This window comes from Cupriavidus basilensis, assembly GCF_000832305.1.
In the GTDB taxonomy this organism is placed as follows: Bacteria; Pseudomonadota; Gammaproteobacteria; order Burkholderiales; family Burkholderiaceae; genus Cupriavidus; species Cupriavidus basilensis_F.
The window spans coordinates 172,244-628,331 of record NZ_CP010536.1 but is presented as its reverse complement, the minus strand read 5'-3'; the positions used below and the strand labels follow the sequence as shown (position 1 = coordinate 628,331).

Sequence of the window (456,088 nt, the reverse complement as noted above, 5' to 3'; positions counted from 1 at the left end):
GGCGCCGACCAGGTCGTGATGCCCGATGCGCTGCTCGACGAAGTCAACTCACTGGTGGAATGGCCGGTGGTCTATCCTTGCCACTTCGAGGAGGTCTTCCTCGAGGTGCCGCAGGAATGCCTGATCCTGACCATGCAGACCAACCAGAAGTACTTTGCGCTGACCGATGCCGCGGGCCACCTGCGCAACCGTTTCCTGGTGGTTTCCAACCTGGCCACCGATACGCCGGAGTCCATCATCAGCGGCAACGAGCGCGTCGTGCGCCCGCGCCTGGCGGACGCCAAGTTCTTCTTCGACCAGGACCGCAAGAAGACCCTTGCCTCGCGCGTGCCGCAACTGGCCAACGTGGTCTATCACAACAAGATCGGCACGCAGCTTGACCGCGTGCAGCGCCTGCAGCAGATCGCCGGACACATCGCCGACGCGCTGGGCGCAGCCGGCATTGCCGTGGAAAAGGCTGCCGCCATGCGTGGGGCCGAACTCGCCAAGGCCGACCTGCTGACCGACATGGTGGGCGAATTCCCGGAACTGCAAGGCACCATGGGCACGTACTACGCGCGCCACGACGACGAAGCGCAGAGCGTGGCGCTGGCCTGCTCGGAGCACTACCGCCCGCGCTTTGCCGGCGACGCCCTGCCGGGCAGCCCGGTGAGCCTGGCCGTGGCGCTGGCCGACAAGCTGGAAACGCTGGTCGGCATCTGGGGCATCGGCCTGTCGCCCACCGGCGAGAAGGACCCGTTCGCGCTGCGCCGCCACGCGCTGGGCATCCTGCGCATGCTGGTCGAAACCCCGCTGCCGCTGTCGATCGACGCGCTGCTGGAACTCACCCAGCAAGCCTTCGCCGGCATTGCCGCGGTCAAGCCGGCGCAAGCCGCGATTGCCGATTTCCTGTACGACCGCCTGCGCGGCTACCTGAAGGACAAGGGCTACACCACCCATGAGGTCGAAGCCGTGGTGAGCCTGCGCCCGCAGCGCCTGGACGATATCCTGGCCCGCCTGGAAGCGGTGCGTACCTTTGCCGCCCTGCCCCAGGCCGAGGCGCTGGCCGCAGCCAACAAGCGCATCACCAACATCCTGCGCAAGAACACCGAGCCCGTGGGTACGGTGCAGCCGGCCCTGCTCCAGGAAGCCGCCGAAAGCGCGCTGCACAAGGCGGTGGAAAGCGTGCGTCCGCAAGTGGATGCCGCCTTCGCCAATGGCGACTTCGCCACCGCGCTGCGCGACCTGGCGCAGCTGCGCGAAGCGGTCGACCAGTTCTTCAACGATGTCATGGTGATGGCCGAAGACCCGCAACTGCGCGCCAACCGGCTCGCGCTGCTGGCCTCGCTGCATGTGCTGGCCAATCGCGTGGCCGACATCTCCAAGCTGGCCGCGTAAGCGGCCCGGCACCACAACCGGAAGCCATCATGCCGCAGACACCGCCCAAGCTTGTCGTGCTCGATCGCGACGGGGTCGTCAACCTCGACAGCGACCAGTTCATCAAGACGCCGGACGAATGGATCCCCATCGATGGAAGCCTGGAAGCAATCGCGGCGCTCAACCAGGCCGGCTATCGCGTGGTGATCGTCAGCAACCAGTCCGGCATCGGCCGCGGCCTGTTCGAGATGAGCGCGCTCAACGCCATGCACGAGAAGATGCACAAGGCGCTGGCCAACCTGGGCGGGCGCGTCGACGCGGTCTTCTTCTGCCCGCATACGGCGGCGGATGGCTGCGATTGCCGCAAACCCAAGCCCGGCATGCTTGAGCAGCTGGCTGAGCGCTTCGGCGTCGAGCTCAAGGGCGTGCCGCTGGTGGGCGACTCCCTGCGCGACCTCGAAGCCGGGCTGGCGGTAGGCTGCGCCCCGCACCTGGTGCTGACCGGCAAAGGCCCCAAGACCGAGAAAAAGGGCGGCCTGCCGCCCGGCACGCTGATCCACGACGACCTGCGCGCCTTTGCGCGCTGGCTGCTCACCGGCGATGGCGCTCCGCGCCAGGCCGGTTCCTGAACCCAACTCCCGCACCGATGATTTTTCTCCGCTCCTTGCTGTTCGCGTTGTTCCTCCTGGTACTGACGCCGCCCTATGCCTGCGCGTGCTTCATCGTCTTTCCGTTCATGAACGCCGACCGCCGCTACCGCTTCGTGCGCGGCTGGCCGCGGCTGGTGACCGGTGCGGCCGCGCTGATCTGCGGCATCCGCTACCGCTATGAAGGCCGCGAGCATTTCGATGCCATGCTCGACAAGCCGGTGGTGGTGCTGTCCAAGCACCAGTCGGCGTGGGAAACCGTGGCCTACCTGGCCACCATGCCCAAGCCGATGTGCTTCGTGTTCAAGCGCGAACTGCTGATGGTGCCCTTTTTCGGCTGGGCGCTGGGCATGCTCAAGATGGTGCACATCAACCGCAAGGAAGGCACCCGTGCCTTCGCCTCAGCGGTGCGCCAGGGCCGCGAGCGGCTGGCCGAAGGCGCCTGGATCATCATGTTCCCGGAAGGCACGCGCACCCCGTCGGGCCTGGAGAAAACACGCTACAAGAGTGGCGGCGCACGCCTTGCGGTGGAGACCGGCGCATGGGTAATCCCGATGGCGGTCAACTCCGGCCGCCTGTGGCCACGCAACTCGTTCCTCAAGTACCCGGGCCTGATCACGGTCTCCGTCGGCGCGCCGATTTCTTCGGCCAACAAGACGGCCGACCAGGTCAATCAAGAGGTTGAGGCGTGGATCGAACAAGATATGCGTAGAATCGACGCCGAGAGCTACCGGAGCAGAACGCCCGCATGAAATTGCTGCGCCCGACCCCCGACTCCCCCGGTTCCCAGATGGAGCTGCCGCTGTCCGACGCCCTCGCAGGCGAGGACAGGGGGCCAGGCATGGTGCCAGGCGGGTTGGCGCCGGCGCAGCCCAACTCCCCGGCGGCGCAGCCCTGGCCCCAGCCGCAGCCCAATGCACGACGGCTGCTGGTGGGCGAGCGCGCCGTGCACTACACGCTCAAGCGCTCGTCGCGCCGTACCATCGGCTTCACCGTGGACGACCGCGGCCTGTCCATCACGGCACCGCGCTGGGTCACGCTGACCGACATCGAGTCGGCCATTCTGGAAAAACAGCGCTGGATCTTCAACAAGCTGGGCGAATGGCAGCACCGCGAAGCCCGCCGCGTGCTGCCCACCGTGCAATGGCGCGACGGCGCCAGCCTGCCCTTCCTGGGCAAGCCAATCACGCTGCAGCTGGAGTCTCCCGCCGGCGTGCTGCTGTTCGATGCCCAGGCCTGCATCCTGCATCTCGCGCTGCCCGTGCATGCCGACGAGCAGCAGATCAAGGATCGCGTGCAAGGCTGGCTGCAACACCAGGCACGACGCCTGCTGGCACAGCGGCTCGATATCTACGCGGAAAAGCTCGGCGTGCGGCATAGCGCGTTTGCGCTGACCTCCGCCGCCACGCGCTGGGGCAGTTGCACCGCCGACGGCAAGATCCGCCTGAACTGGCGTTTGATGCATTTTCCGCTGTCGATGATCGACTACGTGGCCGCCCACGAGCTGGCGCATCTCAAGGAGATGAACCACAGCCCGAGGTTCTGGGATACGGTGGCATCGATCTTTCCGGAGTTCCGTGATGCCCGCGCGCAATTGCGGGCCCACCCACCCGAGTTGCTGCCCACGTTCTAGGCTGGGCCCTTGATTTAAAACGGGAAAATGGCACACCTGTGCCAAGGCAAACCTATTGCTTCCATCCCGTTTAGAATAATCGACCTATCCCAAGACAATATCAGGCCTGTCCCAAAATGCGACTCCTCCACACCATGCTCCGCGTCGGCGACCTGCAACGCTCGATCGACTTCTACACCCGCATCCTCGGCATGCAGCTGCTGCGCGAGAGCGACAACACCGAATACAAATATCGCCTCGCCTTCGTCGGCTACGGCCCGGAATCCGAAACCGCCGTGCTCGAGCTGACCTATAACTACGGCGTGGAAAAGTACGAGATGGGCACCGCCTACGGCCATATCGCGCTGGAAACCGATAACGCGGCAGCCACGTGCGAGCGCATCCGCGCCGCCGGCGGCAATGTCGTGCGCGAGGCCGGCCCGGTCAAGGGCGGCACCACGGTGATCGCTTTCGTCGAAGACCCGGACGGCTACAAGATCGAGCTGATCGAGCGCAATTCCACGCGCGACGCCAGCCGTCCTTGAGGTGAGCGCGTCGCTGCCAAGCCGGCGCCCGCTCGACGGCACAGCCGTCACGCTGATGGTCATCCTGTGCGTGGCCTGGGGACTGCAGCAAGTGGTCATCAAGGCGACGGCGCCACTGATGGGCGCCGTGCTCCAGGCCGGCGTGCGCTCGGCGGTGGCAGCCGTGCTGGTGTTCGGCTTTGCCGCCTGGCGCCGCACGCCGCTGTGGCAACACGACGGCACGCTGGGCGCCGGGCTGCTGGCTGGCCTGCTGTTCGGCGCCGAGTTCTTCTGCATCTTCGTCGGGCTCGGCCACACCACGGCTTCGCGCATGGCGGTGTTCCTCTACACCGCGCCCATCTTTACCGCACTCGGCCTGCATCTGAGCGTCGCCGGCGAACGCCTGCGGCGCGGGCAATGGTTGGGCGTCGGGCTGGCCTTCTGCGGCATGGCGCTGGCCTTTGCCGATGGCATCGCCACGCCGGCCGCGCATGGCGGCAGCACGTTGCCGGGCGATGCGCTGGGGATCCTGGCCGGCTTGCTCTGGGCCGCTACCACGGTGGTGGTGCGCGCCAGCCGGCTGGCTTCGGCAGCGCCCAGCAAGACGCTGCTCTATCAACTTGCAGTGTCTGCGGTGATGCTGCTGTCCATGGCGCTTGCAGCCGGGCAGCATCTGCATGCGCGCGTCGACGGCTTGGTGGTGGCCAGCCTGTTCTACCAGTCGGTGCTGATTGCGTTCGCCAGCTACCTGACGTGGTTCTGGCTACTGCGGCAGTACCTGGCTTCGCGCTTGTCGGTGTTTTCGTTTTTGACGCCGCTGTTCGGGGTGGCGTTTGGCGTGGTGCTGATGCATGACGCCGTGGGCATGCGGTTTGCGATTGCCGCGGTGCTGGTGTTGGGGGGGATTGTTTTGGTGAATCGGCGGGAGTAAAGGGGCTGGGTGGGGAGGTGGCTGCAACTGCAACTGCAAAATCAACTTCAGATTCAAGGGCTTAACTGCAAAATCAACTGCAGTTTCACCACCCCTGCGGGGCGGCGACCTACTTTTTTGTCTTGCCAAAAAAGTAGGCAAAAAAGGCGTGCCGGATGGGGCGACACCCCCTCGGGATTTCACGAAAAGAGCGGCCGGGACCCAAACTCGCATCGCCTTAAGGCGATACTCAGACATGGGTCCCTCTTTTCCGCTCTTTTCGTGAAATCCCGAGGCGCCCCATACGGCCTGGGTGAACCTACACGGCTCGCTGCGCATCGCGCAGGGGTGTTTCCCGCCCCCAGGCGGGAAACACGGCCGATCCAGTGGGAGAGCGATGTCATCAAATCACCATGCGGTGTAGCCGTGATTGCCGCCCCCAGGCGGCAATCACCCGAGCGCGATGCGCAGCGAGCCGTCGGGGTTTTCATCTCCCGTTATGGGGCGCCTCGGCGGAAGGCAAAAGGAGCGGAAACGAGGGGGCCATGTCTGAGCATCGCCTTAAGGCGATGTGAGTTTGGCCCCCGGCCGCTCTTTTTGTCTTCCGACGAGGAGTCTTTCGCCCCATCCGGGTCGCTTCTTTGCCTACTTTCTTGGCGAGACAAGAAAGTAGGTCGCCTCCCCGCAGGGGAGGTGAAACTGCCTTTGACTTTCAGCCTTTGACCTTGACGTTAAGCCGCTAAAGTTGAAGTTGAAGTTGAAGCTGCAGCCCCCACCAAACCCAACCTCAAAACCTAAACATCCCCAACGCCTCCCGCACTTCATCCAACGTAGCCTGCGTCACCAACCGTGCCTGCTCCGTCCCCTGCTTCAAAATGTCAAACACAGAGGCGGGATCCTTGGCCAGCTCCTCGCGCCGCTCGCGAATCGGCGCCAGCAGCCCTTGCAGCACGCCATCGAGCCTGCGCTTGAGCACCATGTCACCCAAGCCGCCGCGCCGATAGTGCTCCTTCAACTCGGCCACTTCCTCGACCGCTTCGTCGAACGCGTCGAGGTAGGTAAACACCACATTGCCCTCCACCTGGCCCGGATCGGACACCTTGAGGTGGTTGGCGTCGGTGTACATGCGCATGACCGCTTCCTTGACCTGCTCGGGCGAGGCTGCCAGCGAAATCGCGTTGCCTTGCGACTTGCTCATCTTGGCCTTGCCGTCGACGCCGGGCAGCCGGCCAAAGCGCGGGATCAGCGCGGCGGCTTCCGGCAGCACTTCGCGGCCAACCTGATGGTTGATGCGGCGCGCGATCTCGTTGGTCTGCTCGATCAGGGGAGCCTGGTCCTCGCCGACCGGCACCACGGTGGCCTTGAAGCCGGTGATGTCGGCAGCTTGCGAAGCCGGGTAGCACAGGAATCCCGCCGGGATATCGCGGCCGAAGCCGCGCGCCTGGATCTCTTCCTTGATGGTCGGGTTGCGCTCGAGCCGGGCGACCGTGACGAAGTTCAGGTACATCAGGGTCAGCTCGGCCAGCGCGGGCAGGTGCGACTGCACCGTGATGGTGGTCTTGGCCGGGTCGATGCCGACCGCGAGGTAGTCGAGCGCCACTTCCAGCACGTTGCGCCGCACCTTGTCCGGATCGTGCGCGTTGTCGGTCATGGCCTGGGTGTCGGCCAGCAGCAGATATTGCTTGTGGGTATCCTGCAGCGCCACGCGGCTCTTGAGCGAGCCAACGTAGTGGCCCAGGTGAAGCTGGCCGGTGGGACGGTCGCCGGTGAGGATGACCTTGCGCTGGGGCGCCTGCGTTTCGCTAGTCATGGCATTTCCTTGGGTAAGAGAAGCGCCTCGGGGCCGGTCAGCGCAGACAGATCGCTGCCAACCGGGCTGCGGCGGCTGGAGTCGGAATCAGGGGATGACGACGTGCCGCTGCGCTCAGCAGCGCCACCAATGGGAACGAGAGCCGGTCGTGCGCATCATCATGTAGCCGGGGTTTCAAGCTGGCGCGCCAGGCCGACGTACTCGGCCACGGGGACTTCCTCGGCGCGCCGCGCCAGGTCGAAGCCAAGCGCTTCAAAATCGACCTGGTCGCGCAGCATCGACAGTGTATTGCGCAGGACCTTGCGCCGCTGCGAGAACGCCGCGGCCACCACGTCGCCAAGCACCGTCAGGTTGCACGCGGGATACGGAGAGCGCAACTGGCCATCGGGCTGGCGTGGCCAGGGGATCATGCGCACCACGGCGGAGTCGACCTTGGGCGGAGGGTTGAACGAGGCCGGCGGCACATCGAGCACATGCTCCATGTGATAGCGCACCTGCAGCATGATCGACAGCCGCCCGAAGGCCTTGCTGCCCGGCTCAGCCACCATGCGCTCGACCACTTCCTTTTGCAGCATGAAGTGCTGGTCGCGCACCTGGTCGGCAAACTCGGCCAGGTGGAACAGCAGCGGGCTGGAGATGTTGTAGGGCAGGTTGCCGACGATGCGCAGCGGCTTGCCGGCTTCGCACAGCTTGCCGAAATCGAAGGCCAGCGCGTCGCCGGCGTGGATCAGCAGCCGTTCGCCGTAGCGGCGGCGCAGGCGCTCTACCAGGTCGCGATCAAGCTCGACCACCTGCATCTGCGGCAAGCGCTCCAGCAGCGGCTGGGTCAGCGCGCCGAGACCGGGGCCGATTTCGACCAGGGTGTCGCCGTGCTGCGGGTCGATGGCACTGACGATGCCGTGGATGATGCCGTCATCGACCAGGAAGTTCTGTCCGAATCGTTTGCGGGCCACATGGCCCTGGTGTACGTTGGAACGCATAGTTAGGTCTCGCTCGGGCGTCAGCGTGTTGCTACCAGCGGCGCGGCGCGCGGCCGACCGTTGGCGTGGCCGGCCATGGCGATGGCGTTGCGGATCGCCTCGATCATGCTGCCGTGCTCGGCCTGGCCACTTGCGGCCAGGTCGAGCGCAGTGCCATGGTCAACCGAGGTGCGGATAAAAGGCAGCCCCAGCGTGATGTTCACGCCGTGGCCAAATGTGCCGTACTTGAGCGGGGCCAGGCCCTGGTCGTGGTACATCGCCAGCACGCAGTCAGCCCCATCGAGATGGCGGGGCTGGAACAGCGTGTCGGCCGGGTACGGGCCGCGGGCATCGATGCCCGCGTCCACGGCATGGGCCAGCGCGGGAATGATCACATCGATCTCCTCACGGCCCATATGGCCGCTTTCGCCGGCATGCGGGTTCAGGCCGGTCACCAGGATACGCGGCCGGGCGATACCGAAATGCCGGCGCAGGTCGTGGTCGACAATGGCCAGCGTTTCTTCCAGCATCGACACGGTCAGCGCATCGGGCACCGCACGCAATGGCAGGTGGGTGGTGGCCAGCGCCACGCGCAGCATGGCGTTGCCATGCGCGGGCTGCGGGCCAGCCAGCATCATCACTACGCGCGGCACGCCGGCGCGCTCGGCCAGGTATTCGGTGTGCCCGGTAAAGGACACGCCGGCATCGTTGATGGTGCTCTTCTGCACGGGCGCGGTCACCATGCCGGCAAAACGCCGCGTGCCGCTGGTCCCGCCCATGCAGCCATCGATGGCGGCATCGAGCAAGGCAAGCACATAGCCGCCATTGCGCGCGTCCAGCCGGCCAGCATCGCAAGGCACGGCCAGAGGGATGTCGTCGCACACCACGCTGCCATCCGCAAGCCGGTGCGCCCAGGCTTGCGCGACACCCAGCGCGGCGGCGCGCGCCGCTAGCAGGCCCGCGTCGCCAAGTACGTGAAAACGCACCTGCGGATGCTCGCCGGCAAGTTGCAGCAAGGCGCCGACAGTGATGTCGGGGCCAATGCCGGCGGGTTCCCCGGTGGTGATGGCTAGCGCGAGCGGCTCGGACATGGTGGCGATGCGTTCCGGTTAGCGCTGGCGGTTGACGCGGTATTCCACGTAGGCGGCCTGGCGCAACTGGCGCTGCCAGTCTTCATACGCCGCGCGCGCCTTCTGCTCGCGAATCTCCGCGCGGGCAAAGTCGCGCTGCTTCTCCGGCGTGATCTCGGTCTCGCGGCGATTGAGCACCTGGATCAGATGCACGCCGAACTGCGTGACGATGGGCTCGGACACCTCGCCCGGGCGCAGGCGGCTCATGGCCTGCTCGAACTCCGGCACCAGCTCGCCCGGCGATACCCAGCCGAGATCGCCGCCGTTCTGCGCCGACCCATCCTGGGAGAAGCGCTTGGCCGCGTCGGCAAAGTCGCCGCCGTGGGTGATCCGGTCGCGCAGCGTGGCCAACTGGCGGCGTGCCTCGGCCTCCGGCATGTTGGGGCCGGTGCGGATCAGGATATGGCGCACCTGGGTCTGCGTGATGCGATCGCTGGCCGCCGGGTTCGACGCTGCCGGCGGCGCGGTGCGCTTGGCCACCAGCTTGAGCACATGGAAACCGTTGGCGCTCTCGATGACCTGGGGCGCCACGCCACCAGGCTGCAGGTCAAGCACGGCATTGGCAAACAGCGCCGGCAGCCGACCGATTTCACGGAAGCCGAGCGCGCCTCCCTGAGCGGCCTCGGGGCCGTCGGAGCCCAGCGCCAGCTGGGCGAAATCCGCGCCGCCCTGGGCTTGCTTGAGCAGGCCTTCGGCCTTGGCGCGCAAGGTGGCCTTCTGCGCTTCGGAGGCATCCTCAGGCACGCGCACCAGTATCTGGGCGACGTTGAATTCGGTGGGGCCGCTGTCGGCGGCACCCTGCCCGCCATGGGCGGCGAGATAGTTGTCGATCTCGCCGTCATGGACCTGGATCTTGGAATCGACTTCGCGCTCGCGCAGGCGGATCACCTGGACCTGCTTGCGCAGCTCGTCACGGTACTTGGTCCAGGTCATGCCGCTGCGCTCGACCTGGCTGCGCAAGTCGGTCGCATTGATGTGGTTTTGCTGCGCGACCGACTCGATGGCGCGATCGACTTCCTGGTCGGTCACCTTGATGCCCGCATCTTGCGCCGCCTGCGTCTGCACCCGCTCCATCACCAGCCGCTCGAGCACTTCGCCCAGCAGGTCGGCGCGCGCCGGCACCGGCCGGTTGGCCTGGCGCAGCTGCGATTCGATCTCGTCGGCGCGGTCCAGCAACTCGCGCCGCGTGATCACGCTGTTGTTGACGATCGCCACCACCTCGTCCACCAGTTGCGAGCGCTGGGCGCTCGTGCCCGGCTGCGTCACGCCCAGGCGCGGCTGGCTGGGCGAGGCGGCAGCGCTGTCGCCGGCCTGGGGCAGGAAGATGCCGGTAGCCTTCTGCCCGGGCGCCTTCAGCTGCGCCGAAGCCGGCAGCGCGAAGGCGGCCAGCAGCGCGGTCAACAGCAGGCTTTGCCAGCCGGTCAGGCGGGAAGACATCGAGGGGCGCGCGTTGAATTCTTGACGTTTCATCATGGTCCGTCATTCATAGTGGTCGAGCTGGGATGGGATAACAGGCTTGGCGAGGACGGGCTCATAACCCGGCACGTTCAGCCGCAGCACATCCAGCGGATTGGAACCGATCTTGGACAACCCGCGGAACTCCACCTGGAAGAAGATGCGCCCGGTGTAGCCCTGCGTGGTATTGCGAAAACGCTGGTAGACCACACGGCCAACCCAGCAATCCGCTGCGTATTCGAAGCCGGCCAGCGCGTCCACCAACTGGCTTGCGCTCAGGTCGAACGCGACCCGGCCGATGCCGTAGGTGCGCTGTGTCAGCGGCCACTGGCTCGAAACCTCGAACTGGTCGATGGCGGAATTGTCCGTCACCGAGGTCGGGCGCCGGTACCGATAGCCGATATTCAGCGTCTTGCGCTGCTCCGGCCGCCACGAGAAGGCGATGTTCGAGTAGATCACCCGATCGCTGTCCGGGTTGTACTGCATGCCGGCGTCGAGGTAGTAGCCCTTGAACAGCTGGATGGTCGTCGCTGCCAGCAGGTCGGAATAGCCTGACTTGCCGACCGGGTCTGTACCGCCGATCTGCACGCGCTGGCCAGTCAGGTCGAAACGCTGGGCAATCGTGCCACGGAAGCGCTCAATCCCGCTGCTTGCCTCGATCAGGCGCGTGGTCACGCCCGCTGTCACCTTATTGTTGTCAGCGATACGGTCATAGCCGGTGAACGGGTTCTCGCTGAAGATCTGGCCGTAGCCAAAGTCGGACTGTACGGTGTCGAACAGCGGAAACTGGCTCTGGTCGCGGAATGGCGTGTAGACGTAGAACAGGCGTGGCTCAAGCGTCTGCACGTAGCTGACGCCAAACAGCCGGCTCACGGTCGGCGCATCGCGCTCGAAGGTCATGCCCGAGTCCAGGCTGAGCGTCGGCAGCGTGCGGTTCAGTGTGGTCGGTGTGCCGGTGGCGACCGAGCCGGGTTCCATCTGGTACTGGGTGGCGTTGAACGACACCTTGGGCGTGATGAACCAGCCTGGGCGCACAATCGGATAGCTGACCGAAGACTGGACGAAGAGCCGGTCACCTTCCGGTTGCTGCGTGCCGTCCGTGGTCAGCGGGATACGGAAGCGCGTGAAATCGGTCTCGACTTGCACGTCGAAACCGCCCAGGTCGTACCGCGTATACTTGCCATTAATCTGCGGCACGCGCTCGTAAGAGGGCTGGCTTGGCGTCAGAGTCTGGAACTTCTGCACGCGTGCGAGAAGGGAGAAATCCTGCCAGGCATAGGAAACGCCTGCCTCCTGCGTGTACTGCCTCTGGGTCGCCTGCGTCACCGATCGCGTGAGGTCGTCCGGGTACTGGTTGTCCGAGACCTTATTTACATTAACGTAAGCGGTAAGGCCACGGGCGAGCAACTGGGTATGCTGGACCGAATAAGCCCAGCGATTGGTCTTGGTCTTTTGATCGTCCGGAAGGAACTCGCCGCGCAGGCGGCCGCTATAGCCATCGCCGACGTAGCGAAAGTCGCTGCCTAGTTGCGGCCCGCGCGAACTCAGATAGCGCGGGAAGATCGTTAGATCCCGGTTCGGCGCGATATTGAAGTAATACGGGACCGTGAGGTCCATGCCCGAGCGCGAACTGTAGCCGAACAGCGGCGGTAGCACCCCACTGCGGCGCTCGCTGTTCAAGGGAAAGCTGAACACCGGCGCGGCCATGATCGGCACGTCGAAAAAGCGCAGCACGCCGCCATAGGCGGTGCCCACCTGGCGGTCGCTGTCGATATCGAGCTCACGCGCGCTGAAATACCAGTCCGCGTTGTCCGGCGAACAGGTCGTGTAGGTGGCGCGCTTGATCGTGCTGAGGTTCTTGTCGATGAAATCGATGCGCTCGGCCTTGCCGGAGCCGCCAGTCTGCTGGAAATAGTAGTCCGGCGACAGCATGTAGCCTTCGTTGGCCTCGACCCGCAGCCGGGCTTCCGGCCCGACGGAGAGCGAGCCGTCGCGGGCGACGCGGGCATTGCCATGGACGAAAGCCTCGTCGCTGTCCTGGTCGTAGGTGAGCTTGTCGCCCTTGACCACGCCGCCATTGCGGCGCAGCTCGGCGTTGCCCTCGAGCTCCACGCCACGCTGGTTATAGCCGGTCATGCGATCGCCCGAGACAAAGGTGGGCGGGTTGTCGTCCGGCTCGGCCGTCTTGGTCTTGGCCGTGCCCGGTTCGGCCAGGCGCGGCACCAGCTTGCCGGCTACCGGCGCAGCCTCGGGCACCGCCTCGACGGCCGGCTCGGCCACCGGCAGGTCGGGAATGGCGGAGCTCACGGCCTGCGCGTGCGCGCCCACCGACCAGCCGGCCATCGCCAACACGAGCGGGCGCAACGCGCTGCCGGGGAGTCGTGTCGGTGTCTTGCTAGCCTTCTGGTTCGGTGATCGTCGTTGTTCGGTCATGCGAGCGGGTCATGAGTCAGAGCGGCGGCGGCGGCCCAGCAACCGCCAGCCACCGCCGAAGCAGGCTGTCGGGCTGTGGGAGGCCCGCCTGGGAGCCGCCCCGGGGCCCGGGTCTGGTCGGGTATTATACGGGGCATCCTATTCTCCCTTTCCGGCATGGCAGCACATCCTCTCGACCCGCGTCTCGACCAGCTCAAAGTCTGGGTGTCCGGACTCGGTCCGGCCTGGTCCGTTAACCCCGACTCCTGTACCCCCGCATCGGCTGACGCCAGCTTCCGGCGGTACTTCCGGGCCAGCACCTGCCACCCCGACCATCCGAGCGTGATCGTGATGGATGCGCCTCCCGCGCAGGAGGACTGCCGCCCCTTCATCCATGTCGCGGAACTGTTCGGCGCCGCCGGCGTGACCGTGCCCAAGGTACTGGCGCAGGACCTCGAGCAAGGCTTCCTGCTGCTCAGCGACCTGGGCAACACCACGTATCTGTCCCGGCTGGACGCGGCCAGCGCGCGCGGCCTCTATGGCGATGCCGCCGCCGCGCTCGTGAAGATCCAGCTCGCGACCCGTCCCGGCACCCTGCCCGCCTACGACCGGGCGCTGCTGCAGCGCGAAGTCGACTTGTTCCCGCAGTGGTACGTGGCTCGGCACCTGGGCGTGACACTGACGCCCGACCAGGAATCCGGGCTGGCCGAAGTGATGCAGACGTTGCTGGCCAACAACCTGGCCCAGCCACAGGTGTATGTGCATCGCGACTATCACTCGCGCAACCTGATGGTGCTTGAGGGCGAGGCCAATCCCGGCATCCTGGATTTCCAGGACGCGGTGATCGGTCCCATTACCTATGATGCGGTGTCGCTGTGGCGCGATGCCTATATTGAATGGGACGAGCAGGAGCAGCTCGACTGGCTGATCCGCTACTGGGAGCGCGCGCGCAAGGCCGGGCTGCCGGTGGCGCCCGACTTTGGCGACTTTTACCGGGATTTCGAGTGGATGGGCCTGCAGCGCCACCTCAAGGTGCTCGGCATCTTTGCCCGCCTGTACCATCGCGACGGCAAGGATGGCTACCTGGCCAACCTGCCGCTGGTGCTCAAGTACGCGCGCCAGGTGGCGGGCCGCTACATCGAGCTGCGCAGGCTGGTACGCCTGTTCGACGCCCTCGACGGCGTCGAGCGCCCGGTCGGCTACACGTTCTGATGCCGGCGCAAGCCATGCCGGACGCGCAGCCATGACATCCGGCGCAGACCCCACGGCCACGCTCACCCGCGGCGGCGAGTGGTGGGCAGGCGTGCGGGCGCTGGCGCCGATGCTGCTCGGCGTGGCGCCGTTCGGCCTGATCTATGGCGTGCTGGCGGTCAACGCCGGCATGCCCGCATGGCTGGCCTGCGCCATGAGCGCAATCGTGTTCGGCGGCGCCTCGCAGATGATCCTGACGCAACTGTGGGCGGCGGGCACGCCGGCGGTGCTGATCGCCGTGACGGTCGCCATGGTCAACCTGCGCCATGCGCTGTACTCGGCCACCATGGCCCCGGCTCTGGCGCACCTGCCGGGCCGCTGGAAGGCACTCATCTCCTACCTGCTGACCGACGAGGCCTTCGCCGCCATGACGCGGCGCCTCAGCGACGACGACGAACACAAGCGCTACCGCCACTGGTTCTTCTTTGGCGCCGGCTTCGCGCTGTGGGCCAGCTGGCAGGTCTCGACGCTGGCGGGTGTGCTGGTGGGCGCCCAGATCCCGCGCGACTGGCCGCTCGATTTCTTCCTGCCGCTCACCTTCATCGCCATCATCGTGCCCGGCATCAAGCGCCGCTCGCACGCCGCGGCGGCGCTGGCGGCCACGGCGCTAGCAGTGGCCTGCTACGGCATGCCGCACAAGCTTGGCCTGATGGTCGCGGCGCTGGGCGGAATCGCCGCGGGCATGCTGCTGCTTGGCAAGGACCGCAGGCAGCGCAAGCCGGCCGCGACGGAGCCCGCCGCATGAGCCAGCTGACCCTGCTGCTGGTCTTTATCGGCGCCGGCCTCGCCACCTTCCTGATCCGCCTGTCCTTCATTGCCGTGGAAGGCCGGGTGCGGCTGCCGTCGTGGTTTCGCACCGCGCTGCAGTTCGTGCCGGCGGCCATGCTGTCGGCGTTGATCGCGCCCGACCTGCTGATGCGCGATGGCCACGTCGACATCGGTCCCGGCAATGCGCGCCTGGTAGCCGGGCTTGTGGCCATTGTCATCGCCGCCAGGACGCGCAGCATTGGCTGGACCATCGCTGGCGGCATGGGCACCCTGATCGCGCTGACATACCTGCTGAACCACGCGCTGAAATAAGCGCCGGAGACCCTGCATTGAAAGCCATGATTTTTGCAGCCGGGCGCGGCGAGCGCATGCGCCCGCTGACCGATGCCCACCCCAAGCCGCTGCTGCCGGTGGGCGGCAAGCCGCTGATCGTCTGGAAGATCGAGGCGCTGGCGCGCGCCGGCTTCAAGGACATCGTGATCAACCACGCCTGGCTCGGCGAGCAGATCGAGCAGGCGCTCGGTGATGGCAACCGCTTCGGCGTGCGCCTGGCGTACTCGGCCGAGCCCAGCGCGCTGGAAACCGCCGGCGGCATCGCCCAGGCGTTGCCGCTGCTGTCAGCCGCACCCGAGCGCGGCGAGATCTTCCTGGCGGTGTCCGGCGACATCTTCACCGACTACGACTTCCGCGCCCTGCTGCCTCGCGCGCGCGCCATGGCCGGTGCGCCCGAGCCGCGCATGCACCTGGTCATGGTGCCCAATCCGCCGTTCCATCCGGACGGCGATTTTGCGCTCGGTGCCGACGGCCTGTTGTTGCCCACGCCAACGGCTACGGCGCCGAGCCTGACCTTCGGCAATATCGGCCTGTACGACACCCGGTTGTTCACCGCCATCGAGCCTGGCCAGAAAGTTGCCATGACGCCCTACTACCGCGCCGCCGTGGCAGCCGGGCTGGCCAGCGGCGAGCGCTTCGACGGCGCCTGGGAGAACGTCGGCACGCCGGCCCAGCTGGCGGCCCTCGATGCCACGGTGCTGGCGCGGGCCGGCACCGCTTGCGCACCCCTGCCCTGAGCGGGTCTGGCCAGTCCAGCCCCGCGCCGGCAATCAGGCGGCGTTAGAATCGCCCTATTCCCCATCCACGTGGCCCAACACATGTCCGCACCCGACTCCGCCCTCCTTCTCGCCTGTCGCGACCGGCGCGCCCGCGTGCTGCAGCAATTGCGCGCCGCCGGCGGCGGCGTGGCGATCCTGCCCACCGCGCCGGAAGCCATGCGCAACCGCGATAGCGACTATCCCTATCGCCACGACAGCTATTTCTATTACCTGACTGGCTTCACCGAGCCGGAGGCCGTGCTGGTCCTGGTGGCGCTGGCGGGTGGCGCCGAGCGCAGCATCCTGTTCTGCCGCCCCAAGCACGAAGAGCGCGAGATCTGGGATGGCTTTCGCTATGGCCCGGAAGGCGCGCAGGCGGCCTTCGGCTTCGACGAGGCACATTCGATCGAGGAAATCGACGCCGTGCTGCCCTCGCTGCTGGCCAACCACGCTGTGGTGGCCTACCCGCTGGCCGCCAACACCCGCACCGACATGCAGGTGCGGCGCTGGCTCGAAACGGTGCGCATGCAAGGCCGTGCCGGCGTAACCGCGCCATCGACGGCGATCGATATCCGCACCATCCTCGACGAGATGCGCTTGTTCAAGGATGCCGGCGAGATCGCCACCATGCGCCGCGCCGCCGAGATCTCGGCCCAGGCCCATGTGCGCGCCATGCGCGCTTCGCGCGAAGGCCTGCGCGAATACCACCTGGAAGCCGAGCTGCTCTACGAATTCCGCCGCCACGGTGCGCAGAGCGTCGCCTACAACTCGATCGTCGCCACCGGCCCCAATGCCTGCGTGCTGCACTACCGCGCCGGCCCCGCCGAGCTGCGCGACGGCGACCTGTGCCTGATCGACGCCGGCTGCGAGCTCGATGGCTACGCGTCCGACATCACCCGCACCTTCCCTGTCTCCGGCCGCTTCTCGCCAGCCCAGCGCGAGCTGTACGACCTGGTGGTGGCCGCGCAGGAAGCCGCCATCGCCGAGACCCGCCCCGGCGTGCCCTACAACGTGCCGCACGACGCCGCCACGCGGGTGCTGGCGCAGGGCATGCTTGATACCGGCCTGCTCGACGCGAACCGTTGCGGTAGCCTGGACGAAGTGCTCGCCAGCGGCAGCTACCGCCAGTTCTACATGCACCGTACCGGCCACTGGCTGGGCATGGACGTGCATGACGTGGGCGAGTACCGCGTGCCCGGCGCCGCGCCGGCCGAGGGCGAGCGCGCCTGGCGTCCGCTCGCGCCCGGCATGGTGCTGACGGTGGAGCCCGGCATCTACGTGCGCCCGGCACCGGAAGTGCCGGAGCGCTTCTGGCATATCGGCATCCGCATCGAAGACGATGCGGTTGTCACCGGGGGCGGCTGCGAACTGATGACGCGCGGCGTTCCGGTCAAGGCGGACGACATCGAGGCGCTGATGCGCGACGCGGGAGGTGCGCGATGATCGGTTGGCTACGCAAGATACTTCCGAGCGGCGAGCGCACGCAGACCAGCCGCGCGCGCGCGGTTGATCCCGCGCAACCGTTCGTGATCAACCTCTATGACGACCGCCTGGTCGTGCATCGCCCCGATGGCCAGCGTGAAGAGCTCGAATGGGACGTGATCGAACGCGTGGTGGTGCGGGTCTCGAACCGCGAGCCATGGGCCGGGAAGGCCTGGCTGATCCTGGTGGGAGACGCCAAGGCCGATGGCACGCCCCGGGGCTGCGTGGTACCGCTCGACGCGGCCAATCACGCGGCGCTGGTGGAACGCCTGCAGGCGTTTCCCGGCTTCAACCAGCAGAAGCTGGACAACGCCCTGAGCGACGCGGCGGCGGGCAAGCACCGCACTGACGCCAATTGCTGGAAACGCGGCGCACAGCCGGCGCAGTCCAGCGCCATGAGCAGTGCGGGCAACGACAGCAACCCCGTCGCCCAGCCAGGCAGCGCGCATGAGCCCGGCAAGCACTGACGCCTCTGCGGACATGGATATCGCCATTGTCGGCGCAGGGCCGGTAGGCCTCGCGCTGGCCTGCCTGTTGCTGCGCAAGAGCCCATGGCGCCTGACCTTGATCGACGCCGCCACGCCGGCGCGCGCATCCCGCGATCCGCGCGCCATCGCGCTGTCGTACGGCAGCCGCCAGCTGCTCGAGCAGATCGGCGCGTGGCCTCGCTCTGTCACCCCGATCGAGCATATCCATGTGTCGCAACGCGGGCGGTTCGGCCACGTCAAGCTGCACAGCCACGACTACGACGTACCCGCGCTGGGCTATGTGGTGCGCTACGGCGAGCTGTGCGAGGCGCTCGAGCGCGCGCTGGCCCAGGCCGTCCGGGCCAGCCCCGCCCCAGTTGGCGAACGCCTGGAACGGGTCTACGAGACGCGCATCGATCATCTGGAGCAGTCGGGTCCCGATACGGCCGCAGCCAGCCTGGTGCGCCTCTGCGGCCATGGGCATGACCAGCAGCCCGCCGCCTTCGGCGCGCGCCTGGTGGTGCAGGCCGAAGGCGGCCTGTTCCACCAGCAATCCACCCGCGCGGAGCGTGGCGTGCAGGGGCAAAAATACCGGCGCGACTATGGGCAGACCGCCATCGTGGCCCACGTGGGCTGCTCGCGTCCGCAGCCCGGCTGGGCCTGGGAGCGCTTTACCGAGGAAGGGCCGCTGGCGCTGCTGCCGCATGAAGAACACGGCACGCCCGGCTACGCCCTGGTCTGGTGCTGCCCGCCGGAACAAGCGGCGCGCCGGCTCGCGCTGCCCGACGGGGAGTTCCTTGCTGAACTGGAGCAAGCCTTCGGCCCGCGCATGGGCCGCTTCACCGGCATTGGCAAGCGCCATGCCTTCCCGCTTGGGCTGAACGCGGCGCCCGTCACCGTGGAGGGCCGCGTGGTGGCGGTCGGCAATGCGGCGCAGACGCTACATCCGGTAGCAGGCCAAGGACTCAACCTCGGCCTGCGCGACGCCTTTGCCCTGGCGCTCGCGCTGCGCGCCGACTGCAGCCCACAGGCCTTGCAGGCGTTTGCGGCGCAGCAAAAGCTGGATCGGGCCGTCACCATTGGCGTGACTGACCTGCTGCCGCGGGTGTTTGGCGTTTCCTACCCGCTCGCTGCCCACGCGCGTGGGGCGTCCCTGGCGGCGCTCGCTTGCCTGGGACCGCTCAAGGACACGCTGGCGCGCCAGATGATGTACGGCATGCGCCGCTAAAGGCTGCCAAGGGCCGGCGGCGGCCCAGTTGTCAACATGGTTTGCAATCCGGCCCGGTGCAATATTTGCTCAAATCTTGAGCAACCCGGGTCGTTTGGCGGTAAAATCCTGCCCTCGCACATGTCCACTGAATGACGCCGAGCACTGTTTCGGCAGGGCATGCCATTTTCATTTTTGCCTAGTTGCGGGGCCGCCTTGCGGCCCCTCGTCAGTCGCTACAGTCGCTACACAGTCGCTATCGTGCAAATCGGACCGCACCAACTCCGCAACAACCTGTTCGTCGCGCCCATGGCCGGTGTGACGGACCGGCCATTCCGCCAGCTGTGCAAACGGCTGGGGGCGGGCTATGCGGTGTCCGAAATGGTCGCCTCCAACGCACAGCTGTGGAAGAGCGAAAAGACCATGCGGCGCGCCAACCACACGGGCGAAGTCGAGCCCATCGCGGTGCAGATCGCCGGCGCCGAGCCGGCCATGATGGCGCAGGCCGCGCGCCACAACGTGGAGCGCGGCGCGCAGATCATCGACATCAACATGGGCTGCCCGGCCAAGAAGGTGTGCAATGTGGCCGCCGGCTCGGCGCTGCTGCAAAACGAGCCGCTGGTGCTGCGCATCGTCCAGGCGGTGGTCGCCGCCGTGGCCGAGGTCGATCCGCGCGTGCCTGTCACGCTCAAGATCCGTACCGGCTGGGACCGCCAGAACCGCAATGCGCTTCGCATCGCGCGCATGGTGGAAGACGCCGGCATCAGCATGCTCACCGTGCACGGGCGCACGCGCGCCGACCTGTACAAGGGCGAAGCCGAGTACGAGACCATTGCGGCGGTCAAGGCGGCGCTCTCCATCCCCGTGGTCGCCAATGGCGACGTCACCACGCCGCAAAAAGCCAAGCATGTGCTGGCCGTGACCGGCGCCGACGCCATCATGATCGGCCGCGCGGCGCAGGGCCGGCCCTGGCTGTTCCGCGAGATCGAGCACTACCTGGCCACCGGCGAGCTGCTGCCGTCGCCGGAAGTGGCCGAGATCCGCGCCATCATGAACGCGCACCTGGAAGACCACTACGACTTCTACGGCGAGTTTACCGGCGTGCGCACCGCGCGCAAGCACATTGCCTGGTACACGCGCGGCCTGGCCGGCGCCAACCTGTTCCGCCACCGCATGAACACGCTGGACAGCACCACGGCCCAGCTTGCCGCGGTCAACGAGTTCTTCGATGAGCAGGCGCTGCTGTCCGAGCGCCTGGTCTACGTGGAAGACGGCGCGCACGGCACGGATGACGCCGACGACGAGAAACGCAACAAGTCGAACAACAACAATAACGGGGAGTTGCTTGCCGCATGAGCCGCAACGCTATCGACCAGTGCATCCGGGACAGCCTGGGTGCCTACTTTCGCGACCTGGACGGTGAAGAGCCGTCGAATATGTACAACATGGTGCTCGAAGCCGTGGAACGGCCGCTGCTGGAAGCAGTGATGGCGCGCGCCGAGCGCAACCAGTCGCTCGCGGCCGCCTACCTGGGCATCAATCGCAATACGCTGCGCAAGAAGTTGCAGCAGCACGGTTTACTTTGAAGCGTCTCCCCATAGCCATGATCAAGCAAGCCCTCCTCTCCGTATCCGACAAGACCGGCATCGTCGAATTTGCCCGCGAGCTCAACTCGCTCGGCGTCGCGCTGCTCTCCACCGGCGGCACCGCCAAGCTGCTGGCCGATGCCGGCCTGCCCGTCACGGAGGTGGCCGACTACACCGGTTTCCCCGAAATGCTCGATGGCCGCGTCAAGACCCTGCACCCGAAGGTGCACGGCGGCATCCTGGCCCGCCGCGACCTGCCCGAGCACATGGCAGCGCTCGCCGAGCACAACATCCCCACCATCGACCTGCTGGTCGTGAACCTGTACCCGTTCCAGCAAACCGTGGCCAAGGATGACTGCTCCCTGCCGGACGCCATCGAGAACATCGACATCGGCGGCCCCACCATGCTGCGCTCGGCCGCCAAGAACCACCGCGACGTCACCGTCATCGTGGACCCGGCCGACTACGCGCCGGTGCTGGAAGAAATGCGCGCCAACGCCAACAGCGTCGGCTACGACACCAACTTCCGCCTGGCCACCAAGGTGTTCGCCCACACCGCGCAGTACGACGGCGCCATCACCAACTACCTGACCAGCCTCGGCGCGGACAAGGCGCACCAGACCCGCAGCGCCTACCCGCAGACGCTGAACCTGGCCTTCGAGAAGGTGCAGGAAATGCGCTATGGCGAGAATCCGCACCAGTCGGCCGCCTTCTACCGCGACCTGAAAGCCTCCGACGGCGCGCTGGCCAACTACACACAGTTGCAAGGCAAGGAACTGTCGTACAACAACATCGCCGACGCCGATGCGGCATGGGAATGCGTCAAGACCTTCGGCGCTGCCACCGGCGCGGCCTGCGTGATCATCAAGCACGCCAACCCGTGCGGCGTGGCAGTCGGCGCCAACGCGCTGGAAGCCTACGAAAAAGCCCTCAAGACCGACTCGACCTCGGCCTTCGGCGGCATCATCGCCTTCAACGTCGAGCTGGACGAAGCCGCCGCCCAAGCCGTGGCCAAGCAGTTCGTCGAGGTGCTGATCGCCCCGTCGTTCAGCGCCGGCGCGCGCGCCGTGTTTGCTGCCAAGCAAAACGTGCGCCTGCTGGAAATTCCGCTGGGCAACGGCCTCAACCCGTATGACTTCAAGCGCGTCGGCGGCGGCCTGCTGGTGCAAGGCCCCGACGCCAGGAACGTCCAGCGGGACGAACTGCGCGTTGTGACCAAGCGCCAGCCCACGCCCAAGGAAATGGACGACCTGATGTTCGCCTGGCGCGTGGCCAAGTTCGTCAAGTCGAACGCCATCGTGTTCTGTGGCGGCGGCATGACGCTAGGTGTCGGCGCCGGCCAGATGAGCCGCGTTGACTCGGCCCGCATCGCCAGCATCAAGGCGCAGAACGCCGGCCTCACGCTGGCGGGCTCGGCCGTGGCATCGGACGCCTTCTTCCCGTTCCGCGACGGCCTGGACGTCGTGGTGGACGCAGGCGCCACCTGCGTCATCCAGCCGGGTGGCTCGATGCGCGACGACGAAGTGATCGCCGCCGCCGACGAGCGCAATATCGCAATGGTGTTGACGGGCGTCCGTCACTTCCGCCATTGAGGTCCGGGCTGGGCACTTGAACGCATCGCGGCATCGCAAGCGCCCGCCCTCTCCCCCGGCCCCTCTCCCGCAAGCGGGAGAGGGGAGCCAACCAGCGGCAAGATCAACCGATTGATGTAGCCGTGTGAAGCGCCCGAAGGGCGGGCCACACCCCAACGCGATGCGAAGCGAGCCGTGGAGGTGTGCCAAGGCCGTATGGGGCGCCTCGGGATTCGGCGAAAAGAGCGGAAAAGAGGGACCCATGTCTGAGTATCGCCTCAAGGCGATGCGAGTTTGGGTCCCGGCCGCTCTTTTCGCCGAATCCCGAGGGGGTGTCGCCCCATCCGGCGCGCCTTTTTTGCCTACTTTTTTGGCAAGACAAAAAAGTAGGTCGCCGCCCCGCAGGGGTGGTGAAACTGCAGTTGCAGTTGCAGTTGCAGTTGCAGTTGCTTTTGACTTCAGGCCGTTACAGTCAAAGTAGCAGTAGCCCCTACCCTCCCAACGTTACAATCCCCCCATCACCCATTAAAAGCCGAGCCCAACCCCCATGCGTATCCTCGGCATCGACCCCGGCCTGCGTACCACCGGCTTCGGCGTGCTGGAAAAGCACGGCAACAAGCTAACCTACATCGCCTCCGGCACCATCAAGAGCGACGGCGACAGCGGCCTGCCGGCAAGGCTGAAAACCCTCTTCGACGGCATCAGCGAAGTCACCCGCACCTACGCGCCCGATTGCGCCGCAATCGAGAAGGTGTTCGTCAACGTCAACCCACAATCCACGCTACTGCTGGGCCAGGCCCGCGGCGCGGCGATCTGCGGGCTGGTCACGCATGGCCTGCCGGTGTTCGAGTACACGGCACTTCAGCTGAAGGTGGCGGTGGTCGGCTACGGCCGCGCCAACAAGGAGCAGGTGCAGGAAATGGTGATGCGCCTGTTGAGCCTGACGGGACGCCCCAGTTCCGACGCGGCGGATGCCCTGGGCATGGCAATCTGCCATGCCAATGGCAGCAACACGCTCACCGCCCTGACCGGCCTGGCCCCGGACCTGGCGCGCAAGGGCATGCGGGTGCGGCGTGGGCGCCTGATCGGCTGAGCGAGCCCAGGCGGCCAAGCAGCCGCTTGCACCTTCAGGTCTCTTACAATCGAGCAATCGCTCGTCAAAGGATGCCGCATGCTCCGCTCGCCTCGCACGTTCCGCGCCTTGAATCCGCCCCGCCCCGCTCACCTGCCGGCGCTGTTGTCCGCGCTGGCCGCCGCGGTTCTCGCCGGCTGCGCGGCGCCGCCGCCCGTGGCCACAGGCCCGGCAGCCCCGGCCCCTGGCCCGGCTCCGGCCGTGCCCAAGGCGCTGGTGATCGGGCATCGCGGCGCTAGCGCGCTGCGCCCTGAGCACACGCTGGCGTCCTACCAACGCGCCATCGACGACGGTGCCGACGTGGTGGAGCCCGACCTGGTGATGACGCGCGACGGCGTACTGGTGGCCCGGCACGAGAACGAAATCGGCACCACGACCAACGTGGCTGAGCTGCCCCAGTTCGCCAGCCGCAAGCGCGTCAAGGTGATCGACGGCGAACGCCTGGATGGCTGGTTCACCGAAGACTTCACGCTGGCCGAGCTCAAGACGCTGCGCGCGCGCGAGCGTATCGCGCAGGTGCGCAAGGCCAATACCCAGTACAACGACAAGTTCGAGATTCCCACCTTCGACGAAATCATCGACCTGGTGGCCAAGGCATCGCAACACAGCGGGCGCGTGATCGGCCTGTACCCGGAAACCAAGCATCCGAGCTATTTCCGCGGCATCGGCCTGCCGCTGGAGGAGAAGCTGGTGGCCACGCTGCAAGCCCATGCGTACACGCGCAGCGCGCCGGTGTTCGTGCAGTCCTTCGAGACCGGCAACTTGCGCGAGATGCACCAGCGCCTGGCCCAGGGCATGCCCAATGTGAAGCTGATCCAATTGATGGGCGGCGCGAAGAACCGGCCTGCCGACTGGCGCCTGGCCGGCGACACCCGCACCTACGCCGACATGATGACGCCGATCGGCTTGCGCGAAGTAGCCAGCTACGCCAACGGCATCGGCCCGGAGAAGTCCAGCGTGGTGCCCCGCGACGCCAACGGCAACCTCGGCACGCCGACCGCGCTGGTGCGCAACGCGCATGCGGCAGGCTTGCTGGTCCATCCCTATACCTTCCGTCCTGAGAACACCTTCCTGCCGCGCAACCTGCGCACCGGCGGCGGCGATGCCACGCGCAGCCCCAGCGGCATGGTGCGCGAGGTGCAAGCCTTCCTCGCCGCCGGCATCGATGGCTTTTTCACCGACGATCCCGCGCTGGGACGCCAGGCGGTGGATACGCCGGGCCGATAGTCGATAGTCGATGGCCAATGTGGCACCGCCGCGCCGGTACGCCGTACGCTGGGCTACACTGGCGGCCTTCGCGATGGCGGGCCTTCCCCCGCGCTGGCCGCCGCCGCACTCCCTTCCCATCCCGGCGCGCGCGCCGTAATTCGCTGCAGACACTACACCATGATCGGACGCATCGCCGGCACCCTCATCGAGAAAAATCCCCCGCACCTGCTGGTCGATTGCCACGGCGTCGGCTACGAGATCGACGTGCCGATGAGCACCTTCTACAACCTGCCCGCCGTTGGCCATCCCGTCACCCTGCTGACCCAGCAGATCGTGCGCGAGGACGCGCACCTGCTGTACGGCTTTGGCAGCGCCACCGAGCGCAACACCTTCCGCGAGCTGATCAAGATCACCGGCATCGGCGCGCGCATGGCGCTGGCGGTGCTCTCCGGCATGTCAGTCAGCGAGCTGGCGCAGGCCATCACGCTGCAGGAAGCCGGACGGCTGACGCGCGTGCCGGGCATCGGCAAGAAGACCGCCGAGCGCCTGCTGCTCGAACTCAAGGGCAAGCTGGGCGCCGAGCTTGGGGCAGCGCCCGGCAGCACGCCGGTGCACGACAACGCCGTCGACATCCTCAACGCGCTGCTTGCGCTCGGCTACTCGGAGAAAGAGGCGGCGTTGGCGATCAAGCCGGTGCCCGCAGGCACCGGCGTGTCCGACGGCATCAAGATGGCGCTGAAATCGCTATCCAAAGGTTGACCCGGCCGGATCACGGGCAGGCCAAGGACGCTCCCGGCGCTGAGCCTGCGCGGCGTGCGCAGGACTCGCGCGGCCGGCGCCACGCCCGGAAGGGCTACAATCCAACCACTTTGCCCGCATCCGTAACATGATCGAAACCGACAAGCTAGCCACCGAGCGGGGCGCCGATCGCGTGATCGCCCCCACCGCAGTCTCCCCCAACGAGGAGGCCTTCGAGCGGGCGCTGCGACCCAAGCTGCTCGACGAATACGTCGGCCAGGAAAAAGTGCGCGGCCAGCTAGACATCTTCATGCACGCCGCGCGCAACCGGCGCGAAGCGCTCGATCACGTACTGCTGTTCGGGCCGCCGGGGCTGGGCAAGACCACGCTGGCGCACATCATCGCCCGCGAGATGGGCGTCAACCTGCGCCAGACCTCCGGCCCGGTGCTGGAGCGCCCGGGCGACCTGGCGGCGCTTCTGACCAACCTGGAAGCCAACGACGTCCTGTTCATCGACGAAATCCACCGACTATCTCCGGTCGTCGAGGAAATCCTGTACCCGGCACTCGAGGACTACCAGATCGATATCATGATCGGCGAAGGCCCGGCCGCACGCTCGGTCAAACTGGACCTGCAACCCTTCACGCTGGTCGGCGCCACCACCCGCGCGGGCATGCTGACCAACCCGCTGCGCGACCGCTTCGGCATCGTGGCGCGGCTGGAGTTCTACACCGCCGAGGAACTCTCGCGCATCGTCACGCGCTCCGCCCAGTTGCTGGGTGCCCGCATCGACCCGCTGGGCGCGCTGGAAATCGCCCGCCGCGCGCGCGGCACGCCACGGATCGCCAACCGGCTGCTGCGCCGCGTGCGCGACTTTGCGGAGGTCAAGGGGGACGGAAACATCACTCGCACCATCGCGGACGCCGCGCTCGCCATGCTCGACGTGGACGCGGTCGGCTTCGACCTGATGGACCGCAAACTGCTGGAAGCGATCCTGCTCAAGTTCAGCGGCGGCCCGGTGGGCGTGGATAACCTGGCTGCCGCCATCGGCGAAGAGCGCGACACCATCGAGGACGTGCTCGAGCCCTTCCTGATCCAGCAGGGCTACCTGCAGCGCACGCCGCGGGGCCGCATGGCCACGGCCGCCGCCTACCGGCACTTCGGGCTGGCTGCGCCCGGCGAGAGCGATTCGGCCCCGGCCTGAGCGGCATCGAAACGCGCATTAAGTAGTTTCGAGGCCCGCAGACAATTCTTTTGTCGTGCATTGCTGGCTGCTCCCTCCTTGTCCACAATGACTTTGCCCCGACCGCCAAGGCAAGGCGACAACTGACGGCAAATGCCCGACGGCCGGCTAACGGATCCCAGACAGGAGAGAGCACATGAATCGACGCCACTTTGTCACCCGGCTGGCGGGCTCAGGCCTGGTCGTGTCCACCGCGTTCGCGGCTGGCTGCACCACCACCGGCGCCTATGTGCCAACCGACGCGGCGGCCAAGAGGAAGGAGATCGACGCGGGTGCCGACGGCGCGCTCAACCGGCTGTTCACCACGGTCGACAGCTCGCGCGAGCTGGCCTCACGCGCCCAGGGCATCCTCGTGTTCCCGCGAGTGCTGTCGGCGGGGCTGGTGGTCGGCGGCGAGTACGGCGAGGGCGTGTTGCGCTCCAAGGGCGCCGCGGTGAGCTATTACCGCACCACCTCGGCCTCGGTCGGCGCAACCGCGGGCGGCCAGTCCAAGTCGGTGGTGCTGATGTTCATGACCCCCGGTGCCTACGATAAATTCGTCAACAGCAGCGGCTGGACGGTCGGTGCGGATGCCGGCGTGGCGCTCGCCAAGATCGGTGCCAACGGCAAACTCGATACGATCACCGGCCAGCAGCCGGTGATCGGCTTTGTGCAGACCAATGCCGGGCTGATGTTCGATGTGTCGCTCGACGGTTCAAAGATCAGCAAGCTGAACATGTAGCCGCAACCCGCGCGGGCAGCCCTGGCCCGGGGCGACCCGGCCAGGCGCGCGCTCGTCTACAGTGTGGCGGGGCAAGGTGGCGGCGCGGCTGGCATAATCGCCAAAAAATCGCCCCTGGAACACCCCGATGACCATGTCAAGCGCCACGTCCGCCCACAGCGGGCGCGTCTATCGTTACTACGATCTCGTGATGGTGGCTTTCGTCACGGTCCTGCTGTGCTCCAACCTGATCGGCGCGGCCAAGGCGGCCCAGGTCACGCTGCCGGTGATCGGCCCGGTGACCTTCGGCGCGGGCGTGCTGTTCTTCCCGATTTCGTACATTTTTGGGGACGTGCTGACCGAGGTCTACGGCTACGGGCGCGATCGCCGCGTGGTCTGGGCCGGATTCGCGGCGCTGGCGTTCGCCACCTTCATGAGCCTGGTGGTGCTGAAGATGCCGGTGGCGCCCTTCATGAGCGATTACCAAAAGAGCCTGGAAGACGTCTTCGGCAATACCTGGCGCATCGCGCTGGGCTCGCTGATCGCGTTCTGCTGCGGCAGCTTCACCAACAGCTATGTGCTGGCCAAGATGAAGCTGTGGACCAACGGCCGCTGGCTATGGTCCCGCACCATTGGCTCCACGCTGGCCGGCGAGTTGGTTGATTCCTCGCTGTTCTACGTGATCGCCTTCCACGGCATCTGGCCGCTGGAGAAAGTGATCCAGGTCGCCATTGCCCAGTACATCCTCAAGACCACATGGGAAGTGGTGATGACGCCGGTCACCTACAAGGTGGTGAACTTCCTCAAGCGTGCCGAGCGCGAAGACTACTACGACCGCAATACCGATTTCACGCCCTTCCGCCTGCGGGTGTAAGACGCGCCCGGCGCGCCCAGCGCGGCTCAGGGCACCCTGCGGTCGACTTCGTCGAGGGTAAGCGCTTCCAGGTGGCCCACGTCCGCCCACTGCATGACCGTGAGCCGCACGCTGTCACAGCGCAGCCGGTTGATGCTGGCATTGAGCAGCTCGTGCCGGCGCGGCGCCTCCAGCGTCATGTCGTTGGCTTCGCGGTACAGGCAGTCCAGCACGCCGCCGTGCGCCACCAGGGCGATGCGCTCGCCGGGATGGCGGCGCCCGAGCGCCAGCGCGGCTTGCACCGCGCGCTCATGAAACGCCAGCAAGGACTCGCCGCCATCGGGCGCGTAGTCGGGAACGCGCGCTTGCCACCTGGCGAAATCCTCGGGCAGCTGCTCGGCCACTTCCGCGTACGTCATGCCTTCGAGCGAGCCGTAGCAGCGCTCGCGCAAGCGGGGATCGGGCCGCACCGCCAGGCCGAGCGCCTCGGCCAGCGGCGCCGCCGTCCGCATCGCGCGCGACAGGTCGCTGGCGTAGACCGCATCGATCGGCTCGACCGCCAGCGCCTGGGCCAGGGCATCCGCCTGCGCCACGCCGGTGGCGTTGAGCGGGATGTCGAGCTGGCCTTGCAGGCGCCGCTCGCGGTTCCATGCGGTCTCGCCGTGGCGGATCAGGATCAGGTGAGTGAAGGCCAGCGAATGCGGCCCGGGCAATTGCGACATGCCGTTTCCTTGAGGCGATTTAGGCGGCGCTACGCTGTGCTGTCGCGGCGCCCCTGGCGCGCAGCGCTTGCGCGCCGCGCGGCCCGTGCTTACTTCGCCGGCTGGCCGGCAAGTTTCGGATTGAGGGTATAGGTACCGGTGCAGGCCGCCTGCGCCAGCACGTGGCCCTGGATGGCCTCGCGCACCATGGCGCCGGTGAAGGTGCCCTCTAGCGGCAAGCGGTCCAGGTCGAGCGCGTAGACGGTGAACACGTAGTGGTGCACCAGGCTGTCGTTCCAAGGCGGGCAAGGGCCGTCGTAACCGTAGTAATCGCCCTTCATGTCCGGGTCGCCGGCGAACCAGCCGGTGTAGTCGTTCAGGCCGTGGCGCAGCCCGCCTGCCGCGGCCGTGCCGCCGGTGGCCTCGGGGCCCGGCTTGCCGCGCGCGATCACGCCATCGCTGTGGGTGCCCGCGGAGATGGTGCGCAACCCCATCGGAATATCCACCAGCACCCAGTGAAAGAAGTCCACGCGCGGCAGCGATGCAGGCACTTCGCGGCCTTCCTGGTTGACGTCGTCGCCACGGCTGGGCACGTCCGGATCGTGGCAGATCAGCACGAAGGAACGCGTTTCGGCCGGGGCCTCGTCCCAGTGCAGGTCGGGATTGCGGTTGCTCGACAGCGTCACGTGGGTGGCTGGGTCGATCGCACCGAAAGCGAACTCGATGGGAATCGGCCCGTTGTCGCTGAATGCCTTGCTCCAGAGCTTCATGTTTCTCTCCTTGCTGGGTTGCGCCGCGCACTGCGCGGCATGCGGGATCAAGCCAGGGCCGGTCCCGGCGGTGACGAGCGGCGTCGGTAGCTGAACTGCGGCAGGCCGTTGTCGCATCAACGGCCTGCCTGGGCTAGCTGGGAGTGGGTGGACGGCGCGGCCGGCGGCACGCGCAGCCAGAAGGTGACCGGACCGTCGTTGACCAGGCTGACCTGCATCATGGCGCCGAACTCGCCGGTCTGCACCTCGCCGTGCGCGGCGCGCGCACGCGCCACGAAATGGTTGTACAGGCGTTCGCCATCGGCGGGCGCCGCGGCCGGAGTGAAACTGGGCCGCGTGCCACTGTTGGTATCGGCGGCCAGCGTGAACTGCGACACCACCAGCAGGCCACCGCGCGTGCCGCGGCCATCGATGTCCTGCACGGGCAGGTTCATCTTGCCGGCCTCATCGGAGAACACACGGTAGGCCAGCAGCTTGGCGAGCAGGCGTTCGGCCTGCGCTTCGGTGTCGCCGCGCTCGGCGCAGACCAGCGCCAGCAGCCCGGCGCCGATCTCGCCGGTGGTGCGGCCATCGACAGTGACGCGGGCCTGGGCGACCCGCTGGATCAACGCGATCATGAGCCGTTCCTGCCCGGCCTCAAGCCAGCGTCACGCGTGCGAAGCGGCGCTTGCCCACCTGCACGACGTAGCTGCCGGCCTCGATCTTCAGTCCTTTGTCGCTGACGACGGTGCCGTCGATCTTGACGCCACCCTGCTCGATATTGCGGTTGGCTTCCGACGTGGACGGCACCAGGTTGGCCTGCTTGAGCAACTGGCCGATGCCCAGCGGTGCGCCGGAAAGGCTGACCTCGGGGATCTCGTCGGGCACGCCGCCACGCGCGCGGTGGTTGAAATCCTCAAGCGCGCGGTCGGCGTCGGCTGCGCTGTGGAAGCGCGTGACGATCTCCTGGCCGAGCATCACCTTGCAGTCGCGCGGATTACGGCCCAGCGAGATCTCCTGCTTCATCAGGTCGATCTCGCTCATGGGGCGGAACGACAGCAGCTCGTAGTACTTCCACATCAAGTCATCCGAGATGCTCATCAGCTTGCCGAACATCTCGCTCGGGGCTTCGGTCACGCCAATGTAGTTGCCCTTGGACTTGGACATCTTCTCCACGCCATCCAGGCCCACCAGCAGCGGCATGGTCAGGATGCACTGCTGCTCCTGGCCGTATTCCTTCTGCAGCTCCCGGCCCACCAGCAGGTTGAACTTCTGGTCGGTGCCGCCCAGTTCCAGGTCGGCCTTGAGCGCGACGGAGTCGTAGCCCTGCATGAGCGGGTAAAGGAACTCATGCACCGAAATCGGAATCCCAGTGCGGTAGCGTTTGGTGAAGTCGTCGCGCTCCATCATCCGCGCCACGGTGTACTTGGCCGCCAGCTGGATCATGCCGCGCGCGCCCAGCGGATCGCACCACTCGCTGTTGTAGCGGATCTCGGTCTTGGCCGGATCGAGCACGAGGCTGGCCTGGCTGTAGTAGGTCTGGGCGTTGGCCTCGATCTGCTCGCGCGTGAGCGGAGGACGGGTGGCGTTGCGCCCGGACGGATCGCCGATGGTGGAGGTGAAATCGCCGATCAGGAAGATGACCTGGTGGCCCAGGTCTTGCAACTGACGCATCTTGTTGAGCACCACCGTGTGGCCGATATGGATATCGGGCGCGGTCGGGTCCAGCCCCAGCTTGATGCGCAGCGGCACGCCGGTGGCCTCGCTGCGCGCGAGCTTGGCCAGCCATTCGGATTCGACCAGCAGTTCGTCGCAACCGCGCTTGGACACCTCCAGGGCGTGCATCACGGTGGGCGTGAGGGGGTAGGTAGTGGCAGCGCCGGAGGAAACTTCAGTCATGACGTAAGTCTTTGAAAAACATGAGAATTCAGATGGCGGCACAAAACGGCTTGCGGCCGGCTTTGGTATAATCCGCGCTTCTTGTGCAAACGGGAATGTTCCCGTGGGCCAACCGCCATTCTAGGCGGCAAACCAATATGGCAGGCGCCGCACCTCCGGGGAGGAAGGCAGACGAAGCAAAAAAATCGTCGCGGCAACGCAGCCCGAAACAAAGAGTGAATTTTACGTGATGTGGTCCAGACTCCGCGAAGTTTTCGCGCGGGAGCTGGTGGTTCTGGTCGATCCTACCAATGCCCTGCACGCCCGTCGGCGCAAGCAGTTGACAGCGGCGGTGGGTACGGTGTTCACGCTGGGCATGGCAGCTGCCATGGGCGTGGCCCCCCGTAGTGCCTTCGACGACCCCCAGGCTCCGCGTGTCCGGGAGGCGATACGCCTGCCCGATCTACGCACGCAACTCGAACAGCTTACCGAAACCGACGCTACCTTTGTGCGCGAAGAGCGCATGCAGCGCGGCGACACCATTGCCAGCCTGCTCAAGCGGCTGGGCGTGGACGACCCCGATGCGCAGGCCTTTATCCGGCGCAACACCACCGCGCGCGGCCTGTTCGACCTCAATCCCGGCCAGACGGTGCAGGCCGAGGTCGACGAGAACAACCTGCTGGTGTCGCTGCAAGCCAACCTCGGCGGTGACGCAAACGCCTCCCGCGAACTGGTGATCGAACGCGCGGGCGACCCTGCCGATCCGGTCTACAAGGCCCGCGTGCAGTCGGTGAAGAACGAACTGCACTACGAGATGCTGTCCGGCGCCATTGCCTCGGGTGGCTTCTTCAAGGCCATGGACGCGGCCAATGTGCCCGACGAGATCGTCCAGCAAATGCTCTCGATCTTCTCCGGCGTGATCGATTTCCACCATGACATCACCAGTGGAGACCGCTTCCGCATCGTCTACGAAGCGGGCTTTCGCGACGGTGCGTTCGTGCGCAACGGGCGCGTAATGGCGGTCGAGCTGATCAACCACAACCAGTTGCACCAGGCGCTCTGGTACGCACCGGAAGGCAGCAAGCAGGGCGCGTACTACACCTTTGACGGGCGCAGCATGAAGCGGCCGTTCCTGCGCTCGCCGGTGGAGTTCTCGCGCGTTTCGTCGGGCTTCGGCGGACGCGACCATCCGCTGCACCACCACTGGGCACAGCACAAGGGCGTGGACTTTGCCGCACCTACGGGCACCAAGGTGATGGCCACCGGCGACGGCGAAGTCGAGTTTGTCGGCCAGCAGAACGGCTACGGTAACATCGTCATCCTCAAGCACCATAGCGGCTACTCCACCTACTACGCGCACCTGTCCGGCTTTGCCACGATGAAGCGCGGGCAGCATGTGTCGCAAGGCGAGGTCATTGGCTACGTTGGCCAGACCGGCTGGGCCACTGGGCCGCACCTGCACTACGAGTTCCGCGTCAACGATGTGCCGCTGAACCCGCTGGCCATCGCCGCGCTCGACACGCCCGCGCTGTCCGGCCCGGCGCGCCAGCAGTTCCTGAGCTATACCAGCGAGATGCTTAGCCGCATCAACGCGCTGCGTACCTACAACGTGGCTTCGGCCAGCAATTGATCCATCGAGCCCGCGCGCCCAGCATGCCAATTTCGCCCCCAGATTGCTTTATCGGCATCATGTCCGGCACCAGCATGGACGGCGCGGACGGCGTGCTGGTCGATTTCTCGGGGCCACGGCCCACGGTGCTGGCTGCAGCCTTCCAGCCCTTCCCGGCCGAGCTGCGCGACGCGTTCAGCGCGCTGCAGCAGCCCGGCGACGATGAAATCCACCGCGAGGCGCTGGCCGCCAATGGGCTGGCGCGCGTCTATGCGGCTTGCGTGGCGGCCCTGCTGCGCGATGCCGGGCTGGCGCCGGACGCCATCGCGGCAATCGGCGCGCACGGCCAGACCGTTCGCCATCGGCCCGGCTTGTACGACGGCATCGGCTATACCCGCCAGAGCCAGCAACCCGCGCTGCTGGCCGAGTTGACGGGCATTGACGTGGTGGCGGATTTCCGCAGCCGCGACGTGGCGGCCGGCGGCCAGGGAGCGCCCTTGGTGCCGGCGGTGCACCAGGCGCTGTTCGGCGACGCCGCCCAGACACGGGTGGCCTGCAATATCGGCGGGATCTCCAATATCAGCGTGCTGCCCGCCGCCAGCGAAGGCAGCGCGGCGCGGCCGGTCACCGGCTTCGACTGCGGCCCGGGCAACGTGCTGCTCGACTACTGGATCGACCGGCATCACGGCCTGGCCTACGATGCCGACGGCGCCTGGGGCGCCAGCGGCAAGGTCGACCAGGCGCTGCTGGCGCGCCTGCTGGCCGAGCCTTATTTCAGCGTGGCCCCGCCCAAGAGCACGGGCCGCGACCTGTTCCATCCCGCCTGGCTGGAAAATCATCTTTCCCAGCATGGCACGGCACTCGACCCCGCCGACGTGCAGGCCACGCTGGCCGCGCTGACCGCCGGGGCCATCGCCCGCGATGTCAGCCAGCACGCGCCCGACGCGGCGCGGCTGATCGTGTGCGGCGGCGGCGCCCGCAACCACCTGGTGATGGCGTTGCTGGTGCAGGCGCTGCCCGCCGTGGCGGTGCAAAGCTCGGACGAACTGGGCGTTCCCGTATCGCAGGTGGAGGGCATCGCTTTTGCCTGGCTGGCGCGGCAGATGCTGCGCGGAGCACCGGGCAATGTGCCCACCGTCACCGGCGCGGCCGGCCCGCGTGTCCTGGGCGCGCTCTACCCTCGATAGCGACACCTCGCCACCCTCACGCCGGCTCGGCGTGGCCTGCCTCGCAAACCCACTGGATAAATGCTTGCGCGACGGGCGACGGCCGCATGGCCGGCGAACGCGCCAGCACCACGCGCTGCGGCGTCACGGCCTCGCTCAGCGGCAAGCAAACGATGGGCTGCCCGTCATAACTGTGGTCGCCTGCCGGACGCGTGCACGAGAGCGCCACGCCATAGCCGTGCGCCACCAGGCCGCGCTGCATCTCGAAGGTCTGGGTGTACTGGTGCAGCTGCGGGCGCAAGCCGTGCGCCCAGAACAGCGAGAGGAAGTACTCACGTGTTTGCGCAATATCCTCCAGGATCAACCGTTCGCCGGCCAGGTCTTGCAGGCTCACGCTTGGCTGGACGGCCAGCGCATGGCCGGCGTGCAGCAGCGCGTAGGGGGCAAGCCGGGCAAGTACCCAGCGTGCAATGCGCTGGTCGAAGCCGAGATCGTAGGTCAACGCCAGCTCCGCCTTGCCGGCAGCGAGCGTGCGATGCACCGTGGCCAGGTCGGCCTCGAACAGCGTCACGGCAACATGCGGATGCAGCCGCCGGAAGCCGGCCAGCAGCCGCGGTACGTAATAGGCGCCAAGATCCTGGAAGCACGTCAGCGACAGCTGCCCGCTAAGGCCGCGTGCCTGTGCCTGGTCCACGCCATCGGTTGCAAGGCCTGCGGCCAGCGCCAGGATGTCGCGGGCGCGGCCCAGCAAGCGCTGGCCAGCCGGCGTCAGCTCCAGCCCGCGGCTGACCTGGCGGCGAAACAGGATCTCGCCCAGCGTTTGCTCGAGCTGCGCCACGGCCTGCGACACGGAAGGCTGCGATACGTGGCGCGCACGGGCAGCCGCGCTGATGCTGCCGTGCTCGGCGGCCGCGACAAAGTACTCGAGCTGGCGGAAGGAGAATCCAATCATGATTTCCTATACTACAGCATAGGAAATATATTCTTTTCCTATTGGCGCCCTGCCCCGATACTCGTCCCAAGCCAGCCATCCACGGGACCCTCATGCACATCACCGCAGCCGAAATCGACACCTACCAGCGCGACGGCGCCCTGGTATTGCGCGGCGCCTTCACCGATTGGGTGACGCCGCTGCGCGAAGGATTCGAGCAGAATCTCGCGAAGCCGGGCCCTTTTGCCATCGAGAACGTCGGCAGCGGCGAGCGTGGCCGCTTTTTCGAGGATTACTGCAACTGGGAGCGCATCCAGCCGTTCGCCGACTTCATCCGGCGCTCACCGGCCGCAGCCATCGCCGGCCACATCATGCAGGCCGAGGCCGTCCAGGTGTTCCATGAGCACATCCTGGTCAAGGAACCAGGCACGGCAAAGCCCACACCGTGGCACCAGGACCTGCCCTACTACTGCGTGGATGGCCTGCAGACCGCGAGCTACTGGATCCCGCTGGACCCGGTCACCACCGCCAATACCTTGCGCGTGGTGCTGGGCTCGCACCGCTGGCCCAAACTGGTCAGGCCCAAGCGCTGGGCCAGCAATGAGAATTTCTATGCGGGCAGCGACCAGTTCATGGAGATGCCGGACGTGGACGACGGCAGCCACGCAATCCTGATACCGGAGCTGGAGCCCGGCGATGCCGTGGTGTTCGACTTCCGCACGGTACATGGTGCCGCGGGCAATACCGGGACGGGGCGCCGCCGCGCCTTCTCGGCACGCTTCCTGGGCGACGATGTGCGCTATCTGGAGCGGCCTGGCCGCACCTCGCCGCCCTTCCCCGGAATCGGCCTGGCCAACGGCGAGCGGATGCGCGAGGACTGGTTCCCGGTGGTCTGGCGCCGGGACGCATAAAAAAAAGCGCACCTAAGTGCGCTTTTTTTATGCCGCGAGAACCTGTCGGAAGCCGCGGCGCCCCTGCGAGCCTTATACCGAGAACGAAGAGCCGCAACCGCAGGTGGTGCTTGCGTTGGGGTTCTTGATCACGAATTGCGCGCCGTTGATGTCTTCCTTGTAATCGATCTCGGCGCCCACCAGATACTGGTAGCTCATCGAATCGATCAACAGCGTGACGCCATTCTTGTCCAGCGTGGTGTCGTCCTCGTTCACCTCTTCGTCGAAGGTGAAGCCATACTGGAAGCCGGAACAGCCGCCGCCCTGCACGAACACGCGCAGTTTCAGATCGGCATTGCCCTCTTCCTCGATCAACTGCTTGACCTTGTCGGCAGCGCTGTCGGTAAAGACGAACGGGGCCGGCATGTCCTCGGTAACGGGTGCCTCTGCGACTGCGTTCATGGGGTTCTCCTATGTAGATACGCCTGTATTTTAAGCGCTCCGGGAAGATCGTGCCGAAACCCCGTGAATTCAAGGGGTTCTGTTGGCGCAACCTGGCCACGGGTGCCGTATCAGGCGGATTCCTGCGCGCCGGATGCCAGAACCAGGTTGGGCAGCGCCTTGGGCTGCGCATTGCCGAGCGGCACGAGGCGGCCCTCCACCAATGCACCCTGGTGCATTTCCAGCGCGGCGTAGTGCACCTCGCCCTGCACGCGGGCGTGCGGTTGCAACTCCAGCAGCTCCGTCGCGTGCACTGGCCCGGTGACCGTGCCGTTGAGAATCAGGTGCCCGACCCGGACTTCGCCCTCGACCACGCCTTTTTCGCTGATGACCAGCATGCTCGCCTGGTCAGCGGCCGCCGTCACGTTGCCGCGTACCCGGCCATCCAGGCGCAGGCCGCCCGAAAACGTCAGGTCGCCCTGGATCACGCTGTGCTGGCCGATCAGGGTATCGATCGACAGGCCTTTCTTCTTGGAAAACAACATAGGTCCCTTTTTTCGTTGCTGGCCCAGCGCACCCTCACGGCATGGCCGTCTGGGTCGCGCGCAACTGACCGTTTTGCAAAATTCGTACCGTGACCGCCCGTACCGTGGCGCCGGCAGGCAGCGCGAAGGCGCTTTCGATCCGCTGGTAGTGCGTGACCCGCAGGCCGGGCAGCGAGCCGGTGCCATTTTCCGGCAGGCTCAATGTGACCGGCTTGCCATCCCGCATCAGCGAAACGACCAACTGTAACTCACCGCGGAACTCCGGCAAGGATGAAAAAGCCTTGGATCCACCCTGCATTATCAGCAATCGATAGTGCATCTTCAGCGGGTCGGCTTCATCAAGACCCACGCGAAAACTCCGCACATGGATCCCGGACGTATTGCCGCTGGCCGGGAGCAGGCCCTCAAAAAATGCCAGGTCTTCCTTGAGTTGAGCGACCTCGCCTTCCGCCGTCTTCAGTTGCCCGGCCAGCGCCTCCTGGGCGCTGCGTGCCATCTGCAACTGCGCCTCGGCGGTGTTTGCCACCGCCTGCAAGCGCTCGTGCTGAGCCGTCATCACCGCCGCCTGCTCGCGCAGCGCCTTGTTCTCCGCCGTCATATCCGGCGCACCAGCCAGCCGCCGGCCAGCGTCGTATGCCCAACGCGCGGCGACCACCACCACCACAAGCACGACGACGAGCACCGCGGCGGCGCCCAGCACGCGCAGCGGCCACGGCAAATGTGAACGCACCGCCAGGCTCCCGGATAGCGAGCCCCGGCGCGGGCGCAGCACGCGATACTTCATGCGCCGCGGATGCGCGGCACCGGCAGGCGGGCGCGGAGCGGGTCGGCAGGCCATCGCATCCAATGCATCATGGTCGGGTTCTCCGGGCGGCAAGAGCAGGGATTGTATCCGGGGAGATGCAAAGTATTTGTAAAACGTGGTGATAGCCTGCCGTTGCACCCCATTGCACGCAGCTTCACGTGCGCCAACGGCGAAAAAAAACCGCACGGCAAGCCGTGCGGTTTTTTCTGAACGGCCAGATCCGGTTGAACCGGACCCGCCGAACACACATTAACGCTTCGAGAATTGCTTCCGACGACGCGCCTTGTGGAAACCGACCTTCTTACGTTCCACTTCACGCGCATCGCGCGTGACGAAACCGGCCTTGGACAGCGACGGCTTCAGGGTGGCATCGTAGTCGATCAGTGCACGGGTGATGCCGTGGCGCACTGCGCCGGCTTGACCCGTTTCACCGCCGCCAGTGACGTTGACCTTGATGTCGAAGGTCTGTGCGTTGGCAGTCAGTTCGAGCGGCTGGCGCACGATCATCAGCGAGGTTTCGCGAGCGAAATACTCATTGATGGGCTTGCCGTTGACGATGATATCGCCCTTGCCCGACTTGATGAAGACCCGAGCCACTGCGCTCTTGCGGCGGCCAGTACCGTAATTCCAATTTCCGATCATGGATGGCCCCCTTAGATTTCCAGCGCTTTAGGCTGCTGCGCTTCATGCGGATGCTCGGCTTCGGCGTAAACCTTCAGCTTCTTGATCATCGCATAGCCCAGCGGGCCCTTCGGCAACATGCCCTTCACAGCTTTTTCCAGGGCGCGGCCCGGGAAACGTTGCTGCATCTTACCGAACGTCGTTTCGTAAATGCCGCCCGGGTAACCCGAGTGACGATAGTACTTCTTGTCGGTTTCTTTGGTACCCGTGACACGCAGCTTGCCTGCGTTGACGATGATGATGTAATCACCCGTGTCGACGTGCGGAGTAAATTCCGGCTTGTGCTTGCCGCGCAGTCGGCGTGCCACTTCGCTGGCAACACGGCCGAGGACTTTGTCCGTCGCGTCAATCACGTACCAGTCGCGCTTAACCTCTGCAGGCTTTGCGGAAAAGGTCTTCATGATTTTTCCTGAGACTTGTAGAACCTGCCCGAAACATTGACTTTACGTCGTCGGCCGACCCTTAGGATCTGACCTTCCTGCTTGTATGTGCAGGCTCTCCCTGAATTCCTTCCCGCGGGCATGACGGAAAAGCCTACGAGTATACTGCGGACTGAGGCCTGAGCACAAGGAAAGTTGGGGGAGAACGCCAAGATGGTGCCGCACCGTATGCTGCTCGCCATCCAGAATGGCAGTAAGCAGCACAAAAGAAACCCATGAAGCACTTTTCAGCAGGATGCGCATCGGGTCTGGCAGGCGCAGAATAAAAAAAACCCAAGCTATTGAGCTTGGGTTTGAATCCACCAAAGGAGGAGGGTGGAGGAGACACCGGGAGATCGACGGGGCTGGATCGCGGTGCGGGCCGGCGAATGTGGCTGAAACCATCCGATTCGCTTTCGCACTCTGCGCCGTGTTGTGCGCCGTCGTTCAATGATGGAAATTATACATGAGCGCTCTCCCAGCGCAAGGAAATTTGCAGTGCGAAATGCCATTTCGTATTATGAAAACATACGACGAAGCACAAGAATGATTTTTATACAATAAAATCAATAACTTAAGAATGCACCGCGCTGTCACGGCACTGCCATCTTAGAAGAAAGCTTCAGTTTTCGGGAAAAATGCCGAGTTACGGCGCTTCTAGCCAGGTGGCCTATACTCAAAAAGCAAGCTTTGAAATCGCGTGTTCATGATCGAATACGCACTCACTAGAACGCAGGATCGAACAAAATGGAATGCAAAGTAACTTGGATGGGCACCGACGGCATGAGCTTCGTGGCCGAGACGGGCAGTGGCCATATCGTGGCGATGGACGGTGCGCCCGAGGGCGGCGGCCACAACCTGGCCCCGCGTCCGATGGAAATGGTCCTGCTGGGCACCGGCGGCTGCACCGCCTATGACGTGGTGCTGATCCTGAAGAAGAGCCGGCAGGATGTGCGCGGCTGCAGCGTGAAGCTGCAAGCGGAGCGCGCCAGCGAAGATCCGAAGGTTTTCACCAAGATCAACTTCCATTTCAAGGTGAGCGGGCGCAACCTGAACCCCGGCGCGGTCGAGCGCGCCATCCACCTGTCGCACGACAAGTATTGCTCGGCCTCGATCATGCTGGCCAAGACGGCGGAAATCACGCACACGATGGAAATTGTAGAGGTGTAGGCGCCTGGCGCCTGACCAGCCCCGGGGGGAGCCGGCGGTGGCGCCCCCAGTTGGGATGGGTGCGCGCCACGCTAAAGAATCAGAAGCAAAGCAGGCCGATAAGCCGGATTCTGTGCGCGCCGGCTTCCTTGCGGTTACCGGCACGTGACAATCATTCCTCTAGGCCGATCGTTACCGACCGGCTCAAGCTCCCTACCCGCAGGCTCAGCGGGCCGCCTCAATGCCTGCCTATTTGGGATTGCTCCAGGTGGAGGTTACCGCGTTTCACCCTTCCCATCGGGCGAACCCGATGGCAAGACTCGTCTCTGTGGCCCTATTCCGCACGTTGCCGTGGATGGCTATTAGCCAACACCCTGCCCTATGGAGTCCGGACTTTCCTCCCCTTGCACCACGAGGGTGCAAGCAGCGATTGTCTGGCCTGCTTTGCGGCCCGCAGTCTAACACCGTTTGGCCACGAACCGGCCACCCTCATGCGGCCTGCGCGCGGCGTCCGCGACGAAACACCTTGGTATCCGCGTAGTAGGCCGGATCGCGATTGGCTTCGCACCAGCCGGGAATGCCCAGCACCGGTAACGGCGCAAAGCGGCCGCTGTGCAGCTCGGCCGCTTCGAGCGAGGCGCACACGGAATCGTCGAGCGAGCCGGGGAGCGCGGCGCCTGCAGCCGGCGGGACGGCCAGCGGCCATGCATGCGCGGTCAGGGCCTTATAGGGCCGCACCAGCTTCTCCAGCAAGGCATGGCCGAAGGGCACCACGCCGCAGCGGGCGGTGCTGTCACGGCTGCCGGCATGCTCGCTACCGTCCCAGACACCCCGCCGCGCAACGAACAGCTGCTCCCAGCCAAAACCGCGCAAAACGGACTCCAGGCCACTGTCGGCACTCAGGAACAGGATGGCGTTCTCGTCGAACAAGGTCGCGGCATCGCGCAGGCTGCCACGGCTGCCCTGCACGCCCGCCACCGCGATGGCGCGGGCCTGCAGCCGGTTCAGCACGCGTTTGGAACGGGGAAAATGCAGCCAGATGAGCGCATTGAAGAAATCGTGCAGGTTGTCGCGCGTCGGCACGGCGCCGGTGGCGTAAATATGTGCCTCGTAGGCCGTGCCGGCCGGCAGTTCGGCTTGCGCAACGAAACGCAGCGGCGCGCCGCGGGCATTGCGCAGCGCGCGCTGCGCAGCCACTTCGCTGAGCACGGCGCGCAGGTCGGCGCCGCCTCGCAGCGCGCTGTCCAGCGCCGAGCCGATGGTGGCGAACGGCCGGAACCATGGCTGCGCCCAGTCGATCTGCGCCACCGCCGCAGCCAGCGCCAGCCGGACCTGGCTCTGTGCTTGCACTTCCGCTTCGCCAGCGCGGCTTAGCGGGCCTTCCAATGCAGCGTCTCGCCGCCGCGCAGCGGCACCAGCGTGGTGTCGCCATATGGCAGTTCGGCCGGCAGCTCCCACGCCTCACGGACCAGGGTGAGCGTGCCGCTATTGCGCGGCAGGCTGTAGAACGCCGGGCCGTTGAAGCTGGCGAAGGCTTCCAGTTTGTCCAGCGCACCGGCGGCTTCGAAGGCCTCGGCGTAGAGCTCCATGGCGTGCAGCCCGGTATAGCAGCCGGCGCAGCCGCAGGCATGTTCCTTCAGCCCGCGCGCGTGCGGCGCGCTGTCTGTGCCGAGGAAGAAGCGCTCGCTGCCGGACACGGCCGCGGCCACCAGGGCTTCGCGGTGGGTCTCGCGTTTGAGCACCGGCAGGCAGTAATAGTGCGGGCGGATGCCGCCGGTGAAGATGGCGTTGCGGTTGTACAGCAGGTGATGCGCAGTGATGGTGGCGGCGACTGGGCCTTGCGCGTCGCGCACGTACTCGGCCGCATCCTTGGTGGTGATGTGCTCGAACACCACCTTGAGCGCCGGGAAGTCGCGGCGCAGCGGCGTCATGACCTTGTCGATGAAGACGGCTTCGCGGTCGAAGATGTCGATCGCCGGATCGGTCACTTCGCCGTGCACCAGCAACGGCAGGCCCACGCGCTGCATGGCTTCCAGCGCTGCCGCGCAGTGACGCAGGTCGGTCACGCCGGCATCGCTGTTGGTGGTGGCGCCGGCCGGATACAGCTTGACCCCGTGCACGAAGCCGCTGGCCTTGGCAGCGACGATTTCCTCGACGGTGGTCTTGTCGGTCAGGTACAGCGTCATCAGCGGCTCGAACGCCATGCCCGCCGGCAGCGCGGCCAGGATGCGGCCGCGGTAGGCCGCGGCCTGCGCCACCGTGGTCACGGGCGGCTTCAGGTTGGGCATGATGATGGCGCGGGCGAACTGGCGGGCGGTATCCGGCAGGACGGCGGCCAGGGCCGTGCCGTCACGCAGGTGCAGGTGCCAGTCGTCCGGGCGGGTAATGGTGAGAGTCTGGGTCATGGCTTTCGGGGGCCGGCCGGCAGTCGCGGCTGGCGCTTGTCAGGGATTACAGGATCAGGATGGCGCGGTAGTCATTCACATTGGTCCGCGTGGGGCCCGTCACCACGAGGTCGCCGGCGGCATCGAACAAGCCCCAGGCATCATGCGCGTCAAGCCGCGCGCGCGCCGATGCGCCGGCAGCCTGCGCACGCGCGAGCGTGGACGGGTCCAGCAACGCGCCGGCATTATCCTCGGAGCCGTCGATGCCGTCGGTGTCCGCCGCGATGGCGTACACATTATCAACGCCATCCAGCTCCAGGGCGAGCGACAGCAGGAACTCCGAGCAACGCCCGCCACGGGGCTTCCCAGCCGCCGCGCCATTGCCCTGCGGCAACGTGACGGTGCATTCGCCACCGGAAATCAGCACCACGGGCACCGCGAATGGCGCATTGTACGCGCGTATCTCACGCACCAGCGCTGCGTAGACCCGGGCAACTTCCTGCGCCTCGCCGGTCACCGTGTCGCCCAGCACCACCGGCTGGATGCCGCGCGCGCGAAAGTGATCCGCTGCCGCCATCAGGCTGCCGTGGGCGGTAGCGATCACACGATTCTCAACCCGCGCGAACAGCGGATCGCCAGGCTTGGGCGTTTCCGCCACTTCGCCGCGCGCACCGCGCTCCAGGTACGCCTGCACCACCGGCGGGACCACCGCACCGTAGCGGCGCAGGACTGCCAGGGCATCAGCGTAGGTACTGGCGTCTGGCACGGTGGGACCGGAAGCGATGGCGCTGGGGTCGTCCCCGGCCACGTCAGACACGATCAGCGTGGTCACCGGCGCGCGGCAGGCCCGGGCGAGGTGCCCGCCCTGGATGCGCGACAGGTGCTTGCGCACGATATTCATATCCGTGATGGGAGCGCCGCAGCGCAGCAGCTCCTGCGTGGTGGCCTTGAGGTCCGCCATGCCGATGCCCTCGGCCGGCAGCGACAGCAGGCTGGAGCCGCCGCCGGACACCAGCACGATCAGCCTGTCGTCCGGCCCCAGCTCGCCAGCCCGCGCCAGGATCTCGGCGGCGGCGCGCTCGCCGGCCTCGTCCGGCACCGGGTGGCCGGCCTCTATCACGCGCACGTGTTCGGTCGGCAGGCCGTGGGCGTAGCGCGTCACCACCAGGCCGTCGAGCTGCACCGCGCTGTTCTGGCTGGCATACGCGCGCTCCACGGCCAGCGCCATCGATGCCGCGGCCTTGCCGGCGCCTACCACCAGGGTACGCCCGCCAGCCTGGGGCGACGGCAGGTGGTCCGCCACGATGCGCAGCGGATCCGCTGCCGCCACCGCGGCATGGAAGCTATCGAGCAGCAGGGCGCGCGCGTCGGCCGCGGTGGCCGGCAAAGGTTGGGCAGCCGTACTCACAGCGCTTGCGCGATGGCCTGGCCCAGGTCCGCCGTGCCGGCCTTGCCTCCAATGTCGCGGGTCAGCGGGGCATGCTCCGGCCCGGCCGACAGCACCTTCTCGATGGCACCCAGCACGGCCGCGCCGGCTTCCGGCTGACCCAGATGCTCCAGCATCATGGCGCCGCACCAGATCTGGCCGATCGGGTTGGCCACGCCGCGCCCGGCGATGTCCGGCGCGGAGCCATGCACGGGCTCGAACAAGCTGGGGAAGGTGCGGTCCGGGTTGATATTGCCCGAGGGCGCGATGCCGATGGTGCCGGTGCAGGCCGGCCCCAGGTCGGACAGGATGTCGCCAAACAGGTTGCTGGCGACCACCACGTCGAACCAGTCCGGATGCTGGACGAAGTGCGCGGTGAGGATGTCGATGTGGTACTTGTCGACCTTCACGCCGGGGTAGTGGGTAGCCATGGCCTCCACCCGCTCGTCCCAGTACGGCATGGTGATGGAGATGCCGTTGGACTTGGTGGCCGAGGTCAGATGCCTGGCCGGACGCTTTTGCGCCAGCTCGAAGGCGAACTTGAGGATGCGGTCCACGCCCGTGCGCGTCATCACCGTTTCCTGGATCACAACCTCCCGGTCGGTGCCGGGGAACATGCGCCCGCCGATGCTCGAGTACTCGCCCTCGGTGTTCTCGCGCACTACGTAGAAATCGATGTCACCCGGTTTGCGCGCATGGCCGTCGCGGTCCACCAGCGGGCTGCGGATACCGGGCATCAGCCGCACCGGGCGCAGGTTGACGTATTGGTCGAAGGAGCGCCGGAACTGCAGCAGCGAGCCCCACAGCGAGATATGGTCGGGCACGGCGTCCGGCCAGCCCACCGCGCCGAAGTAGATGGCGTCGTACTTGACCAGGGTGTCGAACCAGTCGTCCGGCAGCATCTTGCCGTGGCGGGCGTAGTAGTCGCAGCTGGAGAAGTCGAAGTGATCGAACTGCATGTCGATGCCGAACCGGCGCGCGGCGGCGTCCATCACGCGCAGGCCCTCGGGCATCACTTCGGTGCCGATGCCATCGCCGGGGATGACTGCGATCTTGTATTTGCTCATGTCTCGAGGGCCCGCTGAACGGTATTGAAATCGGGGAAAAACGCGCTGCGCTTGGCAGATAACCCGGGCAGGCCGGATAATGGAACATTCTATTGCAATCCGGCAGCCTGCTGCCGGTCCGGTGCCCGCCATGTGCCAGCTGCTCGGCATGAACTGCGCCACGCCGACCGACGTGACGTTCTCCTTTACCGGCTTCGCCGCCCGCGGCGGCGTCACGGATCACCATGCCGATGGCTTTGGCGTGGCGTTCTTCGAGGACAAGGCCTGCCGCCTGTTCATCGACAACCAGTCCGCCGGCACCTCGCCCGTGGCTGAGCTGGTCAAGCGCTACCCGATCAAGTCCAAGAACGTCATCTCCCATATCCGCAAGGCGACCCAGGGCACGGTGCGGCTGGAAAACTGCCATCCCTTCATGCGCGAGCTGTGGGGGCGGCACTGGATCTTCGCCCACAACGGCGACCTGAAGGACTTCTCGCCTTTCCTGTCGGGGGTCTACCAGCCGGTCGGCGACACCGATAGTGAACTCGCCTTCTGCACGCTGATGCAGGGGCTGCGCAAGCGCTTCCCAGGCTCGCAGCCGCCGCTCAACGAGCTGTGCCACGCGCTGGCGGACATCACGCGCGAGATCACGCAGCACGGCGTGTTCAACTACCTGCTGTCCAATGGACAGGCGTTGTTCTCCCACTGCTCCACGCGCCTGTACTACATCGTGCGCCAGTGGCCCTTCTCCACCGCCCACCTGATCGATGCCGACCTGTCGATCGACTTCGCCCAGGTCACCACGCCCGACGACCGCGTGGCGGTGATCGCCACGGCGCCACTGACCGACAACGAAACCTGGACCGCCTTCGCGCCCGGCGAGCTGATGATGTTCGAGGAAGGCCGCTCGGTGATGACGCTGACGGTGCCGATCCCGCCGGAAGTCCAGGCCAAGAACGCGGCCAACAGCGCCTGCACCTGAGAGGCCATTTCAAAGAGATTCTGGCATCGTTGCGCGGCCTTGCCATACCCCTTGTACTGTCTGCGGCAGCGCCACGCGCCAAACAAAAAGGGACGCCGAGGCGTCCCTTTTTGCATCCTGCCGCCCATCGGGGCGGCGGCCCGCATCAGTGATGCAGGATCTTCGACAGGAACTGCTTGGCCCGCTCGGAGCGCGCGTCGATATTGCCGAAGAACTCTTCCTTGGCGCAGTCCTCGACGATCTTGCCCTGGTCCATGAAGATCACGCGGTTGGCGACCTTGCGCGCGAAACCCATTTCGTGGGTCACGCACATCATGGTCATGCCTTCCTGCGCCAGCTGCACCATCACGTCCAGCACTTCGTTGACCATCTCCGGGTCCAGCGCGGAGGTCGGCTCGTCGAACAGCATGCAGATCGGATCCATCGACAGCGCGCGGGCAATTGCCACGCGCTGCTGCTGGCCGCCCGACAGCTGGCCCGGGAACTTGGCCGCCTGGGCTTTGAGGCCCACGCGGTCCAGGTACTTCAGGCCCTTCGCCATGGCTTCTTCCTTCGAGCGGCCGAGCACCTTCGTCTGGGCGATGGTCAGGTTCTCGGTGATCGACAGGTGGGGGAACAGTTCGAAGTTCTGGAACACCATGCCCACGCGCGAACGCAGCTTGGGCAGGTTGGTCTTGGGCGAGCCCACCGAGGTGCCGTCCACCGTGATGTCGCCCTTCTGGAAGGGCTCCAGCGCGTTGACGGTCTTGATCAGCGTCGACTTGCCCGAACCCGAGGGGCCGCACACCACCACGACTTCGCCCTTGGCGACCTTGGTGGTGCAATCGGTCAGCACCTGGAAGGCGCCGTACCACTTGGAGACGTTATTGATTTCAATCATACGGCCACCTTTTTCTGGTAACGCTTGACCAGCAGCGATGCGGAGAAACAGATAATGAAATACACCAGCCCGGCGAACAGCAGCATCTCCACGATGCGGCCATCACGCTCGCCGATACCGTAGGCCTGGCCAAAGAAGTCCGCCAGCGCGCTCACGTAGACCAGCGACGTATCCTGGAACAGGATGATGCCTTGCGTGAGCAGCAGCGGCACCATGTTGCGGAAGGCCTGCGGCAGGATCACCAGCCGCATCGACTGCCCGTAGGTCATGCCCATGGCCTGCGCGGCGAACATCTGCCCGCGCGACACGCTCTGGATACCCGCGCGGATGATCTCGGAATAGTACGCCGCCTCGAACAAGGCAAAGGCAATCAGCGCCGAGGTCATGCGCAGGTCGGATGCCTGCGACAGGTTGAAGGCCTTTTGCAGCAGCTGCGGGATGATCAGGAAGAACCACAACAACACCATCACCAGCGGAATCGACCGGAAGATGGTGACGTAGCCCTGCGCGAACCAGTTCAGCAGCTTGACGGAGGACAGCCGCATCATCGCCAGGATGGTGCCCCAGACGATGCCGACCACCACCGCGGTAACGGTGATCTTGAGCGAGACCAGCATCCCCTCGCCCAGCACGTCCAGCGTGGTCGCGTTGATCGAGCTGAAATCGAATGTATATGCCATGACGTGTCCTCTTACTTGCCGCCGATGAAGCCGGGCACGCGGGTGCGGCCTTCGACCCAGCGCATGAGCAGCATGACCACGATATTGATCAGCGCGTACATGATGGTCACCGCGATGAAGGACTCATACGGGCGCGCCGTGTAGTCCACCAGTTGGCGCCCCTGCGCCGCCAGCTCCAGCAGCCCGATGGTCGACGCCACAGCGGAGTTCTTGAAGATGTTCAGGAACTCCGAGGTCAGCGGCGGCACGATGACGCGGAACGACATCGGCAATAGCACATAACGGTAAGTCTGGGCCAGCGTGAAACCCATCGCCAGGCCGGCGTTGCGCTGGCCGGGCGGCAGCGAGTTGATCCCTGAGCGCACCTGCTCGCAGACCCGGGCCGCCGTAAAGGTGCCCAGGCACAGCATGGCCGCCAGGAACTGCTGGGCAAACGGGTTCATCTGCTTGAACGACTCGCCGCCGGGCAACAGCTCGGGCATGACGAAATACCAGATGAACAACTGCACCAGCAGCGGAATATTACGGAAGATCTCGACGTAGGTCGCGGCCAGGCCGGACAGCCACTTGTTGGGCACCGTGCGCAGCACGCCGAGCACGGAGCCGATGACGAGGGCGATGATCCACGACGAGAGCCCGAGTGCAATGGTGACCTTCAGGCCGGAAATCATCCAGTCCAGGTAGGTCTCGTTCTGGGCCGCTTGTTCGAGGAATACACCCCAATGCCAGCTGTAGTTCATGATGTGTCCTCAAAAAGAAACGGAAGGACATGCCTTCCGTTTCACACAACCGGAATCCCAGTATCAGTCGAGTGCCTTGTCGTTCGGCGTCTTGAACAGTGCCTTCATGTCTTCCGACAGCGGGAAGTCCAGGTTCAGGCCCTTGGGCGGGACCGGCTGCTGGAACCACTTGGTGTACAGCGTGTTGATCGAGCCATCCTTCATCATGCCCGTGATCACGGTGTCCGACAGCTTCTTGAACTGTGCATCGTCCTTGCGGATCATGCAGCCATAGGACTCGCGCGATTGCGGCTTGCCCACCACGATCCAGTCGGCCGGGTTCTTGGCCTTGGCGCGTTCGCCGAACAGCAATGCGTCGTCCATCATGAAGGCGACGGCGCGGCCCGATTCCAGCGTCAGGAACGACTGGCCATGGTCCTTGGTGCTGATGATGTTCATGCCCAGCTTCTGGTCATCGTTCATCTTGCGCAGCAGGCGTTCCGAGGTGGTGCCGGCGGTCGTCACCACGTTCTTGCCCTTGAGGTCGGCCCAGTCCTTGATGCCGCCATCCTTCTTCACCATGATGCGGGTGCCGATGATGAAGATGCTGGTGGTAAACGATGCTTGTTTCTGGCGCTCGAGGTTGTTGGTGGTCGAGCCGCACTCGATGTCGATGGTGCCGTTCTGCAGCAGGGTGATGCGGTTCTGCGAGGTGATCGGGATTTCCTTGACCTGCAGGTTCGGCAGCTTCAACTGGTCCTTGATCGCTTCCACGATCTTGACATTGATATCGTAGGAATAACCGACCTGGCGCACGCCGCCGAGGTTGTAGTTGAACGGAATCGACGACTCACGAACGCCAAGCGTAATCACACCGGTGTCTTTGATCTTCTGCAGCGTGCCCGTCAGTTGCTCGGCAGCTTGCGCGGTACCGCACAGCACGCCAGCAGCAATCATCAGGGAAGCCAACTTGGCAACATTCATAACATCTCCTTGACCATGAAGAGAAAGGCGGGACTCTAACAAAAAACCACCCGCCGACGAAATAGTATTGCGCAGGCAAGCACTCAAGACAACGGGTTTTTCCCCTAACAGCGCCATCCAAGGCATGGTTTGCAAGGCAAGCGAGACATGTCGCCATTGCCGTAAAGCCGTTGCGCCAGCGCATCGGGCCGGCCTTGAGGCAAGGCCTCGCCAGCACGGGAGCCCCCTGGCGCGTGGGGGCAGCGAGCGCATACGACAACGCGGCTGCCGGGAAGCCCGGCAGCCGCGTTACCAATCCTGGATAGACCTGTTGCGCCGCAGCATCGCCAGATGGCGACGCTGCGGCGCCAAGCCGCGTCAGGCATCAGGGATAGAGACCGCGCATTTCGCGCGCCTGCAGAATCCGCGTGCACGCCACGATGAAGGCGGCCGTGCGCAAGGTAACCTTGTTGTCCTGAGCGACCTGCCAGATCGCCCGGAATGCCTCTTGCATGATTCGTACCAGGCGCTGGTTGATTTCCTCTTCGGTCCAGAAGAAGCTGGAAAAGTCCTGTACCCATTCGAAATAGGAGACCGTAACGCCGCCAGCATTGGCGATGACGTCGGGCGCCACCAGGATATTGCGCTCGCGCAGGATGTCGTCGGCCTCGGGCGTGGTCGGGCCATTCGCACCTTCGATGACCATGCGTGCCTTGATGTGGGGCGCGTTCTGGGCTGTGATCTGGCCTTCCAGCGCGGCCGGGATCAGGATTTCGCAGTCCACCTGCCAGAATTGCTCGGCGGAGATGGTCTCGCCCTGGAAGCCCTCGATGGTGCCGCTGTGCGAGGCATATTCCATCATGGCGGGCACATCCAGGCCGGCCGGGTTGTACAGCGCGGTGCGGTGGTCCTGCACCGCCACCACCTTGGCGCCAGCCTCATGGAACAGCTTGGCGGCCACGGCGCCGACATTGCCGAAGCCCTGCACGGCAATGCGTGCGCCCTTGATCTCAAGGCCGAGGTTGCGCGCCGCCTCGGAACCCACCACGAACACGCCGCGGCCGGTTGCCTCGCGGCGACCCAGCGAGCCGCCCAGCGAGATCGGCTTGCCGGTCACCACACCGGTGGCGGTGCTGCCGGAGTTCATCGAGTAGGTGTCCATCATCCATGCCATCACCTGTTCATTGGTGTTGACGTCGGGCGCCGGGATGTCCTTGTTGGGCCCGATGATGAAGTTGATTTCGCTGGTATAGCGGCGCGTGACGCGCTCCAGCTCCGAGCGCGAGAGCGTGCGCGGATCGACGCGGATACCGCCCTTGGCGCCGCCGTACGGCACGTTGACCGCGGCGTTCTTGACCGACATCCAGGCCGACAGGGCCATCACTTCCGACAAGGTCACGTCCTGGTGGAAGCGCACGCCGCCCTTGCCCGGGCCGCGCGACATGTTGTGCTGCACGCGATAGCCTTCGAAGTGGGCAATGGTGCCGTTGTCCATCTCGATCGGCACGTCCACCACCAGCGCGCGCTTGGGACGCTTCAGGGTCTCGACCCAGCGGGCCAGCGAGCCCAGGTAAGGCGTGACACGATCGACCTGCTGCAGGTAGATGCCCCAGGGCCCGAGCGCATCGGCGTTCAGGTAGGAAGGCAAGGTGTGGTTCTTGACGGCAGGATTGGACGGCGCTGCGGAAGACATCGTTTGGTTCCGGTGTGAAGGTGCCGCCAGCTTAGGGGAGGCGCCCCCGCCGAAGCCAATGCCGTTTGATTATCCCGTTATGCATGCTTTGCATAACCTTTGACCAAGGCCCCGCGCCACCCCATGCCGACCTTCCCGGCTATGTGGCGGTGTGCCCGGCGCACCAGCTGCGCGCCTTCAGGATTTCGGCAGTGCGGGCAAGGCCTGCGCTGCCAGCGAAGACCACACGCGTTCCACCAGCTGGCGCTTGTTGCGAACCTGCGCGCTGCGCCGCTCGTTGACGTGTTCGCCCGGCTTCTCCCGGTAAAGCCGGATTTCCATGTCGATCGACAACGCCGCGCCACGCGCGGCCTCCGCGCGCACCAGCCGGTGCTGGAGCAGTTCCTCGCGCACCGCGCTCTCCGGCAGGAAGGCCATGCCATGCCCGGACAGCGCCATCACCTTGAGCGCCTCGGCCATATCGGTCTCGTAGCATTTGTCGAGCTTGAGCGCGTCGGTGGTCTCCGACAGCAGCATGTCGACCATGCGGCCAAGGAAGGCATTGGGCGTATAGCTGAGGAAAGGCACCGGCTTCTTGTCCGTGCCCGGCAGCCGGTACAGAGGCTTGCCGGTGGCGTCCGGCACGCTGTATGGCGACAGCCGTTCGGTGCCCAGCACCATCATGTCGTAGTGCGCGGGATCAAGCTGGATAGCCTGGCGCGCATGGTGGTAGACCATCACCAGGTCGCAGCCGCCATCGACCAGCGCCAGCACGGCGTCATGCACGTTGAGCGCACGCAGCCGGCACGGCAGCGTGCCGATCTCGCGCTCCACTGCCTTGAGCCATTCGGGGAAGAACGTCAGCGACAGCGTGTGCGGCACCGCGAACTCCAGCACCTGGGCATTGGCCGAACGCTGCCCCCGCATCAGCGCGCGGGTCTCGCTGACCTGCGCCAGCATGGCCAGGGCCTGCTCGTAGAACACCTTGCCCGCTGGTGTCAGGCTGGTGGGATAGCTGGAGCGGTCGATCAGCTCCGTGCCCACCCAGGACTCCAGCGACTGGATCCGGCGCGAGAACGCGGGCTGCGTTACATGACGCTGCTCGGCCGAGCGCGAGAAGCTGTGCGTCTCGGCCAGGCTGACGAAGTCTTCAAGCCACTTGATTTCCATGAGGCGGCATTATCCACCGGCTTCCCGCGGTTTCGCCACCGCCAGGAATAATATTCTATATTTCCAATTTTTATTGGAATACGATTACACTCATATCCGGATTTGCACGACAAGACGCACGTGCTTGCTCCGGGACGGACGCTATGATGGTCGCAAACCAACAAGGAGCCCGTCATGGCCACCCAGCAAGCCGCCGTTACCGATGTTGCCAGCCACGCACGCAGCACCGGCGTCCTTGGCACCCTCGACACGGCCGACGGCCAGCCGGATCTCTTTGCCCCGCTGTCCGACGGCATGTCGTGCGCCTTTGCCGCCAGCGCGCGCATGGTGGCGCAAGGCATCGAAGCCAGCCTGCCGGACGCCGCCACGCTGCTGGCGCTGCTGCCGGAATCGCTGCGCGAAGGCTCGGCTGAGGGCTATGTGCGCCACCTGGTACATGCCGATCCGCTGGCGCGCTTCTCCGCCATGCTGATCGTCTGGCGGCCGGGGCAGCACAGCCCGGTGCACGGACACCAGACCTGGTGCGCCTACCGGGTGCTGCGCGGCACGCTGCATGAGCGCCACTACCGCTGGGACGCGCAAGCGCGCCAGGCGCATCCGTGCGGCGAGATCACGCGCACGGTGGGCGATACCTTCAGCGTGCCGGCCGGGCTGCGCCATATCCATGCGCTTGGCAACGACAGCGACGCGGTGGCCGTGTCGCTGCATATTTATGGGGTGGACCAGGAACACATCTGCAGCGGTGTGAACCTGCTGGTGGACGCGGCCTGAGTCTTGCGGGCGGCGCTCGGCCAGGCACCCGGACGACGCTGCGCGCCAACAGGATTTGCCATGGACCGATACGACCGCCAGATACTTGCCGCTCTCCAGGAAGACGCCACCGTGCCGGTGGCCGAGCTGGGCGAGCGGGTGGGCCTCACCTCCACGCCGTGCTGGCGGCGCGTGCAGAAGCTTGAGGAAAGCGGCGTGATACGCAAGCGGGTGGCGCTGCTGGACCCCGCGCTGCTGAATGTGGGCGTGACGGTATTCGTCTCGGTCCGCACCAGCCAGCACAGCGTCAAATGGCTCAAGACCTTTCATGACCTGGTCGCCTCGATCCCCGAGGTGACTGAGTTCTACCGCATGGCCGGGGACACCGATTACCTGCTGCGCGTAGTGGTGCCGGATATTGCCGCGTATGACCGCGTGTACAAGAAGCTGATCCAGGGCGCTGAGCTGGCTGATGTCAGTTCCAGTTTCGCCATGGAGCAGATCAAGTACACGACTGCTTTGCCTCTGGATTATGCGTGATTGGGGTTGGTCGCTGTTTCCTTGAGCGGCGATGGCATCTTGCACTCAAGAGCCATCGCCGCCAAAACGATCTCCACCAGCCCTCAATTCACCCCCGATGCGCCCACCCCGTCATCCGCCTCTCCACCACCGCGAAAAACTCATACATCACCATCGCCATCACCGCGATCACCACCAGCCCGGCAAACGCCAGCGGCATCTTCATCGCCGAACCGGCGGACACCAGCAGATAGCCGATGCCTTCATTGGCAGCACTCATCTCGGACACGGTGGTGCCGACGAAAGCCAGGGTGATCGCCACCTTGAGCGAAGCAAAGAAGTAAGGCATCGACCGCGGCAGCCCGACCTTGAGCAGCACATCGGTGCGCTTTGCACCAAGTACGCGCAGTACATCCTCCAGTTCCGGCTCCAGCGTAGCCAGCCCCGTAGCGATATTGACCATGATCGGGAAGAACGAGATCAGGAAGGCGGTCAGGATCGCCGGGCCGGCGCCCAGGCCGAACCACACCACCAGGATCGGCACGAAGGCTGCCTTTGGCAACGCATTGAACGCCGTCATCAGCGGATACCCGGCGGCGTACGCCAGCTTGGACGAGCCCATCAGCAAACCCAGCACCACGCCCACGATGATGGCAAGGCCAAAGCCGACCATGGTGGTCCAGAAGGTACGCCAGGCGTGGCCGGCAATCACATCCCAGTATTCGAACAGCGACGTGACGATCGCGCCGGGGCTGGGAAGGATGAAGTCCGACACATTGAACACAAGGCACGCACCCTGCCACAGCAGCAGGAACGTGCCCAGCAACAGCCATGGCGCCACGCGCTGCACGCGGCGTTGCTGAGCCGCGCTCATCGAGGAAGAAAAAGTGCTCATGGTCAGTGCTGCCGTACGTGGCCGATCTTCTCGCGCAGCGAATGCACGAGGTCGGCAAAGGGTTCGGTATAGGTCAGGTCGAGGTCGCGCGGACGCGGCAGGTCGATCTCCTTGCGCGTGAGGATGCGCCCCGGGCGCTGGCTCATCACGTAGACGGTGTCGGCCAGGAACACGGCCTCGCGCAAGTCGTGGGTGACCAGGATCACGTTGAAGCGCTGGGCCTGCCACAGGTCGCGCAGCACGCACCACAGCTCCTCGCGGGTAAAGGCGTCGAGCGCGCCGAAGGGCTCGTCGAGCAGCAGCATGCGCGGCTCGTGGATCAGCGCGCGGCAGATCGAGGCACGCTGCTGCATGCCGCCGGAGAGCTGCCACGGGTACTTGTCCTCGTAGCCGGCCAGGCCCACGGTGCGCAGCAGCTCGCGTGCGCGCGCCGTGTACTCCTCCCGCTTCTGGCGCAGCGTGGAGCGGTAGGGCTCGACGATCTCCAGCGGCAGCATGACGTTCTGCAACGTGGTGCGCCAGGGCAACAGCGTCGGCGCCTGGAAGGCCATGCCAACCATCTTGAGCGGGCCGGCGACCTTCTCGCCGGCGATCTTGACCACGCCGCGCGTGGCCGGCTTGAGCCCGGTCGCCAGCTTCATGAAGGTGGACTTGCCGCAGCCGGAAGGCCCGACGATGGCGATGAACTCACCCGGCTCGACCTGCAGCGAGATGTCCTCGATGGCGAACTCGCCCTGGCGGGCAAGCTCGTCGTTATAGGCGAGCCAGACCCGGTTGAACTCGACGAAGGGTTGCGCCGCCGGCTCGCGCGGCAGCTCAGGAGCGAGCGCGGCCCCTGTGCGCAGGGAGGTGGTGCCCACCGTCATCGCAGCACATCCAGTTCGGCGGCGGACGGCAGGTAGGCATCGGTCCACAGGTTGTCGGGGTTGATGCGGCCCTTGGTGCCGAAGGCGTCAGCCACTTGCGAAGCCATCAGCGACAGGCGCGGCTTGTTGATGCGGCCAAAGCCCTCGGCGCGCGCGTCGGGCGACTTGACCACGCTGTCCAGCGCCATCTTCAGGCGCTTGGTCTCGAGCTTCTCATCGATGATGCCGTCGCGCGCCTTGACCGCCTTGATGCCCTCTTCCGGCTTGGCGATCACGTCCTTGGCCGATTTGGCGAAAGCGCGCAGGAAGGCCTTGACCGCCTCCGGGTTCTTCTTGAGGAAATCTTCCGAGGCGATCACGGCGTTGCCGTACAGCTTCACGCCGTATTGCGGGTAAGGCAGCACCACGATGTCCTCGTCCTTCACCCCCCGCGCATTCAGGTTGAGGATGGAGGTGAACGAGAAGCCCGTGATGGCGTCGAGGTCGCCGCGCATGAGCATGGTCTCGCGCAGGGTCGGGTCCATCGCCTGCCAGTTGAAGCTCGATGCCTGCAGGCCGTTGGCCTTGGCGAAGATCGGGAAGGCGCGGCGGCCGGCGTCGAATACCGGTGCGCCGAGCTTCTTGCCGGCCAGGTCGTGCGGGGTCTTGATGCCGGACTTCTTCAGCGCGAGCACGGCGGCCGGGGTGTTGTTGTAGACCATCATCACGGCCACCGGCTTGTTCTTGGCATCCGGGTTGTTGCCGTAGAACTCCATCACCGAAGCCAGGTCGGCAAAGCCCATGTCGTAGGTGCCGGAAGCCACGCGGTTGACCACGTTGCCCGATCCATTGCCGGCGTCGATCGACACGTCAAGCTTCTCGGCCTTGTAGTAGCCCTTCTGCTCGCCCAGCAGGAACAGCGCCGACGGGCCTTCGAAGCGCCAGTCGAGCTGGAAGCGGACCTTGGTCTGGGCGTGCGCCTCGCCGGCAAATTGTGTCGACAGCACCAGGGCGGTGCCCAGCGCCATGCCAAGCTGCAGCCAGCGGCGGCGCGCGGTGGATGCCGCAGCGCCGGACGCGGCATGGGCGGGCTCGGTGCCGGCGTGAGCGGCAGTGGCCTCGAACGGGGTGGCGGCACGGAATAGCGGCATTGAACTCTCTCCAGTTAGTCGTCTTCCTGGAGAGTTCGTCCGCAAGGCGCGTGCCATGCAAACACGCACCACGATGGGGCTGATACGCCACCTATTGTCGAACCAAATTCGTGCAACCGGATGTTTCGGGACGATTTGCCGCACTGGATTGTTGACAATCCAGTGCGGCCCCGGCGATTGCCGTGTCAGGCGTCCTGGGTTGCGTCGCCAGCTTCGATGGCCAGCGCGGCATCCTCCACGGGCGCCTCGCTCTGTGCCGCGCTGCGCGCCTGGATGCGCCACATCTCGGCGTAGCGGCCATCGAGCCGCATCAGCTCGGCATGGGTGCCGCGCTCGATGATGCGTCCGTGGTCCATCACCAGGATCTGGTCAGCATGCACCACGGTAGAAAGCCGGTGCGCGATCAGCAGCGTGGTGCGGTTCTGCGCCAGCCGCATCAGTTCGGCCTGAATGGCCTGCTCGGTGCGCGAGTCGAGCGCCGAAGTGGCTTCGTCGAAGACCAGGATGGGCGGGTTCTTGAGCAGCGTGCGGGCGATGGCCACACGCTGCTTCTCCCCGCCCGACAGCTTGAGGCCGCGCTCGCCCACCGGCGTGTCGTAACCCTGCGGCAGATCGCGGATAAAGCCGTCGATCTGGGCCGCGCGCGCGGCCTCGATGACTTCGTCGCGGCTGGCGTCAGGGCGGCCGTAGGCGATGTTGTAGTAGATGCTGTCGTTGAACAGCACGGTGTCCTGCGGCACGATGCCGATGGCGCGGCGCAGGCTGTCCTGGGTGATCGAGCGGATATCCTGGCCGTCGATCTCGATGCCGCCGCTGCTCACGTCATAGAAGCGGAACAGCAGCCGCGCCAGCGTGGACTTGCCCGAGCCGCTGTGGCCCACCACCGCGGTAGTGGTACCGGCGGCGATGGCGAAGTCCACCTCGTCCAGGATCACGCGGTTGCTCTCGTAGCCAAAGCCGACATGATTGAAACGCACCGCCGCGCCCTGCACGCGCAAGGCCGCGGCGTCCGGCGCGTCAGCGACTTCGCGGTTGGTGCCCAGCAGCACGAACATGCGGTCCATGTCGGTGGTGGCCTGCTTGATCTCGCGGTAGATCACGCCGAGGAAGTTCAGCGGAATGTACAGCTGGATCATCAGCGTGTTGACCAGCACCAGGTCGCCCAGCGTGAGCTTGCCCGCGGCCACACCCACGGTGGCGCGCCACAAGATCAGGATCAGGCCGGTGGCGATGATGGCCTGCTGGCCGAAGTTGAGGAACGACAGCGAATTTTGCGAGCGGATCGCCGCAGTGCGGTACTTGCGCAGGTTCTCGTCATAGCGGCCGGCCTCGTACTCCTCGTTGCCGAAGTACTTGACGGTCTCGAAGTTGAGCAGGGAATCGATCGCCTTCTGGTTGGCGCGCGAATCCAGCTCGTTCATCCTGCGCCGGAAGTGCGTGCGCCACTCGGTCACCACGATGGTGAACACGATATAGCTCACCAGCGCGCAGCCCGTGATGGCAGCGAACCAGATATCGTAGTGCAGGATGAAGAAGCCCATCACCAGCCCCATCTCGACCAGGGTCGGCAGGATGCTGTAGAGCGAGTAGGAGATCAGCGACTGGATGCCGCGCGTGCCGCGCTCGATGTCGCGGCTCATGCCGCCGGTCTGGCGGTCCAGGTGAAAGCGCAGAGACAGCGCGTGCAGGTGGCGGAACACCTGCAGCGCGATCTCGCGCACCGCGCTCTGCGTGACCTTGGAGAACAGGATCTCGCGCAACTCGGTAAACAGCGTGCCAGACAAGCGCAGTATCCCGTAGGCGACGATCAGCCCCACCGGCACCACCAGCAGCGCGCTCGCGCTGCCGGCGGGAACATTCATGTTGTCCACCAGCTTCTTCATCAGGACCGGCACGCCCAGATTGGCCACCTTGGCCGCCACCAGGCACACCAGCGCCAGGATCACTCGCCACTTGTAGTGCCAGACATAGGGCAACAGGTTGCGCACGGTCTGCCAATCGCTGCGGGGAACGTTGGATTTGCCGAAGAGGGAAGAAGGCTGGGCGGGGGACGGCTCGGCCGACGTAGAGTAGCGTCGCATACGTTAGAATTCGGGCGAATATGCGATTGTGGCAGAGATCGACATAATTAGCCGGCGCCACACCGCAAGCGCGCGTCACGGCAGCGCCGCGACGCCCGGGCCGCGCGGCGGCAAGATCACTCCGCCGCAGCCCGCCCTACCCCGCCCCAACCCATCCAGCCTCATCAAGCAGCCATCATGAATCAAGCCAACGTCCTCCCCTGCCTGCCCCCTGGCAAGAATCCCGCACTGCGCGTGGTCCCCATGCCCGCGGATGCCAATGTGCATGGCGACGTCTTCGGAGGCTGGATCATGGCCCAGGTGGACATCGCCGGCTCGATCCCGGCGGTGGAACGCGCCCAGGGCCGCGTGGCCACCGTGGCGGTGAATTCCTTCCTGTTCAAGCATCCGGTCTTTGTCGGCGACCTGGTGAGCTTCTACGCCGATATCGAGAAGACGGGCCGCACCTCGATCACCGTATCGGTCGAGGTCTATGCGCAACGCATGCGCCACAGCAACGAGATCGTCAAGGTGACCGAAGCCACCCTGACCTACGTTGCCACCGACGATACACGCCAGCCGCGCGTGCTGCCGAAGGGAAAGGACACGCCGCTGGCCTGAGTGCGCGGCGGCGGTTTCCATGAGCCTTAGCTGAACTGCGAGAAGTCCGGGCGGCGCTTCTCGAAGAACGCCTTGAACGCCTCCTTGGCTTCCGGCGCCTGCAGCATGCGCCGGAACACTTCGCCCTCCTCCGCCATCTTGGCCTGCACGGCCGCCTTTTCGCCGCCCTTCATCAGGCGCTTGGTTTCCCTGAGCGACGAAGCCGGCAACGCAGCTAGCTTGCGCGCCTGCTGGTGCACGAACTCGTTGAGCTCCGCCACCGGCAGCACGCGCGTGGCCAGGCCGATCTGCAGCGCTTCCTGCGCGCTGAAGGCCTCACCCAGCATCAGTTTCTCGGCCGCGCGCTGGTGGCCCAGCAGGCGCGGCAACAGCAAGCTCGATGCCGCCTCCGGGCACAGGCCCAGTTGCACGAACGGCAACGACAGCTTGGCCGTCTCGGAGACATAGACCAGGTCGCAATGCAGCAGCATGGTGGTGCCCACGCCTACCGCCGGGCCGCTCACCGCCGCCACCAGCGGCTTGCTGGCCTGGCTGATCTGCTGCAGGAACTGGAATACAGGCGCCGGCTGGTCACCCTCGCCCGCGGTCGGCGGACGCTGCATGAAGTCTTCCAGGTCATTGCCCGCGGTGAACACTTCCGGCTTGCCGCGGATCACGATGACGCGCACGGCGGGGTCGGCATCGGCCGCGCGCAGCGCATCGGCCATGGCCTGGTACATCGCCGCCGTGATGGCGTTCTTCTTGTCGAGGCGATCGAATTCAAGGGTCAGGATGCCTTGCTCGATGGTGGTCAGGATGCTCATGAAATCGTCTTCTCCTTACTGCTTGGTTGACTTGTCCGCCGTGCCGGAACCCGGTCATTCGAACGCCGGCGGATTCTCGCAAAGATAGCTCATCCCGAACGCCTTTGCGCCGACGTTGAGCGCCACCGTCAGGCTCATCGGCGCCAGCATCAGCTCCACGTCATGCTGCTGCGCGGTGCGCGCGAGCGACTGATAGGCAGGCAACGCTTGAATCGCCCCGGGCGGCCCGGCATAGCTCAGCGCTACCGCCGGACTCAGCAGGCGGCCGCTGCGAATGCACTGCTGCGCATGCGCCATCACGCGGCGCATGCCTTCGTCCGCGCCGCGCGCCTTGGCCACCGGCTCGGTCTGGCCACGATGCATATGCACGACGGGGCGGATATTGAACGCGCTGCCGAGCATGTAGCGGCCCCAGGTGATGCTGTTCTCGCCCTTGTGCCTGGCCCGCGTGTACATGTAGAGCAACTCGTCGGGCACCAGGAACATATGCGCGGCGTCGCGCAGGCGTGTCTCCACGGCCTGCACCACCGTTTGCGCGCTGGCGCCGCCGCCCAGCATGCGTGCCGCCTCGCGCACGATCAGCGCCTGGCCCGGGCCGATCGCGCCGGTGTCGATCACGGTGAGCTCGAACAACCCCGTGCGCCCCGCATCCTTGCGTGCCTTGAAGCTCTTGGCCACGGTGCCAACCACGGCGCCCGAGGCATGCGCATACAGCTTGCTGCGGCTGCTGGCGATGGTGAGCAGCAGCGCGCGGTCGCATGAGGTCACCACATGCTTGAGCAGGTGGTCTTCGATCTCGCGTTCGAGCAAGGGAATGGATTCGGCGTAGTGGTCCTGCTTGCCGACCAGGTATTGCGCGTAGAGCGACGGCAAGGCCGGCTCGTCGCGCACATCGGCCACGAAGCGGTCGCCCGCGCGAATGCGGAACGGCACCGTGCGCACGCCGAGCTCGGCCATCAGTGCGCGCGGCATGTCGCACGCGGCGTCGGCCAGAATGAGTGTCTCCTGCATCTTGTTGCTTCCTCCCTGTCAGGTGAGCCGCATCGGGGCGGCAGCTGTCTCCTTGTTATGGCACCGCTTTCTTCACCTGATAGAGAGTTGGGGGCAGGCAGTACGAACGCGCCTGGCGCCCAGGCTGCCTGCCCCACGGCGCGTTCAGACGCGCTCGAAGATACCCGCGGCGCCCATGCCGGTGCCGACGCACATGGTGACCATGCCGTACTTCAGGTTGTTACGGCGCAAGGCGTGCACCACGGTGGCCGAACGGATCGCGCCGGTGGCGCCCAGCGGGTGGCCCAGCGCAATCGCGCCGCCCATCTGGTTGACCTTGGCCGGGTCCAGCTGCAGGTCGCGCATCACCGCCAGCGACTGCGCGGCAAAGGCTTCGTTCAACTCGATCCAGTCCATCTGGTCCTGCGTGAGGCCGGCTGCCTTGAGCGCCGCGGGAATCGCTTCCTTGGGGCCGATGCCCATGATCTCGGGCGGCACGCCGCGCACCGCGAACGACACGAAGCGCGCCAGCGGTACCAGGTTGAACTGCTTGAGGATCTTTTCCGAAACCAGGATCAGCGCGCCGGCGCCATCCGAAGTCTGCGAGCTGTTGCCGGCGGTGACGCTGCCTTTGTTGGCAAACACCGGGCGCAGCTTGCCCAGGCCTTCGATCGAGGTCTGCGAACGCGGGCCTTCGTCCAGCGAGATGATGCGTGTCTTCACGTCGACCTGGCCGCTGGCCAGGTTGGGGAACTTCTCGACAATCTCGATCGGGGTGATTTCGTCCTTGAAGTCGCCAGCCTGCTGCGCGCGGATTGCCTTCTGGTGCGAAGCGAGCGAGAAAGCATCCTGGTCTTCGCGGCTGACCTGCCACTTCTGCGCGACCTTCTCGGCGGTCAGGCCCATGCCGTAGGCGATGCCGATGTTCTCGTCGCGCTCGAAGATCTCCGGCGACATCGACGGCGAATTGCCCATCATCGGCACCATGCTCATCGATTCCACGCCAGCGGCGATCATCACGTCGGACTCGCCCACGCGGATGCGGTCGGCGGCCATGGCCACGGCCGACAGGCCGGAAGCGCAGAAGCGGTTGACGGTGATGCCGCCCACGGTGTTCGGCAGGCCCGACAGCAGCGCGCCGATGCGCGCGACGTTCAGGCCCTGCTGCGCCTCGGGGATGGCGCAGCCAACGATGGCGTCTTCGATCAGCCTGGGATCGAGGTTAGGCACCTGCGCCACGGCCGCGCGCAGGATGGTGGCCAGCAGGTCGTCCGGGCGGGTGTTCTTGAACGCGCCCTTGGGAGCCTTGCCGATGGGCGTGCGGGTCGCGGCAACGATGTATGCGTCTTGCAGTTGTTTCATGATGTCGGTTCCTCGCTTGCCTTAGTTGCGCACCGGCTTGCCGGTCTGCAGCATGCCCATGATGCGTTCCTGGGTCTTGCCCGTGCCGAGCAGGTCGACAAAGGCCTTGCGTTCCAGCGCCAGCAACCATTCCTCGCTGACCAGCGAGCCGGCTTCCACGTCGCCGCCGCACACTGCCTCGGCAATGCGACTGGCAATCAGGAAGTCGTGCGCGGAGATGAAGCCGCCGTCGCGCATATTGGCCAGCGACGCCTTGATGGTGGCAATGCCGCTGCGGCCCGCCACCGGCACCAGCGTGCCCGGTACCGGGGCGCGGTAGCCCGCGTTGGACAGCGCGCGCACTTCGTTCTGCGCCACGTGGAGCAGCTCATGCACGTTGAACACGATGGTGTCCGACGGCTGCAGGTAGCCCATCTTCTGCGCGTCCAGCGCCGAAGCCGAAACCTTCGCCATGGCGGCCGCCTGGAAACGGTTGGTGAGGAACTGCAGGTAGTTGGTGCTGCCAGCGGCTTGTGCCGCGCGTGCAGCCGCCAAGGCCGCTTCCTTCAGTCCGCCGCCCGCCGGCACCAGGCCCACACCCACTTCCACCAGGCCGATATAGGTTTCCAGCGCGGCCACGCGCTTGGCCGAATGCAGCATCAGCTCGCAGCCGCCGCCCAGCGCGATGCCGGACGCCGCCGACACCACCGGCACGGCGGAATACTTCACCCGCATCATGCCGTCCTGGAATTTCTTGACGAAGGGCTCGATGCCCTTGGCGCCGCCCATCATGAAGGCCGGCATCGCGGCTTCCAGGTTGGCGCCCGCGGAGAACGGGCCACCCGGCGCGCCCAGTTGCAGCGACGTCGGCTGCCACACGACCAGGCCCTTGTACTCGGCTTGCGCCAGGTCGATGGCGCGCGTCAGGCCATCGGTCACGTCCGGGCCGATGGTGTTCATCTTGCTCTTGAACGAAACCACCAGCACATCGTCCTGGCCCTCGCTCACCCAGATGCGTACCGCATCGTTTTCTTCCACGGTGCGGCCAGCCTTGCGCGGGTCGGCTGCGGCGGTGCCCTTGAGCGCGGCGCGGAACACCTGGCGCGCGTACACCGGCAACGCATTGCGCTGCACGAAGGCTTGCGCGGCGGGCGACCACGAACCCTGCGCGCCATGCACGCCCTGGTTCTCGGCCACCGGGCCTGCGAAGACCCACGCGGGCAGCGCCACGTTGGCCAGGCCCTTGCCGGCTTCGATGTCTTCCTTCACCCACTCGGCCACCTGCTTCCAGCCGGCCGATTGCCAGTCCTCGAAGGGGCCGGAGTTCCAGCCGAAGCCCCAGCGGATCGCCAGGTCGATATCGGCGGCGGAGCCGGCAATCTGCTCCAGGTAGACGCCGATGTAGTGGAACACGTCGCGGAACACCGCCCACAGGAATTGCGCCTGCGGGTTGGTGGATTCGCGCAGCAGCTTGATGCGCTCGGCCGGCTCCTTCTTCAGCATGCGCACCACGATCTCGTCGGCCTTCTTGCCCGAGTCGACGTATTGGCCCGTCTTGGGGTCCAGCACCTTGATGGCCTTGCCTTCCTTCTTGTAGAAGCCGGCGCCGGTCTTCTGGCCCAATGCGCCCGCATCCACCAGCCCCTTGAGCACGGCGGGCGTCTTGTACACCGGCGCAAACGGATCGTCCATCAGGGTGTCCTGCATGGTCTTGATCACGTGGGCCATGGTGTCCAGGCCCACCACGTCGGCGGTGCGGAAGGTGGCGGACTTGGCGCGGCCCAGCTTGGAGCCGGTCAGGTCGTCGACTACGTCGAAGGGGATGCCGTACTTCTCAGCCTCGGCGAACACCGCCAGGATCGAGAAGATGCCGACGCGGTTGGCGATGAAGTTCGGCGTGTCCTTGGCCCGCACCACGCCCTTGCCAAGCGTGGAGGTCAGGAAGGTTTCCAGGCGGTCCAGGATCGCGGGCTGCGTGGTCGCGGTCGGGATCAGCTCCACCAGGTGCATGTAGCGCGGCGGGTTGAAGAAGTGCACGCCGCAGAAGCGCGACTTCAGATCCGCGTCGAAACCATCGGACAGCGCAGTGATCGACAGGCCCGAGGTATTGGTGGCGAAGATCGTGTGCGATGCCAGGTGTGGTGCGACCTTCTTGTACAGGTCATGCTTCCAGTCCATGCGCTCGGCGATGGCTTCGATCACCACGTCGCATTCCTTGAGCAGCGCGAGATCGTCTTCGTAGTTGGCGGCCTGGATCAGGCCGGCCTCGTCATTGATGCCCAGCGGTGCCGGCGAGAGCTTCTTCAGGTTCTCGATGGCGCGCAGCGAGATGCCGTTCTTGGGGCCTTCCTTGGCCGGCAGGTCGAACAGCACCACGGGCACGCGGGCGTTGACGAGATGGGCGGCGATCTGCGCCCCCATGACGCCGGCACCCAGCACGGCGACCTTCTTGACGATGAAATTGGACATGCGCGCTCCTAGGAAAGTGAGCGTTGAGATGAGGTGGGCTGGCTGCGCGTGGCGCTGGCGCTGGCGTTGGTGTTGCCGCGGGTGTACTCCCCTCTCCCGCTTGCGGGAGAGGGGAGTACACCATTGGCATCGACACCATCAGAGCCAGTAGCCTGCCCCTGCGCTAAGTCAACCGTATTAATTCAAGACGGCTGATCAGAACAGATCCGCGTCCAGCGCCATCAGCGTGGCCGAACCAGCGCGTGCCATGCGGATCTGCGATGCCGTCTCCGGCAGCAGCCTGGCAAAGTAGAAGCGTGCGGTCGCCAGCTTGGTGGTGTAGAACTTGTCGCCACTGGCTTCCTTCTCCAGCGCGATCTTAGCCATGCGGGCCCAGAAGTACGAGAACACCAGGTGGCCCACCACGCGCAGGTAAGGCACGGCGGCAGCGCCGACTTCGTCGGGGTTGCCCATGGCCTTCATGCCGATTTCCATGGTGAGCTTCTGCACCTTGTCGCCCAGGTCTGCCAGCGGGTTGACGAACTCCTGCATGGCTTCGTTGGTGCCTTCTTCCTCGACGAACGCCTGCACGATCTTGCCGAAGGCCTTCATCTTGGCGCCCATGTCGCCCAGGATCTTGCGGCCCAGCAGGTCCAGCGCCTGGATGGTGTTGGTGCCTTCGTAGATCATGTTGATGCGCGCGTCACGCACATACTGCTCCATGCCCCACTCGGCGATGTAGCCGTGGCCGCCGAACACCTGCATGCCTTCGTTGGTGGCGGTGAACGCGTTGTCGGTCAGGAAGGCCTTGATCACGGGCGTGAGCAACGCAACCAGGTCGCCCGCTTCCTTGCGCACGGACTCGTCCGGGTGCGACAGTTCGCGGTCGATCTGCAGCGCGGTCCAGTAGCTGAACGCGCGGCCGCCTTCGGCAAAAGCCTTCTGCGTCAGCAGCATGCGGCGCACGTCCGGGTGCACGATGATCGGGTCGGCCGGCTTGTCCGGTGCCTTGGGACCGGTCAGCGCGCGCATCTGCAGGCGGTCCTTGGCATAGGCCAGCGAGTTCTGGTAAGCCACTTCAGTCAGCCCGAGGCCCTGCATGCCCACGCCCAGGCGGGCAGCGTTCATCATCACGAACATGGCGTTCAGGCCCTTGTTGGGCTCACCCACCAGCCAGCCGCGCGCGCCGTCCAGGTTCATCACGCAGGTGGCGTTGCCGTGGATGCCCATCTTGTGCTCGATCGAGCCGCACTTGATGCCGTTGCGCTCGCCCGGATTGCCGCTCGCATCGGGGACGAACTTGGGCACGACGAACAGCGAGATGCCTTTGGTGCCTTGCGGCGCATCCGGCAGCCGCGCCAGCACCAGGTGGATGATGTTGGCGGAAAGATCGTGCTCGCCGGCCGAGATGAAGATCTTGGTGCCGGTAATGGTGTAGGAGCCATCGGCCTGCGGCTCGGCCTTGCTGCGCAGGATGCCCAGGTCGGTGCCGCAGTGCGGCTCGGTCAGGCACATGGTGCCGGTCCATTCGCCGCTGACCAGCTTGGGCAGGTAGACCTTCTGCAGCTCGGGCGTGCCGTGCGCGTGCAGCGCTTCGTACGCGCCGTGCGACAGGCCGGGGTACATGGTCCACGCCTGGTTGGCCGAGTTCAGCATCTCGTACAAGGCATTGTTGACCAGGATAGGCAGGCCCTGGCCACCGTATTCGGGGTCGCAGCCCAGTGCCGGCCAGCCGGCTTCCACGTACTGCTTGTACGCTTCCTTGAAGCCCTTGGGCGCCGTCACCACGCCGTCGCCGACGTAGGTACAGCCTTCGCGGTCGCCGCTCTGGTTGAGCGGGAACACGACCTCGGAGCAGAACTTGCCGGCTTGCTCAAGCACCTGGTTGATGGTGTCCGCGTCAACGTCGGCGTGCTTCGGCAGCGCCTTGAGTTCGGCTTCCACGCCGAGCAATTCATGGAGCACGAACTGCATGTCGCGCAACGGTGCGGTGTACTGGCCCATCAAAGACTCCTTGGAGGTTTGCAAAGCCGCTACGCCGCCCGTGCACGATCCGGCACGGGACGCCGCGGCGGCGTCAGGTACGGTAGGACTGAATCAGTTTATTGAGCGCGACCATGGCAAGCTCGGCACTCGCGGGCAAGCGCAGGAAGCGGGCGTCATGATGCAAGCCTAGTTCAAGGCTGTACATTTCGAACAGCATCAGGCGCGGATCGCAATCCGCACGCAGGTGCCCCTCTTCCCGTGCCTGGTCGATGGCGCGCGTCAGCGCGGCGCGCCAGATGGTGACGCTCTTGACGAGTTCGTCACGCACCGGGCTTTCCGCGCGGTCGTCGTACTCCACCGCCCCGCTGATGTAGATGCATCCCGTGGTCACTTCCTGGATGCGCTTTTCCATCCAGCGGCGCACCATGGACTGCAGGCGCGGCAGCCCGCGCGGCTCGTGCAGCGAGGGATAGAAAACCTCCTGCTCGAACCGGCGGTGATACTCGCGCACCACTTCCACCTGCAAGTCCTCGCGCGAACCGAAGTGCGCGAACACGCCGCTTTTGCTCATCTGCATGCGTTCCGCGAGCAGCCCGATGGTCAAGCCTTCGAGCCCGTCGCGGGACGACAATTCCAGCGCGGCATCCAGAATGGCCACGCGCGTCATTTCCCCCTTGCGCATGGGCGCGGGGGACGCGGAAGTAGCAGATTCGAGACGAGCTGACTGGTGTCGCATGATTTTTTCTCCGTTCTTCGCGGCGCGATACGGATCGCGCCGCGTATGACCCTGACGTAATGCATTTTTTTCGCTGCCCGGCTGGCTGCTTCACCGCTTGGCAGACCCGAATGCACGCAGTCTAAGGCAAAAAAGAACGACCGTTCAGATTATTGTGATCGCGCCCGCTGGCAGCAAGCTTTTAATTAGATCGGGGTTTCTAAACGCAGCGGCCGCGCTCCCGCGCCGCAACATGCCGCGACGCAGCGGGATAACGATCATTGCCGCCGCGAGTGATGCATAGCAGCATCACCCCACCCCGGCATTGTCCCGCGATCAGTAGCGCCCTGTCACGCCGGCGATGATCACGCCGACACGCAGCACCATATAGGCGGCCCAGTTCGCCATCCGGCGCACCGCCGAACGGCGCGCATGCGTGGCGGCCTTGACCTCGATGCTGCGCGAGGCAATGGCGTGCTCCAGCTCCTGGCGCAGCTCGGCGCAAAACGCACCGTCATAGACCGCGACGTTGGCCTCGCGGGCCAGCAGCAGGCTGAACGGGTCCATGTTGCTGGAGCCCACCGTGGCCCAGGCATCGTCGACCACGGCCACCTTGGCGTGCAGGAAACTATCGGCGTATTCGTAGATTTCCACGCCGGCGCCGAGCAAGGTCGCATAAAGCGAATGGGTTGCATAGTGCTGCAAACGGTACTCGACCCTACCCTGGAGCAACAGCCGCACGCGCACGCCGCGCTTGCGGCACGCCAGCAGCGCACGGCGCATCTTGTGCCCAGGCAGGAAGTAGGCGTTGGCAATGATCACTTCCCGGCGCGCGCCGCCCAACGCCTGCAGGTACTCGCGTTCGATGGCGCGCCGGTTGCGCAGGTTGTCACGCAGCAGCAGCACCGCGCGCATGCCGCCGGCCTGGTCCTGGCGCGGCAGCGGCAGGTCGGTGATCAGCGGAAACTCCGCCGCCACCCCCGCCAGGCCCACGCTGCGCATTTCGCCGCGCAGCGATAGCTGCCACCACAGGCGCTCGGCGGTCAGCGCGATCTGGTTGACCAGCGGCCCCCGCACCTCCACCGCAAAGTCGTAGCGGGGGCCGAGCCCGGTGCTCTCGAAGGGCCCATGGTTGTTGTCGTCAATGATGTTGATGCCGCCAACAAAGCCGATCTGCTGGTCGATCACGGCCAGCTTGCGGTGCAGCCGGCGCAGGTTGCGCCGCGCCAGGCTGAAGCGGCGCAGCGGGCGGAATATCTTGAGGCACACACCGCCCTCGCGCAGGTGCTCGGCAAGCCCGGCCGGCATGTCGCCGGCGCCGAAACCGTCCACCACCAGGTGCACGGCCACGCCCCGCCCGGCGGCACGGATCAGCGCATCGCTTACCGCCGCGCCGACCGCATCATCGGCGTAAATGTAGGTCTCGAGCGACACCGAGAATGCAGCCTGGTCGATCGCGGCAACCAAGGCCGGGAAGAACGCATTGCCGCCGCGCAGCAAACGGACCGCGTTGCCGCCCAGAGGCCTGCCGCGGCGCCATTCGGAGCGCAGTGGGCCGGCATGCCGTGGCGCGCTTGCGCGGGCATCGTCGCGGCTCGCGGTGAGCCCGGGAGGCGGCGCGCGGGGCGGGCGTGGGGGGGGCGGAATCGATGACATGAGGCACATTATCAGGCACGCCGATGTCCTGTGCGTGCGCCAGGCGACGCGCGCGGCGCACACAGCGTGTGGGGCCATGCGCGCCGCGGCGGCCTTTCTCTGCTATCGTCGCCGCTTCATCCCCTCGCAAGCCCCGACATCGTGAAGGTTTTCGGCATCTCCGGTGCGTCCGGCAGCGGCAAGACCACGTTGCTGGATCAAGTGATCCCACGCTTCGCCGCCGCCGGCCTGCGCGTGGCCGGCGTCAAGCACACCCACCATGGCTTTGACCCGGACACCCCGGGCAAGGACTCTTGGCGCATGCGCCAGGCCGGCTGCGCCAATGTCGTGCTGGTGGGCGCGCGGCACCTCACGCTGATGCGCCACTATCCCGAAGCCGAGGCCTCGCCTGAGCTGGCCGATGCGCTGGCCGTGCTGCCCGCCGACACGGACCTGGTGCTGGTGGAGGGTTACAAGCGCAGCGATTTCCCCAAGCTGGAAGTGTTCCGCCCAGACCTGGGCAGGCCGCCGCTATGGCCGGAAGTGCCGAGCATCATGGCCGTCGCCAGCGACCAGCCGCAGGCGGTGGCCGCGCTTACCGCCTTGCCCGTGCTGGACCTGGCGGACCTTGACGCGATCTGCCAGGTCATCCGCGACAGCGCGCTCGAACTCACGCCCGCGCTGGCCGCCGCCCTGGCGCAGCCTCACCAGACCCGATAGACATGCCCGCTGCGCGGCCCTTCCACGCTGCGCTGGAAGGCCAGCGCGACGCGCGCCGCCGGCACCGGCTCAAAGCCGGGGAAGAAATCGCCATACGCGGGCCATGACTCCTGCACTACTGTGGGGCTGACCACATTGATGCGCAGGCCGCGCTCCAGTTCGGGCGCCGCGCTACGCACGAACCCCTCCAGCGCCGCATTGACGCTGCCGGCATTGGCGCCCATGCGGATCGGCTCGCTGCCGACAATGCCGCTGGTGAGCGTGATCGAGCCGCCATCGTTCAGGAAATGCTGGCCAACCAGCGCCAGCCGCACCTGCCCGAGTAACTTGTCCTGCAGCCCGATTTCGAAGTCCTCGGCCCGCATCTGCGCGAGCGGCCCGAAAAACAGGCTTCCGGTCGTGGCGACGATCGCGTCCACCCGGCCGGTCGCGTCAAACAAGGCCTGCACGGATTCCGGCCGGGTCAGGTCGACCCGATGATCGCCGCGCGACTTGCCGACCCGCACCACGTCGTGGCGAGCCGACAGGTTCTCTGCTACCGCCTGGCCGAGCGTTCCGCTGGCTCCGATCACAATAATCTTCATCGCATTCCCCATGGTTCTGGTTGTTTAGGAAGACGGCATTCCTTCTACCGCCATCAGGAATGCATTGTGAAAGTGGATCAAGGAGGGATAAATGGGCTAGGATTTTGCATATCCCTAATTTTTAATTAGCAATCCATGGACAAGCTGCGCAGCATGGAAGTGTTTGCCGCCGCTGCCGAAGCCGGCAGCTTCAGCGCCTGCGCCGATGCGCTTGGCCTGTCGGCGGTGATGGTAGGCAAGCATGTCGGCCAACTGGAGCGGCATCTGGGCGTGCGCCTGCTGCAACGCAGCACGCGCCGCCAGAGCCTGACCGAAGCCGGCCACCTGTTCCTGGAGGAATGCCGGCAGATCCTGGAGCGCGTGCGCAAAGCGGAAACCGTGGCCGAGCGTCTGCACAGCCAGCCGCGCGGCCGCCTGCGCGTGAGCGCACCAGTGACGTTGGGGGAGACGGCGGTAGCCGAAGCGGTATCGGCCTACCTGCTGCGCTACCCGGAAGTCACGGTGGAACTGGTGCTCGACGACGCGTTCACCGACCTGATTGCCGATGGTTTCGACGCTGCCGTGCGCATCGGCGCGCTGGCCAGCTCCGACCATCTGGTGGCGCGGCCGTTGCGGCCGTATCGCATGGCGATCTGCGCGGCGCCGGCCTACCTCGCGCAAGCGGGCCATCCGCGCACGCTGGCAGAGCTGGCCGGGCACCGCTGCTTGAATCATCTGTTGTGGCCGCAAGGCATGGGGTGGCCGGCCCCCGAGGATGGTGCTGCGGTGCCCAAGTCATCGGCGCCGCTCGCGGCCAACAACGGCCAGGCGCTGCGGCGCGCGGCACTGGCTGGCTGTGGGGTAGTGATGCAGCCGGAAGTGCTGCTGGCGGCAGACATAGCCGCCGGGCTGCTGGTCCCGCTGCTGGAAGACGCCATGCCCGTACCAAGGCCGGTCCACCTGCTTTATCCGCGCGACCCGCGGCCACTGCCCAAGCAGGCCTGCTTTGTTGATGTCATGCTGGAAAAAATGGGGGCCTGAGGACAGCCCTGAGGATAGCCCTCAGGGAGTCGTGCCCGCCTTGGCCTTGTGGACAACCGGCCGCTCCGGCACGGCAATGCGTGCAAGCTCCGCCATCAATGGCACGTGGTCCGAGCGCTGGGCCCAGTCGCGGCCGGTCAGCGCGCTGGCGTGCTCGATCTCGAAGCCGCGCACATAGATGCGGTCGAGTTGCCACCAGGGCATGTGGCTGGGAAAGGTGTGCAGCCGCGCGCCACCCGCGGAGGACACTTCCATCGCCCCGAGGGTGTTGCAGATCAGGTTGTCGAGCCGGTGGTTCCAGTCATTGAAATCCCCGGCGATCACCAGCGGCGCCTCGGCAGGCACCACATCCTGCACCCGCTTGACGAGCGCCTCCGCCTGGCGCGCGCGGCTGCGCGCGAACAAGCCGAAATGCACGCAGATCAGATGGGCCTCGACCCCGTTCATATCCGCCACCGCGTGCAGCAGGCCGCGCTGCTCGAAGCGATGGTCGGAGATGTCGAGGTTTTCCGACATCAGGATTGGATGGCGCGACAGGATGGCGTTGCCGTGGTGCCCGTGGTCATACACCGCATTGCGGCCGTAGGCCGAATGCGGATACGCGTCGGTCGCCAGATAGTTGAGCTGGGTGTAATCCGGGTCGAACAAGGCCGCCGCCACCAGGCGGTCATTGCGATCCTGCACTTCCTGCAGGAAGACGATGTCGGCATTCACCACGTGCAGGCCATCACGCACGTTATGGATACGCGACTTGCCCTTGATGCCGGTCACGCCCTTGTGAATGTTGTAGGTGACGACGCGCAGCCTCATAGGTCCGCTCCGCAGGCCGCACGCTGCCCCCGCACCCGCCAGCCCAACTGCAGCACGGCCTCGGCATTGCTGCTCGAGAAGCACAGCGCTGCGGCCTCCCGCCACGGTAGCCACTGATACTGCAAGTGCTCGCGCGGCGCCAGCGTCACCGGCAGCGGCTGCGCGACACGCAGGCCAAACCAGTGCTCGGTGTTGCGCGTCACGCCCGGTGCGTAGCGGTGGCGCCACTGCGGGTAGATTTCGTACTCGATGGTGTGGTTCCAGTCGTCCAGCTGGTGCTCGGCGGCGATCAGGCCGGTTTCCTCGGCCACCTCGCGCGCGGCCGTCAGCGCCAGCGGCTCGTCGGGCGTGTCCAGGCTGCCGGTAACCGACTGCCAGTAGCCCGGCCGGTCGGCGCGCTCGATCAACAGCACTTGCAAGTCTGGCGTGTGGATCACAACCAGGACGGATTCAGGGATTTTGTAGGACATGGGGATAGGACAAACGGCGTCCCCAAGCTTACCGCAGATGCGCCCGGGCACCATGGGAAACATGACGGACATGGCGGAGATGGCGGACTCGCTGCCCAAGCCCATTCATGCGGCATGGACGCTGGACTGCGCCGGCGTCTCGCGCAACCAGGTCTCGAATACGCCAGGCGAGTCGCCGTGGCCCCACGCGGCGCGCAGTTGCTGCATCAACGGGGTCAGCGCGCGCGTGTACTCGCGCGACGCCACCTGCGCATGCACGGCCAGGCGGTCCGCGCATTGCTGCACCTGCGCCTGCAACTGCGCGCGCTCGTGCGTGATCTCCTTCTCTCGCACGCCCAGCGTGTTGTACTTCTGGATCAGGAAGCGCTGGTAGTCTCCGGCCTCGACACCTTGGGCGGCCTGCGCATTGACCTGCTCGAAGCGCATCACGATGCTGCCGGTCTCCTGCTCGATATGCGTGGCCTCCGCGGCCAGCGCCTGCAAGCCATCCTGCAGCCGCAGCGCTTCGCGACGCTCGTCGCGCAGTTGCGCGACGTACGCATCGAAGCTGCGCTGGGCCGTCAGGTAAGCCTGCACCACCGGCTGCGGCGCCACCACCAGCAACGGATCCGCGCCGCCCGTGCGGCTGCCCTGCAACAAGGCGTCGTCGGCCAGCCTCAGGTTACCGAGGTCCTCCAGCCAGCGCCCACGCGCCATGACCGTGCCCACCGTATCCAGCGCCACCCGGCGCAGGGCTTCAGCGCGCTGCATCTCCACCGGTTCCGGCATGGGCACGCCCCCGCCGCCGGATATCGCAGCATGCGCGATATCCGGCACACAAGCGGCCACCGTGGTCGCCACGGACTCCGACATGGCCACCGCCGAGCGGCGCACCGCGCGCCGCAGCTCGAAGCGCGCCAGCAGCATCATCACCAGCCCGGCCGCCAGCCAGGTGAGGATGGTCTCGGCATGGGCCAGTAAAAACTGGCGAATCAGTTCTACATCCAGGTGCACGGCAAATTCCTCCCGCGCGGCCGTCATGCCTTCGAATTGGGCTTGCGGCTCAGCGCTATAAAGGGAGAAGACTGGACGGAAAAGGCTTCGTTCCGCGATGTAACAATTGGAAACCAGGGATTGGTGCCGGCTGTGGGTGCCGGCTGTGGCCCGTGGCGCATCAGAGACCGCGCCGCCGGACTTGAGCGGATCTCCCGCGCTTCACGCATGCGCCGCCTTCATGTCGGCAATGAAGGCGTCCAGAAGATCGTTACGGTGCGGCTTGCGGCGCACCGCCATGTCGAACGGTACGTCATAGCGCATCGCGTCCGGCGCGAGCGGGGCCAGCTGTCCCTGCTGCACGTACGGCGCCGCGAAATGCGCGGGCAAGTACCCAAGGTGGCGGCCGGACAGCACCAGCATCGCCACCGCTTCCATATTGTCCGCCACTGCCGTCACCAGCCGGTCTGTCGGCGAACCCGCCGCCTCCGGCAGCGGATAGCTGCGCCAGGCCCACGCATGGCCAAGCGCGACCGTCGGGTCGACACGCGCGGCCGTCTCGAAGAGCGGATGGCTGCGTCCGGCATAGGCGAGCTGCGTCTCGTGAAAGATGGTCGTGTAGTCCAGCGCCGGCACACGGTGCCAGAAGTAGCCGATGCCCATGTGGATCTTGCCGTCCAGCAGCATCCCTTCCAGCTCTCCCGGCGAACGCACCAACACGGAGAAATGCACGGATTCGTCCCGTTGGCGGAAGCGCTCGATGGCCTGGCTGATTCGTGCATTGGCGCTCACCGGTGTATGCCCGATCAAGCCCAGGCTGAGCGTGCCCACCAACGTGCGGCCCACCTTGCGCGCTTCCGCGCCAAAGACATCCAGCGCCGTCAGCAGCTTGCGCCCGGACTCGACAAATTGCCGGCCCCGCGGGGTCAGCCGGAAACCGCTGCGCCCCCGCTCGCACAGCCGGTAGCCCAAGCGCGTTTCCAGCGTCGAAAGCTGCGTGCTGATGGTGGACTGGCTGACGTTGAGCGTCGCCTGCGCAGGCGTGATGCCATTGGCATCCACCACCGCCAGGAAAACGCGAATCAGGCGCAGGTCAAGATCGGAAGGTTGTCCCAGCATGGTCGATACATCGAGCCGAATCAATGTTTGGTTCAGAGATTTCGCATTCTACGCGTCGGAGCAATCGGAAAGAATGCAGCTTTCCCCACCAGATTGTGTCGCTGAGCGCGGCACGATGAATCGATCACCATGCATGTAAATACGCCACGCCACCCGGCCGATGAGGCCGGACTCTTCCAGCCGATGTCCGGCAACGCCATGCCGCGCTTCGGCGGCATCGCCACCATGATGCGGCTGCCCGCCGCCGCGAGCACCGCCGGGCTGGATGCCTGCTTCGTCGGCGTGCCATTTGACCTGGGCACCTCCAACCGTAACGGCGCGCGCCTGGGACCCCGCCAGATCCGGGCCGAATCCGTGCTGCTGCGCCCCTACAACATGGCCACGCGCGCCGCCCCCTTCGATTCGCTGCGCGTGGCCGACATCGGCGACGTGGCGACCAATCCGTACAACCTGCATGACGCCATCGCGCGCATCGAGGCGGCTTACCGCGACATCATCGCCACGGGTTGCCGCCCGATCGGGCTGGGCGGCGACCACACGGTCACGCTGCCGATCCTGCGCGCCATGCACGCCAGGCATGGCCGCCTCGGACTGATCCATGTCGACGCGCATGCCGACGTGAACGACACCATGTTCGGCGAGAAGATCGCGCACGGCACGCCGTTCCGTCGCGCCGTGGAGGAGGGGCTGCTCGATTGCGGCCGTGTGGTGCAGATCGGCCTGCGCGGCACCGGCTATGCCGCCGAGGATTTCGACTGGTGCCGCCAGCAGGGCTTTCGCGTGATCACGGCCGAAGCATGCTGGTACCGGTCGCTGGCACCGCTGATGGAGGAAATCGGCATGCGCCTGCAGGGTGGCCCGGTCTACATCAGTTTCGACATCGATGGCATCGACCCGGCCTACGCGCCTGGCACCGGCACGCCGGAGATCGGCGGGCTGACGGTGCCACAGGCGCTGGAGATCATACGTGGCGCGCGGGGGCTGGATATCGTCGGCGCTGACCTCGTCGAGGTATCGCCGCCGTACGACCCGTTCGGCACCACGGCGCTGCTCGGGGCCAATCTGGCGTTCGAACTACTGTGCGTGCTGCCCGGCGTCGTGTACCGCGGCGCCTGAATCCCTCCCCGGACAATCATCAGGAGACCCACCATGCAGACTACCCAGCCTGCTCCCCAGCCACGCCGCGCGGCCCTGGCATCCTTTGTCGGCACCACCATCGAGTGGTATGACTTCTACAGCTACGCCACCGCCGCGGCGCTAGTGTTCGGGCCGCTGTTCTTCCCCGGGGAGAGTCGCCTGCTGAGCCTGCTGGCCTCGTTCGGCTCGTTCGCCATCGGCTTTCTGGCGCGGCCCATTGGCGGCGTGCTGTTCGGCCGCATCGGCGATCGCCTTGGGCGCAAGCGCGCGCTCATGGGCACGCTGTCCTTGATGGCCATCGCCACGGTGCTGATCGGCTGCCTGCCTACGTATGCGCAGGCCGGATGGATCGCGCCCGTGGCGCTGGTGGCGCTGCGCGTGCTGCAGGGCATCGCGGTCGGCGGCGAATGGGGCGGTGCGGTGTTGCTGGCAGGCGAGCACGCGCCAGCCAGCCGGCGTACCTTCTTCGCCTCGTTCGCGCAGCTGGGCAGCGCAGGCGGGCTGATCCTGTCGATGCTGGCCTTCAGCGCCGTGGGCCGGCTCGATCACGACGCCCTCATGCAATGGGGCTGGCGCCTGCCCTTCCTGGCCAGCGCGGTGCTGCTGGCGGTCGGCTTCGTGGTCCGGCGGTCGGTCAATGAATCACCCGAATTCGAGGCCATGCGGGCCGCCGGCGACGTGGCCGGCCGGCCACTGGCCGAAGCACTACGCGCGTGGCCGCTGATCGTGCTGGCGATCGGCGCCAACGTGTACGGCATCGCCGGCGTGTACTTCAGCAACATCTTCATGATCTCGTATGCGACGCAGTACCTGGCGCTGGACCGGGCAATGATCCTCGACTGCATGTTCTGGGTGGCGGTACTGCAGTTCTTCGTGCAACTGGGCGCGGCGCATCTGGCGGACCGCTTCGGCACCTGGCGCGTGCTCGCCATCGTCGCCGCTTGCGCCATCGTGGTGCCGTTCGCCATGCTGCCCCTGGTGCGCATGGGGCAGCCGCACACGGTATTCCTGGGCATCGCCATCGCCACGCTATGCGAATCGGGCTACTACGCCGTCATTGCCGGCTTTGTCACCGGCATGTTCGCCGCGCGCATCCGCTACACCGCCATCTCGCTGTCGTACCAGGTGTGCGGCGCCTTCGCCGGCGGCCTGACACCGCTGCTGGCAACGCTGCTGGCGGACAGGTTCTTCCCGCAGTGGTGGCCGATGGCGGTGTTCTATGCGGGATCTGCGATGCTATCGCTGGTGTGCGTGGTGTGGGTGGGGCGGGTGGGCAGGGGGCGAGAGGCAGGCCTGCCCGCAACCGCGGCGAGCGTTTAGGGCGAAGGAATAAAACAAAAAGGCCGCGCTGTCGCGCGGCCTTTTCAAGCAGTCCGAATCCCGGCTCAGGCCGTCTTCGGCTCCGCGGCGCGCAGGCGGATATGCAGTTCGCGCAGTTGCTTCTCGTCGACCGAGCTCGGGGCTTGCGTGAGCAGGTCTTGCGCGCGCTGGGTCTTGGGGAAGGCGATCACGTCGCGGATCGAATCGGCGCCGGCCATCATGGTGACGATGCGATCCAGGCCGAAGGCCAGGCCGCCGTGCGGGGGCGCGCCGTATTGCAGCGCGTCCAGCAGGTAGCCGAACTTGGCACGGGCTTCTTCCTCGCCGATCTTCAGGGCGCGGAACACCTTGCTTTGCACGTCCTCACGGAAGATCCGCACCGAGCCACCGCCCATTTCCCAGCCGTTCAGGACCATGTCGTAGGCCTTGGCGATGCACTTGCCCGGATCGGTTTCCAGGTATTGCAGGTGCTCGTCCTTGGGGCTGGTGAACGGGTGGTGCATGGCGACCCAGCGGGCATCTTCTTCGTCGTACTCGAACATCGGGAAGTCGATCACCCACAGCGGCTTCCACACGTCCTCGAACAGGCCATGGGTCTTGCCGAACTCGGAGTGGCCGATCTTCAGGCGCAGGCCGCCGATGGCGTCGTTGACGACCTTGGCCTTGTCCGCGCCGAAGAAGATGATGTCGCCGTCCTTGGCGCCGGTGCGCTTCAGGATCTCGGCGATGGCCGCGTCGTGCAGGTTCTTGACGATCGGCGATTGCAGGCCGTCGCGGCCCTTGGCCACTTCGTTGACCTTGATCCAGGCCAGGCCCTTGGCGCCATAGATGGCGACGAACTGGGTGTAGGCATCGATCTCGCTGCGCGAGATGGCGGCGCCGCCCGGCACGCACAGGCCGACCACGCGGCCGTTCTCGCTGTTGGCGGGGCCGGAGAACACCTTGAAGTCGACGTCCTTCATGGCGTCGGTCAGTTCGGTGAACTCGAGCTTGACGCGCAGGTCAGGCTTGTCCGAACCGAAGCGGGCCATGGCCTCGCGGAATTCCATCACGGGGAAGCTGGCGTCCAGGTCGACATCGATGGCGTTCTTGAACACCGTGCGCATCATGTCCTCGAACAGGTCGCGGATCTCCTGCTCGTTCAGGAACGAGGTTTCGCAGTCGATCTGCGTGAACTCGGGCTGGCGGTCGGCGCGCAGGTCCTCGTCGCGGAAGCACTTGGTGATCTGGTAGTAGCGGTCGAAGCCCGACACCATCAGCATCTGCTTGAAGATCTGCGGCGATTGCGGCAGCGCGAAGAAGTGGCCCGGGTTGGTCCGCGACGGCACCAGGTAATCCCGCGCGCCTTCGGGCGTGCTCTTGCCCAGCATCGGGGTCTCGATGTCGATGAAGCCTTGCGCGTCCAGGTACTTGCGCACTTCCATGGCCACCTTGTAGCGCAGGCGCAGGTTGTACTGCATCTGCGGGCGGCGCAGGTCCAGCACGCGGTGCGTCAGGCGGGTGGTCTCGGACAGGTTGTCGTCATCGAGCTGGAACGGGGGCGTGACCGACGGGTTGAGCACGGTCAGCTCATGGCACAGCACCTCGATCTTGCCCGAGGTCAGGTTGGCGTTCTCGGTGCCGGCCGGACGGGGACGCACCTTGCCGGTGATGCGCACGCAGAACTCGTTGCGGATCTCTTCAGCGGCCTTGAACATCTCGGGACGATCGGGATCGCACACCACCTGCACCAGGCCTTCGCGGTCGCGCAGGTCGATGAAGATCACGCCACCGTGATCGCGGCGACGCTGCACCCAGCCGGTGAGAGCCACTTCTTGGCCCGACAGTTGTTCGGTCACGAGACCGCAATAGTGAGTACGCATGGAGGACATAAGAGAATTCCCGGAATAACGCGGCCGCCGATGCGGCCGGCGATCAATTTGAATGCGATGAGCCGGCGGACTCGGCGAGGGCTTCCGCCTCCTCCTCGCCGGCGCGCACCGAGCCGCTCTTGCGCGGCAGCTCGGTCGGCGCCACCACGCCCATCGAGACGATGTACTTCAGCGCGGCGTCGACGGTCATGTCGAGTTCGATGGTATCGGCCTTGGGCATCATCAGGAAGAAGCCCGAGGTCGGATTAGGCGTGGTCGGCACGTAGACGCTGACATACTCGCCCTGCAGATGATTCTGCACATCGCCGCCGGGACGGCCGGTGAGGAATGCGATGGTCCACGAACCCTCACGCGGGTACTGCACCAGCAGCGCCTTGCGAAAGGCATTACCGGACGAGGAGAGCAGCGTATCCGAGACCTGCTTGACGCTGGTGTAGATCGGCCCGACCACCGGGATATGGCGCAGCAGCGCTTCCCACCAGCGCACCAGGCGCTGGCCGATGAAGTTGTGGGCCAGCAGGCCGACCAGCAGGATGAACACCACCGTCAGGATGGCGCCCAGGCCCGGGATGCGCACCTTGAACAGCTGGACCGGCTGCCAGGCTTCAGGCAGCAGCGCCAGGCTCTGGTCCATGGTGCTGATGACCAGGTTCAACACCCACAGCGTGATGCCCAGCGGCACCAGCACCAATAGCCCGGTGAGGAACCAGGTCTTGAGGGCGGAAGTCTTCTTCGCCGGCACGATGCGTTCTGCCTTCAATGGCTGGCGACGGCACTGCCGGAACCGCCGGCAGTGCTGGTCGGCGCCGTGCTGACGGTGCTGGAGGAATCCGTGGCTGCGCCGGACGAGGCCGGTGCCGCTGCTTCGCTCTTGCCCTCGGTGGCGCTGCCCGCGGCCGCGGTGGCGGGCGCAGCGGACGTGCCACTGTTGCCACCGCGGAAATCGGTGACGTACCAGCCCGACCCCTTGAGCTGGAAGCCCGCGGCGGTCAGTTGTTTCTTGAACGTGCCCTTCGCGCCGCAGGATGTGCAGTCGGTGAGCGGGGCATCGCTCATTTTCTGCAGCACATCGCGCCCGTGGCCGCAGGCGTCGCAACGATAGGCATAGATCGGCATAGTGGCTCTCCGCAAGGAGTCTGGAACGGAAATTGGATGGAATCGCGAGGCCGCGCCGAGCGGGAAGTTGCCACTCCCGCGCGCGCACCTTGCGGTGCAAAGCCTTGAATTATAAACCGTTCTGAGAACGCCGGGCCGGCGGAAAAAGAGCAGGAAATGCCTTCGAAGCCACGCGCGACCCGCCGGATGCCCGCAACGCTCAGGCCAGATGAACTTCCTTGACGCGCGGATGGTCGTTGATCCACTGCGGCAGCAGCGAGCCGAACACCATGCCGCCAATGGAGACCAGCAGGCCGACCATCTGCGGCGGCACCGCCGCGTCGGCGAAGGCGACTTCGCAGCACAGCCAGGAAACCAACCCGAGGATGATCGCGGCAAGGCCGCCCTGGCGCGTGGCCGGCTTCCAGAACATGCCAAAGGCCAGCGGGACGAACGACGACACCAAGGTGACCTTATATGCATTTTCCACCATATGGAAAATGGACAGATGCGAGTTCAGCGCGAACAGCGTCACCAGCACGGCGAACACCAGCACCACGGCCTGCATCACGCGCAGGAAGCGGCGGTCGTCGAGATGGCGGAAATAGGGCCGCAGGATATTCTCGGCAAAGGTGACCGACGGTGCCAGCAGCGTCGCCGAGGCACAGCTCTTGATGGCGGACAGCAGCGCGCCGAAGAACATCACCTGGGCGAACATGGGCGCGTGCGTCAGGATCAGCTTGGGCAGGATCAGCTGCGAATCGGTGTTGATGTACTTCTGCACCATCTCCGGGTCGATCATGGTGGCCGAATAGGCCAGGAACATCGGGATGAAGGCAAAGCAGAAGTAAAGCACGCCGCCCAGCACCGAAGCGCGCCCGGCAATCTTCTCGGTGCGCGACGAGGTCACGCGCTGGAACACATCCTGCTGCGGGATCGATCCCAGCATCATGGTGAACAGCGCGGCCGCGAAGCCGATGATCTGGATCAGGTCCAGCGAGGGCAGGAATTCAAACTTGCCGGCCGCCGCCGCATGCGACACCACCGCGGCCACGCCGCCGGCCTGGCCGCTGACTTCATAGCCGATATACAGCATCCCGATCACGATGATGATCATCTGGATGAAGTCGGTCACCGCCACGGCCCACATGCCGCCGAACAGGGTGTACACCAGCACGCTGGCGGCCCCGATCATCATGCCGGTTTCCTGCGACAGCGCACCGTCCGAGACGGTGAAGAACACCAGCCCGAGCGCCTTGATCTGCGCGGCAACCCAGCCCAGGTAGGACATCACGATGCACAGCGTGGTCAGCACCTCGGCCAGCCGCCCGTAGCGATTGTGATAGTAATCGCCGATGGTGAGCAGGTTCATCCGGTACAGCGGGCGCGCGAAGAACAGGCCGACCAGGATCAGGCAGAGCGAGGAACCAAAAGGATCGGACACCACGCCGGACAAGCCTTCCTTGAGGAAAACCGCGGGGATGCCCAGCACCGTCTCCGAGCCGAACCATGTCGCGAACACGGTGGCGGTGACGATATAGAACGGCAGGCTGCGGCCGGCGACCGCGAAGTCGGTGGCGTTGCGCACGCGCAGCGCGGCCCACAGGCCAATGCCGACGGAGATTACCCAATAGATGATGACGAACCAGATCAGCATGCTGCTGCCCTATCCCAAAGTGCCCTTGCGGCGAGAAACCGGTTGCCGGTGAGGCGGGATTTGCGGCCAGCCTTGCCCGGAGTCCAATTCATCGGTCGGGGCCGCATGGGTGGCTGAGCTAGCCTGCGGTCGTAGCCGAATCAAAACGCGGATTATAGCGACGCCTGCGGCGCGGCGAGAAAAAAACCCGTTGCCACGCGGAAATTGCCCGGCACGGTGCAGCCCCGGCGCCACAGGTGACGTGGACTGCGCTGCGGATGCCCGCCACGGCCTCGGCGCCCCGCCATGGTGCGCAAGGCTTGCGGCTTACGCGCGGTTACACAGCTTACAAACCCTGCGTCAGCGCGCCGTGCCCGGCGCGCATTAAGGAAGCCAAGGCAGCAACATCGGGCGCCGCGCCCACGAGCCACGCTGCCGCACACGACCCAATGAGGAAAAGGAGAACACCATGTCGAACCGCCAAACCAAGATGCTCAAGACCCTGATGATTGCCGCAGGCCTGCTCGGCGCCGGCCTGGCCAGCGCCCAGACCGCGGCGGTCTCGCAGGATGTGCAGCGCAACGTCAACCAGGAACAGCGCATCGAGAACGGCCTGAAATCCGGCAGCCTGAGCACGCGCGAAGCGGCCAGCCTGGAAAAGCAGACCGCACGCGTGGACCACATGGAAGCGCACGCCCTGGCCAACGGCTCGGTCTCGCCGCGCGAGCAGGCGTCGATCCAGCGTGCCGAGAACAACGTGAGCCGCGACATCGCGCACGATACGCATAACGGCATCACCGGCAACCCCGCCAGCGCGTCGTCGCAGCGCATGCAGGCCGACGTGCAGCGCAATATCAACCAAGAGCAGCGCATCAAGAAAGGCGTGGCCAACGGCTCGCTCACCAACCGCGAGGCCGGCAGCCTCGAACGCGGCCAGGCCCACGTGGATCGGCGCGAAGCGCGTGCCGGCGCCAACGGCCATGTCGGCGCGGGCGAGCAGCGCGGCATCCAGCGCGTCGAAAACCGCGACAGCCGCGCGATCTACCACGACAAGCACAACGCCCGCGTGCGCGGCTGAAGCAAAGGCTGGCGCCTGCGGCTGAACCCTGAAACCTAAGCCCTGCGGCGCCAGACCTGCCACTGCTCGCGACCGGCAAATACCGGCAGCGAGCCCGTGGCGGCCCGCGCCTGCACCAGTTCGAAGGCCGGCTCAAGCAGCGCGCGCAGTTCTGCCTCGGGGATGGCGAAAGGCGGCCCGCCGCGCGTCTCGTCCAGGAAGAAGTAGCCGGCCAGCAGCCCGCCCGGCGGCAGCAGTTGCGCCACGCGAGCGGCGTAGCCGGCCCGCATGGCTGGTGGCAAGGCGCACAGGAAGGCCCGCTCGTAAATCCACTGACAGGCAGGCTCGGGCGCGAAGGCAAAGAAATCCGCCTCGTGCACGACGGCCCCGGCCGGCCCCAGCGAGCGGCGCGCGCTGGCCACGGCCTCCGGTGAGAAATCAATGGCGGTCACCGGCCAGCCGCGCGCATGGAGCCACCCCGCTTCCCAGCCGTTGCCACAGCCCGGGATTAGCGTTGGGCACGGCGCCATCGCGCTGGCGAAGGCCTCGAAATCGGCCGGCACGCCGCCCAGGTCCCAGGGCATGAAGCCCTTCTCGAAGCGCTCATCCCAGAAAGCCGGATCCCCCGCGTTGCGCGTGGCAAAGGCTGGCGGGGCCGCAGCCTGGTTCGGCGCGTTATCGGATTTGGTCAAGCTAGCCTCCACTGCATTGCATTTCATCAACCTTGCACTCGCCACCCGGGCGATTCGGGGCACGATTCGGGGCGCATTTCGGGGCACTATCCCGTGCGTTACCAGTAGCCAACCCAGGCCAGCAGCTCGGTCAGCACCACCCCGGCGATGAATCCGCCAACCAGCAACAAGGCCGTGCCGACCAGGCGGTTGGTGCGGCGCTGCTCGGCGACCAGGGCGGCCAGCAGCTTCTCCTGCTGGCCATTGTCGACCAGGGCGCGGCGCTCGAGGAACTGGTGCGCCAGGCGCGGGAAGTCAGGCAGCATCTTGGCCCATTGCGGGGCCTCCACCTGGATGCGCTCCCAGGCGCCCTTCCAGCCGACCTGCTCGTGCATCCATTTCTCGAGGAAGGGCTTGGCGGTCTTCCACAGGTCCAGGTCCGGATCGAGCTGGCGCCCCAGCCCTTCGATATTGAGCAAGGTCTTCTGCAACAGGACCAGTTGCGGCTGGATCTCGACATTGAAGCGGCGCGAGGTCTGGAACAGGCGCATCAGCACCATGCCCAGCGAGATCTCCTTGAGCGGCTTGTCGAAATAGGGCTCGCAGCACGCCCGTACCGCGCTCTCCAGTTCCTCCACCCGCGTATGGGCCGGCACCCAGCCCGACTCCACGTGCAGCAACGCCACGCGATGGTAGTCGCGGCGGAAGAAGGCGATGAAGTTCTGCGCCAGGTAGTTCTTGTCGAACTCGGACAGCGCGCCGACGATGCCGAAGTCCAGCGCGATGTAGCGCCCAAAACTCTGCGGCGCCACCGACACCAGGATGTTGCCCGGGTGCATGTCGGCATGGAAGAACCCGTCGCGGAACACCTGCGTGAAGAAGATCTCCACGCCCTCCTCCGCCAGCAGGTGCATGTCGACGCCTGCCGCCCTGAGCGACTCGGTGCGCGAGATGGGGATCCCATGCATGCGCTCCATCACGAAGACCTCGCTGCTGCACCAGTCCCAGAACACCTCGGGCACCAGGAGCAGCTTGGTATCGGCAAAGTTGCGGCGCAGCTGGCTGGCGTTGGCGGCCTCGATCATCAGGTCGAGCTCGTCGTGCAGGTATTTGTCGAACTCGGCGACGACCTCGCGCGGCTTCAGGCGCTTGCCGTCAGCCCAGAAACGCTCAAGCCAGGCAGCCAGGTCCCGCATCAGCGCCAGGTCGCTGTCGATGACCGGCAGCATGCCCGGGCGCAGGACCTTCACCGCGACTTCGCGGCCATGGTTGGGGCCGCCCTTCAGGGTGGCAAAGTGAACCTGGGCAATGGACGCGCTGGCCACCGGCTTGTGGTCGAAGCTCTCGAACAGCGTCGCCAGTTTCCGGCCCAGCGAGCGCTCGATGATCTTGACCGCCACGACCGAATCGAACGGCGGCACCTGGTCCTGCAGCTTGGCGAGCTCGTCGGCAATGTCCTCGGGCATCAGGTCGCGCCGGGTGGAAAGCACCTGGCCGAACTTGACGAAGATCGGGCCCAGCCGGGTCAGGGCCAGGCGCAGGCGCTCGCCGCGGGGCATGTCGAGCTTGCGGCCAATGGTAATGACACGCACCAGGAAACGGATGCGGCGGCTCTTGAAGCCAGACAGCACGAGCTCGTCGAGGCCGTAGTAGAGGATGACGAAAACGATCTTGCAAAGGCGCAGGAAGCGGGTCATGCAGGTTCTTCAGTGTTGGGGCCGTGCTGCTTGGCCGGTCTGGCAATGGCTAAAGCCGTGGATGCGCAATGGAGCGGGGTCTGACGGCGGCGGGCCGCGGGCAATTCAGCGATGGGCGGACGGCAGCGTGCCGGCGCCACGCTCGGAGCGGGTGCGCTGCTCCAGCTTTTCCAGCCGCTTTTCCAGCCGGGCGAGGTCGTCGCGCAGCGCGCTCACGCCCGCGCCGAACTCGTCGAGCGCCGCGTGGCGCACCAAGGTCGGCTGCTCGTCGAGCAGGTATTCGGTCACGTTATCGACCAGCGCGCGGCCGACCCGCGTGGCCTGGGCATGCACCTGCTGCACGCCGTCCACCACCCGTTGCGCCACGCTGTCGCTCACTGGGCCGCCCAGGATGCCGCGCAATGCGCGCGACAGGTCCTCGGCCGCATCCCAGCGCAGGTTGCGGGCCAGCGTGGAGACCGTATTGGCCAGCTCGGCATCGCCCTCGATGCGCACATGCTTCATCGCCGCCGCCTGGCCGCCGCCCGCCACGTCCGAGGCCACCAGCGGCCACTGCTGCAGCGGCACGGTCAGCGTGACCGCCGGGGTTTCATCCACCGGGGCCAGCTCCGTCAGGCCCTGCCCCGTCACCTTCAATGCGAGCGTGAACGCGGCCGCGTCAAAGCGGATGATGCGGCCGGCGAAGGGCTGGAGCATGGTGGTTGCCCAGGGCTCCTGTTCCAGCAGGTGGTTCAGGGCAGTGATCGGGGGGGTGGCCAAGGGGGTGGGGAGGGTGGTCATGATTGGGTGGGGCTGGGGGCGGGCCTTTCAGTAGGTGTTAGGGGTTGATCGGTTCTAAAGTCACAGTCACAGGCAAAAGCAACTGCTTAACTACAAAGTCAAGCAACGGAATCCCCCCACCCCACAAACAAAAAAGCCCACGTTTTCACGTGGGCCTCCATTCTATGTCACCTGCCGGCCTTAAACCTGCCGGCGAGGCACTCCCTGCACTCAGGAAGTTTGCTGGATCCCCGCCAGCAGCCAGCCGCCAGGGCCGCTTACCGGCTTTGCCAGGTTCCAGACTTCGGCGAAGGGCTGGGCGGGCTCGCCGGCCTTTTCGCGGATCATGCCGGAGAAGCGCACGCTGGCCAGATGCTGGGCCGGGCTGTCTTCGATGCCGAGCAGTTCGCCTTCCAGCGTGACCACGTCGGTCTTGTTGACCTCGGTGCCGCGTTCGGACAGGTCCATCTTGATCTCGGCGAACATTTCCGGCGTGGTGAACTCGCGGATGTCCTCGAGATTGCCGGCATCCCAGGCCGCCTGCAGGCGTACGTAGTACACCTTGGCGTTGCGCAGGAAGGCTTGGGTGTCGAAGTCGGCCGGCACACCCCAGGGCTGGGCCGCGCCCGCAGCAGCACCAACGGCCGCGCCAGCCATCACCGGTGCGGCGGATTGCATCGAGGCGACGGAACCGGGCGCGGGCATCACCGGGTTGGGTGAACCAACCGGCACCTGTTGGCGCAGGACCGGTTCGTTGCTGCCACCAAATCCGTTACCCGAGCCACCGCCGGCACCGGCTGCCGCACCGGCATAGGCCGGTTGCTGCGGTGCCTTGGCGCCGCCGCGGAACTTGCGGATCAGCCAGATTGCGGCGAACGCCACCAGGGCGATCAGGATCAGGTTGGACAGGAAGCCCATGGCGGCGCCGCCCAGGCCGAAGTGCGACAGCAGCCAGCCGATGCCCAGGCCGGCGGCGATGCCGCCGAGCATGCCGCCCCAGTTACGCTTGGGCGCGGCAGCAGCGGCTGCGCCGGCGCCTGCTGCAGCGGGCGCGGCTTGCTGGGCCGGGGCCTGCTGCGCGGGCGTCTGGTTCGGCGATTGCTGCGCCGGTGCCTGCTGGCGTTGCGTCACGCCGGACGATTGCTTGCCGATGCTGCGCGACCCGCCGAGGCGTTTGGCATTGGCGTCGAGCGCCATGCCGAGGGCAAGCGTGCCAATCAGCACACCCGCCATGAATTTTGCGCGAAATAGCGACATATCAGTGCTTCCCCTGTTAAGTTCGCTCATCTTTCTTTGAGCCTATATCAGTCTAGTACTTTCGCCCGACGTGAAGCGCCACCACTCCCGCCGTCAGGTTGAAGTATTCGACATTCTCCAGGCCCGCATGTTCCATAAGACGTACAAGTGAAGCCTGGTCTGGATGCATTCTGATCGATTCGGCCAGATAGCGATAGCTATCGGAATCCTGTACCACGCGCTGCCCCAGCCACGGCAGGAACTTCAGCGAATACATGTCGTAGGCCTTTTCCAGCGGCTTCCACACCTTGGAGAACTCCAGCACCATGACTTTGCCACCCGGCTTGATCACCCGGCGCATCTCTGACAATGCGACCTCCTTGTGCGTCATGTTGCGCAGCCCGAAGGACACCGTGACCAGGTCGAAATAATTGTCCGGGAACGGAATCCGCTCGGCGTCACAGAGACAGGTGGGGATGACGATGCCTTTATTCAACAAGCGGTCGCGCCCAACCCGGAGCATCGACTCATTGATGTCGGTCAGCCAGACCTCGCCGGTGGGCCCGGCCTGGCGTGCGAAGGCCTTGGCCAGGTCGCCGGTGCCGCCGGCGATGTCGAGCACCTTGAAGCCAGGCCGCACGCCAGCCTGGGCGATGGTGAACATCTTCCACAGCCGGTGCATGCCGCCGGACATCAGGTCGTTCATGACGTCGTACTTGTTGGCCACCGAATGGAAGACTTCGGCTACCTTGCCAGCCTTCTCTTCTTCCTTGACCTTCTCGAACCCGAAGTGGGTCTCGCTCATAACTCGCTCCAGAACTCAGTAATGGCCCGCGGGGGCGCAATCTCAATGGCTGCCGCAGGCATGGCCGCCGGGGGCCGCCATGGGGGTGTCGCGATCGACGCCGGCAGCTTCCAGCCGCTCAAGGTAGGACTGCCAGATGGTGTCCTGCTGGGCGCCCAGGCGGTAAAGCAGTTCCCAGGAATAGATGCCGGTATCGTGGCCGTCGGAAAAACGGATCAGGATGGCGTAGTTGCCGACCGGCTCCACCGCGGCGATGGTGACGTCGCGCTTGCCGGTCTGCAGCACTTCCTGGCCCGGGCCGTGGCCCTGCACTTCGGCCGAGGGTGAGTTCACCCTCAGGTATTCGAACGGCAGCCGGAAGCTGGAACCGTTGTCAAAACCCACCTCCAGCACGCGCGACTGCGTGTGCACGGTAAGTGCGGTGGGATGGGGAGTATCTTTTTCAAGGCCTGCCATGATGGGTGGCGTGCGGCTGTGGGCGAGCCGCAGGTTGCGGCCACACCGGCCTTTACGCTTCGTGTACGACCCGATAGCTTACCGCAGCCGCCTCACCTTGCCCATCGTGCTCCGCCTCCCAGTGCGCTCCGTCGGCCGCGACATAGCGCAGGCGCTTGCCATGGAAGGCGGCAACCGTGCTGCGGTGTGCGATGCTGATGATCGCCGCGCCGGGCAGGGAGTCCACCATCAGGCGGTACATCTCGCTTTCGGTTTCCTCGTCGAGCGCGCTGGTGGCCTCGTCCAGGAACAGGTAATCGGGCTTTTGCAGCAGCGCGCGCGCAAAGGCCAGGCGTTGCTGCTCGCCCGGCGACAGCCGCAGCGACCAGTTGTCGAACACGTCGAGCTGCTCGGCCAGGGCGCCGAGCCAGGCTTCGCGCAGCACCTTCTGCAAGGCTTCGCGGCTATGCACGGTGCCGGCGTCGGGATAAGCCAGCGCATCGGCCAGCGTGCCGATCGGCAGGTAGCTGCGCTGCGGCAGGAACAGCATGCGAGCCGCGCCGGGCATGGCTACCTTGCCGCTGCCGTAGGGCCAGATCCCGGCCAGCGCGCGGAACAGCACGCTTTTGCCGCAGCCCGAGGGGCCGCTGACCAGCCAGCGTTCGCCGGGCGCGATCTGCAGCGAGAACGCCGCCACCAGCAGCCGCTGCTGGATCTCGCCGCCGTTGCCGTTGCCGGTGCGCACCGGCAGCGCCAGCGCGAGGGTGTCGATGCGGATGCCGCCGGAATCGGTACCGGTGCCAGCCTGGACCACCTCGATGTCGCGCACGCCGGTGTGCTCCTGGTCCTGGCGCTCCGCCACGCGGATAGCATCGCGGAAGTCGATCAGCCGGTTGGCTGCGGCCTTCCAGCCGACCAGCGTGGAGTAATTGTCAACGAACCACGACAGCGCCCCTTGCACCTGGCCGAAGGCCTGGCTCACCTGCATCAGCCCACCCAGCGTCATCTTGCCGGCGAAGTAGCGCGGCGCGGCCACGAGCAGCGGAAAGATGATGGCGAACTGGCCGTAGCCGGAACTGACAAAGGTCAGGCGACGCGTATAGCGCATCAACTGTTTCCAGTTGGCGCGAATGCGGTCAAAGCGTGAGCGCAGGCCCGCCTGCTCGGTAGGCTCGCCCCGGTAAAGTGCCACCGGCTCGCTGTTCTCGCGCAAGCGCACCAGCATGAAACGGAAATCCGCCTCGTACTGCTCTTGCTGGAAACTCAAGCCGATCAACGGCCGGCCCACCACGTGGGCAATCAGCGAACCGATCACGGCATAGCCCACCGCGAACCACACCATATAGCCCGGAATCGTGATCTCGGTGCCGCCCAGCATGAAGCTGATCGGCCCGGAAACAGCCCACAGGATGCCGACGAAAGACACCAGCGTCACCACCGAATTGAGCAGCCCGAGCGAAAGAGACAGCGCGCCATCGGTAAACGAGCGCAGGTCGTCCGCAAGCCGCTGGTCGGGGTTGTCCGTGGCGTGCGTCTGTTCTATGCGGTAGTAAGCCTGGTGGCTGAGCCAGTGGTCCATGAAGCGGTCGGTCATCCAGGTACGCCAGCGCATCTGCAGCATCATGGTGTAGTACTGCCGTGATATGGCCGCCACGATAAAGAAGCCGGCGATCCAGGAGAAACGGATCAGCAGCGCCTTGAAGGAGGTGTAGTCATGCTGCTCCAGCGCGTTGTAGAACACGCGGTTCCATTCGTTGAGCAGCACGTTGATATAAACGATGCCGAGATTGAGCGCGACCACGAAGGCCAGCAGCCCGAGGCCGGCCTTGCGGTCCTCGGATATCCAGTAAGGCTTGATCAGGTCCCATGTCTCGGCCACCCGCAGGCGGCTCTGGATCCTGAGGGCACGGGCCGGCACGGCCGGGCCTGGAACGGTAACGGAAGACGGTGTGGACATGGCACCTTTCGCGCAAGCGGGCCATGGCAGATCCACCGGCCCCGCTCTTGTGGGAATGAAGACAACGGGTGTTAGAAGACGGCGCCGCCCGGCTGGTTCCGGAAATTCAAAAAAACCGATAGCAATGCCGGCACGGCACGGGCACGGCACGGGCACGGCTACGCCAGGCGTCAGCCTGCTTCGGCCAGTTTCGCCAGGGCCGCGCGCAATGCCGGCAGGCGCTGCGCAAGGCCCGCCAGGCGCACGGCATCCGGCTCGCGCTGCGCAGCCGCCCAGACGGCTTCGGGAAAATGGGTATCCCAGCGGTAGCGTGGAATGATATGCCAGTGCAGGTGCGGCACCATATTGCCGAAGGCGGCCAGGTTGACCTTGTCGGGCACCATGGTCTCGCGCACCACGCGCTCCACCCGCGCCACCAGCCGCATCAGCCAGGCCTGGTCGTCCTCAGGCAGATCGGTCTGCTCGGCAACGTGGCCATTCCACACCACCCGGCAGAAGCCGGGAAAGCGCTCATGCTCGACCAGGATGACCCGGGCGCGCTCGCCACGCCAGACCAGTTCGCCGCCGTCCGTCTCGCACAGCGGGCAGTTGGGGATGAGATTCATGCGGGCGCTCCCGATGTGTCAACCGATCGTGCGAGATCGGCGCATCGAGCCCACCACCCTCGCACCTCCATCACACCAGCACCCGCTCGATGCCGCCCGAGTTGGCCTTGGCCACATAGTCCGGCATCCAGTTCTCGCCCAGCAGGTGCTTGGCCATCTCCACCACGATGTAGTCCGCCGTGACCGTGGCGTCTTCCTTGTAGCGCGACAAACCCTGCAGGCAGGACGGGCAGCTGGTCAGGATCTTGACGTCGCCCACGAAGCCGTCGGTGCGCAGCTTGTCCGCGCCCTTGGTCATTTCCTCTTCCTTGCGAAAGCGGATCTGGGTGGAAACGTCGGGGCGCGACACCGCCAGCGTGCCGGACTCGCCGCAGCAACGCTCGTTCTTCTCGATCTTGCTGCCGCCCTCGTTGCCGCCCATCAGCTCGTTGACGAGCTTGGTCGGGTCCATGGTCTTGATCGGGGTGTGGCAGGGGTCGTGGTACATGTAGCGCGTACCGGTCACGCCTTCCAGCTTGACGCCCTTCTCCAGCAGGTATTCGTGGATGTCGATGATGCGGCAGCCCGGGAAGATCTTGTCGAATTCATACCCGGCCAGCTGGTCGTAGCAGGTCCCGCAGCTCACCACCACGGTCTTGATATCGAGGTAGTTGAGCGTGTTGGCGACCCGGTGGAACAACACCCGGTTGTCGGTGACCATCTTCTCGGCCTTGTCGAACTGGCCGTTGCCGCGTTGCGGATAGCCGCAGCACAGGTAGCCCGGCGGCAGCACGGTCTGCACGCCTACATGCCACAGCATGGCTTGCGTGGCGAGGCCCACCTGGGAGAACAGCCGCTCCGAGCCGCAGCCCGGGAAGTAGAACACCGCCTCGGTCTCGGGCGAAGTCCGCTTCGGGTCGCGGATGATCGGCACGATCTCGTTGTCTTCGATGTCCAGCAGCGCGCGCGCGGTCTTCTTGGGCAGGTTGCCCGGCATCTTCTTGTTGATGAAGTGGATCACCTGCTCTTGCACCGGCGCGCGGCCCACCGTGGCGGGCGGGTGCGCGGTCTGCTTCCTGGCGAACTTCTTGAGTACGTCGTTGCCCAGGCGCTGCGCCTTGTAGCCCCAGTCGATCATGACCTTGCGGGTCATGTTGATGGTCTGCGGATTGGTGGCGTTGAGGAAGAACATCGACGCGGCGGTGCCGGGGTTGAACTTCTTCTGCCCCATCTTGCGCAGCAGGTTGCGCATGTTCATCGACACGTCGCCGAAGTCGATCTTGACCGGGCACGGCGTCACGCACTTGTGGCAGACCGTGCAGTGGTCGGCCACGTCCGAGAACTCGTCCCAGTGCTTGATCGAGATGCCGCGGCGGGTCTGCTCCTCGTACAGGAAGGCCTCCACCAGCAGCGAAGTCGCCAGGATCTTGTTGCGCGGGCTGTACAGCAGGTTGGCGCGCGGCACGTGGGTGGCGCACACCGGCTTGCACTTGCCGCAGCGCAGGCAGTCCTTGACGCTGTCGGCAATGGCGCCGATATCGCTTTGCTGCATGATGATGGACTCATGTCCCATCAGCCCGAACGACGGCGTATAGGCATTGCGCAGGTCAGCGCCGGGCAGCAGCTTGCCCTTGTTGAAGCGGCCCTGCGGATCCACGCGCTGCTTGTACTCGCGGAACTCGCCGATCTCGTCCTCGGTCAGGAACTCCAGCTTGGTGATACCGATGCCGTGCTCGCCGGAAATCACGCCGTCCAGCGAGCGTGCCAGCGCCATGATGCGGGCCACCGCGCGGTGGGCGTCCTGCAGCATGTCGTAGTCGTCCGAGTTGACCGGGATATTGGTGTGCACGTTGCCGTCGCCGGCGTGCATGTGCAGCGCCACGAAGACGCGGCCGCGCAGCACCTGCTTGTGGATCTTCTGCGCTTCGTCGAGGATGGGCTTGAACTCGCCGCCGTTGAAGATATTGCGCAGCTCGGCGCGCACTTCGCTCTTCCAGGACACGCGGATGGTGCGGTCCTGCAGCAGGTGGAACACGGTGGCGTCCGGCTGCTGCTCGAGGCGCGCCTCGAAAGCCTGGCCGAGCAGGCCCAGGCCATGGCCGATCAGCGACGCGCGCGCGGTGGCCAGCGGCGTATCCAGGTGGTCCTGCAGGTAGGTCCAGCGCGAGCGGATCTCGCGCAGCAGCTGCAGCGCGTGCTGCACGCGGTCTTCCAGCAGCTCGGCGCTGGGGATCTCGTTAGCATCGTCGCTGCGGCCCAGCGGCAGGTTGCCGCGCGCGAAGAAGGCTTCCAGCGCGTCGGTCAGCTGGAGCTTGTTCTTGATCGACAGCTCGATATTGATGCGCTCGATGCCGTCGGTGTACTCGCCCATGCGCGGCAGCGGGATCACCACGTCTTCATTGATCTTGAAGGCGTTGGTGTGCCTGGCGATGGCGGCGGTGCGCGAGCGGTCCAGCCAGAACTTCTTGCGGGCTTCCGGGCTGACCGCGACAAAGCCTTCGCCGCTCTTGCCGTTGGCCATGCGGATGACTTCCGAGGTGGCGCGGGCAACCGCGTCCTGGTCGTCGCCGACGATGTCGCCGATCAGCACCATCTTGGGGAAGGCATTGCGCTTGCTCTTGGTGGCGTATCCCACCGCGCGCAGGTAGCGCTCGTCCAGGTGCTCCAGGCCGGCCAGGATGGCGCCGCCGGGGGTGCGCGATTCGGCGTCGAGGTAATCCTTGATTTCCACGATGCTCGGAATGGCGTCGCGCGCCTGGCCGAAAAACTCCAGGCAGACGGTGCGCACATGCGCCGGCATGCGGTGCAGGATCCAGCGCGCGCTGGTGATGATGCCGTCGCAGCCCTCCTTCTGGATGCCTGGCAGGCCCGCCAGGAACTTGTCGGTGACGTCCTTGCCCAGGCCTTCCTTGCGGAACTTGCGCCCTTCGATGGCCAGGGTTTCCGTGCGCAGCGGCTTTTCGCCGGGCGCGCGGTTGCCGTCCGACCACTTGAGCTCGAAGGTGGCGACCGCCACGTCATGGATCTTGCCCAGGTTGTGGTCCAGGCGCGTGACTTCCAGCCAGTTGCCTTCCGGATCCACCATGCGCCACCAGGCCAGGTTGTCCAGCGCGGTGCCCCACAGCACGGCCTTCTTGCCGCCGGCGTTCATGGCCACGTTGCCACCGATGCAGGAAGCATCGATCGAGGTCGGGTCGACCGCGAACACCAGCCCGGCCTTGTCCGCCGCATCCGCCACGCGGCGCGTCACCACGCCGGCGCCGGAGAAGATGGTGCCGACCTTGTGCGACACGCCCGGCAGGTCGGTCTGCTCGACCGGCCCGAGTTGTTCCAGCTTCTCGGTGTTGATGACCGCGCTCATCGGCGTCAGCGGCACGGCGCCGCCGGTATAGCCGGTGCCGCCTCCGCGCGGGATGATGGTCAGGCCCAGCTCGAAGCAGCCCTTGACCATGCCCGCGATCTCTTCCTCGGTGTCCGGGGTGAGGACCACGAAGGGATATTCCACGCGCCAGTCGGTCGCGTCGGTCACATGCGAGACGCGCGACAGGCCGTCGAACTTGATGTTGTCCTTCTGCGTGATGCGGCCCAGCACGCGCTGGGTGCGCTTGCGCAGGTCATAGGCGTGCGCGAACTCCTGCTTGAAGTCCTCGATGGCCTGCTTGGCAAAGCTGACCAGCTGCTCGACCCGGTGGGAGCGGTCCTCGGCGGCCGGCTCGGCGTGCTCGGCACGGTCGGCGGCACGGCGCTTTTCCACCTCGGAGAGCCGGTGGTGGAGTGCCGTAACCAGCATCTGGCGGCGCTTGGGGTTCTCCAGCAGGTCGTCCTGCAGGTAGGGATTGCGGCGCACCACCCAGATATCGCCCAGCACTTCGTACAGCATGCGGGCGGAGCGGCCGGTGCGGCGTTCGCCGCGCAGCTCGGCCAGGATACGCCAGGCTTCTTCGCCTAGCAGCCTGATGACAATCTCGCGATCCGAGAATGACGTGTAGTTATAAGGGATCTCTCGCAGGCGCGCAGGCGCATCCTGCGCGGCGAGTTTGGCATCGAGCACGAGTGGGGCGTTCATGGGGAGGGGACCGCTTCCTGTAGCGCACGGAGACGGTGCGCCGGATCGTCTTTAAAGGGCAATTGTACTTCAAGGCCTGCTTTCGCCGCGCCGCAACATGGCAGAGCCCTGCTTGGGCAAGGGTGGCATCACCCTCGCCGTGGCGCGAGAGGCGCTAGCTAGAACAGGCTTTTGAGGCTGGCTGCGATGCCGTGCCAGAAACTATCCGGAATCCAGAGCAGGGCAATCGTCATGGCAAGGTAGCGCAGAAACTTGCCAATCGCCATGTAAACCAGGCTCGGCCAGAACGAGAGCCGGAGCCAGCCGGCCAAAGTGCACAAAGGATCACCAACTCCGGGCAACCACGATACCAGCAGGGTCGGCGGTCCCAGCCGGCGCATCCACCGGAAGTAGCGCGCATCCAGCGACGGCTTGCGCGGCTGGCGGGGATGGCGGCGGTGTTCGGCGTGCTCCTCCTCGTGCGCGCGCTGCTGGCGCCGCTGGCGCAAGCGCACCACGGCCAGCTTGGCCGCGTAGCCAAGCCACCAGTCGATGGCGCCGCCCGCGGTATTGCCGAGCGTGGCGACGACGATGGCCGGCCAGAACAGGTGCGGATTGAGCTTGATATACGCGAAGACCGCCGGCTCCGAGCCCAGGGGCAGCAAGGTGGCGGACACCAGGCTGACCACGAAGATAGCCGGCAAGCCCACCTTGGGCAGGGCAACGGTTTCGAACAGCCAGTCGATGAAGCCTTCCATATAGAGAGATCTGGTGCCGGAGCGAGGTGGATGCGGTGTGAATGCGGCGTGGATACGGTGTGGCGGCCGGACGGCGGGCCATTCTAGCAGCGCCATCCTGCACCCCCGCGGCCGACGCCGTCCACGCGCTCTTGCGGCGTCAGGTGGCGAAGGGGCAACCCGCATGGCATGCGCCGGCGATTTGTGATTAACTGTTAGAGCATGTCGCAGCCAAACGTTCGCGGCGCGGCATTGCCAGGCATTGACCGGCGGCAACGGCAGTACCGCAATACCGCAGTACCAACATCACGAAATAGCCGTACCCAACAAACGGCAGTAACGCGTCGTGGCCAGTCCCGCGCAGTTTTTTCGGGATTCAGGGATTGGTCGTGCACGTGTCCACCCACATGGAGACAAGCATGGCGATTCCTATCCGCCTGACCGTCAACGGCCGCGCCGTCGACGCGCAGGTAGAACCCCACACCCTTCTCGTCCAGTTCCTGCGCGAACAACTCCGCCTGACCGGCACCCATGTCGGTTGCGACACCGCCCAGTGCGGCGCCTGCACCGTGCACATGGACGGCCGCGCGGTCAAGTCGTGCAACATGCTGGCGCTGCAGGCGGATGGCGCCAGCATCACCACCATCGAAGGACTCGCCCCGGAGGGCCAGCTCCACCCCATGCAGGAAGCCTTCCGCAATTGCCACGGCCTGCAGTGCGGCTTCTGCACGCCCGGCATGGTCATGAGCGCCATCGCGCTGGTCAAGCAGCAGCCCAATGCCGACGCCGCCGCCATCCGCGAGCAGCTCGACGGCAACCTGTGCCGCTGTACCGGTTATCACAACATCGTGCGCGCGGTGCAGGAAGGCCAGTCCGCGATGCATGGCGTCAGCGCTGAATAAGGGGACCGCCATGAACGCACCCGACAACCAGCACCTGATCGGCGCCTCGGTCAAGCGCAAGGAAGACTACCGCTTTCTCACCGGCAACGGCCAGTACACGGACGACATCGTGCTGCCGCAGCAAAGCTACGGCTACTTCCTGCGCTCGCCGCACGCGCACGCCCGCATCGTCTCCATCGACAAGACCGAAGCACTCGCTTCGCCGGGCGTGGTCGCCATCTTCACCGGCGACGACGTGGCGGCCGACAAGGTCGGCGGCCTGCCCTGCGGCTGGCTGATCCACAGCATCGACGGCAGCCCGATGAAGGAACCTGCGCACCCCGTGCTGGCGCAGGGCAAGGCCCGCCACGTGGGTGACCAGGTCGCGCTGGTGATAGCCGAAACGCTGCAGCAAGCCAAGGACGCCGCCGAGAAGATCGACGTGCAATACGATGAACTGCCCGCCGTGGTGAACACCGCCCACGCTGCCTCGGCCACCTCGCTGGTGCATGACGACGTGCCCGAGAACACCAGCTATGTCTGGGGCCACGGCGACCGCGCCGCCACCGACGCCGCCTTTGCCAAGGCCGCCCACGTGACCACGCTGGAGATCATCAACAACCGGCTGATCCCCAACGCCATCGAGCCGCGCGCCGTCAATGCCAGCTACACCCGTCAGGACGACAGCTACACGGTCTATGTATCGAACCAGAACCCCCACGTGGAGCGCCTGCTGATGGGCGCCTTCGTGCTTGGCCTGCCGGAGTCGCGCCTGCGCATCATCGCGCCGGATGTGGGCGGCGGCTTCGGTTCCAAGATCTTCCTGTACGCGGAAGACGTGGCGCTGACCTGGGCCTCGAAGAAGATCAAGCGCCCGATCAAGTGGACCGCCGAACGCTCGGAGTCCTTCCTGACCGATGCGCACGGCCGCGACCACGTCACCAAGGCCGAGCTGGCGATGGACGCCGACGGCAAGTTCCTGGCCATGCGGGTGCACACCACCGCCAATATGGGCGCCTACCTGTCGACCTTCGCGTCCAGCGTGCCGACCATCCTGTACGCCACGCTGCTGGCCGGGCAGTACGCCACGCCGGCGATCTATGCCGAGGTGCGCGCCGTGTTCACCAACACCGCGCCGGTGGACGCTTACCGCGGCGCGGGCCGCCCGGAAGCCACCTATGTGGTGGAGCGGCTGGTGGAAGCCGCGGCGCGCGAGATGAAGATGGACCCGGCGCAAATCCGCCGCAAGAACTTCATCCACGACTTCCCCTACGCCACCCCGGTCGGCCTGACCTACGACACCGGCGACTACGAGCCGTGCCTGGCACGCGCGCAGGAACTCGCCGACGTCAAAGGCTTTCCCGCGCGTCGTGAAGAAGCGAAGCAGCGCGGCAAGCTGCGCGGCCTGGGCTACTCCTGCTACATCGAGGCATGCGGGCTGGCGCCGTCGAATATCGCCGGCGCGCTGGGCGCGCGCGCGGGACTGTTCGAAGTCGGCGAGATCCGTGTCCACCCGACCGGCACCGTGACCGTCTTCACCGGCTCGCACAGCCACGGCCAGGGGCATGAAACCACCTTCGCGCAGATTGTGGCGGACCGGCTCGGCATTGCACTGGATGCCGTGGAAGTGGTGCACGGCGACACCGGCCGCGTGCCGTTCGGCATGGGCACCTATGGCTCGCGCTCGCTGTCGGTGGGCGGCTCGGCCATCATGAAGGCGCTCGACAAGATCGAAGCCAAGGCCAAGAAGATTGCTGCCCACTTGCTGGAGGCCTCGGACGCCGACATCGAGTTCAAGAACGGCACGTTCAGCGTGGCCGGCACCGACCGCAGCAAGACCTTCGGCGAGGTTGCGCTCACCGCCTACGTGCCGCACAACTACCCGCTCGACAAGCTGGAGCCAGGCCTGAACGAAAACGCATTCTACGACCCGACCAACTTCACCTATCCATCGGGCGCCTACATCTGCGAGGTGGAAGTCGATCCGGACACCGGCGAGAGCAAGGTGATCAAGTTCACCGCGGTGGACGATTTCGGCAACATCATCAACCCGATGATCGTCGAAGGCCAGGTACACGGCGGCATCGGCCAGGGCCTCGGGCAGGCCATGCTGGAGCAGTGCGTGTACGACGACGACAGCGGCCAGTTGCTGACCGGCTCCTACATGGACTACGCCATGCCGCGCGCCGGCGACCTGCCGGATTTCACAGTGGAAACCGCCAAGGGCACGCCCTGCACGCATAACCCGTTGGGCGTAAAAGGCTGCGGCGAGGCCGGCGCGATCGGCTCGCCGCCGGCCTTCATCAACGCGCTGGTGGATGCGCTCTCGCCGCTTGGCGTGCACGACATCCAGATGCCCGCCACGCCACACCGCGTGTGGCAGGACATCCGCCTGGCGCAGGCCCCTAACTGAGATCGGAGGCACACCATGTACGCATTCAATTTCGAACGCGCCGCCGATACCAAGGCGGCCGTGGACAAACTCAAAGCGGACCCCGACGCCAAGTACCTGGGCGGCGGCCAGAGCCTGCTGGCCGCGATGAAACTACGCCTGGCCGCGCCATCCGCGCTGATCGACGTAGCCCGCATTCCCGGCATGGCGGATATCCGTGTCGAAAACGATGAGCTGGTGATCGGCGCGGCGGCACGCCATGCCGACGTCGCGGCCAACGCCGACGTGCGCAAGCGCATTCCCGCGCTGGCCGCGCTGGCCGACGGCATCGGCGACCGCCAGGTGCGCGCGATGGGCACGCTGGGCGGCTCGCTCGCCAACGACGATCCGGCCGCCTGCTACCCGGCGGCCGTGCTCGCGCTCAACGCCACGGTGGTCACCGACCGCCGCAACATCGCCGCCGATAGCTTCTTCAGGAGCCTCTACGAAACCGCGCTGGAACCCGATGAGCTGATCACCGCCGTGCGCTTTCCCACGCCGGACAAGGCCGCCTACATCAAGTTTCGCAACCCGGCATCGCGCTTTGCGCTGGTGGGCGTGATGGTGGCGCAGTTCGGCAAGGTCGTGCGGGTCGCGGTCACCGGCGCGGCCGACTGCGTGTTCCGCAGCGCACCGCTGGAGCAGGCGCTGGCAGCCAGCTTCACGCCGGCGGCAGCGCGCGCGGTGGTGGTGGATGCAAGCAAGCTGAACACCGACCTGCATGCCAGCGCAGAGTACCGCGCGCACCTGATCCCGGTGCTGGCGGCGCGCGCGGTGGAGCAGGCGTTGAAGGGCTAAGGGAGCAAGCCGGAGCGAAAGCGCCGGCACTCGCCAATCCGGGCGTGTTCACTTCGAGCTCACGCCCGCCCTCTCCCCCAGCCCCTCTCCCACGTGGTGGGAGAGGGGAGTCAACCGGCCAGCACCCATGCTTCCCCAGTCCATCGACCAGACCGCTGCCCTGCTGGAGGCACAGCAGTATTTCGCCGATCGCGAAACCGCCACCGTGCTGTACCTGGCACTGCGCATGCAGCGCCCTCTCTTCCTCGAAGGCGAGCCTGGCGTGGGCAAGACCGCGCTGGCGCGGGCCATGGCCGACGCACTCGGCACGCGCTTGCTGCGCCTGCAATGCTACGAGGGGCTCGATGCCTCCAGCGCGCTGTACGAATGGGATTACCCGCGCCAGATCATGGCGCTGCGCCTGGCGGAAGCGCGCGGCGAGCGGCCCGACACGCAATCGCTGTATCACGACGATTTCCTGCTCAAGCGCCCCCTGCTGGAATCCCTGCTGCCTGACCCGGCCGCGCCCGGCATCCCGCGCGTGCTGCTGATCGACGAGATCGACCGTGCCGACGAACCCTTCGAAGCCTTCCTGCTGGAGGTGCTGTCCGAGTTCCAGGTGTCGATCCCCGAGATCGGCGTGATCCGGGCCGAGCAGCCGCCGCTCATCATCGTCACCTCCAACCGGACCCGCGAGGTGCATGACGCGCTCAAGCGCCGCTGCCTGTACCAATGGATGGGCTATCCCCAGCGCGAGCGCGAACTGCAGATCGTGGCCGCGCGCGCGCCCGAGGCCGCCTCCGCGCTGCAGCACCAGGCCATCGACTTCATCCACCGGCTGCGCGGCATCGACCTGTTCAAGTCGCCCGGCATCGCCGAGGCCATCGACTGGTGCCGCGCGCTGGCCGCGCTGGGCGTCAGCGAGCTCGATCCGCAATCGGTGCGCGACACGCTGGGCGTGCTGCTCAAGTACCAGGACGACCTGGCCCGGGTCGATGGCCCCACCGTGGCCGAACTGCTCGCCAGCCGGGCGCCGGGAGCCTGAGCCATGCCCCGGCTCCATCCGGACGCTCCGCTGGCCGCCGTGCCACCCGCCGGCACGCTGCCCATGCTGGCGCGCAACGTCACGCATTTCGTGCGGCTGCTGCGCGATGCCGGCTTTGCGCTGTCGCCCGCACAAGCTGTGGATACGCTGCTGGCGCTGCAGTACGTGGACATCGGCAGGCGCGACGAAGTGCGCGCAGCCATGGCAGCCCTGATGGTGAGCGGGCCCGATCAGCGCCTGTTGTTCGACGCCGCCTTCGACCTGTTCTGGCGCGACCCGGACTGGGAGGGCAAGCTGCGCGCCCTGCTGCTGCCGCGCGTGGATGCCGGCGCGCCGCCGCCGCCGCGCAACAACCGGCTGGCCGACGCGCTCGCCGCCCAGCGCCCTCCCGAGTCCGGCCGCCGCGGCGAGGACCATGTCGAGCGCTTTACCGCGCCGCTCACCTTCAGCGCGCAGGAGCGCCTGGCGCAGCGCGACTTTGAAACCCTCGGCGCGGAAGAATGGCGCGCGCTGCAGCACATGATCCGCGCCCGCCACGCGCGCCTGGCCACCGAGCGCACGCGCCGCCTGCGCGCCGCCGCCAGCGGACCGCACGCCGACCTGCGCGCCAGCGCCCGGCTGGCGGTGCGCCAGCAAGGCGAATGGCTGCGCTGGAAATACCGCCGCCGCGCCGAGCGCCGCCCACCGCTGGTGCTGCTGCTCGACATTTCCGGCTCGATGAGCCAGTACTCGCGCGCGGTGCTGTACTTCTGCCATGCGCTGATGCAATCGCGCGAGCGGCTGCATGTGTTCCTGTTCGGCACCCGGCTGACCAACATCACCCGCTGGCTGCGCGAGCGCGACCCGGACGAAGCGGTTGGCGCCATCACGGGCCAGGTGCGCGACTGGGCCGGCGGCACCCGCATCGGCGCCGCGCTGGCCACCTTCAACCGCCAGTGGGCGCGCCGCACGCTGTCCGGACGCGCCACGGTGCTGCTGGTCACCGACGGGCTCGACCATGAAGACATCGACCTGCTAGACGCCGAAATGGCGCGCTTGCGCCGCTTCGCCCATCGCATCGTCTGGCTCAACCCGCTGCTGCGCTATGCCGGCTTCATGCCGCAGGCACGTGGCGTGCAAGCCATCCTGCCGCATGTGGACGCCCTGCGCTCGGCGCACAACCTGGACAGCCTGTTCGCGCTCGAATCCCTGCTGGCCGCGCGCGAGACCCTGGCCATGCCCGTGTTCACTGCGGTGCCGGGGCCCGGAGACATTAAAAACATGAAGGACACCAAGGAGACGCCCCGACCATGGAAATGACACAGACGCGGCAACTGCCGGTAGCACAGCAAACCGCCTGGGAAGCCCTGAACGACACGGCGCTGCTCAAGCAATGCATCCCAGGATGTGAGAGCATCGAGCCTGACGGCGACAACGCCTACCTGGTGGCGCTGACCGCCGCGGTGGGCCCGGTCAAGGCGCGCTTCAAGGGGCGCATGGCCCTGCAGGACATCCAGGCGCCCGACAGCTACACCATCCAGTTCGACGGACAAGGCGGGGTCGCCGGTTTCGGCAAAGGCACCGCGGCCGTCACGCTGGCCCCCGAAGGCGACGCGACGGTGCTGACCTACACGGTCAACGCCCAGGTTGGCGGCAAGATCGCGCAGATCGGCTCGCGCCTGGTCGACGCCGCCGCGCGCAAGATGGCCGATACCTTCTTCGACCGCTTTACGGCGGCGGTGAGCGGGTCCGGCGAGCAGGGTGACGAGCCAGGCACGGATGACAATGTCGCCAAGGACGGAGCGGCGGCCGGCGAAGGCAGCGCGCCCGATGAACAAAACGGTGAAACGAAGCGGAAACGATCATGGACAGCGTGGATCTCGAAGTCCTGAAAAGCAGTGTGAAGTGGCAGGCCGAAGGCCATCGCACGCTATTGGTGACGGTAGTCAGAACCTGGGGCTCGTCGCCCCGGCCGGAAGGCGCCATGCTGGCGGTGCGCGACGACGGCCTGGTGGTCGGCTCGGTCTCGGGCGGCTGCATCGAAGACGACATCATCGACCGGGTACGGCGCGAAGGCATTGCCGGCGCGCACCCCGAAGCCGTCAAGTACGGCATCAGCGCCGAGGAAGCGCACCGCTTCGGCCTGCCCTGCGGCGGCACCATCGAACTGGTGACCGAGCCGCTCGGCGCCGACAGCCACCTGGACGAACTGCTGGCCGCCGTGGAGGGCGGCAAGCTGGTCGCCCGCACGCTCGACATGGCTAGCGGCCGCGCCACCCTGGGCCCGGCCGAGGCCACCGACGGCCTTGCCTTCGACGGCGCCACCCTGCTCACCATTCACGGGCCGCGCTACCGCATGCTGGTGATTGGCGCGGGACAGCTGTCGAAATACCTGAGCCAGATCGCGGTTGGCCTGGGTTTCCAGGTCACCGTGTGCGACCCGCGCGAGGAATACACCGAGACGTGGGACATCCCCGGCGTCACCATGGTGCGCACCATGCCGGACGACACCGTGACCGACATGAAGCTCGACGAGCGCTGCGCGGTGATCGCCGTCACGCACGACCCCAAGCTCGACGACCTGGCCCTGATGGAAGCCCTGCGCACGCGCGCCTTCTACGTCGGCGCCCTCGGCTCGCGCCGCAACAACCAGGCGCGCCGCGAGCGGCTCAAGGAGTTCGACCTCAACGAGCTGCAGCTCGCGCGGCTGCACGGCCCGGTCGGCATCTACATCGGCAGCCGCACGCCCCCCGAGATCGCCATCTCGATCCTGGCCGAAGTCGTCGCCGCCAAGAACCACGTCTCGCTGCCCGACATCCTCCAGGTGGAAGGCGCCAAGGCCGCGCGCGAACTGGCCGCCAACGAAGGCAGCACCTGCAGCCCCGCCCCGTGACCAGCCCGCTGACGGGCCCCATCAACGGTGCCATCCACACTGCCGAGCCCCCCACCGGCATCCTGCTGGCAGCCGGCTACGGCCGCCGCTTCGACCCCGCCGGCCAGCGCAACAAACTCCTGGCCATGCTGCCCGACGGCCACACCGTAGCCGCCCGCAGCGCCCGCACGCTAGTCTGCGTGCTGCCCGGCACGCTAGCCGTGATCCGCCCGGGCAATGCCGCGCTAGCGGCAGAATTGCAAGCTGCCGGCTGCCGGGTACTGGAGACTGCGGCAGCCGAGGCCGGCATGGGCGCCGCGCTGGCTGCGGCGGTAGCCGCCACGCCCGACGCCAGCGGCTGGGTAGTGGCGCTGGCCGACATGCCGTGGCTGCCGGCCGAGCTGGTGCGCGCGGTGGCGTTGACAATCACCACGCGTGACGCGATTGCCGCACCGTGGCGCGACGGACGGCGTGGGCATCCGGTCGGATTCGGGTCTGCGTGGCGAGATGCCCTGCTCAAGCTTGATGGGGATGAAGGCGCGCGGACGTTATTGAAGACACAGCCGGTGATGAGGATTCTTACTGAGGATGAGGGGGCGTTTCGGGATGTGGATGTTGAGGGGGATTTAGGGGGGACGGGGGTGTAGGGGGGCGCTGCGCCCTACCCCCCTACACCCCCGTCCGTCTCACCCAAAATCCTCAAATACTCCCTCCTCCACCAATGCACATCCTGCGCCCGAATCCGCTCCAGCAGCTTCTGATGCCGGGACTGCCGCTCCGCCAGCGGCATATGCAAGGCCTGCTGAATCGCCTGCGCGGTAGCATTGATATCGTAAGGATTCACCAGCAACGCCTCGCGCAATTGCTCGGCAGCGCCAGCAAACCGCGATAGCACCAAGACCCCGGGATCGTCCGGATCCTGCGCGGCAACAAACTCCTTCGCAACCAGGTTCATCCCATCGCGCAACGGCGTCACCAGCGCCACGCGGCAAGCGCGGCAAAGGCCCGGCAGACGGCGCCGTGCCGTGGTGCGATGGATGTAGCGCACCGGCATCCAGTCCAGCTCGCCATACTCGCCATTGATCGCCCCGGACAGCCCTTCGAGCTCGCGCCGCAGATCCGCATAGGCGTCCACCGTTTCGCGCGATGGCGCGGCAATCTGGATCAGCGTCGCGCTGCGGCGGTTCTCCGGATACTGCGCCATCAGCGTCCTGACTGCCTTGAGCCGCTGCGGCAGCCCCTTGGAGTAATCGAGCCGGTCGATGCCAAGCAGAAGACGGCGGCTCGAATACTGGCCGCGCATCATCTCGTACGTCTCGCGCGATTCCTCGCACTGGCCCAGCGCGGCGAATTCATCAACATCGATGCCGATCGGGAACGCTTGCGCGCGCACGGTGCGGTGGAAAGCCCGGAAGCGATACTCGCCCATGGGCTCGGCCTGCGCTTCGCTTTGCACGTAGCGCGAGAAATGCTCGAGATCGAGCTGGCTCTGGAAGCCAACCAGGTCATAGGCGAACAGGGCCCGCATCAGCCATTCGTGCTGCGGGATGGCGGCAAGGATCAGCGGCGGGGGCAGCGGGATATGCAGGAAAAAACCCATGCGCTGGCCGCACCCCATGGCACGCAGCTCCGACGCAAGCGGAATCAGGTGATAGTCGTGGATCCAGATCACATCGTCCGGGCGCAGCAACGGGGCAAGCTTGCGTGCAAAGAGCTGGTTGACGCGGCGATAGATGTTGAGATAACCGGAGTCGAAATCCGCCAGGTCGATGCGATAGTGGAACACCGGCCACAGCACGCCATTGCTGTAGCCCTGGTAGTACGCGTCGTGGTCCTCGCGGCACAGGTCGACCGTGGCCAGCGTGACATTGCCGGCTTGCTGGATATGCAGCTCTCCCTCGCCCGGCGTGCCGCCCTGCGCGGCTTCCACGATCTTGCCGCTCCAGCCGAACCACATGCCGCCGGTCGCCTTGAGTGCTTCGCCCAGTGCCACGGCGAGGCCGCCCGCGGCAAGGTTGCGCGGATCGGCCACGCGGTTGGATACCGCTACTAGTCTGCCCATACATTCCTTTGTGCTGGCCTCACCGCGCGCGCCTTCAGATCACGGAATCCCATGGCGCGGACAGGCGCATGGCGCCGTTGATCAGGCCTACCATCGAGTAGGTCTGCGGAAAATTGCCCCACATCTCGCCGGTCACGGGGTGCGTATCCTCGGACAGCAGGCCAAGCGGATTGCGCGCCGCCAGCATGGCCTCGAAGATCTCACGCGCTTCCTCCCGGCGCCCCACGCGCGCGAGCGCATCGATACGCCAGAAGGTGCAGATGTTGAAGGCGGTCTCGGGCTTGCCGAAGTCGTCCGGCGCCTCATAGCGGCGCATATAAGGCCCGTCGCACAGCGACGCTTCCATGGCCTTGAGCGTGGACATGAAACGTTCATCCCTGGGCTCGATAAAACCGACCTCGGCCATCAGCAACACGCTGGCATCGAGCTCGCGCCCGCCGAAGCTCTCGGCGAACGCCTGGCGTTCCTCGCTCCAGGACTCGCGCACGATGCGCACCTTCATGCCTTCGGCATGCTGGCGCCAGTAAGCCGCGCGATCGGGCAATTGCAGCGCATCGCCGATCTTGGCGAGGCGGTCGCAGGCGGCCCAGCTCATCAGGGCGGACGAGGTATGCACCCGCGCGCGCGTGCGCAGCTCCCACATGCCCGCATCGGGCGTGCCGAACACGCGTACCGCCTGCTCGCCCACGGTTTCCAGCACGTGGTACTCGGCCGCCCCGCCGCGGTGCAGCAGGCGATGGTCGTGGAAAGCCTGGGCCGCGCCCAGCACTACGTTGCCGTAGACATCATGCTGGAAGTGCTCCTGCGCCTGGTTGCCCACGCGCACCGGGCCCATGCCACGGTAGCCGGACAAATGATCGAGCATGCTCTCCGGCAATTCGAGCTCCAGCCCGATGCCGTACAGCGGCTGGATATGGCCATTCCTGGATTGCATCACCACGTTGGACAACCAGCGCAGGTAGTCCTCCATGGTGCCGACCTCGGACAAGCTGTTGAGCGCGCGGATCACGAAGAACGCATCGCGCAGCCAGCAGAAGCGGTAATCCCAGTTGCGCCCGCTGCCGGGCGCCTCGGGAATGCTGGTGGTCATGGCCGCGACGATGGCACCCGTCTCCTCGTACAGCGACAGCTTGAGCGTAATGGCGGCGCGGATCACCGCCTCCTGCCACTCGCGCGGCACCGCGAGGCGGCGGCTCCACATCTTCCAGTAAGCCGTGGTTTCCTGCTCGAAGTCGCGGGCGATTTCCTCCACGCCGCCTTGCAGGGTTTCGTCCGGCCCGAGGATGAAGTTGAGGTCGCGCGTGAGCAGGAAAGGCGTCTGCGACAGCACATAGGTCAGCGGCGCGTCGGTGGTCATGCGCAGCGTGCTGCCGTCGCCGATATAGCGCACGTGGCTGCTGCCGCGCGTGATCTCGGGCTTGACGCGCCCCCAGTCGAAACGCGGCGCCAACGTCACGCGCACACGCGGCGCGCCCTGAACCGGCCGGATGCGGCGGATCAGCGAGGTGGGGCGGAAGTAACGTCCGATGCGGAAGAAACGCGGCGCGAAATCGGTAATCTCAAGGCTGTTGCCATGCTGGTCAGTCAGCCGGGTCCGCAGCACGGCCGTATTGGGCTCATACCACTGGTGCGCTTCGTGGAAGTCCTCGATTTCGATGGCAAAGTGGCCAGCGTTCTCGCCCGGATCGAGCAAAGCATTGAAGACCGGATCGCCGTCAAAGCGCGGCAGGCAGCACCACACAATGCGCCCGCGCCCGTCGACCAGCGCGGAGATCGCACAGTTGCCGATCATGCCCAGCGATAGCGAAGGCGCGGCGTAGCGCCCGTCATCTCCGGCGCGCGCCGGAAACTCCTCGGTGGATGGGTTGCTCACAGCGAATCCCCCTCAAGACGTCGTTGTGGATGTGGCTCCGGAAACCTGCGTGCCCTGCGCGGCGGCCATGACTTCGAGCGCCTTGGCGGAGCGATGCAGCCAGCAGCGCAGCGCGGCCGGGCCGGTCACGCTGGCGGTGGCGGCGCTGGGCCGCGCGCCAACCAGCAGGCCGACGCCGCCAAGGCGGCGCACCACGGCAAAGCCAGCCTCGTCGGTAATATCGTCGCCCGCAAACAGCGGTGTGCGCCGCGCAAATGGCGGGCTGCGCATAAAGGCATTGATGGCGCCGCCCTTGTCGATGCCTGCTGGCTTGAGTTCCACCACCATCTTGCCGTGCAGGACTTCGATGCCGGGCACGCCACCGGCGAGTTCGGCGGCGAAGTTGCGCACCATGCCTTCGAGGTGGGGAACGGCGCGGTAGTGCACCGCAACCGCGACCGACTTGCGCTCAAGCTGCAAACCGGGATGCGCGCCGACCAGCGCTTCGAGCGGCGGGAGCAGCAGCGGCACGCCAGGGTCAGGCTGGCGCAGGCGTTGGCCGCCCGCGTCGCGCAGTTCCGCGCCATGCACGCCGGCACACGGCAGTTGCAGCGGCTGCAGGAAATGATCCAGCTCCGCGATCGGCCGGCCGGAAACCAGGGCCACCGCACCGCCCAGATGCAGATGCAGGGCGCGCAGCGTCCCCACCAGTTCCGGTTCGACCTGCACGAGGTCAGGACGCGGCGCAAGGTCGGCCAGCGTACCGTCGAAATCCAGGAACAGCGCGGTGTTCGGTTCGATCAGAGGTAGGGAAGGCATTGCGTTACACCGTATCACGAGTGTTCCGGCAGCGTCCACCGGGCTTCGTCCTACAAGGTGCGCAAGCGCCCCTTCGGCGCGCCACGGCGGTGCCTGCACCTCTGCAGTGCGCAAGGCACCCCGGCGCGCGAAGGTGAGCTTGCCTGCCCTTCGCGGTCGCTTGCACAGGGGTGCAGCCATCGCCGCCCCCCGCCATCCATTATCATTACCGGTTTCCGCCAATCCCCGCCCCGGCTGTCCACGATGACCCGCAAACCCGATTACCTGAGAAAGATCCTGACCGCCAAGGTGTACGACGTGGCCCAAGAGACCGATCTCACCTATGCAAACCTGCTCTCCGCGCGCACCGGCAACAAGGTGTGGTTCAAGCGCGAGGACACCCAGCCGGTGTTCTCGTTCAAGCTGCGCGGCGCGTACAACAAGATGGCCTCGCTGTCGCCGGAAGAGCTCAAGCGCGGCGTGATCGCCGCCTCGGCCGGCAATCACGCGCAGGGCGTGGCGCTGTCAGCCGCGCGCCTGAAGTGCAAGGCGCTGATCGCGATGCCGGTCACCACCCCGCAGGTGAAGATCGACGCGGTGCGTGAGCGTGGTGGCGAGTGGGTGGAAATCGTGTTGCACGGCGACTCGTACAGCGACGCCTACAACCACGCCGCGGTGCTGGAGAAAAAGCACAAGCTGACCTTCATCCACCCCTTCGACGATCCCGAAGTCATCGCCGGCCAAGGCACCATCGCCATGGAAATCCTGCGCCAGCACCCGGGCCCGCTGCATGCGGTGTTCGTGGCGATCGGCGGCGGCGGCCTGATCTCCGGCATTGCGTCCTACATCAAGGCGGTGCGCCCCGAGATCAAGGTAATCGGCGTGCAGACCGTGGACTCCGACGCGATGAAGCGCTCGGTGGACGCGGGCAAGCGCGTGGAGCTCAAGGAAGTGGGCCTGTTCTCGGACGGCACCGCCGTGAAGCTGGTCGGCAAGGAAACCTTCCGCATCACGCGCGAGCTGGTCGACGAGATCATCCTGGTGGACACCGACGCCATCTGCGCCGGGCTCAAGGACGTGTTCCAGGATACCCGCAGCATCCTGGAGCCGGCCGGCGCCATGGCCGTGGCCGGTCTGAAGCTCTACGCCGAGCGCGAGAAGCTCAAGGGCCAGCACCTGGTAGCCATCGCCTGCGGCGCGAACATGAACTTCGACCGCCTGCGCTTCGTGGCGGAGCGCGCCGAGGTGGGCGAAGCACGCGAGGCGGTCTTCGCGGTCAGCATCCCCGAGGAACGCGGCAGCTTCAAGCGCTTCTGCGAGCAGCTCGGCACGCGCAATGTGACCGAGTTCAACTACCGCATCGCCGACAAGAGCATGGCGCATATCTTCGTCGGCGTGCAGATTGCGAGCCGCGCGGAAAACGAGAAGATCGCCGCCGGATTCCGCCGCCACGGCTTCGACACGCTGGACCTGTCCAACGATGAGCTGGCCAAGCAGCACATCCGCTACATGGTGGGCGGGCACTCCCCGCTGGCGCATGACGAACTGCTGTACCGGTTCGAGTTTCCCGAGCGGCCGGGCGCGCTGATGCGCTTCCTGTCGAGCATGAGCCCGAACTGGAATATCAGCCTGTTCCACTACCGCAACCAGGGCGGCGACACCTCCAACATCCTGGTTGGCATCCAGGTGCCCAAGAACGAGAAGCGCGCCTTCCGCGACTTCCTCGCCACGCTGGGCTATGTACACTGGGAAGAGACCGAAAATCCCGTGTACAAGCTGTTCCTGTCCTGATCATCCGAGGCAACCATGAGCCTTCCCGAACAATCGCCGCTAGGCAAACCCTCGGCCTACAAGACCGAGTACGACCCGACGTTGCTGTTCCCGATCCCGCGCCAGCCCAAGCGCACGGAGATCGGCCTGGCGCAAGGCCGCGCGCTGCCGTTCTTCGGCGTGGACATCTGGAACGCGTACGAGCTGTCGTGGCTGAACATGAAGGGCAAGCCCCAGGTGGCGCTGGCCAGCTTCATCATTCCGGCCGACACGCCCAACATCGTCGAGTCCAAGTCGTTCAAGCTCTACCTGAATTCGTTCAACCAGAGCAAGATCGCCTCGCCCGAAGCGTTGCAGCAGCTGCTGCATCACGACCTGTCCGAGGCCACGGGCGGCACGGTGCAGGTGCGCCTGGTGACCGAGGCCGATCTCGGCACGCAGAAGATGGCCGAGCTGGACGGCGTGCAGCTGGACCGGCTCGACATCGAAACCGACATCTACGAGCCGGCGCCGCACTTGCTGCATGCCGCCCAGGACGAATCGCCGGTGGAAGAAACGCTGGTCTCGCACCTGCTCAAGTCCAACTGCCTGGTAACCGGCCAGCCGGACTGGGGCAGCGTGCAGATCCGCTACGTGGGCGCGCCGATCAACCAGGAAGGGCTGCTAAAGTACCTGATCTCGTTTCGCAACCACAACGAGTTCCATGAGCAATGCGTGGAGCGGATCTTCACCGACGTGATGCGGCAGTGCAAGCCGGTGAAGCTGGCGGTTTATGCACGCTATACGCGGCGCGGCGGGCTGGATATCAATCCGTTCCGCACCAACTTCAACACGCCGTGGCCGGACAACCGGCGCAACGCACGGCAGTGAGCCTCGCGAACGCATGAAGCCAATAAAAACCCCGGTGTGCACGCCGGGGTTTTTACTTGCGCCGTGATCCTGGCCGGCTCAAAACTCCGCATGAAAGCGCACGCCGTAGAACTTTGCCGGGCCGCGGTCGCGGTTGTAGCCAGGATTGCGGATGTACTGGAAGTCCGGGCTGATGCTCAGGTACTTGACCGGCTGGAAGCTATAGAACACTTCCACGATCTGCTCGGGACCATACCTGAGCGCGCCGTCGCCGAGGAAGGCGCCCTGCCCGCCTGCGGCCAGGTAAGCCTGGTGCCTCGACCCCAGCATATTCACCGACATCGCCAAGCCAACCACATCGCGCGGCCGGCCCCACGCATTGCCGTTGAGCACGCCGCCGGCGGCGACCTGCCGGCCGATTTCCGTAAAGGCATAGGTTTCGGTCTTGTCGTCCGACATATTGGCGCGCGCGAATACGCCGAGCGATTCGTTGACCCGCTGCATCAGCGACAATCCCGCGCCGATCTTGGCGTGCTCCTCGCGCACATTGGCCACGTCCGGCGTGGCGCCGGTGTTGGCGCCGAGCTGCAGCGCATCGCTGAACGCGCCCATGCGCGCCTTGTTGCGCCAGAGCAGCAGGCGCGCCACGCCGGGCTGGCCGGCCAGGTTGTAGCGCTTCTCGAACTCGAGGATGTCGCCATAGTGCTGGAACATCCGCGTATCGAGCTCCAGCCCGTTGGACTCCAGCGGTTGCAGGAAGTGGCCAAGCCGCACCGACCACATGTCGCCAATGTACTCGAGCGCCACGCCCCAGTTGTAGCCGCGCGCATCGGCCGGGTAGTCGAAGGAGCCGTGCGCCATGAACGACCAGTTCATGAACTGGGTGCGCGGGTCGGAGCCGTACTCGTTCTGGTCGAACACATCGAGCACGCCGAAGTTGCCGGCGGTCAGCACCACGCGGCGCTTGTCGACGCTGCCGGCCAGCTGGTTGAAATCGGCTTCCAGCTGGTCGCTGCCGCCGCCCAGCCCCCAGGTCTGGCGGACAAACGCGCGCGCCCGGTAGAACACCGGATTGGTGCTCGATACCTTGGCCAGCTCACCGTTGGGCAGCCCGCCCAGGCCGTGCAGCCCGGAGAACGGCACGCCCTGGGTCACCTCCGGGTTGAAGTGGAACTCCGCGCCGCGCCACAGGCGCAGGCCGAGATCGAGCGTGGTGCTGAACGAGTAGCTCTTGGCGCGGTCCGCCGTCAGGCTGTTGGCGCCGGAATAGGCCGCGCCGAAGGACGGCTTGCGCTGCCAGATATAGGTGGTCTGGCCGTGGAAGGCGTAGTCCTCGGGGGCATCGGCCTGCGCGGGCGCGTCGCTGCTTGTCCCGGCTTTTTCCTGCGCCAAGGCGGGCATGGCCGCCATGCCGGCAACGCCGGCCAGCGACAAGGCCACACCCGCCAGGCGCGTGGCAAAAAACAGGCATAGCCGCGCTGGGGCGGCGTGGGGGCGGCAGAGCAGCATGAAAAATCCGGGAAACAGCAGCGGGCACATTGGGGGGCACGCCCGGCTGATGGGCGGACGAAGCATAGCCAAGGGTTTATGACATGTCTACCTTGCATTGCTGCAACGCAACATTATGCAAAAATAAAAGTGAAATTTACATCACGTTGCAATCGACCTTGAATTAATTAATTCATAAATTAATATTAACTGCAGATTCAGGAGCCGCCATGCCGCCTGCTGCCGCCACCCCACCCCCAAGCCGCCGTCCGGGCCGGCCCGCCGCCGGGGATGCCGCCAGCGCCGGACAGCGCAAGCAGTTGCTCGACGCCGCCACCGAATTGTTCGCCCTGCGTGGTGTTGCCGCTACGCCGATCAAGACCATCGCTAGCCATGCTGGCGTCACCCCGGCGCTCGTGCACTACTACTTCCGCGATCGCGACCAGTTGCTTGACGCAGTGGTCGACGAGCGCCTGCAGCCGCTGGTGGAACAGGTGTTCGCGCCGGCCGCGGCCGACAGCGCGGACCCGGCAGCCATGCTGGTGGGCATCGCCGGACGGCTGATCCGCACAGCCGCCGCCACGCCATGGTTTCCCGGGCTGTGGATCCGCGAGATCGTTGGCGCGGACGGGCAGTTGCATCAGCGCGTGCTGCAGAAGATCGCGCTGCAGCGCGCCGGCCTGGTGATCGGCCCGCTGGCGGCGGCGCGCGCGCGCGGCGAGATCAACGCCAGCCTGGAGCCGGCGCTGCTGATGGTGTCGCTGATCGGCCTGACGTTGCTGCCGCTGGCTACCACCCATATCTGGCGCCGCCTGCCCGGCGCCGGCGCCATCGACAGCGAGGCGCTGGTGCGCCACGTGAGCGCGCTGCTGGCGCACGGCCTGGGGGTAGCGCCGATCGCCCCGATCACCCCGATACCGCGGCCCGGGCCGGCCACGCCGCCGTCCGCCTGAACCCAGCCTGCCCGCCACGGAGCCAGCATGCCTCGCCACGCTCAGCCTCATTCATTCCGCCCCGTCCCGAACCTGCGTGCGGGCTGGCCATTGGCCGCCCTTATCGGGGCCGCGCTGCTATCTGCCTGTGGCGAGCCTGCGCCACCCTCCTGGCAAGGCTATGTGGAGGGCGAATTCGTCAGCGTGGCGTCCCCCTTTGCCGGCCGGCTGGACCAGATCTCCGTCCAGCGCGGGCAGCAGGTGGCAAGTGGCGCGCCGCTGTTCGCGCTGGAGGCCGACGACGAGCGCGCGGCCCGGCAGCAAGCGGCGGAACAAGTGCGTGCGGCCGAGTCCCAGCTTGCCGACCTGCAGACCGGCAAGCGCGTGCCGGAAGTCGACGTGAGCCGAGCGCAGCTGGCGCAGGCGCAAGCCGCCTCGGTGCGCAGCGCCGCGCAACGCAAGCGTGACGAAGCCCAATACGCCATCGGCGGGATCGCGCTGGCGCAGTTGGAAGACAGCCGCGCCACCGCCGCCTCCGACGCCGCCCGCGTGCGCGAGCTGCAGCGCGATATCGACGTGGCCCGGCTGCCGGGACGCGTCGCACAGCAGGCGGCCCAGCAAGCCCAGGTGGCCGCTGCGCGCGCCGCGCTGGCGCAGGCCGAGTGGAAGCTATCGCGCAAGACCGTAGGCGCGACCCAGGCCGGCCTGGTCTACGACACGCCCTTCCGCCCTGGCGACTGGGTGCCGGCCGGCAGCCCGGTGGTGCGGCTGCTGCCGCCGGGCAACGTCAAGGTGCGTTTCTATGTGCCGCAGGCCGTGCTCGGCGCGTTCAAGAACGGCGAGGCCGTACGCGTGCGTTGCGACGGCTGCGCCGCGCCCATTGCAGCCACGGTCACCTACATCTCCAGCCAGGCCGAGTACACGCCGCCGGTGATCTACAGCAACGAAACGCGCAACAAGCTGGTGTTCCTGGTGGAAGCGCGGCCCGCACCGGCAGACGCGCCGAAGCTCCATCCGGGCCAGCCAGTCGAGGTGGCAAGACCATGAACGCGACCGCTGCTCCCCTGGACGGCGGGCCCGGCAAAGCCAGCGCCCTGGCCATCGACGTGCACGGCATCAACAAGCACTACGGCGACAAGCACGTCGTCAACAACCTGACGATGCAAGTCGCGCGCGGCGAGATCTTCGGCTTCCTCGGCCCCAATGGCAGCGGCAAGACCACGTCCATCCGCATGATGTGCGGGCTGCTGACACCGGACTCCGGCACTGGCACGTGCCTGGGCTACGACATCCTGCGCGAAACCGCCGAGATCAAGCGGCGCGTGGGGTACATGACGCAGAAGTTCTCCTATTGGGACGATCTCTCCATCCGCGAGAACCTGGATTTCGTGGCGCGCGTGTATGGCATGCCGCGCCGGCGCGAGGCGGTGGACCGGGCGCTCGAGCACCTCGGCCTGGCCAGCCGCGCGCAGCAACTGGCCGGCGCGCTCTCGGGCGGCTGGAAACAGCGCCTGGCGCTGGCCGCCTGCCTGCTGCATGAACCGGAACTGTTGCTGCTGGACGAGCCCACCGCCGGGGTCGACCCGAAGGCGCGCCGCGATTTCTGGGAGCAACTGCACCAGCTAGCCGCGCGCGGCATCTCGGTGCTGGTCAGCACGCACTACATGGATGAAGCCGAGCGTTGCCACAAGCTCGCCTATATCGCCTATGGCAAGCTGCTGGCGCAGGGCACGGCAAGCGAAGTGGTGGCCAGCCAGAAGCTCGTGACCTGGAGCGTGCAGGGCGAACAGCTCTCCACGTTGTCGGATCAGCTCAAGGGTGCGCCGGGCGTGGAGCAGACCGTGGTGTTCGGCAGCGCGCTGCACATTACCGGGCACGATGCGCCCGCACTGGAGGCCACGCTGCGCCGCATTGCCGGCCCACAGCACCGGATCGAACCGATCGAGACCAGCCTGGAAGACGTCTTCATCCACATGATGAGCGGCGCCGAGGACAATATGCGCGCGGGCAAGGAAACGCAAAAAACCAGGCGGGACGGCAAGGAGGCCCCGGCATGACGCGCGACGCAAGCGAATCGGCCAAGGCCACCAACGGCGCACGCTTCCCGTTCTCCCTGCAGCGCTGGTGGAGCATCGTGCTCAAGGAGTTCCTGCAGCTGCGGCGGGACCGCGTTACCTTCGGCATGATCGTCGGCCTGCCCATCGTGCAGCTGATGCTGTTTGGCTTCGCCATCAACACCGATCCGCGCCACCTCACCACCGCGGTCATCGCCGCGGACCAGAGCGAGTTCACCCGCTCCTTCGTGGCCGGCATGCAGGCAACCACCTACTTCAACGTGGTCGGCACCCTGCCCGACGAGGCCGCCGGGCGCGAGGCGCTGATGAAGGGCGAGGTGCAGTTCGTGCTCAGCATCCCGCCCGACTTCACCAGCCGGCTGCTGCGCGGCGAACGCCCGGCGCTGCTGGTGGAGGCCGATGCCACCGACCCGTCCGCCACCGGCTCGGCCATCGCCGCGCTGTCGCAGCTGCCGTTCTCGGTCGCCGACAAGGACCTCCAGGGCGCGCTAGCGCACCTGGCGGGCGGCAAGCCGCCCTTTGACGTGCAGGTGCAGCGCCTTTATAACCCGGAGGGACTCACGCAGTACAACATCATTCCCGGGCTGATGGGCGTGATCCTGACCATGACCATGGTCATGATGACGGGCCTGGCGATGACGCGCGAACGCGAGCGCGGCACCATGGAAAACCTGCTTGCCACGCCGGTCAGGCCGCTGGAGGTGATCAGCGGCAAGATCGTGCCCTACATCTTCATCGGCCTGATCCAGGCCACCATCATCCTGCTGGCCGCGCGCTGGGTCTTCGGCGTGCCCTTTGTCGGCTCGGTGGTCGCGGTCTACCTGGCGGCGCTGCTGTTTATCGCCGCCAACCTGACCGTGGGCATCACACTGTCGTCGCTTGCGCAAAACCAGTTGCAAGCGGTGCAGCTGACGTTCTTCTACTTCCTGCCGAACCTGCTGCTATCCGGCTTCATGTTTCCCTTCCAGGGGATGCCACGCTGGGCGCAAGCCATTGGCAACGTGCTGCCGATGACTTACTTCAACCGCCTGATCCGCGGAATCCTGCTCAAGGGCAACAGCTGGACCGAGCTATGGCCGAACGTGTGGCCGATGGCCCTGTTCACGGTCGTCGTCATGACCATTGCAGTGCGTTTTTATCGCCGCACGCTGGATTGAGGAGCCTGCCATGCATGCCTCGCCACACGGTAAATCCACATCCCGCACGGCTCTCGCCGTACTGGCGGCAGCCATGCTTTCGGCCTGCGCGGTGGGCCCGGACTTCACCGCGCCGGCAGCGCCCGCCGCGCCGTCCTATACCGAGGGCACGCAGCCAACGCGCACCAGCGCCGCCGACGCACCGCACGGCCAGGCGCAAACGCTGGAGAGCGGCGCCGATGTGCCGGCGCAATGGTGGACGCTGTTGCGCAGCCCCGCGCTGGACCGCGCCATCCGCGCGGCGCTGGACGCCAGCCCGACGCTGGCGCAAGCACAGGCCCGCATCGAACAGGCGCGCCAGGAACTGGTGGCCACCACCGGCGCGCGCCTGCTGCCGCGGGTGGACGCCAAGCTCAACACCACGCGCCAGCAGGTCGACGTCAACTCACTCGGCATCACCGCCTTTCCCAGTCCCGGGCCGTTCACGCTGTACGGCGCCAGCGTGGCAATCTCCTACACGCTCGACCTGTTCGGCGGCCAGCGCCGCGAGCTCGAAGGCCTGCGCGCGGCGGTGGACTACCAACGCTTCGAGCTGGAAGCCGCGCGCCTGACGCTGGCCGGCAACGTGGCCACGGCCGCCATCCGCGAGGCTGGCTTGCGCGCGCAGATTGCCGGCACCGAGGCCATCGTGGCGGCACAGCAGCGCCAGCTCGCCATCACCGAGCAACGCTTGCGCGCCGGCGGCGTGGCGCAGGTGGACGCGCAGCGCCAGCGCAATGAACTGGCGCAGAGCCAGGCCTTGCTGCCGGGCCTGGCGCAGCAGCTTGCGGCCACGCGGCATCAGCTTGCCGTGTATCTGGGACAGGCGCCCGCAAGTGCCCAGCTGCCCGAGTTCCGGCTGGAAGATCTCACCTTGCCCGCCACGCTTCCGGTGAGCCTGCCCTCCGCCATGGCAAGGCGGCGCCCGGATATCCGCGCGGCCGAGGCGCTGCTGCACCAGGCGTCGGCCAATATCGGCGTGGCCACCGCGCAGCGCTACCCGCAGCTCACGCTGTCCGGCAGCGCCGGCACGCAGGCGCTCTCCGCGCGTGATCTGTTTGGCAGCCTCAACGTGTGGTCGCTAGCCGCGGGACTGGCGCAGCCGGTGTTCCGGGGCGGCGAGCTGGTGGCGCGCAAGCGCGCGGCGCAAGCGGCCTACGCGCAATCGCTCGCGGCCTACCAGCAAACGGTGCTGCAGGGCCTGCGTGAAGTCGCGGATTCGCTGCGCGCGCTGCAGGCCGATGCCAACACCTTGCAGGCGCGCGCCGACAGTGCGAAGCAGGCCGCCGATACGCTATCGATCGTGACCGGCCAGTATCGGCTCGGCGGCGTCAGCCAGCTTGCTGTGCTCGATGCCGAGCGGCAGTACCGGCAGGCCGCGCTCGCACTGTCGCAGGCTACCGCCAGCCGCTTTACCGATTCCGTGGCCCTGCTGCAGGCGCTAGGGGGCGGCTGGTGGCAGGCGGAGGCGGAGGCGGCCGCTGCGCAGTAAAGCGCTAGCGGTGCCGTCTCAACATGAAGATGGCGCACGCCAGCCCGATCGCACCGCGAACGGCGCAGCGCTCACCGCCCCAGAAACCCGCGCAACCGTCGCACACCCTCATCCAGCCTCGCCGGATCACACGCATAGCACCACCGCACAAAGCCCTCCCCCTCGTCCCCGAACGCACTCCCCGGCGCCAGCCCGAGCCGTGCCTCGCGCACCAGCTGCTTGCACAGCGCAAGACTGTCGCTGGCGCCGGCCAGCCGGAAGAACACATACATGGCCCCCTCGGGCGCATGCACATCCACGCCCGGCACCACAGCCAACGCGCTCACCAGGTGATCGCGCGCCGCGCGCAGCCGGCCGACCAGCTCACGGGTAAAGGCCTCGCCCTCCCGCACCGCCACAATGCCGGCTTCCTGCACGAAGGACGGCGCGCACGACGTGTTGTACTCAACCAGCTTGCCCAGGTCGTCGGTGAGCGCTGCGGGCAGCACCATCCAGCCCAGCCGCCAGCCGGTCATCAACCAGGCCTTGGAGAACGAGTTGACGCAGATCACCCGCTCGTCGCGGCTGGCGATATCCAGGAACGACGGCGCGATGGCGCCATCGCCTTTGCCGTAATACAACCGCTCGTACACTTCATCGGCAATGATCCAGATGCCATGGCGCCGGCAGTGCGCGAGCACCGCTTGCTGGTCCGCGCGCGACATCACCCAGCCGGTAGGGTTGTTCGGCGAGTTGATCATCAGCAAGCGCGTATCTGGCGTCAGCGCGGCCAGCAGCTTGTCGAGATCCAGGGTCCAGCCGTGCGCGCCGTAATCGAGCGAGACGGTTTCCACCTCGGCGCCAAGGATCTTGGGGATTTCCACCAGGTTGGGCCACAGCGGCGTGACGGCAACCGCGCGGTCGCCGGGCCCTGCCACCAGTTGGGCGGCCAGCATCAGCGCGTTGACGCCGGCGCTGGTCACCACCACGTTGTCCAGGGCGGTGGCGCCATGCAGCGCGCTGACGTAGTCAGCGAGCGCGCTGCGCAGCGGGGCGATGCCCAGGTTGTGCGTGTAGAACGTCGCCCCGCCGGCCAGTGCCCGGCTGGCGGCGTCGCGGATAAAGGCGGGCGTGACCTGGTCGGATTCGCCGAACCAGAAGGGCAGCACGTCGGGCAGGCCGATGCCGGCATTGGCCACCTCGCGGATGCGCGAGGCGCGCAGGTGATGGACGGTGGCGCGGGCTGCGGCCGGGGCGCACGCAAAGCCGGACGGGCTGGTGGACATCTGGGCTCCTTGCGGTGTAAGGGTCGGACTGCGGTTCGGACTACGGAACCCACAGAGCGTACCGCAAAGGCACTGACGCCGGTATGCCCGGCAGCATGCCGAGCTGCCGGGCTGGCGGGCTAACGCCCGGGCCCGGCGGAATCGTCCTGCTGCGGCCAGCCGGGTTTCATCCGCAGGCCAAAGCTGCTGCGCGGCTGGACGTCGCGCTCGGGGCGTAACGCGTATTGGTCGTGGTTGACCTGCGGCGCGGTGGTGGCTTGCTGAACGGCCCGGGAGGTTGGCGTCGTCGCCGAGGCCGCGCGCTTGCCCGCCTTGGCAGGCGCGCGTACGCCGCTCGCGTCCGATGCGCCAGCGGGTGCCGCCAGCGCGGATGCGCTGGCCAGGGCGAGCCATAGCGCCGCCACGATGGCGGGTAGGCGGAGGAGGGAGAAAAGGGAAAGGGGTTTTGCTATCACGCTGTCATGCGGCGGCGACGCATGGCCTGCCCGGCCGCCACCTCTGTGGCGCACGGCTGGACCGGCGGCGGCCGCCAGTTGCTGAATCCGTCATTGTGTCAGCTACCGGGGCCGCCGGGTGAAAACGGCCTGCAGCCTCGCCCTCCGGGCAGGGGCGAGGCCGCCGCGCTGGCTTTACTGCGCCGCCGCAAGGCGGTGCCTGGCGTCGTTGCCGCTCTCTGGCGTTGCCTTGCCAGCCGCCTTGCCGCGGGCCAGCACCGGCGCCAGCGCCGCGCCGGTGTGGCTGGCCCGCACCCGCACCAGCCCCTCGGGGTCGGTCGCGGCGACAATGCCGCCGCCCGCCACGCCGCCTTCCGGGCCCAGGTCGAGGATCCAGTCAGCCTCGGCGATCACGTCGAGATCATGCTCGATCACCACCACGCTGTGCCCGCCATCGGCCAGCCGGTGCAGCACGCGGATCAGCTTGGCCACATCGGCCATGTGCAGGCCCACGGTAGGCTCATCCAGCACGTACAGCGTGTGCGGCGCCTGCTGCCCACGGCGGGTGATGTCGTCCCGCACCTTGGACAGTTCGGTCACCAGCTTGATGCGCTGCGCTTCGCCGCCGGACAGCGTGGGCGACGGCTGGCCCAGCGTCAGGTAGCCCAGGCCCACGTCCTTCATCAGCTGCAGTGGGTGCGCGATATTGGACATGGCGGAGAAGAACTCCACCGCCTCGTCGATCTCCATGGTCAGCACGTCGCCGATATTCTTGCCGCGCCAGGTGACCGCCAGCGTCTCCGGGTTGAAGCGCTGGCCGTGGCAGACATCGCAATGCACCTTCACGTCCGGCAGGAAGCTCATGCCGATGGTGCGCACGCCTTGCCCCTCGCAGGCCGGGCAACGCCCGTCGCCGGTGTTGAAGGAAAAGCGCGAGGCGGAATAGCCGCGCGCCTTGGCCTCCAGCGTCTGCGCGAACAGCTTGCGGATGGTGTCCCACACGCCGATATACGTGGCCGGGCAGGAGCGCGGCGTCTTGCCGATCGGGGTCTGGTCGACCTCCAGCACGCGGTCGATGCTTTCATACCCGGTGATGGACTCGCAACCCTGCCAGTTGTGCGTGACCTCCAGCTTGCGGCGCGGCTCGGTGCGCGCCGTGGCTTGCGAGCGCGCGGGCGCCTCGCTGCCAGCCGCCTTGCGCGCGCGCCGCGTGGCCGGCGACGACATCACCGAGCGGCCCACCGCGTCGAGCAGGTTGGCCATCAGCACATCGCGCGCCAGCGTGGACTTGCCGGAACCGCTGACGCCCGTGATGGCGACCAGCCGCGCCAGCGGAATGCTGGCGGTCACGTTGCGCAGGTTGTGCTTCGTGGCGTTATGCACGGTCAGCCAGCGCTCGGGTACGGCCTCGTTGTTCTTGCCCGCCGGCGTCACCTCACGGCGCGGCTGCAACGGATGCAGGATCGGTTGGGCGAGGAACTGCCCGGTGAGCGAATCCGCACTGGCCGACAGCGCGGCCACGCCGCCTTGCGCCACCAGCGTGCCGCCGCGCTTGCCGGCGCCGGGGCCGATGTCGATGATGTGGTCGGCGCAGCGGATGGTGTCCTCGTCGTGCTCCACCACCACCAACGTGTTGCCCTTCTCGCCGAGCTTGCGCAGGGCGTCGAGCAGGATCTGGTTGTCGCGCGGATGCAGCCCGATGGTGGGCTCGTCAAGCACGTAGCACACGCCCTGCAGGTTGCTGCCAAGCTGCGCCGCCAGCCGGATGCGCTGCGCCTCGCCGCCGGACAGGCTGGGCGCGGCGCGGTCCAGGCTGAGGTAGCCCAGGCCGACCTCCTCCAGGAACTGCAGGCGGCTGCGGATCTCGCTCACCACATCGCGCGCGATCTCGCCTTCGCGCCCGGCCAGGTGCAGGCCCTGCACCCAGCGGTGCGTGTCGGAGACCGTCCACTGCGCCACTGCCACGATGGGGTGCGTGTCGAAGGTGACCGCGCGCGCCACCGGGTTCAGCCGCGTGCCGCCGCAGTCCGCGCAGGGCGTATCGGCGACGTCATCGGGCTCCTGCTGCTCCGAGGGCAGCGTCTGCTCGCGCCCGCGGTTGTCGTCGGCCATCACGGTGTCGTCGTAGGCCGCACGCTGCTCGCGCGTGAGGGTCAGGCCGGTGCCCACGCAGCTGGTGCACCAGCCGTGCTTGCTGTTGTAGGAAAACAGGCGCGGGTCCAGTTCCGGATAGCTGGTGCTGCACACCGGGCAAGCGCGCTTGGTGGAGAACACCGTGGTGCTGCCGACGCGAGCGGTGCCGCCGTTGCCCATGGCATGCTGCAGGCCATCGAGCGGCGCCAGCAGGTGCATCACGCCCTTGCCGGCTTCCAGCGCCTGCCCGAGCAGCGCGCGCAATGCGGCTTCGTTGTCCGCGGACACGATGATGTCACCCACCGGCAGTTCGATGGTGTGCTCGCGGAAACGGTCCAGGCGCGGCCACGGGTCCACCGGCAGGAATTCGCCGTCCACGCGCAGGTGCGTGTTGCCGCGCGCCTTGGCCCATTTGGCCAGGTCGGTATAGACACCCTTGCGGCTGACCACCAGCGGCGCCAGCAGGCCCACATGCTGGCCCTTGTAGTCGCGCAGCAATTGCGCCGCGATGGACTCGGGGCTTTGCGAAGTCACGGGCGTGCCGTCGTGGATGCAATGCTGGATACCCAGCTTCACATACATCAGCCGCAGGAAATGCCAGACCTCGGAAGTGGTCGCCACCGTGCTCTTGCGGCCGCCGCGCGACAGGCGCTGCTCGATCGCCACGGTGGGCGGAATGCCGTACACCGCGTCCACCTCCGGGCGCCCGGCGGGCTGCACGATGGAGCGCGCGTAGGCATTGAGGGATTCGAGATAGCGGCGCTGCCCTTCATGGAACAGGATGTCGAAGGCGAGCGTGGATTTGCCCGATCCCGACACACCGGTGATCACATTGAACTTGCCGTGCGGGATATCGACGTTGAGCGCCTTCAGGTTGTGCTCGTGCGCGTTGACGATGCGCACCACGTCCTCGCCTTCGATGGCGCGGCGCGCGCGCGCCGCGCGCAAGGCGGCCTGCAAGGGCACGCCCGCATCCTGCGCGACAAAGGCATGGCCGACGGCGCGGTCGTATTGCAGCAGCGCCTTGCCGGTATGCGAGTGCGCGCAGCGCTTGACGTCTTCCGGCGTGCCCACGCACAGCACTTCACCGCCGGCATCGCCGCCCTCTGGGCCGAGGTCGATGATCCAGTCGGCGGCGCGCACCACGTCGAGGTTGTGCTCGATCACGATCAGCGAGTGGCCGCCATCGAGCAGCTTGCCGAAAGCGCGCATCAGCTTGGCGATGTCGTCGAAGTGCAGCCCGGTGGTGGGCTCGTCGAACATGAACAGCTTGCACTCGTACGGCATCGGCTTGACGCGCGTATTGCTCGCCTGCGCGGTCTCGGCCAGGTAGCCGGCCAGCTTCAGCCGCTGGGCCTCGCCCCCCGACAATGTCGGCACCGGCTGGCCCAGCTTCACATACTCCAGGCCCACGTCGACGATCGGCTGCAGCACGCGCAGCACCGCCGCGTCGCCAGCAAAGTACGCCACGGCCTCGCTCACGGTCAGCTCGAGCACATCGGCCACGCTGAGCGCGCGCGGCGGCTGGCCCGGCAGCGCGCGCTCGATCTTCACTTCGAGGATTTCCGCGCGGTAGCGCCGTCCATCGCAATCCGGGCAGCGCAGGTAGACGTCGGAGAGGAACTGCATCTCGACGTGCTCGAAGCCCGAGCCGCCGCAGGTGGGGCAGCGCCCGTCGCCCGAGTTAAAGCTGAACATGCCGGCGGTATAGCTGCGCTGCAGCGCCATTGGCGCCTTGGCGAACAGCTTGCGGATCTCGTCGAAGGCCCCCACATAGCTGGCAGGGTTGGAGCGCGCGGTCTTGCCGATGGGCGACTGGTCGACGAACACCACGTCGGCCACCTGTTCCGCGCCCGTCAGGCTGCGAAAGGCGCCGGGCGCATCCGTGGACTTGCCGAACTGGCGCGCCATGGCGGGATACAGCACGTCCTGCAGCAAGGTGGACTTGCCCGAGCCGGAAACGCCGGTCACGCACACCAGCCGCTGCAGCGGGATCTCCACGGTGACGTCGCGCAGATTGTGCTCGGAGGCGCCTTCGAGCACGATGCGCGGCGTCGCGGCGTCGACCGCGCGCGGCGTCCAGCGGGAGAGATCGGTCACCTGGCGATGGCCGGCAAGATATTCGCCGGTGAGCGTGCCCGAGCCGCGGATATCGGCGGGCGTGCCGTCAAAGATGATGTTGCCGCCGCGCTCGCCCGGCCCTGGGCCCATGTCGATGAGCCGGTCTGCCGCGAGCATCACCGAAGGATCGTGCTCCACCACCACCAGCGTATTGCCGGCGTCACGCAGGCGATGCATGGCCTCGACGATGCGGTTCAGGTCGCGCGGGTGCAGGCCGATGCTGGGCTCGTCCAGCACGAACAGCGTCTTGACCAGCGAGGTGCCGAGTGCGGTGGTGAGGTTGATGCGTTGCACCTCGCCGCCGGACAGCGTGCGGCTCTGGCGGTCCAGCGTCAGGTAGCCCAGGCCCACGTCGCACAGGTATTTCAGGCGCGTGCGCACCTCGGCCAGCAGCAGCTTGAGCGCATCATCAAGCATCAGGCTCGGCAGCGTTAGCTCGTCGAAGAACTTGCGGATGCGCTCGATCGGCATCAGCATCAGGTCGTGCACGGTCAGCCCCGGCAGCGCTTCGAGCTGCGTGCGGTCCCAGTCCACGCCGCGCGGCGCGAAGCGCTTCTGCGGCGCGCATACGGCGTCCGCACCCGGCTTGCTGCCCAGGCGCCACAGCAGCGCCTCCGTCTTGAGCCGCGCGCCGCCGCAGGTCTCGCACGGCGTATAGCTGCGGTACTTGGACAGCAGCACGCGGATATGCATCTTGTAGGCCTTCGACTCCAGGTAGTCGAAGAAGCGCTTGACGCCATACCAGTGCGTATTCCACTTGCCGTTCCAGTCCGGCGAGCCGTCGATGACCCAGGCCCGCTCGGCCGGGGTGAGGCTGGACCACGCCACGTCGCGCGGGATGCCCGCCTTGGCGGCGTAGCGCATCAGGTCGTCCTGGCACTCCTTCCAGGCCGGCGTCTGCATCGGCTTGATGGCGCCGCCGCGCAGCGTCTTGCGCTCGTCCGGGATCACCAGGCCGAGGTCCACGCCAATCACGCGGCCGAAGCCGCGGCAAGTCTCGCAGGCGCCGTAGGCGGAGTTGAAGGAGAACAGCGCGGGCTGCGGATCGGCATAGCGGATATCGCTTTCCGGGCTGTGCAGGCCGGTCGAGAACCGCCACACCTGCGCCTGCGCACCCTCGTTGGCCGCGTCGGTCACGTAGACATTGACCCGGCCGCTGCCGCGCTTGAGCGAGGCCTCGATGGCTTCCAGCACCCGCACCTTCTCGGTATTGCCCAGGCGGAAGCGGTCGGCCACCACGTCCAGCACCTTGCGCGGGCCGGTGGGCGAAGCCACCACGCGCTGCGCCTGCACACGCGTGTAGCCGCTGACGGAGAGCCACTGCTCGATCTCGGCATCGGTGGTGGTTTCCGGCAGTTCCACCGGAAAGGTGACCACCAGGCGCGGATCACCCTGGGCGGCACGTGCTTGCAGCTCCGCGTAGATGGTCTCCGGCGAGTCATGCCGCACGGGCTGCGCGGTCTGGCGGTCGAACAGCTCAGCGGCGCGCGCGTACAGCAGCTTCAAGTGATCGTTGAGCTCCGTCATCGTGCCGACCGTGGAGCGCGAACTGCGCACCGGGTTGGTCTGGTCGATGGCGATGGCCGGCGGCACGCCGTCCACCCGGTCCACCTGCGGCCGGTCCATGCGGTCCAGGAACTGGCGCGCGTAGGCGCTGAAGGTTTCGACATAGCGCCGCTGCCCTTCGGCGTAAAGCGTATCGAACACCAGGCTCGATTTGCCCGAGCCCGACGGCCCCGTCACCACGGTCATTTCGCCGGTGTGCAGATCGAGGTCGAGATTCTTGAGATTGTGCTGACGGGCTCCGCGGATACGGATGACACCGGATGACATGGGATGCGTCCTTTAAGGCGTGGCTAGCTGATGGCTTGCGTGCGGCGTGCGATTGGCGAAGACAGGCCTGGCGGGGCACACGAGCCCCGGGAGCGCGGCGAAAGCCATCGCGAATCGCGGTATTGGTACGGTCAGGCCGCTATCCTATCCTGAAGGGCGGCAGCGTGCCGCGCGCTGACGTGTGGCGCTGACATCTCCTGACAGAACGGTGTCAGGAGGAAATGGGGACGGATTGAAAAAAGGAAAGGCCTGCGAGGCGCCCGGCGCGCTGCCGGGCGCTTGCCCACCCTCCAATGCGTGCTAACCCGTCAGTACCGGCAGACAGCCACTGCCGCCAGGGCTCTCAATGGGCTGCAGGCAAGCGGTAGCCGTCGTTGAGGGTCTTCAGGAACGCGATGACGTCGCGGATCTCCGCCTCCGACAGCGCGGCCTTGCTGCCTGGCGCGCCGCCAAACGGCGGTTCCATATTGACATTGTCACGATACCGCGCCGGCAGGTCGTCGAACTTGTCGATGCTGCCGTCGGCCTTGCGCGGGTACCACTTGCCGGGATTGCTGTCCCGTTGCACGTAGAAGCGCAACACCTCTTCTAGCGAATGAAAGGCGCCGTTGTGGAAAAAGGTCTTGCGTTGCGCCACGTTGCGCAGGCCGGGGGTGCGGAACAGGCCACAGTATTCGGCGCGCGCCTTCAGGTCGGTGCGATCCGGCCCGCACAGGCCCATGTCGAAGAAGGCCGGATCGGCATTGACCGCCAGCTTGCGGTTGCGCGGCACGCCCAGCGCGATGAAGCCAAAATCGCTGAAGGCGGGAAAGACGCCATCGGCGCTGATCGCGCTGGGGTGGCAGGCCGCGCAGTTGCCCTTGGCGGGATCGTTGAACAGGTGCAGGCCGCGCGCCTCCTGCTCGCTCAGCTTGACCTGCCTGCGCAGGAACGCATCGTACTTGCTGCTGTAGGGATAGAACTCGGACGGCGTTTCCTGGAACACCTCGAGCGCCATCAGCGCGGCCTGGAAGGCTACCTCGTCGCGCTCCAGGATGTCGGCGCCAAACACCTCGCGCAAGGTCTGCGCATGCTTGCCGGTGCGCAGCCTGGCGGCCACCGCCGCCGCGTCCGCGTTCGCCATCTCATGCGGGGACAGCAAGGGAATGCCGGCCTGCTCGTGCGTGGAAGACGCCCGCCCGTCCCAGTTGTGGCCGCCGGTAGGGCCCTGGTCTTCGCTGTCGTTGCCGTCGTTCTCGTGGAAATGCTCGGAGAACGGCGGCACGTTCTGCACATAGCGCAGCGACGGCGCCGCGCGCGCGCCGGCACGCAGCATGTCGGGGCCGCCCAGTTGCACCGACAGGTCGTTGGCCGGCCCATAGGCGTGTTCCGGGCTGTGGCAGCTTGCGCACGCGAGCCGGCCGGACGCAGACAATGCGGGATCAAAGAACAGCGCCTTGCCAAGCGCGGCCATGGCCGGCACCTGCGGCCGGCGCGTTGCCATCATGGTGTAGAACGCGTCGGCATAGGCTGGCCGCGAAGGCGCGCCGTCCTGGCTGGCCGCCGGCGCGGATGCCGGGGCCGGGGCCGCGGCCACGCCCTCCTGTGCGGACTTGCCACAGCCCGCAAGGGTCAGGGCGATAGACAGCAGCAAGGCCCCGTTGGCAAAGCGGCGGATCGGCGAAGAAACTGGCGGCAGAACAAAGCGCGGTGGCATCTGTGCGGCGAAGTGGAATGGCCCGGGCGGGATGGGTGCGGCAGCCCAGGCACAGGAAATTCAGGAACGGGCCGCCACGCTATTGTCCTGAGTCTGAAATTCGTTGAAGAAATAAGTTGCCCGAGAAGGCGTGCGAGCCTAGGAGCGAAGCGCAGCAAGGCTGGTGCCTTGCGAGCATTCGTGACGACGGATCGTGCGTCTTATCGGGCGACTTACTCAACGAATTTGTGATTCGGGACACTAGCACGCGTGCATGACAGCGACGTGTCATGCGTGGCGGATATCTTTCTCTCGTCCCGGCGCCATCATCAATCTGACATGGAGCGGCGCGAGAATCGCGCGGCTGTCCCAAAAAAACCGCCTTACACATAACGAAAAAAGGATATTCCATGCGCCGAGCCTTAAGACTTTATCCCCTCGCAGCGGTAGCCGCCGCCACCATGGCCGCCTGCGGCGGCAGCGACTCCACTGCTGCCCTCACCACCTCGGGCGTGGTGACCGGCAGCTATTTCGAGCACGCCAAGGTCTGCATCGATGCCAACAACAATGGCAAGTGCGAAAGCACGGAGACCAGCACCTACACCGACAAGAACGGCGCCTTTACGCTCACCGGCCAGGGCGCGATCACCGCCGAGATCGGCAGCGACGCCTTCCGCAACGATGACACCGGCGGCCACGCAGCCGTGACCCGACCGCTGGTGTTCCGCGCACCGGCCAGCGCCAACGGCGTGATCAGCGCCATCACGACCGAACTGGTCGCGCTCATGGAGTCCAACGGTGGCGACCTCACCGCGGCCGAGGCACGTCTGGCCGCACGCATCGGCGTGACGGCGGACAAGCTGCTGGCCGACCACAACAAGGAAGCCGACAAGGCCATCAAGGCGACCCTGCAGGCGGAGATCGATCAGACCATCGACCTGATCGCCGACTCGGTAGCCGGCGGCGGCGACATCGCCCACGCGCTGCGCGACGGCGTCGCCAAGCGGGTCGCCCTCGACAACATCAAGACCGTGGTGGTGATCTATGCCGAGAACCGCGGCTTCGACAATCTCTACGGCCTGTTCCCGGGCGCCAACGGCATTCCCGGCGTGAACCCCGCCTCGACCGGCACCGTCGAGCCGCAGAAGGACTTCGACGGCTCCGTGCTGCCGGTGCTGCCGCCGACCTGGGGCGGGCTCACCGCGGCAGGGCAAGCCGTGCAGCTGCCGCAGGCCAGCACCGCCAACTGGGCGAACAAGCCGTTCCAGATCGACACCCCGCTCGCGTCTGGCGGCGTCAACGGCAGCGGCGTGGAAATCTCGCAATCCGTCACCACACGCGATCTGGTGCACCGCTTCTACAACAACCAGATGCAGATCAACGGCGGGAAGAACGACAAGTACGCCGCGTTCTCGGACGCGGGCGGCCTGTCGATGGGCTATTACGACGGCAGCCAGATGCAGATGTGGCAGCTCGCCAAGCAATATGTGCTGGCCGACAATTTCTACATGGGTGCCTTTGGTGGCTCGTTCCTGAACCACCAGTACCTGATCTGCGCCTGCGCGCCGCAGTACCCGAACGCCGACGCGGCCACCTCGCCGGCCAAGGCCTCGATCTCCGCGATCGACGTCGACGCCAACGGCAACTTCGTGCGCCTGACCCCCGGCACCGGCAACCCCGCCTCGGTCCTCTCCGGCAAGGCGGTGTACCAGAACGACAGCACGCTGACGCCCAAGGACGCCAGCGGCATGTTCTACGCGGTCAACACCATGCAGCCGGACTACCAGCCGAGCGGCAACAAGCCCGCCGCCACCGATGCCACGGGCCTCTACGCCGACCCCACCAAGGCGACCACGCTGCCGCCGCAGACCCAGGCCACCATCGGCGACCTGCTGAACGCGCGCGGCGTGAGCTGGGCCTGGTACGCCGGTGCCTGGGCCAAGGCCACGCAGGACCCGACCGCCATCTACAACAACACCGTGCCCAACTTCCAGGCGCACCACCAGCCGTTCAACTACTACGCCAACTTCGACCCGGTCACCCAGGCCGCCAACCGCAGCGCGCACCTGAAGGACTTCGACAGCCAGTTCCTGCAGGACGCCGCCGCCGGCAACCTGCCTGCGGTCACCTTCTACAAGCCGCAGGGCAACCTGAACCAGCACCCCGGCTACGCAAGCGTGGCCGACGGCGACAAGCATATCGCCAGCGTGATCGCGCAGCTCCAGCAGAGCCCGCAGTGGAAGAACATGCTGATCCTCGTCACCTACGACGAAAACGGCGGTTTCTACGACCACGCGCAGGTGCCCACCGGCGACCGCTGGGGCCCGGGCACGCGCATCCCGGCGATCCTGGTGTCGCCGTATGCGAAGAAGGGCTTTATCGACCACACGCAATACGACACGGCCTCGGCGCTGCGCTTCATCACCCGCCGCTTTGTCCTGCCGACCCTGCCGGGCCTGCAGCAACGCGATACCGCCCTGCTCGCCAACAAGGGCAAGGCCATGGGCGACCTGACCAACGCGCTGGACTTCACGGCCATGCCGCACTGAGCGCGGATGAAGGCCCGAGGCATTAGCCGAAGCCGGAGGATAGGCCAAGGCCGCCTGCAATGACGAAGGCAGTTGCTCCCTCTCGCACAAGCGCAAGAGGGAGCAAACCGCCTTCGAAGCTGGCTCCGAGGTTAAGCAGTTACAGCCATACCGCGCGGCGTACCGCCAATCAGCTCTCTTCCTTCGGCATCTGCGACACGATGAACTCGTGCTCCTCCGTGTTCAACGTCGACACCCGCCACTCCACCGGCTGCCGGTGGTAGGAAAACGCCACGCGGTGAATGCGCATCAGCGGCGCGCCCGGCTCCACGCCGAGCAATGCCTGCTCCCGCTCCGTGGCCAGCACCGAGCGCAACCGCTCCTCGGTCTGGATCACGTTGACGCCAAACGCTTCCTGGTAAAAGTTGTACAAGGTGTTGGGCCGGCCGCGTAACTGCGCCTCGGTCAGCCCGGCAAACAGCCGCTCCGGCAGCACGATGTCGTCGATCATCACCGGCCGCTCATCCAGCGACAGCACGTTGGTTAGCTGAAACGCGCGCGCGCCGGCCTCCAGCCCAAGCAGCGTGCACACACTCTTGTCGGCCTTGATCTTGCGGAACGACTCCAGCTCCACGGTCGGGTAGCCGCGATGGCCGTCGAGGTGGGCCACCTTGAAGAAGCGGAAGAAATGATCGTCGCGCCGGTGCGTGGCCACGAAGGTGCCCCGCCCCTGGTGCCGGATCAGCAGGTTTTCCGCCACCAGTTCGTCGATGGCCTTGCGCAGCGTGCCGATCGACACGCCGAAGCGTTCGACCAGCTTCTTCTCCGACGGTATCGCCTCGCCGGGTTTCCATTCGCCATCGGCCAGCGCCTGCAATGCATGCCGTTTCACGTCCTTGTAGAGGACGCCACCGGGCGCGGGGATATCTCGTAGGTTGCTCATGGCTTGATGCTTTCTTTGGATAGTTGGAATGTACCAGAGATTAACTCATACAACTCATACATATGACATAGTTGACACAAATGAATTGAGAACCTATCCTTTGTTCCATCGGTTGCCGCTCACCGCATGCTGCGCCGTAACAAAAACCAAGGAGGAGCAATGATTCACGTAGTGCTGCACGATGCAAAAGACACGGTCGCCGTAGCGGTGGTCGAGGGGATCGAGGCCGGGACCGAGCTGAACGCCTGGATCATGGACGAGGACAAGGTCATCACGGTGGTTGCCAAGCAGCCCATTCCGATTGGCCACAAGGTCGCGCTGCGCGACATGGAAGTGGGCCAGACCGTCTTCAAGTACGGCATCGACATCGGCAAGGTGGTTGCGCCCATCACGGCCGGCGACCACGCCCACGTCCACAACATCAAGACCAAGCGCTGGTAAGCCGCGCCCCGTCCCCCAAAACCACATACCGAGAAAACATCCATGTCCGTCATCGACAACCAGACCACCTTCCGGGGCTATCGCCGCGACAACGGCCGCGTCGGCGTGCGCAATCACGTCATCATCCTGCCGCTGGACGACCTCTCCAACGCCGCTGCCGAAGCCGTTGCCGTCGCCATCAAGGGCACGATGGCGATCCCGCACCCGTACGGCCGCCTGCAGTTCGGCCCCGACCTCGACCTGCACTTCCGCACCCTGATTGGCGCGGGCAGCAACCCCAACGTGGCGGCCGTGGTGGTGATCGGCATCGAGGATGGCTGGACCAAGAAGGTGGTGGACGGCATCGCCAAGACCGGCAAGCCGGTGGTGGGCTTTGGCATCGAAGGCCACGGCGACCACGACACCATCATGCGAGCCTCCAAGGCCGCCAAGGAATTCGTGCAGTACGCCACCGGCCTGCACCGCGTGGAGTGCCCGATCAGCGACCTGTGGATCTCGACCAAGTGCGGCGAATCCGATACCACCTCCGGCTGCGGCGCCAACCCGACCGTGGGCAACGCCTTCGACAAACTGCATCCGCTGGGCACCACGCTGGTATTCGGCGAGACCTCTGAGCTCACCGGCGGCGAGCATATCGTGGCCGCGCGCTGCGCCAACGACAAGGTGCGCGACGACTTCATGAAGATGTTCAACCGCTACCAGGGCATGATCGACCGCTGGAAGACCACCGATCTGTCCGAATCGCAGCCGACCAAGGGCAATATCGCCGGCGGCCTGACCACGATCGAAGAGAAAGCGCTCGGCAATATCCAGAAAATTGGCAAGAAATGCACCGTGGACGGCGTGCTGGACAAGGCCGAAGAGCCGACCGGTCCCGGCCTGTGGTTCATGGACTCGTCCTCGGCCGCGGCGGAAATGGTCACGCTGTGCGCGGCGTCGGGCTATGTCGTGCACTTCTTCCCGACCGGCCAGGGCAACGTCATCGGCAACCCGATCGTGCCGGTCATCAAGCTGTGCGCCAATCCGCGCACCGTGCGCCTGATGAGCGAGCATATGGACGTGGACTGCTCGGGCCTGTTGCAGCGCGAGCAGACGCTGGACCAGACCGGCGACAAGCTGCTCGAATGCATGATGGCCACCATCAACGGCCGCTGGACCGCCGCGGAAGCGCTGGGCCACCGCGAGTTCGTGCTCACGCGCATCCACGAGTCCGCCTGATGAAACAGGTCTGCATCAGCGAGTTCATGGACGCCGATGCCGTGGCGGTGCTGGACGCTTGCGTCCGGCTGCGCTACGAACCGGGCTGGGTCGACCAGCGCGATGCCCTGCTCGGCGCCTTGGCGCAGACCGATGCGCTGATCGTGCGCAACCGCACCCAGGTCGATACCGAACTGCTCGACGCCGCGCCCGCGCTGCGGGTGGTCGGCCGGCTTGGGGTGGGGCTGGACAATATCGACGTCAAGTCCTGCGAGGCGCGTGGCATCCGCGTGATTCCGGCCACCGGCGCCAACGCGCGCTCGGTGGCCGAGTATGTGGTCACGACCGCGCTGATGCTGTTGCGCGGCGCCTATCAGAGCGACGCGGCCATGGTGGCGGGAAAGTGGCCGCGCGCGCGCCTGTCGGAGGGCCGTGAGGCACTCGGCAAGACGCTCGGCCTGATCGGTTTTGGCGATATCGGCCGGCTGACCGCGCGGCTTGCGCAGGCACTGGGCATGCAGGTGGTGGCGCACGACCCCGCACTGCCTGGCGATCATCCGGTGTGGCGCGATACCGGCGTGGAGCCGATGAAGCTGGAGGCACTGCTGGCCAGCGCGGATGCGGTGAGCCTGCATGTGCCGCTGGTGCCGGCTACGCGCCATCTCATCAATGCGGAGCGCCTGCGCGGCATGAAGCGCGGCGCGGTCCTCGTCAACACCGCGCGCGGCGGCGTGGTCGACGAGACTGCGCTGGCGGCGGCGCTGCACGAGGGATTGCTGGCGGGCGCCGCGCTCGATGTCTTCGAAGCGGAACCGCTAGGTGCGGGCGGTATCCTGGCGCACGCGCCGAACCTGGTGCTGACGCCGCATATTGCCGGCGTCAGCTTCGAGGCCAATGTGCGCGTGTCCATGATGATTGCGGACGCAGTCAAGAATGCATTGGGAGTGCAGAGATGACCGCCTTTCGGGCAGAAGAACTGGAACAACTCGCCGCGAACGCGCTGAGAAGCGCGGGTGCCAGCGCGGCGCAGGCAGGCCCCACCGCGCACGCGCTGGTGCAGGCCGACCTCGCCGGGCTGCCGTCGCACGGGGTCTCGCGCGTGCCGATGTATGTGGCACACCTGCGCCACCAGCGCGTGAACGGGGACGCTCAGCCCACGGTAGCGCGACAGACGCCCGGCACCACGCTGATCGACGCGCAAGGGGGCTTCGCCTTTCCCGCCTGCGCGCAGGCGGTCTCGGCCGCCATCGCCAGCGCCCGCGAATGCGGCATTGGCGCCGGCGTGGTGACCAACAGCCACCACGCCGGCGCTGTGGCCCTGCATCTGGACCCGGTGGCGCAGGCTGGCATGATCGGCATCGCCATGGGCAATTCGCCAGCCGCCATGCCGGCCTGGGGCGGGCGCACGCCGCTGTTCGGCACCAATCCGATCGCGGCCGTGTTTCCTCGCCGGGATGCCGCTCCACTGGTCATCGACCTGTCGCTCTCGGAGGTCGCGCGCGGCAAGATCATGGTCGCCGCCAAGCAAGGCAAGCCCATCCCGCTGGGCTGGGCGCTCGATGCCGATGGCAAGCCCACCACCGATGCGCAGGCCGCGTTGCGCGGATCGATGCTGCCCGCGGGTGGCGTCAAGGGTGCGATGCTCGCCTTGCTGGTGGAGACATTGATCGTGTCGCTCGCCGGCGCCCACTTCGGCGCGGAAGCCGATTCCTTCTTCGAGGACGCCGGCAACCAGCCACGTATCGGCCAGTTGTTCCTGGCCTTCAATCCGGGCGGCTTCGCAGGCGATGCCGCCTATCATGCCCGCCTCGAAGCCCTGATCGCTGCCATGCTGTCGGACAGCGGCACCCGCCTGCCCGGCACACGGCGCATCGACGCGCACGCCAAGGCGCGCGAGCACGGCATCGAGATCCCCGAAGCACTGGAAAAGGAGTTGCGCAAGCTAGCTCAAGCCTGACCAAAGACTGACCGCACCGCATCCACGGCGCCCGCCAGAAGGCGCCGGTCCCACCAAAGGAGACACCATGCATTGCACCTTCCTCCGGCGCATAGCCGCCCCGTCGCTGTTTGTGCTCACGCTGCTTGCCGGACCGGCCGCAGCCAGCAGCACACCCGCAGCCTTCCCGGCCAAGCCGGTCCGCTATGTCGTTCCGTTTGCGGCAGGGGGCCTCACCGATATCTCGGCGCGACAGGTCGGCCAGTACCTGGCAGAGGAATGGAGGCAGCCGGTGGTAGTGGAGAACAAGCCCGGCGGCAATGCGAATATCGGTGCCGAGCAGGTCGCCCGCGCCAGCGCCGACGGCTACACCTGGCTGGCGGTCACGCTGGCGCATTCATCCAACGTCACGCTGTTTCCCCGCCTGTCATTCAATATGCAGAAGGACCTGGTGCCGGTGGCGCGCATCGCCTCGTCGCCGATGATGGTGGTGGTGCCTGCCAGCTCGCCGATCAAGTCGCTGAAGGTTCTGGCGGAAGCGGCGCGCAAGGGCCACCTGACCGCCGGCTCCAGCGGCAACGGCACGCCGCCGCACCTGGCGCTGGCGCTGTTCGAGCGGATCACCAAGACCACCATCACCCACGTGCCCTACAAGGGCGGCACGCCATCCATGACCGACCTGATCGGCGGCCAGATCGACGTGGTGTTCTCCAACTTCCCTGAATCGCTGCAGAACGTCAAAGGTGGCAAGCTGCGCGCCTTGGCGGTGACGACGCGCGAGCGCCATCCGCTGATGCCGGATGTGCCGACGGTGGCCGAAGCCGGCTTTCCCGATCTCATCGTGGAGAACTGGACGGGCCTGATGATGCCCGCCGGCACGCCGCAAGCCGTGATCGACAAGATCGGCAACTCGGTGACCAGCATGCTGGAGGTGAAGGGCGTGCGCGAGCGCATCATCGCCAGTGGATTCACGCCGGCACCGATGGCCAGCGCGGCGTTCACCACCTACTTCAATGGCGAAGTGACACGCTGGGCCAAGCTGATCAAGGAACAGGACATTCACGCCGACTAAGGCACGCGGCGCTTGCGCCTTCAGTCTTCAGTCTTCATCAAGAGGCGGCGTACCCATTGGTGCGGCCTCCGGCGGCCCGCCGCCGCGAATCGCACCGCTTTGCCGGAAATATCCCTTGATGACATCCGTAAATGCCAGGCGTGCATGCGTCGTGCGTTCCAGCAAGCCAACGCGGCGCCGCACGTCGACACCGTCGAGCGGCACCAGGCGCAACAACCTGTCGCCCTCCCAGGTGACGTTGGCCAGCTGCGGCACGATGGACACGCCGAAGCCCTGCCGCACCAGTTCGATGATCGCCTCGTTCGAATTCAGCTGCATGCTCTCGTTCACGGTCACGCCGCACTGGTCCAGCACCTCCTGCACCAGGTTGCCGGTCCACGTGCCCGGCTCGAAACGGATGAATGGCGCCTCGGCAAGCATCTCGCGGCTATCGTCCGGCAGGAAGAAATGCGGGTGGCGCGGCACGATCAGCACCATCGGCTCGGTATATAGCTCGGTCCACACCAGATTCCTTGCCAGCGGGCGCGGCGAGCGCGTGACCACGGCGGCATCCAGGTCGCCGTGTTCCACCTTGAGTGCGAATTCGGCTGAGAGGCCGGCGAAGAGCCGCACGTCCAGGCGCGGGTGCTCCTGCTTGATCGCCCACAAGGCGTCGGCGAACGCGCCCATCAGCACCGACACCAGAGCACCGATCGCCACCGTTCCGGAGAGGCCATCCTCTCGTCCGGAGGCAAGTGCTTCATATCGCTGCACCAGCGCTTCGAGTTCCGGCACCAGCGCGCGGCCGGCGGGATTGAGAATCGCCGCGCGCGCATTGCGGTCGAACAGCTGGCAGTTCAGGTCTTCTTCCAGCGCGCGGATCTGCAATCCGACCGCGGCGGGCGTCAGCCCGATCTGCTTGCCCGCCGCCGCGAACGTCCCACACCGTGCCACGGCGAGGAACGTCTTGAGGGTGCGGATGGAAGGCATTGCGGCTCCGGGATGGCAGTGCGGGGAAAGCGGTCGCGCCAGGTCCGGCGCGCGCGAAGAGAAAGAAATTCTTTATCTGGACAAGAGAATTACTAGCTTTTTGCTTGCCGCGCAATCCGGAACAATACGAGCGGACCGCCCGTATCGACAAGCCCCGCAGACACCGCAGCGGCGCACCGAAAACCCTCCCCCAATCGATCCCATGACTACTCTCAACGTTCGTGTATGGCGCGGCAACGAGGACGGCCAATTCGCCTCCTACCAGGTGCCGCGCAGCGCCAGCCAGACGGTACTGGACGTGGTGACCTACATCCAGCGTCACCTCGAGCCGGACCTCGGCTACCGCTTCGCCTGCCGCGTCGGCATGTGCGGCTCATGCGCGATGACCGTCAACGGCAAGGCGCGCTGGAGTTGCCGCACGCACGTCGCCAAGGTCGTGCAGGGCGACGCACTCGAGATCGCCCCGCTGTCGAACCTGCCCGTCATCAAGGACCTTGCCACCGACATGACGGCCTTCTTCGACAAGTGGGCCGCCGCCAAGGGGCAGTTCAAGGGCGCCGCCACGCGCCACGACGCATTCGCCAGCGTCGAGCCCGCCTCCCCCGCGCGCAAGGCCGCGGATGCCGGTATCGAGTGCATCGGCTGCGGCGTCTGCTACGCCTCTTGCGATGTGGTCGGCTGGCGCCCCGATTATCTCGGCCCGGCCGCGATGAACCGCGCGTGGACGCTGGTCAACGATGTGCGCGACGTGGTGGGCACCGAACGCCTGCGCGCCGTTGCGGGCGACGCCGGCTGCCACAGCTGCCATACGCAGGGCTCCTGCACCGAGCGTTGCCCCAAGCAACTTGCGCCGACGGCGGGCATCGCCGGACTCAAGCGCATTGTCGCCAAGGCCGCCATCAAGGGGGAGCTATGAACATGGCCATTTCGGTCGGTACCCAGGCCAGGCTGTGGTACTGGCAGCGCATCAGCGCCATGGTGCTGGCGCTGTGCGTGGTGGGACATCTCATCGTCATCATGGTCGCCGTGCGTGGCGGACTCTCCGGTGCCGAGGTGCTGGCACGCACGCGTGGCAACTGGGCCTTCGGCGTCTTCTACACCTGCTTCGTACTGGCCTGCACGGTGCATGTGCCTATCGGCCTGATGCGGGTGGCAGAGGAATGGCTGGCATGGCGTGCGCGCAGCGTGGTGACGGCGGCATGGCTGTTTGCCGCCGTGCTGGGATTGGCAGGCCTGCGCGCCGTCTACGCGGTGGTGATGCCATGAAGAAAAACGACATGCGCGCGCGCAACCATGCCGCCTATTGTGCCTTCCTGATCCACCGGCTTTCCGGCCTCGCGCTGGCGCTGTTCCTGCCAGTGCATTTCTGGGCGCTCGGCCATGCCATCCGGGGCGAGGCAGCGCTCGACGGCTTCCTGAAACTCACCGACAACCCGCTGTTCAAGGCCGCTGAGTGGGGACTGGTGATCCTGCTCTCGCTGCACATGATGGGCGGCATCCGGCTCCTGCTGATCGAGTTCCGGCCGTGGACGGGCCTGCGCAAGGACTGGGTTGCACTCAGTCTCGGCGCCGGGTTGTGCACCGGGCTGGCCTTCATGCTCTCGCTGTTTTCGTAGGTTCGCAACGATGAGCGCCGCCGGCTGAAGTGGCGCCATTCCCACAACACCAAAGGAGACCACCCATGACGCTTTCCCCGAAGTCCACGAGCCGCCGGCGCTGCCTTGCGCTCTGCCTTGGCACGGCCGCAGTGCTTGCGGCCGGCAGCGCGCAGGCGGATGCATGGCCGACTCGCCCGGTCACCATGATCGTGCCGTTCGCCGCAGGCGGCAGCACGGATGTGCTCGGCCGCGTGATCGGGCAGAAGCTGAGCGAGATGTGGAAGCAGACCGTGGTGGTCGAGAACCGTCTGGGCGCGGGCGGCGCCGTGGGCGCGCAGGTCACCGCGAAGGCGGCGGCCGACGGCTATACGATGATGCTGGCCTCGGGCAGCATGTTCACCGTCAACCCGTTCATCTATCAGCGGCTGCCCTACAGCGCCAAGGACTTCACCTTTATCACCAACGTGGCCAGCGGCCCGATGCTGGTCGTCGTCAACCCCGGTGTGCCGGCCAAGAACCTGAAGGAACTGATCAGCCTGGCGAAGTCCCAGCCGGGCAAGCTCAATTTCGGCTCCGCGGGTACCGGCAGCCAGGTGCACATGGCGGGCGAGGCCTTCGCCGATGCCGCCGGCATCGACATCGCGCACGTGCCTTACAAGGGCGAATCGCTGGCCTACAACGACCTGATGGCGGGTCAGCTGCAGCTGATGGTGGGCAACATCGCGGCGGCCTCGCAGTTTGTGAAGGGTGGCAAGCTACGCGCGCTCGCGGTCACCGGCACCGAGCGCTCGCCCATGCTGCCCGACGTGCCGACTGTGGCTGAGGCCGGCCTCACCGGCATGGAGAGCGTGACCGGCTGGTTCGGCTTCGTGATGCCGGCAGGCACGCCACCGGCGATCGTCAGCAAGGTGCAGCAGGACACGGTCAAGGTGCTGGCGGATCCCGATACCCAGGCACGGCTGCTCGCACAGGGCATGAAGCCGGTCGGCAACACGCCGCAGCAACTAGGCGCGGCCATCGCCACGGAATCGCAGCGATGGGAAAAGATCGTCAGGAACCGCAACCTGACGGCCAACTGAGCGCCAGCCAGACACATCCAAGCCGAGCATCGAGGACAGGCATGAACATTGATCTCTCCCTACTGGAAGACGCGGCCAGGGAACTGTACATCCGCGCGCTGAAGATACTGCCGCCTGACGTCAAGGACGGCATCGCGCAACTGCAGGAGAACGAAACCTCCGCCACCGCGCGCAGCGTCCTGGCCACCATGAGCAAGAACATCCGCATCGCGCAGGAGACCGACAACCTGCTGTGCCAGGACACCGGCGTGCCGATCTACAACATGACGATCGGCACCGGCATCGCGGTCGACGGGCGTGCGTTCAAGCAGGCCATACGCCGCGGCTGCGAGCGCGCCACGCGCGAGCACCCGCTGCGCTCTTCCGTGGTACATCCGCTGACCCGCAAGAACAACCACACGTCTTGCGGCATCGAGGTGCCGGTGATCCACATCGACTTCGACGACACGCCCGGGCGCATGACGCTGGCGATGGTGCCCAAGGGCAGCGGCTCGGAGAACAACTCCTTTCTCAAGATGGCGATCCCCGCCGAAGGCATGGATGCCATCAAGACCTTCGTCATCGACAGCGTGATCGCCGCCGGCGGCAAGACTTGCCCGCCGACCATCGTCGGCGTGGGCCTGGGCGGCACATCGGACCTGTGCGTGGCGCTGGCCAAGCGCGCTGCGACTCGCGCGCTCGGCACGCGATGCGCGGACCCGGACGGCGCCGCGCTCGAAGCGGAACTGTCGCGGGCCGTGAACCAGCTCGGTGTCGGCCCGCAGGGCCTGGGCGGCGATGCAACCGCCTTCGCGGTGCATATCGAACTGGCCTCGACGCATATCACGATGAACCCCATTGCCGTCAACATGCAGTGCCATTCCGCGCGGCGCGCTTGTGCCACCTTCACCGCTGACGGCATCAGCTACGGATTCTGACCATGGCGCACTACGAGCTCTCCACGCCCGTGACGGAGGCACAGATCCGTCAACTGCGCGTCAACGACACGGTGACCTTGCAGCGTACGCTGTTCGGCATCCGCGACGCCACCCAGATCCATATGTTCGACCGCGGCCGCACGACGCGCCTTGATCTCCGCGGCCACGCGGTCATCCATACCGCGCCCAATGTGCGCAGGGTGCCGGCCTGCCCGGAGCATCCCGCCGGCTACCAGCCGATCTGCATCGGCACCACCACCTCCGACCGCATGGAGCGCTTCACCCGGCCGCTGATGACGCGCAATGGCGTACGCATGATCGTCGGCAAGGGCGGCATGCGTGAAAGCTCGCTCGATGCATTCCGCGAGTTGGGCGGCGTGTACCTGGCAATCATCGGCGGCACGGCGGCGCTGGAGACCACGTGGATAGAGCAGATCGAGGATGTCGATCTCGACGACCTCAATCCCGAATCGCTGTGGCGCTTCCGCATCCGCGATTTCGGCCCGCTGCTGGTGGCCATGGACAGCCACGGCAACAGCCTCTACACCGCCGTCAAACAGAACACCGCGGACCGGCGCGCCGCCGTGCTGGCCAGCCTGGGAGTGGCAAAGCCATGAAGACCATCGAGCGACTGCAGACTGATGTGCTGATCCTCGGCTCCGGCGGCGCGGGCCTGTTCGCCGCGCTGCATGCGCACCAGCAGGCGCCGGAACTGTCCATCACCGTGGCCGTGAAAGGGCTGCTGGGCAAGTGTGGCTGCACCCGCATGGTCCAGGGCGGCTACAACGTGGCGCTGGCGCAGGGCGACTCCGTCGAGCGCCATTTCATGGACACCGTGGAAGGCAGCAAGTGGCTGTCCGACCAGGACCTGGCGTGGACGCTGGTCACCAAGGCGGTCGAGCGCATCCACGAACTCGAGAACGAACTGGGTTGCTTCTTCGACCGCAACCCGGACGGCACGGTCCACCAGAAGGCATTCGCCGGACAGACCTTCGACCGCACCGTGCACAAGGGCGACCTGACCGGCATCGAGATCATCAACCGCCTGGCCGAGCAGGTCTGGAGCCGCGGCATCAACCGGCTCGAAGAACACCGTGCCGTCGAGCTGATCAAGACGCCGGACGGCAAGTCGTTATCCGGCGTGCTGATGATCGACATGCGCAGCGGCGAATTCGTCTTCGTGCAGGCCAAGGCCGTGCTGCTGGCCACGGGCGGCGGGCCGACCATGTACAAGTTCCACACGCCCTCGGGCGACAAGAGCTGCGACGGCCTGGCGATGGCGCTGCGCGCCGGCCTGCCTCTGCGCGATATGGAGATGGTGCAGTTCCATCCCACCGGACTGCTGGCGGGCAAGGACACGCGCATGACCGGCACCGTGCTGGAAGAAGGCTTGCGCGGCGCTGGCGGCTACCTGCTCAACGGCGACAAGGAACGCTTCATGCACAACTACGATCCGCGCGGCGAACGAGCCACGCGCGACATCGTGTCGCGCGGCATCTATGCCGAAATGCGCGCGGGCCGGACCTCACCCAACGGCGGCGTGTATATCCAGATGGGGCACCTCGGGCCCGACAAGGTGCGCAAGCAGTTCAAGGGCATGGTCGAGCGCTGCGGCGACTGCGGCTTCGACCTCGCCGGCGATCTCGTCGAGGTGGTGCCCACCGCGCACTACATGATGGGCGGCGTGCAGTTCCGCCCCGACTGCGGCACGGAGCTGCACGGCCTGTTTGCCGCCGGCGAGGACACGGGCGGCGTGCATGGCGCGAACCGCCTGGGTGGCAACGGCGTCGCCAACTCAACCGTGTTTGGCGGCATCGCCGGCGACAGCATGGCCGCCTGGACGCGGCAGAACAACGTGCCGCGCGCGCCCGACGAAGCCGCGATCGCCGCTGCCATCGCCGCCATGGAAGCGCCGTTCGGCAAGCCGGCGGGCAGCCTGGAGCCGATCCGCGAGGCGCTGTTCGACTGCATGTGGGAGCACGTCGGCATCATGCGCACGCGCGACGGGCTGCTGCTGGCCCGTCAACGCCTGGCGGAACTGGGGCAGGCGCTGAAGGCAACCGGCGTCGCCGACGGCCATCGCGCGTTCAATGTCACGTGGCACGACTGGATGAACCTCAACAGCCTGATCGTCGTCAGCCAGGTCATCGTGGAAGCCGCCCTGTCCCGCGAGGATTCGCGCGGTGCGCATTTCCGCGAGGATCACCCGGCCACCGGCGACCTGCCCGGGTCCAGCTTCACCGTGGTGCGCCAGCGCGACGGCAAGCTGCAGCTGACCCGCTCTGCGGTGCAATTTACCCGCGTGACTCCGGGGCAGACGATCCTGGAGGGAGCTGCCTGATGTAGCGCGTAGGTGAAGGAGACCCAATGAACAAGAAGAAGACATTGCGCGCAGCGGCATTCGCCGCGATGCTGCTCTGCGTTGGCGGCCTTGCATCGGCCGATAGCCCCCCCGCGCGGCCGATTACCGTTGTGGTGCCTTACAGCCCCGGCGGGGATGCGGACCTGTCGGCGCGCAACCTATCCGCCGGGGTAAGGAACATCACCGGCGAAATCCTGGTCGTCGTCAACAAGGCCGGAGCCGGGGGCGCCATCGGCTCGCAGCTTGTGCGCGACGCCAAGCCAAACGGGCAGACGCTGCTGCTCGGGCGCGTCGGCGCGCAGGCGATCCTGCCGGCGCTGCAGCCCGACCTGGGCTACAAGTGGAATGACTTCACGCTACTCGGTCTGCTGGAGTTGAACCCGGTGGTCTGCGTGGTCAGGACGGCAGCCGCCTACAAGACGCTGGACGACCTGCTCGCCGCCATCCGCAGGCAGCCCGGCAAGCTGAACTACAGCACCTCCGGCCCTGGCACGGTGCTGAACCTGACCACCCAGGCCTTGCTGCAATCGGCGCGGCTCGACAAACAGGCCGTGGTACAGGTCGCCTACAAGGGTGGCGGGGAAGCTACCGCAGCGGTACTCTCCAGCGAGGTCGATTTCACCTGCAACAACCTGACCGCATTGATCGGGAATATCAAGGGCGGGAAACTGCGCGCGCTGGTGACCACCTCGCCGCAGCGCCTGCCGGACCTGCCCGACGTGCCGACCGCAAGCGAGACCGGCCATCCCAGGCTAGAAGCGCTCAACGGCTGGAGCGCGCTGTATGGCCCGCCTGGCATGGACCCGAGCCTGGTGGAAAAATGGGCGACGGTGCTGCCGAAGGTCGCGAGCGATCCGCAGTGGAAGACCGGGGTCCTGACCATTGCCTCGATCCCCATGGTCATGTCGCCATCCGAGACGCACAAGTTTGTCGAAGCCCAGGTGGCAATGTACGAGCAACTGGGCAAGTCCCTCAACATCCAGCTCAAATAGGAACTCCAATGGCGAAGTCCCATCGCGGCGCCGATGCGCTGGCAGGCACGCTGGCCAAGGCCGGCGTCAGGCGCATATTCACCTTGTCGGGCAATCACATCATGCCGGTGTTCGATGCCTGCCTGGAAGCGGAAATCGCGTTGATCCACACGCGGCATGAAGCCGCCACCGTGCACATGGCCGATGCGTGGTCGCGTATCACGGGAGAAGTCGGCATGGCGATGGTCACCGGCGGGCCCGGTCACGCCAACGCGGTATCCGCGCTCTACACCGCGCAGATGTCGGAGGCGCCGCTGGTGCTGCTGTCGGGCCATGCGCCGAACAGCCAGCGCGGCTTTGGGGCCTTCCAGGAAATGCGGCAAGCCGAGATGGCCGCACCAGTCACCAAGGCGTCGTGGGCCAGCGCCAGCGCTGACACCGTTGCTGCCGATATCGCGCTGGCCATGCGCATCGCGCAATCCGGGCGGCCCGGCCCGGTGCACTTGAGTCTGCCCACCGACGCATTGGAGAATGCCGTGACCCGTGCTGGCGAGCCTGCCTCGATCGCTGCGCCGCAGGAGGCGCCTGCGTTCGATGCGCGGACCGCGTCCGAGGTGCTGGCGGCATTGGCAGCGGCAAAGCGCCCGCTGATCCTCGCCGGCCCCGCCTGGCTCACCGCAAGCGGGCGCAGCCGCACCGCGGAGCTGGAAGCGCGCACCGGCATTCCCGTCGTCGGCATGGAAAGCCCACGTGGCAATAACGATCCGAGCCTTGGCGCGTTCGGGCAGATGCTGGCGCAGGCCGACTGCATATTGCTGCTGGGCAAACGCCTCGACTTCACGCTGAAGTTCGGCCGCCCCCCCGCCTTCGCTGCCGACTGCAACTTCCTGCAGATCGACGCGGACGATGCCGAGCTTGAGCGCAGCCGCCGTGCGGCTGGCGCCCGCGTGCTGCTCGCGCGGCGCGCGGATGTCGGCAGCGCCATCGCGCAGCTGCTCGCCTGCGCGACCGGCAGGGAGCAGCATTGCGCATGGCTTGAGGATGTGAAGGCTGCTATCCGCTATCGTCCCGAAGCATGGAAAACCGCATCGTCGAGGGGCGCGCTGCACCCGGCCCAGGTCTGTAGCCCCCTGCAGCCGATCCTGGAAAGTCATCCGGAGGCGGTGCTGGTCTCCGACGGTGGCGAATTCGGGCAGTGGGCGCAAGCCTGCCTGCAAGCACCGCACCGCGTCATCAACGGGCCGGCGGGCGCCATCGGCAGCGCCCTGCCAATGGCACTGGCGGCGCGCTTGGCCAAGCCGGACGCGCCGGTCATCGCCATGATGGGCGATGGCACCACGGGCTTTCATATCGCTGAGTTCGACACAGCGGTCCGCTACGGCCTGCCCTTCGTCGCCGTGGTCGGCAACGACGCGCGCTGGAACGCGGAGTACCAGATCCAGCTCAACAGCTACGGCAAGGACAGGCTGGTGGGATGCGAACTGCTGCCCACGCGATACGACCAGGTCTGCGCGGCATTTGGCGGATACGGTGAATTCGTGCAGGCGCCGGAGCAGTTGTTGCCGGCCGTGCAGCGCGCCATTGCATCGGGCCGGCCGGCCTGCGTCAATGTGCGAATGGAAGGGGTGCCCGCACCGGTCGTGGCACGCAAGTGAAAAGCGCGGCGCGCCGGGCCTTATCCCAGCGCGCTGCGATAAATCAGGCCGAAGCCTGCGGAGATCAGGATGGCCCATACGACGCGGATAACCTTGTCCGGCGCGATACGCCGGTGCAGCCAGCCGCCCATGAAGTAGCCGGCGATGGCGCACGGCATCAGCATCGCCGCCAGCGCGAAGATCGCGGTATTGGCATAGAGTCCCGCTACCGCGAAAAGGATCAGCCTGCCGAACGCAGTCAGCACGATCAGCGTGCTGGTAGTGGCCCGCAACTGCGCGGCGTCCCGCAACCGTCCAGCCAGGTAGATTGTGTACAGCGGACCGCCGGTACCGAACATCGCGGTCAACATGCCCCCTACTACGCCGAATGGCACCGACAGCCGCGGATCCAACTCGCTGAAGCCGCGCTTGAACAGCAGGTTCCACGCGGGATACAGCAGCACGAACAAACCGAGCAACAGCAGCAGCGGACGCTCGGGCGCGAACATCAGCAGCGCCAGGCCCGAGATCATGCCCACCAGCACGCTCGGCATCAGCCTGCGCAACTCGCCCACATGCACGTGGCTACGGCTGCGCATGCCCAGCAGGGTTCCCGCGACAAGATCGAAGAACAGGATCATCGGCACCGCGGTGCGCAGCGGAACGATCTGCGTGAGCAGCGGCATCGCCATGATGGAAGAGCCGAAGCCGGTGAGCCCGAAGATCGTATAGGCCCACAGCACGATCGGCACCAGGCAGGCGAGTTGGAGGGGCGTCAGCTGGGTCTGCGACAGCAGGAGTTCGATCAGCAAAATAGGCGGGCAAGGAGCAATGCGGGGGGCAGTTCCATCATAGGAGGCAACTCCTTGCCGAGTCAACTAGCTCATCTATATGATTTGACGAAAACGGCAACAGGCACGAGATGGCTATCGGCCCTGCCGCGCGCGGAGGCACAATACGGCGGTCTTACGGGCATCGAAAGCGGGAAATAAACATGGAACTTCGGCAGCTGCGCTACTTCGTGCAAGTGGTGGAACTGGGCAGCATGGGGCAGGCAGCCCAGAAGCTGGGCGTGGTGACCTCGGCATTGAGCCAGCAGATCAGCCGGCTCGAGAACGAGCTGTCGACCCGTCTGCTGCAAAGGACCTCGAGCGGGGTCGTGCCCACCGACGCCGGCCTGGCCTTCTGGCGGCAGGCGCAACTGGCGATCCGCCACGCCGACGACGCCGTGCGCGCCGCGCAGTTGGCACGCCTGTCCGGCCATGTCAGCGTGGGCATGGCGCCGAGTACGATCGCCGTGCTCGGCTTGCCCTTCATGCTGGCCATGCGCGAGCGCTACCCCGATATCCGGCTGCATCTGATCGAGAACCTGTCCGGCAACCTGGCGTCGATGATCGGCGCGCGGCAACTCGACCTCGCCATACTGTTCCAGGTCGAAGGTACCCAGCGCTGGAGCGTGGTGCCGCTGCTCGACGAGCGGCTGTTCGTCATCGCCAAGGAGGGGCTCCCCGGATTGCCAGTGGCTGCCCCCGTGCAGCTCGAGCAACTTGGCAACCTGCCGCTGATCCTGCCAAGCAGCCCACACGGCTTGCGCGCCTTGCTCAATGCCGCGTTTGCGCGCAGCCGGCATCCGCTCAACGTCATTGCCGAGATCGACGGGCTGGCGATGCTGATGGATGCGGTGCGCGCCGGCCTCGGCGCCACCATCCAACCAGGCGCGGCGGTGGCCCGGCTGATCGGCGAGCCGCTGCGCATGATGGAAATCGCCGACAGCAGCAGCACCGGCACGGTCCATCGGCCCAACCTGCTGGTCAGCCTCTGCGACGAGGAACTCTCCCCGGCCGGGCTGGCGGCCCGCACCGTGCTGGCCAGCGTGACCCGCGCACTGGTCGAGGACGGGCGCTGGCCCGGTGCCACTCTTCACAAAGCCTGAAGACCCCATCCCGGAACGTGACTGGCGCCGGCCTGTGGCGCTACGTACAGTCTTGCCAGCCCCGCCAATTCCAATTACCAGAACGTTCCCGCAGGAGACAAGATGAAGTCCACCGCACGCTGCGCCGTGATCGCCAGCATCTTCGGCACCGCCCTCATGTCGGCAGGTATCGTCGCGTTCGCGGCGGACAACTGGCCCGCCAAGCCGATCTCGCTGGTCGTCCCGTTTGCCGCCGGCGGCACCACCGACATCATCGGCCGCACCATCGGCCAGAAGCTCGGTGAAGCGTTGCGCCAACCGGTGGTGGTCGACAACCGGCCCGGCGCTGGCGGCACGCTCGGCGCCGCCAACGTGGCAAGGGCGCAGGCCGATGGCTACACCTTCCTGCTCGCCACCATCGCACACACGATGGCGCCCGGCATCTACAAGACGCTCCCCTACGACTTCACCAAGGACCTCGACCCGATCGGCATGGTCGCGCTGACGCCCAACGTGTTGCTGGTCAACCAGTCTATCCCGGCCAGGTCCGTGCCGGAACTGATCGCCTACATCAAGGCGCATCCGGGCAAGGTCAACTACGGCTCCGCCGGCATCGGCAGCACCGAGCACCTCTCCGGCGAGCTGTTCCGCTCGATGACGGGCACCGACATCGCCCACGTGCCCTACAAGGGCGGCGCCCCGATGATGACGGACCTGATCGCCGGGCAGATCCAGATGGCCATCGAAACCAGCCCCTCCGCCGCGCCCCACGTGCGCAGCGGCAAGGTGAAGGCGCTCGCTGTCACCACTGCAAAACGGTCATTCGCCTACCCCGGCGTCCCGACGCTCGACGAGAGCGGCGTCAAAGGATTCGAGGTAACAACGTGGTACGCGCTGATGGCGCCGCGTGGCACGCCGCCTGCGATCGAGCAGCGGGTGATCACCGAGCTGGCAAGAGTCTTGAAACTGCCCGAGGTGCAGAAACGCTTCGAGGAGCAAGGCGTAACGGCAGGCGATATGGCGCCGGCAAGGTTGGCCGGGTTTATTCGTTTGGAGACCACCAAGTGGACCAAGGTGGCCAAGGACTCGGGGGCGACCGCGGAGTGAAGCGCGGGGGCCTTCGAGGGGCCAACGAACAAAAAAAACCCGGAAATCATTGATTCCCGGGTTTTTTTGTGCCGGTGCAGGCCGTACCGATTGTGTCGGCCTGGGATGGCTAGGATGCTCCAGAACGGTTAGAACGGAATATCGTCGTCCATGTCTTCAAAGCCATTCGACGGAGCCTGCTGCTGGCGACGCGCGCCACCGGCACCCTGCTGGCCACCGGCAGCCTGGCCGCCACCACTGCGCGCACCGCCGCCGTAACCACCGCCGCCCGACGATTCGCGGCCACCACCGTAGCCACCGCCGCCACCGCCCATGTCGTCGCCACCGCCACCGCCGCCGCCCATGCCCTGGCGCGAGCCCAGCATCTGCATTTGCTCAGCCACGATCTCGGTGCTGTACTTTTCCGCGCCGGACTGGTCGGTCCACTTGCGGGTGCGGATGCGCCCTTCGATATAGACCTGCGAGCCCTTGCGCAGGTACTGGCCGGCGATCTCGGCCAGCTTGCCAAAGAAGGCGATGCGGTGCCACTCGGTGGCTTCCTTCATCTCGCCGCTGGTCTTGTCCTTGTAACGATCGGTGGTCGCCAGGCGGATGTTGCTCACGGCGTCGCCGCTGGGCAGGTAGCGGGTTTCCGGATCCGCGCCCAGGTTGCCGACGAGGATGACTTTGTTGATCGATGCCATGTGAATGTTCTCCCAGGGCCACGCCCTCTGCTGCAAGCGGCGTGGCGATGCCTTGACTGTTGACTGATGCGTAAACGAATAACGCGCCCCCGGCCAAGAAGTCGGGCGCGCGGTCATGCTAGTGCCTAATTACGGCAAAAAGCTATACGAAGTGATGCGAGCAGCCCTTACGGACCGATGACCGCGGGCTGCCAACTTCAGGCAGCGACGGCCTGGGCACTGCTTTTCCGGGCCGGCGGCGACTTCATGTTCCAGGCGATTATAAGCCAGAGGAGGAGCACCACGGCGCAGCCGATGAAGACCGCGCTGCGGCCTTCGTGCTTGAGCAGCCAGCCGCCCACGGCGCCCCCCAGGAACAGGCCCATCGCCTGCGTGGTGTTGTAGATGCCAAGCGCCGCCCCGCGCGCGGCGGCGGCGTAGCGCGATACCAGCGAGGGCTGCATGGCTTCGAGCACGTTGAAGGCCACGAAAAACAACAGCAGCACGCCCACGATGCCCCACAGGCCGTGCACGGCGGCAAACAGCAGCTGCACCGCGGTCATCAGGCCGACCGCGCCGAGCAGCACGGGGCGTACCTTGCCATAACGCTCGGCGGCCATCATCGGCCCGAGCATCAGCACGAAGGACACCAGCACCACCGGCAGGTAGACCTTCCAGTGCTGGTCCAGCGGCATGCCGGCATCGCTGAGCATGGCCGGCACCACCATGAACATGGCCACCTGCGACGCGTGCAGTGCCAGCACGCCCACGTTCAGGCGGATCAGGTCGGGGTTGAGCAGCACGCTGCGAAACGGCAGCCGCACGGGATGCGGCGGCGGCGGGGTGGGCACCAGGAACAGGGTCACCAGGATGGCGACCACGCCCAGCAGCGACATCAGCGTGAAGATCCCGGGCATGCCGATGCTGTGCAGCAGCGGCGAGGCAATCACCAGCGACAGCGCGAAGGTCAGGCCGATGCTGCCGCCCACCATGGCCATGGCCTTGGTGCGATGCTGCTCGCGGGTCAGGTCGGCGATGCAGGCCGTGATGGCAGCGGAGATCGCGCCCATGCCTTGCAGCGAGCGGCCGATGATGATGCCGGACAGCGTGTCGGAGTTGGCCGCCACCAGCCCGCCGGCGACAAACAGCAGCAGGCCCGCCACCATCACCGGCTTGCGGCCGACGCGGTCGGACAGCCAGCCCAGAGGAATGTGCAGGAAAGCTTGCATCAGGCCGTAGATGCCCATGGCCAGGCCCACGCGCTGGGCGTCGTGCCCATCGGGCAGGCCATGCGCGTACTCGGCGAACACGGGCAGGATCAGGAACAGGCCCAGCATGCGCAGCGCAAAAATACTGGCGAGCGAAATGCTGGCCCGCACTTCCATGCCGGTCATGCGGTCGCGCCCGGCAGCGGGCTGAACCTTGGAATCGTCGGCCTTGGCCGCATCTTGGGAGGAGCTATGGATCGACGGCATTGCGATCGTGGGGAATTTCTATGACGGATTGCCGGGTCGTGCACCGCGCACGCACCGCATCACCCCAATGCTGACGGGGCGGCGACAACTTCGATCCATGGCCGGAGCGGAAGTTGCGGCGCTTCTGCCACCGTTGCTGCAGGGCGCAGTCTAATGGCCCAAGCAACCCCCGGAAACCGAAGTTCGGTATATTAACAGGTTTGCTCCGCTGCGCTTTCGGCTCCAAATCGGACACTGCAGGACACCGCGAGCCCCGGCACGGGCCGGCAAAAGCCGGCCTGTGACTGGCTGAAGCCGGTCGCAGCTCTGCTGGCATGCATTTTTTCTTGAAATTCCGTGAGACCCGGCCTGTCGACCCGACCGGCGGCCCCGCCTGGCGAAGACAATCGGTATATGGAAGAAATTAGAATCCGTGGTGCCCGTACCCACAACCTGAAGAACATCAATCTCGATCTGCCGCGCAACAAGCTGATCGTGATTACCGGGCTGTCCGGATCGGGCAAGTCCTCGCTCGCCTTCGATACCCTGTACGCGGAGGGCCAGCGCCGCTACGTGGAGTCGCTGTCGGCCTACGCGCGCCAGTTCCTGCAGCTGATGGAAAAGCCGGACGTCGACCTGATCGAGGGGCTATCGCCCGCGATCGCCATCGAACAGAAGGCAACCAGCCACAACCCGCGCTCAACCGTGGGCACGGTCACCGAGATCCACGACTACCTGCGGCTGCTGTTCGCGCGCGCCGGCACGCCTTACTGCCCCGACCACAACCTGGCGTTGCAGGCGCAAAGCGTCTCGCAGATGGTCGACGCCGCGCTGGCGCTGCCGGAAGACACCAAGCTGATGATCCTGGCGCCGGTGGTGGCCAACCGCAAGGGCGAACACTCCGACCTGTTCGACACCATGCAGGCGCAGGGTTTCGTGCGCTTTCGCATCCGCTCCGGCGGCGGCACCACGCATGAGGCACCGGCGGTGGTCTACGAGGTGGATGCGCTGCCCAAGCTGAAAAAAACCGAGAAGCATTCCATCGACGTGGTGGTGGATCGCGTCAAGGTGCGCCCGGACATCAAGCAACGACTGGCGGAATCGTTTGAGACCGCGCTGCGCCTGGCCGACGGCCGCGCCATCGCGCTGGAGATCGACACCAGCCAGGAGCACGGGTTCAGCTCCAAATTTGCCTGCCCGATCTGCTCGTACTCGCTGCAGGAACTGGAGCCGCGGCTGTTCTCGTTCAACAACCCGATGGGCGCCTGCCCGAGCTGCGACGGCCTGGGCCAGATCACCTTCTTCGACCCCAAGCGGGTGGTGGCCTTCCCTAACCTGTCGCTGGCCTCGGGCGCCATCAAGGGCTGGGACCGCCGCAACCAGTTTTACTTCCAGATGCTGCAAAGCCTGGCGGCCTACTACGGCTTCGAGCTCGATACGGCCTTCGAGGACCTGCCGGCCGAGGTGCAGGAAGTCGTGCTGCACGGCTCGGGCGACGTGGAGATCCCGTTCACCTACATGAACGAACGTGGCCGCACCACGGTGCGCGAGCATGCCTTCGAGGGCATCATTCCCAACCTGGAGCGCCGCTACCGCGAGACCGACTCCATCGCGGTGCGCGAGGAGCTCGCCAAGTACCAGAACAACCAGGCCTGCCCCGCCTGCCACGGTACCCGCCTGCGCACCGAGGCGCGCCACGTCAAGCTGGGCGAAAACGACCAGGCGCGCGCCATCTACGAAATCAACGGCTGGCCGCTGCGCGACGCGCTCACCTATTTCCTGACGCTGGACATGCACGGCGCCAAGCGCGAGATCGCCGACAAGATCGTCAAGGAAATCAGCGCGCGCCTGAACTTCCTCAACAACGTGGGCCTGGATTACCTGTCGCTCGAGCGCAGCGCCGACACGCTGTCGGGCGGCGAGGCGCAGCGTATCCGGCTGGCGTCGCAGATCGGCTCCGGCCTGACCGGCGTGATGTACGTGCTGGACGAACCTTCCATCGGCCTGCACCAGCGCGACAACGACCGCCTGATCGGCACGCTCAAGCACCTGCGCGACATCGGCAACTCCGTGCTGGTGGTGGAGCACGACGAAGACATGATCCGCGCCTGCGACTACGTGGTCGACATCGGCCCGGGCGCCGGCGTGCACGGCGGCATGATCGTGGCCGAAGGCACGCCGCAGCAGATCGAGCAGTCGGCCAATTCGCTCACCGGGCAGTACATGTCCGGCGCGCGCCGCATCGAGGTGCCGAAAGAGCGCGCCGCGCCCGACGAGGAAAAGCTGCTGCGCATCATCAACGCAACCGGCAACAACCTGCGCAACGTCAGCGCCGAGATCCCGGTGGGCCTGCTCACCTGCGTGACCGGCGTGTCCGGCTCGGGCAAGTCGACGCTGATCAACGACACGCTCTACCACGCGGTGGCGCGCCACCTGTATGGCTCCACGGCGGAGCCGGCCGCGCACGACCGCATCGACGGGCTGGAGCATTTCGACAAGGTCATCAACGTCGACCAGAGCCCGATCGGCCGTACCCCGCGCTCCAACCCTGCTACGTACACCGGCCTGTTCACGCCGATCCGCGAGCTGTTCGCGGGCGTGCCCTCCGCCAAGGAGCGTGGCTACGATCCGGGCCGCTTCTCGTTCAACGTCAAGGGCGGGCGCTGCGAGGCCTGCCAGGGCGATGGCGTGATCAAGGTCGAGATGCATTTCCTGCCGGACGTGTACGTGCCTTGCGACGTCTGCCACGGCAAGCGCTACAACCGCGAAACGCTGGAGGTGCTCTACAAGGGCAAGAACATCCACGAAGTGCTCGACATGACGGTAGAGCACGCGCACGAGTTCTTCCTGGCGGTCCCTGTCGTGCGGCGCAAGCTCAAGACGCTGCTGGACGTGGGCCTTGGCTATATCCGGCTGGGCCAGTCCGCCACCACGCTCTCGGGCGGCGAGGCGCAGCGCGTCAAGCTGTCGCTGGAGCTGTCCAAGCGCGACACCGGGCGCACGCTCTACATCCTGGACGAGCCCACCACGGGCCTGCACTTCCACGATATCGAGCTGCTGCTCAAGGTCATCCACAAGCTGCGCGACCAGGGCAACACCGTGGTCATCATCGAGCACAACCTGGACGTGATCAAGACCGCGGACTGGCTGCTCGACATGGGCCCGGAGGGCGGCGCGGGCGGTGGCCAGGTAATCGCCAAGGGCACGCCGGAAACGGTGGCGGCAAGCCGCGCGAGCTTCACCGGCAAGTACCTGGCGCCGCTGCTAGAGCGCAGCTGACCACGGTGCGCAAGCGCTTCCGCCCCATCCTTTGCGCCTGGCAATGCGCGCTGCTGCTCGGCTGCGCCGCCGTTGCCGGCCCGGCCGTGGCGCAGGCCACCGTCACGCCGATCGACCTGGCCGCGCCGGCGGCACGAGCGCTCGATGAACCTGCAGCGCCAGCGGCATCCGCCCCGCCCGCGCAAGCGGCCCGGGAGGCCAGCGCCGCCGCCAGCGCTGCCCAGATACCTGCCAAGGCGAGCGGCGCTGTATCCGGCAATCTGGCGCTGACGCTGGGCGTCGCGGCCGTGCTTGTGGCCATCGCCGCGATGCTGCAGCGCGCGCGCCGCAGACGCCGCCCGCCTTGCTCGAAGTAGGCCTGCGCGGCGCCTTGCATTCGACCTTGCCCGGCCTACCATAGACTGCGGAAGGCCGCGCCTCTTGAAGCCCTTTCCGGGGCTGGCACAGGCCAATGCAGGAGCACGGCCATGGAACTCACCGTAGTGCCGATCGCCAAGCCCGAGGCGACCAACTTCATTTTCGGGCAATCGCACTTCATCAAGACCGTGGACGACATCCACGAGGCGCTGGCCAGCGCGGTGCCGGGCATCCGCTTTGGACTAGCGTTCTGCGAGGCCTCGGGCAAGCGCCTGGTGCGCTGGTCCGGCACCGACGAGGCGATGATCGACCTGGCGTGCCAGAACGCGCTGGCAATCGGCGCCGGCCACTGCTTCCTGCTGTTCCTTGGCGACGGCTTCTATCCGGTCAATGTGCTCGCGACCGTGCGCGCGGTGCCGGAGGTATGCCGCATCTATTGCGCCACGGCAAACCCGACCGAGGTGGTGGTAGCACAGACCGCGCAGGGGCGCGCGGTGCTTGGCGTGGTGGATGGCGCTTCGCCGCTCGGGCTGGAAACCGAGGCTGACATTGCCTCGCGGCGAAACCTGCTGCGGGAGATCGGCTACAAGCTATAGCCCTCCCTAGTGGCTCACTAGTGGCTTCTCAGTGCGCCTGCGCAGACGGCACCGCCCTGGCCGGGGGCTCGCCATCGTCTTCCTTCATGCGGCTGCGGTTAAGCACGCCAGCCTCTTCCAGCACCGTGTACGCGGTGGCGCAGAACAATGAGTTCAGGCGCTTGAGATCGCTGATCACGTCAAGGTGCAGCGAGCTGGTCTCGATGCTCTCGGCGGTCTGCACGGCAATGCGCTGCAGGTGGGTACGCGCGTACTGGCGCTCCATCTCGCGGAAGGTTGCCTTCTCCGCCATCAGCTGCTGCGCGCTTTTCAGGTCGCCGGAGAGAAAGACCGACAGCCCGAGCCGCAGGTTGGCCACCACGCGCGCGTGCATCTGCGAGATCTCCTGCATGCCCGCTTCCGAGAAGGCCAGGTTGTGTGCGATCTTCTTTTCGCGCGCGTCCTGCAGGATGCGCTCGATGATGTCGCCGGCGTGCTCGAGGTTGATGGTGAGCGAGATGATCTCCGTCCAGCGCCGGCCGTCGCGCTCATCCAGCGCCTCCAGGCTGATCCGGGTCAGGTAGAGCTTGATCGCGGTGTAGAGATCGTCCACCTCGTCGTCGATGCGGCAGGTGGCGGTAGCGAGCTTGGCATCGTTGGTGCGCAACACGCGCAGCATGTTGTCCAGCATCTGCTCGATGCGGTCGCCGATGCGCAGCACCTCGCGCGCGGCATTGGACAGCGCCAGCGCCGGCGTGGGCAGCGCGGCGGGATCGAGGTGACGCGGGGTGACCTGGCTGTCGCCGGTGTTGCGCCCGGGCAGCACCGCCTCGCACAGGCGCGCCAGCGGACCGGTGGCGCCCAGCAGCAGCACCGCCAGCGCCACATTGAAGAGCAGGTGGAAATTCACGACCAGCCGCTGCGGATCGGCATCGACCAGCGCCAGCAGGTGTTCGGCCTGCCCCAGCAAAGGCAGCGCGATCACGCAGCCGAGCAGGCGCGATAACAGATTGCCCAGCGTGACGCGCTTGCCGGGCTGGTTGTTGCCCGAGGTGGTCAGCAACGCGGAGATACCCGAGCCCAGGTTGGCGCCCAGCACCAGCGCCATCGCCACATGCAGGGACACCACCCCGGCCGAGGCCAGCGCCCCGCAGAACAGCACCACCGCCAGGCTCGAATAGCAAAGGATGGTCAGCAAGGCGCCAATCAGCATGTCCAGCGTTGGGTCTCCGGTGAGCGTGCCGAACAACACCTTGACGCCGGCCGCTTCCACCACGGGGCGGGTGGCAATGGAGATCAGTTCCAGCGCCAGCGTGATCAGCCCCAGGCCGATCAGCACGCGGCCCACGTGGCCAGGCTTGTTGCCCTTCCAGGACAGATGCAGGATCACGCCAACGAAGATCAGCAGCGGCGACAGCCAGGACAGGTCCAGCGAGAATACCTGCACCATGATGGCGGTGCCGACGTTGGCGCCCAGCATGATGGCCAGCGCCGGGGCCACGGCAATCAGGCCCTGGCCGACGAAGGAACTGACGATGACGGCGGTCGCGTTGCTGCTCTGGACCAGGCCGGTCACGCCAAGGCCGGCGGCAAAGGCCGTGAACCGGTTGGAAATGCTGGACGAAAGCACGTGGCGCAGGTTGGCGCCATACACGCGCAGGATGCCGACCTTGACGATGTTGGTGCCCCACACCAGCAGCGCCACGCCGGAAAGCAAATGAAGTAGTACGCCCATGCTGCGCCCTTATGCCCTTATGTGACCGGTGCCTCCATTGCGGATCGCAAGATTTCGCCCGGCCATCGTATCGTTGTCAATGGGGCATTATGCGCCCGCGGGCATGTGTGGGCAACGCCATGTCCACGCGGTGGAAATGGCCGCAAGCCCAATGCGCAGGCCGCTCGCGCCGGACGTGGCAAGTGCTGTGCGGCGATGCCGCCACGGCCTCGGCAGCGCGAGCGCCAGGCGCGGTGCCCGCGCCGCTCGGCGATCGGCCGTCAATGCGTGTCAATGCCCGTCAAAGCGGCAAACCGTGAACAGCGGCAGGCCGCTATCCAGCAGGTGGCGCGAGCCGCCGAGCTCGGGCAGGTCGACGATGGCGGCGCCTTCCACCACGGTGGCGCCCAGCCGCTCGAGCAGCTTGCGGCCAGCCATCATCGTGCCGCCCGTGGCGATCAGGTCGTCCACCAGCAGCACGCGCTCGCCCGGCTTGCAGGCATCGGCGTGGATCTCCACCGTGGCGCTGCCGTACTCCAGCTCATATTCCTCGGCCACGGTCTCGAACGGCAGCTTGCCCTTCTTGCGGATCGGCACGAAGCCCAGGTTCAGCTCGTACGCCACGATGGCGCCCAGGATAAAGCCGCGTGCGTCGATGCCGGCCACCACGTCGAGCTTGGCGTCCATGTAGCGGTGCACAAAAACATCGATCAGCACGCGCAGGGACTTGGGATCCTGCAGCAACGGCGTGATGTCGCGAAACATCACGCCGGGCTGCGGCCAGTCCGGCACGGTACGGATGCGTTCGCGCAGGTAGTGGGTAACGTCGCCAAGGGCGGACGACTGGATCGTGGTATTGGGCATGGGGACTCGTTCGGACAGCCCGCCAAATCGGCAAGCTGGATGCGGTAATGGGTTACCACCCGGGCTGCCGCAAACGGCAACACAATGGGCAACGCCTGGGCGGACGGCACGCTTTGCGGCGCGCCCCCACCGGGACACCCGTAACCATACAGGAGACAGCGATGGCGAAAAAGATCTTGATGCTGGTCGGCGACTACGCCGAAGACTATGAAACCATGGTGCCTTTCCAGGCACTCCAGATGGTGGGCCATACGGTCCATGCGGTGTGTCCGGACAAGGCGGCCGGCGCCAGCTGCCCAACCGCCATCCATGATTTCGAGGGCGACCAGACCTATAGCGAAAAGCGCGGCCACAACTTCGCGCTGAACGCGAGCTTTGCCGATGTGGATCCGGCGGCCTACGACGGGCTGGTCATTCCGGGCGGGCGCGCCCCGGAATACCTGCGCCTGAACGAGCGGGTGCTGGAGATCGTGCGGCACTTTGCCAGCACCAATAAGCCGATCGCCGCGGTGTGCCACGGCGCCCAGCTGCTAGCCGCGGCCGGCGTGCTGGAAGGCCGGACCTGCTCGGCCTATCCGGCCTGCGCGCCCGAAGTGCGCCTGGCGGGCGGAAAGTATGCCGACATTCCGGTCGATCAGGCCTACACCGATGGCAACCTGGTAAGCGCACCGGCCTGGCCCGCGCACCCGGCATGGCTGGCGCAGTTCCTTGCCGTCCTGGGCACCAAGATCGTACATTAGAGGCTTCCGAACGCGGCCCGCGAGCCTGCCCAGGGCGATCGCGGGCCGTCAAGCACGGGAGTTCTTGTATGTGTGAAATCTTCATCCGGGCCACCCCGCAGTCGTACCAGGGCCAGTCCCGCTCGCTCCGGCTGCATGGCGTAGCCACCAGCATCCGGCTGGAAAGCCTGTTCTGGGAAGTGCTCGAAACGCTGGCGCGCCGCGACGGCATGAGCGTGGGCCAGCTCATCACCCGGCTGCACGACGAACTGGTGGCCTATCGGGGCGAAGCGGCGAACTTCACGTCCTTCCTGCGCGTATGCTGCCTGCGCTACCTGATGCTGCAAGGCGAAGGCCGCATTCCCGCCGACCCGCGCATCCCGATCGGCTCGCTCGATGCGCGCTCCGTGCTGGAGGGCCTGCCGCCATCGTGGGCGGAAGAGGCGCACGCCGGCAGCCGCGTGGCGGCATGAACCCGAACTTGCGGCGCCACTGAGCGCATAGCGCAGGCTCAACCGGCCAGCATGCGCGCCTCGGCCGCTTCCAGCGCCTCTGGCTGGCCGCGCAAGACCACGATATCGCCCGGCTCCAGTACGGTATCGGGCTCTGGATCGAACGCGCGGATGCCACGCCGGCGCACCGCCGTCACCTCCACCCCGATACGGTCCAGCCCGAGCGCGCCGAGGCGCCGCCCCACCGACGTGGCCTCCGGGCCGAGCGAAATGGAGTGCAGCCGCACGGACTCTCGCTCCACCATGTCTTCCTCGTCGTCGCGGCCGTGGAAGTAGCCGCGCAGCAGGCTGTAGCGCGCATCGCGCGCCTCCTGCACCCCACGCACCACGCGCCGCATCGGCACGCCCAGCAGCACCAGCGCGTGCGAGGCCAGCATCAGGCTGCCCTCGATGCTTTCCGGCACCACCTCGGTGGCGCCCGCCTTTTGCAGGATATCGAGCTCCGAGTCGTCCATGGTGCGCACGATCACGGGCAGCGCCGGCTGCAGTTCCTGCACATGGTGCAGCACCTTGAGGGCCGAGGGCGTGTTGTTGTAAGTGATGACCAAGGCTGCCGCGCGATGCAGGCCCGCCGCGATCAGCGCCTCGCGCCGGCCGGCATCGCCGTACACCACCGTATCGCCCGCGCCGGCGGCTTCGCGCACCCGGTCCGGGTCGAGGTCCAGCGCCACGTAGGTAATGCCCTCGCGCTCCAGCATGTGCGCCAGGTTCTGGCCGCTGCGGCCAAACCCGCAGATGATGGCGTGCTTCTCGGTCTGCAGGCTCTGCACCGCGATGCGCGTCATGTTGAGCGACTGCATCAGCCATTCGTTGGCGGTAAAGCGCAGCACGATGGCGTCGCTGTACTGGATCAGGAACGGTGCTGCCAGCATCGACAACAGCATGGAGGCCAGGATGACCTGGATCAGCACCGGGTCGACCAGGTTCAGGCCGTCGATCTGGTTAAGCAGCACGAAGCCGAACTCGCCGGCCTGCGCCAGGCCCAGGCCGGTACGGATCGCCACCCCCTGGCGTGAACCGAACAAGCGGGCCAGGCCGGAGATCAGCACCAGCTTGAAGACAATGGGCACCACCAGCAGCGCCAGCACCAGCCACAAGTGATCGAGCACAACATGGATGTTGAGCAGCATGCCGATGGTGACGAAGAACAGCCCCAGCAGCACGTCGCGGAAGGGCTTGATGTCCTCCTCCACCTGATGGCGATAGGGCGTCTCGGAGATCAGCATGCCGGCCATGAAAGCGCCCAGCGCCATCGACAGGCCGAGCCGCTCGGTCAGCGCGGCCATGCCCAGCGTGACCAGCAGCAGGTTGAGCATGAACAGCTCTTGCGAGCGGCGCGCCGCCACGATGTGGAGCCAGCGGCTCACGAGACGCTGGCCGACGAAGAAGATCAGGCTCAGGGCCGCCACGATCTTCACCGTGGCCAGGCCCAGCGCCATCATCAGGTCGCCAGGATCGCGCGAGAGCGCCGGGATCACGATCAGCAGCGGCACCACGGCGAGATCCTGGAACAGCAGGATGCTGATGATGTTGCGCCCATGCTCGCTCTCAAGCTCCAGCCGCTCCGACAGCATCTTGGACACGATGGCGGTGGATGACATGGCCAGCGCCCCGCCCAGCGCCACCGAGGCCTGCCAGGACAGCGGAAACAGCCAGTTGAACGCCCAGCTCGCCGGAATCACGGCCAGCAGCGACAGCACCACCTGCGAGCCGCCCAGGCCGAACACCTGCCGTTTCATCGCCTTGAGCTTGCTCAGACTGAACTCCAGGCCGATCGAGAACATCAGGAAGACCACCCCGAACTCGGCCAGGTATTTGGTTTGCGCGGTATCGCTGGCCAGGCCGAGCGCGTGCGGCCCGATCAGGATGCCCACGACCAGGTACCCCAGCATCGGCGGCAACTGCAACATGCGAAACGCGACCACGCCAAACACGGCGGCGGCCAGCAGGACAAGGGTAAGGTCCAGCGGAGAGTGCATCGACAGGGTCAGGGTACGCCGCGCCGGGCACCGGGCCGGCCCGGTGCGGGCGGCCCTGCCGGCGGATTACGGCAAGCGCGATGGCCGCCCCGGCCGCCCAATCCCAGGAACAGCCCAAGCGCCATCGCATTCGTTGGTATACTTCGTCGCCATGATAGCTAATTTCAATGCGGATCGAGCACTTAGGCTCGCTCGCGAGACCCTCCAGATCGAAGCCGACGCCGTCGCCGCCCTCGCAGGCCGCCTGGACGACGAATTTGTGCAGGCCGTGCAACTGACGCTCAATTGCAGCGGACGCGTCGTCGTGTCCGGCATCGGCAAGTCGGGCCACATCGGCCGCAAGGTCGCGGCCACGCTGGCCTCGACCGGCACGCCCGCGTTTTTCGTGCATCCGGCCGAAGCCAGCCACGGCGACCTGGGCATGGTCACGCGCGACGACGTGCTGATCGCCTTTTCCAACTCCGGAGAGACCGCCGAGTTGCTTTCGATCGTCCCAATCGTCAAGCGCATCGGCGCCAAGCTCATCTCCGTGACCGGCAACCCCGCGTCCACGCTGGCCAAACTGGCCGACGCGCACCTCAATGCCGGCGTGGAAAAAGAAGCCTGCACGCTCAACCTGGCCCCGACCGCCAGCACCACCGCCGCACTCGCGATGGGCGACGCGCTCGCGGTGGCGGTGCTGGATGCCCGCGGCTTCGGCGAGGAAGACTTTGCCCGCTCGCATCCGGGCGGCGCGCTCGGGCGCAAGCTGCTGACCCACGTGCGCGACGTCATGCGCAGCGGCAACGCGGTGCCCAAGGTGCGCGCGAGCACGCCGCTGGCACAGGCCCTGATGGAAATCACCCGCAAAGGCATGGCAATGACCGCGGTGGTGGACCCGGACGACCGCCTGATCGGCGTCTTCACCGATGGCGACCTGCGCCGCCTGCTCGAAACCTCGCACGACTGGAAGACCGTACCCATCAGCGAGGTCATGCACCGCACACCGCATACCGTCGGACCGGACCAGCTGGCCGTCGAAGCCGTGCAGGTCATGGAGGCGAACCGCATCAACCAGATGCTGGTGGTCGACGCAGAGCAGCACCTGGTCGGCGCGCTCCACATCCATGACCTGACCCGCGCCAAGGTCATCTGAGGCCAGCCCATGCCTATGCGGGAAATCCTGTCCTCCCTGAGCCGGCTTGCCATGCGAGCCCTGCCCCTGCTGCTGATGGCACTGGTGGCGGGCAGCACCTTCTGGCTGGTGCAGGTCAACTCCCCGAAAGCAGCGGACACCGGGCCGGTAGGCAAGAAGCATGAACCGGATTACTACATGATCCGTTTCTCCGCGACCGAGCTTGCCGAGGACGGCAACACCAAGCTGCGCTTCACCGGCGACAAGATGATCCACTTCGAGGACGACCAGACCTACGAAGTGACGCGCCCGGCCATGCGCTCCTACGAAATCGACCGTCCGCCCGTCACCGGCCACTCCGATCGCGGCACGATGAACGCGGAAGGCTCGGTCATCGACCTGTTCGGCAACGCCTTCATCGTGCGCGCCCAGGGTCCCGACCCCGCCAAGGATCCACAGATGACAGCCGCCTCGGAGTATTTCCAGGTGCTCGTGAACGACGACATCGTCAAGACCGACAAGGCTGTCAAGCTGACCCGCGGCCCGTCGGTGATGACCGCCAACGGCCTGGTCTTCAACAATGTCACTCGCGAAGTACAATTGCTGGGTAACGTACGCGGCACCATCATCACGGGGCCGCCGCCGGCGAGTTCCGCGAAGTAGCCCTGAAGCCGCCCGCGGGCACCAGCCGCCCGCGTCAACCGCCATCACGCCAACATGAATCCATTCCCGACGACTTCGTCCTGTCTGCGCCGCAGCACGGCCGCTTTGCTGACGCTGGCCGCCGTCCTTGGCCTCACGCTGGCCGCGCCCGCCAGCGCCGAAAAGGCCGACCGCGAAAAGCCGCTGGTCCTGGAGGCCGACAATGCCAGCTACGATGACGTCAAGCAGGTCTATGTACTGACCGGCAACGTGGTGCTGACCAAGGGCACCATGGTGCTCAAATCCGACGCGGCCGAAGTCCGTACCGATCCCGAGGGCTACCAGTACGCGGTCGCGACCTCCAAGGGCGGCAAGCAAGCCTACATCCGCCAGAAGCGCGACAACGTCGACGAGTACATCGACGGCTGGGGCGACCGCATCGAGTATGACGGCAAGCAGGAGTTGTCCAAGCTGATCGGGCGCGCCCGCATGGCTCGCCTGGCCGGCGCCAAGCTGGTCGACGAGATCCGCGGCGCGGTGATCACCTATGACAGCCGCAACGAGTTCTACACGGCCAGCGGTGGCGCCGAGAACGCAACCGCGGGCAGCCCGTCGGGCCGCGTGCGCGCCGTGCTGTCGCCGCGCCAGGAGCAGCCCGCCAGCGGTGCCGCAGCCAGCCCGCTGCAGCTCAAGCCGGCAACCGCCCCCGTCAACCCCTGACCCACGGACTCTGACTTCTCCTTCATGACCGCTACCCAAACCGCACCGTCCCAGCCCGCCACCCTGAAGGACAGCAGCACGCTGGTCGTGCGCCACCTGAAGAAGCGCTACGGCTCGCGCACCGTGGTCAAGGACGTGTCGCTCGACGTGAAGAGCGGCGAGGTGGTCGGCTTGCTTGGCCCCAACGGCGCGGGCAAGACCACGTCGTTCTACATGATCGTGGGGCTGGTGGCGCTGGACGAGGGCGATATCGTGCTCGACGACAAGCACATCAGCGGCCTGGCCATCCATGAGCGCGCGCGCATGGGCCTGTCCTACCTGCCGCAGGAAGCCTCCGTGTTCCGCAAGCTCAATGTGCAGGAGAACATCCGCGCAGTGCTGGAGCTGCAGCTCAACGATGGCAAACCCCTGAGCAAGGCCGAGATCGAGCGCCGGCTGGACACCCTGCTGGATGACCTGCAGATTGCCCACCTGCGCGACAACCCGGCGCTGTCGCTGTCCGGCGGCGAGCGCCGCCGCGTGGAAATCGCGCGCGCGCTAGCCTCCGCGCCGCGCTTCATCCTGCTCGACGAGCCCTTCGCCGGCGTCGACCCGATCGCGGTAGGCGAAATCCAGCGCATCGTCAGCTTCCTCAAGGCACGCAACATCGGCGTGCTGATCACCGACCACAACGTGCGCGAGACGCTGGGCATCTGCGACCACGCCTACATCATCAGCGAAGGCGCGGTGCTGGCGTCCGGGCAGCCTGAAGACATCATCGCCAACGAGTCGGTGCGCAAGGTCTACCTGGGCGAGAACTTCCGCATGTAAGGGCGCGCGGCGCCCGCCGCGCATCCCCCCGTCCCGGCGGCTTCAGTGTCGCCTTTTTATCCTTCAAACGATCATAGCGACACCAGCGATAGCAATTTCCGTTCCACCAGTACGGAAGTTGAGCATAAAATAGGTCGCATGAAACCGTCGCTACAGCTCCGCCTCTCGCAGCATCTCGCGCTTACGCCGCAACTCCAGCAGTCGATCCGGCTGCTGCAACTGTCCACGCTTGAACTGCAGCAGGAAGTGGAACAGGCGCTGACCGAGAACCCCTTGCTCGAGCGTGAGAACGACTGGCTGGACAGCCCGCTGCGCGTGTCTTCGGACGGCTCGGTGAACCTGCAGAGCGCGCCCGCGCCGGCGCCAGCTGACGGCCAGGGCACCAGCGAGAACCGCCCCGATGGCGCCCCCGAAGCCGACGACAGCTACTCTGACAGCAATGAGGATTACGGCAGCGACTGGAGCCTGGACGACTTCGCCCGCCGCCCGCAAGGCGAAGACGACGAAAAAACCCCGATGCAGCTGCGCGACGCCGAGCCCACGCTGCGTGAACACCTCATGGAGCAGCTGGCACCGCTCAAGATTTCCCTGCGCGACAAAGGGCTGGCTATCTTCCTGGTCGAATCCCTGGACGATGACGGCTACCTGAGCACCACGCTCGAGGAAATCTGCAGCGAGCTGCCGGAGGAGCTCGAGTTCGAGGTCGACGAGATCCAGGCTGTGCTCACGCTGCTGCAGAGCTTCGATCCGCCGGGCGTCGGGGCGCGCAATGCCGCCGAGTGCCTGGCGCTGCAATTGCGCAGGCTCAAGCATCCGCAGCGCGAACTGGCGCTGAGCATCGTCACCAACCACCTCGAGCTGCTGGCGGTGCGGGATTACACGCGCCTGAAAAAAGCGCTGCAGGTGGACGAACCTGAACTCAAGGCGGCGCATGAATTGATCCGCTCGCTCGCGCCCTATCCCGGCCATGCCTACAGCCGGCCAGAAGCGGACTTCGTGGTGCCCGATGTTTTTGTTCGAAAGTTGAGCGGCGGATGGATCGCCCACCTCAACCCGGATGTGATGCCGCGGCTACGCATCAACGACATGTACGCGCAGATTTTGCGCGGTGCAAAAGGCGACGCTGGCGCGGCCGGACTGCAGCAAAAACTGCAAGAAGCACGCTGGTTGATCAAGAATATCCAGCAAAGGTTCGACACGATATTGCGCGTCGCACAAGCCATTGTCGAACGTCAAAAGAACTTCTTCACCCACGGTGAAATTGCGATGCGCCCCTTGGTTTTGCGGGAGATTGCCGATACACTGGGTTTACACGAGTCCACCATCTCTCGGGTGACTACCAATAAATACATGGCAACGCCGATGGGGACTTTCGAGTTGAAGTATTTTTTCGGCTCTCACGTATCCACAGAAACCGGCGGCGCGGCCTCATCAACGGCAATCCGTGCGTTGATCAAGCAATTGATAGGAGCCGAAGACGCTAGGAACCCCTTGTCCGACAGCCGGATTGCCGAATTGCTCGGCGAGCAGGGCTTTGTGGTGGCACGGCGTACCGTTGCCAAATACCGCGAAGCGCTCAAGATTCCAGCGGTAAATCTCCGTAAGACTTTGTAGCCGAGCTGCATCGCCTGCCTGATGCAGCTCTTTCAGAAGGAGAAACGCTATGAACTTCAAGATCAGTGGACACCACTTGGACATCACGCCCCCTCTGCGTGAGTACGTGGAAACGAAACTGGAGCGTATCGTCAGGCATTTCGATCAAGTCATTGGCGTAAGTGTGCTGCTCTCTGTCGACAATACAAAAGAAAAGGACCGGCGGCAGTACGCGGAAATCAATCTACATCTCAAGGGCAAGGACATCTTTGTCGAAGCGCATCATGAAGACCTGTATGCCGCTATCGACGCACTGGTCGACAAGCTCGACCGGCAGGTGATTCGCCACAAGGATCGCGTGCAGAGCCACGACCGTGAAGCGGTCAAGTATCAGATGGCCGCATCGCAGATGCAGCAATGACCGTGCCTGGCGGCCCACATACCGGGCCGTCGGTGTCAGTCCCTTGAAAAACGGAATCAAGCCGCGCCCAGAGCGCGGCTTTTTCGTTGCAGCCTACCTGATCGAACCACGCAGGGGATTCCGCAACGCATATGTAGCAGTGTATGCTGTGCAATACATAGTTGACTGGCCTAGCCATTCCGGTGCATGCGGCACCGCTTGAGCGCATCGACTATTGCAATGCACAAAGCGGAAGCGGGCCTGCTCTATAATGGCCAGACGCCCGACACCGGCATGGGGGACACCCGGTGGAAACCTCGGGCCTTGGTTTTTTTATCCTCTTTCCGCCCGGCGGGACGCCTCCTGGCCCCGGGCCTGCTTACTAGAAAACCCTGCGCATTCCACATGAATCGTTTGGCTAAATTGCTGCCACCCGGCAACATCAACCTCGACGTCAGCGTCACCAGCAAGAAGCGCGTGTTCGAACAGGCCGGGCTCCTCTTCGAGAACAACCATGGCGTAGCGCGCGCGACCGTGACCGACAACCTGTTCGCCCGCGAGTCGCTCGGGTCCACCGGCCTGGGCGCGGGGGTTGCGATCCCCCACGGCCGCATCAAGGGACTGAAGCAGCCACTGGCCGCCTTCATGCGCCTGGCCGAGCCGATCCCTTTCGAATCGCCCGACGGCAAGCCGGTCGCGCTGCTGATCTTCCTGCTGGTGCCCGAACAGGCCACCCAGCAGCATCTGGAAATTCTCTCCGAGATCGCCCAGTTGCTGTCCGACCGCGAGATGCGCGAAGGACTGGCTACCCTGCCCACCCCCGACGACGTGCACCAGTTGCTGACGCAATGGCACCCTTGATCCGGCACTGAAAGCCCGTCCCTGAAAGCACCCGAATGGAACTCACTGGCGTCACCTCGCAGTCGATCTTCGACGACAACGCAGCCGATATCAAACTCTCCTGGGTAGCAGGACTGGAGGGCGCGGACCGGGCCTTCGATGTCGAGTTTGCGCGTGAAGCCACATCCGCGGCCGATCTCGTCGGCCACTTGAACCTGATCCACCCGAACCGGATCCAGGTGCTGGGCAAGCCCGAAATCACGTATTACCAGCGCCTCGATGACGAGATGCGCAAGCGCCAGATGGGCGAGCTGATCCTGCTGGAGCCGCCGTTCCTGGTGATCGCCGACGGCATGGAGCCGCCGCCCGACCTGGAACTGCGCTGCACGCGCTCGTCCACCCCGCTGTTCACCACGCCGGTGTCTTCGGCGGCGGTGATCGACCACCTGCGCCTCTATCTGTCGCGCATTTCCGCGCCGCGCGTGACCATGCACGGCGTGTTCCTCGACATCCTCGGCATGGGCGTGCTGGTGATGGGCGAATCCGGCCTTGGCAAGAGCGAGCTCGGCCTGGAGCTGATCTCGCGCGGACATGGGCTGGTGGCGGACGATGCCGTGGATTTCGTGCGCCTCGGACCGGACTTCATCGAGGGCCGCTGCCCGCCCCTGCTGCAGAACCTGCTGGAAGTGCGCGGCCTGGGCCTGCTCGACATCAAGACCATCTTTGGCGAGACTGCGGTACGCCGCAAGATGAAGCTCAAGCTAGTGGTGCAGCTGGTACGCCGCAACGATGGCGAATTCGAGCGCCTGCCGCTGGACTCCCAGTATCTCGACGTGCTCGGCCTGCCCATCCACATGGTCAAGATCCAGGTGGCGGCCGGCCGAAATCTCGCCGTGCTGGTCGAGGCCGCCGTGCGCAACACCATCCTGCGCCTGCGCGGCATCGACACGCTGCGCGACTTCATGGACCGCCAGCGCGCCGCGATGCAGGCCGACGTCGCATCGCGGGGCCAGGGCCGGCTACTCTAGGTGGTTTGACAGGCCCAAGTCGTGCGACCACGACGGGGCCGTTTTCAATTGCTTACATCCGGCCGCGCTTCGACGGTCAACGCGATTGGGGCATAGGCCGTTTTGTGCAGTAATGGGCATTGGGCCCAGCCCCGAGTTGCCGAGCCGACAGGCCAGCAGCCATGAAGGTTTCCACAGCCAGGAGAGCAAGCATGAAAAAATTGATCGCGATGTGCGTGCTGGTAGCCCCGCTTTTTGCCACCGGTGCCTTCGCCCAGAATGCACCGGCCGCTGCACCCGCGGCACCGGCGGCAGCCAACACCCAGCAGAACAAGATGAAGGCTTGCAACACGCAGGCCACCGGCAAGAAGGGTGATGAACGCAAGGCCTTCATGAGCGATTGCCTGTCCAATAAGCCCGCGGCCGCACCCGCCAAGAACAGCCAGCAGGAAAAGATGAAGACCTGCAATGCCCAGGCCACCGGCAAGAAGGGCGACGAACGCAAGGCCTTCATGAGCGACTGCTTGTCCAAGTAAGCTAGCGCCATCATTTGCGGCGCGGACGTGTAAAAATGGCGAACCCCTTCGGTTCGCCATTTTTACTGGCGCCGCGCCGTCATGACGGCGTCATCACCTGATGTTATGCTTGTCGTGCTATGCGCATCATACTTATCACCGGGATCTCCGGCTCCGGCAAATCCGTTGCCTTGAACGTATTGGAAGACGCGGGCTACTACTGCGTCGACAACCTGCCGGCGCAGTTTATCCCGGAGTTGGCCCATTACCTCGCGGCGCAGGGCTACACCCACCTGGGCGTCGCCACCGATATCCGTAGCCGGGAGTCGCTGGACGAGCTGCCCGGCACGCTTCGCGACCTCGCCTCCGAACATCAGGTCCGGGTGGTCTTCCTGACCGCAAATACCGATGCGCTGGTGCAGCGCTATTCCGAGACGAGGCGGCGACATCCGCTGTCGATGCGCGCGGCCATGGCTGGCCTCTCGGCCAATCCCAAGAACGAGAATCCGGGCGACAGTGCCGCCGAGGCCGCATTCAACGACACCTCGCTGATCGAGGCCATCGAGATGGAGCGCGAGCTCCTCAGCCCGTTGGCGGAGGCTGCGCACCGCATCGACACCAGCAATGTGCGCACCAATACATTGCGCGCGTGGATCAAGGAGTTCGTGCACGGCGATGACCTCAAGCTCACATTGCTGTTCGAGTCGTTCGGCTTCAAGCACGGCGTGCCCAGCGACGCTGACCTGGTGTTCGACGTGCGCTCGCTGCCCAACCCCTACTACGACCTGGCGCTGCGCCCGCTGACCGGCCGCGACGAGCCCGTGATCGATTTCCTGCAAAGCCAGCCAATGGTGCTGGCCATGGCCGAAGACATACGCGCCTATGTGGAAAAGTGGCTGCCAAGTTTCATCGCTGACAATCGCAGCTACCTGACCGTCGCAATCGGTTGCACTGGCGGGCAGCATCGCTCCGTGTACATCGCGGAAAGACTTGCCAACTATTTTCGCGCCCATGGTAATGTGCTGGTGAGACACCGCGAGCTCGCACCGGGCGGCTAATCGCCGCCCCGCCAGGTTTCGTGGTCAGGCTCGGCAATCTTCGCCCGAAACCTTTGCTGGCTCAGCATGTCCTCACCCGCCACGCCCGGCTCATCCGCATCGTTCGCCGCCTCGCACAGCACGTCGGCGGGGCCTACGCTGGATAGCCTGCCGCTGTTTCCGCTGCATACCGTACTCTTTCCCGATGGGCTGCTGCCACTGCGCGTGTTCGAAGCGCGCTACGTGGACATGGTGCGCGCCTGCATGCGCGATCGCACCCCCTTTGGGGTCTGCCTGATCGCCAGCGGCAATGAGGTCGCCCGCCCGGACGAGCCCACCATGCCCGAGACGATCGGCTGCCTGGCCGACATCATCGACTGCAATATGGAGCAACTGGGCGTGCTGCTGATCAGCGCGCGCGGCCGCCAGCGCTTCCGGTTGCTGGGCCACAGCGTGAACCCGGACGGCTTGCTGGTCGGCCAGGCGGAATTGCTGCCGCCCGACATCATCGACTGCAAGCTCGAACTGCTGGGCGAATGCCTGGCCGTGCTGCGGCGTATCGTTGCATCGCTCCATGCCGAGCATCCGGGCGAGCTGCCTTTTTGCGAGCCGTTCCTGTGGGATGACCCCAGCTGGGTCGCCAATCGGCTGTGTGAGTTGTTGCCGGTGCCGCTCAAGGCCAAGCAGATGCTGATGGCGCTGCCGGACGCGGGCATGCGGATCGAGATCGTGCATAAATACATGCACCAGCACCACATCCTCTGAGCAACGTTAAAACAATCCGCCTTGGGCCTGCGCCTCCAGCAGCTTGCGCACCGGCGCGGGCGTGCCTACCGCATCCAGATCGTCCAGTGACAGCCAGCGTAGCGCGGGGCCATTGGCGGCATCGCGCGCGGTGAGGCCGGCGACGTCGACGCGAATGGCGCGGATCAGCAGGCGGAAGTGAGTGAAGACGTGGGTGAGCTCGCCGACCATATTGGCCGTGCTGGGATTGCCGAATTCGCGGGCGCGTTCCAGCGCGGCGTCCTCGGCCAGTTCCGCATCGAAGGGCACGGTATCGACCGGCATTTCGGGCAAGCTCCACAGCCCGCCCCAGATGCCGCTGTCCGGGCGCAGTGCGAGCAGGACCTCGCGGCCGCGGCGGACCAGCAGCATCACGGTGCTGCGCTCGGGAATGGCAGCACGTGGCTTCGGCGTGGGCAGCACGCCGGTCAGCCCCTCGCGGCGCGCCACGCAGTCGCTGGCCAGCGGGCACGACGCCGCGGCGGCAAGGCAGGCTGGCTTGCCGCGCGAACAGACAGTGGCGCCAAGGTCCATCACGCCCTGGGTGTAGGACACCATGTCCTCGGCTTGCGCCGGTCCCTTGGCGGGCAGGACAGCATCGGCAAGTTGCCACATGCGGTTCTCCACCGCCTTGACGCCGGGATGGCCATGAATGCCAAAGAACCTGGCAAAGACGCGCTTGACGTTGCCGTCCAGGATCGGCGAGCGCACGCCGGCGCTGAACGCGGCCACGGCTGCAGCGGTGGAGCGGCCGATGCCAGGCAGCGTCACCAGCACCTCGGGGTCGGTCGGGAACACGCCGCCATGCTCGCTCATCACGGCCTTGGCGCAGCGGTGCAGGTTGCGCGCGCGCGAGTAATAGCCAAGCCCGGCCCACAGCGCCATCACCTCATCCGCGCTGGCCTCGGCCAATGCTGCCACGGTTGGCAGCCGGCCGATGAACCGCTGGAAATACTCGATCACCGCGCTGACCTGGGTCTGCTGCAGCATGATCTCGGACAACCAGATCCTGTAAGGATCGCGGGTGTTCTGCCACGGCAGGTCATGGCGCCCGTGCACGCGCTGCCAGCCCACCACGCGCGCGGCGAAATCGGCAGGCACCACGGCGGGGGAAAGATCGGATGAAACAGCAGCAGAGGCAGCGGGCATGCGGGGCATCGGGTACGTGACGGGTAAGGCAACACAGCAACAGCGCCGGAAGCGGCGGCGCGTCATGATACCGCCTCGCCGCCACCTGCACTCGCCGCCGGCCGCGCTTCAGGCCGCGAACGCCCTGAGCTGCCCCTCGTCGGCGTCCGGCTGCAGGATCCGCCTGGAGAAAGACTCGATGCGCCCGCTGCGATCGTCCAGGCCGTTTAGTACTTCCTCGAGCTGCGCGATGCGGCTCTCGAGCGTGTCGGTGGCCTCGTGGATGCGCTCGATCGAATCGACCCGGCGGCGCAACTGTTTCTGGTGCTCGCGCACCTGCGCCTCCAGCGGCGTCATCACCGACTTGAGCCAGATCTCGATATCGCGGTTCAGATCCCGGAAGGTTTCCAGCACGCGGGTAGCGATGGTGGAAAACGCGCTCTGCACCAGTTGCGGGCGCGAGCGCGTAAGCATGTTCATGGCGCCGAAGTGCGCGTGGGCCAACGCAAGCGTCTGCTGCAATTCGCTGACGTAGCGCGCGGTGACGAACTGGATCGGTGCGGGCAGCGTAAAGCCATGCTCGGCATTGAAGCGGCGGTACATGCTGTCGGTGAGCTGGTGGAGCTGGGCGATCTTCTGGTCGGCCTCGCTGACCAGCTCGCCAAGCCGCGCGAACAAGGCGTCCATGTCTTCGCGCATGCCGCGCGAGAAGAAACGCTCCTTCATCTGCTCGCGGCGCTCGCGCATGGTGCGGCGCACGTCGCGCAGCTGCAGGCTCTTGATGATGTCCGCGCTATGGCGCCCGAACACCAGCCGCAGCGCCTGGAACTTGGCGATGCTCTGCTCGAACTCTTCTTTCTCCGACTGCACGCGCATCAGCATGTGCTTGACCATCGCGTGGTTCTTGCCGCGCAGCCCGCGCAACTCGAACAACTGCTCGACGATGCTGCGGCGGCGGCTTTGCAGCAGTTGCTGCGCGCCGCGCGCCATCTCCTCGACCGAGCGCTGCACCTGGTCGGCGACGATCTCGCGCCGCTGCGGGATCAACTGGTCGGACAGCACGTGCTCGAACTGCGGCAAGCCGCTGCGCGCCAGCAAGTCATCGTCGTTGGTGACCTTGGCCACCAGGCCCTTCTGCGCCGACACCGGGTAGACGCGTGACTCGTCGATGCCCAGCACGTGAGCGCTGGTGGTGACCTGGCGCGTGATCTCGGCCGCGGTCTCTGCCGGCGACTTGAGCGGGTCCCACAGGCCATCGATCTTGTTGAGCACCGCCAGGCACCCCTTGCGGTGGCCTGCGCTCACATGGCTGCGCCAGAGGTCAAGGTCGCTCTTGGTCACGCCGGCGTCGGCCGCCAGCATGAACACCACGACATGCGCGTCCGGGATCAGGCGCAGCGTCAGCTCGGGCTCGGTGCCGATCGCGTTGAGGCCGGGCGTGTCGAGGATGACCAGGCCCTGGCGCAACAGCGGATGCGGGAAGTTGATGACCGCGTGGCGCCAGCGGGAAATCTCGACCATGCCGTCGGCATCGAGCGCGTAGGCGGCGTCGGGATCGTTCTCGTTGTACAGGCCAAGCGACTCGGCCATCTCGCGCGTGACACGGTTGGTCTCGACCACGTGGCGGAACGCATCCAGCATGCCGTCGGGCGACGAGGGGTCGAGCGGCACGTTATGCCAGTGCGCATCGACGTCAAGGAAATCGGCGGTGGAAGCTTCCTGCAGGCGCGTCTCGATCGGCAACAGCCGGATGCACGGTGCCTCGGCTTCGTCGTAGCGCAGCTCTGTCGGGCACATCGTAGTGCGCCCGGCGGAAGACGGCAGGATGCGACGGCCGTAGTCGGCAAAGAAAATCGCGTTGATCAGCTCGCTCTTGCCCCGCGAGAACTCCGCGATGAACGCCACCTTGAGCCGGTCGCTCTTGAGCACGCCCTGGATACGCTGGACGCGTTCGTCGGCCTGGGCGTCGTAGAGATCGTGCTGCTGCAGCCAGGAGCGGAATTCGGCCAGGGAGTGGAGTACCCCGGCTCTCCAGGCGCCGTATTGTTCGAATTGAAGGGCGAGGGTTGTCATTGGCACTGGGATCGGCTTGGCGAAAAGCCCCCGCGACGGCGCTGCAGGCCTGACATCTCGATGTCCGATGGCCGGCACCCGGGCGGTGACATGGTGTCTTTGTAACACTTTTTTACGTTCTTCAAGATACAGGTTTACGGCGGATTTTTGTGAAATTCGAGTCGCCTGCCGCCTTCCCTGTTGCGCCGGGCCATCGGGTTGGCGCCACATTCGCAAGAAGATAGGCAATCATCACTCTCGTAGGGCCCGTGCAACGAGAGCCGCAGTCGCGGCGCCGCCGCGCTCAACGTTGGCAGCTCGGGCAGTAGAACGTGGAGCGCTGCCCCTGAACAATCTGCCGGATGGTGGTGCCGCAGACCCGGCATGGATGGCCGGCGCGGTCGTACACGGCGCAATCCAGCTGGAAATAACCACTGCTGCCATCGCTGCCGACAAAGTCGCGCAAAGTGCTGCCGCCGCGCTCGATCGCGCGGGCCAGCGTGTCGCGCACGGCCTCGGCCAGGCGTTCGCAACGCGCCAGAGACAAGCGCCCGGCCGGCGTGGTGGGGCGGATGCCAGCGGCAAACAGACTTTCCGATGCATAGATATTGCCCACGCCCACCACGATGTCGCCCGCAAGAAGCACGGTCTTGATGGCCGCGCTGCGCCCGCGTCCCAGGCGATAGAGCCAGGCCCCGTCGAAGCGTGGGTCGAAAGGCTCGATGCCGAGCTTGCTCAGCAGCGGATGGGTCGGCAATTTCGACTCGTCGAGCAGGCTCCACAGCACCGCGCCAAAGCGCCTCGGATCGCGAAAGCGCAGCACCAGGCTGGTGGCCGCGCCGGGCAGCGCATCGCCGGCGCCCTCGGGCTCGGCAAGGACCAGGTCAAGGTGATCGTGTGTGCCCGGCGGCGGCGCCTGCGGCAACACACGCAGCGTGCCGGTCATGCCAAGGTGGATCAGCAGCCATCCGGGAGCCTCGCCGTCAGGGCGCACGCACTCCAGCAGCAGGTATTTGCCGCGCCGCTCGATGCGCGCGATCACCCGCCCGGCCAGCTGCGACTCCAGATCCGGCTCGACCGGCCAGCGCAGGCCGCGATGGCGCACCACCACTTCGGCAATGCGCCGCCCAACCACATGCGGCAGCAAGCCGCGCCGGGTCACTTCGACCTCAGGCAACTCAGGCATCGAACCTCTCCCTTTTGTGCCACTCAAACCGCCAGAGACCCCAGCCGTGCCGGTGCCTGCGGATAAGCAAAGCATTGTAGCGGCAGGCTACAATGCCTTTACCTTCCCCATCGCCTTTGAGTGCTGGAGCACCCACCCACATGTCGGACCGCCTGGACCGTACCCCGATGACCACCGCTCAACTTCTCATCCCCCGGCGGCCGCTGCGTCACAGGCTCGCGGTCACGGCTGCGGCCGCGTTGGCAGTCTGCGCCCTGGCGCCGCTCACCAGCCACGCCGCGCCCGCGGACGGCAAGCCCGCGATGAAGGTCGCCGCGCAGGCCACCACGCCAATCCGCTCGAACCCGCTGCCGCCGAAGATGCCCCTGCCAACGGTGCCGCTGACCGCTGACATCCTCTACCGGGTGCTGGCCGCGGAAATCTCCGCCCAGCGCGGCGTAGTCGGCCCCGCTTACCAGACGTACCTGGAACTGGCGCGCAATACGCGCGACCCGCGCTTTGCCCAACGCGCCACCGAGATCGCGTTCAATGCCCGCAGCGCCCAGCAAGCGCTTGACGCCGCGCGGCTGTGGACCGAGCTTGCGCCCACCTCGGCCGGCGCGCGGCAGGTGCTGTCGACCCTGCTGGTCCTTAGCGGCCGATGGGACGAAGCCGAACCCCTGCTGGTCCTGCAGCTCAATGGCGTGCCGCCGAGCCAGCGGCCGGAGGCCATCCTGCAGATGCAGCAGCAGCTTTCGCGCACCAGCGATCCCGCCGGCGCGGCCGCGCTGCTGCAGCGCCTGGTGGCGAGCGACCTGAAGTCGGCCGAGACTCACCTTGCCCTCGCGCGCGCCAAGGAAGCCGCCAACGATATTCCCGGCGCCCTGGCCGAGCTCGACGAGGCCCAGAAGATCCGTCCCGACTTCGAAGGCGCCGCGCTGATGGCCGCCGAGTTGCGCGCCGACGGCGCGCCGGACCAGGCCATTGCCGGGCTCAAGGCGTTCGTCAACAAGGCCCCGGCCTCGGTCAACGGGCACATCACGCTGGCCCGCCTCTACCTGCAGCAAAACGACCTGCAAGCCGCGCGCTCGGAGTTCGAGACGCTGCGCAAGATTGCGCCGAAGGATCCGCGCGTGCCGCTCGCCCTCGGCCTCACCAGCCTGCAGTCCAAGCGCTACGACGAAGCCGAGCTGTACCTGAAGGAATACCTCCAACTCGCCGAGCAAGTGCCGGCGGCCAGCCCGGATATCGCCTACCAGTACCTGGCGCAGATCGCCGAGGAAAAGAAGGATTACCCGGCGGCCGTAGCCTGGCTCGACCGCATCGACGACGCCCGCCTCGCGCCGGCCGCGGCCGTCAAGCGCGCGCAGTTGCTGGGACGCATGGGCAAGCTCGACGACGCCCAGGCGGTATTCAACGACATGCTGGCCGATGCCGAGGATATACCCGAGCCCGACCAGCGCGCGCAGCGCATGACCGCGATCCGCCAGGCCGAAGTCGGCATGCTGATCGACGCCAAGTCCTACGACCGCGCCCGCAAGGTGCTGGATGAACGCGCTGCGGCGGAGCCCGACAACTCGGACTGGGTCTATGAACTCGCCATGCTCGATGAGCGCGAGAAGCGCTACGACAGCATGGAAAAGCTGCTGCGCCGCGTGATCGCCATGCAGCCGGAAGCCAAGCAGGGCTATAACGCGCTGGGCTATTCGCTTGCGGATCGCAACGTGCGCCTGCCCGAAGCCCTCACGCTGCTGGAAAAAGCCTCGGCGCTGGGCCCGGACGATCCCTACATCATGGATAGCCTGGCCTGGGTCAAGTTCCGCCTGGGCCAGTTGCAGCCGGCCGCCGAACTGCTGCGCAACGCCTACGCCAAGGCGCCCGAGGCCGAAATCGGCGCCCACCTCGGCGAGGTGCTGTGGCAGCTCGGCCAGCAGGACGAGGCCCGCAAGACCTGGACCGAAGCCGCCAAGATAGAGCCGGACAATGTCATCCTGATCGACACCCTGCGCCGCTATAACGTCCCGCTCTCCGCACTGTCCAAGTAGCATCCCGCCGTCAGCAGCCGTCACGCGGCACGCCGATCACCCGCAATCATCCGCCGCCCGGCCCTCGCGCCGGGCCGGCAGCCCGGCGCCCGGCGGCGCCGGCGCGCACGCCAAACGCCATGCCCACATCCCGACGCCTTGCCCTGCTCTGCCTGAGCGCCCCCTTATGGCTGGCTGCCTGCGCCAGCATCACGCCCACGCGGCAGTTCGACGCCGGCGAGACCGCCCAGGCTCGCGACCTCAGCGGCCGCTTCGCCGCCAGCTACGTGCGCTACGGCCGCGATGAGGGCGTGCAGGGCAGCTTCCAGTGGCATGAGCAAGGCCGCAATGTGCGCCTGGACCTGATCTCGCCGCTGGGCCAGACCCTGGCGGTGGTCACCTCCACGCCTTCGGGCGCCACGCTCGACCTGCCCAACCAGCCGCCGCGCAACGCGCCCGAAGTCGATACCTTGCTGGAGGAAGCGCTTGGATTTTCGCTGCCGGTGGCAGGGCTGCGCGACTGGCTGCACGCCCGCCCCGCGCCAGACAGCCCGGCGCGCACCACGCGTGACGACAGCGGACGGCTGGCTACCCTGGCGCAGAACGGCTGGACCGTGCGCTACGTGGCATGGCAGGAAACCGCGCCGACAACACCATCCACGCCGGCCGTGGCGAGCCCGCGCCGCATCGACCTCGCGCGCGACGGCGCGGCCAACCCGCTCTCGGTACGCCTGGTCATCAATCCGGAGCAAGCACAATGAGCACGGCCCGCCCCTTGCCTGCGCCTGAGCTGCGCGACTGCGCGGCGCCCGCCAAGCTGAATCTCTTCCTGCATGTGACCGGACGCCGCGCGGACGGCTACCACACGCTGCAGACGGTTTTCCAATTGGTGGACTGGTGCGATACGCTCGATTTTTTCCGCCGCGACGATGGCCGCATCGAGCGCATCAGCGACGTGCCGGGCGTACCGGCGCAGAGCGACCTGATCGTGCGCGCCGCGCAGGCCTTGCAGCAAGCTGGCGGCACCCGCTTTGGCGCGGACATCGCCATTGCCAAGCGGCTGCCGATGGGCGGCGGCATCGGCGGCGGCTCATCGGACGCGGCGACCACGCTGCTGGCTCTGAATCATCTGTGGGGGCTGGGCCTGGGACGCGAAGAACTCAAGCGCATCGGCCTTTCATTAGGTGCCGACGTGCCGTTCTTCGTGCATGGAGAAAACGCGTTCGCGCAAGGGATCGGCGAGGAACTGACGACGGTCGAATTGCCTGAAAGCTGGTTCGTGATCATCCATCCGCGGCAGCATGTTCCGACCGCAGCAATTTTTTCGGACAAGCGCTTGACAAGGGATACGGCGATCACCATAATAGCGGACTTCACTGGATGCACAAACAAGTTCGGTTTCGGTCGCAACGACCTGGAAGCGATAGCAACAGTGAAGTTCGGCGAAGTTGCCCGAGCCCTTGAATGGTTGAGACAGTACAGTCCACATGCAAGGATGACCGGTTCCGGAGCCTGCGTGTTTGCACGATTCAACGACGAGCAAACTGCGCAGCAGGTACTAGACCGGTTGCCTCCCGAATGGGATGGCAGGTGTGCGAAGAGTTTATCGCAACACCCACTCGCAACGCTCGCATAAAAGTTTTTCGTTCGGCGTCGCAGGCAGTTGAATGTGACGATGGACGTACCCGGTTGTGTAGGGGAGTCGCCAAGTTGGTCAAGGCACCGGATTTTGATTCCGGCATTCGAAGGTTCGAATCCTTCTTCCCCTGCCATTACATCCTACAGTGTCCTTACGGACCTGCACGAAAAGCTGCCGGCACTAGCCGGCAGCAATCGTTCCCCCCTCCAGTAGCAAGACAGGTGCACCGAATGAGCAGCGAAGGCTTGATGGTTTTTACCGGCAACGCCAACCCCAAACTCGCGGAGGCTGTCGTTCAGCACCTCGGCATCCCGCTCGGGAAAGCCCAGGTCGGTCGGTTCTCCGACGGCGAAGTCCAAGTTGAAATCCAGGAAAATGTTCGCGGCAAGCACGTCATCGTGCTGCAGTCCACCTGCGCGCCGACCAACGACAACCTGATGGAACTGATGGTGATGGTCGATGCGCTCAAGCGCGCTTCGGCACGCAGCATCACTGCCGCCATGCCCTACTTCGGCTATGCCCGCCAGGACCGCCGCCCGCGTTCGGCGCGCGTCGCGATCTCGGCCAAGGTGGTAGCCAACATGCTGGAAGTCGCCGGCGTCGAGCGGGTCCTGACCATGGACCTCCACGCCGACCAGATCCAGGGCTTCTTCGATATCCCGGTTGATAACATCTACGCCTCCCCGGTTCTGCTGGGCGACCTGCGCGAGAAGAACTACGGCAATCTGCTGGTGGTCTCGCCCGACGTCGGCGGCGTGGTGCGCGCCCGTGCGCTGGCCAAGCAGTTGAACTGCGACCTGGCCATCATCGACAAGCGTCGCCCCAAGGCCAACGTGGCCGAGGTGATGAACATCATCGGTGAAGTCGACGGCCGCAACTGCGTGATCATGGATGACATGATCGACACCGGCGGCACCCTGTGCAAGGCGGCCCAGGTGCTCAAGGAACGCGGCGCGCTGAAGGTATTCGCTTACTGTACCCACCCGGTCCTGTCGGGCGGCGCGGCTGCCCGCATCGCCGACTCGGAACTGGATGAAGTGGTGGTGTGCGACACGATTCCGCTGCGCGACGATGCCATCCAGTCCGGCAAGATTCGCCAGCTATCGACCGCATCGCTGCTGGCAGAGACCTTTACCCGGATCGTCAAGGGCGACTCGATCATGTCGCTGTTTGCCGATTCCTGATAGAATTCAAGGCTTTACCGCGTTTGCGGCTGTTTTTCGGGGGTAAGACCCCGGTTACGGCACGTGACGAGGTTCATCGGGCTGTCTGGTCGCGGACAGCCCTCTTACATTTGGAGTCATCATGAAAGTAGTAGCCTTCGAGCGTAGCGTACAGGGAACGGGTGCGAGCCGCCGCCTGCGCAACGCCGGCAAGACCCCCGGCATCATCTATGGCGGCGCAGCCGAGCCCAAGATGATCGAACTCGATCACAACGCACTGTTCCACGCGCTGAAGAAAGAAGCATTCCACTCGTCGATTCTCGACATCGAAGTGGAAGGCAAGGCTGAAAAGGCCCTGCTGCGCGCTTTCCAGATGCACCCGTTCAAGCCGCTGGTCCTGCACGTTGACTTCCAACGCGTGTCGGCCACCGACAAGATCCACGTCAAGGTGCCGCTGCACTTCATGAACCAGGAAAACGCCCCGGGCGTGAAGCTGGGCCATGGCATCGTCAACCACATCCTGAACGAACTGGAAGTGTCGTGCCTGCCGGCCGACCTGCCTGAGTTCATCGAAGTGGACCTGAGCAATGCGGAACTGGGCCAGACCCTGCACCTGTCCGACGTGAAGCTGCCGAAGGGCGTGAGCGCCATCACCCACGGTGACGAAAACCCCGCTATCGCCAGCATCTCGCTGCCGGCCGGCGGCGTGTCGGAAGCTGCCGAAGGCGAAACGCCTGCTGCCTGAGTACCCTGAACGCGGCCTTCGGGCCGTGCAACGGGACGGCTCTCGCAGCCGCAAGAAAAAACCGCCGGCGCGTCCGGCGGTTTTTTTTCGTCCCGAGGTTCGCGTATGCTTGGCTTCTGGCAGCACACCCATTCGCGATGCGAAGCGAGCCGTGGAGGTGTGCCAAGGCCGTATGGGGCGCCTCGGGATTTCGCGAAGAGAGCGGAAAAGAGGGACCCATGTCTGAGTATCGCCTTAAGGCGATGCGAGTTTGGGTCCCGGCCGCTCTTTTGGTGAAATCCCGAGGGGGTGTCGCCCCATCCGGCGCGCCTTTTTTGCCTACTTTTTTGGCAAGACAAAAAAGTAGGTCGCCGCCCCGCAGGGGTGGTGAAACTGCAGTTGATTTTGACTTTGCAGTTGTAGTTGCAGCCAAGCAGTTGCCAGCCGCCCCACGCCTCGTGCGTCGAGCCCCATCAACCAAGAAGTACAACGCATGATCAAACTCATCGTCGGCCTCGGAAACCCCGGGGCGGAATACGAAGCCACGCGCCACAATGCCGGCTTCTGGCTGGTCGACCAACTGGCCCGCATGGGCGGCGTCACCCTGCGCGTGGAAGGCCGCTTTCACGGGCTGGCAGCGCGCGCCCGGTTGTGGGACCAGGAGATCTGGCTGCTCAAGCCGTCCACCTTCATGAACCGCTCCGGGCTGTCGGTGGTATCGCTCGCGCGCTTCTACAAGATCCTGCCGGACGAAATCGCGGTGGCCCATGACGAGATGGACCTGCCCTCGGGCACCGTCAAGCTCAAGCGTGGCGGCGGCGCGGGCGGCCACAATGGCCTCAAGGATATTTCCGCACACCTGACCACCCAGGACTATTGGCGCCTGCGCATTGGTGTCGGCCATCCGCGCAATTCGGCCGGTGGCGGCGGCGAGCGCGAGGATGTGATCAATTTTGTGCTGAAGCCACCGCGCCGCGAGGAGCAGCAGGCCATCGACGAAGCCATAGATCGCAGCATCGCGCCGCTTGGGTTGCTGGCCAAAGGCGAGTCCGAGCGCGCCATGCTGGAACTGCATACGAACCGCTGAAACCGCTGAACGCGCGCGCCTAAACAAAAAGCCCCATCACCGCGAAGGTCATGGGGCTTTTCGTGCTGCGAACTTCGTGCCGCAAGCCGTAGTGGTAGCTCAGGCTACCCGTTTGGCCGCCGTAAGGAGACGGTAGCGATCCATCAGGATCTCGCGCGTCTCAATGCGGTTGGGGTCGTGCGGGATGCAGGCCACAGGACAAACCTGCTGGCATTGCGGCTCGTCAAAGTGCCCGACGCATTCGGTACATTTGTTGGGGTCGATCTCATAGATCTCGGGCCCCATCGAAATGGCTTCGTTTGGGCACTCCGGCTCACAAACGTCGCAATTGATGCAGTCGTCGGTGATCAATAGTGCCATGGTGTTTCCTTTGAACCCAGCATGCCCCGCGCCCGACTGGCCGCGGCCGGCATGTTGCAAGACTGTATTTTATTCCGTTTTGCTGCTGATCTTTTCCGCAAGCCAGCGTTCCACCGAAGGGAACACAAACTTGCTGACATCGCCGCCAAGCACCGCGATCTCGCGCACGAAGGTGCCGGAGATGAACTGGTACTGGTCGGACGGGGTCAGGAACATGGTTTCCACGTCCGGCAGCAGGTAGCGGTTCATGCCCGCCATCTGGAACTCGTACTCGAAGTCGGAAACCGCGCGCAAACCCCGCACGATCACGCGCGCATTGTTCTTGCGGACAAAATCCTTGAGCAGGCCGGAGAAACCTTCGACGCGCACATTGGGATAGTGTCCCAGGACTTCACGGGCGATGCCTATGCGCTCTTCCAGCGAAAAGAACGGGCGCTTGTTGGGGCTATGCGCCACGCCGACCACGAGCTCATCGAAGATATTGGATGCTCTGCGCACCAGATCCTCGTGGCCCCGGGTCATTGGGTCGAAAGTGCCGGGATAGACCGCGACGACCATGCTTCCTCCTTATTCTGCCCGCCGCCGGTCCTGGATGGACCGATCGACCCCGCCCACTATGGTGAGGGCTGGAGCCAAGGCTGCGTGACGAGCGTTGGCGACAGCGGCGTAGTGTAACTCTAAACGCGGCACTTGCAAGCCGCCACATCACGGTTTTGCCGCGCCGCCGCATCTTGTGTGCAGGTAGCCCGTCACAATGCTCGCGTCCACCTGCCCTTCAAAGGTTCCTGTGCTGCAGCAAATGGAAGTGCACCGCGCCAGCCCGCGCATGCCGCACGATCTCCAGCGCCGCCGGCACAGGCGCGTCGGGGCCGATCAGGGCGCGATCCGTTTCCACATACACGGCACCGCCTGGACGTGACAGGCGCGCCGCATGCTCGAGCGCGGGGCCAAGCCAGTCTTCGGCAAAGGGCGGATCGAGGAACACCACGTCGAAGCTGGCCGACGGCATCTGCGCCGCGGTCGCGAATGCATCACCTTGCACCACCCGGATCTGCTGCGCGTCGAGCCGGTACTGGTTGTCGCGCAGCTGCTTGGCCACGCGCGGATTGGCTTCGACCATGGTGACCTGCCGGGCGCCCCGGGAGGCAGCCTCGAAACCCAGTGCGCCAGAGCCGGCGAACAGGTCGAGGCAAGCCAGCCCGGACATGTCCTGCCCAAGCCAGTTGAACAGGGTCTCACGCACGCGGTCAGGGGTGGGACGCAGGCCTTCGGCATCGAGAACGGGCAGCGGCGTGCGCTTCCACTTGCCGCCAATGATGCGGACCTGGGCAGGAGACTGCCGCGGCGAGGGGGATGGGGGTCGCCCGCTGGCAGCGGGCGAGGGAGATCGGGTACGCGAATTCATGCCGTGATTGTAGAGCCTGCGGCGCGGAAAAGCGCAAGCGCCGGAAACGCCTCCCGGCGCCCGCACCTGTCACAGCGTTACTCCGGTCCACCCACGATGACGGTCGCCATGGCGTCCGGGAACACGTGGCGCTGGAAGGCTTCGCGGACCTGGGTACGGGTGACCTTGCCGATCTGGGCGGTCCAGGTGTCAAGGTAGTCCAGCGGCAGCCCATACCAGCCGATATTGGCCACATTGGTCAGCAGCTTGCGATTGCTGTCGATGCGCAGCGGGAAGCCGTTGACCAGATTGTCCTTCGCGGCCTTCAGTTCAGTGTCGGTGGGGCCTTGCGCCACGTACTGCGCCAGCACCTTGCGCACCAGCGCCAGCGCTTCGTTGGTCTGTGCCTTCTTGGTCTGCAAGCCGATGCCGAAGGGTCCTGCCTGCTTGGCGGGTGCGAAGTAGCTGTCGACGCCGTAGGTGAGGCCGCGCTTTTCCCGCACCTCGTCGGTCAGGCGCGAGCTGAAGCCGCCGCCGCCGAGCACGTAGTTGCCTACCAGCAGGGCAAAGTAGTCGGGATCACCCCGCGCGATGGCGGGCTGACTGATGGCTACCGTAGCCTGCTGCGCCGGATGCGGCACGCGCTGCTCGCTAGCCGGGATCTTGAGTTGCACGGGGGGCATCGCAGGCGGCGTGGCGCCAGCCGGCAGGCCGCGCGTCAACTGCTCGGCAATGGTCTCGGCCTGCTTGCGGTCGATGGCGCCGATCAGCGTCAAGACGGCGCGCGACGCCGTGAAATTGTCCCGCCAGAAGCGCTCGATGTCGGCTCGCGTGATCGATTCGACGCTGGCCTCGGTCGGCGACACGCCGTACGGGTGCGACGGATAGATCGCACGCGACACCATCTTGTCGGCGATCACGCCGGGCTTGGTGTCAGCCTCGCGGATGGCGGTGATCAGGCGTTGCTTCTCGCGTGCCACCACGGCATCCGGGTAGGACGGCGCCTTGATCAGTTGCCCGGCCAGCGCGAGCGACTGGCTGAGTTCCGGCTCGGAGGTCAGCGTGCGCAGGCCGATGCCGCCGCGATCGCTGCTGGCGGCGCCGCCGAAGTCGGCGCCAGTGTCGGCGAAGGCATCAGCCACCTGCGCTTCATTGCGGGCCGGCTGGCCATCCTGCGCGGCCGCGCCCTTGTCGAGCAGGGCCGAGGCGAGCGTGGCAAGGCCGGCCTTGCCGGCCGGGTCGTAGCGGCTGCCGGCGTCGAAATCCATATTGACGTCGAGCATGGGAATGGACGGGCTGCGCACGAAATACACGCGGGCGCCGGTGGAGGTGGTCCACTGCTCGATCGGGATCGCAGCCAGCGCGGCCTGCGAGGCGATCAGGGCAAGCGCACCGCAAGCCGCGCCTGCCAGGCGGCGCAGCAGGCGTGGCGACGGGATCGTGGGGGCAAAGAGAGGCATCTTGGGTCCTGTCCTCTAGAAAGCTCAGCGGAGCGAGTCGGCGGCGGCCGGAGCCTTCGCCTTGTTCGGGTCGATCGGCTGCGGCAGCAGGGTCGCCACGGTCAGGTTATCGTCGTTGAAGTATTTGCCCGCCACTGCCTGCACCTGTTCCGGCGTGACGGCCTTGATCTTGTCGAGCATGCGATCGAGCTGGCGCCAGGAAATGCCGGCGATCTCGGCCACGCCGATCTCCATGCCCTGCCCGAACACCGAGTCGCGCTTGTAGATCTGCGCCGCCACCACCTGCGCCTTGACCCGCTTGAGCTCTGCGGGCGAGACGCCTTCGCGCGCAATGCGGGCGATCTCGTCGCGCAACGCGCGCTCGATCTCCTCGGTGGTATGGCCGGTGGCCGGCGTACCGTCGAGCACCATCAGGGACTCGCCGCGGTTGATGCTGTCGTAGCCCACGTTGACGTCGTCGGCGATGCGGCGCTCGCGCACCAGGTCGCGCGTCAGGCGGGCGTTGTCATAGCCATTGAGCACGGCAGAGAGGACCTCCAGGGCGTAGGGATCGACGTCCTTCTCGACATCGTGCAGGCGCGGCACCTTGTACGCCAAGACCACGTAAGGGTTCTCGGCCGGGGCCTTGACCCAGATCCGCTTGATGCCCTTCTGCGCCGGCTCCTGCTGGTCCTTGCGCAGCGGCAGCGGGCGGGCCTTGAGCTTGCCGTAGGTGCGCTCCGCCAGCGCCTTGACCTCGGCCGCCGTGACATCGCCCGTTACCACCAGCAGCGCGTTGTCGGGCACGTACCAGTTCTTGTACCAGGCCTGCACGTCTTCCACGCGCATGTTGACCAGGTCGGCCGGCCAGCCGATCACGGGATGCCGGTAGGGGCCGGCGGTGTAGACGGTAGCCAGCAACTGCTCGTAGACGGTGCCGCGCGCGGAGTCGTCCGTGCGCAGGCGCCGCTCTTCCATCACGACCTTCATTTCCCGCTCGAACTCATCCTTCTTGATGATGAGGTTGGCCATGCGGTCGGCTTCCAGCTCCATCATCTTCGGCAGGTACTGCTTGCTGATCTGCTGGTAATAGAGCGTGAAGTCGCGGTTGGTCATGGCGTTCTCGCGCCCGCCCAATGCGGCGATCTGCTTGGAAAACTCGCCCGGCCCGACCTTTGGTGTACCCTTGAACATCATGTGTTCAAGCATGTGCGCCACGCCAGTGGTACCGCTGACCTCGTCCATGCCGCCCACGCGATACCAGATCTGGTGGGCTACGGTGGGCGCGCGATGGTCTTCCTTGACGATGACCCGCATGCCGTTGGACAGCGTGAACTCGGTGGTATCGGCCTGGGCCGCGGCGGTTTGCGCGGCGGTGGCCTGGCCAGTCGGCAACGGCGGCGCCACCACGGCGGTCTGCGCATAGGCAGCGCCGAACCAGGGCATCGCGATCAACAAAAGGGTGGGAACGAGGCGCCGGGAGAAAGCGGCCGGGCGAACAGCGCCGGCGCCGGCAAGAAGCGAAGCGGTACGGGCAGCGCCCGACCTGGACCTGACAGCACAATGGTTCATGCGACCCCGTCTGCTAGAATTTTGGCGATTGATTCTACCGGGGTATTGACCCCTTTCCCAATGTTTAGTTTCTGGAAGAAGCGCAAGGCTGAGCCGGCCAGTGCGCCGCCCGAGGTGCAAAGCCCGGCGCCCGCCGCCACTCCGGCCGCGGCGCCCGCCAGCGTGCCACCCCCCATTCCCGCGGCCGCGCCTGCCCCGGCCACCGTCGTTCCCGTCACGCCAACCGCCTCCCAGCCAGTCCGCAGCGCGACCCCGGCCGCTGCCGAGGAACTGGTCCTGACGCCGCCGCCGGCCGCCTCCGCCGAGGCCAAGCGCGGCTGGATGCAGCGTTTGCGCACCGGCCTGTCCAAGACCAGCCGCAATCTGGGCACGCTGTTTGTTGGCGTCAAGGTCGACGAAGACCTGTTCGAGGATCTGGAAACGGCCCTGATCATGGCCGACGCCGGCGTCGAGGCTACCCAGCACCTGCTGAGCGCGCTGCGCCGCCGCGTCAAGACCGAGCGCATCGAAACCGCCGAAGGCGTCAAGGCCGCGCTGCGCGAGCTGCTGACCGACCTGCTGCGCCCGCTCGAGAAGACCATGTCCCTGGGCCGCGAGCAGCCGCTGGTGATGATGATTTCGGGCGTAAACGGCGCCGGCAAGACCACCAGCATCGGCAAGCTGTGCAAGCACTTCCAGAGCTATGACCAGTCCGTGCTGCTGGCCGCGGGCGACACCTTCCGCGCCGCCGCGCGCGAGCAGCTGACCATCTGGGGCGAGCGCAACAATGTCACCGTGGTCTCGCAGGAAAGCGGCGACCCGGCGGCAGTGATCTTCGACGCGGTCAACGCCGCACGCGCACGCGGCATCGATATCGTGATGGCCGATACCGCGGGCCGCCTGCCCACGCAGCTGCACCTGATGGAAGAGCTGAAAAAGGTCAAGCGTGTCATCGCCAAGGCGATGCCGAACGCGCCACACGAATCGCTGCTGGTGATCGACGCCAACACCGGGCAGAACGCGCTGTCCCAGGTCAAGGCGTTCGACGACGCGCTGGGCCTGACCGGGCTGATCGTGACCAAGCTCGACGGCACCGCCAAGGGCGGCATCCTGGCCGCGATCGCGCGCCAGCGCCCGGTGCCGGTCTACTTTATCGGCGTGGGCGAGAAGGTCGAAGACCTGCAGCCCTTCAAGGCCGAGGAATTCGCCGACGCAGTGCTCGGCTGAGCAGCCCACCCGGCTCGCCAGTAAAAAAGCCCCGCAATCGCTTGCGGGGCTTTTTACTTTTTGCGGCCTGCCGAACCTGGCGTGGCAACTTATTCGGCGTCCGGCTGCGCCTTGGGCTCGGCCTGCTGGAACGCGGGCAGCGCCATGCAGGCGTCGAACACCTTGGCAATGGCCGGGTAGCGGGCCACGTCGATATTGAAGCGCTGCGCGTTGAACACCTGCGGCACCAGGCAGATGTCCGCCAGCGTCGGCGTATCGCCAAAGCAGAAACGCCCTGCCTTGCCCGAGCGCACGAGGTTGGTATTGACCGACTCGAAACCCAGCTCGACCCAGTGGCGATACCACGCGTCCTTGGCCTCCTCCGTTACGCCCAGCGTGTGCTTGATGTACTTCAGCACGCGCAGGTTGTTCAGCGGATGGATCTCGCACGCGACCTCCAGCGCCAGCGCGCGGATGTAGGCGCGGTCGAGCGCGCTGCCCGGCAGCAGGGGCGGCTCGGGATGCGTCTCGTCGAGGTACTCGACCATCGCCACGGACTGGATCAATACGTGATCGTCATCCAGCAGGGTCGGCACCAGCGCATCGGGGTTCAGCGCCCTGTAGGCCGGCAGCAGTTGCTGGCCGCCGTCGCGCAACAGATGCACCGGCATGTACTCGTAAGGCAGGCCCTTCAACTGCAGGGCAATGCGCACCCGGTACGAGGCGGAGCTGCGAAAGTAGCTGTAAAGCTTCAACATGGACTCAGACTACCTTGACGGTGAGCTCGCCCACGCCTTCGATCTTGCACAGCATGACATCGCCCTTGACCACCGGGCCCACGCCTTCAGGCGTGCCGCTGTAGATCAGGTCGCCGGGTTGCAGCTCGAACAGCTTGGAGAGATAGGACACCATCTCGGGCACCGACCAGATCAGGTCCGACAGGTCGCCGCGCTGCTTCTCCACGCCGTTGACGGACAGCGTGACCGCGCCCTTCTCCGGATGGCCGATGGCGGACACCGGCACGATCGGCCCGATCGGGGCGGACTTGTCGAAGGCCTTGCCGGTTTCCCAGGGGCGGCCGGTCTTCTTCGATTCGTTCTGCAGGTCGCGGCGCGTCATGTCGAGGCCGAGCGCGTAGCCAAACACGTGGCTCGCGGCATCCGCCTCGGCGATGTCCTTGCCGCCCTTGCCGATGGCAACGACCAGCTCCACTTCATAGTGGCAATTGCTGGTGCCCTGCGGATAGGGGAAGGCGCCTTCGGTGCCGTCGGCCACATAGCTCACGGCGTCGGCGGGCTTGCAGAAGAAGAACGGCGGCTCGCGGTCGGGATCCGAACCCATTTCACGGGCATGGGCGGCATAATTGCGGCCCACGCAGTAGACCCGGCGCACCGGGAACTGAGCGCTGCTGCCGCGCACGGGCACGCCATTGGGCGCCGGCGGGGCAAATACGAATTCGGTCATCCATCTCTCCAAGCATATTCTGTGTTTTAGACTACGCGCCAGCATGCCGGCGTCGCCAGTAGACGCCCTGCCGCGCAGCAGGGCAATAGCATACACCGGCGGTTCTGGCCGCGTACGCCGGCAGCCATTGAATCCGGGAAACCCCGCAATACAATGAAAAGCATCTCGGCGCGAATCTTGCATGGCAAGAGACAATCCAAGTGACGCCATGAACAAACGCCCCCCAGCCCCCTCCCGCCCGACGAGTCCTGCCAGCCCCGCGCCCGCCGCGTCGGGTTCACGCGCGCTGCGCATTTTGCTGGTGCGCGATCCGCATGACGAGGATCCTCTCAATATCGAGACGATCCGTGCCGGGCTTGTCTCTGCGGGCTTCACGGACATCGAAACGGTGGACGCCGACCTGCGGCTGCCCGACGCAATCGCCGCGCGGCAGCCGGACCTGATCATCATCGCCTCGGAGTCGGCCGCGCGCGATACGGTCGAACATGTGTGCGTGTCGACCCAGCATGCGCCGCGCCCCATCGTGCTCTTCACGGACAACGACGACGCTCAGCGCATCAAGGCCGCGCTGAGCGCGGGGATCACCGCCTACATCGTTGACGGCCTGCGTGCCGATCGCGTCAAGACCGTGCTGGATGTGGCCTATGCGCGCTTCGAACTGGACCAGGAACTGCGCGCTGAGCTTGATGCCACGCGGCTGCAGCTGGCCGAGCGCAAGGAAGTGGAGCGTGCCAAGGGCCTGCTGATGAAGGAGCGCGGCATGACCGAGGACGAGGCTTACAAGCGGCTGCGCAGCATGGCGATGGAGCGCGGCATCAAGCTCGTCGAGGCGGCGCGGCGGGTCATCGATGTGATGAGCTAAGCCCCGGACAAACCATGATCGGGCGCCGCGATGCGCCCCGCACGCGCTTGGTGCAATGCACAAGGATGGCGCGACCGCATCACCTTTCGCGCACCGGCAGCGCACGCGCGCCGCTTCGGCGCGTCCGCTTCTGGCTCCTTGCCCACGCTCGCCGGTCCATCGGACCCCGGCAACAGCCCCCCCACCCCTTGGCACGCGGCTTGCGTAAACGAAGCATCGGCCAACGACGGCCGATCACATACCGATGTGCGCCGCCAACGACGGCCGCGCCGCATCACGGGACAACGGCGTCCTGACCTGCCCCCCGCATTTCTGGAGAACTGCGGCGCAGTTCAGGACGCTTTTCATTTGGAGCCGTGTCAATGCCCTCTCGCCTGAAGATTGCCAAGTCGCTGCATGCAGCAGTTGCCACCGATGCCAGCACCACGGGAGCCGATGCGGTGCCCGCCAGCAACGGACGGCGCCGCGCCCTGGCCACCATCGCCAGCGCCAGCGTGGTCACCCTGGTCGATCCCCTGGTACGCGCTGGCGCATGGGCAGCAGGCTCCGACGCGCCGGAAAAACCGGAGGTGCGGATCGGCTTCATCCCGCTGACGGACTGCGCCTCGGTCGTGATGGCCGGCACACTCGGCTTCGACAAGAAGTACGGCATCAAGATCACACCCACCAAGGAAGCCTCCTGGGCCGGCGTGCGCGACAAGCTGGTCAATGGCGAACTCGATGCGGCGCATGTGCTGTACGGGCTGATCTATGGCGTGCAGCTTGGCATTGGCGGCCCCAAGAAAGACATGGCGGTGCTGATGAGCCTGAACCACAACGGCCAGGCCATCACGCTGTCATCCAAGCTGGCGGAGAAAGGCGTCAAGGACGGCGCCAGCCTGAAGGCGCTGATGATGAAGGAAAAGCGCGAGTACACCTTTGCCCAGACCTTCCCCACCGGCACCCATGCCATGTGGCTGTACTACTGGCTGGCCGCCAACGGCATCAACCCGATGCAGGACGCCAAGGCCATCACCGTGCCGCCGCCGCAGATGGTGGCCAACATGCGCGTGGGCAACATGGACGGCTTCTGCGTGGGCGAGCCCTGGGGCGCGCGCGCCATCGCCGACAAGATCGGCTTTACCGCAGAAACCACACAGGCGATCTGGAAGGATCACCCGGAAAAGACCCTGGGCACCACGGCGGAGTTCGTGCAGAAATATCCCAACACGGCGCGCGCGATGGTGGCCGCCGTGCTCGACGCCTCGAAGTACATCGACGCATCGGCCTCCAACCGCCGCAAGACCGCCGAGACCATCGCCGCCAAGTCCTACGTCAACACCGACATGGACATCATCCTGGATCGCATGCTGGGCCGCTATAACAACGGCCTGGGCAAGACCTGGGATGACCCGGACTCGATGAAGTTCTACCAGGACGGCGCCGCCAACTATCCCTTCCTCTCCGACGGCATGTGGTTCCTCACGCAGCAAAAGCGCTGGGGCTTGCTCAAGGACCACCCTGACTACCTGGAGGTGGCGAAGAAGGTCAATCGCATCGACATCTACAAACAGGCCGCCGCGGCCGCGCAGGTGCCGCTGCCCAAGAGCGACTTCCGTACCGCGAAGCTGGTCGACGGCGTGGTGTGGGATGCCGGCAAGGACCCCAAGGCCTATGCCGACGGTTTCAAGATCAAGGCCTGAAGCGCACGCGCCCCGGCGTGATTCCGATTTTGATTGCCGCTTGAATGCCGGCGTGGCGACACGCCGGCCACCGAAGGAGCCAGACGTGAATGCACTAGCCCAACCGGCCCCGCATGCCGCCAGCCAAGCCGCCCCTGCCGATGCCGGCACCAATGCCGAGGTTGCCGTGGTTGGCGACCAGCAAGCCCATGAACGCGCCGAGCGCCGCGCGCTCGCCGCGCAAGCCGAGGCCCGCCGCGCGGCGCGGCGCGACGCCATCACCGCCGTGGTGCTCAAGGTGATGCCGCCGGTAGCAGGCTTTGCGCTGTTCCTGCTGATGTGGCACGGCATCGCCACCATGATCCCCGCCATCCCCACGCCGGCCGCCACCTGGCATGCCGCCGTACCACTGTTCGCCGACCCTTTCTACCGCAACGGCCCCAATGACCAGGGCATCGGCTGGAACGTGCTGGCATCGCTGGCGCGCGTGGCGGCGGGCTTCGGGCTGGCCGCATTGATTGGCATCCCGGCCGGCTTCGCGCTGGGCCGCTTCGCCTTTCTCAACGCGATGATGGCGCCCATCATCAGCCTGCTGCGCCCGGTCTCGCCGCTGGCTTGGCTGCCCATTGGCCTGCTGCTGTTCAAGTCGGCAAACCCGGCGGCGATCTGGGCTATCTTCATCTGCTCGATCTGGCCGATGGTGATCAATACCGCGGTGGGCGTGACCCGTGTGCCGCAGGACTACCTGAATGTGGCGCGCGTGCTCGACCTTTCCGAATGGAAGGTCTTTACCCGCGTGCTGCTGCCCGCCGTGCTGCCGTACATGCTCACCGGCGTGCGGCTGTCCATCGGTACCGCCTGGCTGGTGATCGTGGCCGCGGAAATGCTCACTGGCGGCACCGGCATCGGCTTCTGGCTGTGGGACGAGTGGAACAACCTGAAGGTGGAACACATCGTCATCGCGATCTTCATCATCGGCATGGTCGGGCTGCTGCTCGAATACGCGCTGCTCAGCCTGGCCAAGCGCTTCAGCTACGGCAACTAAGACGCTAAGGAGAAGGCAATGGAAAAGTTCGTCCGTATCGAGAATGTCGGGCAGACCTTCAAAACCAAGAAGGGGCCGTTCGTGGCCCTGCGCGATGTCAACCTGACCATCGCCAGCGGCGAGTTCATTACGCTGATCGGCCACTCGGGCTGTGGCAAGTCCACCTTGCTCAACCTGCTGGCCGGGCTGGACCGGCCCAGCGCCGGCGCGCTGATCTGCGCGGAGCGCGAAATCGCAGGCCCCGGCCCGGATCGGGCGGTGGTGTTCCAGAACCATTCGCTGCTGCCCTGGCTGACCTGTTTCGACAATGTCTATCTTGGCGTGGAGCGCGTGTTCGGCGCCGCCGAGAGCAAGGCGCAACTGAAAGCCCGCACGCACGACACGCTGGCCTTGGTTGGCCTGACGCATGCCGAAGCCAAGTATCCGCAAGAGATCTCGGGCGGCATGAAGCAGCGCGTGGGCATCGCCCGGGCGCTGGCCATGGAGCCCAAGGTGCTGCTGATGGACGAGCCCTTTGGCGCGCTGGACGCGCTCACCCGCGCGCACCTGCAGGACGAACTGATCAAGATCGTGGCGAAGACGCGCAGCACGGTGGTGATGGTGACCCACGACGTGGATGAAGCGGTGCTGCTGGCCGACCGCATCGTCATGATGACCAACGGCCCCGCGGCCACCATCGGCGAAGTGCTGAAGGTGGACCTGCCGCGGCCACGCGAGCGCATGGCGCTGGCCGAGGACAAGGATTACCACGCATGCCGCACGGCAGTGCTGGACTTCCTGTACCGCAAGCAGCGCAATCCCGCCCTGAAGGAAGCCGCCTGAGCGGGGCGATGACGGGCCCGCCACTGCCGCGCCAGGGGCGAAGCCGAGCCGGCATCGCGCCTGTCATGGGCACGGCCGGCCCGCTCCGCTATCATGGACTTCAAACAACAGAGTCCCAACCTGCCATGACCACCACGCCCACCACGCCCACCTCCCCCGCTGCCCCTGCCGCCCCGGCCTTCGCTGCCGCGAAGTACATCAAGGAAATCGGCCGGGGCGTCAACGGCGCGCGCGCGCTGCCGCGCGAAGATGCCCAGGCGCTGTTCGATGCCATGCTGGCAGGCCGCGTGGCCGATATCGAGCTGGGCGCGGTGCTGATGGCCTATCGCATCAAGGGCGAGGCCCCGCACGAGCTGGCCGGGATGCTCGATGCCGCGCATGCGCATTGCCTGCCGCTGGCCGGCCCGGCGGACCGCGTCGTGGTGTCGATCCCCAGCTACAACGGCGCGCGCAAACAGCCCAACCTGGTGCCGTTGCTGGCGCTGCTTCTGGCGCGCGAGGGCATTCCGGTGCTGGTGCACGGCTCCCGCCAGTTCAACGGGCGCGTCACCAGCATCTCGCTGTTCGAGGCACTGGGCATCGCGCCTTGCAGCTCCGTGGCGCAGGCCGAATCCCAGTTGCGCAGCAAGGATGGCCAGCCCGGCCCGCTGGCCGTGCTGCCGATCGACGTGCTGTCGCCGGCGCTGGCCCGGATGCTGGACAGGCGCATGCAGATCGGCTTGCGCAACTCTGCGCATACGGTGGTCAAGATGTTGCAGCCGGTGGGCGCGCACGGCCCGGCCGAGGCGCTGCGGCTCTATAGCTACACCCACCCCGAGTACCGCGAAACCCTGACCGATTATTTCTCGCACGAGCCCGCCAATGTGCTGCTGGCGCGAGGCACCGAGGGCGAGGTAGTGGCGGACGCCCGGCGCAACAGTCGCATCGACTGGCTGCACGACGGGCATCAACGCACCTTGGTCGACCCGACATCGGGCTCCATCGTTGATGTGCCGGAATTGCCGCCCGGCAATGACGTGGACCAGACTGCGGCCTGGATCCGCCTCGTGCTGGACGGCAAGGCGCCTGTGCCTGCCCCGATCGCCACGCAGATCGACGCCATCCGCGACTGCCTGCAGCAAGGCACGCGCGTGGCTTGGGCCAGCCCGGTCTGAGCGTGGCCCGGCGGACAGACGCCTTTAGCGCTTGCGCTGTGGCAGCGGAATGCGATCGGTCTCGCCCGGCACGCGCGGGAACTGGTCATCCTCCCAGCGCTGGGAGGCTGCTTCGATCGCTTCCTTGGTGCTGGCAACGAAATTCCAGAAAATAAAGCGATGACCGTCGGTCGGGTCGCCGCCAAGCAGCATCACGCGCGACGCCACCTGCGCCGTCAACGTCACAGGCTGGCCCGGCACCAGCACCGCCAGGTGCCGTTCGGGCAACACTTCGCCGTCCAGGGCGATGGTGCCATCCACCGGGTAGACGCCGCGCTCGGCGTGCTCCGCCGGAATCTCGAGGCTGGCGCCCGCCTCGAGCTCAATGGCTACGTAGAGCGTGCGGCTGAACACCTTCACCGGCGCCTCGGCGCCAAACGCATCGCCCGCAATCACCGTCATGCGTACGCCGGGGCGCTCCAGCTTGGGCAGCGTCGCGGCCGGATGGTGATGAAAGGACGGCTCGACGTTCTCGTGCTCCTTGGGCAACGCCACCCAGGTCTGGATGCCGTGCAGGCGCGGCCCGGCATCGCGGGCGGACTGGGGCGAGCGCTCCGAGTGCGCGATGCCTTTGCCAGCCGTCATCCAGTTCACGTCACCCGGCTTGATGACCTGTTTGCTGCCCAGGCTGTCGTGGTGAAGGATCTCGCCCTCGAACAGGTAGGTGACCGTGGCCAGGCCGATGTGGGGGTGTGGGCGCACATCGGCGCCCTCCCCTGGCGGCATGGCGACCGGGCCCATGTGGTCGAAGAAGATGAATGGGCCGACAGTCTGGGTTGCCGCGGCGGGCAGCAGACGGCTCACGGCAAAGTCGCCGAGGTCACGGGTATGCGGCTTTAACAAGTGCTCGATGACAGACATGATATTCCCCGGTTTGGTCAATGCTGGCGCTCAGCGCCACTGAGACAAATGAAAAGAGTGTAGCTGCTAGCGAAACACAGCATCTCAACTGGCGACAGAACCGGCAGGGGCAGCGGCCCTCTAATCATTGTCGGATCGTTCGCGCACCCGCGTGAGATAGTGGCCTCGTCACATCCCGCAAGATGTCGGATTAAAATACTATGTAGAAGAACCATTCGATTACCAGGAACTATCAACCCTATTGACACTCCAAGTTAGCAGTCCCCCGGCTTGAGTGCTAATATGTGTTGCAATGCAGTGCGAGACCCCCAAAAGGGCCGCACACGCGGGCAACCCACCCGCCGGATGCGAAAGGAGCAATCGAGTGAACGCAGTCCTATCTGCTGACCAGACCCAAATGACCAACCGTCTGCCTGCGGTGCCACAGGGCGCCGGGACGTTTGCGCTGACTTTTCCCGGAACACTGGGAAATATCGACAGCTATATCCAGGCTGTCCACCGTATTCCCCTGCTTACCCCCGAGGAAGAGCAGCGGCTCGCGCGCGAGTTGCGCGAGCACGACTCGGTCGATGCGGCGCGCCGCATGGTGCTGTCGCACCTGCGCCTGGTCGTCTCCATTGCGCGCCAGTACCTCGGCTATGGCCTGCCCCACGCAGACCTGATTCAGGAAGGCAATATCGGCCTGATGAAGGCCGTGAAGCGCTTCGACCCGGATCAGGGCGTGCGGCTGGTGTCGTATGCGATGCACTGGATCAAGGCCGAGATCCACGAATACGTGCTGAAGAACTGGCGCATGGTCAAGGTGGCTACCACCAAGGCTCAGCGCAAGCTGTTCTTCAACCTGCGCAGCCACAAGCAGGGTGCCCATACCTTCACGCCGGAACAGATCGACGCGGTTGCGCGCGAACTGAACGTCAAGCCGGAAGAAGTGATGGAGATGGAAACCCGCCTGTCGGGCGGCGACCTGGCGCTCGAAGGGCAGATCGACGATGGCGAAGAGGACTTCGCGCCCATTGCCTACCTGGCCGACAACCACAACGAGCCTACCCGCGTGATCGAGGCGCAGCGCCACGACCGCCTGCAGGTGCAAGGCCTGGAAGAAGCACTGTCCAAGCTCGACGAGCGTAGCCGCCGCATCATCGAGGCGCGCTGGCTGCAGGTCAACGACGACGGCTCGGGCGGCTCCACGCTGCACGAACTGGCTGACGAATTCGGCGTCTCCGCCGAACGCATCCGCCAGATCGAAACCGCGGCGATGAAGAAGATGAAGGGTGCGCTGCAGGCCTTTGCCTGAGGCTTAAGTGCGCCAGAAGTAGAACAGGGCCGGTCTCGCGACCGGCCCTGTTTTATTTTGCCTGCCGGCTTCGCGCCGGCTGCCCGCCTCATGACCGCATCAGGACAGCAGTTGCTTGAGGTCATGCACGATCGGCTCCGGCCCCTGGCCGTGGCGGATAAACAGGCGCAGCTTGCCGCTCGGGTCGAACACATAGCTGCCCGCCGAGTGATCCATGGTGTAGTTGTTCGGGGAGGTACCCGGCACCTTGGCATAGAAGACCTTGAAGTCCTTCGCAACCTTCTGCAGCGCGGCGTCGTCGGCCGGGCGCATGCCCAGGAAGCGCGGATCGAAGGCCGGCACATACTGCGCCAGCAGCGCCTGCGTATCACGCTCCGGATCCACCGTAACGAACAGCACCTGCACCTTGTCGGCGTCCGGCCCCAGTTGTTCCATCACCGCCTTGAGCTCGGCCATGGTGGTCGGGCACACGTCAGGGCAATGCGTATAGCCGAAGAACATCACTACCGCCTTGCCCTTGAAGTCGCCAATGGAGCGCACCTTGCCATTGTGGTCGGTAAGGACGAAGTCCTTGCCGAACTCACTGCCGCCGGTGATATCGACGTTCTTGAAGGAAGCCTTCTGCTGGCCGCATGCCGCCAGCAGCAGCGCGCACAGGGCCAGCAGGCAAAACCGGCGGAAGGCCGCGAAGGTGGGGAGGGAGCCTGAAGGGAAGTGGTTGGGCATGCGAGTTCGGGTGGTGTTGGCGAGCCGGCGCCGCCCGGCAGGCGGCTAGGCGCGACAAGGTCACATTAACAGATGACACGCAGTATCGCCGATCGCGGCCGCCACGCGCGCAGGCCGCGACAAGATGCCGCAAGCCTGCATGCACCGCTCAGGCCTGCGGCAGGAACTTGAAGTAGTGATCGACCAGCAGCGCGGCGAACAGCAGCGAGAGATACAGGATCGAGAAGCGGAAGGTGCGTTGCGCCAGCGCATCCGAGTAGTTGCGATACATCTTCCACGAGTAGGCCAGGAACCCGCCACCCAGGATCAGCGCGGCCGCCAGGTAGATGTAGCCGCACATACCGTACACGAATGGCAGCAGCGTGGCCGCGATCATGATAAGCGTGTACAGCAGGATATGCAGCAGCGTGAAGCGCTCGCCGTGCGTCACCGGCAGCATCGGCAGGCCGGACTTGGCGTAGTCGGCGCGGCGATACAGGGCCAGGGCCCAGAAGTGCGGCGGCGTCCACGTGAAGATGATCAGCACCAGGAACCAGGCTTCCGCCGGCAGGTCGCCCGCAACCGCTGCCCAGCCAAGCGCCGGCGGCATGGCGCCGGACAGGCCGCCGATGACGATGTTCTGCGGCGTGGCCGGCTTGAGCAGGATGGTGTACACCACGGCGTAGCCAACGAAGGTGGCCACGGTCAGCCACATGGTCAGGTCGTTGGTGTAGACGTGCAGCAGCCACATCCCTGCCCCGCCCAGCACGGCGGAGAACACCAGCGTCTGGATGGTGGTGATCTCGCCGGTGGCCGACGGGCGCCACGCGGTGCGGCGCATCAGCGCATCAACCTTCTGCTCCACCAGGCAGTTGATGGCGAAAGCGGCACCCGCCAACAGCCAGATGCCGGCGGCACCGCCGATCAGCACCGGCCACGGCACCATGCCGGGCGTGGCGAGGAACATGCCGATGATGGCGCAGAAGACGGCAAGCTGCGTCACCCGTGGCTTGGTCAGGGCGGCGTACTGGCGGACCAGGTGGCGAACCCGTCCGAGGGGATGTGTGTGGGTAGCTGTAACCACTGGGGAGTTCTTGTCTTTCATGTGGCGCGCGCGGCGGCCGGCACGTCGGTAGCAATGTCAGCGGACCGGGCCGCGAGCCCTATATTGTAGTTGAGGCGAACCAGGAGCAGCAGCAAGACCGCCGCGCCGCCGTTATGCGCCACCGCGGCGCCCAGCGGCCAGTCGAACACGATGTTCGACAGGCCGGTGGCCAGTTGCAGCGCGAGAAAGCCCAGCAACCAGCCCGCGCTGCGCGCAAGGCCGCCATGGCGGCGTGCCTGCAGCCCGAACCAGGCCAGGAAAGCCAGCACAACGAAGGCAAAACCGCGATGCACCCAATGGATCGCCACCAGGGCCGAGTGCGGGATGTAGTCGCCGTCGGCGGTCATGCCAAGCTGGCGCCACAACGTGAAGCCGTGGTGGAAGTCCATGTCCGGCACGAGCTGACCGTTGCATAGCGGAAAGTCGGTACACGCCAGCACGGCATAGTTAGTGCTCACCCAGCCGCCCAGGAAGATCTGCAGCACCAGCAAGGCCAGCGCGATGCGCGCCGGCCAGCGCAGCCCGGCCGCCTGCGGCGCTACCCGCAAGGGTGGATCGTTGCGCGAGCCCAGCCAGATCAACGCCGCCAGCAGGCTCATGCCAAGCATCAGGTGCGTGACCACAATGATGGGCTGCAGCTTGAGCGTGACCGTAAAGGCCCCGAACGCGCCCTGCACGCACACCAGCAAAAGCACCCCGGTGGCGAACCAGGGCGACTGCTTGAGCTCGCGCCGCTTGACCCAGGCCAGCACCATCAGTGTGATGATCAGCACGCCGACCGCCATGGCGAAGTACCGGTGGACCATCTCGATCCACGCCTTGGTGATGGTCACGGGCCCGCTAGGCAAGGCCGTCTCGGCGGCGCGGATCGGCTCCTGCGCCGCGTGCGGGTTGGAGTGGCCATAGCAACCCGGCCAGTCAGGGCAGCCCAGGCCGGAGTCCGTCAGCCGCGTGAAGCTGCCGAACATGATCAGGTCCAGCGTCAGGAAGGCGGTGATCCAGACCAGCTTGCGGTACTTGTTGCGATCCCCTTTGACCAGCACGTAGCTCAAGGGGAACAGCGCGATCAGGACGCCGATGATGGCGAGTTGGAGCAGCATGCGCGCCTCACCCGATGTGAGAGTACTTGAGCAGCTTCTTCAGGTCGGAACTCATCTTCTTGGGGTCCGGCTCCTTGGGGAAGCGCATCATCAGGTTGCCCAGCGGGTCGATCAGGAACAGGCTGTCCTCGATCCGGGCACCCGGTTCCGCCGGCAGCCATTTCTGCATGGCCTCCCGGTTGGCACGCAGGAAGCGCACGCCGGCATAGGGCTCGTTGTAGGCAGCCGACAGGCGGGAATCGATCGGGCCTTCGTCACTGATCAACCACACCGGCACGATGCGCTCGCGGTCCTGGCCCTGCCCCGCGCGGATCTGGCGGATGGTGAACAGTTTCCTGGCGCAGGCTTCGTCGCACGCCGCGCCATCCGCCATCACCAGCAGCCACTTGCCCTTGAAACTATCCAGCGGCACGGACTCGGCACGCTCGTTGCCGATCTGTATCGCGGGCATGGGGCGCTGCGGCTCTATCAACGTGCCGTAGTTGGTGGAACCGCCCGCCGGCTTGAACACGTAGTACGTCAGGTAGGAAGCGATGACAGGTGAAGCGCACACCAGCAGAAGCAGCAGCATCTGGATGCGGCCGCGACGGGTGCGGGCGTCGATGCGCGAGTCTTGCGGCGCGGCGCGGGCGGCCTGGGCCGAAGCGGGATCTGGCTGTTGCATAGTGTTTCGTCTGTCTGTCGTCTGTCTGTCGTTAGGGGCGGTTGCGCTCTTCTGACCGCAACGCGCCGCTGTGGTTCGTGGGTGATGCGGGTGCCACCCCCGAGAATGCTCAAGCCGTCATGCTGGCAGCGCGCCGCCAGCTCAACGCCACCAGCAGCACCAGAGTCAGCGCCGCCAGCCCGAACCACTGAAAGGCATAACCATAGTGGCGATCCGCGCCGATGTCCGCTGGCGCCCAGTCGCGCGCCAGCCCGTCGCCGTTGTCGTTGCGCTGTTCCAGCACAAAGGGTTGCAGAGGCACGCCAAGCTCCGATGCATAAGCGGCGAGATCGACATTCTGGCGAATCTTCTGGCCGGCCTCGGCATTCGCGCCCCGGCCCAGGCTGAAGACCCTGGGCACGGTCGCCAGCGCGGTGCCGTCCAGTTCCACCTCGCCTTGCGGCGTCGGGAACGGCGCAATATGGGTGCGATCCTGCGCATCGCGCGGCAGCCAGCCGCGCAGCACCAGCACGGCCGGCGCAGCCGCATCGCCCCCGGCAACCCGCAGCGGCGTCAGCACCATGAATCCGGCACGGCTGTCGGTGCCGTTGCCGTGGGGGCGATTGTCCAGCAAAACCGTATGCGCTGCATCGAAGCGCCCGCGCACGTGCACGCGCCGCTCCGCCGTCGCGCCCCCCAACAGGCTGCGCCCGATCTCCAGCGACGGCTGGGCGGCCAGCGCCTCAAGGCGCGCGGCCCGCGCCACTTTTTCGTGGGCCCGATTCAGTTGCCAGTTGCCCAAGGCACAGGTGACTGCGATCACCACCAGCGCGGCAACGGTGGGCAGCGGGCTCAGTGCGCGCCACAGCTTCACGTGCGGCCTCCCTGGCATTTCCCGAGGGCGTTGCCACGCGCTCCGATGCGATAATGGCACTCTATCCCTAGCAGACCCCGCGCTTGCGGGCCCTCCATGCGCATCGTCATCCTCATCGCGTTCTTCCTCATCATCGGTAGCCTGGCCTCCGCCCTGTTCTTCATGATGCGCGACCGCGGCGGGACGCCAAACATGATGCGCTCGCTGATGTTCCGGGTCGGCTTCTCGGTGGCCCTGTTCGTCTTCATCCTGTTCTCGCACTGGATGGGATGGATACAGAGCACGGGCATCCGCATGGCGCCCTGAAGCTGGCGCCCTGAAACCGGCGCGGCCCGGCTGCGCCAGGTTCAAACCACAAAAAACAAGCGCCGCAGGCTGGCTACTTCCCCTGCGGCGCTTGTTTTTTGTTGTTCCTCGCGAAGGAGGAGAACCTCCCCCGCGATGCCGCCGGCGTGGCCGGCGGGCACTGCAATCGGGTGTCTTACAGCCAGTACACCACGATGTAGAGGAACAGCCACACCACGTCGACGAAGTGCCAGTACCAGGCGGCGCCTTCGAATGCGAAGTGATGATCGGGCGTCAACTGGCCCTTGAGCACGCGCACCAGCACCACCGTCAGCATGATCGCGCCGAGCGTCACGTGGAAACCGTGGAAGCCGGTCAGCAGGAAGAAGGTGGAACCGTAGATGCCCGAGGTCAGCTTGAGGTTCAGCTCCGAATACGCGTGGTGGTATTCGTACACCTGGAAGCACATGAAGACCGCGCCCAGCAGGATGGTCAGCACCAGGCCCTGAATCAGCTGGCTACGCTTGTTGGCCAGCAGCGCATGGTGCGCCCAGGTCAGCGTCACGCCGGACATCAGCAGCAGAGCGGTGTTGATCGTGGGGATCGGCCACGGGCCCATGGTCTGGAAGCTTTCCACGACGCCGGCCGGTCCGAGGTTCGGCCATACGGCGGCGAAGTCGGGCCACAGGATCTTGTTGTTCAGGTCGCCGAGCCACGGCATGGCGATGTTGCGGGCGTAGAACAGCGCGCCGAAGAACGCCGCGAAGAACATCACCTCGGAGAAGATGAACCAGCCCATCGACCAGCGGAAGGACAGGTCGATGTTCTTGCCGTACTTGCCCGTCTCGGATTCGTTGATCGCCTCGCCGAACCAGCTCTTGAGCACGAACAGGAACCACAGCAGGCCCAGGCCGCACAGGTAAGGCCCCCAGGTCTGCCCGTTTACCCAGCCAGCAGCACCCCCAGCCGTCAGCAGCAAGCCAAAGCTAGCCGTGATCGGATGGCGCGAGGGGCCCGGTACGAAGTAGTACGGAGCGTTTGCGCGGTTCGCACTCATTCTTTTTTCTCCAGCTCAGAGTCTCTGATTCAGTAATCGTTATCCGCACATCCAGCCCTGACAAGGCCGGCGGCATGCTTTTGCCCTGCTCTTTTTACTTACTCCTGCCCTGCCCGTGCTTTGCGCTGCATGGCCTCACCCTACCACCACACGCACGACCGTGATCAGCACCGCGATCAGGATGGCTACCCCGATCAGGCCGGCAATGATCACATGGACCGGGTTGAGTTGTGCCATGTCGCGCTCATGCTCGCTGCCCTTGCGCAGGCCGATAAACGACCAGAACACCGCGCGCAGCGTCTGCGCGAATGACATCTTGCGCTTGACCGCGTCCTTCATCTCATCCACGGCTTTTCCCCTGCAACCTGCCTCGCCTGCAAACTCAAATGCCCTTGCCTGCGCCTGCCGGCTGCGCGTCGAGGGGGCCTTGCGGCGCTTGCGCCACAGGCGTCCCGATCTCGAAGAAGGTATAGGACAGCGTAATGTTCTTCACGTCTTTCGGCAGGTCCGGATCGATCACGAACACAACCGGCATCTCGCGTGCTTCCTTCGCCTTCAGCGTCTGCTCCTTGAAGCAGAAGCACTCGATCTTCTTGAAATACTGCGTGGCCAGCTTGGGCAGGTAGCTCGGGATGGCCTGCGCCGAGATATCGCGTGCCTGGCCGTTCGCCACTTCGTAGACGATGGTGGTCATCTCGCCCGGGTGCACTTCCATGCTGCGCTTGACCGGACGGAAGGCAAAGGGCCCGCGCGCATTGGAGTCGAACTCGACCGTGATCGTGCGGGTTTTGTCCACCTGCGTGTTCTTGACCTGGCCACCGTACAGGTCGCGCGTGGTCACCACGTTCAGGCCGGTGATCTCGCAGATCTTCTTGTACAGCGGCACCAGCGCATAGCCAAACGAGAACATCAACGCCACCACCACCAACAGCCGCAGCATCATCCCGCGGTTGAACTTCTTGTCGGTGGCATTGCTTGACTGCTGGTTCGCGCTCATCTCAATACCCTGCAGCTTCAGCCGAGAAAGATCATCTTGGCGAAGAAACCCAAAAAGAAAACCATCACGATCGAGAAGAGGATCAGGCCGAGACGACGATTGGCGGCCTTGCGGTCTGCCTGCGATGGACTTTTGTTTGGATCCTGCATAACACCTTGCTTGCGTGGCGCGGAAGGACGGGCAGTGCCCATCCTTCCGTGCTTATTGCGGCTTGCCTGACTGCGGCTTACTTGACTTGCGGCGGCACTTCAAAGGTGTGGAACGGGGCCGGCGACGGCACGGTCCATTCCAGGCCCTCGGCGCCATCCCAAGGCTTGTCCCCGGCTGCCTTGCCGCCACGGTAGGACGGCAGCACCACGAAGAAGAAGAAATACACCTGCATCAGGCCGAAGCCCAGTGCGCCGATCGATGCGATCGCGTTGAAATCCGCGAACTGGGTCGGGTAGTCGGCATAGCGACGCGGCATGCCGGCCAGGCCCAGGAAGTGCATCGGGAAGAAGGTGATGTTGAAGAAAATCATCGAGCCCCAGAAGTGGATCTGGCCGCGGGTTTCGTTGTACATGAAACCGCTCCACTTCGGACCCCAGTAGTAGAAGCCCGAGAACATCGCGAACAGCGAGCCCGCCACCAGCACGTAGTGGAAGTGGGCAACGATGAAGTAGGTGTCCTGCAACTGGATGTCGATCGGGGCCACCGCCGGCATCAGGCCGGTGAAGCCACCGATGGTGAACACGAAGATGAAGCCAATCGCGAACAGCATCGGGGTCTCGAAGGTCATCGAGCCACGCCACATGGTGGCGATCCAGTTGAAGATCTTCACAGCCGTCGGCACCGCGATCAGCATGGTGGCGTACATGAAGAACAACTGGCCGGTCACGGGCATGCCGGTCGTGAACATGTGGTGAGCCCACACGATGAACGACAGGATGGCGATCGAAGCGGTCGCGTAGACCATCGAGCTATAGCCGAACAGGCGCTTGCGGGCGAAGGTCGGCACGACGTGCGAGACGATCCCGAACGCCGGCAAGATCATGATGTAGACCTCGGGGTGGCCGAAGAACCAGAAGATGTGCTGGTACATCACCGGGTCGCCGCCGCCGGCAGCCGAGAAGAAGCTCGTGCCGAAGTGACGGTCGGTCAGCACCATGGTGATGGCGCCAGCCAGCACCGGCATCACGGCGATCAGCAGGTAGGCGGTGATCAGCCAGGTCCAGCAGAACATCGGCATCTTCATCAGCGTCATGCCGGGCGCGCGCATGTTGAGCACCGTGACGATGATGTTGATCGAGCCCATGATCGACGACGCGCCCATGATGTGCATGGCGAAAATTGCCATGTCCATGCCGGGGCCCATCTGCACCGACAGCGGCGCGTACAGGGTCCAGCCGGCGGCGGTGGCGCCGCCCGGTGCGAAGAACGAGAGCACCAGCAGCAATGCTGCCGGGGGCATCAGCCAGAAGCTGAAGTTGTTCATCCGCGCGAACGCCATGTCGGATGCGCCGATCTGCAGCGGGATCATCCAGTTGGCAAAGCCGACGAAGGCCGGCATGATCGCGCCGAACACCATGATCAGGCCGTGCATGGTGGTGAACTGGTTGAACAGTTCCGGGCGGAAGAACTGCAAGCCCGGCTCGAACAGCTCGAGACGGATCAGCAGTGCCAGCACGCCGCCAGACAGCAGCATGGTGAACGAGAACAGCAGGTACAGCGTGCCGATGTCCTTGTGGTTGGTGGCAAACAGCCAACGGCGCCAGCCATGCGGTTGATCGTGGTGATCGTCATGCGCGTGGTCGTGCGGGTGGGCGAGCGCGTCCGGGGTAGCAGTACTCATCGCGAAAACTCCTGAAATCCTGTTCAACCTGCGGCGCGGTCGCCCGCGGCGCTGGCCTGCTTGGCAGCGGGCTTGTCTTCCGTCTTGGGCGCGGCGTCGCCGCTCGCGCCAGGTGCGCCGCCGCCTTCGCGGAACTTGCCGGCACGCGCATTCACGAAATCGCTCGGTTGAATCACTTCACCCGTCTTGTTACCCCAGTTGTTGCGGGTGTAGGTCATGACGGCAGCGAGCTCGGTATCGGAGAGGTGCTTCCACACCGGCATGGCACCCTTGCCTTCCAGCAGGATATGCATCTGGCCTGCGTCCGGGCCATTGACGATCTTGGAGCCGTCGAGAGCCGGGAAGGCGCCGCCGCCCTTGCCGTTAGGCTGGTGGCAGACCGCGCAGTTGGCGGTGTAGACCTTCTCGCCACGGGCCTTGAGCTCGTCCAGGGTCCAGGTCTTGTTGGGATCGTCCGCCTTGGCGGCGAGCTCCTTCTTCTTGCCGTCGACCCACTTGGCGTAGTCGGCGTCGGAGACGACGCGCACGACGATCGGCATGAAGGCGTGTTCCTTGCCGCACAGCTCTGCGCACTGGCCACGGTACACGCCAACCTTCTCGGCCTTGAACCAGGTGTCGCGCACGAAGCCGGGGATGGCATCCTGCTTGACGCCGAAGGCCGGGATCATCCAGGCATGGATGACGTCATTGGCCGTCAGCACCATGCGGACCTTCTTGTTCACGGGCACCACCATCTCGTTGTCCACCTCCATCAGGTAGGTGTTCGACTTGGGGGCCTCGTTGTTGATCTGCTCGCGCGGGGTGGTCAGGGTGGACACGAAGGAAATCCCCTCGCCGTCGCCCTTCAGGTAGTCGTAGCCCCACTTCCACTGGTAGCCAGTGGCCTTGATGGTGAGGTCGGCGTTGGTGGTGTCCTTCATCGCCACGACCGTCTTGGTGGCGGGCAGGGCCATGCCGATGACGATCAGGAAGGGGATGATGGTCCAGATCACCTCGACGGTGATGCTTTCGTGGAAGGAGGCCGACTTCGCGCCCTTGGACTTGCGGTGCGTGAACACGGAGTAGAACATCACCGCGAACACGCCGATGAAGATCACGGTGCACATGATCAGCATCATCCAGTTCAGCCAGTGAATCTGCTCGGCGATCTTGGTGACCGGCTCGGTCAGATTGAGCTGTCGCACGGCGGGGCCACCTGGCATGTCTTCCACTGCCAGGGCTGCATGGCCGGTGAGCAGGGACGCCCCCACCAGACACGCTGCGGATGCCTTCTTCCACATTTTCATTTGTTATCTACCCATTTTACAGATTCAAATCTGTGACCCGCCCGCCCCCGCTGCCTCTCAGAGGCAACGCAAAGCCGATGCGAGCTCCTGCGCGAACTTTCGCCGCTTGTACGGGTCCAGAAAACACCCCACCCGCACAGCGCTCTTGCCCGAGCGCAGCAACACCAGCGCCCGTAATGATTCACCCGGTTCAACCCGCACCCATAGCGGGTTGAATTCATGCCGTGTCAGCTGCCCTGCACTGACCGAAACCACTACCAGCCTGCCGTCGACGAGGCTGATGCGCTCGTAGTCCGACGCATGCCGCCCGTGCACCAGCAGGGCGATGCCAAGCCCCAGCAGTTCCAGCCCGGCAAAGGGAAGCACGAGCCATGACCCTCGCCACGCGAAGAACAAAGCGATGGCGAGCGAAACACTGACGATTGAGAGGTAAAACCAGCCAACCTGGCGCGGAGACAGCGAACAATTCCGCTTCATCAGCCAGTCTTTGTCCGGCGGGCCAAATCCGTCGGAACTGCCGCCGGATTTGTCTTGCGCCGTCTGGAGTGCGATACCCAAGTCTTGCATCGCCAACCTTGCATCGCCAACTACTCTGCGCTGGATGCACGCCTGGACGATTGCGCCTGGGACGCACCATTGAAGTGCGATTTCGGGCAAATTGTGCCAGGGAGACCACTGCGACAAACTGGCGCATTATAGGGCGCTTCGCCTACTCGGACAAGGCCGCTACTTGACCAAGGGGCTAGCGCGCGACAAGTTTTTGTGCATCGGCACGGTGCCAGCCACAGGCCGCTTGACTGCGCCGCCGATGCGTGCAGCAGCGCCGCGGACGTTACTTGCGCTGCCGCGCGCGCCCGATCTTGTCGAGCGGAACCACAGCGTGGCCGAGCTCATCGACAGCCTGCTTGCCGCGCGGCGCCAGCTTCCACGCATGCCCGTAGACGATCTCGAACGTAAGCGGGATCAGCCCCTCGGCATTGCGCTGGCGCTCCAGCGCAGCCAGCAGCGCCGCAAGCCAGCGGCGCCCGCGCAGCCCTCCCTGGCTCGCGCCAGCCGGCAGGCGCAGCCCGCCGAAGGCCTGCACTTCGCGCAGCAGCGTGCGCGGCGACTCATAGGTGATCGTCAGGGTCTCCATGTCCATCACGGGCGTGGACCAGCCGCTGTGCACCAGCATGTCCCCGATATCATGCATGTCGACGAAGCGCAACGTGTGGGCGTCGCCATCCACTTCGGCAAAGGCGGCGCGCAGTTGCGCCAGCGTATCGGGCCCGAACAGCGAGAACAGCACCAGGCCTTCGTCGCGGGTGACCCGGTGCCACTCCGGGAACACCCGGTGCGGCTCGGGGTGCCAGTGCAGCGCCAGGTTGGACCACAACAGGTCGAAGCTGGCCGGGGCGAAAGGCAATGTGGCAAGATCGCCCTGCACCAGGTCGAAAGTCGGGCGCTTGCCAAGCAGGCGCCCCAGCCATCCGGACTGGCGCTGGGGATCGCGCTGGGCGGCCTCGCGCAGCATGGCGCCGGAAATATCCATCCCGGCGATCTGCGCATCCGGGTACTGGGCGCGCAGCGCGGCCAGGCCGCGCCCGTGGCCGCAGCCGATATCGAGCGCGCGCGCCGGCGCCAGCCGGATCATCTGCATGCGTTCCTGCATGCGCTGGCCGATCTCGCCCAGCAGGAAGTCCAGCTGGCCGAATCCGGCGCTGCGCCGGTCGAAGGCGAGGCGGGTCAGCCGCGTGGGCGGCAAATAGGCATCGGGGGAGTCGGCGTCATGCAGGGACACGGTCAAACCAGGCAACAAGAAACTAAGAATGAGGATGACGGCCGGCGTGAAGCGGCCGTCGGGCATGCGGTGCGCGCGCCGGCGGGCGCCGCAACAGGATCGCAAGTATACGCGCCCACCGCCGGGCCTGCCGCCGACGGCCCCGACGTGCCGCATGCGGCAGTTGCGCCCGTGCCGTGCCCGCAGGCGCGCCCGGGCGAAAGCGCGCTGCGCCATCACGCGCGGCGCTTGCTGCGCACGCTCCTGCCAGCGGCTTGCGCACTTTGCGGCACCGTGCAGGACGAAACCGTCTGCGCAGGTTGCGCGCTGGAGTTGCTGGCGCCGCTGCCGCGTTGCCGCTGCTGCGCCCGGCCGCTCGGGCGCTCCGCCGGGCCAGGCGCAGCCTCGCTCTGTGCCCAGTGCCGCTACGAGCCGCCGCCTTTCGACGACGCGCTGGTGCTGGGCGACTACGCCCGCCCGCAGGACGGCCTGGTGCTGGCCTTGAAGTTCGGCGGCGTGCTGCCGCTGGCGGACTGGCTTGGGGGCGAACTGGCGCGCCGCTGGCAGGCCGAGTCCGGCAGATCCGGCCTGGCCCTGCCCGATGTGCTGGCGCCGATCCCGCTGTCCGCGCAGCGCCTTGCCGAGCGCGGCTTCAACCAGTCCTGGGAAATCGCCCGGCCGCTGGCGCGCCGGCTGGGCGTGCGCGCCGCGCCAACGCTGCTGGCGAGGTTGCGCGACACCCCGGCCCAAGCCACGCTGGACCTGCCCGCGCGGCAGGCCAACCTGCAGGATGCCTTCGGCCTCGGGGCCAGCCATGACGTTGCAGGCCAGCATGTCGGCCTGGTCGACGATGTGATGACCAGCGGCGCCACCTTGGGCGAAGCGGCACGGGTCCTGAAGGCCAACGGCGCGGCGCGCGTGACGCTGGTGGTCGCCTTGCGCACGCCGGGCCCGGCGTGACAGCCGGCGCCCGGCAGGGTAAGCTGCCCAGCGTTTCACGGCTGCGGCGCCCCTGGCCCGCCCCTCCCCCATGTTCAATGTCGTCCTGGTCGAACCCGAGATCCCGCCGAACACCGGCAATGTGATACGGCTGTGCGCCAACACCGGTGCGCGCCTGCACCTTGTCAAGCCGCTCGGCTTTCCGCTGGAAGACGCGCGCATGCGCCGCGCCGGCCTGGACTATCACGAGTACGCCAGCATGCGCGTGCACGAGAACTGGGACGCGCTGATGGAAAGCGAGCGACCCGACCCGGCCCGCATGTTCGCGCTGACCACGCATGGCTCGACGCCCTTCGGCCAGGTGAGCTTCCAGCCCGGGGACTGGTTTGTGTTCGGCTCGGAAACGCGCGGCCTGGCGCCGGAGCGGCGCGAATGGTTTCCCACCGCGCAGCGCATCCGGCTGCCGATGCGCCCGGACAACCGCAGCCTCAACCTCTCCAATACCGTCGCGGTCGTGGTGTTCGAAGCCTGGCGCCAGAACGGCTTTGCCGGCGGCGCCTGAGGCCGCCGCCCGCGCCCTTCCCTATTCCGGCTGCACGCCCGCCGCACGGATCACCTTGTCCCACCGCACCTTCTCGCTCGCCATGGTCTGGCGCAGCGATTGCGGCGCGGTGCCGGCCGGCACGAAATACTGGGCGCGCATCTTGGCGCGCACGTCCTCGCTGCCGATAATGGCCACCAATTCGCGATAGAGCCGGTCGATCACCGGCGCGGGCGTGCCCGCCGGGGCCAGCACCGCTTGCCATGAGATCGCCTCGAAGCCGGGATAGCCGGATTCCGCCACGGTTGGCACCGCGGGCAGCAAGCTGGTGCGCCCGCTGGTGGTGACCGCGATGATGCGCAGCTTGCCGGCGGTCACCAGCGGCATGGCGATGACCGGCACCATGAAGCCGGCCTGCACCTGGCCGCCGACCATGGCGGTGGTGATCTGCGCAAACCCCGGATAGGGGATGTGCTGCAGGTCGATGCCGGCGGCCGCCTTGAGCTGCTCCATGGCCAGGTGGGCGGCGCTGCCGTTGCCGACCGACCCGTAGTTCAGCACACCCGGCCGGGAGCGGGCCAGGGCCACGAACTCCCGCACGTCATGCACCGGCAGGCGGGCATCCACCACCAGCACATTGGGCGAAGTCGCCACCAGCGACACGGGGGCGAGCTGGCGCACCGGGTCGTAGCCGAGATGGCGCGACAAGGTGGGCGCGGTGACCAGCGGCCCGTTGATGGTGAGCAGCAAGGTATAGCCGTCCGGGGCGGCCCTGGCCACCATGCCGGTACCGATATTGCCGCCGGCGCCCGGGCGGTTCTCCACCACGACCGCTTGTCCGAGCGCTGCAGCCAGCTTCTCGGTCAGCAGGCGCGCGATCAGGTCGGGCGAGGACCCTGCCGGGAACGGCACCACCATGCGGATCGGCTTTACCGGCCAGGGCTGGGCGGATGCGGGCGTGGCCAGCGCAGTGCCAGCCACGCCGGGCATGGCGCAGGCGGCAAGGGCCTTCAGGAGGCGGCGACGATCTTCCATCGCGCGCTCACTCATCGCGTGCATCGCGCTGGAGCAGCCGCGCCACCGCGTCGGCGGCGGGCAGCCCCTCGAAGAGCACGGCACATACCGCGCGCGTGATCGGCATATCGACGCCCTTGGCCGCGGCCAGCGCCGCCACGGCCTGCGCGCAGCGCACGCCTTCGGCAACGTGGCCAAGCTCGGCCAGAATCTGCGCCAGCGTCTTGCCCTGCGCCAGTTGCTGGCCGACCTTGCGATTGCGCGAGAGGTCGCCCGTGGCGGTCAGGATCAGGTCGCCCATACCGGCCAGGCCCATGAAGGTTTCGACGCGTCCTCCCAATGCCATGCCGAGCCGGGTCATCTCGGCCAGGCCGCGCGTCACCAGCGCGGCGCGCGCGTTCAGGCCAAGGCCCAGGCCATCGCTGGCGCCGGTGGCAATCGCCAGCACGTTCTTGACTGCCCCCCCCACCTCGGCGCCGACCAGGTCATCGCTGCCGTAGATGCGCATGGCATGGTGATGGAAAGCCTGCTGAGCCAGCTCGGACAGCGCCGGCGAAGTGCCCGCCACGGTCAGCGCGCAGGGCAGGCCCAGCGCCACTTCACGGGCAAAACTGGGGCCGGTCAGCACACCGTAGCTGGTGTCGGCAAGACGGCCGGCGGCGGTGAGCTCTTCCCGCACCATCTGGTGCGGCAACGCATTGGTGCCAGCTTCAAAACCCTTGCACAGCCAGAGCATGCGCAAGCCCCCGGCCTGGCTCGCGGCCAGCCTGCGCGTCATTTCGCGCAGGCCCGAGACCGGCGTGGCGACGATCACCAGGCCATCGGGTTCGACATCGGCATGCGCCGCGGCCCGCTCGAAATCGGGTTCCACCACAAGCCGCCCGGACAGCGGCACGCCGGGCAGGTAGGTAGCATTGACGCGGTCGGCGCCGATAGCGGCCAGCTGGGCGGCATCACGCCCCCACAGCACCACATCGTGGGCCGCGGCGGCATGGCTGGCGAGCGCGGTGCCCCAGGCACCTGCACCGAAGACAGTGATTTTCATGGCGGGTTGCCTCGCTTGTTCGGCCTCGAAGCCTTAAGCCTTGCGCGCCACGAATGACGCGAACCGGAAAGACAAAACGGGGCCGAAGCCCCGTCTTTGCGACATCCTGCAGCAGGATCAGTGACGAGCCTGGCTGCCGTCGGGCATCACGATGCCGCTGTTGCCACCTTGCGCGGTTTCCGCTTCTTCCATCGCGGCTTGCAGGCGCTGTTCGTACAGGGCCTGGAAGTTGATTTCCGACAGATGAATAGCCTGGAATCCGGCGCGGGTGATCACGTCGGCGATATTGCTACGCAGGTACGGGTAGAGAATGGTCGGGCAGGCAATGCCCAGCAGCGGGTCGAGCTGCTCCACCGGCACGTTGCGGATATCGAAGATGCCGGCCTGGTGGGCTTCCACCAGGAAGGCAACCTTGTCCTGCACCTTGGTGGTCACGGTACCGGTCACCACGACTTCGAAGATGCCTTCCTGGAGTTGCGAGGCACCCACGTTCACCTGCACTTCCACGGCCGGCGCTTCGGTCTCGAGGAAGATGCCGGGCGAATTCGGCTGCTCGAGCGACATGTCCTTCAGGTACACGCGCTGGATGTTGAAGAACGGCTGGTCTTCCTGCTGATTGTTCTGCTGGTCGCTCATGAAAGGCTTCCGGAAAAATGGGCGTTGGGGGGCCAGGCGTGCGGGACATTGGCATCCCGGGCGGGATTGGCCCAGGGTCATGGCCCGGGTCGGCACCCGGTTGGAAAACGTATATGGTACATGACGCGGGTGGCGAATTCACCCGCAGCGGGGCAGGCGGCGCTTCAGGCTGCCAGCAGCGGCACCAGGCCACCCTGGCGATCGAGCGCCGAGAGGTCGTCGAAGCCACCGACATGGGTCTCGTCGATGTAGATCTGCGGCACGGTACGGCGACCGGTGCGGCTCATCATTTCCTCGCGCTTGCCGGGCTCGCGGTCGATCAGGATCTTCTCGATCGCCTCCACGCCCTTGGCCTTCAGAAGGCGCTCGGCCATCTGGCAATACGGACAAACTACCGTGCTGTACATTACAACGCGGGCCATGCGCATCTCCTTGAAAAACGGAATCCGGAGGTTGGTCGGGTGCTCGCAAGCCAGGACAGCGGCGGCAACGGAAGACGTGCCCCCGGCGCCGCTTGCCTGTGTCGCTTGCCTGCGCCGCTTACTTGACGACGGGCAGACCGGCTTGCTGCCAGGCGGCAAGGCCACCTTCGAGCGAATAGATCTCACTGTAACCGGCTTCCTTCAGGGCTGCTTGACCCTTGCCCGAGCGCTGGCCGGTCTGGCACACGACGATGATGGGGACGGACTTGTCCTTTGCAAGGCTGGCGGCACGGCTTGCCAGGTCGGCAAGTGGCGCGCTCTTGGCTTGCGGCAGGTGGCCCTTGGCGTATTCGGTGGCTTCCCGGATATCCACGACCACGGCATTGCGCTTGTTGATCAGCTGGGTAGCGGCGGCCGGGTTGACGGTCTTGCCGGAGGTTCCGCGCGAGATGGTGGGCCACGCCAGCAGGCCGCCCGACACGACGGCGAGGGCGATCAAGGCAAGGTTGTTGTAGTCGGCGAAGAAATTCACGTTGGCATTCCGGTGGGTTGAGTCGGCGGCATTATAAAATAGACGGTTTGGCGCCCGCGACCCGCTATTGTCTCCTAGTTGACACATGTGCGGCGGTATGTGGCAGGGCGCACACAGGTTTCTCACGCTTTGGAAGCAGCATGTACAAACTCGTTCTCATCCGCCACGGCGAATCCACGTGGAATCTCGAAAACCGCTTCACCGGCTGGGTCGACGTCGACCTCACCGACACCGGCGTGGCCCAGGCCAAGCTGGGCGGCAAGCTGCTGCGCGAGGCAGGGCTGGCCTTCGATGTAGCCTACACCTCGGTGTTGAAGCGTGCCATCCGCACGCTGTGGCATGTGCAGGACGAAATGGACCTGATGTGGATTCCGGTCCGGAACGAATGGCGCCTGAACGAACGCCACTATGGTTCGCTGTCCGGCCTGAACAAGGCCGAGACCGCCGCCAGGTTCGGCAACGAGCAGGTACTGGTATGGCGCCGCAGCTACGACACCCCGCCGCCGGCGCTCGAAGCGAACGATCCGCGTGCGGCTTACGACGATCCGCGCTACGCTCAAGTGCCGCGCGAGCAGATTCCGCTGACCGAATGCCTGAAGGACACGGTCGAACGCGTGCTGCCGCTATGGAACGAATCCATCGCCCCCGACATCAAAGCGGGGAAGCGCGTGGTAATCGCCGCCCATGGCAACAGCATCCGCGCGCTGGTGAAATACCTCGACCAGATCTCGGATGACGACATCGTTGGCATCAACATCCCCAATGGCACCCCGCTCGTGTACGAGCTGGACGCCGACCTGCGCCCGCTGCGTCATTACTACCTGGGCGACCAGGAAGCGATCGCAGCCTCCCTGGCCGCCGTGGCGAACCAAGGCAAGGCAAACTGAGGCCCGGCCCGGGCGAGCGCCGCGAGGCTCGCCCGGCCGCCTCAGGCAGTGGGCCAGGCCTTTTTTGCTGCTCCCTCTTATACTGTCGGACAAATCCGGCCGGTGCGATGCGCCAGGCCGGCTCCGACACAGCACAATCCTCACACGTTCAGGCAGCCCTCATGCGTAAGACGCTCAAGAACATCAGTCTTGTTACTGCCGGACTCGTTGCCGGCGTGCTCGCCACGCTGCAACTATCGGCCACGGCGCAGAATTCGCCGGGGCCGCTGCCGCTGGAGCAGTTGCGCTTGATGGCCGACATCTTCGGCCAGATCAAGCGCGAATATGTCGAGCCGGTGGATGACAAGAAGCTGCTGACCGAAGCCATCAAAGGCATGGTCGCCAGCCTGGATCCGCATTCGGCCTATCTGGACGAGAAGGACTTCAAGGAACTGCAGGAAGGCACGCGCGGACGCTTCGCCGGCCTGGGGATCGAAATCTCGCAGGAAGAAGGTCTGGTCAAGGTGATCAACCCGATCGAAGACACCCCCGCCTTCCGCGCCGGCATCCAGCCCGGCGACCTGATCACCCGCATCGACGACAAGCCCGTGCGCGGCCTGCCGCTGGAGCAGGCGGTCAAGCGCATGCGCGGCGAACCGGGCACCAAGGTCACGCTGACCATCTATCGCAAGAGCGACGAACGCACCTTCCCGGTGTCGATCACGCGTGCGGAGATCCGCGTGCAGTCGGTCAAGGCCAAGCTGATCGACAATGACCGCCTCGCCTGGGTCCGCCTGACCAGCTTCCAGGAACGCACGGTGGCCGACCTGGGCAAGAAACTGGACGAACTGGCCCAGAAGAACCCCAACCTGAAGGGCGTGATCCTGGACCTGCGCAACAACGGCGGCGGCGTGCTGCAGGGCGCGGTCGGCGTGGCGGCAGCCTTCTTGCCCGACGACGTGACCGTGGTCTCGACCAACGGCCAGGTGCCGGATGCCAAGCGCGTCTACAAGACCACGTTCAACAACTACCGGCTGTCCTCGCTCGAGGACGATCCGCTCAAGGACCTGCCGGCGCTGTATAAAAAGATCCCGATGGTGGTGTTGACCAACGCCTACTCGGCGTCGGCCTCCGAAATCGTTGCCGGCGCGCTGCAAGACCACAAGCGCGCGCTGATCATGGGCAAGACCACGTTCGGCAAGGGCTCCGTGCAGACCGTGCGCCCGCTCACCAACGACACCGGCATCAAGCTGACCATCGCGTACTACTACACGCCGACGGGCAAGTCGATCCAGGCCAAGGGCATCCGCCCGGACATCCCGGTCGACCAGAACCCGGAAGGCGATCCCGACGACGCGCTGATCACCCGCGAGATCGACACCGAGCGCCACCTGCACAACAAGCAGGAATCGGAAGAGCCCGAGATGAACGAGCGCGAGCAGCGCCGCGTCGAGGAACTGCGCCGTCTTGAGGAAGAAAACGCCAAGAAGACGCCGGAAGAGCGCGACAAGGAACGCAAGAAGAAGCCGATCGAGTTCGGCTCGGCCGAGGACTTCATGCTGCAGCAAGCCATCGCCCAGCTCGAAGGCCAGCCGGTCAAGCGCTCCAAGTCCAAGCTCGAAGCCGTGGCCACGTCGGACAAGCCGTCCAAGCCCGCGGCGGCCAAGGCGGCTACCCCGGCCAAGCCGGCCACCAAGGCACCGGCCGCCGCGCCGCCGGCCAGCGCCCCGATTGGAACGCCGCTGGGCACGCCGACCGGCAAGGCTCCCTGAAATCCTGATGCGTAACAGCGGCCCTGCGGGGCCGCTTTTGCATTGCTCGCCATGAACGACGCATGAACGACGATCAACTGCTGCGCTATTCGCGGCATATCCTGCTCGACGAACTCGGCATCGAGGGCCAGAGCCGGTTGCTCGCCAGCCACGCGCTGGTGATCGGCGCGGGCGGCCTGGGCGCCGCCGCCCTGCCCTACCTGGCCTCGGCCGGCGTGGGCACCATCACCGTGGTCGATGACGACGTGGTCGACCTGACCAACCTGCAGCGCCAGGTGATCCACACCACCGCCAATGTCGGACGCCCCAAGGTGGAGTCGGCGCGGGAGGGCATGCTGCGCATCAACCCGGGCATCGACGTGCGCCTGGTGCAGGCACGCGTGGGCGCCGCGGAGCTGGCGCACCTGGTGGCCGATGCCGACGTCGTGCTCGATTGCTGCGACAACTTCGACACGCGCCAGGCCGTCAACCGCGCCTGCGTGCAGCACAGCGTGCCTCTGGTGTCCGGCGCGGCCCTGCGCTTCGACGGGCAGATCAGCGTGTTCGACCACCGCCAGCCAGGCGCGCCCTGCTATGCCTGCCTGTTCCCGCCCTCGCAGCCGGCGCAGGAAGTGGCTTGCGCCACCATGGGCGTGTTCGCGCCGCTGGTGGGAATGGTGGGCACGGTGCAGGCGGCCGAGGCCCTCAAGCTGCTGATGGGCGTCGGCACCACGCTGGCCGGCCGCCTGTTGATGGTCGATGCGCTTGGCATGGAATGGACCACGATGCGCCTCGCGCGCGTGGCCGATTGCGAAGTCTGCGGTGGCGCGCACGCGCAAGCCGCCCCCTAGGCGGGCTGCGCGCGTTCAGGCGCGGGTGCGCTCACGCAGGAAAGCCAGCACCGCGGCGCGCTCGCCGCGGAACACGATCCTGGCCTCGCGCTGTTCGCGCTGGTAGGCGTACATCGGGTCGTAGTATTGCTGCAGCAGCAAGGCGATCCAGCCCAGATGCAGGTCGGTCTCGCCCGTTTCCTCCTGGCGCGCCAGCGCTTGGTCCAGCAAATCCGAGAGCCGCTCGTAGCGCGTGCCGCCGAGCCGCTTGGCGATGGCCGCCATGGCATCGCGCAGGCGCGCCGCGTAAGCGGCGAAACCCGCCTGCTCACCCAGTGCCGCCATGAATTCCGCCGACAAGCCAAGCACGTAGTCTCCCAGCACGCGGTGCACGCGCGCCTCGAAGGATTCCTCCAGCCAGACCAGCGGTGCCACCTGAATCGCCTGGTAGAAGGCCTGCGGCAGGTTGCGCGCGCCGATGAAGCGCCCCTCGTCCTCGACTACCAGCGCCGGCAACCCGGCCGCGCGATGGCGCAGCAGCGAAATCGCCAGGCCATTCTCGAAATCGATCTGCGTGGGCTGCGCCACCGTGCGCCGGCCGAAGCTGGACCCGCGGTGGCGAGCCTGGCCCTCCAGGTCGATGGCGGCGTCCCGGCTGCCGCCCTGACCCGTGACCAGGTCGGCAATCAGCTCGGTCTTGCCGCTCCCGGTCATGCCGCCCAGCACCAGCAGGCTGCATTCGGCGGCGGCCGCATCCAGGGTCTCGATCAGGAAGCTACGCATCGCCTTGTAGCCGCCCGTCACACGCGGATAAGCGATGCCGGCATCCTCGCGCAGCCATTGCTGCACGATCTGCGAGCGCAGGCCGCCACGGAAGCAATACAGGTAGCCGTCGGGATGCGCCCGCGCAAACGCCGCCCAGCCCGCGGTTCGCGTCGCGCGGATCTCGCCGTTCACCAACTGGTGGCCTAGCGCGAGCGCGGCCTGCGGCCCTTGCTCCTCATAGCACAAGCCAACCTGGTGCCGCTCGGCATCGTCCATCAGCGGCAGGTTGACCGCGCCTGGAAACGCGCCGCGCGCGAACTCCACCGGCGCGCGCGCATCGAGCAGCGGCGCGCCGGAAAGAAAGAGCTGGCGAAAGTCGGCCGTATCCTCGCGCATCAGATCACCTCGACGGCGTACCGGCCCTGCTCGACGAATTCGCCGACCGGCGCCAGTGCCAGGCCAAACTCCGCGCAGGCGGCATGGAAACCGGCCTCGCCGGCAGGCTCGACCGCCACCAGCAAGCCTCCGCTGGTCTGCGGATCGCACAGCAAGGCGCGCTGCACCTCGCTCAACGCGCCGCCCCGGTTGTTGATTCCGGCGCCGATCCGCGCGCCGTAGCTATCGAAGTTGCGCTGGGTGCCGCCAGGCACGCAGCCGGCCTCGACGTAGCGCAGCACTTCCGGCAGCAACGGCACGGCGGCGTGGTCAAGACGCGCTGTGAGTCGGCTGCCGTCTGCCATCTCGACAAGGTGCCCCAGCAGGCCAAAGCCGGTCACATCCGTCATGGCCCGCACGCCGGCCAGCTTGCCGAAGCGGCTGCCGGGACGATTGAGCACGCACATCCAGTCGCGCGCCAGGTGGATATCCTCGGTGCGCAGCTTGCCCTGCTTCTCGGCGGTGGTCAGCACGCCGATGCCCAGCGGCTTGGTCAGGTACAGACGGCAGCCGGCAGTCGCCGTGTCGTTGCGTTTCAGGTGCGCGCGGTCGACCACGCCAGTCACCGCAAGCCCGAAGATGGGTTCGGGTGCATCAATGGAATGCCCGCCGGCAAGCGGGATGCCCGCTTCCTCGCAGGCACGGCGCCCACCGGCCACCACTTCGCGCGCCACCTCGGGCGGCAGCAGCTTGACCGGCCAGCCGAGGATGGCGATGGCCAGCAGCGGATCGCCCCCCATCGCATAGATGTCGCTGATGGCGTTGGTGGCAGCGATGCGTCCGAAGTCGAACGGGTCATCGACGATCGGCATGAAGAAATCGGTGGTGGAGACCACGCCGCGGCCCTCCTCCAGCCCATCCAGCGCATAGACCGCCGCATCGTCGCGCGAGGCATTGCCGACCCACAGGCGCGGATCGAGATGCTGGTTGCCGCTGCCGGCAAGGATCACGTCGAGCACCTGCGGCGAAATCTTGCATCCGCAGCCGGCACCATGGCTGTACTGCGTCAGGCGGATCGGGTCTGCCATGATGCTGGCTCCTGTCGTTTGGTTTGGTTTGGTGTGGTGTGTTGCGTTGTGCGATGCCGATTCGGCTCCCCTCTCCGCAGCATAGGCGGATCGCGCTCAAGTTGAGCGCGAACACCGGCCCTGGCAAGGGCGGCGAGGCCGAAGGGGAGAAGAATGGGAATCTGAATGATAAGGGTTACCGCCTGGATGCGGGCGGAACCGTCAGCACCGAGTGGCGCCGCGCGGTCGCGGCCACTGGGTTCTTGCGAACTCGCGGCCGGCTGCTGGGCGGCTTATTGCTCGCCCGGCTCCATCTGCGACTGCAGATAGTTCGGCAGGCCGACCTTGTCGATCAGGTCGAGCTGCGTCTCGAGGAACTCGATGTGCTCTTCGGTATCGGTCAGGATCTCGACCAGGATCTCGCGGCTGACGTAGTCGCCCACCGATTCGCAATACGTAATGCCTTCCTTGACGGTGGCATGCGCGCCTTGCTCGAGCTTCAGGTCGCACTTGAGCATTTCCGGGGTGTCTTCGCCCAGCAGCAACTTGTTGAGATCCTGCAGATTGGGCAGGCCGTCAAGCATCAGGATGCGATCGATCAGGCGATCGGCATGCTTCATCTCGCCAATGGATTCCTTGTACTCGATATCGCCGAGCTTCTTCAGGCCCCAGTGGCGGTACATGCGAGCGTGCAGGAAGTATTGGTTGATCGCGGTCAGCTCGTTCTTCAGCTGCGCGTTCAGATGCTGGATGACCTTCTTGTCACCTTTCATTGGAGGCTCCTTGTTGCAACGGGCCCCCGCAAAAACGCGAAGCGGCGCAAGGCGCGCCGCAGGCAGTCAAAACAAGCGAACATGCGCCGTAACCTGAAAGGTGCGGGCGAGTTTAAGCAACCAGCTCAGTGCGCTGGTCGTTCGCGACTGCCGGGTCCCGAGTGTCCATTATGGCACGTGGGCCTGACGACGAACAGGAAGAAATGGGCACGACCTGGATGGTGGAAACCTTGACGTTGCGTACCGCCGCGACGCCTTCGCAAAGCACCTGTTGGGCGCATTCGCGGCAGCGGCCACAGCAGGTGCCAACACCTAGCGTTTCGGCCAGCTCGTCGAGCGTGGACACGCCTAGATGCGCAGCACCGTGAATTTCTCGGTCGGTAACCTGATTGCAGATGCAAACGTACACAAATCCCTCCTTGGGAGAGGGGTGACACCGGCATGTCACCCGCGATGTACGTCAGAATATCAGAGATCGAAAATGATAACAATTCCCATTAAACCACAAAGGGTACATGCCAAGAACGCGGCACTTAGCCCGGAGATTGCAGAGACAGGGAACGTCACAACCGGCAGAAAAGTGATCCGAACCCTATCTACACGGCGTTGGATTTTCGTAAAGACCTTAACGAAATCAGGGTTGTCAAAGCAGTTTCAACGCGCAAGCGAGCTCCTCCGGCTCGTAAGCACTCAGCACCTGCTCAACCAGCCGCTCCAGCCGCTCGCAATCGGCATGCAGGACTTCCTGCTTGACCCGCAGCAATTGCGAGGGATGCATCGAGAACTCGCGCAGCCCCATGCCCAGCAGCAGGCGCGTCATGGCGGGGTCCCCAGCCATCTCGCCACACACCGCCACCGGCACGCCGGCGCGGTTAGCCTCGCGGATGGTGCGGGCGATCAGTTGCAGCACCGCCGGGTGCAGCGGGTCGTAGAGATGCGCCACGGCATTGTCGGCACGGTCGATGGCCAGCGTGTACTGGATCAGGTCGTTGGTGCCGATGGAGAGAAAATCCATGCGCCGCAGGAACAGCGGCAGCATCAGCACGGCGGCCGGGATCTCGATCATTGCCCCGACCTTGATGTTGGGGTCGAACGCCTGGCCGCGCGCGTCGAGCTGGCGCTTGGCCTGCGCGATCAGGTCCAGGGTCTGGTCGATCTCGCGGGCATGCGCCAGCATCGGGATCAGGAGCCGCACCGGGCCAAAGGCCGAGGCACGCAGCAGCGCGCGCAACTGGGTCAGGAACATGGCCGGCTCGGACAGTGACCAGCGGATCGCGCGCAAGCCCAGCGCCGGATTGAGGGCCGTCTCGAAATCGTCGCCGCGGCCATCCCGGCCGTCGCGGCCATCCAGTGGCTTGTCGGCACCGATGTCGATGGTGCGGATCGTGACGGGCAGCCCGTGCATGGCGTCCACCGCGCCGCGGTACGCCTCGAATTGCTCCTCCTCGTCGGGCAGCTCGCCACGCCGGTTCATGAATAGGAATTCGGAGCGGAACAGGCCCACGCCAACCGCACCCGCGGTCAGCGCCGCGGTGGCATCCTCCGCCATCTCGATGTTGGCCAGCAGGTCGATCTCGAGCCCGTCCAGCGTCACCGCGGGCGTATGGCGCAGGCGCTGCAGGCGCTTCTTTTCCAGCGCGCGCTCGCTCTGCCGGTGGCGGTACTCCTCGAGAATGATCGCGGACGGATCCACGATGACCAGGCCCGCATCGCCGTCGATGATGACCCAATCGTCCTGGCGGATCAGCTCGCTGGCGCTCTGCACGCCCACGGCGGCGGGGATGTCGAGGCTGCGCGCCACGATGGCGGTATGGGAAGTGCGTCCGCCAAGGTCGGTCACGAAACCGTGGAACACGGTGTGGCGGAACTGCAGCATGTCGGCCGGCGAGATGTCGTGGGCGACCACGATCACGCCGGGCGCGGGCTCGCCGTCAGGAGCCAGGGAGGAAGGCGGCACCGGGGCCGGGGCCAGTACGGCCGCGCCGGCCAGCACCTTGAGGATGCGCTCGACCACCTGACGGATGTCCGCCTTGCGTTCGCGCAGGTATTCGTCCTCAATTTCGTCGAACTGGCGCATCAGCTCTTCGAGCCGCGTGGTCAGCGCCCATTCGGCGTTGTAGCGCCGGTTGCGGATCAGCGCTTCCGGCTCGCGTGCCAGCGCCTCGTCATCGAGGATCATGGCATGCACGTCGAGGAAGGCGCCCAGTTCTTCCGGCGCCTCGCGCGGCAGATCCCGCTTGAGCGTAACCAGCTCGGCCCGCACCGCCGCGCGCGCCGAACGCAGGCGCTCGACCTCGGCATCAAGCCGGTCTTCGTCGACCAGGTAATGGGAGACATCAAGCGCGGCAGGCGCCAGCAAATGCGCGCGCCCGATGGCCACGCCGCGCGAAACCGGGATGCCGTGCAGGGCAAATGGCATGTACCGCTCCGTCAGGAACGTTTAAAAAATCTGGCAAGGGCCAGCCACCTTGGAAACGGCTTCAGGATGCGGCGAAGCGGCCCCGGCCAGGCCTGCCGCCACGCTCGGTACTGCCGCCTTTCATGCCGTACCCGGCCTCCTACTCCCCTTCGCCGAAGCGATTGGCGATGAGCGCCAGCAAGGCGTCCATGGCCTCCTGCTCATCGGGCCCGTCGGTCTCGATGGTCACGGTGGAGCCGATGCCGGCGGCCAGCATCATCACGCCCATGATGCTTTTGGCGTCGACCTGACGACCATTGCGCGACATCTTGACCTGACTGACGAAGTTGCCCGCCAGTTGCGTCAGCTTGGCGGAAGCACGGGCATGCAGCCCAAGCTTATTGATTATGTTGGTGTCCCTCTGCAGCATATTTGTCGGGATGATTTGCGATTTGGTTCTGGACGGTGGTGGAGCCTACCTGCAGCACACCCTGCGAGCCCCCTGCCAGCGCCTTGAGGGCGAGCTGGTCGAGTTTCTCGGCACGGTAGCAGATGGCGCGCACCAGCATGGGAAGGTTGACGCCGGCAAGCACCTTGACGCGGCCTGGCTCGGCGAGGCGGGCCGCAATGTTGGCCGGCGTGGCGCCGAAGATATCGGTCAACACCAGTGCGCCGTTGTCTTCGCAGACTTCGGCCAGGCGGCGCCGGGCCTCGGCCAGCACGGCGGCGGGCTCAGCGTCCGGCATGACGTCGAGCGCCTCGAGCCGTTGGGGCTGGCCGCAGTAGACGTGGGCGGCGCACTCGCGCAATGCCGAAGCCAGCGGGGCGTGCGCGATGATCAGGATGCCTGCCATGGTGGTGAATCCGTTGGATTGACGCGATTGTAGCAGGCAGCCCGCCCGTGATTCAGCGCGAACGCGCCTGTACCGCGTGCTCGAGGGCGTCGATGAACATGGCAGCCACCTGGAACCCGGTCTGCTGCGTGATTTCCTGGAAGCACGTCGGGCTGGTCACATTGACCTCGGTCAGGTAGTCGCCGATCACATCCAGCCCAACCAGCAGCAGGCCTTGTTCCCACAGGCCCGGGGCCAGCGCCTCGGCGATCTCGCGATCGCGCGCCGAGAGTTCCTGGGCACGGCCGGTCCCGCCCGCCGCCAGGTTGCCGCGCACTTCGCCATCCTTGGGAATACGCGCCAGCGAGTACGGCACGGGCACGCCGCCGATCAGCAGGATGCGCTTGTCGCCGTCCTTGATCTCAGGAATATAACGTTGCACCATCAGGGTGCGCGCACCGTTCTCCCCCAGCGTCTCGATGATGGCGCCAAGATTCAGGCCTTCCGCACCGACCCGGAAGATCCCCATCCCGCCCATGCCATCAAGCGGCTTTAAAATCACATCACGATGCTCCGCGTGGAACGCGCGAATACGATCCGCGTCACGGGTGACCAGGGTCGGCGTGATGTATTCGGGATAGCGGGCAATCGCCAGCTTTTCGGAATGGTCGCGGATCGCCTGCGGCTTGTTGAACACATTGGCGCCCTGCGACTCGGCCAGCTCCAGCAACCAGGTGCTGGTCACGTACTCCATGTCGAAGGGTGGATCCTTGCGCATCACGACCGCATCGAAGCCGGTCAGCGGCTGCAGGCCGGGCTCGCCCGCGCGGTACCAGTCATGGGCGTCGCCCGTTAGTTGCAGCGGGCGCACCACCGCCTCGACCTGATGGGCCGACAGCGACAGTTGCGACTGCAGGCAGGCAAAGAGCTCATGGCCGCGCTCGACCGCCTCCACCATCATGGCGTAGGTCGAGTCCTTGTAGGTCTTGAAGGTGTCCAGCGGGTCGGTAATAAACAGAATGCGCATGTTGGCTCGTCCCGGTCGCAGCGTTTGTCTCAGAGAATCGGATTGGGGTCGGTCTTCTCGAGTTCCAGCGACGCCGCCAGCAAAGCCAGCCGCGCCACCACACCATACATATAGAAGCGGTTAGGCACGGCCGCGCCCGGTTTGGCATGGCTGTCCGGAATGCCGTTGGGCGCGAACGCCAGCGGCACGAAATGCGCGCCCGGCGCATTCAGGTTCTCGTCGTTGCCGCGCCCGGTATGGACGCGGTAGAAGCCACCGACCACATAGCGGTCGATCATGTACACCACCGGCTCGGCCACCGCCTCGTTGACCTTCTCGAAGGTGTGCACGCCTTCCTGGATGATGACGTCGTTGACCTCAAGGCCCTCCTTGACGACGCTCATCTTGTTGCGTTCCTTGCGGTTCAGCCCCTTGATCTCGGACGGATCCTTGATGGTCATGATGCCCATGCCATAGGTGCCGGCATCGGCCTTGACCACGACATACGGCGTTTCCTTGATGCCGTACTCGCGGTATTTCTTGGCGATCTTCTTGAGCACGGCTTCGACCGAGTCGGCCAGCGCCTCCTCGCCAATGCGCTCATGGAAATCGATGCCCCCGCACTTGGCGAAGTACGGGTTGACCATCCACGGATCAACGTCGATCAGCTTGGCGAACTTCTTGGCGACTTCGTCGTAGGCCGAGAAATGGCTCGACTTGCGGCGCGTGGACCAGCCCGCGTGCAGCGGCGGCAGCAGGTATTGCTCGTTGATGTTCTCCAGGATCGGGGGAATGCCGGCGGAGAGATCGTTGTTGAGCAGGATCGAGCAGGGATCGAAGTCCTTCAGGCCCAGGCGGCGGCCACGCGCGCCAAGGCGCGCCAGCGGCTCCACCACCAGCGTCTGGCCATCGGGAAGCTCGATTGGCGTGGGTTCGGTGATGTCTTCGGACAGCGAGCCCAGGCGCACGTTGAGGCCGGCCTGGCGCATGATCAGCGACAGCCGCGCCACGTTCTGCAGGTAGAACATGTTGCGGGTGTGGCGCTCGGGGATCAGCAGCAGGTTCTTGGCGTCGGGGCAGATCTTCTCGATCGCCGCCATCGCCGCCTGGACTGCCAGCGGCAGCATTTCAGGCGCCAGGTTGTTGAACCCGCCCGGGAACAGGTTGGTATCGACCGGGGCCAGCTTGAAGCCGGCGTTGCGCAGGTCGACCGAACAGTAGAACGGAGGCGTATGTTCCTGCCATTCCAGCCTGAACCAGCGCTCGATGGACGGCGTCGCATCCAGGATCTTTTTTTCCAGCTCGAGCAGCGGACCGTTCAGCGCGGTGATGAGATGCGGGACCATAAACATCCTATTGATCGTCTTTATCGTTCGCCCAGATTGTAGAGGAACGGCCAATTGGCTGCTGGCGCCGCCTGATTAAGCATATGCGAGCGCCGGCATAAGGGATAAGGGATACGGATATGGGGATGGGGGCCCGGAATAAAAGGGGGGGCCCTAAGAGGAATCCGAAGCACTTCCGGGCGGCCTGCCAGCAAGGCCGGGAGGAAAAAAAAGCGCGGCCGGAGCCGCGCTTTCAAATGGCCTGACAGATACGGGGAGCGTTCTGCAGGTGGAGGAAACTGCCTCACTGGCACTGTATGTGCGCCCCCCCTCAAAAACAATTGAAGCTTTTTAAGATCGGATTTAAGCACTTTGCGAAAAAGCCGCCGCATCCGCTTTCCGCCTGGCCCGGTCGCCAGCGGCGGACGCCTGTGTCAAGTCCTGACATAGGTTGACAGGTTTTGTGGCGCCGTGGGCGCCTAGCGTTCCAAGGTAATAGACGCCCGATGAACCTCATCGGGCGTTTTGTATTTCAGGGCTTGATGGGGGCGTTCACGGTTATAGATCTGTACGGACTCCTTCACCATGCGAGCCGCTTGCTGCAGGTCAGTTGGTCGGTTCAGCAGGAATTCGCTCTTGAGGATGCCGTTGATGCGCTCGGCCATGGCGTTCTGGTAGCAGTCGTAGCCGTCGGTCATGGAACAGGTCAAACCGTGCCGCTGATGGATGGCCTGGTAGTAGGTCGCGCAGTATTGAATTCCTCGATCCGAATGATGTACCAGCGTCTGCCGGGTCCGGCGCGAGCGTAGTGCCATTTTCAGCGCCTGGCTCACCTGCTCGGTCTGCAGGCTGTCATGGACATGGTAGCCCACGATCTTGCGCGACCAGGCATCCGTAACAAGACTCAGATAGACGGTCTGCTGGGTGGTGGGAAGGTACGTAATGTCAGCGACCCAGACCTGCTCGGCCGCCGTGGGCACTACCTTCTGCGGCCCCTCCTTGAGAAGATTGGGATGGCACCGGAAACGGTGATGGCTGTTAGTGGTCTTGTGATACGCCCGATGCGGTTTCACGAGCAGCCTGGCTGCGCGCAGAACATCAAATAGCCGGTCTCGGCCCACCCGGATATCTGCCTTCGCCAGCGGCGCCTGCAGAACCCGCTGCAGTTTTCGCGTGCCCAAACGGGGTTGGCGCAGCCGCACTTCGGTGACCAATGCGCAGATCCTGGCGTCTCGGGCCGTTTGTCGAAGCTCGCTGTGGCGGCGCTTGTAGTACGCCTGGCGACTGATGCCAAAGTAACGGCAAGCCCTGCTAACGCTTAGCCCTTGGACGAGCTCTTGCGCGAGGACTTGCCCGAAGGCTTTTTTACGACGCGTACCCCGTGCTCCTTCTGAATCACGTCGATCACTGCTTCGAACAGTCGCGCCTTCTCCTGCGCCTCGCGCAACTGGACTTCCAGTTCCTTGATGCGCTGCTCCGGCGTGCGGGGCTTGGCTTTACCTTGCTTTTCCATCGTCGCGTACCGGGCGCCCTGTGGCAACGAGCCGCTCCAGTCCTGTAGTCCGTGCTTGCGTAACCATACCAGCACCGTGGACCTCCCCTGGATTCCGTACTTGTGTTGCGCCTGCTTGTACGTCAGTTCGCCTTTTTCCACTTCCTCAACGACCGCCAGCTTAAAAGCCAGCGTGTAGTCGCGTTGGGTTCGTTTCCGATCTATATCCAAGACACTCTCCTCATTGCTGCGGGAAAAGTGTCAACCTTAGTCAGGACGGGTCACTGAAATGAAAAAAGCCCGGCACAAGGCCGGGCGAAACTCCTGAGAGAAGATTCCCAATCAGCTCTCCAGCACAACACCTTGACGATCAGGCTTCATACGCGGTCTCGCCGTGCGAGGTGATGTCCAGGCCCTCGCGTTCTTCTTCTTCCGGCACCCGCAGGCCGATCAGCATATCCACCAGCTTGAAGGCGACGAAGGCCACCACGCTCGACCACACGATGGTAGTGAGCACGCCTTCGAACTGGATCCACACCTGGCCCACGATCGAATAATCGTCCGAGACCTTGTTGGCCACGTAGTCATAGATACCCGTGCCGCCCAGGCTCGGCGCGGCGAACACGCCGGTCAGCAGCGCACCCAGGATGCCGCCCACGCCGTGCACGCCGAAGACGTCGAGCGAGTCGTCCATGCCCAGCAGCTTCTTCAGGCCGGTTACGCCCCACAGGCACAGCAGGCCAGCGGCGATGCCGATCACGATCGAACCCATCGGGCCGACGAAGCCGGCCGCCGGGGTAATGGCAACCAGGCCAGCGACTGCGCCCGAAGCGCCGCCCAGCATCGAGGGCTTGCCCTTGCTGATCCATTCGCCGAAGGTCCAGGACAGCACCGCGGCGCAGGTTGCCAGCAGGGTGTTGACGAAGGCCAGTGCGGCCGAGCCGTTGGCTTCCAGCGCCGAGCCGGCGTTGAAGCCGAACCAGCCGAACCACAGCAGCGAGGCGCCCACCATGGTGAAGGTCAGGCTGTGCGGACGCAGGGCCTCACGGCCAAAGCCGATTCGCTTGCCGAACATGAAGGCACCCACCAGGCCGGCTACGGCTGCGTTGATGTGCACCACCGTGCCGCCAGCGAAGTCGAGCGCGCCCTTCTGGAACAGCCAGCCGCTCTTGGCAGTGGCAGCCGCGCCGGCAGCCGCGTCGGTGTAAAGGTCAGGACCAGGCCAGAACCAGACCATGTGGGCCATCGGGATGTACGAGAAGGTGAACCACAGCACCACGAAGACCAGCACCGCCGAGAACTTGGCGCGTTCGGCGAAAGCGCCGATGATCAGCCCGCAGGTAATGGCTGCGAAGGCGCACTGGAAGGCGAAGTAAGCCAGTTCCGGCACCACCACGCCCTTGGAGAAGGTGGCAGCCACGGCATCGACGTTGAGCCCCTTCATGAAGAGCCGGTCGGTGCCGCCAAAGAAGGCGTTACCCTCGGTGAAGGCGAAGCTGTAGCCGTAGATGGCCCACAGCAGCGACACCAGCGAGAAGATCACCAGGCACTGCATCAGCACCGACAACATGTTCTTCGAGCGGACCAGGCCGCCGTAGAACAGCGCCAGGCCTGGCAGCGTCATCAGGATCACGAAGGCCGTGGAGACCAGCAGCCAGGCGGTATCACCCTTGTTGGGCACCGGCGCGGGCGCTGCGGCAGGGGCGGCAGCCTCTGCAGGCGCAGCTGCCGCTGCCGCGGGAGCGGAGGCAGTTGCAGGTGCGGCGGCGGCGGCAGCGGCCGGCGCGGAGGCTTCGGCCGCGGGCTTGTCCTGCGCCACGGCATGGGTGGACAGGCCGATGCCGGCCGTGCCCAAGGCCAGCGCCATGGCGCCGGTTGTCAGGATGCGCTTGAACCAGGATTTCATTGTGATTAACCTCTTGTCGTTGGGCTGTGCGTCACAGCGCGTCGCCGCCGGTCTCGCCCGTGCGGATGCGGATGACCTGCTCGATCGGTGCGACAAAAATCTTGCCGTCGCCAATCTTGCCGGTGCGCGCCGATTTCTCGATCGCCTCGATGGCCCGGTCGACCACGTCGTCCGGGACGGCCACTTCGATCTTCACCTTGGGCAGGAAATCCACGATGTATTCCGCGCCCCGGTACAACTCGGTATGGCCCTTCTGGCGGCCGAAGCCCTTGACTTCAGTCACGGTGATGCCGGACACGCCCACGTCCGAGAGCGCTTCGCGCACCTCGTCGAGCTTGAACGGCTTGATGACGGCGATGATCAGTTTCATCCGATTTCTCCTCTGAGCGGGACGGCCCGGCCTCGCGTCCGGCGCCCGCTCGACCTGATGTGTGTTTAGAAAGTCTTGGTGATCGAAGCCCAGGCGGTAGCCTTGCCGACGTAGCGGCCCGGTACATTGGTATAGGCCGATTTGTGCGCATTGGTGTCGATATAAGCGATCGCCAGCGCGAAGCCCTTGCCCAGGTCCTTGGTCAGCCCGAGCTTCCAGTCGGTGTAGGAGGCGCTGTTGACGTGCTTCACGTTCTGGTAGCCGACGTGGGCATTGAGCGTCAGGTCCCAGAAGTTCAGCGGCACATTGGCCGACAGGTCGGCGTAGTAGCTGTACTTGCTGTCAGCGAAGCCGAACAGGTTGGTCAGCGCCTGCGAGTACTTGAAGAACACCGGGCCAGCGCCGGCGCCGACATACAGCTCCGTGGTGTACGGGCGGGTGAAGCCGTTCGGGTAATCGCCCGGGTAGTAGTACTGCAGCACGCCTGCGTCATAGTTCCACTCCAGGCCGGCCAGCGTCACCGTGTTCTTGAAGCCGCCATAGAAGTCCATCTCGATCGGTGCCGAGACTTTCGGATTGCTGTCGCCGAGCCAGCTAATGCTCGAGTTCCAGTTACCCACGTAGAAGCCGCTCGAATGCGAGTAGTCGAACCCGCCCTGGATGGCCGGGCGGCGGTTGGTCTGCATCAAGCCGCGATAGCGATACTCACTGGCCAGGGTCACGTTGGCGGTGAAGGTGTGCGGCGAAGCCTCGGCGGCGGCAGTGGCGTCGGTGGGCGCACCGCCCTCCTGCGCACTGCTCTGGGCGAAGGCGGCGGGGGCGAGCCCGCAAAGCACAACTGCACTGGCGCTGACTGCAAGGGCCAACTTCTTCATGGGTTTGTTCTCCTTTTCCTCTGGCTCGGTACTCGTGTGTTTGAAAGTAGTTTGTTAAACGAGGCTCCTGTCTCCATTACTGCAACTGCCGTGCCAGGATGGAACCGTGGCATGAGAACGTCATTTTGTGCGCAAAAAGACATCAAAATTGACGTTGCCGACTGTCTCCCAGCGAACTGACTGACGTTAAAAGGTGTTACCAGCCCGCGCTGGCGCTTTCCCGGGGACGCTTGAAGCGTGATAATCGGCCCATGCCGGCGGCAAGTGCCGTGCACGCACCGCGTTTGCCCGCAACCTGTTCCGGTGCACCGTGATGCAGCATGCCGAATCCCGCCCACCCAGTTATCCGCACCAAGACAGTGCAAAAGGAGAAGCCGTATGAAACCCACCGATCTCTTCAACGATTTCCAGGCCAAGATCAGCGAAGCCCTGCGCAATTCGCCGGCCAAGGACATCGAAAAAAACGTCCGCAGCATGATGACGCAGGGGTTTTCCAAGCTCGACCTGGTCACCCGCGAGGAATTCGACGTCCAGTCGCAGGTGCTGGCGCGCACCCGCGCGCGCCTGGAAGAACTGGAAGCCCGCGTGCAGGCGCTGGAAAGCCGCTCGGCAGGCGGCTCCGACACGCCTGTTTCGGGCTGAAACCCTTGCCGCGTCCCGTGTTTGCCCCAGGGGTTCGATGACCCCGGGCGCAGCCCCTGACCGCCAGAATGGCCGCCGTATTCCGGCGGCCATTTTCGTTAACACTTCCTTGATGCTTTTCGGAGTGAGATGAGCCTCGCCCTCCTGCGTAGCCGGGCGCTGACCGGACTCGAGGCACCGCTGGTGTCGGTCGAGGTGCACCTGGCCAACGGCCTGCCCGCCTTCAATATCGTCGGGTTGGCCGATACCGAAGTGCGCGAGAGCCGCGAGCGGGTGCGCGCGGCGATCCTCAACAGCCAGCTCGAGTTTCCCAGCCGGCGCATTACGGTGAATCTGGCGCCGGCCGACCTGCCCAAGGAGTCCGGGCGCTTCGACCTGCCGATCGCGCTTGGCATCCTGGCCGCAAGCGGGCAAGTCCCGCTGGATGGCCTGGATGCCAGCGAGTTCGCCGGCGAGCTGTCGCTGTCCGGCGAATTGCGCCCCGTGCGCGGGGCACTGGCCATGGCCATGGGCCTGGGGCGCGACAACGCGGCACGGCAAGCCGCTGGCGAAGGCCCGGCGCGCAGCTTCGTGGTGGCGGCGGAAAACGCGCCCGAGGCGGCCCTGATCGACGGCGTCACGGTATATGCAGCGCGCTCCCTGCTGGAAGTCTGTGCTCACCTTGGCCCCCTGCCCGCGGACCGCCTGGCACGCGCGCAGCCGCTGGTGGAGATCGCCGGAGGCGACCCGGCCGGCCCGGACATGCGTGACGTGCGGGGCCAGGCGCAAGCGCGCCGCGCCATGGAGATCGCGGCGGCGGGCCAGCATTCGGCACTGCTCGTCGGTCCGCCCGGCACCGGCAAGTCCATGCTGGCCCAGCGCTTCGCCGGCCTGCTGCCGCCCATGACGCTGGACGAAGCGCTGGAATCCGCCGCGGTGCAGAGCCTGACCGCCGCCGGTTTCCATCCCGCCCGCTGGCGTGAGCGGCCCTACCGCTCGCCGCACCACACCGCGTCGGCGGCGGCGCTGGTGGGCGGCGGCAGCAATCCCCGACCGGGCGAGATCTCGCTGGCCCACCAAGGGGTGTTGTTCCTGGATGAGTTGCCTGAATTTGACCGCAAGGTGCTGGAAGTGCTGCGCGAACCGCTGGAATCCGGCCGCGTCACCATCTCGCGCGCCATGCGGCAAGCCGACTTCCCGGCGCGCTTCCAGTTCATCGCCGCGATGAACCCCTGTCCTTGCGGCTATCAGGGGCACCCGTCCCGTCCTTGCCGATGCACGCCTGACCAGGTGCTGCGCTACCAGTCCAGGCTGTCGGGACCTTTGCTCGACCGGATCGACCTGCAAGTGGAAGTGCCGGCGCAGGATCATCAGGAAATGCTCGACGGCCCGCCCGGAGAGCCCAGTGCAGACGTGCGCCAGCGCGTGCTGGCCGCCCGGGCCGTGCAGCAGGCCCGGCAAGGCAAGCCCAATGCCGCCCTGTCCGGTCGCGAGATCGACGAGCACTGCCCGCTCGCGCCCGAGGCGCAGGCATTGCTGCGCGGCGCCATGGCCAAACTAGCCTGGTCGGCGCGCGCCTATTTCCGCGTATTGAAGATCGCCCGCACCATTGCCGACCTGGCAGGCGCCGAGCCATTGCAGCCGAGCCATGTGGGCGAGGCTATCCAGTACCGGCGCGCGTTGCGGACACCGTAGCCATTCAGGCCCGGCGCGGCGGCACGGCCACAGGGGGCTCCGACGGCGGCGGGGGCTCCTCGATCGGAGGGAGGTCGGGCGGCACGCCCGGCGGCAGCGGATCTTCGGCCGGCGGCACCGTGTGGGCGGGCCGCGCTTGCAATGAAGCCTGCTGGGGGGAAGAGCTTCGCATTGCTTGCCTCCGCTTGGGTCGTCTTCGTCTTACCTTATTGAAGCAAACGCACTCGTGGGAAGCCAGCGATAGATAGACATATGGATGGATCGGGCCGGCGCGACGCCGGCCCCGGGTCCTCAAGCCGGATGGCGCCTGACGAAGAACAACGCCGCGCCCACGGCCACCAGCACGCTGCCGAAGATCCGGTTCTGCCAGCGCACCGCGCGCGCATTGCGGAACAAGCCGCGCATGCGCGAGGCCAGCAGCGCGTAGCCGTGCATCACCACCAGGTCCACGCCGCACATCGTCGCGGCCAGGATGGCAAGCTGGGGTCCCAACGCATGGGCCGGATCGATGAACTGCGGCAACACCGCCACCATGAAGATGATGCCCTTGGGGTTGGTCACATTGGTCAGCAAGCCCGTGGCAAAACGCCGGCGCGGACTCAGCGCGGCCACGCGCGGCGCTTCCGTGCCCCGCGCGGCATCGTCCTGAGCGCCGCCGTCCACCCGCGCGCGCCATTGCTGCACGCCGATATAGATCAGGTAGAGCGCGCCAATCGTCTTGACCACGGCAAAGGCATGCTCGGAGGCCACCAGCAACGCGCCCAGGCCGCCGCCAGCCACCAGCAGGATGATGACCAGCCCGGTCTGCAAGCCAAAGATCGTGGTGGTGGTCTTGCGCAGGCCGTAAGACAGGCCATGGCTCATCGACAGCACCGCGCCGGCACCCGGCGACACAGCAATCACCCAACAGGCCGCGAAATAGGCCAGCCAAACATCCCAACGCATTGCGTTACTCCTTGAAAATCAACTGTCTTGAATCTGCCTGGAAGCCTGGGGCGCCCAGGTCAGAACGGATGGAAACCCGTCAGGAACTGGTCTATCTGTTCCGCCTGGCGCTGGTCGCGCGCGGCCTCTCCCGCCTCCAGCACGACCGCTTGGTAGACGTGCACGCCCGACGCTACCAGCCGCGCCGTCAGCCTGCGTGGCGACTGGTCCTGCGGCGATACCGCTGCCACCTGCACCTCCACGCCCTCGAGCGCCACGGCCGGCGATGCGGCCGACATCACGGTTACCTTGCGGGTCCTGACCGCTTCGGCGGGATGCGGCCCGAGGTTGTCGAGCAAGCCCTTTTGCATGGAATCCAGCGCCGCCTTGCGCAACTCGGCGTCATCGGCGGGCAAGGTCACCACGCCCACGGCGAACAAGGTCTCGTCGACCCGGGCCGCGTCCATCGTCATGGGCAGCTTGCGCCCGGCAATCGCCACCTCGCGCGCGGCACCGGAAGGCTTGCCGGGATAGAGCGCCGCGTAGGCGCCTTCGTTGGACTGGATGGTGCGCCAGTCATAGCGGGGCGAACAGGCGATCAGCCCGGCGCCGAGCGCGCCCAGGACGATGGCGTTGGCAAGCAGGGACTGCGGCAAGCGGAAGAACCGTGGAAACCAAGCGTGGGGCATCAGGGCGGCGAATGCGGAAATAAGCCGCTATTATCGTAGAACCCGCGTGCCAGCGCTCATCTACATTGCCCGCCAATGCACACCCAGCCATCGATCCAGCCATCGATCCAGCCATCGATCCAGCCAATGCAGCCATCCCCCCGGAGTGTCTTTGGCACCGCACGCCGTACCGGCGCGGCGGTGCTCGGCGCTTTGCTGGTCGCGGCAAGCACGAGCGCCCTGGCCGCCACGCCCCACCTGCCCCCCGTCAACGATCTCGCCATCCAGGCCGCCGCTGCGGCCAGCCGGGGCGAGCCCCTGGTGGTGCTGGTGACATTGCCCGGCTGCGTGTACTGTGAAACGGTGCGCCGCAACTATCTCGGCCCGCAAGCCGCGGCGGGCGAAATCGAGGCGCGCGAGCTGGACATGACCGCCGACACGCCGCTGCGCAACGCCGATGGCAGCATGACCACCGCACGGGAATGGGCCCGCAGCCGCAATGTGGCGGTAGCGCCCACGGTGCTCTTCCTCGACGCGCGCGGCCGCTCCCTGGCCACGCCGCTGCGCGGCATGCAGCCCGATTTCTATGGCGCCTACCTTGAGCAGGCGCTGGACCAGGCCCGCTCTGCCTTGGCAAGCAAGACGCATTGAGGCGCACGAAGGCGCACGCAGCTGCGGCCAATCGTCGCATCCGCGGCGGCTCGGTGAATGCAGCCGGCAGCGTCCCGGCAGCGGCAGTAGAATAGTGGCTTGTCTGACCTGTCGGCGAGCATCATGACGACCTCCGCTTCCCCCACCGCACCCACCCCGGCAAGCACCGCCTCGCGCAAGCTGTGGCCTGTGATCGCCGCCGTGCTGCTGGTTGCAGTGCTGGGCTGGTTCGGCTATCGCGCCATCGCCCCCGCCAATGCGGCGCCGCCCGCCACGTTCACGCTGCTGTCGGGAGAAAAAGTCAGCACCGCCGATCTCAAGGGCAAGGTCTACCTGGTCAACTTCTGGGCCACCAGCTGCGTCACCTGCGTCAAGGAAATGCCGGACATGGTCCGCACCTATGACAAGTTCAAGGGCAAGGGCCTGGAGTTCGTCGCCGTGGCAATGAGCTACGACCCGCCCATGTACGTGATGAATTATGCGCAAACGCGCAAGCTGCCGTTCAAGGTGGCGATGGATTCCGACGGCGCGGCCGCCAAGGCATTCGGCGAAGTGCAGCTGACCCCGACCACCTTCGTGATCGACAAGGACGGCCGCATCCTCAAGCGCTATGTGGGCGAGCCCGAGTGGGACGCGCTGCACAAGCTGCTCGACGGCGCGCTCGCCAAGGCGGCCTGAGCCACTGCCTGGCCCGCCGCCTCCGTCCGGAAAGGTGCCTTCCATGGCACCTTTTTTTATTGCCGGGCGCCGTCGCGCAACGCCCGGCTTGCGCAGCCCGGCTGTATGGATATACAGTTGCCAGCAGCTTTCTCCGCCCATGCTGGCCAGCGCACTTGCGCGCGGCATCCCCTAAGGCCCCCGCCCCGTGTTACTCGATCCCGATCCCAGCGCCGTGCTTTGCGATGCACCCGCCGTCAAGCAACCCGATACCGTGGATGCCGCCGCCCCCGATACGCCGGCCTACCTGTCCACCCTGAACCCGGAGCAACGCGCGGCCGTGACGCACGAGCCCGCCGCGCCGCTGCTGATCATCGCCGGTGCCGGCTCGGGCAAGACCAACACGCTGGCGCACCGCGTTGCCCATCTGGTGCTGGGCGGCGCAGACCCGCGCCGCATCCTGCTGCTGACGTTCTCGCGCCGCGCGGCGTCGGAGATGGGGCGGCGGGTCGAGCGCATCGTCGACCAGGCGCTGGGCATGCAAGCCTGCGGGGCGGGACGCGCGGCTCTCACATGGTCCGGCACCTTCCACGCCATCGGCGCGCGCCTGCTGCGCGAGTACGCGGAAACGCTTGGCCTGTCGCCCAGCTTCACCATCTGCGATCGCGGCGACGCCGCCGACCTGATGAACGTGGTGCGGCACGACCTGGGCCTGTCGGCCCAGGCTTCGCGGTTCCCGCGCAAGGAAACCTGCCTGTCGATCTACTCGCGCGTGGTCAACACGCAGGCGCCGCTCGAAGACGTGCTCAAGCACTGGTTCCCGCGCTATGCCATGTGGACGGATGCGCTGCGCGGACTATTTGCCGGCTATGTGCAAGCCAAGCAAAAGCAGCAGGTGCTCGACTACGACGACCTGCTGCTCTACTGGGCGCAGGCACTGGCCGAGCCCGCGCTGGCGCAGGACATGGGCGCGCGCTTCGACCACGTGCTGGTGGACGAATACCAGGACACCAATGCGCTGCAGGCTGCCATCCTGCTCGCGCTCAAGCCCGACGGGCGCGGCCTGACGGTGGTGGGCGACGATGCCCAGTCGATCTACGCCTTCCGTGGCGCCACGGTGCGCAATATCCTCGATTTCCCCACCCAGTTCACGCCGGCCGCGGACATGGTCACGCTGTCGCGCAACTACCGCTCCACCCAACCCATCCTGGCCGCCGCCAACGCGGTGATCGGGCTGGCGGCCGAGCGCTATACCAAGGACCTGTGGTCGGAGCGCGGCTCGGCCGAGAAGCCGGAAATCGTGGTGGTCAACGACGAGGCGGACCAGGCCCGCTATGTGGTCGAGCAGATCCTCTCGCGGCGCGAGGCCGGACTGGCGCTGCTGTCGCAGGCGGTGCTGTTCCGCGCCGCCGACCACAGCGCGCAACTGGAGATCGAGCTGGTCCGGCGCAATATCCCGTTCGTGAAGTTCGGCGGCTTGAAGTTCCTGGAATCCACGCACGTGAAGGATGTGCTGGCGGTGGTGCGCTGGCTGGAAAATCCGCGCGACCGCATGGCAGGCTTTCGCAGCCTGCAGCTATTGCCGGGCGTGGGACCCAAGACTGCCGCTCGCGTGCTCGATGCGGTGGAAATCGCCACCGAGCCGCTATTTGCCCTGGAGTCCTTTGAGGCGCCGCCAGCCGCCGCCGAGGCCTGGCCCGACCTGCTGGCGCTGGCACGCAGCCTGATGGCCCCGGCCGCGCCGTGGCCATCAGCCTTCGAGCAGGTGGTGGCGTGGTACCAGCCGCACCTCGAGCGCCTGCACGACGACGCGCCCGCGCGCGCCGCCGACCTGCAGCAGCTGGAGCGTATCGCCGCCACCTACGCGTCGCGCGAGCGCTTCCTGACGGAACTCACGCTGGACCCGCCGGACGCATCGAGCGACGAATCCGGCGTGCCGCTGCGCGATGAGGACTACCTGATCCTGTCCACCATCCACTCGGCCAAGGGCCAGGAATGGAAGGCCGTCTATGTGCTCAATGCCGTCGACGGCTGCATGCCTTCGGACCTGGCCACCGGCACCACCGAGGAAATCGAGGAAGAGCGCCGGCTGCTATACGTCGCCATGACCCGCGCCCGCGACCACCTCGACATCGTGGTGCCACAGCGGTTCTATGTGCACCAGCAGACCGCCTATGGCGATCGCCACGTCTACGCCTCGCGCACGCGCTTTCTGCCCAACCGCGTGATGCCGCTGTTCCACAGCCGGTCCTGGCCGCCGCCCCCGCCGGTGGCGGACGCGCCGGCCAAGGCGCCGCTGCCCAGGCTGGACCTGGCCGGGCGCATGCGCGATATGTGGAAATGAGCCCGCGTGTCAGTTGACCGCCGCGCCAGCCGCGCGCACCACCCCCACCAGCGCGCCGGCGCGCAGTTGCGCGGCAATGGCTTCGATGTCGTCGGTCATGTAGCGATCCATCGCCAGGAACGGCACGCGTTCGCGCACAAAGGCAAAGACCGCGCGGCCCGCCGGCGACAGGCTTTCCACCGCGCCGGCCAGCTCGGCAGCCTGGCAGGCTGCGAGCAGCTCCACGGCGAGGATGTACTGGTTGTTGTCGATGATGCGGCGTGCATTGCGCGCGCCGATCAGGCCCATGCTCACCACGTCCTGGTTGTCGCCGTTGGACGGCACGCTCTGGATGCTGGCCGGGCTGCAGATGGTGCGGTTCTCGGCGATCAGCGCGGTGGCCGGATACTGCGCGCCGGCAAACCCGCAGCTCAGCCCCTCGTTGGCGGCCGCCAGGAAAGCCGGCAAGCCGTTATTCAGGTGCGGGCTGAGCAGGCGGTTGAGGCGACGCTCCGACACCACGCCGAGCTGCGTGGCCGCGATGGCGAGGAAGTCCATGGCAAACGCGACTTGCTGGCCATGGAAATTGCCGCCGTGGAACAGTTCGCCGTCGTCGAAGAACAGCGGATTGTCGTTGGACGAATTCAGCTCGCGCTCGACCACGGTGGCGCAGTGCCCCAGCGTGTCGCGCACCGCGCCCAGCACCTGCGGAATGCAGCGCAGCGTGTAGGCCTTTTGGATAAACACGCCGGTGCCGGTGTTCTTCTCGTCGCCGGCGCGGGTCTTCATTTCGCCCGCCAGCTGGCCATGCCCTGAGAGGCGCGTGGAACCCGCCAGCAGCGCGCGCAGGTTGGCCGCCGATTGCACCTGGCCCGGATGCGGCTTGGCGATGTCGTGGCCGTGGGTCATGAAGGCATCGGCCGAGGCGTTCAGCCCTTCGAGCGCCAGCGCCGCGATGATCTCGGCCTGCGTCACCTGGGCGCGCATGGTTTCCAACAACAGGCACGCCATGCCGGTCATGGCCGAGGTGCCGTTGATCAGGGCCAGCCCTTCCTTGTGGGACAGCTTGATCGGCTCGATGCCATGCTCGCGCAATACCTGCCCGGTGGGCGCGGTAGTGCCGTCGGCCAGCAGCACCTTGCCTTCGCCAATCAGCGTGATGGCGATATGCGACAGCGGCGCGAGGTCACCGCTGGCGCCGAGCGAGCCCACCTGCGGCACGGCGGGCGTGATGCCCGCCTCGACATAACGCAGCAATTGCTCGATCACCAGCGGGCGTACCGCCGAATAGCCCCGCGCCAGCGCATTGGCGCGCGCAACCATCATCGCGCGCACCTCTTCGCGCCCGAACAGCGGGCCCACGCCGGCGCAGTGGCTGCGCAACAGGTTTTCCTGCAGGGCGCCGGCATGCTCGATATCCACCCAGTTATGCACCAGCTCGCCAAAGCCGGTGGACACGCCGTAGATGGGGATATTGGACGAGGCAAGTTCCTCGAAACGCGCACGCGCATCCGCCACATGGGCACGCGCAGCCTGGTCCAGGCTGGCCGGGCGACGACCTTGCGCCACCTGCGCCAACGCGGCGGCGGTGAGTTGCTGGCCATCGACCTCGACGGCCGTGCCGCCCAGGCGGCTGGATGCGTGCTGGCTGGATACCTCGTTCATTGCGTGTTCCGGATGAGCTGTTCGGGCCCGCGAGTGTATCAAGAGATGTTGACCCGAGGCGCCCAGCGGCCGGTTCACCCGGAAATGCCGGAAGCGCAGGAAGCGCTACAGCCCGTAGCGCTTGATCTTGTCGTACAGCGTCGCCTTGCCCACCTGCAGCAGATCCGCCGCCTGGCTGACCGCGCCGCCGGTGCGCGCCAGCGTATCGGCGATGACGGCACGCTCGTAGTGCTCCATGCGCTCCTTGAGCGGCGTGGAGTCGTCGAGCGCATCGGCGCGCGTGCCGCCCTCCGGCACGCCCAGCACCAGGCGGTCGGCGGCGTTGCGCAGCTCGCGCACGTTGCCGGGCCATGCGCGCTGCATCAGCGCCTGGCGCTGCAGCTCGGAGAGGATGGGCACGGGACGCTGGTAGCGCACCGCCGCCACCAGCATGAAATGCTCGAACAGCGCAACGATGTCCTCGCGCCGCTCGCGCAGCGGGGGCAACGGGATGGTGACCACGTTGAGCCGGTAGTACAAATCCTCGCGGAACGTGCCTTGCGCCACCAGCGTCTCCATATCGCCCTTGGCCGCGGCCACGATGCGCACGTCGATGGCGATGGAGGCATTGGAGCCGAGCCGCTCCAGCGTGCCCTCCTGCAGCACGCGCAGCAGCTTGACCTGCAGCGCCAGCGGCATGCTCTCGATCTCGTCGAGGAACAGCGTGCCGCCCGAGGCGTGCTCGAGCTTGCCCACGCGGCGCTTGCCGGCGCCAGTAAACGCGCCGGCCTCGTGGCCAAACATCTCGCTCTCGAAGATGGCCTCGGGCACCGCACCGCAGTTCAGCGCGACAAAGGGCGCTTGGTGGCGCGGCGACAAAGCATGCAGGCTGCGCGCCACCAGCTCCTTGCCAGTGCCGGTCTCGCCGTTGATCATCACGGGGACATCCGTGGCGGCCACGTTGGCCACCAGCGTGCGCACCTGCTCGATGGCCGGCGAGCGCCCGATGATGCGCGTGCCCGCGGCCGGGCCGGCCAGCTCGCGCCGCAACGCGCGGTTCTCCAGCTCCAGCGCGCGCCGCTCCAGCGCACGGCGCACGGTTTCGGTCAGGCGGTCGGCGCCAAAGGGCTTCTCGATAAAGTCGTAGGCGCCTTCGCGCATGGCCTGTACCGCCATGGTGATATCGCCGTGGCCGGTGACCAGGATCACCGGCACGCCCGGCGCCGCATTGCGGCAGTGCTGCAGCAGGTCCAGCCCGCTGGCGCCGGTGAGGCGCACGTCGGTCACCAGCACGCCGGGAAACTCCGGCGACAGGTGCGGCATGGCGGCCTCGGCCGAGGGCAGCGCCAGCACGGAGAAGCCAGCCAGCTCCAGGCTCTGCGCGGTGGCCTGGCGTACCAGGGGTTCGTCTTCGACGAACAGGACACGCAATCCGTCTTGCATGGCAATGCTCACTCAGTATGGGTGGGAGAGATGGAAGTGGCGCCGTCGCGGGGCGCGGCGCCTTCGGGCGCGGGCGCGCGCCGTAGCATCACCACGAACTGCGCGCCGCCGCCGGGCCGGTCGGCCGCGCTCAGTTGCCCGCCGAACTCGCGCACGATGGACGACGAAATGGCCAGCCCCAGGCCGAGTCCCTGGCCGATCTCCTTGGTGGTGAAGAAGGGTTCGAACAATCGCGGCAAGGCGTCGGCGGCGATACCGGTGCCATTGTCGCGCACCGCGATGCTGACGGTGCCGCCGTGCTCGCTCACCGCCACTTCCACGCAGGGCGCGTGTGGCGCCGCGGTAGCCAGCGCATCGAGGGCGTTGCCGATCAGGTTGAGCAGCACCTGCTCGAGCTTGAGCTCATCGGCCCACACCGCCGGCCCGGGCGGCTGGGACAAGCCCTCCACCTTCAGCGTGACATGGGCCAGGCGCGGGGCCATCAGCGCCAGCACGTGGTCCAGCGCGGCGCGCACATGCACCGCATGCCGTCGCTGGCGCGCCTTGCCGGCGAACAGCTTGAGCTGCCCGGTAATCTTGCCCATGCGGGTGGTGAGGTCGGCGATGGCGACAAGGTTGCCGGCGGCAGCATCGAGCTGCCCGCGCTCGAGCAACACGCGGGTGTTGTCGGAGAACGTGCGCAAGGCTGCCAGCGGCTGGTTCAGCTCATGCGTGATGCCCGCTGCCATCTGGCCCAGCGCCGCCAGCTTGCTGGCCTGCACCAGTTCATCCTGCGCCGCGCGCAGCTCGCTCTCGGCGCGGGTGCGCTCCGCCACCTCGGCTTCCAGCTGCTCGTTGATGGCCATCAGGTCGGCGGTGCGCGCCTCCACCCGTCGCTCCAGCTCGTCGTAGGCGGCTTCGAGCAGGCGCCTGCCGTATTCGATATCGCGCGCGCGCTGCCGGCGCTGGCGCCAGTTGAACAGCAGCAGGCACATGCACGCATAGGCCAGCGCCGCCCCGATGGTGGCATTGCGCGCGCTGGCCAGCACCGGGTCCAGCGCCGCCATCACCTGCATGGTCCAGTCGGCCGGGCCCACCTTGCGGCTGATCTCGAGGTAGCGCTCGGCGTTGCTGCCGGTACCGATACGCACCAGCCGCGCGCCCTCGCCCAGCACTGTCCGGCCGAGCCATTGCGTCACGGGCGATCGCAGCGCCTCCAGCGGCAGCGGCCTGACCTCCCGGTCATGGTACTGGCGCGTGCGGTCCAGCTCGGTTTGCAGCTCGCTTGGCAGCGGCTGCAAGGTGCGGTACTGCCAGGCCGGCACCGAGGAAAGGAAGATCACGCCATGCTCGTCGCTCACCATCACCGGCTCTGCGCCGCCGGCGCCAGCGCGCTGGAACCACTCCAGGTTGAGCTTGACCACGGTCACGCCCACCACGCGCGCGCCCACCTTCACGGGTTGCGCAATGTAGTAGCCGGGCTCATCGCTGGTAATGCCGATGGCGTAGAAGCGCCCGATCTCCCCGCGCGATGCGCTCTGGAAGTAAGGGCGGAAGCGATAGTCGGTGCCGACAAAGCTGCCCGGCTCGTCATGGTTGCTGGCGGCCAGCGCGAGGCCACTGGCGGCAATGACATAGGTGGCCGAAGCCCGCGCGCGGCGGTTGACTTCGGACAGGTAGCGGTTGGCCGCCGCCACGCGCACGGGATCGCCTGGCGCGGCCAGCAGGTCATGGACAAAGGGATGGAGCGAGACCAGCGCGGGGAGGAACTCGTAGCGGTCGAGCGTGCTTTCCAGCGTGGCCGCGTAACGATCGGCGCGGGTCGCCGTGGCTTGCTGCAGCCCGTCGATGCCGCGCTGCATCGATACCAGCCAGGTCAGCGAGCACAGGACGACCAGGCCGACGGCGAGCGCGGCGGCAAAGCCCCGCCAGGTTCCGCCGCCATCACCTGGCGCATGCACCAGGCGGTCAGAAGCAGGATCATGCACGGCGAGGAAATCGTCGGAATGTGGCATCGGCGCATGCGTTGGGACACGCGCCGATGATACCCGCTGGCGGGCGGCGCCGGCTGGCGCCGCCGCTCTGGAGGCCGGGACCTCAGCGGACGCCGGGGCCGGCTTCGGCAAGTTCGGCCGTTTCATCGCCGCCACGGCGCAGCATGCGGTCAAGCTGCACGCGGTCAAGTTCATGCTCCCACGCCGACATGACCACCGTCGCCACGCCATTGCCGATGATGTTGGTCAGCGCGCGGCATTCGCTCATGAAGCGGTCGATGCCCAGGATCAGCACCATGCCCGCCACCGGAATATCCGGCACCACCGCCAGCGTGGCGGCCAGCGTGATGAAGCCGGAGCCGGTCACGCCGCTGGCGCCCTTGGAGGTGATCATCGCCACGCCCAGGACGGTGAGCTGCTGCAGCAGCGTGAGCTCGATGCCGGTCGCCTGGGCGATGAAGAGCACCGCCATGGTCATGTAGATGTTGGTGCCATCCAGGTTGAAGGAGTAACCCGTGGGCACCACCAGCCCCACCACCGATTTGGAGCAGCCGAGGTTTTCCAGCTTTTCCATCAGGTGCGGCAGCGCGGCTTCCGACGAGCTGGTGCCCAGCACGATCAGCAGTTCCTCCTTGATGTAGGAAATGAAGCGGAAGATGTTGAAGCCCGTCAGGCGTGCCACCGTACCCAGCACCACCACCACGAAGACGATCGCGGTGAAGTAAAAGGTGCCGATCAGCTTGAGCAGCGGCACCAGCGAGCCCAGGCCGTACTTGCCGATGGTGAAGGCCATCGCGCCGAACGCGCCCAGCGGGGCCACCTTGGTAATCACGTGAACGATGTGGAAGAACACCTTGGAGACCTGCTCGACGAAGTCGAACACGATCTTCGAGCGGTCACCCATGGCCGCCAGCGCCGAGCCGAAGAACAGGGATATCAGCAGGATCTGCAGGATGTCGCCGTTGGCGAACGCGCTGACCATCGTGTCCGGGATGATGTGCATGAAGAACTCGACCGTGCTCTGGCCATGCGCCTGCGTCACGTACTGCGAGATCGCCTTGGTGTCGAGCGTGGCCGGATCGATGTTGAAGCCCACGCCCGGCTTGAGCAGGTGCGCGGACAGCAGGCCGATCAGCAGCGCGAAGGTGGAGATCACCTCGAAGTACAGCAGCGCCTTGCCGCCGACACGGCCCACCTTCTTCATGTCGCGCATGCCGGCGATACCCGACACCACGGTACAGAAGATGATCGGACCGATGATCATCTTGATCAGCTTGATGAAGCCATCGCCCAGCGGCTTCATGGCTACGCCCGTAGCGGGCCAGAAATGCCCGAGCACGATGCCCACCGCGATGGCGAACAGCACCTGCACGTACAGGATCTTGTAAAAGGGTTTCCTCATGATGTCGTCCTCGGTATTTGACCGTGCCCGCCGCCGCACAGCGGCAGGTTCGCGCGCCCTGCAAATGGAACGCGTCTGCCTTAAGCATTGCAACCGCCGTGCCAGACCAGCCGGTGTCGCCAAGTGACTGATTTCAAAAGGAAGCTGGAAAAGCGGACGACGCCTCACTCCGATTTTCCGGAATTCCGGAAATCAGCCGTCCGGAGATTCGGACGACGCGGCCGGTGTGGGTGCGCGCTACGCCACCCGTCGCCGCGGCGCGGCACGCGCGGCATCGAAGCAGGCTCCCAAAGCGTCGAACCGCCCCCCATGACGCCGTATAATTCAGCCCTTCCACCTATTCTTGGCGGCCGGCGCGCCCCGGGCACTCTTTGCCTGCTGCGTTGCCGCCGCCGATACGCCCACCACGCATGAGCAGCCACTACCAGCACCACGTTTTCTTCTGCCTCAACCAGCGCGAGGACGGCGGCGCCTGCTGCGGCGCGCATAACGCGCAGGCCATGCAGGAATATGCCAAGAAGCGCTGCAAGGCACTGGGCATCTCCGGCGGCGAAGGCCGCGTGCGCATCAACAAGGCTGGCTGCCTGAACCGCTGTGAACTCGGGCCGGTGCTGGTGGTCTATCCCGAGGCCGTCTGGTACACCTTCGTCGACGAGCAGGACATCGACGAGATCATCGAGAGCCACCTGGTAGGCGGCAAGCCGGTCGAACGCCTGATGGTCGATCACTGAATGACCTCAGCCCCGGCCCCGGCTGAAACGCTGAATCACTGAAACCCAGGCGCCACGGCGCCAGAGCCAGCCACCCTGCTTCCTGCTTCCTGTTTCCATGAACGCGCATACCCAGGTACTTACCGTCGCCGGCCCCGTCGGCGCCATCGACGTTTCAGTCGACCTGCCCCAGGCCGGCGCCCCGCGCGGACTCGCGCTGGTGGCCCACCCGCATCCGCTGTTCGGCGGCACCAAGGACAACAAGGTAGCGCAGACACTGGCACGCAGTTTCGTGCAGCTTGGCTACGCCACCGTGCGCCCGAACTTCCGTGGCGTCGGCGGCACCGCCGGCAGCCATGACAACGGCGTGGGCGAGCAGGACGACCTGCTGGCTGTCATCGGCTGGATGCGCACCCAGTCCCAGTGGTCGCCCGATGCCGCCACGCTGCCGCTGGCGCTGGCCGGCTTCTCGTTCGGCAGCTTCGTCGCCAGCCACGTCGCCAGGCGCCTGGCCGAGGCAGGCACGCCGGCGCAGCGGCTGGCCATGGTGGGCACCGCCGCCAGCCGCTGGGAAGTCGCCAACGTGCCGGCCGACACCATCGTCATCCACGGCGAGCAGGACGATACCGTGCCGCTGGCGAGCGTGTTCGACTGGGCCCGCCCGCAGGAACTGCCGGTGATCGTGATCCCCGGCGCCGACCACTTCTTTCACCGCAAGCTGCACCTGATCAAGCAGCTCGTCGTCAATGCGTGGGACCAGTGACGGGGGCGGCGCGCCGCCCCGCCATGTCACCGGATGCACTCCACGCCCCTTTTTTTTGCCGGAAACTGAAACATGTTGAATAGAGCCACGCCGCTTTTCGCGTCCGCCAACACATCCGCCCTGGTCACGGCAGCCGTCGTCGGCGCCGCCGTGGTGCTTGCTCCGGCTCCCGTGCACGCCCAGGGCGTGCCGATGCCGCAGGTGGCGGCCAAGTCCTGGATGCTGTTTGACGTCACCAGCGGCCAGGCCCTGGCTTCGCAGAACGCCGATGTGCGCATCGAGCCGGCTTCGCTGACCAAGCTGATGACCGCCTACCTGGCCTTCGCGGCACTCAAGGAAAAGCGCCTCACGCTGGACCAGACCGTGGTGCCGACCACGATCGTGCAAAAGGTCAAGAGCGACGAATCCCGCATGTTCCTGGAAGCCAACAAGCCGGTCAGCGTGCAGGACCTGCTGCTGGGCCTGATCGTGCAATCGGGCAACGACGCGGCGCTGGCGCTGGCCGAAGCCGTGGGCGGCTCGGAAGAGGGCTTCGTGGCGATGATGAATCGCGAGGCCCAGCGCATGGGCATGAAGAACACCCACTTCAGCAACACCGACGGCATCCCCGATCCGAACCACTACACCACGGCCATGGACCTGGCCACGCTGACCACGCGGATCATCAAGGACTTCCCCGAGTACTACAGCATGTACTCGCAAAAGGAATTCACCTACAACAAGATTCGCCAGCCCAACCGCAACCGCCTGCTCTACATCGACCCCACCGTGGACGGCCTCAAGACCGGCCACACCAAGTCGGCCGGCTATTGCCTGATCTCCTCGGCCAAGCGTCCGCTGGCCAATGTGCCTAACGGCTCGCGCCGCCTGGTCTCGATCGTGATCGGCACCACCACCGAAGCGGTCCGCACGCAGGAAAGCCTGAAGATCCTGAACTACGGCTTCCAGTTTTTCGACACGCTGCGCCTGTACGACCGCGGCCAGGTGCTGGCCACGCCCGACATCTACAAGGGCAAGGCATCGACCGTCAAGATCGGCGTCAAGGACGAGACCTACATCACCGTGCCCAAGGGCACGGGCGGGCGCATCAAGCCGGTGCTGGAGCGCCAGGAACTGCTGGTGGCGCCGCTTGCCGCCGGCCAGCAGGTCGGCACGGTCAAGCTGATGGACGGCGCCACCAAGGTCGCCGAGTTCCCGGTGGTGGCGCTGGAAGACGTGCCCGAGGCCGGCTTCTTCGGCCGCCTGTGGGATACCATCCGCTTGTGGTTCAAGCGCAAGTAAGGAGGGCATTGAAATGAGCGCCGACAATTCCGACCAGGGCAAGCCGGGCGACATCCCGCCGGCCGAATCGCTGATCGAGTACCCCAGCCATTTCCCCATCAAGGTGATGGGCGGCATGCAGGATGGCTTTGCCGAGGCCATCGTGACGCTGGTGCAAGGCTTCGATCCCGACTTCCACGCCGGCAAGATGGAGATGCGTCCTTCAGCCAAGGGCAACTACCTCGGCCTGACCGTCACGGTATGGGTCACCAGTCGCGAACAGCTCGACGAGCTGTATCGCGCGCTGACGTCGCACCCCATGGTGAAGGTGGTGCTGTAGCCGGTTAAGCGGTGTAGCGGGCCGGCGAGCTTGCCGTCATCCTCCGCCTGCACTGCGCGGCTCCCCTCTCCCCTCCGCGCCCGAGGGGAGAAGGCGTAACAACAATCAGGCGCTTCGGACCGGGTTGGCCTGTCTGCCCGGCTTCGTCTGGCGCCTAAAACAAGAAATCATGAACACCATCACCCTCAAGCCCGGCAAGGAAAAATCCTTGCTGCGCCGCCACCCCTGGGTCTACGCCACCGGCGTGGATACCGTCGAAGGCCGCTGCGAGCCTGGCAGCACCGTGATCGTGCGCGCCGCCGACGGCCGCTTTCTGGCGCGCGGGGCGTACAGCCCCTCTTCCCAGATTCGCGTGCGGGTGTGGAGCTTCGACGAGAACGAGCCGGTCGATCACGCCATGTTCAAGCGGCGCGTATCCTCCGCCCTCGCGCATCGCAAGCAGTGGGTGAAAGACAGCGACGCCGTGCGCCTGATCTTCGGTGAATCCGACCGCCTGCCGGGCCTGATCGTCGACTACTACGGCAGCGGCGCCAACGGCCAGCTGGTGTGCCAGTTCAACGCGGCCGGGGTCGAAGCCTGGAAGGACGCGCTGGTGCAGGCGCTGGTCAAGGAAACCGGCTGCCCGAACGTGTACGAGCGCTCCGATGCCGCCGTGCGCGAGCGCGAAGGCCTGCCGCTGGTGACCGGCGTGCTGGCCGGCGCCGAGCCCGATCCCGAGCTCAACGTGACCGAGCACGGCGTGCGCTACTACGTGGACGTGAAGAGCGGCCACAAGACCGGCTTTTATGTCGACCAGCGCGACAACCGCAAGCTGGTAGGCGATCTGGCCAATGGCCGCGAAGTGCTCAACTGCTTCTGCTACACCGGTGGCTTCTCGCTGGCGGCGCTGCGCGGCGGCGCCACCTCGGTGACCTCGATCGACTCCTCCGGCGAGGCGCTCAAGACCGCCGCGGGCAACGTCACCCTCAACGGCTTCGACCCCGAGCGCGCGACCTGGCTCGACGCCGATGTGTTCAAGTCGCTGCGCCAGTTCCGCGCCGACGGCCGCCAGTTCGACCTGATCGTGCTGGACCCGCCCAAGTTCGCGCCGTCGGCCCAGCACATCGACCGTGCCGCGCGCGCCTACAAGGAGATCAACCTGGTCGGCCTGCAGTTGCTGCGCCCGGGTGGCCTTCTGTTTACCTACTCATGCTCCGGCGCGATCAGCATGGAGCTGTTCCAGAAGATCGTGGCGGGCGCGGCGACCGATGCCCGCGCCGATGCGCGCATCCTGCGGCGCCTCTCGGCCGGCACCGATCACCCGATGCTGGCTGCCTTCCCCGAAGGCGAGTACCTCAAGGGCCTGTTGCTGGAAAAGATCTGAAACGGGCCTGAACCCGAAGCGACAGTCCAGGAAGAGACGGCGCCCCCGGGCGCCGTTTTTCCATGGGCATGCCGCGCGCGCGGCCGTCATCCCGTCTTCACGCGAGCGCCTTCAGTCCGTCACAAACGCCGCCTATAGTCCGCTGTGCGGATGCGGCATTGGCAGGTGCCCTCCCGCCTCTTCCTATCAGTCTTCGTGGTAGTTGCCCCGCGGCGTAGCGGGGTTTTTTTTGTTCGCTGCTTCGGGCTGGCGTCATGCCTTTTTTCGCGTTACGCCTTTTCCGGGATCGGGTTGCGAAAACTCACGTTGAGCAGGTTCCACGCGTTGATCGTGACGATGGCAAAGCCAGGCTCGGCGATCTCGTCATCGGAAAAGAACGGCGCTTCGCGCCAGCCGGCAACGGCGTTGAGATGGCGCGGAGAACGGTGTGGGTCACAAAGACTGCCCCCGCAGCTTGTCCCGATGGATGGCCACGGTAGACAGCCCCTTCTAACGCCCGTCTAACGCCCGCCAGCCGAAACTCCCTATAATCGAACGATCGTTCATATCCAGGGCGCCACCGGCGCCCGTTCGTGGTCCAGGAGACGCCATGCCCGCCGCCAAACAATTGCCCCAGGTCCTGCAAAACCTGGCGCTGCCAGTGATTTCCTCGCCGATGTTCATCGTCAGCTACCCCGAGCTGGTGCTGGCGCAGTGCAAGGCCGGCATCGTCGGTTCCTTCCCCGCGCTGAACGCGCGCCCCGCCGAGATGCTGGGCGACTGGCTCACGCAGATGGAAGACGATCTCGCCGCCTTCCGCGCCGCCAACCCGGGCAAGCCGGTCGGGCCGATCGCCGTCAACCAGATCGTGCACACCTCCAATGTGCGGCTGGAGCATGACATCAAGGTGTGCGTGGACCACAAGGTACCCATCTTCATCACCTCGCTGCGCGCGCCGCCCAAGGAGATGATCGACGCCGTGCACAGCTATGGCGGCATCGTTCTGCACGATGTGATCAGCATCCGCCACGCCGAGAAGGCGATCGAGGCCGGCGTGGACGGGCTGATCCTGGTGGCGGCTGGCGCCGGCGGCCATGCCGGCACGCTGTCGCCGTTCGCGCTGGTGGGCGAAGTGCGCAAGATCTTCGACGGCGTGATCGCGCTGTCGGGCTCGATTGCCACCGGCGAATCCGTGCTGGCCGCGCAGGCCATGGGCGCGGACTTCGCTTACGTCGGCACCCGCTTCATTGCCTCGCAGGAAGCCCATGCCAGCGAGTCCTACAAGCAGTCGATCACCACCTCCGCCGCGGCCGACATCATCTACACAAACCTGTTTACCGGCGTGCACGGCAACTACATCCGCGAGAGCATCGAGGCCTCGGGGCTGGATCCCGCCAACCTGCCGCAGGCGGACAAGACCAAGATGGACTTTTCCAGCGGCGCCTCCAAGGCCAAGGCATGGAAGGACGTCTGGGGCGCCGGCCAGGGCGTGGGCCAGATCCACGACATCCCCACCGCCGGCGAAATCGTGGCGCGCATGAAGACCGAGTACAACGACGCACGCGCCCGCCTGGGGCTCGCGGTCTGAGCGCGTTGCCAGCCGCTACGCCCATCCGTCCCGCCCCGCCCGCCGCGCACAGCCGCAGGCAACGCGCGCTGCGCGGGCTGTGGGTGGCGCTCGGCGTGCTCAGCCTGCTGCTGGGCATCGTCGGCATCTTCCTGCCTGTGCTGCCGACCACGCCTTTCGTCTTGCTGGCCGCCGCGTGTTTCGCGCGCGGCTCGGAGCGCTTCCATGCGCGACTGATTGCGCATCCGCGCTTCGGCCCGCTGGTGCGTGACTGGCAGGCCCATCGCAGCATTCCCCTGCGCGCCAAGCAGTTGGCCGTTGGCATGATGTCGCTGTCGATGGGCACCACCGCATGGCTGATGCGCGAACGTCCGCTGGCCTCGCTGACACTGGTCGCCATCGCCGCGGCCGTCAGCGCGTGGCTGGTGTGGCTGCCGACGCGGCCCGCCGGCGGCCATGCTGCTCCGCCCCCCGGCCGCGATCGCGCTCAGTCGTAGCGCCGCGCGTCCTCGATCACCTTGCCATCCTGCAGCAGCGAGCCCGCCGCAACGAAGCGCACCTCGCCGCGCAGGCGCATCACCTCGCGCAGCGATTCGCCAATGGCCTGTGCCAGCGCCGCGTCGTCGCGCGCGGCGTCGCAATGCAGCGTCATCACGTCGGCACCCACGCTGCCCGTCACCACCAGGCGCGCGGCGCGCACCTCGGGATGGCGCCGCACCACCTCGCCCACCTGCCCGGGATGCACGAACATGCCCTTGACCTTGGTGGTCTGGTCGGCGCGTCCCAGCCAGCCCTTGAGCCGCTGGTTGGTGCGCCCGCACGGGCTGGCGCGCTCGTCCGAGCCGGCCACGAACGCCGACAGGTCCCCAGTGCCGAAGCGAATCAGCGGATAGTCGCCGTTGCCCAGCACCGTGACCACCACCTCGCCGGTCTCGCCGTCAGGCATGGGCTGCGTGCCGCCTGGCTCGACGATCTCCACCAGCACATTCTCGTCCACCACCCAGCCGTCGCCGCCCTGCGTCTCGTAGGCGATCAGGCCCACGTCGGCGCTGCCGTACATCTGCTGCACGCGGATGCCGCGCTCGGTGAACCAGGCGCGCAGTGATGGCGGCAATGCCTCGCCAGACACCAGCGCCTTCGTCAGGCCCTGGCAGGGCAAGCCGAGCTCGTCGCCCTTCTCCAGCAGCAGCTTGAGAAAGGATGGCGTGCCCGCGTAGGCCGCCGGCTGCAGGCTCGCCATCGCCTGCACCTGCGATTCGGTCTGTCCCACGCCCGCCGGAAACACACAGCAACCCAGCCGATGCGCGCCGGTTTCCATCATCATGCCGGCCGGCGTGAAGTGGTAGGAGAAGGTGTTGTAGACGAGATCGCCCGAGCGGAAGCCCGCGGCGAACATCGCGCGCGCGATCCGCCACCAGTCGGCACCATGCCCGTCGGGCTCGTGGATCGGTCCGGGCGACTGGAAGATGTGGCGCAGGCCGCCCAGCGGCGTCGCATTCAGCCCGCCCAGCGGCGGCATGGTCTTTTGCCGCGCCGTCATCTCGGACTTGCGCGTCACCGGCAGCGCCGCCAACGCAGCGCGTGAGTCCAGCGCGCGCGGATCCACGTCGCGCAGCACCTGCGCGAAGTAAGGCGCATGCGCCTTGGCATGCGCAACCTGGCGCGACAACGCGTCCAGCAAGGCCTGCAAGCGGGCGGCCGGGGCGCGCGTTTCAAGCGAATCGAAGTATTCAGGCATGGTGCGTAGTTCGCGTAGGTGGTCGCGTGATGAACCGTACTGTTTAATGTCGGATGCGCCGGATGCGCATCGAGAGGCGCGAAGAAGCCGTTGCGAGCGACCCGAGGCAGCGTTGAGGAGCGCCGTCGAGCACGGTTCGCGCGGCAGGCTTGCGCGCTTCTCAGGCGAGCCAGCGCTTGCGCCGGCGATAGCTCTTCACGTCGCGGAAGGAGCTTCTCCCGCCGCCCTCTGCATCATTCGCGGCGACGCCCAGGTAGAACTCCTTCACATCCTCATTCGTGCGCAGCGCCTCGGCCGCGCCATCCATCACCACGCGGCCGTTCTCCAGGATGTAGCCGTAGTCCGCATAGCGCAGCGCCACCATGGTGTTCTGCTCGGCCAGCAGGAAGCTGACCTTCTCGCGCTGGTTCAGGTCGCGCACGATCTCGAAGATCTCCTCCACGATCTGCGGCGCCAGCCCCATCGATGGCTCATCGAGCAGGATCATGCTGGGCTTGGCCATCATGGCCCGGCCGATCGCGCACATCTGCTGCTCGCCGCCCGAGGTGTAGCCCGCCTGCGACTTGCGGCGCGTCTTCAGGCGTGGGAAGTAGTCGTAGATGCGCTCCAGCGCATCGCGTGTTTCGCTGCGCGACAAGCCGCGCGTATAGGCGCCGGTCAGCAGGTTTTCCTCCAGCGTCAGGTGGGCGAAGCAATGCCGGCCCTCCATCACCTGGATCACCCCGCGCTTGACCAGCTCGTTGGGCGTGAGCCGGTCGACCCGGTTGCCGCGGTACTCGATCGAGCCCTTGGTGACATCGCCGCGCTCGGCGTGCAGCAGGTTGGAGATGGCCTTGAGCGTGGTGGTCTTGCCCGCGCCGTTGGCGCCCAGCAGCGCCACGATCCGCCCCTCGGGCACCTCGAGGGAAACGCCCTTGAGCACCAGGATGACGTGGTCGTAGATGACTTCGATATTGTTGACGGACAACAGGCTCATGGTGCGGCTCGGTTGGTGGTTCCTGGCTGGCTTCATCTGCGCTCGCCCGCATGCGGGCGAGCGCAGACGACAACAATCAACAAACGCCTTGCAGCGCCCGGATCAAGACTTCATGCAGGCAGGCGAGATGCCCTTCTCTTTCGCGAACTGCGCGGCACTCGCCTTGAACAGCGGATGGATCAGGTTCTTGTTGCCTTCGATCCAGTCCGACACGACGACCCACTTGGTGCCATCCCACTGCTGGATCTTCACCTTGCCCGAGCCTTCGTGGTTGTCGCAGCTGGTCTTGATCTCCGGCAGCAAGCCCGTGGCGCCCAGCTGCTGCAGGCGCGCATTGTTCACGTTCAGGTTCTCGAATGCCCAGCGCATGTCTTCGCCGCTCATGACCTTGCCCTTGCCATACCTGGCCTGCGCCACGCGGATCGCTTCCACCGTCACCACGGCCGCGGACACGCCACGGTTGTAGAGCACCGAGCCAACCTTGTTGCGGTCCTGCATATTGCCCTTGCCGGCGCCGTAGACCACCTTGTCGATATCGGCGATCAGCGACACGCCCCTGCCCGCCACGTTCCAGGTTGCGCTCATATAGCCCTTGGCCGCATCGCCGGCGGGCACGGTGTCTTCTTCCGAACCTGCCCACCATGAGCCAATCATCTTGTCGCGCGCGAAGCCCACCTTTTGCGCCGCCTTGAGCGCGGTCTGGTTCATCACGCCCCAGCCCCAGAAGATCACGTAGTCAGGATTCTCCTGGCGGATCTTCAGCCACTGCGCGCCCTGCTCGTTGCCGGGGTGCGCCACCGGGATCTCGACCAGATTGAACTTGCCGAGCTTGGCTTCGGCTTCCAGCGCCACGATCGGCTCCTTGCCATAAGCGGAGTCGTGATACAGGTAGACGATCTTCTTGCCTGCCAGCGAGCCGCCGTTCTTGCCCGCCAGGAACTTGACGATGGCCGAGACCTGCATCTGGTAGGTGGTGACCAGCGGGAAGGCATAGGGGAAGACCGAACCGTCGACCGCATCGGTGCGGCCATATCCCATCATCACCAGCGGCACCTTGTCGCCCGCGGTCTTGTCCACCAGCGCGTAGGAGATGCCGGTCGACATGGTGTGGTACGCGGTGCCCTTGCTCATGGGGCTCTTGCCCTTGAGCCGCTCGTAGCACTCCACGCCCTTGGCGTTGTTGTACTCCGTCTCGCACTCTTCCCACGACAGCTTGACGCCGTTCACGCCCCCGTCCTTGAGGTTGACGTAGTTCAGGTAGTCGACGAAGCCGCCATAAAAGGACTGTCCGTTGGCGCCATAAGGGCCGACGCGATAGCTTGGCAGCGCGACGAACTGCTCGCCGCTTTGCGCCTGCACCGCCAGCGGCGCCAGCAGTGCGGCCGACGCCCCCATCGCCAGGGCTATGCGCTGCAGATTGCGAATCAGGATGGTCATGACAGTCTCCTTCACCTTGGCAGGTGTGTTTGTTATGGAATACCCGTTTCTCTTGTGCCGAACCAAAAAACGTCAATGCGATGAGACTCAATGGGGGAATGGCCAGAGCCGCAGCTTCTCCTTCGCGATCTGCCACATCCGCGCCAGGCCATGCGGCTCCACCACCAGGAAGAAGATGATCAGCCCGCCGAACACCATCAACTGGATATGCGACACAGCGGCGTTGGTAAAGGGCAGGTGCAGCAGCGCAGCCAGCGGTGGCAGCGCGATGTCCAGGAAGATCGGCAGCAGCAGGATGAAGGCCGCACCCAGGAACGAGCCGAGGATGCTGCCCACGCCGCCGATGATGATCATGAACAGCACACGGAAGGAAAGGTCGAGCGAAAAACCGTCCGGCTCGACCGAGCCCAGGTAGCAGAACGCATAGAGCGCGCCCGCCACGCCGCAGTAGAACGAGCTCACGGCAAAGGCCAGCAGCTTGGTGCGCATCAGCGGGATGCCGATCACCTCCGCCGCCACGTCCATGTCGCGCACCGACATCCAGGCGCGCCCGGTGGAAGAGCGCACCAGGTTCTTGGCCACGATGGCCAGCACCGTCACCAGCATCAGCACGAAGAGGTACTTCTTCACCGGCGTATCGATGGCGATGCCGAACAGGTTCAACTGCTGCGCGGTGATCACGCCCGATGAGCTGTTGTTGGAGAACCAGGGAAACTTGGTCAGCGCCCACACCACGAAGAACTGCGCTGCCAGCGTCGCCACCGCAAGATAGAAGCCCTTGATGCGCAGCGACGGCAGGCCGAACGCCACGCCCACCATCGCCGCCGACAAGCCGGCGAGGATAAAGGTCAGCAGCACCGGCAGGCCCTCGATGCGCAGCTGGAAGTTGTAGGCCGCGTAAGCGCCCACCGCCATGAACGCCGCGGTGCCGAGCGAGAGCTGCCCCGCGTAGCCCGTCAGGATATTGAGCCCGAGCGCGGCCAGCGCGAAGATCAGGAACGGGATCAGGATGGCCGAGAACCAGTACTCCGAACCCAGCAGCGGGATCGCCACGAAGGCCACCGCCATCAGCACCGCAAAGCCGATGCGGTCCTGGCGGATGGGGAAGATCTGGCTGTCGGCAACGTAGGTGGTCTTGAACTGGCCGGATTCACGGTAGAACATGTTTTCTCTCCTGAGGCGCGGGCCGGTCAGACACGATCGATGTGTTTCTCACCGAACAGCCCCTCGGGCCGCACCAGCAGGAACAACAACGCAAACACATAGGGGAACCAGCCTTCGATGCCGCCGAAGTTGCCGCCAAACGCGGACTGGAACACGGGCGGGATATAGATCTCGGCCAGCTTCTCCGAAGCCCCGATGATCAGCCCGCCGACGATGGCGCCGGGCACCGAGGTAAAGCCGCCCAGGATCAGCACCGGCAACGCCTTCAACGCGGTCAGCGTCAGCGCAAACTGCACGCCATTGCGCGAGCCCCACAGCATGCCCGCCACCAGCGCCACGAAGCCCGCCACGCCCCAGACAATGGCCCAGATATGCTGCAGCGGAATCCCCAGCGACAGCGCCGCCTGGTGATCGTCCGCCACCGCGCGCAATGCACGGCCCACCTTGGTGTACTGGAAGAACAGCGCCAGCGTGCCCACCAGGATGCCGGCGATGCCCGCCGCCGCCAGGTCGAACCTGGATACCACGATATTGAAGCGCGTCAGAATGGCTTCGATGGGCTCGTCGACGATGCCAAGGTTGATCGGGCGCACTTCATTGCCGAACAACAACGGCCCCAGCCCCTCGAGGAAGAAAGACAGCCCGATGGTGGCCATGAACAGCGTGATGGGTGGCTGGTTCACCAGCTTGCGCAGCACCAGCCGTTCGGTGCTGATGCCGACCACCACCATCACGCCAAACGCGCCGATCACGGCCGCCCACATTGGCAGGCCCTTGTCCATCAGCCCCACCACCGCCAGCGCGGCAAAGTACACCATCGCGCCCTGCGCGAAGTTGAACACGCCCGATGCCTTGTAGATCAGCACGAACCCCAGTGCCACCAGCGAGTACATCAACCCCGACAATAAGCCGCCGATCAGGATTTCAAAGAAGAACGTCATGGTTGTCCTTGTCTTGCAGCTGCATCAGTGACCAGCGCCCAGATAGGCGCGAATCACATCCGGGTTGGCCTTCACCGCTTCCGGCGTGCCGTCGCCGATCTTCTTGCCGTAGTCCAGCACCACCACGCGGTCGGAGATGTCCATCACCACGCCCATGTCGTGCTCGATCAGCACGATGGTGGTGCCGAACTGATGGTTCACGTCCAGGATGAAGCGGCACATGTCCTGCTTCTCTTCCACGTTCATGCCGGCCATCGGCTCGTCGAGCAGCAGCATCGAAGGCTCGGCCGCCAGCGCGCGTGCCAGCTCCACGCGCTTTTGCAAGCCGTACGGCAGGCGCCCCACCGGCGTCTTGCGGATCGCCTGGATCTCGAGGAAATCGATCACCTCCTCGACCTTGCGCCGGTGCTGCATTTCCTCGTTGCGCGCCGGGCCCCACCACAGCGCGTTGGCCAGCAGGCCGCTGCGGAACCTGGTGTTGCGCCCGGTCATGATGTTGTCGAGCACGGTCATGCCCTTGAACAGCGCGATATTCTGGAAAGTGCGCGCGATGCCCTGGCGCGCCGCGGCGGTGGGATGCATCTTGCGCCGTTCCTCGCCACGAAACACGATGCGCCCTTGCTGCGGGTGGTAGACCCCGTTGATCACATTGAGCATCGAGCTCTTGCCCGCGCCGTTGGGGCCGATGATGGCGCGGATCTCATGCTCGCGCACGTCAAACGAGATATCGGTCAGCGCCTTCACGCCGCCGAAGGCCAACGAAATATTCTGCAGGTCGAGTATCACGTCGCCGGCCTGCCGCACCTGCGCATGCTCCATCTGAACCCCGCCGAGCGCTTGTGCTGTTGCCCCTGCCCCCGCGCTCGCGCCGCTCCACGCTGGCTGGCCATCGCCGCCGCGCCCCACGCCTTGCCATGCCATTTGCGTCATCCTCTCGCCCCTGCTCATGCTGCGCGCTTCGCGCCGGCGGTGGCCGGGGGGAAGCGCTTTACATCGACCAGCTTCAACGTGGCCGAAACGCTGCCTTCACGCCCGTCCTCGAACTTCACGCGCGTCTCGATGAACTGCTCCGGCTTGCCGGCGTACAGCGCTTCGACCAGCGACGCGTATTTCTCGGCGATATAGCCACGGCGCACCTTGCGCGTGCGGGTGAGCTCATCGTCGTCCGGATCGAGTTCCTTGTGCAGGATCAGGAAGCGCGACACCTGCGAGCCAGCCAGCATGGCATCGACGCAAAGGTCGGCATTCACTTGCTCGACGCATTCGCCGATCATGGCGATCACCTCTGGCTGCGCCGCCAGGTCGATGTAGCCCGCATAGGCCAGGTGGCGCCGCTCGGCCCAGTTGCCCACGGCATCGAAATCGATGTTGATGAACGCGCAGACGCTGTCGCGGCCGGTGCCGAACGCCACCGCCTCCTTGATATAGGGAAAGAACTTGAGCTTGTTCTCGATGTACTTGGGCGCGAACATGGCGCCGTCGGACAGCTTGCCCACGTCCTTCGCGCGATCGATGATCTTGAGGTGGCCGTCGGCGTCGATCACGCCGGCGTCGCCGGTCATGAAATAGCCTTGGTCGTTGATCGCCTCGCGGGTGGCATCGTCGCGCTTGTAGTAGGCCTTCAGCAAGCCCACGCCACGCACCAGCACTTCGCCGTTCTCGGCAATGCGGATCTCCATGCCCGGCGCGGCAGGCCCTACCGAATCGAACTTGACCTTGCCGTCCGGCTGCAGGCAGACATAGGCGCAGGTTTCGGTCTGGCCGTAGAACTGCTTGAGGTTGACGCCGATTGAGCGATAGAAGCGGAACAGGTCCGGGCCGATCGCCTCGCCCGCCGTGTAGCCCACGCGGATGCGGCTCATGCCGAGCACATTGCGCAGCGGCCCGAAGATCAGCGCCTCGCCTGCCGCGTAGCGCAGGCGCTCGGCCAGCGGCACCGGATTGCCGTCGAGGATGTCGGTGCCGCAGCGGCGCGCCACGCCCATGGCCCAGTGAAAGAGCTTACGCTTGATCCAGCCCGCATCTTCCATGCGGATCATCACCTGCGTGAGCAGGTTTTCATAGATGCGCGGTGGCGCGAAGTAATAGGTGGGGCCGATCTCGCGCAGGTCGGTCATCACCGTCTCGCGCGATTCCGGGCAGTTCACGGTAAAGCCCGCCACCATGGCCTGCGCGTACGAGAACAGGTTGTCACCCACCCATGCCATCGGCAGGTAGGACAGCACATCGTCACTTGCGCTCAGGCCATCGAACGCGCAGCCGTTGCGCGCAGCGCCGATCAGGCCGCGATGCGAGTGGCACACACCCTTGGGCTTGCCGGTGGTGCCGGAGGTGTAGAGGATGATGGCGGTATCGTCAGGCTCGCCCGCGGCAACGGCCGCATCGAAGTATCCTGGATTGGCACGATCGAACTCGCGGCCGATTTCCTGCAGGCGCTGGTAAGACATCAATGCAGGATGATCGTAGTCACGCAGCCCGCGCGGGTCTTCATAGATGATGTGGCGCACCTTGCGGCCCTGCGCGGCTAGCTGCTCCTCCACCTCCAGCAGCTTGTCCACCTGCTCCTGGTCCTCCACGATGGCGAAGTCGATCTCGGCATCGTTCAGCACATAGATCATCTCGCCGGCAATGGCATCCTGGTAGAGCGGCACCGGCACGCCGCCCATGGCCTGCGCCGCGCTCATGGCCCAGTACAGGCGCGGCCGGTTGTCGCCGACCACCGCCAGGTTCATGCCGCGGGCAAAGCCCAGGGCCGCCAGGCCGCACGCGAGCGCGCGCACCTCCTGCGCGGTCTGCGCCCAGCTATAGGTTTGCCAGATCCCGAGATCCTTCTCACGGTAAGCCGGGCTTTCCGGCCGCTGCTGCGCATGCGCGAGCAACAAGCGCGGGAAGGTCGTCGCCGACGGTTCCTGCATGGATGTCTCCTGTCCCTCCGGCGCGGGGATCCGCCACCGGTGCCAAGCCTGCTGCCGCTGGTTATACTTGGCCTGTTTTGCCCGGCGGTGTTCGTGCCGCGACGCAACAAGCCCGCCGCGCCTGTCCTGGCGCGCATTCGCGGTTCGTGGTGATCGTAAGATAGTCCATGCCATTTCCCCCGGTTGTCACGCCGATGACAATTCCGGGTTAATCCCTACGGGAAGGTTCCCAGGTCATGCTCAACGATTTCGTCGACCGCTGCGTGTGGGCAGCCGACCTCAGCGAAGCACAACGCGATATCGTCCGCCGCGCCATGTGCGTGCGCGAATATAGCCAGGGCGACTATGTCTGCCATAAAGGCGATAAGGCGGAACACTGGATGGGCGTGCTGGAAGGGATCGTCAAGATCACTACCGTATCGCCCTCCGGCAAATCGGTCACATTCACCGGCGTGCCCACGGGGGGCTGGTTTGGCGAAGGTGCCGTGCTCAAGGGCGAAATCCGCAAGTACGACGTGATGGCGCTGCGGCGCTCGCGCATTGCATTCCTGCCGCGCGAGACTTTTCAGTGGTTGCTGGATACCAGCTTGCCGTTCACGCGGTTCCTGCTGACGCAGTTCAACGAGCGGCTTGGACAATTCATTGCCGCCGTGGAATACGAGCGGCTGCTCGATATCGATTCGCGCGTGGCGCGCGCGGTGTCGTCGCTGTTCAATGAGCACCTGTACCCTGGCCTGGGGACCACGCTGGAAATCTCGCAGGAAGAAATCGGACTGCTGGCGGGCATATCGCGGCAGCGGGCCAACCAGGCGCTGAAGGTGCTGGAGCAGCAGGGACTGGTGAAGGTCGACTATGGCGTGATCGAGGTATTGGACCTGGAAGGGCTGCGGCAGTACGGCGAGTAGGGCCGCCACGCCCCTCGTGGCCGCCTTGCGGCCTGGCCCGAGGGGGCGTGGCGCGCAGTCAACGGAATACGCCGACCGCTTCCACCAACCGGTTGGCCTGCTGTTTCAGGCTCTGTGCGGCGGCCGCGCTCTGCTCCACCAGCGCCGCGTTTTGCTGGGTGATGCGGTCGAGGTCGCCGATGGCATCGCCAACCTGGCTGATGCCCGTGCTCTGCTCGGACGTAGCCAGGCTGATCTCGGCAATCAGGTCGGAGACGCGCCTGACCTGGGCCACGATATTGTCCATGGTCTGGCCGGCGTCGTTGACCAGTTGCGCCCCCGAGTCGACCTTTTCCACGCTGGCGCCGATCAGCGCCTTGATCTCCTTGGCCGCGCTGGCGCTGCGCTGCGCGAGCCCGCGCACCTCGCCGGCCACCACCGCGAAGCCCCTGCCCTCTTCCCCGGCCCGCGCGGCTTCCACCGCCGCATTCAGCGCAAGGATATTGGTCTGGAAGGCGATGCCGTCGATCACGCTGATGATGTCGGCGATCCGCTTCGAGCTGCTGCTGATTTCCTCCATGGTCGCCACCACCTGCGACATCGCCTTGCCACCCTTGGCCGCCTCGGTACTGGCGGAGCCGGACAACGCGTTTGCCTGGGCCGCGGTCTCGGCATTGCTCTTGACCGTGGCAGTCATCTGCGTCATCGACGACGCCGTATCCTGTACGTTGGATGCCGCCTGCTCGGTACGCACGCTCAGGTCGCTGTTGCCCTGCGCGATCTCGCTGCTTGCGCCCTGCACGTTCAGCACCTGCTCGCTCACGTCGTCGATCAGCCAGCGAAACATCAGGCCAAGCTGGCTGATCGTGCGCAGCGTCATGCCGATCTCGTCCACGCGGTCCATATGCTCGACCTGCTGGCTTTCGCCGGACGCCACGCGCAGGGCCTGCGCCATGACCCGCTCCAACGGCCGCGAGATCTGCGCCTCCAGCCAGCCGCAGACCAGCAGCAACATGACGGCGACGATGCCGCCCAGGCCAGCCAGCGGCATCCCGCTCATGCCAAGCGCCGCCGCACCAATGACCGAGGCCGGCAGCAAGGTTGCCAGGGCACCCCGGATGCGCCAGCGCACCGGCATGGTCTTGAAGGCCGACGCCCACCGCTTCCAGCCGCCCTGAATGATCAGGCCCTTGTGAAAACGCCGTTGGCCCGCACTACCCTCGTGGAAGTCCTGGTAGAGCCGCCCGGCGGCGTCAATCTCCTCGCGCGAGGGCTTGGTGCGCACCGACATGTATCCCACCGGCTTGCCGTTGCGCACTAGCGGCATGGCGTTGGCGCGTACCCAGTAATGGTCGCCGTCCTTGCGCCGGTTCTTCACCAGCGCCGTCCAGGGCTCGCCGCTCTTGAGCGTGGCCCACATATCGGCGAAGGCCTCGGCCGGCATATCGGGGTGCCGGACGATATTGTGGGGCTGGCCCCGGATTTCCTCGCGTGTGAAACCACTGACATCGACGAAGGCCGCATTGGCATAGGCAATGCGGCTCTCGGTGTCGGTGGTCGACATCAGCGTGGCGTTCTCGGGCAGTTCGTATTCGCGCTGCGAGACGGGTTGGTTGTTGCGCATAAAGATTCCCCATCGGTTTTCCAAAGCACGCGCGGCGCACAGGCAATGCCACGACTGCGGCGGCGCGTAGTGCATATCAGCGTTTACGGGAATGTCTTTACAAAGCTTTAGCGGTCTGGAGTGAATCAAGCCATTCATCTGGCTTTACTTTGATCGAAATTGATTTCACTCAGTATTTATCGGTTTTTTCGCCACGACAGGCTTGACATAATTTCAGTACGATCGTGCTATTAACTGAAAATTGATATGGGGATTCATGTTTGAAAAATTCAGGCAGGCAGCAAATAGTCAGGAACCGAAAAAGGCATATTTCATTGATCGCGACAGCGCTGCAGAACCCGGCAGGCCGGGGCGTTCGACAAACGAAAAAAAGCTGGCGGCGGATCGCTCCGCTGCCAGCTTTCTTGGTGCCCCCCGTCTGTGATGATGAAGGGGGCTTTCGGCCTTTTACTGCTTCAATGTCACTTGCTGTAGACGTACACACCGCGGCCGGTCTTGCGGCCGAGATAGCCCGCCGCCACCATTTCGCGCATCAGCATGGCCGGGCGGTACTTCGGGTCGGCAAATTCGGTGTACAGCACCTCCATCACCGCCAGCATCGTATCCAGGCCGATCATGTCAGCCAGCGCCAGCGGGCCGATCGGGTGGTTGCAACCCAGCTTCATGCCCTCATCGATTTCTTCCGGCGACGCCAGGCCTTCGCCCAGTACGCAGAACGCCTCATTGATCATCGGGCAGAGAATCCGGTTGACCACGAAGCCCGGGTTGTTCTTCACGGTGATCGGGTACTTGCCGAGGTTCTTCGACAGTTCTTCCACCAGCGCGTGCGTGGCATCGCTGGTCTGCAGGCCGCGGATCAGCTCCACCAGGGCCATCATCGGCACCGGGTTGAAGAAGTGCATGCCGATGAAGTTGCCCGGCCGGCTGGTGACGGCGGCCAGCTTGGTGATGGAGATCGACGAGGTGTTGGACGCAACGATCACGTCATCGCCGACGACGCCGTCGATCTGCTTGAGGATCTTGACCTTGAGGTCGAAGTTCTCGGTAGCGGCTTCGATCACGATGTCGGCGGCCTTGAGCGCGTCATAGGATGTGGAGCCCTTGATGCGCGCGAGTGCAGCGTCCTTGTCGGCTTCGCTGATCTTGTCTTTCTTGATCAGGCGATCCAGGCTGCTGCCCACGGTGGCGATGCCCTTGCTCACCGCTGCGTCGCTGATGTCCACCATCACTACGTCCAGGCCCACCACGGCGCACGCTTGCGCGATGCCGTTGCCCATGGTGCCGGCGCCTACGATGCCCACTGTCCTGATTCCCATCTTGTCTTCCTTGTTGCTGGTTGCTTGATTCTGGCGTGGCGCGCTGCAGTCACGGCGCACCGATGTATCTGGTCAGGCTTCGCGCAGCGCGGCGACGATGCGCTCGGCATGCTGGCTGAGGATTTCCGGATCCTGCATGTCGCTGCCGTGGCCGCGCAGGGTGCGCTCGGCGTAGCGCGGCACGATGTGGAAATGCACGTGCGGCACGGTCTGGCCCGCGGCGGCGCCGTTGAACTGGCCGATCGAGATGCCGTCCGGCGAGAAAGCGGCGCGCACCGCGCGGGCGACGCGCTTGGTGGTGCGGATGGCGGCTTCGGCGCCAGCATCGGAAAGGTCGAACAACTCGGCGGCGGGTTCCTTGGTCACGACCAGTACGTGGCCATCCGACTGCGGCATGATGTCCATGAAGGCCATGGTGTCGGCGTCTTCATATACCTTGTTGCAAGGCAATTCGCCACGCAGGATGCGGGCGAAGATATTGTTGGGATCGTACACGGTACTCCTGATTGGTCTTGGTCTTGATCTTCGCTGGCGCTCGCTGCCCGCAAGGCGACGCGGCTGGCGCAAGCGTCAAGTTTAACGCAGGGGCCTCGCACGAGACAGCCCCTGGCCGACGGATCACATATTGCGGCGGTACTGGCCTCCTACCTCAAACAATGCATGCGTGACCTGCCCGAGCGAGCACACGCGCACCGCGTCCATCAGCACCGCAAACACATTGCCGTTGTCGATCACAGCCTGGCGCAGCCGCTGCAGCATGGCCGGCGCCGCATCCGCATGACGGGCGTGGAAGTCCGCCAGCCGCGCAAGTTGCCCCTGCTTCTCCTCTTCGCTGGAACGCGCCAGTTCGAGCGATGGCGGCGCGGCGTCGCCATCGGGATTGCGGAACGTATTGACGCCGATGATGGGCAGCGTGCCGTCGTGCTTGCGCTGCTCGTAGTACAGCGACTCGTCCTGGATCTTGCCTCGCTGGTATCCCGTCTCCATCGCGCCGAGCACGCCGCCGCGCTCGGCGATGCGCTCGAACTCCTGCATCACCGCGTCTTCCACCAGGTCGGTCAGCTCATCGATCAGGAAGCTGCCCTGGTTGGGGTTCTCGCATCTGGCCACGCCCCACTCGCGGTTGATGATGAGCTGGATCGCCAGCGCACGGCGCACCGACTCGCCGGTGGGCGTGGTGATGGCTTCGTCGTACGCGTTGGTGTGCAGCGAGTTGCAGTTGTCGTAGATGGCGATCAGCGCTTGCAGCGTGGTGCGGATATCGTTGAAGTCGATCTCCTGCGCGTGCAGCGAGCGCCCGGAAGTCTGGATGTGGTACTTGAGCTTCTGGCTGCGTTCATTGGCGCCGTACTTGTCGCGCAGCGTCACCGCCCAGATGCGGCGCGCCACGCGGCCCAGCACGCTGTATTCCGGGTCCATGCCGTTGGAGAAGAAGAACGACAGGTTGGGCGCGAAGTCATCGATATGCATGCCGCGCGCCAGGTACGCCTCCACATAGGTGAAGCCGTTGGACAACGTGAACGCCAGTTGCGAGATCGGGTTCGCTCCCGCCTCCGCGATGTGATAGCCGGAGATCGACACCGAGTAGAAATTGCGCACCTGGTGATGGACAAAGTACGCCTGGATATCGCCCATCACCTTGAGCGAGAACTCGGTCGAGAAGATGCAGGTGTTCTGGCCCTGGTCTTCCTTGAGGATGTCGGCCTGCACCGTGCCGCGCACGTTCTGCAGCACCCACGCGCGGATCTTGCCTTGCTCGTCGACGGTGGGCTCGCGGTCGTTGTCGGCGCGGAACTTGTCGAACTGCTGGTCGATGGCGGTGTTCATGAACATCGCCAGGATAGTGGGCGCGGGCCCGTTGATGGTCATCGACACCGAGGTCGACGGGCTGGTGAGGTCGAAGCCGTCGTACAGCACCTTCATGTCGTCGAGCGTGGCGATCGACACGCCCGAGTTGCCAACCTTGCCGTAGATGTCCGGGCGGGTGTGCGGGTCCTCGCCGTACAGCGTGACCGAATCGAAGGCGGTGGACAGGCGCTTGGCGTCCATGCCCTCGGAAACCAGCTTGAAGCGGCGATTGGTGCGAAAGGCATCGCCCTCGCCGGCGAACATGCGGGTGGGGTCTTCGTTCTCGCGCTTGAAGGCGAACACGCCGGCGGTGTAGGGGAAGCTGCCAGGCACGTTCTCGCGCAGCAGCCACTTGAGCACTTCGCCGTCGTCCTCGAAGCGCGGCAGCACCACCTTGCGCACCGTGGTGCCGGACAAGGTGGTGGTGGTGAGCGTGGTGCGGATTTCCTTGTCGCGGATCTTCACCACGTATTCGTCGCCGCTGTAGGCCTTGCGCATCTGCGGCCACATCGCCAGCAGCTTGCGCTCCTGCGCGCCGAGCGCGGCGTCGCGCTCGGTGGCCAGAGCCTGCAGCGCTTCGCCCTGGTCTTCTTGACCGGAGGCCGCCAGCAGCATGCGGCGCGCCTCGCGCAGTTGCTGGCGCTCGCGCGCCAGCCGGCTCTGCGCATCCACGCGGCGATGATAAGCGCGCACCGTGTCGGCGATCTCCGCCAGGTAGCGGTTGCGCGCCGGCGGGACGATCACGTTCTGGCCGGTGGAGACACGTCCGCTCAACTGCGGCAGCACACCGGCCGGCGCACGCATGCCGCGCGCGCACAGCGCTTCGCGCAGGCCCTGGTAGAGCATGGTCACGCCGTCGTCGTTGAAGCGCGACGCCTGGGTGCCGTACACCGGCATCTCCTCGGGCTTGGCATGCCACTGCTCGCGGTTGCGCTGCACCTGCTTGGCCACGTCGCGCCACGCGTCCTGCGCGCCCTTGCGGTCGAACTTGTTGATGGCGACAAAATCGGCGAAGTCCAGCATGTCGATCTTCTCGAGCTGGCTGGCGGCGCCGAACTCAGGCGTCATCACGTAGAGCGACAGGTCCACGTGCGCAACGATGGCGGCGTCTCCCTGCCCGATGCCCGAGGTCTCGACGATGATCAGGTCGAAGCCGGCCACCTTGCAGGCCGCCAGCACATCGGGCAGCGCCCGCGAGATCTCCGAGCCGGCCTCGCGCGTGGCCATCGAGCGCATGAAGATGTGCGGATGGTTGATCGCGTTCATGCGGATGCGGTCGCCCAGCAGCGCACCGCCGGACTTGCGGCGCGACGGGTCGATCGAGATCACCGCGATGGACAACGCATCGCGCTGGTCCAGCCGGATGCGGCGGATCAGCTCATCGGTCAGCGAGGATTTGCCCGCGCCGCCCGTGCCGGTGATGCCGAGCACGGGCGTCTTCACCGTGGCCGCCTCGGCGCGCAGGGTGTCGGCCAGCGCGGGATCCGCCTTGCCGTTTTCCAGCGCCGTGATCAGCTGCGCGAGCGCGCGGCGGTCGCCGCCTTTCATCGCATCGAGCGTGGCGGGGGCGTAGCGCGCCAGGTCGATATCGCAGCGCTGCACCATGTCGGCGATCATGCCCGCCAGGCCCAGGCGCTGGCCGTCCTCCGGGCTGAAGATCCGTGCCACGCCGTAGGCTTGCAGCTCGCGGATCTCGTCCGCCACGATCACGCCGCCACCGCCGCCGAACAACTGGATGTGCTCGCCGCCGCGCCGGCGCAGCAGGTCCACCATGTACTTGAAATACTCGACGTGGCCGCCCTGGTAACTGGAGATGGCGATGCCCTGCACGTCTTCCTGCAAGGCCGCGCTGACCACTTCTTCCACCGAGCGGTTATGCCCGAGATGGATCACCTCGCAGCCCGAGGACTGCAGGATGCGCCGCATGATGTTGATGGAAGCGTCGTGACCGTCGAACAGCGAGGCCGCGGTGACAAAGCGCACCTTGTTGACGGGCCCTTTCGGTCCCTGCGCCTGATGGGGAGCGCCAGGTTGAGCGCCAGGTTGAGCGCCCTTCTGCACATCGGAAAGATCGGTCATTGTCTCCACCACGTTCGGTGTTCTGGCTGGTCGCATGACATCCATGGCTGCCGCTCTGGAGGCGGCTCGGATCTGACACGCGAGCGGTCTGGCTGGTGCCGGCGCAACGGCTTGATTATATGACGTTTACGTTAACGGCAATCACTCCACGGCAGCGCTGAATGCCGCGCGGCGCGGCCAGCCATATGAACATCCTCGCATAGTTGGCGCGACAATGTGGAGGGAGGGAGCGAGGCATCGAGGGAGTTCGATGCCGGCAAACGGCATTCTGGAGAGCGCACGACCAGACACTTGGCCAGGCTTCTACCAATACGGATGGGAGTGGGATGATCGGACACGCGCTGCGCGCGGTCCGGCCGAGATCCTCTCAGAGGCCCGGTTCCGGGCACTGGCCGGCACCGGAGGCACGGCGCTCGCCAAAGCGGCGCTTCAGCGCACTCGCCAGCCCGCCCAGCCAGCGCCACGACGACGGGGCCGGCGTCTCGGCCAGCGTGAAGCGCGCGCCCTCGCTTTCGCCGGACAACCATACCCGGGCGCCGGCAGGCAGCGCAAAGACGGCCCCCGGCAGCAGCCAGATGTCCGCGTGGTGGCCTTCCACCGTGAGCCAGAGGCGGCCTTCGACCGCCTTCACGCGCTGCCCTTCGCGGGCGCGCCAGCTCACCGGCTGGCCCGGTTCATCGAATTCGAAGATCCTTAGTTCGCGCATTTCATCACTCCTGTTCTGCATGGCGGCCATGTCTGCCGTGCCCACCGGCCCAGCCAGTGCTGGCACTTCCACCGCATGCCTTCCATTATTCACAGCGCAAACTACAATCCCATGAACAGTTGCGAACAGTTTGACATGAACTGTTCAGTAGTTTTTCCTGACACTTTCCCCTGCACCCTGCCGATGAAGCTGACCCTCGTTCCCGCCACCGGCGTGCCCCTGACCGACCAGATCGTCAACGAGGTCAAGACCTGGATCAGCGCGCGCGAGGTGCGCCCCGGCGCGCGCCTGCCGTCGATCCGGCAGCTCGCGGCGGAGCATGGCATCAGCCGTTTTCCGGTGATCGAAGCCTATGACAGGCTGGTATCGCAGGGCCTGCTCGATTCCCGCCACGGGTCGGGCTTCTTCGTCGCGGACAGCCCGCTGCTGGCGCGCGGCGCCCAAGGCTGGTCGGACCCGCGTCTGGCGGAGGATTTGTCGGACCATATCCTGGAGCAGTTCAACCATCCCAGCGCCACGCTCAAGCTGGCGGGCGGCTTCGTGCCCGAGAGCTGGCGCGACGTGGAAGGGCTGACCCAGGCCATCCGCCAGGTCTCGCGCAACGACATCAACAGCGTGATCCACTACGCCACGCCGATGGGCAGCCCGGAGCTGCGCCAGCATGTGCTGACCCGCGTGCGGCAGCTCGGCATCGCAGCGGAGCTGCCGCAGGTGCTGATCACCACGGGCGCCAGCCAGGCGCTGGACCTGGTGGTGCGGCGCCTGCTCAAGCCGGGCGATACGGTGTTCGTGGAGGATCCTGGCTACTACAACCTGTTCGGCCTGCTGCGCCTGCACGGGGTGCGGCTGGTGGGGGTGCCGCAAACCCGCAACGGCCCCGACCCGGACGCCGCCGAAGCGCTGCTGCGCGAGCACAAGCCCAAGCTGTTCTTCACCAACAGCGTGCTGCAGAACCCGACCGGCTCGACCCTCTCACCGCCGGTGGCGTTCCGCCTGCTGGAGCTGGCGCGCCGGCATGGCTTTCGTTTTGTCGAAGACGATATCTTCTCGGACTTCCAGACCAACTACACCGACCGGCTGGCCACGCTGGACCAGCTCGAACACGTGATCTACATCGGCGGCTTTTCCAAGACGGTGTCAGCCTCGCTGCGGGTCGGCTACCTGGTGGCCGACAAGGCGCTGGTGAAGGACCTGGTGGATGTGAAGGTGCTAACCAGCGTCGCGGGCTCGCATTTCGCGGAGAGCGTGACGGCCGCGCTGCTGGAGCGCGGCGCCTACCGCAAATACATGGAGCGGCTGCGGCTGCGGGTTCGCCAGGCCACCGCACGCGCGGTGCGGCACCTGGGCGACGCCGGCTGGGAAGTGTACTGCGAGCCGGCGGGCGGCAATTTCCTGTGGGCTCGTACGCGCGGGATCGAGGATTCGCGCGAGCTGGTGACCCTGGCCGAGCAGCATGGGGTGACGCTGGCGCCCGGCAATTACTTCCGGCCGGGCGGCGAGGATTCGGCCTGGATCCGCATCAACTCCGCCTTTGTCGAGGAGCCGCGCGCGCTGGCCTTCCTGCAGGAAGCCGGCGCGCGCGAACGGTAAGCGCAGGCGGCGTCAGGCGCCGCCGTGCAGCACCGCGTTGCGGCGCGCGTAAAGGAAGTAGATCGCCAGGCCAATCGCCAGCCACGCCAGGAACGCCACCCACGTCAGGGCCTGCAGGTGCGCCATCAGGAACAGGCAAAAGCCCACCGACAGCAGCGGCACCACCGGCACCCCCGGGCAGCGGAAGGCGCGCGGCAGGTCAGGCCGCGTCTTGCGCAGCACCAGCACCGCCACCGAGATCAGCGTGAAGGCAGACAGCGTGCCGATATTGATCAGCTCCGCCAGCACATTGAGCGGCACGAAAGCCGCGATGAAGGCAAACACGATGCCCACCGTCCACGTGGCGAAGAACGGCGTGGCATGCACCGGGTGCACCGTCGAGAGCCGCTCCGGCAGCAGCCCGTCGCGCGACATGGCAAAGATGATGCGGGTCTGGCCGAAGGTCATCACCAGGATCACCGTGGTCATGCCCAGGATGGCGCCGAGATCAACGAATCCGGCCACCCAGTTCTCGCCCGCGTACTGCAGCGCCAGCGATACCGGATGATCGATGCCCGCGAACTTGGCGAAGGGCACGATGCCGGTCATGATGGCCGCCACCGTCACGTACAGCACGGTGCAGACCGCCAGCGAGCCGATGATGCCGATCGGCAGGTCGCGGCGCGGGTTGCGCACTTCCTCGGCCGCCGATGTCACCGCGTCGAAGCCGATAAAAGCGAAGAACACCAGCGCGGCCGCATTGAAGACGCCGTCCAGCCCGAACGGCGCGAACGGATGCCAGTTGGCCGGCTTGACGTGCCACACGCCCACCCCGATAAAGAGCAGCACCACGGCAATCTTGACGGCCACCATCACGTTGTTCAGGCGCGCCGACTCGCGCACGCCATAGGACACGACCCAGGTGATCAGCAGCATGATCACGGCAGCCGGCAGGTTGAACAGCGTCTGCACGCCCGGCACGGCACCGGGTGCGGCGGTAAGCATGGCCGGCAGGTGAATGCCGAAGCCCGCCATCAGCGACTGGAAATAGCCCGACCAGCCCACCGACACCGCCGAGGTCGCAAGACCATATTCAAGCAGCAGATCCCAGCCGATCATCCACGCCACGATCTCGCCAAGCGTGGCGTAGCTATAGGTGTAGATGGAGCCGGAGACGGGGATCGCGGACGCGAACTCGGCGTAGCAGAGCGCGGCAAACCCGCAGGCGAGCGCGGCGATCACGAAGGAGACGGTCAGCGCCGGGCCCGCCGTGAGCGCGCCGGTGCCCGTCAGCACGAAGATGCCGGTGCCGATGATGGCGCCAATGCCCATCAGGATCAGGTCGACGGGGCCGAGCACCTTTTTCAGCCCGTCATCGCGTGCGGCGGCCAGCATGGCCTCGATGTTCTTGGTGCGGAACAGACTCATCGGTGGGTACCCCTGGCGCGCTGGGCGGCTTTGAAAAGCGGCGTATTTTAGCGCGATGGGGCGGACGGATTCGTCACTTTTGGGTTGCTCGCTGTTTCTTTGAGCGGCAACAGCCAAAACACCCCATCATCCATTCAACGCCAGAACCCTCACTTAGCCACCGGCATCGTAAATTCCGCCCCCTTCCCGATACTGTCCGGCCAGCGCTGCATGATGCTCTTGTACCGCGTGTAAAAGCGAATGCCTTCCTCGCCATAAGCATGATGATCGCCAAACAACGAGCGCTTCCACCCGCCGAACGAATGCCATGCCATCGGCACCGGGATCGGCACGTTGATGCCCACCATGCCCACCTGGATCTGGCGCGAGAACGCACGTGCCACGCCGCCATCGCTGGTGTAGCAGGACACGCCGTTGCCGTACTCGTGGCCGTTGATCAGGTCCACTGCTTCGGCAAGGTCATGCACGCGCACCACCGACAGCACAGGGCCGAAGATCTCTTCCTTGTAGATGGTCATGTCCGGCGTGACGTTGTCGAACAGCGTGCCACCCACGTAGAAGCCGTTCTCGTGCCCGTCGACCTTGTGGCCGCGGCCATCGGTCACCAGCTTGGCGCCCTCTTCCACGCCCTTGGCGATGTAACCTTCTACCTTGGCCTTGTGCGCGGCGGTCACCAGCGGGCCCATCTCGGCATCGTCTTGCATGCCGTTGCGGATCTTCAGCGACCGCGCGCGTTCGGCCAGGCGCGGCACCAGCTTGTCGGCGACATCGCCCACCGCCACGGCCACCGAGATGGCCATGCAGCGCTCGCCGGCCGAGCCATAGGCAGCACCGATCAGCGCGTCCACGGCCTGGTCGAGGTCGGCGTCAGGCATCACCACCAGGTGGTTCTTTGCACCGCCCAGGGCCTGCACACGCTTGCCGCGCCTGGTGCCTTCGGTGTAGATGTACTCAGCGATCGGCGTGGAGCCGACGAAGGACAGCGCCTGCACGTCCTTGTGCGCCAGCAGCGCGTCGACGGCTTCCTTGCCGCCTTGCACCACGTTGAACACGCCATCCGGCAGGCCGGCCTGCTTGAGCAGGTCGGCAATCAGCAGCGAGGGCGAGGGATCGCGCTCGGACGGCTTGAGCACGAAGGTATTGCCGCAGGCCAGCGCCACCGGGAACATCCACATCGGCACCATCACCGGGAAGTTGAACGGCGTGATGCCGGCCACCACGCCCAGCGGCTGGCGCAGGTTCCAGTTGTCGATGCCGCCGCCAATGTTGTCGGTGAAGTCGGTCTTGAGCAGGTTGGGAATGCCGCAGGCAAACTCAACGATCTCCACGCCGCGGGTGACTTCGCCCTTGGCATCCGAGAACACCTTGCCGTGCTCGCGCGTGATCAGCGCGGCGAGGTCGTCATGGTGGCGGTCGAGCAGTTCCTTGAACTTGAACAGGATGCGCGCGCGCTTGAGCGGCGCGGTCTCGGACCAGGCCGGGAACGCGGCGTGGGCCGCAGCCACGGCGGCATCCACGTCCTGCGCCGAGCCGAGCGCCACGCGCCCGGCAACGGCGCCCGTGGCCGGGTTGAAGACGTCGGCAAACCGGTCCGACGAGGCGGCGCGCACGGTCCCGCCAATGTAGTGCGCAATGTCGGCGATCTGCCGGTTCTCTGCGATGTTCACGTCAGTGTTCCTTGTCTTGTCTTTGCGGCCACGGCATTCGCTGCAATCACTGCAGTTCTTGCAGCACTGTCTTCACGGTGTCGAACATCTCTTCGATCTGCGCCTCGGTGATGATCAGCGGCGGCGAGAAAGCCAGGATGTCGCCGGTGTAGCGCACCAGCACGCCGCGCTCCAGGCATTTCAGGAAGGCCTCATAGCCACGCGCGCCGGGCTGGCCGGGACGCGGTTCCAGCTCGATGCCGGCGACCATGCCGAGGTTGCGGATGTCCTTCACGTGGGGCGCACCGCGCACGGCGTGCACCGCGGCTTCGAACTTCGGCGCCAGCTCGGCGGCACGGCCGAACAGGTTCTCGTTCTTGTAGATATCCAGCGTGGCGATGGCCGCGGCCATGGCCAACGGGTGGCCGGAATAGGTGTAGCCGTGCAGGAACTCGATGGCGCCCGGCGCCGCGGCGTTGACCACGGTGTCGTGCACTTCGCGCCGCACCGCCACCGCGCCCATCGGCACGGCTGCGTTGTTGATGGCCTTGGCCATCGTGATCAGGTCCGGCGTGACATTGAAGCGCTCGGCGGCGGTGGCCGCGCCCAGGCGGCCGAAGGCGGTGATGACCTCGTCGAAGATCAGCAGGATGCCGTGCTTGCTGGTGATCTCGCGCAGCTTTTCCAGGTAGCCAACCGGCGGCACCAGCACGCCGGCCGAGCCGGCCAGCGGCTCGACGATGACGGCGGCCACGTTGGACGGGTCGTGCAGCGCCAGGATGCGTTCCAGGTCGTCGGCCAGGTGTGCGCCCCAGGTCGGCTGGCCTTTGGAGTAAGCCGCCTCGGCAATATTCAGCGTGGCCGGCAGGTGGTCCGTGCCGGGCATCAGGTTGGCCGAGAAGGCCTTGCGGTTGGGGCCGATGCCGCCCACCGCCATGCCGCCGAAGCCAACGCCGTGATAGCCGCGCTCACGCCCGATCACGCGGGTGCGCTGGCCTTCGCCACGGGCGCGGTGATACGCTAGCGCGATCTTCAGCGCGGTGTCGACCGATTCCGAGCCCGAGTTGGTGAAGAAGATGCGGTCCAGCCCGGCCGGCATGATGGCTGCCACCTTGGTGGCAGCCTCGAAGGTGAGCGGGTGGCTCATCTGGAACGGCGGCGCGTAGTCCAGGGTCTGCACCTGGCGGGCGACCGCGTCCGCGATCTCCTGGCGGCAATGCCCGGCAGCGACGCACCACAGGCCGGCGCAACCGTCGAGGATCTGGCGGCCGTCATGCGAGGTGTAGTACATGCCGCTGGCGGAGTCGAGCAGGCGCGGGGCCGCCTTGTACTGCCGGTTGGCGGTAAACGGCATCCACAGGGCATCGAGATCGGGGATCACAGTCTTGGCGGCATCCATACATCCTCCTCAGGAGCAATTGGCATTGGCTTGGGCGGCGGCTGGCGCCGCCCGGGTTGTCAGGTGATTCTGGTGAATGCGGCCACTGTAGCGGCCCTGCCCGGCTTAAAGAATATACGGTCGGCAGAACCTCGCCTTACCGTACAGTTAAGAGTGAGACAACTGTACAGATCAAGAGCCGCCCAAGCCGGGCGATCGCACCCGCGGATCCAGCCGCTTCGCTCGCCACAGCGGTCAAAGTCCCACCAGCAGCCGAATTCACGTTGCAGCGCCGCAAAGCCCCGCGCCGCCATGAGGCTTCCCACCGAACCGGTACGGCCATTAAACTGTACAGGTCCATCCTTACATGTCACGCATGTTTCACCTCGAACTTGTCCGCAGCCGGCGCAGCGGCGACACCCTCACCGAGCAGATCGTGGCGGGCATTGCCAGCCTGGTGGACCGGCGCGTGCTGCGCGCCGGCGTGGCGCTGCCGTCGGTGCGGCGCTTTGCCCAGCAGCATGGGGTCAGCACCTTCACCGTGGCCGAGGCCTACGGCCGCCTGACCGCGCTGGGTTACCTGAGCGCGCGGGTGGGCTCGGGCTACACGGTGGCACACCGCCACGCCCCCGCCGGCCAGGCACCGGCGGCACGCTGGGAGGCGCCGGGGCTCAACGCCGCGTGGCTGCTGTCGGATGTGTTCGCCGATCATTCGGTGCCGATCAAGGCGGGTGCGGGCTGGTTGCCCGGCGACTGGCTCAACGAGGAAGGGCTGCACCAGGCCATGCGCGCCGCGGCGCGGGTGCCCGCCGCGCAAGTCTCGGGCTACGGCCACCCTTACGGCTTCGCCGCGCTGCGCGAGCATATCGCCGCCGGGCTCAGCCAGTACGGCATGCCGGTGCAGGCCCAGCAAGTGGTGCTGACCCAGGGCGCCACGCAAGCGCTGGACCTGGTGGTCCGCACGCTGTTGCGCCCAGGCGACACCGTGCTGGTGGAAGACCCCTGCTACTGCAATCTGCTGCAGATCTTGCGCCTTGCCGGCTTGCAGGTGGTTGGCGTGCGCCGCACCGCCAGCGGGCTCGACACCGACGCGCTCGACCACGCCATCCGCACCCACGCGCCACGCGCGCTGTTCGTCAACACGGTGCTGCAGAACCCCACCGGCGGCACGCTCACCAGCATGAACGCGCACCGCGTGCTGCAACTGGCCGAGCAGTACCGGCTGCTGGTGGTGGAGGACGATATCTACCGCGAGCTGGCGCCGCCCGGCTCACCCATGCTGGCTGCCATGGACGGGCTCTCGCACGTGATCTACGTCAACGGGTTTTCCAAGACCATCACGCCATCGCTGCGGGTCGGCTACCTCGCGGCCAGCCCGGAGTTGGCCAAGGCGCTGGCCCGCACCAAGATGGCAGTGGGGCTGACGTCATCGGAAGTGACCGAGCGGCTGGTGTACTCGGTGCTGACCAGCGGCCACTATGGCCGCCATGTGGCGGCACTGGCCGAACGGCTGCGCGCCCAGCAGGACCGGATCACGGAGAAGATGGAAGCCCACGGGCTGGAGGTGATGCTGCGCCCGGAAGGCGGAATGTTCGCCTGGGCAAGGATGCGGCCGGAAGACGGCGCAGAGCAGGCCGCGCTATCGGGCAACCGGCTGGCGACGCTGGCGCTGGAGCACGGCATCTGGCTGGCGCCGGGGTCTTATTTTGAACCGGAAGAAGGCGATTCGCCGTGGATACGGTTCAACGTGGCAACCAGCGATGAACCCGCGCTGTGGCGGTTTTTTGACGCGCTGCGCGGCAGGCAGACGCAAGGCGCGGGGGCGGGGGCGGAAGCGGAATCCGTTTCCCGCGGCACGCGCGCCCCGCGCGCAGGCATGGTCAGGCTGGCCTGAGCGTCATGGCCTCAGGCCAAGCCAGCCACTTTTGCAGGATCAGAAGCGATAACGCACGTAACCCGTGTAAAAACCGCTGCCCGGATTGGGCTGCTTGATACCGGCGTTGGAGACGTGCTGGTAGCGGAAGCCGGCTTCGTACGCGGTCTTGGGGCCAAAGGCCATGCCCACGCCGATCATGTCGGAGAACTGGAACAGGCTGCCGGAGCGGTGCTCGTCGGAGGTGGCCTTATGGCTCATCATGCGCACGCCGACGGAGGCTTCCAGGAAAGGCACCAGCGAGCCGCCGCGCTTTTCCACGCGCAGGATCGGCGAGAAGCCAAATTCGGTCACATTCTGGTGATTGGTACCGCTGCGGGCGTTCCATTCGGCCAGTTCGGCCTCCCACTGCAGCTTGGCCAGCCAGCCCTGCGGGTTGCCCCAGGCAAAGCCGGAGTCCCAGTTCACGCCAACTTCGTACTTGTCGAGGTTGTGGCCGGGATCGCGGCCAAAGGCCACGTGCACCGCAGGATCAGCGTGCGCGGCAGCGCATGCGCCGAGAGCAGCCATGGCGCCAAGCGCCTTGATACGTGTTGCAATCCGACGGGCAAGGCCGGCGTTCTTCTTATCGATGGTCATGTGCATGATGGGTGGTAATTACCGCAAAGAATGACAAGTCCTAGCGAAAACCTTGCCACCTCCCAGCGGCAAAGCCGACCACCCGTACTCAGGACCAGAGGCGTTCCACTACCCAGCCCGCGGTCACGCAGATCGCGAGCCAGGCGCTCATGCACCCGGCAATAAATCGGTAAGTCATGGTCAATTTCCGCAACAATCGCTCAGGGACAAGCGAATAATTACGGAATTATACATCCGCTCATGAATGTATGTTGAGGCCGGAGAAATCGGGCTAGGGCTCAACGTATCGGTGAGCGATTATGCACCTCCGGGACGGCACATGCTTGCGGCACGGCGGGGGCTGTTGCCGCGCCGCGTCAATCCCCCCTCGCCACGACACTTTGGCCCATGACCACGGCGAAATCCGCTGCCGGCATCGGCCGGCCAAGCAGGTAGCCCTGTGCCGCATCGCAGCCCTCTTCGGCCAGCAAGCGTTGCTGGACGTGGGTCTCCACACCTTCGGCCAGGGTTCTCATGCCCAGCGAGCGCGCCAGCGCGATGACCCCGCGAATGACCGCCAGGGCCTCGGGTGCGCTGCCGAGGACTGCAACGAATGATCTGTCGATCTTGAGGGTCACAACCGGCAGGCGCGTCAGGTAGGCCAGGCTCGAGTAACCGGAGCCGAAATCGTCCAGCGAGGCGCTGATGCCGCAGTGCCTGAGCTCGTCGAGCGCCGCCGCAGCACTGTCGAGGTCGGTCATCAGCGTGTCCTCGGTGACTTCCACGTCCAGCAGCCCGCATGGCACCTCATGCTCGCGCGCGAGGTCCGCCAGCAAGCCCGCCAGCCCCGGCATGACCAGCTGCCGCGCCGACAGATTGAGCGAGATCCTGGGCACCGTCAGGCCGCCGCGCCGCCAGGCCGCTATCTGGCGGCACACGGCGCGCATGACCCACAGCCCCACCGCCGGCTCCAGCGGCGACTCCAGCAGCACATCGAGAAAGGCGGCGGGAGGCAGCAGGCCGCGCGTTGGGTGCTGCCAGCGCAACAACGCCTCCGCGCCCGCCAGCCTGCCATCCGGCAGCGACCACTGCGGCTGGAAGTGAAGCACCAGCTGGTCGTCGGCCATCGCGGCATGCAGGTCGGCGCGCAACTGCAAGCGCTGCCGCAAGCCTTGGGCAAGGTCCAGGTGGAAGACGCGGAACTGGAAACGCCCCGCAGCCTTGGCCGCATACATGGCAGCATCGGCGTGGTTCAACAGGGTGTCGGCGGTGTCGCCGGCCTCGGGCCACTGCGCGATCCCTACGCTGGCACCCAGCAGCAGCGTGTGGCCGTCCACCTGGAATGGCTGCGACACGCCGGCCAGGATGGTGCCGGCAAAGCGCTCGGCCTGTCCCGGCCGTGCGTCGCGCAGGATGAACACGAACTCGTCGCCACCGACGCGCGCGACAAAAGCCGAAGGCGCCAGCAGCGCGCGAAAGCGTTCGGCGACCTTGCACAGCAACGTGTCGCCCACTGCATGGCCAAAGGCATCGTTGACTTCCTTGAAGCGGTCGAGATCGACGAACAGCACCACCACCCCGGCCGCTTGCGGCGCTTGCGCCTGCATGCCGGCCGGCAGCACCGCAACCTGGGCTTGTGCAGCCTGCTCTGCCGCCTGCGCCACCGCGCGCGCCAGCACCTGCGTGCAGCGCCGGCGGTTCGCCAGGCCGGTCAGGTAGTCGTGGTCGGCATGGTATTCCAGCTGTGCCGACTGCTGCCGTTCGCGGCTGACGTCGCGAAAGAGCACGGTAAGGCCGTTGGCATCGGGAAAGGCGCGCGCTTCGAACCAGCATGCCAGCGGGACATAGTAGGCGGTGCAGGTGCGTGATGCGCCGCTGGCAGCGGCCTCATGAAACGTCCGGTAATACGCCGAGCCAATCAGGTCCGGATAGCACTCCCAGATGCCGCGCCCGTCGAGATCCGTACGGCTGCGCTTGAGCAAGCGCTCCATGGTCTGGTTGACGTAGGCGAATCGCCACTCGCGGTCGAGCGACATGACACCATCCGCGACGCTATCGAGCATCGCGGCAAGATGCGTGGGCAACGCCCCAGCGGGCGGCGTGTTCGCGGGATTGGCATGACAGGGCAAAAGTGGCGCGCGCTGGGGAGAGTCGTCCATGTCGAGGGGGAGGCGTCCGAGCACCGCATGCATCACGGTTGACAAGGCGGCAGGTGGCAGGCGTCGGCCGCATTTTATCCTCGAACGCCCCGCGCCGGTGCGCCGGCACGTGCCTTTGGCCCAAGGATTGCGCGCCGATGCCCGCCACGATGTCCCCCGGTCACATACGGCTTCCCCCCACTATCCCCCCACTATCCCCGCGCTCTCCCCGCGCTCTCCCCGCTTGCCGCTGGCGTCACGCCACGGTTGCGTACTCCAGTGTCTTTGGCGTCTTCACGATGACCTCCGGGCGCTCGCCCACCACGACCGTATCGTCGAGCCGGAAGCCGCCCAGCCCATAGACATAGATGCCCGGCTCGGCCGAGTAGACCTCGCCGTCCAGCAGCGCGCGCGTGTTGAAGGCCATGTCTTCCGGATACTCGTGCAGCATCAGCCCGACCGCGTGGCCGGTGCGGTGGAAGATGTACTCGCCCAGCCCCGCGCGCTCGATCACGGCCTGCGCGGCGGCGTCCATGTCGCAGACACGCCGGCCGGTCACCGCCGCTGCCACCGCCGCGTCGGTGGCCTCGGCGGCAACCTGGTAGCAGCGTGCCTGGCGCTCGTCCGGTTTGCCGCAGAACCACGTGCGCTCGTTCTCCACGTAGTAGCCATTCAGGCGCGGCAGGATCAGGTTGACGATGGTATCGCCGGCCGCGATGCGCGCGCCGCACGCGGCGCCGTCGCCATGCGGCGAGGCCGAGGCCGGTCCCGTCAGGGTCCAGCATTTGAGGATATCGAAATCCTCGCCGGGAAAGCGGCGCGCAGCCTCCTCCACCATCAGCGCCGACATGGCATGGTCCAGCTCCTGCACCAGCCGCCCCGGCCGAATGTTCTCGCGGTAGCGCTCCTGTACCCAGTCGGTCAGGCTCCCAAGCTCGCGCATCACCCGCAGTTCTTCCGCATGCTTGACCCAGCGCATGGCGCGCATCTCCGCCATGGCCGGGCGCAGCGCGAGCTCCGGCAGGTAGCGCTGCGTCGCCGCGAGAATCGGGTGGGCCACGTCCACGGCAATGCGCGAGCCGCCCAGCCCGTGCGACGCCAGCAGCGACGCCACCACCTCGGGCAACTGCGGCGCCAGCGCCAGCCGCTGCGACACGCGCGGATGCTCGGCGTAGTACGTCACATCGCGCAGCCAGACCTTTTCCTTTTCCGTGCACAGGCGCATGTGGTTGGTCGACAGCTCGTTCATCACGGCGAAGGGTTCGCCGTTGCGCGGCACGAACACAAAAACGGGGCGCTCCCACGGCCAGACATCCAGCTGGAAATTGGTGGCGAACTGGAAGAAGTCCGGCGTGCTGAACACCAGCGCGTCAACGCGGATGCGGTCCATCAGCGCGTGCATCATTGCCAGGCGATAGTCGCGCACGGCGGTCGTGATGTGGGGCATGTCTAGTCTCCTTGGTTCCTTGCTTGGTAATGGGTGCGGGCGGGTGCGGGCGGGCGCGGGCGCACCCGGCCGGGATCAGAGGGCGATGCCGAGCTTGCGGATCATGGGGCCCCAGGCCTGCGCGTCGCGCTGCATATGGCGCTCCACTTCGGCCGGCGGGCCCTTGATCGGGTCGAGGAACTGGTTGGCCAGCTTGTCCTTGAATGCCGGCTCGTCCATGGCCGCGTTGATGTCGGCGTTGATCTTCCGCACCAGCGCCGCCGGCGTGCCGGTCTTTGCGACGATGGCGTACCAGCCCGGCACCGCCACGTCGTAGCCAAGCTCCTTGAAAGTCGGCACATCGGGCAGCGCGGCCAGGCGCCGCTCGCCGGTCACGGCCAGCGCCACCAGCTTCTTGCCGGCGATATAGGGCTGCACACCCGCCACCACATTCATCATGGCCGGGGTCTCGCCCGACATCAGGCTGGTCGAGCCGCCGGCGCCGTTGAACGGCACATGCTGCAGCTTGACACCTGCGCGCTCGGCCACCAGCTCCATGGCCAGGTGCGTGGAGTTGCCGATGCCGCCGGAGGCGTAGCTGATGCCGCCCGGCCGCGCCTTGGCAAGCCGCACGAATTCGGCAAAGCTGGTGGCATGCATCGCCGGCGCGACCACTAGCACGAACGGCGAGTTGGCCAGCATCGCCACGCCGGTCAGGTCGCGTTGCGGCACATAGGGCAACGCGGGGTACAGGAAAGGATTGAAGGCCAGGTTGGACACGCCCGCGAAGAACAGGGTGTAGCCATCGGCCGGCTGCTGCAGCACATAGTTGATGGCCAGCACGCCGTTGGCGCCAGGCTTGTTTTCCACAACGACGCTGCGTCCCCAGCGCTTGCCCAGCGTTTCGGCCAGCGCGCGCGCGAGCACGTCGTTGCCCGTGCCGCCGGCCTGCGGCACGACCAGCCTGACCGGGCGCTGCGGCCAGTCCTGCGCCCAGCCGGCTGCGCCCCATGCCATGCCCGCCGCGGCGAGCGCGGCGCTTAGTATCAGTGTGCGTCTGTTCACTTCGATCTCCTCTCGCATCCCTTGATCGGCACCCTCGCATCGAGGTGCATCCGGTTTACTGTACCATGTGGTACATGAAGAGGAAAAAATTTTTTCGGGACCGCGGCGCCGACGCCGGCGCCGCGTACGCATCAGGCTTCTGGTGCGGATTTCGCGCCCGGGGCCCCAGGCGCATTCAGCATGCGCGCGAAGTATTTCAGCGCGGCCGTGGTGCCCTTGCGATCGCCCGTGGTGACGAGATCCAGCAACAGGCCGCGCACGGTGGCGACCTCGATGCGAGCCCGCAGCTTTGCCTCGCTCGTGCTCAATCCAAGCTGCTTGTGAAAGCGCTCGGTCAGCGCGCCGGTCCAGCTGCCTATCACATCGTCGAGGAACACCTGGAAGCGTTCGCGATCGCGAATGGCGCGGCCGTAGATCTCGAACAGCAACTGGATGATGGGCAGGTAGTTGTCGGCCGAGTAGCGCGCCCAGGCCACCTCCAGCGCCCGCGCGGGATCGGACTCGCTGGCGGCCAGGCTGGCGCGCGCATCCAGCTCGGCATGGCGGATGCGGCGCAGCACCGCCTCCCAGAACTGGTCCGCCGAGCCGAAGTAGTAGATCAGCATGCGGTGGCTGGTGCCGAGCGCCTCGGCGATATGGCGCAGCGACAAGTCGCCGATGCCGTGCTCCAGCACGTGGTCGACGGCGCCGTCGAGCAGCTGGATGGCCTGGTCGCTAGCAGCGCGGCCATGCGCGAGTGTATCGAGCGTTTCGGTGGCAGCGGCGGGATTCTTGCGGGGCGGCATGGGCTGGGGAACGCGTTCGGTTAGGCACAGGGGCGAAGACAGCGAGTGTAAGCCAGCCCGGCTCGCAGCGCATTCGCCCGTTGCATCCTTATCCTTATCCTTATCCTTATCCCTATCCTTATCCCTATCCCTATCCTTATCCTTGAGCTGCTCCCAACAGGAAGGGCAGTGTCTCGTCCAGCAGCAGCGCCGGCATTTCCTCGGCCATGTAGTGCCCGCACGGCAGGCTCTTGCCGCTCACGTTGCGCGCCACCTTGCGCCACTCTTCCAGCGGCGCGAAGCAGCGGCCTACCGCGCCCTGCTCGCCCCACAGGGCCAGCATCCCGCACTCGACCTTGCGCCCGGCGGCCAGGTCGGCGCGGTCGTGCTCGAGATCGATCGACGCACTGGCTCGATAGTCCTCGCACAGCCCGTGCGCCGCGCCCGGCAGGCTAAGGCAACGCAGGTACTCCGCCATGGCCGCCTCGGTAAACGGCGCCAGGCCGGCGCTGCGGCTGCCCATGGTGCTGCGCAGGTAGAGCGCCGGATCGGCCTCGATCAGCGTCTCGGGAAACGGCGCGGGCCGGATCAGGAAGAACCAGTGGTAGTAGGCCAGCGCGAACTGCAGGCTGGTCTGCTCGTACATCGCCAGCGTGGGCGCAATATCCAGCGTGACCAGCCGTTGCACGGCATCCGGATGATCCACCGCCATGCGGTGCGCCACGCGAGCGCCGCGGTCATGCGCCATCACCAGGAAGCGCTCGAAGCCCAGCGCGCGCATCGCCGTGACCTGGTCCTGCGCCATGCTGCGCTTGCTGTAGTTGGCGTGGTCCGGCAGGCCGGCCGGCTTGCCACTATCGCCGTAGCCGCGCAGGTCGGTGGCAACCACGGTGAAATGCCGCGCCAGCGTGGCGGCCACCTTATGCCAGATCACATGCGTTTGCGGATGGCCATGCAGCAGCAGCAAGGCCGGGCCCTGGCCGCCGACGACGGCGTGGATCTCGACGTCGCCACATGGAATGCGATGCTGCGTGAATCCTTCGAACACGTTCCGTCCTCCTTCAGGCGGACAGCCGCGCCATGGTCTTGGCGGCGACGTCCTGCAGCCAGGGCTGCGACTGGTGATGGCGCCGCGTGAACGCGGCGATTTGCGACGACTGTGCCAGCGTTGCGCCGATCATGTCCAGTCCCTGGCGGAACATGGTGCGGTGGCGCTCGGCCAGCGTGAAGGCAAAGCGCAGCGCGCCGGCGCTCACCGACATCGCCGCGAGGTCGATCTCGATCCGCGCGGGCGCGCTGCCCGACACCGCGGCCATCAGCGCATCCACTTCTGCCTGCGGCAACATCACCAGCAGCAGCCGGTTGTTGATCGCGTTCGAGTAGAAAATCTCGCCAAAGCTGGGCGCGATCACCGCGCGAATGCCGTATTGCTGCAGCCCCCAGACGGCATGCTCGCGGCTCGATCCGCAGCCAAAGTTCGGGCCGGCCACTAGCACGCCCGCGCCCTGGTACCGCGCCTGGTTGAGCGCGAACGCCGGGCGCGGCACGCCTTGCGCGTCGAAGCGCATATCGTAGAACAGGCCACGGTCCAGCCCAGCCTTGTCGATGATGCGCAGGAACTGCTTAGGCATGATCTGGTCGGTGTCGAGGTTGCCGATGGGCAGCGGCGCGCCAAGCGCGGCGATCAGGTCGGAATCGTAGTCAGGCATGGCATCAGGCATTGGTTGGCTCCAGGCGGCGCACATCGGTGATGCAGCCGGTCAGCGCCGCCGCGGCGGCCATGGCGGGACTCATCAGGTGGGTGCGCCCGGCGCGCCCCTGGCGTCCCTCGAAATTGCGGTTAGTGGTGGAAGCGCAGCGCTCGCCCGGCGCGAGTACGTCGTCGTTCATGGCCAGGCACATCGAGCAACCCGGCTTGCGCCATTCGAAGCCGGCGTCCAGCAGCACCTGCGCAATGCCTTCGTCCTCGGCCTGCTGGCGCACCGCGCCGGAGCCCGGCACCACCATCGCGCGCACGCCTGCGGCCACCTTGCGCCCGCGCACGATGGCGGCCACAGCGCGCAGGTCTTCAATGCGCCCATTGGTGCAGGAACCAATGAACACGCGCTGCACCGGCAGGCCTTCGAGCGTGGCGCCCGCCTGCAGGCCGATATAGTCCAGCGCCTTGGCGGCAGCGCTGCGCGCCGTGTCGTCGATGGCATCCTCCACCGGCGGCACGCACGCATCGATGGGGATCGCCTGGTCGGGGCTGGTGCCCCAGCTCACATACGGCGCCACGTTGCTGGCGTCGAACACCAGTTCGCTGTCGAACCTGGCATCCGCATCGGAATGCAGCGCCCGCCAGCAGGCCAGCGCGCGCTCGCGCAGCGTGGCATCGATATCGGCGGCGCGGGCCAGCACGTATTCGATGGCCGCCGCATCCGGCGCGATCAGCGCGCCACGCGCGCCGGCTTCCACCGTCATGTTGCACAAGGTCATGCGCGCCTCGATCGACAATGCGGCGATGGCGCTGCCGGTGAACTCCACCACATAGCCACGCGCGCCCTGCGCGCTGATGCGGCTGATGATATGCAGGATCATGTCCTTCGCGGTAGCGCCGCACGGCAGCACGCCGTCCACGCGGATGCGCATGTCCATCGCCACGCGGTACACCAGCGTCTGCGTGGCCAGCACGTGCTCCACCTCGGACGTGCCGATGCCAAAGCCGAGCGCGCCCAGCGCGCCGTAGGTGGTGGTGTGGCTGTCGCCGCACAGCACCACCATGCCCGGCCGGATCATGCCGTGCTCAGGCGCGATCACGTGCTCGATGCCCTGCAGCGCGTCATCGGTATCGAACAGCGGGATGCCGTGCTGGTCGCAGTTGCGCTTGAGGTTGCGCGCCTGCAGCGCCGAGGCGGGATCCTGGATGCGGCGCGGGCTTTCGGCGTGGGTGGGGATGATGTGGTCCACCACCGCCACCTGCTGGCCCGGCGACGGCACGCCCCTGCCCTGCGCGGCCAGCCCGGCAAAGGCCTGCGGACTGGTGTATTCGTTCATCAGATGCAGATCCGCGTAGAGCAGCACGTGGTCGGCATCGAGCGCGGCCACGGTGTGCGAATCCACCAGCTTGCGATAGTAGGTAAGGCCTGACATGGGACAGCCTGCTTGATATGCGTTGAAAAAATGCGCGGCAGAAAGCGCCGCGCTTACTCCGGCGTGATGCCGGCCTGCTTGATCTGCGCGGCCCAGCGCTTGATTTCCTTGTGCAGCATGGTGTCGGCCTGGGACGGGCTCATGGTGAGCGGCTCGAAGCCTTCCTTGAGCAGGCGCGCCTTGATCTGCGGCGCGGCCAGTGCCTGGTTCAGCGTCTGGTTGAGCTTGGCGATCACCGCCTTGGGCGTGCCGGCCGGCGCACTGACGATGAACCAGGTCTCGAAGGCGTAGTTGGGCAGGCCCGCCTCGGCAATGGTGGGCACATCGGGCAGCAGCGGCGAGCGCTTGGGCCCGGTCACCGCCAGCGCGCGCAGCTTGCCGGCCTGCACCTGCGGCAGCGCGGCGGAGAGCACCGGGAAGCTGAGCTGCACCTGGCCGGCGATGGTATCGACCATGGCCGGGCCGCCGCCCTTGTATGGCACGTGCAGGATGGCCGTGCCGGACTCTGACTTGAACAGCTCCGCCGCCATGTGGAAGGTGCTGCCAGTGCCCGCCGAGCCAAAGCTGAGCTGCCCGGGGCGGCTCTTGGCCAACGCAATCAGTTCCTTCACATTCTTGGCCGGCAGGCCGTTGGTCACCACCAGCACATGCTGCGAGGTGCCCATGGTGCCAACCGACGTCAGGTCGCGCTCGGTGTCGAACGGCAGCCTGGCGAAGAGCGAAGGATTCACCGCCAGCGCCACGTTGTTGATGGCCAGCGTGTAGCCATCGGGCTTGGCCTTGGCCACCTGGTCCATGCCGATATTGCCCGAGGCGCCGGCACGGTTGTCTGCCACCACGGGCTGGCCGAGTTGCCGGCCCCACGCTTCGGTGACCAGCCGCGCGGCGATGTCGACGCTGCCGCCCGGAGCGAACGGCACGATCAGGCGAATCGGGCGCGCGGGAAACGTCTGGGCCGAGGCCACCGCCGGCGCGAGCGCAACGGACAAGGCAACAGCACTCATGGCGAGCGGCGTCCGGCAGATCCGGCGGGCGATGGCGGTAAAGCGGTTCATGTGGGGTCTCCTGGGTGGCAGGCTGGCTGCCAGGGAACGCCCCCGACGCCGCCGCGCTTATTGAGATGCCAGTTTAACCATTGAACCCATCGCTATAATTTCACCAAAAGACTTTCATTCAGTCGCCCATTTCACCAATCAGGCCTCGGACCGCATCGTGGACAACTTCTCCGACCTCGCCTTCTTCGTCACCCTGGTCAAGCGCGGCAGCCTGGCCAGCGCAGCCCAACAGTTCGGCATCACGCCGTCGGCCGCCAGCAAGCGGCTGACGGCGCTTGAAACGCGGCTCGGCGTGCGCCTGCTCAACCGCACCACGCGCCGCCTGAGCGTCACGCAGGAGGGTGAGGCCTACCTGGCGCAGGGCGCGCGCATCCTGGCCGAGCTGGAGGAACTGGAGCAAGGGCTTGGCGGCAGCCGGGTGGCGCCACGCGGGCTGCTGCGGGTCAACGCCACGCTGGGCTTCGGCCGGCGCCACGTGGCGCCGGCGGTGGGCGCCTTCCTGCTGGCCTGCCCGGAGGTGGAGGTGCAGCTGGAACTCACGGACCGGCCGCTGAACCTGGCCGAGGCGGGCTTCGATGTCGGCATCCGCGTGGGCGATCTGCCCGATGCGCGCCTCGCCGCCCGGCCCATCGCGCACAACCGCCGCCTGCTATGCGCCGCGCCGCGCTACCTGGCCAGCCACGGCGAGCCGGCATCGCCGCGCGAGCTGCAGCAGCACCGCTGCATCGTGATCCGGGAGAGCGACGCCACCTACGGCACCTGGCACCTGCGCTCGGCCAGCCGCCAAGAAACCGTAAAGGTGCGCGGGCCGGCCAGCACCAACGATGGCGAAGTGGCCCTCGGCTGGGCCTTGCAGGGTCACGGCATATTGATGCGCTCGGAATGGGAGGTGGCGCCGATGCTCCGCTCGGGGCGGCTGCGCCAGGTGCTGCCAGACTGGGAGACGCCGCCAGCCGATGTGTTCGCCGTATTCCTCACGCGCGACCACCTCACGGCCAAGGTGCGCGCGTTCGTGGACTTTTTGGCGGAGCACTTCGCCGCCCACCGGATGGCGGGCGCGCCCTATAGTGGCTGGTAGCCCGTTCAGGCCATGCCGCGCACGAACTCCAGCGCCAGCGCGGCGGCCGCGTCTGGCGTGGTGGTCGTAGCTTGCATGGGAGCCGATGTGGGAATGGTGTCCGGCGACGGGCCTGGCGCCCAAGGTGAGCGCGGAGCTGTTCGCCGCGCTGGCGCAGGCGTACCTGGGCGGACACTGAACCTGGCGGCGAACCGCTCAGCCCGCAGGCTGCGCCTCGCCGTCGAACAGGTGCAGGAAGCGATCGAGGATCAGCAGGTGATCCTCGAACATCTGCCCTTCCAGCGCCAGCAACGCCTGTTGCGGCACCCAGCGCACCGCGGCCGCGTCGTCTGCGGCGGCCACGGCAGGCAGCGCATCGAGCGGCAGGTCGAAGAAAAAAGCGTGGGTCAACGTGCGCCCGCGCTGGCTGCGCTCGGGATGATCGAACAGCGCCTGGTCTCGCAAGGATTGCTGCAACGCCGCCTTGGGCAAGCCGAAGCGCGTCTCCTCGTCGAGCTCGCGCAGCACCGCGTCGGCCACGCGCTCATGCTGGTCCAGGAAACCACCGGGCAGCGCCCAGGCTCCGCGGCCGGGCTGTCCGCCGCGGCGAATCAGCAGCACCTGGCCGCAGCAGCGCACCACCGCATCCACGGTCACGAAGACCGGCGCATACGGCGCGGCGGCCCAGCGGCGGCTGTGGTCCTGCAAGAAGCGATACTCGGCCAGCAAGGTCGCAAACGCTTCGCGCCCGGCGAACTCGCGCAGGAAGGCGGCCACCGGCTGCGGCAGCACGCTCTGCAGCCCCTCCAGCCCGCCTTGCTGCTCAAACCATTGCCGGCGCACGTCGGCGGCGTTGAGCTGCCCGAAGCTGGGCTGCGGCACCAGTTCCCAGCCGGGAAAGTCATTCAGGTAGCCCGAAGAGGCATCCTTGAAATGTCCGAACAGGCCAACGCGCGGCGTCCCATGCGCGCAAGCCTCGATCGCCGCGCCCGCCACGGCGCGCACCGCCGCCGTCCAGCGCGCGCTTTCGTAATAGTCGCGCACCACCACAAAGCGCAGGTCGGCAACGCGCGCGGCGTCCCATGCCGCGACAGCGCCCTGGATCATCTGGCGGCGCTCATCCGCGGAAAACGGATTCTTGACGGTGCGGGCGCCGCCAGCGGAACCCAGCACCACGATCACCGTGCTGGCCAGCGCCAGCGCCTGGCGCAGCATGGCGAAGTGGCCGTTGTGGAAGGGTTCGAAACGGCCGATATAGACCAGGCAATCGAAGGGGACAGCGCTCGCCGCCCGGGTCGGGTCCGCCTGGTTCGTCGGGTTCGTCACGGTCATCGGCACGTCGGGCAGATCATTTCAGTTCGCAACACATGCACAGCGGCAGCGCGCCTTCTTGCTGCCGGAACTCGCGCGACGCGCGTACCTCCGGCGGCAGGCGATCCGCCGAGATCAGCGAGAAGCCGTAGCGGGCAAAGTAGCTGGGGCAACTGGCGCTCAGCAACACGGCGCGCGTGCAGCCGTTGGCGCGGGCGCGCATGAGCATGGCGGAAACCATATGGGAGGCGATGCCGCGATCGCGATAAGGCGGCAATACCGCGACCGAGCGCACGACCACGGTGTCGCCATAGCCTTCGGCGCCGGCGCAACCGACGATGCCGCCGTCGAGCACCGCAATATGGAACAACGCCAGCGAGGGATCGAGATCGTCGCTGGCGAGGCCACATGCTTCAAGGACTTCCGCGATTGCCGGCCAATCGGCCGGTTGTGCGGCGCGGATACGCAGATCTCTTGTCATTGCAATTATCTCCCCGCCACGCACGATGGCGGAGGTTGTCATGGATGGACTGCGCTGACTTCACACTACATGATTCGAGCGACTTGTTCCAGCGGGGAAAACGGCATAAACGACGCCTTATCCACCGAATGAATGCGGCGGGGCCAAGTCAAAATAGCCTGACGGGAAAGGGAAAGAACGAAGGGAAATGGAAAGGAGCGCGATGCATCGCGGCAGCCAGGCTGCATGGCGCGATCGCCCTGGCCATGACCGGAATACTGGAGGCGGGGGAACGGAATCGAACCGCCGTGTACGGCTTTGCAGGCCGTCGCATAACCACTCTGCCACCCCGCCGCTGCCGGGACGCCGCACTTTGGCGCCCGCTTGCAGTGCGGGGCGCAGTTTAGCCGGAAATGAAAAACTCTGCACGAGGCGTACAACGGCGCCCGCGCGCTTGCCCAAGGACGGGACATTGCACCACGCCGGCCTTCGGGCCGCGGCGATCAGCGCGAGAGAATGGACATGGTGATCCGGGAGACGCACACCATCTTGCCTTCTTCGTTGCGGATCTCGATGGCCCACACGTGGGTGGTGCGGCCGATATGCACCGGCGTGGCGGTGCCGGTGACAAAGCCCGTGCGCGCCGCGCGCACATGGTTGGCATTGATGTCGAGCCCGACACAATATTGGGTCTCGCTATCCAGGCACAGGCTGGCGGCGCAACTGCCCAGCGTCTCCGCCAGCAGCACCGAAGCGCCGCCGTGCAGGATGCCATGCGGCTGCACGGTGCGGCGGTCCACCGGCATGCGTGCACTGAGCGAAGCCTCGCCGATCTCGGTGAACTCGATGCCCAGCTGCTCGACAGCCGTGTCCTTGTGGCGAGCCTGGAGGTCTTTCAGGGAGGGGGGGGATTTCCACAGCATGCACGGTCTCCGATTGGTTTGTGCTGCATTCTAAAGGCAGTAAGTCCGCGGACGTTCGCGGGGCGGCGCCTGCCCGGTAAATCCGGGGCGGCCACGCTTGGGCCATCGATGTACCGGGGCCCTCTGTGCAACGGCGCCACAAACTCCTGCCAGGTAACGCATTCCGGTGATCGCAGCTCGCGGTTAAGCGTTAAACTGGCATGCGCAGCTTGGGTAACATGCGCCCAAAATCACTTTAATGTGCGAGACAGCCAGGCACGGCGGCGCTGGCGGCGTTCGATGACAAGACGCTCAATTCGGCCCGAGTTTCAACCAGAGTTCCATGACGTCGTTTACATATGACGCGGTTCTGGCGGAGGAGTCCCCTGAATGGCCATCCTCCGACCGGAACCCACTGTTATCAGCCGGGGGGTCGGCGCGGGATGCCTGGGCATTGCTCGAGGCTTCGGGCGCGCTCGCCCTGCAGATCGATGTCGCGGGCAACATCATCCTGGCAACCGAAGCCTCGGCGCAGTTGCTTGCCTATCCCCGGGAATACCTTCTTAAATCCTCGATCCTGGATGTCGTCTCGTTCGAGCAGCGCGAGCAGCTTGCCGAGCTGCTGCGTGCCTGCGAGCAGGACGCGCCCTGCAGGACCGGCCGCATCCGCTTCTCCGGCGGCGTCGGCGAAAGCCGCTGGCTGGACCTGCGCGTGTGCCGCCACGCCGACGAGGACGGCAACCCGAGCTTGCTGCTGTTTGGCTACGACGTGACCGACTGGGTCGACAATGAAGAGCGGCTCATCGAGGCGTCCTTTCGCGATCCGCTCACCGGTGTAGGCAACCGCGCCATGGTGCGCGAACGCATTGCCGGGTACTTTGCCGGGGATGGCACGGGAAAGGCGCCATTTGCGCTTGCCCTGATGGACCTCGACGGGTTCAAGAAGGTCAACGACTCGCTCGGCCATGAATTTGGCGACGCCTTGCTCAAGCAAGTCAGCGTGCGGCTGCTCGGGGCGGTTCGCCCGACGGACATGGTCGCGCGGCTGGGCGGCGATGAATTCGTGCTGCTGCTGGACGGAATCGCCTCGGAAGCTGCCGCCATCGGCATCGTGGAGAAGGTGATCCATGTCTGCCGGCAGCCTTTTCACCTGGCCGGTTGCCAGATCCGCGTCACCACCAGCCTGGGGCTCACCTTCGGCACGCTGGCGCATCAGTCCGAGTCGCAATTGCTCAAGCGTGCGGACCTGGCCATGTATGACGCCAAGGCTCAGGGCAAGAATCGATACTGTGTCTACACGCCGGAGCTGGAGCATCGGCTGGACGAGCAGTTCCGGATCGAACAGAACATGTTCGAGGCCGTCCAGAACGGCGAGTTCCTGCTTCACTACCAGCCGATCGTGTGGTCCGGCTCCGGCAAGGTCTGCGCGGTCGAGGCGCTGATGCGGTGGCAACACCCGACGGGGTCCGTCCCGCCCGGCGTGTTCATCCCGGTTGCGGAGCATAACGGCCTCATCAACCATCTCGGGGCGTGGGCGCTGCGCTGCGCCTGTGCGCAGCTGGCAAGCTGGGACGCGCTCGGGCTGGACGTGGGATACATATCGGTCAATGTCTCTCCGGTCCAGTTCAGGCACCCCGGCTTCGCCGACAGCGTCAGGCGGGCCATCAAGGATGCCGGCGTCAGCTCGCACCGGCTGGTCCTGGAGATCACGGAAGGCGCGTTGATGACCGACCCCGAGGCGGCGCAGGACTTGCTGATGGAGTTGCGCGCATTGGGCGTGCGGTTCGCTGTCGACGATTTCGGCACGGGGTACTCCAGCTTGTCGTACCTGCGCCGCTTCCCGCTCTCGGCGCTGAAGATCGACCAGAGCTTCGTGGCCGACATGATGAACTCCCCGCATGCGCGGACCATCGTGTTTGCCGTGTTGTCGCTCGCGCGGGAACTCGGGCTGGTGGCCATCGCCGAAGGCGTGGAGTCGGACGAGCAAAGCCAGTTGCTGGCCGAGCAAGGCTGCGAGCTGGTGCAGGGCTGGCGCTATGCAAAGGCGATGAGCCCGGCCCAGTTCGTGGACCAGGCACAAGCCGGCACGCTCCAGCTTGGCAGCGCCCAAGTGTTCTCGAAGTAGACGCCGCCATGTCAACCATGTCAAACAAGACGCTCTTCGAGACACTATGGGGCCGCATGGCGCAGCAAGGGGATTTCCCCACGCTGCAGTTCTGCATCGACAACGTCTTCAAGACGCTCAACAGCGACACCAGCGTCGGCGAGATGGCCGCGGGCGTGCTCTGCGATTTCAGCTTGTCGCAGAAGGTCATACGCCTGGCCAACTCCGCCATGTACCGCTCGTTCGGGGGCGAAGTCACGACGGTGTCGCGCGCCATCCTGGTCCTGGGGGTCGAAGCGATCAGCCACCTCACGCTCGGGGTCCAGTTGCTGGACTATTTCTCCGGGGTAGCCATCAACCGGCCGCAGGCTTCCACTGAACTGAAGCAGGCCATGATCGCCGGCGAGTTCACGCGCGCGCTTAGCAACGCCCAAGGCATCAGGCAGGCGGAAGAAGCCGTGGTCTGCACGTTGATGCACCACATGAGCCGCCTGCTTCTGGTCTTCTACTTTGCCGAGGAGTGGGAACAGATCCAGACCCTGTGCAAGGGCGATGCCGAGAAGGAAAGCGAAGCGTGCCAGCAAGTGCTGGGCGTCACCCTCGAAGACGTCGCGGCAGCTGCGGCGATCAAATGGCGGCTGCCCAGCCTGATCGCGACATCGATGCGCTGCCAGCGCTTCGACGCGGATTCTGTGCTGGAATCCCATGCCGACTGGCTGGGCGCAATTGCCAACGTCTCCTCCCGGGCCGCCACGCTGGTGGCGAGGGACGCGCCGCAGGAAGAGGTCCAGTCCTTGCTGCTGGATCACGCCGAGGCACTGGGCCTGCAAGCAGGTGCGGTGGAAAGCGCAGTCCGGCAGGCCCTGGCACTGAACGTCTCCATGACCAACGCGGAGTCACCCGAGGCAGCCGAGGCGACTCCCGCCCTGAATGCCGGCAAGCCGAAGGATGCCCTCAAGCGCCTTGAGCAAAGCCTGCAGGAAGTAAGGCGCGAGGGCGGCGAGCTGCCGGTCTCCGAGCTGGCGCCGCTGGTGCTCGAATCGGCCATGCGGGCGCTGAACTTCTCCCATTGCTTCCTCATGCTGCTCAATCCCATGGCGAAGCGTTTTGGCGCACGGGTTGGATTTGGCGAGGGCATGCGCGAGAAGATGGAAGCGCTATCCTTCGAAGAGGGCTTCGTCCCAGATATCTTTCACTTCGCCGCCATCGGCAACAAGCCACTGCTGTTCGAAGATTCCTTCGACAAAGAGGTGGCGCACCGCGTGCCCCGCTGGTATCGGGAACAGATGCCCGATGCCCGTTCCATCCTGCTGGCGCCCGTGATGATCAAGAATCGCTGCGTCGCCATGATCTGCGGAGACTGGGGCCCGACGGCCTGCGCGGGCGGGCTGTCCGATGGGGAGATGGAAGCCATCAGCCTGCTGACGCGGGAGATCTCGGCGAGCTTCCTCAGGTCTGCCGAGCACAGGTAGGCGCGGCGCCGGCCGCAGGCATTGTGAACCCCGGATTGGAAAATGAGGATGAGGATGAGTTTTTCGGAGATTTCGCTGGAGCAGCTGGATAGCCTCTCGGCGCAGGACGCCGACGCACTGCCCTTCGGCGCCATCGGCTTTGCGTCGACGGGCATCGTCGAGCGTTACAACGCCACCGAATCGCGGCTCGCGGGATTGTCCCAGGAGCGGGTGCTCGGCCGGCATTTCTTTGCCGAGGTGGCCATCTGCATGAACAATTTCATGGTGGCCCAGCGCTTCGAGGATGCCGGCTCGCTGGACGAAACCATCGACTATGTCCTCACCCTGCGCATGCGCCCCACGCCGGTCAAGCTCCGCCTGCTCATGCGCCCCGGCCACGACCGGCGCTATGTGCTGATCCAGCGATAGGCGCGCCATGGCAATGGCACATCCCGGGGAGAGCCAGGGCGACCTGGCCGCTCTCGCGGCCGAGAACGAGGAATTGCTGACCTTCCTCTATATGTCTCCGGCAAGCATCCTGCGCATCGACGCAGCCGGCAACGTGGCGATGGCGAACCCCAAGGCAGCCCAGGTGTTGATGCCCATCTCGCGCACGGGCAGCCTGGACAATCTCTTTGCCGTATTCGAGGACCTGGCTCCCGAGCTAAGGAGCATGGCGGCCACGTTCGCGCATGAGCGCGGCTATATCTGCGAGAACCATCGCATCTTCCTGCCCACGCGCAAGCAGCAGGAGCCCAATGTCCTGTCCTGCTCCATGCTGCGCGTCGCCCAGGACTGCACGATGGTGGTGCTCACGGACATCTCGAAGGTGGTAGCGCAGGAGCGCAGCCTCAAGCAGACCGAATCCTGGCTCGCCGCGGTCTATTCGGCGGTGAATGATTTCGCGTACTTCTCGCTGGACGCCACCGGCCGGATCGACAGCTGGAACCAGTCCGGCCAGCGCCAGACCGGCTTCGAGCGGCAGGACGTGGAAGGCGCCACGCTGCGCCTGTTCTGCCATCCGGACAGCGACTTCACCGCGCGGGCCGACGAGCAGCTCCGGCTCACGCGCGAAAGCGGCTGGCATGTGGAAGAGCTATGGTGCGTCACCCGTGACGGTCGGCGTTACTGGGGCCAGTTGCTGGTGGCGGCGCTGGAGGAAATCGACGGCAAGGTTTCCGGCTACTCGGTCGTGCTGCGCGATGTCACGGAACGCAAGCTCAGCATCGACAAGGTCAAAGAGCTGCTCACCAGGGACCACCTGACGGGAGCCGCCAACCGCGGGCATTTCTTCGACGTCGGCGAGGCAGAAGTGGTGCGTGCCCGGCGCCTGCGGCAACCCTTGTCGGTCGTCATGCTGGATGCCGACCATTTCAAGGCCATCAACGACAACCTCGGCCACGCGGCGGGCGACCATGTCCTCAAGGAACTGGTCGCCTGCTGCCAGGGCGTGCTGCGCGCCATCGATATCATTGCCCGGCTGGGCGGGGAGGAGTTTGCCCTGCTGCTGCCGTCGACCAATGCGCATGGCGCCAGGGCGACGGCACAGCGCATCCGGCAAGCGGTGGAGCAGCACGCGTTCCACTTCAATGGCGTGGACATCCGCTGCACGGTCAGTCTGGGTTGCGCCACGATGCCTGGCGCCGGGGACACGCTGGACGATGTGCTGGCAGCGGCCGACAAGGCCCTTTACCGGGCCAAGGCCGCGGGCAGGAACTGCGTGGCAAGCCAGGACTGATCTAGTCCGAGCCCGGCACCGGGCCGGCGGCAGCTGCCCCGGCCGCCGCGGCTCTCGCCTTCGCGCGGTTCCACGCATTGCCAATCGCAAGCCCGGCGCAGGTCGGGACGTACATGCTGGAGTTCTCGGCCGTGCTGCCGTCGTACTGTAGCAAGCCCGAATCCATCATCTTGCGGATCTGCCAGCGGTGAATGACCTCGTCGTTGCCTTGCGCCCCGGCGTCCACCAGCACGACGCTTGGCAAGAGCCTGCCCCAGGGATCGCGAGCGATGCGCAGGATCGCCCCGTTGGCCACTCTTCCCAATAGCTCGCTCTGCCTCATTCTTGCTCCACGCTACTTGTGCTTCTGATGCTTCTTCCCGGGTGTGGCGGGCATCGAGGTTTCCCGCGCGGTGGACGACACCTTCAAGCCAACCGGCCAGCCCCGTGACGGGGGGTGAGCATACAAAAATCCGCGCCGGCAAAGCTCACAAATACTCACAAATGCGCACAAATGCTCGCAAGCGCGCAACAAGCGCAAGACCGCTCGCCGCCGGCCTCCCAGCGCTATCCCTCAGCCTGGCCCAGCCAGCGCTGCACCAGCAGGTAGCCAACGCCACGCACCGTGCGGATCGCCGGGCCATGCGGCCAAGCCCGCGCGAGCTTGCCGCGCAGCCGGCTGATGGCGACCTCGAGCCGGTGCTCGTCGAAGTCAAGGTAGTTGCCACCCAGCGCCTCCACCAACTGGCGGCGGCCGGCCGCATCGGGCGCGCTGCGGCGCAAGGCCTGCAGTAGCTGGCTTTCCATGCGCGTGAGCAGGAGCGCGTTGCCAGCCGGCGTGATGGCCATGAGACGGCGCGCATCGAGGCGCCAGGCCGGCGCCGGCAAAGGAAAGTCAGGCGTCACGGGGCCGAGGCGGCGCAGCAGGTTGGCGATCACCAGCAGCAGCTCTTCCGTGCGCGCCGGCTTGACAAGATAGCCATCGGCGCCGCCGCGCAGCCCGGCGAGCCGGTGGTGTGCCATGCCGCGCGCGGTCAGCATGACGATGCCCAAGTCGGGCCGGGTCCGGCGCAGGCGCTCGCAGATCGACAGCCCATCCTCATCCGGCAGGCCCAGGTCCAGTATCAGCAGCCGGCACGGCTGGCTGGCCAGGTGCGCGTCCAGCGCGGCTGCATCGGCCAGGCTCGCGACAGCATAGCCGGCGTGGCTCAAGTGAAAGGCCAGCTCCGTGCGCAGGCGCTCGTTGTCCTCGACCAGCGCGATGGGAACCCCTTTGGCCATCCCTTCGGGCATCCCCGTCGGGGCGGCATCGGAAGCCGCAAGGGCGGCGACGACAGTCATGCGGCCTGCGGCAGCCACGCCACGAAACAGGCCCCCTCGCGCCAGCCCTGATCGCAGCACAGGGTCCCGCCATGCAGCTCCATGATCTTGCGCGCCAGCGGCAGGCCCAGCCCAAGGCCGGGCTGGTCGGCAATCTCGCCGAGCCGGCGGAATTTCTCGAAGATCACGTCCTCCTTGCCCAAGGGCACGCCGGGCCCCTGGTCGCGAATGCGCCAGGCCACGCCGCGCACGCCTTCGCGCATGCCGGCGGCGATGTCGATCAGGATGCGGCTTGCCGGGTAGGCGTACTTGAGCGCGTTGTCGAGCAGGTTGAGCAAGGCGAAGTGCAGCAGGCGGATATCTCCATCGAGCTGGGGCAGCCCAGCCCCGGCCTCCAGGGACACACGGGCCGCCGCGTGCGGCTCGAGCGACGCGAGCACATCGCGGCTGAGTTCGGCGAAGCCAAATGGCGCAGTGTCGAGCTGCTGTTCGCCGGGCACCAGCCGCTCGCGCGCCTCGGCCAGCTCCATCAGGAGCTTCAGCCGCCGCACGGCCAGCTGGATGCTCTGGTAGCGGCTCTCGCGCTGGGCGCGGTCGCCGCCGATGTCGTCGAGCAGGCGCAGGCTATAGGCCGCGGCATCGATCACCGCCACCGGCGTGCGGACCTCATGCGTCATCATCGCGAGCAAACGGCTTTGCTCCTCGAACGCACGCCGCTCGCGCAGGGAAGACGCCATGGCCTCGCAGGCCTGCTGCCGCTCGCTCTTGCGCTCGCTTTCCGCTTCGCGCACGCGCAGCGCAATGGTCAGGTGCAGCACCAGCATCAGCGGCAGGTCGAGCAGGTGTGCGCCTTGGATCGTGGTGAGGCTCAGCGGCATCAGGCCGAACGCGCCAAGGCAGCCAGGCAGGATGATGAGGCAATACAGTGAAAGCGAAGCTGCGACCAGCCGTCCGGAAGCGCCTCCGGTGCGCCACAGGCGAAGATAGACGGGTATCGAGAGCAATTGCCCCAGCAACACCCCGATATAGAGCACGCAAACCGCGGGACCGTAGGAGTCGCTCGAGGACGACAAGGCGACCGCCAGGCCCGTCAGCATGAGGCCCTGGTAATAGCGCAGCAGGCGCGGCGCGCGCTCGCGCAACTGCAGCAGGCAGATCACGAACAGGCTGGCGCACGCCCATTGAAGCCCCACCAGGGCCTTGGCGGCCAGGAGCGGCACGGTGGCATCGCGCGGAAAGAGAAACTGGCTGGCCAGTCCGTCAGCGGCAAGCCAGCGCAGGGTAGCCACGGCCATGAGCAGGGAAAAAGCGCCGTAGAGCGCGCGGCGGGTCAGCAGCCAGCCCGCCAGGTAGAACAGCACCGCCGTGGCCACGAAACCCAGGTGCATGCCATAGCCGATGTCGGCAGCCGCGCTTGCCGCGCGCAGCTCGGATCCATGCCACAGCCGCAATGCGGCCGCCATCGTGCCGGTGGTCCGGATGCGCAGGTAGAGCACATCGCCCGGCTGCGGCTGCGCAAGCCGGAAGGCCAGGTTGCGGCTACGCCCATCGGGGCCGTCGCGGGCCTCGATGGGCAGCGCATAGCCGCTGCGGCGCTCCACCCAGGCGCCGTTCGCCGCTGCCTGGTACAGGCGCACATCGTCAAGCGCCCCCGGCCAGATCTCCAGCCAGCGCTCGCCACCCTGGGCCGCCGCGGGCAGCACTGCCTTGAGCCAGACCACGTCATGGGTAAAACCCTCGCTCAGGCCGCCGCGCAATGGCTGGAATCCGTTGTCATGCGCGGCAACCTGCGCGATCGTGAGCCGCCCGCCCGGATCGCGCAACCAGGACACGTCGGGGCTTTGCAGGGGCAGCGGGCCGGCATCGGAGGCCCAGGCCCGCGCCACCAGCAGCCAGGCCAGCATGCCGACAAGACCGGCCGCATGGAGGCGGCGGGCCAGCATGACGCCAGCGCCATGGCGCCGGGGCGGGGCGGCGGCGCTCATGCGGCGAAACCAGGTGGCCGGATCACAAGGCCGGTCCTGCTGCGCTGCATGACGCATGACCGTGACCATGACCGTCCGCTGCCAGGATGCAGGGACAACGAGAATGGCTGGGCTGCAGGCGCGTGACTCCGCCAGCTGGGCACGCCAGCAATCCTGGGCGGCAGAGGAGCCGCCCCGCAAGCCAATCTTCAGTCATTCTCGAGGCAAGGTGTGCGGCGGGACTCCCAGAGCACCTGGTCCGCATTATCGTATTTGATGTTTTATTTTCTTATCTTTTTGTCTTCTTCCCGCTGATCTGGTGATCTGGATCTGCAGGAGGCCCAGTGCCGGGCACGTCTTCGGCGAAAACACAACCGTGCGAGATTCTTGGCTATTGGCCGGGATTGTTCAAGTCCGCCAAACGAATGAGGCGAACCGGCGGCGGTGGCCGATACCAAAGTAGGCAACTCACCGATAGCGGGTGGCGAGCCGAGAGGCCATCCTGAGACCAGCATCGACGCGCAGCTGGCCACCTGGCCGCGCGCCCTCCACCGGTAACTGGCATGAATGGACGCTTATGAATAGACGCTTGCTCATGCCGGCCATGCCGCCCGGCCAGCCAGGCGTTCCTGGCCATGCGGCGCGGCTTGCAGCTATCGCTTGCGTTACTCCACCGTGACCGACTTGGCCAGGTTACGCGGCTTGTCCACGTCGGTGCCGCGCGCGCAGGCGGTATGGTAAGCCAGCAATTGCAGCGGCACCACGTGCAGGATCGGCGACAGGTCGCCGTAGTGCTCGGGCAGGCGGATCACCTGGATGCCTTCGGTGGAATGGATGTGGGTGTCGCTGTCGGCGAACACATACAGCCGGCCGCCGCGGGCGCGCACTTCCTGGATATTGGACTTCAGCTTTTCCAGCAGCGCGTCGTTGGGCGCCACCGTGACCACGGGCATGGCCTCGGTCACCAGTGCCAGCGGGCCGTGCTTGAGCTCGCCGGCCGGATAGGCCTCGGCGTGGATGTACGAGATTTCCTTGAGCTTGAGCGCGCCTTCCAGGGCGATCGGGTAATGCAGGCCACGGCCCAGGAACAGCGCATTCTCGCGGCGGGCAAAGTCCTCGGACCAGGAGATGATCTGCGGCTCCAGCGCCAGCACGCCGTGCAGGGCCACGGGCAGGTGGCGCAGGTTGGTCAGCGCCGCGGCTTCCGCCTCGGCCGTGAGCCTGCCGCGTACCTTAGCCAGCGCCAGGGTCAGCATGTACAGCGCGGCGAGCTGGGTGGTGAAGGCCTTGGTCGACGCGACGCCGATCTCGGTGCCGGCACGCGTCAGGAAGCGCAGCGCGGTCTCGCGCACCATGGCGCTGGTGGACACATTGCACACAGCCAGGGTATGCGAGTGCCCCAGCGACTTGGCGTGGCGCAGGGCGGCCATGGTATCGGCGGTCTCGCCAGACTGCGAGATCACCACCACCAGCGCGCGCGGGTTGGGCACGGTTTCGCGGTAGCGGTACTCGCTCGCCACCTCGACCTGGGTCGGGATCTTGGCCACGGATTCGAGCCAGTACTTGGCGGTGCAGCCCGAGTAATAGCTGGTGCCGCAAGCCAGGATCAGCACGCTGTCGATCTCGCTGAACACGCTCTGGGCTGTCTCGCCGAACAGTTCGGGCGTAATGGCGTCGATGCCTTCCAGCGTATCGCCGAGCGCGCGCGGCTGCTCGAAGATTTCCTTCTGCATGAAGTGGTGGTACGGGCCCAGCTCCACCGCCGCGGCGTGCGTCTCGACCACGCGCACTTCGCGCTCGACCAGGTGGTCGTGCGCGTCGCGGATGGTGGCGCCTTCGCGGGTGATTTCCACCACGTCGCCTTCTTCCAGGTAGACGATGCGGTTGGCGGTACCCGCCACGGCCAGCGCATCCGAAGCCAGGAAGGATTCGTTGTCGCCCAGCGCCACCACCAGCGGCGAGCCGGCGCGGGCGCCGACCACGCGTTCCGGATGGTCCTTGGAGAACACGGCGATGGCATAGGCGCCGTGCAGGCGCTTGGTCACGGCACGCACCGAGGCGAACAGGTCGCCGCGCGTGGCGCTGCTCGGGTAGGTGTAGACCTGGTGGATCAGGTGGGCCACCACTTCGGTGTCGGTCTGCGACTCGAAGCCATAGCCGGCGGCGCGCAGCTCCTCGCGCAGCGGCTCGTAGTTCTCGATGATGCCGTTGTGCACCAGCGCGATGGACTCACCCGAGAAATGCGGGTGGGCGTTGGTGGTGTCGGGCTTGCCGTGCGTGGCCCAGCGCGTATGCGCCACGCCGGTCATGCCGGCCAGGCCGGACGCGCGGGTCTGCTCGTCCAGGTCGGCCACGCGCGAGACCGTGCGGGCGCGCTCGAGCGCGTTGTCGCGCACTACCGCCACGCCGCAGGAATCATAGCCACGGTACTCGAGGCGACGCAGTCCTTCGATCAGGACCGGAACAATATTGCGCGAGGAAACCCCGCCGACGATGCCGCACATATTCTTCTCCCACAGGGCGCGGACACGGCCGCACCGGATGATTGGCGCGAGGACGGCGCTGCCGTCTCCCGCGAGTTGCCATTGCCGCCCGGCCGTATCCCGGCCAGGCGGCGGCGGGGCTTATTTCTTGACTTGCTTGACCGGACGCTGCCACGCGTCGAGCGTCATCTGCTTGGAGCGCGACAGCGTCAGCTTGTCGGCCGCCGCCTCCTTGGTCAGCGTCGTGCCGGCGCCAATGGTGGCGCCGCGGCGCACGGTCACCGGCGCGACCAGCTGCGTATCGGAACCGATAAAGACATCATCCTCGATGACGGTGCGGTACTTGTTCGCGCCATCGTAGTTGCAGGTGATGGTGCCCGCGCCGATGTTGACGCGCGAGCCGACCGTGGCGTCGCCCACGTAGGCAAGGTGGTTGGCCTTGCTGTGCGCGGCGATCTGGCTGTTCTTGACCTCGACGAAGTTGCCGATGTGCACATCCTCGCCCAACACCGTGCCGGGACGCAGGCGCGCGTACGGGCCGATGCGGCCGGCCGCGCCAACGCTGGCATCCTCGAAATGGCAGAACGGCTGCACCCGCGCGCCAGCGCCCACGGTGCTGTTGCGCAGCACGCAGTTGGCGCCGATATGCGCACCGTCCTCCAGATGCACGCGGCCTTCGAACACGCAGTTCACGTCGATGGTGACGTCGCGCCCGCAGGTAAGCTCGCCGCGGATATCGATGCGCGCCGGATCCAGCAGCGTCACGCCCGCTTCAAGCAGGCGCTGCGCCAGGTTGCGCTGATGGATGCGCTCGAGCTCGGCGAGCTGTACCTTGCTGTTCACGCCCAGCGTTTCCCACAGCGCATCGGGCTGCGCGGAAACCACTTCCATGCCGTCGGCCACCGCGCGCTCGACGGCGTCGGTCAGGTAATACTCGCCCTGGGCATTGTCATTGCGCAGCGTGGACAGCCAGCGACGCAGGGGGCCGGTGGGCGCCAGGATGATGCCGGTGTTGATCTCACGGATGGCGCGCTGCGGCTCGCTGGCATCCTTTTGCTCGACGATGCGCACGATCTTGCCCGCCTCGCGCACGATGCGGCCATAGCCGGTGGGGTCATCCATTTCGACCGTCAGGATGCCCAAGCGCTCGCTGCCGGCAGCGGCCACCAGGCGCTGCAGCGTGGCAGCTTCGGTCAGCGGCACATCGCCGTACAGCACCAGCGTCGGCTGGCTGTCGTCGAGCAATGGGAGCGCCTGCGCCACGGCATGGCCGGTGCCAAGCTGCTCGGCCTGCAGGGCGAAGGCAACGTCTGGCGCGCCAACCGCCTCGCGCACGCGCTCGGCGCCATGCCCAACCACCACGACGAGCCGGGTCGGCAACAATTTTCGTGCCGTCTCAATCACATGAGCAAGCAGCGGCCGGCCCGCGAGAGGATGCAGGACCTTGGGCAGTGCGGAGTTCATCCGCTTGCCCATTCCTGCAGCGAGAATGACGATATTCACAAGGAGGGTCCTAAGTGAGTGTGTCCAGCAAACAGTATGAATCACCCCCTTGGCGAGCCCGGGGGCCAGCAGCGTTGGCCAGGGTCCTGGCCCGAAGCCCGAAACCGGCGGCAAAGCCAGCAACGGTTGGGAATCGCGGGCGCGATCAGGTGCCAAAACGCGCGGAAAAGGATTCTATCATGGGGGTTTTGCGCCGTTTGACCGCTTATCCCTTCCTGCGCGGGGACCGTCTCCGGCGTCTCTTTCTGGTCACAGCCGTGGTCGCCCTGACGGCCTGCAATGCCGTAAAGCTAGGCTACCAGCAGGGCGACCGGCTCGCCTACTGGTGGATCGACAACTACGTGGACGTCTCGGCCAGCCAGGAACCCCTCACCCGCGACGCCATCGCCCGCTTCTTTGCCTGGCATCGCAAGGACCAGCTGCCCGAGATCGCCAGGCTGCTGCGCCAGGCCAAGAGCGAGGTACAGCAACCGGTCTCCGCCACCGCGGTGGGCAAGATCCAGGAAGACGCCCAGCGCCTGGCACGCGTCGCCTTCGATCGCTCCACGCCCGACGTGGCCGACCTGCTGCTGACGCTGACCCCTGAGCAGATCGCCCGCATGGAGAAGAAGTTCGCGGACGCCAACGCCAAATACCGCAAGGAATACCTGCGCCCCGACCCGGCGGCCCACGAGGAAGCCCGGTTCGACAAGGTGATGGACTACGCGCGGCTGGTCTACGGGCGCTTTTCAAGTGACCAAGAGGCCACTATCCGCCGCGCCATGGCGCCCGTGGTGCAAGGCGCCGAGGCGCGCTACGCGGAACGCGTCAAGCGCCAGCAGGAATGGCTGGCGCTGGTGCGCCAGGTGCAGGCCGAGCATCCGCCCAAGGCCCAGGTCGTGGAAATGCTGAGGCGCTATGGCGACCACTGGCAGAACCCGCCTACGCGTGAGCGCAATGCCCGGTACGATGCCAACAACGAGGCCGGGCTGGCGCTGACCGTCACCATTGCCAACCTGACAACACCGGAGCAAAGAGCCCACGCGGCGGATCGCTTCCAGAAATGGATCGACGACGCGAACGCGTTGATGCGCGATGGCACCGCCAATGCGGCGGCGCCCCGGCCAACGCGCTCCGAGAACTGACGAGGGGCCGGGAGGCAGGCCCGTGGCCTATTCGGCGGCAGGCCGCGCCGGGCCGGCGGGCGCGGACTTCTCGAAGCGCACGAATTCCAGCTTGTTCTCTTCCATGCCGCCTGCAAAGACCAGCGGCTGCTGGGAGAAAGTGGTCTCGCCGAACAGCGATGCCTCGTCCACCTTGGCCAGGCCGGTTGCCAGCCCGTTGAAATCGAACAGATCGGTATCGGCCAGATGCGACGGCACCACGCTGCGCAGCGCGGCAAAGATATTGTCGGTGCGCCCCGGATTGGTCCGCTCCCACTCCAGCACCATCTCCTTGACCTTCTTGCGCTGCAGGTTTTCCTGCGAGCCGCACAGGTTGCACGGGATGATCGGGTATTCCATCGCGCGCGCGTAGCTCGCGATGTCCTTTTCAGGGCAATAGGCCAGCGGGCGGATCACGATGTGCTGGCCGTCGTCGGTGGCCAGCTTGGGCGGCATCGCCTTCATCTTGCCGCCGAAGAACAGGTTCAGGAAGAAGGTCTGGATGATGTCGTCGCGATGGTGGCCCAGCGCGATCTTGTTGGCGCCGAGTTCCTTGGCGGTGCGGTAGATCACACCGCGGCGCAGGCGCGAGCAAAGCGAGCAGGTGGTCTTGCCCTCAGGCACCTTCTCCTTGACGATGGAATAGGTATCCGCGTCGACGATCACATACTCCACCCCCACCGATTTCAGATAGGCCGGCAGGATGTGCGCGGGAAAGCCCGGCTGCTTCTGGTCCAGGTTCATCGCGATCAGCTTGAACTTGACCGGCGCGCGCTTTTGCAGCGCCATCAGCACCGACAGCATGGTGTACGAGTCCTTGCCGCCGGAGAGGCACACCAGCACCGTGTCGCCATCCTCGATCATCTTGAAATCGCCGATGGCGCGGCCCGTCTGCGACTGGAGATAAGTCTCCAGACGGAAGAAGTTCTTGGAATGCGTGGTGGCGGTCATGGCGATGGGGTGATGGGGCGATCGGGTACGGCAAAGCAAGGGCAAAGCGGCGCGCAATGCGGCAGTTGCATCACATGCAAGCTGCCGGGGCCGGAGAACCCGGCATTTTACCGTGAGCTGCCACCCTGCGCCGGCAACCCGCCAGAGCGGCTCACTTACTGGCCAGCCTGCTCGCTCTTGATGTGGAACACCTCGACGCCGACCGAATCGCAGTCCGGGTACACGTCCGGCTTTTCGGTCGATACGCGCACGGCGCGCACCTTGGGGTGCTTGAGCATGGCGCGCGCCACGTCGTCGCACAGGGTTTCCTGCAGGTGCACGTGGCCCTGCGCCATGCGCTCGGCAACCGTATTGCGCATGAAGTCGTAGTCCACCACTTCCTGCAGCTTGTCGTCCTGGGGCGTGCTCTGGGCCAGCGGCACGAACAGGTCGATATTGATCAGCACGCGCTGTTCGCCCTTTTTCTCGAATTCGTGCACGCCGATGTTGATCTGCACTTCGTAGTTGCGCAAGAACATGCGGCGGCAGTCTTGCAGGCTGGGATGTGTGAGGGCGGCGAGCATGGTCATGATGGGGGAGAGGAAAAAGAGGGAGAAGGCGCGCGCGGACTTGGCGCGCGCGCCGGGTACGTTATTCGGTCATTCGGTCAGGAACATCACGTCGCGCGCCAGCGGCATCAGGTGCTGGCCGCCGTCGACGTAAAGCGTGGTGCCGGTCACGGCGCGCGCTTCGGCCAGGTAGGCCACCGCCTGCGCGATGTCTTCCGGGGTGGACGACTGCCCCAGCGGCGTCATGCGGTGGGCGCGCCGGAAGCCCGGGCTGGACTGGTCGCCCGAGACCATGGTGATGCCGGGCGCCACGCCCACCACGCGCAGCTTGGGTCCCAGCGCCTGGGCCAGCTGCACGGTAGCCGTCTGCAGCGCCGCCTTGGACAGCGTGTACGACAGGAAGTCCGGATTCAGGTTATCCAGCTTCTGGTCGAGCAGGTTGATGACCACGCCGCGCTGCGTGTCCGACATGGCACGGTGCATTTCGCGCGCGAGCAGCAGCGGCGCGGCCACATTGGTACGCATATGCGTATCGAGCGAGGCATAGGAAAAGCTGGTGGCCACGTCGTACTGGAACAGCGAGGCATTGTTGACCAGGCAGGTCGGCACGCCCAGCGCATCGGTGCAGGCCTTGATCAGCGTGGCGGTGGACGCCTCGTCGGCCAGGTCGGCTTGCAGCACGGCGGCACGCTGGCCACCGGCGCGGATCTGTTCGGCCAGCGCCTCGGCCTCGGCCACGGAGCGGTGGCAATGCACCGCCACGTCCCAGCCGCGCTGGGCCAGTTCCAGCGCGATCACACGCCCGAGCCGGCGCGCGGCGCCGGTGACGAGCGCGATGCCGCGCGCGGGGGTGGCGGAGGCTGCGGCGGCGGTAGCGCCGGCAGGCGATGCGGAGTCAGGGGATTCGGAGGCTGGCATTGCTACAATCGCGATATGCACAAAGGCGCTAGTTTACCCCTTCCCCCCGCCGACGCACTGTCGGCGTCCGCCGCGCTGAGCGCGCACATCGGCCGGGCTATCGACGACGCGGGCGGCTGGCTCGGTTTCGACCGCTATATGGCGCTTGCGCTATATGCGCCCGGGCTGGGCTACTACAGCGGCGGCGCCGCCAAGTTCGGCCGCGACGCGCGCGATGGCAGCGACTTCATCACCGCCCCCGAACTCAGCCCGTATTTCGCCCGTACGCTCGCGCGCCAGTTCGCGCCGCTGCTGGCGCAAGGCCTGTCGCAGGTCCTGGAATTCGGCGCCGGCACCGGCCGGCTCGCCGCCGACCTGCTGCTGGCCCTGGAGCAGGAAGGCCAGTTGCCCGAGCGCTACGCCATCGTCGAGCTCTCCGGCGAGCTGCGCGCGCGCCAGCAGGCCACGCTGGCCACGCGCGCGCCGCATCTGGCCCCACGCGTCGCCTGGCTGGATACCCTGCCCGAGCATTTCGAAGGGATCGTGGTCGGCAACGAAGTGCTGGACGCCATGCCGGTGCGGCTATTCGCCCGCAGCCACGGCCGCTGGCTGGAGCGCGGCGTAGCCCGCCGTGACAGCGATGCCGACGCATCCGACGCAGCCTTCGGCTTCTCGGACCGTCCCGTGGCGGCCGACGCCCTGCCTGAAGCACTGCACGCCGTGGCCGGCGACCACGACATCGTCACCGAAACCCACGCCGAGGCCGAAGGCTTCATGCGCGCAGTGGGCACGATGCTCACGCGGGGTGCGGTGTTCCTGATCGATTACGGTTTCCCCGCTGCCGAGTACTACCATCCGCAGCGTGTCGGCGGCACGCTGATGTGCCACTACCGCCATCACGCCCACCCGGACCCCTTCCTCTACCCTGGCCTGCAGGACATCACCGCCCACGTCAACTTCAGCGGCATCGCCCACGCCGCCGCCGATGCCGGGCTGACGGTGGCCGGCTTCGCCTCGCAGGCGCGCTTCCTGATGAATGCCGGCATCACCGAGCTGCTGATGGCGCTGGACCCCAACGACACGCGCAACTTCCTGCCCGCCGCCAACGCGGTGCAAAAGCTGCTGTCCGAGGCCGAGATGGGCGAACTGTTCAAGGTGATCGCGCTGACCCGCGACTTTGACGCAACGCTGCCGCTGGCAGGCTTCGCGCGCGGCGATCGCAGCCACGCGCTATAGTCCGCGCATCTCACCTCACCCTCTAGGCACACCCACACATGCTGCGCTGGACTTTCACCATCTTCCTGGCCGTCATCGTGCTGTCGGCGGCACTGCCCTGGCTGCAGAAGCTGGGGTTGGGGCGGTTGCCGGGGGATTTGCGGTTTCGGTTGTTTGGGAGGGAGTTTGTGTTGCCGTTTGCTTCGACGATTTTGTTGTCGATGGTGGCGTTGGTGATTGGGAAGTTGTTTTAGGGGGGCGTAGGTTGATAGGCTGGCTGCAACTGCAACTGCAAATTCAGCTGCAACTGCTTAACTGCAAAGTCAAAGGCAGTTTCACCACGCCTGCGGCGCGGCGACCTACTTTTTTGTCTTGCCAAAAAAGTAGGCAAAAAAGGCGCGCCGGATGGGGCGACACCCCCTCGGGATTTCACCAAAAGAGCGGCCGGGACCCAAACTCGCATCGCCTTAAGGCGATACTCAGACATGGGTCCCTCTTCTCCGCTCTTTTGGTGAAATCCCGAGGCGCCCCATACGGCCTGGGTGAACCTTCACGGCTCGCTTCGCATCGCACACCGGTGTTTCCCGCCCCCAGGCGGGAAACACGGCTTGCCACAGAGCGATCAAACTTCGATTCGGTGTAGCCGTGATTGCCGCCCCCAGGCGGCAATCACCTGCCCGCGATGCGCAGCGAGCCGTCGGGGTTTTCATCTCCCGTTATGGGGCGCCTCGTCGCCGGGCGAAAAGAGCGGAAACGAGGAGGCCATGTTTGAGTATCGCCTTAAGGCGATGCGAGTTTGGCCTCCGGCCGCTCTTTTCGTCCGGCGACGAGGAGGCTTTCGCCCCATCCGGGTCGCTTCTTTGCCTACTTTCTTGGCGAGACAAGAAAGTAGGTCGCCTCCCCGCAGGGGAGGTGAAACTGCCTTTGACTTTGCAGTTAAGCAGTTGCAGCTGAATTTGCAGTTGCAGTTGCCAGAGCCCCCTACCCCCCAACCTTAACCGCCACTGCCGCCACCCTCGCCACATGCACCCGATCCTTGATCAACCCAGGATCCCCAGCACACTCCCGCGCCACGGCCCCGGCGTCCACCGAAGCCGCTGCCTCCAGCGCCATCATCAACCGCGCCGTCTGCGGATACTCCCGGTCCTCAAACCCAAGCCGTCCCCGCGCATCCGCCTCGCATGCCTGCAGCGCTTGCGCAAACCGCGCCGGCTTGCGCAATGCATCGCACCGCTCCAGCAAACGCGTCAGCGCGGCGGCGCCAAACGCCTCGGAGCGATGGATATTGCCATGCTCGCGCGCCACCACCACAGCCAGGTCACGGCAGTCAGTCGGCACGCGCAACCGCTTGCAAACCGCCTCAAGCAATGCCACGCTGCGCTGCTCGTGCCCGATATGACGCGGCAGCACATCCTCGGGCGTGGTGCCCTTGCCCAGGTCGTGCATCAGCGCGGCAAAGCGCACCGGCAGCGAGGCGCCCATCGCGGCGGCGGTATCCACGACCATCATCACGTGCACGCCGGTATCCACCTCCGGGTGGTAGTCGGCCCGCTGCGGCACGCCCCATAGCCGGTCCAGCTCGGGCAGCAGCCGCGCCAGCGCCCCGCATTCGCGCAGCACCTCGAACATGCGCGAAGGCCGTGCCTCCATCAGGCCGCGCGCGAGTTCCTGCCAGACGCGTTCGGCCACCAGCGCGTCGACCTCGCCGGCTTCCACCATGCGGCGCATCAGCACCCGCGTCTCGGGGGCTACCGCGAAATCATGGAAACGCGCGGCGAAGCGCGCCACGCGCAGGATCCGCACCGGGTCTTCGGCGAAGGCGTCCGACACATGGCGAAACAGCCGTGCGCGAAGGTCGCGCTGCCCGCCGTAGGGATCGATCACGGGGCCCGCGAGCGCGCCGTCATCGTCCACCGCCCGCGCCATGGCGTTGATGGTGAGGTCGCGCCGCACCAGGTCGTCTTCCAGCGTCACGTCCGGCGCGCAATAGAACGAAAAGCCCTTGTATCCTGCCGCGGTCTTGCGCTCGGTGCGGGCCAGCGCGTATTCCTCCCGGGTCCGGGGATGGAGGAAAACGGGGAAATCCTTGCCTACCGGCTTATAGCCCTGGGCTTCCATCTCGGCCGGGGTTGCGCCCACCACCACGTAGTCGCGGTCCTGGCTCGACAAGCCGAGCAGGGCGTCGCGAATGGCGCCGCCTACGGCATACACCTGCATGGACGAGCTCAATGGTTGATCACGATCGCGTCGGCGCGATCGGGGGTGAGGCGGTAGGGCTCGTCGGAGGCGAGGAAATCGCGCTCTTCACGGGCGTCGGCGATCCACGCCTGCATGGCCGGCAGCGCCAGGATAAAGTCCGCATATTGCTTGGCGGCCTCTGGCAGGTGAATGCCATACGTGGCAAAGCGGCTGACCACCGGCGCGAAAAATGCGTCGGCAATGGTGAACGCGCCGAACAGGAACGGGCCGGTGGCCGCATGGCGCGCGCGCAGGTCAGACCAGATCGCGGCGACGCGGTCCACATCGCGCTGCACCGCTACGTTCCAGCCCATGCCGGGCAGCACCGCGGTGACGTTCATCGGCAACTGGCTGCGCAGGTTGCCAAAGCCCGAGTGCATCTCCGCGCAGATCGAGCGCGCGTGCGCACGCTCGGCACGGTCGGCCGGCCAGAGCTGCTTCTCGGGAAAGGACTCGGCCAGGTATTCGGCAATCGACAGCGAGTCCCACACGGAGGTATCGCCATCGACCAGCACCGGTACCTTGCCGGTGGGCGAGTGCTTCGCAATCGCTTGCTCAAACCCGGCCACGAACAAGCGCACCTTGACCTCCTCGAACGCAATGTCAGCCTGCCGCATCAGCAGCCAGGGGCGCAGCGACCAGGAAGAGTAATTCTTGTTGCCGATGACAAGCTTCATCGCAAAATCCTTGCAGGAAAACGTGGGGGAGCGCGCGCGGCCGGGGCGATCCCGCAGCGCGAAGCGTGCGCACGCAAGCGCACGGCGGCGAACGAACCATTGTAGCCAGCCGCGCCAAGCGCCTCCAAGCGAATTACGCTCGCAGCGATGTGAATCCTGGTCACATGCGAAGGGCAAAGCCGGGCCGGGCAGCCTGCCGCTCAACGATACCCGCTGCGCCGCAGTCCCAGCATTTGGCTCTCGTGCCCGCGACCCGCCAGCACATCGGTCATCACCACCTCCAGCCCCACCGGCTGGCCCAGCCCAAGCTCGGGCGCGATCGGCCCCCGCATGACATTGTCGAGCCGCATGGAGTCCAGGTTGTCGCGCGACATCACCGGCGCGCCCGGCATGTGTTCGAGGATGGCTGCCTGCACGCGGGCCAGGGCGTCGGGCAGGTGAAGGACCGGGCGCGGGTGGCCGCTGGCGCGGCCCGCAAAACGCACCAGTTCCTCCAGCGTATAGACCTGCGGCCCCGCCAGGTCGTAGGCGCGGCCGATGGTGTCCCGCGTCGCCATGGCGTTGACCATGGCCTGCGTCACGTCCTGCACGTACACCGGCTGGAACCTGGCATGCGCGCAGGCGAGCGGCACCACGGGCGCCAGTTGCTGCATGTGGGCGAACAGATTGAGGAAATGGTCGTCGGGGCCGAAGATCACGGACGGACGGAAGATGGTCCAGTCCAGGGCGCTCTCGCGCACCACGCGCTCGCCGTCGCCCTTGCTGCGCAGGTACATCGACGGGCCGGTGCTGTCGGCGCCCAGCGCGCTCATGTGCAACAGCCTGCGCACGCCGGTACGGTGGCAAGACTCGACAATGCGCCGCGTGAGGTCCACATGGGCGGCGGCAAAGGCCGCGCCGTAGGGCTCGGCGCGTTCGCCATGGAGAATGCCGATCAGGTTCACCACGATGCCGTCGGTGCCCAGCGTGCCAATGGCGGCGTCGAGCGCGGCATCGTTCCTCACGTCCAGCTCGATCACCTCGACGCGCGGCAGCAGCAGCAGGTGCTGCGCATGCTCGGCGTCGCGGGTAGCAACCACGATGCGCTCGGGGTCCAGAGGCGGCTCCACGACGGTGCCCGGCTCCAGCAGCGTGGCCGACGCGGTGGCAACACCTGCCAGGCGGGCTACCAGGTGGCTGCCGACAAAGCCGGCCCCTCCGATCACTAGGACATTGCTGGTCTGCATGGATCTCTCCGCGGCAAGGAACGACTGGTGCACGCTCCAGGGCTGGAGCATGCGCCGGCTACCGCATGGCCTGCAGACCGTGCTGCCTCGAAGGCGTTAACACCTCAAGGCAGGCTGGTCGTGGTGATCTGCGACGGCGACACCACGCCCAGGCGATCCTTGAGCGACTGCGGCCGGCCGCTCATCAATGCAGCATAGTACGTGGCGTTCGACAGCACATTCTTCACGTAGGTCCGGGTCTCCGAGAACGGAATGGTCTCGGCGAAGATCGCGCCCTCAACCTGGCGCGGCAAGCTGGAGCGCCAGTTCTTGGGACGGCCCGGGCCGGCGTTGTAGGCGGCCGAAGCCAGCGTCCAGGAGCTGTCCAGGTCAGTCAGCACCATACTCATATAGTTGGTGCCGAGCTGGATATTGATACTGGGATCGCTCATCATCGCGGGTGAGAAGTCCGTCATGCCGATCTTGCGCGCAACCCACTTGGCAGTCGCCGGCATCACTTGCATCAGGCCATGAGCGCCGGCGGACGAGCGCGCATTCATGATGAAGCGCGACTCCTGGCGCACCAGCCCATAGGCCCATGCCATATCCAGGCCCACGTCATCGGTGGCGCGCTGCATGATGTCGCGATACGGCATCAGGAAGCGCAGCGAGAAGTCATGCTCGGCCTGGGTGCGGTCCGCGGTGTTCACGGCGCGGTCCAGCAACTCGATGCGGCGGGCGTAGTCGGCGGCGGCCAGCAGCTGGCGGTCGGTCATGCCGCGCAGTTCCCAGTTCCATTCGCGATTGCCTTCGAAGCGCAGGCTCAGGTCGTAGAACTTCTGCGCGCGCAGGAAGCCCGGGCGGGTGCGCATGGCATTGACCTCGGCATCGCTGACCTGCGTGCGTGCCGGCAGCACGATGCGGTTGCCCAGTTCCTCGCTGGCCAGCTGGCCATAGAAGTTGAACTGGCCGGCGATCGACTGGAACTGCTTCTCGGCCTCGGCGCCGCGGTTGTCAGCCTTGAGCGCGCGCCCGTACCAGTACGTCCAGGCCGGGTCCTTGGCGCGCAGCTCGGGGCGCATCAGCTCCACGGCCTGGCGCACCTGCTTCCAGTCGCCCTGGCGCAGCGCGGCGCGCACGCGCCACTCCTGCGTTTCGTCGGACAGCCACTGGTTGCCGCCCAGGTCCATCTGCCGGCGGTAGTAGCCGGCCGCCTCGGGTGCAAGTTTCTTGGCGGCGTACTGGCCGACCACGCCCCAGCCGGCGCCCTGCTCGTCGCGCGACAGGCTGCCGGCGTTGGCGCTCAGGTAGGCCGCGGCCTGGGAGGGATCGCTGCGCGCCATCTTGACCACGGTGGCGAGCGTGTTGCTGTCGCCGCGCGCGTCCGGCGCGGCGGCGGCGATGCGCCCGGCCAGCGTCACATAGTTCTGCTCCAGCGCCTGGCGTGCCTGGAAGGCCACGTCGCTCGGCTCGATCTGCCTGCTTTGGGCCAGGTAGCCGATCAGGTCGACACAGCCTTCGCCGTAGTAGCGCGGATCGCTCAGCGCCGCGCGTGCGTCCGCCGCCACGTTCTGGCCCTTGAGCGCACGCGACAGCAACGCGTAGCACTCGACCTGCGTATCGTCCTTGAGCACGAACTGCGGGTACTCGGCGTCGAAATTGGCCCAATCGCGCTTCTTGCCCAGCACCAGCAGCCAGTCATTGCGCATGCGGTCGGCAATGGCCTCGCCCTTGTAGCGCTGCAGGAAAGCACGCACCTGGTCGTCAGGGGCGTCGATGCGGGCCAGGCCGCTGGCGTCGAACATCTGCGGCTTGATGCGGAAGTACTCGACGTAAGACGAGATCGGGTAGTCCACCAGCGTGGCCGAGATGGCGTCGGTGCGCGCCACGTCGTTCTTGCGCGCGGCTTCGCGCAGCGCCACGAAAGCGTCGTCGGGGTTGCCCGGGATGGCGGGCGACTGCGATTGGGGTTGCGGCTGGGGCCGTTTCTGCGCAAATACCGGCGTGGCAAGCACTGCGCACGCGATCGCCGCCAGGGCGGCCTTGGCCACACGCTGCGGATATACTCCCTTCGGCATTCTTCTTCCTTGTTGTGACAGCCGGACAACCCCTTTCGAGGGCGCGCATCCGACCGTGCAATGTTGGGTCAACAACAGACATTATCCCACGCAGCCATGCTCAGCGACGACGTTCGCAGCCCCTCCGGCGAGCCCGGAAAGCCCGACTCCGGCGTGCCGCGAGCGGCACTGCGGCGTCAGTTGCTGGCGCTGCGCGGCGCATTGCCGCAGCGCCCCACCGCCGACGCCGGCATCGAAGCCGCGCTGGCCGCCCTGCTGGAGCGCCTGCCCGTGCATCGCCTGGGCTTCTACTGGCCGATCCAGCAGGAGTTCGACCCCCGTGGCGTGGTCTCGCGCTGGCTTGCCGGCGCCCCCGGACGGCAAGCGGCCCTGCCGGTGGTAAGCCGGCCGGGCGCGCCGCTGGATTTCCACCAGTGGGAACCGGCGACGCCAATGGTTGCCGGGCATTACGGCATTCCCGTGCCCGACGGCACGCCGCCCTTGCTGCCGGACGTACTGCTGATTCCATGTGTCGGTTTTAGCGAGGATAAGTTCCGCCTGGGCTATGGCGGCGGGTTCTACGACCGCACGCTGGCGGCGCTGGCTGCCAGCGCGAACGCGCCGGTTGCGATCGGCATCGGGCATGAGGCCTGCCGGATTGCGTTGGTGCCGCAGGAGCATGATCTGCCGATGGATTGGGTGGTTAGTGAGAGGGGGGTGTTTTGAGGGATTTGAACAAAGCCACCCACTACAACCGCCCCGCAGGCACCAACTCATCCACCAGATCCCGCATATGCCGCCAATGCGATCCCTCCCAAAACACGCGCTGGCAGCAATCGCAAGTCACGAACCGCGCCTGGCGCGCGAGCACGCCCGGCGGCGCGCGGCCGTCGACCTCGGTTTTGTCGATCGCCCGCAGCGGCGCATTGCAGTCCAGGCACAGCGAGAACGGCCGCGCGCTACGGGCCAGGTCGAGCCGCGCGAAGATCTCCCGCAATTGCGGCGTGGCCTTGATGGCGCGCACGTAGCAGCCATGGGTGACCCCGCGCCGCTTGAGCAGCTCGCGGTCCCGCGTGAGCACGATGCGGCCTTCGCGCATGGCAATGGCCTCGATCTCGCTATCGGCGTAGTGGTTGTCGTAAAGCGTGTCAAAGCCGGTCAGGCGCAGCAGGTGGGCCAGCCCGCCCAGGTGGGCATCGGCAACAAAGCGGGTCGCGCGCAGCGGCTCGGCACGCACGCGCAGCAGCGGTGTGACGTCGAAGGCTTCGAACTGGGGATAGACCGAGACGCGGTCGCCATCCTGAAGCAGCCGCTCGAAGCCGCATGACTCGCCGTTTACCAGGATCAGCTCCACCTCGGTGTGCGGCACGCCCAGCGCTTCGATCATGTGCTTGACGGTGGCGGCGCGCGCGCAGGCGCACACGCAATCCCGGCCGCGCTGCGCGCGCGGCAGGAAATCGTTCAGTTCCTCGTAGAAACGAAACGTGGCGGTGACGGTGGCAGGGTCGGTGGCCATGGGCCAAAGTATGCCACCGCCCGGCGGCGCCTCAGCCCGCCTGGTTGGCCAGCCGCAGCGTGGATTCCACGGAAAGCCGCGCCCAGGCCGTCATGGCCTCGGCCGATTCCAGGCAGGCTGGTGGAACGCTCAGGTAATGCTGCATGGAGATCTCGCGTCCGTTGCGGCTGTAGCGGAACGGCTCGCCGCCCTCGGCCTCGAAGCCCCCGCGCGTCTGGTCGTCCACTTTCAGGTAGCAGCGCCCGCCCAGCACCAGCGCGAACACCAGGCCGTCGTAGTACAGGGCGTGGCCGCCAAACATGCGGCGCGCGGTGATCGGGCCAATGCGCGCCGCCAGCGGCCCCAGCAGTTCGAGCAGATGGTCGATGAAGGGGTCGGGGCGGCGGGCTGGCATGTCGCTGGCGCGGGCGGATGCCTTAGAGCTTCAGGCGCTGCCAGATGGCTTTGGTCGCGCTGGCTGTGTTGAGCGTATAGAAATGCAGCCCCGGCACGCCGGCCGCGAGCAGGCGCTCGCACAGCGCGGTGACCACATCCAGGCCAAAGGCGCGGATCGACTCGCGGTCATCGCCGAAGCCTTCCAGCCGCTTGGCCACCCAGCGCGGCACTTCGGCACCGCACATTTCGGAGAAGCGCATCAGCTGCGAGGAATTGGTGATCGGCATGATGCCCGGCACGATCGGTACGTCCACACCCATGGCGCGCACGTCCTCGACGAAACGGAAGTACGCATCGGCGTTGAAGAAATACTGGGTGATGGCCGAGTCGGCGCCAGCCTTGACCTTGCGCACGAAGTTCTCGAGATCGTGGCGGGGCGACTTGGCCTGCGGGTGGTACTCGGGATAAGCCGCCACCTCAATGTTGAACCAGTCGCCGGTCTCGGCGCGGATGAACTCCACCAGCTCGTTGGCATAGCGGAACTCGCCGATCTCGCCCATGCCCGACGGCATGTCGCCGCGCAGCGCGACGATATGGCGGATGCCGCCTTCGCGGTAGGTCTTGAGGATATCGCGGATGCTCTCGCGCGAGGAACCCACGCACGACAAATGCGGCGCGGCCTCGATGCCTTCGCGCTGGATCTCCAGCACGGCGTCCAGCGTGCCCTGCTGGGTGGTGCCGCCGGCACCGAAGGTCACCGAGATGAACTTGGGCTGCAGCGGAGCGAGCTGCGCACGCGTGTTGCGCAGCTTCTCGGCGCCCTCCGCCGTCTTGGGCGGGAAGAATTCAAAGCTGAAGTAGCGGTCTTGCATGATGGTGGCGCGCCGCCTATGGCGCGGCGCGCTGAAAAATTGGCATGGGACGCCGGACGGCGTCAGGCGCTGCGGCGTTCGCCGAGCAGCACGCTCGACAGGGCCCAGGAAATCACGCTGTAGAGGATCGAGCCGAGCAGGGCCGCGCCAAAGCCGGTGACCACGAAACCAGCCAGCAGCTTGCCCACGAACAGGAACAGCAGTGCGTTGATCACGAAGATGAACAGGCCAAGCGTCAGCAGCGTCACCGGCAAGGTCAGGATCACCAGGATCGGGCGGATCAAGGTATTCACCAGGCCAAGCACCAGCGCGGCGATCATGGCCGAGCCGAAGCTGCCAAGATGAACCCCATCGATCAGGCTGCCCACCAGGAACAGCGCGGCGGCGTTGATGATCCAGACGGCCAGCAATCTCATGACGACTCCTTCGCTTGGGTAAAACGGATTCGGGGCGGATTCGGGGCACGGCACCCGCGGCGCGTGGGCGCCGCGGGTTGACAAGGCGGCGGTCGATCAAACGCAGATCAGCCGCCGGTCACCGGCAGATCAATAACGGTAGTGATCGGCCTTGTACGGGCCTTGCTTGCTCACGCCGATGTAGGCGGCTTGCTGCTCGGTCAGCTCGGACAGCTGCGCGTTGAGCTTCTTCAGCTGCAGGCGCGCGACCTTTTCGTCCAGGTGCTTGGGCAGCGTGTAGACGCCGACCGGGTACTTGCCGCTTTCGCGTTCCTGCCACAGTTCGATCTGGGCGATGGTCTGGTTGGCGAACGAGCTGCTCATCACGTACGACGGGTGGCCCGTGCCGCAGCCCAGGTTCACCAGGCGGCCCTTGGCCAGGATGATGATCTTCTTGCTGGGTTGATCGCCCACGGCGGGGAACACCACGTGGTCGACCTGCGGCTTGATCTCGTCCCACTCGTACTTTTCCAGCGAGGCGATGTCGATCTCGTTGTCAAAGTGGCCGATGTTGCAGACGATGGCCTGGTCCTTCATCTTGGCCATGTGGTCATGGGTGATGACGTGGTAGTTGCCGGTGCAGGTGACGAAGATGTCGGCCTTGTCGGCAGCGTATTCCATGGTCACCACGCGGTAGCCTTCCATCGCGGCCTGCAGTGCGCAGATCGGGTCGACTTCGGTCACCCACACCTGGGCCGACAGGGCGCGCAGTGCCTGCGCGCTGCCCTTGCCCACGTCGCCGTAGCCGGCCACCAGCGCAACCTTGCCGGCGATCATCACGTCGGTGGCGCGCTTGATGCCGTCCACCAGCGATTCACGGCAGCCATACAGGTTGTCGAACTTGCTCTTGGTCACCGAGTCGTTGACGTTGATGGCGGGGAACTTGAGCTCGCCCTTTTGCGCCATCTGGTACAGGCGGTGCACGCCCGTGGTGGTTTCCTCGGTCACGCCCTTGATGGCGTCCAGGTTACGGCTGTACCAGGACGGGTCCTTGGCCAGCTTTTCCTTGATCGCGGCGAACAGGAAGGTTTCTTCCTCGCTGCCCGGGTTGGCGATCAGCGATGCGTCCTTCTCGGCGCGGGCGCCCAGGTGCAGCAGCAGCGTGGCATCGCCGCCGTCGTCCAGGATCATGTTGGGGGTGCCGCCATCCTTCCAGTCGAAGATGCGGTGGGTGAAGTCCCAGTATTCCTTCAGCGATTCGCCCTTGAAGGCGAACACCGGCGTGCCCGAAGCAGCGATGGCCGCGGCAGCGTGGTCCTGGGTCGAGAAGATGTTGCACGATGCCCAGCGCACGTCGGCGCCAAGCGCCACCAGCGTCTCGATCAGCACGGCGGTCTGGATGGTCATGTGCAGCGAGCCGGCGATGCGCGCGCCCTTCAGGGGCTGGGCGGCGGCGTACTCGTCGCGGATGGCCATCAGGCCGGGCATTTCGGTTTCGGCGATGGCGATTTCCTTGCGGCCCCAGCCGGCGAGGCCCAGGTCGGCCACGAGGTAATCGTTCTTCAGGTCAGTCACTGCGTTCATGTTTCACTCCGATGAAGAGTGGCGACGAAGGACGAGTGCGGGGAATACGGCCGCGCCATGCAGGGATGGTGAAAACCAAGGCCTTTGCATAACGGGCGGATAGGTCGACTCGCCTCCGTGTGTATGCCACGGATCAGCGAGCGCCGTTGAAGACAGTCCGAGCCTGGCGAATGGCACAATAAGGCCCATTCGTTGCAACGCTCCTCGGAGTGGCGGTATTGTAGCCTGCCCTGGCACGCTTGGCACCGCCACCGCCGTGAATTTTTCTTGACCGCCGGCCCAGCACATGACCCTGACGACACACCGCCCCCCGCGCACCCTGACCATCGCCGGCTCCGACTCGGGCGGCGGCGCCGGCATCCAGGCCGATCTCAAGACCTTTGCCGCGCTGGGCTGCTTCGGCATGAGCGCCATCACCGCCATCACGGCGCAGAACACGCTCGGCGTGACCGGCGTGCATGCCATCCCGGCCGACATGGTAGCGGCCCAGATCGACGCGGTTGCCAGCGATATCGGCGTGGATGCGGCCAAGACGGGCATGCTGGGCACCGCCGCCATCGTCGAGGCGGTGGCTGCCGCTGTGGACCGCCATGGCATTCGCCAACTGGTGGTGGACCCGGTCATGATCTCCACCTCCGGCGCCACCCTGGCGGACGACGCCACCACCCAGGCCATGGTGCGCCTGCTGTTCCCCCGCGCCGTGCTGGTCACGCCCAACCTGCCGGAAGCGTCCTACCTGCTGGGCCGAGAGATCACCCGCCGCGAAGAGATGGAGCAAGCCGCACGCGACCTGGCCGCGCTGGGCTGCCCGGCGGTGCTGCTCAAGGGCGGGCACCTGGATCCAGCCGATGCCGGCCTGGACGACCTGCTGTTGAGTGCCGACGGCACTGTACGTGTGTTCAGGCATCAGCGGGTCGACACCCGCAACCTGCATGGCACCGGCTGCACACTGGCCGCAGCCATTGCTGCCCAGTTGGCAAGGGGCGATAAGGTGGAAGACGCGGTGGAAGTGGCGCTGGATTTCGTGGCCGATGCGATTGTGGCGGGTGCCGACTTTGCGCTTGGGACGGGCAACGGGCCGCTCAATCACGGCTTTGCGCCGCGGGTGCTGGGTTAGGTATTGGCTTAAGTACTGGGTTAAGTACTGGGCTAAGGAGCGGGGAGCGAACCAGCGGTATGATTTGCGCCCCAGCCTGACATTCGCCACGCCATGCCCACCCTCACCCAGATCGACCTGCGCACCGACCCTGCTGCTGCCCCTTACCAAAAACACGAAGTAGTCCAGGTAGCCTTCGCCAAAGAACCCGGCGAACTCATCAGCCTCGAAGGGCCCAACCGCTACCAGCCCGGCGACGCCATCATCACCGGCTCCACCGGCGACCGCTGGGTCGTCTCGCGCGAACGCTTCGACCCCAAGTACGAACCGCTGCAAGCCGGCACACACGGCCAGGATGGCGCCTACCAGAACATCCCGGGCGTGGTGCTGGCCAAACGCATGGACCAGGATTTCAGCATCGCCCGCTCGGCCGGCGGCGACGTGCTGCATGGCGCGGCTGGCGACTGGCTGATGCAATACGCGCCGAACGACTACGGCGTCGTCCAGCAGGCGCGCTTCGCCCAGGTCTACCGCGCGGCCAGCGGCAACGCCTGAAGCGTCAGTCGCCGCCGCTGCTCAGCGGCACCAGCTTGAACGCCGCGCGTGCCACGCAAACCACTTCACCAGCGGCGTTCTTCACTTCACCCTCGCAAAACGCAATGCGCGCGCCGCGCCGCATGCAGCGCGCTTCCAGGTGCAGTTCACCGCGTGCCGCAGCCAGGAAATGCGTGGACATATCGATGGTGATCACGCCGGTTTCCAGCGGCGCATGCGAGCGCGCGGCGCCGCTGAGCGTGAAATCCAGCGTGGCCATCAAGGTGCCGCCGTGCACGTCGCCCCGGCTGTTGACCAGGAACGGGCTGACCGGCAGGCGCGTGCGGCACAGGCCCTCTTCCATCCGCACGGGCTGCAGGCCGAGATGGCGCATCAGCGGCACGTCGATGCCAAAGTAGGGTTTCTCGGGTGTGCCCGGCGCTACCGGGACAATCTGAGCGGGACTTTCCAAAACAATTCTTCCTTATTCGCGTTATGCGAGTTATGCGAGTTCCACCACCGCCTGGCCCTCGGCGACGGCATCGCCAGGCTGCACCAGGATGGCCCTGACCACGCCAGCATATTCGGATTCGAGCGGGATCTCCATTTTCATGGACTCGATCATCATCACGGCGTCGCCGGCCGCAATGGTAGCGCCAACTTCGATGTGGATGGCGCAGACATGGCCGCTTACCGCGGCTTCGATCTTGTTCATCAGGCAGCTCTCTGTGTAGGTTGTGGGTTCTCTGCGGCAGGCGTGGCCAGCACACGCTGGACGAGCGCGGTATCGATGCGCCCGGCCAGGAAATCGGGATGCGCGAGCACGCGCAGGATGAAGGGGATATTGGTCTTGACGCCGGCAACGGCGAAATCCCGCAGCGCCGCGCGCAGCGTGGCAATGGCCTCGCCGCGATCGGCGCCGGTGGCAATCACCTTGGCCAGCATGGGGTCGTAGTACGGCGTGACGCGGGCGCCTTCGGCGTAGCCGGTTTCCACGCGGATGCCCGCGCCTTGCGGCGGACGGAATACCTGCAGCGGGCCAGGCGACGGGAAGAAGCGCACCGGGTCCTCGGCATACACGCGCGCCTCGATGGCATGGCCTTGCGCGGGGACCTGGCCGCCCGGCAGCACATCATCGATGCGCTCGCCGCGCGCCAGCCGGATCTGCGCGGCCACGATATCCACGCCGGTGATCTGCTCGGTGACGGCGTGCTCCACCTGCAGGCGCGTGTTCATTTCCAGGAAGACAAATCCGGTGGCCGGCGTGTGCAGCATTTCCACCGTGCCGATCACGTCGTAACCGATGCCGGACAGCAATGCCGAGAGCTTGGTCGCCATGGCTTGCACCTCGGCACGGTCCAGCCCGTGCGCGCGCGCTTCCTCGATGACCTTCTGGTGACGGCGCTGCACGGAGCAATCGCGCTCCCACAGGATGCGCACGCCGCCGTGGCGGTCGGCCAGCACCTGGAACTCGATATGGCGCGGCTGCTCGACCAGCTTCTCCAGGTACAACTCGGCCTGGCCAAAGCTGCGCTGCGCCACCGAGCGCGCCTGCTGCCAGGCAGCGGCCAAGCCGGCCGCGTCACGCACCGGCACCATGCCGATGCCGCCGCCGCCGCCGGCGGGCTTGATCAGCACCGGATAGCCGATACCCTGCGCCGCGGCGGCAACGGTGTCCATGTCGTCGGGCAGCACCTCGGAGCTGGGCGCCAGCGGCATGCCTTGCGCGGCCATGAAAGCGCGCGCTTCGGTCTTGTGGCCAAGGCGCCGGATCCAGTGCGGGGACGGGCCGATAAAGCACAGGCCGGCGGCTTCCACGCGCTCGGCAAAAGCGGCGTTTTCCGACAGGAAGCCATAGCCGGGATGCACCGCGTCGGCGCCACTGGCGCGCGCCGCTTCAAGCAGCTTGTTCTGGTCCAGGTAGCTGGCCAGCGGCGGCGCTTCGCCCAGGTGCAGCGCGGCATCGGCTTCGCGCAGGTAGGGCAAGCCGGCGTCGGCATCCGAGTACACCGCGACCGATTCCAGGCCCAGCCCGCGCAGCGCGCGGATGATGCGCGCCGCTACCGCGCCGCGATTCGCGACCAGCACGCGGCGTACCGGACGTGCTGGACGTAACGTTTCGCCGGCTTTCGTCTTGGCATTCATGACGTTTCTCCCGCGCGGATCACCACCGCGTCGACCAGCACCGGCGCCACGCCGGCGCGGCTTACCATGACCGGATTGGCGTCCACCGAGCGTACCTGTCCCTGCGCCTGCACCATCCAGTCGCCCAGGCGCACCAGCATTTGCGCCAGCGCATCCACATCGACCGCCTCCATGCCGCGCAGCGCGCCGAAGGCGCGCGCAATGCGCAGCCGGCCGATGGCCTCGCGCGCCTGCGTGGCGTTGAAGGGCGCGACGAGAAACTGCACGTCGTCTATCGCTTCGACCAGCACGCCGCCCTGCCCCACCATCACCACCGGTCCGTAGACGTCGTCGATGTGCGCGCCCACCGCCAACTCGAAAGCGCCGCGTTGCTGGCGTGCCAGCAAGACGCCGCCATACTGGATACCCTGGCTGGCAGACAGCCCTCGCAGCACACGGTCCAGGTCATGGAAGGCAGCCAGTGCCTGCGCCTCGTCGGCAAGGCCGAGGCGCACCAGCCCGAGCTCGGACTTGTGCGTGATATCGGACGAAACGCCCTTGGCGACCACTGGCGCGCCCAGTTCGCGCAGCGCGTGGCGCACGTCATCCGCGCTGCGGCACAGGCGATGTTGCACAACCGGCAGACCGGCCTGCGCCAGCGCCGCCAGGCTTGCCACTTCGTCGAGCGATACGCTGTCACCCGCCTCGTCTTTGGCGAACACCGGCGGCAGCGCGGCGGGCTCGGCCAACGCGGCGGCATTCACGTCCACGTGCCGCGCGAGCATGCCCAGTGCGCGCATGGCGGCACGCTCGCTGTCGAACACCGGCACGCCTTGCGCGCGGAACGCCTGCGCCACCCACTCCTGGTTGGCGCTGACCGCCACCGGCACGCCGCTGGCCAAGGCAAAGCGGCCGGTCTGCGCCGAGAAGTCGGCAAAATCGTAGCCCTCGCCGCCGATAGGAAAGCCCACGCAGATCATGTCGGCCTGGCGCTGCGCGGCCACCACTTCCAGCGTCTGCCCGTAGATATGCGGCTGGCCCAGCAGCGCGGTGGTCATGTCGATCGGATTGCGCGCCGACACGAACGATGGAAGCACTGCCTTGAGCGCGGCTTGCCCATCGCCTTCGAACTGGCACAGCGCGAGACCCTGGTCCTCGGCGGCATCGGCCGCCAGTACGCATGTAGCGCCGGAATTGCTGATTGCCACCACCTTGCGTCCACGCGGACGCTGCCCGCCAATAAACACCTGGCTGTACTCGACCAGCTCGCGGAAATCCGCCACACGCTGGATGCCGTGCTGGCGCAGGAAGGCGTCGGCTAGCGTGTCCTCACCGGCCAGCGCTCCGGTGTGCGAGCTGGCGGTGAGTTGCCCGGCCTGCGTGCGGCCAGCTTTGACCGTGAGGATGGGAATGTCGCGCTGATGCGCGACGCGCGCGGCCTGCGCCAGCACAGCCGGGTCTTTCAGCGATTCGATGTAGAGCAGCAGCACCCGGATGTCCGGATCGGCCGCGACCGCGCGCAGCACCTCTGCGGCAGTGATGTCCGCCTCGTTGCCGGTCGCCACCATATAGCGCACGCCGATGCCCTTGCGGCGCAGGCCACCGTAGACGATGGAAGAGCCCGCGCCGCTCTGGCTGACGATGGCAACCGGCCCGTCCTGGCCGGCTTCCTCGTTGATCATGGTGGAGAAGTGCAGGATGGCGCCATCGCGGAAGTTGGCCACGCCCTGCGTATTGGGGCCGAACAAGCGCAAACCGCCCGCGCGCGCACGCTCGACCAGCCTGCGCTGCTGCGCCGCACCGGCTTCGCCAAGCTCCGCAAAGCCCGATGAATAAATCACCGCCGCGCGCGCTTTGACCGCCAGGCACTGGTCGATGGCCTGTTCGACTTCCGGCCCCGCAACACTGACCACCACGACATCGGGCGCATCGGGCAACGCGGCAAGTTCGGGATAAGCCTGCAGGCCCTGGATCTGCGCGCGCTTGGGGTTGACCGGATACACATGCCCGGCAAAGCCGTAGCGGCGCATGTAATCGATCGGCCGGCCGCCGGCCTTGATCGGATTATCGGAGGCACCAAGGATGGCAACCGAACGCGGGGCCAGCAGTTCAAGAATGTTGTCGCTCATCTCAATCCACCTTCACCTTGGCTTCGGTGGCCACGCGCTTCCACTTGACCAGTTCCGCCTGTACGAACGCGCCGAACTGCTCGGGATTCAGCGTGCCGGGCGTGGTGCCGCTCTGCGCCAGGTTAGCCTTGGACTGCGCCGTGTTCATGCTCTTCACGGCGTCGCGGTTCAGGCGTTCCACCAGCGGCTTGGGCAGGTTGGCCGGACCATAGAAGCCAATCCACGTGGTGGCCTCGTAGCCGGGCACGCCCTGCTCGGCAATGGTGGGCACATTGGGCAAGGCCTCGCTGCGCTTGGCCGAGGTCACGCCGATGGCCTTGACCTTGCCGTCCTTCACATAGGGCGCCATCGTCATCACGTCATGGAACAGCGCGGGGATCTGGCCGCCGAGCAGGTCCGACAGCGCCGGCGCCGCGCCCTTGTAGGGAATATGCGTGAGCGGCGTGTTGGTCATCAGCCGCAGCAGCTCCCCCGACATATGCGTGGCGCCGCCGATGCTGGATGAGCCGAACGACAAGCCGTCCTTTTGCTTGCTCGCGTACGCAAGGAATTCCTGCAGGTTCGACACCGGCACATTGTTGTTCACCACCAGCACGTTGGGCGTGGTCGCCAGCAGCGCGATCGGGGTGAAGTCCTTGCTGGCGTTGTACGGCAGCTTGGGCCGCACCGCGGGATTGATCACCTGGTGCGTGGCGCTGACCAGCAGCGTGTAGCCGTCCGGGTTGGCGCGCGCCACGATCTCTGTGCCGATCTGGCCGCTGGCGCCGGCGCGGTTATCCACCACGAACGGCTGCTTGCACTCGGCCTGCATGTCGCGCGCGATGCGGCGCGCCAGCAGGTCGGTCATGCCGCCGGCGGGAAACGGCACGACGATGGTGACGGGCTTCTGCGGCCAGTGCTCCTGTGCCTGCGCGCCGGTGGCGGGGAGCAGTGCGGCGCCAACGGACAGCGTGGCGGCAACGATGGCATCGAGGGTGGGGCGGTGCGCAAGGATAGGTCGGTGATTGGGCAAGGCGGTCTCCATTGTTTTACTTGTGTCTGATTTGCCTGACGGCCTGTCGTCTCAGGGCCGGATGCCGAACTTGCGCACGCCCGGCTCGCGCAGCGGCGCCGCCAGGTTGGCGAACTCGCACAGCAGCGAGCGCGTATCGCGCGGGTCGATGATGTCTTCCACCACGAAGGCTTCGGCGCTGCGGAACGGCGACGTCAGGCTGCGCACGCGCTGCTCGATCTCGGCGCGCTTTTGCACGGGGTCATCGGCGCCTTCGATCTCGGCCTTGTAGGCGACCTCCAGCCCGCCCTCGATCGGCAGCGAGCCCCAGTTGCCGGACGGCCATGCGTAGCGGAAGTTGAAGCGGCCCATATGCTGGTGCCCCGCCGCCGCCACGCCATAGGCGCGGCGCAGGATCACGGAGCACCACGGCGTGGTGGCCTGGTACACCGCGGCCAGCGCGCGCACGCCGTAGCGCATGGTGCCGGCCTTCTCGGCTTCCAGGCCGATCTGGAAGCCGGCGATATCGACCATGTTGATCACCGGCAGGTGGAAGGCCTCGGCCAGGTCCACGAAGCGGATGAATTTCTCCGCGGTGGGGCCGTCCCAGCCACCGCCGTAGTGATACGGATCGCTCGCCACCACCGCCACCGGCCAGCCATCCACGCGGGCCAGCCCGGTCACGATGGCGCGGCCCCAGTGCCGGCCCATCTCGAAAAAGGAGCCTTGGTCCACCAGCGTCTCGACAATGGGACGCACCTTGTAGACGGAGCGGCTGTCGCGCGGGATCGCGCTGAGCAGCCATTCATCGCGGCGGGCGGGATCATCGGTTGGCTCAACGCGCGGCGGCAGTTCATGCACCGAGCCCGGCAGGTAGGACAGGAAGCGGCGCGCGCGCGCAAAGGCTTCTTCCTCGCTCGCCACTTCGTCATCGACGACGCCGTTGCGCGTATGGATCTGGCTGCCGCCGAGCTCGTTCTTCTCCAGTACCTGGCCAATGCGCGCCACCACCGGCGGGCCGGCGTTGAACAATTGCGCGGTGCCCTTGACCATCACCGAGTAGTGGCTCGCGGCCACGCGCGCCGCGCCCATGCCGGCCACCGAGCCCAGCGCCAGCGACACCACCGGCACCAGTGACATGTTCTCCACCACGTGCTGCCACACCTTCATGGTGGGGATGTTGGTGTAGCCCTTGTTCTCGATATTGCGCACAGAGCCGCCACCGCCGGTGCCATCTACCAGCCGCACCATGGGCAAGCGCAGGTCGTGCGCCATCTTCTCGGCGTGGATCAGCTTCTCGCCAACGGCACCGTCGTTGGCACCGCCGCGCACGGTGAAGTCATCGCCCACCAGCACCACCGGGCGGCCGTCCACCTTGGCGCGCCCCATCACCAGGTTGGCGGGCGTCAGGCCCACCAGGCGGCCATTGCTGTCGTACTGGCCGCTGCCGGTGAGCGCGCCCACCTCGCGGAACGATCCGGCATCGGCGATCGCGTCGATGCGCTCGCGCACGGTCAGCTTGCCGGCGTCTTTGTGCCGCTTGACCTTGTCGGGGCCGCCGAGCTGCGCGGCGAGTTGCTTGCGGTAGGCCAGTTCATCGATTTCGGGCTGCCAGGACACGGCGGTCTCCTCAGTGCTGTTGTTATGGTCGTGGGCTATCTGAACGCATAAAGGCAGCAAACGTGCCAGGCTCGCCAGCCCTTGATTTCATTGTTCTTTTTATGGCTCGCTGATATTGTGTTCGCAATAAGGACACAAAAGTGCCCACGACGGAGACACAACATGTCGTCATCAGCGACACCCGAAGACACTTTCCCCGGCACCGAAGACAGCCTTGGCGTACTGGTCGCCAGCCACGCGGGAGACCTACTAGCCGGCCTGGGACTCGCCGCCAACGCCACGCTGGCAACCGCCGCGCTAGCCGCCAGCACAGGGCTCGCTGGCGACGGCGACTCCCCCCAGGATGCCGGCCGCCTGTTCGAATGCAGCCTGCCTGGCCCCGACGGAAAGCCCGCGCACCGCTTCATCGCCATGCGTCTGTGCGACCGCGAGCGGCAGGTCATCCTGCTGCGCCCGGCCGAGCGTGACGCAGCCCTCTTCGACTTCCTCGGCGCGGTACCCTTTGCCGGCGCGATCCTCGATCACTTCATCACCAACCCCTACCAGGCCATCACCGTGGCGGACCGCGCGGGCAACGTGCGTTTCATCAGCCCGGTGCACGAGAAATTCCTCGGCCTGCGCACCGGTGAAGGCACGGGCCGGCCCGCGGTGGACGTCATCCCCAATTCGCGCCTGGCGCAGGTAGCGGCCAGCGGCAAAGCCGAGATCGGGCAGTTGCAGGAGATGAACGGGGTGACACGCGTGGTGAACCGCCTCCCGATCAGCGCTGCGGGCGAGGTGGTTGGCGCCATCGGCCAGATCCTCTTCAAGGAGCCTGAAGCCATCGGCCGCATGCACCGCGAGATGACGCAGTTGCGCTCGCAACTGGCGCAAACACAACGCGAGCTCGACGCGTTGCGCGAGCAGCAAGCCGGCGCCGGCCCCGGCCTGCTGATTGGCGATAGCGCACCCATGCAGCGGCTGCGCCGTGAGATCGACACGGTAGCGCGCCTGGACGTGCCGGTGCTGATCCTCGGCGAAAGCGGCACCGGCAAGGAACTGGTGGCACGCGCCATCCACGGTGCCAGCCGCGCGGCCCAGGGCAAGCCGCTGGTCAGCCTGAACCTGGCCGCGCTGCCCGCCACGCTGATCGAGGCCGAACTGTTCGGGCATGCGGCGGGCGCCTTCACGGGCAGCCATCGCCATGGGCAGGCCGGCAAGCTGGAGCAGGCCGCTGGCGGCACGCTGTTTCTCGACGAGGTTGCCGATATCCCGATGGAGATGCAGGTCAAGCTGCTGCGCGTGCTGGAGGACCATATGGTGGAACGGCTGGGCAGCCGCCAGGCGCAGCGCGTGGACTTCCGGCTGGTAGCGGCAACCAACCGCGACATCCAGGCGCTGATCGATGGCGGACGCTTCCGCCTGGATCTGTATTACCGCCTGAGCGGCGTGGTGCTGCGCATTCCCGCGCTGGGCCAGCGGCGCGAGGACATCCCTGCCCTGCTGACCCATTTCGTGCGCGGCTTCTGCGCGCGCAACCAGGTGCCGGTGCCGGAAGTGGCATCCGAGGTGCCGCGCTATCTGGCCGAGCGGCGATGGCCGGGCAATGTGCGCCAGCTCAGGCAGAAGATCGAAGAAGCGCTGGTGTTCTGCGACGCACGCGTGCTGCGCGCAGCGGATTTCGCCCGGGGTGAGGAAAGCGCGGTGGCGCACAGTCTGAACGAGCCGCCGTTGCCGTATGGCGAGGCGCTGGATGAGGCGGCGGATGGGGCGGCGAATGGGGCGGTGGACGAGGCTGGGATCGATGCGCGCGCCGCATCGCCGGCGGACTTGCGGGAAGTCGCGTACGAGGCCGTGCTGCAAGCCATCGCGCGGCACGGTGGCAACAAGAAGCGCGCGGCGGAGCAATTGCGCATTTCACGCTCGCATCTGTACAAGATCCTGGAGCGTGGCGCGCGCGGCTGAGCGCAGGCGCTTGCCAGCGCCTACAGGATCTCCCGCACGAACCAGGCATTGAAGCGATAGAGCGCGATCGATGGCATCACGGAAAACAGGAACAGGCTGACGACAGCGCGCCGGTTCCTGTACAGGTAGAGCGCCAGCAGATTCCGCAGCGTGTAGCTGGCTACCAGCACCAGGAGCGGAATGTAGGCCAGGAAGCAAAACAGGAAAATCCAGACAAAGGCGCCGCCCTGCAACGCTCGGTCAAACATGCCAGCACCGGCGATCCAGTGTGCATCCCCGCCACTGAATGTGAGAAACAGCATCATCATCGAAACGATCAGCGTGGGATAGCGGAGCATCTAGACCGGCTCGCTCTCGCCGCCCGGCTCGTCGCCAAACAGCACGCGCAGCATGCGCTCGGGATTGGCCAGGAAATCGCGCGTCACGCGAAAGTGCTCGGTGTCCTGATAGTCGATCCGCGCCACGCCATCCGGCGAGCAGGCGTAGATCCACGCATTCGGATAGGCCATCAGGATCGGCGAGTGCGTGGCGATGATGAACTGCGAGCCGTCTTCTGCCAGATCATGGATGCGCGACAGCACCGCCAGTTGCCGCTGCGGCGACAGCGCCGCCTCGGGCTCGTCGAGCAGGTAGAGCCCATTGCCGCCAAAGCGATGCATCATCAGCGCGAGAAACGATTCGCCATGCGATTGCTCGTGCAACGAACGCCCGCCGTAGGCGTTGATGACGGGCGGACTGAAAGCCGGCTCCTGGTCCAGGCGCTCGATTTCCGTGGCCACGTTGAAGAAGCTCTCCGCGCGCAGGAAGAAGCCATCGCGCGGGCGCTTGAAGCCGCGCGCAACGCGCAGGTATTCGTGCAGCACTGAATGCGACCGGCGTGTGCCGAAGCTGAAATTACGCGAGCCGCCCTCGGCGTTGTAGCCCATGGCCACGGCAATGGCTTCCATCAGCGTGGACTTGCCCGATCCGTTCTCGCCAACCAGGAAGGTCACCTTGGGGTGCATCTCCATCGCGTCCAGCGTGCGCACTGCGGGCAGGCTGAAGGGGTAGCGCTCGAAGCTGTCGACGATGTCGCGCCGCAGGGTGACGCGGCTGATGAACTGGGACGAGATCATGGGGTTCGCCGGAGTGGATGGCACGGCGCCATCGTAACGCAGCGCGGCGCCGGCATGGCTCACAACGCCAGGCGCATGGCGATGCGTTGGCGCAAGCCGAGCGCCGCCTCGCGCGCCAGTGCGGCGCAAAGCGCCGGGCTGAGATCGGCTTCATCGAGACGGCGAAAGCCGAGGCTTGCGTAGAACGGCGCGTTCCACGGCAGGTGGCTGAAGGTGGTGAGATGGAGCGACTGCAGGCCTTGCCGGCGCAAACCATCGGCTACGGCGCGCACAAGTGCGCGGCCGATGCCGCGGCGGGCGTGGGCGGGGTGGACGTCCATCTCGTCAAGGCAGGCATGCTGGCCAAGCACGCTGGCGAGCGCGAAGCCGGCTGGCGTGCCGTCGGGGGCGATGGCGACCCACAGGCGGCGCTCACGCTGCGCGCGTTGCAGGTCTTCGAGCGGCGTGACTTGCTGGCGCAGCGCGGCAGGCAGGTCGGATTCGGGGAATAGTTCAGCCGCCGCGCGTTCGATGGCAGGCAGGCCGGGTACGTCTTCGGGTGTCGCCAGGCGAATGACAGGCATCGGTATGCGGGCAGAATGTGCAAGCTTGGACTCCCGGAGTGAGAGCGGTCAGGCGCACGCATGCGTACCCTCGCTCCGGGCCCGGCGGCACATCAAGCCGCCGGGAACATCCCCAGCAGATTCGTCACCGCCGCCGGCACGTCGGCCGCCTCGGTAATCGCGCGCACCACGGCCGCGCTGCCTACGCCAACCGCCAGCACCTCCGGCAAGCGCACCGCATCGACGCCGCCGATGCCCACCAGCGAGGGCACCACAGGCTGCATCAGCTTGACGTAGGCGTGGAAGCGGCCCAGGCCTTGCGGCGCGGTCGGCATGATTTTGGTGGTGGTCGGGAAGATCGCACCCAGCGCAAGGTAGCTCGGGCCGATGGTGGCCACGCGCAGCATCTCGGCATAGCCGTGCGTGGACACGCCAAGGCGCAGCCCGGAGGCGCGCAGCGCATCGAGGTCGGCTTCGTCGAGGTCTTCCTGGCCGAGGTGGATACCATAGATGCCGCTGTCGCCACCCTGGCTGGCGTGGTAGTCGATGGCAGCCCGCCAGTGATCGTTGATGAACAGGCGCGAAGCGCTGCCGCGCGCTGCCTTGGCGGCGCGCTCGATCTCGCTGCGCACGGCCTGCGCGTCGTCGGACTTGAAGCGCAACTGCACGGTGGGCACCGCCAGCGGCACCAGCCGCTCGATCCATTCGGCGCTGGGCACCACCGCGTACAAAGCCAGCGGCGGGCATGGTGCGAAGGGCTCGGCGCGCTGCTCCGGCGCGACCAGCGCGGCGTGGCGCACGTGCGGGAAGCGCGCGAAGTCCACCGGCCAGTCCAGCGAGCCCGGCTGCCAGGCGCGCGCCAGGCAGAGCGCGTCGTGCGCGGGGAAATGCAGCGCCAGGCAAGCCAGCAGCACGGCGACGAAGGCCGGCGAATGCGCGGTGTCGTCGTCGGCATGGGCACTGAAGACCCAGGTGCCCATCGGCGAGCGCACGGTGTCGCTCCATTGCCCGCCTTCGCGGTCGCTCTCGATGGCGATGGCGCCGGCGCCGGCAATGCGCGCCAGCGTGGCCTCGTCGGCCTCGCCGTCGAACAGCACCACGTCGGCATCGCCGAGCGCGGCGGGGGCGTTGCCCTGCACCCACGCGCGCCAGGCCTTGTCGCTGGTGCCGAAGGTAGCGCCATAGCGCGCCAGCAGCGTGTCGCGCAGCGCGCCGTCGAGGCCGGCCGGGAGAGGATTGCGGGTCATGCGCGATCCTCCGCGCCTTCGGCGTGCCAGAACGGCATGCCCACCACCGGCGTGCTGGCCTGAGCGATATCGCGCTCCGGCATGGGGCCGGCCAGGTAGGCCGTGCGGCCCGCGTCCACAGCCAGCGCGAAGGCGCGTGCCATGTTGACCGGATAGGCAGCTTGCGCCACGGCGGTGTTCAGCAGCACGCCATCGTAGCCCCACTCCAGCACCTGGGCCGCGTGCGACGGCAGCCCGAGGCCTGCGTCGACGATCAGCGGGGTATCCGGCAAGCGTTCGCGCAACAGGCGCATGGCGTGCGGATTGACGGCGCCCTTGCCGGTGCCGATGGGCGCGGCCCAGGGCATCAGCGCCTGGCAGCCCACGTCCAGCAGGCGGCGGCACAGCACGAGGTCCTCCGTGCAATACGGCAGCACCTTGAAGCCTTCCTTGATCAGCGTCTCGGCCACGGCGGGCAGGTTGAGCGTATCGGGCTGGAGCGTGTAGTCGTCGCCCACCAGCTCAAGCTTGATCCAGTCGGTCTCGAACACTTCGCGCGCCATCATGGCAGTGGTGATGGCTTCCTGCGGCGCCATGCAGCCGGCGGTATTGGGCAGCACCGGCACGTTCAGCGAGCGCAGCATCTGCCAGAAAGCCTGGCCGCCCTCGCCATCGCCGACCGAGCCCTGGCGGCGCAGCGCCACCGTCAGCATGGCGGGCCGGGCCACCTCCACCGCGGCCTGCAGCGTGGCGGGAGACGGATAGCGCGCGGTACCCAGCAACAGGCGCGAGGCAAACGACTCGCCATAGAGCACGAAGGGGTCGGCGAACAGGTCGCGCCGGGGTTCTGCGGAATTGAAGGTCATTTGGGGTCAGCCTCCCGTCACGGGTTGCACGAGGTCGATACGATCGCCGGCGGCGAGCACAGTCGCCGCATGCGCGGCGCGTGGCACGAACTGGCCGTTAAGCGCGGCGGCAAATGGCGGCGCGATGCCCGCGCCCGCCACCGCATCGGCCAGCGTGGCGTTGTCGGCAAGGGCGAGCGCACGGCCGTTGAGCAGGATATCCATGGTCATTGTCGTTCAGTGCAGCACCGGCGAGCCGGCGACGGTATCGAGCGCGGCCGCGATCATGCCCGGCCAGCGCACCGAGGCGGGCACGGCATGCGCGGCAGGATCGTCGTCGAGCAGAGCCTGCACAACCTGGCAGGCGGCCTCGGTGACCGCCGGGGCGATCAGGAAGCCGTGCCGGTACAGGCCGTTGAGGCGCACGATGCGGGCATGCTGGTCAACCCGGATGGCCGGCAGGTGATCCGGGCGCGTCGGGCGGCGCTGCACATTGAGTTCCAGCACGCGCGCCTCGCCAAAGGCGGGGTGCAGCGAATACGCCGCGGAGAGCAGCTCCAGCGCGGAGCGCACGCTCATCGGCGACTCATCTTCGCTTTCGAGCTCGGTGGCGCCGATCACGTAGAGGTCGTTGGGCTTGGGCGCGATATAGATCGGGTAACGCGGGTGCAGCAGGCGCACCGGGCGATGCAGCTTGACCTCGGGTGCGTGCACGCGCACGACTTCACCGCGCAGGCCGCGCAATCCCGGCATGCTGCCGTGCGCGGCGGGCTGCCCCGGCCAGGCGGCGCGGGCGCCAAGGCCACGGCAATCCAGCACCGTGCGTGCGCAGATACCCAGCGCGGGCAGGTCGCCCGCTTCGATTTCACCGGCCTCCCAGACGCAATGCAGCCCGCCTGCCACCGCGCATGCCAGCAATGCGCGCAGCGTGCCGCGATTGTCCAGCTGGCCTTCGCCGGCCAGCAGCAGCCCCTGGGAGAAACGGCCCGCGAGCGCGGGCTCGAGCGCGGCCACGCCATTGCCGTCCAGCGCGCGCATGCGCTCGGCCACCAGTTCGGGCGGCGCCACCGCGCGCACCCGGCTGGTGAACAGCGACATCTCGCTGCGGTCGCGGGTATGCCATACCACCAGCGTGCCGTCCTCCTGGAAGAACACCGGTTCCGGCAATTCGGCCACCCAGGCGCGCCAGAGGTCGACGCTGGCGGTGCCAAGCTCGACGATGCGGCGCTCGGCAATGGCGGATTCCGCCAGGGGCGCGAGCATTGCCGCGGCGACGTGCGCGGCCGAGCCAACGCCGTCGGGGCCACCGCGCTCGACCAGCGCCACGCGCAGGCCGGCACGCACCAGTTGCCAGGCGCAAAGGCGCCCGGCCAGGCCGGCGCCGAGCACGGCCACATCAAACGACTGCGTTGTCATGGGGATGCTTGTGCCGGTGCTCGCCGCGATGGCGCGGCGAGCACCGGCCTCCTTTAAGTCATGGCGTGCCCCTTCGGGGAAGGGGCACGGTACTTCGCGTGCGGCGCTGCACAGGCATGCGCCGCACCAAGGCCCTACGTCTTACGAGTAGATCTTGCTGCCGCTCTTGACGAACTCGATCGACTTTTCCTGCATGCCTTGCTCGGCTTCAGGCTTGAGCGAGGCGGCGTAGTCGCGCACTTCCTGCGTGATCTTCATCGAGCAGAACTTGGGACCGCACATCGAGCAGAAATGCGCGATCTTGGCGCCTTCTGCCGGCAGCGTGGCGTCGTGGTACGAACGCGCGCGTTCCGGGTCCAGGCCGAGGTTGAACTGGTCTTCCCAGCGGAACTCGAAACGTGCCTTGGACAATGCGTTGTCGCGCAGCTGCGCGCCTGGCCAGCCCTTGGCAAGGTCGGCCGCGTGAGCGGCGATCTTGTAGGTGATGATGCCTTCGCGCACGTCTTCCTTGTCCGGCAAGCCCAGGTGTTCCTTCGGCGTGACGTAGCACAGCATGGCGGTGCCCATCCAGCCGATGTTGGCCGCACCGATGCCGCTGGTGATGTGGTCATAGCCGGGGGCGATATCCGTCACCAGCGGTCCGAGCGTGTAGAACGGGGCCTCATAGCAGTGCTTGAGCTCTTCATCCATATTGGCCTGGATGCGCTGCAGCGGCACGTGGCCCGGGCCTTCGATCATGACCTGCACGTCGTGCTTCCAGGCCTTGTCGGTCAGCTCGCCGAGCGTGCGCAGCTCACCGAACTGGGCATCGTCGTTGGAGTCGGCGATACAACCCGGACGCAGGCCATCACCCAGGCTGAACGACACGTCGTACGCCTTCATGATTTCGCAGATCTCGTCGAAGTGCGTGTACAGGAAGTTTTCCTTGTGATGCGCCAGGCACCACTTGGCCATGATCGAACCACCGCGCGAGACGATGCCCGTGACACGGTCCGCGGTCATCGGCACATAGCGCAGCAGCACGCCGGCGTGGATGGTGAAGTAGTCCACGCCCTGCTCGGCCTGCTCGACCAGCGTGTCGCGGAACATTTCCCAGGTCAGGTCCTCGGCTATGCCGCCGGTCTTGTCCAGCGCCTGGTAGATGGGCACCGTGCCGATGGGCACCGGCGAGTTGCGCAGGATCCACTCGCGGGTCTCATGGATGTGCTTGCCGGTGGACAGGTCCATGATGGTGTCGGCGCCCCAGCGGATCGACCACACCATCTTTTCCACTTCCTCGGCCAGCGACGACGTCACGGCGGAGTTGCCCAGGTTGCCGTTGATCTTGACGCGGAAATTGCGCCCGATCGCCATCGGCTCCAGCTCGGTGTGGTTGATGTTGGCGGGAATGATGGCGCGGCCGGCAGCGATTTCGCGGCGCACGAATTCCGGCGTCATGTCTTCCGGGCGCAGCGGCAGCGCGGCACCCAGCGCATTGCCGGGGTGCTGGCGCAGCAACGCCTTGTATTCGGGCTTGTCGTAGAGCGCTTGCAGGTTCAGCGACTCGCGCAGCGCCACGTATTCCATCTCGGGCGTGATGATGCCGCGGCGCGCATAGTGCATCTGCGACACGTTGGCGCCGGCCTTGGCGCGGCGCGGGTTGGTCAGCTGGGCAAAGCGCAGGTGGGCGGTGGCCGGATCGGCGGCGCGCGCCAGGCCGTATTCCGACGACAGGCCGGACAGCACTTCGGTGTCGCCGCGCTCTTCGATCCACTTGCCGCGAACCGAGGGCAGGCCTGCCTTCAGGTCGATATGGATGTCCGGATCGCTGTACGGGCCCGACGTGTCATACACGGGAATCGGCGGATTGGACATCTCGCCCTTGTCGGTGCGCGTGGACGTCTGCAGGATCGTGCGCAGCGGCACGCGGATATCGGGGCGGCTGCCGGTCAGGTAGGTCTTGCTGGATGCCGGATAGGCAAACTTTTTGTCGAGATCGGTTTCAAGCGACTCGAAAGATGCGGCGGGGGCGGTATTTGTGCGGGCCATGGGTGTCGTCCTCTCTCTTGCGGGGATGGACGAAACCAGGAGCCCTGTGAGCATGGCCGCGGCGGTGTGGCCTGGTCATGTGCCTTGGAGAAGGCAGGAGCTGTTCGGTAACCATGAAACTTCCCACGCCGGTACTAGCCGGATCGGGTTCGAAGGGACTCTCTCAGCCGCACGGCCCATCCGTACGGCACCCCTGTTTCATCCAACGGGGTGAATTTAAGCACAAGGCTGGGGGCTTGACCACCCCTGTTTCAATCTGGAGTGTCATGCGTCAAGGTATGGCTGGCGCATGCGCAGCCTCCGGGTCGTGGCGCGCACACGTTTCGCTGCGACGCACCATGACTTATCGTGCGCGTGGCGAGGCAGGGATGCAAGCCCACGCACATAGCGCGCCGCTTGCTCTACCATGCAATCAGACATGGCCATGCGCAACGCGCGCAGAAGACTGCACAGGAGACCTCATGACCGAAGCCGCCACTCACCGCGTGTTCAACCAGGTCCCGGACCTGACCGGCTACAACCTGTTCACCGGCGACCCCGCGCTGCGCGCCGCGCTGGAGCGGCTAGGCGGCGGCTGGCACGCCAGTGCGCTCGATATCTTCGGCGCACGCCTGGGCAAACCCGATGTGCAGCAGTGGGCGGCCGAGGCCAATCGCCATGCGCCCGAGCTGCATACGCACAGCCGCACCGGCGAGCGCATCGACGAAGTGGAGTTTCCGCCTGCATGGCACGCGTTGCTGGCGCTGCTGCGCAGCCAGCAGTTGCAGGCGCTGCCGTTCGCGCAGCCCAGGGAGGGCGCGTGGGTGGCGCGCGCGGCGGGCTACTTCCTGCAGGCGCAGGCCGAATCCGGATCCCTGTGCCCGCCCACCATGACGTTCGCCAGCATCCCGGTGCTGCAGAAGGAAGCGACGCTGTTCGCGGAACTTGGGCCGAAGCTGTTTGCCACCCTGCACGATCCGCGCGACCTGCCCTGGCGCGACAAGCATGCCGTGATGATCGGCATGGGCATGACGGAAAAGCAGGGCGGCTCCGATGTGCGCAGCAACACCACCGTCGCGCGCGCCGTGCGCGGCGGGGGCCGCGGCGCGGAGTACGCGATCACCGGGCACAAGTGGTTTTTCTCCGCCCCGATGTGCGATGCCCACATGGTGGTGGCGCGCATGGGCGCGCAGGATGGGCCGCTGTCGTGCTTCTTCGTGCCGCGCTTTCGCGACGACGGCAGCAAGAACCCGGTGCAGATCCAGCGCCTGAAAGACAAGCTGGGCAACCGCTCCAACGCCAGCAGTGAAGTGGAATTCCGCGAGGCCACCGGCATCCTGATCGGCGAGGAGGGCCGTGGCATCCCGACCATTATCGAGATGGCCACCTATACCCGGCTGGATTGCGTGATCGGCAGCGCCGCCATCATCCGCGCGGCGCTGGTGCAGGCCATCCATCACGCGCGGCATCGCATGGCGTTCGGCCGCCTGCTGGTGGAGCAGCCGCTGATGCGCAACGTGCTGGCCGACCTGGCGCTGGAAAGCCAGGCCGCGACCCTGCTCATGATGGAACTGGCGCACGCCTTCGAGCGGGCCGATGCCGATCCGCTGGCCGCCGCCTGGAAGCGCATCGTCACGCCGGCGGCCAAGTTCTGGGTCTGCAAGCGCGCCATCGAGGTGACGGGCGAAGCCATGGAGGTGTGGGGCGGCAACGGCTACGTGGAGGAAGGCCCGATGGCGCGGCTGTACCGCGAGGCACCGGTCAACTCGATCTGGGAGGGTTCCGGCAACATCATGTGCCTGGACGTGCTGCGCGCGCTCCAGCGCAATCCCGAGGATGCGGGGCGGCTATTGCAGGACCTCAGCCGGCGCGCCGGCGGCCATCCGGCGGTGCGGGCCGCACTCGCCTCGCTGCAGGCGATGCTGCGCGACGCGCCGGATCTCCTCGAAGCCGGCGCGCGGCGCTTTGCCCAGGGCCTCGTGCTGACCGCGCAGGCGGCGCTGATGCTCGCCCATGCCGACGCCGACGATGCCGAGCGCTTCGTGGCCAGCCGGCTCGGGCACCAGCACGGCCGCGTGTTCGGCACGCTGGAGGGCGGCGATGCCGCGCTGGCACGGGTGGTCGCACGCGCCTGGCCGGCCTGAAGCACGCGGCCGCGCCGCACGCCTCGTCACGCTTTTTTCTGGGCCGTCGCGCGACAGGCGCCGCCGGCACTGTCGCGAATCCCTTGCGCGCTGGAGGCACGCCCTCGCACCGCCCCTCACACGGCCAAGACCTCCGCCATGCGCAACACCACGCGCGGGCCGTGCCGGATCAGGTCATGCGCGCGCTCGCCGATCATGATGGCCGGCGCATTGGTGTTGCCGCCAATCAGCGTTGGCATGATCGATGCGTCCACCACGCGCAAGCCTTCCACGCCCCGCACGCGCAGTTGCGGATCGACCACCGCGTATTCGTCCATGCCCATGCGGCACGTCCCGACGGGATGGTAGATGGTATCCGCGTGGGCGCGGATCATCGCGCGGATCGCGCTGTCGTCGCCGCCATCGGCCGGCAAGTGCGCCGAATACAGCTCCTTGCCGCCGAACGCCGCCAGTTGCGGCTGGGCCAGGATTCTGCGCACGATCCGCACGCCGGCCACCAGGCCGTCGAGATCCCGCGGGTCCGACAGGAAGCACGGGTCGATCATCGGCGCCTCGCGGATATCGGGTGAAGCCAGCCGTACCTCGCCCCGGCTTTTCGGGCGCAGCACGCAAACGTGGCACGAATAGCCATGGCCCAGGCGGATGCGGCGCATATGGTCGTCGGCCATGCCGACCACGAAGTGCAACTGCAGGTCCGGCTCGTCCAGCCCGGCGTGGCTCTTCAGGAAGGCGCCTGCCTCGGCAAAGTTGGAAGTCAGCATGCCGGTGCGCTCGCGCCGATAGCGCAGTATCTCGGCCAGCAGGCGAAACGCGCCGCCCACCGAGACGCCGAACAGCTCGGACGCCGCCACCCGCTTGTGCACGATGATGTCGAGGTGGTCCTGCAGGTTGGCGCCAACGCCCGGCAGATCGTGCACCACGGGAATACCTAGCTCGCGCAGATGCGAGGCAGGGCCGACGCCCGACACCATCAGCAGTTGCGGCGAGCCGAACGCGCCGGCCGACACGATCACCTCGCGGCGTGCCCGCAACAGGGTCTCGCGGCCATCCAGCCGCACCACCACCCCCACCGCGTGGCGGCCCTCGAACGCGATGCGCAGCACCTGCGTGCCCGTCATCACAGCCAGGTTTTCGCGCCCGCCATTGCTGGCGTGGTCGGCGGCGTCGCCGCGGTGCAGGTAGGCGCGCGCGGCGTTCCAGCGCTCGCCGCCATGCTGGGTCACCTGGTACCAGCCAGCGCCCTCCTGGTCCACGCCGTTGAAGTCATCGTTGCGGCGATAGCCGGCCTGCTGGGCCGCCTCGATAAAGCGCTGGCCAAAGGGATTGGGCGTGCGCAGGTCCGACACATGGAGCGGGCCGCTGCCGCCGTGCCAGGGATCGTCATCGCGCCCGGCCACGCGCTCATTGCACTCGGCCCGGCGGAAATAGGGCAGCACATCGTCCCAGGCCCAGCCGTCGCAGCCAGCCGAAGCCCAGCGGTCGTAGTCAGCCGGCGTGCCCCGCGTGTAGATCATGGCATTGAGCGAGGAACTGCCCCCCAGGCCGCGCCCGCGGGGCTGGTAGCCACGACGCCCGTTCAGCCCCGGCTGCGGCACGGTGCGGTAGCCGTAATTATGGCTGCCGGCACGCGGCAGCATGGCCGCGCAGCCCGCCGGCGTCGACACCAGCACATGGTGATCGTGGCCGCCGGTCTCGAGCACCGCCACGCTGTCGCTGCCGCTGTCGGCCAGCCGCCCGGCCAGGGCACACCCCGCCGAACCGCCGCCAACGACGAGATAGTCAAAGGTGGTTTCCATCCGTCTCCCCGCCTGGTCCGAGGTCAGTGTGCCGGGGTTGCGCCGAACGCTTCGGCAGGGCCGCGCATGCCGGTCAACCCGGTCTGGCTGGCACGCCGAAAGCATGCCGCGAAATCAGTGTAGGGCTTTGCCGGGGCACTGGAAAGGGCGAAGGAGGGTCGGTGTATACGGTTGTTTGAAGCACGTGGCTAGTGGCCGGCCTCCATTGTCAGGCGCCGCCGCTTGGCATATGGTGCGGGGATCTGAACGCCGCGCGCGCCAAGGGCAGCGCACGACCCCAAGGAGAGCGCGACATGAGAGAAGTGCCCGAGATTGCATCCGTGTTCGACGCCATGCGCGCCGCCTCACGCCGCGATCAGGCCCCGGCCTGGGCGGTGCGCGCCGACCGGCTGCGGCGCCTGCGCAAGCTGGTGACGGGGCACATGGACGAGATCTCGCAAGCCATCAGCGCCGATTTCGGCAACCGCCCCCGCCAGGAAACCGCGCTGCTCGAGGCCTTTCCCAGCGTGGCCGGGATCGACGATGCACTGCGTCATGGCAAGCGCTGGATGCGGGTGCGGCGGGTTCGCACCGGGCTGTGGTTCAAGCCCGCCACATCGAGGCTGATGCCGCAGCCGCTGGGCGTGATCGGCATCGTGGTGCCGTGGAACTACCCGCTCTATCTGACCGTGGGCCCGCTGGTGGGCGCGCTGGTCGCGGGCAACCGCGCCATGGTCAAACTCTCCGAGTACACGCCGCGCTTTGCCGCGCTGTTCGCGCGCCTGGCGCAACAGGCTTTCGCCGCCGACGAGGTCACGGTGATCAATGGCGACGCGCAAGTGGCGAGCGCTTTTTCCGCCCTGCCCTTCGACCACCTGCTGTTTACCGGCTCAACCCAGGTCGGCCACCATGTGATGCGTGCGGCGGCCGCCAATCTCACGCCGGTCACGCTGGAACTGGGCGGCAAATCGCCGGCCATTGTCGGTCCCGGCGCCGACCTGGAGCGCGCCGTCGAACGCATCCTGGTGGGCAAGCTGCTCAACGCCGGCCAGACCTGCATCGCGCCGGACTATGTGCTGCTGCCCGAGGCCCTGCGCGAGCCCTTCGTCGAAGCCGCGCGCGCCTGCGCCGCCCGCCTCTATCCGGACCTGCCGGGCCATGCGGGCAACCCCGACTACACCACCATCATCAGCCCGAGGCACTTCGCGCGGCTGGACGGCCTGGTGAGCGATGCCGCGCGCGCCGGGGCGCGCGTGGTGCCGCTGTCACAGCTGCCATCGGACCCCGAGCGCCGCCGCCTCGCGCCGGTGCTGTTGCTGGATGTCTCCGCCGACGCCACTGTGATGCGCGAGGAAATCTTCGGGCCGGTGCTGCCGCTGGTGACCTACCACACGCTGGAAGAGGCCATTGACTACATCAACGCCCGCCCACGCCCGCTGGCGCTCTACCTGTTCGAGAAGGACGGCCGCACGATCGACCACGTCATGGCGCAAACCGTGGCGGGCGGCGTCAGCATCAACGAAACGCTGCTGCATATCGCCCAGGAAGACCTCCCCTTCGGCGGCGTGGGGCCCAGCGGCATGGGTGCATATCACGGCCAGGCTGGCTTTGAGACCTTCTCCAAGCTCAAGCCGATCTTCCGCCAATCCGGCATCAATGGCGCCGGGCTGCTGAAGCCACCCTATGGCAAGCGCTTTGAAACGATGATCAAGCTGTTGATGCGCTGAGCCCGGGGAGAAAGCCGGCGGCTAGCCAGGCGCCGGCTCAAACCAGACTCAGCCCACCACCATCGGGCGCCCCAGCATCCGCGCCAACACCGCTTCCGGCGAATGCGTATGGTCTGAAATCGCCTTCGGCGACAGGTAGTAGGTCTGCTCCATCATGGCCCGGCCCCGCATGGCGGCATGCAGCACCTGGTCGCTGAATACAATCCAGGTCGACCCGGGCGGGAACTGAAACTCCTGCTGCGGCACATTGGCCTGGTACTCCAGGTCGGCCTTTGCAAGATCGTGCAGCTGCAGCATCCGGTGGTCATACTCCGAGCGCCGGCGCTTGGTGATATGCAGCATCTCCATCACCCGCGCCTGCCCCGGCCACATGCCCTTGGTCTTCGGCACGAAACGCTTGGCGAAATCGCCAAACGGCTCGCCCACACGCCACACGCGCGGCGCCTGCGGGTCAATGTTGTGGAACACGCGCAGCAGCCGCTGGCCCAGCATCGGGTTGGACGGGAAGGCGTCCACATGCAGCCGCGTGTCGTCCTTGCGCCAGCTCACCGGCCGCCCGGCGATCTCGCTCGGGCGCAACGAGGTGCCGGCGCGCACCATATGCGGGCCATATTCCGGGAACAGGCTGAGCACCAGCTTCTCGCTGTACTCGGCATAGCGGCGAATCAGCACGTACAGGTCTTTCAGGTCCTGCTCGCCGCCCGTCGCGCCGCGCACGGCCTGGTCGTTGGCGCGCAGGTTGATGTTCTTTGACTTGCCGTCCGACCAGCGGCTGTCCAGGAAACGCTCCTCGCCGGGCTCGAACTGGAAGCGCAGTTGGGGGAAGAACAGCACGGCGCCCTGCTCCAGCTCGCGGCGCAACCCCGCCTTGGTGCCGGCATCGAGTTGCGGCGCCCACTCCGTATAGGGCTGGGGCCGGATCAGGTTGAACGCGGGCGCGGCTGCCCCGGCCGCGGTGGCAGTGGCAGTGGCGGGCGTGGAAGGGGTAAGGGTCGAATCAAGTGACATGGGCATCCTCGGTATGCGGGCTCCGGCGGTCTTGAGCGCGCATGCGCGCGCCGCGGCAGGCGAACAAAGCGCCACTCGCCGGGCCGCCTTGCCATCCCGCGATTCTACCCTCGCGGCCATGGGGCGCCACGCCCCGCCTCGCCCCGCTTGATCCAGGACAAGGCCGTGGCAAGCCAGGAACGCCACCGCAGGCGCGAAAAAAAACCGCCCGAAGGCGGTCTCATTCCGATGCGAGGTTCGCGGCAGCCTTACAGGCCGGCTGCAGCGCGCAGCAGCGCGACCTTGTCGGTTGCTTCCCACGAGAATTCCGGCTCTTCGCGGCCGAAGTGGCCGTAGGCAGCGGTCTTTTCGTAGATCGGGCGCAGCAGGTCGAGCATCTGCACGATGCCCTTCGGGCGCAGGTCGAAGTGCTCTTGCACCAGCGCGGCGATCGCCTCGTCGGAGATCTTGCCCGTGCCTTCGGTGTACACCGTCACATTGATCGGGCGGGCCACGCCGATGGCGTAGCTGACCTGCACCTGGCACTGGCGCGCCAGGCCGGCGGCGACCACGTTCTTGGCGACGTAGCGGGCAGCGTAGGCTGCCGAGCGGTCGACCTTGGACGGATCCTTGCCCGAGAAAGCACCGCCGCCGTGGGGCGAAGCGCCGCCGTAGGTGTCGACGATGATCTTGCGCCCGGTCAGGCCGCAATCGCCTTGCGGGCCGCCGATGACGAAGCGCCCGGTCGGGTTCACCAGGTACTTGGTGTCCTTGAGCATCTCGGCCGGCAGCACCGGCTTGATGATTTCCTCGATCACGGCTTCGCGGATCTGCGCCTGGGTGATATCCGGCGAGTGCTGGGTCGACAGCACCACGGTATCCACGCTGTGCGGACGGCCGTCGACGTAACGCACGGTCACCTGCGACTTGGCGTCGGGACGCAGCCAGGGCAGGCGGCCATCGCGGCGCAGTTGCGACTGGCGCTCGACCAGGCGGTGCGAATAATAGATCGGGAAAGGCATCAGCTCCGGCGTTTCATCGCAAGCGTAGCCGAACATCAGGCCCTGGTCGCCGGCGCCCTGGTTCAGGTAGTCGTCGGAGGCGCGGTCCACGCCCTGGGCGATGTCAGGCGATTGCTTGTCGTAAGCGACCAGCACTGCACAGCCCTTGTAGTCGATGCCGTATTCGGTGTTGTCGTAGCCGATGCGCTTGATGGTGTCGCGCGCGACTTGGATGTAATCGACGTTGGCGGTCGTGGTGATTTCCCCGGCCAGGACAACCAGGCCGGTGTTGCACAGCGTTTCAGCGGCCACGCGCGCGTACTTGTCCTGAGCCAGGATGGCGTCGAGGACAGCATCGGAAATTTGGTCGGCGACCTTATCCGGATGGCCTTCGGAGACGGATTCCGAAGTGAACAAGAAGTCGTTTGCCACGAACTTTTCTCCAGGTTTGGCTATTGCGCGCCAACCTCTAAGCCCGGGCGGCGACGCTTTAGCGGTATTTTCATGCCGTTCCGGTAGAACGGTATCGCCCCGCAAGTTGTCAGTTAACTCGGCGATACGCGCTATTATACGCGCCTGCAAGCTACGCTGCAGCGCCCCGGTTATCTGGCACACCTGCCAATACCGGACGCTGTCGCGGCCAGGCCGCGCCACCCGATAAGCGACGCGATTCCGGCCTGGCGCGAGCCTGCAGGCAGTGCAAGCCGTACGGTGGGCCCCGTAACAACACCAGATTCATTTTGATTGCCCCACTAACGGCAGCGCCCGGCAAAACATTAATGACCTACCCGGCCCGCCGGGCCGCTATCGCAATCCGATGACCTTTCTGTTCTGGCTGATTTCCCGCTTGCCGCTCTCCTGGCTGCACGCCATCGGCGGTGCGCTCGGATTGCTGGCGGCACGCCTGCCGGGACGTTATGGCACGCGGCTCAGGGAAAACCTTCGCCATGCCTACCCCGACGCCAGCGACGCGATGGTGGCGCAGGCGGCCCGCTCGACCGGCCGCATGATCCTGGAAATGCCCTATTTCTGGAGCCGGCGCCATCCCGACGCGCGCATGTACAGCTTTGCCGACCGGATCTGGCCGGAACTCGACAAGCTGATGGCACAGGGCCGCGGGCTGATCATCCTGGTGCCGCATCTTGGCTGCTTCGAAGTGCTTCCGCAGGCATTTGCCCTGCGGCATCCGGTCACGGCGCTGTACAAGCCGCCGCACCAGGCGTGGCTGCGCGACTGGATCGTCAAGATGCGCACGCGCCCTAACCTGGCCATGGCGCCGGCGCAGCCGCGCGGCGTGCGCATGCTGGTCAAGGCACTCAAGCGAGGCGAGGCCATCGGCATCCTGCCCGACCAGGTCCCGACCGGCGGCGAAGGCGCCTGGGCGCCGTTCTTTGGCAAGCCGGCTTACACCATGACGCTGGTGCAGCGCCTGCAGCAACTCACGGGCGCGCCCATCGCGGTGATCTTCGCCGAACGCCTGCCGCGTGGCGCCGGCTTCCTCGGCCATATGCAGGTCATCAAGGACCCGCTGCCTGACGACCAGGCTGAAGCCGTCGCGGTGATCAACGCAGCCGTCGAGAAGCTGGTGAAGGCATGCCCGACGCAGTACCTGTGGGGCTACAACCGCTACAAGCACCCAGGCGGCGCGCAGTTGCCGCCCGCGGAGCCACCTCGCGCCCCGGCGGCCGACGCCTCGCGCAACCCCCTGGAGGTGCCCGCGCCGGCACCCGCCTCTCTCTCCAACGACCAACGATGAGCCGTATCTTTACCTGGCTTGGCATCGGCCTCTTGACCGTGCTCGGCAAGCTTCCCTATCCGCTCGTGGCACGCTTCGGCGAGGGCCTGGGCAGCTTGCTCTACCTCATTCCCAGCAGCCGGCGCCGCGTGGTGCAGACCAACCTGCGCCTGTGCTTTCCCGAGCGAACCGACGCCGAGATCGAAACGCTCTCGCGGCAGACCTTTCGCACCGTCTTTCGCAGCTTTGCCGAGCGCGGCATCTTCTGGACCGGCAGCGAGGCGCAGATGCGCCGCTGGGTCCGGATCGACGATCAGGCCGACCTGGTGGCGCTGGACGGCACGCCCCACATCCTCGTCACGCTGCATCTCTCGGGCGTCGAAGCGGGCGCGATCCGCCTCACCATCCACCTGCGCGAGCACGTCAAACGCTCCGGCGCATCGCTCTATACCAGGCAGAAGAACGACCTGTTCGACGGATTCCTCAAGCACGCGCGCGGCCGCTTTGGCGCCAAGATGATTGCGCGCAACGACAGCGCGCGCGACATCATCCGCTGCCTGCGCAAGGGCGAGGCCCTGCAGTTGATCGCCGACATGGACTTTGGCGAGCGCGACTCGGAGTACATCCCGTTCTTTGGCGTGGAGGCACTGACCCTGACCTCGGTATCACGCCTGGCGCGGCTGACCGGGGCCAAGGTTGTGCCGATCTACACCGAGATGCTGCCCGACTACCAAGGCTACGTGCTGCGCATCCTGCCGGCTTGGGAAAACTATCCCGGCGACAGCGTGACCGAGGACACCCGGCGCATGAATGCCTTCTTCGAAGATTGCATCCGCCCCCGCGTGACTGAGTATTACTGGGTGCACAAGCGCTTCAAGCACCGCCCCGGCGGCGAGCGCGAAAACTACTGACCACGTGGGCGCGGCGGCGGCGTCGCCACGCAAACATGCCGCCCGCGCCACCCTCGACACGCCGCCAGCAAGCGCCGGACGGCCCGACTACAATCGCACTATGAAACTCCAGTTCACCAAGATGCACGGCGCCGGCAACGACTTCGTCGTGCTTGACGGCATCCACCAGACCCTGAACCTGACCCCGGCGCAGTGGCGCGCGCTCGCCAGCCGGCATTTCGGCGTGGGCGCCGACCAGATCCTGGTGGTCGAGAAACCCACCCGTGACGACGTCGACTTCCGCTACCGCATCTTCAACGCCGACGGCGGCGAAGTGGAGCACTGCGGCAATGGCGCGCGCTGCTTCGTGCGCTTCGTCACCGACCACGGCCTGACCGACAAGCGCTCGGTACGCGTGCAGGTGATGAACGGCGTGATCACCTTGACGCTGCAGGACGACGGCCAGGTCACTGTCGACATGGGCGCGCCGGAACTCGAACCCGCCCGCGTGCCGTTCCGCCCCGAAGGCCTGCCGGCCAAGGCCGAAGGCCGCGATACGCTGTACGGACTGGAAGTGAACGGCCGCACCGGGTGGATTTCGGCAGTGTCGATGGGCAACCCCCACGCGGTGCAGGTGGTGGACAACACCGAGGCGTTCCCGGTGCTGCAGGACGGCCCCATCATCGAGCACCACGCGAGCTTCCCCAACCGCGTCAACGCCGGTTTCATGCAGGTGGTGGAGCGCCACACGATCCGCCTGCGCGTGTTCGAGCGCGGGGCTGGCGAGACCCTGGCCTGCGGCACGGGCGCATGCGCGGCGGTCGTCGCCGGCATTCGCCGCGGCCTGCTGGACTCGCCGGTGCTGGTGCACACCCATGGCGGCGACCTGACGATTGCCTGGGACGGCGAAGGCGAGTCGGTACGCATGACCGGCCCTGCCACCACGGTGTTCGAAGGCAGCATTGACCTGGACCGGCTGCCTGCCTGACCATAGCGGCTTGCGGCCAGCCACGGCCGCACCCTCCATGGAGTGCCAATGCCGCTCGCCGATTTCCGCATCACCTCGGGCAAGAACTTCAGCCTGGCCGACTTCAATCCCGACGCCAAGCCGTTCTCCAGCGGCGACAAGGTCGCCGACCAGGCCCGCCTCACCGAATTGAGCGCCCAGCTCGACGCGCAGCAGGACATCTTCTATGCCGAGCACCAGCGCAAGCTGCTGATCGTGCTGCAAGGCATGGACACGAGCGGCAAGGATGGCACCGTGCGCGGCGTCTTTCGCAGCTTCGACCCGCTCGGCATCCGCGTCGTCAGCTTCAAATCCCCCACCGCCGAGGAACTCGCGCACGACTACCTGTGGCGCATCCATGCCCAGGTGCCGCGCGCCGGCGAGATCGTGGTCTTCAACCGCAGCCACTACGAAGACGTGCTGATCACGCGAGTGCACGAGTGGATCGACGAAGCCGAATGCGAGCGCCGCTACAAGCAGCTACGGGCCTTCGAGACGATGCTGCTGGAAACCGGCACCACCATCGTCAAGTGCTTCCTGCATATTTCCAAGGACGAGCAGAAGGCCCGGCTGGAAGCGCGGCTGGCGGATCCGCAGAAGCAGTGGAAGTTCGACCCGAAGGATCTGGAAGAGCGGCAGTACTGGAAAAACTACGAGACCGCCTATACGGCCGCCATTGCCGCGACCAGCACGCCGGAAGCACCGTGGTATGTCGTGCCCGCGAATTCGAAGACGCACCGGAACCTGATGGTGGCGGAGATCCTGATGGCGGTCTTCGAGAAGTTGAAGCCGGCGTATCCGCCGGGAAAGCCGGCCCTGGCGAAGCTGAAGGTGGCCTGAGGCACAAGGGCGGCGCGAAGGGACCAGGCCAGGCCGGCCCCCTCGCCTTGGGTCAGGCATGCCCGTTGCCGCGATGGATGTCGTGCGTGACAAACGGCTTCTCGTGCGTCGGCATGGCCAGCCACTCAGGATGCTTCAGCGTTTCCCGGATGTCGTCCAGCCCGCTGGTCCAGTGCTCGTTCATCGTCAGCAAGCCAAACTGATAATCCTTGGCGTTGCCTTCAAAGGTCTTGTCGCGATAGATCAGCTGGATCACGTTGCGGCGCGCATCGCATGCATACTCCGCCGCCTTGCGGTACCAGTCATTGTCACGCTGCGCCTGCGGCACCAGCGCCATCACCTCGCTCAGCATGCGCCGGTAGTTCTGCTGCTCGCTCATGTAGTCCGTGATGGTGCGCGTACGGCTGGAATACTGGATGTCTTTCTGCCGCTCGGCCACATCCAGCAGGTTGTGCGGCAGCTTGCCCCGCGCGCTCCACAGGTCCACCTGGAAGATCAGCGCGTCGCGCCGGGGCTGGGCTGTCAGCACTTCCGACAGCGGCGTGTTGGACACCAGGCCGCCATCCCAATAGAACTCGCCATCGATCTCCACCGCGGGAAAGCCGGGCGGCAAAGCGCCGGAGGCCATGAAATGCTCGGCGCGCAGCTTGCGTCGCGTGTTGTCGAAATAAGCGAAATTGCCGGTCCGCACATTCACGGCGCCCACCGACACGCGCATCTCGTCATGTTGCGAGTTGATGCGGTCAAAATCGGCAAAGCGCTCCAGCGTGTCCTTGAGCGGGCTTGTATCGTAATAGCTGGCATTGGCGGGGCCGCACTGGCGCTCCACCAGGCTGGGCCACGCACGAGGCTGGAAGAAGCCCCGCTGTCCCTCGAAGATGGCGCGCGCGGCCTCGATGCCGTCGAACCAGATGCGCAGCGGATCGGGCCAGTGCGCAGCGCCCTGTGCGGCCACCTCGTAAGGCAGCAGGCTGGGCAGCCAGGGCTGCTGGCAGATGTAGTCCCAGAATGCACGCAACTGCTCGACCCTGCGCTCAGGCGCATTGCCCGCGATCACGGCTGCATTCAGCGCGCCGATTGAAATCCCGGCCACCCAGTTAGGCTGGATGCCCGCCTCCGCCAGCCCCTGGTACACGCCCGCCTGATACGAGCCGAGCGCGCCACCGCCCTGCAGCACCAAAGCCCTGACCGTGTACTCATGGTGAACCGGCCGCGTGCGGCCGGCGCCCTCGGGCGCGAGGTCCGGCGGCGCGCAGCCGCCGGGAGGCAGGAGGTTGGGCTCCGGCTCTCGTAACGCTTCGGGCTTTGGCGCCTCGCGTTCTGGCGTGGGCGCCGCCGGGTTCGCTACCACGGCCGCCACAGCGCCTTTTACAGCCTGCTTCGGCGTGCCCTTTCTCTGTGCCACGGTAAGTTCCTGTGTCACTTTTTCCAGCTTCTGCCGACGTCCACCTGCCACGAACCCCTCCTTGATGACTTTGCATTCCGACCTTGCATGCGGTCATGCCGGCCGGGCACTTTTCTTGCCGCTTACTGCATGTACCAGCCGTGGCTCACGATAAAGGACTGCCCGGTCAGCGCCGCCGACGGGAAAGCGCACAGGAACAGCGCGGTCTGCGCCACGTCGTCCACGGTGGTGAAGACGCCGTCCACGGTGCCACCCAGCATGACGCGGCGAATCACCTCTTCTTCGCTGATGCCAAGCTCCCTGGCTTGTTCCGGAATCTGCTTGTCGACCAGCGGCGTGCGCACGAAACCCGGACAGATCACGTGCGAGCGCACGTTGTACTCTGCCCCTTCCTTGGCCAGCACGCGCGCCAGGCCAAGCAGCGCATGCTTGGCCGCAACGTATGCGGACTTCAGTGGCGAGGCCTCGTGCGAGTGCACCGAACCCATGTAGATCACGGTGCCGCCGCGCTTGTCCTTGTACATATGCTGGAGTGCGGCCTTGGTGGTGAGGAAAGCGCCATCGACGTGGATGGCCTGCATCTTCTTCCAGTCGGAGAAGGCGTAGTTCTGGATCGGGTTGACGATCTGGATGCCGGCGTTGGAGATCAGGATGTCGATGCCGCCAAACGCCTTGGCCACCTCCTCGGTAGCGCTGTTGACCGCGTCCTCGTTGGTCACGTCCATCGCCACGGCGATGGCGCGCCCACCGGCAGCTTCGATATCGGCGGCGGCTTTCTGCGCAGCCTCGAGATTCAGGTCGGCGATGGCGACCGCCGCGCCTTCCTTGGCCAGCAGTTCAGCAATGGCGCGGCCGATGCCGCTGGCGGCGCCGGTCACGATGGCGGATTTTCCTTGGAGCTTCATGGACGTTTCTCCTGTCTGGATGATTCAGGTTAGCCGGGCCGGCCGGATGGGCCGGGACCGATGGAAACCGTTGGATGCCTGGCCGCTCAGGCCAGGTAGTCGAACACCACCTCGCCCAGCCCTAGCGTGAGGTCGGCAACGTAGTGCTTGGCGCCGAGAACTTCCAGCACCGGAAGGCCAGCCACCGGCGCGAGCGCATGGGGCGACAGCGACAGCGCCGCCGGCCCGGTCCACGCGCCTTTCATCCGCACGTCTTTCAGGAAGTAGCAGACCAGCTCGCAGATGCGCGCGGAACCGTCCACGTGCGGAATGATCTTGAGCAGGTAGTTTGGCGTGCTCGCAAGCGCCAGGCCCAGCGCGTCCTTGTCGAGCTCGCGGTGCTTGTAGCCCATGGTGCCGGTGGCGACGCGCACCGGGCCATAGTCGAGCGTACCGACCAGCGTATCGGTGTGGACCGCCAGTGTGGGGCTGGCCAGCTTCTTCGGAAAGCCCCATAGCTCGCGCCCGCCCGCCAGTGGCGGATGGTCGTCGAGGTACATGGCGTGGGTGTAGTTGCCGGGCTTGCCCTGGTAGGTGACGGGAATCACCTGGCCCGATTCGGTGTAATCGCCAAACCCGGTGGAGTCTGGCATGCGGATGAATTCGTAGTTGACCACCGCGTCGGCGATCTCCAGGGGTTCCGGCACCACCGCGCGCAACAGCTCGGGATCGGTACGGTAGGAGATGACGAAGAATTCGCGATGGATGAAGCGGTATGGCCCCATCGGATAGGCCGGATTGGTAAGCGGCATGGCGAATGCCCGCTCGCGGATCGTCTTGATGTCCATCGCCAGCCAACCTCCTGAAGAGATGCTGCGCCGCCTTGCCGGGCGGCAAGGCGAATCACTGGCGTCCCCGGGTATCCGGGGGGCGGCCAGCGAGATCAGTCAGACCGGCGATTCTCCTGCGCGGTTCCCTGTTGTTTGCTGCATTGCGACAAACAATGGCAAGCAGCAGGCAACAGGTTCCAGACTATACGCCGTAGCGCTGCCGATAGGCAGCCACTGCCTCGCGCGAGCCGCCCAGCGCGGGATCCTGCGATGCGTCCAGGTAAGCCAGCAGATCCTTCAGGCTGGCAATGGAGATCACCGGCACGCCATATTCGCGCTGCACATCCTGCACTGCAGAATGCGTCCCGACCTGATCGGCGGTGCCACTCTTTTCCATGCGGTCGAGCGCGATCAGCACCGCGGCCGGCTCCGCGCCAGCCGCGCGGATCATCGCCATCGATTCGCGCACCGAGGTGCCGGCCGAGATTACGTCGTCGATGATCACGACCTTGCCTTGCAGCTTGGCGCCCACCAGCGTGCCGCCCTCGCCGTGGTCCTTGGCTTCCTTGCGGTTGTAGGCGAAGCCGACGTCACGTCCGAGCCCGGCCAGCGCCACCGCGGTGGCGGACGCCAGCGTGATGCCTTTGTAGGCCGGCCCGAACAGCACGTCGAACTCCAATCCGGATGCCAGCAGGGTTTTCGCATAGAATTGCGCCACCTGGCCCAGCATCGCACCCTGGTTGAACAGGCCTGCATTGAAGAAGTACGGCGACTTGCGGCCCGCTTTGGTCACGAATTCGCCGAAGGACAGTACGCCAGCGTCGAGCGCGAAGCGGATGAAGGTCTGGCTCAGGTCGCCAGCGCCGGGCTGCGGCGTCGTCTGCTGCGTCATCTTTTCTCTCTGATTTCAAAATTTCCCGAGATGTTACGGATTATCAGCGCCAACCTCAACGGCATCCGCTCCGCGGCCAAGAAAGGCTTTTTCGAATGGATGGGCAAGCAGGACGCCGACATGGTCTGCGTCCAGGAGCTCAAGGCGCAGGCTGCCGACATGACGGAAGCGTTCCTGGCGCCACACGGCTACCACGGCTACTTCCATTATGCGGAGAAAAAAGGCTATAGCGGTGTCGGCCTTTACACGCGCCACAAGCCGGAGCGCGTGATCACCGGTTTCGGCATCGACGAGTTCGATAACGAAGGCCGCTATGTCGAGGTGCAGTATCCACATCTCGCCGTGATCTCGGTCTATGTGCCCTCCGGCTCCAGCGGGGAAGAACGCCAGCAGGCGAAGTTCCGCTTCATGGAAGCCTTCCTGCCCCATCTGCTGCAGCTCAAGGCCAGCGGGCGCGAGATCGTGCTGTGCGGCGACGTCAACATCGCCCACAAGGAAATCGACATCAAGAACTGGAAGGGCAACCTGAAGAACTCGGGCTTCCTGCCGGAAGAGCGCAGCTGGATCGGCGAGCTGTTCGACGTGCACGGCTATGTGGACGTGTTCCGCAAGCTGGACCCGCGCCCCGAGCAGTACACCTGGTGGAGCAACCGCGGCCAGGCCTATGCGAAGAACGTCGGGTGGCGCATCGATTACCACCTGGCCACGGCAAGGATCGCCGAGACCGCGCGCGCCACCTCGATCTACAAGGACGAGAAATTCAGCGATCACGCGCCGCTGTCGATCGACTACGACTTCCCGCTGTAACGAGTACGGCCGAGGGCGCACCGGCTACGCCTAGCGCACCTCTTCAAGCAGCTCCGGATGCCGCTCCAACACCTTGAGCAGCTTGACCAGCGCCAGCGGCGGCTTGGTCTTGCCAGTCACGATTTCCCCGCACGCCGGACAAAAGCCGCCCCAGACAGCGGGAACGATGGCCGTTTCGCCCGTGTACGTATCGGGCACGTCGCCTGTGTCCTGCACCAGTTCCCCCCAACGTAGTTACAATGCGGGTTCCCATCCGATTCCGGCATGGGACCCTTCGTATTTCCGAGTGAGTCCGCCATGGTTTTCAAAGTGTTCGTAGATGGTCAGGAAGGCACCACCGGCCTCCGGTTGCTCGACTATCTCTCCGGCCGTTCCGATGTGGAACTGCTTCGTATCGCCGATGACAAGCGCAAGGACCCGGCTGAACGAGCACGCTTTCTGAATGCTGCCGACGTCGCTTTCCTGTGCCTGCCCGACGTTGCCTCCCGCGAGGCCGTGGCGCTGGTGACCAATCCCGATACCTGCGTGATCGACGCCAGCACGGCGTTCCGCACCACCGACAGCTGGGCCTACGGCCTGCCGGAACTCACGCGCGGCCAGCGCGAGAAGATCCGCACGAGCAAGCGCATCGCGGTGCCGGGCTGCCACGCCAGCGCCTTCCTGATGGCGGTGCGCCCGCTGGTGGAAGCCGGCGTGATGCAGGCCGACTATCCGGTTTCGGCGTTCTCGCTGACCGGCTACAGCGGCGGCGGCAAGCAGATGATTGCCGAGTTCGAAGCCGGCGGTAACCCGAAGCTGGACAGCCCGCGCCCCTACTCGCTGGGCCTCGCGCACAAGCACCTGCCCGAGATGCGCGTGCAGGCCGGCCTGGCGCAGGCGCCGATCTTCAACCCGATCGTCGGCAACTTCCTCAAGGGCCTGGCCGTGACGGTGCCGGTGTACCCGGATCGCCTGGCGCGCAAGGTGACGCCGGAACAGATCGCCGATCTGTACCGCAAGCACTACGAAGGCGAGCAGTTCGTGCGCGTGATGCCGGTGGGCGACGAGGCCAACCTGGATGGCGGCTTCTTCGACGTGCAGGCCAGCAACGACACCAATCGCGTGGACCTGTTCGTGTTCGGCTCGGCCGAGCGCATCGTGCTGATGGCCCGCCTGGACAACCTGGGCAAGGGCGCCGCCGGCGCTGCGGTGCAATGCATGAACGTGCATGTCGGCGCGGATGAAGCGACTGGCCTGAGCGCCTGACACGCTTAAGCGCTTAAGCGCTAGTGCGGCAGCACCAGCCGCACGAATGAAAAAAAAGCCGGCGTTGGTTTCGCCGGCTTTTTTTCGCTGCGTGACCCGTCCTGACTAAGGTTGACACTTTTCCCGCAGCAATGAGGAGAGTGTCTTGGATATAGATCGGAAACGAACCCAACGCGACTACACGCTGGCTTTTAAGCTGGCGGTCGTTGAGGAAGTGGAAAAAGGCGAACTGACGTACAAGCAGGCGCAACACAAGTACGGAATCCAGGGGAGGTCCACGGTGCTGGTATGGTTACGCAAGCACGGACTACAGGACTGGAGCGGCTCGTTGCCACAGGGCGCCCGGTACGCGACGATGGAAAAGCAAGGTAAAGCCAAGCCCCGCACGCCGGAGCAGCGCATCAAGGAACTGGAAGTCCAGTTGCGCGAGGCGCAGGAGAAGGCGCGACTGTTCGAAGCAGTGATCGACGTGATTCAGAAGGAGCACGGGGTACGCGTCGTAAAAAAGCCTTCGGGCAAGTCCTCGCGCAAGAGCTCGTCCAAGGGCTAAGCGTTAGCAGGGCTTGCCGTTACTTTGGCATCAGTCGCCAGGCGTACTACAAGCGCCGCCACAGCGAGCTTCGACAAACGGCCCGAGACGCCAGGATCTGCGCATTGGTCACCGAAGTGCGGCTGCGCCAACCCCGTTTGGGCACGCGAAAACTGCAGCGGGTTCTGCAGGCGCCGCTGGCGAAGGCAGATATCCGGGTGGGCCGAGACCGGCTATTTGATGTTCTGCGCGCAGCCAGGCTGCTCGTGAAACCGCATCGGGCGTATCACAAGACCACTAACAGCCATCACCGTTTCCGGTGCCATCCCAATCTTCTCAAGGAGGGGCCGCAGAAGGTAGTGCCCACGGCGGCCGAGCAGGTCTGGGTCGCTGACATTACGTACCTTCCCACCACCCAGCAGACCGTCTATCTGAGTCTTGTTACGGATGCCTGGTCGCGCAAGATCGTGGGCTACCATGTCCATGACAGCCTGCAGACCGAGCAGGTGAGCCAGGCGCTGAAAATGGCACTACGCTCGCGCCGGACCCGGCAGACGCTGGTACATCATTCGGATCGAGGAATTCAATACTGCGCGACCTACTACCAGGCCATCCATCAGCGGCACGGTTTGACCTGTTCCATGACCGACGGCTACGACTGCTACCAGAACGCCATGGCCGAGCGCATCAACGGCATCCTCAAGAGCGAATTCCTGCTGAACCGACCAACTGACCTGCAGCAAGCGGCTCGCATGGTGAAGGAGTCCGTACAGATCTATAACCGTGAACGCCCCCATCAAGCCCTGAAATACAAAACGCCCGATGAGGTTCATCGGGCGTCTATTACCTTGGAACGCTAGGCGCCCACGGCGCCACAAAACCTGTCAACCTATGTCAGGACTTGACAGCGGGAAATCCCGTTGGTCAGATCCCGGCCTTGACCACGACGCCCTTGAGCGCAACGCCAAGGTAGGCGCTGCCCTTGGCGCAGACGTAGGTGCTGTCGCTGGCGGTCTCGTCGTCCTTCCAGTTGCTGCGGATATCGACCACGGCGCTGCCGCCTTCCTTGGTCGCGCGCTGCTGCAACTCCTGCACCGCCTGCACGAAGAGGGTGGCGCACAACTCGTCGTCAGCGGGCGGCGGCGGGCCGCCGGTGGAGCGGCTGTTGTCGATAGGCCGGCGCATGCGCTTGACGGTCTTGAAAGACTGGCCGTCCTGCGCGCCCGGCAGCTTGTTGAAACCGAACAGCAGCCTGATCGACGGGTCCACGCGCTCCTTGGCCCCCGGTGTCGCCAGCGCCTTGTCGATCGGCATGCTCAGCAGCTGGTCGGCCGCCTGCGCGCTGCCGCCCGCCAGCAACGCGCCGGCCATCAGACTGAATCGCATCCAACGCTTCATGGTCTTCTCCTCATTGCCCCGGTTCGATGTATTTATCGTACAGGATCTGCCATGAAGAGAGCCTCTCGGATGTCTTTACTTTTTTAGTGGCTTTTGACGGTCGTCATCTCCGCTGTCGACCGGCGCGCCGCTCAGGTTGGCCATATTGGCCCGATAGGGCGGCAGCTTGCCAACGCTGGAATCGATCGCGCGCGCGTAGAGCGGCAACACCTCGGGCAGGTGCTTCTCCAGCTCGGCGATGCGGGTGCGGCCCGATGGATGGGTGGAGAGGAACTCCGAGCCCGACTGCGCCGAAGATTGCGAGACCGCCCCCATCTTTTGCCACAGCGACACGGCGGCGCGCGGGTCGTAGCCGGCACGCGCGGCGATGTCCATGCCGACCAGGTCGGCTTCGGTCTCGTCCGAGCGCGAAAAACGCAGCGTGAGCAACTGCGCGCCGGTGCCCAGGGCCATATTGCCGAGATTGCCGAAGCCGAACAGTTGCGAGATCACGTTGGCGCCCAGGTTGGTGATCTCGGACTGGGCTGCCCGCTCGCGCGCATGCTCCTGCAGCGCATGGGCGATTTCGTGCCCCATCACCATGGCGACTTCCTCATCGGTCAGCTTGAGCTGGTCGAGCAGGCCGGAGTAGAAGGCAATCTTGCCGCCGGGCATGCAGAACGCATTGACCTGCTTGGAGTTGATCAGGTTGACTTCCCACTTCCATTGCTTAGCGCGCTCGTTCCAGCGCGGGGTCTGCGGCAGGATGCGCTTGGCGATGGCGCGCAGGCGCACCAGTTGCGGGTTGTTGTCGCCGACCAGTGTCTTCTTGGCTTGCGCCTCTTCCTTGAGTTGCTCGTACTCCTGCGAAGCCTGCTGCTCGATGACCTCGACCGGCACGATCTGGCGGATGGACGCGCCGCCGCGTTGCACGCGGATGCCATCTTCAGCTTCCTGCGGCTGGGCCTGGGCCTGGACCTCGGCTGCGCTCATGCTCAACGCTGCGCCGGCCGCCAGCGCCAGCGCGGCCAGTCGACGTGGCAACGCAATCCCGGCCCGCCGGTGGCGGTACTGACAACGCTGGCGATCGGACATGAACGATTCCTTGGATGCGGTTTTCGGCAAGCAGGGTAAGCAAGGGTTGATGCGGCCAGGACACGGTCCAGGCCCGGCACATCCCGCGCATCGGGGCGGCGCTGACGGTAATGCAATAATACACGGCGCCTTGCCAAGCCTGATTGCCCCGATTTGCCCCGATTTGCCCCGATTGCCCGCCTGCCATCCTGATTCATGACCTTTCAAGCCTATCTCGACATTTTCCGCAATCGCCGCATCGGCGCCATGCTCACGCTGGGCTTCGCGTCCGGGCTGCCGCTGGCGCTCACCTCCGGCACATTGCAGGCCTGGATGACGGTGGAAGGGCTGGATATCAAGACCATCGGCTTCTTCTCGCTGGTGGGCCAGGCCTATATCTTCAAGTTCCTGTGGGCCCCGCTGATGGACCGCTATACGCCGCCGCTGCTGGGCCGGCGCCGCGGCTGGCTGCTGGTGACCCAGATCGGGCTGGTGCTGGGCATCGCGGGCATGGCCTTCTGCCCGCCGCACGAGGCGCTGTGGACGCTGGCGGCGCTGGCCACGCTGGTGGCCTTCCTATCTGCCTCGCAGGACATCGTGTTCGACGCCTACAGCACCGACGTGCTGCGCGCGCCAGAGCGTGGCGTGGGAGCGGCGGTCAAGGTGCTGGGCTACCGGCTGGCAATGCTGGTGTCGGGCGGGCTGGCACTGTGGCTGGCCGACCGCGTGCTGGGCTGGCAGCAGATGTACCTGCTGATGGCGGGGTTGATGGGCATCGGCATCGTCAGCCTGCTGTGGGCGCCCGAGGCGGAATCGCCGGCGCGCACGCCGCGCTCCATGGAGGAAGCCATCCTGGGCCCGCTGCGCGACTTCTTCTCGCGCCCGGGCGCCTGGTGGCTGCTGCTGCTGATCGTGCTCTACAAACTGGGCGATGCGTTTGCCGGCAGCCTGTCCACCACCTTCCTGATCCGCGGCGTGGGCTTTTCGGCCGGTGAAGTCGGCTTGGTCAACAAGACGCTAGGGCTGGCCGCCACCATTGTGGGCGCGCTGTTCGGCGGCACGCTGATGGTGCGCCTTGGCCTGTACCGCTCGCTGATGCTGTTCGGCATCTTGCAGGGGGTGTCCAACCTCGGCTACTGGATCCTGGCGGTGACGCCGCCGCACCTGTGGACCATGGGCGCCACCATCGCGGTGGAGAACCTCTGTGGCGGCATGGGCACGGCGGCTTTCGTGGCGCTGCTGATGACGCTGTGCAACCGCTCGTTCTCGGCCACCCAGTACGCGCTGCTCTCGGCGCTGGCCTCGGTCGGGCGCGTCTATGTCGGCCCCAGCTCAGGCTACCTGGTGGAGGCCTTCGGCTGGTCGGCCTTTTACCTGAGCACCGTGGTGGTGGCCGTGCCCGGCGTAGTGCTGCTATGGGCGATGCGCAACACCGTGCATCGCTACGAAGCCCGGGCCCGCGCCGCGGCCTAGCCTCCCCCGGCGCCCAGCAGCGCGAATGCCTGCTCGCTTAGAGGCTGACTGTTTCAAAATGAAGCGAAGCGGTTCTGGCCAGGCGCGCGGCCGCCGACAGTACAAGCGGATCGGCCAAGGCCGGGCAACGACGCCAGCATCTTTTGGAAATGGCCTCTTACTGCTTGTAGTAGACGATCTGGTGCGAGGTCGCGAGCAGTTCTCCCTGCGGGCTCCAGATCTGCGCGCTCTGGTCGAAGAAGCCCTGGCGGAACACCTGCGCCTGGGCGCTGCCCAGCACGTGGCTGTTGCCCAGCGCTGCCAGGGTCGGGGCATCGGCATGGAAATACGTGGTCAGCGACACCGTGCCGGCCGGCACGAAGCCGGCGCGCTTGAGGAAGATGCGCGGGTAGAAAGCGTCGCACCATGCCGCCATGGCGGCGAAGTCCGGCGTGCGCGCGGGCGCATCGCGCAGCCAGAACTGGGTCACGCTGTCCGGGTTCTCGGTGCCGGCCTCGACATTCGGCTTGGCGCCGCGCACCGGCCGCAACTCATACGCGTCCAGCCAGCGCACCGGTGCGAAACCGGCCATCGGGGCGACATCGCTTGCCGGCGGCACCTGCGGGAACACGGCCTCGCCGCAATTCCAGGTCTCGCGGCGCACGGCGAAGAAGGCGGTAGCCGTGGTCGCCACTTCATCGCCCTGGCGCAGTTCGATGGTCCAGTGCTGGGTGTTGCGGTTGGTGCGCACCGGACGCGCTTCGATCACGAACGGCCCTTCGACGATCGGGCCGGCAAAGTTGACGGTCAGCGCGGACGGATCGCCCAGCCGCTCGGGATGTTGCAGCACCGCTTGCAGCAAGGTGGCCGCCGTGATGCCACCGAAGGGGCCGATCATGTTCCAGTAGGCCGGCGTGGTGCGGCCGTGGAAAAGATTGCCTCCCGCCGGCTCCAGCGCGATCGCGTGGTCGAAGGAATGGATGGTCTGGCTGGCTGGCGTGGCGGACATGTCGGGGGCCAAAAAAGTACGATCGTTCGATAATACTGCAAACGGCAGACGGGCGCTGGCACCGCGTCAACCGGGCGCCCCCCTCCAATCCGCCGCCGGGTCAGCCCCCCGCCCGCGCCTGCCGCAGCGGATTCCAGCCAAGCTGGTTGCCGATCACCGCCAACAGGATCAGCGCCATGCCAGCGAGCTGCGGCGGCGTGAGCACCACCCCGAACACCAGCACATCAATCACGATGGCCACCAGCGGATAGACAAACGAGAGCGTGGCGATCGACAGCACGTTGAGGCGCTGGAAGGCGCCATACAGCAGCGTGTACATCACGCCGGTATGCACGAGGCCTAGCGCCAGCAATGCCCCCCAGGTCCGCCCGCCGAACGTCTCGACCGCTGGATGCGCCAGAGGGAACAGCATGACCACCCCCATCGCCATCTGCAGGCCCGCGATCTGCCCCGCCGGAACCCCCTTGAGGCGGCGCGTGGCCATGGTGGTGATGGCGTACAGCAACGCCGCCAGCATCGCCAGCCCGACCCCGGCCAGCATGCCGCCGGTGGCACCGCCGTGCTCCAGCCCTGTGATCAGCATCACGCCGCCAAAGGCCAGCACCAGCCAGGCAAGCCGCCCGGGCGCGATGGCCTCGCGCTGGAACAGCGCAGCCAGCAGCAGCAGGAAGAAGGGCTGGGTGTGATAAACGACCGTGGCCACCGAAATGCCACTGTACGAATAGGCGGAGAACAAGGCCAGCCAGTTGAGGATCAGCGTAACGCCGCCCAGCGCCAGCCAGCCCCAGTCGCGGGCGCGCATGGGCTGCCAGCCGCGCCGCAGGGCGAGCGTGCCCAGCAGCGCGGCGCCGCCGAAGATGCAGCGGAAAAACACGACGTCCAGCGGCGACTGCCCGCTGGTCACCACGAACCAGCCGATGGTGCCCGACAGGCCCATGGCGGCCACCATGCGCCAGGCGCCGCCGCGCCGGGCGGGTTCCGTGGCTTGCGGGACGGGGGTGGCAGCCGGGGATGCCACGGCCGCGCCAGATCGATCGATGTTCATTGATGTCTCCTACGGAGCTTCGTACGCTTGGATGCCATTGTTCCATCGTGCATTCATGTCAACAATCCACCCGACAAGCAATTACTATTTGACCTGTAATCACAAATACGGGAGCCAGTCCATGCCGGTCGCGCAACTCAACGCCATGGCCGTATTCGCCCGGGTGGTGGAATGCGGCAGTTTCTCCGCCGCCGCCCGCGAGCTGGGCATGACACCCTCCGCCGTCAGCCGCCATGTGACGCGGCTGGAAGCGGCCATCGGCGCGAGCCTGCTGCAACGGACCACGCGCGCCTTCACCCTGACTGAGCTCGGACAGGCCGTGCACGCCGCGTGCGCCCGGATGGTGGCCGCGGCGCAGGAAGTCAGCACGCTGGCCAGCGACCACGGCGGCGAGCCGCACGGCGTGCTGCGGGTCAGCGCACCGGTGGTGTTCGGGCAGGCCTGGCTGGCGCCGCGGCTGCCGGCCCTGCTGGACCGCTTTCCCGCGCTGGACCTGCAGCTGACGCTGGCGGACCGCCTGGTGGACCTGGTGGAAGAAGGCGTGGACGTGGCCATCCGCATTGCGCGCGAACTGGCGCCGGGCCTGGCAGCGCGGCCAATCCGCGCGGTGCGTTACCGGCTGGTGGCGGCACCCGGCTGGCTGGCGCGGCATGGCACGCCAGCCGAGCCGGCGGCGTTGGCCGGGCATCGCTGCCTCTACCTGGGCTATGGCGCCTTTGGCGAGCGCTGGAGCCTGCGGCGCAAGCGCGACGGGCAGACCGTGGCGCTGCGCATCCCGCCGAAGGTCACGCTCAACAACAGCGCGGCCATTGTCGCCATGGCGCAGGCCGGCGGGGGCATCGGGCTGGTGCCGGACTTCTCGGCCGCCGCGGCGCTGGCGTCGGGCAGCCTGGTGCCGGTGCTGGACGAATGGGAAGTCCTCGAACCCTACGTAGGCACGGCCTTCGCGGTCTACACGCCAACCCGCCACCTGGCCCCCAAGGTGCGCGCCTTTATTGACTACCTGGTGGCGCAGGCCGCGCTGGAGACCAGCGGCTAGCGCGGCGGACCGCTAAGCGCAGCCCCGCGCCCTCGCCGGCTCAGGCGGCGCAAACCCGGTACACCGCCAGGCTGCCGCGCCAGTTCGAGCCCCAGTTGACCGTCACGCCCTCGTGCATCACCACGCGGTCAAGGATGCGCAGGCCGACCTTGGACGCCAGCGATTCAAAGTCGCTGATGGTCAGCACGCGTACGTTCGGCGTGTTGTACCACTGGTACGGCAGCGCCTCCGACACCGGCATGCGCCCGCGGAACACCGACAGCCGGTGCGGCCAGTAGCCGAAGTTGGGGAAGGACACGATGCATTCGCGCCCCACCCGCAGCGTCTCGCGCAGGACCTGCGCGGTGTTGTGGATGGTCTGCAGCGTCTGCGACAGGATCACCGTATCGAAGCTCTTGTCCTCGAACAGCGCCAGGCCGCCTTCCAGGTTCTGCTGGATCACGTGCACGCCCTTCTGCACGCACGCCAGCACGCCTTCGTCCTGGATCTCGATGCCGTAGGCCTGCACGTCGAGCTCGTCCTGCAGCACGCGCAGCAGGCTGCCGTCGCCGCAGCCCAGGTCGAGCACGGTGGAATTGGGCTCGATCCAGCGCGCGATGGCGCGGAAGTCGGGGCGCAGCGCCAGGATATTGGGGTTGGCCGCGGCATTCATGCGCCTATCTCCTCGGCGATGCGTTCGTAATAGGCGCGCATCAGGTTGTGATAGCGCGGGTCGTCCAGCAGGAAGGCATCGTGCCCGTGCGGCGCATCGATCTCCGCATAGCTGACCGGGCGCTTGTTGTCGAGCAGGGCCTTGACCAGCTCGCGGCTGCGATTGGGGGCGAAGCGCCAGTCGGTGGTGAAGCTGGCCACCAGGAAGCTGGCCTGCGTCTGCGACACCGCGCGCGTGAGATCGCCGCCGAAGGCCAGCGCCGGATCGAAATAATCGAGCGCGCGCGTGATCAGCAGGTAGGTGTTGGCATCGAAGTACTCGGCGAACTTGTCGCCCTGGTAGCGCAGGTAGCTCTCCACCTGGAACTCGACATCAAAGGAGAAGCGGATGTCATCGGTCTTGAGCTCACGGCCGAATTTCTCCGCCATGTCCTCGTCGGACAGGTAGGTGATATGGCCGATCATGCGCGCCACGCGCAGGCCGCGCTTGGGCTTGACGCCGTGCGCGTAGTAGTTGCCGCCGTGGAAATCGGGGTCCGACAGGATGGCGCTGCGCGCAACCTCGTTGAAGGCGATGTTCTGCGCCGAGAGCTTGGGCGTGGAGGCCACCACGATGCAGTGGCGCAGCCGATCCGGGTACATCAGGCTCCAGGCCAGCGCCTGCATGCCGCCCAGGCTGCCGCCCATCACCGCCGCGAACTGGGTGATGCCGAACCGGTCCGCCACGCGCGCCTGGGCATTGACCCAGTCTTCCACGGTGACCACCGGGAAGGTGGCGCCGTAGGGCTGGCCGGTGGCGGGGTTGGCACTCATCGGGCCAGTCGAGCCGAAGCAGGAGCCTAGGTTGTTGACGCCGATGACAAAGAAGCGGTCGGTGTCGAGCGGCTTGCCCGGGCCGACCATGTTGTCCCACCAGCCGACATCGCGCGGGTCATGCTCATACACGCCGGCCACGTGGTGCGAGGCGTTAAGCGCGTGGCACACCAGCACGGCGTTGGAGCGCGCGGCGTTGAGCGTGCCGTAGGTCTCGACCATCAGGTCATAGTCGGCGAGCGAGGTGCCGTTGCGCAGCTTCAGCGGCTCGGTGAAATGCATGCACTGCGGCGCGACGATGCCGACCGAGTCGGTCGGCAGGGCAAGCGCGGCAGGAGGCGGAGCTACGTCTGTCATGGAATAAGCCCGTTGGCAAACAGGCGTAAAAAAACCCGACCGGCCTTGCGTGGACGTTGCCTGCGGATGACATCAAACCTGACATCAAGCACAGCATCAACGACGGCGCAGCCAAATCGGGTTTTGCACGGGTCTTGCGTCCCGCGTGCCGGTGCCTTGCGTGGCAGGGAACCGACCCACCTCTTTAGCCGCATTTATATTGGCTGCCGGAACCCCCAAAACCAATCCTCCAGGGGTTACCATGCCGCCGCGCGCCCGCAAGCCAGTCTTCAAATCGGCGCGACCCGCTTATTATAGAGCAAACAAGCGCGCCGGCGGCGGCGCGCCGCCAGACGCTAACCCAACGCCAATCCTGCCTTGACGAAACCACCCAGCATCCTGGTCATCGAAGACGAATCCGCGATCGCGGACACCATCCTCTATGCGCTGTCCACCGAAGGCATGACGGTCGAGCATTGCGCGCTCGGCAGCGCCGCGCTGGCGCGCCTGCGCGCGCAGGCGCCGGACCTGGTGATCCTGGACGTCGGCCTGCCCGACATCAATGGCTTCGAAGTCTGCCGCACGCTGCGCACCTTCTCCGATGTGCCGGTGATCTTCCTCACCGCGCGCAACGAGGAAATCGACCGCATCGTCGGCCTGGAAATCGGCGCCGACGACTATGTGGTGAAGCCCTTCTCGCCGCGCGAACTGGCGGCGCGGGTGCGCGTGATCCTGCGGCGTGCCGGCAAGCGCGCCGCACCGCAGGAGCCGGTGCAAGCCCCGGCGCCGCCCGAAGGCTTCACGCTCGATGCCGACGGTGCGCGCCTGGCCTGGCGTGGCCAGTGGCTCGACCTGACCCGCTACGAGTACCGCCTGCTGGCCTTGCTGCTGCAGCACCCCGGGCGCATCTATTCGCGCGCGCAGTTGATGGACCTGGTCTGGCACGATGCGCTCGACACCATCGACCGCACCGTCGATACGCATATCAAGACGGTGCGCGCCAAGCTGCGCGCGCTCGATCCCGAGTGCGATTCGATCCGCACCCATCGCGGCATGGGGTATTCGCTCGAAGGCTGAGCCCCGCTTCCACCTTAATCCCAACCCACCCACGGCCACGCATGCATATCGGGCTTCGCATCTTCCTCGGCTTCTTCCTGATCGTCGGGCTGGCGGCTTTCCTCACGCTGCGGGTGTTCGTGCAGGAGGTCAAGCCCGGTGTGCGGCAGGCCATGGAAGACACGCTGGTCGACACCGCCCACGTGCTGGCGGTGCTGGCCGCCGACGACATGAAGAACGGCCGCATTGCCAACGGCGCCTTCGCGCGCCGCCTGGCCCGGCTGCGCGAGGACAAGGTCGACGCCAATGTGTGGGGCATGCACAAGGATGCTGTGGGCTACCGCATCTACATCACGGACGAGCGCGGCATTGTGCGCTTCGATTCCGGCGAGGCCGCCGTGGGTGCGGATTACTCGCGCTGGAACGACGTCTACCGCACGCTGCGCGGCGAGTACGGCGCGCGCAGCACCCGCGCCAACCCCGACGACGACGCCAGCACCGTGATGCACGTGGCAGCCCCCATCCGCGACGGCAGCAAGACCATCGGCGTGCTGACCGTGGCCAAGCCCAATGTGACCATGGCGCCGTTCATCGAGCGCAGCCAGCGCAAGATCCTGCTCAACGGCCTGCTGCTGATGGGTGGTGCGTTCGTGATCGGCCTGGCCTGCACGCTGTGGCTGGTGCACGGCCTGCGCCGCCTGCAGCGCTACGCGCGTGCCGTGGCATCGGGCGAGCGCGCCGAGATGCCGCTGCGCGGCGCCAGCGAGCTGGCCGAGCTGGGGCGCTCGGTAGAGAGCATGCGCCTGCGGCTGGAGGACAAACAATACGTCGAGCACTATATCCACACGCTGACGCACGAGATGAAGAGCCCGCTGGCGGCCATCAGCGGCGCCGCCGAGCTGCTGCAGGAGGACATGCCGGCGGCCGACCGCAACCGCTTCGTCGCCAATATCCGGCGGCAGGCGCAGCGGCTTGAGGAAATGATCCGCAAGCTGCTGGCGCTCGCGGCGCTGGAGCAGCGCCAGAGCCTGGAGACCCACGCACCGGTTGCACTGGAGCCGCTGATCGAGCAGTTGCTGCATGAGCTGGAGCCGCGCGCCCGCCAGCGCGACCTGACGCTGCGCTTGCTGCCGCCGGGCCAGCCCGCAGCGGTGGTGAGGGGCGATCCGTTCCTGCTGCACCAGGCGCTGGGCAACCTGCTGGAAAATGCCATCGACTTTGCGCCAGCGGCCAGTATGGTCGACGTGTGCGTGGCGCACGGCAATGCGCCCGCCAACATGATCGCCGTGCGCGTCAGCGATCACGGCCCCGGCGTTCCCGATTACGCGCTGCCGCGCCTGTTCGAGCGTTTCTATTCGCTGCCGCGCCCCGGCGGGCAAGACAAGAGCACCGGGCTGGGCCTGTGCTTCGTACGCGAGATCGCCACGCTGCATCGCGGTGACATCACGCTGGCCAACCGCGCCGAGGGTGGCGCGTGCGCGACGCTGACGCTGCCTGCGGCGTAGCGGCTTCACACGCCTCACACGCTTCACACTCAACACACAATCGCGCGAATCGCTTCACGCAGGCTTCCGCGGCGGCTCACATGGCAACCCTAAGCTAGCGGCATCGTCACTCCCGCGCGCCTGCCGCCATGAACCGAATCCTGTTTTTCAAATCCGCCATCACGGCGTTCCTGATCCTGCTGATCCTGATCCCGCTGCACCTCGTGGGCAACGCCGTGCAGGACCGCAAGCACTACCGCGAGGAAGCGGTGCGCAGCGTCTGGCAGAGCTACGCCGGCCCGCAAACCCTGACCGGCCCGGTGCTGGTGCTGCCGTACAAGGAAATCCTGCGCGTGACGGACAGCAGCGACCCCAAGCGGCCGAATGCCACCGTGCTGCAGGCGCAGGCCGGGCAGATGCTGGTCTTCCCCACCACGCTGCGGGTCAAGGGCGAGATCACGCCGAGCGAGCGCTACCGCGGCATTCACAAGGTGCTGGTGTACGAGATGCAAAGCCGCTGGCAGGGCACCATCGCGCTGCCCGATCCGGCCGAGCTGCCGCGCTCGGCCGGCCACTTCGGCTTTGAGGTAGGCCAGCCGTACATCACGATCGGCATCAGCGACACGCGCGGCCTGATGGCGGCGCCCGCGTTCGAGCTGGACGGCAAGGCGCTGAAGCTGGAGCAAGGCGCGCTGCTCAAGAGCCTGTCCCAAGGCCTGCACGCCGAGATCGACCTGCCGCCCGCCAAGGCCGTCAAGCCCGGCCTGGATGGCAGGTCCGCGCAGGCACGGCGCGTGGTGCCGTTCTCGCTGGCCTTGCCGCTGCTGGGTGCGCAGTCGCTGGCCTTCACCCCGGTGGGCGACCAGAACGACATCTCGCTCGATTCCGCATGGCCGCATCCGAGTTTCGACGGAGACTTCCTGCCGCGCACCCGCAGCGTGAGCGCGCAGGGCTTTCGCAGCAACTGGAGCGTGACCTCGTACAACACCAAGGCCCGCGGCCAGCTCGCTGGCTCGGGCGACGGCACGCTGGAAACGGTGTCGGTGACGCTGATCGACCCGGTCAACATCTACCTGCAGGCGGAGCGCGCGGTGAAGTACGGCGCCATGTTCGTGCTGCTGACCTTCGCCGGCTTCTTCATGTTCGAACTGGTCAAGCGCCTGCGCATCCACGCGATCCAGTACCTGCTGGTCGGCCTGGCGCTGGCGGTGTTCTTCCTGTTGCTGCTGAGCCTGTCCGAGCATATCTCGTTCGCGCTGGCCTACCTGGCGGCCAGCGGTGCCTGTATCGGGCTGCTGGGTTTTTACTTGTCGTTCGTGCTGCAGAGCTGGCGGCGCGGGCTGGCCTTTGCCACGCTGCTGACGGTGCTGTACGGCGCGCTCTATGGCCTGCTGCTGTCGGAGGACAATGCGCTGATGCTGGGCTCGCTGCTGATGTTCGTGATCCTGGCTGCCATCATGGTCATGACCCGGCGCATCGACTGGTACGCCGCGGGCGCCGCATGGCAGCCGCTGCGCGACAAGCCTGCTGCCCCGTCCGGCGAAGACGACGCCGCCGCCGCGGCGGCCCCGGCATCGGCCTGATCGAAGGCGCAACGCCATGCCAACCTACCTTCATTGCGCCCCGCCACTCGCGCTGGCGGCAGTGCTGGGACGGCGGCCGCTGCCGCTGGCCGGCGCGGGCCTGTTTGGCGCTGCGCGCTTCTGGCTGGAGTGTGCGTGGATCGGCCTGCCGCTGCTGGCGTTTGCCGCGCTCGGTGCTGCGCTGCGCCGCCGGTTCGATCGCATCGGGCCAGTCGATCGCCGCGTGCCGGTACGCGCCTGCGCGGACTAACAAGAAAGGGCAGGCGCAAGCCTGCCCTTGTTCATGACCGCTGGCGCAACCTAGCCGAGCAACACGCGCAACTGCGCGTCCGCATTCTCGCTGGGCAGTTTGCGAAAGCCGCTCTTGGCATAGCGATGCCACTGCCCCTGCACGGTCGCCACGATCAGCGCGGCGCGCACCGGCACATCGGCGTCGGGCGGAAACGCACCCTGGCTGATGGCGATCTTCAGGCACTGCCGCAGCGAGGCCTCGATCCGGTCCACTACCTGGTTGATGCGCTCCTGCAGGCGATCATGCTCGCCCACCAGCGCTTCGCCGGTCAGCACGCGCGTCATGCCGGGATTTTTCTCGGCAAAGGACAGCAGCATGCGCACCACGGCGTGCGCCTGGCGCAGGCCATGTTCTTCCTGGGTGGTGATCTGGTTGATCAGTCCGAAGACGGTCTGCTCGATAAAGCCGATCAGGCCTTCGAACATCTGCGCCTTGCTGGCGAAATGGCGGTACAGCGCCGCCTCCGATACGCTGAGCTTGGCAGCCAGCGCCGCGGTGGTGACCTTTTCCCCACGCGGCACTTCCAGCATCCCGGCCAGCGTCTGCAGTATCTGCACACGCCGCTCGCCAGGACGCGGGCGTTTGCGTGCCGGCGCCCCGTCGGCGCCTGCGCCCTGCCCGGCGGCGGCCGGAGCCGCACCCGATGGGTGCCCGTTACTGTGCATCATGACCCGATTCTCCGCATTCGTCGTTGGAGTTGATGCATGGATTGTACTTTTACGTCCACATAGCCGGGGCGATTTACGATCCGCGCGCGCACGCGCGGCGCCGATGCCGGCAGCGCCTGCGGCGCTGTCGTGCCAGTCGCCAGCGCGGGCGGATCCTGCGTCTCGGCCGCCACCAGCGTCACTGAATGTTCCTGCGCGGCGTGGCCGGTGTGCTGCCGGTCCTGCGCATCCAGCGTGCTGCGCAGCACGGCGTCGCCGCTGGCGCCCGCCACGGCGGAACCCGCGGGCATCGGCACGTCGTGCGGGCGCGATGGCGCCAGCGTGCGCAGGTAGCCCGTCACCCAGGCCGTGCGAATGCCCGTGCCCGCGTAGCGCTTGAGGTGGGACAACGTGTCTTCCACCAGCACCGCGCGGTGCGGCGCCACCCGCTGCTGCACCAGCAACCGGCGCAGCATGCGCCGGTCCGGCTTGGGCCGCAGATGGCCGTGCACCCACATGTCCTCAATGGCGACCACCCGCTCGAAACACTGTTGGATGCCAGCCACCTTCATGACCGCGCGCGCGTATTGCTCCGGTGCGTTGGTCACCAGGATCTTGCGCCCGGGCAGGCGGCGCAGGTGGCCGACCAGGCCACTGCGCACCCGCACCATCTCCGCCAGCTCGGGGAAATCATGCGCGGCGCGCAGGAAGTCGGCCGGGTCTACATCGTGGTGGCGGATCATGCCCAGCAGCGTCGCGCCATAGCGCTGCCAGTACTTCACCCGAACCTCACTGGCGGTGGCCTCGTCACAGCCCAGCACGCGTGCGACATACGCCGTCATCAACTGGTTGATGGCGGGAAAGATCGCATGCGACGCGTCGTGCAGCGTGTTGTCGAGGTCGAACAGCCAGACCGTGCGGCCGGAATTGTCGCCCGCGGGGCGGCGTCGGCGCGCACCGCGCAGGCTGCGGCGCAAGGGCGGGGAAATAGTGGGCACGCGGGAAGAAAGAAGTGAAGCGGCAGCGCGCGGCGCGCGCTGCCGTAGATGCGTTCTAGTGCGAACGGATCATGGTACCGAACGCTTGTTCGGTCAGGATTTCAAGCAGCAGCGAGTGTTCGATGCGGCCGTCGATGATGTGCACCGAATTCACGCCGCTCTTGGCCGCGTCCAGCGCCGACGAGATCTTGGGCAGCATGCCGCCGGAGATGGTGCCGTCCGCGAACAGTTCCTCGATCTCGCGCGCCGACAGGTCGGTCAGCAGGTTGCCGGCCTTGTCCATCACGCCCGGGATGTTGGTCATCATGACCAGCTTCTCGGCCTTGAGGATCTCGGCCATCTTGCCCGCCACCACATCGGCGTTGATGTTGTAGGCCTGGCCGTCGTCGGAAAAGCCGATCGGCGAGATCACCGGGATGAAGGCGTCGTCCTGCAGGGCCTTGACCACCGCCGGGTTGATGGCCTCGATATCGCCCACGAAGCCGATGTCGATGAAGGCGCCGGGGCTTTCGCGGTCCGGCATCTTGAGGCGCTTGGCGCGGATCAGGCCGCCGTCCTTGCCGGTGAGGCCCACAGCCTGGCCGCCATATTGGTTGATCAGCATGACGATGTCCTGCTGCACTTCGCCGCCAAGCACCCATTCGACCACTTCCATGGTCTCTTCATCGGTGACGCGCATGCCCTGGATGAACGTGCCGACCTTGCCGACCTTCTTCAGGGCTTCGTCGATCTGCGGGCCACCGCCGTGAACCACGACCGGGTTCATGCCGACCAGCTTGAGCAGGATCACGTCGCGCGCAAAGCCGTGCTTGAGCTTTTCCTCGGTCATCGCGTTTCCGCCGTACTTGACCACAATGGTCTTGCCGTGGAACTTGCGGATATAGGGCAGCGCCTCGGCAAGGATTTCGGCCTTGAGGGCTGGGGCAATTGCGGCCACCGCGGTAGCGGCAGGCCCAGGGGTGTCGGCGTTCATGGCAAGGGACATCCGTGAGATTCAACAGGTATCATGGCAATTCTGACCGGCGGTGCACCATGGGTTAAGGGGCTTTTTACCCCGAATAGGCCACCTCCGGCCGCGGCAGGCGCCGATTTTACAAGAAACCGCGGCGCACGCGTGCAGACGGTGGTGCAGCGGGGGGTCAAAACCGGTGCATGCGTACTGCGGCGCACCATGGCGTTCTATCCACGCAACAGTTGTCCAACGGTTGTCCTGCCGTTGTCAAATAGCTGTCCAACAGTCGCATCGCCACCGAATAGCGGCAACACAATGAGCCTGCACCCCGACGATCTTAGCGCCCTGCGCCCCCATTTGCTGCGCTTCGCCCGCCTGCAACTGCGCGACCAGGCACTGGCCGAGGATACCGTCTCCGACACCCTGGTGGCCGCGCTGGAACACCCGGAGCGCTTCAGCGGCCAGTCCGCCCTGAAGACCTACCTCATCGGCATCCTCAAGCACAAGATCATCGATACGCTGCGCAGCGGCCGGCGCGAAGTGCGCCTGACCCTGGGCGGCGGCGGCGACGAGGACGGCGAGGCGCAGTCGGACATCGATGCCTTCGACGCCCTGTTCGCCAAGAACGGCCACTACCATACGCCACCTTCCGATTGGGGCAACCCGGACCGCGCGCTGGAGCGCCGCGAGTTCTTCGAGATCCTCCAACTGTGCGTGGACAAGCTGCCCGCCAAGATCGGCCGGATTTTCATGATGCGGGAATGGCTAGAGCTGGAAACCGAAGAAATCTGTCAGGAACTCGAGATCACGACGACTAATGCCTGGGTCATGCTGTACCGAGCCCGCATGCGCCTGCGCGAGTGCCTGGAACTGAACTGGTTTGGACAAAAGGCGTGAGCGCCCGACGCTCGCCCGACCTTGCAAGCAGGCCGGGGCAGCCAGGCAAGCCGCCCCGGCCCTAAACCGCCTCTCCGACCGAAGGAAGCCATGCCTGATACGCCCTCCCGCCGCCGGCTGCTGCCAAACTGCCGCGAGATCCACCACCTGACCATGGAAAGCATGGACCGGCCACTGAGCTGGTTCGAGCGCGTGCGCATGCGCGGACACATGGCCATTTGCGATGCGTGCACCAATTTTTCGGGCCAGATGCGGCTGATGCGCTCCGCCATGTCCCGGCTGGGCCAGGAAGACGAGCCGCCCAGGGACAAGCCGTGAGCGACCCGGCCACCGTGCTGACGGGGCAATTGCGCCCGATCGAGCATTGCAGCGCCTGCGGCGCCGGCTTTGTCTGCGGCTATGCCGCCGGTCTGCCCCACTGCTGGTGCGCCACCCAGCCGCTGCTGCCCGCCCGCCAGATCGTGCCGGGCCAGCACTGCCTGTGCCCCGCCTGCCTGACGCGCCGCCGCGAGGATGCCGGCCAGACGCAAACCAAAGGCTGATCAGTTCGCCGCCTGCGCTGGCGTTGTGCTGGCCGCGCCCGCCGCGGCGAACTGCATCACCACCACCCCCAGCACCACCAGCGCGGCGCCGGCCATGCGCCCCGGCGTCACGGCGCGCGCCGCGAAGCCCGCCAGGCCAAACTGGTCAAGCAGCAGCGCGCCCACCATCTGCCCCGCCACCACCGCCGCGATAAAGCCGCCGGCGCCCAGGCGCGGGGCCAGCACCAGCGCCACGGTAATGTAGAACACGCCCGCCACGCCACCGACCCACATCCAGCCCGGCCCGCCCACCGCCAGCGTGGGCAGCGGAACCTTCAGCAGCCACAGCAGCGGCACCACCACCACCAGGCTGACCAGCAGCGACACCACAGTGGCCCACAGCGGATGGCCCAGGCTGCGCCCGAGCGCGGCGTTGGCGCCGGCCTGAAAGGGGATCACCGCTCCGGAAACAGTGGCCACCAGAACAGGAACGAGGCCGGCTAGCGCCGGCGAAAAGTGATTGAGGCCATGCATTTTGGCATCTCCTTCGCCAAAAATTGGATGCCTCAGTGTGAAATATTGTGCCGCGAATTACCAATTCTCGTTTCATAGCGTTAATATGCGCCGCATGAATGATCTCCGCGGTATCGACCTGAACCTGCTGGTGGTGCTGGAAGCCCTGCTGGCCGAACGACATATTTCGCGCGCCGCCCTGCGCCTGCACCTCAGCCAGCCTGCGGTGAGCCACGCGCTGGGCCGCCTGCGCCAGTTGCTGGACGACCCGCTGCTGGTGCGCGGCCAGGGCGGCCTGGTGCCGAGCGCGCGCGCCCACGAACTGGCGGGCCCGCTGGCCGAGGCGCTGGCGCAGGTGCGCATCCTGCTGGGGCCTTCCGGCTTCCAGCCCGCCACGGCGCGCCGCAGCTTCCGCCTGGCCATGTCAGACTACGGCGCCATGGCGCTGCTGCCCGGCCTGCTGCGCGCGGTGCGCAAGATCGCCCCGGGCATCGACCTGGTGGTCAGCCAGGCCAGCCGCGAAGCCATGACAGCCAAGGTCGCGGACGGCGAGATCGACCTGGCGCTGGGCGTGTTCGGGCAGCCCCCGGAAGGCGTGCACAGCACGGAACTGTTCGAGGAAACCTATGCCTGCATGGTGGATGCGGCCACGGTGCGCGGCCTGGGCAAGCTTGACCAGGTGGCGTACCTGGCCCGCTCGCATGTGCTGGTGGCGACCCACAGCGAGCGCGTGGATGCCATCGACGCCGCCGTGGCCAAGGTGGGCGGGCGGCGCAAGATTGCCTGCGTGCTGCCCCACTGGAGCGTGGCGCCGGCGCTGATTGCCGGCACCAATCTGGTCCTGACCACGGCGCGCCGCAGCCTGGCCGCGTTCGAGGAGGATCCGCGCTTCGCGGTGTTCGATCCGCCCTTCCCCCTGCCGGGCTTTGGTTTCAGCCTGATCTGGCACGACCGCACTGACGCCGATCCCGGCCATAGCTGGCTGCGCGAGCGCGTGATCGCGGTGGCCGCCGGCGACGAGCCGGACGACGCGATCAGCCTGCGCAGCTAGGCAGCCCGGCTAGCTGCCTGTACGGCTTCAGTGCTTCAGTGCTTGTGGTCACCGTGCGCGCCGGCGGCCGGCGCCGTTGCGGTGAGGTCGCGCACTTCGGCGTCGACCTTCTGCTCGGTCACCTTGCCGCCCTGCTCGATCTTGAGCGTCAGCGCAACGGTGTCGCCCTTCTTCAGCGGCGCCTTGAGGCCCATCAGCATCACGTGATAGCCGCCCGGCTTGAGCTCGACGTCCTGCATGCGGGGCAGGTCGAGCGCGCCAATGGCGCGCATGCGCATCACGTTGCCATCCATCTTCATCTCATGCACTTCGGCCGTGGCTGCCGCCGGCGTACTGACGCCGATCAGCTTGGCGGGTTCGTGCGCATGCAGGGTCATGAACACGCCGGTGGCGGTCTGTGCCGGCACGGTGCCGCGCGCCCAGGCGTTGCTGACATCGACCTGGGCGAAAGCCGCGTTCGAGCACAGCGCGGCGAGCAGGGCGGCGGGCACCGCGACGAGGAATCTGGCTTGCATCTGGACTATCTCCACTGAGATTCAAAGGACTGCATAAAGAGAACATTAGACCATGACGCCCCTGGCGACGTGAGCCAGGCGGCGCAAATCGCGCCACTGACCGGTTGGCTACCTGGCAGCGAACCGTCCAGTCTGGCAGCGGCCCCGGCACCAACCAATGCGGCACGGTGTCGCACGCGGCAGGCCGGGCGCCGGTCGTTGTTAAACTCGCGGCATGGATACCATCGCAGCCGTGCCGCCAGACACGGCCCCCTCCCGCCCCGGCTCCGCCACGAGCATCATCCCGGTCCGCCACAACCTGATGAGCCTGCGCCGCCTGTTCTGGCTGCGCTGGGCGCTGATGGGCGGGCAAGCGGTGCTGCTGGTTTCGTGCGAGGCCGTGGCCGGCGTGATCCTGCCGTACAGCCCCCTGCTGGCGATCCTTTCCCTGCAAGCGGTGTTCAACCTGCTCACCGGCCTGCGCATGCGCATGCACACCAGCCGCGGCGGCATGCCGAGCGACGCCGAGCTGATGGGCCAGTTGATGGTCGACCTGACGGCGCTGTCGGCCAACCTGTTCTTCACCGGCGGCGCGACGAACCCCTTTGTCTCGTTCTACCTGCCGGGCCTGGCGATCGCCGCCGCCATCCTGCCGTGGCGCAACGTGATCGCGCTCGCCGCCTACGCGATGGCCTGCTACAGCCTGATGCTGATCGAGTATGTGCCGCTGAACCTGCACAACCCGGACAACGCCATCAACTATCACCTGGCCGGCATGTGGCTCAACTTTGTCGCCAGCGCAACCATGATCGCGGTCTTCGTGGCGCGCCTGTCCGGCGTGCTGCGCCAGCGCGACGCGGAGCTCAACCTGGCGCGCGAACAGTTGCTGCGCGACGCACGCATCGAAGCGCTGAACGACCAGGCCGCGGCGGTCGCCCACGAGATCGGCACGCCGCTGGCCACGCTGGCGGTCATCGCCGGCGAACTGCGCGCCGATGCGGCGGACCCGCGCCTGGCCACCACGCACGTGTGCGCCTACCTGCCGGACCTGCAGACCATGGAACAACAGCTCGAGCTGTGCAAATCGATCCTGGCCCGCCTGCGCGACGACCACGAGACCGCGGCTGCGCAGCGCATCGATGCGTGGCTGGACGGTTATGTGGAACGCTGGCAATTGCGCCACCCCCATGCCCGGCTGGAAGCCAATGTCATTGGCGAAGCCGCGGCCCTGCCGGTGGAGGCCGCGCGCGTGGGGCAGATCCTGACGATCCTGCTGGACAACGCCGCGCGCAGCCAGCTGGCCGCGGGGCACGAGCAGATTCCGCTGCGCCTGGCCATCGCGCTGGAGGACAACCGTGCGCTGCCGACGCTGATCTTCCGCGTCACCGACCGCGGCCTGGGCATCCCAAAATCCCAGCGCGCGCGTCTGGGCGAAGCACCGATGACCAGCATGCATGGCGGCCAGGGCATTGGCGTGTACCTGGCGCAAAGCGCGGCCCAGCAGATGGGTGGCCGGCTGGCCTGGCATGACCACCATGAGGGCGGCACCGTGGCCGAGCTGCGCCTGCCCGCGCCTTCCCTGGCAGCCTTACCGGCCGCCTCACCGTTTGCCTCACCCCTGACAACGAGCCCGCGATGACCGACGCCCTCCACGATCCCGCCGCCGATGGCGCACAGCCCGGCGCCAGCGATGCCGCCCCTTTCCTGGTCATCGACGACGATGCCGTGTTCGCGGGCGCCCTGGCGCGCGCGCTGACGCGCCGCGGCTATGCCGTGCAGATCGCCCACAACCGCCAGCAGGCGCTGGCGCTGGCCGCACAAACGCCGTTTGACTACATCACGCTGGACCTGCACCTGAGCGCGCCGCCGGAAGCCGGCAGCACCGCGCCAGCCGAGTCCGGCCTGCAACTGGTCGCGCCGCTGCGCGCGGCGTTGCCCGATGCGCGCATCCTGGTGCTGACGGGCTATGCGAGCATTGCCACCGCGGTGGCCGCGGTCAAGCATGGTGCCGATGAGTACCTGGCCAAGCCGGCCAATGTGGATTCGATCCTGACAGCGCTGATGGCCGGGGTATCGGAAGACGCGGCCGAAGCCGCCATGGAAGAGCCGGTGCCGCTATCGGTGGCCCGGCTGGAGTGGGAGCACATCCAGCGGGTGCTGTCCGAACACGAGGGCAATATCTCGGCCACCGCGCGCGCGCTCAATATGCATCGGCGCACGCTGCAGCGCAAACTGGGCAAGCGGCCGGTATCGCGCTAGGCGTTCGGCTGGAGTACCTGGCCTCAGAGGCGCAACTGCACGTAGTCCCAGTCCAGGTCCTCTTCCCGCCCAGAGGCTTGCTCGGCAATGCGCAGCGCGTCGCTGGCATGGCGGTCGGCGCGCGAGCCCAGATCGCCGGCCTGCACGGCCAGTTCCACCGCGGCTTGCGGCGTGGTGCCGGCCAACACGGCGGGCTTCGCCACCACTGGCGCGCTCGCCTGGCGATGTACGGGCGCGGCCTCCGGGCGCACGCAGAGAAAGACAGTGGCCGCGGCAAGGCCGCACAGTACGCCGAACGAGGACAGTAGCTCGCGTTTCATTTCGTTTCTCCTGCCAGGTTGGTGGTTGGGGATGCGGGTGCTAACCGGCCGGCTGCGATCCTTCGATCGTGCCGGCCGCCACTTTGGCATCGCATCGCAACACGCACCAGCGTGCTTACGAATGCTTACCTGTCTTACTCTTCTCTTTAACAGCGTGTCTTACCTGAGTCTCTTACCAGCGTGAATCTCGCTCCCACGCCTTCATTTGTGGATGGGTGATGTGCCGACCCGGCCTGCCGAGCCAGCGCGCGCAGGCAGGTTACTTGGCGTACTTGGCCTTCACGTCAGCCTGGCACTTATCCTTGGCGTCGCCGGACAGTGCATCGCACTTTTGCTTGTCAGCCTTGTAGGCGGCGTCCACGGTGTCCTTCCTGGCGTCGGCGCGCGCTTCGGCTACGTCGGTGCTGGTGCCGGTGGCGGCAGCCTTCTCGACCTTGGCCGAGCCCAAGGCCTGCTCGTGGGCAACCTTGGCGTCCTTTACGCACACTTCCTTGTCATTGCCCTTAGCGTCATCGCATTTTTCCTTGGCCACGCTGTAATCGGCATCGGCCTTGACCTTGTCCGCCTTGGCGCGCGCCTTGGCGGTGCCATCGCGGGTCGCTTCGGCGTTAGCCTTGGCCACGTCCTCGTCGCGCCTGGCTTGCTTCACGCACACGTCCTTGGCGTTGTCCTTGAGGCTGTTGCACTGGGTCCGCGCGGCCTTGTAGTTGGCGCTGGCAGCCTTCACGGCCGCGTCGTAGTCCGCTTTGGAACCTGCGGGTGCGGCATGCGCCAGCGTGAGGGCGGCAGGGCCGGCAAACATCATCGAACACACTGCTGCGCTCAGCCATTTCTTCATCATGTCGTGCTCCTTTTTCAGTGGCGGATATCGTGGAGGGCGGTCTCGCTCTCGGCCTTTGCCGCATGCGATCCGCGCTTGCCCACACCGTATGTACAGCGTACGCATGGGCGCCTCCTGCAATCAGGCGTGACGTTCCGAAAGCCGCGTAAGACAATTCCGACATGATTTCCGGGGCACACCATGCCTGCGGCCCTGCGCCGCAGGGCCGCCGACGGCCTTCGGCGCTAGACTGACGCGCTTCCCAGGAGAATCGACATGACCGCATCCCGCCTGCTGCCCGCAGTGACCATCGCGCTGGCCTCGCTTGGCGCAAGCTGGACGCCCCCCGCGTTCGCGCACATCGTGTTCGAGCAAAAGGCCGCGACGGCAGGCAGCTACTTCAAAGGCGCACTGATGGTGGGCCATGGCTGCAACGGCAGCGCCACCCGCGCCATCACCGTAACCATCCCGGAAGGCGTGCAAGGTGCCCATCCGCAGCCCAAGGCAGGCTGGCAACTGGAAGTGAAACGCGCGCCGCTGGCCAAGCCCTATGCCTCGCATGGCAAGACCGTGAGCGAGGACGTGCGCACGCTGCGCTGGTTTGCCGGCTCGCTGGCCGACGCGCATTTCGATGAGTTCGTGATGCTGATGAAGCTGCCCGAGCAGGCCGGCAAGCTGTATTTCCCGGTGGTGCAGGAATGCGAGGACGGCCGCACCGAATGGACGCAGATCCCCGCGGATGGCCAGAGCCTGCGCGAGCTGAAGACGCCGGCCGCAGAGCTGGAGCTGACCGCGCCAATGCCGGCGGGGCATGCGCACGCGCACTGAGCAGGCGCATTGCAAAACGACAAAGGGCGCACCGAAGTGCGCCCTTTGTCGTTGGATTGCCGCTGAACCGGGCTACGGCTTACAGCACGTAGCGCGACAGGTCCTCGTTGCCGGCCAGGTCGCCCAGGCGCTCATCCACATAGGCCGCGTCGATAGTGACCGTCTCGCCCGATGATTTGGTGGCGTGGAAGGACAGGTCCTCCAGCAGCCGCTCCATCACGGTGTACAAGCGGCGCGCGCCGATGTTCTCGACCTTCTCGTTGACCGAGAAAGCGATCTCTGCCAGGCGGCGGATACCGTCCGGCGCGAACACCAGCTGCACCTGCTCGGTGTTCAGCAGCGCCTGGTATTGCTTGGTCAGGCTGGCGTCGGTCTGCGTCAGGATGGCCTCGAAGTCGGAGACCGACAGCGATTCCAGCTCGACGCGGATCGGGAAGCGGCCTTGCAGCTCGGGGATCAGGTCGCTCGGCTTGGACAGGTGGAAGGCACCCGAGGCAATGAACAGGATGTGATCGGTCTTGATCATGCCGTACTTGGTGTTCACCGTGGTGCCCTCGACCAGCGGCAGCAGGTCGCGCTGCACGCCCTGGCGCGACACTTCGGCGCCGCCCACGTCGCTGCGGCTGGCGATCTTGTCGATCTCGTCCAGGAACACGATGCCATTCTGCTCGACGTTGGCGACAGCCTTGTGCTTGACCTCTTCGTCGTTGAGCAGCTTGGCGGCTTCCTCGTCGATCAGCAGCTTGAAGGCTTCGTGCACCTTCATCTTGCGGCGTGCCTTCTTGCCCTGGCCCAGGCCGGCAAACATGGTGCGGATCTGCTCGGTCATGTCTTCCATGCCCGGAGGACCCATGATGTCCATGTTCGGCGAGCCGGCGGCAACCTCAAGCTCGATCTCCTTGTCGTCGAGCTGGCCTTCGCGCAGCTTCTTGCGGAACACCTGGCGCGTATTGGAATCCTTTTCCTCGGGCTGATTGAAGCCGATATCGCGCGGCGGCGGCAGCAGCACGTCGAGCAGGCGGTCCTCGGCGGCTTCCTCGGCCTTGGCGCGCACTTTCTTCATTTCGGATTCGCGCGCCTGCTTGACCGCCATCTCCGCGAGGTCTCGCACGATGGTGTCCACGTCGCGGCCGACATAGCCCACCTCGGTGAACTTGGTGGCCTCGATCTTGATGAACGGCGCATCGGCCAGCTTGGCCAGGCGACGGGCGATCTCGGTCTTGCCGACCCCGGTCGGCCCGATCATCAGGATGTTCTTGGGCGTGATTTCCTGGCGCAGGGGTTCTTCCACCTGCTGGCGGCGCCAGCGATTGCGCAGCGCAACCGCTACCGCCTTCTTGGCCTTGTTCTGGCCGATGATGTGCTTGTCGAGTTCGGAAACAATTTCCGACGGGGTCATGGTATGCGGCATGGTATCCGTTCAGAGAAAGACGACGGACCGGAGCGGTGCGGCATCCGGGCCCAGGCGGCCACGCATCAGGTCATTGCGCGGCCCGCCGACGCTCATTCCAGCGTCTCGATGACGAAATTGGTGTTGGTGTAGATGCAGAGCTCGCCGGCAATGCCCAGCGACTTCTCGACGATGTCCTTGGGCGAAAGCTCGGTATTCTCCACCAGCGCCTTGGCGGCCGACTGGGCATAGGCGCCACCCGAGCCGATCGCGGCCACGCCGCCTTCGGGGTCGAGCACGTCGCCGTTGCCGGTGATCACCAGCGTGGTGTCGCGGTCGGCGGTGATCAGCATGGCCTCGAGCCGGCGCAGCGCGCGGTCCGAGCGCCAGTCTTTGGCGAGGTCGACGGCGGCGCGGGTCAGGTTGCCCTGGTACTTCTCCAGCTTGGCCTCGAAGCGGTCGAGCAGCGAGAAGGCATCGGCGGTGCTGCCGGCGAAGCCAACCAGTACCTTGCCGTTGTAGATGCGGCGGACCTTGCGGGCAGTGCCCTTCATCACAATATTGCCGAGTGTGACCTGGCCGTCACCGCCAACTGCAACCTGGTTGCCGCGCCGGACGCTGACGATGGTAGTGCCGTGATACTGTTCCATGGTGGCTTCGCGAAAATGTGTCAGGGAGGTAGGTGGCGACGGCTGCGGTGAATTCAAGGGCCGCCTCAAGCGGCTCTGCGTGCACATCCGTTAGCGCACCGAAGGCAACCAGAACAATATAGACGAGGCGGCGTTGGCTGCGCGCGGCCAACGCCGCTGAAAGACAAAAGGCCACGCATTGCGCGTGGCCTTTTCACCGTCCGCCGGCGGGTGCCAGCGGACGAGCCGGAGTTTGCGCCCGGTCAGTCTGCGTAGACGCCGGCCTTCTTGATCACCGGGGTCCACTTGCCGATCTCTCCGGCCAGGAAGACCTTCAGCGACTCTGGCGTGGCGCGCTGCGCGGGCACGGCTTCGGCGCCCAGCTCAGCCATCTTGGCGCGGAAGTTGGGGTCCGTCACTGCCTTTTGCAGCGCTGCCGAGAGCTTGTCCACCACCGGCTTGGGCGTGCCCTTGGGCGCGTACATGGCGTGCCAGATCTTCACTTCGACGCCCGGCAGGCCTTGCTCCGCGGCCGTCGGGATATCCTTGAAGGCTTCCACGCGGCGGCTCTGCATGGCGGCGTAAGGCTTGAGCGCACCCGCCTTGAGCTGGCCGGCGATATTGGTGGTCTGGTCGCACATCAGGTTGACCTGGCCGCCCAGGATATCGGTCAGCGCCGGCGCCGTGCCCTTGTAGGGCACCGTGGTCAGGTCAGTCTGGATCGCGCTCAGGAAGAGCAGGCCGCACAGGTGCGAGGCCGAGCCGATGCCCGCGTTGGCCAGCGACAGCTTGCTGGCATTGGCTTTGATATAGGGCAGCAGTTCCTTGAAGCTGGAGGGCGGCAGGTTCTTGTTGCCGACCATCACCATCGGCACGTCGGCGATCTCGCCCACGGTTTCGAAGTCCTTGAGCGGATCGAAGCCGAGGTTGCGGTACAGCGCCGGCGCGGTGGACATGCCGATATGATGGATCAGGATGGTGTAGCCATCACCCTTGGCCTGCGCCACCTTCTTGGCGCCGATGGTGCCGCCAGCGCCGCCAAGGTTCTCGATCACCATCGTGGTACCCAGGTGCTTGGACATGATCATGACCAGCTCGCGCGAGACCTTGTCGGTAGGGCCGCCCGCGGCAAAAGGCACCACCACCGATACCGGCTTGCTGCCGGGGAATTCCTCTGCCTGCGCGCCCGCATGCATTCCCATCACGCCGACCGTCAGCGCGGCAGCCACAAACTGTGCAACTCGTTTCATGCTATCTCCTGGATACCCTTCTATTCCCGTCCCGACACTGCCCCGGCCGGAGTGGCGCGCCCTGTCGGACACTGCCATTCCTGCGCTGCCAGCCCGATCCGGGCGGCAGCGCCGACCATGACGCGGGCACAGCGCATACGGCCGCGGCGGCTTGGGCCGCGCGACCGGAGCGCAATGCTATCAATGTCGAAAAGTGGCAAATATCCGGAATAACCCGCTAAGACATTTCTTCGCAAAGGTACGCCAAATGTATCGAACTCGACGCAGCCTGCGGGAATCGGTGCTCAACGGGAGAACCACAGGAGACCAGCGCAAGCTTGGCAGAAAATCAACAGAAGAAGCCGAGCATTTCCTCCTGCAGCACCGCGGGCGCCTCCTCCGGGATGTAGTGCCCGCAGGGCACCGCGCGGCCACTGACCTCGCTCGCCACCTCCTGCCACAGCGACAACGGCTCGAAACAACGCGCCACCACGCCATGCTCGCCCCACAGCACGCGCAGCGGGCACGCCAGCCGGCGGCCATCGGCGCGGTCCGCCCGATCATGGTCCAGGTCGATGGTGGCTGCCGCGCGGTAGTCCTCGCACATGGCGTGCACGTGGGCCGGATCGCGCATGGCGGCGGTGTAGGCGGCCATCGCCTCGGGCGCGAACGGGCTCAATCCGGCGTGGCGCAGGCCCATCAGCTTGTTGAGGTAGAACTCGGGCTCCGCGTTGATCAGCGTTTCCGGGAACGGCGCCGGCTGGATCAGGAAGAACCAGTGCCAGTAGGCGGCGGCAAATGCCATGCTGGTGCGTTCGTACATGGCCAGCGTGGGAGCGATGTCCAGCAGCATGGCGCGCGTGACCCGGCCTGGATGGTCCGCGATCAGCCTGTGCGCCACGCGCGCGCCACGGTCATGGGCGCATAGCGCGAAGCGGTCGAAACCCAGCTGCGCCATCACCGCCACCTGGTCCTGCGCCATCGTGCGCTTGCTGTAGGTCTCAAAGCCGGCCTTGCCCGGCGGCGCGCTGCTGCTCCCATAGCCGCGCAGGTCGGTGGCGATCACGGTGAAGCGGTCTGCCAGCGCGGGTGCCACCTTGTGCCAGATCAGATGGCTCTGGGGATGGCCATGCAGCAGCAACAGCGGCGGCCCGGAGCCGCCGCGCACGCCGGCGATCCCCACGTCGCCGATATGCAGGCGAAAGGGCTCGAAGTTGGGGAACAGCAGGGCGCTGGCGTCGTTCTGCATAGGGTGTCTCCTCGGGTCTCGGGGGCCTGCTGGCGATGATAGACGCAAACCGCCGGCGCGACGGGGCGCACGCCGCGGGCGGCAGCCGGGGCACAGAGTTGACGCAACTGAATTGCATCACCCGGGGCGCTATGGTTAAATCGGTCCATGAGCAGCAGCCCCTCCCCCACCCAGGCCATGCCTGCATCCGCCATGCCCCCCGCGCCGGCCATCCTGGACGCCGCCCACGAACGCCTGCGCGAGCTGGGTGCGCGTGTGACCCAGCCGCGCCTTGGCATCCTGGCATGCCTGATGGAGAGCCATGAGCCGCTGACCCACCAGGCCGTGATCGACCGCATGCCGGCCGATGGCGAAGCGATCGACCGCGTGACCGTGTACCGCGTGCTTGACTGGCTGGTCGAGCAAGGGCTGGCCCAGAAACGGGCCGGCCACGACCGGGTCTTCCGCTTCAGCCTGGTCGAGCATGAGGCCGCGCGCGCGCAAGTGCACCGGCAGCACAGCCACTTCCATTGCAACCGCTGCGACCGCACCTTCTGCCTGGACGGCGTCAGAGCGCCGGCGCAAGCCGCGCCCAAGGTGCCGAGCGGCTTTGCCGTGGAGCATGTGGAGCTGACCGTGAACGGCGTTTGCGCCGAATGCGGCGCACGCACCCCTGGCAAGCATGGCTAAGCGGCGTCACCGCCCGCTCGCCAGATGAACGAACAAGTTATCCAAACCAGACTTAACCCGCGCACGACAGGCCAAAGCGGCGTCCCTTCCCGGAGAAAACAATGTCCAAACTGATCCCGGTCACGATCCTGACCGGCTTCCTCGGCAGCGGCAAGACCACCCTGCTCAAGCGTATCCTGAGCGAGCAGCACGGCATGAAGATCGCCGTAATCGAAAACGAGTTCGGCGAAGAGAACATCGACAACGAGATCCTGGTGCAGGATGGCCGCGAGCAGATCGTGCAGATGAGCAACGGCTGCATCTGCTGCACCATCCGCGGCGACCTGGTGGCAGCACTGTCGCAGTTGATGACCCGCCGCGACGCCGGCGAGATCGATTTCGACCGCGTCGTGATCGAAACCACCGGGGTGGCCAATCCGGGCCCGGTGGCCCAGACCTTCTTCATGGACGACGAGATCGCCCAGCGCTACCTGCTGGACGCCGTGATCACCCTGGTGGACGCCAAGCACGCCAACCAGCAGCTCGACAAGCAGGAAGAAGCGCAGCGCCAGGTTGGCTTTGCCGACGCCATCTTCGTCACCAAGGCCGACCTGGTGCCGGAAGGCGAGATCGCCGACCTGCGCCACCGCCTGCTGCACATGAACCCGCGAGCGCCCGTGCGCACAGCGCATTTCGGCGAAGCGCCGATCGACACAATCTTTGACCTTCGGGGCTTCAACCTGAACGAAAAGCTGGAAATCGACCCGGATTTCCTGCGTGCCGAGGCCGAAGAGCACGATCACGACCATGCGCACGAACACGCTCATGGCGATCACTGCGCCGATGACTGTGGCCATGACCACCACGATCACGGCCATGATCACAAGCACGACCACCACCATCACCACCACCACACCGACCGCATCGGCTCGTTCGTCTTCCGCAGCGAAAAGCCCTTCAATTACGCCAAGCTGGAGGAATTCCTGTCTGGCATCCTGTCGGTCTACGGGGAAAGCCTGCTGCGTTACAAGGGCGTACTCTATATGGATGCGGTGGACCGGAAAGTGGTCTTCCAGGGCGTGCATCAGCTGATGGGCAGCGATATCGGCGCAAAATGGGGCGATGAAACCCCCGGCACCAAGATGGTCTTCATTGGCGTGGACCTCCCCAAGGATGCCATCCTGAAGGGCCTGGCCACCTGCCTGGCCTGAAGCCGACGGGCAGCGCCGCCCGCCCTGCCGCCCCCCCTCGTCGGAGGGGGAGCCGGGATATCAGGGAAAACTCCCCGCTTTTCTCCCATATCTCCAAATTTTTTGTTCAAGTACAATAGGCTGGATTTAGTGCGGGTAACGTAGCCTTTTGTCTTCTGGCAACAGGCGATTGGCGATGGCGCCCGCAATGCAGGGCGGCGGTCGTCGTCAGCATGAGGCGGGCTGCCGGCAGGTGCGGTCGCAGTGCTTCATGCGGAGACCGCCCTCCGCTTGGGGCACCCGTCACGCGCCGTCATCGATCGACGCGAGAGAGAGGTGTCCCATGGTAGCCGCAACGAAAACGAAACAAAGCCGCAGCAAAAGCAGCAGCGCTGCGGCCGAGACGCTGAAGGCGCAGTCCATGGAGGCTGCGCCTGCTCCCCGCGGCAGTACGGCGCACGCCGGTGCGGGCGAGGCCAAGGGAGGCACGCACAGCAGCCAGTCTGCAGCCAGCCAGAGCGAAACCTCCGCGCCGCGCAAGCGGCCGGACACTGCACCCGAGCGGACCAAGACGCCGCCGGTCGCACCAACAAGAGAATCAGCAGCAACCATGAGCAGCAATAAACTTCTGACTGAAGCTGAAATCCTGAAGATGGGCGACAAGGATTACATGAACGAAGCGCAGCTCGGCTTCTTCAAACATCGCCTTGAGCAGCTGCGCGACGATATCCTGAAAAACGCCGACCAGACCACCGAGCACCTGCGCGAAACGGTCATCGTGCCGGACCCGGCGGACCGCGCCACCATCGAGGAAGAGCACGCGCTGGAACTGCGCACGCGCGACCGCGAGCGCAAGCTGCTCAAGAAGGTCGAGCAATCGCTGGCCCGCATCGAGTCCGGCGACTACGGCTGGTGCGAGGAAACCGGCGAGCCGATCGGCGTGCCGCGCCTGCTGGCCCGGCCCACCGCCACGCTGTCGCTGGAAGCCCAGCAACGCCGCGAACTGCGCCAGAAGCTGTTCGGCGACTGATTCCGCGACTGCCCGGGGCTTGTCGCCCCGCGCGCCAGACGGCCCGGTTCTCCGGGCCGTTTTGTTTGAGCGGCGCGACACCGCCAGTCATCTTTCGCCTTTGTGGTGTCACAGGCACGGGCCTATCATTAGGAACGCCGGGATTCGTGCGGCCATCGCGCGCCCCGAATTGCCTGCTTCCCCCCCTGCTTTCTGATACAGTCGCAACTTTGTTGCAATAACGCGCGCCCCAACCCCGGCGCGACTCGATGCCATGGCCGATCGCCTGCCCGTCACCGTACTGTCCGGATTCCTCGGTGCCGGCAAGACAACCCTGCTCAATCATGTTCTGGCCAACCGCGAAGGCAAGCGGGTGGCCGTGATCGTCAACGACCTGGCCGACGTCAACATCGACGCCCGCCTGCTTGGCGATGGCATGCTGGCGCAGGCTGGAGAGCGCCTGATCGAGCTGACCAATGGCTGCATCTGCTGCACGCTGCGCGAGGACCTGCTGACCGAGATCGGCAAGCTGGCGCGCGAGGGCCGCTTCGATTACCTGCTGGTCGAATCGACCGGGGTCGCCGAGCCGCTGCCCATCGCGGAGACCTTCACCTTCGAGGATGAGCAAGGCGTGGCGCTGGACACCGTCGCTCGCCTGGATACGATGGTGACGGTAGTCGATGCCGCGCACTTCCTGCAAGACTTCAACGAAGCCGACTTCCTCCAGGACCGTGGCCAGGCGCGCGACGAGGACGACGACCGCACCGTGGTCGACCTACTGATCGAGCAGGTCGAGTTCTGCGACGTGATCGTGCTCAACAAGCTCGACCTCGTCAGCGAGGCTGAGCGCGAGCGCCTCGCCGGCATCCTGCATTCGCTCAACCCGCGCGCGGCCATCGTGCCAGCCAGCTTTGGCAAGGTGCCGCTGGAGAGCATCCTCGACACCGGCCGCTTTGACTTCGACGCCGCCGCCGCCGCCCCGGGCTGGCTGGCTGAACTGCGCGGCGAACACGTGCCGGAGAGCGAGGCCTACGGCATCGGCAGCTTCGTCTACCGCCGCCGCCGCCCCTTCCATCCGCAGCGCTTCGCCGACCTGATCCACACAGAGTGGCTGCGCGAGCATGGCAACGTGCTGCGCTCCAAGGGCTTCTTCTGGCTGGCCACGCGCATGCACGCAGCCGGCACCTGGGGCCAGGCAGGCGGCGTATGCCGCCACGGCGGCGCCGGCGCCTGGTGGGCGGCGCTGGATTCGTCCGAATGGCCGGAAGACGACGCAGGCCGCGCCGAGCTCGAAGCCGATATGACGGTGGATGGCAAACCCGCGCCCTTTGGCGACCGGCGCCAGGAACTGGTGCTGATCGGCCAGGACCTTGAGCGCCCCGCGCTCGAAGCGCTGCTGGACGCCTGCCTGCTGACCGATGCGGAAATGGCTGCCGGCCCGGATGCCTGGGCGCAGTACGCCGACCCGTTCCCGAGCTGGGACGACGGCCTGGACGATGACGGCCACGAGCATGGCGACGACTGTGGTTGCGATGACCACGGCCACGATCACGGCGGGCATGGCCACTGACACCGTGCGGCCCTGGCAGCGCCTGCAGCGCCGGCGCGAGCGCGGCCTCGGCCTGTGGCCGGCGCTCTGGCTGGCGCTGTGCCTGCTGCTGGCCCAGCATGCCGGGCTGACACACCGCATTCATCACGGCGGGCTGCTCAGCCCGACGCTGCAGGCTGCCGCCAGCAACGGCGAGGCTGCCCTGCCTGTTACCGGCGCCGACGACAACGAAACCCAGGTCACCGATAGCGCCCGGGCCGATCCCGACCTGCCGCTCTCGCTCAAGCTGGCGGGGCACTTCTGCGTCTTGTTCGACGGCGCCACGGTGGCCGCCAGCCATTGCGGCACGCCGGTCATGCCGGCGCTCACGCACCTGCAATCGCCCGTGCCGTTCAGCGTGGGCTGGCGCCGGCCCGACCTGCAACATCCCCAGCCTTTCCGCTCGCGCGCCCCTCCGGCCGTTCACGCTCTCGCCTGAACCCCGGGCCGCGGTTGCCCAAGCCGCCGCCCGCCGCCTGTCGCATCGCGCCGCGCTCCTGAACCTTGCTGCCCGCCGCCGTCCCGCGCATTTAGCGCCGGACGGCACGCGGCCGGCATCCGGACGCTGGCGCCACGCGCTCGAACGCATCCAAGAACAATGCGAGCCATGTCTTTTTGCCTCCAACGAACCAATGTCCTGCGGCGCACGCCGCTCGCCGCCGTGGCGGCCCTGATCGCCTCCGCCTCCGTTTCCACGGGCGTATTCGCGCAAAGCGCCCCGGCTGCATCGACGGCTCCGGCAGCCCCCTCCGCCCCGGCCACGCTGCGCGAGGTGGTCATCACGGCCAACCCGCTGGGCAGCGAGCTCACCGACCTGGTGGCGCCAGTCTCCACCCTCGGCGGCGATGCCCTTGCCGTGCGCCAGGGCAGCACGCTGGGCGACACCCTTGACAAGCTGCCGGGTGTGTCCTCCAGCTACTTCGGCCCGAATGCCAGCCGCCCGATCATCCGCGGCCTGGATGGCGACCGCATCAAGGTGCTGCAAAACGGCGGCACCACCGTCGACGCCTCCACGCTGTCCAACGACCACGCCGTGCCAATCGATCCGCTGGTGGCCGAGCGCATTGAAGTGGTGCGCGGCCCGGCCGCGCTGATGTACGGCGGCAACGCCATCGGCGGCGTGGTCAACGTGATCGACAACCGCATCCCGAAGGAGCCGATCCAGGGCGTCGGCGGCGCGGTGGACGCCAGCGCCACCGCCGGCGGCGACAGCGCGCGCAACGCCAGCGGCCTGCTCGAGGCCGGCAATGGCCAGATCGCCATCCATGCCGACGCCTTCGCCCGCAAGACCAGCGACCTGCGCATCCCCGGCTACGCGCGCAGCGCCAGCCTGCGCAACAGCCAGCCGCTGCCGGAAGGCGAGAGCGAGGCCTACGGCCGCCTGCCCAACAGCAACGCGCAGCAGTCGGGCGGCTCGCTGGGTGGCGCGTACACCTGGGCCGACGGCTTCGTCGGCGCCAATTACAGCGAGTACCACAACGAATACGGCACCCCTGCCGAAGACACCGTGCGGCTGCAGATGCACCAGCAACGCTTCGCGCTCGAGGGCGAAGCGCGCAACCTGGCCGGCAATACCGGCGGCTTCATCGAATCGGTCAAGGGCAAGTTCAGCTACACCGACTACGAGCACAAGGAGATCGAGTCCGGGCAGACCGGCACCATCTTCAAGAACAACGGCTGGGACGCGCGCTTCGAGGCCAGGCACGCGCGCATCGGCAATATGACGGGCGTGATCGGCACCCAGTTTGGCTCCACCCGCTTCTCGGCGCTGGGCGAGGAAGCCTTCGTGCCGAGCACCGACACCGACAACGCCGCCCTGTTCGTCTTCGAGGAAATGCCCCTGAGCGCCGGCGGTGACCTCAAGCTCAACCTGGGCGGGCGCATCGACCACACCAGCGTGAAGGCGCAGGCCAACGGCAACGACCGGTTCTCCGACGCCAGCCGCAGCTTCAATGCCGGCAGCGCCTCCGCCGGTCTGCTCTACAAGCTGGCGCCGGCCTGGTCGCTGACCAGCAACCTGGCCTACACGGAACGCGCACCGACCTTCTACGAGCTGTACGCCAATGGCCCCCACGTGGCGACCGGTTCGTGGGAGCAAGGCGACCCCAACGCCAACAAGGAACGCGCAACCTCGCTGGACCTGGGCGTGCGCTTCAAGTCGGGCCCGCACAGCGCCGGCCTGTCGGGCTACTACAGCCGCTTCGCGAACTACCTGGCGCTTACCAACACCGGCACCGCGCGCGACGCGCAAGGCGATTTCCTCGCGCCCGGCAGCGCCGGCGCATTGCCCGTGATGCAATACATGGGTGTGCCCGCCACGCTGTACGGCTTCGAGGCCGAAGGCCGCGCACGCGTGTGGCAGAAGCTGCTGACCGGCAGCGACACGGTGGACCTGGAGGCCCGCGCGGACTACGTGCGCGGCGAGAACCGCAACACCGGCGAGCCGCTGCCGCGCCTGTCTCCGCTGCGCCTGGGTGGCGCGGTGGTGTACGGCGCCGGGCCGTGGGGCGCACGCGCGGACGTGACCTACGCCGCCCGCCAGACGCGCGTGCCATCCAATGACACGCCCACCGATGCCTACACCTTGCTTGGCGTGTCCATCACGTACAAGTTCAAGATGGCGGGCACCCAGACGCTGGTCTACCTGCGCGGCGACAACCTGACCAACCAGGACGCCCGCAGCGCCACCTCGATCCTGCGCGACATCGCGCCGCTGGCAGGACGCAGCGTCAAGCTGGGCGTGCGCACGACGTTCTGAGCCTCTGCGCAACCGGCAAGAAACGGGGCAACAAACGGGGCGCGTGTTGCGCCCCGTTTCCTGACTCAGGCAATGCCGTTGCGCCCATGGCGCGCAAACCCTTCCCGCGCGCCAAGGCGCTCAAAGTACTCCGCCACCGCCGGATAGTCGGGATGCGGCAACGGCGTGGCATACCACCGGTTTACCGACAAGCCGATCGGGATATCCGCGAGCGTGAAGTGCTCGCCCGCGACATAGCCGCCCGTCACCGCGAGTTGACGCTCGAGGATGCCGATATGCCGCGACCAGCTGGCAATGGACGCCGCGATCTCCCGCTCATCCCGATGCAAAGGCGATTGCCTGACCAGCGCCATGAACGCGTAGCGCCACGCATTGTTCAGCTCCGTCGCCTGCCAGTCCATCCATTGGTCCACCCGCGCGCGCTCGCGCGCCGCAACCGGGTAGATGGCGCCATCGCCATACTGCGACGCCAGGTAGCGGATGATGGAGTTCGACTCCCACAGCACAAAGCCGTCGTCGTCGATCACAGGCACCATCGCGTTCGGATTGAGCGCGAGAAACGCCGCCGTATCGGTCGCGCGATAGCCCGAGCCCCAGTCCTCGCGCACGAACGGCAAGCCGAGTTCGTCGCAGCACCAGAGCACCTTGCGGACATTGATGGAGGAGGCCTTTCCGAGGATCTTCAGCATGGGCGGGGAGGCGCGCGTGGCGCAAAGAGAATGGCTTCCAATATAAAGCCGGACTGTCAGGCCGCACAGGCACAGTTGCGCCGGTTTGCGGCCTAACAGTTGCCAATTGACAGTTGGACAGTTGGAAGTTTGTGCCACGCGGCAGGGCAAGCACCCCGCAAAACCGCACACCCGCTGCGCACGGCAGCCTCGCCCCGGTGCATCCGGCGCCGCGGGTCTGCCCGCCTTGACATGGATGTCTGCATCTCCTGACAATGCCTGCACCGCATCTTGCCTACCAGGGACCCATCGATGACGATCATCCGCCGCGCCCTTGGCGCCGCAGCACTTGCCACGAGCCTCGCCTGCGCCGCACTCGCCCCAGCCGCCGTGGCTGCCAGCCTCACCATCGGCATGTCGGGGGACATCACCTCGCTGGACCCGCACTATCACAACGTCACGCCCAACGCGAACGTGGCCGAGCATATGTTCGAGGCCCTGATAGCCAAGGACGAGAAGATGCGCTTCAAGCCCGCGCTGGCGCTCTCGTGGAAGCCGGTCGACGACACCACCTGGGAAATCAAGCTGCGCCCCGGCGTGAAGTTCCACGACGGCGGCGAGTTCACCTCGGCCGACGTGGTCTACTCGCTGAACCGCCCCGCCACGGTCAAGAACAGCCCATCGCCGTACACCATCTACACCAAGGGCTTCAAGGACATCACCGCGGTCGACAAGCTGACCGTGCGCATCACCACCCACGGCCCTTACCCGCTGGTGCCCAATGACCTCTCCACCATCTACATGCTGCCGAAGAAGGTCGCGGAGAACGCCAGCGGCGACGACTTCAACAGCGGCCGCGCGATGGTCGGCACCGGCCCGTACAAGTTCGTCAGCTTCCGCAAGGGCGACCGCATCGAGCTGACGCGCAACGACAGCTACTGGGGCAACAAGCCGGAGTGGGACACCGTATCGCTGCGCATCCTCACCAACGACGCGCCGCGTGTGGCGGCGCTGCTGGCCGGCGACGTGCAGGTCATCGAGAACGTGCCCACCTCGGATATCCGCAAGCTCTCCGCTGATCCCAGCGTGAGCGTGTTCAAGGTGCCGACCTTCCGCATGATGTACCTGCACCTGGACAGCAACCGCGACGTCACGCCCTTCGTCACCGACAAGGCCGGCAAGCCGCTCGCCAGGAACCCGCTCAAGGATGCGCGCGTGCGCACCGCCATCTCGCACGCCATCTCGCGCCAGGCCATCGTCGAGCGCGTGATGGAAGGCGCTGCCGAGCCCACCGGGCAGCTCGTGAACTCCACGTTGTTCGGCCATGTGCCGGGCCTCAAGCCCGACACCTTCGACGCCGCAGGCGCCAAGAAGCTGCTGGCGGACGCGGGCTATCCCGACGGCTTCGCGCTCACGCTGCACGCGCCCAACAACCGCTACGTCAACGACGAACAAGTCGCGCAGGCGATTGCCTCCATGCTCGCGCGCATCGGCATCCAGACCCGGGTTGAAGCCATGCCGTCCGCCACCTTCTTCACGCGCGCCAACAAGCTGGAGTTCTCCTTCATGCTCGCCGGCTGGGGCGCGGACACGGGCGAGGCCGGCTCGTCGTTGAAGTCGCTGCTGGCCACCTACGATCCGGCCAAGGGCTGGGGCGCATCCAATCGCGGCCGCTATAGCAACCCGGCGCTGGATGCCAAGCTGGCCACGGCGCTGACCACCATCGACGATCGCGCGCGCGAGAAGTTGCTGCAGGACGCGACCGAGATCGGGATCAAGGACTACGGCGTGATCCCGCTGTATTTCCAGATCAACGTATGGGCGGCGAAGAAGGGGTACAAGGTGGTGCCGCGCCAGGATGAGCGCACCTACGCATTCGCCATCACCAAAGGCTCCTGAACGTTAGCCCGTCACCGCGATGACCGGCGCGCCAGCGCGCCGGTCATCGCCATCGCCGCGCGCCATGCCTCACGCGAAGGTGATGAACTGCGCCGACGACCACACCTTGCCGTCGTCTCGTTCCCGGCCATGGAAGTACACCGGGCGGTGGCCATGGGGCCCGTTCACCGGCTCGACGTCGACCACGCCGCTCACGTCCACCGGCAATGCCTTGTCGGTGAGCCGCTCCAGCGCGATAAACAGTTCCGTGCCGCCCAGCTCCAGCCGCAGGCCGCCATTGGCGAGCAGTTCGGCGCCGCTGACCTCCCAGCGAAAATCCGGCGCATGGGCGAAGGGATTGCGCTGCAGCGGATCTCCCACCTTGATGAAGCTGTCGATGTGCCCTTCGATCACGATGCGCGCGGCAGCAAGGTTGCTCACGTCGATTTCCACGCTGTCCGCATCGCCATAGGTATCGCTGCGAAAACCGATGTCGGTCGCGCCTTCGCGCCAGCAGGCTTCTTCCTGATGCTCGAAGCCGTGCCCGCCGAAGCGGTTGATCGTGCCATTGAGAATGCGGATGCGGCCTTGCCAGGCGGCCCAGCGATAGCGGTCGCGGATCCGCGCACCGCCCCAGCGCACGCGGATCAGGCGCTCGGAAAAGCCCGCCTCCCGATGCAGGTTGCGCTCCCAGATCAAGCCGTTGTGATCGTAGGCTGCCAGGTACTCCCAGCCGGTCTGGCCGAGGAAGCGGTAGTCGAGCCGGGCCGGGCCGCCATGCGAGGCCGGCAGCGAGAACGCATCGCCCTGCACGAAGTCGCCGCAGCGTACCAGCAGCGCCGTGTGCTCGCCGGTGCTGGCCCAGGTGTGGCGTGCGCGCAGGGCACGGCCGATCGCCTGCCGGTCCAGCCGCTCGGCCAGCACGCCGGTCAGCCCGCCGCGCACGCCGAACACCTGCACGCCGGGCGGCCCGCCGCCGGGGCGGCCACGGTGCTCGTCGCCGCTGGCTGCCACGCCCAGCTGGTAGCCGCGCGCCATCACATCGCGGTATAGCCAGTCGAAATGCCCCCAGCTGGAAGCGATCTCCACCAGCCGCTCCAGCTCGGGATGATGCCAGTCCGGGATGTAGCGCCGCCCGCCCACGTGCGGCATGATCAGGTGCTGCTCGGGCGCGCCGACATAGGCGTCCCATAGCTCCTCGACCGGCCAGCGCCCCAACTCGGCCGCCGTGCCCTTCATGTCCTCGTTCCAGACCAGCGTGCGATTGTGTTCGCCGCGGGCGTTGTAGGGAAAATCCGGCGCGCCGTCGCCGAGGAACACGACGTTGTGATCCCCGCCGGCCGTGGAGCTGCCGCACCACTCCTGCACCGGGTAAGCGACAAAGCGGCCGGGCTCGTTGAAGGTTTCCACGGCTTGCAGCCCGAGCTGCCAGTTGGCATCGGTGATCTGGAAATCGTTGACGGTGTAGCCGAACACATCGATGCCGCCCACGTCGCGCGCATAGGCCACGTTATAGGCCGGGCTATTGGTGCCGACCGTGTCGTGCGCATGCACATGCAAGTCGGCGTAAAAGGCGCGCGGCGCATCGGCTGCGTCGAAGACCGTCAGCCACACCGAGCCCTTGGCAACGCGGGGCGCCTCCGTCAGGGAAGCTTCCAGGCGCAGCGTGCCGGCGCTGGCCGGCAGGTCGTCGATGCCCACCGATGCCCAGCCCGCCTGGGGCACGGGATAGTCGCGCTGGTGGACAAGCTCGTTGCCTTGCCACGCGGCAAGGCGTATCGAGCCGCCCGCCGCGGCGCAGATATTGCCCCACCTGTCCATCAGCGAAGCCCTGAGCGGCAACGGCATGCCCGGCCGGGCAAAGCGCGGCGCCTGCAGCAGGACCTGCGCCGGCTGCCCGGCGCGGATGTCGATCACCGCATCGCCCGGCACCGCCACGAAGCGCGAAGTGCCTAGCGGGTCCACATAGAGCCGGAAGCGAAAGCTGTCTTCGATAAAGGTCTGCACGCGCGTGCCGGGCCCGCCGCGGCGCCGGTCGCCAAGGCGGATCAGGATGTGATCGCCGGCATTCAGGTAACCATCGACGACATCGACGATGATCGCTTTCTGGAACGGGCGCTCATGCCCCTTTTGCTCGAAGCGCACGTTGAGCGATTGCACGCTCGCGGGGCTCTGGCCAGGCACAAGCGGCGCGGCCTGGTATTCGGCGCTGATGTAGTTGGCGCCGCCCGGGTCGGTGGTCTGGAACAGCGCCCAGTCGGAGTAGAACTTGAATGTCGCCTTGAGCCAAGCGCCATCCGCCACGCCGCAGGCACCGACCTCGTAGTCGAGGATGATCTCGGCCCATTCGCCCGCTTCCAGCCGGCTCACGGAGCAGCTCACCCGGCCGGCGAACGGCAGCGCCTTGTTCTGCTCATACAGGCCGGCGGGCGCTTGATGCGTGCCCAGGCGCTCGCGCAGCGCGGCGTAGCGCGCGGCCAGTGTTGTCTTGTCGGTCATTGGGGGGAACTCCGATGTCAATGAAATGGCCACGGCGCGCTGGCATCCCACACCGGGATGCCCAGGTAGGCATACCAGGGCGCCATGACCAGCAGGCCATAGGCAATGCCGATCAGCACCGACACCACGCCCACGCGGGCGTAGTCCGCCGTGGTGAAGGTGCCGCTGCTATAGGCCACCACGGCTGCGGTGATCTGCGTGGGCAAGATGTAGGCGAAGCTGTCGCTGTCGCACACCAGCAAGGTGAATGCGGCGGGATGCAGCCCGAGCTTGGGTGCCAGCGCCAGCATGATCGGCGCGATCATCGTCACGGCGGCCACGTTGGACAGCATGGCCAGGCGCGCCACGTGCGTGCCAAGCATGACGATCAGCAACGCCAGCCACCACGGATGGCCCGCCGCGAAACGGTACAGCCAGTCGGCCACCCACGGCGCCAGGCCGGTCTCGCCAATCGCGGAGGACAGGCTCAGCGCGCCGGCCAGCAGGAAGAACGTGCCCCAGATCGTGCGGGCCTGGATGTCCCTCCAGCCCAGTCCCGTCACCCCGGGCACGAACAGCGCCGCCAGCCCGAGCAAGGCCACGATCTCGGAAGGCAGGCCATGCCACGACTCGGTCGCCCACAGCACAGCCACCACGGCAAACACCGCCAGGATCGCCCTGGATTGCACACCTGCCGGCGGCAACGCGGCACGCTCGGCGGCAATCGCCGCCTGGCCGCCAGGCAGCCGGACCGCGCGCGACTTGAAGTAGGACTGCACCCACAGCTGGGTCAGCACGAACATGCCCAGGTACGGCCATTGCAACTTGAACCAGTCGAGATAGGAGATGTGCAGGCCGAGGTTCTTCTGCAGCAAGCCGACGATCACCATATTGGGCAGGTGCGCGGTGAGAATGCACATGCCGCTGATCATCGAGCCATACACCAGCGACTGAATCACGATGGCCTTCTTCGCGCTGCGCTCACGCGGCGAGTCGCCGAACAGGCCCACGATGCCGTTGACCACCGGCAGCAACGTAGCCGCGCGCGCATTGGCCGCCGGCACAAGAAAGCCCAGCACGAAGTTCACCACGAACATCACCCAGATCACGCCATTGGCGGTACGCGTCTTCAGCTTGTCGAGCAGGAACAAGGCGATCCGCCGGTCCAGCCCGGCCGTCTGCATGATGGCCGAGAAGATGAACGCCGCCAGGCACAGGAACACCACGGGCGTGGCAAAGCCGCTGGCCGCCTTGGAGAACGGCGTCACCGCATGCGCCAGCACCAGCAAGGTGGGGATCAGCATGCCGCTCACGCCGACCGGCACGGCCTCGCTCATCCAGACCAGGCTCGCCCAGGCCACTACCGCCAGCGTGGCGCGGCCCGCGGGCGGCAAGCCCTCCGGCTGCGGGAGCACGAACAGGATGGCGAAGAAGGCGATCCACGCGGCCACGAAACCCAGCTGCGCTTTGCGCAATGGACCCGGCCGGAACCAGGCCGGCGGCTTGTGCAGGTATGCTAGCCAACCGGCGCGCGAATGCGCCGATGGCGGGTTGAAGGGAGAGTTCACTGCGGCTCCTTGGCGGTTTCCCGATACGCACGTCAGACGCCGCACTGGTCAGTCCGGCCTTGGAGGGCAATAATACGTTTTAATACAAGATGTCCAACGAAGGCATTGGCATATTGTTATGCTGTTTTTTACAAGCCTTTGATACAACAGGGTTTTACATGAGTGTTGCGCGTGAGAACGCCATTTCACTGTACGAGCAGATCGCAGATTTGTTGCGCGAAGAAATCCAGAAGCGGCGTTTCGACCCGTCCGGAAAACTGCCTTCCGAGGCCGAACTGGGCGAGCGCTTCGGGGTGAGCCGGGTCACGGTGCGCCTCGCGATCACGCGGCTGGTTGATGCCGGACTGGTCGAGCGCAAGCAAGGCAAAGGCACCTTCGTGGTCGACAAGCGGCTGCGCCATGGCCTGGATACGCTGCGCGGCTTCTACGATTCGCTGGTGCTGCAGGGACACGCGCCGGAGATGCAACTGGTCGCGCTGGAGCGGGTCGCCGTGCCGGCCCGGTTGCGCGGTATCTTTCCCGCCGCGCTCGGCCACTGCATCGCCTTGCACCGCCTGCATCGTCTCGATGGCGAGCCGATTGCGCTCGCCGAGACCCACATTGCCTGCGATGCCACGCCGGGCTGGGAAGATGCCGAGCGCAATCCGTCCTACACCTTGATCGGCCAGTTGCTGGGCGTGCCGGTCGACCGGGCCGACCTCGTCATCCGCGCGCGCTCGGCCGGCCAGCACCTGGCGGGCGTGCTGCGGACCTCGCGCACGCATCCGCTGCTGGAACTGGAACGCACGTCGTTCCTCGCGGATGGCGCGGTTTGCGAGCACACGCTGTTTTCCATACGGTCGGAGCGCTATGAGTTCGCGCTCAATAGCGCGGGGGGCGTGCGGGTGCCGGCGTAAATGGCTCCGTTCATCTCGCCTCCCCCTTGTCTGGATCCTTGCCCGTGCCCGTGCCCGTGTTCTTATCCCTGGACGGGCCGGCATTGTCGTACCACGGCGGCACCAGCGAGTACATCGCCGCCGAGCACGGCACGCCGTGCAGCACCAGCCGGTTGCGGGCGATGCATTCGAACTGCGCGCCGATCTTCTGCGCCACGGCGCGGCTGACCATATTGTGCTCGGCGGCGACCACCTCCAGGCGCGTCAGCCCGAGGCGGTGAAAGGCATAGCATGCCATCAGCTCTGCCGCGCGCGCGCCCAGTCCCTGGCGCTGCCGGCTCTGGCGGATCCAGTAGCCGAGGTTGCCGAAGTTGTAGTCGCGGTTGATCTGGTTGATGGAGACGCCGCCATACAGCTGCCTGCCGTCGGGGGCGAATACGCCGATGTCGTAGGCCTCGCCGATGGCCATGCTCTGCGTGCACAGGTCGACCCAGTTCTCGGCATCGCGCACGCTATAGCCCGCGTGGCACCACGGCAGCCATTTGCCTACGGTATCGAGCGATTCGTGCACGGCCGCCACGAACTGGGGCACGTCGGGATAGCGGAAGGGGCGAAGGAGGAAGCCTTGGCCGTGAAGGGCTTGCATGGTGCGTCCTTGGGACTCGGTCAGCGCGGGAACTTGCCGGCCAGAGGCGCGCTCGGCCTCATCTCGGCCTCATGGCCTCGCCGATCAGCAGCCTGGCCTGCACGCGCGCATGCAGCAGCGCCATGTCGGCATGGCGCAGGCTCGGGTGGCGGCTCAGCGCGGCCATCACCTTGCCGGACTGCTGGATCGAGCCCACGCCGGCATCGGCGGCGGCGCGGTCGATCAGCGCGTCGATCTCAGCGTCGGACAAGGGACGGGCGATGCGGGCGGCCAGGCTCAGCGCCGTGTCGTCGAAGCGGGCGCCGTCGTCGAAATGAATGCGGCCCTCGATCCTCACCGGCAAGCCGTGCGGGTCGAGCTTGCCGAAGCACAACTCGCGGATGTCGACCGCGTGGTGGCGGCCGTCGAAGTAGAGCGAGCCGTCGATGTAGCCGGGCTCCGGGTTGAGCGGGAACACGAGGCGCCTGCCGGCCAGTTGTTCCAGGCTGTAGGTAGGCAGGTTCATGCCGTCGAGCCGGATCGCCGTGCGCACCGGCTCGCCGCCGAGCACGAACGGCGCCAGCTCGATCTCGAGGTCGGCGCCATGCGCGTGGATCGTGGAAGGAGAGAGATGCGCGACCAGGGGGTGAAGCAGTGCGACGGGAAAGGCAGGCATCGACAGTTTCCTCGCAAAGGGTCAGGGACTGGCGCCAGGGCATGGTGGCGCCCGCGTTACCGGTGTTACCGCTCAATCCCGGTTGTACACCTCGGCGCCTTCCAGCGCCAGCGCACCGGCGGCGGCCAGCGACGCCAGGATCCGGTCAAGCAGGGTCGACAAGTCCTGCGCGGGCATGAAGCGCGCATGGATGCGCTGCATCAGCGGCGCCTGCGCCATCCACGCCAGCAGCGCGTCGCGTCGCATGCGCTGTTGCTCCAGCAGCTTGAACTTCACCAGCACCTTGATGGCATGCGTGGCGTTGCGCCCGGCATCGGCGCTGAGGTAAGCCAGCCGCCCGTCAGCAATGTCAAGCGCGGCCGCCACGTTGGTGAAGGGCCGCCCGTGGCCAGGAATCACCACGCGCACATCCAGCGTGGCGATGCGCGCCAGCACGGCCGCCTGCTCGGCAAAGCCGCTCTCGCCGTCGAGTTCCGGGAAGATCACGCCAAAGCCGTTTTCCCACAGGGCATCGCCCGAGATCAGGATGCCCTCCTGAGGGGCGAACAGCATCACGGCATGGGGATCGTGGCCGGGCGCGCCCACCACCTGCCAGTCCAGCCCGCCCAGGCGCAAGGTGTCGCCGTCCTGCACCACGCCATCGAAGCTGAAGCGGTCGCACTGCTGGCCGGTGGCGCGGTAGCTGAGGGCGTCCACGTCCCACGTGCGCACCGCCTCGGCCTGCGCGGCGGGGATCAGCGTGCGCGGCCGCCAGCGGCTCTGCAGCGTGGCGTTGCCGCCGCAGTGGTCGGAGTGCAGGTGCGTGTTCACCACGCGCCGCAGCGCCCGCCCGCCGAGGCCGGCCTCGACCAGCGCCAGCGTCTGTGGCGCATGCGTGACGTAGCCGGAATCGACCAGCGCGGTGTCATCGCCGTCGACAAACAGGATGTTGTTGGCGGATAGCCAGCCGCGCTCGAAAACGCGCATGGTGCCGGGCAGGGTGGGAGACGTGTAGGTGGTTGGCATCGGTGTGTAGGCAGTCGGCTGATCAGCGGCCGCGGGCCGCTGGGTTGCCCGCTGGCGCATCGGCGCGCCCCGCGCCAACTGGCAATGCGGCGGCGGCACGGAATGCGTCCGAGGCAAAGAAAGGATCCTGGGCAAGCCGCGCGGTGAGCATGTCGAGCGCATCCAGGCCCCAGAACAACAACCCCTCGGCATCCCCTTGCAGCGCAGCGGTAGGTACGCCGAATACGCCGCGCGCCAGCGCTTCATCCCCGTTTTCCCGCAGGCGCGCCTTGACCGCATCTTGCGCCAGCGCAGCGGTGGGTACGCCCAGCGCACCGCACAACGCGTCGAACTCGGCCTGCTGCCGAGGCACGTGGCCTTGCTGCCAGACGAAGCGGAAAACCGGTGCCAGCGTGGCGTGCGAGAGCCGGCCTTCGAGCTCCAGCGCGACCGCCAGGCGCAGCAAGGGCAGCGGATTGAACGGGTGCACGGCGGGCATGGCGAGCGGCGTGCCGTCGCGGTGCGCGATCCAGGCAACGTGCTCGAAGGTAAAGCGGCGCTTGGGCGCGATCTCGGCCGGACCGACGTTGCCCCAATGGCGCAGCAGCCCGGCAAACAGCAGCGGCACGTAGCGCACCGAAACATCGGCTGGCAAGGCCCGGGGCAAGCGCTCGAACGCCAGGTAGGCGAACGGCGAGATCGGGTCGAAGTACCAGTCGATGGCGTTTGTCATGGCCGGGTCACGCTATGTTGTGGGTGGGATGCATCCTGGCGCTGCCCTTGCAGCCAACGCCGCGGCGCGCTGCGCCAGCAGCAGCCAGATCCTGCGCCGCCCGGCCTCGTCGCTGCCTGACCATGCGGCGATCTCGTCGATGGTGCGCAGGCAGCCTTCGCAATAGCCGCTCGCGGCGTCCATGCGGCACACGTTGCGGCACGGCGACGGCACGGGCTGCGCGCGCTGGGCGGCCTGCGCGCCGCGCGTGAGCTCGGCGGCGAGGCGGGTGGCTTGCGACATCGCCTCAGCCCTCGCCCGGGATGCCGCGCATGACGCGCATGACGCGTACAAGCAGCGGCTTCATGCGGACTGGCGCTGCGCCACGTCGGCCACCTCGGCCCCGGTCATGCGCTGCAGCTCCTGGGGCGTGAGGTTGAACACCGCGTGCGGATGGCCGGCGGCGGCCCACAGGCTGTCGTAGCGGAACAGGTCGCTGTCAAGCAGCATGACGGGCGCCACCGCATGGCCGATAGGACAGACGCCGCCAATGGCGTAGCCGGTTTTCTCGCGCACGAACCTGGCATCGGCCTTGCCGAGCGGGCCCACCACGGCGGCGACCTTGGCTTCGTCGACGCGGTTGCTGCCGCTGGCGATCACCAGCACCGGCGCGTCGTCGGCGACGCGGCGAAAGATGATGGACTTGGCGATCTCGGCCACCGAACAGCCGAGGCCGGCCGCCGCCTCGGCCGAGGTCTTGCCGGTGGCGGGCAGCATGACCACGGGCTTGTCGTGGCCAAGGCCGGCCAGCAGGCCAGCCACGCGCTGCGCCGCTTCGGGCAGCGCAGCGTTGTTGTTGGCGTTATCGTTGGCGTTGTCGGGAGAGTGAGCGTTCATATCGATAGCGTTCGGATGAAAGGCCTTATACGCAGGCAGGCGCAGCGTCCGCGGCGGCGGCCCACTTGGTCAGCAGCGCGCGTCCCACGCGCGAGCTGTTGGCGCGGCCGATCGACTGCGAGATGAAGTCGCCCGCGCGCACCACCTGCTCCAGGTCCACGCCGGTATGGATGCCCATGCCGTGCAGCATGTACAGCACGTCTTCGGTGGCCACGTTGCCGGTGGCGCCCTTGGCGTAAGGACAGCCGCCAAGGCCTGCCACCGAGGCGTGGAAGATCGAGATGCCGACCTGCAGGCTGGCCAGGATATTGGACAGCGCCTGGCCGTAGGTATCGTGGAAATGGCCGGAGAGCCGGTCGATGGGGAATTCGGCTGCCACCGCGTGCATCACCTCCTGCACCCGGCCCGGCGTGCCCACGCCGATGGTGTCGGCGATGTCGATCTCGTCGCAGCCGAGATCGCGCATGCGGCGCACTACGTCCACCACCGCGTGCACCGGCACCTCGCCCTGGTAGGGGCAGCCCAGCGCGCAGGAGATGCTGGCACGCAGGCGCAGGCCTTTTTCCTTGGCGGCGGCGGCAACAGGCGCGAAGCGCTCGATGGATTCGGCGATGGAGCAGTTGATGTTCTTTTGCGAGAACGCCTCGCTGGCGGCGCCGAAGATCACGACCTCGTCCGCGGACGCGGCCACCGCGCCCTCGAAGCCCTTCATATTGGGCGTGAGCACGGAGTACAGCGTGCCCGGCCGGCGCTGGATGCGCGCCATCACGTCGGCGCCATCGGCCATCTGCGGCACCCATTTGGGCGAGACGAAGGAAGCGGCTTCGATATTGACGAAGCCGGCGTCGCTGAGGCGGTTGATCAGGTCCACCTTGACCTCGGTCGGCACCATGGCCTTCTCATTTTGCAGGCCGTCGCGCGGGCCGACTTCTACGACTTTTACATAGTGTGGCAGGGTCATGATGTCTCCTCGCTGTCTGGTATCGGCGCGCGCGTCTTGCCGCGCGCGCCATTCAACTAATGTGCGGACATTGGGCCCGGGCTCCCGGCGGCTCGTTCCGCCCCGGCGCCCGGCTTGCTCAATAGCCGCGTTGCAGGTCGACCACGCCGGCGATCGGCTGGCCCGCGCCCAGCGCGCGGATCTTGGCCGCGATCTGGGCGACGCTGTCTTCGCGCAGCGTCAGTGCCGCGATATGCGGCGTGATGGTGATGCGCGGCTCGGCCCAGAACGGATGCCCGGCGGGCAGCGGCTCGGTGCGGAACACGTCGAGCGTGGCGCCGGCGACCTGGCCCGACTGCACGGCGGCCAGCAGGTCTTGCTCGACCAGGTGCGGGCCGCGCGCCACGTTGACCAGGTAGGCCCCCTTGGCGAGCTTGCCCAGCAGGCCGGCATCCAGGATGTTCTCGGTTTCCGGCGTGAGCGGCAGCACGTTGACCAGCACGCGCAGGCCATCCAGGAACGGCGCCTGGCCAGCCTCGCCGGCAAAGCCCTGCACCCCTTCGATATCGCGCGCCGTGCGGCTCCAGCCGCGCACCGGAAAGCCGAAGCCGGCCAGCGCCTGCGCGATCTGCGCGCCGAGCGTGCCAACGCCCATCACGCCCACGGTGAAATCGGCGCGGCGATGCGGCTTGAGAAAACGCCAGGTGCCGGCCTGCTGGGCCAGCGCGTACTCGTCCAGGCGGCGAAAATAGCGCAGTACCGCGTGTGTCACGTAATCGATCATCTGCGCGGCCATGCCGGCATCGTCCAGGCGCACGATGGGCACGCCGGCCGGCAGCGCATCCGGGTCGGTGTCGCGCAGGCTCAGGATGCCGTCGACGCCGGCGCCCAGGTTGAACACGGCTTTCAGGTCGGTGCGCCCGCGCAGCATCTCGAGCGGCGGGCGCCACACCACGGCGTAGTCGACCTGCTCGTTCCTGCTGTCTTCCCAGGTCAGGCATTGCGCTTCGGGCAGGGCCTCGGCAAAGCCGTCGATCCAGGGCTGGTAACGGCCATCCGGTACATACAACTGCAACTTCATCTCATCTCCACTCTGGTCTTCTTTCTCTTCTATTTTCGCAGAGGATGGGCGCGGCCTGCGGTTTTCTTGCAGCGGGCGCCGCCCGAAAAGGCGGCTCAGCCGTTGCCGGCATCGAAGGACAGCAATTGCGCGCCTTCGCCGACCTGCTCGCCCACGCCATACAGCACCTCGCCCACCACGCCGTCGGCCGGCGCACTGATGGTGTGCTCCATCTTCATGGCCCCCATCACCAGCAACGGCGCGCCGCGCGCGACCCGGCTGCCGGCCTCGGCCATGACCGCGATGACCTTGCCGGGCATGGGCGCGGTGAGCTTGCCGCCCTCGGCGGCATGCGCGAGCGGGTCGATCCAGGTGAGGGCCACATGGCGGTGGCCGCTGAATACATGGAAGGTATCACCTTCCGCGTGGACCTGCCCACGGGCGCGCCGCGTGCCGAGATCGACACGAATATCGTCCGCCGCGCACTGTGTCCGGAACGGCGCTGCCTGGTCGGCGAAGAACAACGTGCTGCCGCGCGCATCGGTGGCGAGCGTCGCATCGGCGATGTGGCTGCCTGCCGGGCCACCTACCGAGAAGCGCAGGGCGCGCCGCTCCCCGCCATTCAACCGCCATGCGCCCGCATGTTGCCAGGGCGAATACGCGGCGGCCACGGCGGCTTCGCCCATCGCGCGCCGGCGTTCCTCGCTCGTGCCGGGGGCCGGCGCTTCTTCCAGCACCTTCTGGTGGCGGCGCTGCACGGAGCAGTCGCGCTCGAACAGGTAGACACAGTTGCCATGCGTGTCGGCAAAGACCTGGATTTCAATGTGGCGGGGGCGGGTCAGGTACTTCTCGACCAGCACGCGGTCGTCGCCGAAGCTGGCGCTGGCCGCGCTCTTGCTGCCCATGGCGCGGATGCTGGATGCCGGCGGGCCGATGAAAACGAGGCCGGCTTCGGCGCAAGCCTCGGCAAAGCCCTCGTTCTCGGAGAGGAAGCCGTAGCCGGGATGGATGGCCTACGCGCCGGTGGCCTTGGCCATCCCGATGATGTGGTCGCCGCGCAGGTAGCTGTCGCGCGTCGGCGTCGGCGTCGGCGTCGGCGTCGGCGTCGGCGTCGGCGTCGGAGTAGACGGCTACCGTGCGGATGCCGAGGCGGCGGCAGGTGGCTGCCACGCGGCAGGCGATTTCGCCGCGATTGGCGATCAGGATCTTGTTGAACATGGCGCCCTCCCCTGATGAACCTCTGCTCGCAGCCAGTGTGGTTGCGGGGACGGCGGCCATTGACCGTGGGCCCGTGGCCGCCGCCATTGGCGCCAGCTTACCCTGCGTAGCCCTCGGTGCGGATATCCAGCCGCGCCAGCAGCGCCCGATCGCGATCGGCCTGGGGGTTGGCGGTGGTCAGCAGGCGCTCGCCGTAGAAGATGGAATTGGCACCGGCCATGAAGCACAGGGCCTGCAGCGCGTCGTCCATGGTCTCGCGGCCGGCGGACAGGCGCACCATGGCGCTGGGCATGGTGATGCGCGCCACAGCGATGGTGCGCACGAACTCGAACGGGTCGATCGGCGCGGTGTCGGCCAGCGGCGTGCCCTTGACCGCCACCAGGTTGTTGATGGGCACCGACTCGGGATACGGGTCGAGGTTGGCGAGCTGCGCGATCAGCCCGGCGCGCGCCTCGCGCGATTCGCCCATGCCGACGATGCCGCCGCAGCACACGTTGATACCGGCCTCGCGCACATGGCCGATGGTGTCCAGGCGGTCCTGGTAGGTGCGGGTGCCGATGATCTCGCCGTAGAACTCGGGCGAGGTATCGAGGTTGTGGTTGTAGTAGTCCAGCCCCGCGTCCTTCAGGCGCTGCGCCTGCTCGGCTTCCAGCATGCCTAGCGTGACGCAGGTCTCCAGGCCCATGGCCTTGACCTCTTTCACCATTTCGATGACCGGCTCAAGGTGGCGGTCCTTCGGGCTGCGCCAGGCGGCGCCCATGCAGAAGCGGCCAGCGCCGCTGGCCTTGGCGGCGCGCGCGGCTTCCAGCACTTCGTCGAGCGCCATCAGCTTGCCCGCGGTGACGCCGGCATCGTGGTGCGCGCTCTGCGGGCAATAGCCGCAATCCTCTTCGCAGCCGCCGGTCTTGATCGACAGCAGCGTCGAGAGCTGCACGGCGTTGGCATCGAAATGCTCGCGGTGCACCTGCTGGGCGCGGAACAGCAGATCGTTGAACGGCAGCGCGTACAGCGCGGCGACCTCGGCAACGGTCCAGTCGCCCGGCTTGGTGGCGGGCGCGGGCTCGGTAAAGCGGCGGGCGGTCTGGCGCAGGGTGTCGGCGGAAATGGTGGCGACGGTTTCGCCGGCGTGAGTGGTTGCGGTCATGTTTGCTATCTGTTCCGGTAATTCGTTCAGTGTTTTCAGTCTTGGTCCGGCGCGCGCTCAGGCGGCGATGCCATTGCCTGCGGCATGGCAAGCGGCAAGCAGCGGCGCCAGCGCGAGCTGGCTGGCGGCTTCGGCCGGCGCGAGCTGCCACGGCAGCGTGCCAAGCCAGGGCGCGCCCAGCGCCGCGCGCAGCGTGTCGATGTTCTCGTCGGCGAGCGGCATGCCGGGATCGATGCGGTTGGCGATCCAGCCAGCCAGGTGCAGGCCGCGCGCGCGCACGGCTTCGGCTGTGAGCAGCGCATGGCTGATGCAACCCAGGCGGATGCCGACCACCAGCACCACCGGCAGGCCGAGCATCACGGCGAGGTCGGCCGTGTCCCAGCCGCCTTGGTCGCGCGGCGCGCCGTCCAGCGGCACGCAAAAGCCGCCGACGCCTTCCACCACCACCGCGCCGGCCTGCGCCTGCAACGCGGCAAACGCGGCGCGGATCGGCTCGCGCGTGATGCGCGCGCCCTCGATAGCCGCGGCCAGGTGTGGCGAAGCCGGCGTGCGCAGCAAGAACGGGCATGTCTGCGCCTGCGGCACGGTCACCGCGCTGGCGGCGCGCAGTTGCGCCACGTCATCGTTGTGCCAATGGTCGTTGCGCCATTCGCTGCCGCTTGCCACCGGCTTCATGCCAACGGCCAGGTGGCCGGCGGCGCGCAGCGCGTGCAGCAAGGTGACGCTGGCGTGCGTCTTGCCGATGCCGGTGTCGGTGCCCGTGACAAAACAGGCGATCATGACGCCTCCTTGCGCGGCACCACGCTGGCCAGGCTGGCCAGCAGGCGCTCGACATCGGCCACGGTATGCGAGGCCGACAGCGTGATGCGCAGGCGCGCGGTACCAACGGGCACGGTGGGCGGGCGGATCGCGCCAACGCGGATGCCGTCGGCCTCCAGCGCCGCGGACAGTGCCAGCGCCGCTACGTTGTCGCCCACGATCACGGGCTGGATCGCCGTCGAACTCTCGCCCAGGCGCCAGCCAGCCGCCCGCGTCAGGCCGGCCAGGCCGCTGCGCAGCGTATGGATCAGCTTATCGAGCTGCGCGCGGCGTTGCCGCCCTTCGTCGCCGGCGATCAACGCCAGGCTGGCGGACAAGGCGTGCGCCACAGCCGGCGGCGAGGCCGTGGTGTAGATGTACTGCCGCGCGGTGTTGACGAGATGATCGATGATGGTCTCGTGCGCGGCCACGAACGCGCCCGCCACGCCGGCGGCCTTGCCCAGCGTGCCGATATAGATGAAGCGCGGCGACGTCAGCGCGAGGTGCTCCAGCACGCCGTGGCCTTGCTCGCCCAGCACGCCGAAGCCATGCGCGTCATCCAGGATGATCCAGGCATCGTGCCGCTCGGCCAGCGCCAGCAGCTCGGCCAGCGGCGCGAAGTCGCCGTCCATGCTGAACACGCTGTCGGTGACGATCAGCTTGAGCGGGCTGGTGCTGGCGACCAGCAAGCCCTCGAGCTCGGCCATGTTGCGATGCGCATAGCGGCGGACCTCGGCGCGCGCCAGGCGCGCGCCGTCGATCAGCGAGGCATGGTTGAGCGCTTCGCAAAAGAGCGTGGCATCGGCGCTGCCTAGCGCGGTCAGCACCGCCATGTTGGCCATATAGCCGGTGCTGAAGTAGAGCGCGGCCGCGTGCGGAATGTTCGGCGCGAACCACGCCGCCAGCTCCCCTTCGAGCCGGTGGTGGGCCAGCGAATGGCCGCTCACCAGGTGGGAGGCCCCGCTACCCGCGCCGAACTGGCGCGCGCCCTCGGCCATGGCCGCGATCAGCGCGGGATGGTTGGCCAGGCCCAGGTAGTCGTTGCTGCAGAACGTCAGCAACGAGTGCATCTCGCCGCCGCAGGCATCGCTCACGGCTTGCTGCGGCGCACAGGCGGAGTACGCGGTGCGGCGGCGCCGCGTCAGTGCCTTTTCGTCGCGCTCGGCGGCGGCCAGGGTCAAGTGCTCAAGCAGCATCGCATATCTCCGTGGGTGCGCCGGTACCATTGCCAGCGCTGTCGTTCTGGTCCATGCCGGCGAGTACCGTGTCGAGCGTGGCTTGCAGCTGGCCTGCCAGCCATTGCGCAAGCTGCGCGTCGAACACGTACGGGGGCATGATGTAAAGCGTGCGGCCAATCGGCCGGATCAGCACGCCGTGCTTGCGCGCGGCATGATGGAAGCGCGCGGCGAACTCGCCCGCGTCGGCTGCGTATTCTTCGCGCACGTCGGCGGCCCAGATCAGGCCGCGCTGGCGTACGTGATGCAGCCGGGCATCCGCCGCCAGCCCTGCCATGGCTTGCGTGAGCCACTGCGCGCGCTGGCGGTTCTGCGCCACCACATCTTGCCTGGCGAACAGGTCGAGCGTGGCCAGCGCGGCGCGGCAGGCCAGCGGGTTGCCGGTGTAGGAATGCGAGTGCAGGAAGCTGCGGGCGCGGTCCGGGTCGCGCGCCTCGGCCACGAAGGCCTGCTGGATCGCGCTGCGCGACAGCACCAGCGAGAGCGGCAGGTAGCCGCCGCTGATGCCCTTGGACAAGCACAGGAAATCCGGCCACAGGTGCGCCGGCAGCGGTGCGCCGGGCTCCGCCGCGCCGCGTGCCTGCTCCCACGCGAAAAACGTGCCGGTGCGTCCGCACCCCACCGCAATTTCGTCGGCGATCAGGTGCACGCGGTAGCGGTCGCACAGCGCGCGCACGCCTTCCAGGTAGAGCGGATCATGCATGGCCATGCCCGCGGCGCACTGCACCAGCGGCTCGATGATGAGCGCTGCAATCTGGCCGCCGCGCGCCTGCAGCAGCGCCTCCAGCGCATCCAGCGCGCGCTGCGCAACCTGCGCGGCGCTCTCGCCCGGCGCGGCCTGGCGCGCATCCGGCGACATCACCACGTGCGAGCTCATCAGCATCGGATCGTAGGCATCGCGGAAGATCGCCACGTCAGTCACCGCCAGCGCACCCACGGTCTCGCCGTGGTAGCCATGGCGCAGGCAGACGAATTCGCGCTTGCCGCCCAGGCCGGTGTTGCGCCAGTAGTGGAAGCTCATCTTCAGCGCAATCTCCACGGCGGACGCGCCGTCGCTGGCATAAAACGCATGGCCGAGCGCGCCGCCGGTCAGCGCCGACAAGCGCTCGGCAAGCTCCACCGCCGGCGCATGCGTGCAGCCGGCCAGCATCACGTGCTCGAGCGTGTCGAGCTGCTCACGCAGCGCGGCGTTGATGTCCGGGTTGGCGTGACCAAACAGATTGACCCACCAGGAGCTGGTGGCGTCGAAATAGCGCTGGCCGCCGGTGTCGTGCAGCCAGGGGCCCTCGCCGCGCGCAATGGCCAGCGGCGGCTCGCCGGCATCGGGCCGCAGCGGCGTGCACGGATGCCATACCGCGCGCAAGCTGCGCTCGCCGAGCGTGGGCTGGGCAAGATGCGCGCTCGGCGCCAGGGACGCGGAATTGGACTGGTCTTCCAAGGAAACCCTCCTTTGTTGACCGCGCGCTGGCCGGCCCAGGCAGGCGAAGCCTGGCGTGGCGGCACTTGCGTGCGGGTTGGGGAGAGTCATGGTAGGGAGCTATCTGGTGAATTGGCAAACAGCGCCGAATTTACACGTTGACGACACGTTGAACGACAAAGAACGAAGAAGAACCTAACCGCCTTGTATCCCGACGCTTGCGTGCGCCTGGCTCCACCCTGCGCAGCTGGATGCGGCGCGCGATTCCATCCGCCTATCGAAAAAAATCACTCGTCATGGCTGCGGATCGAACGAAAGCCCGATCTCCTTGAAGAACCGCCCCACCTCCGGCAGCCAGATCGGCACGCCCGCGCGGGCGCCGAACAGCGTATGGGAGTCACCCGCGAATGTGCCGTAGTCCACCATGCGGGCGTTAGCGGCAGGGCCACGCGCCTGCGCGGTATAGGCCTCGAAGAATTTTGCCGGCAGGGGCGGCGGCCAGTAGCTGTCGTTATCGCCGTACAGCCACAGCGAGGGATAGCGCGCCTTTTTGCCGTAGTCGCCGAACGCGTCCACCAGGTTGAATTCCCAGCGGCTGCAAGACTCGTCGCGCAGGCCGCCGGCAAAATTGACCACGCCCAGCACGCCCGGATAGGCGATGGTGCTGAATGCCATGGTGGTCAACCCGCCATGCGACTGGCCGATCACCACGATGCGCGATTTGTCCACATAGGGCTGCTTGATCATGTATTCGAGCGTGGCCACCACGTCTTCGGCCTGCACCAGGCCGTTGCTCTCGACATTGCAGCCGCCGCCGACATAGGCGCCGCCGGATTTGGAAAAGCCCTGGCGCATCGGCAGCGCCACAACGTAGCCGCGCTTGACGAATTCCGCGCTCTGCGCGAGGTAGCGTGCGCGCGACTGGAAGGCTGGCTTGCCCAGCGCCTTGCCGTGATTGATCACGACCAGCGCAAACGGGCCGTCGCCGGGTGGCTTGAAGATGGTGGTTTCCAGCTCCAGCGAGAACATGACGCCGGGCTTGGGAACCATGGCGACCTGCTCCGACGATCCGGAGACGATGGCGGCGATCGTCGTCTCTGGTGCCTGCGTGGCCTGATTCGCGGATGGCGCCCGCGCCATTGCCCCGGTGAATGGCAGGGTCAGCAGCAGGGCCAGGGCCAGTCGTTGCGTCCACCTCATGATCTGCCTGCTCCTTGGTTGCCCCAGCCGCGCGAGGCGCCGCCTCCCTGCTGCCCGCCGCCTCAGGCCGTGCGCCTGGGCAACGGATGCCCCGGCAGCAGGTCGTACGGATGGCGCCAGCCCGGCAGCGCACGCAGCCGCTCGGTCCAGGCGTGGAGTTGCGGATACTCCTTGCGCCAGTGCACGCCGATCTCGTCGTCGTAGAACACGTAGCCGGCCAGCGAAAAATCCGCGATGGTCAGGCGCTCGCCCAGCACGTAGGCCCGCCCGGACAAATGCGTGTTGAGCACGCTCCACGCGCCCTCGCAGCGCTGCCTCAGGAACTGCAGCACTGCCGGGTCCGGCGCTTTGGTGAAGGTGCGCAGGAAACGGTAGGTTGCGGTGTATGACGTGAACTTGTGGTTGTCGAACAGCAGCCAGCGCAAGACCTCGGTGCGTTCGGCCTCGCTGGCGGGCCCGTAGATGTCGAGGCGCTGCGCAAGCAGGTCCAGGATGGCGCCCGATTGCGACAACCGCTGTCCATCGAACTCCAGCACCGGCGCCTCGCCCATTTCGTTGATGGCACGGTACTCGGGCGTGTGCGTCTCGCCGTTGAAGTAGTCGACGAAGCGCGGCGTCCACAGCTTGCGCCCACGCTGCACGCCGACGGTTTCCAGCAGCAATGCGACCTTGTAGGTGTTGCCGGATTGCGCGAAGCCATACAGCAGGTACTCCGTATCCCGCGCCGCAGCAGCCATCGATTCCGTCATGGTGTCTCCCCCAGCATTTCGCCATCGACATAAAGCCAGCGCGGCGCCTCGCCGGCACTGCGCGGCTCACGTACAAAGCGGCTGCGCTCGTGCAGCCGCCAGGCGCGCCCGCCCACCTTGTAGCGCGCCACGAACTCCACCTGGGCATGCGCCTCATCCTGCTGCGCATGCGCCTTGACCGCGAGCCCGAGCCAGCGCGTGTCCGTGTCCGCGGCAAGGTCGTCCGGGCAGGTAGATGGATGCCAGGTATGGCGCAGCCAGTCCACGTCGCCGAGCACATAGGCGCTATAGCGCGAGCGCATCAATTGCTCGGCGTTGACCGGCAGCGCCTCGCCGCGATGAAAGCGCCCGCAGCAGGTGGCGTAGTCGCCCCCGCCGCATGGGCAGCCGCCGGTGCCGGCGCCTGACGCGCGCGCCTTCACCCGATCAGCCCCGGCAGCTCGCGCATATCGGTGAAGGTGGTGACTGCGCCGGCTGCCAGCAGCGATTGCGCCGCGTTGCGCGCAGCGTAGCCGAGCACCGTCATGCCCGCGGCAACGCCTGCGGTCACGCCCGTGGGACTATCCTCGATCACCACGCAGCGCTCCGGCTCCACATCCATGGTGCGCGCCGCCAGCAGGTACACGTCGGGCGCCGGCTTGCTGCGCTCGACCTCGGTCGACGAGAAGATATGCTCGCGCTCGTCCTGCTGGAACAGCGCCACCAGGCCGGTGCGCGTCAGTTGCAGCTTGACCTTGATGCGATCCGCGCCCGAGGCCACGCAGACCGGCAAGCCAGCCGCAACGATCGCGCGCACCGCCTCACGCACATGCGCCACCGCCTGCACTTCCGCCTCAAGGACTGCGTTGCGACGCACGAACCATTCCGACAGCCAGTTTTCCGGCAGCGGCGCGCCGCGCCGGCTGGCGATGTTGTCGAGCTCTTCGCGCACCGCGCGGCCGAGAAACCACTTGGTGGATTCCTCGATCGAGATACGGATGCCAAGTTCGTTGAGCATCTCGTTGAGCACGCGGTTGACGATGGGTTCGCTGTCGACGAGCACGCCGTCGCAATCGAAAATCACGCAGTCGAAGCGGGGATGGCGGATCGGCTTGATGCTGGCATTCATGCGGGTTTCTTTTCCTTGCTGCTCTCTGTGCTGTTATCCGTGCTGCTTGTGTTGTTTGTGTTGTTGTCCATGCCCGGCACGGCACGCAGCGCCATCGGGCGCTTGCTCTTGAGGTGTGCCTCGATCTGGTCGAAGCGGTCGAAGCCCCAGAACGGCTCGCCGTCGATGATCACAAAGGGCGAGCCGAACACGCCCTTGGCCATGGCCACGTCGATCTCGGCCTTGAGCTGGTCCTTGATCTGGAAGCCGCTGGCGCCGGCATCCATGGCATGCGCGTCGATGCCGAGCGGCTCGGCCAGCTTCACCAGCTCGGCCGGCTCGGCGATGTTGATGTCATCCACGAACAGGGCGCGATAGACCGACTTGGCAAACGCGGTGGCGATATCGTCGCCGTGATGGTTCTGCAGCCACAGCACGGCGCGGGCGGCCTGCGTGGTGGGCAGCGGGAAGTGCGTCGGACGCTTGTACTCGATATTGTGGAAGCGCGCGGTACGCTCGAAATCGCGCCAGGAATAGTCGCCCTTGAGCGGCACCTGCGGCAGTGGAGAACTGCCGGTGGTCTTGAACACCACGCCGAGCAGGATCGGATGCCAGGCGACGATGCGCCCGTACTTCTGCGCCAGCTCGTCGATGCGCGTGCTGGCGAAGTAGCCGTAGGGCGAGGAAAAATCGAAGTAGAAATCGATGGCGGCAGTCATTGTCTGGGGGCTCCTGGCTTCTGGCCGTTTGGCTTCTGGCGTCTGGCCGATTGGGTTCAGTGCTTCGGTGATTCGATGATGCGCCAACAGGTTGGTTCCGTGCTGCGCGCGAGCCGCCCTCAGGCCAGCGCCCGAGCGATCAGTATCTTCTGGATGTCGCTGGTGCCCTCGTAGATCTGGCAGACGCGCACATCCCGGTAGATGCGCTCGACGGGGAAGTCGCTGACATAGCCGTAGCCCCCAAAGACCTGGATGGCGGCCGAGCAGACCTCCTCGGCCATCTCGCTGGCATACAGCTTGCCCATGGCGGCCTCCTTCAGGCAAGGCCGCCCCGCATCCTTGAGCGACGCGGCATGCCACACCATCTGCCGCGCCACCTCGATCTTGGTCGCCATGTCGGCCAGGCGGAACTGCACGGCCTGGTGCGCGAACAGCGGCTGGCCGAAGCTCTCGCGTTCCTTGGCATACGCCAGCGCCGCGTCGAACGCCGCGCGCGCCATGCCGATGCTCTGCGAGGCGATGCCGATGCGTCCGCCTTCCAGGCCGGACAGCGCCATCTTGTAGCCGGCGCCCTCCTCGCCCAGCATATTGGCTGCCGGCACGCGGCAATCCTCGAACAGGATCTGCGCGGTGTCCGACGAATGCTGGCCGAGTTTTTCCTCCAGCCGCGCGACGATGTAGCCGGGCGTGGCGGTGGGCACCAGGAAGGCGCTGATGCCGCGCTTGCCCGCCGCCTTGTCGGTGACCGCGAGCACGATGGCCACGTCGGCGTTCTTGCCGCTGGTGATGAATTGCTTGACGCCGTTGAGCACGTAATCGTCGCCGTCCCTCACCGCGCTGGTGCGCAGCGCGGCGGCATCCGAGCCCACGTGCGGCTCGGTCAGGCAGAAAGCGCCGAGCATCTCGCCGCGCGCGAGAGGCACCAGCCACTGCTGCTTCTGCGCCTCGCTGGCAAAAGCCATCAACATGCTGCACACCGGGCAATTGTTGACGCTGATGACGGTCGAGGTGCCGCCGTCGCCGGCAGCGATTTCTTCCAGGATCAGCGCCAGCGAGAGATAGTCGAGCCCGGCGCCGCCGTATTGCTCGGGCACGGCCACGCCGTAGGCGCCGAGCGCGGCCAGCTCGCGGTGCACCGCCTGCGGGAAGGTCTTGTCGCGATCCCACGCGGCGGCGTGCGGCGCGATCTCCTGCTGCGCGAACTGGCGCACGGCATCGCGGATCATTTCCTGTTCTGGCGTGAGCAGCATGTCAATTCACCAAGGTGTTAGCGGAGTCGGGAACAACGAACGCCGTGCTCACCACGGGATCACGCTGCCATCATAGTTGCGAAAGCCGCCGTTATCCTGGCGCGTCGCGCCGGCGATCACGCCGCGCATGCCGGATACGCTTTGCTGCGGCGTGAGGTCGGCTTCCTTGCCGCCCATCTCGGTCTGCACCCAGCCCGGGTGGAAGGCCAGGCAGGTCGCGTGGCGCGCGTCGAGCGAGGCGGCCTTGAGCGCCGCGTTGGCCGCGGCCTTGCTGACCCGGTAGAGCCAGCTGCGGTTGCTGTCCATGGTGCCGATGCTGCCCATGCGCGAGGCCAGCACCGCCAGCACGCCGCCCTTGCCCGAGCGCCCGGCCTCGACCAGCGGCAGCAGCAACGGCAGCGCCATCATCGGCCCCAGCACATTGACGTGCATCACCTTGTCGAAGTCCTCGCGGGTGACCGGCTGCGCGCCTTCGGTGCGCGGGCCGATCACGCCGGCGTTGTAGATCGCTACGTCGATGGACTCGCCGTCCAGCTTCCAACCCAGCCCGGCGACCTGGCCGGCGTCGGTCAGGTCGGCGCGCAACGCCTGCGCGCCAAGCGCTTCGATGGCCTTGATGCCATCATCGCTGCGCGCGACGGCCAGCACCCGCCAACCATCGGCACGGTACTGGCGCACAAATTCGAGACCGATGCCACGCGAGGCACCAAGGATGAGAGCGGTTGGCAAGACGGTACTCCTTCTTCCATATTGATTGCGGCCTGGCTGCCGCGCGGGGGCGGCAGCCGCTCTGTTGCGGTCAATGCCGCGGGTTCAGACGATCTCCAGCCCCACTGCGGTGGCTTCGCCGCCGCCGATGCACAGGCTGGCCACGCCGCGCTTGCCGCCGGTCTTGCGCAGCGCGCCGATCAGCGTGGCCATGATGCGCGCGCCCGAGGCGCCGATGGGGTGGCCCAGCGCGCAGGCGCCGCCGTGGATGTTGACCTTGTCGCGCGGGATCCTGAGGTCGTGCATGGCGGCCATCGGCACCACGGCGAACGCTTCGTTGATCTCGAACAGGTCGACGCTGTCGGTAGTCCAGCCGAGCTTGCGGTAGAGCTTGTTCATTGCTTCCACCGGCGCGGTGGTGAACCAGCCGGGCGCCTGCGCATGCGTGGTGTGGCCGAGCAGGCGGGCCAGCGGTTCCAGGCCGAGCCGCCTGGCGGTGGATTCGCGCATCATCACCAGCGCGGCGGCGCCGTCGTTGATCGACGACGACGAGGCGGCGGTGATGGTGCCGTCCTTGGCAAAGGCGGGCTTGAGCGATGGGATCTTGTCGACCTTGATGCGGCGCGGGCCTTCGTCGGTGTCGATGACTGTGTCGCCACCGCGCCCCGGCACCGTCACCGGCGCGATCTCCCAGCGGAAGTCGCCGCGCTCGGTGGCCTGCTGGGCGCGCCGCACGCTTTCCATGGCGAACGCGTCCTGCGCCTCGCGGGTAAAGCTGTACTTGGCCGCGCAGTCCTCGCCAAAAGTACCCATCGAGCGGCCTCCGCCTTTTTCGTCCTTGATGTAGGCGTCTTCCAGACCGTCCAGCATCATGTGGTCGAAGATCATGCCGTGGCCGATGCGGTAGCCGCCGCGGCCCTTGGGCACCAGGTACGGCGCATTGGTCATGCTCTCCATGCCGCCGGCGATGCCGATCTCGAACGCGCCCGCGATCAGCGCGTCATGCACGTTCATGGCGGCGCGCATGCCGGAGCCGCACATCTTGTTGACGGTGGTGCAAGCCACGCCAAGCGGCAGGCCAGCGCCCAGCGCGGCCTGCCGGGCGGGCGCCTGGCCCAGGCCCGCGGGCAGCACGCAGCCGAACACCACTTCCTCGATCTGCTCCGGCGCGAGGCCCGCGCGCTCGACCGCCGCGCGGATGGCGGTGGCGCCAAGCTGCGGCGCCGTCAGCGTGGCGAATTCGCTCTGGAACGCCGCCATGGGGGTGCGGGCGGCGGATACGATGACTACTGGATCATGCATGGGGTGTCTCCAATGATTGGGGCGCTGGCTGGCGGCGATTGATGGCTCTTTGCGGAAATCTTTATGTACTTGCCGACGACGGATGACCGATGCTTAGCGGATCGACGCTTGCGGCGGATCGCCGAACTGGCGATAGGCGGCCTCAAGCTGCGCGTGCAGTTCGTCGTTGCTGCTGGCGGCCATGCCCAGGTCGCGCAGCAGGCCGTCGGACACGCCGTAGACCCAGCCATGCACCGTGACCGGCTGCCCGCGGTCCCACGCGTCCTGCAGCACCGTGGTCTGGCACACGTTGCTGACCTGCTCGATCACGTTGAGCTCGCACAGGCGCGTATGCGCGTCTTCCTCGCGGGTGATGGTGCCAAGGTAGGCGCCGTGCTTGTCGGCCACGTCGCGCACGTGGCGCAGCCAGTTGTCGGCCAGGCCGATGCGCTGGCGCTTGAGCGCGACCTTGACACCGCCGCAGCCATAGTGGCCCACCACGGTGATGTGGCGCACCTTGAGCACTTCCACCGCGAACTGGATCACGGCCAGCGCGTTGAGGTCGCTATGGGCGATGACGTTGGCGATATTGCGGTGGACGAACACCTCACCCGGTGCCAGCCCGAGGATCTGGTTGGCCGGCACGCGCGAATCCGAGCAGCCGATCCAAAGGTACTCGGGCGCCTGCTGGTTGGCCAGGCGCATGAAGAAGCTCGGGTCTTCCGCGTTGACGCGGTCCACCCACTCGCGGTTGTTGCGGAAAAGCTGGGCGATGGCGTCACTCATGCGACTCTCCTTGCGGGAACGGGATCGTTGCCGTGCGCACGCGCTTCGGCGTCGCCGCTGCCGGCGGCATAGCGATGGATAAAACGTTCAGAAACATCATAGGCATAGAAATCATGGATTTGCCCGGCCAGCAGCCGGTCCTTGTGAGCCTGCCACATGGCAGGGTCGAAAAAATCCGCATGGTGCCGCAGGAAGGCGGCACGCACGCGCGCGTCGCCGAGCAAGAAGGTGCGATAGGTCTCGGGGAAGATGTCGTGCCGCCCGACGCTGTACCAGACCTCGCCCGAAAGCTCCTCCTCCTCATTGCGCGGCTGCGGCACGTGGCGGACGTTGGTGTCCGTCATGTACTCGATCTCGTCGTAGTCGTAGAACACCACGCGCCCATGGCGCGTCACGCCGAAGTTCTTGTAGAGCATGTCGCCGGGAAAGATATTGGCGGCGATCAGCTCCTTGATGGCGTTGCCGTACTCGACGATGCCGTGCTCGACCTGCGCATCCGAGCCTTCCTGCAGCCAGATGTTCAGCGGCGTCATGCGGCGCTCAATATACACGTGGCGCACGACAATTTCCTCTCCGCCATCCTTGCCGCGCTGGTATTCGATCATCGACGGCGCATGCAGCTCCAGCTCGCGCACCAGCGCATCGTCGAAGCGCGACAGCGGAAAGGCCACGTCGGAGTACTCCAGCGTATCGGCCATGCGCCCGACACGGTCGTGCTGCTTGACCAGCTGGTACTTCGACTTGATCAGCTCGCGCGTGGTCTCCTTGGGCGCCGGGTAATAGTCCTTGATCACCTTGAACACGTATGGGTACGACGGCAGCGTGAACACCAGCATCACCAGGCCCTTGATGCCGGGGGCGCTGATGAAATTGTCCGATGAATGCTGCAGGTGATGCAGGAAGTCCCGGTAGAACAGGTTCTTGCCCTGCTTCTGCAAGCCCAGCGAAGTGTAGATCTCCGCGCGCGGCTTGCGCGGCATGATGTCGCGCAGGAAGGTCACGTATGCCGACGGGATCTCCATGTCGACCATGAAGTACGAGTGCGTGAAGGAGAACAGGATCAGCAGTTGCACCTTCTTGAGCAGCACCGTATCGAGCGACAGCTTGCCATCGGGCGTGTGCACGATGGGAATCGCCAGCGGGAAGGTGCGGTCCGCATTCAGGATACGGCCGATGATGAAGGCCGACTTGTTGCGAAAGAACAGCGACGACAGCACATGGATCTGGAAATTTGGCGCAATGCGGAAGTCACCGAAATACTCGGTGACGGCGCGCACCACATAGCCGATATCGCGCGTGAGATCGTCAAACGGCCGCTCGAGCTGGAAGTTATGGACGATGCGTTCGAAGCATGCCGCCATGCCCTTGCGGCTGCCCGGATAGTAGGCACGAAAGGTCGGCCGGGTGGGCGACTCTTCGTTCTCGATGTATTCGGTCGAGATGGCCGGGCGCACGAAGATGAAATCGTTGTTGAAGTACGAACGGTGCAGGATGCGCGTGCACACCGAGTTGAAGAACGTCTCGGCCAGTTCGGGCTGGTGATGGTTGGTCAGCAGCCCGATGTAGTGCAGCTTGATCTGCTGCCAGATCTCATCCTCGATATTTTCCGCGTCGTATTCGTCTTCCAGGATCACGCTGGCTTCGCGCACCCGCTCGTTGTAGAAGTCGATGCGGTCGCGCTGCAGTTGCTGCAGTCCGGGCCAGTCGGCCGCTTCGAACTTCAGCTTGGCCAGGTGGCCGGCTTCGCGGAACAGCCGGTAATGCTTGTCAAACCCGTCCAGCATGGTCCGGGCCACGTCGTAGGCGATCTGCGAGGACAGCAGCTTGGGGAAGTGGGACATGTCGCAGACCGGTGGCTAAGGCTGGAGGTGGTTTCCGGAGATTGTAAATTGGTTCGGCGGCCGGGCGAGTGCTCTTTCGGTCGATTCGGCGCGAGCGGCAGGGCAGTCAGGCTGGCGCTGCCGCCTTGCGGCGCCGCGCCCGGCCGCGTGCCGCGCCGGCATCACATGGTTTGCGAGAACAGCTCGCGCCCGATCAGCATGCGGCGGATTTCCGAGGTGCCGGCGCCGATCTCGTAGAGCTTGGCGTCGCGCCACAGGCGGCCCACCGGGTACTCGTTGATATAGCCGTTGCCGCCCAGGATCTGCACGGATTCGCCGGCCATCCAGGTGGCCTTCTCGGCGGTATAGAGAATCACCGCGGCGCAGTCCTTGCGCACCTGGCGCACGTGGTCCTTGCCCAGGGAATCCAGGTTCTTGCCCACCGTGTACAGGTAGCTGCGCGCTGCCTGCAAGGTGGTGTACATGTCGGCCACCTTGCCCTGGATCAGCTGGAACTCGCCGATGCTCTGGCCGAACTGCTTGCGGTCGTGGATATACGGCGTGATGACATCCATGCACGCTTGCATGATGCCCACCGGGCCGCCGGAGAGCACCGCGCGCTCATAGTCCAGGCCGCTCATCAACACCTTGGCGCCCAGGTTCTCGCCGCCGAGGATGTTTTCCACCGGCACTTCCACGTCCTGGAACACCAGTTCGCCCGTGTGCGAGCCGCGCATGCCGAGCTTGTCCAGCTTCTGCGCCACCGAGAAACCCTTCATGCCCTTCTCGACGATAAAGGCGGTCATGCCGCGCGCGCCAAGGTCCGGCTCGGTCTTGGCGTAGACCACCAGCACATCGCAATCCGGGCCGTTGGTGATCCACATCTTGGTGCCGTTGAGCACGTAGTGGTCGCCCTTGAAGTCCGCGCGCAGCTTCATGCTCACCACGTCGGAGCCGGCGTTGGGCTCGCTCATGGCCAGCGCGCCGATCCAGTCGCCGCTGACCAGCTTGGGCAGGTACCTGGCCTTTTGCGCGGCGGTGCCGTTGCGGTGGATCTGGTTGACGCACAGGTTGGAGTGCGCGCCGTACGACAAGCCGACCGATGCCGAGGCGCGGCTGATTTCTTCCATGGCGATCATGTGGGCCAGGTAGCCCATATTGGCGCCGCCGTATTCCTCCGCCACCGTGATGCCGAGCACGCCGAGGTCGCCCATCTTCTTCCAGGCGTCCATCGGGAACTGGTCGGTGCGGTCGATCTCGGCCGCGCGCGGCGCCAGTTCGGCCTGCGCCCAGTTGCACACGGTTTCGCGCAGCATCTCTATGTCTTCGCCCAAGTCGAATTTCAGGCCTGGCAGCTCAGTCGTTGCGATCATGGCGGTCTCCTGATGGCGTCGGTCTTGTTGTTTTGTCTGTTTTGTCTACTTTGTCTGCTTTGTCGTTTGTGGTCAGACGTGGTCTAGCGTGCGCACCACGCACAAGGTCATCAGCATGGTGGCCACCGCCTTGCGCACGCCGGCCGTCTCGCTATATACGTCGCCCTGCGCCACGATCAAGGTGCGACCGGGCTTGAGCACGCGCCCCACCGCCACCAGCCGCTCGCCCTGGGCGGGCGAGAGCAGGTTGATCTTGTACTCGGCGGTCAGCCCGGCCTCGCCATCCCCCACGATCGACAGTGCTGCGTAGCCGCAGGCGCTGTCGGCCAGCGCGCCGACGGCGCCACCGTGGAAAAAACCGTGCTGCTGGGTCACGCCCTCGGACCACGGCATAGCGATCTCCACCTCGCCCCGCATGACCCGCGTCAGCGCCGCGCCGAAAGTGGTCATCAGGCCCTGGCGGGAGAAGCTGGTGGCAATGGCATCCGCGCGCTCGGCGGACAACGGCGTGGCATCGACAGCTTGGGGCATGGGCTTTCCTTGTTTGAGAAGCTATTCTATTGACGTTTACGTAAACGTCAATCAAATCAGACGCGCGAACTGGAATAATTGCTTATCAAGCACTTTTCACCACATCCGGTGGCACGTCGCATCCATGTGTCGCCAACAACGCCCGGCACTGCCGCTCGTGCTGGTCGATGTCGGCAAGCTGCGCCTGCAGGTCCTCGAGCTGGCGCTCCAGTGCGCCGCGGTGATGCGCCAGCGAATGCAGGAAGCGCTCCAGCTGCGGCGCGGTGTCTCGCGGCGACTCGTACAGATCAAGAATCTCGCGGATTTCGTTCAGTGTCAGCCCAAGCCGCTTGCCCCGCACCGTGAGCTTCAGGCGCGTGCGCTCGCGCCCGTTATAGACGCGCTTGCGCCCGGTCGGCCCTTCGCGCTCCGGCGACAGCAAGCCCTGGTCCTCGTAGAAGCGGATCGCACGCGGCGTCACGTCGAACTCGCGGGCGAGATCGGTGATGGTGTAGGTTGGCGTGACTGGCGAGTCTGGCATGGTGGCCCGGTAAAAAAGTGAACGGTCGTTCGGTATGGAATGAAGTTTTCGCTTAAGATGGAAAAAGCCCGCCCCGATTGACGTTAACGTTAGCGTCAAGCAAGGCCGCTGGCAACCGCGATATGCAACCGTGACAACGAGAAAGCCCGCCTGCGCGCGGCACTGCGCGCACAGGGCTTCAGACCCGAGAGACTCCTCATGAACGCACTCGAACACGAACTCCAATACCCGTTTGGCGAAACCCTGCCCGAAAGCGGCGCGCGGCAGCAGGTGGCGCCCGGCGTCTACTGGCTGCGCATGCCGCTGCCCTTCGCGCTGGACCACATCAACCTGTGGCTGGTGCGTGACCGCCTTGAAGGCCGCGACGGCTGGACCATCATCGATTGCGGCGTCACCAATGACACCATCAAGGCGCACTGGGAAACCGTGTTCGCCAACGAGCTCGACGGCCTGCCCGTGCTGCGCGTGCTGGCCACCCACTGCCACCCCGACCACATCGGGCTGGCGCACTGGCTGTGCAAGCGCTGGGACGCCCGCCTGTGGATGAGCCTGGGCGACTACATGAACGCCCGCGTGATGGGCGGCGGCAGCGGCGCCGGCTCCAACGCCGGCGGCGACTTCGCGGCCAGCCACTTCGCCCGCCACGGCCTGACGGACCCCGACAGCCTGGAAAAGCTGCGCGCGCGCAAAAGCTACTACCCGTCGCTGGTGCCCGACCTGCCCACCCAGTACCGCCGCATGATGGACGGCGATACCGTGCATATCGGCACCGACCCGGCCAGGTCCGGCTGGCGAGTGATCACTGGCTTCGGGCACGCGCCCGAGCACGTAGCACTCTACAACGCCGCCTTGAATGTGCTGATTTCCGGCGACATGGTGCTCCCGCGCATCTCCACCAATGTCAGCGTGTTCGACATGGAGCCGGAAGCCAATCCGCTCAAGCTATACCTGGATTCCCTGGGCAAGTACGAGCCGCTGCCGGAAGACGTGCTGATCCTGCCATCGCATGGCCGACCGTTCCGGAACCTGCATATTCGCATCAAGCAATTGCGCGAACACCATGTGGAGCGGCTTGCCGAGACCCGGGCGGCCTGCGTGGAGAAGGCCTGTAACGCGCATGACATCGTCGGCGTGATCTTCAACCGGCAGTTTGATATTCACCAGATGACGTTTGCCATGGGCGAGGCGCTGGCGCACTTGCATGTGTTGTGGCATGCGGGGGAGGTGAGGCGGGAGATTGGGGGGGATGGGGTTGTTAGGTTTAGGGTTTAAGGTTTAGGGGGTACTGGTGGGGTTTTGCTGTTGCTTCGGCGCTTGCTGAAAGCACGAAATTATATTTAAATTCAAAGGCTTAACTGCAAATTCAACTGCAGTTTCACCACCCCTGCGGGGCGGCGACCTACTTTTTTGTCTTGCCAAAAAAGTAGGCAAAAAAGGCGCGCCGGATGGGGCGACACCCCCTCGGGATTTCACCAAAAGAGCGGCCGGGACCCAAACTCGCATCGCCTTAAGGCGATACTCAGACATGGGTCCCTCTTCTCCGCTCTTTTGGTGAAATCCCGAGGCGCCCCATACGGCCTGGGTGAACCTTCACGGCTCGCTTCGCATCGCGCACCTGTGTTTCCCGCCCCCAGGCGGGAAACACGGCTTACCACAGAGGGATCAAACTTCGATTCGGTGTAGCCGTGATTGCCGCCCCCAGGCGGCAATCACCCGAGCGCGATGCGCAGCGAGCCGTCTGGGTTTTCATCTCCCGTTATGGGGCGCCTCGTCGCCGGGCGAAAGGAGCGGAAACGAGGAGGCCATGTTTGAGTATCGCCTTAAGGCGATGCGAGTTTGGCCTCCGGCCGCTCTTTTCGTCCGGCGACGAGGAGGCTTTCGCCCCATCCGGGTCGCTTCTTTGCCTACTTTCTTGGCGAGACAAGAAAGTAGGTCGCCTCCCCGCAGGGGAGGTGAAACTGCCTTTGACCTTGCTGTTAAGCAGTTGCAGTTGCAGTTGCAGTTGCAGTGGCAGTGGCAGTGGCAGTGGCAGTGGCAGTGGCAGTGGCAGTTGCCGAGCCCCTAAACCCCACCTGCAAACCGCATCAAATACCTCACCCCCTCCACAGCCCGACTCCCATACCAGGAAACCATCTCCCCGTCGATCAGCAAAACCTCCTTGCCAATCTGCCGCTCCAGCGCATCCACATGCGCCTCGGTAAACCGATAGGGCTCGCTGGAAAGCAGGACAAGGTCAAGCTCCCGCACCAGCGTATCGCTCCACCGGAAGCTCGGATACCGCGTCTGCGGCGTATTGGGCCGGCTGCACGCCCCTTCAACACAAGCCTGGGGCATGGCGTCAGCCGCAGGCCACGTCTGCCAGTTCACCAACGCCAGCATCTGGCTGATATAGGTCTCGCGCGACACCGTCATCCACGGGTCCTGCCAGATCGCATACAGGACCTTGCGCGCGGGCCACTGCCGGGCACGTACCTGCGCCAGTTCGGACGCCATGGCGGCGCAGAGCGATTCCGCTTCCGCAAGGCGGCCGAAGATGCCGCCAAGCAGCCGGTAGAGCGCCAGGTTGTCCGCGGGCGCACAGGGGTGGGTGACGATCACATGCGGCACAAACGCGCGGATCTCGTCGACCGTCTCGCGCCGGTTCTCGTCGATGTTGACCACTACGTGAGTGGGCGCCAACGCCCGCAGGCGCTCAAGATTGACGTCCTTGGTACCACCCACCTTGGCCACGGCACGCACGGCGGGCTCGGGATGGATGCAAAAGCCGGTGCGCGCCACCATCTGCGGGCCCAGCCCCAGGGCAAACAGCAGTTCGGTAACGGACGGCACCAGCGAGGCAATGCGCACGTCGCCCGTGGCCGGACCGTGCAGGACGCCGGCTGCGTCCTGCCAGCTCATGGCTGCTTGTCCTGGCTACCCCCCTGCGCGCGCGGCTTGCGCGGTGCGCGGGAGAAGATCGCGTCGTAGAGCCAGCGCGGCATCAGGTGCAGGATGGATGCGACCACGCCCATCTGCCAGGGCACCACGGCAAAGCGGCGCCCGGCGGCAATCGCACGCACCGTCTTGCGAGCGAACACGTCGGCGTCCATCAGGAAGGGCATGCGATAGGGATTGTGCTCGGTCATCGGCGTGCGGATGTAGCCAGGCGCGATAGTGACCACGCGGATACGCTCGCGGCGCTGCTCCAGGCGCAGGCTCTCCAGCAGCTTGATCACGGCGGACTTGGAGGCGCTGTAGGCGCCTCCGCCCGGCAGGCCGCGCACGCCGGCCACGCTGGCAATGCCGACCAGCGTGCCGCGCCAGCCGCCGGCGCCGGGATCGCGTTCGCGCATGGGCTGCATGAAGGGCTGGAAGGTGGTGAGCACGCCGAACCAGTTGGTGTCCATCACCATGCGGAAGGCTTCGAGGTCCTCGCGCTCGCTGGCAACGGTGCCAACCGATACGCCCGCATTGGCGATCACCACATCGGGGCAACCAAAATGATCGAGGAAGTCCTGGGCGGCGCGCTGCATGGCATCGGCATCGCGCACATCCGCGCCATAGACGCGCACCGCATTGGGATTGGGCAGGGTGCGTGCGAATTCACGCAGCACCTCTTCACGCCGGCCAACCAGGCCGAGGATCGCGCCTTGCGAGGCGTACTCACGCGCCAGGGCCTGGCCGAGTCCGCTAGACGCGCCGGTAAGAAAGACTTTCTGTGCTCGCATCGGGAGGGTCCAGGGGTAAGCGCAACATGGTTCATGCCGACCGACCCGCCCTGGCGCGTGCCGGACGCCGCTGCGCCTCGCCGGCGCCGGCGGTGCCGGTCGACCGCTGGCGGCCATCAGCCGGCTCGCGCGTGGCGAGCCCAAAGGCCGGCGGCCGCAGCCCGGGAATTACATCTTCTTGTCGCGCACCTGGCCGACCAGGTAGTCCATGGTCTGGATGGCCGTGCCCTTGGTGCCGGCGATGGACGGCGAGGTCACGTACTTGCCCTGCACCACGACCGTCGGCACGCCGTCGACCTTGTAGGCGTCGGCGATCTTGTTGGCGCGTTGCGAGTTGGTGGTCACCGAGAACGAGTTGTAAGCATCGAGGAAGGCCTTGCGGTCGATGCCGTTCTTGGCCATGAAGTCGGCGATTTCGTTGGGGTCGAGCATGCGCTTGCGGTCGACGTGGATGGCGTTGAAGACCTTGGTGTGCATGGCGTCCAGCTTGCCGATGGCTTCCAGCGCGTAGAAGATCTTGGTGTGCGGCAGCAGGTCGTCGCGGAAGGCAACCGGCACGCGCTTGAACACCACGTCCTTGCCCTGCTTGCCTACCCAGGCTTCCAGCTCAGGCTCGAAGTCAAAGCAGTGCGGGCAGCCGTACCAGAAGAACTCGGTGACTTCGATCTTGCCCGGCGCGACGGGCTGCGGCGCTTTCAGGACCTGGTACTCCCTGCCCGAGGTGGGCGCGGCTGCCTGGGCGGGCGCGGTCATCAGGAAACCGGTCACAGCGACCAGCGTGGCAAACAAGGCGGCGAGTTTCTTCATGTGGCGCGGCTTTCGAGAATGGGCAATGAGCGTATGACAGCGGCGGTGCAATCCGGTTCAGCGGATTGCACCGGGTTACCGTTACTGCTTGTTACTGCTTGGTAAAGCGGATGACCGAAGCCTCGAAGCCCGACGCCTGCAGCCGGTCGCGCGAACGGTTCATGTCGTCGATCTTGTTGAACGGCCCCAGGCGCACGCGATAGAGCTTGACGCCGTTGACATCGCGCTCGGTTACCTTGGCTTCGAACCCCTGCATGGCCAGGTTGGCCTTCTGGCGGTCGGCGTCGTCCTGCGAGCGGAAGGCGCCTACCTGCAGCAGGTAGCCTACCTTGTTGGCATCGGCCTGGGCGATCTCGGCGATCGGATCGGCGACAGGCTTCTCGGACGGCTTTTCAGCAGGCTTCTCCGTCGGCTTCTGCGCTGTCCTGTCGGCCGGCTTCTCGGCGGCGGGCCGATCGGCGGGCTTGTCCGCGGGCTTCTCGGCGGCGGGCTTGTCGGCTGGCCGGGTGACGGCTACCGGCGGCTGGCGCTCGGGCGGCTTCACCGTGGTCGGCGCCGGGCCGGACGGCTGCTCGGGCTCAGCAGCGGGCCCGACCGGCTTGGCCGGCGTCTTGCTCCACAGCGGCTTGTTGGGATCGCTTGGCGCTTCCTGCGCCGGAGCGGGCAGGTTGCTGACCACATTGCCGGGCTCGGACGGCTTTTGCGCGCCCTTTTGCTGGAATGGCGCCGGCGACCTGGTGATATACAGGGCGACCACTACCGCGATCGCCAGGCCGACGATCAGGCCCAGCACCAGTCCCAGGAACGTACCTCCGCGCTGCGGGGCGCGGCTGGCATTGCGCGGGGTGCGCTTGCGTTGCTGTTGCATGAAATCCTCTAGCGTGATGGCGCGATTATAGAGCCTGCGCCGATCCCGGCATCACTGACTGTGGTCAGGGCGATACGGATAAGCCGCGTCGTGAAGGGGGCAAGCCCCCTTCACGACGCCAGCCTGGCTTACATGCGCTGCGGCGCCGAGACGCCGATGACGGCCAGCCCGTTGCGCAGCACCTGGCGGGTGGCGGCCAGCATCGCCAGGCGCGCCAGCTTGACCGCCTCGTCATCCACCAGCACGCGGTCGGAGTTGTAGAAGGCGTGGAAATCGCCCGCCAGGTCCCGCAGGTAGAAAGCGACCGCATGCGGCGCCAGTTCACCCGCCGCTGCCGCCAGCATGTCCGGGAAATCGGCCAGGCGCTGGCCCAGCGCAAGCGCCTGCGGGGTAGCGTCGGCACCGGTCACGGGGGCCAGGTCGGTGCCGGCCAGGGCAGGCAGCTTGGCCTCCCAGTCCGCGCCGCCCCAGGATTCGAAGATCGAGCAGATGCGGGCATGGGCGTACTGCACGTAATACACCGGGTTCTCGTCGTTCTGCTTGAGGGCCAGGTCGACGTCGAAGATGAATTCCGTATCGGCCTTGCGCGACAGCAGGAAAAAGCGCACGGCGTCGCGCCCGCGGGTGAAGTGCTCGGGCCAGTCGGCCACGCCGGCTTCCAGGCAGCCGCGGATGGTCTCGCCGCCTTCCGCGCCGTTACTCCACTCGATCAGGTCGCGCACGGTCACGTAGGAACCGGCGCGCTTGGAGATCTTGACCTCCTCGCCGTTCTTCATGACGGTGACCATCTTGTGCAGGATGTAGTCGGGGTAGCCTTTGGGGATGCCGATGTCCAGCCCCTGCAGGCCGGCGCGCACGCGGGCGATGGTGCCGTGGTGGTCGCTGCCCTGCACGTTGATGACCTTGGTGAAACCGCGCTCCCACTTGCTGGTGTGGTAGGCCACGTCCGGCACGAAGTAGGTATAGGTGCCGTCGGTCTTGCGCATGACGCGGTCCTTGTCGTCGCCTTCGTCGGTGGTGCGCAGCCACAGGGCGCCTTCGTTCTCGTAGGTCTTGCCCTTGGCCACCAGCGACTGCACCGCGGCTTCGACGCGGCCGTCGCTGTACAGCGAGGACTCCAGGTAGTAGTGGTCGAACTTGACGCCGAAGGCGCGCAGGTCGATGTCCTGCTCGTTGCGCAGGTAGGCCACGGCAAACTTGCGGATCGACTCGATGTCTTCCACGTTGCCGGAGGCCGTCACGGCGTCGCCGTCGGAGGCGCGCACGGTCTTGCCGGCCAGGAAATCGGCAGCGATGTCGGCGATGTAGTCGCCGTTGTAGGCCGACTCCGGCCACGCGGCATCGCCCGGCTTGAAGCCGCGGGCGCGCGCCTGCACCGATACGGCCAGGGTCTGGATCTGCACGCCGGCGTCGTTGTAGTAGAACTCGCGATGCACGGCAAAGCCTTGCCAGTCCAGCAGGTTGGCCAGCGCGTCGCCCAGCGCCGCCTGGCGGCCGTGGCCAACGTGCAGCGGGCCGGTCGGGTTGGCGGAGACGAACTCGACCAGCACCTTGCCGTGCACGCCCTGTGCCTTGGCGCCGTAGCGGTCGCCCTGCTCCAGCACCGCGCGCAGCACATCGGCCTTGGCGGCCGGCGTCAGGCGCAGGTTGATAAAGCCGGGGCCGGCGATGTCCAGGCTGGCCACCAGCCCGGCGGTACGCGCGTCGGCCTTGACTGCGTCGACGATCTGCTGGGCCAGCTCCCGCGGGTTGCGCTTGAGCGCGCGGGCAACCTGCATGGCAAGGTTGCAGGCCAGGTCGCCGTGGGCGGCGACCTTAGGACGCTCGAAGACGGCGCCGGGCAGGGCGGCGTCGGCCGGGGCGATTGCGCGCACCGCGTCATTGAACGCAGCGGCAAGATTGGTGGTCTGAACTGGCAGCATGGATGTCGTGGCCCTGAGGCGGTTGTCTGGTGCCGTCGCGGCGGTTCTGCCGCGGCGGCACCGTCACGGGCGGCATGTGGAGGCCGCGCCGCGTGGCAGGCAATGAATTGCAGAACGCGGAATTTTATCAGGTGCTATGCTGACATCATGCAGCAAGCCCAAAACCGGCTGTCGCGAGTCCTTTGGCCGGTTCCGGGACAAGCCGCGCGGCCATGGTTTTCGCCCATGTACTTCGCTGTACGCCAAGGAAAGGAAATATCATGCTGATCACCTTCAAATCCCACGCGTCGCAGGACCTCATCATGATGAGAGACCTTGCCGTGACGCTCCTGGGGATTATCGGCAAGCACCTGGGGGAGCGCGGGGTGATCACCATCGAGGAACTGCCACGCTGCATCCATATACTGGAAGCCGCCGTGACGGATGCCAAGAAGGTGCACCCGGCCGTTTCGTCGGTCCATCCCGGCAAGACTGACGATGACATCGAGGAAGAGCCCCTGCACCTGGGCCAGCGCGCCTACCCCTTCCTCGACATGCTGCGCGCATCCCAACGCGAGAGCACCGAGGTGATGTGGGGGGTGTAGGCAGTGCGCCGAATCCCCGTACGCTCGTAGATTAACGACAAGGTAGCCGGTGCCAGCCGGCCACCTTGTCTACCCTTGCGCTCGCCGCTTCTTGTCCCCGCTTCTTGGCCCCGCGTCCTGCCCCACCCGCGCTCCTTTTCCTGCCTTCTCGCGCTTCCGGCAAAAAAATGCCCAGCCGCTGATGCGGGCCGGGCATGCCGGATCAGGGAGGGGATCCGGAAGGGGGAAGAATCGTGCTACGGAATACTGCCCAAGCGGCGTATGCGATGCATGCGCCGCATACGGCACTGCCAGGCTGGCCGCAATGCCTCGGTCAGTCGTTGCGGCTGCGGCTATTCGCTGCCATCAGCAAGCCGACGAAAGCGCCTGCCGCCGCCGCGATACTGATCGCTTTCAACGGCGACGCCGCCACGCGCCGCTGCACGCCGTCCACGGCGTAGTCCACACGTTCGCGTGCACGGCTCGCAAGGTGGTCGCGCAAGGCGCGCGTACGGTCCTGCAGCCGTCGTCCGGCCTGCACCGCCTCGGACGAGCCTTCGCGCCCCAGCACTTCCATGGTTTGCTCGAGCTGGGCAATCAGCCGGTTGACCTCGCCGGCCACGGGTCCTGCGGCTTCGCGGGCGGCGCCGCGCGTATCGCGCGCGGCATGCCGGATCTGGCGCACCGTGCTTTCGGCGCTGTCAGCCAGGTGATTCACTTCTTTGCGGATCTTTGGATTGTTGGTCAGCATTGGCTTATCTCCGTTTGGCCTGATGACGCGATGCGATGCGGTTCGTGCTGTCTGCCGGGAAATCGTGAAGGTGGGATCTGCATGCGCAGTGCGCGGCCTTCGCTGCCATCGCGAAAGCCGCGCCAGCCCCCCCCTTAGCGCCTGACCAGGCTGATCACGAACGTCACCAGCGCAACCACCAGGAAGATGAAGAACAGGATCTTGGCGATTTCGACCGCCCCTGCCGCGATGCCCCCAAAGCCGAATATCGCGGCGATCAGGGCGATGACAAAAAATACGAGTGCGTAGTGCAACATGGTGATGGCTCCCTAAATGGATTGGGCTGCCGCGCCAGCAGCCGTGCGCTTGGCAAGTGACAGCGGCTGGCGATTGCGGTTGCGGTTGGCTACTTCACCGCCTTGAAGACGGTCACGCCCAGGACAAGGAACAGCACGAACAGCACCAGGAAGATGAAGAACAGGATCTTGGCAATGCTGGCCGCACCGGCAGCAATACCTGTGAACCCCAGCAAGCCGGCGACCAAGGAAACCACTGCAAAAATCAGCGCCCACTTCAGCATTGACGTGCTCCCTCTCACTTTCCTGGCTGGCTTGACGCGGGGTGCGCAAGCTCATGGAACCATGGTAGAAATCAGATCTCCGGCCAGACACCGCAGCCGCACCGATTCGCTTGTCAGCCAATTCCTACAGCCCAAGCGCCGGCGCGGGCTCGCGGGCAGCACCGGCGACGCGGCGGGTTGACCGCAGACCGTCGATGTGCTTCCATCGTCGCAGGCAAGGTGCAGGCAAGGCGCGGGAAACGCCGCGCCGGCCAAGCGCCCGACATCGGGAAACGAACATGTTCAAGCAGTCACTGTTGCGCTCGACCTTGCTTCTGGCGGGCGGCATCGTGCTTACCGTGGTGGTGCTGATCGCCTCGGAGGCGGGCAACATCCGCTTGCACCAGGGCTATACGCAAGTCATCCAGTCGCAGCAGGTACAGGGCCAGATCACCTCCCTGCTCGGCGAGCTGGTCACCGCCGAAGCCGGCCAGCGCGGCTTCCTGCTGACCGGCAAGGAAAGCTACCTCCAGCCGTACTACCAGGCCGTGCCGCGCATCAATGCGCTGATGAGCGCGCTGCGCAACCGCTACGCGGACGACCCGGAGGCGCTCAAGCTGTTCATCGAGGCCTCCACCGCCGTCAGCCGCAAGCTCACCGAGATGGACCTGACACTGATCTACGGCAAGCGCGACGTGGAAGTGGCGCTCGACCTGATGCGCACGGACTTCGGCAAGCAGACGATGGACAACGCGCGGCGCGGGCTGGAGGCCTTGCTGCAGCGCGAGGCCAAATCGGTGTCGCAGAGCCTGGAGTACGCCGACCGCGACCTTGCGCTGTCGCGCTACGGCATCGGCCTGCTGACCGCCATCAATATCGTGCTGCTGATTGTGGTGGGCTTGCAGCATTCGCGCCGCATGGCGGTATCGGAAGCCGCACGCAGCGAGCTGGAAGAAGAAAGCGCGCGCCTGGACAGCATGGTGCGCTCGCGCACACGCCAGCTCTCGGCGCTGGCATCCCACCTGCAGCGCGTGACCGAGGACGAGAAGACGCGGCTGGCGCGCGAGCTGCACGACGAGCTGGGCGCCATCCTGACCGCCACCAAGCTGGATATGCATTGGGTGCGCCGCCGCATCCAGGACGCCCACCCGGATGTGGCGGAAAAGCTCACCCGCGTGATGCTGCATGTGGACCAGGGGATCCAGATCAAGCGGCGCCTGATCGAGGACCTGCGGCCCACCGTGCTGGTCAACCTGGGCCTGAAGGAGGCCATCGGCCAGCTGGTGGAGGAAGTGGCCGCGCGCAACCAGTGGGAGGCGGATGTGCAGCTGGCAGATGCGGTGCCGCCGCTGCGCGACGATGCTGCCATCGCCCTTTACCGCATCGTGCAGGAGTCGCTCACCAACGCCAGCAAGTACGCCGAAGCACGACGCGTGTCCATCCAGCTCGATTGCGCCGACGGTGTGCTCGAGCTGGCAATCAGCGACAACGGGCGCGGGCTGCCGACGGACTTCGAATCGCGGCGCTCGGTGGGACACCATGGCCTGCTGGGGATGGAGCAGCGCGTGATCGCCCTGGGCGGCACGCTTGAGCTCCAGTCGGAGCCCGGTGCCGGCGTCACCATCCGGGTGGTGGTGCCGCTCACCGATGCCATCGTGGCGCCGCCGCGCGACGATGAGGACGAGCTTGACGGCATGGGGGAACCCGGCGAGCCGCCGCAGGATGCGCCCACCGGCACGCCGCCGGCCAACTAGCCGGCCAGCCAAGCGGTGAGGAATGGAAAAGGGGCTCCGCGCAGCCCCTTTTCCATTCCTCTTATCCGCTTCCGCCTGTCTGGCCGCCGCGCGCACGGCACGGCGCCTTACATCTTCTGCTTGACGCTCTCGGCGGCGCCTTGCACCTTCTCGCCGCCCTTCTCGATGTCCTTACCCGCGCCGGCCATCGTGTTGCAACCGGTCACCAGGACCACACCTGCCAGGGCGCACAGCGCCATCAGCTTTCTCATGATTCTCTCCTTGCTTCAGGTTGACGCGGCATGGCCGCAGGTGGAACTGCCGGTACTGACAATACGGTAGATACGGTCGATACGGTCAATACAGTCGATACGCATTCAGCCATCTGCCCGCGCGTACTCCTCGATCACCCGGAACACCTGCTCGAGTTCGAGCGACTTGTCAAAGAAATAGTCCGCGCCGGCCTCGGCGCACTGCCGCCGGTATGTAGGCACCTGGGCATGATTGGTGTACACGATCCGGATACCCGACAGCTCGGTTTTCTGCAAGGCGCGCAGCACGTTGATCCCGTTGCCCTGCCGCAACTGCAGGTCGACGATGACGACCTCGTACTTGCCCGCCTCGCAGAGGCGCAGCGCCGAGCTTTCGGTATCCGCCCAATCCACGACTTCGATAAACGGAAATGCGTTCAGGTATTCAAGCAACATACCCCGCAGTACCGCTGAGTCCTCGATTAGCAGGACCCGCAGTGCGCGATACGAGGGGGCCGCAGCTTGATCCAACATGACTTCATGGTAGCAACAGAGTATGGAGAGAGACCATCGGCGTCCGTCCTACAGCGGCGTCAGGCGAACGCGGCAGTATGCCGTGGAATGCGCTTTGCCTTTGCGGCGCCTACTCCACCAGACCGTTCTTGATCGCGTAGTAGGTCAGGTCGGCATTGGTCTTCATGCCCATCTTTTCCAGGATGCGCGAGCGATAGGTGCTGACCGTCTTGACGCTCAGGAACAACTCCTCGGCGATCACCGAGACCGACTGCCCGCGCGAGAGCTTGCAGAAGATCTGGAACTCGCGCTTGGACAAGGTCTGGTGCAGCGGCTGGTTGGTGGGCTTGTCCAGCCCGCCGATAAGCAGGTCCGCCACGTTTGCGCTGACATAGCGCCGGCCCTGGGCCACGGTGCGGATGGCCTTGACGAGATCGTCGGGCGCGCTTTCCTTGGTCAGGTAGCCGGATGCGCCCGCGCGGATCAGGTTGATGGCGTACTGGTCTTCCGGGTAGGTGGAGAGGATCAGCACCGGCAGGTCGGGATGGCGCTGGCGCAGCAGCTTGAGCACGTCGATGCCGTTACGGTCGGGCATCGAGATATCGAGCACCACCACATCGAACTCGAGCTCACGCAGCCGTGTCATGACTTCGTCGCCGCTGGCCGCCTCGCCCTCTACCCGGATATCGGGCTCGTCGGAAATAAACTGCCGCAGGCCGGCGCGCACGATCTGGTGATCGTCGGCGATCAGAACACGAATCATGATGTCTCCCCGGGGCATGGATGCACCAGCGCTCAGGAGCGGCCGGGCTAATGCATTGTAGTGCTTGCAAAACCGCCCGACTGTCGGTCTAGGACTGACAAGCTCCCAGTTGTCCGCGCCATCGAAAAAGGGACGGGGTGAGCCCGTCCCTGTGTCGAAAAAACCTTGGCTTCGCTTCAAGTGGCCCCTAGCTAAGCCACCCCTCTCCCCCTGAGGGGAGAGGGAGAGACAGCCGTCGTCATGGCGAACGGCTTTGGCCCGCTCGGCGGCTGCGGCAAACGCCTCAGGTTTGTCGGCACGCTTGCCGTTTATTGGCTTACTGGACCTTGGCCGCGGCGCCGGTGTCGGCGGCGGCGCTGGTGTCGGTCGCGGCCTCGCCCTTCTTGGCCTTGGCGTGGCTGCTGTGCTTCTTGGTCTTGGCGGTGGACTTGGCGTGCGTGTCGGCTGCGGCATCGGCCTTGGCGTCCACGCCCTTGTCGGCGCTGGCCGAAGCGCCCAGGCCAGCCTTCACACCTGCGCTGGCGGCTGCGCCCTTGTCTGCGGGCGCGCTGACTGCGGGCGCCGCCATGGCGCCAGTGGCGCCAGCCTTCGCATCAATGCCGGTTCCTTGCGCCATGGCCAGCGAGGATGCGGCAGCGATCGAGAGAGCGGAAAGGGAGATCAGCAGTTTGTTCATGGAGAGGCTCCTAGCAGTTTGCGCCGCCGCGAAACATTCGCTGCGGTGTTCACTTGATGTGAGCCCTCAGTCTAAGGATGCAAACCCGCGCGGTCTGTTAGGAGATGTAATGCCTTGTAAGGAGTAGTGAAGAACTGACAAAGGCACATGGATGCGCTCAAAGAGGCTTTTCCCTGCTTGCCCAATGGCTTGCGATGGCGCGGCGGCGTAAAACGCCGCCGCGCCATCGCGCAAGTGGTTACAGGTTTGGCGCCAGCGCGCGCTCGAGCACGCTGCGTTCTTCGCCGCGGCGCGCCACCATATCGTCCAACTGGTCCTCGCCGATCTTGCCGACCGAGAAATACGTCGACTCCGGATGCGCCAGGTAGAAACCGCTCACCGAAGCGGCCGGTGTCATCGCCAGCGAGTCGGTGATGCCCATGCCGATCTCGGCAGCGTTGAGGAACTCGAACATCGGCGCCTTGACCGTATGCTCCGGGCAGGCCGGATAGCCCGGTGCCGGACGGATGCCGCGATAGGTCTCGGCGATCAGTTGCTCGTTGGTCAGCACTTCGCCAGCGTCATAGCCCCACAGGTCGCGGCGCACGCGCTCGTGCAGGCATTCGGCAAAGGCTTCGGCCAGGCGGTCGGCCAGCGACTTCAGCATGATCGCGCTGTAGTCGTCATGGTCGGCCTCGAACTGGGCTTCCTTCTTGTCCACGCCAATGCCGGCGGTGACAGCGAACACGCCAATGTAGTCGGCGATGCCGCTGTCCTTGGGCGCGACGAAGTCGGCCAGGCAACGGTTGGGGCGCATCACGCCATCGATCACCGGGCGCTCGCTTTGCTGGCGCAGGTTGTGCCAGGTCAGCGCGACCTGGCTGCGGGTCTCGTCGGTGTAGATCTCGATGTCGTCGTCGTTGACGGCATTGGCCGGCAGCAGGGCCAGCACGCCGTTGGCCGTCAGCCAGCGGCCCTGGATCAGGCGCGACAACATGGCCTTGCCGTCCGAGAACACGCGGCGGGCGGATTCGCCGACGATCTCGTCATTGAGGATGTCGGGGAATTTGCCGGCCAGGTCCCATGTCTGGAAGAACGGGGCCCAGTCGATATAGTTGGCGAGCTCCGTGAGGTCGTAGTTGCGGAAGATGCGCCGGCCGATGAATTTCGGCTTGGGCGGCACGTAGGCGCTCCAGTCCACCGGCGTCTTGTTGGCGCGGGCCTTGGCCAGCGACACCATTGGCGTGGCCTTCTTGTTGGCGTGCTGGTGGCGGATGCGTTCGTAGTCGGTCTTCAGCTCGTCCAGGTACCTGGCGGCGCCATCGTCGGACAGCAGGCTGGACGCCACGCTGACCGAGCGCGATGCGTCCGGCACGTAGACCACGGGGCCTTCGTAGTGGGGCGCGATCTTGACCGCGGTGTGCACGCGCGAGGTGGTGGCGCCGCCGATCAGCAGCGGGATCTTCTTGATGCGGAAGTAGTCGTCGCGCTGCATCTCGGAGGCGACGTAGGCCATTTCCTCAAGTGACGGCGTGATCAGCCCGGACAGGCCGACGATGTCAGCGCCCTCGACCTTGGCGCGCGCCAGGATCTCGTTGCACGGGACCATCACGCCCATGTTGACCACTTCGAAGTTATTGCACTGGAGCACCACCGAGACGATGTTCTTGCCGATGTCGTGCACGTCGCCCTTGACGGTGGCGATGACGATCTTGCCGCGTGCCTTGACGTCGCCGCCCGCCTCGGCCAGCAAGCGCTTTTCTTCCTCGATGTAGGGCAACAGGTGAGCCACGGCCTGCTTCATCACGCGGGCGCTCTTGACCACCTGCGGCAGGAACATCTTGCCGGCGCCGAACAGGTCGCCCACGATGTTCATGCCATCCATCAGCGGGCCTTCGATCACCTCGATCGTGCGGCCGCCGCGCGCTTCGACCTGCTGGCGCACTTCCTCGGTGTCTTCCACGATGAAGGTGGTCAGGCCATGCACCAGCGCATGCGACAGGCGGTCGGCCACCGGCACCGGGTTCTCCGGGGTGCCGCGCCACAGCAGGTTTTCCTCTTTCTTCGCGCCACCGCCCTTGTAGCGGTCGGCGATCTCCAGCAGGCGGTCGGTGCTGTCCTCGCGACGGTTGAGCACCACGTCCTCCACGCGCTCGCGCAGCTCGGCGTCGAGCTGGTCGTACACGCCGAGCTGGCCGGCGTTGACGATGCCCATGTCCATGCCCGCCTTGATGGCGTGGTACAGGAACACGGTGTGGATGGCTTCGCGCACCGCGTCGTTGCCGCGGAACGAAAACGATACGTTGGACACGCCGCCGCTGACCTTGGCGTATGGCAGGTTCTGCTTGATCCATGCGGTGGCTTCGATGAAGTCCACCGCGTAGTTGTTGTGCTCTTCGATGCCGGTCGCCACCGCGAAGATGTTCGGGTCGAAGATGATGTCTTCGGGCGGGAAGCCGACTTCATTGACCAGGATGTCGTAGCTGCGCTTGCAGATCTCGGTCTTGCGGGCAAAGGTGTCGGCCTGGCCCTGCTCGTCGAAGGCCATCACCACGGACGCGGCGCCGTAGCGGCGGATCAGCTCGGCGTGATGGCGGAACTGTTCCTCACCTTCCTTGAGCGAGATCGAGTTGACCACGGGCTTGCCCTGCACGCATTTCAGGCCGGCCTCGATCACTTCCCACTTGGACGAGTCCAGCATGATGGGCACGCGCGCGATATCGGGCTCGGAGGCGATCAGGTTGAGGAACCTCACCATGGCCGCCTTGGAGTCCAGCATGGCTTCGTCCATGTTGATGTCGATGATCTGCGCGCCGTTCTCGACCTGCTGGCGGGCGACCACCAGCGCATCGTCGAACTGGCCGTTCAGGATCATGCGGGCGAAGGCCTTGGAGCCGGTGACGTTGGTGCGCTCGCCGACGTTGACGAAGAGCGTGTCTTCATCGATGGTGAAAGGCTCGAGGCCGGACAGGCGCATCGGACGCGGCGGCAGGGTATCGTTGGTCATGGCTTGATCTTGTTCTGTGGGCTCGCGATGCGAGTTCAGGCGGCGTCGCGGTACTGGCCGGGCCAGGTGCGCGGCTTCTTGCTGGCCACGCGCTCGGCAATGGCGGCGATATGCTCGGGCGTGGTGCCGCAGCAGCCGCCCACCAGGTTCACCAGGCCGGACGCCGCAAACTCTTCCACCAGCGACGACGTGACCTCCGGGGTTTCGTCAAAGCCGGTATCGCTCATCGGGTTGGGCAGGCCGGCGTTCGGATAGCACGACACAGCCGCGTCGCAGATCTTGGCCAGCTCGGCAATGTAGGGGCGCATCAACGTGGCGCCGAGCGCGCAGTTCAGGCCGAAGGTGATCGGGCGGGCGTGGCGCAGGCTGTTCCAGAAGGCTTCCACCGTCTGGCCGGAGAGAATGCGCCCGGAGGCGTCGGTGACCGTGCCCGAGATCATCACGGGCAAGCGCTCGCCGGTGTCTTCGAACAGCTGGTCGATGGCGAACAGCGCGGCCTTGGCATTGAGCGTATCGAAGATGGTTTCCACCAGGAACACGTCGGCACCGCCTTCCAGCAGACCCTTGCCCTGCTCGTAGTACGAGCAGCGCAGCTCTTCGAAGGTCACGTTGCGCGCGCCCGGGTCGTTTACGTCCGGCGAGATGCTCGCGGTCTTGGGCGTGGGGCCGAAGGCGCCGGCCACGAAGCGCGGCTTGTCGGGCGTGCTGTACTTGTCGCAGGCCTCGCGCGCCAGCCGGGCGGCAACAACGTTCATCTCGTAGGCCAGGTCCGCCATCTTGTAGTCTTCCTGGGCCACGCCCGTCGCACCAAATGTATTGGTCTCGATCAGGTCGGCGCCGGCAGCCAGGTATTGCTCGTGGATCTCGCTGATGACCTGCGGGCGGCTTAGCAGCAGCAGTTCGTTATTGCCCTTGACGTCGACATGGTGCCCGGCGAAACGCTCGCCGCGGTAATCCGCCTCGGTCAGCTTGTAGCGCTGGATCATGGTGCCCATGGCACCATCCAGGATCAGGATGCGCTCGCGCAGCAGGGCCGGCAGGTTGGCCGCCCGGGTGTAGGGACGCGCGGGAGGAAGCGAGGCGGAACGTGGGGCGGCGCTCATGTGGGGCTCGACAGCAAGAGAAAAGACTGCGATTTTATCAGTTACATCAATGGTTTGCGGAATAACGGCAGCATCCGGGCGGTGCAGCCAGCGGCGCTCGCGGGTTGCCGCGCGGCACCGCCCGGCCCTACACTGGGGCACATTCACCCTCATTCCCATCAACGGAAAGCCTTGCCCATGCAACACCTCAGCCCCGGCGACGCGCAAACGCTCCTCAGCGAGTCGCCCGATGCGCTCTTCATCGATTGCCGCAGCGAAATGGAGTACCTGTTCGTTGGGCACCCCAAGGGGGCACACAACGTGCCCTGGAACGATGGCCCCGACTGGGAGGTGAACCCGCATTTCGTGCAGTCGGTGAAGAAGCTCGCGGGCCAGGCGTCGGCGCGCCCGGTGCTGCTGATCTGCCGCAGCGGCAACCGCTCGACGGCCGCCGCGCGAGCCCTGGAGGGCGCCGGGTTTTCCACCGTCTACAACGTGCTGCATGGCTTCGAGGGCGACCTCGACGCCGAGCGCCATCGCAATACGCTCAACGGCTGGCGCCATGCCGGGCTGCCCTGGGAACAGTATTGAATGACCGGAAGCTGGCCGGGAACGTATCCTGAAAGCCCGATGCCTGATAGCAAGAAGCCCGCGCGGTGCGCGGGCTTCTTGCTATTTCCTCCGTGGCTTGGCTTGCCGGCCCGTCACGCGACGCAAAGCTGGCAAAGGCACCGCGGAGCCTAGTGCATCACTAGCGGGTGAATCATCACTGTATCGAACTTGCCAAGGAAATCATCCACCTCTTCCACCGACGGCTCGCTTTCGATCAGACGCGTCACGTCCGCACGAAAGCTCTCGGCCATCTGGCCACCGAGGAAAATCTCGCGCTTCAGGTTCTTGTCCACGATTTCATAGCCGCCAGAGGCAAGAGGCGCATGCTCGACATCCGCACCAAACTCGACAATGCAGTAATTGTCGCTGTTGTAGATCATTTGCATGGCATACCTCCTGGCTGTCATGGGTCGAGCGGCGGGCGACTGATTATTTCGATAACCGGCACACTGGCCGGTTGCCCACCGCGATTTCTCCTCCAAGCTGAGGGTGTTTGCCGTGTTTTCAAGTTCTGCTTCGGCAAACCGCAGGTTTTACGCGTTCCCTCACTACATTGGGCAACGGCCATCCCAGCAAGTTCTTGAGTTTGGTGGGAAAGCGATCGCCCGCTGTTCTGCCCTGAGCGCCAAGGTTCGTCTCAGGGTACATCGCACTGTGCGCCGCAAGCCGCATTGCCAAGGAAAGCATCCAGCACGGCATGAAAGCGTTCTGCCTGCTCGATATGGGCAAGGTGCGCGGCGTGAGGCAGGATTTCGAGCCGGGCACCGGGAATGGCGCCAGCAATCTCGCGTGCCATCGCCGGTGGCGCCCCCAGGTCCTCCTCGCCGGCCACTACCAGAGTAGGACAATGAATCCGCGAAATCGCCCCGGCCAGGTCAAATGCCATGATGGCTTGGCACGTTCCGACGTACCCGTGCACGGGCGTGGCCAGCAGCATCTCGCGCACGCGGGCCACCTCCTGCGGATGCGCCCCCCGGAATGCCGCGCTGAACCAGCGCTGCATGGTGCTGTCGGCAACGCCCGCCATGCCGTGCGCTTCCACATGGCCGATGCGCTCATGCCACATCGGGTGGACATCCAGCGGCGTGCGGTTGACGGTCGCGGCCAAGGTCAACGACAGCAAGCGCTCGGGATGGCGCACGGCCGCGGTCTGGCCAATCATGCCGCCCACCGAGACCCCGACGAAATGCGCGGCCGGCACCTCCATCACATCCATCAGGCAGGCCGCGTCGTCGGCCAGGCGGATCATCGAGTAGGCGCCGATCGGCGCATCGCTCTGGCCGTGCCCGCGCAGGTCGTAGCGCAGCACGCGATAACGCGGTGCCAGGTGGCGCGCCGTGGCATCCCACAAGGTGTGATTGGCACCCAGCGCATGCGCCAGGACCACCCAGGGGCCGTCGCCCCCGTCGATGCGCACGTGCAGGCTGATATCGCCCACGCGCACGCGGCGGGTCTCGGATGGTGGCAGGGTGGCGCTCATGACGGGTCTCCGGATGTTGGTGAAAACACGGTGAACCACAGCGGCGGCCGATGCCGCAGCTGGCGGATGGCTTGAGGACGGCTTGCGGGCGGGCTTACGTCGGCCTGAAAACAGCTTGCAGGCTCAGCGCAGCGGTTCGCTGTCGCGATAAACGAGCTCGATCTGCGTGCCATCGGGCTCCGTCTGCCGCAGCTTCACTGGCATCCACTGCAGCGACTGCGCCAGCCACACTTCCACGCGCCGACGATCATTGGCATGGCGCGGCAGCCGCACGAAGTGCTTGGCCCGCACCAGGCCATGGCCAGTATCCACGTCCTCTTCCCCCACATACTGCACCTGCATGGGCTCCAGGTCACGCGTATCCGCCACATCGAAGGTTTCCGTCACGCCCGGCGTGGCGTAGCGCTGCGGATTGCCCCGCACCAGCCCCACCATTTGCAGGAACACGCTGAAACGGTCCTGGCCAGCGGCCGGCAGCGGCTCCTGCTTGCCGCGCCCCTCGAAGACGAGCATGCCGGCAGCGCGATCGAAGCGAGCCGCCTCGACACGGTTACGGCGGCTCTCCTCATAGCGCTCGGGCGCGAGGCCGCGCTCGTCGAGCGCGCCGGTGCTGTGAAAGGCAAAGCGGAACCACAACACCCGTGTCTCCACCGCGAGCTGGTAGTGCGCGCCGTCATGCTGCCAGCGGATCAGGCCATCCGGGTTCTGCACGCCATTGACGAAGCTGGCGTAGTGCAGCAGCGTGGATGGGGGCGCCGCGTAGCGAACGTTGTCAGGGGGCGCCGCGGCCGGCGCGGACGCGGGTGCCGCACTGCTCCCGGCGCCGCCAGCGGCGCTCGCCATGGAAGGGCCGGCACCAGGCGTGGCAAGCAGCGCCGGCGCCTCAGGGGCGGCTGGGGCTGCAACCGGGGGCTCAGGCGTGGGGGTGATCGTGGGCTCGACGCGCGCCGCCGGAGGCCGCTTTGGCGCGGCCGGGGCCGGGCGTGGCGGCGCGACGGGTGCCGGTGGCGCCGGCGGCGGCAGCAGGATGGCTTCGAGCGGCGGCGGCGCGGTCGGGTCCCGCGGCAACCCGGGCATATGCAGCAGGCCCAGCACCGCCAGCAGGTGGGCGGCCAGCACCAGCGCAAGCGCAACCGCCCAGCGCAGGCGGCGCGAGGTCGGCTTACGGGTGAGGGCCGTTCGGCCCGCTCGTCGGGCTGCCACCAAGATAACCAAGCTCCGAAGAAATCTGCCGGGCAATATCGCGCACATGACGATCGACCGTACCACCCCATTCTGCATCGAATACGCTCTGCGCGCCCAGCACGATCAGCGCCATCGCCACGTGACCGTTGGCATCGAACACCGGCATCGAAAACGCATTGATGCCCGGCAGCACGCCACCCTTCACCCGCGCCGCGCCGTGGGCGCGAACGTCTTCGCAGACCACGTCATAGTCGGCCAGCGAGCGCGGCAGGTCCGGAATATCGTCATGGCCGCGCTCCGCCAGTTCCCGTTCGACCAGCGGGCGCGTCTGTTGTTTCGGCAGGTAGGCGCCGTACAGCCTGCCGGTGGCGGAGTTGAGCATGGGCATCACGTCGCCCAGGCGCAGGCTGACCGTGACCGGGTGGCTGGATTCTTCCCAGTGCACGATGGTCGGGCCGTGGTTGCCCCAGACGGCGATGCCGATGGTCTGGTCCATCTCGTCGCGCAACTGCGACAGGATCGGGCGGGCCTTCTTGACAGGATCAAGCCGATTGAGGCCGGCGAGGCCCAGTTGCAGCGCGAACGGCCCGAGGTCGTAGCGCCCGCCAACCGGGTCCTGCATCACCATGCCGAGCCGCTGGAAGCTGACCAGGTAGCGATGCGCCTTGGCCGGATTCATGTCGGCGGCGGCGGCGAGGTCGCGCAGCATCATGGCGCGCGGCGATGCCGCCAGCGCCTGCAGCAGCTTGAAGCCAACCTCGATCGACTGGATGCCGGAACGCAACTTGGAATCGTCTTCTTCAGGTTCAGTCATGCGGCAACGGGGGGCAAGAAATTGAAAAAGAATTGCATTAATCACACGTACCGGCTGCGCGCACGCAAAGCAATCATGCCGCCCGGCCCATAAATTTACTATAGCGAAATCGATTTACCAATTTTTAAACCGTCGGTAGACTTTGAGCGCACCTTTGAGCGCACATATACAGGTCGGGGCGAATCGATATCTTCGGCACCGGCCAATACCGGCGCGGGCATGCCGCCATCCAATCCAGATGGCGCGGCGCGGCCGCTTTCTACAGGAGACGAAGATGACCCGCCTTTCCCCCGTCGGCCAACGCCCCGCCCTGCCAGCATGGCGCGCCTGCGCTGCGCCGCTGCTAGCCGCGCTGACGCTGGGCGCCGCCGCGTTCCAGCCCGCCTGCGCCGCCGACAACTGGCCCGCCCAGCCGATCCGCTGGGTCGTGCCCTATCCGGCGGGAGGCGGCACCGACGTCGTGGCGCGCACGCTGGGCCAGGCCATCACGCCGGCGCTGGGCCAGCAGGTGGTGATCGACAACCGCCCGGGCGCGGCCACCATCGTCGGCGCCGACGCGGTAGCGCATGGCAAGCCCGATGGCTACACGCTGCTGACCGCCGATACCGCCACCCTGGCGGCCAACCCGTCGCTGTACAAGAAGCTGCCCTACAACGCCGACAAGGACTTCGTGCATGTGGGGATGGTGGCGCGCTTTGCGCTGATCCTGGTGGCAACGCCGAACTTCCCGGCGCGCACGCTCAAGGAAGCCATCGATTACGTGCAGAAGAACCCCGGCAAGGTGAATTTCGCCTCGCCGGGCGCGGGCAGCCCGCACCACCTGGCCATGGAGTTGTTCATGGACCAGACCAAGACCAGGATGACCCACGTGCCCTACAAGGGCGCCGCGCCGGCGGTGCAGGACCTGCTCGCCGGCCAGGTCGAACTGATGTTCCTTGACCTCGCCTCCGGCCAGCAGAACGTGGCGGCCGGGAAGGTGCGCGCGCTGGGCGTGGCCACGCCCAGGCGCCTGACGGCGCTGCCTGCGGTGCCGACGGTGGCCGAAGCCGGCGTGCCCGGCTTCGAAGCCTATGCCTGGCAAGGCGTGGTGGCGCCGGCCGGCACCCCCAAGCCGGTGGTGACCCGCCTGAACGCCGAGCTGGTGAAGGCGCTCAAGAGCGCCGACGTGCAGAAGCGCTTCGAAGGCATCGGCGTGGAGCCGGTCTCCAGCACGCCCGAGGAGTTCGCGCAGTACGCGCATGCCGAAGCCGAGCGCTGGGGCAAGCTGATCAAGGCCAAGGGCATCACGGTAGACTAGCGGGCTGCTTTTTCAGCTTTTCCGCTTTTTCCGCTTGATCTGCTTTTTTTCTAACGCACCGCATACATGAAACTCGCCACCCTCAAGGACGGCTCGCGCGACGGCCAGCTCGTGGTTGTCTCGCGCGACCTGAAGACCGCCCACTATGTCAACGATGTCGCCGGCAAGCTCCAGACCGTGCTGGATGACTGGAACTTCTACGCGCCGCAACTGCAGGACGTCTACGATGCCCTGAACGCGGGCCGCGCGCGCCACCCCTTCGCCTTCGACCCCAGGGCGTGCATGGCGCCGCTGCCGCGCGCCTACCAGTGGGCCGACGGCTCCGCCTACGTCAACCACGTGGAACTGGTGCGCCGCGCGCGCGGCGCCGAGATGCCGCCGGAGTTCTGGACCGATCCGCTCATGTACCAGGGCGGCTCCGACGACATGATCGGCCCGCATGACGATATCGTGTGCACCAGCGAAGCCTTCGGCATCGACTTCGAGGCCGAGGTCGCCGTCATCACCGGCGACGTGAAGATGGGCGCCAAGCCCGAGCAGGCCGCCGACGCCATCCGGCTGATCATGCTGGCCAACGATGTATCCCTGCGCAACCTGATCCCCGCCGAGCTGGGCAAGGGCTTCGGCTTCTTCCAGAGCAAGCCGGCTACCGCCTTCTCGCCGGTAGCTGTCACGCCCGACGAACTGGGCGAAGCCTGGCGCGAGCGCCGCGTGCACCTGCCGATGACCGTCCACTGGAACAGCAAGAAGGTGGGCGCGCCCGACTGCGGCACCGACATGGTGTTCGATTTCGGCCAGCTCATCGCCCATATCTGCAAGACGCGCAATGTGCGCGCAGGCAGCATCGTCGGCTCGGGCACCATCTCCAACGTCGACCGCAGCAAGGGCTACTGCTGCATCGCCGAGAAGCGCATGCTGGAGATCATCGACGGCGGCCAGCCGGTCACCGGCTTCATGAAGTTCGGCGACGCGGTCAAGATCGAGATGTTCGATGCGCAAGGCCGCTCGGTGTTCGGCGCGATCGACCAGCTGGTGTCGGCGAAGGGCTGAAGCTGAAGCTGAGGGAAACGCCGCGGGCCACGCTGCTTGCCGCTGGCCGCGCGGCGATGGGAGTGCTTATAATTGACCGACCGAACGGTTGGCTAATTGCCATCGACTGCGCCAGGCAGCCACCGGCGGCGACCCGGGCCGTTTTTCGCGGCCCGGCCCCCACGCGTCACCAAGGAATGGCCCCGGCCATCGCTGCCTCATGACCGCAATCCCTCCGCAAGCGCCCACGCCTTCGTCCACCCCGATCTCGTCCGGCACGGACAACGTGGACGACGCGCCGTTGTCGCCACGCTACGATCGCTACCAGGCGCTGACCCTGCGCCGGCATGGCCCCATCCTCGAGATCGTGATGGGTGCGCAACAGTCCGCCAACCGCAAGCTGGCCACAGCCGATGCCAATATGCACCGCGAGCTGGCCGAGATCTGGCGCGACGTGTCGGCCGACCCGGACGTGCGCGTGGCGCTGATCCGCGGCGAAGGCAAAGGCTTTTCGGCCGGCGGCGACCTGTCCCTGGTGGAAGACATGGCCAACGATTTCGCCACCCGCACCCGCGTGTGGCACGAGGCCCGGGACCTGGTCTACAACGTGATCAATTGCGACAAGCCGATCGTGTCGGCCATGCACGGCCCGGCGGTCGGCGCTGGGCTGGTGGCCGGCCTGCTGGCCGATATCTCGATCGCGGCCAGGACCGCGCGCATTGTCGATGGCCATACGCGCCTGGGCGTGGCGGCGGGGGACCATGCCGCAATCGTGTGGCCCCTGCTGTGCGGGATGGCCAAGGCCAAGTACTATCTGATGCTGTGCGAGTCGGTGAGCGGCGAAGAGGCCGAGCGCATCGGGCTGGTGTCGCTGACCGTGGACGAAGAGGAACTGGTCGAGCGCGCCTTCGACGTGGCGCGCCGGCTGGCCGCCGGGTCGCAGACGGCGATCCGCTGGACCAAGTACGCACTGAATAACTGGCTGCGCATGGCGGGCCCCTCGTTCGATGCCTCGCTGGCGCTGGAATTCATGGGCTTTGCCGGCCCCGATGTGCAGGAAGGCGTAGCCAGCCTGCGGCAAAAGCGGCCGCCGCAGTTCGAGTAACACATGTAGTTCCGATCAATGCAGTTCCGCAGCCGGCGCCGCCGGCTGCCGACCCCCGGAGGCGAGACCATGTTCGGCCAGATTCCAGATTTCACCAACGGCTTCGAGTTCCTCCGCAAGATGTGGGGCAGCGCCGCCGGCATGCCGGGCGGCCTGATGCCTGGCCTGCAGGCCATGACCCCACCGATGAACCTGGAGGACGTCGACAAGCGCATCCATGACCTCAAGGCCGTGGAAGGCTGGCTGCAGCTCAACACCAACCTGCTGCGCACCACCATCCAGGGCCTGGAGGTGCAGCGCGCCACGCTGGTGGCGCTGCAGACCATCGGCACCGCGCTCTCGCCGGAGGCGATGCAAAGCGCAATGGAAAACGTGGCGCGCGCGGCCGGCTCGCCCAGCGCGGCGCCCTACCAGCAACCCGCCGAGCCCCCTGCGGCCAGGCGTGTCTGGCCCGAGCCTACGGTCGAGGAAAACGAGGACGAGGAAGACAACGGCCCCGATGCGCCCGAAGCCGGCCAGGCGCAAGAGCCGGCCGCAGCATCCGGCCACGCTGCCGGCCCGGGTGACGCCGCCCCGCCGGATGCCAGCCTGTGGTGGGATGTGCTGCAGCAGCAGTTCAACCAGATCGCCAGCAGCGCCGCCACCGCCAGCATGTCGCCGTTTGGTAATCTCGGCAACCTGGGCGCCTTTGGCATGCCGGGCATGCCGGGCATGCCCGGCACGCCCGCGCCCGAAGCCGCGCCTGCGCCCTCCCCCGCTCCCGCCGCCAGGCCGGAAGGCAAGGCGCCTGCCAACAAGGCCAGGCCGGCCCACCAGCCAGCCAGCAAGGCAGCCGGCAAGGCAGCCGGGGCCAAGCCGGCCGCCAAACCCGCGCCCAAAGCCACACGTCCGGCCAGCAAGAAATCCGCGGCGGCCAAGCCCGCCGAGCCGCAAGGCAGCGCCAACGGCTCGGCCGATACTTCCGGCGAGCCGTCCTGAGCCTGAGCCGCGCCTGGCCACGCGACACCAGGGGAACCCCGTGATCCAACTTCGGAGCCGACGCCTGCAGTGAAGACCACCTCGCTGATCATGATGGGCGGCGGCGCCCGCGCCGCCTACCAGGCCGGTGTATTGCGCGGCCTCGCGCGCATCGCCGCGCAGCACGGCCGCGATCGTGGCCGCATTCCCTTCGACATCATCTGCGGCACGTCGGCCGGCGCCATCAACGGCGCCGGCATGGCGATCAACGCGGCCAACTTCCGCACCGCGGCCGATAGCCTGGCCGCGCTGTGGAGCGGCATCCATGCCGAGGACGTTTACCGCACCGGCATCGTCGGCGTGGGCGCATCCGGCGCGCAGTGGCTCTCCGCGCTGGCCTTCGGCTGGGCCATCCGGCGCGCGCCGCGGGCGCTGTTCGACAACGCGCCGCTGGGCGGCCTGCTCGGCGAACTGTTCGACCCCGAGCGGGTGCAGGCCAGCCTGGACGCCGGCGACCTCCAGGCCTTTGCCGTGACGGCGCTGTCCTATACCACCGGGCGCCACGTCACTTTCTACCAGTCACACCGCCGCATCCATCCGTGGCACCGCAGCCAGCGGCTGGCCGTGGAAGCCAGGATCGGCGTGGACCACCTCCTGGCGTCGTCCTCCATCCCCTTCCTGTTCCCCGCGCTGCCGCTGGAACTCGAAGGCCACCACGAGTGGTTCGGCGATGGCACCATGCGCCAGATGTCGCCCCTGTCGCCGGCTATCCACCTGGGCGCGTCTCGCATCCTGGCCATCGGCGCGGCCTCCCGCCAGCGTCCCGGCTGGTTCGACACCGTGCCGGCCGGCGGCTACCCGTCGCTGGCGCAGGTGGGCGGCCAGGCCCTGGCCAGCATCTTCCTTGACGGGCTCAGCGCTGACCTGGAACGGCTGCAGCACATCAACAGCCTGCTCTCGCGCATGCCGGAGATCGCCAACGACCGCGAAGGCTGGCGCCCGGTGCAGGTGATGACGATCTCGCCCAGCGAGCCCATCGAGTCCATTGCCGCGACGCATGTGCAACAGCTGCCCCGCACCGTGCGCGCCCTGCTGACGCCGTTGGGCGGCACCGAAGCGCGCGGCGCGGCCTTTGCCAGCTACCTGCTGTTCGAGCCCGAGTTCACCCAGGCCCTGATCGACCTGGGCGAGAAAGACGCCTTGGCGCAACAGCACGAACTCGCGGCGTTCCTCTATGATGTGATCCCGCCCGATGATGGCGACGACACGAACGCAACGCCCGCGCGGACGGTTACACTTGATGTCGAACCACCCGCCGGTGTGACGGCCTGACTTAAGGGCACAACAGGCTCGCCGCATCGCCGGACTTGGTGCAGAGCAACGCATAGCGCTCTTTTTCGCACGAATAAAAGCAGGGAAAGGCGCGATATTCGCCCATAAATTGGGCATCGTGCGGGTTCAGCCGCAAACACCCCCTTCCTTTGCGCTTAAAAAGGGCATTGGGAATAATTCGCATCTGGTAGAATCTGCCCGTAATTTCAAAGGCTTACCATGCTCTACCCCGAACTGTTCAAATCGCTGGAAGCGGTACGTTGGCACATGGACAAGGACATCCCCTGGGATTCCTTCGACCCGAGCCTGCTCACTGACGACCAGGCCAAGACGATCCGCATGAATGCCATCACGGAATGGTCGGCCCTGCCCGCCACCGAGATGTTCCTGCGCGACAACCGCCACGATTCCGACTTTTCGGCCTTCATGAGCATCTGGTTCTTTGAAGAGCAGAAGCATTCGCTGGTGTTGATGGAATACCTGCGCCGCTTCCGCCCGGACCTGGTGCCGACCGAAGAAGAACTGCACGCCGTGCGCTTCGAGTTCGACCCGGCCCCGCCGCTGGAAACCCTGATGCTGCATTTCTGCGGCGAGATCCGCCTCAACCACTGGTACCGCCGTGCCGCCGAATGGCACACCGAGCCGGTGATCAAGCAGATCTACCGCACCCTGTCGCAGGATGAAGCCCGCCACGGCGGCGCCTACCTGCGCTACATGAAAAAGTACCTGAACCAGTTCGGCGACAGCGCCCGCTCGGCCTTCGCCAAGATCGGCGTGCTGATGGCCTCTGCCCGCCGCACTGAAAAGCCGCTGCACCCGACCAACCTGCACGTCAACAAGGCGTTGTTCCCCAACGACACCATCCAGTCGCGCCTGCCGGACCCGGACTGGCTCGAGCACTGGCTCGACGAGCAGATCCGCTTCGACGAAGGCTGGGAGAAGAAGGTGATCGAGCGGATCCTGCACAATATGTCGCTGCTGTTCGAGCGCACTTTCGAGACCGTGCAGGATCTGAACCGGTATCGGAAGGAGTTGAATGTGCGGTTGCAGGCGGCGGGGGGTGCGCAGCCGGCGCAGGCATAAGGTTGGTTTTTTGGCTGGGGGGTGGTTTTGGCGCCTTCGGCGGGACGGGCCCCATCGGATGATGGGGTTTTGTTTTTTGGGGTGTTGGAATTTGAGTGGTGGTTGGTTGTGGCTGCAACTGCAACGGCTTAACTTCAACTACAACTTCAACTGCAGTTTCACCACCCCTGCGGGGAGGCGACCTACTTTTTTGTCTTGCCAAAAAAGTAGGCAAAAAAGGCGCGCCGGATGGGGCGACACCCCCTCGGGATTTCACCAAAAGAGCGGCCGGGACCCAAACTCGCATCGCCTTAAGGCGATACTCAGACATGGGTCCCTCTTCTCCGCTCTTTTGGTGAAATCCCGAGGCGCCCCATACGGCCTCTGAACACCTACACGGCTCGCTTCGCATCGCGCTTGGGTGTTTCCCGCCCCCAGGCGGGAAACACAGCCGACCCAGTGGGATCAAATCACTATTCGGTGTAGCCGTGATTTGCGCCCCCAGGCGAAAATCACCTGCCCGCGATGCGAAGCGAGCCGTCTGGGTTTTCATCTCCCGTTATGGGGCGCCTCGTCGCCGGGCGAAAGGAGCGGAAACGAGGAGGCCATGTTTGAGTATCGCCTTAAGGCGATGCGAGTTTGGCCTCCGGCCGCTCTTTTCGTCCGGCGACGAGGAGGCTTTCGCCCCATCCGGGTCGCTTCTTTGCCTACTTTCTTGGCGAGACAAGAAAGTAGGTCGCCTCCCCGCAGGGGAGGTGAAACTGCCTTTGACTTTCAGCCTTTGACCTTGACGTTAAGCCGTTGCAGCTGAAGTTGCAGCCAAAGCTACAGTTGACATTGAAGTCCACCCCCCACCCGAACACAATCGCATAACCCTCCGCCGCCCAAACACAACGACAACGCCTCTCCCTCCCGCCATGTCCACCTTCGAATCCAAGCTAGTCCCACCCGACAACCCAACCGCGCTAGCGGAAAAACTAGCCCCCCTCCCCCGCCCGCTAGTCTTCACCAACGGCGTCTTCGACATCCTCCACCGCGGCCACGCCACCTACCTGGCGCAAGCCAAGGCCCTGGGCGCCAGCCTGGTAGTCGGCGTCAACAGTGACGCGTCAGTGCGCATGCTCGGCAAGGGTGACGACCGTCCCCTGAACCACGAATCGGATCGCATGGCGCTGATCGCGGCGCTGGCATCGGTGGATCTGGTCGTGATGTTCCGCGAGAAAACGCCGGTCGAGCTGATCCGGCTGGTGCGCCCGGACATCTATGTCAAGGGCGGCGACTACGACATCGATACGCTGGAAGAAACCCGCCTGGTGCGCAGCTGGGGCGGCCAGGCGCATGCCATCGCGTTCCTGCACGACCGCTCCACCACCAAGCTGCTGTCCAAGGTACGCCAAGGCAGTTGAGCCAAGCAGCAAGCTGCTGATGCACCGCTCAGGTGCAGGTCAGCAAATCCTGCGCGCCATAGCGCTGGCGCATCTCGTCCAGCCGCGTGCGCAGTGCCGCGTCGGCGTTGCGCACGCGCAGCCACTGGCGCGTCAGCGGATGCGGGGTATCGGTCAGTACCGCGGTGCGCACGCCGTGCTCGCGCAGGTTGTCGAGGAAATGCTCGGCATGCTCGCGCTCCTGGAACAAGCCCAGCGACACCGTATAGGTTTCCGGCGAGCCGGCGCTGACCACCGATACATCGGTGATATTGCGCCGGCGCAACTCGCCGAGCTTGCGCTGCAGGTTCTCGCGCGAGGCCTGCGGCGGCAGGTGGACCCACCAGCGCGCCTGCTCCTGCCGCTCGAACTGTTCCACGCGCCAGGCGCCGGGCGGCGCGCCGGCCAGCTCATCGGCCACCTTGCGCACCAGTTCCCCGTTGAAACCTCCGATCTCGACGCAAGCCATGGCTGGCGCGGCGGCTTGGGGGGTGGCTGCGGTTGTTGTCGTGGTTGTGGTTGCGGCTGCCGCAGTGGCGGGCTCGGAGGCCGCCCGCTTGCCGCTCGCCTGCGGCATCTGGCGCAAGCGTTCGGCGCGCGCCTGCTGGGCAGCGCGTTCGGGCTCTCGCGCGCTTTCCAGCCAGCCGGCCAGCGGCTGTGGGCCGAACGCGCCCAGTATGGCAGCCAGCAGCAGCGCATTGACCGGGACCAGCAGGATTAAAAGGCTTCGTTGGAGCATTGGGGGCGATGCAGGGATGGAGCGACGGGTGAATACAGCGATGCGGTGTGATGCGGATCAGCCCGCTGTGCCGAGCGCACTTTGCGAGGCCATCACATGCAGGCCGAGCAACACGAGATTGTCGTGCATCTCGAACGGCATGGAGAGCGCGTTTGCCAGCACATGGCGAGCGCCGCCGGAGAGCAGGCAGCGCACCGGCCCGCGCTCGCACAGCGCGCGCCAGGTGCGCTCAACGGCACCTGCCTGGGCCGCCAGGCAGCCGGCTGCGATCGCGTCGCGGGTGTTGTCGGCCCAGGGCGTGGCCAGCCCGGCATCGCTCACGTCCAGGGACGGCAATTGTGCTGTGTTGCGCGCCAGCGCGCCCAGCATCAGGTCCAGGCCGGGCAGGATCAGGCCGCCTTCGAAACGGTCCTGCGCGCTCACCACGTCGAGCGTGGTGGCGGTGCCGGCGGTGACGATCAGCAAAGCGCCCTCGGGGCGGTAGCAGCGCGCGCCGATGCTGCCGATCCAGCGGTCGACGCCGAGCTGCGTGGGCTCGCGGTAGCCGTTGACGAGGCCGCCGAAGCGCGGGCCCGAGCGTACCCAGTTCACACCGATGCCAGGGCCGAACACGGTGTCGAGCGTGGCTTGCAGGCTGGCCGCGATGGCCGGGCCGGCCACGTTGCTGACCCACACCAGCGGCTGCGCGCCGGCCGCGCGCAGCGACGCCCATTGCGCCACCAGCGTGGCCACCTCGCCGTGGGCCACCGCGCCGCCGTGCGGCCAGGGCGTGGGCAATGGCGTCTCGCGCAGCACGGCGCCGGACCAGGCCTCGTCGCACCAGGCCCATTTCAGGCGAGTGTTGCCGATATCGATCAGCAGTTGCGGAACACGCGGCATACCGGCACTGGTGCCGCTCATGCGCCTGCCCCTTTGTCCGCCGCTTTGTCCGCCCCTTTTTCCGCCAAGCGCAGCGACACTTCGCCGCTGGAAATGCGCTCCAGGCCCGAGCGCGTTTCCAGCAGCAAGTGGCCGTCGCCATCAACGCCGCGCGCCAGGCCTTCGGCCTGCACGCGGCCGTCGTGCAGCAGGCGCACCGGCTGGTCGCGATAGGCATCGCGCGCGGACCAGCGGGGCGCCATCGGCGCGAAGCCCTGCGCCAGGAAGTCCTCGCGCATCACCGCGAGCCGGTTCAGCACCGCAGCCATCAGCACGGTGGGATCGCAGCCCGGCAGGAATTCGGTCACGCCGGCCAGGCTGCGCCCGAGCGCGGCTTCCATCTGCGCATCGCGCACCAGGTTCAGGCCAATGCCGACCACGGCCCAGACCCGCTGTGGCCCCGCCGGCACCGACTCGATCAGGATGCCGGCCAGCTTGCGGCCGTCGATCTGCAGGTCGTTAGGCCATTTCAGGCCAACCGCGGCGCCAAGGCGCGCATCGCAGTCGCCCAGCGCCTCGGCCAGCGCCAGCCCTACCGCCAGGCTCAGCCCGCTCAACTGCGAGGGCGCCAGCGGCAAGGGCAGCGCCACCGAAAACGTCAGCCCCGCCTGGCCTTGCCAGGGACGCCCCTGGCGGCCCCGCCCGGCGGTCTGCCGATAGGCCAGGCGCAGCGTGGCGAACTCGGTCCACGGCGCGTTGCGGCAGGCCAGCGTCAGGTCGGCGTTGGTGGAACCGGTCTCGTCGACCACGCCGAGGGCCCAGCCGCGCGCGGAGCCGGTGAGCGCGGCGCGCAGGCGATCGGGGTCGATGCGCCAGGCTTGCGCGGCAGCGGCGGGCGCAGCAAGCGGGTCTGGCGTGGGCAAGGATTTGTCAGCGGACATGCGTTTCGACGATGGATAACACAATGGGCACAAGCAGCTAAGCATTGTAGCCGTGCGAATCCACGGCTGAGGCGCTGCGCACGACCGCTGACGCTGCGGGTGGCATAGAATCGGGACTTGCCCATCACTTCTCCCCCTCCTTTGGAAAGCCCTACCACGCCAGCCATAGAAGTGACGCGCGCGGACGGAGCGCAAACCGTGCAACTGCGCGGCGACTGGACAGCGCTTGCGCTGTCCGATTGCCACCGCGCCCGCGCGCTGCGCAACGAGCTGCACACGATCGCCGCGGACGCGCACTGGTCGCTGGCAAGCCTCGCCCGGCTCGATCACATCGGCGCACAGCTGATGTGGCAGGCCTGGGGCGGCAAGCTGCCCGAGAAGCTCGAAGCCAACGAAGCCCAGCGCCGCGTCTTTACCCGCATCGCCGGGCTGCGCCGCGAGAACTGGAAGAAGCATATGGTGGACCGGTTCAATCCGGTGACCCTGTTCGGCGCCTCGATCCTGTCGATGTTCTCGCAACTCGGCAATGGCGTGACCATGCTGGGCCAACTGGCCTTCGACCTGCTGCGCCTGGCGCGCGCGCCGCAGCGCGGCCCCTGGCGCGAGATCTCGGCCAATATCTACAACGTCGGCTACAAGGCACTCGGCATCACGGCACTGGTCGGTTTTTTGATTGGCATCGTGTTGTCGTACCTGTCGGCCAACCAGCTGCGCACCTTTGGCGCGAGCATCTTTATCGTCAACATCCTCGGCATGGCGGTGATCCGCGAGCTGGGCCCGGTGCTGGCGGCCATCCTGATTGCCGGGCGCTCGGGCTCGGCAATCACCGCGCAGATCGGCGTGATGCGGGTCACCGAGGAGCTCGATGCGATGCGCGTGATGGGCATCTCGCACGGCTTCCGGCTGATCATGCCGCGCGTGATCGCGCTGGCCATCGCCATGCCGCTGCTGGTGGCCTGGACCGACGTGCTGGCGCTTACCGGCGGCATGCTGGCCGCGCACTTGCAGCTGGATATCAGCGCGGCCTTCTTCCTGCGCGCGCTGCCCGATGCGGTGCCGGTGGCCAACCTGTGGATGGGCCTGGGCAAGGGCGTGGTGTTCGGCATCCTGATCGCGCTCACCGCCTGCCATTTCGGCTTGCGCATCGAGCCCAACACGCGCAGCCTGGGCGAAGGCACCACCGCCTCGGTGGTGACCTCGATCACCGTTGTGATCGTGGCCGATGCCATCTTCGCCATCCTGTTCAAGGACATCGGCTTATGACTACCGCCACGACCGCCACCGCAACGCCGCCCTCGGGGACCGTGCAGCACGCCCCGCGCACCACCGTGATCGAGGTACGCGACCTGGTCAAGCGCTTTGGCGAGGCGGTTGTGCACGACCACCTCAACCTCGATGTGTACCGGGGCGAAGTGCTGTCCATCGTCGGCGGCTCGGGCAGCGGCAAGACCGTGCTGCTGCGCCAGATCGTGGGGCTGGAGCGGCCCACCTCCGGCACCATCCGTGTGTTCGGCGAGGACCTGACCAAGCTCGACGCCGCCCGGCTGCAAGCCCTGCGCAACCGCTGGGGCCTGCAGTTCCAGCGCGGCGCGCTGTTCTCCGCGCTGTCGGTGATCGACAACATCGCGCTGCCGCTGCGTGAACTTCGCACCCTGCCCGACGATCTCATCTGCGCGGCGTCGCTGCTCAAGCTGCAACTGGTGGGGCTGTCGGCGCGGGACGCGGACAAGATGCCGTCCGACCTGTCCGGTGGGATGATCAAGCGCGTGGCGCTCGCGCGTGCCCTGGCCCTGGAGCCGGAACTGGTGTTCCTGGACGAGCCCACCGCCGGGCTGGACCCGATGGCCTCGGACGACTATGTGGCGCTGATCCGCGAACTGCGCCGCGAGCTGGGCCTGACCGTGGTGATGGTGACGCACGACCTCGACACCCTGGTGGCGCTGTCGGACCGCGTCGCGGTGCTGGCGGACCACAAGGTACTCGCCGCGCTGCCAATCCGGGAACTGGTGCATATCGACCACCCGTTCATCCACGAATATTTCCTGGGCGAGCGCGGGCAGCGCGCCATGCAGGCGCTCCCGGCTTTGCCGGACGCGGCGCGCGCGGCAAAGCATGCGGCAACACCCGCAGGCCCGCAATCTGGAGAAGCATGATGGAAAACAAGTCGCACGCCTTCCTGGCCGGCGTGTTCACGATTGGACTCGCCGTCCTGGTGCTGTTCGCGATCTTCTGGTTCAGCAGCGACCACGCGGTGCGCGTGCCGTATGACCTGATCACCCGCTCCACCGTCAATGGGCTGGGGCCGCAGGCCGACGTCAAGTACCGCGGGCTGGACGTGGGCAAGGTGGTGTCGATCCGCTTCGATCCGACCGTGCCGGGCCAGATCATCGTGCGCATCAGCGTCAACCAGGACACCCCGATCACCCACACCACCTATGCCACGCTCGGTTTCCAGGGCGTGACCGGAATCGGCTACGTGCAGCTCGACGACACCACCGCGCAGGAAGGCGGCGCGCCGTCGCCGCACCTGGCCACCTCCTCCAGGTCGGTGGCGCGCATCATCATGCGGGCCGGCTTCTTCGAAGAGCTGGAAAAGCGCGGCGACAGCTTGCTCACGCAACTGGAAACGATCATGGGCTCGCTGAATGACATGTTCCAGGCCGACAACCGGCGAGACCTGATGGAGGCGATCCGCTCGGTGCACAAGACCGCCGACGACTACTCGCAACTGGCCAGCTCGATCTCGCCAGCCGTGCGCCAGCTGCCACAGGTGACCGAGAACCTCAACGCCACGCTGGCCTCCACGCGGCACCTCACCCAGGAGCTGGCCAGCCCCAACGGGCCCGTGATGCGCACCGTCGACCGCGTCGGGCGCGACCTGCAGGGCGCCGCCGATTCCGTGCAGTCGGCCGCTGGCGGCGTCTCGCAAGACACGCTGCCGCAGATCAACGGGCTCGCGCGCGACGCGCGCCAGACCATGCGCAGCATCGACCGTGCCGCCAGCCAGTTCAACGACAGCCCGCGCAGCGTGCTGTTTGGCGGCCCCGCCGCCGTGCCGGGCCCGGGCGAGCCTGGCTTCCAGGCCCCCTGACGCGGACCGCAAGCCCTCATGCCGCGCACCTACGCACTCGCCGCACGCCCGCCACGCCTGGCCCGCCAGGCTGGCGCTGCGAATCCTTCGAGCAAACCAAGGCACATCATGATGCGCAATGCCCAAACCCGGCCGGACGGACGCGACACGCCCGGCACCTTCGCCTTGCCGCGCCGGCTGGCTGCCGGCGTTGCGCTGGCCTGCCTGCTGCTGGGCGGTTGTGCCCTGACGCCGTCCACGCCCACCATCACCTACGATCTGGGCCCGCCGACAGGAGCCGCACCTGACGCCGCGCACCTGCCCAAGATGCGCGTGGCACAGACCGATGGCCCTACCTGGCTGGACGGCAACTCGCTGTATTACCGGCTGCACTACGCCCAGGCGGAGCGCCTGCAGCCCTATGCCACGCAGCGCTGGGTGATGTCGCCGGTGCGCCTGTTCGACGACCGCCTGCGCGAAGCCGTGGCCTCGCGCGGCGCACTGACCTGGTTCGGCGACACTGCCGCGCCGGCGCTCAAGATCGACGTGCTGGAGTTCGAGCAGGTGTTCGACAGCGCCAGCGCCAGCCGCGGCGTGATCCGCGTGCGCGCCACGGTATTTCGCAGCGGGCTGATCGGGCAGAAGACCTTCGTGGTCGCGCAGCCCGCCGCCACAGCCGATGGCGCCGGCGGCGTCAAGGCACTTGCCACCGGCAGCGATGCCGCCATTGCGGCGATCCTGGACTGGGTGGCAACGCTGCCGCTGCAGTAAGCGGGCCGCGCATGGCATCGGCTCCCGCGCCGCTCGCTCCCCCGCCACCGCCACCGCGCCACTCGCCGCTGGCGCGGGTGGGGCTGTTGTGCTTCGCCCTGCTGGTGGTCTATGGCAGCCTGTACCCGTTCACGGGCTGGACCGACAACGGCATCTCCGCGCTGGCTTTCCTCACCGCGCCCAAGCCCCGCTACCTGACCGGGTTCGATCTCATCACCAACGTGCTGGGCTACTGCCCGCTTGGCGCGCTGGTGGTGCTGTCCCTGCACCCGCGCATCTCCGGCGTGCGCGCCGTGCTGCTGGCGCTGGTGGCGGGCACACTGCTGTCAGGCACCATGGAAGCGCTGCAGACCTGGCTGCCCAACCGCGTCTCGTCCAATATCGACCTGATGACCAACGCGCTGGGCGCCCTGCTGGGCGGCGCAGCGGTGGCGCCCTTCTCGGCCGCGCTGATCGATCGCGGCTCGCTGCGCCAGTTGCGCATGGCGTGGTTCGAGCCGCACGCCAGCTTTGCCATCATCCTGATCCTGCTGTGGCCGTTCGCGCAGATCTTTCCGCAGGATCACCTGTTCGGCATGGGCGCGATCGTGCGCGAGTGGCTGACCGACCCCGACTCCTGGCCCGTGCAGTGGCTGCAAGGCGTATTTCCGGGGCTGCCCGACCTGATCGAGAAAATCGGCCTGCTGCGGCCGGACGACGTGCAAGGCCAGCAGTTGCT

General features: G+C 66.3%; 427 protein-coding genes, 2 tRNA genes, 1 other RNA gene, 2 pseudogenes and 2 riboswitches (2 of these 434 cut by a window edge). Of the genes and pseudogenes, 177 read left to right on the top strand and 255 right to left on the bottom strand.

Annotated elements, in window-relative coordinates:
* From glyS to RR42_RS02795, 6 genes are all read left to right on the top strand, one after another.
* Positions 1-1,377, top strand: partial view of a glycine--tRNA ligase subunit beta gene (gene glyS / locus RR42_RS02820; protein WP_043343773.1) — the 3' portion only. 756 nt of this gene lie to the left of the window's left edge; the window shows 1,377 of its 2,133 coding nt (coding positions 757-2,133); its start codon lies off the left edge, out of view; the stop codon is at positions 1,375-1,377.
* 29 nt (positions 1,378-1,406) lie between these two features.
* Positions 1,407-1,985, top strand: a complete 579-nt coding sequence (gene gmhB / locus RR42_RS02815; RefSeq protein WP_043343769.1) for a D-glycero-beta-D-manno-heptose 1,7-bisphosphate 7-phosphatase — start codon at positions 1,407-1,409, stop codon at positions 1,983-1,985.
* Positions 1,986-2,002: 17 nt separating this feature from the next.
* Positions 2,003-2,755, top strand: coding sequence for a lysophospholipid acyltransferase family protein (locus RR42_RS02810; protein ID WP_043343766.1), 753 nt, complete (start codon positions 2,003-2,005; stop codon positions 2,753-2,755).
* On the top strand, positions 2,752-3,636 hold the full coding sequence (locus tag RR42_RS02805; protein WP_043343764.1) for a M48 family metallopeptidase: 885 nt from the start codon (positions 2,752-2,754) through the stop codon (positions 3,634-3,636). Before RR42_RS02810 ends, RR42_RS02805 begins: the two co-directional genes overlap by 4 nt.
* Positions 3,637-3,752: 116 nt before the next feature.
* On the top strand, positions 3,753-4,160 hold the full coding sequence (gloA, locus tag RR42_RS02800; protein WP_006162781.1) for a lactoylglutathione lyase: 408 nt from the start codon (positions 3,753-3,755) through the stop codon (positions 4,158-4,160).
* A gap of 55 nt (positions 4,161-4,215) precedes the next feature.
* Positions 4,216-5,070: a DMT family transporter gene (locus RR42_RS02795; protein WP_052494739.1), complete on the top strand. Its 855-nt coding sequence runs from the start codon at positions 4,216-4,218 to the stop codon at positions 5,068-5,070.
* Between the two features lie 766 nt (positions 5,071-5,836).
* Here the strand turns inward: RR42_RS02795 and trpS are convergent.
* The 5 genes from trpS to RR42_RS02770 form a co-directional block, all read right to left on the bottom strand.
* Positions 5,837-6,859 (bottom strand): tryptophan--tRNA ligase, encoded by a 1,023-nt coding sequence (trpS, locus tag RR42_RS02790; protein ID WP_043343760.1) that lies wholly within the window; start codon positions 6,857-6,859, stop codon positions 5,837-5,839.
* Positions 6,860-7,017: 158 nt separating this feature from the next.
* Positions 7,018-7,839: a 16S rRNA (adenine(1518)-N(6)/adenine(1519)-N(6))-dimethyltransferase RsmA gene (gene rsmA, locus RR42_RS02785; protein WP_043343757.1), complete on the bottom strand. Its 822-nt coding sequence runs from the start codon at positions 7,837-7,839 to the stop codon at positions 7,018-7,020.
* Between the two features lie 20 nt (positions 7,840-7,859).
* Positions 7,860-8,909, bottom strand: a complete 1,050-nt coding sequence (pdxA, locus tag RR42_RS02780; RefSeq protein ID WP_043343755.1) for a 4-hydroxythreonine-4-phosphate dehydrogenase PdxA — start codon at positions 8,907-8,909, stop codon at positions 7,860-7,862.
* 18 nt (positions 8,910-8,927) lie between these two features.
* A complete protein-coding gene (locus RR42_RS02775; protein ID WP_043351242.1) occupies positions 8,928-10,418 on the bottom strand; it encodes a peptidylprolyl isomerase in 1,491 nt (496 codons plus the stop codon).
* 9 nt (positions 10,419-10,427) lie between these two features.
* The gene (locus RR42_RS02770; RefSeq protein ID WP_043343750.1) at positions 10,428-12,836 is read right to left on the bottom strand and encodes an LPS-assembly protein LptD; all 2,409 of its coding nucleotides are present in this window, start codon (positions 12,834-12,836) and stop codon (positions 10,428-10,430) included.
* Positions 12,837-12,992: 156 nt separating this feature from the next.
* On the opposite strand from RR42_RS02770, the gene RR42_RS02765 reads away from it, so the two are divergent.
* From RR42_RS02765 to RR42_RS02690, 16 genes are all read left to right on the top strand, one after another.
* On the top strand, positions 12,993-14,027 hold the full coding sequence (locus RR42_RS02765) for an aminoglycoside phosphotransferase family protein (RefSeq protein WP_043343747.1): 1,035 nt from the start codon (positions 12,993-12,995) through the stop codon (positions 14,025-14,027).
* Between the two features lie 31 nt (positions 14,028-14,058).
* Positions 14,059-14,811, top strand: coding sequence for an AzlC family ABC transporter permease (locus RR42_RS02760; protein ID WP_043343744.1), 753 nt, complete (start codon positions 14,059-14,061; stop codon positions 14,809-14,811).
* Positions 14,808-15,146: an AzlD domain-containing protein gene (locus tag RR42_RS02755; protein ID WP_043343742.1), complete on the top strand. Its 339-nt coding sequence runs from the start codon at positions 14,808-14,810 to the stop codon at positions 15,144-15,146. Before RR42_RS02760 ends, RR42_RS02755 begins: the two co-directional genes overlap by 4 nt.
* Before the next feature lie 17 nt (positions 15,147-15,163).
* A complete protein-coding gene (gene murU, locus RR42_RS02750; protein ID WP_043343740.1) occupies positions 15,164-15,904 on the top strand; it encodes an N-acetylmuramate alpha-1-phosphate uridylyltransferase MurU in 741 nt (246 codons plus the stop codon).
* 81 nt (positions 15,905-15,985) lie between these two features.
* Entirely contained in the window at positions 15,986-17,368 is a 1,383-nt protein-coding gene (locus RR42_RS02745) for an aminopeptidase P N-terminal domain-containing protein (protein WP_043343737.1), read from the top strand.
* Positions 17,365-17,874: a hypothetical protein gene (locus RR42_RS02740; RefSeq protein ID WP_043343732.1), complete on the top strand. Its 510-nt coding sequence runs from the start codon at positions 17,365-17,367 to the stop codon at positions 17,872-17,874. Before RR42_RS02745 ends, RR42_RS02740 begins: the two co-directional genes overlap by 4 nt.
* On the top strand, positions 17,855-19,102 hold the full coding sequence (locus tag RR42_RS02735; protein ID WP_043343729.1) for a UbiH/UbiF/VisC/COQ6 family ubiquinone biosynthesis hydroxylase: 1,248 nt from the start codon (positions 17,855-17,857) through the stop codon (positions 19,100-19,102). Before RR42_RS02740 ends, RR42_RS02735 begins: the two co-directional genes overlap by 20 nt.
* A 240-nt stretch (positions 19,103-19,342) precedes the next feature.
* A complete protein-coding gene (gene dusB, locus RR42_RS02730; protein WP_043343725.1) occupies positions 19,343-20,437 on the top strand; it encodes a tRNA dihydrouridine synthase DusB in 1,095 nt (364 codons plus the stop codon).
* On the top strand, positions 20,434-20,667 hold the full coding sequence (locus RR42_RS02725) for a Fis family transcriptional regulator (RefSeq protein ID WP_006156396.1): 234 nt from the start codon (positions 20,434-20,436) through the stop codon (positions 20,665-20,667). Before dusB ends, RR42_RS02725 begins: the two co-directional genes overlap by 4 nt.
* Positions 20,668-20,684: 17 nt before the next feature.
* The gene (gene purH, locus RR42_RS02720) at positions 20,685-22,259 is read left to right on the top strand and encodes a bifunctional phosphoribosylaminoimidazolecarboxamide formyltransferase/IMP cyclohydrolase (protein ID WP_043343721.1); all 1,575 of its coding nucleotides are present in this window, start codon (positions 20,685-20,687) and stop codon (positions 22,257-22,259) included.
* Between the two features lie 526 nt (positions 22,260-22,785).
* Positions 22,786-23,331, top strand: a complete 546-nt coding sequence (gene ruvC, locus RR42_RS02715) for a crossover junction endodeoxyribonuclease RuvC (protein ID WP_043343718.1) — start codon at positions 22,786-22,788, stop codon at positions 23,329-23,331.
* 78 nt (positions 23,332-23,409) lie between these two features.
* Positions 23,410-24,597 (top strand): glycerophosphodiester phosphodiesterase, encoded by a 1,188-nt coding sequence (locus tag RR42_RS02710; protein ID WP_173430670.1) that lies wholly within the window; start codon positions 23,410-23,412, stop codon positions 24,595-24,597.
* Between the two features lie 159 nt (positions 24,598-24,756).
* On the top strand, positions 24,757-25,338 hold the full coding sequence (ruvA, locus tag RR42_RS02705) for a Holliday junction branch migration protein RuvA (RefSeq protein ID WP_006156399.1): 582 nt from the start codon (positions 24,757-24,759) through the stop codon (positions 25,336-25,338).
* A 127-nt stretch (positions 25,339-25,465) separates the two neighbouring features.
* Positions 25,466-26,521 (top strand): Holliday junction branch migration DNA helicase RuvB, encoded by a 1,056-nt coding sequence (ruvB, locus tag RR42_RS02700; protein WP_043343714.1) that lies wholly within the window; start codon positions 25,466-25,468, stop codon positions 26,519-26,521.
* A gap of 175 nt (positions 26,522-26,696) precedes the next feature.
* Positions 26,697-27,281 carry a YSC84-related protein gene (locus RR42_RS02695; RefSeq protein ID WP_043343710.1) on the top strand — a complete coding sequence of 195 codons (585 nt, stop codon included), beginning with the start codon at positions 26,697-26,699 and terminating at the stop codon, positions 27,279-27,281.
* A 127-nt stretch (positions 27,282-27,408) separates the two neighbouring features.
* Positions 27,409-28,134: a queuosine precursor transporter gene (locus RR42_RS02690; protein WP_043343705.1), complete on the top strand. Its 726-nt coding sequence runs from the start codon at positions 27,409-27,411 to the stop codon at positions 28,132-28,134.
* Between the two features lie 26 nt (positions 28,135-28,160).
* On the opposite strand, the gene RR42_RS02685 is transcribed toward RR42_RS02690, so the two are convergent.
* From RR42_RS02685 to tyrS, 4 genes are all read right to left on the bottom strand, one after another.
* Positions 28,161-28,835: a histidine phosphatase family protein gene (locus tag RR42_RS02685; protein ID WP_043343702.1), complete on the bottom strand. Its 675-nt coding sequence runs from the start codon at positions 28,833-28,835 to the stop codon at positions 28,161-28,163.
* An 89-nt stretch (positions 28,836-28,924) separates the two neighbouring features.
* Positions 28,925-29,584: a YbhB/YbcL family Raf kinase inhibitor-like protein gene (locus tag RR42_RS02680; protein ID WP_043343699.1), complete on the bottom strand. Its 660-nt coding sequence runs from the start codon at positions 29,582-29,584 to the stop codon at positions 28,925-28,927.
* Between the two features lie 116 nt (positions 29,585-29,700).
* The gene (dtd, locus tag RR42_RS02675) at positions 29,701-30,201 is read right to left on the bottom strand and encodes a D-aminoacyl-tRNA deacylase (protein WP_043343696.1); all 501 of its coding nucleotides are present in this window, start codon (positions 30,199-30,201) and stop codon (positions 29,701-29,703) included.
* 19 nt (positions 30,202-30,220) lie between these two features.
* Entirely contained in the window at positions 30,221-31,462 is a 1,242-nt protein-coding gene (gene tyrS / locus RR42_RS02670; RefSeq protein ID WP_043343692.1) for a tyrosine--tRNA ligase, read from the bottom strand.
* A gap of 229 nt (positions 31,463-31,691) precedes the next feature.
* Between tyrS and RR42_RS02665 the strand changes: the two genes are divergently transcribed.
* A complete protein-coding gene (locus RR42_RS02665) occupies positions 31,692-33,071 on the top strand; it encodes a M23 family metallopeptidase (protein WP_043343687.1) in 1,380 nt (459 codons plus the stop codon).
* A gap of 23 nt (positions 33,072-33,094) precedes the next feature.
* On the top strand, positions 33,095-34,237 hold the full coding sequence (locus RR42_RS02660) for an anhydro-N-acetylmuramic acid kinase (protein WP_043343683.1): 1,143 nt from the start codon (positions 33,095-33,097) through the stop codon (positions 34,235-34,237).
* 16 nt (positions 34,238-34,253) lie between these two features.
* On the opposite strand, the gene RR42_RS02655 is transcribed toward RR42_RS02660, so the two are convergent.
* On the bottom strand, positions 34,254-35,168 hold the full coding sequence (locus RR42_RS02655) for a LysR family transcriptional regulator (RefSeq protein ID WP_043343679.1): 915 nt from the start codon (positions 35,166-35,168) through the stop codon (positions 34,254-34,256).
* A 92-nt stretch (positions 35,169-35,260) separates the two neighbouring features.
* Between RR42_RS02655 and RR42_RS02650 the strand changes: the two genes are divergently transcribed.
* The gene (locus RR42_RS02650; protein WP_043343676.1) at positions 35,261-36,058 is read left to right on the top strand and encodes a phytanoyl-CoA dioxygenase family protein; all 798 of its coding nucleotides are present in this window, start codon (positions 35,261-35,263) and stop codon (positions 36,056-36,058) included.
* Positions 36,059-36,130: 72 nt separating this feature from the next.
* Here the strand turns inward: RR42_RS02650 and erpA are convergent, their stop codons facing one another.
* The 5 genes from erpA to rplM form a co-directional block, all read right to left on the bottom strand.
* Positions 36,131-36,499, bottom strand: coding sequence for an iron-sulfur cluster insertion protein ErpA (erpA, locus tag RR42_RS02645; RefSeq protein ID WP_017225530.1), 369 nt, complete (start codon positions 36,497-36,499; stop codon positions 36,131-36,133).
* Between the two features lie 110 nt (positions 36,500-36,609).
* Positions 36,610-37,023: a bactofilin family protein gene (locus RR42_RS02640; protein WP_043343670.1), complete on the bottom strand. Its 414-nt coding sequence runs from the start codon at positions 37,021-37,023 to the stop codon at positions 36,610-36,612.
* A 34-nt stretch (positions 37,024-37,057) separates the two neighbouring features.
* On the bottom strand, positions 37,058-37,807 hold the full coding sequence (locus RR42_RS02635) for a DUF6776 family protein (RefSeq protein WP_043343666.1): 750 nt from the start codon (positions 37,805-37,807) through the stop codon (positions 37,058-37,060).
* Positions 37,808-38,077: 270 nt separating this feature from the next.
* Positions 38,078-38,470 carry a 30S ribosomal protein S9 gene (gene rpsI / locus RR42_RS02630; RefSeq protein ID WP_006156414.1) on the bottom strand — a complete coding sequence of 131 codons (393 nt, stop codon included), beginning with the start codon at positions 38,468-38,470 and terminating at the stop codon, positions 38,078-38,080.
* Positions 38,471-38,481: 11 nt separating this feature from the next.
* Positions 38,482-38,910: a 50S ribosomal protein L13 gene (gene rplM / locus RR42_RS02625; RefSeq protein ID WP_006156415.1), complete on the bottom strand. Its 429-nt coding sequence runs from the start codon at positions 38,908-38,910 to the stop codon at positions 38,482-38,484.
* 765 nt (positions 38,911-39,675) lie between these two features.
* Between rplM and RR42_RS02620 the strand changes: the two genes are divergently transcribed.
* A complete protein-coding gene (locus RR42_RS02620; protein WP_043343658.1) occupies positions 39,676-40,098 on the top strand; it encodes an OsmC family protein in 423 nt (140 codons plus the stop codon).
* An 83-nt stretch (positions 40,099-40,181) separates the two neighbouring features.
* Here the strand turns inward: RR42_RS02620 and rnpB are convergent.
* From rnpB to RR42_RS02600, 5 genes are all read right to left on the bottom strand, one after another.
* An RNA gene (gene rnpB / locus RR42_RS37820) (RNase P RNA component class A) lies at positions 40,182-40,523 on the bottom strand.
* A 43-nt stretch (positions 40,524-40,566) separates the two neighbouring features.
* On the bottom strand, positions 40,567-41,427 hold the full coding sequence (locus RR42_RS02615) for a DUF3025 domain-containing protein (protein WP_082054967.1): 861 nt from the start codon (positions 41,425-41,427) through the stop codon (positions 40,567-40,569).
* A gap of 20 nt (positions 41,428-41,447) precedes the next feature.
* Positions 41,448-42,482, bottom strand: coding sequence for a dihydroorotase (gene pyrC / locus RR42_RS02610; RefSeq protein ID WP_043343656.1), 1,035 nt, complete (start codon positions 42,480-42,482; stop codon positions 41,448-41,450).
* A 46-nt stretch (positions 42,483-42,528) separates the two neighbouring features.
* Complete coding sequence (locus RR42_RS02605) at positions 42,529-43,869, bottom strand: glycerate kinase type-2 family protein (protein WP_236701965.1); 1,341 nt, start codon at positions 43,867-43,869, stop codon at positions 42,529-42,531.
* Positions 43,866-44,954, bottom strand: coding sequence for a tartrate dehydrogenase (locus RR42_RS02600; RefSeq protein WP_043343651.1), 1,089 nt, complete (start codon positions 44,952-44,954; stop codon positions 43,866-43,868). The genes RR42_RS02605 and RR42_RS02600 overlap by 4 nt, the downstream gene beginning before the upstream one ends.
* Before the next feature lie 130 nt (positions 44,955-45,084).
* Here RR42_RS02600 and RR42_RS02595 point away from each other — a divergent pair, with 130 nt between their 5' ends.
* Positions 45,085-45,915, top strand: a complete 831-nt coding sequence (locus RR42_RS02595; protein ID WP_043343649.1) for a class II glutamine amidotransferase — start codon at positions 45,085-45,087, stop codon at positions 45,913-45,915.
* 145 nt (positions 45,916-46,060) lie between these two features.
* Here the strand turns inward: RR42_RS02595 and RR42_RS02590 are convergent, their stop codons facing one another.
* The 6 genes from RR42_RS02590 to RR42_RS02565 form a co-directional block, all read right to left on the bottom strand.
* Complete coding sequence (locus RR42_RS02590) at positions 46,061-46,795, bottom strand: amino acid ABC transporter ATP-binding protein (protein WP_043343647.1); 735 nt, start codon at positions 46,793-46,795, stop codon at positions 46,061-46,063.
* Positions 46,792-47,475 (bottom strand): glutamate/aspartate ABC transporter permease GltK, encoded by a 684-nt coding sequence (gene gltK, locus RR42_RS02585; RefSeq protein WP_043343646.1) that lies wholly within the window; start codon positions 47,473-47,475, stop codon positions 46,792-46,794. Before gltK ends, RR42_RS02590 begins: the two co-directional genes overlap by 4 nt.
* Positions 47,476-47,486: 11 nt before the next feature.
* Complete coding sequence (locus RR42_RS02580; RefSeq protein WP_043343644.1) at positions 47,487-48,215, bottom strand: amino acid ABC transporter permease; 729 nt, start codon at positions 48,213-48,215, stop codon at positions 47,487-47,489.
* 63 nt (positions 48,216-48,278) lie between these two features.
* Positions 48,279-49,178 carry a glutamate/aspartate ABC transporter substrate-binding protein gene (locus tag RR42_RS02575; RefSeq protein ID WP_043343641.1) on the bottom strand — a complete coding sequence of 300 codons (900 nt, stop codon included), beginning with the start codon at positions 49,176-49,178 and terminating at the stop codon, positions 48,279-48,281.
* 364 nt (positions 49,179-49,542) lie between these two features.
* Entirely contained in the window at positions 49,543-50,850 is a 1,308-nt protein-coding gene (locus RR42_RS02570) for a Glu/Leu/Phe/Val family dehydrogenase (protein WP_043343639.1), read from the bottom strand.
* Positions 50,851-51,027: 177 nt separating this feature from the next.
* Positions 51,028-51,999: a LysR family transcriptional regulator gene (locus RR42_RS02565; RefSeq protein WP_043343637.1), complete on the bottom strand. Its 972-nt coding sequence runs from the start codon at positions 51,997-51,999 to the stop codon at positions 51,028-51,030.
* A 174-nt stretch (positions 52,000-52,173) separates the two neighbouring features.
* Between RR42_RS02565 and RR42_RS02560 the strand changes: the two genes are divergently transcribed.
* Positions 52,174-52,770, top strand: a complete 597-nt coding sequence (locus RR42_RS02560; protein ID WP_043343635.1) for a cysteine dioxygenase family protein — start codon at positions 52,174-52,176, stop codon at positions 52,768-52,770.
* Positions 52,771-52,830: 60 nt separating this feature from the next.
* A complete protein-coding gene (locus tag RR42_RS02555; protein ID WP_043343633.1) occupies positions 52,831-53,289 on the top strand; it encodes an Lrp/AsnC family transcriptional regulator in 459 nt (152 codons plus the stop codon).
* A gap of 88 nt (positions 53,290-53,377) precedes the next feature.
* Here RR42_RS02555 and RR42_RS02550 read toward each other — a convergent pair whose 3' ends face one another.
* The 4 genes from RR42_RS02550 to RR42_RS02535 form a co-directional block, all read right to left on the bottom strand.
* Entirely contained in the window at positions 53,378-54,163 is a 786-nt protein-coding gene (locus RR42_RS02550) for an ABC transporter permease (RefSeq protein WP_052494416.1), read from the bottom strand.
* Positions 54,164-54,165: 2 nt separating this feature from the next.
* Positions 54,166-55,029, bottom strand: coding sequence for an ABC transporter ATP-binding protein (locus RR42_RS02545; protein WP_043343630.1), 864 nt, complete (start codon positions 55,027-55,029; stop codon positions 54,166-54,168).
* Complete coding sequence (locus RR42_RS02540) at positions 55,026-56,036, bottom strand: ABC transporter substrate-binding protein (RefSeq protein ID WP_052494737.1); 1,011 nt, start codon at positions 56,034-56,036, stop codon at positions 55,026-55,028. The genes RR42_RS02545 and RR42_RS02540 overlap by 4 nt, the downstream gene beginning before the upstream one ends.
* A gap of 308 nt (positions 56,037-56,344) precedes the next feature.
* Complete coding sequence (locus RR42_RS02535) at positions 56,345-58,240, bottom strand: ABCB family ABC transporter ATP-binding protein/permease (protein ID WP_043343629.1); 1,896 nt, start codon at positions 58,238-58,240, stop codon at positions 56,345-56,347.
* Positions 58,241-58,417: 177 nt separating this feature from the next.
* Here RR42_RS02535 and RR42_RS02530 point away from each other — a divergent pair, with 177 nt between their 5' ends.
* Positions 58,418-58,840, top strand: coding sequence for an acyl-CoA thioesterase (locus RR42_RS02530; protein ID WP_043343628.1), 423 nt, complete (start codon positions 58,418-58,420; stop codon positions 58,838-58,840).
* A gap of 26 nt (positions 58,841-58,866) precedes the next feature.
* Here the strand turns inward: RR42_RS02530 and RR42_RS02525 are convergent, their stop codons facing one another.
* From RR42_RS02525 to clsB, 7 genes are all read right to left on the bottom strand, one after another.
* The gene (locus tag RR42_RS02525) at positions 58,867-59,643 is read right to left on the bottom strand and encodes an enoyl-CoA hydratase (protein ID WP_043343625.1); all 777 of its coding nucleotides are present in this window, start codon (positions 59,641-59,643) and stop codon (positions 58,867-58,869) included.
* A 54-nt stretch (positions 59,644-59,697) separates the two neighbouring features.
* Entirely contained in the window at positions 59,698-60,654 is a 957-nt protein-coding gene (locus RR42_RS02520) for a DegV family protein (RefSeq protein WP_043343623.1), read from the bottom strand.
* Between the two features lie 144 nt (positions 60,655-60,798).
* On the bottom strand, positions 60,799-61,998 hold the full coding sequence (locus RR42_RS02515; protein WP_043343621.1) for an acetyl-CoA C-acyltransferase: 1,200 nt from the start codon (positions 61,996-61,998) through the stop codon (positions 60,799-60,801).
* Between the two features lie 18 nt (positions 61,999-62,016).
* Positions 62,017-64,443 carry a 3-hydroxyacyl-CoA dehydrogenase/enoyl-CoA hydratase family protein gene (locus RR42_RS02510; RefSeq protein WP_043343619.1) on the bottom strand — a complete coding sequence of 809 codons (2,427 nt, stop codon included), beginning with the start codon at positions 64,441-64,443 and terminating at the stop codon, positions 62,017-62,019.
* Between the two features lie 195 nt (positions 64,444-64,638).
* Positions 64,639-66,426 (bottom strand): acyl-CoA dehydrogenase C-terminal domain-containing protein, encoded by a 1,788-nt coding sequence (locus RR42_RS02505; RefSeq protein ID WP_043343616.1) that lies wholly within the window; start codon positions 66,424-66,426, stop codon positions 64,639-64,641.
* 73 nt (positions 66,427-66,499) lie between these two features.
* Entirely contained in the window at positions 66,500-67,090 is a 591-nt protein-coding gene (locus RR42_RS02500) for a TetR/AcrR family transcriptional regulator (protein ID WP_043343612.1), read from the bottom strand.
* A gap of 369 nt (positions 67,091-67,459) precedes the next feature.
* Positions 67,460-68,779, bottom strand: a complete 1,320-nt coding sequence (clsB, locus tag RR42_RS02495) for a cardiolipin synthase ClsB (protein WP_043343608.1) — start codon at positions 68,777-68,779, stop codon at positions 67,460-67,462.
* A gap of 141 nt (positions 68,780-68,920) precedes the next feature.
* Here clsB and mobB point away from each other — a divergent pair, with 141 nt between their 5' ends.
* Complete coding sequence (gene mobB, locus RR42_RS02490) at positions 68,921-69,478, top strand: molybdopterin-guanine dinucleotide biosynthesis protein B (RefSeq protein WP_043351233.1); 558 nt, start codon at positions 68,921-68,923, stop codon at positions 69,476-69,478.
* On the opposite strand, the gene RR42_RS02485 is transcribed toward mobB, so the two are convergent.
* Positions 69,463-70,062, bottom strand: a complete 600-nt coding sequence (locus RR42_RS02485) for a short chain dehydrogenase (RefSeq protein WP_043351232.1) — start codon at positions 70,060-70,062, stop codon at positions 69,463-69,465. The two genes, mobB and RR42_RS02485, sit on opposite strands and share 16 nt — an antisense overlap.
* A gap of 135 nt (positions 70,063-70,197) precedes the next feature.
* Between RR42_RS02485 and RR42_RS02480 the strand changes: the two genes are divergently transcribed.
* Positions 70,198-71,082, top strand: coding sequence for a LysR family transcriptional regulator (locus RR42_RS02480; protein WP_043343606.1), 885 nt, complete (start codon positions 70,198-70,200; stop codon positions 71,080-71,082).
* A gap of 21 nt (positions 71,083-71,103) precedes the next feature.
* Here the strand turns inward: RR42_RS02480 and RR42_RS02475 are convergent, their stop codons facing one another.
* From RR42_RS02475 to RR42_RS02460, 4 genes are all read right to left on the bottom strand, one after another.
* Complete coding sequence (locus tag RR42_RS02475; RefSeq protein WP_043343604.1) at positions 71,104-71,892, bottom strand: endonuclease/exonuclease/phosphatase family protein; 789 nt, start codon at positions 71,890-71,892, stop codon at positions 71,104-71,106.
* Entirely contained in the window at positions 71,889-72,362 is a 474-nt protein-coding gene (gene nudB, locus RR42_RS02470; protein WP_043351230.1) for a dihydroneopterin triphosphate diphosphatase, read from the bottom strand. Before nudB ends, RR42_RS02475 begins: the two co-directional genes overlap by 4 nt.
* A gap of 105 nt (positions 72,363-72,467) precedes the next feature.
* The gene (locus tag RR42_RS02465; protein WP_043351229.1) at positions 72,468-73,355 is read right to left on the bottom strand and encodes a hypothetical protein; all 888 of its coding nucleotides are present in this window, start codon (positions 73,353-73,355) and stop codon (positions 72,468-72,470) included.
* Positions 73,356-73,556: 201 nt separating this feature from the next.
* Positions 73,557-74,453: a LysR family transcriptional regulator gene (locus tag RR42_RS02460; RefSeq protein ID WP_043343601.1), complete on the bottom strand. Its 897-nt coding sequence runs from the start codon at positions 74,451-74,453 to the stop codon at positions 73,557-73,559.
* Between the two features lie 129 nt (positions 74,454-74,582).
* On the opposite strand from RR42_RS02460, the gene speB reads away from it, so the two are divergent.
* Together speB and RR42_RS02450 are read left to right on the top strand one after the other, a co-directional pair.
* The gene (gene speB / locus RR42_RS02455) at positions 74,583-75,569 is read left to right on the top strand and encodes an agmatinase (protein ID WP_043343597.1); all 987 of its coding nucleotides are present in this window, start codon (positions 74,583-74,585) and stop codon (positions 75,567-75,569) included.
* 33 nt (positions 75,570-75,602) lie between these two features.
* Positions 75,603-76,910 (top strand): MFS transporter, encoded by a 1,308-nt coding sequence (locus RR42_RS02450; protein WP_043343594.1) that lies wholly within the window; start codon positions 75,603-75,605, stop codon positions 76,908-76,910.
* A 65-nt stretch (positions 76,911-76,975) separates the two neighbouring features.
* On the opposite strand, the gene aspS is transcribed toward RR42_RS02450, so the two are convergent.
* The 4 genes from aspS to RR42_RS02430 all read right to left on the bottom strand — a co-directional run bounded on the left by aspS (position 76,976) and on the right by RR42_RS02430 (position 81,533).
* Positions 76,976-78,781: an aspartate--tRNA ligase gene (gene aspS, locus RR42_RS02445; protein ID WP_043343591.1), complete on the bottom strand. Its 1,806-nt coding sequence runs from the start codon at positions 78,779-78,781 to the stop codon at positions 76,976-76,978.
* A 43-nt stretch (positions 78,782-78,824) separates the two neighbouring features.
* A complete protein-coding gene (locus RR42_RS02440; RefSeq protein WP_043351226.1) occupies positions 78,825-79,523 on the bottom strand; it encodes a DUF502 domain-containing protein in 699 nt (232 codons plus the stop codon).
* 14 nt (positions 79,524-79,537) lie between these two features.
* Entirely contained in the window at positions 79,538-79,897 is a 360-nt protein-coding gene (locus RR42_RS02435) for an FmdB family zinc ribbon protein (RefSeq protein WP_043343590.1), read from the bottom strand.
* A 199-nt stretch (positions 79,898-80,096) separates the two neighbouring features.
* On the bottom strand, positions 80,097-81,533 hold the full coding sequence (locus tag RR42_RS02430; RefSeq protein WP_043343588.1) for a sodium:solute symporter family protein: 1,437 nt from the start codon (positions 81,531-81,533) through the stop codon (positions 80,097-80,099).
* Between the two features lie 448 nt (positions 81,534-81,981).
* Here RR42_RS02430 and RR42_RS02425 point away from each other — a divergent pair, with 448 nt between their 5' ends.
* Positions 81,982-82,590 carry a hypothetical protein gene (locus tag RR42_RS02425; protein WP_043343585.1) on the top strand — a complete coding sequence of 203 codons (609 nt, stop codon included), beginning with the start codon at positions 81,982-81,984 and terminating at the stop codon, positions 82,588-82,590.
* A 35-nt stretch (positions 82,591-82,625) separates the two neighbouring features.
* Here RR42_RS02425 and RR42_RS02420 read toward each other — a convergent pair whose 3' ends face one another.
* The 10 genes from RR42_RS02420 to RR42_RS02375 form a co-directional block, all read right to left on the bottom strand.
* A complete protein-coding gene (locus RR42_RS02420) occupies positions 82,626-83,288 on the bottom strand; it encodes a methyltransferase domain-containing protein (protein ID WP_052494415.1) in 663 nt (220 codons plus the stop codon).
* 71 nt (positions 83,289-83,359) lie between these two features.
* A complete protein-coding gene (gene ubiB, locus RR42_RS02415; RefSeq protein WP_043343580.1) occupies positions 83,360-84,937 on the bottom strand; it encodes a ubiquinone biosynthesis regulatory protein kinase UbiB in 1,578 nt (525 codons plus the stop codon).
* Between the two features lie 105 nt (positions 84,938-85,042).
* Complete coding sequence (locus RR42_RS02410) at positions 85,043-85,717, bottom strand: ubiquinone biosynthesis accessory factor UbiJ (protein WP_043343577.1); 675 nt, start codon at positions 85,715-85,717, stop codon at positions 85,043-85,045.
* A gap of 210 nt (positions 85,718-85,927) precedes the next feature.
* On the bottom strand, positions 85,928-86,953 hold the full coding sequence (locus RR42_RS02405) for a Tim44 domain-containing protein (protein ID WP_173430668.1): 1,026 nt from the start codon (positions 86,951-86,953) through the stop codon (positions 85,928-85,930).
* Positions 86,954-87,005: 52 nt separating this feature from the next.
* Positions 87,006-87,737: a bifunctional demethylmenaquinone methyltransferase/2-methoxy-6-polyprenyl-1,4-benzoquinol methylase UbiE gene (ubiE, locus tag RR42_RS02400; protein WP_043343575.1), complete on the bottom strand. Its 732-nt coding sequence runs from the start codon at positions 87,735-87,737 to the stop codon at positions 87,006-87,008.
* Between the two features lie 42 nt (positions 87,738-87,779).
* The gene (locus RR42_RS02395) at positions 87,780-88,193 is read right to left on the bottom strand and encodes a gamma-butyrobetaine hydroxylase-like domain-containing protein (protein ID WP_043343572.1); all 414 of its coding nucleotides are present in this window, start codon (positions 88,191-88,193) and stop codon (positions 87,780-87,782) included.
* Positions 88,194-88,245: 52 nt separating this feature from the next.
* Positions 88,246-90,129, bottom strand: coding sequence for an ABC transporter ATP-binding protein/permease (locus RR42_RS02390; protein ID WP_043343569.1), 1,884 nt, complete (start codon positions 90,127-90,129; stop codon positions 88,246-88,248).
* Between the two features lie 170 nt (positions 90,130-90,299).
* A complete protein-coding gene (locus tag RR42_RS02385; protein ID WP_043343566.1) occupies positions 90,300-90,734 on the bottom strand; it encodes an HIT family protein in 435 nt (144 codons plus the stop codon).
* A 70-nt stretch (positions 90,735-90,804) separates the two neighbouring features.
* Entirely contained in the window at positions 90,805-94,779 is a 3,975-nt protein-coding gene (locus RR42_RS02380; protein WP_043343565.1) for a DUF3683 domain-containing protein, read from the bottom strand.
* 158 nt (positions 94,780-94,937) lie between these two features.
* On the bottom strand, positions 94,938-95,516 hold the full coding sequence (locus RR42_RS02375; RefSeq protein WP_043343561.1) for a YqaA family protein: 579 nt from the start codon (positions 95,514-95,516) through the stop codon (positions 94,938-94,940).
* 398 nt (positions 95,517-95,914) lie between these two features.
* Between RR42_RS02375 and RR42_RS02370 the strand changes: the two genes are divergently transcribed.
* The 8 genes from RR42_RS02370 to RR42_RS02335 all read left to right on the top strand — a co-directional run bounded on the left by RR42_RS02370 (position 95,915) and on the right by RR42_RS02335 (position 104,127).
* A complete protein-coding gene (locus RR42_RS02370; protein ID WP_043343558.1) occupies positions 95,915-96,397 on the top strand; it encodes a (2Fe-2S)-binding protein in 483 nt (160 codons plus the stop codon).
* A 10-nt stretch (positions 96,398-96,407) separates the two neighbouring features.
* Positions 96,408-98,789, top strand: a complete 2,382-nt coding sequence (locus RR42_RS02365) for a xanthine dehydrogenase family protein molybdopterin-binding subunit (RefSeq protein WP_043343555.1) — start codon at positions 96,408-96,410, stop codon at positions 98,787-98,789.
* Between the two features lie 15 nt (positions 98,790-98,804).
* A complete protein-coding gene (locus RR42_RS02360; protein WP_043343552.1) occupies positions 98,805-99,605 on the top strand; it encodes an FAD binding domain-containing protein in 801 nt (266 codons plus the stop codon).
* Between the two features lie 127 nt (positions 99,606-99,732).
* Positions 99,733-100,629 (top strand): AAA family ATPase, encoded by an 897-nt coding sequence (locus RR42_RS02355; RefSeq protein ID WP_043343550.1) that lies wholly within the window; start codon positions 99,733-99,735, stop codon positions 100,627-100,629.
* A 3-nt stretch (positions 100,630-100,632) separates the two neighbouring features.
* Positions 100,633-101,928, top strand: coding sequence for a vWA domain-containing protein (locus RR42_RS02350; protein WP_043343549.1), 1,296 nt, complete (start codon positions 100,633-100,635; stop codon positions 101,926-101,928).
* Positions 101,919-102,500 carry a CoxG family protein gene (locus RR42_RS02345; RefSeq protein WP_043343547.1) on the top strand — a complete coding sequence of 194 codons (582 nt, stop codon included), beginning with the start codon at positions 101,919-101,921 and terminating at the stop codon, positions 102,498-102,500. Before RR42_RS02350 ends, RR42_RS02345 begins: the two co-directional genes overlap by 10 nt.
* Positions 102,473-103,501: an XdhC family protein gene (locus RR42_RS02340; RefSeq protein ID WP_043343544.1), complete on the top strand. Its 1,029-nt coding sequence runs from the start codon at positions 102,473-102,475 to the stop codon at positions 103,499-103,501. The genes RR42_RS02345 and RR42_RS02340 overlap by 28 nt, the downstream gene beginning before the upstream one ends.
* Positions 103,498-104,127, top strand: coding sequence for a nucleotidyltransferase family protein (locus RR42_RS02335; RefSeq protein WP_236701964.1), 630 nt, complete (start codon positions 103,498-103,500; stop codon positions 104,125-104,127). Before RR42_RS02340 ends, RR42_RS02335 begins: the two co-directional genes overlap by 4 nt.
* Positions 104,128-104,141: 14 nt before the next feature.
* Here RR42_RS02335 and RR42_RS02330 read toward each other — a convergent pair whose 3' ends face one another.
* Genes RR42_RS02330 through otsB form a run of 3 tightly spaced genes read right to left on the bottom strand, consistent with a single transcriptional unit; the run spans position 104,142 to position 108,213 of the window.
* A complete protein-coding gene (locus RR42_RS02330) occupies positions 104,142-105,542 on the bottom strand; it encodes an alpha,alpha-trehalose-phosphate synthase (UDP-forming) (protein WP_043343540.1) in 1,401 nt (466 codons plus the stop codon).
* Positions 105,543-105,576: 34 nt separating this feature from the next.
* Positions 105,577-107,415: a glycoside hydrolase family 15 protein gene (locus RR42_RS02325; RefSeq protein WP_043343538.1), complete on the bottom strand. Its 1,839-nt coding sequence runs from the start codon at positions 107,413-107,415 to the stop codon at positions 105,577-105,579.
* Between the two features lie 12 nt (positions 107,416-107,427).
* A complete protein-coding gene (gene otsB, locus RR42_RS02320; RefSeq protein ID WP_043343535.1) occupies positions 107,428-108,213 on the bottom strand; it encodes a trehalose-phosphatase in 786 nt (261 codons plus the stop codon).
* A 243-nt stretch (positions 108,214-108,456) separates the two neighbouring features.
* Here otsB and ilvA point away from each other — a divergent pair, with 243 nt between their 5' ends.
* Together ilvA and queF are read left to right on the top strand one after the other, a co-directional pair.
* Positions 108,457-109,983: a threonine ammonia-lyase, biosynthetic gene (gene ilvA, locus RR42_RS02315; RefSeq protein WP_043343532.1), complete on the top strand. Its 1,527-nt coding sequence runs from the start codon at positions 108,457-108,459 to the stop codon at positions 109,981-109,983.
* Positions 109,984-109,998: 15 nt separating this feature from the next.
* A complete protein-coding gene (queF, locus tag RR42_RS02310; protein WP_043343529.1) occupies positions 109,999-110,832 on the top strand; it encodes an NADPH-dependent 7-cyano-7-deazaguanine reductase QueF in 834 nt (277 codons plus the stop codon).
* Between the two features lie 78 nt (positions 110,833-110,910).
* On the opposite strand, the gene RR42_RS02305 is transcribed toward queF, so the two are convergent.
* Positions 110,911-112,320 (bottom strand): carbohydrate porin, encoded by a 1,410-nt coding sequence (locus RR42_RS02305; RefSeq protein WP_082054966.1) that lies wholly within the window; start codon positions 112,318-112,320, stop codon positions 110,911-110,913.
* Between the two features lie 209 nt (positions 112,321-112,529).
* Here RR42_RS02305 and RR42_RS02300 point away from each other — a divergent pair, with 209 nt between their 5' ends.
* Genes RR42_RS02300 through RR42_RS02280 form a run of 5 tightly spaced genes read left to right on the top strand, consistent with a single transcriptional unit; the run spans position 112,530 to position 117,973 of the window.
* Positions 112,530-113,252 carry a TetR/AcrR family transcriptional regulator gene (locus RR42_RS02300; protein WP_052494414.1) on the top strand — a complete coding sequence of 241 codons (723 nt, stop codon included), beginning with the start codon at positions 112,530-112,532 and terminating at the stop codon, positions 113,250-113,252.
* A 27-nt stretch (positions 113,253-113,279) separates the two neighbouring features.
* Complete coding sequence (locus tag RR42_RS02295; RefSeq protein WP_082054785.1) at positions 113,280-114,278, top strand: HlyD family secretion protein; 999 nt, start codon at positions 113,280-113,282, stop codon at positions 114,276-114,278.
* Complete coding sequence (locus tag RR42_RS02290) at positions 114,275-115,288, top strand: ABC transporter ATP-binding protein (protein ID WP_043343527.1); 1,014 nt, start codon at positions 114,275-114,277, stop codon at positions 115,286-115,288. Before RR42_RS02295 ends, RR42_RS02290 begins: the two co-directional genes overlap by 4 nt.
* Positions 115,285-116,463, top strand: coding sequence for an ABC transporter permease (locus RR42_RS02285; RefSeq protein WP_043343523.1), 1,179 nt, complete (start codon positions 115,285-115,287; stop codon positions 116,461-116,463). Before RR42_RS02290 ends, RR42_RS02285 begins: the two co-directional genes overlap by 4 nt.
* A gap of 10 nt (positions 116,464-116,473) precedes the next feature.
* The gene (locus RR42_RS02280) at positions 116,474-117,973 is read left to right on the top strand and encodes an efflux transporter outer membrane subunit (protein ID WP_052494413.1); all 1,500 of its coding nucleotides are present in this window, start codon (positions 116,474-116,476) and stop codon (positions 117,971-117,973) included.
* 71 nt (positions 117,974-118,044) lie between these two features.
* On the opposite strand, the gene RR42_RS02275 is transcribed toward RR42_RS02280, so the two are convergent.
* The 4 genes from RR42_RS02275 to RR42_RS02260 all read right to left on the bottom strand — a co-directional run bounded on the left by RR42_RS02275 (position 118,045) and on the right by RR42_RS02260 (position 127,455).
* Positions 118,045-119,238 (bottom strand): pyridoxal phosphate-dependent aminotransferase, encoded by a 1,194-nt coding sequence (locus RR42_RS02275; protein ID WP_043343522.1) that lies wholly within the window; start codon positions 119,236-119,238, stop codon positions 118,045-118,047.
* Positions 119,239-119,357: 119 nt separating this feature from the next.
* Complete coding sequence (locus RR42_RS02270) at positions 119,358-119,693, bottom strand: hypothetical protein (protein WP_144409728.1); 336 nt, start codon at positions 119,691-119,693, stop codon at positions 119,358-119,360.
* A 174-nt stretch (positions 119,694-119,867) separates the two neighbouring features.
* A complete protein-coding gene (uvrA, locus tag RR42_RS02265; RefSeq protein WP_052494412.1) occupies positions 119,868-125,759 on the bottom strand; it encodes an excinuclease ABC subunit UvrA in 5,892 nt (1,963 codons plus the stop codon).
* A 343-nt stretch (positions 125,760-126,102) separates the two neighbouring features.
* A complete protein-coding gene (locus RR42_RS02260) occupies positions 126,103-127,455 on the bottom strand; it encodes a cytochrome-c peroxidase (protein WP_043343519.1) in 1,353 nt (450 codons plus the stop codon).
* Positions 127,456-127,844: 389 nt separating this feature from the next.
* On the opposite strand from RR42_RS02260, the gene acpA reads away from it, so the two are divergent.
* Positions 127,845-129,983: an acid phosphatase gene (gene acpA, locus RR42_RS02255; RefSeq protein ID WP_043343516.1), complete on the top strand. Its 2,139-nt coding sequence runs from the start codon at positions 127,845-127,847 to the stop codon at positions 129,981-129,983.
* A 169-nt stretch (positions 129,984-130,152) separates the two neighbouring features.
* Here acpA and RR42_RS02250 read toward each other — a convergent pair whose 3' ends face one another.
* A complete protein-coding gene (locus RR42_RS02250) occupies positions 130,153-130,905 on the bottom strand; it encodes a GntR family transcriptional regulator (protein WP_043343513.1) in 753 nt (250 codons plus the stop codon).
* A gap of 159 nt (positions 130,906-131,064) precedes the next feature.
* On the opposite strand from RR42_RS02250, the gene RR42_RS02245 reads away from it, so the two are divergent.
* The 5 genes from RR42_RS02245 to RR42_RS02225 all read left to right on the top strand — a co-directional run bounded on the left by RR42_RS02245 (position 131,065) and on the right by RR42_RS02225 (position 135,551).
* Complete coding sequence (locus RR42_RS02245; protein ID WP_006159396.1) at positions 131,065-131,346, top strand: UxaA family hydrolase; 282 nt, start codon at positions 131,065-131,067, stop codon at positions 131,344-131,346.
* Positions 131,347-131,388: 42 nt separating this feature from the next.
* Positions 131,389-132,564 (top strand): UxaA family hydrolase, encoded by a 1,176-nt coding sequence (locus RR42_RS02240; protein ID WP_043343509.1) that lies wholly within the window; start codon positions 131,389-131,391, stop codon positions 132,562-132,564.
* The gene (locus RR42_RS02235) at positions 132,564-133,499 is read left to right on the top strand and encodes a hydroxyacid dehydrogenase (protein WP_043343506.1); all 936 of its coding nucleotides are present in this window, start codon (positions 132,564-132,566) and stop codon (positions 133,497-133,499) included. Before RR42_RS02240 ends, RR42_RS02235 begins: the two co-directional genes overlap by 1 nt.
* On the top strand, positions 133,496-134,500 hold the full coding sequence (locus RR42_RS02230; protein WP_043343502.1) for an Ldh family oxidoreductase: 1,005 nt from the start codon (positions 133,496-133,498) through the stop codon (positions 134,498-134,500). Before RR42_RS02235 ends, RR42_RS02230 begins: the two co-directional genes overlap by 4 nt.
* Before the next feature lie 67 nt (positions 134,501-134,567).
* Positions 134,568-135,551, top strand: coding sequence for a tripartite tricarboxylate transporter substrate binding protein (locus RR42_RS02225; RefSeq protein ID WP_043343500.1), 984 nt, complete (start codon positions 134,568-134,570; stop codon positions 135,549-135,551).
* A 27-nt stretch (positions 135,552-135,578) separates the two neighbouring features.
* On the opposite strand, the gene RR42_RS02220 is transcribed toward RR42_RS02225, so the two are convergent.
* Complete coding sequence (locus RR42_RS02220; protein WP_043343499.1) at positions 135,579-136,520, bottom strand: LysR family transcriptional regulator; 942 nt, start codon at positions 136,518-136,520, stop codon at positions 135,579-135,581.
* A gap of 202 nt (positions 136,521-136,722) precedes the next feature.
* On the opposite strand from RR42_RS02220, the gene RR42_RS02215 reads away from it, so the two are divergent.
* The 9 genes from RR42_RS02215 to RR42_RS02175 all read left to right on the top strand — a co-directional run bounded on the left by RR42_RS02215 (position 136,723) and on the right by RR42_RS02175 (position 145,102).
* Positions 136,723-137,436, top strand: coding sequence for a succinate dehydrogenase/fumarate reductase iron-sulfur subunit (locus tag RR42_RS02215; protein WP_043343496.1), 714 nt, complete (start codon positions 136,723-136,725; stop codon positions 137,434-137,436).
* Positions 137,433-137,786, top strand: coding sequence for a succinate dehydrogenase (locus RR42_RS02210; RefSeq protein WP_043343495.1), 354 nt, complete (start codon positions 137,433-137,435; stop codon positions 137,784-137,786). The genes RR42_RS02215 and RR42_RS02210 overlap by 4 nt, the downstream gene beginning before the upstream one ends.
* Entirely contained in the window at positions 137,783-138,136 is a 354-nt protein-coding gene (gene sdhC / locus RR42_RS02205) for a succinate dehydrogenase, cytochrome b556 subunit (RefSeq protein WP_043343493.1), read from the top strand. Before RR42_RS02210 ends, sdhC begins: the two co-directional genes overlap by 4 nt.
* A gap of 65 nt (positions 138,137-138,201) precedes the next feature.
* A complete protein-coding gene (locus tag RR42_RS02200; protein ID WP_043343490.1) occupies positions 138,202-139,197 on the top strand; it encodes a Bug family tripartite tricarboxylate transporter substrate binding protein in 996 nt (331 codons plus the stop codon).
* 41 nt (positions 139,198-139,238) lie between these two features.
* Complete coding sequence (locus RR42_RS02195) at positions 139,239-140,114, top strand: fumarate hydratase (protein ID WP_043343487.1); 876 nt, start codon at positions 139,239-139,241, stop codon at positions 140,112-140,114.
* 2 nt (positions 140,115-140,116) lie between these two features.
* Entirely contained in the window at positions 140,117-140,731 is a 615-nt protein-coding gene (locus RR42_RS02190) for a fumarate hydratase C-terminal domain-containing protein (RefSeq protein WP_043343483.1), read from the top strand.
* On the top strand, positions 140,728-142,455 hold the full coding sequence (locus RR42_RS02185) for an L-aspartate oxidase (RefSeq protein WP_043343479.1): 1,728 nt from the start codon (positions 140,728-140,730) through the stop codon (positions 142,453-142,455). Before RR42_RS02190 ends, RR42_RS02185 begins: the two co-directional genes overlap by 4 nt.
* A 26-nt stretch (positions 142,456-142,481) precedes the next feature.
* On the top strand, positions 142,482-143,468 hold the full coding sequence (locus RR42_RS02180) for a Bug family tripartite tricarboxylate transporter substrate binding protein (protein ID WP_043343476.1): 987 nt from the start codon (positions 142,482-142,484) through the stop codon (positions 143,466-143,468).
* A gap of 8 nt (positions 143,469-143,476) precedes the next feature.
* Positions 143,477-145,102, top strand: coding sequence for a thiamine pyrophosphate-binding protein (locus RR42_RS02175; protein ID WP_043343473.1), 1,626 nt, complete (start codon positions 143,477-143,479; stop codon positions 145,100-145,102).
* Between the two features lie 20 nt (positions 145,103-145,122).
* Here RR42_RS02175 and RR42_RS02170 read toward each other — a convergent pair whose 3' ends face one another.
* On the bottom strand, positions 145,123-145,893 hold the full coding sequence (locus RR42_RS02170; protein ID WP_052494411.1) for a sulfite exporter TauE/SafE family protein: 771 nt from the start codon (positions 145,891-145,893) through the stop codon (positions 145,123-145,125).
* A 182-nt stretch (positions 145,894-146,075) separates the two neighbouring features.
* Here RR42_RS02170 and RR42_RS02165 point away from each other — a divergent pair, with 182 nt between their 5' ends.
* Both RR42_RS02165 and RR42_RS02160 read left to right on the top strand, forming a co-directional pair.
* Complete coding sequence (locus tag RR42_RS02165) at positions 146,076-147,014, top strand: LysR substrate-binding domain-containing protein (RefSeq protein WP_043343471.1); 939 nt, start codon at positions 146,076-146,078, stop codon at positions 147,012-147,014.
* A 102-nt stretch (positions 147,015-147,116) separates the two neighbouring features.
* On the top strand, positions 147,117-148,100 hold the full coding sequence (locus RR42_RS02160; RefSeq protein ID WP_043343469.1) for a tripartite tricarboxylate transporter substrate binding protein: 984 nt from the start codon (positions 147,117-147,119) through the stop codon (positions 148,098-148,100).
* 128 nt (positions 148,101-148,228) lie between these two features.
* Here RR42_RS02160 and RR42_RS02155 read toward each other — a convergent pair whose 3' ends face one another.
* Together RR42_RS02155 and RR42_RS02150 are read right to left on the bottom strand one after the other, a co-directional pair.
* Positions 148,229-148,783, bottom strand: coding sequence for a single-stranded DNA-binding protein (locus RR42_RS02155; RefSeq protein ID WP_043343468.1), 555 nt, complete (start codon positions 148,781-148,783; stop codon positions 148,229-148,231).
* A gap of 197 nt (positions 148,784-148,980) precedes the next feature.
* A complete protein-coding gene (locus RR42_RS02150) occupies positions 148,981-150,237 on the bottom strand; it encodes an MFS transporter (protein WP_043343467.1) in 1,257 nt (418 codons plus the stop codon).
* Positions 150,238-150,630: 393 nt separating this feature from the next.
* On the opposite strand from RR42_RS02150, the gene uvrA (RR42_RS02145) reads away from it, so the two are divergent.
* The 3 genes from uvrA (RR42_RS02145) (at position 150,631) to RR42_RS02135 (ending at position 154,448) form a co-directional block, all read left to right on the top strand.
* Entirely contained in the window at positions 150,631-153,495 is a 2,865-nt protein-coding gene (gene uvrA / locus RR42_RS02145; RefSeq protein WP_043343466.1) for an excinuclease ABC subunit UvrA, read from the top strand.
* Positions 153,496-153,500: 5 nt separating this feature from the next.
* Positions 153,501-153,851, top strand: coding sequence for a hypothetical protein (locus RR42_RS02140; protein ID WP_043343462.1), 351 nt, complete (start codon positions 153,501-153,503; stop codon positions 153,849-153,851).
* Positions 153,852-153,962: 111 nt separating this feature from the next.
* Complete coding sequence (locus tag RR42_RS02135) at positions 153,963-154,448, top strand: adenosine-specific kinase (RefSeq protein ID WP_043343461.1); 486 nt, start codon at positions 153,963-153,965, stop codon at positions 154,446-154,448.
* A gap of 28 nt (positions 154,449-154,476) precedes the next feature.
* Here the strand turns inward: RR42_RS02135 and RR42_RS02130 are convergent, their stop codons facing one another.
* Both RR42_RS02130 and RR42_RS02125 read right to left on the bottom strand, forming a co-directional pair.
* On the bottom strand, positions 154,477-156,162 hold the full coding sequence (locus tag RR42_RS02130; RefSeq protein ID WP_043343458.1) for a Na/Pi cotransporter family protein: 1,686 nt from the start codon (positions 156,160-156,162) through the stop codon (positions 154,477-154,479).
* 270 nt (positions 156,163-156,432) lie between these two features.
* A complete protein-coding gene (locus tag RR42_RS02125) occupies positions 156,433-157,005 on the bottom strand; it encodes an adenine phosphoribosyltransferase (protein ID WP_043343457.1) in 573 nt (190 codons plus the stop codon).
* Positions 157,006-157,166: 161 nt separating this feature from the next.
* Between RR42_RS02125 and RR42_RS02120 the strand changes: the two genes are divergently transcribed.
* Complete coding sequence (locus RR42_RS02120) at positions 157,167-157,745, top strand: DJ-1/PfpI family protein (RefSeq protein WP_043343454.1); 579 nt, start codon at positions 157,167-157,169, stop codon at positions 157,743-157,745.
* 68 nt (positions 157,746-157,813) lie between these two features.
* On the top strand, positions 157,814-158,197 hold the full coding sequence (locus RR42_RS02115) for a ribbon-helix-helix domain-containing protein (RefSeq protein WP_043343452.1): 384 nt from the start codon (positions 157,814-157,816) through the stop codon (positions 158,195-158,197).
* A gap of 38 nt (positions 158,198-158,235) precedes the next feature.
* On the opposite strand, the gene RR42_RS02110 is transcribed toward RR42_RS02115, so the two are convergent.
* Positions 158,236-160,215, bottom strand: coding sequence for a monovalent cation:proton antiporter family protein (locus tag RR42_RS02110; protein ID WP_043343448.1), 1,980 nt, complete (start codon positions 160,213-160,215; stop codon positions 158,236-158,238).
* 151 nt (positions 160,216-160,366) lie between these two features.
* Here RR42_RS02110 and RR42_RS02105 point away from each other — a divergent pair, with 151 nt between their 5' ends.
* From RR42_RS02105 to RR42_RS02055, 11 genes are all read left to right on the top strand, one after another.
* Entirely contained in the window at positions 160,367-161,350 is a 984-nt protein-coding gene (locus RR42_RS02105) for a KpsF/GutQ family sugar-phosphate isomerase (RefSeq protein WP_043343445.1), read from the top strand.
* Positions 161,351-161,365: 15 nt separating this feature from the next.
* On the top strand, positions 161,366-161,992 hold the full coding sequence (lptC, locus tag RR42_RS02100; RefSeq protein WP_043343442.1) for an LPS export ABC transporter periplasmic protein LptC: 627 nt from the start codon (positions 161,366-161,368) through the stop codon (positions 161,990-161,992).
* Between the two features lie 54 nt (positions 161,993-162,046).
* Positions 162,047-162,691 (top strand): lipopolysaccharide transport periplasmic protein LptA, encoded by a 645-nt coding sequence (lptA, locus tag RR42_RS02095; RefSeq protein WP_043343440.1) that lies wholly within the window; start codon positions 162,047-162,049, stop codon positions 162,689-162,691.
* 24 nt (positions 162,692-162,715) lie between these two features.
* Positions 162,716-163,501 (top strand): LPS export ABC transporter ATP-binding protein, encoded by a 786-nt coding sequence (lptB, locus tag RR42_RS02090; RefSeq protein ID WP_043343439.1) that lies wholly within the window; start codon positions 162,716-162,718, stop codon positions 163,499-163,501.
* 138 nt (positions 163,502-163,639) lie between these two features.
* Positions 163,640-165,115 (top strand): RNA polymerase factor sigma-54, encoded by a 1,476-nt coding sequence (locus RR42_RS02085; protein ID WP_043343436.1) that lies wholly within the window; start codon positions 163,640-163,642, stop codon positions 165,113-165,115.
* A 49-nt stretch (positions 165,116-165,164) separates the two neighbouring features.
* A complete protein-coding gene (gene hpf, locus RR42_RS02080) occupies positions 165,165-165,515 on the top strand; it encodes a ribosome hibernation-promoting factor, HPF/YfiA family (protein WP_006159435.1) in 351 nt (116 codons plus the stop codon).
* A 384-nt stretch (positions 165,516-165,899) separates the two neighbouring features.
* Positions 165,900-166,355, top strand: coding sequence for a PTS IIA-like nitrogen regulatory protein PtsN (gene ptsN / locus RR42_RS02075; protein WP_006159436.1), 456 nt, complete (start codon positions 165,900-165,902; stop codon positions 166,353-166,355).
* Positions 166,356-166,390: 35 nt separating this feature from the next.
* On the top strand, positions 166,391-167,362 hold the full coding sequence (gene hprK / locus RR42_RS02070) for an HPr(Ser) kinase/phosphatase (RefSeq protein ID WP_006159437.1): 972 nt from the start codon (positions 166,391-166,393) through the stop codon (positions 167,360-167,362).
* A gap of 191 nt (positions 167,363-167,553) precedes the next feature.
* Positions 167,554-167,877, top strand: coding sequence for a PsiF family protein (locus RR42_RS02065; RefSeq protein WP_043343431.1), 324 nt, complete (start codon positions 167,554-167,556; stop codon positions 167,875-167,877).
* Positions 167,878-167,996: 119 nt separating this feature from the next.
* On the top strand, positions 167,997-168,914 hold the full coding sequence (gene rapZ / locus RR42_RS02060; protein ID WP_043343429.1) for an RNase adapter RapZ: 918 nt from the start codon (positions 167,997-167,999) through the stop codon (positions 168,912-168,914).
* Positions 168,915-168,980: 66 nt separating this feature from the next.
* Complete coding sequence (locus tag RR42_RS02055; RefSeq protein ID WP_043343427.1) at positions 168,981-169,658, top strand: LON peptidase substrate-binding domain-containing protein; 678 nt, start codon at positions 168,981-168,983, stop codon at positions 169,656-169,658.
* 6 nt (positions 169,659-169,664) lie between these two features.
* Here the strand turns inward: RR42_RS02055 and mutY are convergent, their stop codons facing one another.
* The 3 genes from mutY to mutM form a co-directional block, all read right to left on the bottom strand.
* The gene (gene mutY, locus RR42_RS02050; RefSeq protein ID WP_043343425.1) at positions 169,665-170,834 is read right to left on the bottom strand and encodes an A/G-specific adenine glycosylase; all 1,170 of its coding nucleotides are present in this window, start codon (positions 170,832-170,834) and stop codon (positions 169,665-169,667) included.
* 99 nt (positions 170,835-170,933) lie between these two features.
* The gene (locus RR42_RS02045) at positions 170,934-172,877 is read right to left on the bottom strand and encodes a dynamin family protein (protein WP_043343423.1); all 1,944 of its coding nucleotides are present in this window, start codon (positions 172,875-172,877) and stop codon (positions 170,934-170,936) included.
* Between the two features lie 283 nt (positions 172,878-173,160).
* Positions 173,161-174,042 (bottom strand): bifunctional DNA-formamidopyrimidine glycosylase/DNA-(apurinic or apyrimidinic site) lyase, encoded by an 882-nt coding sequence (mutM, locus tag RR42_RS02040; protein ID WP_043343422.1) that lies wholly within the window; start codon positions 174,040-174,042, stop codon positions 173,161-173,163.
* A gap of 140 nt (positions 174,043-174,182) precedes the next feature.
* Between mutM and RR42_RS02035 the strand changes: the two genes are divergently transcribed.
* The 7 genes from RR42_RS02035 to pth all read left to right on the top strand — a co-directional run bounded on the left by RR42_RS02035 (position 174,183) and on the right by pth (position 180,658).
* Positions 174,183-176,066 (top strand): tetratricopeptide repeat protein, encoded by a 1,884-nt coding sequence (locus tag RR42_RS02035; RefSeq protein WP_043343420.1) that lies wholly within the window; start codon positions 174,183-174,185, stop codon positions 176,064-176,066.
* Positions 176,067-176,185: 119 nt separating this feature from the next.
* Positions 176,186-176,806 carry a lipoprotein insertase outer membrane protein LolB gene (gene lolB, locus RR42_RS02030; RefSeq protein WP_043343417.1) on the top strand — a complete coding sequence of 207 codons (621 nt, stop codon included), beginning with the start codon at positions 176,186-176,188 and terminating at the stop codon, positions 176,804-176,806.
* Positions 176,803-177,681: a 4-(cytidine 5'-diphospho)-2-C-methyl-D-erythritol kinase gene (gene ispE / locus RR42_RS02025; protein ID WP_043343414.1), complete on the top strand. Its 879-nt coding sequence runs from the start codon at positions 176,803-176,805 to the stop codon at positions 177,679-177,681. The genes lolB and ispE overlap by 4 nt, the downstream gene beginning before the upstream one ends.
* A gap of 59 nt (positions 177,682-177,740) precedes the next feature.
* Positions 177,741-177,817 (top strand) — tRNA-Gln (locus RR42_RS02020).
* Positions 177,818-177,914: 97 nt separating this feature from the next.
* A complete protein-coding gene (locus RR42_RS02015; RefSeq protein WP_017229695.1) occupies positions 177,915-178,868 on the top strand; it encodes a ribose-phosphate pyrophosphokinase in 954 nt (317 codons plus the stop codon).
* 121 nt (positions 178,869-178,989) lie between these two features.
* Complete coding sequence (locus RR42_RS02010; RefSeq protein ID WP_043343409.1) at positions 178,990-179,592, top strand: 50S ribosomal protein L25/general stress protein Ctc; 603 nt, start codon at positions 178,990-178,992, stop codon at positions 179,590-179,592.
* 472 nt (positions 179,593-180,064) lie between these two features.
* The gene (pth, locus tag RR42_RS02005; protein WP_043343405.1) at positions 180,065-180,658 is read left to right on the top strand and encodes an aminoacyl-tRNA hydrolase; all 594 of its coding nucleotides are present in this window, start codon (positions 180,065-180,067) and stop codon (positions 180,656-180,658) included.
* A gap of 99 nt (positions 180,659-180,757) precedes the next feature.
* On the opposite strand, the gene RR42_RS02000 is transcribed toward pth, so the two are convergent.
* The 5 genes from RR42_RS02000 to RR42_RS01980 all read right to left on the bottom strand — a co-directional run bounded on the left by RR42_RS02000 (position 180,758) and on the right by RR42_RS01980 (position 185,413).
* Positions 180,758-181,018: a YfhL family 4Fe-4S dicluster ferredoxin gene (locus RR42_RS02000; RefSeq protein ID WP_043343403.1), complete on the bottom strand. Its 261-nt coding sequence runs from the start codon at positions 181,016-181,018 to the stop codon at positions 180,758-180,760.
* Between the two features lie 69 nt (positions 181,019-181,087).
* Positions 181,088-181,576: a pantetheine-phosphate adenylyltransferase gene (gene coaD, locus RR42_RS01995; RefSeq protein ID WP_043343402.1), complete on the bottom strand. Its 489-nt coding sequence runs from the start codon at positions 181,574-181,576 to the stop codon at positions 181,088-181,090.
* A 217-nt stretch (positions 181,577-181,793) separates the two neighbouring features.
* Positions 181,794-182,423, bottom strand: a complete 630-nt coding sequence (rsmD, locus tag RR42_RS01990; RefSeq protein ID WP_173430667.1) for a 16S rRNA (guanine(966)-N(2))-methyltransferase RsmD — start codon at positions 182,421-182,423, stop codon at positions 181,794-181,796.
* Positions 182,424-182,500: 77 nt separating this feature from the next.
* Complete coding sequence (locus RR42_RS01985) at positions 182,501-183,862, bottom strand: M16 family metallopeptidase (RefSeq protein ID WP_043343400.1); 1,362 nt, start codon at positions 183,860-183,862, stop codon at positions 182,501-182,503.
* A 24-nt stretch (positions 183,863-183,886) separates the two neighbouring features.
* Positions 183,887-185,413 carry a M16 family metallopeptidase gene (locus RR42_RS01980; RefSeq protein WP_043343399.1) on the bottom strand — a complete coding sequence of 509 codons (1,527 nt, stop codon included), beginning with the start codon at positions 185,411-185,413 and terminating at the stop codon, positions 183,887-183,889.
* A gap of 60 nt (positions 185,414-185,473) precedes the next feature.
* Between RR42_RS01980 and ftsY the strand changes: the two genes are divergently transcribed.
* Positions 185,474-186,619: a signal recognition particle-docking protein FtsY gene (gene ftsY, locus RR42_RS01975; protein ID WP_043343397.1), complete on the top strand. Its 1,146-nt coding sequence runs from the start codon at positions 185,474-185,476 to the stop codon at positions 186,617-186,619.
* Between the two features lie 89 nt (positions 186,620-186,708).
* On the opposite strand, the gene maiA is transcribed toward ftsY, so the two are convergent.
* Entirely contained in the window at positions 186,709-187,353 is a 645-nt protein-coding gene (maiA, locus tag RR42_RS01970) for a maleylacetoacetate isomerase (RefSeq protein WP_043351202.1), read from the bottom strand.
* Positions 187,354-187,360: 7 nt separating this feature from the next.
* Positions 187,361-188,062 carry a fumarylacetoacetate hydrolase family protein gene (locus RR42_RS01965; protein ID WP_043343393.1) on the bottom strand — a complete coding sequence of 234 codons (702 nt, stop codon included), beginning with the start codon at positions 188,060-188,062 and terminating at the stop codon, positions 187,361-187,363.
* Between the two features lie 208 nt (positions 188,063-188,270).
* On the opposite strand from RR42_RS01965, the gene RR42_RS01960 reads away from it, so the two are divergent.
* The 5 genes from RR42_RS01960 (at position 188,271) to ybiB (ending at position 193,606) form a co-directional block, all read left to right on the top strand.
* On the top strand, positions 188,271-188,924 hold the full coding sequence (locus RR42_RS01960; RefSeq protein WP_043343392.1) for an ANTAR domain-containing response regulator: 654 nt from the start codon (positions 188,271-188,273) through the stop codon (positions 188,922-188,924).
* Between the two features lie 362 nt (positions 188,925-189,286).
* Positions 189,287-190,606, top strand: a complete 1,320-nt coding sequence (locus tag RR42_RS01955; protein WP_043343390.1) for a CmpA/NrtA family ABC transporter substrate-binding protein — start codon at positions 189,287-189,289, stop codon at positions 190,604-190,606.
* Between the two features lie 85 nt (positions 190,607-190,691).
* Positions 190,692-191,630: a nitrate ABC transporter permease gene (gene ntrB / locus RR42_RS01950; RefSeq protein WP_043343388.1), complete on the top strand. Its 939-nt coding sequence runs from the start codon at positions 190,692-190,694 to the stop codon at positions 191,628-191,630.
* A gap of 18 nt (positions 191,631-191,648) precedes the next feature.
* A complete protein-coding gene (locus RR42_RS01945) occupies positions 191,649-192,452 on the top strand; it encodes an ABC transporter ATP-binding protein (RefSeq protein ID WP_043343386.1) in 804 nt (267 codons plus the stop codon).
* A gap of 125 nt (positions 192,453-192,577) precedes the next feature.
* The gene (gene ybiB, locus RR42_RS01940) at positions 192,578-193,606 is read left to right on the top strand and encodes a DNA-binding protein YbiB (protein ID WP_043343384.1); all 1,029 of its coding nucleotides are present in this window, start codon (positions 192,578-192,580) and stop codon (positions 193,604-193,606) included.
* 24 nt (positions 193,607-193,630) lie between these two features.
* Here ybiB and RR42_RS01935 read toward each other — a convergent pair whose 3' ends face one another.
* Positions 193,631-194,506, bottom strand: a complete 876-nt coding sequence (locus tag RR42_RS01935; protein WP_043343382.1) for a pirin family protein — start codon at positions 194,504-194,506, stop codon at positions 193,631-193,633.
* A gap of 397 nt (positions 194,507-194,903) precedes the next feature.
* Between RR42_RS01935 and rpoH the strand changes: the two genes are divergently transcribed.
* A complete protein-coding gene (gene rpoH / locus RR42_RS01930; RefSeq protein ID WP_052494410.1) occupies positions 194,904-195,800 on the top strand; it encodes an RNA polymerase sigma factor RpoH in 897 nt (298 codons plus the stop codon).
* Between the two features lie 99 nt (positions 195,801-195,899).
* On the opposite strand, the gene RR42_RS01925 is transcribed toward rpoH, so the two are convergent.
* From RR42_RS01925 to RR42_RS01905, 5 genes are all read right to left on the bottom strand, one after another.
* The gene (locus tag RR42_RS01925) at positions 195,900-196,526 is read right to left on the bottom strand and encodes an SCO family protein (protein WP_043343379.1); all 627 of its coding nucleotides are present in this window, start codon (positions 196,524-196,526) and stop codon (positions 195,900-195,902) included.
* A 148-nt stretch (positions 196,527-196,674) separates the two neighbouring features.
* Positions 196,675-197,610: a heme o synthase gene (locus RR42_RS01920; RefSeq protein WP_043343375.1), complete on the bottom strand. Its 936-nt coding sequence runs from the start codon at positions 197,608-197,610 to the stop codon at positions 196,675-196,677.
* On the bottom strand, positions 197,607-198,710 hold the full coding sequence (locus RR42_RS01915) for a COX15/CtaA family protein (RefSeq protein ID WP_043343373.1): 1,104 nt from the start codon (positions 198,708-198,710) through the stop codon (positions 197,607-197,609). Before RR42_RS01915 ends, RR42_RS01920 begins: the two co-directional genes overlap by 4 nt.
* Before the next feature lie 7 nt (positions 198,711-198,717).
* On the bottom strand, positions 198,718-199,374 hold the full coding sequence (locus RR42_RS01910) for an SCO family protein (protein WP_043343372.1): 657 nt from the start codon (positions 199,372-199,374) through the stop codon (positions 198,718-198,720).
* 109 nt (positions 199,375-199,483) lie between these two features.
* A complete protein-coding gene (locus RR42_RS01905; RefSeq protein ID WP_043343370.1) occupies positions 199,484-200,245 on the bottom strand; it encodes an SURF1 family protein in 762 nt (253 codons plus the stop codon).
* Between the two features lie 78 nt (positions 200,246-200,323).
* Here RR42_RS01905 and RR42_RS01900 point away from each other — a divergent pair, with 78 nt between their 5' ends.
* Positions 200,324-200,533, top strand: coding sequence for a twin transmembrane helix small protein (locus tag RR42_RS01900; protein ID WP_043343367.1), 210 nt, complete (start codon positions 200,324-200,326; stop codon positions 200,531-200,533).
* A gap of 175 nt (positions 200,534-200,708) precedes the next feature.
* Here RR42_RS01900 and RR42_RS01895 read toward each other — a convergent pair whose 3' ends face one another.
* From RR42_RS01895 to RR42_RS01865, 8 genes are all read right to left on the bottom strand, one after another.
* Complete coding sequence (locus RR42_RS01895; RefSeq protein ID WP_006159467.1) at positions 200,709-201,569, bottom strand: cytochrome c oxidase subunit 3; 861 nt, start codon at positions 201,567-201,569, stop codon at positions 200,709-200,711.
* A 135-nt stretch (positions 201,570-201,704) separates the two neighbouring features.
* Positions 201,705-201,917, bottom strand: coding sequence for a DUF2970 domain-containing protein (locus tag RR42_RS01890; RefSeq protein WP_043343364.1), 213 nt, complete (start codon positions 201,915-201,917; stop codon positions 201,705-201,707).
* Positions 201,918-201,951: 34 nt separating this feature from the next.
* Positions 201,952-202,566, bottom strand: a complete 615-nt coding sequence (locus tag RR42_RS01885; protein WP_043343362.1) for a cytochrome c oxidase assembly protein — start codon at positions 202,564-202,566, stop codon at positions 201,952-201,954.
* 17 nt (positions 202,567-202,583) lie between these two features.
* Positions 202,584-202,715 carry a cytochrome oxidase small assembly protein gene (locus tag RR42_RS40360; protein WP_236702028.1) on the bottom strand — a complete coding sequence of 44 codons (132 nt, stop codon included), beginning with the start codon at positions 202,713-202,715 and terminating at the stop codon, positions 202,584-202,586.
* A 77-nt stretch (positions 202,716-202,792) separates the two neighbouring features.
* Entirely contained in the window at positions 202,793-204,397 is a 1,605-nt protein-coding gene (gene ctaD, locus RR42_RS01880; protein WP_043343359.1) for a cytochrome c oxidase subunit I, read from the bottom strand.
* A gap of 23 nt (positions 204,398-204,420) precedes the next feature.
* Positions 204,421-205,683, bottom strand: coding sequence for a cytochrome c oxidase subunit II (coxB, locus tag RR42_RS01875; protein ID WP_043343355.1), 1,263 nt, complete (start codon positions 205,681-205,683; stop codon positions 204,421-204,423).
* 57 nt (positions 205,684-205,740) lie between these two features.
* On the bottom strand, positions 205,741-206,250 hold the full coding sequence (locus RR42_RS01870; protein WP_043343353.1) for a DUF2244 domain-containing protein: 510 nt from the start codon (positions 206,248-206,250) through the stop codon (positions 205,741-205,743).
* 265 nt (positions 206,251-206,515) lie between these two features.
* The gene (locus tag RR42_RS01865) at positions 206,516-207,463 is read right to left on the bottom strand and encodes a methyltransferase domain-containing protein (protein ID WP_144409727.1); all 948 of its coding nucleotides are present in this window, start codon (positions 207,461-207,463) and stop codon (positions 206,516-206,518) included.
* Between RR42_RS01865 and RR42_RS01860 the strand changes: the two genes are divergently transcribed.
* A complete protein-coding gene (locus RR42_RS01860) occupies positions 207,452-208,402 on the top strand; it encodes a ComF family protein (RefSeq protein ID WP_330218504.1) in 951 nt (316 codons plus the stop codon). The two genes, RR42_RS01865 and RR42_RS01860, sit on opposite strands and share 12 nt — an antisense overlap.
* Positions 208,403-208,472: 70 nt before the next feature.
* The gene (gene trmL / locus RR42_RS01855; RefSeq protein WP_043343349.1) at positions 208,473-208,943 is read left to right on the top strand and encodes a tRNA (uridine(34)/cytosine(34)/5-carboxymethylaminomethyluridine(34)-2'-O)-methyltransferase TrmL; all 471 of its coding nucleotides are present in this window, start codon (positions 208,473-208,475) and stop codon (positions 208,941-208,943) included.
* 21 nt (positions 208,944-208,964) lie between these two features.
* Here trmL and RR42_RS01850 read toward each other — a convergent pair whose 3' ends face one another.
* The 5 genes from RR42_RS01850 to RR42_RS01830 form a co-directional block, all read right to left on the bottom strand.
* Positions 208,965-209,957, bottom strand: a complete 993-nt coding sequence (locus tag RR42_RS01850) for a Bug family tripartite tricarboxylate transporter substrate binding protein (protein ID WP_043343346.1) — start codon at positions 209,955-209,957, stop codon at positions 208,965-208,967.
* A 7-nt stretch (positions 209,958-209,964) separates the two neighbouring features.
* Entirely contained in the window at positions 209,965-210,981 is a 1,017-nt protein-coding gene (locus tag RR42_RS01845) for an NAD(P)H-dependent glycerol-3-phosphate dehydrogenase (RefSeq protein ID WP_043343344.1), read from the bottom strand.
* 117 nt (positions 210,982-211,098) lie between these two features.
* The gene (secB, locus tag RR42_RS01840) at positions 211,099-211,617 is read right to left on the bottom strand and encodes a protein-export chaperone SecB (RefSeq protein ID WP_043343340.1); all 519 of its coding nucleotides are present in this window, start codon (positions 211,615-211,617) and stop codon (positions 211,099-211,101) included.
* 164 nt (positions 211,618-211,781) lie between these two features.
* The gene (gene grxC / locus RR42_RS01835) at positions 211,782-212,039 is read right to left on the bottom strand and encodes a glutaredoxin 3 (RefSeq protein WP_043343338.1); all 258 of its coding nucleotides are present in this window, start codon (positions 212,037-212,039) and stop codon (positions 211,782-211,784) included.
* A gap of 118 nt (positions 212,040-212,157) precedes the next feature.
* Positions 212,158-212,571, bottom strand: coding sequence for a rhodanese-like domain-containing protein (locus RR42_RS01830; RefSeq protein ID WP_043343334.1), 414 nt, complete (start codon positions 212,569-212,571; stop codon positions 212,158-212,160).
* A 140-nt stretch (positions 212,572-212,711) separates the two neighbouring features.
* On the opposite strand from RR42_RS01830, the gene gpmA reads away from it, so the two are divergent.
* The 3 genes from gpmA (at position 212,712) to RR42_RS01815 (ending at position 216,039) form a co-directional block, all read left to right on the top strand.
* On the top strand, positions 212,712-213,458 hold the full coding sequence (gene gpmA / locus RR42_RS01825) for a 2,3-diphosphoglycerate-dependent phosphoglycerate mutase (protein WP_043343332.1): 747 nt from the start codon (positions 212,712-212,714) through the stop codon (positions 213,456-213,458).
* Positions 213,459-213,619: 161 nt separating this feature from the next.
* On the top strand, positions 213,620-215,209 hold the full coding sequence (locus tag RR42_RS01820) for a S41 family peptidase (RefSeq protein WP_043343329.1): 1,590 nt from the start codon (positions 213,620-213,622) through the stop codon (positions 215,207-215,209).
* Positions 215,210-215,271: 62 nt separating this feature from the next.
* Positions 215,272-216,039 (top strand): HesA/MoeB/ThiF family protein, encoded by a 768-nt coding sequence (locus RR42_RS01815; RefSeq protein WP_043343326.1) that lies wholly within the window; start codon positions 215,272-215,274, stop codon positions 216,037-216,039.
* A gap of 15 nt (positions 216,040-216,054) precedes the next feature.
* Here RR42_RS01815 and mnmH read toward each other — a convergent pair whose 3' ends face one another.
* The 13 genes from mnmH to RR42_RS01750 all read right to left on the bottom strand — a co-directional run bounded on the left by mnmH (position 216,055) and on the right by RR42_RS01750 (position 229,203).
* Complete coding sequence (gene mnmH / locus RR42_RS01810; RefSeq protein WP_043343323.1) at positions 216,055-217,179, bottom strand: tRNA 2-selenouridine(34) synthase MnmH; 1,125 nt, start codon at positions 217,177-217,179, stop codon at positions 216,055-216,057.
* Positions 217,179-218,246, bottom strand: a complete 1,068-nt coding sequence (gene selD / locus RR42_RS01805) for a selenide, water dikinase SelD (RefSeq protein WP_043343322.1) — start codon at positions 218,244-218,246, stop codon at positions 217,179-217,181. Before selD ends, mnmH begins: the two co-directional genes overlap by 1 nt.
* Positions 218,247-218,518: 272 nt before the next feature.
* Positions 218,519-218,998 carry a bacterioferritin gene (gene bfr, locus RR42_RS01800; protein ID WP_006159487.1) on the bottom strand — a complete coding sequence of 160 codons (480 nt, stop codon included), beginning with the start codon at positions 218,996-218,998 and terminating at the stop codon, positions 218,519-218,521.
* A 112-nt stretch (positions 218,999-219,110) separates the two neighbouring features.
* Positions 219,111-219,407 carry a (2Fe-2S)-binding protein gene (locus tag RR42_RS38230; RefSeq protein WP_082054783.1) on the bottom strand — a complete coding sequence of 99 codons (297 nt, stop codon included), beginning with the start codon at positions 219,405-219,407 and terminating at the stop codon, positions 219,111-219,113.
* Between the two features lie 234 nt (positions 219,408-219,641).
* Positions 219,642-221,417 (bottom strand): phosphoenolpyruvate--protein phosphotransferase, encoded by a 1,776-nt coding sequence (ptsP, locus tag RR42_RS01795; RefSeq protein ID WP_043343319.1) that lies wholly within the window; start codon positions 221,415-221,417, stop codon positions 219,642-219,644.
* A gap of 139 nt (positions 221,418-221,556) precedes the next feature.
* Complete coding sequence (locus tag RR42_RS01790; RefSeq protein WP_035861002.1) at positions 221,557-221,826, bottom strand: HPr family phosphocarrier protein; 270 nt, start codon at positions 221,824-221,826, stop codon at positions 221,557-221,559.
* A complete protein-coding gene (locus RR42_RS01785; protein WP_043343313.1) occupies positions 221,795-222,250 on the bottom strand; it encodes a PTS sugar transporter subunit IIA in 456 nt (151 codons plus the stop codon). The genes RR42_RS01790 and RR42_RS01785 overlap by 32 nt, the downstream gene beginning before the upstream one ends.
* A gap of 52 nt (positions 222,251-222,302) precedes the next feature.
* Positions 222,303-223,256: a glutathione synthase gene (gshB, locus tag RR42_RS01780; RefSeq protein ID WP_043343310.1), complete on the bottom strand. Its 954-nt coding sequence runs from the start codon at positions 223,254-223,256 to the stop codon at positions 222,303-222,305.
* A gap of 29 nt (positions 223,257-223,285) precedes the next feature.
* On the bottom strand, positions 223,286-224,581 hold the full coding sequence (gshA, locus tag RR42_RS01775; RefSeq protein ID WP_043351199.1) for a glutamate--cysteine ligase: 1,296 nt from the start codon (positions 224,579-224,581) through the stop codon (positions 223,286-223,288).
* Positions 224,582-225,039: 458 nt separating this feature from the next.
* Positions 225,040-226,283 (bottom strand): IS3 family transposase gene (locus RR42_RS01770; RefSeq protein WP_144409723.1). Its coding sequence is split into 2 segments (ribosomal slippage): positions 225,040-225,927 and positions 225,930-226,283, totalling 1,242 coding nucleotides; the frame shifts between segments, so codons are not numbered across the junction.
* A 139-nt stretch (positions 226,284-226,422) separates the two neighbouring features.
* Positions 226,423-227,958 (bottom strand): ammonium transporter, encoded by a 1,536-nt coding sequence (locus RR42_RS01760; RefSeq protein WP_043343309.1) that lies wholly within the window; start codon positions 227,956-227,958, stop codon positions 226,423-226,425.
* Between the two features lie 31 nt (positions 227,959-227,989).
* Positions 227,990-228,328, bottom strand: coding sequence for a P-II family nitrogen regulator (locus RR42_RS01755; RefSeq protein WP_006159494.1), 339 nt, complete (start codon positions 228,326-228,328; stop codon positions 227,990-227,992).
* Between the two features lie 65 nt (positions 228,329-228,393).
* Positions 228,394-229,203 (bottom strand): TorF family putative porin, encoded by an 810-nt coding sequence (locus RR42_RS01750; protein WP_043343308.1) that lies wholly within the window; start codon positions 229,201-229,203, stop codon positions 228,394-228,396.
* Between the two features lie 378 nt (positions 229,204-229,581).
* On the opposite strand from RR42_RS01750, the gene RR42_RS01745 reads away from it, so the two are divergent.
* Both RR42_RS01745 and RR42_RS01740 read left to right on the top strand, forming a co-directional pair.
* Positions 229,582-229,845 carry an accessory factor UbiK family protein gene (locus RR42_RS01745; protein ID WP_043343307.1) on the top strand — a complete coding sequence of 88 codons (264 nt, stop codon included), beginning with the start codon at positions 229,582-229,584 and terminating at the stop codon, positions 229,843-229,845.
* 129 nt (positions 229,846-229,974) lie between these two features.
* Positions 229,975-231,519 (top strand): YifB family Mg chelatase-like AAA ATPase, encoded by a 1,545-nt coding sequence (locus RR42_RS01740; protein WP_043343305.1) that lies wholly within the window; start codon positions 229,975-229,977, stop codon positions 231,517-231,519.
* Between the two features lie 291 nt (positions 231,520-231,810).
* Here RR42_RS01740 and RR42_RS01735 read toward each other — a convergent pair whose 3' ends face one another.
* A complete protein-coding gene (locus RR42_RS01735) occupies positions 231,811-232,464 on the bottom strand; it encodes a LysE family transporter (protein ID WP_043343303.1) in 654 nt (217 codons plus the stop codon).
* 59 nt (positions 232,465-232,523) lie between these two features.
* On the bottom strand, positions 232,524-233,132 hold the full coding sequence (locus RR42_RS01730; RefSeq protein WP_043343300.1) for a hypothetical protein: 609 nt from the start codon (positions 233,130-233,132) through the stop codon (positions 232,524-232,526).
* Between the two features lie 126 nt (positions 233,133-233,258).
* Between RR42_RS01730 and RR42_RS01725 the strand changes: the two genes are divergently transcribed.
* From RR42_RS01725 to RR42_RS01715, 3 genes are all read left to right on the top strand, one after another.
* Positions 233,259-233,762 carry a thioredoxin gene (locus RR42_RS01725; RefSeq protein WP_043343297.1) on the top strand — a complete coding sequence of 168 codons (504 nt, stop codon included), beginning with the start codon at positions 233,259-233,261 and terminating at the stop codon, positions 233,760-233,762.
* A gap of 123 nt (positions 233,763-233,885) precedes the next feature.
* Positions 233,886-234,440, top strand: a complete 555-nt coding sequence (locus RR42_RS01720; protein ID WP_043343295.1) for a TlpA disulfide reductase family protein — start codon at positions 233,886-233,888, stop codon at positions 234,438-234,440.
* 253 nt (positions 234,441-234,693) lie between these two features.
* Entirely contained in the window at positions 234,694-236,763 is a 2,070-nt protein-coding gene (locus RR42_RS01715; RefSeq protein ID WP_144409868.1) for an ATP-dependent helicase, read from the top strand.
* A 9-nt stretch (positions 236,764-236,772) separates the two neighbouring features.
* Here RR42_RS01715 and cmdF read toward each other — a convergent pair whose 3' ends face one another.
* The 4 genes from cmdF to RR42_RS01695 form a co-directional block, all read right to left on the bottom strand.
* Positions 236,773-238,407, bottom strand: a complete 1,635-nt coding sequence (gene cmdF, locus RR42_RS01710) for a tyrosine 2,3-aminomutase (RefSeq protein WP_052494409.1) — start codon at positions 238,405-238,407, stop codon at positions 236,773-236,775.
* Between the two features lie 105 nt (positions 238,408-238,512).
* Positions 238,513-239,829 carry a sigma-54-dependent transcriptional regulator gene (locus tag RR42_RS01705; RefSeq protein WP_043343292.1) on the bottom strand — a complete coding sequence of 439 codons (1,317 nt, stop codon included), beginning with the start codon at positions 239,827-239,829 and terminating at the stop codon, positions 238,513-238,515.
* 8 nt (positions 239,830-239,837) lie between these two features.
* A complete protein-coding gene (locus RR42_RS01700) occupies positions 239,838-241,823 on the bottom strand; it encodes a sensor histidine kinase (protein ID WP_043343291.1) in 1,986 nt (661 codons plus the stop codon).
* A gap of 82 nt (positions 241,824-241,905) precedes the next feature.
* Positions 241,906-243,207, bottom strand: a complete 1,302-nt coding sequence (locus RR42_RS01695; RefSeq protein ID WP_043351194.1) for a dicarboxylate/amino acid:cation symporter — start codon at positions 243,205-243,207, stop codon at positions 241,906-241,908.
* 407 nt (positions 243,208-243,614) lie between these two features.
* Between RR42_RS01695 and RR42_RS01690 the strand changes: the two genes are divergently transcribed.
* The 5 genes from RR42_RS01690 to RR42_RS01670 all read left to right on the top strand — a co-directional run bounded on the left by RR42_RS01690 (position 243,615) and on the right by RR42_RS01670 (position 247,640).
* Positions 243,615-243,935, top strand: a complete 321-nt coding sequence (locus RR42_RS01690) for a (2Fe-2S) ferredoxin domain-containing protein (protein ID WP_043343288.1) — start codon at positions 243,615-243,617, stop codon at positions 243,933-243,935.
* Positions 243,936-244,032: 97 nt separating this feature from the next.
* Positions 244,033-244,677 carry an alpha/beta hydrolase gene (locus RR42_RS01685; protein WP_043343284.1) on the top strand — a complete coding sequence of 215 codons (645 nt, stop codon included), beginning with the start codon at positions 244,033-244,035 and terminating at the stop codon, positions 244,675-244,677.
* Positions 244,678-244,749: 72 nt separating this feature from the next.
* Positions 244,750-245,958: a D-alanyl-D-alanine carboxypeptidase family protein gene (locus RR42_RS01680; RefSeq protein ID WP_043343280.1), complete on the top strand. Its 1,209-nt coding sequence runs from the start codon at positions 244,750-244,752 to the stop codon at positions 245,956-245,958.
* A gap of 13 nt (positions 245,959-245,971) precedes the next feature.
* Positions 245,972-246,277 (top strand): YbeD family protein, encoded by a 306-nt coding sequence (locus RR42_RS01675; RefSeq protein ID WP_043343278.1) that lies wholly within the window; start codon positions 245,972-245,974, stop codon positions 246,275-246,277.
* Positions 246,278-246,446: 169 nt separating this feature from the next.
* Positions 246,447-247,640, top strand: a complete 1,194-nt coding sequence (locus RR42_RS01670) for a class I SAM-dependent rRNA methyltransferase (RefSeq protein ID WP_043343274.1) — start codon at positions 246,447-246,449, stop codon at positions 247,638-247,640.
* A gap of 269 nt (positions 247,641-247,909) precedes the next feature.
* On the opposite strand, the pseudogene RR42_RS38225 reads toward RR42_RS01670, so the two are convergent.
* Positions 247,910-248,056, bottom strand: a pseudogene (locus RR42_RS38225) (carboxymuconolactone decarboxylase family protein); the annotation flags it as partial.
* Between the two features lie 173 nt (positions 248,057-248,229).
* Here RR42_RS38225 and RR42_RS01665 point away from each other — a divergent pair.
* Positions 248,230-249,207: an NAD(P)H-dependent flavin oxidoreductase gene (locus RR42_RS01665; protein ID WP_043343271.1), complete on the top strand. Its 978-nt coding sequence runs from the start codon at positions 248,230-248,232 to the stop codon at positions 249,205-249,207.
* Positions 249,208-249,212: 5 nt separating this feature from the next.
* A complete protein-coding gene (locus tag RR42_RS01660; RefSeq protein WP_173430666.1) occupies positions 249,213-249,683 on the top strand; it encodes a YbaN family protein in 471 nt (156 codons plus the stop codon).
* Here the strand turns inward: RR42_RS01660 and RR42_RS01655 are convergent.
* The 7 genes from RR42_RS01655 to RR42_RS01625 form a co-directional block, all read right to left on the bottom strand.
* Positions 249,674-250,924 (bottom strand): phenylacetate--CoA ligase family protein, encoded by a 1,251-nt coding sequence (locus RR42_RS01655; RefSeq protein ID WP_043343270.1) that lies wholly within the window; start codon positions 250,922-250,924, stop codon positions 249,674-249,676. The two genes, RR42_RS01660 and RR42_RS01655, sit on opposite strands and share 10 nt — an antisense overlap.
* A gap of 160 nt (positions 250,925-251,084) precedes the next feature.
* Positions 251,085-251,900, bottom strand: coding sequence for an ABC transporter ATP-binding protein (locus RR42_RS01650; protein ID WP_043343267.1), 816 nt, complete (start codon positions 251,898-251,900; stop codon positions 251,085-251,087).
* Between the two features lie 102 nt (positions 251,901-252,002).
* Positions 252,003-253,337, bottom strand: a complete 1,335-nt coding sequence (locus RR42_RS01645) for an ABC transporter substrate-binding protein (RefSeq protein ID WP_043343265.1) — start codon at positions 253,335-253,337, stop codon at positions 252,003-252,005.
* 87 nt (positions 253,338-253,424) lie between these two features.
* Entirely contained in the window at positions 253,425-254,501 is a 1,077-nt protein-coding gene (locus RR42_RS01640; protein WP_043343261.1) for a branched-chain amino acid ABC transporter permease, read from the bottom strand.
* 26 nt (positions 254,502-254,527) lie between these two features.
* Complete coding sequence (locus RR42_RS01635) at positions 254,528-255,442, bottom strand: branched-chain amino acid ABC transporter permease (protein ID WP_043343258.1); 915 nt, start codon at positions 255,440-255,442, stop codon at positions 254,528-254,530.
* A 24-nt stretch (positions 255,443-255,466) separates the two neighbouring features.
* A complete protein-coding gene (locus RR42_RS01630; RefSeq protein WP_082054781.1) occupies positions 255,467-256,372 on the bottom strand; it encodes an ABC transporter ATP-binding protein in 906 nt (301 codons plus the stop codon).
* A gap of 14 nt (positions 256,373-256,386) precedes the next feature.
* Entirely contained in the window at positions 256,387-258,357 is a 1,971-nt protein-coding gene (locus tag RR42_RS01625) for an AMP-dependent synthetase/ligase (protein ID WP_043343252.1), read from the bottom strand.
* A 236-nt stretch (positions 258,358-258,593) separates the two neighbouring features.
* On the opposite strand from RR42_RS01625, the gene RR42_RS01620 reads away from it, so the two are divergent.
* A complete protein-coding gene (locus RR42_RS01620) occupies positions 258,594-259,262 on the top strand; it encodes a Crp/Fnr family transcriptional regulator (protein ID WP_043343249.1) in 669 nt (222 codons plus the stop codon).
* Positions 259,263-259,320: 58 nt separating this feature from the next.
* On the opposite strand, the gene RR42_RS01615 is transcribed toward RR42_RS01620, so the two are convergent.
* Positions 259,321-260,865 (bottom strand): PAS domain-containing methyl-accepting chemotaxis protein, encoded by a 1,545-nt coding sequence (locus tag RR42_RS01615; protein ID WP_043343246.1) that lies wholly within the window; start codon positions 260,863-260,865, stop codon positions 259,321-259,323.
* A gap of 256 nt (positions 260,866-261,121) precedes the next feature.
* Here RR42_RS01615 and RR42_RS40355 point away from each other — a divergent pair, with 256 nt between their 5' ends.
* The gene (locus tag RR42_RS40355; RefSeq protein ID WP_158408258.1) at positions 261,122-261,289 is read left to right on the top strand and encodes a hypothetical protein; all 168 of its coding nucleotides are present in this window, start codon (positions 261,122-261,124) and stop codon (positions 261,287-261,289) included.
* A 37-nt stretch (positions 261,290-261,326) separates the two neighbouring features.
* Here the strand turns inward: RR42_RS40355 and RR42_RS01610 are convergent, their stop codons facing one another.
* The 4 genes from RR42_RS01610 to RR42_RS01595 all read right to left on the bottom strand — a co-directional run bounded on the left by RR42_RS01610 (position 261,327) and on the right by RR42_RS01595 (position 266,814).
* Positions 261,327-262,181, bottom strand: a complete 855-nt coding sequence (locus tag RR42_RS01610; protein ID WP_043343243.1) for a 3-hydroxybutyryl-CoA dehydrogenase — start codon at positions 262,179-262,181, stop codon at positions 261,327-261,329.
* A gap of 72 nt (positions 262,182-262,253) precedes the next feature.
* On the bottom strand, positions 262,254-262,688 hold the full coding sequence (locus RR42_RS01605; RefSeq protein WP_043351192.1) for an HIT family protein: 435 nt from the start codon (positions 262,686-262,688) through the stop codon (positions 262,254-262,256).
* Positions 262,689-262,799: 111 nt separating this feature from the next.
* The gene (gene icmF / locus RR42_RS01600; protein ID WP_043343240.1) at positions 262,800-266,108 is read right to left on the bottom strand and encodes a fused isobutyryl-CoA mutase/GTPase IcmF; all 3,309 of its coding nucleotides are present in this window, start codon (positions 266,106-266,108) and stop codon (positions 262,800-262,802) included.
* A gap of 367 nt (positions 266,109-266,475) precedes the next feature.
* Positions 266,476-266,814, bottom strand: coding sequence for a DUF2917 domain-containing protein (locus tag RR42_RS01595; RefSeq protein ID WP_043343238.1), 339 nt, complete (start codon positions 266,812-266,814; stop codon positions 266,476-266,478).
* 183 nt (positions 266,815-266,997) lie between these two features.
* Between RR42_RS01595 and RR42_RS01590 the strand changes: the two genes are divergently transcribed.
* On the top strand, positions 266,998-268,404 hold the full coding sequence (locus RR42_RS01590; RefSeq protein ID WP_043343234.1) for a PLP-dependent aminotransferase family protein: 1,407 nt from the start codon (positions 266,998-267,000) through the stop codon (positions 268,402-268,404).
* Between the two features lie 12 nt (positions 268,405-268,416).
* On the opposite strand, the gene RR42_RS01585 is transcribed toward RR42_RS01590, so the two are convergent.
* The 3 genes from RR42_RS01585 to RR42_RS01575 all read right to left on the bottom strand — a co-directional run bounded on the left by RR42_RS01585 (position 268,417) and on the right by RR42_RS01575 (position 272,856).
* A complete protein-coding gene (locus RR42_RS01585) occupies positions 268,417-269,811 on the bottom strand; it encodes an amino acid permease (RefSeq protein WP_043343230.1) in 1,395 nt (464 codons plus the stop codon).
* Positions 269,812-269,960: 149 nt separating this feature from the next.
* Positions 269,961-271,478, bottom strand: coding sequence for a CoA-acylating methylmalonate-semialdehyde dehydrogenase (locus tag RR42_RS01580; RefSeq protein ID WP_043343228.1), 1,518 nt, complete (start codon positions 271,476-271,478; stop codon positions 269,961-269,963).
* Between the two features lie 46 nt (positions 271,479-271,524).
* Positions 271,525-272,856: an aspartate aminotransferase family protein gene (locus tag RR42_RS01575; protein ID WP_043343227.1), complete on the bottom strand. Its 1,332-nt coding sequence runs from the start codon at positions 272,854-272,856 to the stop codon at positions 271,525-271,527.
* A 355-nt stretch (positions 272,857-273,211) separates the two neighbouring features.
* Between RR42_RS01575 and RR42_RS01570 the strand changes: the two genes are divergently transcribed.
* Positions 273,212-274,729 (top strand): PLP-dependent aminotransferase family protein, encoded by a 1,518-nt coding sequence (locus RR42_RS01570; protein WP_043343225.1) that lies wholly within the window; start codon positions 273,212-273,214, stop codon positions 274,727-274,729.
* Between the two features lie 39 nt (positions 274,730-274,768).
* On the opposite strand, the gene RR42_RS01565 is transcribed toward RR42_RS01570, so the two are convergent.
* The 9 genes from RR42_RS01565 to RR42_RS01525 form a co-directional block, all read right to left on the bottom strand.
* Positions 274,769-275,347, bottom strand: a complete 579-nt coding sequence (locus RR42_RS01565) for an acyloxyacyl hydrolase (RefSeq protein WP_052494408.1) — start codon at positions 275,345-275,347, stop codon at positions 274,769-274,771.
* Positions 275,348-275,703: 356 nt separating this feature from the next.
* A complete protein-coding gene (locus RR42_RS01560; protein WP_043343224.1) occupies positions 275,704-277,485 on the bottom strand; it encodes an EAL domain-containing protein in 1,782 nt (593 codons plus the stop codon).
* A 235-nt stretch (positions 277,486-277,720) separates the two neighbouring features.
* On the bottom strand, positions 277,721-278,911 hold the full coding sequence (locus RR42_RS01555; RefSeq protein ID WP_043343223.1) for a M24 family metallopeptidase: 1,191 nt from the start codon (positions 278,909-278,911) through the stop codon (positions 277,721-277,723).
* A 75-nt stretch (positions 278,912-278,986) separates the two neighbouring features.
* A complete protein-coding gene (locus tag RR42_RS01550) occupies positions 278,987-279,955 on the bottom strand; it encodes a Bug family tripartite tricarboxylate transporter substrate binding protein (RefSeq protein ID WP_052494729.1) in 969 nt (322 codons plus the stop codon).
* 131 nt (positions 279,956-280,086) lie between these two features.
* The gene (locus RR42_RS01545; RefSeq protein ID WP_043343221.1) at positions 280,087-280,740 is read right to left on the bottom strand and encodes a TetR/AcrR family transcriptional regulator; all 654 of its coding nucleotides are present in this window, start codon (positions 280,738-280,740) and stop codon (positions 280,087-280,089) included.
* Between the two features lie 136 nt (positions 280,741-280,876).
* On the bottom strand, positions 280,877-281,767 hold the full coding sequence (locus RR42_RS01540; RefSeq protein ID WP_043343218.1) for an alpha/beta fold hydrolase: 891 nt from the start codon (positions 281,765-281,767) through the stop codon (positions 280,877-280,879).
* 13 nt (positions 281,768-281,780) lie between these two features.
* Complete coding sequence (gene leuD / locus RR42_RS01535; protein WP_236701960.1) at positions 281,781-282,440, bottom strand: 3-isopropylmalate dehydratase small subunit; 660 nt, start codon at positions 282,438-282,440, stop codon at positions 281,781-281,783.
* Positions 282,433-283,851: a 3-isopropylmalate dehydratase large subunit gene (gene leuC / locus RR42_RS01530; RefSeq protein WP_043343215.1), complete on the bottom strand. Its 1,419-nt coding sequence runs from the start codon at positions 283,849-283,851 to the stop codon at positions 282,433-282,435. Before leuC ends, leuD begins: the two co-directional genes overlap by 8 nt.
* 53 nt (positions 283,852-283,904) lie before the next feature.
* Entirely contained in the window at positions 283,905-284,906 is a 1,002-nt protein-coding gene (locus RR42_RS01525; RefSeq protein WP_043343213.1) for a Bug family tripartite tricarboxylate transporter substrate binding protein, read from the bottom strand.
* A gap of 157 nt (positions 284,907-285,063) precedes the next feature.
* On the opposite strand from RR42_RS01525, the gene RR42_RS01520 reads away from it, so the two are divergent.
* Complete coding sequence (locus RR42_RS01520; RefSeq protein ID WP_043343209.1) at positions 285,064-285,984, top strand: LysR family transcriptional regulator; 921 nt, start codon at positions 285,064-285,066, stop codon at positions 285,982-285,984.
* Positions 285,985-286,179: 195 nt separating this feature from the next.
* Here RR42_RS01520 and RR42_RS01515 read toward each other — a convergent pair whose 3' ends face one another.
* The 4 genes from RR42_RS01515 to RR42_RS01500 form a co-directional block, all read right to left on the bottom strand.
* Entirely contained in the window at positions 286,180-287,289 is a 1,110-nt protein-coding gene (locus tag RR42_RS01515; protein WP_236701959.1) for a bifunctional nicotinamide-nucleotide adenylyltransferase/Nudix hydroxylase, read from the bottom strand.
* A 22-nt stretch (positions 287,290-287,311) separates the two neighbouring features.
* Positions 287,312-287,755, bottom strand: coding sequence for a GNAT family N-acetyltransferase (locus RR42_RS01510; RefSeq protein WP_043343206.1), 444 nt, complete (start codon positions 287,753-287,755; stop codon positions 287,312-287,314).
* A gap of 258 nt (positions 287,756-288,013) precedes the next feature.
* A tRNA-Cys gene (locus tag RR42_RS01505) sits at positions 288,014-288,088 on the bottom strand.
* A gap of 149 nt (positions 288,089-288,237) precedes the next feature.
* Positions 288,238-288,657, bottom strand: coding sequence for a hotdog fold thioesterase (locus RR42_RS01500; protein ID WP_043343203.1), 420 nt, complete (start codon positions 288,655-288,657; stop codon positions 288,238-288,240).
* A 433-nt stretch (positions 288,658-289,090) separates the two neighbouring features.
* On the opposite strand from RR42_RS01500, the gene RR42_RS01495 reads away from it, so the two are divergent.
* From RR42_RS01495 to RR42_RS01480, 4 genes are read left to right on the top strand one after another with little or no spacing between them, the layout of a single operon-like run.
* A complete protein-coding gene (locus RR42_RS01495; protein WP_236701958.1) occupies positions 289,091-290,761 on the top strand; it encodes a putative bifunctional diguanylate cyclase/phosphodiesterase in 1,671 nt (556 codons plus the stop codon).
* Positions 290,762-290,769: 8 nt separating this feature from the next.
* Positions 290,770-292,212 (top strand): HDOD domain-containing protein, encoded by a 1,443-nt coding sequence (locus tag RR42_RS01490; protein ID WP_236701957.1) that lies wholly within the window; start codon positions 290,770-290,772, stop codon positions 292,210-292,212.
* A 54-nt stretch (positions 292,213-292,266) separates the two neighbouring features.
* On the top strand, positions 292,267-292,620 hold the full coding sequence (locus tag RR42_RS01485) for a phosphonate transporter (protein WP_201777352.1): 354 nt from the start codon (positions 292,267-292,269) through the stop codon (positions 292,618-292,620).
* Between the two features lie 7 nt (positions 292,621-292,627).
* On the top strand, positions 292,628-293,929 hold the full coding sequence (locus RR42_RS01480) for a sensor domain-containing diguanylate cyclase (RefSeq protein WP_082054779.1): 1,302 nt from the start codon (positions 292,628-292,630) through the stop codon (positions 293,927-293,929).
* A 1-nt stretch (position 293,930) separates the two neighbouring features.
* On the opposite strand, the gene RR42_RS01475 is transcribed toward RR42_RS01480, so the two are convergent.
* From RR42_RS01475 to glmU, 5 genes are all read right to left on the bottom strand, one after another.
* Complete coding sequence (locus RR42_RS01475; RefSeq protein ID WP_043343193.1) at positions 293,931-294,251, bottom strand: hypothetical protein; 321 nt, start codon at positions 294,249-294,251, stop codon at positions 293,931-293,933.
* A gap of 224 nt (positions 294,252-294,475) precedes the next feature.
* Positions 294,476-295,249 carry a response regulator transcription factor gene (locus tag RR42_RS01470; RefSeq protein WP_144409725.1) on the bottom strand — a complete coding sequence of 258 codons (774 nt, stop codon included), beginning with the start codon at positions 295,247-295,249 and terminating at the stop codon, positions 294,476-294,478.
* Complete coding sequence (locus tag RR42_RS01465) at positions 295,246-297,213, bottom strand: sensor histidine kinase (RefSeq protein WP_043351180.1); 1,968 nt, start codon at positions 297,211-297,213, stop codon at positions 295,246-295,248. Before RR42_RS01465 ends, RR42_RS01470 begins: the two co-directional genes overlap by 4 nt.
* 644 nt (positions 297,214-297,857) lie before the next feature.
* Positions 297,858-299,696: a glutamine--fructose-6-phosphate transaminase (isomerizing) gene (glmS, locus tag RR42_RS01460; protein ID WP_043343191.1), complete on the bottom strand. Its 1,839-nt coding sequence runs from the start codon at positions 299,694-299,696 to the stop codon at positions 297,858-297,860.
* Between the two features lie 120 nt (positions 299,697-299,816).
* A complete protein-coding gene (gene glmU, locus RR42_RS01455) occupies positions 299,817-301,178 on the bottom strand; it encodes a bifunctional UDP-N-acetylglucosamine diphosphorylase/glucosamine-1-phosphate N-acetyltransferase GlmU (protein ID WP_043343188.1) in 1,362 nt (453 codons plus the stop codon).
* Between the two features lie 257 nt (positions 301,179-301,435).
* Here glmU and RR42_RS01450 point away from each other — a divergent pair, with 257 nt between their 5' ends.
* Positions 301,436-302,302, top strand: coding sequence for a DUF6279 family lipoprotein (locus RR42_RS01450; protein ID WP_043351178.1), 867 nt, complete (start codon positions 301,436-301,438; stop codon positions 302,300-302,302).
* Positions 302,303-302,329: 27 nt separating this feature from the next.
* Here RR42_RS01450 and ttcA read toward each other — a convergent pair whose 3' ends face one another.
* The 3 genes from ttcA to RR42_RS01435 all read right to left on the bottom strand — a co-directional run bounded on the left by ttcA (position 302,330) and on the right by RR42_RS01435 (position 304,737).
* Entirely contained in the window at positions 302,330-303,271 is a 942-nt protein-coding gene (gene ttcA, locus RR42_RS01445; protein ID WP_043343186.1) for a tRNA 2-thiocytidine(32) synthetase TtcA, read from the bottom strand.
* Positions 303,272-303,426: 155 nt separating this feature from the next.
* Positions 303,427-303,840: a dihydroneopterin aldolase gene (locus RR42_RS01440; RefSeq protein WP_043343182.1), complete on the bottom strand. Its 414-nt coding sequence runs from the start codon at positions 303,838-303,840 to the stop codon at positions 303,427-303,429.
* Between the two features lie 69 nt (positions 303,841-303,909).
* Positions 303,910-304,737 (bottom strand): SDR family oxidoreductase, encoded by an 828-nt coding sequence (locus RR42_RS01435; RefSeq protein WP_082054778.1) that lies wholly within the window; start codon positions 304,735-304,737, stop codon positions 303,910-303,912.
* A gap of 15 nt (positions 304,738-304,752) precedes the next feature.
* Between RR42_RS01435 and RR42_RS01430 the strand changes: the two genes are divergently transcribed.
* Positions 304,753-305,952 (top strand): class I SAM-dependent methyltransferase, encoded by a 1,200-nt coding sequence (locus RR42_RS01430; protein ID WP_043343181.1) that lies wholly within the window; start codon positions 304,753-304,755, stop codon positions 305,950-305,952.
* A gap of 38 nt (positions 305,953-305,990) precedes the next feature.
* Complete coding sequence (locus RR42_RS01425; RefSeq protein ID WP_043343179.1) at positions 305,991-306,185, top strand: DUF2905 domain-containing protein; 195 nt, start codon at positions 305,991-305,993, stop codon at positions 306,183-306,185.
* Between the two features lie 727 nt (positions 306,186-306,912).
* Here the strand turns inward: RR42_RS01425 and RR42_RS01420 are convergent.
* The 4 genes from RR42_RS01420 to RR42_RS01405 form a co-directional block, all read right to left on the bottom strand.
* Positions 306,913-308,148, bottom strand: coding sequence for a multifunctional CCA addition/repair protein (locus tag RR42_RS01420; protein ID WP_043343177.1), 1,236 nt, complete (start codon positions 308,146-308,148; stop codon positions 306,913-306,915).
* 8 nt (positions 308,149-308,156) lie between these two features.
* The gene (locus tag RR42_RS01415) at positions 308,157-308,846 is read right to left on the bottom strand and encodes a glutathione S-transferase family protein (protein WP_043343175.1); all 690 of its coding nucleotides are present in this window, start codon (positions 308,844-308,846) and stop codon (positions 308,157-308,159) included.
* A gap of 200 nt (positions 308,847-309,046) precedes the next feature.
* Positions 309,047-310,072 (bottom strand): complex I NDUFA9 subunit family protein, encoded by a 1,026-nt coding sequence (locus RR42_RS01410; protein ID WP_043343172.1) that lies wholly within the window; start codon positions 310,070-310,072, stop codon positions 309,047-309,049.
* 104 nt (positions 310,073-310,176) lie between these two features.
* A complete protein-coding gene (locus RR42_RS01405) occupies positions 310,177-312,129 on the bottom strand; it encodes a lytic transglycosylase domain-containing protein (RefSeq protein ID WP_043343169.1) in 1,953 nt (650 codons plus the stop codon).
* 96 nt (positions 312,130-312,225) lie between these two features.
* On the opposite strand from RR42_RS01405, the gene RR42_RS01400 reads away from it, so the two are divergent.
* Positions 312,226-312,834 (top strand): 5-formyltetrahydrofolate cyclo-ligase, encoded by a 609-nt coding sequence (locus RR42_RS01400; protein WP_236701956.1) that lies wholly within the window; start codon positions 312,226-312,228, stop codon positions 312,832-312,834.
* Positions 312,835-312,856: 22 nt separating this feature from the next.
* Here RR42_RS01400 and RR42_RS01395 read toward each other — a convergent pair whose 3' ends face one another.
* The 5 genes from RR42_RS01395 to ahcY all read right to left on the bottom strand — a co-directional run bounded on the left by RR42_RS01395 (position 312,857) and on the right by ahcY (position 316,850).
* Entirely contained in the window at positions 312,857-313,624 is a 768-nt protein-coding gene (locus RR42_RS01395; protein WP_043343167.1) for a Mut7-C RNAse domain-containing protein, read from the bottom strand.
* Positions 313,625-313,655: 31 nt separating this feature from the next.
* Entirely contained in the window at positions 313,656-314,018 is a 363-nt protein-coding gene (locus RR42_RS01390) for a TfoX/Sxy family protein (RefSeq protein WP_043343164.1), read from the bottom strand.
* A 22-nt stretch (positions 314,019-314,040) separates the two neighbouring features.
* Positions 314,041-314,871, bottom strand: a complete 831-nt coding sequence (gene metF, locus RR42_RS01385) for a methylenetetrahydrofolate reductase [NAD(P)H] (protein ID WP_043343160.1) — start codon at positions 314,869-314,871, stop codon at positions 314,041-314,043.
* 62 nt (positions 314,872-314,933) lie between these two features.
* The gene (locus tag RR42_RS01380) at positions 314,934-315,287 is read right to left on the bottom strand and encodes a phage holin family protein (protein WP_043343157.1); all 354 of its coding nucleotides are present in this window, start codon (positions 315,285-315,287) and stop codon (positions 314,934-314,936) included.
* A 129-nt stretch (positions 315,288-315,416) separates the two neighbouring features.
* Positions 315,417-316,850, bottom strand: coding sequence for an adenosylhomocysteinase (ahcY, locus tag RR42_RS01375; protein WP_043343154.1), 1,434 nt, complete (start codon positions 316,848-316,850; stop codon positions 315,417-315,419).
* A gap of 131 nt (positions 316,851-316,981) precedes the next feature.
* Positions 316,982-317,062, bottom strand: a riboswitch (S-adenosyl-L-homocysteine riboswitch).
* 74 nt (positions 317,063-317,136) lie between these two features.
* Here ahcY and thiD point away from each other — a divergent pair.
* Both thiD and RR42_RS01365 read left to right on the top strand, forming a co-directional pair.
* A complete protein-coding gene (thiD, locus tag RR42_RS01370) occupies positions 317,137-317,967 on the top strand; it encodes a bifunctional hydroxymethylpyrimidine kinase/phosphomethylpyrimidine kinase (protein ID WP_043343151.1) in 831 nt (276 codons plus the stop codon).
* A 93-nt stretch (positions 317,968-318,060) separates the two neighbouring features.
* A complete protein-coding gene (locus RR42_RS01365) occupies positions 318,061-318,501 on the top strand; it encodes a PGDYG domain-containing protein (protein ID WP_043343150.1) in 441 nt (146 codons plus the stop codon).
* Between the two features lie 4 nt (positions 318,502-318,505).
* Here the strand turns inward: RR42_RS01365 and RR42_RS01360 are convergent, their stop codons facing one another.
* Genes RR42_RS01360 through RR42_RS01335 form a run of 6 tightly spaced genes read right to left on the bottom strand, consistent with a single transcriptional unit; the run spans position 318,506 to position 325,344 of the window.
* Positions 318,506-318,952: a PaaI family thioesterase gene (locus RR42_RS01360; RefSeq protein ID WP_006156489.1), complete on the bottom strand. Its 447-nt coding sequence runs from the start codon at positions 318,950-318,952 to the stop codon at positions 318,506-318,508.
* Between the two features lie 30 nt (positions 318,953-318,982).
* Positions 318,983-319,195 (bottom strand): acetyl-CoA carboxylase biotin carboxyl carrier protein subunit, encoded by a 213-nt coding sequence (locus tag RR42_RS01355; protein ID WP_043343148.1) that lies wholly within the window; start codon positions 319,193-319,195, stop codon positions 318,983-318,985.
* Positions 319,195-320,625 (bottom strand): acetyl-CoA carboxylase biotin carboxylase subunit, encoded by a 1,431-nt coding sequence (locus tag RR42_RS01350; protein ID WP_052494404.1) that lies wholly within the window; start codon positions 320,623-320,625, stop codon positions 319,195-319,197. Before RR42_RS01350 ends, RR42_RS01355 begins: the two co-directional genes overlap by 1 nt.
* Positions 320,622-322,733 (bottom strand): acetate--CoA ligase family protein, encoded by a 2,112-nt coding sequence (locus RR42_RS01345; protein WP_043343143.1) that lies wholly within the window; start codon positions 322,731-322,733, stop codon positions 320,622-320,624. Before RR42_RS01345 ends, RR42_RS01350 begins: the two co-directional genes overlap by 4 nt.
* A gap of 1 nt (position 322,734) precedes the next feature.
* Entirely contained in the window at positions 322,735-323,745 is a 1,011-nt protein-coding gene (locus RR42_RS01340; RefSeq protein WP_236701955.1) for a tripartite tricarboxylate transporter substrate binding protein, read from the bottom strand.
* A gap of 51 nt (positions 323,746-323,796) precedes the next feature.
* Entirely contained in the window at positions 323,797-325,344 is a 1,548-nt protein-coding gene (locus RR42_RS01335) for an acyl-CoA carboxylase subunit beta (RefSeq protein WP_043343137.1), read from the bottom strand.
* Positions 325,345-325,506: 162 nt separating this feature from the next.
* On the opposite strand from RR42_RS01335, the gene RR42_RS01330 reads away from it, so the two are divergent.
* Positions 325,507-327,288 (top strand): sigma-54 interaction domain-containing protein, encoded by a 1,782-nt coding sequence (locus RR42_RS01330; RefSeq protein WP_052494403.1) that lies wholly within the window; start codon positions 325,507-325,509, stop codon positions 327,286-327,288.
* 20 nt (positions 327,289-327,308) lie between these two features.
* On the opposite strand, the gene RR42_RS01325 is transcribed toward RR42_RS01330, so the two are convergent.
* From RR42_RS01325 to thiC, 8 genes are all read right to left on the bottom strand, one after another.
* Entirely contained in the window at positions 327,309-327,626 is a 318-nt protein-coding gene (locus tag RR42_RS01325; protein WP_043343135.1) for a hypothetical protein, read from the bottom strand.
* On the bottom strand, positions 327,627-328,403 hold the full coding sequence (locus RR42_RS01320; protein ID WP_043351167.1) for an AAA family ATPase: 777 nt from the start codon (positions 328,401-328,403) through the stop codon (positions 327,627-327,629). It lies immediately after the preceding gene.
* A 59-nt stretch (positions 328,404-328,462) separates the two neighbouring features.
* The gene (locus tag RR42_RS01315; protein WP_043343131.1) at positions 328,463-328,966 is read right to left on the bottom strand and encodes a GNAT family N-acetyltransferase; all 504 of its coding nucleotides are present in this window, start codon (positions 328,964-328,966) and stop codon (positions 328,463-328,465) included.
* Between the two features lie 92 nt (positions 328,967-329,058).
* Positions 329,059-330,192, bottom strand: coding sequence for a thiamine phosphate synthase (locus RR42_RS01310; protein ID WP_043343128.1), 1,134 nt, complete (start codon positions 330,190-330,192; stop codon positions 329,059-329,061).
* On the bottom strand, positions 330,189-331,037 hold the full coding sequence (locus RR42_RS01305) for a thiazole synthase (protein WP_043343126.1): 849 nt from the start codon (positions 331,035-331,037) through the stop codon (positions 330,189-330,191). The genes RR42_RS01310 and RR42_RS01305 overlap by 4 nt, the downstream gene beginning before the upstream one ends.
* Before the next feature lie 6 nt (positions 331,038-331,043).
* Positions 331,044-331,241 (bottom strand): sulfur carrier protein ThiS, encoded by a 198-nt coding sequence (thiS, locus tag RR42_RS01300; protein WP_043351166.1) that lies wholly within the window; start codon positions 331,239-331,241, stop codon positions 331,044-331,046.
* Positions 331,242-331,253: 12 nt separating this feature from the next.
* Positions 331,254-332,432 carry an FAD-dependent oxidoreductase gene (locus RR42_RS01295; RefSeq protein WP_043343122.1) on the bottom strand — a complete coding sequence of 393 codons (1,179 nt, stop codon included), beginning with the start codon at positions 332,430-332,432 and terminating at the stop codon, positions 331,254-331,256.
* A 141-nt stretch (positions 332,433-332,573) separates the two neighbouring features.
* On the bottom strand, positions 332,574-334,460 hold the full coding sequence (gene thiC / locus RR42_RS01290) for a phosphomethylpyrimidine synthase ThiC (RefSeq protein WP_043343119.1): 1,887 nt from the start codon (positions 334,458-334,460) through the stop codon (positions 332,574-332,576).
* A 103-nt stretch (positions 334,461-334,563) separates the two neighbouring features.
* Positions 334,564-334,665: riboswitch (TPP riboswitch) on the bottom strand.
* 256 nt (positions 334,666-334,921) lie between these two features.
* Between thiC and RR42_RS01285 the strand changes: the two genes are divergently transcribed.
* Positions 334,922-336,583 (top strand): acyl-CoA dehydrogenase family protein, encoded by a 1,662-nt coding sequence (locus RR42_RS01285; RefSeq protein ID WP_043343116.1) that lies wholly within the window; start codon positions 334,922-334,924, stop codon positions 336,581-336,583.
* A 116-nt stretch (positions 336,584-336,699) separates the two neighbouring features.
* On the opposite strand, the gene RR42_RS01280 is transcribed toward RR42_RS01285, so the two are convergent.
* Positions 336,700-338,379 carry a GMC family oxidoreductase gene (locus tag RR42_RS01280; protein WP_043343112.1) on the bottom strand — a complete coding sequence of 560 codons (1,680 nt, stop codon included), beginning with the start codon at positions 338,377-338,379 and terminating at the stop codon, positions 336,700-336,702.
* A 293-nt stretch (positions 338,380-338,672) separates the two neighbouring features.
* Between RR42_RS01280 and RR42_RS01275 the strand changes: the two genes are divergently transcribed.
* Entirely contained in the window at positions 338,673-340,085 is a 1,413-nt protein-coding gene (locus tag RR42_RS01275; RefSeq protein ID WP_043343108.1) for a coniferyl aldehyde dehydrogenase, read from the top strand.
* 48 nt (positions 340,086-340,133) lie between these two features.
* Here RR42_RS01275 and RR42_RS01270 read toward each other — a convergent pair whose 3' ends face one another.
* On the bottom strand, positions 340,134-341,093 hold the full coding sequence (locus tag RR42_RS01270) for a Kdo hydroxylase family protein (protein WP_082054777.1): 960 nt from the start codon (positions 341,091-341,093) through the stop codon (positions 340,134-340,136).
* 248 nt (positions 341,094-341,341) lie between these two features.
* Complete coding sequence (gene metK, locus RR42_RS01265; protein WP_043343105.1) at positions 341,342-342,505, bottom strand: methionine adenosyltransferase; 1,164 nt, start codon at positions 342,503-342,505, stop codon at positions 341,342-341,344.
* A 385-nt stretch (positions 342,506-342,890) separates the two neighbouring features.
* Between metK and RR42_RS01260 the strand changes: the two genes are divergently transcribed.
* The 4 genes from RR42_RS01260 (at position 342,891) to RR42_RS01245 (ending at position 346,544) form a co-directional block, all read left to right on the top strand.
* Entirely contained in the window at positions 342,891-343,829 is a 939-nt protein-coding gene (locus tag RR42_RS01260) for a lysophospholipid acyltransferase family protein (RefSeq protein WP_043343102.1), read from the top strand.
* Positions 343,826-344,719: a lipid A biosynthesis lauroyl acyltransferase gene (locus RR42_RS01255; protein ID WP_043343101.1), complete on the top strand. Its 894-nt coding sequence runs from the start codon at positions 343,826-343,828 to the stop codon at positions 344,717-344,719. Before RR42_RS01260 ends, RR42_RS01255 begins: the two co-directional genes overlap by 4 nt.
* Positions 344,720-344,819: 100 nt before the next feature.
* On the top strand, positions 344,820-345,686 hold the full coding sequence (gene dapF / locus RR42_RS01250; RefSeq protein ID WP_043343099.1) for a diaminopimelate epimerase: 867 nt from the start codon (positions 344,820-344,822) through the stop codon (positions 345,684-345,686).
* A 48-nt stretch (positions 345,687-345,734) separates the two neighbouring features.
* On the top strand, positions 345,735-346,544 hold the full coding sequence (locus RR42_RS01245; protein ID WP_043343097.1) for a polyphosphate kinase 2 family protein: 810 nt from the start codon (positions 345,735-345,737) through the stop codon (positions 346,542-346,544).
* 52 nt (positions 346,545-346,596) lie between these two features.
* Here the strand turns inward: RR42_RS01245 and RR42_RS01240 are convergent, their stop codons facing one another.
* The 4 genes from RR42_RS01240 to pyrE form a co-directional block, all read right to left on the bottom strand.
* Positions 346,597-347,949, bottom strand: a complete 1,353-nt coding sequence (locus RR42_RS01240) for a DUF3734 domain-containing protein (RefSeq protein WP_043343095.1) — start codon at positions 347,947-347,949, stop codon at positions 346,597-346,599.
* A gap of 122 nt (positions 347,950-348,071) precedes the next feature.
* Complete coding sequence (locus tag RR42_RS01235) at positions 348,072-348,854, bottom strand: 3-hydroxybutyrate dehydrogenase (protein WP_043343093.1); 783 nt, start codon at positions 348,852-348,854, stop codon at positions 348,072-348,074.
* Between the two features lie 86 nt (positions 348,855-348,940).
* Positions 348,941-349,681, bottom strand: a complete 741-nt coding sequence (locus RR42_RS01230; RefSeq protein ID WP_043343088.1) for an acetoacetate decarboxylase — start codon at positions 349,679-349,681, stop codon at positions 348,941-348,943.
* A gap of 184 nt (positions 349,682-349,865) precedes the next feature.
* The gene (gene pyrE, locus RR42_RS01225; protein WP_006162743.1) at positions 349,866-350,555 is read right to left on the bottom strand and encodes an orotate phosphoribosyltransferase; all 690 of its coding nucleotides are present in this window, start codon (positions 350,553-350,555) and stop codon (positions 349,866-349,868) included.
* Positions 350,556-350,585: 30 nt separating this feature from the next.
* On the opposite strand from pyrE, the gene RR42_RS01220 reads away from it, so the two are divergent.
* Positions 350,586-351,362, top strand: a complete 777-nt coding sequence (locus RR42_RS01220; protein WP_043343086.1) for an exodeoxyribonuclease III — start codon at positions 350,586-350,588, stop codon at positions 351,360-351,362.
* Positions 351,363-351,392: 30 nt separating this feature from the next.
* Here the strand turns inward: RR42_RS01220 and RR42_RS01215 are convergent, their stop codons facing one another.
* The gene (locus RR42_RS01215; RefSeq protein WP_043343084.1) at positions 351,393-351,581 is read right to left on the bottom strand and encodes a type II toxin-antitoxin system MqsA family antitoxin; all 189 of its coding nucleotides are present in this window, start codon (positions 351,579-351,581) and stop codon (positions 351,393-351,395) included.
* Between the two features lie 78 nt (positions 351,582-351,659).
* On the opposite strand from RR42_RS01215, the gene argC reads away from it, so the two are divergent.
* Together argC and RR42_RS01200 are read left to right on the top strand one after the other, a co-directional pair.
* On the top strand, positions 351,660-352,607 hold the full coding sequence (gene argC, locus RR42_RS01210; protein ID WP_043343082.1) for an N-acetyl-gamma-glutamyl-phosphate reductase: 948 nt from the start codon (positions 351,660-351,662) through the stop codon (positions 352,605-352,607).
* Between the two features lie 145 nt (positions 352,608-352,752).
* Positions 352,753-353,996 (top strand): IS3 family transposase gene (locus tag RR42_RS01200; protein WP_144409723.1). Its coding sequence is split into 2 segments (ribosomal slippage): positions 352,753-353,106 and positions 353,109-353,996, totalling 1,242 coding nucleotides; the frame shifts between segments, so codons are not numbered across the junction.
* A 64-nt stretch (positions 353,997-354,060) separates the two neighbouring features.
* Here the strand turns inward: RR42_RS01200 and RR42_RS01195 are convergent.
* Positions 354,061-354,534, bottom strand: coding sequence for an excinuclease ATPase (locus tag RR42_RS01195; protein ID WP_043343076.1), 474 nt, complete (start codon positions 354,532-354,534; stop codon positions 354,061-354,063).
* Between the two features lie 75 nt (positions 354,535-354,609).
* Positions 354,610-355,506 carry a M48 family metallopeptidase gene (locus RR42_RS01190; protein WP_236702025.1) on the bottom strand — a complete coding sequence of 299 codons (897 nt, stop codon included), beginning with the start codon at positions 355,504-355,506 and terminating at the stop codon, positions 354,610-354,612.
* Positions 355,507-355,803: 297 nt separating this feature from the next.
* Between RR42_RS01190 and RR42_RS01185 the strand changes: the two genes are divergently transcribed.
* On the top strand, positions 355,804-357,060 hold the full coding sequence (locus RR42_RS01185; RefSeq protein WP_043343074.1) for a muropeptide transporter: 1,257 nt from the start codon (positions 355,804-355,806) through the stop codon (positions 357,058-357,060).
* A 157-nt stretch (positions 357,061-357,217) separates the two neighbouring features.
* On the opposite strand, the gene RR42_RS01180 is transcribed toward RR42_RS01185, so the two are convergent.
* The gene (locus RR42_RS01180; RefSeq protein WP_043343070.1) at positions 357,218-358,048 is read right to left on the bottom strand and encodes an acyl-CoA thioesterase; all 831 of its coding nucleotides are present in this window, start codon (positions 358,046-358,048) and stop codon (positions 357,218-357,220) included.
* A gap of 100 nt (positions 358,049-358,148) precedes the next feature.
* Positions 358,149-359,093: a DMT family transporter gene (locus RR42_RS01175; RefSeq protein ID WP_043343066.1), complete on the bottom strand. Its 945-nt coding sequence runs from the start codon at positions 359,091-359,093 to the stop codon at positions 358,149-358,151.
* Positions 359,094-359,214: 121 nt separating this feature from the next.
* On the opposite strand from RR42_RS01175, the gene RR42_RS01170 reads away from it, so the two are divergent.
* Positions 359,215-360,132, top strand: coding sequence for a LysR family transcriptional regulator (locus RR42_RS01170; protein WP_043343062.1), 918 nt, complete (start codon positions 359,215-359,217; stop codon positions 360,130-360,132).
* A gap of 40 nt (positions 360,133-360,172) precedes the next feature.
* Here RR42_RS01170 and metW read toward each other — a convergent pair whose 3' ends face one another.
* Together metW and metX are read right to left on the bottom strand one after the other, a co-directional pair.
* Positions 360,173-360,784, bottom strand: a complete 612-nt coding sequence (metW, locus tag RR42_RS01165; RefSeq protein ID WP_043343057.1) for a methionine biosynthesis protein MetW — start codon at positions 360,782-360,784, stop codon at positions 360,173-360,175.
* Positions 360,781-361,953 carry a homoserine O-succinyltransferase MetX gene (metX, locus tag RR42_RS01160; protein WP_006162733.1) on the bottom strand — a complete coding sequence of 391 codons (1,173 nt, stop codon included), beginning with the start codon at positions 361,951-361,953 and terminating at the stop codon, positions 360,781-360,783. Before metX ends, metW begins: the two co-directional genes overlap by 4 nt.
* Positions 361,954-362,310: 357 nt before the next feature.
* Here metX and creB point away from each other — a divergent pair, with 357 nt between their 5' ends.
* The 4 genes from creB (at position 362,311) to RR42_RS01140 (ending at position 366,305) form a co-directional block, all read left to right on the top strand.
* Positions 362,311-363,009: a two-component system response regulator CreB gene (gene creB, locus RR42_RS01155; protein ID WP_043343055.1), complete on the top strand. Its 699-nt coding sequence runs from the start codon at positions 362,311-362,313 to the stop codon at positions 363,007-363,009.
* 41 nt (positions 363,010-363,050) lie between these two features.
* Positions 363,051-364,493 carry a two-component system sensor histidine kinase CreC gene (gene creC, locus RR42_RS01150; RefSeq protein ID WP_043343052.1) on the top strand — a complete coding sequence of 481 codons (1,443 nt, stop codon included), beginning with the start codon at positions 363,051-363,053 and terminating at the stop codon, positions 364,491-364,493.
* Between the two features lie 128 nt (positions 364,494-364,621).
* Positions 364,622-366,055 carry a cell envelope integrity protein CreD gene (gene creD, locus RR42_RS01145; RefSeq protein ID WP_043343049.1) on the top strand — a complete coding sequence of 478 codons (1,434 nt, stop codon included), beginning with the start codon at positions 364,622-364,624 and terminating at the stop codon, positions 366,053-366,055.
* A gap of 16 nt (positions 366,056-366,071) precedes the next feature.
* Positions 366,072-366,305, top strand: a complete 234-nt coding sequence (locus tag RR42_RS01140; protein ID WP_043343046.1) for a hypothetical protein — start codon at positions 366,072-366,074, stop codon at positions 366,303-366,305.
* A 50-nt stretch (positions 366,306-366,355) separates the two neighbouring features.
* Here RR42_RS01140 and slmA read toward each other — a convergent pair whose 3' ends face one another.
* From slmA to argB, 3 genes are read right to left on the bottom strand one after another with little or no spacing between them, the layout of a single operon-like run.
* On the bottom strand, positions 366,356-367,015 hold the full coding sequence (gene slmA, locus RR42_RS01135) for a nucleoid occlusion factor SlmA (protein WP_043343042.1): 660 nt from the start codon (positions 367,013-367,015) through the stop codon (positions 366,356-366,358).
* On the bottom strand, positions 367,012-367,992 hold the full coding sequence (locus RR42_RS01130) for a pyrimidine 5'-nucleotidase (RefSeq protein WP_043343039.1): 981 nt from the start codon (positions 367,990-367,992) through the stop codon (positions 367,012-367,014). The genes slmA and RR42_RS01130 overlap by 4 nt, the downstream gene beginning before the upstream one ends.
* 55 nt (positions 367,993-368,047) lie before the next feature.
* Positions 368,048-368,977: an acetylglutamate kinase gene (argB, locus tag RR42_RS01125; RefSeq protein WP_006162725.1), complete on the bottom strand. Its 930-nt coding sequence runs from the start codon at positions 368,975-368,977 to the stop codon at positions 368,048-368,050.
* 282 nt (positions 368,978-369,259) lie between these two features.
* Between argB and RR42_RS01120 the strand changes: the two genes are divergently transcribed.
* The 3 genes from RR42_RS01120 (at position 369,260) to RR42_RS01110 (ending at position 370,383) form a co-directional block, all read left to right on the top strand.
* Positions 369,260-369,841 carry a sigma-70 family RNA polymerase sigma factor gene (locus RR42_RS01120; protein WP_043343036.1) on the top strand — a complete coding sequence of 194 codons (582 nt, stop codon included), beginning with the start codon at positions 369,260-369,262 and terminating at the stop codon, positions 369,839-369,841.
* Positions 369,842-369,931: 90 nt separating this feature from the next.
* Positions 369,932-370,159 (top strand): zf-HC2 domain-containing protein, encoded by a 228-nt coding sequence (locus tag RR42_RS01115; protein WP_043343035.1) that lies wholly within the window; start codon positions 369,932-369,934, stop codon positions 370,157-370,159.
* The gene (locus RR42_RS01110) at positions 370,156-370,383 is read left to right on the top strand and encodes a cysteine-rich CWC family protein (RefSeq protein ID WP_043343034.1); all 228 of its coding nucleotides are present in this window, start codon (positions 370,156-370,158) and stop codon (positions 370,381-370,383) included. Before RR42_RS01115 ends, RR42_RS01110 begins: the two co-directional genes overlap by 4 nt.
* On the opposite strand, the gene RR42_RS01105 is transcribed toward RR42_RS01110, so the two are convergent.
* Positions 370,384-370,896, bottom strand: a complete 513-nt coding sequence (locus RR42_RS01105) for a DMT family transporter (RefSeq protein ID WP_043343033.1) — start codon at positions 370,894-370,896, stop codon at positions 370,384-370,386.
* Positions 370,897-370,990: 94 nt separating this feature from the next.
* Here RR42_RS01105 and RR42_RS01100 point away from each other — a divergent pair, with 94 nt between their 5' ends.
* Positions 370,991-371,926 carry a LysR family transcriptional regulator gene (locus RR42_RS01100; RefSeq protein ID WP_043351158.1) on the top strand — a complete coding sequence of 312 codons (936 nt, stop codon included), beginning with the start codon at positions 370,991-370,993 and terminating at the stop codon, positions 371,924-371,926.
* Between the two features lie 35 nt (positions 371,927-371,961).
* Here the strand turns inward: RR42_RS01100 and RR42_RS01095 are convergent, their stop codons facing one another.
* Positions 371,962-372,441 (bottom strand): copper chaperone PCu(A)C, encoded by a 480-nt coding sequence (locus RR42_RS01095; protein ID WP_043343032.1) that lies wholly within the window; start codon positions 372,439-372,441, stop codon positions 371,962-371,964.
* A gap of 214 nt (positions 372,442-372,655) precedes the next feature.
* Between RR42_RS01095 and RR42_RS01090 the strand changes: the two genes are divergently transcribed.
* Both RR42_RS01090 and RR42_RS01085 read left to right on the top strand, forming a co-directional pair.
* Entirely contained in the window at positions 372,656-374,059 is a 1,404-nt protein-coding gene (locus tag RR42_RS01090) for an ATP-binding protein (RefSeq protein ID WP_043343031.1), read from the top strand.
* Positions 374,056-374,679, top strand: coding sequence for a response regulator transcription factor (locus tag RR42_RS01085; protein ID WP_043343030.1), 624 nt, complete (start codon positions 374,056-374,058; stop codon positions 374,677-374,679). Before RR42_RS01090 ends, RR42_RS01085 begins: the two co-directional genes overlap by 4 nt.
* Positions 374,680-374,702: 23 nt before the next feature.
* Here the strand turns inward: RR42_RS01085 and RR42_RS01080 are convergent, their stop codons facing one another.
* Positions 374,703-374,999, bottom strand: a complete 297-nt coding sequence (locus RR42_RS01080; RefSeq protein WP_043343029.1) for a hypothetical protein — start codon at positions 374,997-374,999, stop codon at positions 374,703-374,705.
* Positions 375,000-375,258: 259 nt separating this feature from the next.
* Positions 375,259-375,840, bottom strand: coding sequence for a hypothetical protein (locus tag RR42_RS01075; protein WP_043343028.1), 582 nt, complete (start codon positions 375,838-375,840; stop codon positions 375,259-375,261).
* Positions 375,841-376,095: 255 nt separating this feature from the next.
* Between RR42_RS01075 and RR42_RS01070 the strand changes: the two genes are divergently transcribed.
* Positions 376,096-376,647: a YcnI family protein gene (locus RR42_RS01070; RefSeq protein WP_052494401.1), complete on the top strand. Its 552-nt coding sequence runs from the start codon at positions 376,096-376,098 to the stop codon at positions 376,645-376,647.
* A gap of 79 nt (positions 376,648-376,726) precedes the next feature.
* Here RR42_RS01070 and hslU read toward each other — a convergent pair whose 3' ends face one another.
* The 4 genes from hslU to RR42_RS01050 form a co-directional block, all read right to left on the bottom strand.
* Positions 376,727-378,058, bottom strand: coding sequence for an ATP-dependent protease ATPase subunit HslU (gene hslU / locus RR42_RS01065; protein ID WP_043343026.1), 1,332 nt, complete (start codon positions 378,056-378,058; stop codon positions 376,727-376,729).
* A 92-nt stretch (positions 378,059-378,150) separates the two neighbouring features.
* On the bottom strand, positions 378,151-378,687 hold the full coding sequence (gene hslV, locus RR42_RS01060) for an ATP-dependent protease subunit HslV (protein WP_006162714.1): 537 nt from the start codon (positions 378,685-378,687) through the stop codon (positions 378,151-378,153).
* Positions 378,688-378,929: 242 nt separating this feature from the next.
* Positions 378,930-379,916 carry a tripartite tricarboxylate transporter substrate-binding protein gene (locus tag RR42_RS01055; protein WP_043343022.1) on the bottom strand — a complete coding sequence of 329 codons (987 nt, stop codon included), beginning with the start codon at positions 379,914-379,916 and terminating at the stop codon, positions 378,930-378,932.
* Positions 379,917-380,244: 328 nt separating this feature from the next.
* Positions 380,245-381,144 (bottom strand): alpha/beta fold hydrolase, encoded by a 900-nt coding sequence (locus tag RR42_RS01050; RefSeq protein ID WP_043343020.1) that lies wholly within the window; start codon positions 381,142-381,144, stop codon positions 380,245-380,247.
* Positions 381,145-381,291: 147 nt separating this feature from the next.
* On the opposite strand from RR42_RS01050, the gene RR42_RS01045 reads away from it, so the two are divergent.
* The 6 genes from RR42_RS01045 (at position 381,292) to RR42_RS01015 (ending at position 388,337) form a co-directional block, all read left to right on the top strand.
* A complete protein-coding gene (locus tag RR42_RS01045; protein ID WP_043343017.1) occupies positions 381,292-381,813 on the top strand; it encodes a Fur family transcriptional regulator in 522 nt (173 codons plus the stop codon).
* Positions 381,814-381,914: 101 nt separating this feature from the next.
* Positions 381,915-383,003, top strand: a complete 1,089-nt coding sequence (locus tag RR42_RS01040) for a CobW family GTP-binding protein (RefSeq protein ID WP_043343014.1) — start codon at positions 381,915-381,917, stop codon at positions 383,001-383,003.
* Between the two features lie 589 nt (positions 383,004-383,592).
* Positions 383,593-384,012 (top strand): RNA polymerase-binding protein DksA, encoded by a 420-nt coding sequence (gene dksA / locus RR42_RS01030; RefSeq protein ID WP_006164034.1) that lies wholly within the window; start codon positions 383,593-383,595, stop codon positions 384,010-384,012.
* A 253-nt stretch (positions 384,013-384,265) separates the two neighbouring features.
* Entirely contained in the window at positions 384,266-385,561 is a 1,296-nt protein-coding gene (gene zigA / locus RR42_RS01025; protein ID WP_043343004.1) for a zinc metallochaperone GTPase ZigA, read from the top strand.
* Entirely contained in the window at positions 385,551-386,018 is a 468-nt protein-coding gene (locus RR42_RS01020) for a hypothetical protein (protein WP_043351155.1), read from the top strand. The genes zigA and RR42_RS01020 overlap by 11 nt, the downstream gene beginning before the upstream one ends.
* 168 nt (positions 386,019-386,186) lie before the next feature.
* Positions 386,187-388,337, top strand: a complete 2,151-nt coding sequence (locus RR42_RS01015) for a TonB-dependent receptor (protein WP_043343003.1) — start codon at positions 386,187-386,189, stop codon at positions 388,335-388,337.
* Between the two features lie 65 nt (positions 388,338-388,402).
* Here the strand turns inward: RR42_RS01015 and RR42_RS01010 are convergent, their stop codons facing one another.
* Positions 388,403-389,026, bottom strand: coding sequence for a glutathione S-transferase family protein (locus tag RR42_RS01010; protein ID WP_043343001.1), 624 nt, complete (start codon positions 389,024-389,026; stop codon positions 388,403-388,405).
* Positions 389,027-389,317: 291 nt separating this feature from the next.
* Between RR42_RS01010 and RR42_RS01005 the strand changes: the two genes are divergently transcribed.
* Positions 389,318-390,904 carry an ABC transporter substrate-binding protein gene (locus RR42_RS01005; protein WP_043342998.1) on the top strand — a complete coding sequence of 529 codons (1,587 nt, stop codon included), beginning with the start codon at positions 389,318-389,320 and terminating at the stop codon, positions 390,902-390,904.
* A 69-nt stretch (positions 390,905-390,973) separates the two neighbouring features.
* On the opposite strand, the gene RR42_RS01000 is transcribed toward RR42_RS01005, so the two are convergent.
* Positions 390,974-393,382, bottom strand: a complete 2,409-nt coding sequence (locus RR42_RS01000) for a hypothetical protein (protein ID WP_043342995.1) — start codon at positions 393,380-393,382, stop codon at positions 390,974-390,976.
* Positions 393,383-393,399: 17 nt separating this feature from the next.
* Positions 393,400-394,929 (bottom strand): SLC13 family permease, encoded by a 1,530-nt coding sequence (locus tag RR42_RS00995; RefSeq protein WP_043342993.1) that lies wholly within the window; start codon positions 394,927-394,929, stop codon positions 393,400-393,402.
* A gap of 158 nt (positions 394,930-395,087) precedes the next feature.
* Between RR42_RS00995 and RR42_RS00990 the strand changes: the two genes are divergently transcribed.
* Entirely contained in the window at positions 395,088-395,825 is a 738-nt protein-coding gene (locus RR42_RS00990; RefSeq protein ID WP_043342990.1) for a GntR family transcriptional regulator, read from the top strand.
* A gap of 10 nt (positions 395,826-395,835) precedes the next feature.
* Here RR42_RS00990 and RR42_RS00985 read toward each other — a convergent pair whose 3' ends face one another.
* The 26 genes and pseudogenes from RR42_RS00985 to RR42_RS00860 all read right to left on the bottom strand — a co-directional run bounded on the left by RR42_RS00985 (position 395,836) and on the right by RR42_RS00860 (position 419,534).
* Positions 395,836-396,450: a GNAT family N-acetyltransferase gene (locus tag RR42_RS00985; RefSeq protein WP_043342988.1), complete on the bottom strand. Its 615-nt coding sequence runs from the start codon at positions 396,448-396,450 to the stop codon at positions 395,836-395,838.
* Between the two features lie 58 nt (positions 396,451-396,508).
* Positions 396,509-397,105: a GatB/YqeY domain-containing protein gene (locus tag RR42_RS00980; protein ID WP_043342985.1), complete on the bottom strand. Its 597-nt coding sequence runs from the start codon at positions 397,103-397,105 to the stop codon at positions 396,509-396,511.
* A gap of 72 nt (positions 397,106-397,177) precedes the next feature.
* Positions 397,178-398,110, bottom strand: a complete 933-nt coding sequence (locus RR42_RS00975) for an MBL fold metallo-hydrolase (protein ID WP_043351154.1) — start codon at positions 398,108-398,110, stop codon at positions 397,178-397,180.
* 22 nt (positions 398,111-398,132) lie between these two features.
* Positions 398,133-398,822, bottom strand: coding sequence for a 2-hydroxychromene-2-carboxylate isomerase (locus tag RR42_RS00970; RefSeq protein WP_043342982.1), 690 nt, complete (start codon positions 398,820-398,822; stop codon positions 398,133-398,135).
* A gap of 12 nt (positions 398,823-398,834) precedes the next feature.
* On the bottom strand, positions 398,835-399,104 hold the full coding sequence (locus tag RR42_RS00965) for a DUF1289 domain-containing protein (RefSeq protein ID WP_043342979.1): 270 nt from the start codon (positions 399,102-399,104) through the stop codon (positions 398,835-398,837).
* 60 nt (positions 399,105-399,164) lie between these two features.
* The gene (locus RR42_RS00960) at positions 399,165-399,698 is read right to left on the bottom strand and encodes a YbaK/EbsC family protein (RefSeq protein WP_052494399.1); all 534 of its coding nucleotides are present in this window, start codon (positions 399,696-399,698) and stop codon (positions 399,165-399,167) included.
* A gap of 25 nt (positions 399,699-399,723) precedes the next feature.
* Positions 399,724-400,659, bottom strand: a complete 936-nt coding sequence (locus RR42_RS00955) for a hydroxymethylglutaryl-CoA lyase (protein WP_043342977.1) — start codon at positions 400,657-400,659, stop codon at positions 399,724-399,726.
* Between the two features lie 118 nt (positions 400,660-400,777).
* Entirely contained in the window at positions 400,778-401,719 is a 942-nt protein-coding gene (locus RR42_RS00950; RefSeq protein ID WP_043342975.1) for a 2-hydroxyacid dehydrogenase, read from the bottom strand.
* Positions 401,720-401,814: 95 nt separating this feature from the next.
* Positions 401,815-402,916: pseudogene (locus tag RR42_RS41580) on the bottom strand (biotin carboxylase N-terminal domain-containing protein).
* A 97-nt stretch (positions 402,917-403,013) separates the two neighbouring features.
* Positions 403,014-404,060, bottom strand: a complete 1,047-nt coding sequence (gene bioB, locus RR42_RS00940; RefSeq protein ID WP_043342973.1) for a biotin synthase BioB — start codon at positions 404,058-404,060, stop codon at positions 403,014-403,016.
* A gap of 57 nt (positions 404,061-404,117) precedes the next feature.
* Positions 404,118-404,840 carry a dethiobiotin synthase gene (gene bioD, locus RR42_RS00935; protein WP_043342970.1) on the bottom strand — a complete coding sequence of 241 codons (723 nt, stop codon included), beginning with the start codon at positions 404,838-404,840 and terminating at the stop codon, positions 404,118-404,120.
* Entirely contained in the window at positions 404,837-406,054 is a 1,218-nt protein-coding gene (gene bioF, locus RR42_RS00930; RefSeq protein WP_043342968.1) for an 8-amino-7-oxononanoate synthase, read from the bottom strand. Before bioF ends, bioD begins: the two co-directional genes overlap by 4 nt.
* Positions 406,044-407,531, bottom strand: coding sequence for an adenosylmethionine--8-amino-7-oxononanoate transaminase (gene bioA, locus RR42_RS00925; RefSeq protein WP_043342965.1), 1,488 nt, complete (start codon positions 407,529-407,531; stop codon positions 406,044-406,046). The genes bioF and bioA overlap by 11 nt, the downstream gene beginning before the upstream one ends.
* Positions 407,532-407,804: 273 nt before the next feature.
* Positions 407,805-408,710, bottom strand: coding sequence for a dienelactone hydrolase family protein (locus RR42_RS00920; RefSeq protein WP_043342963.1), 906 nt, complete (start codon positions 408,708-408,710; stop codon positions 407,805-407,807).
* Between the two features lie 62 nt (positions 408,711-408,772).
* Positions 408,773-409,459, bottom strand: coding sequence for a glutathione S-transferase family protein (locus RR42_RS00915; RefSeq protein ID WP_144409722.1), 687 nt, complete (start codon positions 409,457-409,459; stop codon positions 408,773-408,775).
* The gene (locus RR42_RS00910; RefSeq protein ID WP_043342961.1) at positions 409,456-409,881 is read right to left on the bottom strand and encodes a YchJ family metal-binding protein; all 426 of its coding nucleotides are present in this window, start codon (positions 409,879-409,881) and stop codon (positions 409,456-409,458) included. Before RR42_RS00910 ends, RR42_RS00915 begins: the two co-directional genes overlap by 4 nt.
* Positions 409,878-410,567 (bottom strand): HAD family hydrolase, encoded by a 690-nt coding sequence (locus RR42_RS00905; protein ID WP_043342959.1) that lies wholly within the window; start codon positions 410,565-410,567, stop codon positions 409,878-409,880. Before RR42_RS00905 ends, RR42_RS00910 begins: the two co-directional genes overlap by 4 nt.
* Positions 410,564-411,265: a 2-hydroxychromene-2-carboxylate isomerase gene (locus RR42_RS00900; RefSeq protein WP_043342957.1), complete on the bottom strand. Its 702-nt coding sequence runs from the start codon at positions 411,263-411,265 to the stop codon at positions 410,564-410,566. Before RR42_RS00900 ends, RR42_RS00905 begins: the two co-directional genes overlap by 4 nt.
* A gap of 119 nt (positions 411,266-411,384) precedes the next feature.
* Positions 411,385-412,515: an acyl-CoA dehydrogenase family protein gene (locus RR42_RS00895; protein WP_043342953.1), complete on the bottom strand. Its 1,131-nt coding sequence runs from the start codon at positions 412,513-412,515 to the stop codon at positions 411,385-411,387.
* A 48-nt stretch (positions 412,516-412,563) separates the two neighbouring features.
* Positions 412,564-413,244, bottom strand: a complete 681-nt coding sequence (locus tag RR42_RS00890; RefSeq protein WP_043342950.1) for an SDR family oxidoreductase — start codon at positions 413,242-413,244, stop codon at positions 412,564-412,566.
* 84 nt (positions 413,245-413,328) lie between these two features.
* Positions 413,329-414,525, bottom strand: a complete 1,197-nt coding sequence (locus tag RR42_RS00885) for an acetyl-CoA C-acetyltransferase (protein WP_043342947.1) — start codon at positions 414,523-414,525, stop codon at positions 413,329-413,331.
* Between the two features lie 93 nt (positions 414,526-414,618).
* On the bottom strand, positions 414,619-415,290 hold the full coding sequence (can, locus tag RR42_RS00880; protein ID WP_043342942.1) for a carbonate dehydratase: 672 nt from the start codon (positions 415,288-415,290) through the stop codon (positions 414,619-414,621).
* The gene (gene aceK / locus RR42_RS00875) at positions 415,287-417,131 is read right to left on the bottom strand and encodes a bifunctional isocitrate dehydrogenase kinase/phosphatase (protein WP_043342938.1); all 1,845 of its coding nucleotides are present in this window, start codon (positions 417,129-417,131) and stop codon (positions 415,287-415,289) included. Before aceK ends, can begins: the two co-directional genes overlap by 4 nt.
* 161 nt (positions 417,132-417,292) lie before the next feature.
* The gene (locus RR42_RS00870; protein WP_043342936.1) at positions 417,293-418,483 is read right to left on the bottom strand and encodes an isovaleryl-CoA dehydrogenase; all 1,191 of its coding nucleotides are present in this window, start codon (positions 418,481-418,483) and stop codon (positions 417,293-417,295) included.
* A 72-nt stretch (positions 418,484-418,555) separates the two neighbouring features.
* Positions 418,556-419,014, bottom strand: coding sequence for a PaaI family thioesterase (locus tag RR42_RS00865; protein ID WP_043342932.1), 459 nt, complete (start codon positions 419,012-419,014; stop codon positions 418,556-418,558).
* Between the two features lie 85 nt (positions 419,015-419,099).
* Positions 419,100-419,534 (bottom strand): MerR family transcriptional regulator, encoded by a 435-nt coding sequence (locus RR42_RS00860; protein ID WP_043342929.1) that lies wholly within the window; start codon positions 419,532-419,534, stop codon positions 419,100-419,102.
* 198 nt (positions 419,535-419,732) lie between these two features.
* Between RR42_RS00860 and RR42_RS00855 the strand changes: the two genes are divergently transcribed.
* A complete protein-coding gene (locus tag RR42_RS00855) occupies positions 419,733-420,806 on the top strand; it encodes an MBL fold metallo-hydrolase (protein WP_043342924.1) in 1,074 nt (357 codons plus the stop codon).
* Between the two features lie 789 nt (positions 420,807-421,595).
* Here RR42_RS00855 and RR42_RS00845 read toward each other — a convergent pair.
* The 5 genes from RR42_RS00845 to argS form a co-directional block, all read right to left on the bottom strand.
* Positions 421,596-422,432 (bottom strand): helical backbone metal receptor, encoded by an 837-nt coding sequence (locus tag RR42_RS00845; RefSeq protein WP_043342915.1) that lies wholly within the window; start codon positions 422,430-422,432, stop codon positions 421,596-421,598.
* Positions 422,429-423,241, bottom strand: coding sequence for an SDR family oxidoreductase (locus RR42_RS00840; protein ID WP_043342912.1), 813 nt, complete (start codon positions 423,239-423,241; stop codon positions 422,429-422,431). The genes RR42_RS00845 and RR42_RS00840 overlap by 4 nt, the downstream gene beginning before the upstream one ends.
* Positions 423,242-423,409: 168 nt before the next feature.
* The gene (locus RR42_RS00835) at positions 423,410-424,048 is read right to left on the bottom strand and encodes a thiol:disulfide interchange protein DsbA/DsbL (RefSeq protein ID WP_043342909.1); all 639 of its coding nucleotides are present in this window, start codon (positions 424,046-424,048) and stop codon (positions 423,410-423,412) included.
* A 91-nt stretch (positions 424,049-424,139) separates the two neighbouring features.
* Positions 424,140-424,916 carry an SPOR domain-containing protein gene (locus tag RR42_RS00830; protein ID WP_043342906.1) on the bottom strand — a complete coding sequence of 259 codons (777 nt, stop codon included), beginning with the start codon at positions 424,914-424,916 and terminating at the stop codon, positions 424,140-424,142.
* A gap of 128 nt (positions 424,917-425,044) precedes the next feature.
* Positions 425,045-426,838 (bottom strand): arginine--tRNA ligase, encoded by a 1,794-nt coding sequence (gene argS, locus RR42_RS00825; protein WP_043342903.1) that lies wholly within the window; start codon positions 426,836-426,838, stop codon positions 425,045-425,047.
* 260 nt (positions 426,839-427,098) lie between these two features.
* Here argS and RR42_RS00820 point away from each other — a divergent pair, with 260 nt between their 5' ends.
* Positions 427,099-427,422, top strand: a complete 324-nt coding sequence (locus tag RR42_RS00820; protein ID WP_043342900.1) for a DUF1840 domain-containing protein — start codon at positions 427,099-427,101, stop codon at positions 427,420-427,422.
* 313 nt (positions 427,423-427,735) lie between these two features.
* On the opposite strand, the gene RR42_RS00815 is transcribed toward RR42_RS00820, so the two are convergent.
* The 3 genes from RR42_RS00815 to RR42_RS38215 form a co-directional block, all read right to left on the bottom strand.
* Positions 427,736-428,152, bottom strand: coding sequence for a glycine zipper domain-containing protein (locus tag RR42_RS00815; RefSeq protein ID WP_043342896.1), 417 nt, complete (start codon positions 428,150-428,152; stop codon positions 427,736-427,738).
* A 134-nt stretch (positions 428,153-428,286) separates the two neighbouring features.
* Positions 428,287-428,448 carry a DUF1328 domain-containing protein gene (locus RR42_RS38220; protein ID WP_043342893.1) on the bottom strand — a complete coding sequence of 54 codons (162 nt, stop codon included), beginning with the start codon at positions 428,446-428,448 and terminating at the stop codon, positions 428,287-428,289.
* Between the two features lie 89 nt (positions 428,449-428,537).
* Entirely contained in the window at positions 428,538-428,711 is a 174-nt protein-coding gene (locus tag RR42_RS38215) for a DUF1328 family protein (RefSeq protein WP_043342890.1), read from the bottom strand.
* Positions 428,712-428,989: 278 nt separating this feature from the next.
* Between RR42_RS38215 and RR42_RS00800 the strand changes: the two genes are divergently transcribed.
* Entirely contained in the window at positions 428,990-430,444 is a 1,455-nt protein-coding gene (locus tag RR42_RS00800; RefSeq protein ID WP_043342887.1) for a CHASE3 domain-containing protein, read from the top strand.
* A gap of 107 nt (positions 430,445-430,551) precedes the next feature.
* On the opposite strand, the gene RR42_RS00795 is transcribed toward RR42_RS00800, so the two are convergent.
* From RR42_RS00795 to RR42_RS00770, 6 genes are all read right to left on the bottom strand, one after another.
* Positions 430,552-430,695: an entericidin A/B family lipoprotein gene (locus RR42_RS00795; protein WP_043342884.1), complete on the bottom strand. Its 144-nt coding sequence runs from the start codon at positions 430,693-430,695 to the stop codon at positions 430,552-430,554.
* Between the two features lie 105 nt (positions 430,696-430,800).
* Positions 430,801-431,208: a response regulator gene (locus tag RR42_RS00790; protein ID WP_043342881.1), complete on the bottom strand. Its 408-nt coding sequence runs from the start codon at positions 431,206-431,208 to the stop codon at positions 430,801-430,803.
* Between the two features lie 109 nt (positions 431,209-431,317).
* On the bottom strand, positions 431,318-431,950 hold the full coding sequence (locus tag RR42_RS00785) for a response regulator transcription factor (RefSeq protein WP_043342877.1): 633 nt from the start codon (positions 431,948-431,950) through the stop codon (positions 431,318-431,320).
* A 316-nt stretch (positions 431,951-432,266) separates the two neighbouring features.
* Positions 432,267-432,626 carry a hypothetical protein gene (locus RR42_RS00780; protein WP_043342875.1) on the bottom strand — a complete coding sequence of 120 codons (360 nt, stop codon included), beginning with the start codon at positions 432,624-432,626 and terminating at the stop codon, positions 432,267-432,269.
* 238 nt (positions 432,627-432,864) lie between these two features.
* Complete coding sequence (gene metH / locus RR42_RS00775; protein ID WP_043342871.1) at positions 432,865-435,612, bottom strand: methionine synthase; 2,748 nt, start codon at positions 435,610-435,612, stop codon at positions 432,865-432,867.
* 35 nt (positions 435,613-435,647) lie between these two features.
* On the bottom strand, positions 435,648-436,715 hold the full coding sequence (locus RR42_RS00770; protein WP_043342867.1) for a homocysteine S-methyltransferase family protein: 1,068 nt from the start codon (positions 436,713-436,715) through the stop codon (positions 435,648-435,650).
* 177 nt (positions 436,716-436,892) lie between these two features.
* Between RR42_RS00770 and RR42_RS00765 the strand changes: the two genes are divergently transcribed.
* Positions 436,893-437,285, top strand: coding sequence for a rhodanese-like domain-containing protein (locus RR42_RS00765; RefSeq protein ID WP_006161304.1), 393 nt, complete (start codon positions 436,893-436,895; stop codon positions 437,283-437,285).
* Positions 437,286-437,434: 149 nt separating this feature from the next.
* Here RR42_RS00765 and RR42_RS00760 read toward each other — a convergent pair whose 3' ends face one another.
* The 4 genes from RR42_RS00760 to RR42_RS00745 form a co-directional block, all read right to left on the bottom strand.
* Positions 437,435-437,692, bottom strand: a complete 258-nt coding sequence (locus tag RR42_RS00760; RefSeq protein ID WP_006161303.1) for a DUF3567 domain-containing protein — start codon at positions 437,690-437,692, stop codon at positions 437,435-437,437.
* A 251-nt stretch (positions 437,693-437,943) separates the two neighbouring features.
* Positions 437,944-438,786 (bottom strand): 3-oxoadipate enol-lactonase, encoded by an 843-nt coding sequence (gene pcaD, locus RR42_RS00755; protein ID WP_043342861.1) that lies wholly within the window; start codon positions 438,784-438,786, stop codon positions 437,944-437,946.
* A gap of 123 nt (positions 438,787-438,909) precedes the next feature.
* Positions 438,910-439,989 carry a DUF3108 domain-containing protein gene (locus tag RR42_RS00750; RefSeq protein ID WP_330218497.1) on the bottom strand — a complete coding sequence of 360 codons (1,080 nt, stop codon included), beginning with the start codon at positions 439,987-439,989 and terminating at the stop codon, positions 438,910-438,912.
* On the bottom strand, positions 439,949-440,785 hold the full coding sequence (locus RR42_RS00745; protein WP_043342856.1) for an IclR family transcriptional regulator: 837 nt from the start codon (positions 440,783-440,785) through the stop codon (positions 439,949-439,951). Before RR42_RS00745 ends, RR42_RS00750 begins: the two co-directional genes overlap by 41 nt.
* 274 nt (positions 440,786-441,059) lie before the next feature.
* Here RR42_RS00745 and RR42_RS00740 point away from each other — a divergent pair, with 274 nt between their 5' ends.
* From RR42_RS00740 to rfaE2, 7 genes are all read left to right on the top strand, one after another.
* A complete protein-coding gene (locus RR42_RS00740) occupies positions 441,060-442,082 on the top strand; it encodes a Bug family tripartite tricarboxylate transporter substrate binding protein (RefSeq protein WP_082054775.1) in 1,023 nt (340 codons plus the stop codon).
* Between the two features lie 66 nt (positions 442,083-442,148).
* Positions 442,149-443,132, top strand: a complete 984-nt coding sequence (locus RR42_RS00735) for a fumarylacetoacetate hydrolase family protein (protein WP_043342853.1) — start codon at positions 442,149-442,151, stop codon at positions 443,130-443,132.
* Between the two features lie 199 nt (positions 443,133-443,331).
* A complete protein-coding gene (locus RR42_RS00730) occupies positions 443,332-444,216 on the top strand; it encodes an enoyl-CoA hydratase/isomerase family protein (protein WP_419188869.1) in 885 nt (294 codons plus the stop codon).
* A 69-nt stretch (positions 444,217-444,285) separates the two neighbouring features.
* A complete protein-coding gene (locus tag RR42_RS00725) occupies positions 444,286-445,194 on the top strand; it encodes a PhaM family polyhydroxyalkanoate granule multifunctional regulatory protein (RefSeq protein ID WP_043342850.1) in 909 nt (302 codons plus the stop codon).
* 90 nt (positions 445,195-445,284) lie between these two features.
* Positions 445,285-446,505, top strand: a complete 1,221-nt coding sequence (locus RR42_RS00720; protein ID WP_419188877.1) for a patatin-like phospholipase family protein — start codon at positions 445,285-445,287, stop codon at positions 446,503-446,505.
* A gap of 219 nt (positions 446,506-446,724) precedes the next feature.
* On the top strand, positions 446,725-447,588 hold the full coding sequence (locus RR42_RS00715) for a ferritin (protein WP_043342844.1): 864 nt from the start codon (positions 446,725-446,727) through the stop codon (positions 447,586-447,588).
* A gap of 896 nt (positions 447,589-448,484) precedes the next feature.
* Positions 448,485-448,973: a D-glycero-beta-D-manno-heptose 1-phosphate adenylyltransferase gene (rfaE2, locus tag RR42_RS00710; protein WP_043342840.1), complete on the top strand. Its 489-nt coding sequence runs from the start codon at positions 448,485-448,487 to the stop codon at positions 448,971-448,973.
* Between the two features lie 28 nt (positions 448,974-449,001).
* Here the strand turns inward: rfaE2 and RR42_RS00705 are convergent, their stop codons facing one another.
* Genes RR42_RS00705 through RR42_RS00695 form a run of 3 tightly spaced genes read right to left on the bottom strand, consistent with a single transcriptional unit; the run spans position 449,002 to position 451,529 of the window.
* Positions 449,002-449,730, bottom strand: coding sequence for an SPOR domain-containing protein (locus tag RR42_RS00705; protein WP_043342835.1), 729 nt, complete (start codon positions 449,728-449,730; stop codon positions 449,002-449,004).
* Positions 449,731-449,787: 57 nt separating this feature from the next.
* Positions 449,788-450,630: a type III pantothenate kinase gene (locus tag RR42_RS00700; RefSeq protein WP_043342833.1), complete on the bottom strand. Its 843-nt coding sequence runs from the start codon at positions 450,628-450,630 to the stop codon at positions 449,788-449,790.
* Positions 450,627-451,529, bottom strand: coding sequence for a biotin--[acetyl-CoA-carboxylase] ligase (locus RR42_RS00695; RefSeq protein ID WP_052494397.1), 903 nt, complete (start codon positions 451,527-451,529; stop codon positions 450,627-450,629). Before RR42_RS00695 ends, RR42_RS00700 begins: the two co-directional genes overlap by 4 nt.
* A 141-nt stretch (positions 451,530-451,670) precedes the next feature.
* Here RR42_RS00695 and RR42_RS00690 point away from each other — a divergent pair, with 141 nt between their 5' ends.
* The 5 genes from RR42_RS00690 to RR42_RS00670 all read left to right on the top strand — a co-directional run.
* Entirely contained in the window at positions 451,671-452,792 is a 1,122-nt protein-coding gene (locus RR42_RS00690) for an MlaE family ABC transporter permease (protein ID WP_043342830.1), read from the top strand.
* Entirely contained in the window at positions 452,789-453,682 is an 894-nt protein-coding gene (locus RR42_RS00685; protein ID WP_052494396.1) for an ABC transporter ATP-binding protein, read from the top strand. Before RR42_RS00690 ends, RR42_RS00685 begins: the two co-directional genes overlap by 4 nt.
* Positions 453,679-454,620 carry an MlaD family protein gene (locus RR42_RS00680; protein ID WP_043342827.1) on the top strand — a complete coding sequence of 314 codons (942 nt, stop codon included), beginning with the start codon at positions 453,679-453,681 and terminating at the stop codon, positions 454,618-454,620. Before RR42_RS00685 ends, RR42_RS00680 begins: the two co-directional genes overlap by 4 nt.
* 111 nt (positions 454,621-454,731) lie before the next feature.
* Complete coding sequence (locus tag RR42_RS00675; RefSeq protein ID WP_419188876.1) at positions 454,732-455,370, top strand: ABC-type transport auxiliary lipoprotein family protein; 639 nt, start codon at positions 454,732-454,734, stop codon at positions 455,368-455,370.
* An 11-nt stretch (positions 455,371-455,381) separates the two neighbouring features.
* Positions 455,382-456,088, top strand: the 5' portion of a protein-coding gene (locus tag RR42_RS00670; protein WP_082054774.1) for a VanZ family protein. The gene runs 586 nt beyond the window's last position; 707 of the gene's 1,293 nt are visible here — the first part of the coding sequence; its start codon is at positions 455,382-455,384; its stop codon lies off the right edge, out of view.

Coding starts and splice junctions, on each gene's coding strand:
- gmhB (WP_043343769.1), top strand. CDS start 1,407: ATGCCGCAGACACCGCCCAAGCTTGTCGTGCTCGATCGCGACGGGGTC.
- RR42_RS02810 (WP_043343766.1), top strand. CDS start 2,003: ATGATTTTTCTCCGCTCCTTGCTGTTCGCGTTGTTCCTCCTGGTACTG.
- RR42_RS02805 (WP_043343764.1), top strand. CDS start 2,752: ATGAAATTGCTGCGCCCGACCCCCGACTCCCCCGGTTCCCAGATGGAG.
- gloA (WP_006162781.1), top strand. CDS start 3,753: ATGCGACTCCTCCACACCATGCTCCGCGTCGGCGACCTGCAACGCTCG.
- RR42_RS02795 (WP_052494739.1), top strand. CDS start 4,216: ATGGTCATCCTGTGCGTGGCCTGGGGACTGCAGCAAGTGGTCATCAAG.
- trpS (WP_043343760.1), bottom strand. CDS start 6,859: ATGACTAGCGAAACGCAGGCGCCCCAGCGCAAGGTCATCCTCACCGGC.
- rsmA (WP_043343757.1), bottom strand. CDS start 7,839: ATGCGTTCCAACGTACACCAGGGCCATGTGGCCCGCAAACGATTCGGA.
- pdxA (WP_043343755.1), bottom strand. CDS start 8,909: ATGTCCGAGCCGCTCGCGCTAGCCATCACCACCGGGGAACCCGCCGGC.
- RR42_RS02775 (WP_043351242.1), bottom strand. CDS start 10,418: ATGAAACGTCAAGAATTCAACGCGCGCCCCTCGATGTCTTCCCGCCTG.
- RR42_RS02770 (WP_043343750.1), bottom strand. CDS start 12,836: ATGACCGAACAACGACGATCACCGAACCAGAAGGCTAGCAAGACACCG.
- RR42_RS02765 (WP_043343747.1), top strand. CDS start 12,993: ATGGCAGCACATCCTCTCGACCCGCGTCTCGACCAGCTCAAAGTCTGG.
- RR42_RS02760 (WP_043343744.1), top strand. CDS start 14,059: ATGACATCCGGCGCAGACCCCACGGCCACGCTCACCCGCGGCGGCGAG.
- RR42_RS02755 (WP_043343742.1), top strand. CDS start 14,808: ATGAGCCAGCTGACCCTGCTGCTGGTCTTTATCGGCGCCGGCCTCGCC.
- RR42_RS02745 (WP_043343737.1), top strand. CDS start 15,986: ATGTCCGCACCCGACTCCGCCCTCCTTCTCGCCTGTCGCGACCGGCGC.
- RR42_RS02740 (WP_043343732.1), top strand. CDS start 17,365: ATGATCGGTTGGCTACGCAAGATACTTCCGAGCGGCGAGCGCACGCAG.
- RR42_RS02735 (WP_043343729.1), top strand. CDS start 17,855: ATGAGCCCGGCAAGCACTGACGCCTCTGCGGACATGGATATCGCCATT.
- RR42_RS02725 (WP_006156396.1), top strand. CDS start 20,434: ATGAGCCGCAACGCTATCGACCAGTGCATCCGGGACAGCCTGGGTGCC.
- purH (WP_043343721.1), top strand. CDS start 20,685: ATGATCAAGCAAGCCCTCCTCTCCGTATCCGACAAGACCGGCATCGTC.
- ruvC (WP_043343718.1), top strand. CDS start 22,786: ATGCGTATCCTCGGCATCGACCCCGGCCTGCGTACCACCGGCTTCGGC.
- RR42_RS02710 (WP_173430670.1), top strand. CDS start 23,410: ATGCTCCGCTCGCCTCGCACGTTCCGCGCCTTGAATCCGCCCCGCCCC.
- ruvA (WP_006156399.1), top strand. CDS start 24,757: ATGATCGGACGCATCGCCGGCACCCTCATCGAGAAAAATCCCCCGCAC.
- ruvB (WP_043343714.1), top strand. CDS start 25,466: ATGATCGAAACCGACAAGCTAGCCACCGAGCGGGGCGCCGATCGCGTG.
- RR42_RS02695 (WP_043343710.1), top strand. CDS start 26,697: ATGAATCGACGCCACTTTGTCACCCGGCTGGCGGGCTCAGGCCTGGTC.
- RR42_RS02690 (WP_043343705.1), top strand. CDS start 27,409: ATGACCATGTCAAGCGCCACGTCCGCCCACAGCGGGCGCGTCTATCGT.
- RR42_RS02685 (WP_043343702.1), bottom strand. CDS start 28,835: ATGTCGCAATTGCCCGGGCCGCATTCGCTGGCCTTCACTCACCTGATC.
- RR42_RS02680 (WP_043343699.1), bottom strand. CDS start 29,584: ATGAAGCTCTGGAGCAAGGCATTCAGCGACAACGGGCCGATTCCCATC.
- dtd (WP_043343696.1), bottom strand. CDS start 30,201: ATGATCGCGTTGATCCAGCGGGTCGCCCAGGCCCGCGTCACTGTCGAT.
- tyrS (WP_043343692.1), bottom strand. CDS start 31,462: ATGACTGAAGTTTCCTCCGGCGCTGCCACTACCTACCCCCTCACGCCC.
- RR42_RS02665 (WP_043343687.1), top strand. CDS start 31,692: ATGTGGTCCAGACTCCGCGAAGTTTTCGCGCGGGAGCTGGTGGTTCTG.
- RR42_RS02660 (WP_043343683.1), top strand. CDS start 33,095: ATGCCAATTTCGCCCCCAGATTGCTTTATCGGCATCATGTCCGGCACC.
- RR42_RS02655 (WP_043343679.1), bottom strand. CDS start 35,168: ATGATTGGATTCTCCTTCCGCCAGCTCGAGTACTTTGTCGCGGCCGCC.
- RR42_RS02650 (WP_043343676.1), top strand. CDS start 35,261: ATGCACATCACCGCAGCCGAAATCGACACCTACCAGCGCGACGGCGCC.
- erpA (WP_017225530.1), bottom strand. CDS start 36,499: ATGAACGCAGTCGCAGAGGCACCCGTTACCGAGGACATGCCGGCCCCG.
- RR42_RS02640 (WP_043343670.1), bottom strand. CDS start 37,023: ATGTTGTTTTCCAAGAAGAAAGGCCTGTCGATCGATACCCTGATCGGC.
- RR42_RS02635 (WP_043343666.1), bottom strand. CDS start 37,807: ATGAAGTATCGCGTGCTGCGCCCGCGCCGGGGCTCGCTATCCGGGAGC.
- rpsI (WP_006156414.1), bottom strand. CDS start 38,470: ATGATCGGAAATTGGAATTACGGTACTGGCCGCCGCAAGAGCGCAGTG.
- rplM (WP_006156415.1), bottom strand. CDS start 38,910: ATGAAGACCTTTTCCGCAAAGCCTGCAGAGGTTAAGCGCGACTGGTAC.
- RR42_RS02620 (WP_043343658.1), top strand. CDS start 39,676: ATGGAATGCAAAGTAACTTGGATGGGCACCGACGGCATGAGCTTCGTG.
- pyrC (WP_043343656.1), bottom strand. CDS start 42,482: ATGACCCAGACTCTCACCATTACCCGCCCGGACGACTGGCACCTGCAC.
- RR42_RS02600 (WP_043343651.1), bottom strand. CDS start 44,954: ATGAGCAAATACAAGATCGCAGTCATCCCCGGCGATGGCATCGGCACC.
- RR42_RS02595 (WP_043343649.1), top strand. CDS start 45,085: ATGTGCCAGCTGCTCGGCATGAACTGCGCCACGCCGACCGACGTGACG.
- RR42_RS02590 (WP_043343647.1), bottom strand. CDS start 46,795: ATGATTGAAATCAATAACGTCTCCAAGTGGTACGGCGCCTTCCAGGTG.
- gltK (WP_043343646.1), bottom strand. CDS start 47,475: ATGGCATATACATTCGATTTCAGCTCGATCAACGCGACCACGCTGGAC.
- RR42_RS02580 (WP_043343644.1), bottom strand. CDS start 48,215: ATGAACTACAGCTGGCATTGGGGTGTATTCCTCGAACAAGCGGCCCAG.
- RR42_RS02575 (WP_043343641.1), bottom strand. CDS start 49,178: ATGAATGTTGCCAAGTTGGCTTCCCTGATGATTGCTGCTGGCGTGCTG.
- RR42_RS02570 (WP_043343639.1), bottom strand. CDS start 50,850: ATGTCTTCCGCAGCGCCGTCCAATCCTGCCGTCAAGAACCACACCTTG.
- RR42_RS02565 (WP_043343637.1), bottom strand. CDS start 51,999: ATGGAAATCAAGTGGCTTGAAGACTTCGTCAGCCTGGCCGAGACGCAC.
- RR42_RS02560 (WP_043343635.1), top strand. CDS start 52,174: ATGGCCACCCAGCAAGCCGCCGTTACCGATGTTGCCAGCCACGCACGC.
- RR42_RS02555 (WP_043343633.1), top strand. CDS start 52,831: ATGGACCGATACGACCGCCAGATACTTGCCGCTCTCCAGGAAGACGCC.
- RR42_RS02550 (WP_052494416.1), bottom strand. CDS start 54,163: ATGAGCACTTTTTCTTCCTCGATGAGCGCGGCTCAGCAACGCCGCGTG.
- RR42_RS02545 (WP_043343630.1), bottom strand. CDS start 55,029: ATGACGGTGGGCACCACCTCCCTGCGCACAGGGGCCGCGCTCGCTCCT.
- RR42_RS02540 (WP_052494737.1), bottom strand. CDS start 56,036: ATGGCGCTGGGCACCGCCCTGGTGCTGTCGACACAATTTGCCGGCGAG.
- RR42_RS02535 (WP_043343629.1), bottom strand. CDS start 58,240: ATGCGACGCTACTCTACGTCGGCCGAGCCGTCCCCCGCCCAGCCTTCT.
- RR42_RS02530 (WP_043343628.1), top strand. CDS start 58,418: ATGAATCAAGCCAACGTCCTCCCCTGCCTGCCCCCTGGCAAGAATCCC.
- RR42_RS02525 (WP_043343625.1), bottom strand. CDS start 59,643: ATGAGCATCCTGACCACCATCGAGCAAGGCATCCTGACCCTTGAATTC.
- RR42_RS02520 (WP_043343623.1), bottom strand. CDS start 60,654: ATGCAGGAGACACTCATTCTGGCCGACGCCGCGTGCGACATGCCGCGC.
- RR42_RS02510 (WP_043343619.1), bottom strand. CDS start 64,443: ATGTCCAATTTCATCGTCAAGAAGGTCGCCGTGCTGGGTGCCGGCGTC.
- RR42_RS02505 (WP_043343616.1), bottom strand. CDS start 66,426: ATGGGCCAGTACACCGCACCGTTGCGCGACATGCAGTTCGTGCTCCAT.
- RR42_RS02500 (WP_043343612.1), bottom strand. CDS start 67,090: ATGCGCAAGGGGGAAATGACGCGCGTGGCCATTCTGGATGCCGCGCTG.
- clsB (WP_043343608.1), bottom strand. CDS start 68,779: ATGTCATCGATTCCGCCCCCCCCACGCCCGCCCCGCGCGCCGCCTCCC.
- RR42_RS02485 (WP_043351232.1), bottom strand. CDS start 70,062: ATGAAGATTATTGTGATCGGAGCCAGCGGAACGCTCGGCCAGGCGGTA.
- RR42_RS02480 (WP_043343606.1), top strand. CDS start 70,198: ATGGACAAGCTGCGCAGCATGGAAGTGTTTGCCGCCGCTGCCGAAGCC.
- RR42_RS02475 (WP_043343604.1), bottom strand. CDS start 71,892: ATGAGGCTGCGCGTCGTCACCTACAACATTCACAAGGGCGTGACCGGC.
- nudB (WP_043351230.1), bottom strand. CDS start 72,362: ATGTCCTACAAAATCCCTGAATCCGTCCTGGTTGTGATCCACACGCCA.
- RR42_RS02460 (WP_043343601.1), bottom strand. CDS start 74,453: ATGCTGGGACAACCTTCCGATCTTGACCTGCGCCTGATTCGCGTTTTC.
- speB (WP_043343597.1), top strand. CDS start 74,583: ATGCATGTAAATACGCCACGCCACCCGGCCGATGAGGCCGGACTCTTC.
- RR42_RS02450 (WP_043343594.1), top strand. CDS start 75,603: ATGCAGACTACCCAGCCTGCTCCCCAGCCACGCCGCGCGGCCCTGGCA.
- aspS (WP_043343591.1), bottom strand. CDS start 78,781: ATGTCCTCCATGCGTACTCACTATTGCGGTCTCGTGACCGAACAACTG.
- RR42_RS02435 (WP_043343590.1), bottom strand. CDS start 79,897: ATGCCGATCTATGCCTATCGTTGCGACGCCTGCGGCCACGGGCGCGAT.
- RR42_RS02430 (WP_043343588.1), bottom strand. CDS start 81,533: ATGCTGATCTGGTTCGTCATCATCTATTGGGTAATCTCCGTCGGCATT.
- RR42_RS02425 (WP_043343585.1), top strand. CDS start 81,982: ATGTCGAACCGCCAAACCAAGATGCTCAAGACCCTGATGATTGCCGCA.
- RR42_RS02420 (WP_052494415.1), bottom strand. CDS start 83,288: ATGAAATGCAATGCAGTGGAGGCTAGCTTGACCAAATCCGATAACGCG.
- ubiB (WP_043343580.1), bottom strand. CDS start 84,937: ATGACCCGCTTCCTGCGCCTTTGCAAGATCGTTTTCGTCATCCTCTAC.
- RR42_RS02410 (WP_043343577.1), bottom strand. CDS start 85,717: ATGACCACCCTCCCCACCCCCTTGGCCACCCCCCCGATCACTGCCCTG.
- RR42_RS02405 (WP_173430668.1), bottom strand. CDS start 86,953: ATGTCGCTATTTCGCGCAAAATTCATGGCGGGTGTGCTGATTGGCACG.
- ubiE (WP_043343575.1), bottom strand. CDS start 87,737: ATGAGCGAGACCCACTTCGGGTTCGAGAAGGTCAAGGAAGAAGAGAAG.
- RR42_RS02395 (WP_043343572.1), bottom strand. CDS start 88,193: ATGGCAGGCCTTGAAAAAGATACTCCCCATCCCACCGCACTTACCGTG.
- RR42_RS02390 (WP_043343569.1), bottom strand. CDS start 90,129: ATGTCCACACCGTCTTCCGTTACCGTTCCAGGCCCGGCCGTGCCGGCC.
- RR42_RS02385 (WP_043343566.1), bottom strand. CDS start 90,734: ATGAATCTCATCCCCAACTGCCCGCTGTGCGAGACGGACGGCGGCGAA.
- RR42_RS02380 (WP_043343565.1), bottom strand. CDS start 94,779: ATGAACGCCCCACTCGTGCTCGATGCCAAACTCGCCGCGCAGGATGCG.
- RR42_RS02375 (WP_043343561.1), bottom strand. CDS start 95,516: ATGGAAGGCTTCATCGACTGGCTGTTCGAAACCGTTGCCCTGCCCAAG.
- RR42_RS02370 (WP_043343558.1), top strand. CDS start 95,915: ATGGCGATTCCTATCCGCCTGACCGTCAACGGCCGCGCCGTCGACGCG.
- RR42_RS02365 (WP_043343555.1), top strand. CDS start 96,408: ATGAACGCACCCGACAACCAGCACCTGATCGGCGCCTCGGTCAAGCGC.
- RR42_RS02360 (WP_043343552.1), top strand. CDS start 98,805: ATGTACGCATTCAATTTCGAACGCGCCGCCGATACCAAGGCGGCCGTG.
- RR42_RS02355 (WP_043343550.1), top strand. CDS start 99,733: ATGCTTCCCCAGTCCATCGACCAGACCGCTGCCCTGCTGGAGGCACAG.
- RR42_RS02350 (WP_043343549.1), top strand. CDS start 100,633: ATGCCCCGGCTCCATCCGGACGCTCCGCTGGCCGCCGTGCCACCCGCC.
- RR42_RS02345 (WP_043343547.1), top strand. CDS start 101,919: ATGGAAATGACACAGACGCGGCAACTGCCGGTAGCACAGCAAACCGCC.
- RR42_RS02340 (WP_043343544.1), top strand. CDS start 102,473: ATGGACAGCGTGGATCTCGAAGTCCTGAAAAGCAGTGTGAAGTGGCAG.
- RR42_RS02330 (WP_043343540.1), bottom strand. CDS start 105,542: ATGGGCAGACTAGTAGCGGTATCCAACCGCGTGGCCGATCCGCGCAAC.
- otsB (WP_043343535.1), bottom strand. CDS start 108,213: ATGCCTTCCCTACCTCTGATCGAACCGAACACCGCGCTGTTCCTGGAT.
- ilvA (WP_043343532.1), top strand. CDS start 108,457: ATGACCCGCAAACCCGATTACCTGAGAAAGATCCTGACCGCCAAGGTG.
- queF (WP_043343529.1), top strand. CDS start 109,999: ATGAGCCTTCCCGAACAATCGCCGCTAGGCAAACCCTCGGCCTACAAG.
- RR42_RS02305 (WP_082054966.1), bottom strand. CDS start 112,320: ATGCTGCTCTGCCGCCCCCACGCCGCCCCAGCGCGGCTATGCCTGTTT.
- RR42_RS02300 (WP_052494414.1), top strand. CDS start 112,530: ATGCCGCCTGCTGCCGCCACCCCACCCCCAAGCCGCCGTCCGGGCCGG.
- RR42_RS02295 (WP_082054785.1), top strand. CDS start 113,280: ATGCCTCGCCACGCTCAGCCTCATTCATTCCGCCCCGTCCCGAACCTG.
- RR42_RS02290 (WP_043343527.1), top strand. CDS start 114,275: ATGAACGCGACCGCTGCTCCCCTGGACGGCGGGCCCGGCAAAGCCAGC.
- RR42_RS02285 (WP_043343523.1), top strand. CDS start 115,285: ATGACGCGCGACGCAAGCGAATCGGCCAAGGCCACCAACGGCGCACGC.
- RR42_RS02280 (WP_052494413.1), top strand. CDS start 116,474: ATGCATGCCTCGCCACACGGTAAATCCACATCCCGCACGGCTCTCGCC.
- RR42_RS02275 (WP_043343522.1), bottom strand. CDS start 119,238: ATGTCCACCAGCCCGTCCGGCTTTGCGTGCGCCCCGGCCGCAGCCCGC.
- uvrA (WP_052494412.1), bottom strand. CDS start 125,759: ATGTCATCCGGTGTCATCCGTATCCGCGGAGCCCGTCAGCACAATCTC.
- RR42_RS02260 (WP_043343519.1), bottom strand. CDS start 127,455: ATGCCACCGCGCTTTGTTCTGCCGCCAGTTTCTTCGCCGATCCGCCGC.
- acpA (WP_043343516.1), top strand. CDS start 127,845: ATGCGCCGAGCCTTAAGACTTTATCCCCTCGCAGCGGTAGCCGCCGCC.
- RR42_RS02250 (WP_043343513.1), bottom strand. CDS start 130,905: ATGAGCAACCTACGAGATATCCCCGCGCCCGGTGGCGTCCTCTACAAG.
- RR42_RS02245 (WP_006159396.1), top strand. CDS start 131,065: ATGATTCACGTAGTGCTGCACGATGCAAAAGACACGGTCGCCGTAGCG.
- RR42_RS02240 (WP_043343509.1), top strand. CDS start 131,389: ATGTCCGTCATCGACAACCAGACCACCTTCCGGGGCTATCGCCGCGAC.
- RR42_RS02235 (WP_043343506.1), top strand. CDS start 132,564: ATGAAACAGGTCTGCATCAGCGAGTTCATGGACGCCGATGCCGTGGCG.
- RR42_RS02230 (WP_043343502.1), top strand. CDS start 133,496: ATGACCGCCTTTCGGGCAGAAGAACTGGAACAACTCGCCGCGAACGCG.
- RR42_RS02225 (WP_043343500.1), top strand. CDS start 134,568: ATGCATTGCACCTTCCTCCGGCGCATAGCCGCCCCGTCGCTGTTTGTG.
- RR42_RS02220 (WP_043343499.1), bottom strand. CDS start 136,520: ATGCCTTCCATCCGCACCCTCAAGACGTTCCTCGCCGTGGCACGGTGT.
- RR42_RS02215 (WP_043343496.1), top strand. CDS start 136,723: ATGACTACTCTCAACGTTCGTGTATGGCGCGGCAACGAGGACGGCCAA.
- RR42_RS02210 (WP_043343495.1), top strand. CDS start 137,433: ATGAACATGGCCATTTCGGTCGGTACCCAGGCCAGGCTGTGGTACTGG.
- sdhC (WP_043343493.1), top strand. CDS start 137,783: ATGAAGAAAAACGACATGCGCGCGCGCAACCATGCCGCCTATTGTGCC.
- RR42_RS02200 (WP_043343490.1), top strand. CDS start 138,202: ATGACGCTTTCCCCGAAGTCCACGAGCCGCCGGCGCTGCCTTGCGCTC.
- RR42_RS02195 (WP_043343487.1), top strand. CDS start 139,239: ATGAACATTGATCTCTCCCTACTGGAAGACGCGGCCAGGGAACTGTAC.
- RR42_RS02190 (WP_043343483.1), top strand. CDS start 140,117: ATGGCGCACTACGAGCTCTCCACGCCCGTGACGGAGGCACAGATCCGT.
- RR42_RS02185 (WP_043343479.1), top strand. CDS start 140,728: ATGAAGACCATCGAGCGACTGCAGACTGATGTGCTGATCCTCGGCTCC.
- RR42_RS02180 (WP_043343476.1), top strand. CDS start 142,482: ATGAACAAGAAGAAGACATTGCGCGCAGCGGCATTCGCCGCGATGCTG.
- RR42_RS02175 (WP_043343473.1), top strand. CDS start 143,477: ATGGCGAAGTCCCATCGCGGCGCCGATGCGCTGGCAGGCACGCTGGCC.
- RR42_RS02165 (WP_043343471.1), top strand. CDS start 146,076: ATGGAACTTCGGCAGCTGCGCTACTTCGTGCAAGTGGTGGAACTGGGC.
- RR42_RS02160 (WP_043343469.1), top strand. CDS start 147,117: ATGAAGTCCACCGCACGCTGCGCCGTGATCGCCAGCATCTTCGGCACC.
- RR42_RS02155 (WP_043343468.1), bottom strand. CDS start 148,783: ATGGCATCGATCAACAAAGTCATCCTCGTCGGCAACCTGGGCGCGGAT.
- RR42_RS02150 (WP_043343467.1), bottom strand. CDS start 150,237: ATGCCGTCGATCCATAGCTCCTCCCAAGATGCGGCCAAGGCCGACGAT.
- uvrA (WP_043343466.1), top strand. CDS start 150,631: ATGGAAGAAATTAGAATCCGTGGTGCCCGTACCCACAACCTGAAGAAC.
- RR42_RS02135 (WP_043343461.1), top strand. CDS start 153,963: ATGGAACTCACCGTAGTGCCGATCGCCAAGCCCGAGGCGACCAACTTC.
- RR42_RS02130 (WP_043343458.1), bottom strand. CDS start 156,162: ATGGGCGTACTACTTCATTTGCTTTCCGGCGTGGCGCTGCTGGTGTGG.
- RR42_RS02125 (WP_043343457.1), bottom strand. CDS start 157,005: ATGCCCAATACCACGATCCAGTCGTCCGCCCTTGGCGACGTTACCCAC.
- RR42_RS02120 (WP_043343454.1), top strand. CDS start 157,167: ATGGCGAAAAAGATCTTGATGCTGGTCGGCGACTACGCCGAAGACTAT.
- RR42_RS02115 (WP_043343452.1), top strand. CDS start 157,814: ATGTGTGAAATCTTCATCCGGGCCACCCCGCAGTCGTACCAGGGCCAG.
- RR42_RS02110 (WP_043343448.1), bottom strand. CDS start 160,215: ATGCACTCTCCGCTGGACCTTACCCTTGTCCTGCTGGCCGCCGCCGTG.
- RR42_RS02105 (WP_043343445.1), top strand. CDS start 160,367: ATGATAGCTAATTTCAATGCGGATCGAGCACTTAGGCTCGCTCGCGAG.
- lptC (WP_043343442.1), top strand. CDS start 161,366: ATGCGGGAAATCCTGTCCTCCCTGAGCCGGCTTGCCATGCGAGCCCTG.
- lptA (WP_043343440.1), top strand. CDS start 162,047: ATGAATCCATTCCCGACGACTTCGTCCTGTCTGCGCCGCAGCACGGCC.
- lptB (WP_043343439.1), top strand. CDS start 162,716: ATGACCGCTACCCAAACCGCACCGTCCCAGCCCGCCACCCTGAAGGAC.
- RR42_RS02085 (WP_043343436.1), top strand. CDS start 163,640: ATGAAACCGTCGCTACAGCTCCGCCTCTCGCAGCATCTCGCGCTTACG.
- hpf (WP_006159435.1), top strand. CDS start 165,165: ATGAACTTCAAGATCAGTGGACACCACTTGGACATCACGCCCCCTCTG.
- ptsN (WP_006159436.1), top strand. CDS start 165,900: ATGAATCGTTTGGCTAAATTGCTGCCACCCGGCAACATCAACCTCGAC.
- hprK (WP_006159437.1), top strand. CDS start 166,391: ATGGAACTCACTGGCGTCACCTCGCAGTCGATCTTCGACGACAACGCA.
- RR42_RS02065 (WP_043343431.1), top strand. CDS start 167,554: ATGAAAAAATTGATCGCGATGTGCGTGCTGGTAGCCCCGCTTTTTGCC.
- rapZ (WP_043343429.1), top strand. CDS start 167,997: ATGCGCATCATACTTATCACCGGGATCTCCGGCTCCGGCAAATCCGTT.
- RR42_RS02055 (WP_043343427.1), top strand. CDS start 168,981: ATGTCCTCACCCGCCACGCCCGGCTCATCCGCATCGTTCGCCGCCTCG.
- mutY (WP_043343425.1), bottom strand. CDS start 170,834: ATGCCCCGCATGCCCGCTGCCTCTGCTGCTGTTTCATCCGATCTTTCC.
- RR42_RS02045 (WP_043343423.1), bottom strand. CDS start 172,877: ATGACAACCCTCGCCCTTCAATTCGAACAATACGGCGCCTGGAGAGCC.
- mutM (WP_043343422.1), bottom strand. CDS start 174,042: ATGCCTGAGTTGCCTGAGGTCGAAGTGACCCGGCGCGGCTTGCTGCCG.
- RR42_RS02035 (WP_043343420.1), top strand. CDS start 174,183: ATGTCGGACCGCCTGGACCGTACCCCGATGACCACCGCTCAACTTCTC.
- lolB (WP_043343417.1), top strand. CDS start 176,186: ATGCCCACATCCCGACGCCTTGCCCTGCTCTGCCTGAGCGCCCCCTTA.
- ispE (WP_043343414.1), top strand. CDS start 176,803: ATGAGCACGGCCCGCCCCTTGCCTGCGCCTGAGCTGCGCGACTGCGCG.
- RR42_RS02015 (WP_017229695.1), top strand. CDS start 177,915: ATGAGCAGCGAAGGCTTGATGGTTTTTACCGGCAACGCCAACCCCAAA.
- RR42_RS02010 (WP_043343409.1), top strand. CDS start 178,990: ATGAAAGTAGTAGCCTTCGAGCGTAGCGTACAGGGAACGGGTGCGAGC.
- pth (WP_043343405.1), top strand. CDS start 180,065: ATGATCAAACTCATCGTCGGCCTCGGAAACCCCGGGGCGGAATACGAA.
- RR42_RS02000 (WP_043343403.1), bottom strand. CDS start 181,018: ATGGCACTATTGATCACCGACGACTGCATCAATTGCGACGTTTGTGAG.
- coaD (WP_043343402.1), bottom strand. CDS start 181,576: ATGGTCGTCGCGGTCTATCCCGGCACTTTCGACCCAATGACCCGGGGC.
- rsmD (WP_173430667.1), bottom strand. CDS start 182,423: ATGAATTCGCGTACCCGATCTCCCTCGCCCGCTGCCAGCGGGCGACCC.
- RR42_RS01985 (WP_043343400.1), bottom strand. CDS start 183,862: ATGCCTCTCTTTGCCCCCACGATCCCGTCGCCACGCCTGCTGCGCCGC.
- RR42_RS01980 (WP_043343399.1), bottom strand. CDS start 185,413: ATGAACCATTGTGCTGTCAGGTCCAGGTCGGGCGCTGCCCGTACCGCT.
- ftsY (WP_043343397.1), top strand. CDS start 185,474: ATGTTTAGTTTCTGGAAGAAGCGCAAGGCTGAGCCGGCCAGTGCGCCG.
- RR42_RS01965 (WP_043343393.1), bottom strand. CDS start 188,062: ATGACCGAATTCGTATTTGCCCCGCCGGCGCCCAATGGCGTGCCCGTG.
- RR42_RS01960 (WP_043343392.1), top strand. CDS start 188,271: ATGAACAAACGCCCCCCAGCCCCCTCCCGCCCGACGAGTCCTGCCAGC.
- RR42_RS01955 (WP_043343390.1), top strand. CDS start 189,287: ATGCCCTCTCGCCTGAAGATTGCCAAGTCGCTGCATGCAGCAGTTGCC.
- RR42_RS01945 (WP_043343386.1), top strand. CDS start 191,649: ATGGAAAAGTTCGTCCGTATCGAGAATGTCGGGCAGACCTTCAAAACC.
- ybiB (WP_043343384.1), top strand. CDS start 192,578: ATGACCACCACGCCCACCACGCCCACCTCCCCCGCTGCCCCTGCCGCC.
- RR42_RS01935 (WP_043343382.1), bottom strand. CDS start 194,506: ATGTCTGTCATCGAGCACTTGTTAAAGCCGCATACCCGTGACCTCGGC.
- rpoH (WP_052494410.1), top strand. CDS start 194,904: ATGACCAACCGTCTGCCTGCGGTGCCACAGGGCGCCGGGACGTTTGCG.
- RR42_RS01925 (WP_043343379.1), bottom strand. CDS start 196,526: ATGCCCAACCACTTCCCTTCAGGCTCCCTCCCCACCTTCGCGGCCTTC.
- RR42_RS01920 (WP_043343375.1), bottom strand. CDS start 197,610: ATGAAAGACAAGAACTCCCCAGTGGTTACAGCTACCCACACACATCCC.
- RR42_RS01915 (WP_043343373.1), bottom strand. CDS start 198,710: ATGCTGCTCCAACTCGCCATCATCGGCGTCCTGATCGCGCTGTTCCCC.
- RR42_RS01910 (WP_043343372.1), bottom strand. CDS start 199,374: ATGCAACAGCCAGATCCCGCTTCGGCCCAGGCCGCCCGCGCCGCGCCG.
- RR42_RS01905 (WP_043343370.1), bottom strand. CDS start 200,245: ATGCCAGGGAGGCCGCACGTGAAGCTGTGGCGCGCACTGAGCCCGCTG.
- RR42_RS01900 (WP_043343367.1), top strand. CDS start 200,324: ATGCGCATCGTCATCCTCATCGCGTTCTTCCTCATCATCGGTAGCCTG.
- RR42_RS01895 (WP_006159467.1), bottom strand. CDS start 201,569: ATGAGTGCGAACCGCGCAAACGCTCCGTACTACTTCGTACCGGGCCCC.
- RR42_RS01885 (WP_043343362.1), bottom strand. CDS start 202,566: ATGAGCGCGAACCAGCAGTCAAGCAATGCCACCGACAAGAAGTTCAAC.
- RR42_RS40360 (WP_236702028.1), bottom strand. CDS start 202,715: ATGCAGGATCCAAACAAAAGTCCATCGCAGGCAGACCGCAAGGCCGCC.
- ctaD (WP_043343359.1), bottom strand. CDS start 204,397: ATGAGTACTGCTACCCCGGACGCGCTCGCCCACCCGCACGACCACGCG.
- coxB (WP_043343355.1), bottom strand. CDS start 205,683: ATGAAAATGTGGAAGAAGGCATCCGCAGCGTGTCTGGTGGGGGCGTCC.
- RR42_RS01870 (WP_043343353.1), bottom strand. CDS start 206,250: ATGCAAGACTTGGGTATCGCACTCCAGACGGCGCAAGACAAATCCGGC.
- RR42_RS01860 (WP_330218504.1), top strand. CDS start 207,452: ATGCAGGGACACGGTCAAACCAGGCAACAAGAAACTAAGAATGAGGAT.
- trmL (WP_043343349.1), top strand. CDS start 208,473: ATGTTCAATGTCGTCCTGGTCGAACCCGAGATCCCGCCGAACACCGGC.
- RR42_RS01850 (WP_043343346.1), bottom strand. CDS start 209,957: ATGGAAGATCGTCGCCGCCTCCTGAAGGCCCTTGCCGCCTGCGCCATG.
- RR42_RS01845 (WP_043343344.1), bottom strand. CDS start 210,981: ATGAAAATCACTGTCTTCGGTGCAGGTGCCTGGGGCACCGCGCTCGCC.
- secB (WP_043343340.1), bottom strand. CDS start 211,617: ATGAGCGACCAGCAGAACAATCAGCAGGAAGACCAGCCGTTCTTCAAC.
- grxC (WP_043343338.1), bottom strand. CDS start 212,039: ATGGCCCGCGTTGTAATGTACAGCACGGTAGTTTGTCCGTATTGCCAG.
- gpmA (WP_043343332.1), top strand. CDS start 212,712: ATGTACAAACTCGTTCTCATCCGCCACGGCGAATCCACGTGGAATCTC.
- RR42_RS01820 (WP_043343329.1), top strand. CDS start 213,620: ATGCGTAAGACGCTCAAGAACATCAGTCTTGTTACTGCCGGACTCGTT.
- RR42_RS01815 (WP_043343326.1), top strand. CDS start 215,272: ATGAACGACGATCAACTGCTGCGCTATTCGCGGCATATCCTGCTCGAC.
- mnmH (WP_043343323.1), bottom strand. CDS start 217,179: ATGCGCGAGGATACGGCCGACTTTCGCCAGCTCTTTCTTTCCGGCGCG.
- selD (WP_043343322.1), bottom strand. CDS start 218,246: ATGGCAGACCCGATCCGCCTGACGCAGTACAGCCATGGTGCCGGCTGC.
- bfr (WP_006159487.1), bottom strand. CDS start 218,998: ATGAAAGGTGACAAGAAGGTCATCCAGCATCTGAACGCGCAGCTGAAG.
- ptsP (WP_043343319.1), bottom strand. CDS start 221,417: ATGCCATTTGCCCTGCACGGCATCCCGGTTTCGCGCGGCGTGGCCATC.
- RR42_RS01790 (WP_035861002.1), bottom strand. CDS start 221,826: ATGCTGCAGAGGGACACCAACATAATCAATAAGCTTGGGCTGCATGCC.
- RR42_RS01785 (WP_043343313.1), bottom strand. CDS start 222,250: ATGGCAGGCATCCTGATCATCGCGCACGCCCCGCTGGCTTCGGCATTG.
- gshB (WP_043343310.1), bottom strand. CDS start 223,256: ATGCGCATTCTGTTTATTACCGACCCGCTGGACACCTTCAAGACCTAC.
- gshA (WP_043351199.1), bottom strand. CDS start 224,581: ATGGTCCCGCATCTCATCACCGCGCTGAACGGTCCGCTGCTCGAGCTG.
- RR42_RS01760 (WP_043343309.1), bottom strand. CDS start 227,958: ATGAAATCCTGGTTCAAGCGCATCCTGACAACCGGCGCCATGGCGCTG.
- RR42_RS01755 (WP_006159494.1), bottom strand. CDS start 228,328: ATGAAACTGATCATCGCCGTCATCAAGCCGTTCAAGCTCGACGAGGTG.
- RR42_RS01750 (WP_043343308.1), bottom strand. CDS start 229,203: ATGAAGAAGTTGGCCCTTGCAGTCAGCGCCAGTGCAGTTGTGCTTTGC.
- RR42_RS01745 (WP_043343307.1), top strand. CDS start 229,582: ATGAAACCCACCGATCTCTTCAACGATTTCCAGGCCAAGATCAGCGAA.
- RR42_RS01740 (WP_043343305.1), top strand. CDS start 229,975: ATGAGCCTCGCCCTCCTGCGTAGCCGGGCGCTGACCGGACTCGAGGCA.
- RR42_RS01735 (WP_043343303.1), bottom strand. CDS start 232,464: ATGCGTTGGGATGTTTGGCTGGCCTATTTCGCGGCCTGTTGGGTGATT.
- RR42_RS01730 (WP_043343300.1), bottom strand. CDS start 233,132: ATGCCCCACGCTTGGTTTCCACGGTTCTTCCGCTTGCCGCAGTCCCTG.
- RR42_RS01725 (WP_043343297.1), top strand. CDS start 233,259: ATGCAGCCATCCCCCCGGAGTGTCTTTGGCACCGCACGCCGTACCGGC.
- RR42_RS01720 (WP_043343295.1), top strand. CDS start 233,886: ATGACGACCTCCGCTTCCCCCACCGCACCCACCCCGGCAAGCACCGCC.
- cmdF (WP_052494409.1), bottom strand. CDS start 238,407: ATGAACGAGGTATCCAGCCAGCACGCATCCAGCCGCCTGGGCGGCACG.
- RR42_RS01705 (WP_043343292.1), bottom strand. CDS start 239,829: ATGCAAGACGGATTGCGTGTCCTGTTCGTCGAAGACGAACCCCTGGTA.
- RR42_RS01700 (WP_043343291.1), bottom strand. CDS start 241,823: ATGCCACATTCCGACGATTTCCTCGCCGTGCATGATCCTGCTTCTGAC.
- RR42_RS01690 (WP_043343288.1), top strand. CDS start 243,615: ATGAGCAGCCACTACCAGCACCACGTTTTCTTCTGCCTCAACCAGCGC.
- RR42_RS01685 (WP_043343284.1), top strand. CDS start 244,033: ATGAACGCGCATACCCAGGTACTTACCGTCGCCGGCCCCGTCGGCGCC.
- RR42_RS01680 (WP_043343280.1), top strand. CDS start 244,750: ATGTTGAATAGAGCCACGCCGCTTTTCGCGTCCGCCAACACATCCGCC.
- RR42_RS01675 (WP_043343278.1), top strand. CDS start 245,972: ATGAGCGCCGACAATTCCGACCAGGGCAAGCCGGGCGACATCCCGCCG.
- RR42_RS01670 (WP_043343274.1), top strand. CDS start 246,447: ATGAACACCATCACCCTCAAGCCCGGCAAGGAAAAATCCTTGCTGCGC.
- RR42_RS01665 (WP_043343271.1), top strand. CDS start 248,230: ATGCCCGCCGCCAAACAATTGCCCCAGGTCCTGCAAAACCTGGCGCTG.
- RR42_RS01655 (WP_043343270.1), bottom strand. CDS start 250,924: ATGCCTGAATACTTCGATTCGCTTGAAACGCGCGCCCCGGCCGCCCGC.
- RR42_RS01650 (WP_043343267.1), bottom strand. CDS start 251,900: ATGAGCCTGTTGTCCGTCAACAATATCGAAGTCATCTACGACCACGTC.
- RR42_RS01645 (WP_043343265.1), bottom strand. CDS start 253,337: ATGACCATCCTGATTCGCAATCTGCAGCGCATAGCCCTGGCGATGGGG.
- RR42_RS01640 (WP_043343261.1), bottom strand. CDS start 254,501: ATGTTCTACCGTGAATCCGGCCAGTTCAAGACCACCTACGTTGCCGAC.
- RR42_RS01635 (WP_043343258.1), bottom strand. CDS start 255,442: ATGACGTTCTTCTTTGAAATCCTGATCGGCGGCTTATTGTCGGGGTTG.
- RR42_RS01630 (WP_082054781.1), bottom strand. CDS start 256,372: ATGACGCAAATGGCATGGCAAGGCGTGGGGCGCGGCGGCGATGGCCAG.
- RR42_RS01625 (WP_043343252.1), bottom strand. CDS start 258,357: ATGCAGGAACCGTCGGCGACGACCTTCCCGCGCTTGTTGCTCGCGCAT.
- RR42_RS01620 (WP_043343249.1), top strand. CDS start 258,594: ATGCTCAACGATTTCGTCGACCGCTGCGTGTGGGCAGCCGACCTCAGC.
- RR42_RS01615 (WP_043343246.1), bottom strand. CDS start 260,865: ATGCGCAACAACCAACCCGTCTCGCAGCGCGAATACGAACTGCCCGAG.
- RR42_RS40355 (WP_158408258.1), top strand. CDS start 261,122: ATGTTTGAAAAATTCAGGCAGGCAGCAAATAGTCAGGAACCGAAAAAG.
- RR42_RS01610 (WP_043343243.1), bottom strand. CDS start 262,181: ATGGGAATCAGGACAGTGGGCATCGTAGGCGCCGGCACCATGGGCAAC.
- icmF (WP_043343240.1), bottom strand. CDS start 266,108: ATGACCGATCTTTCCGATGTGCAGAAGGGCGCTCAACCTGGCGCTCAA.
- RR42_RS01595 (WP_043343238.1), bottom strand. CDS start 266,814: ATGCGCGAACTAAGGATCTTCGAATTCGATGAACCGGGCCAGCCGGTG.
- RR42_RS01590 (WP_043343234.1), top strand. CDS start 266,998: ATGAAGCTGACCCTCGTTCCCGCCACCGGCGTGCCCCTGACCGACCAG.
- RR42_RS01585 (WP_043343230.1), bottom strand. CDS start 269,811: ATGAGTCTGTTCCGCACCAAGAACATCGAGGCCATGCTGGCCGCCGCA.
- RR42_RS01575 (WP_043343227.1), bottom strand. CDS start 272,856: ATGGATGCCGCCAAGACTGTGATCCCCGATCTCGATGCCCTGTGGATG.
- RR42_RS01570 (WP_043343225.1), top strand. CDS start 273,212: ATGTTTCACCTCGAACTTGTCCGCAGCCGGCGCAGCGGCGACACCCTC.
- RR42_RS01565 (WP_052494408.1), bottom strand. CDS start 275,347: ATGACCATCGATAAGAAGAACGCCGGCCTTGCCCGTCGGATTGCAACA.
- RR42_RS01560 (WP_043343224.1), bottom strand. CDS start 277,485: ATGGACGACTCTCCCCAGCGCGCGCCACTTTTGCCCTGTCATGCCAAT.
- RR42_RS01555 (WP_043343223.1), bottom strand. CDS start 278,911: ATGCCCCACATCACGACCGCCGTGCGCGACTATCGCCTGGCAATGATG.
- RR42_RS01545 (WP_043343221.1), bottom strand. CDS start 280,740: ATGCCGCCCCGCAAGAATCCCGCCGCTGCCACCGAAACGCTCGATACA.
- leuD (WP_236701960.1), bottom strand. CDS start 282,440: ATGCCTGATGCCATGCCTGACTACGATTCCGACCTGATCGCCGCGCTT.
- leuC (WP_043343215.1), bottom strand. CDS start 283,851: ATGTCAGGCCTTACCTACTATCGCAAGCTGGTGGATTCGCACACCGTG.
- RR42_RS01525 (WP_043343213.1), bottom strand. CDS start 284,906: ATGAACCGCTTTACCGCCATCGCCCGCCGGATCTGCCGGACGCCGCTC.
- RR42_RS01510 (WP_043343206.1), bottom strand. CDS start 287,755: ATGACAAGAGATCTGCGTATCCGCGCCGCACAACCGGCCGATTGGCCG.
- RR42_RS01500 (WP_043343203.1), bottom strand. CDS start 288,657: ATGCTGTGGAAATCCCCCCCCTCCCTGAAAGACCTCCAGGCTCGCCAC.
- RR42_RS01490 (WP_236701957.1), top strand. CDS start 290,770: ATGTCAACCATGTCAAACAAGACGCTCTTCGAGACACTATGGGGCCGC.
- RR42_RS01485 (WP_201777352.1), top strand. CDS start 292,267: ATGAGTTTTTCGGAGATTTCGCTGGAGCAGCTGGATAGCCTCTCGGCG.
- RR42_RS01480 (WP_082054779.1), top strand. CDS start 292,628: ATGGCAATGGCACATCCCGGGGAGAGCCAGGGCGACCTGGCCGCTCTC.
- RR42_RS01475 (WP_043343193.1), bottom strand. CDS start 294,251: ATGAGGCAGAGCGAGCTATTGGGAAGAGTGGCCAACGGGGCGATCCTG.
- RR42_RS01470 (WP_144409725.1), bottom strand. CDS start 295,249: ATGACTGTCGTCGCCGCCCTTGCGGCTTCCGATGCCGCCCCGACGGGG.
- RR42_RS01465 (WP_043351180.1), bottom strand. CDS start 297,213: ATGAGCGCCGCCGCCCCGCCCCGGCGCCATGGCGCTGGCGTCATGCTG.
- glmS (WP_043343191.1), bottom strand. CDS start 299,696: ATGTGCGGCATCGTCGGCGGGGTTTCCTCGCGCAATATTGTTCCGGTC.
- ttcA (WP_043343186.1), bottom strand. CDS start 303,271: ATGACCGCCACCACGCATTCCAAGAACTTCTTCCGTCTGGAGACTTAT.
- RR42_RS01440 (WP_043343182.1), bottom strand. CDS start 303,840: ATGACCATGCTCGCCGCCCTCACACATCCCAGCCTGCAAGACTGCCGC.
- RR42_RS01435 (WP_082054778.1), bottom strand. CDS start 304,737: ATGCCAGCCTCCGAATCCCCTGACTCCGCATCGCCTGCCGGCGCTACC.
- RR42_RS01430 (WP_043343181.1), top strand. CDS start 304,753: ATGCACAAAGGCGCTAGTTTACCCCTTCCCCCCGCCGACGCACTGTCG.
- RR42_RS01425 (WP_043343179.1), top strand. CDS start 305,991: ATGCTGCGCTGGACTTTCACCATCTTCCTGGCCGTCATCGTGCTGTCG.
- RR42_RS01420 (WP_043343177.1), bottom strand. CDS start 308,148: ATGCAGGTGTATGCCGTAGGCGGCGCCATTCGCGACGCCCTGCTCGGC.
- RR42_RS01415 (WP_043343175.1), bottom strand. CDS start 308,846: ATGAAGCTTGTCATCGGCAACAAGAATTACTCTTCCTGGTCGCTGCGC.
- RR42_RS01410 (WP_043343172.1), bottom strand. CDS start 310,072: ATGCAGACCAGCAATGTCCTAGTGATCGGAGGGGCCGGCTTTGTCGGC.
- RR42_RS01405 (WP_043343169.1), bottom strand. CDS start 312,129: ATGCCGAAGGGAGTATATCCGCAGCGTGTGGCCAAGGCCGCCCTGGCG.
- RR42_RS01400 (WP_236701956.1), top strand. CDS start 312,226: ATGCTCAGCGACGACGTTCGCAGCCCCTCCGGCGAGCCCGGAAAGCCC.
- RR42_RS01395 (WP_043343167.1), bottom strand. CDS start 313,624: ATGGCCACCGACCCTGCCACCGTCACCGCCACGTTTCGTTTCTACGAG.
- RR42_RS01390 (WP_043343164.1), bottom strand. CDS start 314,018: ATGCCAGCCCGCCGCCCCGACCCCTTCATCGACCATCTGCTCGAACTG.
- metF (WP_043343160.1), bottom strand. CDS start 314,871: ATGCAAGACCGCTACTTCAGCTTTGAATTCTTCCCGCCCAAGACGGCG.
- RR42_RS01380 (WP_043343157.1), bottom strand. CDS start 315,287: ATGAGATTGCTGGCCGTCTGGATCATCAACGCCGCCGCGCTGTTCCTG.
- ahcY (WP_043343154.1), bottom strand. CDS start 316,850: ATGAACGCAGTGACTGACCTGAAGAACGATTACCTCGTGGCCGACCTG.
- thiD (WP_043343151.1), top strand. CDS start 317,137: ATGACCCTGACGACACACCGCCCCCCGCGCACCCTGACCATCGCCGGC.
- RR42_RS01365 (WP_043343150.1), top strand. CDS start 318,061: ATGCCCACCCTCACCCAGATCGACCTGCGCACCGACCCTGCTGCTGCC.
- RR42_RS01355 (WP_043343148.1), bottom strand. CDS start 319,195: ATGAACAAGATCGAAGCCGCGGTAAGCGGCCATGTCTGCGCCATCCAC.
- RR42_RS01350 (WP_052494404.1), bottom strand. CDS start 320,625: ATGAATGCCAAGACGAAAGCCGGCGAAACGTTACGTCCAGCACGTCCG.
- RR42_RS01345 (WP_043343143.1), bottom strand. CDS start 322,733: ATGAGCGACAACATTCTTGAACTGCTGGCCCCGCGTTCGGTTGCCATC.
- RR42_RS01330 (WP_052494403.1), top strand. CDS start 325,507: ATGTCGTCATCAGCGACACCCGAAGACACTTTCCCCGGCACCGAAGAC.
- RR42_RS01325 (WP_043343135.1), bottom strand. CDS start 327,626: ATGCTCCGCTATCCCACGCTGATCGTTTCGATGATGATGCTGTTTCTC.
- RR42_RS01320 (WP_043351167.1), bottom strand. CDS start 328,403: ATGATCTCGTCCCAGTTCATCAGCCGCGTCACCCTGCGGCGCGACATC.
- RR42_RS01315 (WP_043343131.1), bottom strand. CDS start 328,966: ATGCCTGTCATTCGCCTGGCGACACCCGAAGACGTACCCGGCCTGCCT.
- RR42_RS01310 (WP_043343128.1), bottom strand. CDS start 330,192: ATGACCCGCAATCCTCTCCCGGCCGGCCTCGACGGCGCGCTGCGCGAC.
- RR42_RS01305 (WP_043343126.1), bottom strand. CDS start 331,037: ATGACCTTCAATTCCGCAGAACCCCGGCGCGACCTGTTCGCCGACCCC.
- thiS (WP_043351166.1), bottom strand. CDS start 331,241: ATGGATATCCTGCTCAACGGCCGTGCGCTCGCCCTTGCCGACAACGCC.
- RR42_RS01295 (WP_043343122.1), bottom strand. CDS start 332,432: ATGACAACGCAGTCGTTTGATGTGGCCGTGCTCGGCGCCGGCCTGGCC.
- thiC (WP_043343119.1), bottom strand. CDS start 334,460: ATGGCCCGCACAAATACCGCCCCCGCCGCATCTTTCGAGTCGCTTGAA.
- RR42_RS01285 (WP_043343116.1), top strand. CDS start 334,922: ATGACCGAAGCCGCCACTCACCGCGTGTTCAACCAGGTCCCGGACCTG.
- RR42_RS01280 (WP_043343112.1), bottom strand. CDS start 338,379: ATGGAAACCACCTTTGACTATCTCGTCGTTGGCGGCGGTTCGGCGGGG.
- RR42_RS01275 (WP_043343108.1), top strand. CDS start 338,673: ATGAGAGAAGTGCCCGAGATTGCATCCGTGTTCGACGCCATGCGCGCC.
- RR42_RS01270 (WP_082054777.1), bottom strand. CDS start 341,093: ATGTCACTTGATTCGACCCTTACCCCTTCCACGCCCGCCACTGCCACT.
- RR42_RS01260 (WP_043343102.1), top strand. CDS start 342,891: ATGACCTTTCTGTTCTGGCTGATTTCCCGCTTGCCGCTCTCCTGGCTG.
- RR42_RS01255 (WP_043343101.1), top strand. CDS start 343,826: ATGAGCCGTATCTTTACCTGGCTTGGCATCGGCCTCTTGACCGTGCTC.
- dapF (WP_043343099.1), top strand. CDS start 344,820: ATGAAACTCCAGTTCACCAAGATGCACGGCGCCGGCAACGACTTCGTC.
- RR42_RS01245 (WP_043343097.1), top strand. CDS start 345,735: ATGCCGCTCGCCGATTTCCGCATCACCTCGGGCAAGAACTTCAGCCTG.
- RR42_RS01235 (WP_043343093.1), bottom strand. CDS start 348,854: ATGAAGCTCCAAGGAAAATCCGCCATCGTGACCGGCGCCGCCAGCGGC.
- RR42_RS01230 (WP_043343088.1), bottom strand. CDS start 349,681: ATGGACATCAAGACGATCCGCGAGCGGGCATTCGCCATGCCGCTTACC.
- pyrE (WP_006162743.1), bottom strand. CDS start 350,555: ATGACGCAGCAGACGACGCCGCAGCCCGGCGCTGGCGACCTGAGCCAG.
- RR42_RS01220 (WP_043343086.1), top strand. CDS start 350,586: ATGTTACGGATTATCAGCGCCAACCTCAACGGCATCCGCTCCGCGGCC.
- argC (WP_043343082.1), top strand. CDS start 351,660: ATGGTTTTCAAAGTGTTCGTAGATGGTCAGGAAGGCACCACCGGCCTC.
- RR42_RS01195 (WP_043343076.1), bottom strand. CDS start 354,534: ATGAAGCGTTGGATGCGATTCAGTCTGATGGCCGGCGCGTTGCTGGCG.
- RR42_RS01190 (WP_236702025.1), bottom strand. CDS start 355,506: ATGAGCGCAGCCGAGGTCCAGGCCCAGGCCCAGCCGCAGGAAGCTGAA.
- RR42_RS01185 (WP_043343074.1), top strand. CDS start 355,804: ATGACCTTTCAAGCCTATCTCGACATTTTCCGCAATCGCCGCATCGGC.
- RR42_RS01180 (WP_043343070.1), bottom strand. CDS start 358,048: ATGTCCGCCACGCCAGCCAGCCAGACCATCCATTCCTTCGACCACGCG.
- RR42_RS01175 (WP_043343066.1), bottom strand. CDS start 359,093: ATGAACATCGATCGATCTGGCGCGGCCGTGGCATCCCCGGCTGCCACC.
- RR42_RS01170 (WP_043343062.1), top strand. CDS start 359,215: ATGCCGGTCGCGCAACTCAACGCCATGGCCGTATTCGCCCGGGTGGTG.
- metW (WP_043343057.1), bottom strand. CDS start 360,784: ATGAATGCCGCGGCCAACCCCAATATCCTGGCGCTGCGCCCCGACTTC.
- metX (WP_006162733.1), bottom strand. CDS start 361,953: ATGACAGACGTAGCTCCGCCTCCTGCCGCGCTTGCCCTGCCGACCGAC.
- creC (WP_043343052.1), top strand. CDS start 363,051: ATGCATATCGGGCTTCGCATCTTCCTCGGCTTCTTCCTGATCGTCGGG.
- creD (WP_043343049.1), top strand. CDS start 364,622: ATGAACCGAATCCTGTTTTTCAAATCCGCCATCACGGCGTTCCTGATC.
- RR42_RS01140 (WP_043343046.1), top strand. CDS start 366,072: ATGCCAACCTACCTTCATTGCGCCCCGCCACTCGCGCTGGCGGCAGTG.
- slmA (WP_043343042.1), bottom strand. CDS start 367,015: ATGATGCACAGTAACGGGCACCCATCGGGTGCGGCTCCGGCCGCCGCC.
- argB (WP_006162725.1), bottom strand. CDS start 368,977: ATGTCCCTTGCCATGAACGCCGACACCCCTGGGCCTGCCGCTACCGCG.
- RR42_RS01120 (WP_043343036.1), top strand. CDS start 369,260: ATGAGCCTGCACCCCGACGATCTTAGCGCCCTGCGCCCCCATTTGCTG.
- RR42_RS01115 (WP_043343035.1), top strand. CDS start 369,932: ATGCCTGATACGCCCTCCCGCCGCCGGCTGCTGCCAAACTGCCGCGAG.
- RR42_RS01105 (WP_043343033.1), bottom strand. CDS start 370,896: ATGCATGGCCTCAATCACTTTTCGCCGGCGCTAGCCGGCCTCGTTCCT.
- RR42_RS01100 (WP_043351158.1), top strand. CDS start 370,991: ATGAATGATCTCCGCGGTATCGACCTGAACCTGCTGGTGGTGCTGGAA.
- RR42_RS01095 (WP_043343032.1), bottom strand. CDS start 372,441: ATGCAAGCCAGATTCCTCGTCGCGGTGCCCGCCGCCCTGCTCGCCGCG.
- RR42_RS01090 (WP_043343031.1), top strand. CDS start 372,656: ATGGATACCATCGCAGCCGTGCCGCCAGACACGGCCCCCTCCCGCCCC.
- RR42_RS01085 (WP_043343030.1), top strand. CDS start 374,056: ATGACCGACGCCCTCCACGATCCCGCCGCCGATGGCGCACAGCCCGGC.
- RR42_RS01080 (WP_043343029.1), bottom strand. CDS start 374,999: ATGAAACGCGAGCTACTGTCCTCGTTCGGCGTACTGTGCGGCCTTGCC.
- RR42_RS01075 (WP_043343028.1), bottom strand. CDS start 375,840: ATGATGAAGAAATGGCTGAGCGCAGCAGTGTGTTCGATGATGTTTGCC.
- RR42_RS01070 (WP_052494401.1), top strand. CDS start 376,096: ATGACCGCATCCCGCCTGCTGCCCGCAGTGACCATCGCGCTGGCCTCG.
- hslU (WP_043343026.1), bottom strand. CDS start 378,058: ATGCCGCATACCATGACCCCGTCGGAAATTGTTTCCGAACTCGACAAG.
- hslV (WP_006162714.1), bottom strand. CDS start 378,687: ATGGAACAGTATCACGGCACTACCATCGTCAGCGTCCGGCGCGGCAAC.
- RR42_RS01055 (WP_043343022.1), bottom strand. CDS start 379,916: ATGAAACGAGTTGCACAGTTTGTGGCTGCCGCGCTGACGGTCGGCGTG.
- RR42_RS01050 (WP_043343020.1), bottom strand. CDS start 381,144: ATGCAGAACGACGCCAGCGCCCTGCTGTTCCCCAACTTCGAGCCCTTT.
- RR42_RS01045 (WP_043343017.1), top strand. CDS start 381,292: ATGAGCAGCAGCCCCTCCCCCACCCAGGCCATGCCTGCATCCGCCATG.
- RR42_RS01040 (WP_043343014.1), top strand. CDS start 381,915: ATGTCCAAACTGATCCCGGTCACGATCCTGACCGGCTTCCTCGGCAGC.
- dksA (WP_006164034.1), top strand. CDS start 383,593: ATGAGCAGCAATAAACTTCTGACTGAAGCTGAAATCCTGAAGATGGGC.
- zigA (WP_043343004.1), top strand. CDS start 384,266: ATGGCCGATCGCCTGCCCGTCACCGTACTGTCCGGATTCCTCGGTGCC.
- RR42_RS01020 (WP_043351155.1), top strand. CDS start 385,551: ATGGCCACTGACACCGTGCGGCCCTGGCAGCGCCTGCAGCGCCGGCGC.
- RR42_RS01015 (WP_043343003.1), top strand. CDS start 386,187: ATGTCTTTTTGCCTCCAACGAACCAATGTCCTGCGGCGCACGCCGCTC.
- RR42_RS01010 (WP_043343001.1), bottom strand. CDS start 389,026: ATGCTGAAGATCCTCGGAAAGGCCTCCTCCATCAATGTCCGCAAGGTG.
- RR42_RS01005 (WP_043342998.1), top strand. CDS start 389,318: ATGACGATCATCCGCCGCGCCCTTGGCGCCGCAGCACTTGCCACGAGC.
- RR42_RS01000 (WP_043342995.1), bottom strand. CDS start 393,382: ATGACCGACAAGACAACACTGGCCGCGCGCTACGCCGCGCTGCGCGAG.
- RR42_RS00990 (WP_043342990.1), top strand. CDS start 395,088: ATGAGTGTTGCGCGTGAGAACGCCATTTCACTGTACGAGCAGATCGCA.
- RR42_RS00985 (WP_043342988.1), bottom strand. CDS start 396,450: ATGCAAGCCCTTCACGGCCAAGGCTTCCTCCTTCGCCCCTTCCGCTAT.
- RR42_RS00980 (WP_043342985.1), bottom strand. CDS start 397,105: ATGCCTGCCTTTCCCGTCGCACTGCTTCACCCCCTGGTCGCGCATCTC.
- RR42_RS00975 (WP_043351154.1), bottom strand. CDS start 398,110: ATGCCAACCACCTACACGTCTCCCACCCTGCCCGGCACCATGCGCGTT.
- RR42_RS00970 (WP_043342982.1), bottom strand. CDS start 398,822: ATGACAAACGCCATCGACTGGTACTTCGACCCGATCTCGCCGTTCGCC.
- RR42_RS00965 (WP_043342979.1), bottom strand. CDS start 399,104: ATGTCGCAAGCCACCCGCCTCGCCGCCGAGCTCACGCGCGGCGCGCAG.
- RR42_RS00960 (WP_052494399.1), bottom strand. CDS start 399,698: ATGAACGCTCACTCTCCCGACAACGCCAACGATAACGCCAACAACAAC.
- RR42_RS00955 (WP_043342977.1), bottom strand. CDS start 400,659: ATGACCCTGCCACACTATGTAAAAGTCGTAGAAGTCGGCCCGCGCGAC.
- RR42_RS00950 (WP_043342975.1), bottom strand. CDS start 401,719: ATGAAGTTGCAGTTGTATGTACCGGATGGCCGTTACCAGCCCTGGATC.
- bioB (WP_043342973.1), bottom strand. CDS start 404,060: ATGACCGCAACCACTCACGCCGGCGAAACCGTCGCCACCATTTCCGCC.
- bioD (WP_043342970.1), bottom strand. CDS start 404,840: ATGATCGCCTGTTTTGTCACGGGCACCGACACCGGCATCGGCAAGACG.
- bioF (WP_043342968.1), bottom strand. CDS start 406,054: ATGCTGCTTGAGCACTTGACCCTGGCCGCCGCCGAGCGCGACGAAAAG.
- RR42_RS00920 (WP_043342963.1), bottom strand. CDS start 408,710: ATGAGGTGGACGCAACGACTGGCCCTGGCCCTGCTGCTGACCCTGCCA.
- RR42_RS00915 (WP_144409722.1), bottom strand. CDS start 409,459: ATGACGGAATCGATGGCTGCTGCGGCGCGGGATACGGAGTACCTGCTG.
- RR42_RS00905 (WP_043342959.1), bottom strand. CDS start 410,567: ATGAATGCCAGCATCAAGCCGATCCGCCATCCCCGCTTCGACTGCGTG.
- RR42_RS00900 (WP_043342957.1), bottom strand. CDS start 411,265: ATGACTGCCGCCATCGATTTCTACTTCGATTTTTCCTCGCCCTACGGC.
- RR42_RS00895 (WP_043342953.1), bottom strand. CDS start 412,515: ATGCTGCTCACGCCAGAACAGGAAATGATCCGCGATGCCGTGCGCCAG.
- RR42_RS00885 (WP_043342947.1), bottom strand. CDS start 414,525: ATGCATGATCCAGTAGTCATCGTATCCGCCGCCCGCACCCCCATGGCG.
- can (WP_043342942.1), bottom strand. CDS start 415,290: ATGAGTGACGCCATCGCCCAGCTTTTCCGCAACAACCGCGAGTGGGTG.
- aceK (WP_043342938.1), bottom strand. CDS start 417,131: ATGTCCCACTTCCCCAAGCTGCTGTCCTCGCAGATCGCCTACGACGTG.
- RR42_RS00870 (WP_043342936.1), bottom strand. CDS start 418,483: ATGATCGCAACGACTGAGCTGCCAGGCCTGAAATTCGACTTGGGCGAA.
- RR42_RS00865 (WP_043342932.1), bottom strand. CDS start 419,014: ATGCCCCAAGCTGTCGATGCCACGCCGTTGTCCGCCGAGCGCGCGGAT.
- RR42_RS00860 (WP_043342929.1), bottom strand. CDS start 419,534: ATGCCAGACTCGCCAGTCACGCCAACCTACACCATCACCGATCTCGCC.
- RR42_RS00855 (WP_043342924.1), top strand. CDS start 419,733: ATGAACGCACTCGAACACGAACTCCAATACCCGTTTGGCGAAACCCTG.
- RR42_RS00845 (WP_043342915.1), bottom strand. CDS start 422,432: ATGAGCTGGCAGGACGCAGCCGGCGTCCTGCACGGTCCGGCCACGGGC.
- RR42_RS00840 (WP_043342912.1), bottom strand. CDS start 423,241: ATGCGAGCACAGAAAGTCTTTCTTACCGGCGCGTCTAGCGGACTCGGC.
- RR42_RS00835 (WP_043342909.1), bottom strand. CDS start 424,048: ATGAAGAAACTCGCCGCCTTGTTTGCCACGCTGGTCGCTGTGACCGGT.
- RR42_RS00830 (WP_043342906.1), bottom strand. CDS start 424,916: ATGCAACAGCAACGCAAGCGCACCCCGCGCAATGCCAGCCGCGCCCCG.
- argS (WP_043342903.1), bottom strand. CDS start 426,838: ATGCTGCCAGTTCAGACCACCAATCTTGCCGCTGCGTTCAATGACGCG.
- RR42_RS00820 (WP_043342900.1), top strand. CDS start 427,099: ATGCTGATCACCTTCAAATCCCACGCGTCGCAGGACCTCATCATGATG.
- RR42_RS00815 (WP_043342896.1), bottom strand. CDS start 428,152: ATGCTGACCAACAATCCAAAGATCCGCAAAGAAGTGAATCACCTGGCT.
- RR42_RS38220 (WP_043342893.1), bottom strand. CDS start 428,448: ATGTTGCACTACGCACTCGTATTTTTTGTCATCGCCCTGATCGCCGCG.
- RR42_RS38215 (WP_043342890.1), bottom strand. CDS start 428,711: ATGCTGAAGTGGGCGCTGATTTTTGCAGTGGTTTCCTTGGTCGCCGGC.
- RR42_RS00800 (WP_043342887.1), top strand. CDS start 428,990: ATGTTCAAGCAGTCACTGTTGCGCTCGACCTTGCTTCTGGCGGGCGGC.
- RR42_RS00795 (WP_043342884.1), bottom strand. CDS start 430,695: ATGAGAAAGCTGATGGCGCTGTGCGCCCTGGCAGGTGTGGTCCTGGTG.
- RR42_RS00790 (WP_043342881.1), bottom strand. CDS start 431,208: ATGTTGGATCAAGCTGCGGCCCCCTCGTATCGCGCACTGCGGGTCCTG.
- RR42_RS00785 (WP_043342877.1), bottom strand. CDS start 431,950: ATGATTCGTGTTCTGATCGCCGACGATCACCAGATCGTGCGCGCCGGC.
- RR42_RS00780 (WP_043342875.1), bottom strand. CDS start 432,626: ATGAACAAACTGCTGATCTCCCTTTCCGCTCTCTCGATCGCTGCCGCA.
- metH (WP_043342871.1), bottom strand. CDS start 435,612: ATGACCAACGATACCCTGCCGCCGCGTCCGATGCGCCTGTCCGGCCTC.
- RR42_RS00770 (WP_043342867.1), bottom strand. CDS start 436,715: ATGAGCGCCGCCCCACGTTCCGCCTCGCTTCCTCCCGCGCGTCCCTAC.
- RR42_RS00765 (WP_006161304.1), top strand. CDS start 436,893: ATGCAACACCTCAGCCCCGGCGACGCGCAAACGCTCCTCAGCGAGTCG.
- RR42_RS00760 (WP_006161303.1), bottom strand. CDS start 437,692: ATGCAAATGATCTACAACAGCGACAATTACTGCATTGTCGAGTTTGGT.
- pcaD (WP_043342861.1), bottom strand. CDS start 438,786: ATGAGCGCCACCCTGCCACCATCCGAGACCCGCCGCGTGCGCGTGGGC.
- RR42_RS00745 (WP_043342856.1), bottom strand. CDS start 440,785: ATGACTGAACCTGAAGAAGACGATTCCAAGTTGCGTTCCGGCATCCAG.
- RR42_RS00740 (WP_082054775.1), top strand. CDS start 441,060: ATGACCCGCCTTTCCCCCGTCGGCCAACGCCCCGCCCTGCCAGCATGG.
- RR42_RS00735 (WP_043342853.1), top strand. CDS start 442,149: ATGAAACTCGCCACCCTCAAGGACGGCTCGCGCGACGGCCAGCTCGTG.
- RR42_RS00730 (WP_419188869.1), top strand. CDS start 443,332: ATGACCGCAATCCCTCCGCAAGCGCCCACGCCTTCGTCCACCCCGATC.
- RR42_RS00725 (WP_043342850.1), top strand. CDS start 444,286: ATGTTCGGCCAGATTCCAGATTTCACCAACGGCTTCGAGTTCCTCCGC.
- RR42_RS00720 (WP_419188877.1), top strand. CDS start 445,285: ATGATGGGCGGCGGCGCCCGCGCCGCCTACCAGGCCGGTGTATTGCGC.
- RR42_RS00715 (WP_043342844.1), top strand. CDS start 446,725: ATGCTCTACCCCGAACTGTTCAAATCGCTGGAAGCGGTACGTTGGCAC.
- rfaE2 (WP_043342840.1), top strand. CDS start 448,485: ATGTCCACCTTCGAATCCAAGCTAGTCCCACCCGACAACCCAACCGCG.
- RR42_RS00705 (WP_043342835.1), bottom strand. CDS start 449,730: ATGCTCCAACGAAGCCTTTTAATCCTGCTGGTCCCGGTCAATGCGCTG.
- RR42_RS00700 (WP_043342833.1), bottom strand. CDS start 450,630: ATGAGCGGCACCAGTGCCGGTATGCCGCGTGTTCCGCAACTGCTGATC.
- RR42_RS00695 (WP_052494397.1), bottom strand. CDS start 451,529: ATGTCCGCTGACAAATCCTTGCCCACGCCAGACCCGCTTGCTGCGCCC.
- RR42_RS00685 (WP_052494396.1), top strand. CDS start 452,789: ATGACTACCGCCACGACCGCCACCGCAACGCCGCCCTCGGGGACCGTG.
- RR42_RS00680 (WP_043342827.1), top strand. CDS start 453,679: ATGATGGAAAACAAGTCGCACGCCTTCCTGGCCGGCGTGTTCACGATT.
- RR42_RS00675 (WP_419188876.1), top strand. CDS start 454,732: ATGCGCAATGCCCAAACCCGGCCGGACGGACGCGACACGCCCGGCACC.